Origin of the sequence: Actinoplanes sp. NPDC048796, assembly GCF_040650035.1 — a bacterium.
In the GTDB taxonomy this organism is placed as follows: Bacteria; Actinomycetota; Actinomycetes; order Mycobacteriales; family Micromonosporaceae; genus Actinoplanes.
This window is the reverse complement of sequence record NZ_JBEZGO010000001.1, coordinates 1,375,840-1,829,540: the sequence shown is the minus strand read 5'-3', so window position 1 is coordinate 1,829,540 and position 453,701 is coordinate 1,375,840. Positions and strand designations below refer to the sequence as shown.

Here is a 453,701-nt window from a genome sequence, read left to right as displayed (position 1 = left end):
CGCAGGTTCGGGGTAGGACGTCGCAATCCACACCGAACCCGAAGGCCCTCACCTATTTCAAGATCTCCCCGTCACCAACGTCCGTGGTCAGAACAACTAGGCTCTGCTGATGTCTTCGCCGTACACCGACCTGGACCGTCCGCCGCTGTCGCCTCGGGCGCTGGAGCGGGCGCTCGTGACGCCCGGCGGTTTCTGGCGGCGGCTCGATCTGCGGGCTGAGACGGCCTCCACCAACGCCGACGCCGTCGCGGCCGCGCAGGCCGGGGAGCCCGAGGGCCTGGTCGTGGTGGCCGAGAGCCAGAGCGCCGGCCGGGGCCGCCGTGACCGGCAGTGGACGTCCCCGCCGCGGGCCGGGTTGACCTTCAGCGTGCTGCTGCGACCCGGCGTGCGGAACGAGGAGCGCGGCTGGCCCGCCGTGCCGCCCGGCGCCCTCGGCTGGCTGCCGCTGCTGGCCGGGGTGGCTCTGTCCGAGGCCGTGACCCGGGTGGCCGAGGTCGAGGCGGCCCTGAAGTGGCCGAACGACCTGCTCGTGGCCGGCGGTAAGTGCGCCGGCATCCTGGCCGAGGCCTCCGGCGACGCCGTAGTGGTGGGGATCGGGCTCAACGTGAGCACCCGGGCCGAGGAGCTGCCCGAGACCAACGGGCTGCCCGCCACCTCACTTCGGGTGGCCGGTGCTCCGGTCACCGACCGTGACCCTCTGCTGCGGGCGACACTGCGCGGCATCGCCTCCTGGTACGAAGGGTGGCGCGGCGCCGACGGGGACGCCGAGATGTCCGGCCTGCTCGCGGCGTACCGGCGGAACTGCGCGACCATCGGCCGGCAGGTCCGTGTGCTGCTGCCGGCCGGCGGCCCGCTGGAGGGCGAGGCCACCTCGGTCGACGCCGACGGCCGCCTGGTCGTCCGTACGGCGGACGGCGCCGACAATCGCGTCTCGGCGGGTGACGTGCTGCACGTACGCTGACGGCGTGGCGTTCCCTCAGGAAGTGCTGGCCGAGGAGGAGGAACTTGTCCTCCACCTGCGTCCGCATTGGAAGTCGGCGATCCGCCCGGGCCTGATCGTTGCGCTGGCGGTCGTCGTGAGCACCGTGGCCTGGGTGATGCTGCCGACCAACGAGGGCGGCCGCGTCGGTTTCGGCGTGGTCGCGCTGATCATGCTTTATCAGGGCGTCCGGTACGGGGTGACGCCGCTGGTCAAGTGGCGGTGCACCCACTACGTGCTGACCAGCGAGCGGATCCTGCTTCAGGACGGCGTGATCGCCCGGGAGCGGCGTGACCTGCCGCTCAACCGGGTCAACGACCACGTGGTCAACCAGTCGGTGCTCGACCGGGTCTTCGGGTCGGGCACGTTGAAGGTCGACTCGATCGGCGAGCAGGCCGTCCTGCTGGCCGCCGTCCCGCGGGCGCAGAGCGTGCAGACCCTGCTGTACGAGCTGATCGAGCAGGATCGCCTGCGGCACCCGGAGGACGAGGAGGAAGAGGAAGAGCCGGAGCTGCCGGTGCAGCAACGGCGCGGCCTGTTCAGGAGACAGGCGAAGAACTAGCTTGGGGCTCTTCCTCGGTGCTCAGCTCGGCCAGGCCGGCGGCGGCGTCGAGGTCGGCCAGCTCGGCCTCGTGGCCGTCGACCGGCGGCTTGAGGAAGACGAAGGTCCGGTAGGCCCAGAACCGGAAGATCGTGGCGACCACTATGCCGAGCAGGGTCACGCCCATGAACTCGTACTTGTTGTGCTCCTCGGTCAGGCCGAAACCGTACTTGCCGACGGCGATGGCGCCGGACTGGATGACCATGCCGATCAGGTTGAAGGCGAAGAACAGCGTGTACTCACGGCGCAGCGCTGTGCGCGTGTGGTGACGGTACGTCCAGTAGCGGTTGGCGAAGTACGCCAGGGTGGTCGTGATGACCGTGGCGACCACGCTGGCCTTGACCGCGCCGATCGGCAGCAGCGCCCACGTGATGGCCATGTAGAGCAGCGTGTTTCCGGCGCCGATGACACCGAACGCGATGGCTTCGGGGGCGAGACGGCGCAGGTGTGACGTCAGCGAACTGACAGAAGGCATTGGGCAACCTTACGGGAGAGTGGGCTGTTACGCCGTGTCACGAACGGGGGATGCAGGCGGCGTCACATGAGCCGCCCGGCCGTCGTGAGGGGGTGGCGGGCCCGGCGGGGTCGCCGCGGGAAAGACGAACCGGCGGTACGACCAGAAGCGGAACAGCGTGCCGACGGCGGTGCCGACCAGCTGGCCCGAGATGTTGTCCGCGAGCCGCGTCTGGAAGACCGGCCAGACGCTGCCCAGGCCGTAGTGGCTGATGGCCAGGCAGGCGAGCCCGATGCCCAGGCCGATGGCGTTGAGCACGAAGAACATCGTGTACTGCCGGGTGATGTTCGTGTGGGCCGCGTGCCGCCAGGTCCAGAACCGGTTGCCGGTGAACGCGACGGTGGTCGCCAGCACGGTCGAGATGGTCTTGGCGAACAGCGTTTCGACGCCGGCCTGGAGCAACACGTTGAAGATGGCGAGGTCGATGGCGAAGGAGATGGTCCCCACCGTGCCGAACTTGCCGAGCTCCCGGACGAGTCCCCGAATCCTTACGCGCAGGCCCGAGGGCTGCGTCGGCGAGATGTCGGGCACGGTCCGAGCGTACCGGGGGTCGTCACGCCCCGCTGTTTTCGTTGGCGAGTCTTAACCCCCGCTGCTGGTACGGCGGGTGCATGTCGCTGATCTCGGCGATCTCGGCGACCCGTTCGCGGCACCCGGCGCACCAGCCCAGATGCAGGCGCATCCGGTTGCTGTCCCGGGGCGCGAGACGCCCGCGCAGGTGGACCCCGAGGCGGTCACCGGCCCACCGGCATTCCGGGTGCTTGGCCACCGCGACGTGCTGTTGGAGGTAGAGGCTGCGCAGGCCTTCACGGGCGCGGTGGGCGAGCACGGCCACGGCGTTGGGGGTCATCCCGAGCATGCCGGCCACCTCGGAGGGGGTGTTCCCCTCGACCGCGGTCTGCCACAGCACGTCGCGCCACCGCTCGGGCAGTTGCCGGAACGCGGCCGCGGCGTACGCCCGTTCCAGGCGGTCCAGGGCCGGGTCGGTGTACGGCTGGCCCTCGTCGTACCGGGTCAGATCGTCGGTGAACTCGATCCGCCGGTCCCGCCGGGCCCGGTGGTAGCAGACGTGCCGCATGGTGGTAGCGAGGTAGGCGCGGAAGGCGACCAGCGGTCCCCGGCCGGCCCGCAGGGCGGCGAAGACCTTGGCGAACGTCTCGGCCACCAGATCGTCGGCGTCGGCCGGGTCACGGGTCAGGCCGTACGCCAGTTGCCGGGCCGCCGCGTGGTGCCGTTCGTAGAGCGTGCCGTACGCCGCGGTGTCCCCTTCACGGACCGCCGCCAGCAGTTCGGTGTCCGTGTCGGTTGGACTGCCCGGGATGGTCATTCCTGCCTCCTAGGAGAGGAAAGCCCGATTACCCAAGCTTAGGGGGTTAAGTCCGTTTTGTGAAAGTCGACGAACGGCGGGGCGCGACCCCGGCCGAACCAGCGATGCTGCGCGGAACTGCGCTCAATGTCGAAGAATCGAACGTCCGTAAGCAAACCTGCCGAGGATTGTGCGGTTATCCACAGCAACTACCGATGAACACAACGTTGCATCCCCTTAGGCTGCGATGACTCCCCAAGACTGCAAGTGGTCCTGGTCAACGCCGACCGAAGGAGATCACCGTGCCCCCTACTTCTCATCCCCGGCTGCTCGCCTGGATCGAAGAAGTAACCGCCCTGACCACCCCCGACCGCGTCGTCTGGTGCGACGGCTCGGAGCAGGAGTGGCGAAATCTCACCGATGCCCTGGTCGAATCGGGCTCGCTCGTGCGGCTCGACCCCGAGAAGAAACCGAACTCGTTCTGGGCGCGCACCGACCCCGGCGACGTCGCCCGGGTCGAGGAGCGCACCTTCATCTGCTCGGCCGACGAGGCCGACGCCGGCCCCACCAACAACTGGATGGCGCCGGCCGAGATGAAGACGACCATGACCGAGCTCTACCGGGGCTGCATGCGCGGCCGCACCATGTACGTCGTCCCGTTCTGCATGGGCCCGCTCGACGCGCCGCAAGCGATGTTCGGCGTGGAGCTGACCGACAGCCCGTACGTCGTGGCCAGCATGCGCATCATGACCCGGATGGGCGCCGGCGTCCTCGAGGCCATGGGGGAGGACGCCGACTTCGTGCCCGCGCTGCATTCGGTCGGCGCGCCGCTCGCGCCGGGCGAGAAGGACGTCCCCTGGCCGTGCAACGACACGAAATACATCTCGCACTTCCCGGAGACCCGGGAGATCTGGTCGTACGGGTCCGGGTACGGCGGCAACTCGCTGCTCGGCAAGAAGTGCTACGCGCTGCGCATCGCCAGCGTGGCCGCCCGCGACGAGGGCTGGCTGGCCGAGCACATGCTGATCATGAAGCTGACCTCGCCCGAGGGGCAGGTCCGCTACATCGCCGGCGCGTTCCCCTCGGCCTGCGGCAAGACCAACCTGGCCATGCTCGAGCCCACCCTGCCCGGCTGGAAGGTCGAGACCGTCGGCGACGACATCGCCTGGATGCGGTTCGGCGAGGACGGCCGGCTCTGGGCCACCAACCCCGAGTTCGGCCTGTTCGGCGTCGCGCCCGGCACCGACTTCCACACCAACCCCAACGCGATGCGCACGCTCGCCCGGGGCAACTCGGTCTTCACCAATGTCGCCCTCACCGACGACGGCGACATCTGGTGGGAGGGCATGGGCGAGCCGCCGGCCCACCTCACCGACTGGAAGAACCAGGACTGGACCCCGGACTCGGAAACCCCGTCGAGCCACCCCAACAGCCGATTCTGTACGCCCATCGAGCAGTGCCCGATTCTCGCCGACGAGTACCACGACCCGCGCGGCGTGCCGATCGACGCGATCCTGTTCGGTGGCCGCCGCCGCACGACCGTCCCGCTGGTCACCGAGGCCCGCGACTGGGTGCACGGCGTCTACCTGGGCGCGACCCTGTCGTCCGAGACCACCGCGGCCGCGGTCGGCCAGGTCGGTGTGGTGCGCCGCGACCCGATGGCGATGCTGCCGTTCATCGGCTACCACGCCGGCGACTACTTCCAGCACTGGATCGACATGGCCAAGGGCGCGTCCGGCGACGCCGCCAAGCTGCCCAAGGTCTTCTACGTGAACTGGTTCCGGCGCGGCGACGACGGCCGGTTCCTGTGGCCCGGCTTCGGCGAGAACAGCCGGGTGCTCAAGTGGGTCGTCGAGCGGCTGGACGGCAAGGGCGAGGCGGTGGAGACCGCGATCGGGCACGTGCCCACCCCGGACGCCCTCGACCTGACCGGTCTCGACCTCGACACCGACGATCTCGAGGCCGTGCTGCGCGTCGACCGCGACGAGTGGCTGGCCGAGATTCCCCAGGTCACCGAGTGGTTCACCAAGTTCGGCGACAAGCTCCCGGCCGTGTTGTGGTCCGAGTTGGACGCTCTGCGGGCCCGTCTGGCCGACGCCTGAGCGCCGGCGCCCGCCTCGCCCTCGCGTGAGGCGGGCGCGTACCGGGTACCAGCGGAATCGTGCCCCGTGCCCTCCGCGTTCTGACCGTGCTGCTGGTGACCACCGCGGCCGTCACCGTGCTGGTCGAGATCCTCAACTACTCGTACGCGCCGGAACACGGCTTCGGCCTCGCGGTCCGCACCGGCTGGGCGCTCCTGCGCACCCTCGGCTGGCTTCTGCTGATCTGGCAGGTCCGCCGGTCGCGGGCGGCGGCCCGGCCGCTCGGCCTGATCCTCGCCGTCACCACGATCTTCGCGGTGGGCCGTCTCGTCGTGCCGCGATCGGGGACGCCACCCATGGCCGGCGTGATCGGCTTCGCCGTCCTGGTCGTCCTCTGTGTCACGGTGGTCGCCCTGCTCTACCGGCATCCTGTCGTGCGCGACCATCTGGTGCACCAGCCGAAACGGTTCGGGCCGCGCCGGGCCCCCGTCAGCGGGTGGCTGCTGACGGCCCGGCTCGCCGCCTTCACGTACAGCCCGTTGATGTTGGTGCCCTGTCTCATCTCGTTCGGCGAGCTGCGCGACCGGCCACAATGGCTGCTGGCCGTGGTGTTCTGGCTGTTCGCCGGCATCGCGGTCAGCTACGCGGTGCTGCTGTGCACGATCTTCCTGATGCGCGGGAAGGCGGGAGCGCGCCGGGCCCTGGGCTGGGTGACCTTCTTCGTCCTGCTCTGGGACCTGCCGCTCTGTTACTTCCTGCTCGGCGCCGACGGCCTGATCCGGGACGGCGCTCCGCTGGTGGCCGCCGCGCTGCTCACCTGGTACGCCTTGTACCGGGCCGCCGCCGTGGCCGACCTCCCCACCGGGGCGCGCATCTGAGGAGGACCGGCATGCCGGTCGAGAGCTTCGACGTGGTGGTGGCCGGCGCCGGTCCGGCCGGGGCCGCGGCCGCGATCGCCGCCCGCCGGGCCGGGGCGAGGGTGCTGCTGCTCGACCGGGCCGACTTTCCGCGCGACAAGCCGTGCGGTGACGGCATCGCGGCCGAGGCGGTCGCCGTGCTCGACGGCCTGGGCGTGTCCGGGGTGACCGATGGTTACCCGGCTATCGAACGGTTGCGCCTGGTGGCGCCGGGTGGGGCGACCGTCGCGCGGCCGTTGCCGAAACCGGCGCACACCGTTCCCCGGCGGGTCTTCGACGAACGTCTCGTGCGAGCCGCGGTCGCGGCGGGGGCGGAATTGCGACGTCATTCCGTACGCCGGGTGAGCGATCACGGCGACGCGGTGGTCCTCGACGATCTCGTCCGGGCGAGGGTGCTCATCGGCGCCGACGGCGCCGGCTCGGTCGTCCGCCGGCATCTCGGCCATCCGGTCAACCCGCCCGGCCACCTCGCCGTGGCGATCCGCGGTTACGCGCCGACCACCAACACCGGCGAACAAATCATCGTCACCACGCGGCAGCGCTGGCCGGCGTACGCCTGGGAGTTCCCGATCGGCGACGGCACCGCCAACGTCGGATACGGGGAGGTCCTTCGGGGCGTGCCGCTGTCCCGGGCGTACCTCCTGGAAAGAATGCGGGACCTCCTGGCCGGCGCCGAGCCGGCCGGAGTGCGCGGGCACCACCTCCCGCTCTCGACGCATCGGCCGCCGCCGGGCCGCGGCCGAGTGCTGCTGGCCGGCGACGCCCTGTCCTTGATCAACCCGTTCACCGGGGAGGGGATCTTCTACGCCGTGCTCTCCGGCTCGCTGGCCGGCGCGGCGGCCGCGGCCGGACCCGAACGGGTGACCGAGCGCTATCGCGACGCCCTGCGCCGGCGGCTCGGCCGGCACCTGCGCCACTCCGGCTTCGCGGCCCGGCTCAGCCGGCGGCCGCGGGTGGTCGACGCCGCCGTGAGCGCTGCGGCCCGGGATGGTGGTGTTTTCGACCGGATGGTGGAGCTGGGGCTCGGTGACGGGGTTTTCGACCCTCGCACGATCGGGCTCATCACCTTGCGGTTGAGTCACCGTCGCCGAGCCCACCCTTGAGTCGCTACCGGGGCGGGCTAGGGTTTGATGCGATGAGTCTGCGGTCCCTGATCTCCACTCCGTTCTACCGCGTGTACGAACGGCGGCTGGCCGGCAAGCTGGCCGGCAAACCCGTGCCCCAGCACGTCGGCGTGATGTGCGACGGCAACCGTCGCTGGGCCCGCGAAATGGGGTTCGTCGACCCCAACGACGGCCACCGCGTCGGCGCCGCCCGCGTCAAGGAGCTGCTGACCTGGTGCGACCAGGCCGGCATCAAACACGTCACGCTCTACCTGCTGGCCACCGACAACCTGCGCCGCCCGGCGGCCGAGCTCGACCCCCTGCTGCGGATCATCGAAGATCTGGCCAGCGAGCTGGCCGAGGACGGCAACCCGTGGCGGCTGCGCATCGTCGGCGCCCTCGACGTCCTGCCCGCCTCCACGGCCACGATCCTCAAGGCGGCGCAGGAGAAGACCCGCAACCGCACGATCGGAGTCGAGGTCAACATGGCGGTCGGGTACGGCGGCCGCCGCGAGATCGCGGACGCGGTGCGCTCGCTGCTGCACGAGCAGGCCGCCGCCGGCCGCACGATCGAGGAGATGGCCGAGATCCTCGACGTCGACCACATCGCCGAGCACCTGTACACCCGTGGCCAGCCCGATCCCGACCTGGTCATCCGCACCAGCGGCGAGCAGCGGCTCTCCGGTTTCCTGCTCTGGCAGTCGGCGCACTCGGAGTTCTACTTCCACGACGCCAACTGGCCCGACTTCCGCCGGATCGACTTCCTGCGGGCGCTGCGGTCGTACGGCAACCGGCAGCGCCGCTTCGGCGCCTAGCTCCCTAGAAGCGCTTGAGGCCCTCGGCGAGGAACTCGGCCACCGCGCCGGGGGAGTCGAGGGTCAGGTCGGCCGCGCTGGACACCTCGGCCCCGGTCTCGGGGTTGGCCACGGCCACCGCGACACCGAAGAACGACGGGTCGACCGCCTCGCGGGCGCGCAGCGCGTCGAACGCCTTGATGTCGGACATGTCGTCACCGAAATACCACGCGCAGCCCGCGTCGCGGACGCCCTCGGTGATGACCATGCCCTTGTCCTGGTCGACCGGGGGCTTGAGCTCGACCACCATGCGGCCGGCCTGGATCCGCAGGCCCTTCGCCTCGGCCTGCTCGTGTCCCCAGCGCTCGACGTCGCCGGCCCGCTGCGGCGCCGTGCGGTAGTGCAGGGCCACTGACAGGCGCTTGTACTCCACCAGGACGTCGGCGGGCAGCTCGGTCTTGGCCCGCTCGGCCAGCTCGGCCATCGCCGGCACCCAGGGCAGCGCGGCCGGCTCGGTGACGACCTCGCCCTCGTGCCACACCTCGAGGCCGTACAGCCCGTAGAGGTCGACGCCCTCGAGCGAGGAGAACCGGGACCGCAGGAAGCTGACCGGGCGGGCCGACACGATGGCGACCCGCTGCACGACGGTGGCGAGCTTTTCGAGCACGCCCAGCACGGACGGCACCGGCTGCGACGCGTCCGGGTCGTCGGTGACCGGCGAGAGCACGCCGTCGAAGTCGAAGAAGAACGTGGTGCGCTGCCTGTGCTCGGCGGTGAACGCCCAGGCCTCGGAGATGCCCACGTCTGAAAGGCTCAACGGATGGGTCGGACGCGGAGTCTGTGCCACGAGCCTCAGATTACCCGCCGAGGGTGACGTTTCATGCGCGCAAAATTAGCCGAGAGTTGGACGTCACCCGTTTTTGCGTACTACCGCGTACGCCTGATGACCGCTAGCGTTTGAGTCATGGCACGGGGTCATCCCGAGCCAGCCGGCCGGCCCGGACCTGCGACAAGTGCGCCACGGGGCCTGCAATCCGTCCCGTGCATGAGATCGGGCGCCGGAGGTGGCGGACCGCGGGCGTACCGGGTTGCACGCCCGCTGGAGCAGGCCTGTGACATCACGCCGATCTGACGCCGACGTCGCTAAGTCTTCACGTGACTCGGCCGCCAAAGTCTCCGGAACCATGGAACCGGCCCGTGAGGGCCGTGTTTTCGTTCTGGACACCTCGGTCCTGCTGTCCGACCCGGCGGCGTTCCGCCGGTTCTCCGATCACGAGGTGGTCATCCCCCTCGTCGTGATCTCCGAGTTGGAGGGAAAGCGCCACCATCCCGAGTTGGGCTGGTTCGCTCGCCAGTCGCTGCGTTTCCTGGACGAGCTACGGATCAAGTTCGGCCGGCTCGACGAGCCGGTGCTCTGCAACGACGAGGGCGGCACGCTGCGGGTCGAGCTCAACCACGCCGACCAGAGCGTCCTGCCGCAGGGCTTCCGCAACGACTCCAACGACACCCGCATCCTCTCCGTGGCGCTGGGCCTGGCCCACGACGGGCGGGAGGTCACGCTCGTCAGCAAGGACATGCCGCTGCGGGTCAAGGCGGCCTCGGTCGGCCTCACCGCCGACGAGTACCGGCACGGCCAGGCCAGCGACCCCACCTGGACCGGCATGGCCGACCTCAAGCTGGGCGAGGAGGAGGTCAACGCGCTCTACAGCGGTGCGGAGCTGGAGGTCGAGGAGACCGAGCGCCTGCCCTGCCACACCGGCCTCGTGATCCACTCACCGCGCGGTTCGGCGCTGGGCCGGGTCAACCCCGACAAGTCGGTACGGCTGGTCCGCGGCGACCGGGAGGCGTTCGGCATCCGCGGCCGCTCGGCCGAGCAGCGGGTGGCGCTCGATCTGCTGCTGGACGAGTCGATCGGCATCGTCTCGCTCGGCGGCCGGGCCGGCACCGGCAAGTCGGCGCTGGCCCTCTGCGCCGGCCTCGAGGCCACCATGGAACGCAACCGCCACAAGAAGGTCATCGTGTTCCGCCCGCTCTACGCGGTCGGCGGCCAGGAGCTCGGCTACCTGCCCGGCACCGAGAACGAGAAGATGTCGCCCTGGGCTCAGGCCGTCTTCGACACGCTCGGCGCGGTCGCGCACGCGAACGTCGTGGAGGAGGTCATGGCCCGCGGCATGCTCGAGGTGCTGCCGCTGACCCACATCCGCGGCCGGAGCCTGCACGACGCCTTCGTGATCGTCGACGAGGCGCAGTCGCTGGAGCGCAACGTGCTGCTGACGGTGCTCTCCCGCATCGGGCAGGGTTCGCGGGTGGTGCTCACCCACGACGTGGCGCAGCGCGACAACCTGCGGGTGGGCCGGCACGACGGCGTCACCGCGGTGATCGAGGCCCTCAAGGGACACCCGATCTTCGCCCACGTGACGCTGACCCGATCGGAGCGTTCGCCCATCGCCGAGGTGGTCACCGATCTCCTCGAAGAGATTCCACTCTAAGTGATCGCTACACTCCGTAAGGTGACAACGGAGTCCCCTTCGGAGTGACGCGTTTTATGGAGTCTTTCACCCGTTTTGAGCGCGAAATAGTAGTGAGCAAAGTCACAACTCCGCTCTGACGTTTCACATCTACTTCACGCTGCGCCATGGTGTCTGACGAGCGCCATGCGTGGCCATCGTCGTCGGAGATCGACTTCGGGCCATCGTCTCGATTGACAGCGATCGAGATGTCGGCCCCTGTGGTCGCGGTGCTCACGGCACGTTCCCCCTGGTGGAGGGCGTGCCGTGTCATTGCCCCCGACGAAGGGAACCTTCGTGAATCGGCTCTGGAGCCGGGTCGGAGTACGAGTCACCGCGGTCGGCCTGCTTGTCGCGGGTGCCGCCGGAGGTGTCTATTTCGGACAGGACCGGGAAGTCCAGCAGACGAGTGCCGGAGCGCAACTTGTCGTGCAGGCGGACGTCGATGACACCCTGCTGCTGAAGCAGCGCCAGGCCGAGCACGCCGCGGACCGGGCGCAGCGCAGCCAGGCCGAGGCCGGTGCCGCCGAGAAGGCCGCCGCGGCGGCCAAGGTGTCCGCCGCTCAGGCGCACTCGACCGAGCAGAAGCTGATCGCCGCGAAGAAGGCGGCCGAGGCCAAGAAAAAGGCCGAGGAGGCCGCCAAGAAGGCGGCCGAGGCCAAGAAGAAGGCCGAAGAGTCCGCGAAGGAGAGCGGCGGCAGCCCCGCCGAGTACACGGGAGACATCCCGGCCTCCTGCAACGAGTACTCGGGTGCCCGCAAGACCGGCTGTGCGCTGATGATCTCCGCCGGCTTCGGCATCGACCAGTTCCCGTGCCTGGACAAGCTGTGGAAGAAGGAGAGTGGCTGGAACTACAAGGCCACCAACCCCAGTTCCGGCGCGTACGGCATCCCGCAGTCACTGCCCGGCAGCAAGATGGCCTCCGAGGGTGACGACTGGAAGAGCAACCCGGCGACCCAGATCAAGTGGGGCCTCGGTTACATCGAGGGCCGGTACGACACCCCTTGCGGCGCCTGGTCGCACTCGCAGGACACCGGCTGGTACTAAGTAGACACGCTTTTTGACGGGCCGCGCGGCTAACCGCGCGGCCCGTTTTCTTGTGATCAAATGTCCAGATGGTCCGAAATGCCGCTTCACTGGTCATGATCGGTGTCCTCGCGGCGGTGCTGGGCGCGGGCTCTTCACCGGCTCAGGCCGGCGGAGAGCCCCGCCCGGTTCGCGAGGTGGTCGGCGGCACCGTGGCGCCGCAGGGCAAGTTCCCCTGGGTGGTGCGGCTCTCGATGGGCTGCGGCGGCACCCTGGTCGCGCCCCGGGTCGTGCTGACCGCGGGCCACTGCGTCGACGGCACCGGCGACACCGACCGGATCCAGGTCACCGCCGGCGTGTCCGACCTCAAGTCCCGTCGCGCGCTGACCGCCCGCAGCATCACGGTCATCCGCGCCGCCGGATTCAAGGACGAGACCCGCGGCGACGACTGGGCGGTCGTCCAGATGGACCGCGTGTTGCACCTGCCCGTCCTGCCGATCTCGGCCGAGCCGATCGGGAAGGGCCGCTACACCGTGATGGGGTGGGGGCAGACCCGCGAGGACTCGGTCAAGCAGGAGCGGCGGCTGCACTACGCCACGGTGCCCGTGGTCTCCGACGCGAGCTGCGCCAAGGCGTACCTCAAAGCGGGGGTGACGCTCGTCGGCGACGAGCAGATGTGCGCCGGTGACCGGCGGGTGGACACCTGCCAGGGCGACAGCGGCGGCCCGATGGTCGACCAGGATCGGCGTGGCCAATGGGTGCAGGTGGGCATCGTCAGCTGGGGGCTCGGCTGCGCGCGGGACGGATATCCGGGTGTCTACACCCAGATCTCCACCTTCCGTCCCGCGATCATGGCGGCGTTGCGGAAACTTCAGTAAGAGATCGTCTTAGGCCGCTTGCGGCGGAACAGGATCGCGGCGATCGCGCCGCCGAGCAGGCCCAGCAGGTGACCCTGCCAGGAGACCGGCTGGTCGGTCGGCAGGATGTTGTAGACCTGGTACCAGTACAGCAGGCCGATGAACCCGGCCACGCCGAGGTTCCACCAGCTCCGCTCGACCAGGCCGCGGGTCAGCAGCAGGCCCAGGTAGCCGAAGATGACGCCGCTCGCCCCGACCACCACGCTGTTCGGGTCGCCCACGAACCAGACACCCAGGCCACTCACCAGCATGATCACGAAGGTCGACCAGATGAACCGCCGGACGCCGCCGGCCAGGGCGAACGTGCCGACCAGGATCAGCGGCACGGCGTTGCCGTAGAGGTGGTCCCACCCGGCGTGCAGGAACGGGCTGAACAGCACGCCGTCGAGCCCGGCGATGCGGTGCGGGATGATGCCGCCGGCCACGTCGAGCTGCCCGGAGCCGATGCCGACGTCGATCGCCTCGATGAGGAAGAGGAAGGGAACGACGGCGCACATGGTCAGGAAGGCGCGCCCGAGGGACGCGTAGAACTCGTTCGTGCCGAACTTGGCCTCGGCCTCCGCGCGGGTCGTGTCTGCCCCGTAACTCATTGGTCAATGGTTCCAGGGAGGGGCAAGGCCCGCCAACAAATAGCGGGCCTCACCTTCGGCGAGAGTTAGATGACCGGCTCGCCGTCACCCAGCGGGACGGTCGGCAGGTGACCGTCGAAGTCGATGGCCGAGTACAGGGCCAGTTTCTCCAGGCGGTGGTACGAGTCGATGACCCGGATGGTGCCGCTCTTGGAGCGCATGACGATCGACTGGGTGTGCGCGCCACCGGAGCGGTACCGCACGCCCTTGAGCAGGTCGCCGCTGGTCACGCCGGTGGCCACGAAGAAGCAGTTGTCGCCGGTGACCAGGTCGTCGGTGGTCAGCACCCGGTCGAGGTCGTGCCCGGCGGCGATCGCCTTCTCCCGCTCGGCGTCGTCGTGCGGCCACAGCTTGGCCTGGATCATGCCGCCCAGGCACTTGATGGCACAGGCGGCGGTGATGCCCTCCGGGGTGCCGCCGATGCCCATCAGCACATCCACGTCGGACTCGGCCCGCGCGGCCGAGATGGCCCCGGCGATGTCGCCGTCGGAGATGAACTTGATGTTCGCCCCGGCCTGGCGCACCTCCTCGACCAGCTTCGCGTGCCGTGGGCGGTCGAGGATGCAGACGGTCACGTCGGAAATGCTCGACCGCTTGGCCTTGGCGATCCGCCGCAGGTTCTCGGCGGTGCCGGCGTTGATGTCGACGACGTCGGCGCAGTCCGGCCCGACAGCGATCTTGTCCATGTAGAAGACGGCGCTCGGATCGAACATGGCGCCGCGCTCGGCCACCGCCAGAACGGCCACGGCGCCGGGCATGCCCTTGCTCATCAGCGTGGTGCCGTCGATCGGGTCCACCGCCACGTCCACCTCGGGCCCGGTGCCGTCGCCGACCCGTTCCCCGTTGTAGAGCATGGGCGCCTCGTCCTTCTCGCCCTCGCCGATCACCACCGTGCCGCGCATCTGAATCGAGTTGATCAGCTTGCGCATCGCGTCGACGGCCGCGCCGTCACCGCCGTTCTTGTCGCCGCGCCCGACCCAGCGGCCGGCTGCCATCGCCGCCGCCTCGGTGACTCGAACCAGATCGAGGGCGATGTTGCGGTCGAGATCCTGCGGGACCCGTGCTGGCATGGGCGCCTCCTCGCGACTCTGCGGGGTTGGTGAGTAACCAGATCCTCACATGTGCGGATGTGCAAAGTCCCGCGCCAGCGACATGGTTAACAATGGGTGAGTGGAACCAGCCGCACCGGACACCTCCGCCCCTTCCGCCCCTCAGGCGAAGCCCACCCCAGCGCCCGAGCCCGAGCCCGCCCCCACACCCGCGGCCGAGGCGCCGGCGCGGCTCGAGCGGGGGCAGGTGCGGTCGCCGAAGGACATGGCGATGTCGTTGCTGGTTCTGCTCGTGCCGATCGCGCTGCTGCTGATCTTCTACCGGACCGTGCTGAACGGCGACGCGCCGATCACTGTCGACCCCGCGCCCGCGCTTCAGGAGGCGCAGCGCGCGAACATCTTCCCGGTGCTTCAGCCGACCGGCCTCGGCGACGACTGGCACGTGTCAGCCGCGACCTTCCGCCGCCAGGACGCGGGCGCCACCCTGCGGATCGGTTACGTCGACCCCGACAAGGACGCCGTCCAGCTCGTCGAGAGCAGCGTGCCGTCGGCGACCCTGCTCCCCACCGAGCTCACCAAGCAGGCCAAGCCCGCCGGCGAGTTCCGCACGGACGCCGGCGTCTGGCGCCTGTACGACGCTCGCCCCGGCGAGAAGGCCCTGGTCCTGGCCGACCAGACCCGCACGGTCATCGTCATCGGCAAGAGCGACACCGACACCCTCGAACACCTCGCCGAGTCCCTGCGCTGACCCCGGGTCAGTTCTCGGCGCGGGCGGCGCGGGCGGCCTCGATGCGCTCGCGGGCGCCGTCGAGCCAGCGCTGGCAGATGTCGGCCAGTTTCTCGCCGCGCTCCCACAGGGCCAGCGACTCCTCCAGGGAGCTGCCGCCCTGTTCCAGCCGTTCCACCACGGTGGCCAGCTCGGTCCGCGCCTGCTCGTAGCTCAGCTTGTCGTCGCTCACTCTTGCTCCTTTACGACTGCTCGCAACTCGCCCTCGGCGAGCCGCACCCTCACCAGATCGTCGGTCTCGACCTCGCCGGCCGCGCGGACCACGTGGCCGTCGGCGCGCTGCACGATCGCGTAGCCGCGCTGCAGCGTCGCCGCCGGTGACAGCGCGCGGAGCCGGGCCAGCGTGTGCCGCAGGTCGTCGTCGGCGCGGCGCACCCGGTGTTCGAGGCTGCGCACGGCCCGCTCGCGCAGCGCGGTCACGTCGGCCGCGCGCTGGTCGACCAGCAGCTCGGGCCGGGCCAGCGACGGGCGCGAGCGCCACGACTCGAGGCGGTGGCTCTCGCGGTCGACCAGGGTGAGCACGGCCCGTTCCAGGCGGCGGCGGGCCACGTCGATCAGCTGTCGCTCCTCGGCCAGGTCGGGCACGATGCGCTTGGCCGCGTCGGTGGGCGTCGAGGCGCGCAGGTCGGCCACATAATCGAGCAGCGGCGCGTCGGTCTCGTGGCCGATCGCGCTGACCACCGGCGTCCGGGCGCCGAAGACGGCCCGGCACAACGCCTCGTCGGAGAACGGCAGCAGGTCTTCGACGCTGCCACCGCCACGGGCGATCACGATGACGTCGACCGACTCGTCGTTGTCGAGCACCTTGAGCGCGTCGATGATCTGCGGCACCGCGGTGGGGCCCTGAACCGGCACGTTGATCGTGAAGAACTCGACGGCCGGCCAGCGGCGGCGCGTGTTCATCAGGACGTCGCGCTCGGCGGCGCTGGCCCGGCCGGTGATCAGGCCGATCTTGCGGGGCAGGAACGGCAGGCGGCGCTTGCGCTCGCGGGCGAACAGGCCCTCGGCCGCCAGCAGTTTCTTGAGCCGGTCGAGCCGGGCCAGCAGCTCGCCCAGGCCGACCTGGCGGATCTCGTCGGCGCGCAGGCTGAGCGTGCCCCGCGCGGGGTAGAACTCCGGCTTGGCGTGCAGCGTGACGCGGGCGCCCTCGGCCAGCTCGGGCGCACCGGCGTCGAGCACGTCGCGATGGGCGGTGACGGTGAGGCTCAGGTCGGCCGACGGGTCGCGCAGGGTCAGGAAGACCACGCTGGAGCCGGGGCGGCGGCTGATCTGGGCCACCTGGCCGTCGACCCACACCCAGCCCAGCTTGGCGATCCAGGCCCCGACCTTCTGGCTGACGACGCGGACCGGCCACGGCTCGTCGGCGGTGCTCTTGGCTCCTGCTGGCTCACTCACCCGGCCAGATTACGGAAGCCCTCTGACATTCTCGTCGTCCGCGGTGCGCGTCCCGCGTTGTTCGGCATGATCGGCCGAGGTGCGGCCGGCGGGCCGGGCGGGGCCGGGACGAGTCGCGGGGCGGGTCGTGGAGCGGGCCGGCGCCGGCCTCAGACGGCCGGCGACGACCAGCACGAGCATGCCGGCGAGCGCCCAGAAGAGCAGGTCGATGACGATCCGGGCGCCGTCGGCGTGCCAGCCGCCGGGATCGCGGGCCACCACGGTGTACGGGAAACCGTGCGTGACGCCGTACCGGGAAGAACAGCAGTTGACCTTGACTGTGGGCAGTGTCGAGATGACCAGGCCGAGCACGGCGACGGACGCGCCGGCCACCCACGCGGTCCGCCCCGGACGGCAGCCGACGCGCTGGAGGCCGAGCAGGGTCAGGCCGGCGAGCAGAAGTACGGCGTGGAACAGCCCATAGGTGAACGAGTCGACTCCCATGGCGAGGTTGAGCAGGGCGAGCGCGGTGAAGGCCCAGCCGATGATCAAGCGCAGTGTGGTCGCCGCTCCCGCCAGCAGTCCGGGGTCGTCCACCGGGGCCTCAGGCATGAATTCGAGTATCCCGGCGAAACGGTGAAGTTACCGGCGAATCGGATGTTGTCCGCTTTTCGAGCGCCGGATCACGAGGAAGAGCACCAGGAGCAACAACCCGGCGTACGAGAAAAGCAGAAGATCCGCGAAGAGCGAGATGAAACTGACCGTCCAGTCCGCGCTCGACGCGAGCCGGACGGCGGTCTCCTGATCGTCCGCGACGGCGCCGCGGCCGGCCCAGGTGAACGGCCAGCCGCGATCGACCAGGTAGGCCACGTCGCAGCACACCTGCGACTTCGAGACGGCCAGGCCGGCCGCCGTCCCGGCCACGGCGGAAACGGCCATGACGATCGCGGTGAGGCGGCCGGGCAGGCGGACACGATGCGGCATGAGCAGCACCAGACCGCCCGCGGCGAGCACGGCGCCGATCAGCAGATCCAGCCGGTAACTGGCCGAATGCAGATTGAGAAGGATCCAGGTCAGGCCCAGCACCAGCGACAACGCGCCCACCGCGAAGTACAAGCCCTTGGTTGCTTCCCGCACGATCACCGCACGAGTATGCCTGTGGCACGGATCGCAGAGAAGCATGCGCGAGAGGGATCCACGTACCATGGCCGGGTGACTGAGCCCCGGAAGCGTGTGTTGCTGGCCAAGCCGCGCGGCTACTGCGCCGGCGTCGACCGTGCGGTGCAGACCGTCGAGGAGGCGCTGAAGCTGTACGGCGCCCCGGTCTATGTGCGCAAGCAGATCGTGCACAACAAGCACGTGGTGAGCACGCTCGAGGCGGCCGGCGCGATCTTCGTGGAGGAGAACGAGGAGGTGCCCGAGGGCTCCACCGTCGTCTTCTCGGCCCACGGCGTCGCCCCCGAGGTGCACGAGCAGGCCAAGAGCCGCAACCTCAAGGCGATCGACGCGACCTGCCCGCTGGTCACCAAGGTCCACCACGAGGCGAAAAGGTTCGCCGCGGAGGACTACGACATCCTGCTCATCGGCCACGAGGGCCACGAGGAGGTCATCGGCACCTCCGGCGAGGCCCCCGAGCACATCCAGCTCGTCGACGGCCCCGACTCGGTCGACCAGGTCGTCGTCCGCGACCCGTCCAAGGTCGTGTGGCTCTCGCAGACCACGCTCTCGGTCGACGAGACGATGGAGACGGTCGCCCGGCTGAAGACCCGCCTGCCGCTGCTCCAGTCGCCCCCGAGCGACGACATCTGCTATGCCACCCAGAACCGGCAGCACGTGGTGAAGGAGATCGCCCCCGAGTGCGACGTGGTCATCGTCGTGGGCTCGACGAACTCCTCCAATTCGGTACGCCTCGTCGAGGTCGCCGTGGACGCGGGCGCCCGCGCCGGCCATCTGGTCGACTACGCCTCCGAGATCAAGGACGAGTGGCTCGAGGGCGCGACCACGGTCGGCGTCTCCTCCGGCGCCAGCGTCCCGGAAGACCTGGTCATGGAGGTTCTGTCCCACCTGGCGGCCCGCGGCTTCGGCGAGGTCACCGAGTTCACGACGGCCGAGGAGCGCCTGACGTTCTCGCTGCCGCAGGAGCTCCGCCGGGACATGAAAGCCGCGGCCGCCCAGGCCTAATCGATCAGCTCCGGTGACTGCGGTTGCCTCGGGGCGACCTCGATCTGCGGCGGCGTGACCAGCTCGTCGTCGGAGACGCCCATCTCGGCGAGCTTGCGGGCGCTGACCAGCACGCGTGCTTCCAAAGAGCCGACTGCCCGGTTGTACGCCGTGACGGCACCACCCAGCGCGGTGCCGACCCGGCCCACGTGGTCGCCCAGGGTGGCGAGCCGCCCGTACAGCTCACGGGCCAGGCTGTGCACGGCCACCGCGTTGCGGGCCAGGGCCTCCTGCCGCCACGAGTAGGCGACCGTGCGCAGCATGGCGATCAGGGTGGCCGGGGTGGCCAGCACGACGTTGCGCCGGAAGGCGTGCTCCATCAGCGTCGGGTCGTGCCGCAGGGCCACGTCGAGGAACGGGTCGGCCGGCAGGAAGAGCACCACGAAGTCGGGGGACTGCTCGAAGGCGGTCCAGTACTCCTTCGCGGCGAGCGCGTCGATGTGGGCCCGCAGGTGGCGGGCGTGCTGGTTGAGGTGGGCGTCGCGGCCGCGCTCGTCGCGCGCCTCCAGGGCCGACAGGTAGGCCTCGAGCGGCGCCTTGGCGTCGACGACGACGGTGCGGCCGCCGTGCATGCGGACCACGAGGTCCGGGCGGACACCCGAATTGTCGGTGGCGGCGGTCACCTGCTCGGCGAAGTCGCAGTGTTCCAGCAGGCCGGCCGCCTCGACGATGCGGCGGAGCTGATGCTCACCCCAGCGGCCGCGCACCTGCGGGGTCCGCAGCGCCGCGACCAGCTGTTTCGTCTCGGTGCGGAGCTCGCCCGAGACCTCGCTCATCGAGCGCACCTGCTCGCGCAGTTCGGCGTACGCGTCGACGCGCTCCCGTTCCAGCTCGGCGACCCGCTGCTCGTAGCGGCGCAGGGTCTCGTGCAGCGGCGCCACGGCCCGGGCCACCGCCTCCTGCGACTGGGCGGTCGCCTCGTACGACAGCGCGCGCATCGACTGCTCCAGGCGTTCCTCACCGTCGGCGCGGGCCTGCACGGTCGCCTCGAGCCGGGCGATGTCGGCGGCCGCCCGCAGCCGCGCGGCGAACCAGCCGATCGCGGCCCCGGCGGCCAGACAGAGGAGCACCACGGCCAGCGTCGAGACAGTCACATGACGGAGATTGCCAGACGGCTCGGACGTGATTCGCGAGGGTACCGTTGGAACATGAGCGTGTTGCTGATTCTGGCCATCATCGTCGTGGTCGTTCTCGTGATCGCCTTGGCGCGGCGGAACGGGGCGGCATCTCAGCAAACGCGGCTCGAGGACGCCCGGGCCGAGGCCCAGCGGTGGTACGAGCGGCTGGGCGGTCAGCTCATGAACCTGCACGGCAGTGACACCGCCGCACAGCAGGCCCTGGCCGACGCGGGCGAGCGGTACAACGCCGCCGGCGGCCAGTTGCAGCAGGCCAACACCGTCCGGCAGTACGAGCTGGCCCGCGAGTCGGCGCTGGAGGGCCTGCAGTACGTGCGGGCCGGGCGTCTCGCGATGGGTCTCGACCCCGGCCCCGAGCTGCCGCCGCTGGCGAGCGCGCAGGGCGTCGGCCAGTTGACCAAGGAGCGCGAGGTCAACGTCCAGGGCCACAGCTACAAGGCGGGCCCGCAGCCGGGCGCCGACACCCCGTACTACTACCCCGGTGGCCGCGTGCAGGGCCGCCCGGTCCCGGCCGGCTGGTATTCGACGCCGGTGTGGAAGACGGCGCTCGGCGCCGGCGCGGGCGCCCTCGGCGGCCTGCTCATCTTCGACGCCCTGTTCTCGCCCGGCTTCGGCGACATGGGCTACGGCGACGGTTTCCAGGACGGCTACGCCGACGCCGCCGGCGACTTCGGCGGCGGCGACATGGGCGGCGGTGACTCGGGCGGTGGCGACTGGGGCGGTGGCGACTGGGGCGGCGGCGACATGGGCGGTGGCGACTTCGGCGGCGACTTCTAAGCGCCGGTCTCCCGCCGGCGACTCTTAGGCGCCGTCGGTTTGGCGGAGGTGTTTGGCCAGCTCGCGGCGTAGCCGTCGCGGGCCTGGCCAGATCTCGCTGAGGTCGGCGGTGAACGCGGTGCCGTTCGGTGTCTCGGCCAGAGCGGGCCACCCGACCCGCTGGCCCTGCACCGGGTGCACGCTGTCGAGATCGACCGGGGTCACGTCCAGGACGTTGCGCAACCGCTCCCGGCGCACCTTCACCGAGGCGATGTCCTCCCAGGCCAGCAGGATCGGGTCGCTGTCCTGCGCGGCCAGTTCGAGGCCGCCCGACGAGACCCGCACCCACGTCTTCAGGGAACCCCGCGTGGAGTACGCGAAGCAGGCCGCCCCGAAGACCGCGACCACCCCGGCCTGGAACGCGGTGTGCCACCACGGGTTCCCGGTGCCGCCCGTGACCGCCGCCATGATCGGCGAGACGAGGGCGAACGAGAGCATCAGCAGGATGAAGACGGTGACGAACGTCCGCACCGGCGACGACCGGAACAGCACGGCGTCGCGTGCGGGCGCCTCCACCTGATCAGGCGCGATCATGCCTCCCATGCTGCCCTGCCGGCGGCCCCGGCTCCGGCGTTTCGCCGGAGCCGGGCCCACGAGCTCCGGTCAGAAGGCGCAGGCGATGACCAACTCGGGCGTACGGTCGGGCAGCTTGTCCAGCTTGGCGATGCGTCCCGCCGAGGTGAGGTCGCCCTCGATCAGCGCCAGCTTGTCGAGCAGCTCCGCCGGCCCCAGCGCCTCGGCCAGCGGCACGTCGGCCTTCATCGACAGCTTCCGGTCGCTCTTGGCCCGCCGAACCTGGCGCAGCGCGTCGCCGGCCAGGTCGAGCAGGCTCGCGTCACCCTCAGGCGCGACCCGGGTCAGCTCGTACGTCGTCGGCCAGGTCGCCTTGTGCACCGACCCGTACCGCCACCACGACCAGACCTCCTCCGTCACGTACGGCAGGAACGGCGCGAACAGCCGCAGCAGTACCGACAGCCCCGCCGCCAGCGCCGCCCGGGCCGAGTCGGCGCCGGGCCCCTGCGCGTACGCCCGCTCCTTGACCAACTCGATGTAGTCGTCGCAGAACGTCCAGAAGAACGCCTCGGTCGCCTGCAACGCCTCGGTGTGGTCGTACCTGTCGAACGCCTCGGTCGCCGTGCCGACCACCGCCGCGAGCCGGGTCAGCATCGCCCGGTCGAGCGGCTCGGTGACCGGCTGCCGCAGCGCCTCGGCCGCGCCCAGCCCGAGCGCGAACTTCGACGCGTTGAGCAGCTTGGTCGCCAGCCGCCGGCCGACCTTGATCTGGGCCGGGTCGAACGCCAGGTCGGCCCCGGGCCGTCCGTTGGCCGCCCAGTACCGCACCGCGTCCGAGCCGTTCTGCGTCAGCAGGTCCATCGGGGTGACGACGTTGCCCTTGGACTTGGACATCTTCTTACGGTCGGGGTCGAGGATCCACCCGGACAGGACTGTCGTCTTCCACGGCAGGACGTCGCTTTCCTGGTCGGCCCGCAGGACCGAGGAGAACAGCCAGGTGCGGATGATCTCTTGCCCCTGTGGGCGCAGATCCATCGGGAAGGTCCGCCGGTGCAGGTCGTCGTCGTGCTGCCAGCCGGTGACGATCTGCGGCGTCACCGATGAGGTGGCCCAGGTGTCCATCACGTCCGGGTCGGCCGTGAAGCCACCCGGAACGTCGCGCTGCGACTCGTCGAAACCGGGCGGACACTCCGAGGAAGGGTCGACCGGCAGCGCCGTTTCGTCCGGTATGAGAAGCTGGTCGTAGTCCGGTTCGCCAGCGTTGTCGAGCCGGTACCAGACCGGGATCGGCACGCCGAAGAACCGCTGCCGGCTGATCAGCCAGTCACCGGTCAGCCCGTTCACCCAGTGCTCGTAGCGATGCCGCATGTGCTCGGGGAACCACTGCAACTCCTTGCCCCGGGCGATCAGCCGCTCGCGCAGCGCGGGCTCGCGGCCGCCGTTGCGGACGAACCACTGCCGGCTGGTGACGATCTCCAGCGGTGAGTCGCCCCGCTCGTAGAACTTGACCGGATGGGTGATCGGCCGCGGCTCGCCGATCAGGTCGCCGGACTCGGTGAGCAGCCGGACGATCTCCCGCCGGGCCGCGTTGACGGTCAGGCCGGCGAACTCCCGGTAGGCCGCCTCGGGAACATCCGCCGGACGGTCGGCCAGGAACCGGCCGTCGCGCCCGAGAACGACCCGCGTCTCGAGCTGAAGGTCGCGCCACCAGGTGACGTCGGTGATGTCACCGAACGTGCAGACCATCGCGATGCCGGTGCCCTTGTCGATCGCGGCCATCGGATGGGCCTTGACCGGCACCTCGACGTCGAAGAACGGCGTCCGGACACTGGTCAGGCCCTCGTAGCGCTCGTCGCCCGGGTGGTAGACCAGCGCGACGCAGGCCGGCAGCAGCTCGGGCCGGGTCGTGTCGACCTCGACCGGGCCGTCCGGCCCGTGGAAACGCAGCCGGTGGTACGCGCCCGGGCGCTCCCGGTCCTCGAGCTCGGCCTGCGCGACCGCCGTGCGGAACCCGACGTCCCACAGCGTCGGCGCCTCGGACGTGTAGGCCTCGCCGCGCGCCAGGTTGTTGAGGAAGGCGCGCTGCGAGACGGCCTGCGAGTGCCGCCCGATCGTCGTGTAGGTCAGCCCCCAGTCGACCGAGAGGCCGAGCGTGCGCCACAGCGCCTCGAAGGCCTTCTCATCCTCGGTGGTCAGCCGGCCGCACAGCTCGACGAAGTTGCGCCGCGAGATGGCGATCGGCTGCTTGGGCGGCGTGGCCGGCGGCTCCCAGGCCGGGTCGTAGGGCAGCGCCGGGTCGCACCGGACGCCGTACACGTTCTGGACCCGGCGCTCGGTCGGCAGCCCGTTGTCGTCCCAGCCCATCGGATAGAAGACGGCCTTGCCGCGCATGCGCTGGAACCGCGCGACCGTATCGGTGTGGGTGTACGAGAAGACGTGCCCCATGTGCAGCTCGCCCGATACGGTCGGCGGAGGCGTGTCGATGCTGTATACATCCGAGCGCTCCTTCGAGCGGTCGAACGCATACGTGCCCTCCTCCTGCCAGGTCCGCGCCCACTTGTCCTCGAGCCCGTCCAGCGACGGCCGCTCGGGGAGACCGGCGCGTCCGGTCGTTCCCGTATCAGTCATGGCTGAATGCTACGGCGCGGCCGGATCGAGGGCTTGGCAATAAGCGTCACGCCGACGCCTCGTGGTCGAGCAGCCACTGCTTCACCGGCACACCCCAGCGGTAGCCGCCGAGCGTGCCGTCCAGCCGCAGCACCCGGTGACAGGGCGTGAAGAGCGCGACCGGGTTGCGCGCGCAGGCCGACGCCGCGCCGCGGACCGCGGCCGGACGCCCGGCCAGGCGCGCGAACTCCGAATAGGTCACCGGGGCGCCCGGCTTGATCTCGCGCATGACCTGCCACGCGTACCGGATGAAGGGCCCGCCGGTCCGCTGCTCGACGGTCACGGCGTCGATCGCCGAGCGGTCACCGTCGAAATAGGACCGGACGTGGCCGGTGACCGGCCCGACGTCGTCGGCCGGCTCGGCCGGGGCGCGCAGATCGGGATGGATCAGGCTCACCAGGTCGGCCACGTCGGTCGTGAAGCCGGCGGCGCGCACGGCGCCGGACGGGGAGACGATCACGGTCAGCGGGCCGGTAGGGGTGTCCAGCGTGCGGTATTTCAACATCGGGTCCTCCTGGGGTCGCGCTTCAGCTTGGCCCGTTCGGACGGGCCATGGGAAAGATCTTGTTGAGCCTGTGGACAACGCGTCAGGCCGCTCTCCACAGCCGGATCAGTCCGTATGAGCGCCACGGCCGCCACCGCTCGGCGTGCGCGGCGAGCGCCCTGGCCGCGGTCGGCAGGCCCAGAGCCGCTGCTCCGCGGCGTACGGCGAGATCGGTGGGAAGGAAGACGTCCGGATCGCCGATCGCCCGCATCGCGACATATCCGGCCGTCCACGCGCCTATCCCGGGGAGTTCTTCCAGGCGGGCGACGGTTTCGGCCCGGTCCGCGCCCGGCTCGAGGTCGATTTTGCCGTCGGCCACGGCCGCCGCCACCCGCCGGATCGTGTCCCGCCGCGCCGCCGGCATCCCGAACGCCGCATCCGGCAGGTCGGCCACGACCGCGGCGGAGGGAAAAGCAGCGAGGCCCACTTCGGAGGGAAGGGCGACCCGGGCCGCTGCGATGATCCGGCCCAGGGTCGTTCGCGCGCCGGCCACCGAGACCTGCTGGCCCACGATCGCCCGCACGGCCATCTCGAAACCGTCGACCGCGCGCGGCACCCGTACACCCGGCTCCTCGGCGACAGCCGTCGCCAGCGCGCCGTCCGCACCCAGCGTGGCGTCGACCGCGTCGGGGTCCGCGTCCAGATCGAAGAGCCGCCGGCAGCGGGCCACGGCCGGCGCCAGGTCGCGGACGTCGCCCAGCCGCAGCGTCGCCGTGACGAACCGGTCGGCCGGCGTCAGCGCCACGGTCGCGCTTCCATGGGGCAGGGACAGGCCTCGGCGGTACGTGTTCCCGTCGCGCTCCTCGACCCCCGGCAGCGCCCGCGTCCCGAGGAAGTCGAGCAGCGCCGGCACGTGCAACGGCGAACGGTACGCCAGCCGTACGGAAATCGTCCCCGGCTCGTCCGCCGCACCACTGGCCCGCCGGGCCCGCAGCTGGCCGGGCGCCTGCGCGTACACCTCCTGGATGGTGTCGTTGAACTGGCGGACGCTGCCGAAACCGGCCGCGAACGCGATCTCGGCCAGGCCCAGGCCGGTGGTCTCGATCAGAATGCGCGCCGTCTGCGCGCGCTGGGCCCGGGCCAGGGCCAGCGGCCCGGCGCCGAGTTCCGCGGTCAGCAGCCGGTTCAGGTGACGCTCGGTGTAACCGAGGCGGCTCGCCAGCCCCGGCACGCCCTCCCGGTCGACCACCCCGTCGCCGATCAGGCGCATCGCGCGCCCGACCAGGTCGGCCCGCACGTCCCACTCGGGTGAGCCGGGCGCCGCGTCCGGCCGGCAGCGCTTGCAGGCGCGGAAGCCGGCCCGCTGCGCGGCGGCCGCGCTCGGGTGGAAGCGCACGTTCTCCCGCTTCGGCGTGATCGCCGGGCAGGACGGGCGGCAGTAGATGCCGGTGCTGGTCACGGCGGTGAAGAACCAGCCGTCGAAGCGCTGGTCCCGGCTGTCCACGGCCCGGTAGCACCGCTCGAAGTCCAGTTCCATGTCGTTGAGTCTGCGCTTGCCGCTGTACGGATTGCTGGCGGGATTCGGACATGGCCATGCACCCCGTAGACTGACGCTCCGTGAGCCTCACCATCGGAATCGTCGGCCTGCCCAACGTCGGCAAGAGCACCCTGTTCAACGCCCTGACCAAGAACGACGTGCTCGCCGCGAACTACCCGTTCGCGACGATCGAGCCGAACGTCGGGGTCGTCGGGCTGCCCGACGAGCGCCTGGAGAAGCTGGCCGAGCTGTTCAAGAGCGAGAAGGTCATTCCGGCGCCGGTCAGCTTCGTCGACATCGCCGGCCTGGTCCGGGGCGCGTCGAAGGGGCAGGGGCGGGGCAACGCGTTCCTCGCCAACATCCGCGACGCCTCGGCCATCTGCCAGGTCGTACGCGCGTTCTCCGACCCGAACGTGCTGCACGTCGACGGCAAGGTGTCGCCGTCCGACGACATCGAGACGATCAACACCGAGCTGATCCTGGCCGACCTCCAGACGGTCGAGAAGGCGCTGCCCCGCCTGCAGAAAGAGGCGAAGCTCAAGAAGGACCGGGCGCCGGTCGTGGCCGCCGCCGAGGCCGCGTTCAAGCTGCTCAACGACGGTGTCACGCTGCACGCGGGCGCGGCGAAGGCCGGCATCGACGTGGAGCTGCTGGGCGAGCTGCACCTGCTGACGACCAAGCCTTTCCTGTACGTGTTCAACGTCGACGAGGAAGAGCTCGGCAACGCCGCGTTCCTCGACGAGCTGCGCGCCCTCGTGGCGCCGGCCGAGGCCGTCTTCATGGACGCCAAGATCGAGTCCGAGCTGATCGACCTGTCTCCCGAGGACGCGCAGGAGCTGCTCGAGTCGACCGGCCAGACCGAGCCCGGCCTCAACCAGCTGATCCGGGTCGGCTTCGACACGCTGGGCCTGCAGACGTACCTGACGGCCGGCCCGAAGGAGGCCCGCGCCTGGGTGATCCCGGTCGGCGCGACCGCCCCCGAGGCCGCCGGCGTCATCCACAGCGACTTCCAGCGCGGCTTCATCAAGGCCGAGATCGTCAGCTTCGACGACCTGATGGCCGCCGGCTCCATGTCCGCCGCCAAGGCCGCCGGCAAGGTCCGCATGGAGGGCAAGGACTACATCATGAAGGACGGCGACGTCGTCGAGTTCCGCTTCAACGTGTGACGAGCACGGCGCCCGGCTCAGCTCTTGGGGCCGGGCACCAGCTTGTCCAGGTCGATTTCGATCGGGAACGGCACTGTGGTGCGCAGCGTGTGGCGATGGATGCCGGTCGGCACGTACGACCGGGTCGGTTCGTCGAGTTCGTAGGCGTGAACCACCGGCGATGTGTCCTCGACTTCGATGCGCCAGTAACTCGCAATACCGGCTTCGGCGTACTTACGCAGCTTGACCGTTCGATCGCGGTGTGCCGACTCCGGTGAGACAACCTCTCCGACCAGAAGTGCCTCTTCGGGCGTGTAAAAAGTACGGAAGAGGTCGAAGGGCGCCCTTGTGATCAGGAGATCGGGCTCGGGACGGTTCCATTTGTCGAGCCGAATGGTGATCTCGCGGTCGACCGCGATGCCTTCGGGGACCTGATTCGTCAGAGCGTTCACCAGCGCGGTAATCATCCGGGCGTGCCAGATCCGCTGGGGGGACATCATGAAGACGAGTGCTCCATCGATGAGCTCGGTATGGCGCGGTGCTTCGGGCAGTCGGTCGAGGTCGTCGGCGTACCACCCCTCTGGCCGAGGTGGGCGCATCCACTCGGGCACCGCGGTCATGGCGTCACCGTAGCATTCTGACGTGACGGATCGCGTCAGATGAAGATCCACTTGCGGGAGATGAAGTAGTTGATCGTGGAGAGGGCGGCGGTGGTCAGGACCTTGGCGATCAGGTACATGACGCCGAGAGTGGTCAGGGCCTTGACCAGCAGGACCGTGATCAGCAGGTTCACCGCTACCAGGGCCAGGTATTTGGCCAGCTGATGCCGGAGGCGGCCGGTGGAGGCGAAGGCCCACTGGCGGTTGAGCAGGAAGTTGACCAAGAAGCCGGCCAGGAACGCGATGGCGGTGGCGGGCTCCAGCCACATGCCGGCCAGGCCGTGCAGCACCCAGAGCAGGCCCGCGTCGACGACCACGCTGGTGCCACCGACGATCAGGAAGCGGAAGCCGCTGCTGCGGGTGATGCGAAGTGCGGTTTCGCCGAGGGTGCCGGCCGTCATCGGCGGACCAGGGCGAGCAGCAGCGCCAGGCCGGAGCGGAACAGGTAGATCATCGCCTTGGTCGGCGAGTTGCTGGGCGTGCCGCCCTGGCGGGGGCGCATCGACACCGGGATCTGCTTGATCACGTACCCGCAGCGCTTGGCCTGGACGATCGTGTCGACCGTGTCGCCGAGGTATTCGACCGGGAAGTTGCGCGAGTAGAAGTTGATCAGCTCGCCGCGGCAGGCCCGGTAGCCGGAGGTGGTGTCGGTCAGCCTCGTGCGGGCGATCGCGGACAGCGCCTTCGACAGCAGCTTCATCGCCCACTGCCGCGGGCCGGCCACCTTGTAGACGCCCTCGCCGGCGAAGCGGGCGCCGATCACGAGGTCGGCGTCGGACAGCGCGTCGATCATGTCCTTGATGTATCGGGGGTCGTGCTGACCGTCGGCGTCCATCTGCACGGCGACGTCGTACTCGTGCTCGACCGCGTACCGGTAGCCCAGCCGGCGGGCTCCGCCCACCCCGAGGTTGTAGGGGAGCCGGACGACCTTGGCGCCGGCGGCCCGGGCGACAGCGGCCGTCGCGTCCCGTGAACAGTCGTCGACGACCAGAATGTCCATTCCGGGGACTTCTTGCTGAAGTTCCTTGATCACCGCGGCGATCGATTCCGCCTCGTTCCACGCGGGCAGGATCGTCAGCACACGTTCCATTGTCGCGGTCACGGTGTTTTCACTTTCTCCCGCAATTCCTGCAATTCGGCGACATCGGCCCGAAGTAGGGCAATCTCCTCGGAGAGGCTTCGGGTTTCCTCCTCCAGCCGGCTGCTCTCCCACGAGAGGTGCACGGTGACCAGAAGCAGGAAGACGACGCTGGCGAACAGGAAGAGGCTCAGCCCGGACGCGATGCCGAGGAACGAGGACAACCCGTCGAGCAGTGTCGGGATGAACGCCAGCGGAAGCACGGCGACCGCCACGAGCAGCCACAAGGCGCCGTACTTCTCACGCAGTTGCCGCCGCCGCAACAACTCGAATATCACGACCAGCATGACAAGGCCGGTCGTGGCCGTCACGAAAGTAAGTCTCATTGATTGTCCCCCGCTGTCCCCGCGGTCTTAGCGTGCGGACACTACCGCACACCCACCACATTCGAGAGATTGAGGCTTGGGGATTTTTGGGTAAGTATCGGTGTACAACAGGCAAATGACGTCGGTCTGTCTATGCGCGGGCTGTGGCGTGCGGCCGTTGCTGCTACCGTTTCGCCGGTCATTCGCTGGTTGACGCCACCGGCGCCCCAGGGCAGGAAGATTAACGACCATCATGACGACAGAGGTCATGCCGACCGTGCAGCGCGACGCGACGGCGGCGAAAGAAAGCTCCGGCCGTCTCCGGTGGGCCATCATCGGAGCCCTGGTTCTGGGATGGCTGGCCGCGTTCGTGTGGCGGCTCTGGCTCGGGCACCCGATCACGCACCCGGTCGCGCACACCGACGAGGACAGCTACATGAACGCCGCGCGCGCGATCGCCGGCGGTCCGGGCGGCTTCAGCTCGGAGACCCCACTGTTCCGCCGGGTCGGGTACCCGCTGCTCGTGTCGCCCGCCTTCCTGTTCAACCTCGACTTCGCGACCTCGTACAAGATCGTCCAGGTCATCAACGCGGCGATCAGCGCCCTCACCCTGCCGCTGGCCTACCTGCTGGCCCGCCGGATGTTCGGGCTCAAGACGTGGGTCGCGCTGGCCGCCGGCGTCGTCGCGGTCACCATGCCGGCCGGCACGTTCTGGTCGCTGGTGGGCATGACCGACGCGGTCATGGCGCCGCTGCTGCTCGGCTGGTTCCTGGCGGTCCACTGGTGGCTCGGCGACACCACGCGCAAGGGCGCCGCGATCACCGTGGGTGCGCTGACCGGCGCGCTCTACATGGTCCACGTCCGCGGCACGATCCTCGCCGCCGTCTACTTCGCGTTCCTGGCCTTCCTGATCTACCGCCGCAAGGCGACCTGGCGCCTGGCCGCCCTGTCGGTCGTGCCGCTGGTGCTGCTGGTCGCGCTCAACCAGATCATCATCGTGCTGCTCGGTGACAAGGTGCACATCCGCGGCGACATCGTCGGCGGCGGCACCCTCGAGGTGTTCACCAGCGCCCAGCGGCTCCAGGTGTTCTTCGGCTCGCTCGGCACCAACATCTGGTACATGTGCGTGGTGACCGCGGGTCTGGCCGGCATCGGCTGGGCCCTGGCCACGTTCGAGATGTTCCGGCCCAAGCGCGACGTCGCGTTCCGCTGGACCGGTGGACTGGCCCTGTTCAGCACGCTCGGCGTGGCCCTGGGCGCCGCGCTGATCCTGGCCGGTCTGGTCGACACCAACGCCGACGCCATCTACTCGCGGTACGTGCAGGCGTTCGTCCCGTTCTGGATCGTTTTCGGCTTCGCCGTGGTGGTGCGAAGCAGCCTCCGTGAGGTGGCGAAGTACGCCGTGGTGCCGGTTCTGGTCCTCGGCGCGGGCGGAGCCCTGATCGCGTACCGGCTGCACTATGTCGCCGAGCAGGGGCACAAGCTGTCGTACGGCGTCTTCGGCGGCCCGGACATCATGACCATCACGGGCGGCTACGCCAATTTCCGCCCGCTCGTCGGTACGGCCATCGGGCTGGCCGGGCTCGCCGTGATCGTGGCCCTCACCCGGTTCCGCCGGCTCGCGATTCCGGTGCTGGTGCTGATCGTGGCGGCGAACCTCGTGACCATGTCGGTGATGCGCGACCGCCTCATCCAGGCGCTCGGTGACAAGTTCAGCACCGCGATCGATCTGAAGAAGCTCGGCGTCGGTCCCGGTGACAAGGTCGCTCTCAGCACCAGGATGACCAACGAGGGCTACTTCGTCATGTACCACGACGTCTATTGGCAGGAGGTCGGCTTTCTGCCGAAGAGCGGCCTCCCGCCGGCCGACGTCGACGTCGTGATCGGCCGCTACATCCCCTCGTATCCGGACTACACCTGGAACGGCACCAAGTACGGCTTCAAGCTGTTGCAGAGCACGGGTGCCGCCGACGGCCAGGTCGGCGTCTGGCGCCGTCAGTAGCGCCGATCGCTCAGACGAGGGCCCGTTCGTAACAGACCGAGAGGTCGGAGCCGACGTACGGGCCGAAGAGCGGGATCTCGCGGTAGCCCTCCCGCTCGTAGAAGCGGATCGCGTCGGGCTGAGCCGGGCCCGTCTCGAGGCGCAGAGTGGTCCAGCCCCGGCTGCGGGCGGCCTCCTCCAGTGCCCGCAGCAGGGCGGTGGCCGTGCCACTGCCCCGGCTCGCGGGAGTCACGTACATCCGCTTGACCTCGGCGCTGACGTCGTCCAGGCGGCGCAGCGCGCCGCAGCCCAGGGCGCGCCCGTCGTCGTCGAACGCGACCAGGAAGAGGTCGATGTCGGCGGCCGAGGGCGGCGTGCCGGGCTCGTGGTCGTCACTGCCGTAGCGCTGGTCGAGTTCCGCCCGCTGCGCCGTTCGCAGGGCGATGCCGGCCGGGTCGTCCCAGGGTCGTTCCTCGATGGTGGTCATGCACGTCCTCCAGTCGTAACAAGCGTTACGGTAACATGTGTTACGTGGCACGGACGGCGGACAAGAAGGCACAGGAGGCGGCGCTCTCCCGCGCCGTGTGGGACGTGCTGGGGCAGCAAGGTTTGGAGCGATTGACCGTACGGGCGGTGGCCGCGGCCGCCGGATGCACGACCGGACTCGTCATGCATCGGTTCCCCAACCGGCAGGCGCTCCTGCGGCATGCCCGGCAGCTGCTGCACGAGAAGACCCGGGACCGGGTCGAGGCGCTGGAGCGGGACGCGCCGTCGCCGCGCGCCGCGCTGCGGGAGGTGCTGCGTCAAGGGCTAGCGCTGGACGCCGAGGCTCGGCAGGAGAGCGTCGTCTGGATGGGTTTCCTGGCCGCGGCCGTCGCCGACGACGAGCTCGTCGAGAGGCACCGGGCCAACAACCGCGCCTGGCGGGCCCGCGTGGAACGGCTGGTCGGTGAGGCCGCGCCGGCCTGGCCGCCCACTCGGGTGTCCGATGTGGCCCTCGGCCTGATCGCCATGGCCGAGGGCGCCGCCGCCTTCGCCGCGGCCGACCCCGGCGCGTACCCGCCGGCGGCCCAGGAACGCATGCTGACCGAGGCGCTGGCGGCGTACCAGCTCAGCGAGGAGCGTCGCTGGCGATCTCGTTGAGCGCGGCCGCCAGCTTTTCGAGGTCGATACCGTCGAGGTGGTCGAAGATGTGCCGCCGGACGCTGGCCAGGTGGGTCGGCCAGGCCTCGCGCAGGCGGGCCAGGCCGCGCTCGGTGAGCACCGCGTTCCACCCGCGCAGGTCGTCCTCGCACTTGACCCGGGTCAGGTAGCCGAGCGACTCGAGCTTGGCCGCGAGCCGGGTCATGCCGCTCAGCGACATGTCGCACGCCTGGGCCAGTTCACTCATCCGCATGCGGCCGTGCTCGGACTCCGACAGGTGCCGCAGCACGTTGTATTCGCTGGCCGACATGCGCTGCTCGCGCTCGAGGTCGGTGTTCAGCTGCCGGGGGAGCAGTTGCAGCATCCGGCCGATGCCCCGCATGACCGCTTCCTCCGAGGGCGTCAGGGCATGGAGGCCCGGCGGGAGCGCCGGGTCGGGCGTTGTGGCGGACATGACATTGATCGTACGGCCAACGCCCAGGAATACTTCTTTGACGTAGCAAGTTTAGTGAGCGTCACAGACACAAGAAACAGAGATCGGAGCCACCGATGACCACCAAGATCGGCATCATCCTGGGCAGCACGCGTCCCGGCCGTAACGGCGAGGCCGTGGCCAAGTGGGTGCTGGACATCGCGTCCAAGCGCACCGACGCCGAGTTCGAGCTGGTGGACCTCCTCGACTACAACCTCCCGCACCTCGACGAGGCCATCCCGCCGTCGATGGGCCAGTACACCAAGCCGCACACCCTCGAGTGGGCCAAGAAGATCGCGTCGTTCGACGGCTTCATCTTCGTCACCCCCGAGTACAACCACTCCACCTCGGGCGCGCTCAAGAACGCGATCGACTTCCTGTTCGCCGAGTGGAACAACAAGGCCGTCGGCTTCGTCGGCTACGGCTCGGTCGGTGGCGCCCGCGCCGTCGAGCACCTGCGCCTGATCGCCGGTGAGCTCATGCTGGCCGACGTCCGCGCTCAGGTCCTGCTCTCGCTCGCGACCGACTTCGAGAACTACAGCAAGTTCCTGCCGGGCGCCCACCAGGAGGCGGCCCTCAACACCGTCCTCGACCAGACGGTGGCCTGGAGCACGGCCCTCAAGCCGCTGCGCAACGCTGCCTGATCAACTGGGACACACCGGAGCGGGGGGTGCTTGCATCCCCCGCTTCGCGCAGCACAATGCCTAGGGTGCAAAACCAGACAACTAGTGACTCTTTGCAGCAACTGCTTGAAATGCCACGAAAGTCTTGGTGGGCCCGGCTGCCGTTCGGGGTCCGCATGGCGGCCGGCGGCGGTGCGCTGCTGGTCGTGACGTCCGTGGCCGTGGGGGGCGTGGCCGCCCTGACCAGGGACGACCCCGCCGCCCCGCGGATCGTCACGGCCGTCGGGCAGGCCGCCGCCTCCCCGGCCGCACAGGACCCGCAGGCGCCGGCCCCGGTCGCCCCGCACCACGCGAAACCGCAGTACGACGCGGCGGCCAGCCTGCCCCGGATCGACAATCAGGCCGACCGCACCGCCACCCGCACCCCGAAACAGGCGGCCGCGGTGCCGCCGTCCAAGCCGCTGCAACAATCGCGGCGACGGCCCCAGCAACAAGGGCAGCCCCAACAACAGCCGCAGCAACAAATGCCTCCGCCCGTGATCGCCGCCGGCGATCCGCGTCCCGTGCTGACCACCCGCACGGAGACCGAGACGCGCGAGATCCCGTTCCAGACCCGCCTCGTGCGCGATCCGTCGCTGCCCCGCGGCGCGCGGAAGATCCAGACCGCCGGTGTGCCCGGCGAGGAGACCCTGCGCTACCTGGTGACCTTCACCGACGGCAAGCAGACCGAGCGCCGCCTGCTGGACAGCACCATCACCAGGCAGCCGCAGCACCGGGTCATCGTGTTCGGCTCGCGACGGGGACCGGCCGGACCGGGTGCCGGCGGCCGCCCGCCTAAGGGCTGTGACGACTTCTGCCTGCCGCTCGGCCGGTCGGCGGACTGCCGGCAGGAGAGCGCCGCCCAGCTCGGCGGCTCGGTCACGATCCTCGACCAGGACATCGCGCTGCTCGACGCCGAATCGCTCGGAAATCTCGGGTGCGGCCCGAAGTGGGCGTCGCCAAGATAGGGCGCGTGGACTTCGACGAATTGCTCGCGGAGGCGGCGGCCGTTCCCCTCGAGGGCTGGGATTTCTCCTGGTTCGACGGCCGTGCCACCGAGGAACGCCCGTCGTGGCGTTACGCCGATCGCGTCGCCGAGCGGCTGAGGACCGCGAGTGCCGCATTGGATCTGCAGACCGGCGGGGGCGAGGTCTTCTCGTACGCCATCGGCAAGGCCCCGGGACAACGCCGGCTGGTCGCCACGGAAGCGTGGCAACCGGAGGTGGCCGCCCGCAACCTCGAGGCTCTCGTGGTGCGAGCCGACGACCATCTGCCGTTCCTCGACGCCACGTTCGACCTGGTCGTGAGCCGTCATCCGGTGAGCACGCCCTGGACCGAGATCGCCCGCGTGCTGCGTCCCGGCGGCATTTTCCTGTCTCAGCAGATCGGCGACGGCAGCAATCGCGAATTGTCGGAGGCCATGCTCGGTCCCCTTCCGCCTCCGGCGAGGAGAAACCCGGGGCGGCTCGCGGAAGCGGCCGGTCTGGAGCTTCTTGACGTACGGGCCGAGCGCCTGCGCGCCGAATTCCTCGACGTCGCCGCCGTGGCGTATTTCCTGCGTAAGGTGATCTGGACCGTGCCCGACTTCACCATCGAGAAGTACCGGGACCGGTTGCGGGCGGTCCACGAGGAGATCAGCGTGAAGGGCATGTTCGTCTCCTACGCGACCCGCGTGCTGATCGAGGCGCGCCGGTGGCCCTGACCGAGGCTCAGCTGGCCGCGATGGCCGCCGAGCTGATCCTCGTGCCCGGCGTCACCGCGGTGGTGCTGGGTGGCAGCCGCGCCCGCGGCACACACCATCCCGGTTCCGACACCGACCTGGGGCTCTATTACCGGCGGCCGCTCGACATCGACCGGTTGTCCGAGGTCGCCCGCGCCCTCGCCGGCCCCTCGGCGCAGGTGACGGCGCCCGGCGGGTGGGGCCCGTGGGTGGACGGCGGCGGCTGGCTCGAGGTCGGCGGCGACGCGGTCGATCTGATCTATCGCGATCTCGACCGGGTCGCCGACGTCTGCGAGTCGGTCGAACGGGGCCGGTACGCGTTCCACACGCAGGCGGGCCATCCGCTCGGGTTCGCCGATCACGCGTACGCCGGGGAAGTCGCCCTGGCCCGGGTCCTGGCCGACCCCTCGGGAGAGGTCGAAGGGCTGCGCCGGCGGCTGCGGGTCTATCCGCCGGCCCTGGCCCGTGAGCTCGTGGCCGGTCTGTGGGAGGCCGACTTCCTCGTCAAGCTCGCCCGCAAGGGCATCGCGCGCGGCGACAGCGCGTACGTCTCCGGCTGTCTGTTCCGCCTGGTCGGGGTGTGCGCGCACGCCCTGCACGGAGCGGCCGGCCGATGGCTGATCAACGAGAAGGGCGCGGTGGCCGCCGCGGCCGCCCTGCCCGGCGCTCCGGCCGAGTTCGCCGAGCGGGTCGACAAAGCCTTCGCCGCCGTGGACGGCGACCCGCTGCGGCTGCGGCTGGCCGTCGACATCGCCGCCGATCTGGTGCTCGACACCGCCGACGCCTGCATGATGATGTCGCGATGACCGCAGACGAGCCCACCATCCTCGCGACCAGCGCCTTCTTCGAGGTCGGCCGCTTCGGCGACTTCGCCTGGCGCCCCGGCAAGATCCATCGGTTCGCGGCCGAGCTGGCCCACGTGACGCAGCCGCGGATCTGCTTCCTGACCCAGGCCAGCGGCGACTTTCCGCAGGTCATCGGTGCTCACTACGCGGCGTTCGCCCGCACCGAGTTCATCGCGTCGCACCTTCAGCTCATCCCGATGCCGAATGTGGCCGACATCCGGTCGCACCTGCTCGAGCAGGACATCATCTGGGTGCACGGCGGCAGCGTGGCCAACCTGTGCGCGCTGTGGCGGGTGCACGGGGTCGACGAGATCCTGCACGAGGCCTGGCAGGCCGGTGTGGTGCTCGGCGGTGTCTCGGCCGGCTCGATCTGCTGGCACCAGGGCGGCAGCACGGACAGCTTCGGGCCGGACCTGCAAGCGTTCACCGACGGGCTGGGCTGGCTGCCGTACAGCAACGGCGTGCACTACGACGCCGAGGAGCAGCGCCGCCCCAAGATGCACGAACTGATCGGCGACGGCACTCTGGGCGACGGCTACGCCACCGACGACGGGGCCGCCCTGGTCTACCGGGGCACGACCCTGTCCGAGGTCGTGGCCGACCGGCCGGGGCCGCTCGGCTACGCGCTGCGCCGGCGGGACGACGGCTCGGTGGAGGAGACGCCGCTTCCGACCCGGGTGCTCTAACTCGCGTAGTGCAGGATCACGTTGTGCACGTGGTGGGTCTTGTCCGAGCCGCGGAACTCGACCTCGTACGTGTGCGTGCCGACCGTGATGGCGATCGTGCCGGTGGAGAAGAACTGGCCGGCCCAGCTCTTGTTGCTGACCACGCTGACGCTGCTGACCTTCGAGTACGGGATGCTCGTGATCGCGAAGCGCTTACCGACGAAGGACTTGTCCTGGATGATGATGCGGCGGTTGGTCAGCCCGATGAAGCCGGTGCCCGCCCCGATCGCGTCGTAGACGGCGATGATCGTCTCGCCGTCGAGCAGGCCGCTCTGCACCTGCTCGAACTGGCCCTTGCTGTCGTAGGTCACGTCGCTCATGGCGCGAGCGTAGCGAGGAGGGGCTATTGCGGGTTGGTCAGCTCGGAATCGGTCACCGTGCGGTAGAAATCCTCGATTCGGGCGGCGAGGGCGACCTCACCGTCGGTGAGGGTGTCACCGTCTCGATCACCCACGCAGATCTGAGTGTGACCGTTGGTGCGCCTGATGTTGGGTTGAATGCGAAGTGTGTCCGCCGCCACCTTGATCCGTTCGGTCAATGCGGCATGCTGACTGTCGTCGCACGCGAGCTCGCGCCGGAGCTGGACGCCGTCGCGCGTCCACTCGCTCAGCACGGTCAAAGCGTCTGTCAGGTAGTCGGAGCGGTTCACTCGCTGTCTTCTGGCCCGCATCGCCCATCCCCCTAGGCGTCGTTGCCGGCTTGTGGCCAAACTGTCGCCGTGTCGTCATGGTCGGTGCCTCACAGTCTTGCTCTCCAGGACAAGCATGTCCACGCCCACATATATGTGTTTGCGTGACGATCGGGACGGCTCGGGCACCCGGAACGGCAAACTTTTGTGGAAAGCTCTGATCTCATGCGGTCGGAACAGGATGTCAAGTCACCAAAGTCACGCAGAGTAATCGTGGCGGCGGTGATCATCAATGACGGTCGCGTACTGGCATGCGAGCGGTCGGCGCCGCCCGAGGTCGCGGGCCGCTGGGAGTTTCCGGGGGGAAAGGTCGAGCCGGGCGAGACCGAGGAGCAGGCCCTGGCCCGGGAGTGCGTCGAGGAGCTCGGCGTCCGGGTCGAGGTCGGCGGCCGGGTCGGGCCGGACGTCTCCCTCGCGCACGGCCGGGCCGTGCTGCGGGTCTTCAACGCCCGGCTGCTGGGCGGCGACATGCCGCGGGCGCTCGAGCACACTGCCATGCGCTGGCTCGGGGTGGACGAGCTGGACAGCGTGCACTGGCTACCCGCGGACAAGCCGATCGTCGCGGAACTGCCCGCTCTACTGAGCGTCTGAGCCGTACGTCTTGCGCAGTTCCCGCTTGAGGACCTTGAAACTGGGCCCGAGCGGGAGCGACTCCGCGAAGCGGATCTTGCGGGGGTACTTGTGCTTGCCGAGCTTCTCGCGCGACCACTCGATCAGCTCGTCGGCCGAGACACTGCCCTGTTCGGCGACGACCACCGCGCAGATCTCCTCGCCGTGCGTCGCGTCGGGCACACCGATCACGGCCACCTGCTGCACCGCCGGATGCCGGGCCAGCGCCTCCTCCACCTCACGCGGGTAGACGTTGAAGCCGCCCCGGATCACCAGGTCCTTCTTGCGGTCGACGATCGCGATGAAGCCGTTCTCGTCCTTGGTGCCGAGGTCGCCCGTACGGAACCAGCCGTCGACCACCGCCTCCTGGGTCGCCGACGGGTTGTTGAGGTAGCCGGCGAAGACGTTGTGGCCGCGGATGACGATCTCGCCGAGCTCGCCGTCGGGCAGCAGCTCGATCCGCTCGTCGATCTCGGGCCGGGCGATCTCGACCTCCACACCCCAGATCGGGTGCCCGACCGTGCCCGGCTTGGTGCCGAACGCCGGCTGGTTGGTGGTCGCCGTCGGCGAGGTCTCCGAGAGGCCGTACCCCTCGAAGATCTCGGCATGGAAGGTCTCGTTGAACTTCTCCAGCACGGCGACCGGCAGCGAGGCGCCGCCGGAGACGCAGAGCCGCAGCTCGGGAAGCTTCTCGGCCTTGCTCGCGGCCTCCAGCAGCCCGATGTACATGGTCGGCACGCCATGGAAGATGGTCACGTTCTCCTTGACCATCAGCTGGATGGCGGCCTCGCCGGTGAAGCGGGCGAGCAGGACGAGGGTGCCGCCCATCCGGAAGGTGCCGTTCATGCCGACGGTCTGGCCGAACGTGTGGAACAGCGGCAGGCAGCCCATCGTCACGTCGTCCGGGCGCAGATCGTGGATGTCGAAGACGTTCACGATCGTGTTCATGACGAGGTTGAGGTGGGTCAGGAGCGCGCCCTTGGGCTTTCCGGTGGTGCCGCTCGTGTAGAAGATGACCGCGACGTCCTCGGCCTCGCGGCTGACGTACGTCCGGAGCGGCGTCGTCACGGCTTCCTCGAGCCGTGCGATGCCCGGCACCGCGGGGCCGACCGAAGCCACCCCGACCTCCGCGATCTTGGCGGCCGCCACCGCGTTCTCCAGCTGCGAAGAATGCGCGACCAGCAGCTTGGCGCCGCTGTCCCGCAGGACGTAGGCGTTCTCCTCGGGGGTGAGGAGCAGGTGCATCGGTACGATCGTCGCGCCGACCGCCAGCGTCGCGTAGTAGACCCGGGGGAAGTCGGCCAGGTTGGGGATCTGGATGGCGACGACGTCGCCGGGGCCGACGCCCAGCTCGCGCAGCCCCGAGGCGTACGCAAGCGTCTGTTGCCAGAGATCGCGATAGGTGATCCGTTCGGTGGTGACGCTGTCGATCACGGCGATCTTGTCGGGGAACTTGCGAGCCGACTCGGCCAGGACGGTGGCGAGCGACAATTGGGTCATGCCAGGTGACCTCCGATCTTCGTGTACCCGCGGAGCAGGTCCCGCGAGATGATCAGGCGCTGCATCTCGTCGGTGCCTTCATAGATACGCATAAGTCGCACCTGGCGGTACCACCGTTCGATCGGAAGCTCGCGCGTGTATCCCATGCCGCCGTGGATCTGCATGACGCGGTCGACGACCTCGTTCACCATCTTCGCGCCGTAGAGCTTGGCCATCGACGAGGCGTGCCGCGGGTCCCAGCCCTGGTCGACCGTCCACGCGGCGCGCAGGATCAGCCAGCGGGCGGCCTCGATCTCGACCTCGGAATCGGCGATCATCCATTGGATGGCCTGGTTCTCGCCGATCTTCCGGCCGAACGTCTCCCGGGTGTTGGCGTAGTCGATCGCCATGCCGAGCGCGCGCTCGGCGATGCCCAGGGCGTTCGACGGGATCAGGTACCGGCCCTTGCCGATCCACTTCATGCCCAGCTCGAAGCCCTGGCCGATCTCGCCCAGGATGTTGCGGGCCGGCACCCGTACGTTGTCGAAGACCAGGGCCGCCGGGCCGCCCTCGCCCATGGTCTGGATGAACTCGGAGCGCCAGCCCATCTCGCGGTCGACCAGGAACGCGGTCGTGCCGCCGCCGCGAACGCCCTTCTCCCGGTCGGTGACCGCGACGACGATGACGAAGTCGGCGTCGTTGCCGTTGGTGATGAACGTCTTCTCGCCGTTCAGCACCCAGTCGTCGCCGTCCTTGGTGGCGCTGAGCTTGATGTTCGCCGCGTCCGAGCCGGCGCCCGGCTCGGTGATCGCGAAGCAGGAGATGCGCTCGCCCTCGATCGTCGGGATCAGGAACTCCCGCTTCTGGTCCTCATTGGCGTAGTAGAGGATGTTGTCCGCCTCGCCGCCGAACTTGAACTGGATGAAGGTGCGGCCCACCTCGGTCCAGATCAGCGACTGGAGTACGGCCGGGAGGTTCATCCCCCCGTACTCCTCCGGGGTCGACAGGCCCCAGAAGCCGAACTTCTTGGCCTTTTGCTGTAGCTCCCGCAGTTCGCTGAGTTCCAGGCCGGGCTGGTGGCGACGCTCGCGGAGCAGCGCCTCCTGTTCCAGCGGCATGACCTCGCGGGTGATGAACTGCCGGGCGGTGTCGCGAATCGCGCGTTCCTCGTCGGTGAGCGAGAAGTCCATGTGCTTTAAACTAGCGGTGTAAGTTTTAACACGTCCAGTGCAAGTTTTTCGATGGGAGACCGACTTGGCGCGGCCACGGCAGGCGTTGCTGACCCGGGAGCGGATCGTCGAGGCGGCATCGGCACTCATCGACGCCGAAGGGCTGGACGCGCTCTCGATGCGGCGGCTCGCCACTGAACTGGGTGTGCAGGGTCCGTCGCTCTACAACCACTTCGCGACCAAAGCGGAGATCGTGGACGCGGTCGCCGACTCGGTTGTCGCTCAGGTCGACTTGTCGTTTTTCCAGTCCTGTAAGTGGCCGGATGCCCTAAAAAAATGGGCTATGTCCTATCGGGCGGTGCTGGCCGAGCATCCGAACATCGTTCCGGTGCTGGCGCAGGGCCCCGGCCGCCGTCCGGCCGGTCTGGCCATGGCCGAGGCCGTGTACGGGGCGCTGGTCGAGGCCGGCTGGAGCTACGCGCGCGCCACCCACATCGGCGCGCTGATGCGCTACCTGGTCACCGGCTCGGCGCTCGGCTCGTTCGCGCTGGGCTTCGACGTGGATCCACAGCTTTACGAACGTTATCCACACCTGCACCACGCCCCGCTTCTGGCGGAGCATCATGAGGCCGTGGACGAGGGCGCCTTCGAACTCGGCCTGGACCTGCTGATCAACGGCCTTCAGGCCCGACAAGAGATGGGGACCCGTTCATGACATCGCTCGATCGCCCACACCTCTACCTCGGTGGGGAGTGGGTCCCGCCCACCTCCACCGAGACGATCGCGGTTGAGAACCCGGCGACCGAGGAAGTCCTGGCCCACGTTCCGGCCGGCTCGGCCGAGGACGTGGATCGCGCGGTCGCCGCGGCCAAGGCCGCCTTCGACGGCTGGGCGGCCACCCCGAGAGCCGAGCGGGCCCAGGTGCTCGACCGGCTGCACACCTCGCTGACCGCCCGCGCCGGTGACATCGCCAAGACCGTCGGGCTCGAGCTGGGCACGCCGGTCAAGGTCGCCCAGCGGGTCCAGGCGGGACTGCCGCTTGCGGTCCTTCGGGGGTACGCGGACCTGGCCGCGCGCGAGGCGCACGAGGAGACCATCGGCAACTCGCTGATCGTGCACGAGCCGGTGGGTGTGGTCGGCGCCATCACCCCGTGGAACTACCCGCTCCACCAGGTCGTGGCCAAGGTCGCGGCGGCCCTCGCGGCCGGGTGCACCGTGGTGCTCAAGCCGAGCGAGCTGACGCCCCTGGTGGCGTACCTGCTGATCGACGCGGCCGAGGAGGCCGGCGTGCCGGCCGGCGTGCTCAACCTGGTCACCGGCACCGGCCCGGTGGTCGGCGCGGCCATCGCCGGGCACCCCGATGTGGACATGGTGTCGTTCACCGGCTCGACGGCGACCGGCAAGGCCATCACGCACGCGGCGGCCGACCGGGTGGCCAAGGTGGCGCTCGAGCTGGGCGGCAAGTCGGCGAATGTCATCTTGGAAGATGCCGACGTGACCCGGGCGGTCAAGGTCGGTGTCGGCAACGCCTTCCTCAACTCCGGTCAGACCTGCACGGCCTGGACCCGCATGCTCGTGCACCGCGACCACTACGACGAGGCGGTCTCGTTGGCGGCCAAGACCGCTGCCGGCTACACCGTGGGCGACCCGTTCGACGAGGGGACGCGGCTCGGGCCGCTGGTCTCCGCCGCGCAGGCTTCCCGCGTGCGTGGCTTCATCGACCGTGCCTCAGCCCGGCTGGTCGCGGGCGGGCTCGAGGCGCCGGTTCCGTCAACCGGACATTTCGTCGCGCCGACCGTTTTCGCCGACGTCGACCCCGACAGCGAGCTCGCCCAGGAGGAGATCTTCGGCCCGGTGCTGTCGATCATTCCGTTCTCCTCGGACGACGAGGCGGTGTCGATCGCCAACAACTCCCGCTACGGCCTGGCCGGTGGCGTGTGGGGCTCGCCGGACAGGGCGCTCGCGGTGGCACGCCGGCTGCGCACGGGTGCGGTCGACGTGAACGGGGGCGCGTTCAATCCGTTCGCGCCGTTCGGTGGCTACAAGCAGTCCGGTGTCGGCCGCGAGCTGGGCGAGTACGGTCTCGCCGAGTTCCAGCAGGTGAAGGCGATCCAGCGATGACCGCGTGGTTCAACGGGCTCGTCCTGCGCGAGGCGGGCGCCCGGCCGGCCGTGGCCGAGCTTCACCTGCCCGAGGTCGGCCCCGGGCAGGTGCGTATCAAGGTGCGGGCGGCCGGGGTCTGCCACAGCGACCTGTCCATGGTGAACGGGACGATCCGCCCCTCGTACCCCCTGGTCCTCGGCCACGAGGCCGCGGGCGAGGTGGTGGAGGTCGGCGAGCGGGTCACCCGGGCCGCGGTGGGCGACCACGTGGTGCTGAACTGGCAGCCGGCGTGCCGCAACTGCTGGTTCTGCCAGAACGGCGAGCCGTGGCTGTGCTCGACGTCGTCGGGCGTCGCCTCCCTGGAGAACGGGGTGACCCTGGACGGTGTGCCGGTGCACGTCGGCCTGGGCCTGGGCGCCTTCGCCGAGCAGGTGGTGGCGCCGGAGAACGCGGTGGTCCGGGTGCCGTCCGAACTCGACTTCGAGCGGGCGGCGCTGCTGGGCTGCGGTGTCCTGACCGGTTTCGGCGCGGTCCGCAACACGGCCCAGGTCGCCACGGGCGAGTCGGTGGTGGTGATCGGCCTGGGCGGCGTGGGCCTGTCGGTGGTGGCGGCGGCCCGGGCCGCGGGCGCCTCGGACGTCATCGCGGTCGACGTCTCCGAGGCCAAGAAGGGCCTGGCCGAATCGGCCGGGGCGACCGACTTCGTGGTCTCCTCCGACACCCTTTCCAAAGAGATCCGAGGCCGTACGTCGGGCCGGGGGGCCGACCACGCCTTCGAGTGTGTGGGGCGCGCCGCCACGATCCGCGCGGCCTGGCGCGCCACCCGGCGCGGCGGCCGGGTGACGGTGGTCGGCATGGGCTCGAACGACGACCAGGTGTCCCTGTCGGCCCTGGACATCTTCTCCTCCAACCGGACGCTGCGCTCCTCGGTCTACGGGCAGGCCGACCAGGACGTCGAGATCCCGGCCCTGGCCGCCGAGGTCCTGTCCGGCCGGATCAGCCTGGACCACCTGATCACCGACCGCATCACCCTGCCGGAGGTCCCGGACGCCTTCGACCGCATGGCCCGGGGCGAGGGCGCCCGCTCGGTGGTCGTCATCTGAAAGTCGGCGGTCTCGGGCGCGTCCGTGCGGTAGGACCGTGGGATGCGACCCGAGGCCGGCCAGGTGCTGCACTTCTCCGAGGACCCGACGATCGAACTGTTCGTGCCGCACGTGGCGGCAACGGCCCGGGAGACCGAGGCGTACGTCTGGGCGGTCGGCCCCGACCGGGCCCCCGACTACTGGTTCCCGAGGCAATGCCCGCGAGCCATGGCCTGGGTGCGCCCCGGCACGTCCGAAGAGGACCGCGCCCGGATCATCGGCGCCGGCGGCGGCAACCGGGTCCACGTCATCGAATACACCTGGTGGAACGCGATGCAGACCACCACGTTGTACGCCTACCGCCTGCCGGCCGCCCCGTTCCGCCCGATCGACGACACGGACGAGCCGCCCGCCGTGGTGGCAACCGAGCCGGTGCGCCCCTTAGGGCCGGCCGAGCCGGTGGGCAACCTGATCGACTGCCACGCCGCCGCCGGCATCCAGCTGCGCCTGCTGACCAACCTCTGGCCGTTCTGGACCGAGGTCATCACCACGACCGTGGGCTTCAGCGCCATCCGCCTCCGCAACGCCCACCCCAGCCCCAGCTGACGGCGCCACGAAGCGGCTCAGGCGGACGGCGGGGCCTGAAGGAGGGACGTGATCGTGCGGGACAGGGCGGCCCGGGCCGCGGGGACCGAAAGGTTCATCGTTTCGCGCCAGGTGGACCAGGTCGGCCACATGCTGATCGCGGTGAGGGCGTTCAGCAGCTCCTCGTTGCCGTCGACCTCGACCGCGAACAGGGTGCCGAGCTCGGCGCGGACCCGCTCCACGTGCAGCCGGCGGTAACGCTGCAACGTCTCGGAGAACGGCTCCTTCAACGCGGCCGCCTTGGCCGTCGGGCCGATCTGCTCGAGCAGGCGGGTGCGCTGCCGGCAGTAGGCGTCGATACGCTCGGCCAGCGGCAGCTCCGGCGACACCGGCTTGTGCGCCGCGTCCCGAATCTCCAGAACGCGGCGGCCACTCGCCGTGAACAGCGCCTCCATGTCGGCGAAGTGGCTCCACAGGGCGCGCAGCGACACCCCGGCCTGCTTGGCGATGCGGTCGGCGGTCGGCCGCAGATCACCCTCGCGGATCAGCTGCAGATGGGCGTCGACGATCGCGTTGCGGGTCCGCTCCGACCGCGCCGTACGCCCGTCGACGCGCTGAGGTGCCGGACTCACAAGCCGCTCCGGCTCCGCGCCACCGCCAGGCAGCGCTGCTCGTACCGAATCCACACGCCCCCACCCGCACGCCACCGCCGACCCGCGCCCTCGCCCGTGCCCGCGCTTACGCCGGTGCCCGCGCTTACGCCCGCGCCCGCGCTTACGCCCGCGCCCGTGCCCGCGCTTACGCCGGTGCCCGCGCTTACGCCCGGGCCCGCGCTCACGCCCGGGCTTACGCCGCCGACAGCATGGCGCGGCCCGGACCCGAGGGCGTCAGCTGTGCGGCGCGGCCCGAGTGCGGCGACGCGGGCCGTGCGGTGCGACCCGGGTCGGGCGGCGTGGGCCGTGCGGCGCGGCCCGGGTGGGGCGGCGTCGGCTGGGGGATGGTGCAGCGTGTTGGTCACGTGGTGCTCCGGTAGCGGTTCAACTCCCGTCGGGCCAGGGAGCGCTTGTGGACCTCGTCGGGGCCGTCGGCCAGGCGCAGCGTACGCGCGGCCACCCAGAGGGCCGCGAGCGGCGTGTCCTGGCTTGTGCCGGCGGCGCCGTGGGCCTGGATGGCCTTGTCGACGATCCACTCGACGGTGGACGGCACGATGATTTTGATGGCCTGGATCTCGGTGTGGGCACCCTTGTTGCCGACCGTGTCCATCAGCCACGCGGCCTTGAGCACCAGCAGGCGGGCCTGCTCGATGCGCACCCGCGACTCCGCGATCCAGTCCTGCACGACCCCCTGCTCGGCCAGCGGCTTGCCGAACGGCGTGCGGGTGAGCGCCCGCTTGCACATCAGCTCGAGCGCCCGCTCGGCCATGCCGATCAGGCGCATGCAGTGGTGGATGCGGCCGGGGCCGAGGCGCGCCTGCGAGATCGCGAAGCCGCCGCCCTCCTCGCCGATCAGGTTGGTGACCGGCACCCGGACGTTCTCGAAGATCAGCTCGGCGTGGCCGCCGTGGTCGCCGTCGGTGTAGCCGAAGACCGTCATGCCGCGCTTGACCGTCAGGCCCGGCGTGTCCCGGGGGACCAGCACCTGGCTCTGCTGCACGTGCCGGGCCGCTTCCGGGTCGGTCTTGCCCATCACGATGAAGATCCGGCAGTTCGGGTTCATCGCGCCGGTGATGTAGAACTTGCGCCCGTTGACGACGTACTCGTCGCCGTCGCGCTCGATGCGGGTGCCGATGTTCGTGGCGTCCGACGAGGCGACCTGCGGTTCCGTCATCGCGAAGGCGGAGCGGATCGTGCCGTCCAGCAGCGGCGCCAGCCACTGCTTCTTCTGCTCGTCGGTGCCGAACTCGGCCAGCACCTCCATGTTGCCGGTGTCCGGCGCCGCGCAGTTCAGCGCGGCCGGCGCGATCGATGGGCTGCGGCCGGTGATCTCGGCCAGCGGAGCGTACTGAAGGTTGGTCAGTCCGGCGCCGTGCTCACCGGGAAGGAAGAGGTTCCACAGGCCGGCGCTTTTCGCCGCGGCCTTGAGGCTTTCCAGGATCGGCGGCGGCTCCCAGCCGTCGCCGCTGTGATAGCCCGCCTCGGCGGGGTAGACGTGCTCGTCCATGAAGGCGAGCAGCCTCTTGCGGTAGTCCTCGGTCTGAGCGTCGAAGCCGAAGTCCATCAGTGTCCCTCCAGCGCCTCGTGGCCCCGCATGACCAGCGGTCCGACGAGGTTGCCGATCGTCTCGAAGCCCTCACCTACGGTTTGGCCCTGAACGTAGCGGTAGTGCACACCCTCGAGGATCACCGCGAGCTTGAAAGCGGCGAATCCCACATACCAGTGGAGATCACTCACATCGCGCCCGCTGCGCTCCGCGTACCGGGCGCCCAGCTCGGCGATCGTCGGATGGCCGGGCACGCTCAGCGGCGCGGTCGGCTTGCCGTCCCCGCCGACGTTGAGTGGCAACCCGGCGTAGACGACCATCAGCGCGACGTCGCTGAGCGGGTCGCCGAGCGTGGACATCTCCCAGTCCAGGACCGCGTTGATGCCCAGGTCGTCGCCGATGAGCACGTTGTCGAGCCGGAAGTCGCCGTGCACCACGGCACCGGGTCCGCCGGCCGGGATGTCCACCGCGAGCCGCGCGTGCAGCTCGTCGATGCCGGCCACGTCGCGGCTGCGCGACGCGTCGAGCTGCTTCTTCCAGCGGCTCACCTGCCGCGCGTTGAAGCCTTCCGGCTTCCCGAAATCGCCGAGACCGATGGCGTACGGGTCGAGGGCGTGCAGATCGGCCAGCGTGTCCACAAGCGACAGGATCAGGCCGCGCAACGCGTCGGGGCCGAGCGCCTGGAGGTCGGCGACGTCGCGGTAGATCCGCCCGTCGACGTGCTCCATCAGGTAGAACGGCGCCCCGATGACCTCGGTGTCGGTGCAGAGCAGCACCGGCCGCGGAGCCGGGAAGCCGGCCTTGGACAGCGCCTCCAGGACGCGGTGCTCCCGGGCCATGTCGTGCGCGGTCGGCAGCACGTGCCCCAGCGGCGGCCGGCGCAGCACCCACCGCTTCTCGCCGTCGGTGACCGCGTACGTCAGGTTGGAGCGCCCGCCGGCGAACATCCGGCCGGTGAGCTCGGCGTCCGACCCCAGGTAGGCCCGCAGTCGTTCGAGGTCGAGTCCTCTCACCGGCTGCTCCCTTCGAAGGCCCGCTGCATCTTGTTCATGCCGCCCAGCCAGCGGTCGGTGTCGCCGGCCCGCAGACGATAGAACTCGGCCACCTCGGGATGGGGCAGGATCAGGAAGCTGTCGCCTTTCAGGGCCTCGGCCACGACCGTCGCGACCTCGTCGGGCTCCATGGCGCTCTCGGCCAGCAGCGCGGCGCTGGCGCTGCCCCGCTCGTTGCCGCGGGTCAGCATGTCGGTGCGCACCCCTTGCGGGCACAGCGCCTGCACGGTCACGCCGCGGTGGGCATACGTGGCGCGTAGCCACTCGGCGTAGGCCAGGGCGGCGTGCTTGGTCACCGCGTACGGCGCGCTGCCCAGCAGCGACAGCAGCCCGGCGGCGCTCACCGTGATCACGAGGCGCTTCTGTTCGCCCTGGTCGAGCCAGCGGGGCAGCAGGGCCCGGGTGACGTAGACGTGCGACATCACGTTGACGTTGAAGTCGCGCAGCCACACCTCGTCCGGCGTGCTCTGGTCGCCCGCCGTGAGCACGCCGGCATTGGCGCAGAACAGGTCGATGCCGCCCAGCTCGGCCCACGCCGTGTCGATGAGGTTGCGGGTGTCGTCCTCGTTCGCGGCGTCGCCGGCCACGGCCAGGCCGCCGATCTCGCTCGCGACCGCCTGCGCGGCGTCCGGGTTGAGGTCGTTGACGATCACCTCGGCCCCCTCGGCCGCGAACCGGCGGGCCAGGGCGGCGCCGATGCCGCCACCGGCGCCGGTGACCACGACTCGCTTCACTGGACGCTCCCGGTCAGCGTCACGCCGCCGTCGATGACGACTGTCTGCCCGGTGATCCAGGCCGAGTCGGGCGAGCAGAGGAAGGCGACCGCGCCGGCCACGTCCTCCGGCACGCCGAGGCGGGCCAGGGGATAGGCGGCCGCGACCTTCTCCTCCCGGCCGTCGTACAGCGCGGTTGCGAACCGCGTCTTGACCACGGCCGGGGCGACCGCGTTGACCCGGACCTTGGGCGCGAGCTCGACGGCCAGTTCCTCGGTCAGGTGGATCAGCGCGGCCTTGGTGACCCCGTAGAAGGCGATGCCCGGCGAGGGGCGGACGCCGGAGACCGACGAGATGTTGACGATCGCGCCGCCCTCGCCCAGTCCGCCCCGCAGGGACTCCTGGACCCAGCCGAGCGTGCCGATGACGTTCACCTCGAAGATCTTCCGGGCCGCGTTCAGGTCGATCGTGCCGAGCGGACCGTACACCGGGTTGATCCCGATGTTGTTCACCAGCGTGGTGACCGGCCCGAACTGCCCCAGCACGGTGTCGATCACCGCGGCCCGGTGGTCGGGGTCGTCACCCTTGCCGGCCACCCCGATCGCCACGTCCGGCCCGCCCAGATCCTTGGCGGCGGTGTCGAGCGCTTCCGCGTCCCGGCCCGTGATGCACACCTTGTATCCGTCGGCCACGAAGCGTTGCGCGATGGCGAACCCGATTCCCCTGCTGGCTCCGGTCACGATCGCCACTTGGTCCGCCATCGCCGCTCCTCAGTTTCTCTATTTGCACTATTCGTGCAGACACTAATTAGCAGTTGCCGCCGTCGCCAACCTTAGGCAGCGGGAATGCCGTTCTGCGGCGGGGTCGCCGCGGGCGAGTCATAGACCTCCACCGCTCCGTCCCCGTCGTCGGTGCGGTACGGCTTGCCGAAGTACTGCGCCTTGCCACCGGCGATCTTGGTGAGCTGCTCACCGCCGTACCCGGAATGATCCTTGTCCGAATAGCGCACCGGCACCAGGCCCGGCCCGGTGAAGCCGCCCTTCTGCACGGCGGCGATGATGCCGTCGCGGGTCAGGTCCTTGCCGGCGGCCTGGAGTGACTGGACGAACAGGTAGGCGACGGACATGCCGTAGACGACGTTGTTGTCCAGCTCGGCGCCGTTGTTGTACTCCTTGTTGACCTTGGTGTACAGCTGGATCCACGGGTTGGCGTCGTCGTTGGCCAGCGGCAGGTAGTTCGCCGCCACGACTCCCTCGAGCAGCGGCGCGGCGGCGCCGAGCGTCTTGGCCAGCGTGGTCGGGTCGGAGCCGACGTTGCTCACCACGTACTGCGGCTTGAAGCCGAGCTTGGCGCCGGTGCCGATGGTGAGCGCGGTGAAGCCGGGCACGGTGGCGAGGACGACCACCTGGCAGCCGGCCGCCTTGAGCGCGCCGACCTGCGGCCCGACGTTCGGGTTGGTGGTCACGTAGGACTGCTTGGCCGCGACCGGGCCGAGCACCTTCTCGACGCCGGCCAGGCTGTCCCGCCCGAAGTCGTCGTCCTGCCCGAGGAAGCAGGTCTTCTTGCCGGCGTGGTTCTCCTTGACGTACGTGCCCAGGATCTTGCCCTCGACGGTGTAGTCGGGGTTGAAGCCGAAGGTGCCCGGATATTTGTCGGGCTGGTTCCAGCTGCGGCTGCCGCTGGCCACGAAGAGGTCGGGCACCCGGTTGGTCTTGAGGAAGTCGAGCACGCCGGTGTGTGTCGGGGTGCCGAGGCCGTTCAGGATCGCGAAGACCTTGTCCTGGAGCACCAGCTGGCGCACGACCTGCTGGGTGTTGGCCGGGTTGTAGCCGTCGTCCATGATCTTGTAAGTGATCTTGCGGCCGTGGACGCCGCCGTTGGCGTTGACGTAGTCGAAGTAGGCCTTGGTGGCCGGCGCGATCTTGGAGTACCCGGCGGCGGCCGGGCCGGTGAGCGGCATGTGCGTGCCCACCACGATCTCGGTGTCGGTCACTCCCGGCGTGTTTCCGCCGCTGCTGCTGCCATTACTGTCGCCCGTGTTGCTGCAACCGGCCGCGGCCAGCAGCACGGCGGCGAGGACGATCGCGGTGGTGCGTTTCATCATCGGCCTTTCTGCGCACAGATCTCAGGGAATTAGGGGGTTACGAGCCCGCTCGGTGCGCGGGTTTCCTGCCGAGGCGAGCCCGCCAGGAGCGCGGGATTCGCAGTGACGCGAGGCCGCCCGGGGCGGCCAGCATGACGACGACGAGAACGACGCCGAAGAAGGTGAGGGCGAGGTTGCCCTCGAGTCGCTGGGATCCGGACGCCTCGCCGATCTCGTGAGCGACCGCGGGCAGCGCGACCAGCAGGAAGGCGCCGATCACGGCCCCCGAGAGCCGGCCCAGACCGCCGATCACGATCGCCATCACCAGGAAGAGCGAGAGCGTCAGCGGGAAGGCGCCGGGAGAGACGCTTTGGGCGAGTACGGCGAACAGGGCGCCGCCCAGCCCGGCGCCGGCGGCCGAGATCACGAAGGTCCAGACCTGCGTCCGGGCGATGCTGATACCGGCCAGCTTGGCGGCGGTCTCGTCGTCGCGCACGGCCCGCATGTCCCGCCCGAACCGGCCCCGCGTGACCAGCGCCAGCGCCAGCACCGTGACCAGGGCGCCGCCCCAGCAGACCCAGGCCTGCCACTGCTCGACGGTCATCGACTCGGGCGGCGGGTTGAGGATGACCGACAGACCCTGGTCGCTGTTGAAGGTCTCGTCGAAGGTGCTGGTGACCGACGGGACGACCACGGCGACGGCGAGCGTGAGACCGGCCAGATAGGGTCCGCGCAGCCGGGCCGCCGCGAGCCCGATGATTAATCCGGCGACCGTGGTCACCAGGACCGCCACGACGATGCCGACCGCGAGCAGGTTGAACTTGTTCTGCCAGAGCGCCAGCGTGTAGGCGCCGGTGGCCATCAGGGCCCCGTGTCCCAGCGACAGCTGTCCGTTGAGTCCGGTGAGGACGGTCAGCCCGGCCGTGACGCAGAGATACGCCCCGATCGTCGCCAGCTGATAGATCCGGAACGGCGGCAGCGTGTACGTCAACGCGACCACCAGCACCGCGCCGAGCGCGACCATGAGGAACGGGTTGAGCCGCCGCCGGGTGACCGGCGCGATCATCCGAGTGGTGACCCGATCTCGAAGCACCGTCATGCCGTCCTCGCTTTCGATCGGGCGAACAATCCGTCGGGCCGGCCCAGAAGGACGACCACGAGCAGGCCGAGGACGGCCATCGGGGCGACCGTGGCGCCGAGGTAGCCGCTGATGTAGGACAGGACGAGGCCGACGACCAGGCCGCCGATGACCGCGCCGATCGGGCTGTCGAGCCCGCCCAGCACGGCGGCGGTGAAGGCCGAGATGAACAGCACGTCCATCGCCGTCGGGTGCAGCCCCAGCTCGGTCGGGATGACCAGCATCCCGGCCAGCGAACCGACCCCGGCGGCCAGCGCCCAGCCCAGCGTGAGCATCCCGCCCACCGGCACGCCGAGCAGGCGCGACACGTCCGGCGCGAAGGCCGCCGCCCGCATCCGCAGGCCGGTCGGCGTGCGGGTGAACAGCAGGGTCAGCAGGACGACCACGGCGCCCACGGCCGCGAAGACGAACACGTCGTAGCGCGAGAGCAGGGCGACGCCGCCGATGTCGAAGGCGTCCCGGCTGAACGGCGCCTCGGCCGGCCGGAACTCGTTGCCGTAGATCATGCCGAGGACGCCCTGGATGATCAGTACGAGCCCGAGCGCCACGACCACCCCGTTGAGCGGCGAGGAGTGGTCGACGAAGCGCATCACCACCCGCTCGACGGCGGCGCCGAGCAGCAGCCCGGCCACGAGCGCCACGGCGAACCCGACCCAGTACGAGCCGGTCGCGTCGGCCACCGAATAGCCGACATACGCCGTGGCCACCGCCATCGCGCCCTGCGCGAAGTTGACGATCCGGGTGGCCCGCCAGATCAGCACCAGGGCCAGCGCGAACGCCGCGTAGACGGCGCCCCGGCTGAGCCCGTCGAAGGTCAGGAACAGGAAACGGTCCATGTCAGAACCCCAGGTAGGCGTGCCGGAGATCGGCGTCGTCGGCGAGCGCCGCGGCGTCGTCGCGGGCGGCCACACGGCCCAGCGAGAGCACGACGCCCTGGTCGGCGATGGAGAGCGCGCTGCGCACGTTCTGCTCGACCAGCAGGACGGCCAGCCCGGTGCGGTCGCGCAGATCGCGCAGCAGCGCCATGATCTGGCCGGTGACCCGCGGCGCGAGCCCCAGCGACGGTTCGTCGAGCAGGAGCAGCCGGGGCTGCGCGGCCAGGGCGCGGCCGATCGCCAGCATCTGCCGCTCCCCGCCGGAGAGCTGATGGCCGAGGTGCGAGCGCCGCTCGGCGAGCCGGGGGAACAGCTCGTAGATCGGCGCGAGTGGCGGCTGCGGCTTGCGCCAGAGACCGCCGAGCCGCAGGTTCTCGTCGACGGTGAGCTCGGTGACCACGCCGCGGCCCTCGGGCACGTGGGCGATGCCGTGCCGGACCAGCCGCTCGACCTTGACGCCGCGCAGGTCGACGCCGTCGAAGACGACGCGGCCCGCGGCCGGCGGCAGCAGCCCCGAGAGGGCGCGCAGCAACGTCGTCTTGCCGGCGCCGTTGGCGCCCAGCACGGCGACGATCTGTCCCTCCTGGACGCTGAGGCTGACGTCGTGCAGCACCGGCGCGGCCCCGTAGCCGACCGTGAGGCCGTCGACCTCCAGCAACGCGCTCACGCGGCCGCTCCCAGGTAGGCCTCGGCGACCTTGTCGTCGTTGCGGATCTCGGCGGGCGTGCCGAGCGCGATCGGCTTGCCGAAGTCGAGGACCAGGATCTCGTCGCACACCGACATGACCAGGTCCATGTGGTGCTCGACCAGCAGGACCGTGCAGTCCGACTCCTGGATGAGGGTGGCCAGCCAGCGGATCTCGTCGGCGTCCAGCCCACCGGCCGGCTCGTCGAGCATCAGGATGCGCGGCTTGGCGGCCAGGGCGCGGGCCAGCTCGACCCGCTTACGTTTCGCATAGGGCAGCGAGGCGGGCAGGGCGGCCGCGTGCTCGGCGACGCCGCAGCGCTCGAGCGCGGCCCACGCCTCCTCCTCGTGTTTGCGGGAGCGCGCGCCGACCAGCACGTTGTCCAGAACGGTCATGCCGTTGAACTGGCCGACGCCCTGAAGAGTGCGCGCGATGCCGCGGCCACTGAGGTGGTGGGGCCGGGGCCGGAAGGCCCGGCCGTCGAGCGTGATGGCGCCCGACTGCGGCGACACGAAGCCGCAGATCACGTTGAACAGAGTGGTCTTGCCGGCGCCGTTGGGCCCGATGATGCCGACGACGCGCCCGGGCGGCACCCGGAGCGACACGTCGTCGAGGGCGAGCAGACCACCGAAGCGGACGGTTATGTGTTGGAGCGCGAGCCCTTGATCCTCGGAGGAATCGGAGCTCGCGGTCGAGGACGCTGACGAATCCGTTGACATGGTCACCTCGGCTCGAACCGGCAGAGTGGCCTGTACAGACGGGCGCCGGGCAGCGACGTCCGTCCTGTGTAGAAAGTGAAGGTCAACTATTTACACTTGGAGTGTAACTTTCTGGCCGAGCACGTCAACCGTCTGTTTCCATGTTGTTTCATTCGGCTTTTACCGGCATGATGCAGCGCCCCGCGGGCCGTCGGCCCCGGGTCGTCTCCGAAAAGCTCAGGCGGGCGTCAAGCCACGTTGATGGGGCGGAACTGGACGCTGATCCGCGGCCCGACCGGCTTGGCCGTCTTGAGGATCGCGTGCTCCCAGGTGCGCTGGCAGGACCCGCCCATGACGATCAGGTCGCCGTGACCCAGCGGGAACCGCAGAGTCTCGTGGCCGCCCGCGCGGGGCCGCAGCGAGAGCTGGCGCGGCGCGCCGAGCGAGACGATCGCGACCATGGTGTCGTGGCGGGCCGAGCGGCCGAGCGTGTCGCCGTGCCAGGCGACGCTGTCGCGGCCGTCGCGGTAGAGGCACATGCCCGCGGTGACGAAATCCTCGCCCAGCTCCGCGGCGTAATGTCGGTTGAGCTCGGCCTTGGCGCCGGTCAGCGCGGGGTGGGGCAACTCCTCGTCGCCGCCGTACCACCGCAGCAGGCGCGGGACGTCGACGACGGAGTCGTACATCTGCCGGCGGTCGGCTCGCCAGTCGATGCCCAGCAGGGTCTCGAAGACCTCGCCGGAGCCTTGGAGCCAGCCCGGCAGCACGTCGACCCACGCCCCGGCGGTGAGCTCGTGGCGTTTCAGGCGCCCCGCGAGCGGCCCGACCTCGGTGGCCGGGCCGCCGCTCTCGTCGGCGAGATCGAACATCGACGGCTGATAGGTGCTGGTCATGGCGCAAGCTTAGTACGGATGTTCGAAGATCGTTTCGGCCCTGTGGATAACTCGGAGTCGCCCGAAATATCCGGATATCACGGCCGCCCAGAGGTGGCCTGAGAGGAGGGGGTGGCTCCGGCGGAGGAGGTGGCGGCGGAAGGGGCGGCGGAGGGGGCGGCGGAAGGGGCGGCGGCAGTGGGGGAGGAGTCGTCGGAACGGGAGGCGGTGGGGGAGGGAAGGTCGGCGGTGGGGGACTGAAGGTCGGCGGTGGGGGAGGGAAGGTCGGCGGTGGGGGAGGGAAGGGCGGCCGGCTTCGGGCGCAGAACAGAGGCGGCGACCACAGCGGCGATCACGCCGCCCGCCACGCCGACCAGGGCGGTGGCGGAGATCGCCTCGACGAAGGAGCTCTGCGCCAGCCGGGCCAGAGCCGCGTCTCCCGTCGACGTCGCGACACCGAGGGCGTCGCCGATCGAGCGGCGAGCCTCCTCGGGGGCGTCGGACGGCATCGCCCCGCGATAGGCCGCGGTCAGCACGCTGCCCAGTACCGCCACGCTCAGCGCCGTACCCACCTGCTGCACCGTGTCGTTGACGGCCGAACCCACGCCGACCCGGTCCGGTGGCAGTGCGCCGAGGAGGGTCCCGTAGGCGGCCGGGCCGGCCGTGCCGCTGCCCGCGCCGATCACCACCAGGGCGATCGCCAAGCGCGCGTATCCGTCGCCCGGCGCGAGCGAGGCCAGCACGCCGAACCCGCCCGCCATCAGCAGGAGCCCGGACGCGAGCGCCACCCTCGTACCGAACCGTTTGTCGACCATGACGCCGATGCCGTTGAAGACCACGGCGGTCACGAGCAGCGGGACGAACGCCAGGCCGGCCTTCATGGGCCCGTACCCGAGAACGAATTGCAGATATTGGGTCAGGGCGAGCAGTACGCCGCCGGCCGAGAACGACAGCAGGACGATCGACAGGCTGGCGCCGCCGAAATTGCGGTCGCGGAAGAGCGTCAAGGGCAGCATCGGCTCGGCGACCCGTCGCTCCCAGAGGGCGAACGCGATCAGCCCGGCCACCGCGATCGCGAATCCGCCGAGGGTGGTCGCGGCCGACCAGCCGTCCTGCGCCGCGCGGATGATGCCCCAGATCAGGGCGGCCATGCCGACCGTGGACAGCAGGGCGCCGATCACGTCGGGACGGGACGCGCGGCCGTACGACTCCGGGATGACCACGAGGGCGGCCACGACGCCGAGGATCGCGATCGGCACGTTCAGCAGGAAGATCGAACCCCACCAGAAGTGCTCCAGCAGCAGGCCGCCCAGGGTGGGCGCGCCGAGCGAGCCGAGCATCAGCACCGAGCTCCAGATCGCGATGGCCTTCTTGCGCTCGGACTCGTCGAAGACCGTGGTGAGGATCGACAGCGTGCCCGGCATGAGGAACGCGGCTCCTACGCCCATCAGGCCGCGGACGGCGATGAGCTGCCCGGGCGTCTGGCAGAGCGTGGCCAGCACCGACGCGCTGCCGAAGACGATCAGGCCGGTCACCAGCCCGCGGCGGCGGCCGTGCCGGTCGGAGAGGCTGCCGGCGGTCAGCAGCAGACCGGCGAAGACCAGGATGTACGCGTCGATGATCCACTGAATGTCGGCCGAGCTGGCGCCCAGGTCGCGGATGAGCGACGGGATGGCGATGTTGAGCACCATGTTGTCGACGACCACCACCAGCAGGCTCAAACAGAGCACGCCGAGGATCAGCCAGCGGCGCGGGTTGCGTTCTTCGTCCATGAAAAGCCCCCGTTCTCGAACACCGTGCGATTGACTCGCACACCGTACCAGTCGACTCGAACACTGTGCGAGTGGCTTTAGGATGGGCTCATGACCTCGAAGTTCGCCGACTCGGTGTGGCTGCGCCCGCCGCGCACCCGCAACGGTCAGCCGACCCTGAGCCGGGAGCAGATCCTGCGCGCCGCCATGGAGATCCTGGACGCGGAGGGCCCGGCCGGGCTGAGCATGCGCCGCCTCGGCACCAAGCTCGGCTCGGGCGCGACCTCGCTCTACTGGCACGTAGCGAACAAGGACGAGCTGCTCGAACTGGCCGTCGACGAGGTGATCGGCGAGATCTACGTGCCGGAGCCGGGCGACACCGGCTGGCGCGTCGGTGTCTCGGTGTGGGCGGACGGCATGCGCTCAGCGCTGCTGCGTCACCCGTGGGTGATCGGCCTGCTCGGCACCCATCCGACCCTGGGGCCGAACGCGATGCGCATGGGTGATCGGATCGTGCAGTTGCTCACCGGCGCCGGCTTCACGGGCATGCCGCTGTCGCATGCCAGCGCGCTGATCAACGCGCACGTCATCGGCGCCGCGACCACCGAGGCGGCCGCCCAGTCCGCGATCAAGCGGAGTGGCCTGGACCTGGCCGGCGTGGCCGAGCAGGTGAAGCCCTATGTGGAGAAGATGGCCGCGGAGCACCCCGCCTACGACGAATGGCGGCGCAACGCCGGCGTGGCCGGCCGGGACCAGCAGCAGCTCCTGGACGAAGGGTTCGCCTTCGGCCTGGAGCGGCTGCTGGACGGCCTGGAACTCTGGTTGACGAAGAACTAGTGCGCGCTGGGGTCGGAACCCGAGTCCGCCCGGTCGGCCGGGCGGCTGTAGGACACCTCATCCGGAGGGAGCGGGAAGGAGATGTCGTCGCCGAACGGTGACGGGCCGCCCTGGGTGGGCAGCGAGATTTCGGAGACGTCCATCCGGCCGTCCTCGCGGACCGGCGCGTTCTCGGGCATCCGCGCGCTGGAGAACGGAGTGGCGTCCCCCGCCCCGGTCACCCCGGTCGAAACGCTCGGCGCCATGTTGGCGGTTTCCAGCTCGTCGCGACGGAAGATCTTGCGGCCGAGCCAGACCAGGGGGTCGTACCGCCGGTCGACCACGCGCTCCTTCATCGGAATGATCGCGTTGTCGGTGATCTTGATGTGCTCGGGGCAGACCTCGGTGCAGCACTTGGTGATGTTGCAGTAGCCGAGGCCTTGGTGCGCCTGCGCGTACTGTTTGCGATCCTCGCGCTCGTCGAGCGGGTGCATGTCGAGCTCGGCGGCGCGGATGAAGTAGCGCGGGCCGGAGAACGCGGCCTTGTTCTCCTCGTGGTCACGGACGACGTGACACGTGTTCTGGCAGAGGTAGCACTCGATGCACTTGCGGAACTCCTGGCTCCGCTCGACGTCGATCTGCTGCATGCGGTAGTCGCCGGGCGCCACCCCGGCCGGGGGCGCGAAGGCCGGCGTCTCACGAGCCTTCTCGTAGTTGAAGGACACGTCGGTAACCAGGTCGCGGATGACCGGGAAGGTCCGCAGCGGCGTGATCGTGACCGTCTCGCCCTCCTCGAAGGTGGACATCCGGGTCATGCAGCCCAGCTTCGGCTTGCCGTTGATCTCCATCGAGCACGAGCCGCACTTGCCGGCCTTGCAGTTCCACCGGCAGGCCAGGTCGGGCGTCTGCGTGGCCTGAAGCCGGTGGATGATGTCGAGCACGACCTCACCCTCGTTGACCTCGACGTCGAAGTCCTGGATCTCGCCGCCGGACGAGTCGCCGCGCCAGACGCGGAAGTGGCGCTTGGTGCCCATTACTTCGCCTCCGTCTTGCTCTGTGCGTCGGTCCGTGCCCCGGGGATGTGCGCCTCGCCCGGAGCGCGGCTCAGCTCGTCCTCGGTCATGTATTTCGCGAGCTCGCTGCGGTCGAACAGCTCGATCAGCTCGTCCCGCATGGTCGGCAGCGGCTTGCGCTCGAGGTGCACGTCGCCGTTCTTGTCGAGCGAGCAGACCAGGTTGACCTGGCGCCACTGCGGGTTCATCTGCGGGAAGTCCTCACGGGTGTGCCCGCCGCGCGACTCCTCCCGCTCGAGCGCCGCCTTTGCCGTGCACTCCGAGACGATCAGCATGTTGCGCAGGTCGAGCGCGAGGTGCCAGCCCGGGTTGTAGAGCCGTCCGCCGGTCGCGCCCACATTGGCCACCCGCAGTTTCAGCTCCTGCAGCCGCTTGAGGGCGTCGGTCAGCTCGCCCGCCCGGCGGATGATGCCGACCAGGTCGCCCATCACCGCTTGAAGATCTTGTTGCAGGGTGTACGGGTTCTCGCCGCTCTGCCTCTGCAGTGGCGCCAGGGCGGTCGTGACCGCCGCCTCGACGTCGGGCGTGTGCACACGCGGCTTCTGGGTGAGCGAGTCCGCGTACGCCGCCGCGTGCTCCCCGGCGCGCTTGCCGAAGACCAGCAGGTCGGAGAGCGAGTTGCCGCCGAGCCGGTTGGAGCCGTGCATGCCGCCGGACACCTCGCCCGCCGCGAACAGGCCGGCCACCGTGCCCAGGGCCGCACCCGAGTCGGGGTCGACCTCGACGCCGCCCATCACGTAGTGACAGGTCGGCCCGACCTCCATCGGCTCCTTGGTGATGTCGACATCCGCCAGCTCCTTGAACTGGTGATACATCGACGGGAGCCGCCGGGTGATCACCTCGGCCGGCATCCGGGTGGAGACGTCGAGGTAGACGCCGCCGGCCGGGGTGCCCCGGCCCGCCTTGACCTCGGAGTTGATCGCGCGGGCGACCTCGTCACGCGGAAGCAGCTCGGGGGGCCTGCGGTTGTTGTCGGGATCCTCGTACCACCGGTCGGCCTCTTCCTCGGTCTCCGCGTACTGCTTGCGGAAGACGTCGGGCACGTAGTCGAACATGAAGCGCTTGCCGTCGGAGTTGCGCAGCACGCCGCCGTCACCACGGACCGACTCGGTGACCAGGATGCCCTTGACGCTCGGAGGCCAGACCATGCCGGTCGGGTGGAACTGGAGGAACTCCATGTTGATCAGCGTCGCGCCCGAGCGCAGGGCCAGCGCGTGACCGTCGCCCGTGTACTCCCACGAGTTCGACGTGACCTTGTAGCTGCGGCCGACCCCGCCGGTCGCGAGGACCACGGCCGGCGCCTCGAGCAGGATGAACTCGCCGGACTCGCGGTAGTAGCCGAAGGCGCCGGCCACCCGGTCACCGTCGAGCAGCAGCTCGGTGATGGTCGTCTCGGCGAAGACCCGGATCCGCGACTCGTAGTTGCCGGTCTCGGCGAAGTCCTCCTGCTGCAGCGACACGATCTTCTGCTGGAGGGTGCGGATCAGTTCGAGGCCGGTACGGTCGCCGACGTGCGCCAGCCGCGGGTATTCGTGACCGCCGAAATTGCGCTGGGAGATCTTCCCGTCCTTCGTACGGTCGAAGAGCGCGCCGTAGGTCTCCAGCTCCCAGATCCGCTCCGGGGCCTCCTTGGCGTGCAGCTCGGCCATCCGGAAGTTGTTGAGGAACTTGCCGCCGCGCATGGTGTCGCGGAAGTGCACCATCCAGTTGTCGCGGCTGTTCACGTTCCCCATCGCGGCGGCCGCGCCGCCCTCGGCCATGACCGTGTGGGCCTTGCCGAACAGCGATTTCGAGATGATCGCCGTACGCTTGCCGGCCAGCCGGGCCTCGATCGCCGCCCGCAGGCCGGCCCCGCCGGCCCCGATGACGACGACGTCGTAGTGGTGTCGTTCGATGCGAGTGCTCATGTGTGCGCGCCGCCCCCTAGCCGACGAACCGCAGGTCGGAGAACCAACCGGCCGACAGCGCCATGACGTAGAAGTCGGTGAGCGCGAGCGTGCCGAGGGTGATCCAGGCCAGTTGCATGTGGCGCGTGTTCAGCTTGGACACGAAGGTCCAGAACCGGTAGCGCACCGGGTGTTTCGAGAAGTGCTTGAGGCGGCCGCCGGCGATGTGGCGGCAGGAGTGGCAGGACAGCGTGTACGCCCAGAGCATCACCACGTTGCCGACCAGGATCACGTTGCCCAGCCCGAAGCCGAACCCGCCGCCCGGACTGCGGAAGGCGATGATCGCGTCCCAGGTGTTGATCACCGAGATGATGGCGGCGGCGTAGAACGCGTACCGATGGGCGTTCTGGAAGATCAGCGGGAACCGGGTCTCACCCGAGTACTTGCTGTGACCGTCGGGCACGGCGCAGGCCGGCGGCGAGAGCCAGAAGGCGCGGTAGTACGCCTTGCGGTAGTAGTAGCAGGTCAGCCGGAACAGCAGCAGGAACGGCAGCGTGAAGGCGGCCTCGGGGATCAGCCAGAAACTCGGCAGCGGGGTGCCGAACAGCGCCGCCTCGGGAACGCACCGATCGGTGACGCAGGGCGAGTAGAACGGCGTCAGATAGTGGTACGCCTCGACGAAATACCACTTGTGCATGAAGACGCGGACCGTCGCGTACGTGACCCAGGCCGCGAGGCCAACGAAGGTGATCAGCGGTGGAAGCCACCACCGGTCGGTGCGCAACGTCTTCGCCATGATGGCCGCGCGCGATCGGCCCGCGCCCGGCCTCGTTGCCGTCGTCGTCATTCGATCTCCTGATCGTGCCTCTGTCCTTGGGACCCGGCTGTGAACGAGCGGGGAGCCTCGACAGCCGCCGTGATGTGGAGCACACGTTACGCCGAGGGTCAGACAGTTTCGCGCTCAGGGATGCGGTCTGGATCACAAAATTCGACCCCCATCACATCGACAAGATCAAAAGCGTTAATGGATCTTGCGTCGTACGTGCTGAGGTAGACAAATAGGACGAATCACAGGTCCGGCGCGGCGAGGCGGCGGATCGACCCCGCGCAGGCGGCCGGCGAGGCGTCGACGAGATCGTCGGAGACCGGTTCCCCGTCGGAGTTGCGTGGCACGACGTAGAAGGCCGGGGTGTTCGTCCTGGCCTGCCGGTCGAGAGCGTCGGCGAAGACAGCGCGGGCGTCGATCAGCTGCCGCCAGTCGTCCTGGCTCTCGGCCGACGGCCCGTCCGCCACGAAGATCCGTACGGCCCCGTTCTCGTTGCGGATGGCGGTGGCCCGGGCGACCGGGCTGGTGGCCGAACCCGGCGGAACGAGCTTGTTGAGCCGCCGTTCCAGGTCGAGGCACCGGTCGTCCCGCGCCTGCCGCACGTCACGGGCATCAGAGGCCTGATCCCGTACGCCGTCGACCGCGTCGACCACCGCAAGCGCCCCCACACAGAGCGCGATGACGATGATGGCCGCCCCCACCGAGATGGCGGCCACGAACCATTGCCGCCGCCGGCGAGCCCGCGCCCCGCCACCCGCCGGCCCCAGCCCGAACATCCGCCGCCCCCGAACGCTCGTGGGCGCGGCCCTGCCCGGCGAGAACCCCGTCGACGGCACACCACCCGAAGATCCGCCGGCCGCCGCCCCTCCCGCAGGCGCGGCTCCGCCGGTCGCTCCTGCGCCATCCCCTCCGCCGGTTGCGCCTGCGGCATCCCCTCCGCCCGGCGTGGCCCCTTCCGCTCCAGACCCGGCCGAAAAAGAACGAGCCCCGGCCGACGATGAGTCAGGCCCGGCCGGAGATGAGCCGGCTCTGGCCGAGGAAGAGGAGTCGGGAGGCCCGGAGACCGGGGCCGAAGAGGACGGGAACCCGGACGTGGATGTGGGAGAAGGCGGAGTCGGTGACACGGCGGGAAACCCGCGGGCGGGCGTGGGAAAGTCGCCCGGCGCCGCTCCGCCCGGCGTGCCTCCGTCGGCCGGCCGGCGGCCGGGATCCGGGTCGCGCGGCGTTTCGCTCACCGGCTCAGTGAAACACGCCGGTCAATGCTCCGACCCCGCCCAGCGCCCGCCCGGCCCAGCGCCGACCCGCCCCCAGCGCCCGCCCGGCCGAGGGAGGAGGCCGGGTGGGCGGGGCGGGGGAGGAGGCCGGGTGGGCGGGGCGGGGGTGGGGGTCAGCCGGAGGCGTTGCCGGTGAGGTTCCAGCTGGCCAGGTGGAGGGCGGGGGCCGCGTAGCGGGTGCCGGACCAGCGGTCGGGCAGCAGCAGTGACTCGCTGCCGATGCCTCGGACCGCGCCGGGGGACAGGGCCTGCGGGTAGGACTGGGTGAAGCGCATGTTGCTCACCGGGGCCACCACCTCGCCGTTCTCGATCAGCCAGACGCCGTTGCGGGTCAGGCCGGTGATGATCAGGGCTTTCTGGTCGAGGACCCGCGTGTACCAGAAGTCGGTGATCAGCAGGCCGCGCTCCATGCGGGACACCAGCGGGCGGGCCGATTCCGCGATCGGGCTGTCGGGACCCGCCGGGGGCATCTCCGGCTCGGTCGCGGGTGGGGCCGCCTCGAGTCGCATGTGGGTGGCCATCGGGCCCCACGAGCGGGAGGTCGGCGACGCGTGGCCGGTGGAGGTCGTGCCCGCGTCGGCGGCCGAGGCGCGGTCGTGTGTCACGGCCTTCGTCACGCCGTCGCGTACCAGCACCAGCGACTCGCGGGGCGTGCCCTCGACGTCGAACGGCAGGCCCGGGGCCGGCTCCGAGCGGCTGCCCAGCGGCTCGTCCACGATGGTCACGGCCGGGTCGAACTGGTCGGCCCCGAGCTCGGCGAACGATTGTTTCTGGGCGAACGCCCGGCCGTTGAAGCCGAAGAGCGCGAAGTTGTCGAGCAGGTCGGCCACCGCCTCGGGCTCGAGCACCACCTCGTACCGGCCCGGCGGCAGTTCGACCGGGTTCCGCGCCGCCCTCGCCTTGGCCGCCGCCCGCGCGCCCAGCGCCGCCCCGTCCAGGCCGGCCAGGCGTCCACCGGCCAGCCGGGCCACCCCGTCGGCGCCGTCGAGGCGGGCGATGCCGTCCATCGCCGCCTCGGCCGTGCGGCCCTCGACCGCCTGCCCGGCGCTGTTGGCGAAGGCGGCCGACGTGTACGTCGTACGGCAATAACCGGCTGTTTCGAGCCCGCCCGCCGCCCGGACGAAATCGCGCACCCGCTCGGCCCGCTCGGCCGGCGTGGCCCGGGCGGTCGCCTCGTCGAAGCCGAAGTCGAGACCCGACCGCGGGCCCGAGCCGTGATGGCCGGCCGAGCCGTGCAGCGGCGACGGCGGGGTGAGGCCCGGCCACGTCGTGTCGGGCGGGCTCAGCCGGGCCGCCGTCACCGTGCGCTCGACCAGCCCGCGCAGGCCGGCCGGCTCGAGCACCGTGGTCGAGCTGCTCGCCGAACGGCCGTCCAGGTGGAGGCGGAGCCGGATGGTGGTGGTCGCCTCGGCCACGTTCTGATGGATGGCCGAGTTGGCGAACCGGGTCAGCGCCTCGGCGTCGTGGCGCACCGTCACCTCGGCCTCGGCGGCCGGGCCCGCGACCTCGCGGACCAGCTCGATGACACGGGCCGCGAGCTCGAGCTCGGCGCCCGTCCGGACGATGTCGGCGGTCATCCCCGCACCCCCACACGCACGTTGGTGAACCGGGCCGGAGCGGCCGGATGGCCGGTGTGACCCACCTGGCCGGGCTGGCCCTTGCCGCAGTTGGGCGTGCCCCAGGCGATGCTCTCGGAGGAGAGCATGTCCATCGACTGCCAGAACTTTGGGCCGATGCCGGTGTAGGTCGGGTTACGCAGCATGCGGCCGAGCTTGCCGTTCTTGATCTCGTAGCCGATCTCGCAGCCGAACTGGAAGTTGAGCCGCCGGTCGTCGATCGACCAGGACCGGTTGATGTCCATGAAGACGCCGTCGTCGGTGGCCGCGATGATCTCGTCGAGCGTGTGCGGGCCCGGCTCCAGGCCCACATTGGTCATCCGGACCATCGGCAGCCGGGCCCAGCCGTCGGACCGGACGCTGCCCGCGTAGTCGAGGCCGGCCACCGCGGCCGAGTCGCGCCCGGCCAGCACGCCCACCCAGATGCCGTCGCGCACCGCGTCGCGCTTGGTCGCCGGTGTGCCCTCGTCGTCGAACCCGAAGCTGCCCAGCGCGCCCGGGATGCCCGGGTCGATGGTGATGTTCATCAGCTCGGAGCCGTAGCGCAGCGAGCCCAGCTGCTTGAGGTCGAGCCAACTCGTACCGGCGAACGCCGCCTCCCAGCCGAGGATGCGGTCGAGCTCGATGGCGTGCCCCACCGACTCGTGGATCTGCAGCGCCAGCTGCTCGCCGCCGAGCACCAGGGTGGTCTCGCCGGACGGGCACAGCGGCGCGGTGAGCAGGGCGCGGGCCTCCTCGGCCATGCGCGGCGCGTGGCCCACCAGGTCGAGGCTGTCGACCAGTTCCCAGCCGCTCGTGCCGTACTGCCCCCGATGCGACGGCCAGGAGCGGCGCTGGATCTCGCCGTCACCGTAGGCGCTCGCGGTGACGCCGGCGCCGCACTCGCGGATGTGCTGGTCGATGCGGTGGCCGTCGCTGGAGACGAACCACTTCCGCGTGTCCCAGATCTGGTAGATGCCCTCGGCCAGGTCGGCGCCCGCCTGCTTGGCCGCCGCGGTCGCGTTCACCAGCAGGTCGCCCTTGGTGGACAGCCCGACGCCGAGCGGGTCGATCTCGCACCCGCTGGCCCAGCTGGCCTCGACCGGGTCGCCCGGCACCAGCTCGACCGGCGGGCCGGGGACCGTGGCGCTGGCCGTGGCGATCTGAGCCGCGCGGCGGCCGGCGGCGCGGGCCGCGGACTCGGACAGGTCGGGCACCGCGAAGAAGCCCCAGCTGGAGCCGACCAGAGCCCGGACGCCCAGGCCGGCGCTCTCGCCCGAACCGAGCTCCTCCACGTCGCCGTCGCGGGCGGTCATCGACTCGGTGCGCCGCAGCATGACGCGACAGTCGGCGTAACGGGCGCCGGCGTCCAGAGCGGCTTGCACCGCCGTGGCCGCCTCATCGAAGTGGCTCATGAACCGACCCTAGGGGACGGGTACGACAAACTTCAGCGCAGGAACGCCAGCTCCTCTTCGAGCGTGGCCGACTCCACAGCCGCGAAACCCGGCAGGGTGGCCCCCACGACCAGCAGAGAGTCGGTGGGCTCGGCGCCGCGCAGGCTGTGGTGGGCGTAGACGTCGGCCGAGTCGTGCCGGTCGCCCAGGTAGCGCTCGGCGAAGGGGGCCGGCAGGTCGTGCCAGTCGAGCACCGGCGAACGGGCCACGCCGCGATGGAAGATGTCGGGCCGGCGCAGCACAGCCATCGCCGCCAGCCACCCGCCGAGTCCGGCGCCGCGCACGGCCACGGTCGACAGGTCGAGGTCGGGATGCTTGCCGACCAGCGCGAACAAGGCGTCCACCTGATCGGCCAGCGAGACGTCGACGAGCCGGCGGTGCACGACCTTCTCGAAACTGGGCGCCACACCCGGCGTACCCCGGCCGTCGATCGTGACGACGGCGAAGCCGGCGTCGGCCCACCACTGCTTCTCGGGCCAGGTCAGCGGGTCGTGCACCACCTGCTGCCGTCCGGGGCCGTCGCCGAGCGTGACCAGCACCGGCAGGCGGGTGCCGCTGACGAAGGCCGCCGGGTACCGCACCGCGGCCGGCAGCCGCCGGTCGGTCACCCGCTCGAGAATCGGCGGGTTCGCGGCGGGCGGCGTCGCGGCCAGCGTGCGCAGGGTGGAGACGTGAGCCTCGCCGCGCCACACCTCGCCGTCGACGACCAGGACGTCGCCGCCGGCCTCGGCCCGATGCCAGCCGGGGGCCGAGGTGATCTTCTTGGCCTCGGCGCCACCGCCGCCCAGAGACGTACGCACGCGGAAGACGTCCTGACTCCACGGGTCGCCCTCGGTGCCCTCGACGATCAGATCGGGCGCCCCCGACGGCCCGCCCGGGCGGGGCACCGAGCCGACGACCCGCCGGACGTAGAGGCCGGGCGGCGTCAGCAGGCTGCCGTCGGCGAACAGGCAGCGCGCGTCGAAGCCGTCGTGGGCCAGCTCGCCGCCGACCAGCACCCGGCCGTCGGGCAGGTGCCGGGGCGTGCCGGTGACCGGCTCGACCCAGCGCGCGTCGGCCAGCTCGGCGTGCACCTGCGTCTCCCCGGTACGCGGATCGATCGCCAGCACCAGGCCGTGCTGCTGCAGGCGGCGCAGCACGGTGATCAGCGGGCCGCCGCTGTCGGCCCAGCGCACGTTGACCACGTACGGATAAGTCTCCCGGTCCCAATGCACGTCGACCCAGCCGTAGTCCAGGTCGAGCAGGTGCAGGCTGGTCGAGGCGGCCGTGCGCGCGGCGAGGATCTGGTTGCCGTCCGGCGCCCACCACCAGCCACGCCGCCGGCCGAACCGGCGGGCCGCGTCGTCGGGTACGCCCCAGGAGATGGATCCGCCGTGCTCACGCCAGGCGCTGTCCGGCTCGCCGGCCAGCAGCCGATCGCCCTCGGGACCGGCCACCCGCAGCGAGGCCGCCCCGTCCCGCCAGGTCACGTAGCCGATGCGGCGACCCTCGGGATCGGGCCGGGGATCCTCGACCGGCCCCTCGGCCGGCACGGCGGTCACCTCGCCGCTGACCAGGTCGGCCCGGCAGAGCCGGCCCTCGAACGCGAAGGCCGCCGTCCGGCAGTCACGATCGACGGCGTACGAGGTCACGGGTTTCGCCGAGACCAGCGTCTCGGTGGCGGTCGCCACATTCAGGACCCAGAGATTGCCGTACGGATCCTCCGGCCCCGACGAGCGCAGGAAAGCCACCCGTGCGCCGTCCCCGCCGACCGTCACCGCGTGCGGCGCGCCGTAGCGGAAGTGACCGGTGCGCTCCGCGAGTCCGGGGTAGTCCACCTGGACAGCATCGCTGATCACAATGCCTCCGCGCGCCCCAAACCGGCAGCCCGGCATCGCGAAACCTCCGCCGCGGTCCCGCGTAGAGTTGCGCCCGTGACTGACGCCCTGCCCGCACGCCGGCTGCTGCTGGTGCACGCCCACCCCGACGACGAGGTCACCGGCACCGGCGCCACCATGGCCCACTACGTGGCGTCCGGCGCCCACGTGACGCTCGTGACCTGCACTCTCGGCGAGGAGGGTGAGATCCACGTACCCGCACTCGCGCAGCTCGAGGCCGCTCAGGCCGACCAGCTCGGCGGCTACCGCATCGTCGAGCTCGAGCGCGCCTGCGCCGCGCTGGGGGTGACCGACCACCGCTTCCTCGGCGGCGCCGGGCGCTACCGCGACTCCGGGATGATGGGCCTGCCCACCAACGACAACCCGCGCGCGTTCTGGCAGGCCGATCTCGACGAGGCGGCCGGGCTGCTCCTCGAGATCATCCGCGAGATCCGGCCGCAGGTCATGATCACGTACGACCCGAACGGCTTCTACGGTCATCCCGACCACATCCAGGCCCACCGGGTGGCCATGCGGGCGGCCGAGCTGGCCGGCGACGACGGCCCGGAGAAGATCTACTGGACCGCGATGCCGCTCAGCGTCCTGCGCGACGGCATGGAAGCGTTCCGCGAGCTCTCCGACAACCCGTTCGCCGACGTCGAGCGCGTGGAGGACCTGCCGTTCGGCCACCCCGACGACGAGATCGCCGCGCGGATCGACGGCACTGACTACTACCAGCAGAAAGTGGCGGCGATGCGCGCGCACGCCACCCAGATCCCCGACAACTCCTGGCTCTACGGCATCGCCGGCGACTTCGGCGGCGAGTTCATGGGCGTGGAGTACTACACGATCGCCAAGGGCGAGCGCGGACCCGGCGAGGGCCCCCACGGCTGGGAGAGCGACCTGTTCAGCGGCCTGGGCCTCGAGCAGTCAGCCACGGCCTCGGAGGGCTCGGCCCGATGAGCCGGGCGGACACGGGCGCCCGCGTCCCGATGGCCCGTGCCGCTTCGGACGAGGAGACCGCGGTGAGCGCATCACAGACGGACGGCGACGAGACGACGGCCGACGTCGCGTCCGGCGAGCGGCCCACCATCGAGGTCGCACCGAAACGCCAGCCGTGGGCCGGCTACGAGTCGCTGATCCGGTGGGGCGGCCTGGTCGTCGCCATCCTGGCGTCGTTCGTGAGCGGCGTGTTCGAGCTGCTGCTGACCACGCTGCGCGCGGGCGACCTGGTGTCGGTGTGGCGCGGCGACGCGATCGGCTCCGGCGGCGGCCCACTGCTCGGCCTGTCGGTGGTGCTGGCCGCGGTGCTGAACTACGGCATCGCCTGGTTCGCCGTCACGACCACGCGCCGCAAGTGGGCGCTCGGGCCGCCCTGGGCCCTGTGGACGCTGATGATGCTGCTCGCGGCCGGCGTGCGCACAAGCGAGGGCGACTACCTGCTCGGCGGCGAGAACTGGATCGCCCTGGTGATGATCCTGGTCGGCAGCCTGACGTACGCGGTGTACTCCTATCGCTTGATCTTGAAGCGCACCCTTCCCTGAACCACCCACCGCACGCGATCCTGGTCAGGCCATTTCCGCCGATCATTCGCGCGTTCTCCACAGCCCCGCGCCTTATCCACAGGCCACCAGCACGATCTTGCGACTTTTCGCCATACTGACCGACGGGGGCTCCCCCTGGGAGGGCGGGCGTTGGGCGTTGGGCGTGTGCGCGGGCATGTGACGGATGAGCGAATCGAGATCGGCTGATATCGTGGCCGGCCGATTCGCGGGGCTTCCCGCGCCCGACGGTGAGGTGAGCGCGCGTGCCATCCAGCCCGGAAACTCCGTCCGCGGTCGCGGGTTCTGCCGCTGCTGGGCCTGCGCCAGCTGCGTCCGCGCCCGCTCCCGCTGCTGTGCCCGCGCCGGCTGCTGCTGTGCCCGCGCCCGCTGCTGGGTCCGCGCTGGCTAGTGCGTCTGCGCCGGCTACTGGGTCCGCGCCGGCTGCTGCGTCCGCGCCGGCTACTGGGCCAGAGCCCGCGCCCGCTGCTGAGCCCGTGCCCGCTGCTGAGCCCGTGCCGGCTGCTGGGCCCGCGCCCGCTCCTGCGCCGGCGCCCGCTGCTGCGCCGGCGCCTGCTGACGTGCCCGTGGCGGCTCGGCCGCGGGTGAAGGCTCGTTGGCTGGTCGCGGGTGGTCTCGTCGCTGTGCTCGGCCTGGGGGCGGCCGGCGGCGGGGCCTATGTCACGGCCGGGGACATCCCGCGCGGAACCCAGGTGTTCGGGATTGATCTCGGGGCCACGTCGCGGGCTGAAGCCGAGCGCCTGATCAGCGCTGAGGCGCAGGCGCGGGCCAAGCGGCCGGCACGGGTCGCGGTCGATGGCATAGCGGTGACCCTTCAGCCGGCGGCGGTGGGGCTTGCCATCGACGTTCCGGCGACTGTCGACGCGGCGGCCGGCAGTGGGCCGTGGTTCTTCGGGACCAGGGAGATCGCGGCCGTCGTCCGGGTCGACGAGCGGAAGCTCGAGGCGGTGCTCAGGAAGCAGGTCCCGGCCGGGCGGGTCACCATGAAGCGGCCGGGCCTCTCCTTCGCCGGTGTCGCGCCCGTGGCCACGTACCCCCAAGCCGGTCTTGACCTTGACCGGCGGGTCGCGGCCGCCAGGGTGCGTGAGGCTTGGCCCCTGGGGGATCTGGCCGTGGTGCCGCTTGTCGAGCGGACCCCGGTGACCACCAAAGCGCAGGTCGATGAGCTGATCGCCGGTCTGGCCAGGCCCGCGGTGGCGGCGCCGGTGACCGTGGCCGTGGGCGCTGTGAGGTTTCAGCTGGCGCCGGCGGCGATCGCGAAGGGGCTGGTCTTCCGCTCGGATGCCGATGGGCGGCTGACGCCGGCCATCGATGCGGCGAAACTGCGGGCCGCGGCCGCCGGGGAGTTCGCCAAGGCCGAGACGCCCGCCCAGCAGGCCAAGATCTCGCTGGCCGGTGGAGCTCCGAAGGTCGTCGCGAGTACGCCGGGCAAAGCCGTCGCGCTCGGCGGCGAGCTGCTCGCCGTGCTGCCGAAGCCGGCGCCGCGCGCGACCACCGCGACCCTCGTGGACACGCCGGCCAGTGGCACCGACGCCGAGCTGGCCGGGCTCGGGATCAAGGAGCGGGTGTCGACCTTCACCACGTACTTCACCGGGGGCGCGAAGTCGCCGCGCAGCCAGAACATCATCACGATCGCCAAGGCGGTCGACGGCGCCGTGGTCAGGCCGGGCGAGACGTTCTCCCTCAACGGGCACACCGGTGAGCGCGGCTACCACAACGGGTACAAGGACGCGCCCGTGATCGTCAACGGGGTGCTCGAGCCGGGCGTCGCCGGTGGGGCCTCCCAATTCACGACGACTCTGTTCAACGCCGCCTACTACGCGGGTCTCGAGGACGTCGAGCACAAGCCGCACTCGTTCTACTTCTCGCGCTACCCGGCCGTCATCGAGTCGACGATCTTCTATCCCGCCCTCGATCTCAGGTTCAAGAACACCACGCCGTACGGGATCCTCGTCGACACCGCGACCACGGGCCGTTCCGTGACCGTCTCGATGTGGGGCACCAAGGTCTACGACAGCGTGAAGACCGTGTACGGGCCGCGGCGCAATCGGACCAGTCCACCCACCGTGCACCGCGAGGACGGGCCCCGGTGCCTAACTAGCAGCGGACTCCCAGGTTTCACCCAGGACGCATGGCGCGTCATCCGCAAAGATGGCCGGGAGATCGAGCGCAAGAAGTTCACCTGGCGCTACGATCCCGAACCACGATTCGTGTGCGGGGAGGAAGAATGAGGCAGCAGCGCTGGTTCCCGGCCGCCGCGCTGGCGGTCGGTCTGTTCGCGATAAACGTGGTGGCCCGGCTGCTCACGCGGTTCGTGTTCGACGGCGACGACGTCGCCGAGAACCGCGCCTCGATCACCATGTTCGCCCTGATCGGCCTGGTCCTCGCGGTCTACACCTTCATCGTGTCGCAGCGCCGCCGGCCCTCCGAGTGGCTTCTGCCCGACCTGGTGTTCGGCGCCGTCGGCGGCCTGCTGCTGACCATCCTGGTTGGACCGTTCATCAGCGGCGGGCAGCCGTTCTCGGGCGGCGCCGGCAACTTCTTCTCGCAGGTCTGGCTCTACGGCGGCTTCGCGATCGCGGGCACGCTCGTCGGGTACTGGGTGGCCATGATGCTGGGCAAGGACTACCGGTCGCGGTCGCTGAAGGCCTACAGCGAGACCCGCCGGGCGAAACCGCGCCGGGTCGTCCGTCGCTAGAGCGGCGCTTCGCGCGTCAGGTACGTGTGGTGGGTCGTGAAGCCGATCCGGCCGTACAACGTCACCGCGGCCGTGTTGCGCTCCTCGACCTGAAGGTAGGCGCGGGTCGCGTTGTGCTGCGTGGCCCACTGGGCCAGGCCGCGCACCACGTGCTGGGCGAGACCGCGGCGGCGAGCGGCCGGGGCCGTCTGCAGCAGCGAGACGCCCAGCCGGCGGCCCGGGTCGGTGACCGCGCCCCGGGCGACCGCCAGCAGCTCGCCGTCGCCGTCCCGGACCTGGGCGAACACGACCTCGTCGGGCCCGGTCAGGATGTGCGCCGCGGCCGCCGGCAGCGTGCCCTTGTGCTCGGCCACCATGGCGTACCAGTCGTCGCCGGGGGTGTCGGCCAACTCGACCGGTGGCAGGTCGGTGCGGGCCTCCAGGCGGGAGATCAAGGGCGTGAGCAGGGCCGTCTGTACGAGGGTGAGCGGCCGCGCCGTCCATCCGCGGGCGTCCAGGGCCGCGTTGACCGGGGCCGCGAGCGGCATCGGCGCGTTGATCAGCGGCCGCTGGCCGTGCGCGGTGTACCACTCGGTCACGGCGTCGATCGCCGCCTCGAGCGTGCGGTCGGGGTCGCCCACGGCCAGCGCGGAATTGGCCCGGCCGGTCCAGTTGCCGGCCGCGCGCAGGATCCAGCTGCCGAGCCGGGCCTGCACCGGGGCCGGCCAGGCGGCGTTCGCGGCGAGTTCCAGGTCGATGACGTCACGGGCCGGCGGGCGGCGGGCGGGCGGCACCCGCTTGGCCCGGTGCACCTCGCGCAGGGGCACCTTGACGGTGCCCTTGTCGGTGGCGATGGTGAGATCGGTGTCCGTGAGGTCGACCAGCTCGCCCAGGGCATCCGTGTAGAGCGTCCGGTCCGGGGTAACGCCTACAATTCGGCGTACCACCACCCGGTGTCCCACATCCTGCCGACGGAGCACGTGTCACCTCCTCCGGCGGAGATACTAGGCTCTGCAACTGTCGCCGGCGGTGAGCCGTGCGAGGCTTTGGAGGGAAAGACCCGTGACCTACATCATCGCTGAGCCGTGCGTCGATGTGCTCGACAAGGCATGCATCGAGGAATGCCCCGTCGACTGCATCTACGAGGGCAACCGGATGCTCTACATCCACCCCGATGAGTGCGTCGACTGCGGGGCGTGTGAGCCGGTCTGCCCGGTCGAGGCGATCTTCTACGAGGATGACGTCCCGGAGCAGTGGAAGGACTACACGAACGCGAACTACGAGTTCTTCGAGGACCTCGGCTCGCCCGGTGGCGCGGCCAAGGTCGGCAAGATCGACAAGGACTCGCCGTTCATCGTCGCCCTCCCGCCGAAGGCTTGAGCGCGCTTTCGGCGGCCCTGCCGGACTTTCCCTGGGATCTCCTGGAGCCCGCCAAGGCCAAGGCCGCCGCTCACCCCGACGGGATTGTCGACCTCTCGGTCGGCACCCCGGTCGACCCGGTTCCCGAGCTGATCCGGCGCGCCCTCGCGGAGGCGTCGGACGCTCCGGGGTACCCGTTGACCGCCGGCACCCCGGCGCTGCGGGCGGCGATCGGTGACTGGCTGGCCCGCGCGTGCCACGCGTCGGGCCCGCTGGGCGTGCTGCCCACGATCGGCTCCAAGGAGCTCGTGGCCTGGCTGCCGACCCTGCTCGGGGTCGGCCCGGGTGACGTCGTGGTGATCCCGTCGGTCTGCTATCCGACGTACGAGGTGGGGGTCCGGCTGGCCGGCGCGACGGTGATCCGGTCCGACTCGCTGACCGCGGTCGGGCCCACCCCGCGCGTCAAGCTGGTCTGGATCAACTCGCCGTCCAACCCGACCGGCAGGGTCCTGCCGGCCGAGCACCTGCGCAAGGTCGTCGACTGGGCGCGCGAGCGCGGCGCCGTGGTCGCCAGCGACGAGTGCTACCTGTCCCTGGGCTGGGAGACGCAGCCGGTCTCGGTGCTCGACGACGCGGTGACCGGCGGCGACTACACCGGCGTGATCGCCGTGCACTCGCTCTCCAAGCGGTCCAACCTGGCGGGATACCGGGCCGGGTTCGTCGGCGGCGACCCCGCCCTGATCGGCGAGCTCCTCGCGGTCCGTAAACACGCCGGCATGATCGTTCCGGCGCCCGTGCAGGCGGCCATGATCGCGGCCCTGGGCGACGAGACGCACGTGGCGGCCCAGCGCGACCTCTACGGCGCGCGCCGCGACACCCTGCGTACGGCGCTGGCGAAAGCCGGTTTCGAGATCAGCCACTCCGAGGCGGGCCTCTACCTGTGGTCGACTCGGGGCGAGGACAGCTGGCAGACCGTCGACTGGCTCGCCGAGCGGGGCATCCTGGCCGCTCCGGGCGCTTTCTATGGGCCGGCGGCGGACAAGTACGTCCGGATCGCGCTGACCGCCACCGACGAGCGGGTCGCGGCGGCCGTCGCCCGTCTCACCTGATCACCGCTCGCCGTCGCTGATCGTGATAACCGGATCACTCCCCTGATCCGTACCTGAGATCGTCGAAACCGCTGATCAAGTCCCGGGGCGGGGATTCGCGGGGTCGAATGGCGGCCGGGTTGTGCGCTACTCTCGGTGGCAGCCGGAGATCGGGGGAGCGCCGGTGAACTCTTTCGTCCACGCACGCAAAACGGATAGCGATGCCCGCCTCGCCGACGCGCGGCGGTTCGTGTCCGATGTCGAGTCGTCGCCGAGCCACGCCCAGCGGATCACCGGCCCGGACCGGACGGGCACCGCGTGGGCGGTGGTCGACTCGGTGGGCCGGTTCGTCGACATCGGACTACGGCCCGGCTGGTGGGATGCCCTGGGCTCGGACGACGTGGCCGCCGGCCTGATCGAGGCCCTGGAATCGGCCCGCATGAAAGCGGCATTGGTGCCACTGCTGAGGCGCCGCAACGGCACCCCGCAAAAGCCCGACACCATCGGCACGCTGACGCCATTGCCGGATCTGCCGTCGCCGGACGCGGCCGACTTTCTCGATGCCGCGCGAGGGCGGATCGCCGAGGCGTACCGGCTGATCGACGAGGCCGGCAAGCGGATGCGGGAGCGGCAGGCGCCCCGGGTCGTCGCCGGCCCGCGAGGTCTGTTCCGGCTGCATGTGCGCGGCGGGCGGATCGAGCGCGCCGAGGCCGGCCCGCGACGGCCCACTCCCGGCGATACCGAACGGCTTGTCGCCGACGCGCGTGACGCCCTCACCGAGCTGGCGCGGGGCCGCGACGACACCCTCGGCGTGTGGCGGAGCTGATGGCCGCCGACGGCGCCTTCCGTGCGGCCACCGAGTTGCTCCAGGAGGCGGCCGGGCGGCTGAGCGACGCGTGGCAGCAGCTCGCCGAGTCGGTGCGGGATCTGATCGAGCGATCCCGGCTCCTGCTGCGGGCCGACGGCGTCTGGCCGGCCGTCGTGCCGGATCTGCCGGCCCAGGTCGGCGAGGCCATCACGGCTGTCGACGGGCTGCTGGGCCGGCTCGGCCCCGGCGTCGAGCGGATCATCGAACTGCTGCGGGCGGTCGCGGGCCGGGCCGCGCCGGTTCTGTCGCTCATGGAGACCGCGATCTCCCGGTGGCTCGGCCCCGCCCGGGCGGGCAATGTCGCGTACTTCGCCGATCTGGGTCATCTCGGCGCCGACCTGACCGGCCGGTTCGTCGGGGCCGCGATCGAGGCCGACGAGACCGCGGCCGCCGGGCTGCTGGCGTACGCGGGAGATCTCCGCCGCCTGGCCGACCGGGTCGATCTTTCCGTGCGCCGGGCCGCCGACTGGGCCACCGACCTTCAGCGGCTGTCCGGGTAGCGTTTCGTCCATGAGCGAGCAACCGACGATCGTGGTCCGCGGCGAGGCGTTCCGCGAGGTGCCGCCCGAGCAGGCAGTCATCTCCGTGACCGTTTCGGCCCGCGACCGCGACCGCGAGACCGTGGTCAGCCGGCTGCTCGAGCGCTCGGCCGCGCTGCGGGCCGTGCTCGAGCGGGAGGACAGCGAGACCGGCGCGGTGCAGGTGTTCCCGGAGCTCAAGCGCGGCAGTGAGCGCGTCGTGGCGTATACGGGAAATGTCGACACCCGGGTGACCGTGACCGATTTCGACGCGCTGGGCGCCCTCCTGCTGCGGCTGGCCGGGCTCGAGTTCGCGACCGTGTCCGGGCCGTGGTGGCAGCTGCGTCCGGGCAGCAAGGCCGGCGGTGAGGTGCGGCGCGAGGCGATCGCCGACGCGCTGGCTCGCGCGAGGGAGTATGCGGCGGCGGTCGGCGCCCGGGTCGACCGGCTGGTCCAGATCGCCGACGAGGGTGTGGGCGGCGGCCCGGTGATGATGCGGGCCCAGAGCGTCGGCTTCGACATGGCGAGTGACCCCGACCGCGGGTTCGAGCTGGACCCGCAGCGGCAGACCGTGCAGGCGGCGGTCACGGTCCGGGTGACGATCACCGAGCCCGACCTCTCGGCCTAGCAGCAAGTTGTCCGCTATCGCGAAAACCGTCCGGAGAACCACCCTTTTCGGTAAGACTGGTCGACATGCCGAAGGGCCGCGGAGACGTCCTGCTGCGGGTCGCGAACGTCAACCCGGACAGCGTGACCACACACACCGACCGGGTTCTCTACTCCGCGATCGGTGCTTTCATTCTTCTCTACTTCGTGTACGCCACGCTCGGTGGCGCCGCTTTCATCGACGCCGGCTCCAACTACCAGCATCCCTGGTACCGCTGGCTGGTCGGCCCGATGGTCGCGGCGGGAGTGGTCGCGTACGACCGGGCCGTGGTGGGCCGGGTGTCGATCAGCTACGAACGGCTCGACTCCACCGATCCCCAGCACTTCCTGAAGCGGCCCACGATCGGCCTCTACGCGGGCCGGCTCGGCCTGGCGCTGCTGTTCGCCGTGCTCATCACCGAGCCGTTGATGCTGTCCCGCTATCAGGGCGAGATCGACGCCCGGCTCAACGAGGTGCACAACCAGCAGCTCAGTCAGATGGACAAAAGCGGAGTTATTGGTACGTACGTCGTACGGCTGGGCGAACTCAAGCGGGAGACGGCCGCCGATGACGCCGCCGTGCGCGACCTGACCGACCGGGCCGCCCAGAAACGGCACGACGCCCGCGACCTCTACGACCAGGCCCTCGCCGACTCGGCCGGCAACGGCGTGTCCCGGGCCGCCGGCTGCCCGAGCGGCGGCTACTGCGACTCCCTGGTCAAGCGCTCACGGTCGCTCGACGTCGAGGCGGCCACGCTCGACAAGCAGGCCGGGACGCTGCTCGACACGCAGCGCGCGGCCCGCGAGGCCCGCAACGCCGAGCAGGTGGAGCTGACCCGGCGGATCGGCGAGCAGCGGGCCCTGAACACCGAGTCGGTGCGCGACAACGCCGGCTTCGGCGCCCGCACCGCCGCCATGTGGCACCTCGTGACCACCGACTTCTGGGGCGTCGGCGTCTTCTACATCGGCATCATGCTGCTGCTGGTGGCGCTGGACTGCGCGGCCGTCGGGCTCAAGTTCGCCTCCAAGGGCAACGCGTACGAGCGCAACGAGGCCCGGGTCGCCCGCCGGCACGAGCACGAGGCCACCCTCCTGCACGAGCGCGGCATCCAGGACGCCCGCACCTACGGCGAGGCGATGGCGAAGGTCGTGGCCGAGAGCATCGAGGCCGCCACCCACGACGAGGAGGTGGCCCGCACCTCGGCCGAGCGGGCCGGCGAGGTGCTGCGCCACTCGGTCGTGGTGCCGGCCGAGGTCGAGGAACTGGCCGCGCACGACGGCAAGCACCACCGTGCGCTGCGCAGCGAACTCCTGCACGCGGAGCGGGAGCACGACGGCCGCCACCGCCGCAACATCCGCGCTATCTGAGCTTGTTCGCCGCCCAGACCAGGGCGGCGCCGGCCAGCCCGGCCGCGATCAGGCCGTGGTGCTGCGACAGCCAGAGCTGGGCGCTGCGGGACTTGGCCTGGTCGTCGAAATCGCCGTGCGCGCCCGCGTCCGGCTCGCCCCGGCCATCGGCCGGATCCCACAGGTTGGCCGGCTCGTCGGCCGGGCGCTTCTCGTCGGTCTGCTGGCTGTCGAAGCCGGTCTTGGCCAGGTAGCGGTCGAGGACACCGGGCGCGACCGCGTTGGCGATCATCGTCCCCGCTGTGGAGCCGCCCACCCAGTATTCGCGGCGCTTCGGGTGCTCGGCCGCGTACAGGACGGCCTTGGCCGCCACCTCGGGCTGGTAGATCGGCGGCACCGGCTGGGCCTGGCGGGGCAGCCGGGACAGCACCCAGCGGAACTGCGGCGTGTTCACGGCGGGCATCAGCACCATCGTCGTGTGCACGTTGCTCTTGTCGTGCAGCAGCTCCACCCGCAGCGCCTCGTTGAAGCCCTGGATGGCGTGCTTGGCCCCGCAGTAGGCGGTCTGCAGCGGGATGCCGCGGTAGGACAAGGCCGACCCGACCTGCACGATCGTGCCGCGGTCGCGCGGCCACATGCGGGTCAGCGCGGCCTTCGTGCCGTACACGTAGCCGAGGTAGGTCACCTCGGTGGTGCGGGTGAACTCGTCCATGCCGATGTCCGCGAAACGGGCGAACACCGAGCTGAACGCGTTGTTCACCCACAGGTCGATCGGGCCGAGCTCCTTCTCGATCCGGCCGGCCGCCTCGTCGACCGCGGCGAAGTCGGCCATGTCCACTTCCAGCGGCAGCGGGGTGCCGCCGGCGCGGCGCACGTCCTCGGCGGCCGCGGCCAGGCCGTCCGATCCGCGCGCCAGCAGAGCGACCGCGTCGCCGCGCGTCGCCAGCCGGCGGGCCACCGCCCGGCCGATGCCGCCGCTCGCGCCGGTCACTACGGAGATCCTTGTCATGAGGTGCAGGTTCCGCGATAACGGCCCGAGGAAACCTCAATCCGACGTCTGGCGTACGCCGGAGGCCTGTACCGGCACGGTGAAGATCGCCCCCTCGCACGCGGCCGCGGCGTTCCGGTTCATGCTGAGGGCCGTGGTGACGGCGAACGCGCGGACGGCGTTCTGCTCCACCTCCCAGGTCACGTCGAACCGGGGCCGGGTGAACACGACGGCGGCACCGGTGCAGCCGGCGTCGCGGTGCTCGGGGTCGGCGACGATGTTGCCGGTGCCCGGGCCGACCGCGGTGATCCGGATGGGGTAGCCGGTGTCATTGGTGACGGTGACGGTCAGATTCCCGCTGTCCCCGCGCCGCAGCGGCACGTTCAGGTCGGACCGCCCGCGCAGGGCCAGCTCGACCGGCCCGGCGTCGGAGACGGGCCGCGTCTCGGACCCGGTGATCTGCCAGTAGGCCCAGGCCGCACCCGCGTTGACCACGACCGCGGCGACCGCCGCGACACTCAGGATGGTCCGGGTACGCCGGTCCAGCTTGGCGCCGCGGCGGACGTCGCCCGGGCTGCGCACCTCCCACGTCGGCTCCTCGTGGTCGGCCGTCTCGAGCTCGATGTGCATGTCACCGGTCCGGTTGCCGTTCCTGCCGCGGTCGCGGTTGCCGCCTTCACGCAGCCGAGTGAGGACTTCACGCCGCATCATGACGGTGCCTCCATGTTCGCGCGCTCCTCCTCGACGGCCGGTGTTTACTGTTTGTACAACGGTCGCCGACGACGCCGGGTCATGTGATCGGGATTCCGTCCGCCGATGTGCGCGCATAAATCGCACAAGCCCGCCTGTCCGGCCTAACCCGGTCGGGGGAACCCCCGTGACAAACGAGCGCGGCCGCGCTGACCTGGGCTTTCGTTCAGAGTGGCCATTATCGGCGCGGACGCGGCCCTAGCAGCGAAAACCAAAAAAGCAAATCCACGGCACCCCGCCCGGTACGAATGGATGTCGCGTTCTCGGAGCATCGCCCAGATCGCGTCGAACGGACTAATTCGACCGGGCTAATCGAGGCCCCGGCTAAATCGATCGAGCCCCCGGCGCGGGACCCCGCCGGGGGCTCGATCATTTCCCCACCTATTCAGGAATGTCCGCCGGTGCCGAGTCGCTGGCGGACGGCTCGACCGGTTTCGGTGGCTGCTCCGAAGGGGTCGTCCCGCTGGTGGATGGCGGCGAGTCACCGGGCGTGGGCCCGGCCGTCGGACTCGACCGCGAAACGGCCGCCGGCGCGGTGCCGGAAACGACGGCGGCCTCGGTAGAAGCTGTGGGCGCGACAGTCGCGACGGGTGTGGGCGCGGCAGCGGCGGGGGTTTCGGCGACGGCCCGCGGTGCTTTCTTCGCGGGCGCCGGGAACGTCAGTTCGGCACTCTTGCCACTTTCGTCGCCCGCCCAGCGCGCGAAGCGCGGAACGACCGTCCAGTACCAGCGCCCACCGGCCATGTCGGCGGCGTCGAAGGTGACCGACTCGGTCGCCTCCCCCGTCGAGGCGACGGTCCGCGAGATGTCCGGCCGGGCCGGACGGTCGGCGCTGTGGGCGGTGACCACGTAGTGATCCATCCGGACACCACGCGTGATCTCCTGTGCGTCCCACCTGACCACGACGCCCGACGACTGCTTGTCCACGCTGGGCGTCGTGCCGCGGGGCATGGCGGGCGCCCGCATCTTCACCTGGCCGCTGCCGCTGATCACCCACTCGGCGTTGGCCGCCATGGTGCCGGCCAGGCCGAGGCCGCCGACGACCACGGTCGCCAGCAGGTATCCGAGCCGCTTCCTCATCGGGCGACCTTTCCCGCGACGCCGGTCAGAGCGATGGCGAACCTGGTGTTGGCGCACTTAGCGGTGGCGTTCCTCGGCATGGTGACCGGGAGCGCGCCGGGCAGTGTGGTCCGGTGGTGGGGCTCAAGAACGATCGGTAGGCGTCCGCTGTAGCCACCCACACGAAGGCTGGTCGCTGCCGCCGGGCAGTCGCGGCGCGCCGTGCCGACCAACCGGCCTTCCAGACCGCGCAGGGCGATCGGGTAGTCGAAGGGATTGGCCACAGTGACCTTGAGCTTCCGGGTCACGCCGGGGTAGAGGCCGGTGACCGACTCGCCGCTCAGCAGGAACCGGACGTTGCCGCCTCCGTCACGGTCACCGTGGCTGAGCAGCACTGCCTGCTCGGTCGGCGTGCCCTGCTGGCCCGAGGCCGCGACGACGCAGGCCGTGAAGAGTGTCGCGGCGGTGGTGACCGCGGTCCGCCAAGCCATCGGGATCTGCCTCACTCGCGTCGAAGGGTGAGGTGGGGCGAGCCGGATGCTCACCCCACCCTCGATCAGTGCGGGGCGATCTCACCGACGAGGGATGCGGTGATCGTGAAGGACGCGCCGGCGCAGACGGGCTCGGCGAATTCGCTCATCTTCACGAACCCCAGCGACTGGTTGTTATGGGTGCCCTGGGGCAGGTCGAGAGTCGGCACGTTGATGATGCTCAGCTTGGCCTCGTTCGTGCCGCACCCCGTCTTGTTGGAAGAGACGTTGGTAACCGTGGCGCCGGTGATCCGGACCGGGTAGTCGTTCGGGTTGGTGATCGTCGCCGTGGTGACCGGGACGGCCTTGTTCGGGTAGAGGCGGTTGGTCGGCGACACGGTGAGGTCGACCTGGGCGGTGACGTCCCCGATGGTGGAGGAGGCCGCGTAGGCGGTGGCGTTGCCCTTGAACCAGCCCTGGGCGTAGGCGAAGGCGGCGGTTCCGCCGGCCACGGCCATGACCCCGCCGGCGACGATGGCGGCGGAACGCTTGGTGAACTTACGCATTTCGGGGTCCTCCTGGGACGGTCAACTAATCGCTTGTGAATGGTGTGGCCGGTGCTCTCGGCGTTCCGGCGCTGCGACAAAGATGACCGAACCCGTACGGAGAAACGATAGTGCTTCCGCCCGTGCTGTTCCGCACGTGAAGACAAGCGACTATCGCCGTTCCGTTGACCCCGCAAGGATGACGGGAACGTGAGCCTTCAAGCTCCGGGCTTGCGTCCGAGATCGTCCGAACCGCCGTGACCAGTGACAACGAGTCGCTATCAGCCGGCTGCCACGGCATCAACCAAAGTTGAGATCCACTGATCCGATACGGCGCGGTAATGTGAGAAAAGGGGGGTTCAAAATCGCGATACTTGCCGCTCGGCAAGTGCGCCTGGACACTAATGAGTGACGCTATTTTCCCAGTGCGTCACCTGAAAGAGGCTTCCAGGCTATGCCTCTGTCGCGGCGATGGCCTCGATCTCGACTTTGAAGGCGGGATCGACCAGAGCGGCCACCTGGACGAGCGAGCTCGCGGGCGGCTTCGTACGGTCGATGACCTCGTCCCGGGCCGTACGGAAAGCTCCCAGATCGCCCAGGTCCGTCAGAAAGACGGTCAGCTTGACCACATCGGACATCGAGGCTCCGGCGGCGGCCAGCGCCGCCGCGACGTTGCGGAAGACCTGGCGCGTCTGTTCCAGCGCGTCGCCCGGGCCCACGAGCTGCCCGTCCGCGTCGAGCGGCACCTGGCCCGAGACCAGCACCAGCGCGCCGGTGACGGTGACCGCGTGGCTGTATCCGTTGGTCGGCGGCGTTCCCTCCGGCCGCAAATGGTGCTGCACGGGATCGAGCCTAGCCGCTACGGTCAGGTCCATGGCTCTGGTCTTCGGCGAGGTGGCCGGTCTCTACGACGACGTACGCCCCGGCTATCCGGAACAACTGCGCCGGGCCATCGCCGAGCGGGCGCCGGACGGCCGCGCCGTGGACATCGGCGCCGGCACCGGCAAGGGCACCGAGGTGCTGCTCGGCCTGTGCGACGACGTCACCGCGATCGAGCCCGACCCGCGTATGGCCGCCGTCCTGCGCGCCAAGTTCCCCGGCGTCCAGATTCTCGAGACCACCTTCGAGCAGTGGGCGCCTCCGGCCGGCGGCGTGGCCCTGCTCGCCTGCGCGATGGCCTGGCACTGGATGGATGCCGGGACCCGCAACCGCCGCGCCGCGGACGCGCTGGCCCCCGGCGGTGTTCTGGCGGTCTTCGGGCATCGGTTCGGCTACGCCGACGCCGCCCAGTCGGTGGCCATCGGTGAGGTCTTCGACCGGGCCGGCCGCGACGTGCCGATGCGGCCGGCCCACTGGATCGCCGAGGACGTTCGCGGCTGCGGCGTGTGGCCGAGCGTCGAGGAGCTTGAGTGGCATGCGGACCTGCGGCTCAGCACCGACGGCTATCTGGCCCTGACCGAGACCTTCTCGCCGTTCCGGCGGCACCCGCCGGCGATGCGGCGCCGCGTGCTCGACGATCTGCGCGTGGCGATCGACGGCTTCGGCGGCACGATCACCCTCGACCTGCACACGACCCTGGTGCTGGCGCGGCGATGAAAGACGGGAGCGGGAGATGCTGCTGAACGACCGGAACGCGATCATCTACGGCGGTGGCGGTTCCGTCGGCGGAGCCATGGCCAGGGCTTTCGCGGCTCAAGGGGCCAGGGTCTTTCTGGCCGGCCGTACGGCGTCACGCCTGGACCGGGTCGCCGGCGCGATCCGGGAGGCCGGCGGGCGGGCCGAGACCGCCGTGCTCGACGCGCTGGACGAGGCGGCGGTCGACGCGCACGCGGCCGAGGTCGGGCAGATCGACATCTCGGTGAACGTGACCTCGACGTACGACGTGCAGGGCACCCCGTTGGCCGAGATGGCCGTCGACGACTACCTGGCGCCGGTGGCCAAGCCGCTGCGCTCGCAGTTCCTGACCACGCGGGCCGCCGCCCGCCACATGATCCCGCGCAAGCGGGGCGTGATCCTGTTCTTCGGCGGCGAGGGCGACAAGGCGGCCAACCGCATGCACCGCCTCGGCGGCCTGCTGGCCGGGTTCGCCGCCGTCGAGGCGCTGCGCCGCCAGCTCGCGGCCGAGTTGGGGGAGCACGGCATCCGGGTGGTCACGCTGGCCACGTCCGGCATCGCCGAGTCGCTGCCGGACGACATGCCCGGGGCCGAGGAGATCCGCCAGATGATCACCGCGACCACCCTGCTGGGCCGCGCCGCCACCCTGGAGGACGTGGGGAACGCGGCCGTCTTCGCCGCGTCGGACTGGGCCCGCACGATCACGGGCGCCAGCATCAACGTCAGCTGCGGAGCGTTTCTGGACTAGACGCGGGCCAGCTGCTCGGCGAAGAGCGTGGCCCGGGCCATCTCACCCGGGGCGCGGCCGGTGCGGGCGGCGACCAGGCCGTCCGGCTGCCAGATGCCCGAGCGGCCGGCGGTGGCCGGATAGGACGGGCCGCTCGCGCCGGCGCACGAGGCGATGGCGGTCCACACGCCGTACGTGGTGCTGATCCGCCGCGCCCGCTCGGCCAGCACGACGTCGTCGGCGGGCTCGTCGACCACACCGGCCACGTAGGCGTCGATGCCGAGCGCGGCCGTGTCGGCCGCCTGCTGCTCGATGCCGGTGTCGCGGCAGATGCCCAGGCCCAGGCGCCAGCCGTCGACCTCGACGACCTCCGGGCCGCCACCGGCCAGGAAGCGGCCCTCGGTGTGGTGCGGGTACTGCTTGCGGTAGACGACCTGCACGCCGTCGGCGTCGACGCGCAGCATGGCGATGTACGGGCCCGGCACCGGCGCGCCGACCAGCGCGACGGTGTCGGTGGCGGTACACGAATCCACCAGCGGGGCCAGGCGCGGATCGTCGGGCTTGAGCAGGGGCGCGTCCAGGTCGTACCCGGTGAGCGAGAGCTCGGGGAAGACCACCACGCGGGCGGCGGCCGCGCGAACCGCGGAGGCGTGCCGCGTGACGTTGGCGGCGATGTCGAGCGGGTGTACCGGCGGTTGGGCGACGGCGATGACCAGAGAGCGCATGGGGCGATCTTCCTGTGGGGGATGCGGTTCTAAGGACGTACTGCTTGCACGAGGAAACGGTGCGCGGTCACGGTCAGCCCGCCGTGCAGGCGGATGAACGTGTCCAGTCGGGCGAGAGCCTCGGAGTAGCGGCTCGGGGTGAAGTCGCGGATCTGCCAGGGCAGGTCGCGCAGTTGGCGGATCACGGCACCGATGTCGTGGAAGGTGACCGGCGGGCGCTCCTCGCGCACGTCGGTGACTTCGAGTCCGGCGGCGCTGAGCGCGTCCACCGCGACGTCGGCGTTCCAGGGCTGGCGGTGGGCCGGCGGCGCGTCCAGCGCGTGGTTGAGCCCGGCCAGGTCGTCGCTGCCGACCTGCTGGGTGAGGAGGCGGCCGCCGGGCCGCAGCAGTCGGACGATGTCGGACGCGGGGAGCCGCCCATGCCGGCTCAGCACCACGTCGAATTCGTCCTCGCCGCCGGGAAGTTCGGTCAGCACCGGCACGTCGAACGGCGCCAGCCTGTCCCGGGCGACGGGGGTGTTGCGCGCCCAGCTCTCCACCGCGACGGTGTGCCGGGGGAGCGGGGTCAGCTCGGCCAGCAGCTCGCCGCTGCCGGTGTCGAGATCGAGCAGCGAGCCGGCGTCGCGCAGGAGAGCACGGGCGATCGTGGGGTACGACCAGGTCGGCTCCGAACCGACGTGACGCCCGTCCAGCCAGGCGAACTCCCAGCCGGTAGCGCGCTCGCCGACGGCCGGGCCGGCCGTGTCCTCGTATCGCTGACCGATGCGCACACCCCGACGGTAACCACTCTTCCTATGTCCGAAGCAGGGGGTGTGACATGGCTCAAAACAAGATCCGGGTTAACCGGTCGTTAACTGCTCAGACCGCCGCGGCTTCGACTCGGCGAAGCAGGCCCGGCCAGCCCCGGCCCATTCCGTGCAGCGGCATCGAGTCGGGCACGAAGCCGTCATGAACCAGGAAAAGCCGCGTTCCGCCGCCCTCCGGCTCCAGCCGCCAGGTGATGGTGGTGTCGAGGACCCCCTCGGCGAACGTGTACCGCAGCAGCTTCTCCGGCTCCACCTCCAGCACCTCGCACCACTGCGGTCCCCACTCCCGCATGTCGAGGGTGAAGCGGTGGCCGACGACCGGCTTGATGTCGCCGGGCGCCCACCACTTCTCGAGCAGGGCGGGCTCGGTCAGCGCCCGCCACACGGCAGCGGGTGGCCGGGCGATGAACTGGTCGCACTCGATGCTGCTCACAGGTCTTCCGCTCCCTCGACGAAGTCGCGCAGCGCGGTCAGACGCCCGCGCCAGTACCGCTCGAACGGGTGAAGCCAGTCGCTCACCTCGGCCAGCGGATCGGCGGCCAGGTGGTAGTAGCGATGCCGGCCTCGCGGCTCCTCGACGACCAGCCGCGCCTGCCGCAGCACCGCCAGATGTTCGGAGACGGCCGGCCGGCTCAAAGAGAACCGCCCGGCCAGCTCCCCGGCGGGCAGCGGCCCGTCACGCAGCGCTTCCAGCAACTCCCGGCGCACCGGATTGGCCAGCGCCCCGAAGACATCCACCTCTGGCACGCACCCATAATGCGTCGGAAATCTCCGACACGTCAAGCCGTCGCCAGTCGGCTCAGCGTCTCACCGGCATCAGGATCGAGAAGCGGGAATCATCGCCGGGAACTCGGACGGCGAGGGGCTTGATGGGCCCGTCCAGCTCGAGGATCAGCTGGCCGGCGTTGCCGGCATCGAGAGCCTGCAGCAGGAACTCCCGATTCACGGCTACGTGGCTTCCCGTGTTCGTCGCCCACTCGCTTTCCGGGACGGGACGGACGCCCCCGTCGGGGTCGAAACCCAGGACCGTGACCTCGTACGCCATGCCGTCATGCTCCCGGGTCGCCGCCGGGCCGGTCGCCACCGCCGCGCGCAGGGCGGCCGTGTCGATCGTGGCCCGGCGACTCGGGTCGGCCAGGCCGTCGAGCAGCCGTCGATGGTCAGGGAAGTCCAGGTCGAGCGGCTTGCCGTCGATGGTCCGGCCGTCGGGCAGGTCGACCCGCACGTCGACCGCGGCCAGATCGACCACGACGGGGCCGTTGACCAGCCGAGGGCGCACGGCGTCGAGGAAGTCGAGCGGCAGGACGGCCCGGGCCGGCGGCCCCTCGACGGTGGCGGCGACGCTCGCCACGGCCATCCGGAAGCGGTCGGTGGCGACCAGGGTGAGCACGTCGCCGGTGACGTCGAACAGGACGGTGCCGAGCATGGGCAGCGTCGGGTCGGCCGACGCGGCGAACCGGACGGCGTCGATCGTGGCGGCCAGCGCGGCGCCGGGCAGGGTCAGGCGGGTCATCAGATGCTCCTCCAGGTCGAGCAGGGCGTGGATGCGCAGGAGCTCACGCTTCGCGTCGGCCAGCCCGTCCTCGAGCCGGCGGCGGTGGTCGGCCAGCCGCCGGCGCACGGCATCGGGATGGTGCAGCTCGCGGACGGCCTCGGCGATCTCCGGCACCGGCAGGCCGACCCGGCGCAGGCCGGCGATCAGCCGCGCCGCCCGGACCTGCTCGGCGGCGTAGCGGCGATAGCCCGTCGCCGGGTCCACCTCGGCCGGGACGAGCACGCCCGCGCCGTCGTAGTACCGCAGCGCGCTGATGCTGAGCCCACTGGCCCGCGCCACCTCGCCGATGCTCCGCATGTCTCCTCGCACCCCTGAGAACCTGGTGCCTCGACCTGGTCGAGGGTCAACCCGCCACCAGTGTCACCGCCACCGCGAGCATCACCAAGGCGATGAAGCCGTCCAGAATCCGCCAGGCCGCGGGACGGGCCAGCAGCGGGGCCAGGCGGTGGGCGCCGGCGCCGAGCGCGGTGAACCAGACCAGGCTCGCGGCGGCCGCGCCGGCGCCGAAGAGCCAGCGGTGCGGATGTTGCTGGGCGACCGAGCCGAGCAGCAGCACCGTGTCGAGGTAGACGTGCGGGTTCAGATAGGTCAGGGCCAGGCAGGTGAGCAGGGTCGCGCCCAGGGTGGCGGGTGCGCGTTCGGCCGGGTTCAGGGCGGCCGGGCGGAGGGCACGGCGGGCGGCCAGTACGGCGTACGTGATCAGGAAGACTGCCCCGACCCAGCGGATGATCGTGACCATGTCGGGGCGGGCGGTGACCACGGCGCCGAGCCCGCCGATGCCGGCCAGGATCAGGAAGAGGTCGGAGAGGGCGCAGACCAGGACGACGGCGAGCACGTGCTCGCGGCGCAGGCCCTGGCGCAGGACGAAGGCGTTCTGGGCGCCGATGGCGACGATCAGGACGGCGGACGCGGCGAACCCGGCGAGAACGGAGGTGAGCACGCTTTCGACGGTAGGAGTGCTCCATCCCGTACTCAAGCTAAAGATTTTGAGGTTGCATTAGATTCTCTAATCATGGACTTCGCTCAGTTGGCCACGTTCCAGGCAGTTGTCGACTCGGGCAGCTTCGAGGCGGCGGCCCGCCAGCTGCACGTGACGCCGTCGGCGGTGAGCCAGCGGATCAAGGCGCTGGAGCGTTCGGTGGGTCAGGTTCTCCTCCGGCGGGCCAAGCCGTGCGTGGCGACGCCGGCCGGTGAGGCTCTGGTGCGGTTCGCCGGGCAGGTGGCGCTGCTGGAGCGGGAGGCGCTGAGCCAGGCCCGCGACGGCACCCGGGTGTCGATCGTGGTGAACGCGGACTCGTTGCTGACCTGGTTCCTGCCGGCGCTGGCCGAGGTGCCGGGCCAGCGGTACGAGCTGCACACCGACGATCAGGATTACACCGCTGACCTGCTGCGGTCGGGGACGGCGATGGCCGCCGTGACCGCCGATCATGTGGCCGTGCAGGGATGCCGGATCGAGTCTTTGGGTGCTATGCGGTATTTGCCGGTGGGCCGCCCCGGGACGACCGCGATGATCGTCTACAACCGCAAAGATCAGTTGCAGCACCGGTTCCTGGAGTCCATCCAGACCGATATGTCGGAAATGCCAATCCATTACGTCCCAGCGGCGGCGGCCTTCGTCGAGGCGATCAAGCTAGGGCTGGGCTGGGGGATGGTGCCCTCGTCGATCGCGGAAAGCGGGATCGCCGCCGGGCACTATGTCCAATTGTTTCCAGGCAAGTTCCTCGACGTGCCGCTCTACTGGCAGTACTGGCGGATCGGATCAGAGGTGCTGGAAGACCTGACGGCCGCCGTCAAAACGGCGGCCGCCACCTCACTGATCTAGTCGTTCGCGTGCAGAGCGGCGTTGAGCTCGATGCCCGTACCCTTGCGCGGCCGCGCCTCGAGCGCCCCCGTCACCGAGTTGCGCCAGAACAGCAGGTTGTCGAGGCCGGAGAGCTCGCGGGCCTTGACCACCCGGCCGTCCGGCAGCGTCAGCTTCGAGCCGGCCGTGATGTAGACGCCCGCTTCCACCACGCAGTCGTCGCCGAGCGAGATGCCGATGCCCGCGTTCGCGCCGATCAGGCTGCGCTCGCCGATGCGCACCTTGTCCTTGCCGCCGCCGGAGAGCGTGCCCATGATGGACGACCCGCCGCCGATGTCGGAGCCGTCGCCGACCACGACACCCTGCACGATCCGGCCCTCGACCATCGAGGTGCCCAGAGTGCCGGCGTTGAAGTTGATGAAGCCCTCGTGCATGACCGTCGTGCCCGGGGCCAGGTGGGCGCCGAGGCGCACCCGGTCGGCGTCGGCGATCCGCACGCCCGACGGGGTCACGTAGTCGGTCATCCGCGGGAACTTGTCGACGCCGTACACCGCCAGGTGGCGGCCGGCCGCCCGCTCGATGAAGCGCAGCTCGTCGACCCGGTCCGGCGGGCAGGGGCCGGCCGAGGTCCAGGCCACGTTGGCCAGCGCGCCGAAGACGCCGTCGAGGTTCAGCCCGTTCGGAACCACCAGCCGGTGCGAGAGCAGGTGCAGCCGCAGGTAGGCGTCGGAGGCGTCCTTGATCGGGTCGGCCAGCGAGCCGATCGTGGTGCGCACCTCGACCGTCGACAGGCCGGGCAGCGCCTTGGGCCCGGTCAGCCCGGCCGGCAGCACCGCCGGCTCGGCCGGCAGCTCGCCCAGTCCGAGGAAGGGGTACCAGGTGTCGAGGACCTGGCCATCCGCGGTCACGGTGGCGAGGCCGATGCCCCAGGCGGGGGAGGTCGAGATCGCGTTGTCCACGGCCGGAACTCTACTGGGCGTGATGAGGATCGTAAGTCGATGGGTGATTCACTTCCGGCCGGTATCGTGCGGCCTATGGCCAACCCCCTGACCCCGGACGTGTTGGTCGACCCCGTGCAGCTCACCCGCGCCCTGGTCGACGTCGAGTCCGTCTCCCGCGACGAGCGGCGGATCGCCGGCTACGTCGAAGAAGCCCTCCGCCAGATGCCTCACCTCAGCGTGGACCGGCTCGGCAACACGGTGATGGCCCGTACGGATCTGGGTCGCGAACAGCGGGTGGTGCTCGCCGGCCACCTCGACACGGTGCCGCTGAACGACAACTTCCCGTCGACCGTCGTCGACGACCTCATCTACGGCTGCGGCACCTCCGACATGAAGTCGGGCGTCGCCCTGGCCCTGCACCTGGCGGCCACCCTGCCCGACCCGGGCTACGACATCACCTACCTCTTCTACGAGGCCGAGGAGATCGATTCCCAGTTCAACGGCCTGCGCCTGGTCGCCGAGGACCGGCCCGACTGGCTGCGGGCCGACTTCGCCGTGCTGCTGGAGCCGACGTACGGCGTGGTCGAGGCCGGTTGTCAGGGGACACTTCGGGTGCGGGTACGCACGACGGGCCGCCGGGCGCACACGGCCCGCGCCTGGCGCGGCGTCAACGCGATCCACGCGGCGGGCGAGGTGCTGCGGCGACTCTCGGATTACCGGGCCCGCACGGTCACGATCGACGGCTGTACGTTCCGGGAAGGGCTCAGCGCCGTACGCATCTCGGGCGGTGTCGCCGGAAACGTCGTGCCGGACGAGTGTGTCGTCGAGGTCAACATGCGGTTCGCCCCGGACCGTACGGAAAAGCAGGCCTTGGAACACGTGCACGAGGTCTTCGAGGGCTTCGACGTGGAGCTGACCGACTCGGCACCGGGCGCGATGCCCGGCCTGACCGCGGAGCCGGCGCGTGAGTTCCTGGCCGCCGTGGGCGCGGAGCCGGCGGCGAAGCTGGGCTGGACGGACGTGGCGCGTTTCGCCGCGCTGGGCATCCCGGCCCTCAACTACGGCCCGGGCGACCCGCTGCTGGCCCACGCGCAGGACGAGCACGTCGAGATCGGCAAGATCCGCGACGGGGCGGCGACCCTGCACCGCTGGCTGGCTCCGGCCGACTTCTAGGCGTGTTTGATACGCACCCGGCCGACCGCGGGCGCCGGGTGCGGCAGCGCCATCGGCGGGATCTCCATCGTCTCCTCGGGGTCGGTTGCGGCTCCGGCGCCGAACGCCATCCGCCGCTCCTCGACCACCAGCCGGATCCGCCGCTGCATGCGGCGCTGCATCTTCAGGCGTTCGTATCGGGTCGTCACGGTGGCTCCTTAAGCCCGGGTGGCCGTGCGTGCCGCGAGAGATTTCGGTAACTGTACAGACGCATGAGAGCTACCGTCCGTTGCTTCAATCTGGCAAAAAGGTCGGCGGCCCGCAATCCTCTTACCGAAACCCACCCGGTTGTTCACCGGGTTACTGGCCGTCCGCACTACCTTTTAGGCATGACGGACAGCACCAACGGGCGACGCCAGGGCGGAGCGGAGCGTCATCGCGGCGCCGTCACCCTGCGCCGCGAGTCGATTCCACCGAGCACCGCCGACGAGAAGCTCCTCGATTCCCACCATCGGCGCGAGTGGAAGACCAAGGACGCGTGGCGGGCGCTGCGCATCCTGTCCGAGTTCGTCGAGGGCTTCGACACCCTGGCCGACCTGCCGCCCGCGGTCAGCGTCTTCGGCTCGGCCCGCAGCACCCCCGACAGCCCCGAGTGCGAGCTCGCCGCCGACCTCGGCGCGGCCCTGGCCGAGGCGGGCTACGCGGTGATCACCGGCGGCGGTCCCGGCGTGATGGAGGCGGCCAATCGCGGTGCCACCGAGGCCGGCGGCATGTCGATCGGGCTCGGCATCGAGCTGCCGTTCGAGCAGGGCATCAACGACTGGGTCGACATCGGCATCGACTTCCGCTACTTCTTCGTCCGCAAGACGATGTTCGTCAAGTACGCGCAGGCGTTCGTCGTGCTGCCCGGCGGCTTCGGCACGCTCGACGAGCTGTTCGAGGCGATCACGCTGGTACAGACCAAGAAGGTCACCCGCTTCCCGGTGATCCTGATGGGTACGAAGTACTGGTCCGGCCTGTTCGACTGGCTCAAGGGGACGATGCTGACCGACGGCAAGATCAGCGAGGCCGACCTGGAGCTGCTGCGGGTCACCGACGACGTCGACGAGGCGGTTCAGATCATCGTGGACGCCGACGCGGCGCTCGCCGAGGCGAACGGGAAGCGCTGACGTGGCGGCCATCTGCGTCTTCTGCGCTTCCTCCAGCACCCTCGAGCAGAAATGGCTCGACCTGGCCACCCGCACCGGCTCGGAGTTGGGTGCCCGCGGCCACTCGCTGGTGTCCGGCGGCGGCTGCGTCGGCATGATGGGCGCGGTGGCCGACGGCGCCCGCTCGGCCGGCGCCCACACCCTCGGCGTCATCCCGCAGTCGCTGGTCGACCTCGAGGTGGCCGACCTGGCCTCCGACGAGCTGATCGTCACCAACGACATGGGCGCCCGCAAAAACCTCATGATCGAGCGGTCGGACGCGTTCATCACCCTGCCCGGCGGGCTCGGCACGCTCGACGAGCTCTTCGAGGTGTGGACGACCGCGACCCTCGACCTGCACGACAAGCCGATCGTGCTGCTCGACCCGGAGGGCTTCTACGACGGGCTGGTCGCCTGGCTCGGCCAACTGGCCGACACGGCGTTCGTCCGCTCGGCCGCCCTCGAACGGGTGATCATCGCGAAATCGATAGGCGCCGCTCTCGACGCGATCGAGGAGCGCCTGGCCTAGGGGCGTCCCGCCGGACGGGTGTCACCACACCCACCCGGCGGGACCAGGGCCCCGGCGAGCCCGCCGGCGGACGGGGCGCGCCGAGCGCGTTCTCACCGGACGCGCCGGCGCGCTCGCGCCGGCCGCCGGCGGCGTCGCGCTCGCCGGGGGCTGAATGCGTTTAGCCCGACCGTGCTCCTGCCCGGCCCTGCCGTCAATAGATGTCGATCAGTGGTTTCCGTTTGGCGGGTCGTGGTTGACTGCCGTCATGCCCCCGCAACGGGCGACCCTCATGCAGGTCGCACAGCGGGCCGGCGTGTCCCGCAGCACCGCCTCCTTCGTCCTGGCCGGACGCCACGTGGACATGAGGATCTCCGAAGATGCCCGGCAACGGGTCCTCCGGGCGGCCCAGGAGCTGGACTACCGGCCCAACCTCATGGCACGCAGCCTCCGTACCAAAGTGACCAGGACGATCGCGCTGATCTCGGACACGCTGGCCTCCGACCCGTACGCCGGCCGGGCCATCCAGGGCAGCCTGGCCGCCGCCGTGGCCCAGGGGAACCTGCTGTTCATCGGCGAGACCGACGGCGACCCGGTGGTCGAGGAGAAGCTGATCTCCGACTTCCTCGACCGGCAGGTCGACGCCTTCATCTACGCGAGCATGTTCACCCGTCACGTGCGCGTGCCCAAGCTGCTCCGGGACCGCCCGGTCGTGCTGCTCAACTGCCTGACCCGGGGCGCGCGGCCGGCCCAGCACCAGATCATCCCGGACGAGCTGACGGCCGGGGCCGACGCCGCCCGTACCCTGCTCCAGGCCGGCCATCGGCAGCGCATCCACCTGGTCGGTACGCCCGCGGCCAAGGTCTTCGCCGGCCGGGAACGGCTCGCCGGCATCCGGGCGGCGCTGGCCGACGAGGGCGTCAAACTCGCCGGCGTCGTCGAATGCGACTGGTGGCCCGACTCGGCGTACGAGGCCGTCTCCCGGGCCCTGGCCGAGGGATTCGACCCGAGCGGGCTGATCTGCCTGAACGACCGCGTCGCCCTCGGCGCCTATCAGGCCCTCCGCGACGCCGGCCGCGCGATACCGCGGGACGTGTCGGTGGTGTCGTTCGACGACTCCGAGCTCGCCGCGTGGCTGCGGCCGCAGCTCACGAGCATCGCCCTGCCGCACTATCAGCTCGGCTGGGAAGCGGTTCAAACCCTTCTCGGTCCCGTACGCGACCCCGCGGTCACCCGCCTGCCGATGCCGGTCCGGATGCGCGCCTCGGTCGGCCGACCGCCCGGTGAATAACGTCGTACCCTCGTGGTTTCCTTGATGCCGTGAGCACGCCGGCCACCTCCGCCGCGGTGCGCCGGCCGGCGTACCGCCTTGTCCGGCGCCCTCCGGCGCCCCTGCCGCCGATCGAGGAAGACCCCTTCCAGAGGTACGTGGTCTCGCACACCGACGGGCCTCTCCTGGTGGTCGGCGGCCCCGGCACGGGCAAGACGACCACGCTGGTCGAGTCGGTGGCCGCCCGCGTCGCCGAGGGCGTGGACCCGGAAAGCATCCTGGTCCTCACCTTCGGCCGCCGCGGTTCGGCCGCCCTGCGCGACCGCATCGAGGCGCGCATCGCCGGCGACGAGGGCCGCATCGTGCACGAGCCCCTGGTGCGCACCTTCCACGCGTACGCCTTCGGCCTGCTCCGCCGGGCCGCCGCCGAACGCGGCGAGCCCTCGCCCCGCCTGCTCACCGGCCCCGAGCAGGACCTGATCATCCGCGAGCTCCTCGAGGTGGCCGGCGACCCCGAGGCCCCCGACGAGATCGGCTGGCCCGAGTCCCTGCGCCCGGCCCTGCCCACGAAGGCCTTCGCCCAGCAGCTCCGCGACCTCATGCAGCGCGCCGCCGAACGCGGCATCGGCCCGGCCGACCTGGCCCGCCTCGGCGAACGCCTGGGCCGCGCCGACTGGCCGGCCGCGGCCCGCTTCCTCCGCGAGTACGTGGCGGTCCTGGCCCTGCGCGACGTCACCACCCGCGGCTCCACGGCGTACGACCCGGCCGAGTTGATCCGCGCCGCCTCCGGCCTGCTGCTGGACACCCCCGGCCTCCTCGAGGCCGAACGCCGCCGCCTCTCCCACGTCTACGTCGACGAACTGGCCGACACCGACCCGGCCCAGATCGAGCTCCTGTCCCTGGTCGCCGGCGGCGGCAAGCCCCTGGTGGCCTTCGCCGACCCGGACGCCTCGATCTACGGCTTCCGAGGCGCCGACCCGGGCGTGGTCTCCACCTTCCCGTCCCACTTCCGCACAGCCTCCGGCGCCGTGGCGGAAACCTTGACCCTCCACACGAACTACCGGGCCCCGGCCCCACTGCTGGGCGCCACGAGCCGAGTCGCCCGCCGCATGCGCGGCCCCATCGGCCACCGCCCGATGCACCCACCGGAGCCCTCAGCCCCACCCGCCTCTGCGCCGGAGTCCTCAGCTCCGCCCGAGTCCTCCGCCCCACTCGTTCCTTCCCACGGCCTTTCACCTTCGACCGCGCTCGACACTTCACACGGCCCTTCGCCTTCGGCCGGCTCTTCGCCTTCGGCCGCGCTTGGCACTTCCCGCGACCCTTCGCCTTCGGCCGGTCCTTCGCCTTCGGCCGGTCCTTCGCCTTCGGCCGGTCCTTCGCCTTCGCCTGGTCCTTCGCCTTCGCCTGGTCCTTCGCCTTCGCCCGGTCCTTCGCCTTCGGCCGGGCAGTCAGCGTCGCTGGGTCCTTCGCGCGCGCCTCTACCTCCGCGCGAACCTTCCGGCGCGGCGATGCTTTCTCCGGAGCCGCAAGACGCCGCGTCAGGCGATCCCCGCTCGGCGCCCCCGGGCGAGCAATCAACTTCCGATTCGCCTCCACTATCCGGAAATATCGTGACTTCCGGCTCGGCGGGTGAGGGCGTCCTGCGGCATGGCGAGGGCGCCTCAAGTCAAGGCGCCTCAAGTCAAGGCGCCTCGGGTCCGGGCGCCTCGGGTCCGGGCGCCTCGGGTCCGGGCGCCTCGGGTCCGGGCGCCTCGGGTCCGGGCGCCTCGAGTCAGGGCGCCTCGGGTCCGGGTCATGGCCTCTTGGGTCGCGGTGAGGGCGTCTCGGGTCGCGGTGAGGGTGCTTCGCGTCGGGGCGAAGGTGGTGGGCTTGCGGCGGGGGCGGTTGTCCGGATTTTTCGGGCGGCCACGGCTGAAGCTGCCTATGTGGCGCATGCCCTTCGGGAGGCGCATCTGCTCCAAGGAGTGCCGTGGTCGCGGATGGCCGTGGTGCTGAGGTCGACCTCGTTGCAGCTTCCCTCGTTGCAGCGGGCGCTGACGGCGGCCGGTGTGCCGACCGTGACGCACGCCGAGGATCTGCCGCTTCATCTTCAGCCGGCCGTGGCGCCCTTCCTTCTGCTTCTGCGGTGTGCGCTCTCGCCGGAAGTGCTCAACGAAGAGGCGGCCGTCGCCCTGCTGCACTCGCCGCTCGGCGGGGCCGATCCGCTGGCGGAGCGGCGACTGCGGCAGGGGCTCCGGGCGCTGGCGCTGTCCGCCGGTGACCGGCGGCCGTCGGGGGAACTGCTGGTCGACGCGGTGCGCGATCCGGCCGGGCTGGACATGGTGGAGCGGCGCTGGGCGCACCCGGCGCAGCAGGTGGCGCGGCTGCTCGCGACGGCGCGGGAGGCGGCCGCGGCGCCCGGGGCCACGGCCGAGCAGGTGCTGTGGACGATCTGGAAGGCCAGCGGGCTGGCCGACCGGTGGTACGCGATGAGCACCCGCAACGGCCCCGCCCCGGAGAACGCGGACGCCGGCCGGGCCCGGCAGTGGCGGGCCGAGGCAGCCGATCGGGACCTCGACTCCATGGTGGTGCTCTTCGACGCCGCGGCCCGGTTCGTCGACCGGCTGCCCGGCGCTCGGACCGAGGTCTTCCTCGACCACGTTCTCGCCCAGGACCTGCCGGCCGACTCGATCGCCCCGAGCGCCGACCGGGGCGAGGCGGTACGGCTGCTGACCGCCCACGCCGCCAAGGGCCTGGAGTGGGACGTCGTCGTGCTGGCCGGCGTCCAGGAGGGAATCTGGCCCGACCTGCGCCTGCGCGGCAGCCTGCTCGGCTCCGAGCGCCTGGTCGACTTCATCGCCGGCCGGGCCGCCTCCGGCGCGGCCGCGGTCGTCGGTCAGACCTCGGCCATGCTCGACGAGGAACGCCGTCTGTTCTATGTGGCCGCCACCCGGGCCCGCCGCAAACTGATCGCCACCGCCGTCGCCTCGGCCGGCGTCGGCGGTTCCGAGGGCGAGGAACAGCCCAGCCGCTTCCTCAGCGAACTGGCCGAACCCGAGCCGGGCCCCGAATCCCCACCACCAGACCCCGGCGACCCGGGTCCCACCGAGCCCGACGCCGACCCGTCCGACCCGGGCCCGACCGAGCCCGATCCGGACGACTCCGACCCCGGCCCATCCGACCCGGACCCGTGGGAAACCGAGCAGGACCACGACCCGTCCCCGGCCGGTGGCACGTCCGCGCCTGACGGTGAACCGACGCCGCTGACCCCCCTCGGGCAGGCACGCGCGAATCCGAGCCGGGCATCCGAGGCTCGGCTCGAAGAGGCGATCCTGTTCGGGCCGCGGGCCGACATCGAGCCGGGTTATGAGACACCGGCCGGCCGGCCGAGCGAGGACCCGGCGGGCGACGTCCGCGCAGGCGAAGAGCAGGCGCCCAGAGAACAAGCGGGCGGAGAACACGCGGCCGGCGAGCACGTGGGCAGTGAGCACGTGGGCAGTGAGCACGTGGGCAGTGAGCACGTGGGCAGTGAGCACGCGGCCAGCGAGCACGCGGCCAGCGAGCACGTGGGCAGTGAGCACGCGGCCAGCGAGCACGCGGGCAGTGAGCACGCGGGCGACGAGCGGGCGGACGAGGAGCGGGCGCAGGGGGAGCCCGGCGAGCTGACCATGGGGCGCCCTCCTCGGGCGCTCACTCTGGCGGCGCTGGTGGCCGAGCTTCGTACGGTCGTGGTCGGCAGCAACCAGACGCCCAGCCGGCGGCGGGCCGCGGCGGCGGAACTGGCCAAACTGGCCCGGGCCGGTGTGCCCGGGGCCCACCCGGACGAGTGGTGGGGGCTGCGGCCCCTTTCCGACGACCGGCCCCTCGTCGACGAGGGGGAGCCCGTCAAGGTCACTCCCTCCTCGATGGAGAGCGCCCTCCGATGCAGCCTCCGCTGGCTCTTGGAAAGGCATGGCGGCGCCGCCCCGGCCGGGCCCGCTCAGGGGGTCGGCAACCTGGTCCACGCCGCCGCCATGCTGGCCGAGAACGCCAACGCCGATCGGGAGAAGCTGGTCGAGTACGTGAGCGCTCGCTTCGACGCGATCGAGCTGGCCGCCCGCTGGCTGGCCGGGCCCGAGCAGGAACGCGCCCAGGGCATGGTCGACAAGCTGTTGCGCTGGCTCGCCTCCAATCCTCGGCGGCTTCTCGCCATCGAGCACGAGTTCACCGTGCGGCTGGAGGACGAGCGGCGGCCGATCGAGCTGACCGGGCGGGTCGACCGGCTCGAGATCGACGACGACGGGCGCCTGGTGGTCATCGATCTCAAGACCGGTAAGACCACCGCCGTCTCCTCCGCCGATCTCGAGGAGCACGCCCAGCTCGCCGGCTATCAGACCGCCGTGCAGGCCGGCGCCTTCGGCGACTACGGCGACGAGTCCGGCGGCGCCGCCCTCGTGCAGCTCGGGCCCGGCAAGGACGCCCGCGAGCAGATGCAGCTGCCGCTGGCCGACGCCGCCGATCCCGAGTGGGCGCAGGCGATGGTCCGGCGGACCGCCGAGACGATGGCCGCCGCCACTTTCTCGGCCGTCGCCAACAGTCGTTGCCGGGTCTGCCCGGTCCGCACCAGTTGCCCCATCTCCGGTAAAGGCCGCCAAGTGGTGGAGCAGTGACCCAGCCGAGTCTTTTCGCCGACGAGCCGTCGGCGCCGCGCCGCCGCGCCGATGCCGGGCCCCGTTACACGCCGGAGGAGCTGGCGCGGCTTCTCCGGCTGCACCGGCCCACTCCGGAGCAGGCCGAGATCATCTCCGCGCCGGTCGAGCCGCTGCTCGTGGTGGCGGGGGCCGGGTCCGGCAAGACCGAGACGATGGCCTCGCGGGTGGTCTGGCTGGTCGCCAACGGCTACGCCCACCCGGACGAGATCCTCGGCCTGACCTTCACCCGCAAGGCGGCCGGCGAGCTCGCCCACCGGGTCCGCACGCGCCTCGGCCAGCTTGTTCGCCGCCTCGGCCGGGATGACGCGCTGGCCGGTGAGGCCACGATCTCGACCTATCACTCGTACGCGGCCCGGGTCGTGACCGAGCACGGCCTGCGCGCCGGTTTCGAACCGTCGGCCCGCCTGCTCACCGAGGCCGCCCGCTGGCAGATCGTCGACTCGCTGGTCCGGTCGTACACGGGCGAGATGACCGGCGTGAACCGGGCGCCCGGGACCGTCACCGACGACGTGCTGGCCCTGTCCGGCGAGTTGGCCGAGCATCTGGTCGCCCCGGACGATCTGGCCGCGTGGACCGGCCGGTTCTTCGCCGAGGTGCAGGAGCTGCCCGGCCGCGTCTACAAGGACGTGTCCGACATGCTGGGCCGGCAGCGCCTGCGTCTCACCCTGCTTCCGCTGGTTCGCCTCTACGAGCAGCGCAAGCTCGACCTGGAGGCGATGGACTTCGGCGATCAGATGGCCCGGGCCGCGACGGTGGCCCGCGATCATCCCGAGGTGGGTGAGATCGAGCGAGGCCGCTTCAAGATCGTCCTACTGGACGAGTATCAGGACACCAGCCACGCGCAGGTGACCATGTTGAACAATCTGTTCGGCGGCGGTCACCCGGTCACCGCGGTCGGCGACCCCTGCCAGTCGATCTATGGCTGGCGCGGCGCCTCGGCCGGCACGCTCGAGCGGTTCCCGTCCGAGTTCCCCCGCCGCGACGGCACTCGGGCCCGGATCCGGGCGCTGACCCGCAGCTGGCGCAACCGCCCCGAGATTCTTCAGGTCGCCAATGTGCTCTCCGAGCCGTTGCGGGCGTTCGGCGCCCGGGTCGAGGAGCTGCGGTCGGCGGCGAAGGTGTCCGATGTCGGTGGCCGTACGGTCTCGTGCGCGCTGCTGCCGACCTTCGCCGACGAGGCCGACTGGATCGCCGACTCGATGCTGCGGGCCTGGCAGATCGCCGCCGGGATGCCGGGCTCGCCGCCCGACGAGATCCCGATCGAGAAGCGGCCGACCAGCGCCGTCCTGGTCCGGGTGCGCAGCCAGATCGCGGCGATCGAGGAGGCGCTGCGCGATCGGGGGCTGCCGGTCGAGGTGGTCGGCCTGGGCGGGCTTCTGGACACCCCGGAGGTACGCGACGTCGTCTGCACGATGCGGGTGCTGGCCGATCCGACGGACGGGGCCTCGCTGCTGCGCCTGCTCACCGGCGCCCGCTGGCGGATCGGCCCGCGCGACCTGGTGGCGCTGCACCGGCGGGCCCGTCAGCTGGCCGCGGCCCGGGCCGCCGTCGTGGCCGGGGCCGAGCCGGACGACGTGGTCGGCGACCGTCTCGACGACGCCACCCTGGTCGAGGCGATGGCCGACCTGGGCGCGCCGCAGCTGTACTCGGCCGAGGGCTATGCGCGCCTGCACGCGTACAGCCGGGAATTGAGTGCCCTGCGGCAGCGCCTGGACCAGCCGTTGCCCGATCTGGTGGCGGACATCGAGCGGACCGCGGGCCTGGACGTCGAGGTCGCGGTGCGCGGCTGGGCGGCCGGCGACGCCGGCCTGGCCCGGGGCCATCTGGACGCGCTGGGCGACACCGCCGCCCGCTACGCCGCCGAGACCGACGGGGGCACGCTGGCCGGGTTCCTCGCCTTCCTGGCCGCGGCCGAGGAGGAGGAGCGGGGCCTCGAGCCGGGTCAGGTCGACGTGGTCGAGGGGGCGGTGCAGATCCTCACCGCGCACGCCGCCAAGGGCCTGGAGTGGGATGTCGTCTCGGTGGCCGGCCTGAGCCGCGGCGTGTGGCCGGGGCAGAGCCGCAACACCGACCACTATCTGATGGGTGTGGGCGTCCTGCCGTTCCCGCTGCGTGGCGACCGGGACGGCCTGCCGCGGCTCGACCTGTCCGAGGCGCTGGACCAGAAGGACGTGGTCGGCGCGGTCACCGCGTTCGGCCGGGCCTGGCGGGAGCACGACGAGCGGGAGGAACGCCGCCTGGCCTACGTCGCGGTGACCCGGCCCCGGCGCCTGCTGCTCTGCTCCGGCTACTGGTGGGGCGACGGCGTGAAGCGCCCGCGCGGCCCGTCGGTCTTCCTGGACGAGATCCGCGCGACCTGCGACGAGGGCGCCGGGGTGGTCGACGTCTGGACGCCGGAGCCCGCCCCGGGTGCCACGAACCCGGCCGACCAGCAGGACAAGCGGGTGGAGTGGCCGTCCGACCCGCTGGGCCGGCGGCGCCCGGCCATGGCCGCCGCGGCCGACCTGATCCGCCGGATGATCGCCCAGCCCGATCCGTCGGCCGCCGAGGCGTTCGTCGAGCTGGCCGAGCAGGAACCGGAGATCCTGGCCCGGGCCGGCCTGGCCGCCGATCTGGCCGGCATGCCGGCCGACGGGCAGGAGGACATCGACCGGTGGCGTACGGAGGCCGATCTGCTGCTGGCCGAGCGTGACGAGCGGGCCCGCCGGGACGGCCCGATCGAGGTGGCCCTGCCCGGGCACCTGTCCGTCTCGCAGCTGGTCGTGCTGCGCCGCGACCCGCAGGCGCTGGCCCGGTCGCTGCGCCGCCCGCTGCCGCCCCGGCCGATGCCGCACGCCCGGCGCGGCACGGCCTTCCACACCTGGCTGGAGCAGCGGTTCGGCGCCGAGCGGCTGATCGACATCGACGAGCTGCCGGGTGCGGCCGACGAGGACGCGGCCGCCGACGAGGAACTGGCCGCGCTGCAGGAGGCGTTCCTGGCCAGCGAGTGGGCCGACCGTACGCCGGTCGAGGTCGAGGTCCCGTTCGCGACCACGATCGCCGGGGTGGTCGTACGCGGCCGGATGGACGCGGTCTTCGCCGAGTCGGCCAACCGGTACGACGTCATCGACTGGAAGACCGGCCGCCGGCCCGAGGGCGCCGACGCCGAGGCGGCCGCGATTCAGCTCGCGGCGTACCGGATCGCCTGGGCCTCGCTGGCCGGGGTGCCGGTCAACCGGGTCCGGGCCGCCTTCCACTACGTCCGCGAGCAGGTCACGGTACGCCCGGTCGACCTGCTCAGCGCCGAGGAGCTGGCCGCCCTGGTCGAGCGGATACCTACTCCAACGGGTGATTGAGCCCGGCCGCCGCCAAAAGGTGCAACAGGGCTGCCGCGTACGCCCCCTCGGTCGTCTCCGCCGCGAAACTCCGCTGCTCGCCGAGCAGGTCGATCAGCACCTCGTACCCGTCGGGTCCCCGCCTGAGCTGCTGGAACGTTCCGCCGAGGAGTTCGCGCAGCTGATCCTCGCGGGGCAGCCACACCGTCTCGTCCATTTCGACGTCGTCGAGGGCCCACTCGGTGGTGCCGTTGAAGCCGATCACCGGCCCCTCCGGCATCGAATGCACCTCGATGGTCATGTTGCTGAGGACGAAGACCTCGTCGTCCAGGTCCCGATCGGGGATGGCGAACCGGTCGCCCAGCGCCGGTTTCCAGGTCAGCCCGGCCTCCTTGAGCTGTCCCGCGAGTTGTACTCCGATCACCGGCAGTCCCCCTTCTTCGTGTTAGGCTCTCCGCGTTGTCAGTTTGGTTCCCAAGTACTCAGGAGCGCCTGTGGGGAAGTCTGCCCCAGGCGCTCTTTGTCGTAACCCGGGTTTCTCCGGTACGGGCGATCAGTACGACAGCACGAGACTCACGAAGTGTGGGTCTTACTATTTCGTTCCCGTCCATACTGGTCGGGAACGATCGACCGTCGAGGAGACGAGCATGGTTACCGGCGTTGTGAAGTGGTTCAACGCGGACAAGGGCTTCGGGTTCATCACCCCGGACGACGGCGGCGCCGACGTCTTCGCCCACTTCTCCGCTATCCAGACTTCCGGCTACCGTTCGCTGGACGAGAACCAGCGTGTGGAGTTCGAGGTCACGCAGGGCCAGAAGGGCCCGCAGGCCGCGAACATCCGCCCGCTCTGATCTCCGTCCAGATCAGGTAGCAGGTAGCACGACAAGAACGGCGCCGCACCCCGGCCGGGGTGCGGCGCCGCTTCGTTTCCGGCGTGGTCAGACCGCCGCGGCCTCGGGCAGCGGCGCGGTGCCGCCCAGGTGGGCCGGGAGCCACCAGCGGTCCTCAGGACCGGAGGGCTTGTCCGGGTACGCCCGTTGGGCCGCGTCCAGAAGCGCGCTGAGCCGTTCCTTGAGCGTCGCGGTGAGCGCGTCGGGCGACACGCCCTTGGGCATCTCGATCGCCTCGCCGATCTTGATGATGATCGGCACGTGGCGCTTGCCCAGCTCCTTCTTGTGCCCCTTGGTCCAGAGCCGCTGCGGCCCCCAGACCACCATGGGGACCAAAGGCACTTTGGCCGTACGGGCCAGCCGCACCGCCCCGGACTTGAGCTCCTTGACGGTGAACGACTCGCTGATCGTCGCCTCCGGGAAGACGCCGACCACCTCGCCGTCCTTGAGGGCCTGAGTCGCCTCGCGGAACGACGCGGCGCCGGCGTCGCGGTCGACCGGGATGTGCCGCATGCCGCGCATCAACGGGCCGCTGATCTTGTGGTCGAAAACGCTCTTCTTGGCCATGAAACGGACGAGCCGCTTGGCCGGCTGGGCGCCGAGCCCGCAGAAGATGAAGTCCAGATAGCTCACGTGGTTGCTCGCTAGAACCGCCCCGCCCTCCGACGGGATGTTCTCGGCTCCGTCGATCTGAATCTTCATGTCGAGCGCGCGGAACCAAGCCTTCGCTGTCGCGACGACCGGGGGATACACGAGTTCCATGGCAAGACGGTAGCGGAACTCGCTGAATTTCTCCTGGGCCGGATGCAACGGAACGCCCCTATCGAGCGTCTAACCATTGTCTGGTCTTTTTTCGAGAGGGGAGGCGACGGCATGCGGGGTCCCTCGGCCCGCCGGGAGCTGGCATTCGTGTTCGCCTTCGCCTCGGTGGGTGTCGTGCTGGTTCTCGCCGTGGCCTTCACCCCGTGGTATCCGGCTCTGTCCGATCCGGCCGGCGTCGCTCCCGCCGTGTGGCACCAGATGATGGCCTTGGTCGGGGGCGTCTAGGGCCCGTTCACGATCGTGGTGTTCACTGGGATTCATGTCCGACCAGACGTGGCAACGACCGGGCGGTGGCTTCGGCTCCGGGCTCGTCACGGGTGTGCCGTCGCAGCCGCCGCCACCGTCGGATCCGCCGTCGGATCCGCCGCACGGAGACAAAGGCGGCGATGACAAAGACCGGCAGAAGCGGCAGATCCGGATTTTCGCCGCGATCGCCGGGGGCATTCTCGCTTTAGGTCTGACCATTTTGCTGGTCGTGGTGCTCTCGTCGGACACCAATCCGTTCCGCGACCGGGCCTCGGCGCCGACCGATGTCCGGCCGCCCCTCGCGCAGGCCTGCCCGGCGCCCAGCGAGTCGCCCAGTGCCGGCGCGACCCAGGCGCCCACCGCCCCGCCGCCGGAGTCGGGCAAGCGGACGGCAGACACCGAGGCCGGCATCTCCTACAAGGCTTACGGCGCCCCGTGGGTTTCGTGGGACACCGTTTGGCGGGCCGGGACGCTCGAGGTTCCGTACAAGGTCGGCCAGCACTTCGTCACCGAGCAGTACAGCGGCGGCAGCTACCACGCCTCGATCCTGTCGGCCGCGGTGCCGGCGGCCGACAACGACGCGGTGACGCTGAACCTGGAGTGCGTGGGCCGTCAGGTGGCGTCCGACGTGCGCGCCGAGTACTACCCGCAGCCGAACACGATGGACGCCATCCGGGACGAGCTGACCACGCTGGGCGGCCGTCCGGCCTGGGTGAGCGAGTTCCGCCTGCATTTCACGTCCCCGGGCCTGACCGCCACCGACGAGCTCTCGGCGGTGGCGGTCATCGACGTCGGAAAGACGACGGCCGCGGTCCTGTACGTCTCGATCCCGGGAACCCACAAACAGTTCGATTACGTGGTCGACGACGTACTCAAATCGGTGCGGCCTCTCTAGGAGGACAAGAGGCCCCAGCGCTTGCGCAGGGCGTTGTCGGCGGCGTTGAAGAGGACGTCGATCAGGATGCCGATGATCAGGACGACGATGATGTAGCAGATGACCAGGCTCGAGTCGCTGAGGTCGCGGGCCTGCTGCATCCGTACGCCGATGGACAGCGCCCCCGGCACGATGACCAGCAGCTCACCCGCCATCAGGCTGCGCCACGAGAACGCCCACCCCTGCTTGAGCCCGGAGATGAACGACGGCAGCGACGCCGGCAGGATCAGGTGCCGGTATTTCGCGAGGCCGCGCATCCCCAGCACCTGGCCCACCCGCAGCCACGTCCGCGGCACGTAGTCGATGCCGCTGATCAGGCCGTTCGCCACCGAGGGGGCCGCGCCCAGCACCACCACGAACAGGATGGCGCTCTCGCTGAGCTGGAAGAGCAGGATGGCCAGCGGGAACCACATGATCGAGGGCATCGTCTGCAGGCCGGTGATCAGCGAGCCGATCGCCGCCCGCAGCGGGGCGAACTGGGAGACCAGCGCCCCGATCACCGTGCCGATGACCACGGCCAGCAGGAAGCCGGTGAAGGCCCGGGTCATCGTCACCCGTACGCCGTCCCAGAAGTCGGCCGTCGTGATCACCGTGCCGAGGTCGGTGAAGACCGTCTCGGGCGACGGGAGCACGTAGATCGGCTTCCACTCGGCCCAGACCGTGATCTGCCAGACGAGCAGGACGATCGCGATGGCCAGGAGCTTGGGCCAGGTGCTCTTCCAGATCCGCTTGCCGGCGTTGCCCCTCTGGCGCTTCGGCGCGAGCTCCAGCGCGTCCAGGCCGCTGACGGCCCGGTCCAGGGTTTCAGTTGCCATGACGGGCCACCTCCGCGCGGAGCCGATCGGTGATCTCGGCGGCCTGGACCGAGACCTCGGGGGAGTCGATGCGCCGGGGGCGCTCGTGGGTGACCGCGTAGTCCTCGATCACCCGGCCCGGACGGCTGCTGAGCAGGATGACCCGGTCGCCGAGCCGAACCGCCTCGCGCACGTTGTGCGTGACGAACAGGACGGTCAGCTCCTGCTCCCGCCAGATCCGCTCGAGCTCGTCGTGCAGGATGTCGCGGGTCATCGCGTCGAGCGCCCCGAACGGCTCGTCCATGAGCAGGACGTCGGCGTTCTGGGCCAGGGCGCGCGCCAGCGCGACGCGCTGGCGCATGCCACCCGACAGTTCGTGCGGCCGCTTGTCGCCGAAGCCCCGCAGCCGGACGATCTCCAGCAGCTCGTCGGCCCGCTGCCGGCGCTCGGCCCGGCCCGCGCCCTGCAACCGCAACGGCAGCTCGACGTTGGCCCGCACCGAGAGCCACGGGAACAGGGCCGCCTCCTGGAACATCAGCGAGACCTTGCGGTCGCCGATGTCCAGCGTTCCGCCGCTGACCTGGTCGAGCCCGGCCACGAGGGAGAGCAGGGTGCTCTTGCCGCAGCCGGACGCGCCGAGCAGGCAGACGAACTCGCCTCGCTGGACGGTGAGCGAGACCCGGTCCAGGGCCAGTAGTGAGCCGTACTCCTTGGAGATGTTCTCCAGCTGAAGGACGCTCATGTCAGGCCGCGGAGTCGCTGATCTCGGGCTTACCGGCGGCCTTGAGCAGCTCGTTGAGCGGCCCGAGGTCATAGATGCCCTTGAGATCGACCGGCTTGAGCAGACCGACGTCCTCGGCGTGCTTCGCGCTGGTGTACAGCGACGAGGCGACCGGGTCGGCGGTGAAGGTCAGGTTCTTGAACGAGGACTCGAGCACGTTGTCCTTGAGCGGCTTGCCGCTGAGCGCCTTGATCTGCTCGTTGGCCGCCTTCTGGGCGCCGGCGTTGTCCTTCTCGATCTCGTCGAGGGCCTGCAGGTGGCCCTGGAGCAGCTTCTTCACGGTGGCCGGGTACTTCTTGAGGAAGTCCTGGGTGACGATCAGGTGGGTGGTGACGAACAGCCCGTTGGGCCACAGGTCCTTCTCGTTCACCAGCACCTTGCCCTTGGACTCGAGCACCAGGCGGCTCAGGTTGGGCTCGGGCACCCAGGCGCCGTCGATCGAGCCCTGCGCGAACGCCTGGAGCGCTGTCGCGTTGTCCTGCGGCAGCACGGAGACGTCCCCGCCGCCCTGCGTGTCGGCGTTGAGGCCGTTCTCCTTGAGCCAGGCGCGCAGCGCGACGTCCTGGGTGTTGCCCAGCTGCGGGGTGGCGATCTTCTTGCCCTTGAGGTCGGCCGGGCTGTTGATGCCCTCCTTGACCACGAGCCCGGCGCCGCCGGAGGTGCTGCCCGCAATGATCTTCAGGCCGCTGCCCTTGGACTGGGCCCAGCCGTTGATGGCCGGGTTCGGGCCGATGTACGTGGCGTCGATCGCACCGGAGAACAGCGCCTCGATGGCGGCCGGTCCGGCGTTGAAGGTCTTCGTCTCGAGCTTGGTGCTGCCGAGCGCGGTCTGGAAGTAGCCCTTGTTGACACCGATCAGGGCCGGGGCGTGGGTGATGTTGGGGAAGTAGCCGAGGCGGATGGCGCTCGCCTCCGAGGTGCTGCCGCCGGCGCTGTCGTCGTCGCCACAGGCGGACAGGAGCGAGGCGGACAGCACGGCGGTGGCGGCGAGGGCGAGCGCACGTATGGTGCGGGAGCTCATGGCTCTCTACTCCTAGATGTTGTTGAGTTGGGCCAGGGTCCGGTGGTCGACGACGCCCTCGATGGCCTCCTCGACGGCGACCCACACGTCGCGCAGCCCGATGGCCGCGCCGCGGTAGGCCGTGGTGCCGGTGGGCATGCCGCGCACGGTGGTCAGGGCGCCCCCGACCGCGCGGACGACGTCGCCGACCGTGATCTCGGTGGCCGCGCGGGCCAGGGCGTATCCGCCGTCGACGCCGCGGTGGCTGTGCAACAGGCCGGAGCGGCGCAGGTCGAGCAGGATGCCTTGCAGAAAGCTGAGCGGGATGTCCTGGGCGGCGGCCAGTGTCGCGGCCTTGACCAGGTGCGGGTGCTCCGCGGCGACGGCGAGCATCGCCCGGACGGCGTAGTCGGTTCGCGCCGAGACGTACACGGTTCCCCCTGACCGGCCGCGCCATTGTCTGTCTTACCTATCTAGCGGATAGGAATAATGGTCTAAGTAGAGATTGGACGCAACCCCCGGGTCAACCCCCGTCCGTATGACGGGATGCGATCACTCGGTGACCGGCCGCCGCCACAGTGGCCGCCGAAGGCGCTAATGTCATTTTGTGGCGCGCAGAATCAAGATCCCCGCGACGAAATATCCGGTCGAGCGATTCACCCTGGACAACGGTTTGCGGGTGGTGCTCACCCCCGATCGCAGCGCCCCGGTCGTCGGCGTGGCGGTCGTGTACGACGTCGGCATCCGTTCCGAGCCCGAGGGCCGCACCGGCTTCGCCCATCTCTTCGAGCACCTGATGTTCCAGGGCTCGGAAAACCTGGAGAAGCTGGCGCACTTCCGGCACGTGCAGGGCGCCGGCGGCACCTTCAACGGCTCGACCCACCTCGACTTCACCGACTACTACGAGGCGCTGCCGTCCGGCGCGCTCGAGCGGGCCCTGTTCCTCGAGGCCGACCGCATGCGCGGGCCCCGGCTCACCGAGGAGAACCTGCTCAACCAGATCGACGTGGTCAAGGAGGAGATCCGGGTCAACGTGCTGAACCGGCCGTACGGCGGGTTCCCGTGGCTGCGCCTGCCCCCGGTGATGTTCTCCACGTTCGCCAACTCCCACGACGGCTACGGCTCCTTCGGCGACCTCGACAGCGCCACCGTCGAGGACGCGCAGAACTTCTTCGACCGCTACTACGCCTGCGGGAACGCGACGCTCGCGGTGGCCGGTGACTTCGACGTGGCCACGGCCACCGAGATGATCAAGCGGCACTTCGGCGACGTGCCGGCCCGGCCCGCGCCCGAGCGGCCCGACTTCGACGAGCCCGACCTCGACAGCGAGCGCCGCGACACGTACACCGACCGCCTGGCCCCGCTGCCCGGCGTGGCCAGCGCCTGGCGGGTGCCCGACCCGATCGGCGCCTTCCCGGACTACCTGCCCTATGTGGTCCTGGCCGAGGTGCTCACCGACGGCGACGCGTCCCGCCTGGTCGAGCGCCTGGTGCAGCGCGACCGCACGGTGACCAGCATCGGTGGCTACATCGGCTTCATGGGCGACGAGTTCCAGGTGCGCAACCCCACCGCGCTGCTCCTGCAGGCGCACATGCCGCCCGGCGGCGACGCGGAAAAGGTGCTGCGCACGGTCGACGAGGAGCTCGACCGGCTGGCCGTCGACGGACTGCGGCCCGGCGAGCTCGAGCGCACCCAGGCCCGTATCGCCACCCACCTGCTGCGCGACACCGACCCGGTGCTCGGCCGGGCGCTGCCGATGGCCGTGCTCGAGTTGCAGCGCGGCCGCCCCGAAATGCTCAACGAGCTGCCCAAGCTGGTCGGCGAGGTGACCGAGGCGCAGATCGTCGCCGCCGCGGCCACCCTGCGCCCCGAACGTCGCGCCACTGTCGAGGTCATTCCGGGAGCTACCGCATGAGCACCAAAGTCCTGCCCGACCTGATCCCGGACGCCAAGCTCAAGCTTCCCCGCGAGGCCGAGCGCACCATCGCCGGCGGACTCACCGTGATCGCCATCCGGCGGCCCGCGGTTCCGCTGGTCGAGCTGCGGCTGCGGGTGCCGTTCGGCAAGTCGCCGCTGCCCCGGGCCACCCTGCTGTCGCAGGCGCTGTTCACCGGCACCGGCACGATGACCAGCGTCGACATCGCGGCCGAGCTGCAGGCGGTCGGTGGTGGCCTCTCCGCCGGCCTCGACCCCGACAAGCTGCTGATCAGCGGCAACTCGCTGGCCGCGGGGCTCGACCGGATGCTCGAGATCCTGGCCGCGGTGCTGACCGACCCCGGCTACCCCAAGGACGAGGTCGCCACCGAGCGCGACCGCCTGATCGACCACATCCAGGTCGCGCAGAGCCAGCCGGCCCACCTGGCCCGCACGGCCCTGCTCAAGCGGATCTACGGCAAGCACCCGTACGCCATCCAGACCCCCGAGCCGGAGCAGGTCCGCGCCGTCCGCCCGGCCCAGCTGCGCGCGCTGCACGCCGAGCGGGTCCGCCCCGAGGGCGCGGTGCTGGTGCTGGTCGGCGACATCAACCCGGAAAAGGCGATCGACGCCGCCGAGAAGGCGCTCGGCAGCTGGACCGGCCCGGCCAAGGACGGCACGATCCCGCCCACCCCGCCGCTGGAGCCGGGCCCGCTGCTGCTCGTCGACCGGCCGGGCGCGGTGCAGTCGTCGCTGCGGATGGCGCTGCCGGCGCTGGAGCGCACCGACCCCGACTACGCCGCCCTGCAACTGGCCAACCTGGTCTTCGGCGGCTACTTCTCGTCGCGCTGGGTCGAGAACATCCGTGAGGACAAGGGCTACACGTACGGCCCGCACACCGGCATCGAGCACTTCGCGGCCGGTTCGGCGCTGATGGTGTCGGCCGAGGTGGCCACCGAGGTGACCGGCCCGTCGCTGCTCGAGACCGTGTACGAGCTGGGCCGCATCGCCAGCCTCCCGCCCGGCGAGGACGAGCTGGAGCAGGCCCGGCGCTACGCCCTGGGCACGCTGCGGCTGAGCATGTCCACCCAGGCCGGGCTGGCCGGCCTGGCCGGCATGTACGCCGGCATCGGCCTGCGCCTGGACCACCTGCGCGAGTACACGGCCGCGCTCGCCTCGGCCACCCGTGAGCAGGTGGCCGACGTGGCGTCGCGGTTCCTCGCGCCGTCCCGGGCGGTCACCGTCGTGCTCGGCGACGCCGACAAGGTCGAGGGCCCGCTCTCCGCGCTCACGACCGTGGAACGCGGCGCCGAGTGAGCGCTCCCGAACAACCCGACCTGCACGAGCAGCCCGGTTCGCCGCCACTGGCCCGCACCACCCTGGACCGGGCGGCCCACCATCGTACTGACGAAGCTTGGTTGTCCGAGGCCTGGAAGCGGGGCCTGGTCCTCGTCATCGACCTGTCCAAGGGCGGTCGTGCCCTGGTCCGGCAGGACGCCCTGGTCCTGGTCGGCTCGGCCGAGGCGCCGGAGGGTGAGCACTGGTTCCTCGGCGAGGACCGCGACGGCACCCCGCTCTGGACCGTCGACGCGGCGCTGCCCGAGGTCTCCGGCGCCCGCCCGGCGACCCTGCGCGACGTCGGCCACCTGCTCAGCGACCGTGACGCCGGTATCTTCACGACGGCCGCCGCGCTCGGCAACTGGCATCGGAGCCACAAGTTCTCGCCGCGTACCGGTCAGCCGACCAAGGTGATCGAGGCCGGCTGGGCCCGGGTCGACGAGGACGGCAACACGATGTGGCCGCGCACCGACCCGGCCATGATCGTGCTGGTGCACGACGGCCGGCCCGGGCCCGAGGGCCGCTGCCTGCTCGGCCACAACGCCACCTGGGGCGCGGCGCCGGACGGTGGGCTGCGCTTCTCCTGCCTGGCCGGCTACGTCGAGCCGGGCGAGTCGGCCGAGGCCAGCGTCGTGCGCGAGGTCGGCGAGGAGGTCGGCCTGCGGCTGAAGACCTTGCGGTACGCGGGCAGCCAGTCCTGGCCGTTCCCGGGCTCGCTGATGCTCGGCTACCACGCGACGGCCGACCCCGATCAGCCGCTCACGCTCGACCCGGCGGAGATCGACCAGGCGCACTGGTTCTCCCGCGACGACATCGCGAAGATGATCGCGGGCGACTACCACCACCCGGAAACGGGTGTCCGGATGGGCCTCCCGATGCCTTCTTCGATTGCTTTCTATCTCATTGAGAGCTGGCTGGCTGTTTGAACTTTCTCTAATCAAAAAAGTTTTCGGCTTCCTTGGTAACCCTGGCCCGCCACCGACTCGTCTTCGCTATACAAAGACCGAGAGGTGGAAATTCGATGACGCAGGTGGAAGCGCCCGCATGGGCTCCGATGACGACCGGCGAGCGCGCTCAGTTCGACCGGGACGGCTTTCTCGTCGTACGTGGGGTGTTGTCCTCCAGCGAGATCGACGTCGCCCGCACCGCTGTTCTCGGCGCCTTTCAGCGGGCGGGCGAGCCGGGCGGTCACGGCCTCGGGCCGACCGGCGCCCTGCACCAGCTCTCCGCGGTGACCTCGCTGCCCGAGCTGGCCTTCCTGCTCGACCACCCGGTGGCGTTCCGCTATGTCTGGTCGCTGCTCGGCTGGAACGTGCACGTCTATCACTCGCACATCGACGTGCATCCGCAGATTCAGCGGAAGCAGAAGGACTGGTGGCACTGGCATCAGGACGGGGGCCGGCAGAACCGGGAGATCGAAACCGATCCGCGCCCGATGATGTCGGTGAAGCTCGCGTACTGGCTTTCCGATGTGAGTGAGCCCGGCCGCGGCAATTTCACCGTTCTGCCGGGCAGTCACAAGACCAACTGGCTGCCCGGGCCGCCGACCCGCGGCGTGCCGTGGCCCCAGCCCGAGGGCGCCCTCCAGATCACGGCCGGCCCCGGCGATCTGGTCGTCTTCGACCGCCGCCTGTGGCACGCCCGGTCCGACAACTACTCGCCGGTCACCCGGGTCGGCGCGTTCTTCGGGTACACGTACCGCTGGATCGCCGGCCGCGACGAGACCGCCGACCTGCCGCACCGCCCCGAGTGGGCCGGCTTCACCGACGTGCAGCGCCAGCTGCTCGGGCATGCCGGAGACGGCAGCGGCGACCACGCCTGGGGTCACTTTCCGCAGACCACGCCGCTGTACGGCGTACTGAAGGGGCAGGGTCTGCTGGACTCCAGCATTCCGGCACTGATCCCGTAGGCCCGGCATTAACATCCGTATGTGGTACAAAACGGGACATTAGTCAAGACGGCGACGGCGGCGGGCCGGCTCGTCCTCGAGGCACTCGGTGAGGAGCACCCGGCGCGGTCGCTGTCCCGTCTGAGCGATTCACCGGGCGCGGTCCGGCTGCTGCGCGAGCTGTTCACCGTGGCGGTGCGCCGCAGCTTCGTCGGGCGTGACCCGCGGGACGTCACCGGATATGTGCGCGACCTGCTCGAATACCAATCCCTGCCGACCGGCGGCGCGCTGGCGCGCGAGGCCGAGGCGGTGATCAGGTCGGCCGTCGGCGAGCCCGACCTGGCGTACCGGATTCCGGACCTGCGCCGCTTCGAGCTGATCTGTTACGTCGTGGGCGATCTCGTACGCCCGCCCGGCATCCCGCCGGCCCACCTCATCGACCTGGTCGAGCAGGCCGAGCACCGGGTGGAGCGGTCGTCGTGAGCGCCGTCTTCCCGCCCGAGCCGCGGCTCGGCCACCTGCTGCAGGCGGTGGCCCGCAACGACGTGCCGGCCCGGCTGAGCGCGCCGGCGGGCGACACGGAGCGGCGCGTGTGGGAGATCGCTTTCGGTCTCATGGTGCGCCGCCGCTTCCTGACCGACAGCCCGCTGGCCGAGATCGGCCGCAGCGTGGCCACGGCGGTGAACTTCCACGCCGCGGCGGCGCTGCCCGCGCTCGACGCGGAGATGCTGGTGCGCGAGGCGCTGGGCGAGAAGGTGCCGGTCGAGGACATCGACGGGACCGTCCGCTCCGGCGTACATCTGCTGTTGTCGGCTTCTCTCGCCGACGAGCTGGCGATGACCGACGGCGAGCTCGACGACCTGATCAAGCAGGCCGAGAAGCTCGCCGTCCCGATTCCCATGCCGGCGGTGGCCGAGGAACAGCCCCCGGCGGAGGTCAGCTAGCGGCCAGCGCGGCCAGGTGCTCCTTGACCTGGACGATGGACGGGTTGGTCAGCGCCGACCCGTCGTCGAACTTCAAGGTCGGCACCGTCTGGTTGCCGCCGTTGACGCTCATCACGAAGTCGGCCGCGGCCGGCTCACGCTCGATGTCCACGACGTCGTAGGCGATGCCCTCACGGTCGAGCTGCGACTTGAGGCGGTGGCAGTAGCCACACCAGGACGTCGAGTACATGGTCAGCATCGGTCAGGATCCCTTCGGATGGGTCACATGGCACAGCGCCTTCAGCCACAACGCCCGACCCGGGTGTCATGATTCCCTGTTGTGCTGACTGATGCGGTGCTGGCCGGGCTCGACCCCGAACAGCGGACGGCGGTGACCGCCCCGGCGGGCCCGGTCTGCATCCTGGCCGGCGCGGGCACCGGCAAGACCCGGGCGATCACCCACCGCATCGCCTACCGGACCCTGGCCGGCGAGGTGAACCCGCGGCACATCCTGGCCGTGACCTTCACCGCCCGCGCCGCCGCCGAGATGCGGTCGCGGCTCACCGAGCTCGGCGCCCGTGGCGTGCAGGCGCGCACCTTCCACGCGGCGGCGCTGCGCCAGGTGCGCTACTTCGCCCCGCGGCTGCTCGAGGGCCGGGCCATGCCCGAGCTGCTGGAGAGCAAGGCCCGGGTGGTCGGGCTGGCCGCGGCCCGGGTCGGCGTGCGGGCCGACCGCACCGGCGCCCGCGACCTGGCCGGCGAGATCGAATGGGCCAAGTCGTCGCTGGTCGAGCCGGGGGAGTACCCGGTGGCGGCGACCAAGGCGCTGCGCGAGCCGCCGTTCGAGACGGCCAAGGTGGCCGAGGTCTTCGCCGCCTACGAGGAGCTCAAGCGGCGGCAGGGCGTGATCGACTTCGAGGACATGCTGCGGGCCGCGGTCTGGGGCATCGAGGACCACCCGGACGTGGCCGAGCAGATCCGCGCGCAGTACCGGCACTTCGTCGTCGACGAGTACCAGGACGTCAACCCGCTCCAGCAGCGGCTGCTGGAGGCGTGGCTGGGCGGCCGGGACGACCTGACCGTGGTCGGCGACGCCAGCCAGACGATCTACTCGTTCACCGGCGCCACCGCGTCGTACCTGATCGACTTCCCGCGGCAGCGGCGCGACGCGGTGGTGGTCCGGCTGGTCCGCGACTACCGCTCCACCCCGCAGGTCGTCGGCCTGGCCAACGCCGTGATCCGGCAGGCCCGGGGCAACGAGGCCCGGCTGCGGCTGGAACTCGTCGGCCAGCGCCCGCCCGGCGCCGAGCCCGAGCTGAAGATCTTCCCGGACGAGACGGGCGAGGCGGCCGCGGTGGCCAAGAAGTGCCGCGAGCTGATCGGCGCGGGCACGCCGGCGAGCGAGATCGCGGTGCTCTTCCGGACGAACGCGCAATCCGAGGCGTACGAAAAGGCATTGGCCGAGGCCGAGGTGCCGTACGTGGTCCGCGGGGCCGAGCGGTTCTTCGAGCGCACCGAGATCCGCCAGGCCATGATCGCGCTGCGCGCGGCCGTCCGCTCGATCCCCGGCGAGACCCCGCTCGTGCAGGCCGTCGTGGAGGGGCTGGCCGCGACCGGATGGCAGCGCGAGAAGCCGCCGCCCGGTGGCGCCGCCCGTGAGCAGTGGGAGGCGCTGGCCGCCCTGGTCACCCTGGCCGAGGAGTACGCGAAGAGCCCCACTTTGGAGCCGATCGGCCAGGCCGGCGCCGTGCAGCGCGACCTGACGCTGTCCGGCTTCAACGACGAGCTGGCCCGCCGGGCCGAGCAGCAGCACGCGCCGACCGTCGCCGGCGTCACCCTGGCCTCCCTGCACTCGGCCAAGGGCCTCGAATGGGACGCGGTCTTCCTGGTCGGCCTGGCCGACGGAACCCTTCCCACCACGTACGCCAAGACGCCCGAGCAGCTGGAGGAGGAGCGCCGCCTGCTCTATGTGGGGGTCACCCGGGCGAGGCAGTACCTGTGGCTCTCGTACGGGCAGATGCGCTCGTCGGGCGGACGGGCCCGCCGCCCCTGCCGGTTCCTGCCGCAGCTCGAGCGCCACTCCACGACCGAACGGGCCGGCGCCGACCGGAGTCGGAAACCCGACCGAAGGCGCCCGCAGGTCTCGTCCTGCCGCATCTGCGGGGCCACGCTGCTGGCCGGCGCCGACCGCAAGCTGGGCCGCTGCCCGACCTGCCCGTCCGATCTCGACGAGGATCTCTACGAGCGCCTGAAGACTTGGCGCGCGACTATGGCCGAAGAACTCAGCGTTCCTGCTTACGTGGTGTTCACCGACGCCACGTTGGTGGCGATCGCCGAGCGCCGCCCGGGCAATCCGGCCGAGCTTCTGGCCATCGCCGGAATCGGGCCGCGGAAGCTCGGTCAGTACGGGCCTGCGGTGTTCGCTCTGGTCGGTGGCGCGGACCCGGTTTCGGCCGCCTCGGAAAAACTTTGAGAATCAACCCGTTAATTCGTTTGCCCTCCCGTGTGGGGCAGGCATAGCCTCAGAACACAGCTCACCGAGCGGCAACGTTCGGCGAGGTCAGAAGACGAGTGCAAGCAATTGGAGGAGGTGGCAGACATGGAGATCTTCGAGATGACGATGACGCGACCGTCGATGCCGCTGACCCTTGCCTGCGCTCCGTCCGCTTTCCAGTCGGCTGCCCCCGTGGCAGTGCTGGCCGCTGAGCGGGCTCCGGTGTCGCTGGTGCACCAGGTCTCCGCCCGGGCCGAGCTGGGCGGCGCTGCGCGCATCGAAGGCACCACTGGGTTCAAGGGCAGCAATGTCTCCATCAAGCGCTACACGGATGGTGGCAGCGGTGTCCCGCCTCGAGGAAGGCCGGTCTGACAGACTCAGACCTCCGGCTCACCTCGAGGCCGCGGAACCCGTAACCGGGATCCGCGGCCTTAATTTTTTGCCGGCTCACCGGCCGGACGCACGACCTGAACGGCGATCCAGAAGATCGAAGAGAAGAGAGAGGTGACCGGGCTTTATGAGTCTGGCGCTGGCCCCACTCGACGTGAGCGTCGAGATCGAGGCAAACCTGCCCTGTCGGAAGTTCGACCCGGACCTGTGGTTCTCGGACTCCCCGGCTCAGCTGGAACTGGCCAAGTCGCTCTGCGGGGACTGCCCGCTGCGCGTCGAGTGCCTGGCCGGCGCGGTCGAGCGGAACGAGCCCTGGGGTGTCTGGGGTGGCGAGATCTTCGAGCGCGGTGCCGTGGTTCCGCGCAAGCGGCCGCGTGGCCGTCCCCGTAAGGCTGACGTGGCGCGCGACGCCGAGCTGGCCCACGAGGTCGAGGAGCGGCTCGCCGCGAACGGACTCGACTCCCGCAACTCCGTCCGCCTGGCGGCATGACGTGAACACCCTCCCCAACCCCCTCACCCGAAAGCCGAGCATCGAGATGAACCCGAACGGAACGAAGATGAGACTCCTCCAAGAAGCGTTGTCCCGTGCCCGAATGCGTCGGCCTCAGAGTGACTACACACCTGAGGCACACCGTCCCGCCCGTCGAGTAGCCATGGAGGCCCAGCACCGGGCCTCGCGCGAACTCGGTGGTGGACGCTTCTAGACACCGATGAGATGAGAACGGCCCGTCCGCTTCGTGCGGACGGGCCGTTCGTTTCTCTGCTCAGGCTCCCGCTGAGAGGAACACCGTGATCGCGGCGGCCAGGTAGGCCGGGTCGTCGACGTGGGTGAGCTCGCGGGCCGAGTGCATCGACAGCAGCGGGATGCCGACGTCCAGCGTGGGGATGCCGAGCCGGGCCGCCGTCATCGGGCCGATCGTCGAGCCGCACGGGACGGCGTTGTTCGAGACGAACTCCTGCCACGGCACGCCCGCCTTGGCGCAGGTGCGGGCCCACAGCGCGGCGCCGGTCGCGTCGGTCGTGTACCGCTGCACCGCGTTGATCTTCAGCAGGGGGCCGCCACCGGCGACGGGCCGGTTCACCGGGTCGTGCTTCTCCGGGCGGTTCGGGTGTACGGCGTGACCGGCGTCCGAGGAGAGGCACCACGAGCCGGCGATGGCGCGGGCCAGATCGGAGCGGTCGCCACCGAGCGCGGACGACACCCGCTCGAGCACGTCGGCCAGGAACGGGCCGGCGGCGCCGGAGCGGCTCTCGGAGCCGACCTCCTCGTGGTCGAACGCGGCCAGGATCGCGATGGCGCCGGCCGGCTCGGCGGCCAGCAGCGCGGTCACCCCGGCGTGCACCGAGGAGAGGTTGTCGAGGCGGGCCGAGGCGAACAGCTTGCCGTCCTGACCGAATCGGGCCGGCGCGGCGCTGTCGACGGTGATGATGTCGTAGCCGGCGACGGCCTCGCTGTCGACGCCGGCCAGCCCGGCCAGGTGACCGACCACGTCGGCCTCGCTCGCCGCGCCGACCCCGAAGACCGGCTGGACCTCGCGCTGCCGGTCGGGGGCGAAGCCGCTGTTCAGCTCGCGGTCGAGGTGGATGGCCAGGTGCGGGATGCGGGCGAAGGGCCCGGTCCGCACCAGGTGGCTGGTGCCGTCGCGGTGCACGACGCGGCCGGCCAGCTCCAGTTCACGGTCGAACCAGGAGGCGACGATCGGCCCCCCGTACACCTCGACCCCGGCCTGCAACCAGCCGTGAGCGGCCGTCGAGGGTTTCGGCTTGAGCTTGAAGCCGGGCGAGTCGGTGTGCGCGCCGAGAATCCGGAACGGGGTGCCGGCGTTCGCGTCCTCGGGAATGGCCAGCGCGATGACCGAGCCGTCCCGCACGATGAGCAGCCGCGCGCCCGGCCGGACCTCGCCGCGCCAGTCGGCGGTCTCGTCGAGCGTGCGGTACCCGGCCTCGCCCAGACGGCGTGCCACCTCGGCCGCCGCGTGGTACGAGCTGGGTGAGGCGGAGACGAAGGCGGCCAGATCGTCGATGTGGGTCATGGCCTTCAGGCTACGGGCGCCTCGTGCGCGAATCCCGGCAGCCACTTCTGCAGGATCGCGCGGTACGGCGCGCGGGCCTCGAGCTGGCACAGCACACCGATCGAGCCGAGCGTCACCCGGTGGATCAGCAGGTACGACGGTGGCAGGTTCAGCTTGCGGCTGAGCTGGTACGCCGGTGAGCGCGGGTTGCTGAGCCGGGTGGCCTCGCCGCGCAGCCAGGCCCTGGTGAACCGGAACTCGTCGACCGCGACGGGCTCGATCATCGGCCGCAGGAAGTTGAGCACGGCCCGGGCGTCGATCTCGTCGTCGGGCTTGATGAAGCCCTCCTCGCGCAGGCCGTCGGCCACGCCGTCGGCGTCGTCGTCGAGGGCGAGCCGCACCAGCCGGCCGATCGCCTCCGGATGCCCACCGGGGAGCCGGGCCACCGCGCCGAAGTCGATGACGCCGAGCCGCCCGTCGGCCAGCATCCGAAAGTTGCCCGGGTGCGGGTCGGCGTGCAGCAGCCCGGCGCGGGCCGGCGCCGAGAAGTGCAGCAGGGCCATGAGCCGCCCGGCCTCGTCCCGCTCGGCCTCGGTGCCGTCCGCGATCACCTTGGCCAGCGGCGTGCCCTCGACCCACTCGGTCACCAGCACCCGCGGCGCCGAAGCGATCACCTTGGGCACGAAGATCTCCGGGTCCCCGGCGTACGCGGTGGCGAAGGCGCGCTGCGTCTCGGCCTCCATCGCGTAGTCGAGCTCCTCGGTGATCCGATCCTTGAGCTCGGCCAGCAGCGGCTTGATGTCCATTCCGGGCTGAATGATCTTGAACATGCCGGCCAGCCGGGACAGCTGCTTCAGATCGGCCAGCAGGGCCTCGCCGGCCCCCGGATATTGCACCTTGACGGCCACGTTCACGGTCTTGGGCTTGGCGTTCTTGCGCGCCGGGGGCAGTTTCCACACCGCCCGGTGCACCTGCCCGATGCTGGCCGCGGCGGCCGGGCTGTCGTCGAACTCGGCGAACAGCTCACGCCAGTCGGGCCCGAGCTGCTCGGCGAGCGCCTTGTGCAGCGCGGCCACCGGCATCGGTGGGGCCGCTTCCTGCAGCTTGGTCAGTGCCTGCCGGTAAGGCCCGGCCATCTCCTCGGGCATGGCCGCCTCGAAGACCGACAGCGCCTGCCCGAACTTCATGGCGCCACCCTTGAGCTGCCCCAGCACGCTGAAGAGCTGCTCGGCGGTGCGCTGCTGAATGTCGGCCGAGATGACGTCGGTGGCGATTCCGACGGCCCGCTTGCCCAGCCCCAGAGCCGTCCGCCCGGCGAACCCGAGAGGAAGCGAGGCCAGCTTGGCCGTACGGGCCGCCGCCCGCCGCGGTATGTCGCTCACCAGATCATTGTGACCGACGCCGCGCCATTACTCGGCCCGCCTGGGGTGGCTTCGCCGTACTTGCCCGCAAAAGTCCGTTACAAGTTTCCTGCCCCTCCACAAACCCCACCCGTTCTGACCTCAATCTCCACAGCCTTCTACTCAATATCCACAGCCTTCTACTCGTCCTCCACGGCTTCCTACTCGGCCTCCACAGCCTTCTACTCGGCCTCCACAGCCTTCTACTCGGCCTCCACAGCCTTCTACTCGGCTCCACGGCCTTCTACTCGGCCGCACATGAGGCGGCGGACCTCGGCGACGTGGTCCGGGGCGGCACCTCGCCGGTGGCCCGTCTTCGGTGCTTCCGCCACGGCCCCTTTCGCCCGTCGCTTCCACCGCCTGCTGTGCGCGTGCGGGGAAGGCGGTACGCCCCTCTCTGGCGCGGTCCTCCGCCACTTCGCGTAGGGAGCGCTGGCCCCAGATCGGCGGCACCAGCGGATACGGATCTCGGCTGCGTGGTCCTTGACGCCTTATGCGTCTTTAAGCCCTTTCGACATATATTGCGCCCGGGGCCGCTCTAGCCCCGGCTCGCTCCGCGTTCTGCCCGGGTCGTTCCGGCGGCTGCGCGCAGTGCGGAGGCGCGCTGGCGATGTGTGGCAGTGAACTGCCTCAGCTGGAGTAGCACGGAGGCGCGCCGGCGATGTGTGGCAGTGGACTGCCTCAGCTGGAGCAGCGCGGAGGCGCGCCGGCGATGTGTGGCGGTGGACTGCCTCAGGTGGAGGTGGGTGTCCTCAAGGTTGCGCCTCCCTTCGAGGGGCGCACGGGTTTTCGCTCCGATGGGCGCTGGGTGGGGACGGGGCGGCGCCGGGGGCGGGTGCAGCCGCAGCGGGGATGGGGTGGCCAGGTGCGGCGGCGGAAGTGGCCCGGGCCGGTGATCTCGATGGTGGCGCCCAGGGTTTCCGGGGTGTCGCCGTCCAGGTAGGCCAGGGCCTCGGCGGTGGCGTAGGCGGTGGCCGCCAGCAAGGTTGTCACCGCGCACGGTTCCGGGACTGGTGGGCGGGGTGCGCCGGGCCAGGTCGCGTCGCGGTCTCGTCGGTGCAGGTCGAGGCAGGCCAGGCACGGGCCGCCGGTGCGGGGGACCAGGGGGCCGATCACGGCGGCGCCCTCGCGGATGGTCACCGCCAGGTGGGGTTGGCCGCGGGCGGCGTGTGCGGCGGCGACCAGGATCGTGGGCTCGTCGTGGTCGAGCTGGACGACCAGGGACGGCCGGGCTGTGCGGAGGCGGCGGGTGTCGACGCCCGGCATGATCTCGGACAGGGCTTCGGTGGTGGCCTCGCTGCGCGGGGCGCCGACCGCGCCGCTGCGGAACGGGCCGGCGGCCAGCTCGTCCTGGTGGACGGCGCCGGAGATGTTCGGCTGCACGTGGCCGACGCCGGCCTCGGCCAGCGCGACCGCGATGGGCGCGCCGAGACGGCCACGCCCTGTGATCAACACCGAGGCGACCTGCCGTCGCCGAAGTGTGGTGGCGGGTGGGGCCCGGCGCTCCGGCGCGGGCGCGGGGGTGGCCGCCGCCTCGCCGGCGGGTGCCCGGCGGGTTCGGCGGTCGCGGAAGGCCAGGGCGGTGGCCTCGCCGAGCAGGCGCTGGTGGACGCCGCCGGTCGAGGTGCGCGGGACCAGGGCGGTGGCCGGCAGGGTCAGGCCGGCGGCACGCAGGATCTCGAGGACGGCCTGGGCCTGGTCGAGGGGTATGCCCAGCTCGGCGGCCCTCAGCAGGACCTGGCGTTCGGGGCGGGTGCCGTCGAGCAGGTCGAGAATCTCGGCGGCTCGGGGGTCGGGCAGGCGCAGCAGCACGGCCCGGGCCGGGTCGGCGCCCAGTTGGAGTTCGGTGTCGTCCCGCCAGACTCGGGGGAGTCCCGGGAGGAGGAGAGGGCGGTTCACGGGTGACAGCATGTCACCACGGCGATGCGGAGCGAGTTGGTTGTCCACAGGGCCGCACCGCCTGGGAAGCGGGTTATCCACAGCTCTGCGGGAGTTATCCACAGGCTAGAGAGTTGTCCACAACCTCACTCAACGTGCCCGATTCGGTGTGGATATGGCGGTGCCAGGTAAAGCACCGGGGAGGGCGACGTGCCCTCCCCGGGTGGGTGAACGGCCTTGCCGGGAACTCGGATGTGGCCTAGAGGCCCCGGCGCGACCGCGCCACTAGGCCTTGGCCTTGCCCAGGATGCGGTTGACCGTGGTGCCGCACACCGGGCACTTGCCCTTGGCCATGTTCATGCCCGTCTTCGAGACCTCGACGGTCCCCTGGAAGTCGCGCTTCTCCTTGCACTTCACGCAGTAGCCGTTGTACGTGTTGTCGGCCACGGTTCCTCCTCGTCAATGTTTGTCGGCCGGGGTCGGCCCGATGCCTGCTCGCGGTGGCAGGCCGCGACCTGTTTCGGCGCTGGACCGTTCCGCGACCACGTGGATGTGGCCACCCGTCAGGGCCGTCCACTACCCAGGTCAAGCCGGTTCCATGTCAGCGCGGCGTCGGTGGTGTCGGCGCCGACGTGAGTGTGCCGGGCGGAATCGCCCTTTTTGGCCAGTTGTGCCGCAACACGCCGTGGATTGCCTTCAAAAGGTCATAAAGGGGACGGGGGACGCGTGCGCTAAGTTGGCAAGCTGTCATCGATGTTGCGGCTGTGGAAATTTTTTCCGGTAATACAGGGAGCAACTACGCATATCCGGCGGGTGTCATCGGCCGTACTCTTGCGGTGACATGGGTCTCACGGATTAGCGTCTCAACGTGAACCCGAATCTGGGCCTCGCGAGCCGGTGATGGCCCGGACGCGCAAGCCTGTCGTCGAAGTGCGGCGCAGCCAGCGCCGGCGTCGCACAGTGTCCGCGTACCGGGACGGTGAGCGCGTGGTCGTGCTCATTCCGGACAGGTTCTCCCGCGCCGAGGAAACCGAGTGGGTCGAGCGCATGCTGGCCCGCCTCGAGGCCCGTGAGGAGCGCATCCGCCGTACCGACGAGGAGCTTCTGTCCCGGGCCCGGCGGCTCACCGGCCGATACCTCGCCGATCACGCCGAACGGGTCCGGCCCGCGAGCGTGCGCTGGGTGACCAACCAGAACGGCCGCTGGGGCTCCTGCACCCCCGACGACAGCACCATCCGCATCTCCCACCGCATCCAGGAGATGCCCGACTGGGTGATCGACTACGTGCTGCTGCACGAGCTCTCCCACCTGGTCGTCCCCAGCCACAGCCCCCGCTTCTGGGAGCTGGTCAACCGCTACCCCAAGGCCGAACGCGCCCGCGGCTACCTCGAGGGCATCTCGGCCGCCACGGGGCTGGTGCTCGCCGACGACTAGGGTTGAGCCGTGGTGAAACGGCTCGTCGCTGCGTTGCTGGTGCCCGTCGAGTGGAGTCCGCCCGGCGTCGAACGCGCCGTGTGGCGGGCCGCGCTGGCCGAGGACGTGGTCGACCTGCTCGCCCGCCTGGCCCAGGCCGACGCGGCCATCGCGGCGACCCCGGCCGACCGTGAGCTGGCCGAGGAGATCGCCTGGCCCGGCATGCGGATCTACGAGGTGCCCACCCCGACCTACCTGCCGGTCCTGGCCGCGGCCGAGGCCGACGGCTTCGACCAGGCCGCCGTGATCGCGGCCGACGCCCCCGACCTGCCCGGCATGATCCTCGGCAAGCTTCTGCGGCCCTTGGAGACCAAGGCGGTCGCGGTGGCCGCCGGCGGCCCCGGCAACGGCCTGCTCGGTCTGGCCACGAGCCTTCCCGTCCCATCCTGGCTGGCCGATTTCGACCTGGACACGGCGACGGCACAACTTCTCCGGCGTACGGCTCCCGAGCCCGGCGCCGTCTCCTCGACTCCCGAGTGGCGCCGCCTGAAGGGCCCGGCCGAGCTGGCCTCGCTCGACCCCGCTCTGGAGGGCTGGGAGAACACCCGGGCCATCCTCGGGGGCTGAAAGCTCGAGTTGCAGCTCAGCCCGCAGCACGCGGCAAAGGCTGGGGACGGCAGCGAGGCCGCGCTGTCGAAGCGGAGCCGTGGCCGATCCGTACATTCAAAAGAGCCGGACCGGCCACGGCCAGTTACTTCTCCTCGTCGCCTTTGTCGAGGTTGTCGAGCTCGCTGATGTCCCAGTCGGAGCTGCCCTGCGCGAAGGACTGCGGGTTCGCGAAGTCCTCGTCGGTGGGCAGCAGGTCGGGGTGGCCCCACAGGGCGTCGCGGCCCTGGATGCCGCGCTGCTCGGCCACCGCGGCCCAGAGCGCGCCCGCCTCGCGCAGACGGCGTGGACGCAGCTCGAGGCCGACCAGGGCGGCGAAGGTCTGCTCGGCCGGGCCGCCCGCGGCCCGGCGGCGACGGAACGCCTCGCCGAGCTGGACCACCGACGGGAGCCGGTCGCCGGCGGCGGAGTCGACCACGTGGCCGACCCAGCCCTCGATCAGGGCCAGCGCCGTCTCGAGGCGGGCCAGGCTGGCCTTCTGCTGCGGCGTGTCCTCGGGTGTGAAAATGCCCTCGAGCGCCATGGCCTGCATCGACTCGGGATCGGTGGGGTCGACCCGGCTCATCGCCTCTTCGATGGCCTCACGGTTGACCGTGATGCCGTTGGCGTACGTCTCGACGGCGTTCAGCACGTGCGCCCGCAGCCACGGGACGTGACCGAAGAGCCGCTGGTGGGCCGCCTCGCGCAGCGCGACGTAGAGCCGGACCTGGTCCTCGGGGATCTCGAGGCCCTCGCCGTACGCCTTGATGTTGGCCGGGACGAGCGCGGCCGTGCCGGTGGGGCCGAGCGGGAGGCCGATGTCGCCGGCCGAGAGAACCTCGGCCGCGAGCTGGCCCAGCGCCTGGCCGAGCTGGCCGCCGAACAGGGCGCCGCCGAGCGTGGCCACCATCGACTGCATGGGGCCGAGCTGCGCTTTCGCCTCGTCGGGGACGAGGTCGCCCATGGCGCCCACCATGCGGCCCGCGATCGGGTCGCACAGCTTCTTCCAGACGTCGAGGGTGTTGTAGATCCATTCGTTGCGGTTCCAGGCGGCGGCCGAACGGATGCCGCTGGGCAGCGCCGAGGCCGGGTCGAGCCACAGGTCGGCGAGGCGCAGGGCTTCCTCGACCTGGTTGCGCTCGTACATGTTCACCGCGGGGTCACCGGACGCGGACAGCTGGCTGGCCGCGACCTGCCGGGCCAGGTCCCAGTTGACCGGGCCGCTGCCGGGACCGGCGAACATCTGCTGCAGCTGCGCCATGAACTGCTGCATCTGCTGCGGGTCGGAGGGGTCGGGCGGCTGGGCGCCCGGCAGGGAGAAGCCGAACGGGATATCAGGCACGTAGTCAACCGTACGCGGGAAACGCCCGCTCCGGACCGATGGCGGCGTCCGCTCAGAGAGAACTCTGGTCAGCTCAGAGAGCACTCAGGGAGGGGGGATAGTCTCACGCGCATGAGACGTCGTGGTGTCACGGTAATCCTCGGCGCCCTGATCACCGCCCTGCTGGCAGTCGGTGTCATGGCCGCACCCCTGCCCTTTGTCGTGCTGAAGCCCGGGCCGACCGTCAACACGCTCGGTTCGGACAACGGCGCCGAGGTGATCCAGGTGACGGACGCCGCCAAGACCTCGACGTCGGCCGGGCAGCTCCGGCTGACCACGGTGAACGTGCAGTCGCAGGTCGAGTTGGTGTGGGCGATCAGCAGCTGGTTCAGCCATTCGGACGCGGTGGTGCCGCGAGAGCTGATCTACCCGCCGAACCAGTCGGAGAAACAGGTCGAGCAGCAGAACGCCGAGGAGTGGACGGAGTCGCAGGCCAGCGCCGTCACCGTCGCGCTGACGAAGCTGGGCTACCCGGTTCTGCCCTACGTCAAGAAGGTCACCGCCGACGGCGCCGCGACCGGCGTGCTGAAGGCCGACGACGTGATCACCGCCGTGGACGGCACGAAGATCACCGAGCCCGACAAGCTGACCGAGCTGGTCCGGGCCAAGCCGGCCGGCACGACCTTCACCATCTCCTACACGCGCGCCGGCAAGGCCGCCACCGGCCGGATCACCACCAAGACGAGCGGTGACGACAAGACGCCGCGGCTCGGTATCGAGATCGGCACCAAGCAGGACGCCCCGTTCAAGGTCAAGATCGACCTGAACAAGATCGGCGGCCCGAGCGCGGGGCTGATGTTCACCCTCGGCATCCTCGACAAGCTCCAGCCCGAGGACCTGACCGGGGGGAAGATCATCGCGGGGACCGGCACGATCGACGACAGCGGTAACGTCGGCCCGATCGGCGGCATCCCGCAGAAGCTCGTCGGCGCCAAGAAGGCCGGCGCTCAGATCTTCCTGGTCCCCAAAGACAACTGCGCCGAGGCGCTGAAGAACGCGGTCGACGGCCTGCCGATGGCCGAGGTCGCCACCGTGGACGACGCGCTGACCGCCCTCAAGACCTTCACCGGCGGCGGCACCCCCAAGCCGTGCTCGGCCGCGTGACAGATGTCGTACTGTGAGACACCGGCCCGACTGAATTGTGGAGCCTCCGTTGGTTATGCGAAATAGCCCTCTTCCGAGGATGAGCCGGCGCGGTCGCGTCACCGTCGGCGTCCTGGTCGGGGTCTTCCTTCTTTTCACGCTGCTCGGGTGGGGCATCGACGCGTACACCGATTATCTGTGGTTCAACGAAGTTGATTTCGTCAATGTCTTCTCCGGTGTACTGCTCACCCGTCTCCTGCTGTTCCTGGCCATCGGCATCGCGGTGGCCCTGATCATCGCGGCCAACCTCTACCTGGCCTACCGGCTGCGCCCGCTGCTGCGGCCGCACTCGGCCGAGCAGGCGACCCTCGAGCGCTACCGAATGATCATCGCGCCCCGCCTGGGCACGTGGATCACCGTCATCACTGTGATCATCGGCTTCTTCGCCGGGCTCTCCGCGCAGGGCCGGTGGAAAGACTGGATGCTGTTCCGCAACGGCGGGAACTTCGGCGTCAAGGACCCGCAGTTCAACGTGGACATCGGGTTCTACGTCTTCGACTACCCGCTGTGGCGCTACATCCTCGGCGTCGCCTTCACGGCCGTCGTGCTCTCCGTTCTGGGCGCGCTCGCGGTCCACTACATCTTCGGTGGGGTACGCCTGCAGGGCGTCGGCGACCGCATGACGACCGCGGCCCGGGCCCACCTGACCACCCTGGTCGCGATCTTCGTCCTGCTCAAGGCTGTGGCCTACGTGCTCGACCGCCGCGCCCTGCTGCTCGAGCAGCACGTGTCGCCCGGTCTCTACGGCGCCGGCTACACCGACGTCAACGCGCTGCTGCCGGCCAAGGAGATCCTCGCCTACATCTCCATCGTGGTGGCGATCGCGATCATCGTGTTCTCCAACGCGGGCATGCGGAACCTGGTATGGCCCGGCGTCTCGCTGGCCCTGCTGGCCATCTCGGCGGTGGCGATCGGCGGCATCTACCCGCTCGCCGTGCAGAACTTCTCGGTCAAGCCCAGCCTGGCCGAGAAGGAAGCGCCGTACATCAAACGCTCGATCGAGGCGACCAGAGCGGCATTCGGCATCAGTGACACCGAGACGGCGCCCTACCGCGCCAACAATGTGGTCCCGCAAGCCGGGCTGACCAGCGACACGAGCGCCCAGAACGCCCGGCTGGTCGATCCGCAGCTGGTCTCGCAGGCCTTCACCCAGTCGCAGCAGTCCCGCGGCTTCTACGACTTCGGCAAGAAGCTCGACGTCGACCGGTACACGATCGACGACAAGACCGCCGACTACGTGGTGGGCGCGCGCGAGATCAACGACGACAAGCTGACCGCGCAGCAGCGCAACTGGCTCAACCGGCACACCGTCTACACCCACGGCTACGGCCTGGTGGCGGCCCCGGCCAACCAGGTCGTCTGCGGTGGCCTCCCGTACTTCGTCTCCGGCTTCCTCGGCGACGACCGCCCGCCGGGCTGCTCCTCGGCCAGCGACGAGATCAAGGTCGACCAGCCGCGGATCTACTTCGGCGAGCAGTCCACCGAGTACGCGATCGTCGGCCAGGAGGACGCGAACAAGAAGGTCGAGTTCGACCGTCCGCAGGAGGAGAACAACAACGCCGAGGAGCTTTACACGTACGACGGCAAGGGGGGCGTCCCGATCGGCTCGTTCTTCCGCCGGCTCGTCTTCGCGGTCAAGAACACCGAAAGCAACTTCCTGCTGTCGGACGCGGTCAACTCCGAGTCCCGGCTGATGTACATCCGCGACCCGCGCTCGCGCGTGGAAAAGGTCGCGCCCTTCCTCACCATCGACGGCGACCCGTACCCGGCCGTGGTCGACGGCCGGATCACCTGGATCCTCGACGGCTACACCACGGCCGCGACCTACCCGTACAGCCAGAAGATCAACCTGGCCAACGAGACGCGCGACGAGCTCACCGGTCAGGGGCAGTTCGCCCTGGCCCGCGACGACGTCAACTACATGCGCAACTCGGTCAAGGCGACCGTCGACGCGTACGACGGCACGGTCAAGCTGTACGAGTTCGACGAGAACGACCCGGTGCTCAAGGCGTGGAACAAGGCGTTCGGCGGTGACCTGATCATCCCGAAGGCGGACACGCCGGCGTCGCTCGAAGCGCACTTCCGCTACCCGCAGGACCTGTTCAAGGTGCAGCGCAACCTGCTCACCAAGTTCCACGTGACCGACCCGCAGGCGTACTTCTCCGGCCAGGACTTCTGGCAGGTGCCGAACGCGCCGGACTCGCCCTCGAGCAACATCAAGCAGCCGCCGTTCTACCTGAACGTGCAGCTGCCCGAACAGGACCAGACCAGATTCCAGCTCACGGCCGGCGTCACACCGGCCAACCGGGAAAACCTGGCGGCCCTGATCTCCGGCTCGTACGTGGACAACAAACCGGTGCTCCAGGTCCTCGAACTACCCGACCAGACGGTCATCCCCGGCCCGGTCCAGGTCCATCAGAAGATGACCAACAACGCGGCCGTACGCCAACAGCTGAACCTGCTGTCGAACAACGCCCAATCACAGGTGCTGTACGGCAACCTGATCTCCCTGCCGGTCGAAGGCGGCGTCCTGTACGTCGAACCGGTCTACGTCAAGACCGGCAACCAGGACAACGCCGCACCCCTGCTGCAGAAGGTCCTGATGTCGTACGGCGACGGCGGCACGTATGTGGTCCTCGCCGACAACCTGAAACAGGGCCTCGAACAGCTGGTGGCCCAGGGCAAGAACGCCAGTTCCGGCACCGGCAACAACACCGGCGGCAACAACACCGGCAACGGCAACACGACAAACCCGCCACCGGCCTCCCTGACCGGCGAACTGGCCCAGGCGGCAGCCGCCCTCGACACGGCCATCGCCAACGTCAAAACCGCCCAGCAGTCCGGCGACTTCGCCAAATACGGCGAGGCGCTGCAGGCCCTCGACACCGCGATGACCAACTTCCAGAACGCCCAGAAGGCGGCCACCGCCCCATCCACCTCACCGTCGTCGGGCCCCTCCTCGGCCCCGTCGGCACCGGCGCCATCAGGATCCGCGGCGCCCAACCCCACACCAAGCGGCTGACAGAAAGGCGGTGGCCCACCGTGAGGAGGGCCACCGCCACCCGTTTTGCAGCAAGACAGACAGTTGCGCTAGTGTTAACGAGCCGACGCGGGGTGGAGCAGCTCGGTAGCTCGCTGGGCTCATAACCCAGAGGTCGCAGGTTCAAATCCTGTCCCCGCTACAAATTGGGAAATCCCTGTCCGCGGAGTGCGCGGACGGGGATTTTTCGCATTTGCCCCTGGGGGCCGAGCCCCCAGACCCCCACGGTGCGGTCTGTTGCGCTTGGTGGGTGGTTGCGCTCGCAGGCTGCGCCTGCATCGGAGTGACGGCTCGTCCTTCGGACTTCGCGCCCTGCGCTCTCGGGCCTGGCGCCTGCGCCTCGCGCGCCTGCGCCTCGCGCGCCTGCGCCTCGCGCGCCTGCGCCTCCCGCCTTGCGCGGTGGCGCCTTGCGCCCTGGGCCTGGCGCCCTGGGCCTGGCGCCTCGCTCCGCGCCCTTGGACCTGGCGCCCTCGCGCCTCGCGCGCTCGGACCTTGCGCCTTTGCGCCCGCGCCCACGCCTTGCGCGCTCGCATCTGGCGCCTTGCGCCTGGCGCCCCGTGCCCTCGGATCTCGTGCCCCGCGCCTTGCACCTTGCGCTCTAGAACCTCGCGCCCCGCCCCTGCGCTCTGCGCCCCGGGCCTCGTGCCCCGCCCTCGGCCCCAGGCACCGCGCCTTGCCCCCGCGACCCTGCGGTCCACGGCCCGCGCCCTGCGGTCTACGGCCCGCGCCCTGCGGTCTACGGCCGGGCCCTGCGGTCCGCGGGCCGGGCACTGCGGGCCTGGACCTCGCCCCCGTGCCCCAGGGCTCGCGCCACAGGCCCTGGTCTCGCGTCCGCGCTCCGGCCCCGGGCCTCGCCTCCGCGTCCCAGGACTCGCGCCGTGGGTACGGGTCTCGCGCCGTCGCACCGGGACCCGGGTGGCGCGTCCTCGCGCCAGGTCTCGTGCCCTCGTTGCAGGGCTTGGGCCTTGTGGTCGGCTGCTGGGGTGGGAGCGTCGTTGCGGATAAGTGGCGTCTGCGGATTGGGTGCGTTCGTGGTCGGGGTCTTTGGTGGACGGTGGCTGTGTCGTGCGTGACGTGGTGCTCGGGGTAGTGGGCCTTCTGGTGTTGGCTCGGTCGGTATGTCGTCTGGGGGGGGGAGTTGTGGGGTGCTGACTCGGCGCTTGGGGGTGCGACGGAGTTGTCAGTGGAGGGTGGTGAGGGTGGTTCGGTAGGTGTCTAAGACGCCGGGGGCGAGTAAGGAGCGTGGCCACAGGGTGGCGGTGGTTAGGCCGGTGAACTTTGAGGTTTCCATGATGGGGCGGGCCATGGAGTGGGCGGCGCTGAAGTGCTTGGTGGTCAGGGACTGGCCGAGTATGCGCTGGTAGGTGGTGGCGGTTTCGGTGGTGTCCACGTTGAGGTCGTGGGTGGCGAGCATCAGCAATGTGGGCAGGTGTTTGGTGGCGGCGGCGGTCAGGTCGGCTGTGGCGTCGGAGCGGTAGTTGAGCTTGACGAAAGTCCAGCGGGCGGCGTCCATGGGGTCGGGGGTGTGGGCGCGGTAGGTGGCGTAGTCGGCGTTGCTGGTCAGTAGTTCGCGGGTTTGGTTGCTGGCGGCTACGGCGCGGTTCTGGTCCTCGGGGGTGGCGCCGGACTCGCGTAGTTCGGCCAGGAGGTTGAAGCGGCCCTGGCGGAGCCAGTTGATGGCGGGGCTGACGGCGACGATGCCGGTCAGGTCGTTGCGGGCGGCGGCGACCTTGGGGAGGACCCAGCCGGCCTGGCTGGCGCCCCACAGCACGAGGGCGCGGGTGGGGATGTCGGGGCGGGCACGAGCCCAGTCGATGGCCGCCTCCACCTCGTGGGCGCGATCGTCCATGGTCTGGGAGAGCCAGTTGCCGGGCTTGGTCCAGGAGAGGGTGGCGAAGCCGGCGTCGGCGGCGGCCTCGAACCAAGGGCGGTAGAGGCCGTCGTGGGTGGCCTCGACCGGGCCGTCGCCGTGGACCATGACGACCAGGCCGGTGGGGTCGCTGTCGCGAGGGCGGGCGAGTACGGCGTCCAGGCTGCGGCCGGGCAGGTCGATGGTCAGCCGCTCCTCGGTGATCCGGTAGTCGTTGCCGAGCAGAACCACCACGGTGATGCCGCCGACCAGCGTCAGGACGATCGCTAACAAGGTAAGTATCTTTTTCTTCACGCTCGTATCGTATGCGATAGGTTTTCACGTGTGATTGAGATGGGGTTCCACGCGTCGGAGCGTCAGCACGTGGGCGCGTTGTATTGGGCGGCCTTCGGGCGCAAGCTCCAAGTGGGCTTCCCCGACGCCGCGAGGGGCGAGGCGTTCGTGACGGACAACCTTCGGGCGGACCGCATGTTCGTGGCCCGGGTCGACGGTGAAGTGGCCGGCGTCTGCGGGTTCCACGCGGGTGGAGCGGGAGCGGCGGCGCTGACCTGGCGCGGCTTGCGCGACAAGTTCGGGTGGACGGGCGCGATCCGGGCCACCGTCGCCCTCGCCCCGCTCAGCCGTGCCGAGCGGGACGGGGTGCTCGTGCTCGACGGCATCTGCGTGGACGCCCGGCGTCGTGGGCGAGGCCTCGGCACCGCGCTGCTGGCGGCCGCGCACGAGCATGCCGCCGGGTGCGGAGACCGGGAGGTGCAGTTGTCGGTCGTCGACACCAATCCGCGGGCCGAAGCCCTGTACCGGCGGCTCGGATACCGCGTCGTCGACGAGGGCTCGATGGGTTCACTCGGTAGCCTCTACGGGTTCCGGCGGTACAAGACGATGCGGAAGCGGGTCGCGAGATGACGGGCGCCGCGCCCACGCCGCGTACGGTGATCGAGGCCTTTCTCCCCCGGGAAGGCGAGGTCGGGCTGGACCTCGTCTACGACACGGCCAACGCCGCCGGCCTCGACGATCAGCCCCTGCGCCTGGCGATCCGGCGGATGGCCGCGGCCGGCGAGGTGATCCAGTCGGGCCGAGGGCGCGGCGGCAGCCTCGCGCTCACCCCGGCCGGGCGGGAACGGCTGGACCGGGACAGGCTGGCCCTGCGGCTCGCCTTCGCGCAGGACGCCGGTCAGGCGCCCTGGGACGGCCGGTGGCGGCTGCTGGCCTTCGGCATTCAAGAAGACGAGCGGGCCGTAAGGGATCAGTTGCGCCGCTCGCTCGTCGAGGCCGGCGCCGCCGCGCTCGCGCCGGGCCTGTACGTCAGCCCGCACGACCTGAGCCCGATGCTCGACAGCCCGGCCCGCCTCGTCCGGGCGACCGCGACCGACCTCGACGTCCGCGGGGTCACCGACCCCGTCGAGCTCACCGAGCTGCTGTGGCCGGCGGGGCCGGTCGTCGAGGCGTACACCGCAATTGAGCATGTGATTTTGAAGCCGGGCCCGGACCCGGTCGTCGAACGGCTCCGGCTCGCCGAGGCGTTGGAACGGGCCATGCGCGACGACCCGCTCATCCCGCTTGAACTACGCCCGTCACCGTGGCCGCCGAGCGACGTCCGGCGCGCCTGGCTCGCCGCCTGGAACGAGCAGAACGACGGGCGCCTCTACCGCGGATGGCTGTGATTCGCCGATCGTGGACCCCGGATTGGGCACCAAGGAGGGCGGCAAGGTAGTGTTAAGAAGCCGACGCGGGGTGGAGCAGCTCGGTAGCTCGCTGGGCTCATAACCCAGAGGTCGCAGGTTCAAATCCTGTCCCCGCTACAAATTGGGAGATCCCTGTCCGCGGAGTGCGCGGACGGGGATTTTTCGCATTTGCCCCTGGGGGCCGAGCCCCCAGACCCCCACGGTGCGGTCTGTTGCGCTTGGTGGGTGGTTGTGGTCGCTTGCTTTGGTACGGGGGTTGGGCCGCTGACACCCGTCGCTTGCTTTGGTGCGGGGTTGGGCCGCTGACACCCGTCGCTTGCTTTGGTGCGGGGTTGGGCGGCTGACACCCGTCGCTTGCTTTGGTACGGGGTTGGGCGGCCGACACCTGTTACTTGATCCCGCTGCTAGAGCGGTCGGCCGGTCGGCGGCGGAAACGTCGAGGCTTGATCGGCGGTCGCTCACCTGCGTTCGAACCTGGCTTCCGCTGGCGCGGGCTCGGCGACTGGGCGTCAATTACCGAGCCACCCTCGGCCTGGGCGCGACTGCCTGCCTGCGTGCGTGCCGGGCGCGACGGATGTGATCCGCGGGTAGGAACTGGCTGCTTATGGAAGGGGATCAGGCGGCTAGCTGCTTGTAGAGGAGGGTCAGGTCTCCCGAGAGGGCGGATTTGACGGTGCGGCTTACGTCGTCGGCCAGGACCTCGTGGGCGTTGGACTCGATGCCGTTCAGGGCGGCCACGGCTACGTCGTGGGGGGAAGTCTTGGGGGCGTCGATCTTGGTGGTCATGTCGGTGTCGACGTAGCCGACGTGGAGGCCGGTCACGGCGATGTGGCGGGGGCGCAGCAGCAGGCGCAAGGAATTGGACTGGGACCAGAGGGCGGCCTTCGAGGCGCTGTACGGGCCGCCGTCGGCGAACCAGGACAGGGCCGAGTGCACGTTGAGGATGTGGCCGCCGCCGTTGCGCTCGATGATCGGGGCGAAGGCGCGGGTCAGCAGCAGCGGGCCGTAAAAGTTGGCCTCCATGTCGCGGCGGACCTCGTCGAGCGGGGAGTCCAGGAACGAGGCGCCGGAGGCGATGCCGGCGTTGTTGATCAGGATGGTGATGTCGCCGGCCTGGGCGGCCGCGGCGGCCACGGAAGCCTCGTCGGTCACTTCCAGGGCCAGCGGTACGGCGTCGGGGTTGGTCACCGTGCGCGGGTCGCGGGCCGTGGCGTACACCTTGGCCGCGCCCCGGGCGTACAACTCCTCGACCAAAGCCTTGCCGATGCCCCGGCTGCCGCCGGTGACGAGTGCTACAGAGTCCTTGATGGTGGTCATGGCGTGGCCTCTCGGAGAAAACTGATCGGTTTCCACCAAGGTAAACCGATCGGTTTCGGTACGGCAAGGCTGTGCCGTGTGACAAAGGAAACCGATCGGTTTTGGTGCGAGCTATGCTGGCGGCATGACCGGGGAAGCCACGCGGGACCGCCTGCTCGACGCTGCGGCGGACCTCTTCTATCGCGAGGGCGTCGGCGTGGGCGTGGAGGCTCTGAGCCGTGCCGCCGGTGTCTCCAAGCGCTCGATGTACCAGCTCTTCGGCAGCAAGGACGAGATCCTGGCGGCCGGGCTCGACCGCGTCGGGCCGGCCTTCACCGCGTACCTCCTGCCCGCCGCCGGCGACGAGTCCAGCCATCGCGAGCGGATCCTGCACGTGTTCCGCCGCTTCGAGGAAACCTCGGCCGCGCCCGGATTCCAGGGCTGCCCCATGGTCGCGGTCTCGGTCGAGGTCAAGGCGCCGGAGCATCCCGCGCGGCTGGTGGCCCGGCGCTACAAGGACCAGCTGACCGCGTTCTTCCGGGCCGAGGCTGAGCAGGGCGGCGCCGCCGACCCGGAAAGGCTGGCGCGGCAGCTCACGATGACCTTCGACGGCGCCAGCGCCTGGGCCGTGATGCACGGCGAGGCGCCGGACGCGGTCGAGATGGCCACCGTGCTCCTCGACGCCGCGGGTGTCGAGGGGTGACTCAGCAGGTGGTTTCGCCGGTGCCGACGCGCGACCACTTGCAGGTGTCGACGGTCACATTCGCGGCGGTACGAAGTTGAGCCGTGTCCCCGCCGTTGTTCCAGACGTAGCCCGTTTTGCCGGTACGGCCCCAGTATCGGCGGACCGCCGTGTTCGTACCCTTGCCGGTCTGCACCAGGACCGACGCGCCGGCGTTCAGATAGACCGTGCCGGTGAACCTGTAGACGATGTTCTGGGCGTCGCGGAGGGTCCAGCCGTTGAGGTTGACACGGGTTCCGGTCTTGTTGGTGAGCTTGACCCACTCGGCGTTCAGGCTGGCGTTGGTGCCCGTGTCGGCGCCCGTCGAGTCGTACCTGATCTTGGTGAATTGGACCGAGCCGGCCCCCGTCGCCTTGACGGTGACCTTCAGCTCCTTGGAGTAGTTGCCCTGCACGCCCTGCGAGGTGTCGCCGCCGGCGTACGCCCGGAAAGTCTGGACGCTGCCGGGCGTCAGGCCACTGATCCGCGCGTCGAGGAAGGCGCCGTCGGCGTCGCTCGAACCCTTGCCGGAGAACACCGTCTTCCAGGTGCCGTCGGCCTGCTTGAGCTGGAACTGGTACGGCAACCCGCCCTCGCCCGGCACGTTCCACGCGGTCAGATCGGCCCGGCCGGCGACGGTCGACCCGCCGCTCAGGCCGACCTGCAGCCGGGAGTAGACGGTCACGCGGTTGGAGACGGCGGTGCCCTGGTGAACCTCGAAGAGGAAGCCCGAGTCGACGTACCGGCTGAACGAATAATGACCCGAGGCGTCGGCGGTGGCGACGACGGTGCCGCCGTTGGTCCAGTCCTGGGCCGGCTGCATGTCGTTCCAGCCGATAGCGGTCTCGTAGAGCCGCACCTGAGCCCCGGCGTCGGCGGTGCCGGACAGTGTCACGGGGTTGTAGCCGACGATGACCGGGGCGCTGGCCCGCAGCGTGGGAACACCGGCGGCCTGAGCCGGCACGGCGACGGCAACCGCCGCGCCGAGCCCGGAAACGACAGCCATAGACACGAGCCTGGAGATCATTCACAGCAGCGTAGTTAGATGTTTCCGCTGCTCAGATGGCCCGCACGGACATTTCGGGCCACCATCAGGACACCGGCGAGGACGCTTTCCGTCGGTGGGTTCCCGCCGTTGTGGGCCTATTTCGGTGCTCGATATCCACAAGCTCGGGGCCGTCCAGCGGAACCCGGTACCGATAGGTGATCCCCTCGTCTCGTACCACGAAATCGTCCGAATCCTCCCGCCGCCACGTCAGGATCATCTGCCCGTACTTCTCCGCCAGTTTGACCAGCGCCGGGAAGTTGTCGACGTTGACGACGGGTTTGCCCGGCGGGCTGGCCATCGGCTCGACCTGCACGAGAAGCTGCGGATAGCGCCGCTCAATCTGAGCCCGGGTCCGAAGCGGCATCCGCCGAAGCGCGAGCAGAAGCACAACGGCGACGATCACGGCCGCGGCGATAAGGACGAGAATGGCGTACGAACGCGCCTTGGCGGCCGTGAGGCCGAGAAGGCCGATTTCCCGGGGTACGACGGTGGTGCTCGCGCTTCCGGAGTTGCTGCTGGTGAGTTTGGCGCTTCCATTGAGCACCATCTGCATCGGCGTGATCTCCAGTACCAGGGGCGCGCTCATGGTGCCGAGGCCGTCGGACACCACTCGTGCCGTCAGGGCGACGGCGACCGCGCCGCTGCCCGCCGCTCCGATCGCGGCCGAGGCCGCGTCGGCCCGGGCGACCAGGGCCTTGAGGTCGAACTTGGCCGTCGCCTTGTACGTCGTGCCGGTGAAGGCCACCTCGTCGACCAGGTTGATCGTGGTGTGCCAGCCGGTGCCGTTGGTGAGATTGGCGCTGAGGTCGAAGGTGCCGGCCGGCCCCTTGTACTCCACGACGAGGTCGACGTTGTCGGTCAGCTTGCGGAAGATGGGCTCGGGCGAGGTGACGGTCGTGCCGTCGTAGGCCGCCGATTTCGGCACCTTGGCCGAGTACGAGTACGTGATCGACTGGCCGGGCGGAGCGGCGGTGGTCCGCGTCTCGACGACCGGCTTCATCCAGCCGAGAATTCCGATCACCAGCGCGAACACGGTCAAGGCGGCCGCGAAGTAGGCGGCCGAACGAAGGGCCGGTGGGAGGCGCTGCACCGTTTTGAGGACCGCCGCAGCGGTCTCCAGCGAACCTCCCTGCCGCGACATGGCCTTCACCTTCTTCTTCCGGCGGCCTCGCGGGATCTCCCGCCGGTTTCGCGCCGCGGTGGCGGCTCCGCCGCTGATGACCAGAAAGCTGAGCATCCCGAGCCCGGTGGGACTGAGAAAAGGCTTCAGCCAGGTGCCGACCTTCGGGATGTGCAGGACGGCGCGGCCGATCATCTCGTCGGTCGTCGGGTTCTTCGGGTCGATCGACTGGTTGTTGTCCCCCTTCAGCACGAATCCCGCGGAGCCGTTCCCGCCGATGATGCGATGCAGGACCCGCTGCCCGGGAATATCACCATGATAGGCAGCGATCTGCCCCACTTGGTACGAATCGGCCTTCGCGGTGATGACCAGGTCGCCCTGGTAGTAGACCGGGTTCATGCTGATTCCCGAGGTCACCACGTAGGCGATCCGCTCGGTCAGCAGCGCCCAAGCACCGATGGCCGCCATCCCGAGGATGGCGGCCACGATGGAGATGCGCACAGACTTCTGGATCGGTTCCTCCGGATTTGCGGGCTATGAACTAGCCTCGCACTCCGAGCCGCCGCCAGAAGCGGATTAGCTGGCGCTGAGGGTCATGTCGAGGGTGCCGAGCGTCTTGTACCAGCCCTGAACCGTGTTCGGTCCAGAGGCGAGGGCCGGCACGCAGGTGACCGTGGCCGGCGAGTTGTTGAGCTGAACCTTGGGCGCTGAGGCGTGGTAGATCGGCCCGCCGGTGATGTCGCCGGTGCACTTCCACTCGTCGGCGGCGGTGCCGTCGCCAACGGTGCTCAGGCCACCGCCACCCGGGGTGATCGTGAGGTATCGGGTGTTCGCGCTGCTGATGGTGACGGCGATCGAATTGATCTGCGTGCCGGTGGTGTCCTTGCCATACACGACGTTGTCGATGACTCCGCCGCCGTTGATCGTCTGCTGAACCGTACCGCCGACGAACTGGGAGGCGGTGGCGCCCGAGGTGCCACTGAGCGACACGCCCGTACCGGTCAGAGCGGTCGCGCCGGTCGCGATGACACCGGCCGCGGCGACGCCGCCCACGATCTGAAGCATGCTGCGCATTCTGTATCTCCCCTGGTTTTGGTTATCCGTTAGCCCGGCTTTGATCCGGGGTTTTCGTTGTCAGCTGCGGACACAAGTTGTTTCGACCACGGGGTGGGGACTCATGAAGGTGAGGGGGTTGCATCTCGGGTGCCGTGACTCCGGGAAGCGGGCGGCCGGGACTGTCTGAGACAGTTGAGGCCGTATGACTGATCGAGAACTTCACGCCGACTGCGCCCGCTGCGCGGGGCTGTGCTGCGTCGCACCCGCGTTCGTCAAATCGTCGGACTTCGCCGTCACCAAAGCGGCCGGCCAGGCCTGTCTCAACCTGGCCGACGACTTCCGGTGCCGGATTCATGAGCGGCTGGAGCCCAGTGGCTTCCACGGGTGTGTGGTCTTCGACTGCTTCGGGGCCGGGCAGCGGATCACCCAGGAGACCTTCGGCGGGCGTACGTGGCGGGACGCCCCGGAGTTGTCCGGGCCCATGTTCGCCGCCCTGCCCGTGGTGCGGCAGCTGCACGAGATCATGTGGTACCTGGCCGAGGCGCTGAAGCTGGGCGAGGCCCACCGCGTACATCCCAAGCTCGAAAGCGCTCTCGCCGAGACCGATCGCCTGGCCGGCGGCACGCCGGACGAGCTGGCCGGGCTCGACCTGGACGCGCATCGGCGCAAGGTCAACCCGCTACTGCGCAAGGCGAGTGAGCTGGCTCGCGGGCGCAACCGGCCCGACCACAGCGGCGCCGACCTGATCGGCCGCCGGATGCGCAAGGCCGACCTGCGCGGGGCGAGCTTCCGGGGTGCGCTGCTGATCGGCGCCGATCTGCGGGAAGCCGATCTGCGGCGGGCCGATTTCACCGGGGCCGATCTCCGGGGTACGGATCTCCGCGGCGCCGATCTGACCGGCGTGCTCTTCCTCACCGCCTCCCAACGTCGCGCCGCGGTCACCTCACCGCCTTAGGATGAGCGCATGCAGGATGTGTCGGGTGTGGTGTGGGTGGCGACCGTGCTCGGCATCGTCGGGTTGCTGCTCTTCGATTTCTTCTTCCACGTACGCAAGGCGCATGTGCCGACGCTCGGCGAGGCCGCCCGGTGGACGTCGATCTACGTGTCGATCGCGATCCTGTTCGGGCTCGGCGTGTGGATCTTCGGCGGCAGCCAGATGGGCGCGGAGTACTTCGCCGGCTACGTGACCGAGGAAGCGCTGTCCGTCGACAACCTCTTCGTCTTCCTCCTGTTGCTCGGCAGCTTCAAGGTGCCCCGCGCCGACCAGCAGAAAGTGCTGCTCGTCGGCATCGTCGTGTCACTGATCGCGCGGACCGGCTTCATCTTCCTGGGCTCGGCGCTGATCAACTCGTTCGCCTGGGTGTTCTACCTGTTCGGGCTGATCCTGCTGATCACCTCGGGCAACCTGCTCCGCGAACAGCACGGCGACCAGGAGGAGAAGCCCGACAACTTCGTGATCCGGATCGCCCGGCGGGTGCTGCGCACGTCCGACGAGTACGACGGGGACAAGCTGTTCACCTACCAGGACGGCAAGCGGGTGCTGACCCCGATGGTGCTGGTCATGGTGGCGATCGGCGGAACCGACATCCTGTTCGCGCTCGACTCGATCCCGGCCATCTTCGGCCTCACCCAGAACGTGTACCTGGTCTTCACGGCGACGGCGTTCTCTCTGCTCGGCCTGCGCCAGCTGTACTTCCTCATCGACGGGCTGCTGGACCGGCTGGTCTACCTGTCGTACGGGCTGGCGGCGATCCTGGCCCTGATCGGCGTGAAGCTGATCCTGCACGCCATGCACGAGAACAACGTGCCGTTCATCAACGACGGCGAGTCGATCCACGTGATCGAGATTTCCACCGCGCTCTCCCTGGCCCTGATCGTCTCGATCCTGCTGATCACCGTGGTGGCGTCACTGCTGAGCCCGAAGGGCCGGACCCAGACGTACGTGGCCGCGGCGCGCCGGCACGCCACCGAGTTCCTCGACATCGAGACGGACCCCGCCTACTGCGACGAGATCTTCCACAAGCTCCTGGTGGAGGAGGCCCGCCTCAAGAGCCTGCCGGAGAAATACCGAGCCCAGATCCGCTCCGAGGACGAGCTCATGGCCCTGCTGCACCGAGCACACGAGCTCCACGACCAGCGGGTAGCAGCCGGCACATGCTTCGTCCCCGAGTCAGCCGCAGCCCGCCGGGCCTGACCCACCACCTCCCCGCGCCTTGACGTCCAAGGCACCGCGGCCTTCACAGCGCCCAGGCGCCGGCGGCGCTTTGCCGTTGGCGTGCGCCGCCGCCTTCCGGCGCGTTGGCCCGCGCCGCTGCTTCGCTGCACCTATTCTTCGCGCCGCCTTGATTGCGCCGCGCCCCTGGTCTTCGCGGTGGGGCCTCGCGGTGGCTTGGCCTCGGCGTGCACCATGGGCGTGGCGGCGTCTCGGCCTTGGCGAGCGCCTGACCTTCGTGGCGCCTGGTCTTGGCGAGGGTCTGGCCTTCGTGACGCCTCGCCTTCGTGGCGCCTGGTCTTGGCGAGGGCCTGGTCTCGGCGAGCGCCTGGCCTTCCTGGCGCTCCTGTCTTTGCAGCGCCGTTGCCCTCGTGAGTGCTACAGCCTGAGCGGGGTCTGCTCTGGCGGTGTTTGGGTCGGGGTCAGCCCTGGCGGTGGTTGCCCGGGCTGGGGATGTCGCCCGTGTCCTGGCGTGCGATGGAGCCGCGGGTGCGTGCGGCGTTCCCGGCGAAGCGGGCGGCGGTGCGGCGTACTGACTCGGCCCGCTCGGCGCCGTCCCAGCCGGCGCCCGAGACCGGGGTGTCCCAGCCCGCGCCGGAGGTCGGTGATGCGGCGGCGCCGTACGGAGGAGGCTCGGGCGAGCGGGGCACCGGCCGCTCGAGGAACGCGGAGAGGTTGGTTTCGCCGTTCGGGCGGGTGCCGCCGCCGGAGACCAGGTCGGCCACGCGCGCGGCCAGGCTGGCGGCGCGCGAGTCGAGGTCGTCGCGGCCGTGCAGGGCGGTGTCGTCGGCGGGCTGGACGTGCCAGACCTCGGAGGAACCGTGTTCCCGGCCGCCGGCCTGCGACGTGGGCGAGGCAGAGGTGGGCGAGGCAGGGGTGGGCGAGGCAGGGGTGGGCGAGGCAGAGGTGGGCGAGGCAGAGGTGGGCGCGGCCGAGAAGGGAGCTCCGGGCGCCGCCGAGGTAGGCGTGGCAGAGCCGGCAGAGAAGGGTGCGGCCGACGTGGGCACCGGCGGGGGAGCGGGGGCCGGAGCGGGAACGACGGGCGGGGCGGGCGCCGGGGCGGGGACCACCGGCGAGGCGGGCGTCGCCGAGCGGATCACCGGCGCGGATCCAGCGGCCGCCGCGGAGAAGCCGCCGGAGGAGTAGCCGGCCGCCGCGGGCGGGCCGGAAACGACCGGAGGTGCCGAGTAAGGAGCGGGGGAGTAGCCAGAGTGCGCGGCGTGGCCGGGGGCGGCCTGACCAGGGGCGCTGTTGCCGGAGGCGGAGTAGCCGGAGAAGGCCTGGCCAGGATCGTGAGCCGGGGCCGCGGACTGCGCGGGGGCCGAAGGAGCCGCGTGGGCCGGCTTCGCGTAGGCGTCCGAGGCGGGTGGTGCGTAGGCCGAGGCGACCCAGGGGTTCTGCGGCTCGGCCGCCAGGCGCTGGACCGACACCGCGCCGATCAGGGTCACCGTCTGGCCGTCGCCGCCCTGGAAGTTGTTGAATTCGGGGCCGATGACCAGGCGGGACAGCATGCGTGTCTGCAGCACCGGGATGCCCAGCTCGGTGGCGTGCTCGACCCGGTACCGGGCGATGGCCTGCCGCAGCGTGTTGGCCAGGCGGTCGGCGTCGCCGACGCCGGCCAGGTCGCCGCCGGCGAAGACCAGGGCCGGGAACGAGTTGTTCGGGCCGGCGCAGACGAGCTGGATCTGGGTGACCGTGCCGGAGCGGCCGGCGTCGCGGTTGCCGGGCTGCACGCGCAGGTGCTGCGGCCAGGGCCAGCGCAGCTCGCCGGTGCTGAGCGTGACCGGGTCGCGGTAGAGCACCCGCTCCTCGGTGACCACGACCTCGGTCCCCTCGGGCAGCGTCCAGCGCGGCATCGAGGCCGGCTCGTCGAACGCGTACTCGGCGACGGCGCACTGTCCGCTCCAGAGCACCCGCTCCGTCGCGCTCTGTATTGAGTCACGCAGTGACGATCCGGCGGGTGCCGCGCTCGTCGGCGCGGTCGCCTGCCCTGTATCTGCGGACGCGAAGTACTTGTCCGGCATGCGCGGCTATCCCCCCAGTAGTGCCGCGCCCCCACACGCGGCCGTAACCGATTACAGCGGGGTGCCGGTAGCCAAACAAGTGGGCAAGCGCGAATCACACCGGATTTCCTGACGACTACACGACAGGCTGGAAGAGCTTCAACCCTTTGGACCGAAACTGGTTACTTACGGTTACCGAAGAGGCCGGCTGGGGGAAGCGGTGACGATACGGCGACACTGTCGGTCACAGGTGCCGCGCCACCGGTGAACCGGTCGAGGTCGGTTTCGACCCGGCCCGGGAACCAGTCGCCGGCGGCCCGGCGCGAGAACTCGGAGACCGGCGGCGGGGTCCGGCCGGCCAGGACCACCAGGTTGCCGAACCGGCGCCCGCGCAGCACGGCCGCGTCGGCGACCAGGCACGCCTCGGGCAGCGCGGCCCGGATGGTGGCGACCTGGACCTTGGCGTGGCGCAGCGGCGGCCCGTCGGCGATGTTGGCGATCAGCCATCCGGCCGGGTCGAGGACCCGGGCGATCTCGTTCATGAATTCGACCGAGGCCAGGTGGGCGGGGGTGCGGGCGCCGGCGAAGACGTCCAGCACGATCAGGTCGTACCCGTTGTCGCGCATGCCTTCCAGGGCCGCCCGCGCGTCGGCCACGCGGACCCGGATGTTGGCCTTGGCCGGCAGGGGCAGGACCCGGCGTACGAGCTCGACCAGCGGCCCGTCGATCTCGACCACCCGCTGGGCCGAGCCGGGCCGGGTCGCCGCGACGTAGCGGGGAAGCGTCAGCGCGCCGCCGCCGAGGTGCAGCGACCGCAGCGGCTGCCCGGACGGCGCGATCAGGTCGATCGCCGCCGCCATCCGCCGGATGTACTCGAACTCCAGGTGGGTGGGGTCGGCCAGGTCGACGTGGGACTGGGGCGCGCCGTCGAGCACCAGCGTGTAGGCGGTGTCGCGGTCGGGGTCCGGCGTCACCTCGGCCACGCCGGAGGCGACCGTCTCGACGATCCGCTCCGACCTTTTGCGCTGTGCCACGCCGCAAGTATCCCGGTTCGGCCGTTCGGGCCGTCACCGCGTCGGTGACCATTTCGGAGTTCCGGCCCCAAACCACGTTTTTCTGGCCAGACTTCTCGGCGTCGTCTCTCTTTATTTCTGTACGGAGGTGAGCCGTGTCCACGAGCAATGTGCTGGCGCAGATCATCGGCGGGGATGCGCGCCGCCCCACGGGCCCACCACCGGCCGGCGCCATGCCCGCGATCCTGGCCGCGGCTCAGGAAGAAGCGGGACCGCCGCTCAAGATCCGGCGTTACCTCTCGGACGAGGGCCCGGCGTTCTGGCGCTGGGACTGCGCCAATTGCGGTGAGTACGGCGGCGGCCGGCACCACAGCGACGCGATGACCCGGGCGATGCGGCACTGCGCCGAACACCCCGACCACCGTTCGTCGCTGCTGCCGCCGCTGCTGTGCCGGCAGCGGGACAATTTCGTCCCGCTGCACCCCATGCTGCACGCGGTCGACGACGATCCGCCGCCTCCGCCGCTGGCGGTCTGAGCCGCTCAGCCGTTGGTGTCCCCGTCGCCGGTGCGCTTCTGCGCCTCGTCGACGCCCTTGTCCACCTGGGACGAGTACTTGTTCCCGGTGCGGCTGTCGACCTGGTCGCCGGCCTTCTCGAGGCCCTGGTCGACCTGCTTGTCGTGGTCGTCGGCGAAGTCCTTGGCCTTATCCATGAAGCTCATCGCTTGCTCCTTCTTGCTCGGGGACCTTCTATTGCTTCCCGAGCAAGAAGGAGGGAAACGTCAGCGGCGGGTGTCGCCGTCGCCGGTGCGCTTCTGCGCCTCGTCGACGCCCTTGTCGATCTGCGACGAGTACTTGTGCCCGGTGCGCTTGTCGACCTCGTCGCCGATCTTCTCGAGGGCCTGGTCGACCTGCTTGTCGTGCTTGTCCAGGAAGTCCTTGGCCTTGTCCATGAAGCTCATCGGCTCGCCTTTCTCTCTCCGAGAACCTTCGCGATCGCCTGTACGCGCGGGTCCTCGGCTATCTTCTCCAGTCCCGTCCTGAGCGGCATCCGCCAGTTCGGGTACTCGTCCATGGTGCCGGGCAGGTTGGGCTGGTCGAGCTCGCCCAGCACGTCGTAGAGCGAGGCGGTCACGAAGCGGCACGGCGTACGGGCGAGGAACTCGTGCATGGCCACGATGATCTCGGCGTCCGTGCTGGCCGCGGTGATCAGGCCCTCGGCGCGGAGCGCGTCGAGCAGCTGGGCCCGGTCCTTGGCCGCGTTCTTCCGTTCCTGCTCCACCGGCCCGGCGAGCTGGCCGAGCTCGGCCCGCACCTTCACCTGCTCACCGGCGAGGAAGCCGGCGGCGGTGGGCAGGTCGTGGGTCGAGATCGAGGCCAGCGCGTTGCGCGGATACTTCTCGGCCGGCAGGTAGCCGCCGTCCGGATCGTCGTCGTCGCGGGTGAACCACAGCACGGCCGAGCCGAGCATGTTCATCCGCTCCAGCCCCTCGGTGACCTCGGGCAGTACGGTTCCCAGGTCCTCACCGATCACGACGGCGCCGGCCCGGTGCGCCTCCAGGGCCAGGATGCCGAGCATCGCGTCGGGGTCGTAGTGCACGTACGTCCCGCCGTCGGCGCCCATGCCCGGCGGCACCCACCACAGCCGCCACAGTCCGGCCACGTGGTCGACGCGGAGCCCGCCGGCGTACCGGAAGATCCGCCGCAGCATGTCCCGGTAGGCCGCGTAGCCGGTCTCGATGAGCCGGTCGGGCCGCCAGGCGGCCAGGCCCCAGTCCTGGCCGAGCTGGTTGAACGCATCCGGCGGCGCCCCCGCGTGGACACCGGCCGCGAGCACGTCCTGCAGCAGCCAGCCGTCGGCCCCGTTCGGGTCGATGCCGACGGCCAGGTCGTGCACGACGCCGGCCGGCATGCCCCGGCGCCGGGCCTCGTCGTTGGCGGCCTCGAGCTGGGCCAGCAGAAGCCGCTGGAGCCAGGCGTGGAAGGCGATGCGCTCGCTCGTGAAGGCTTTCACCTCGGGCGTGTCGGGCCGGCGGAACTCGGGCGGCCATTCCGGCCAGTTCGGGCCGTGGATCTCGGCCAGCGCGCAGAACCGGGCGAAGTCCACCAGGCCCTCGTCGGAGTCCACGTCCGACTTCTCGGCCAGCGGCCAGAGCAGCTCCAGCGCCTCCCGCTTGGCCTTCCAGACCGCGCTGTAGTCGATCAGCTCGGTCGGGCCGGGGCGCAGCGCGTCGATCCGCGCCCGCAGCGCCGGGTCGGCCGCCTGGTACTCCGGGATGTCCTCGATCCGCAGGTAAAGCGGGTTGACGAAGCGCCGGCTGGACGGCGAGTAGGGCGAGGCCGGCACCGGCAGGGTCGGCGTGATCGCGTGCAGCGGATTCAGCAGCACCAGCCCGGGCGAGCCGGAGACGCCGAGGAACTCCCGCAGGTCACCCAGGTCACCCATGCCCCACGAGCGGGCCGAGTGCAGCGCGTACAGCTGAAGCATCCAGCCCCAGGTCTGCGGTGGCTCGGGCAGCTCGGTGGGCACCACGACGAGCGTCACCCGCTGGCCGCCGACCTCGAGCCGGTGCCAGCCCAGGGGCAGGTCGGCGGGCACCTCGCGCACCTCGCGGGTGGTGCCGTCCTCGAGCTCGATCGTGGCCGGGCCGGGCAGGTCGCGCCGGCTGCCCTGCCGTACGACCACGGTGCCCGGCATGCGGCCGAGTCGCTCGCGCTCGCGTACGGCGGCCAGTTCGGTGCTGACCGCGGCCGGCGTGGTGGCGTCCACACCGAGCAGGCCGAGCACCCCGACGACGGATTCGGCGGAGACATCCTTGCGCTCGCGGTGCCAGTCCTCGTACCAGGTGGCCACCCCGTGAGCTGTCGCCAGTGCCGCCAGATCGGCGTCCATCCGTACCCCTCTCAGTTCGGTCCCGCTGGTCATACCCTGCCGGATCGGGGGGTACTCGCGTGGCCGTCCTTGCCCGTGTCCGTCAGGATGGGGTGCATGTCTCCAGTGGTGAAGTGGTGGTCCCGACTGGCCGCGATGGTGACCGGTGCCGTGTTGACGCTGGTCGTGCCGGTGCACGCGTGGGCCGCGAGCAACGGCGTGGCCGACGTGGCGATCGAGGCGGCCAAGGCCCGGCGCCGTCGCGGTGGCTTCGGGTTCTTCGGCATCTTCGGGGGTCTGTGCTGCCTGTTCGTGGTGGCGGCGATCGTGCTCGTGATCGTCCTGGTCTCCCGCAACCGCAAGCGGAAGTAGGGCTTTTCGCCGAACCCCGGGGATCATGACGATTCCCGGCCTAGCGTTGAAGAATGCGCATCCGAGCAGGATCGGTCGGGTCGGCGGCGCTCGGTACCGGGGTGGCGGTCGTGCTCGGCGTCCCCCTGGTCATCTCCGTGGCGGCCGGTGCCGACAGCAACGTGCTGATCTCCCGCGGCCGGCCGGCGACCGCCTCGTCGGTGGAGCGGGGCGCCACGGCGGCCCAGGCGACGGACACGAGCGCGGTCACCCGGTGGGCCAGCGCCAGCGGTCCCGGCAGCCAGTGGCTGCGGATCGACCTCGGCTCGGTCAAGCGCGTCGAGCGGGTCTCGCTGCGCTGGTCGTCGTCGTACGCCCGGACGTACCGCGTGCAGACCTCGGTGGACGGCGCCAACTGGGCTTCGATCTACGCCACCACGGCCGGCAACGGCGGCACCGACGATCTGAAGCGGCTGAACGGGACCGGCCGTTTCGTGCGGGTGCTGGCGACGCAGCGGGCGTCGAGGACCGGCGGCTACTCGCTGGGTGACGTGCGCGTCTACGGCCCGGCGTCGAAGGTGCTGCCGGCCGCCGCCCCGCCGACCGGGTCGCTCGCCTCGGGCCTGGAGGACAAGCGGAAGAAGGAGGCCGCGCTCCAGCTGGTGTCGAGTGCGGAGAACTCGACGGTGAGCTGGCGCAATTCGTTCGGCTACATCGAGGACATCGACGACGGACGCGGTTACACGGCCGGCATCGTGGGCTTCTGCTCGGGCACCTCGGACATGCTCCAGGTGGTGGTCGAGTACACCAAGCGCAAGCCGGGCAACGTGCTCGCCCGGTACATCCCGGCGCTGCGCACTGTCGACGGCTCCGACTCGCACGCGGGGCTCGACCCGGGCTTCCCGGCGGCCTGGCGGACGGCGGCCCGGGATCCGATCTTCCAGAAGGTTCAGGAGGACGCCCGCGACTCGATGTACTTCAACCCGTCGGTGCGCATGGCCCGGCTGGACGGGCTGCGGGCGCTGGGGCAGTTCGCGTACTTCGACGCGGCCGTGATGCACGGCGTGTCGGGACTTCAGGGCATCCGCGCGGCCGCGATGCGTACGGCCCGGACCCCGGCCCAGGGCGGCGACGAGCCGGCCTATCTGAACGCCTTCCTCAACGCCCGGGTCGCCGAGATGCGCTCCGAGGCGGCCCACAGCGACACCACCCGCGTCGACACCGCCCAGCGCAGCCTCCTGGGCCGCAGCAACCTCGATCTGACGGCCCCGCTGAGCTGGAGCGTCTACGGCGACGCGTACCGGATCGCCCGCTGAGTCAGACCTTCTCGAAGAGGGCGGGCAGCGCCGTCGGCTCCCACCCGGGCAGCGACGTGTGCGCCTCCTTGACCCGGTAGGTCACTCCCTTGTAGGTCACCAGGTCGCCGGCGACGTAGTCGGTGAAGGACTTCCAAGCAGGGGCGGAAGGTGCGCTGCTGGTGGGGGCCGGGCTGGTGGGAGCCGGGCTGGTGGGGGCCGCGCTGGTGGGAGCCGGGCTGGTGGGAGCCGGGCTGGTGGGAGCCGGGCTGGTCGGAGCCGCGCTCGTCGGCGACGAGCTGGGCACGGACGGCGTGGGAAGGGGCTTCGCGCTCGCCGTGACCTTCACGAAGTCGACGGCCATGCGGCCGGGGCGGCGGCCGTCGGTGGCCAGGTTGAGCACCAGCGCGATCGGCAGGCCGGGCTCGTCCGGCACGAGCCGCAGGGCCGGCCGTCCGTCGACCGACCACACGATGGCGGTCGGGGACCAGTCGATGACGTACGTGTGGAAGTCGTCGCCCGACGTGGGATCGGCGTCCTTGTCGAGCACGTCGATCGAGCCGCGCAGCACCCGGCCGTACTTGTCGACCACCCCGAAGGCCCGCCAGGGCCCTGCCTCCCGGTCGACCTTGATGCGCGCCTCGGCGTGCCCGAACGGCTGCGCGAAGGCCTTACGGGTGCTGATCAGACGGTCGACGACGAGCTCACCGTCGCGCTGACGGCCGTTCTCCCACGGGTCGCCGTCGATCAGCCACTTGGCGGCGTCGAGACGTTCGCCGCCGAAGTCGTCGGCGAAGCTCGACCGGCGCTCGGAGGCGTCCGCGACGTCGTTGCGGCCGGGCAGATAGATCGCGGCCGCGAGCCCCACGACCGCCACGGCCAGAGCCGCCACCGCGCGCGGGCGGATGGGCCATCTCGACGTGACGGTCCGGTGACGTGCCTCGCCCACAGCTTCCCCCTGAAGTAACAGCAGGCACGACTGTCAAACGTGAGGAGCATTCGCGCAAGTTCGCCGGGCGTGGTTTAAGGATCTCTTAAGGAAGATCGGCTGGACACCCGAACCGTGGTGCCGCCGGCGCCCGTACGAATGTCGAACTCGTCCGTCAGCTCCTCCGCCAGCCACAGCCCCCACCCGCCGGGCTGATTCGCCGCCGGGCGCGCCGCCGGCTCGGCCCGCTGGGCCGGGAGGCCGCCGCCGGAATCGCTCACCTCGCACACGACCGAGCCGTCCGCGTGCCACAGGGACACCCGGCCGACGCCGCCGCCGTGCCGGACGGCGTTGGTGAGCAGCTCGTTGACCGCGACCACGAAATCGTCGAGGCGGTCGCCGCGGAGACCGGCGTCGGTGGCGCAGGACGCGACGGCGTGCCGCAGCGCGGTGATCGCGCTGTGGTCGAACGTTTCGGAGAGCAGGACCTGGGTGCTGATCCTTCGACGTTAGGCCACGTCCGATCTTCCCGCAGCGCGGCCTGCCGGTGCGACGCGCCATGTGGGATGGTCGGCGCATGCCGGACGTACGCGACAGCGGATTCCAGACCCCGCTGTGGAGAGCCATCGCGGTCTACCGGATCGCCGCCCTCATCTACGCGACGATCCTGGTCGTCGGCAACGTCGGGGACTACTTGCGGCCCATGCTGGCGTGGCCGGTGCTGGCCGTGATGGCCGCGTGGACGGTCGTGACCACGTACGCGTACGGGAATCCGGCCCGTCGCCGTCCGCCCCTGCTCGTGGCCGACCTGCTGATCACCATGGCCGCGCTGGCCGCCAGCGTCCTGATCGTCGGCCGCACCGCACTGGAGGCCGGCCGGCCCACCCTGGCCGTCGCCTGGCACGTCGCGCCGGTGCTCTGCTGGGCGGTGGCCGGCGGGCGCCGGGCCGGCATCGCGGCCGCGCTCGCCATGGGCGCCACCGACCTGATCGTGCGGGCCCACTACGACCAGGCTGCGCTCACCGGCGCGGTGCTGATGCTGCTGGCCGCGATCGCTGTCGGCTATCTGGTGCGGATCGCCGAGGTGGCGCAGGAACGGCTCGAACGGGCGGTCGAGCTGGAGGCGGCCACCCGGGAACGGGAGCGGCTGGCCCGGGAGGTGCACGACTCGGTGCTCCAAGTGCTCGCGCTGGTGAAGCGGCGCGGCGCGGGCCTCGACGGTGAGGCCGGCGAGCTGGCACGGCTGGCCGGGGAACAGGAGACGGCGTTGCGCAGTCTCATGGCGGGGCGCGCTCTGGGCGATCCGCAGGGGGCCGAGCTCGATCTCATGGCGCTGCTGGAGGCGTACGCCTCGCCGGTCGTGACCGTCTCCGGACCGGCCGGGCCGGTGCGGCTGCCGGCGCCGGTGGCGCGGGAACTGCGGCTGGCGGTGGCGGCCGCGCTCGACAACGTGGCCCGGCACTGCGCACCTGGGACGAAGGCGTACGTGTTCGTGGAGGACGAGCCCGGCGAGGTGGTCGTGACTGTCCGCGACGACGGCTGCGGCATCGAGCCCGACCGGCTGGCCCAGGCCGAGGCGCAGGGGCGGCTCGGGGTGGCCCAGTCGATCCGGGGCCGGGTGGCCGAGCTCGGCGGCCGGGTGTCGATCGTCTCGGCGCCGGGCGAGGGGGCCGAGGTGGAGATGGCCGTGCCGCGGGCACCGCTATCGTGAGCCGGTGACCGCTGCGATCCGGGTGATGGTGGTCGACGACCACCCGATGTGGCGCGAGGGCGTCAGCCGTGACCTGACCACCGCCGGCTACGACGTGGTGGCGACGACCGGGGAGGGCCGCCAGGCGGTCCGCATCGCCGCGGCGGCGCGGCCCGACGTCGTCGTGCTCGATCTCCAGCTGCCCGACGTCTCCGGCGTCGAGGTCATCAACGGCCTGCAGACGGAGCTTCCGGGTGTACGCATCCTCATGCTCTCGGCCAGCGGCGAGCAGCAGGACGTGCTCGACGCGATGAAGGCCGGCGCCACCGGATACCTGCTGAAGTCGGCCGGGCTCGACGAGTTCCTCGACGCGGTGAGCCGCACGGTCGCGGGCGACACCGTGTTCACCCCCGGCCTGGCCGGGCTGGTGCTGGGCGAGTTCCGCCGCATCGCGCCGCGGGAGGCCGCGCCGAAGCTCACCGAGCGGGAGACCGAGGTCCTGCGCCTGGTGGCGAAGGGTCTGTCGTACCGACAGATCGCCGCGCGGCTCGTGTTGAGCCACCGCACGGTGCAGAACCACGTCCAGAACACGCTCGGCAAGCTTCAGCTGCACAACCGCGTGGAGCTCACCCGCTATGCCCTGCAAGCCGGTCTCGCTCCGCTCGACGAGGATCCCGCCCCATAAGGTCGGGCGAGATCCCGAACAAGGGCTCGAGGAGCCCGAGCCTCAGTCGTAGTCGGGGGCGTTCGTCTCGTGCATGGCCAGTTCCTCGGCCGAGGCGCCGCCGCCCGAGGCGCCCGCGTCGTAGGCGACGCTGTCGGTCTCGTCGTCGAACCCGTAGCCCTCGTCCGGCGCGACCAGGCGGCCGACCGGCTGCGGGTCGTCGTCGTCGAGCTGGCCGTCGTCGTAGAGCGACACCTGCGACTTGGGGTCCGAGGTCGGGCTCGCGCCCCACACGTCCGCGTCGAAGTCGCGCTGCGCCGAGCTGTCGACGGTCTCGTCGATCGGGTCCCGGCGCTGCGGAATCGCCTCCTCGGCGCCGAAGTCCGGCTCCTCCTGGCTCAGGCGGTAGTCGAGAGACTCGCCCTCGCGGGCCTCCTCGGCGGTGTCGCCGAAGCGGTTGGAGCCGCCGGGGCCGACGCCCGCCAGCGCGGCCGGGTCGGCGCCGTCCGCCCAGCGGCCGCTCTCCACCTCGTCGTAGGCGGTCGAATCGTCATCCGCGGTGTCCGGCAGGCCTGAGGCCTCCGGGTCGGACACCTCGGCGGGGTAGTCGTTGTCTCGCATGAGCGCAATCTACCCGCGAGCGGGGTCCGCCATGCTTGCGCCGTCGGGTTTCCGGGGCGTGGCCTTCGCCGCTTCCTCGTCGCTGAGCAGCGCCCACACCACCTTGCCGCCGTCCAGGACGAGGCTGCCCCAGCGGGTCGCCACGGAATCGATCAGCAGCATGCCGCGGCCGCCGTAGGCGGTGACCGGCACGGGCGTGCCGTCGAAGCTCGGAACGGTGGCCGAGCGGTCGCGCACGGCCACGCTCATGCCCTCGCCGTGGGTGGCCAGCAGCACGATCATCGGGGTGTGCGCGTGCGCCACCACGTTGTTCACCAACTCGGTGACCACGATGCAGGCGGGACCGGCCAGCTCCGGGCAATCCCACCGGCCGCACGACTCGGTGATCAGCTCGCGGGACTGCCGGGCGGCGCCGACCGCGGGCTCCAGCTCCAGGCTCACCCTGTGCTCGGGTTCGGGCTCGCCCAGGGCGGCGAAGGCCTGCGCCGGGTCCGGCCAGACGGGCCAGCCCGTGCCCTGCCAGGCGCCGGCGTCGGTGGCGCAGAGAGCCAGGTGGGCCGCGGGCCAGACGGTGGTCTCCCGCCGGATGTCGCGCAGCACGTCGGCCGACTCCGGGCCGTCGAGGCTCAGACCGCCGACGTCGACCACTACCGCCTCGGGTTGCTCGGCGATCAGGTCGAGCAGGACGGACCGGATCGTGGGAGCGCTTCCAGTGTTGAGCACACCGGAAAGCTGGACCAGGGGGTACGTCTGCCCGCGGTCCACCAGGTGCCGCACCTCGCTCGACATGATCGCTCCATTGTGCAGAACACGTGACGGTTTCGCATTTTCGCGACGAAAATCTCGGCCCCGCGCCGCACGACACGGAGGTAATCGGGACATAAGCGCCACTAAGGCATGGTCAGCTTTGTACCCGCGCGCGGCACTTCCATACACGCTTCCGCGGCCGCGGTCACAGACAGAGGTCAGTGGCTCGAGGTGGCCGGGCGCAGCGGAGTCTTCTCCGGGCGGCACGACTCGGCGGTCGTGTGGTGATGTTGCGGCTCGGCGTACCGGGTCAGGCCGATCACGGCGACCAGCGTGAGGACGAAACCGAGCGCGCCCAGCCAGCCCCGGCCCGGGTGGATCTGATCGCCCAGCAGGAGCAGGCCGACGACCGCGGCCGGGACGGCGCCACCGGCGTCCATGGCGGCCACGGCGGCCGTGGTGGAGCCGCGCTGCATGGCCAGCCCCAGCAGCAACTGGCCGACGAGCGAGTGCACGACCAGCAGGTAGAGCAGCGGATTGGCGAAGAAGCCACCGACCGAGTGCTCGTTGGCCAGCGGGCGGGCGGCGATCGCGGCGGCCGAGAACCCCACACCGGCCAGCGAGCCCAGCACGACAGAACCGAGCGCGCCCTGAAGCCGTACGGCAAAAAAGCCCAAAGCGGCGATCACCAGGACCGTCAGGGCCAGCATGGCGACGGCGAAAGCGCCCAGCGGGCGCGCCGGCGCCGGTTTCGCCGAGTGGACCAGGCCGGCGATGCCGACCAGCAGCAGCGCCAGCAGGCCGATCTCGGCGACCGGCAGCGACCACTTCAGCAGCAGCACACCCAGCAGCGCGGTCACGCCGAGCCCGGCGGCGACACTCGCCTGGACCAGGAAGAGCGGAAGATCCTCACGGGCCAGGAACGCCAGGACGAAGCCGAGCACCTGGCAGCCGAGGCCCACCAGGTAGGTGCGCTGACCGGCCAGCCGCACCAGCAGGCCCGGGTCGAAGGTGTGGTGCACGGTCGTACGGGTCGCGGCCGCCGACTGCAGCAGGTTAGCCACCCCGTACGCCAGAATCATGGCGATGAGGAAGAGCCAGCCCGAGGACACCACGTGACGCACGATAGACCAGCGATGGCCCGGGTTCAGCTCTTCGGGGCGCATTGCCGGTGAGGGTGCCCGGCCCGTCACTGAGGGCTACCGGGCCCGCGGCTACCTGATCTTCGGCGTCAAAGCGGTCAGAACGGTCTCGTGCAGCGGCCCGTTCGTGGCGATCACCGAGGACTTGTCGGCCGGCGCCCGCCCGGCCAGGTCGGTGACGGTACCCCCGGCCTCGGTGATGATCGGAATGAGCGCGGCCATGTCCCACAGCGACAGCTCCGGCTCGACCATGACGTCGAGCGCACCCTCGGCCAGCAGCATGTATCCGTAGAAGTCGCCGTAGGCCCGGCTGCGCCACGAGGCCAGGCTCAGATCGACGACGTTCTGCAGCAGCCCGACATCCGACCAGCCGGAGAGGCTGGCGAAGCAGAAACTGGCGTCGGCCATCCGCCGGACCCCCGACACCCCGATCCGGGTGGCGGCGTGCTGGTGCTTTCCCGCGTACGACCCATGGCCGCGCGCACCCCACCACCGCCGGCCCAGAGCTGGGGCCGAGACGAGACCGGCCACCGGCGTGTCCCCCTCGAGCAGCGCGATCAGCGTGGCCCAGACGGGCACCCCGCGCACGAAGTTCTTCGTCCCGTCGATCGGATCGATGACCCACCGGCGGGTGCCCGGCCCGGCCGCCGCCTCGGTGGGCCCGAACTCCTCACCCAGCACGGCGTCGCGTGGACGGGCTCGGCCCAGCGTCGACCGGATCGCCTGCTCGACGGCGGTGTCGGCGTCCGACACCGGGGTCAGGTCGGGCTTGGACTCGACCCGAAGGTCGAGCGCCCGGAACCGCCCCATCGAAATCGAGTCGGCGGTGTCCGCCAGCATGTGGGCGAGAGCGAGATCGTCGGCATAGCCAGCCATGCCGGAACGCTATCCGATCCCCGCCGCACCCGGCCTGTGAGTCTCAGACCGGGTGGTTCTGCACGGTGTCGTCGTCGGGCGGGGTGTCCCGCCCGTCGGGCTCGCCGGCCCGGGAGGCCAGCAGCCGGCGGTACGAGGCGAGGCGGCGCGGGTCGGCTTTGCCCTCGGCCACCCACGTGTCCAGGCGACAGCCGGCGTCGGCCGCGGTGTGCCCGCAGTTCGGCTGGTCGTCCAGAGTGCCCTCGACCAGGTCGGGGAAGCCGTGCAGCAGGCTCTCGGCGCTGACGTGGGCCAGCCCGAAACTGCGGATGCCCGGCGTGTCGATGATCCAGCCCGGATCCTTGCGGGAGCGCCCCACCGGCGGCAGGCGCAGCGCGACCGCGCTGGTCGAGGTGTGCCGGCCCTTGCCGATGGCGCTGACCGCGCCGACCGCCCGCAGCGCGTCCGGCACCAGGCGGTTGACCAGCGTGGACTTGCCGACCCCGGAGTGGCCGACCAGAACCGAGATGTTCCCGGCCAGGCGCTTGCGCACGTCGCCGAGGTCGCTGTCGGGGCGGACCAGCACGTACGGCAGATCAAGCTCCGCGTAGTAGTCGAGCACCGCCTCCGGACCGGCCAGATCGGCCTTGGTCAGGCACAGCAGCGGTTCGATGTCGGCGTCGTAGGCCGCCACCAGGCAGCGGTCGATGAAGCCGGTACGCGGCGGCGGATCGGCGAGCGCGCTCACGATGACCAGCTGGTCGGCGTTGGCCACCACGACCCGTTCGAGGCGCCCCTCGGGGGTGGTGTCGTCGTCGTCGGCCGTGCGCCGCAGCACCGAGGTGCGCTCGGCGATGCGCACGATGCGGGCCAGGGCGCCGGGCGCCCCGGTGACGTCGCCGACCAGGGCCACCCGGTCGCCCACGACCACCGACTTGCGGCCCAGCTCGCGCGCGCGCATAGCGGTGATCACGGGGCTGTCCGGCGGCGCGTCGGTCACCACGCAGCCGTACCGGCCACGATCCACGGTGATCACCAGGGCGTCGACGGCATCGTCGTGTTTGGGCCGGGTCCGGGTACGCGGACGCGACGAACGGCCCGGACGGATCCGGACGTCGTCCTCGTCGTACTCCCGCTTGCGCGCAGGCAGGTTCAGCTCCTCGCCACGAGTCCCGCCCAGAGTTCGGGGAACTCGGGCAACGTCTTCGACGTACACGCTACGTCGGTGAGGGCAATGCCCGGGACAGCGAGGCCCATAACCGCCGCCGCGTGCGCCATCCGGTGATCCGCGTACGTCTCGAAGCTCGACGCCCGCGGCGCCCCCGGCACGATCCGCAGCCCGTCGGGGAACTCGGTAACATCGGCCCCGGCCTTGCCCAGCTCGGCCGCGAGGGCGGCGATGCGGTCGGTCTCGTGCCCGCGGATGTGCGCCACACCGCGCAGCTCGGAGGGCCCGTCGGCCAGCGTGGCCAGGGCGGCGACCACCGGCGTGAGCTCGCTGACCTCGGACAGGTCGGCGGTGATTCCGCGCAGCGAGCCGGTGCCCCGCACGGTCAGCCCCTCGGCGGACTGGATCACCTCGGCCCCGAGCGCGGTCAGCAGCTCGGTGACCCGCCCGACCGGCTGCCAGCTCTCGGCCGGCCACCCGGCGAGCGTGATCGAGCCCCCGGTCACCATGGCCGCGGCGAAGAAAGGAGCAGCCCCGGAAAGATCAGGTTCGATCACCCACGTACGCCCCCGCAGAACCCCCGGCTCAACGGCCCACACATCGGGCACACTCTCGTCGACCACGGCCCCGGCGGCCCGCAGCATGTGCGTCGTCATGCGCAGATGCGGCGCGGACGGCACCGGCGGCCCCTCATGACGAAGCCGCAGCCCCTTGGTGAACCGGGGCGCGGACAGCAGCAGCCCCGAGACGAACTGACTGGACCCGGAAGCGTCGATGACAGCCTCGCCGCCCTCGACAAGCCCGGCCCCGCGCACGGTCAGCGGCAGCCCACCGCTCGCGGAAGCCTCGATCGCCACCCCGAGAGCCCGAAGCGCCTCGACAATCGGCCGCAGCGGCCGGTTACGAGCATGCGGATCGCCGTCGAACTCGACAACACCCTCAGCCAGCGCCGCCGCCGGAGGCAGAAACCGCATGATCGTGCCGGCCAGTCCGACATCGACACGCGCGGGCCCCCGCAGCGGCCCCGGCTCGACCACCCAGCGCTCGTCAGAACTCGTGTCGACCCCGACCCCGAGAGCGCGAAGCCCCGCCGCCATGAGCTCGGTGTCACGCGCCCGCAGCGGCCGCTCCACCACGGACGGCTCACCGGCCAGCGCGGCCAGAACCAGCGCCCGCGCCGTCATCGACTTGGAGCCGGGCAGACGAACAACACCACTGACCGCGCCAGAAGCGGTCGGGGCAAGCCAGGGGCGAGCTTGAGCAGTCACGCGGCTATTCTGCCCGCCCCCACCGACAATCCCCCGCAGGCTCCCGCCGGCCGAGACGCCAACCTTCCGCCGAAAGCGCTCGTGCGGCGCCGTCCGCGTCGCCCGAGCGCCACCGGCGTCCGAGCGTCGTCCGGTGCTCGAGCGCCGTGTGCTTGGACATCCCATGCGCAGCGCCGCGTTCCTGGATCCCCTGCCCAGGCGTCTCGTGTCCGAGCGCCGCGTGTCCGAGCGCCGCGTGTCCGTGCCCTGCGTGTCCGTGCCCCGCGTGTCGGTGCCCCGCGTGTCGGTGCCCCGCGTGTCCGTGCCCCGCGTGTCTGGGCCTTCCACGCTCGACGTCGCGCTTCCAGGCGTCGCCTGTTCGAGCGTCGTGTGTCCGCCCGACCCCACGCTCGATCGCGTCGGGCCGGTTCGCACTGCCCCCGGGCCTCCCGGCGCGAGTATGCCCAAGCGCGCTGAGCTCGCCCGCCGCCTTGGCCGTCCCGAGGGAGCTCGCCCGCACAGTGCCCGCCCACCCAAGGGGGAACCCCCGCTGGTCAGTCTTCCGGAGGGCTGCGTGATCGTGTCGGTGGGCTGTGGATAACCGCGTTTCTGTGGATGGCGATGTGCCATGTCGGTGACGGGGCGGGGCGCGGGGCCGCGGAAGGCGGCCGGAAGGCGTACCGTTTCGGGCCATGTGCGGGCGGTACGCGACGACGCGGAGCGAAGCCGACCTCAGCGATCTCTTCGAGGCCGTCAATGTGGCTGAGACGCTGGGGCCGAGCTGGAACGTCGCTCCGACCGACCCGGTGCCTGTCGTGCGCGTGTCGCAGACCCGTGAGGCTCGCGTTCTCGACGCGGCGCGCTGGGGGTTCGTGCCGCCGTGGGCCAAGGATCTGCGGGCCGGCGCTCGGATGATCAATGCTCGTTCGGAGACGGTGGCCACCTCCCCGGCCTTTGCCTCCTCCTTCGCCAAGCGGCGCTGTCTGGTGCCGGCCGACGGCTGGTTCGAGTGGGTACGTGACGGCAAGCAGCGCCAGGCGTACTACATGACGCCGGTCGACGGGTCCCCGCTCGCTTTCGCCGGCATCTGGTCGGCTTGGGGGCCGGAGTCGGTGGTGACATGCAGCGTTCTGACGACGGCGGCGCTCGGTGGACTGGCCCGCGTGCACGACCGGATGCCGCTGATCCTGCCCCGCGAGCGCTGGGCCGACTGGCTCGCCGGCGGCGGGGACGCCGCTGAGCTGCTCACTCCGCTTGCGGTGGGTGAGCTGGAGAAGATCGAGGTTCGTGCGGTACGCCCGGACGTCGGCAACGTACGCAACAACGGTCCCCACCTGCTCGACCCGCCGGTGGAGCCGGCGCGCCAGGCCGCCCCGGCGGAGCAGACGCTCTTCTGACGAGCCCGGCCGGCCGCCCCGCCGCCGCTCGCCGTGCGGAGCGTAGCCGCAAGGGCTGGGCGGCGCCGCTCGAGGCCCGGAAAAGCGCCGCTTAAGGGCCGAAAGGCACCCCGTTAGGGCTGGGAGGGCGCCGGGCGGGGGCTGGGAGGGCGCCAGGCGGGGGCTGGGGGCGCCAGGCGGGGGCTGGGGGCGCCAGGCGGGGGCTGCAAGAGCGCCAGGCGGGGACTGCAAGAGCGCCAGGCGGGGACTGCAAGAGCGCCAGGCGGGGACTGCAAGAGCGCCAGGCGAGGGCTGCAAGAGCGCCAGGCGAGGGCTGGAGGAGCGCCAGGCGAGGGCTGGAGGGGCCAGGCGACGGCTAAGAGGGCGCTGGAGCGAGGGCTGAAGGCCGCCGAGTGGGGTCGCGGGAAGCGGTGGGAGCGGTCCCATGGCGCGACCTCGAAAAGGGCGACCGGTCGGTAACGATTACCTGGGAGTGGGGTAGATCAACAGGACGATTGGTGGGTTAATGTCTGCATTTTTTACTGGCAACTTTGTTTCAAGATAGATAAGGCCCTTGTTCTGATCTCTTCGCCTGCGATACAAAACTGCGCCGGAGTGGTGCTGGTTCGCACGGTGCGGACTGGTTGCCATACGCATGACCGGTCCCACGGGGGAGGTGGGCTCATGACACGGGCACGTATGCCGCGTCCACATGAAGTTGCCATCGCGCGACGCGATCCTCGGCTGATCGAGGCCATTCGCGAGCGGCGCACCGACGAAGCCTGGCGGACACGCGGCGCCTGCCGTTCCGTCGATCCGGAAACGTTTTTTCCCGCGCCCAACGAGCCGTCCGAAGGGGCGGTCTCGCTCTGCGGTACCTGCACTGTCCAGGGTCCTTGCCTGGCCTGGGCGCTGCAGGTCGGCGACTGCCACGGCGTCTGGGGCGGCACCACACCGCGCGAGCGCCGGGCGATGCTGGTGGCCTGGCGGGAACGGGTCGGGCCGGACGGCGAAGGCGTCGACGACGAGCCGGACGAGGAAGACCGCAGGTTGCTGACCCTCTTACCGGTGATGCCGGTGAGCCGCTGATTACATAGGGGCTGTGACCAGCTCCGAAATCGAGACACCGCGCGGGCCGGCCGGCCTTCGGATCACCGAACCGGCCGGTTCGCCCGTCAGCCTGCTCGTTCTGGGCCACGGCGCGGGCGGCGGTGTCGACGCGCCCGACCTGATCGCCGTGCACGACGCGGCTGTCGCTTCGGGGGTACGGGTGGCGCTCGTGACCCAGCCCTACCGGGTCGCCGGCCGTCGCGCGCCCGCGCCCGCCGGTCAGCTCGACGAGGCGTGGACCGCCGTCGTGCGGACACTGCGCACGGGCGTACCGCAAATTCCTTTGATCGTCGGCGGAAGGTCCAGCGGCGCGCGAGTCGCCTGCCGCACCGCGACCACCCTCGAGGCCGCGGCCGTACTGTGCCTCGCTTTTCCTCTGCACCCGCCGGGCAAGCCCGACAAGACCCGCGCCGGCGAGCTGCCCGTGGGCGTGCCGACCCTGGTCCTCAACGGTGACCGAGATCCCTTCGGGGTGCCGCGGCCGGCACCCGGCGTCGAGGTGATCGTTCGGCCGGGCGCCACCCACGACCTGCGCAAAGACGTCAAGACGACGGCCGAGCTGGCAATCGGGTGGCTGCGCCGTCGCGGGTGGGCCAATTGAGGATCTGGCCGCCACCAAAGTCGCGCTGCGCCCTCGACAACGACCTCCCGGGGCGAAGTGCCCGCCGAGCGGAGCGAGGCCAGCCAGCCCAGCAGGGAATGCAAGTTGCGCCTTCGCGGTTGTACGGCTCGGAGCTTGTACGTCGGAAGGGGTAAATGAGGTGCGAGCCGGAACCGACTTCCTCGAGCGCGAGGGCGCGGAGGTGACTCGGGTGCGGGATCTGCTGGATTCCCCCGAGTGGCCGGCCACGCAACCCGCCTCTCTATCGGTGAGTGTCAGCACACCGGCGGTTTTCGAAGCCGCTGATGGGGCACTACCCGTATCCTCGGCGGGGCGGTCGAGGGGAGAGCTCAGGGTGGCCCAGACAGAACGGACCGAGGAGCGCCGGGCGCGCTTCGAGCGGGACGCGTTGCCTTTTGTGGACCAGTTGTACGCGGCTGGTCTGCGGATGACGCGTAATCCCGCGGACGCCGAGGACCTTGTTCAGGAGACCTACCTGAAGGCGTTCTCCGCGTTCCACCAGTTCGAGGAGGGCACCAACCTCAAGGCTTGGCTGTACCGCATCCTCACGAACACGTATATCAACTCTTATCGGCGTAAGCAGCGTCAGCCGGTGCAGGCTCCCACCGAGGAGATCACCGACTGGCAGCTCGCCTCGTCGGAGTCGCACACGTCGGCGGGCCTGCGGTCGGCCGAGACCGAGGCGCTGGACCGGCTGCCGGACAGCGACATCAAGGAAGCTCTCCAGGCTCTGCCCGAGGACTTCCGTTTGGCCGTCTACCTCGCTGATGTCGAGGGTTTCTCGTACAAGGAGATCGCCGACATCATGGGCACGCCGATCGGCACCGTCATGTCTCGTCTGCACCGTGGCCGGCGCAACCTGCGCAAGACCCTGGAGCGGTACGCCGTCGACCGGGGCATCACCCGGACCGCTTCGGAACCGCAGGAGGCGTGAACCGATGAGCGGCCACGACGACGAGCACGACACCGATTGCGGCATCGTCCTCTCCGAGGTGTACCTCTACCTCGACCTGGAGTGCAGTGAGGACCGGCGGACGCTGATCCAGAAGCACCTGGACGACTGCGACGGCTGCCTGCGGGAGTACGGCATCGAGCACGAGGTGAAGGCCCTGGTCTCCCGCTGCTGCGGCGACGAGAAGGCCCCGCGCGAGCTGCGCGACCGCCTGCGTATCAAGCTCGACCAGCTCGAGGTGCAGGTGGAGACGCGGGAGTACCTCCCGTAAGACGACACGAAAATGAGCCCCGCAGCAACGCTGCGGGGCTCATTTTTGCTCTGAGCGCGACCGAAGTCGCATTGCGCCCGTCGGTGTCGAGGGCGCCGAAAACGGTTAGGCGCAGCCGAGGCCGTTTTCGGTGGCCTCGACACCGACCTCTTGGGGCGCAATGCCCGCCGAGCGGAGCGAGGCCAGCCAGCTCAGCTGTTGGGGCGCTTGCCGTGGTTGGCGCTGCTCTTCTTACGGGCCTTCTTCTTACGGGCCTTCTTAGCCATGGTGAGACTCCTGTCGGTGCGGTGTTTCCCGCGTCGATCGTAGTCGGGCCGCTTCCGTGGTTTGATGACCCCACCTAAGCCCACGAAGCGAGGAGGATTACCGATGGCCGACGAGATCCGGGCCGAGATGGTGGCGAACGTGTGGAAGGTCGTGGCCTCCGCCGGTGACACCGTCGCCGAGGGTGACACCCTGGTGATCCTCGAGTCGATGAAGATGGAGATCCCCGTCCTGGCCGAGTCGGAGGGCACGGTGGCCGAGCTGGCCGTGCACGAGGGCGACGTCGTCCAGGAGGGTGACCTCATAGCGGTTATCGCTGCCTGAACGACCACTTCAGGAGCAGGCGGTTGCGGCCGCGTGGGCGGGGGACCACCGGGACCCTGGTCATCGCGGCCGCGAGCTGACGGGTCGAGCGGTCGAGGCCGGGCGTGGCCAGCGCCAGTTCGGCCACCGAGCGGGCGCCGGGCCGGGACGCGACCTCGCTGAGCCGGGCCGTCACGACGCCGGCCACGTCGTCGCGGGCGGCCGGGTCGATCCAGGCCGCCACGATCATGGCGAACAGGGCCGCCTCGGTCACCCGATCGAGGCCGCCGTCGAGCAGTTCGAGCAGGCGCCGCCGGCGGGCCGAGTCGAGCCAGGGCTCCTCGGTGCCGTGGTGCAGCAGGCCGAGGCAGGCCCAGATCTCGGCCGCGGCCACGTCGGCCGGTGGGTGGGCCAGCAGGGCCGTCAGGTCCCCGGGGGTCAGCATGATCAGCGGGACGGCCGCGTCGTACGCCGCCGACGGGTGCGACCAGGAGAGGGCGGCCACCTGGCGCAGGCGGCGGACCGCCTCGTCCGAGGGTTCGGCGCCGGAGGCGACGTGGCCGCGTGGTAGCGGGGCGGCCGCCGGGGCGCCGCCGAGCCAGGGCGTGTCCCGGCAGCAGTCGCCGAGATCGCTGTGCTCGTGGGACTCGTCGGGGTGGTCGCGGATGTAGTCGGCCAGGCGGACCAGGTGCATGAGGTCGCCGTCGGCGCGGTAGCGCAGCCGGTGGGCCGTGTGCACCGCGCAGTCGTACTCGGGGTCGCGTTCGAGCGCCCGGTCGACCCAGCTCAGCGCGTCCTCGAGGCGGCCGTTGTCGGCCAGGGTGCCGGCGATGTCGGCGTACACCGAAAGGTCGTCGGGGTCGTGGGCGACCGCGCGGCGCAGCGCCGCGAGCGCCTCGGGGAGCCGACCGGCGCTGCGGTAGGCGTACCCGAGCCAGATCTCGCCGAGCTTGGACGGGCGGACCCGGGCGCCGCGGGCGGCCCAGTCGACGGCCAGGTCGTGTTCGCCGACCCGGCGGGCCAGGGCCGAGCCGGCGCCGAGCAGCATCGCGTGTTCGGGGTAGGCGGCGATCGCGTGCCGCACCACGGTCAGGTAGGGGCGCAGGGTGGGCGGGGCCGGTTCGCCCACCCGGGTGCAGAGGCGCATGAGAATCTGGGCGAGCAGGCCGGGTTCGATGCGCACGCCCAGGGCGGGCTCGGCGACCCAGGGCACGCCGGCCCAGTCGGCCGCGGGCGCGTGCCCGCTCGCGGCGGTGAGCAAGGGCAGGCCGTCCTCGGGGCGGCCGGCGGCGGCGAGCAGGTGGGCGCGGGCGGCGAGCCGGCCGGCCGACGTGTGCGGGCCGACCTGGAAGAGGTCGAGGCCGCCGCCGGGGCGGGCGGCCAGCCTGCTCAGCAGTTCGTGGACCTCGGGGAGCGCCGGCGCGTGGGCCAGGGCCCCGGCGAGGTGATCGGCGGCTTTCTCCGGCTCCTCGCGCGCCAGAGCCGATCGTGCCTGCTCAAGTGCGCGGTCGGCCGCACGGCGTACATCCACGGTGCAGAACAGTAGGCGATACGGGCGAGTATGTCAGCAGGCGTGTGATGCGCATTAGTGCGCGAAACGTTGACTATCTAAGCTGTTTCTTGCAAGACTGCGCATCGATTGCGCGATAGATGCTCATCAGGGGAGGAACACGTGACACAGCGAGGCCAGGGGATGGCGGCGGACATCGCGGAACAACCGGGCGGATTCGCTCGGCTGATCGGTGGTGAACACGCGGCCGGCATCGCCGAGGTGGCCGCCGAGGTGGCCCGCCGCAAGCCGCGCAACGTGGTGTTCGTGGGCCGGGGCACCTCCGACCACGCGGCGCTGTACGGCGCGTACCTCACCGAGATCCGCCTCGGCCTGCCGGTGGCCAGCGCCTCGCCGAGCGCGATCACGCTGTACGGCGCGCGGCCCGACTTCGCCGGCACCCTCGTCGTCGGGGTCAGCCAGAGCGGCGGCTCGCCCGACCTCACCGGCGTGCTCCAGACCGCCCGCGAGACCGGCGGCCTCACCCTCGCGGTGACCAACAACCCGTCGTCGCCGCTGGCCCAGGCGGCCGAGCTCTCGATCGACGTGGCGGCCGGCCACGAGCGGGCGGTCGCGGCCACCAAGACGTACACCGCCGAACTTCTCGCCCTGCTGATGCTCGTCGAGGGCATCCGGTCCGGCGACGGCCGCCTGCCCGACGAGGAACGCGCCGCGCTGGACAAGCTGCCCCAGCTGGCCGAGGACGCGCTCGGCGACCCGGCCGCCGACGACCTGGCGCAGCGCTACCGGTTCGCCTCCCGGATGGTCACGACCGGGCGTGGGTACGCCTATCCGACCGCTCGCGAGGCCGCCCTCAAGCTCATGGAGACCTCGTACCTGCCCGCGCTCTCCTTCTCGGGCGCCGACCTGCTGCACGGGCCGCTGGCCATGACCGACCCCGACGTGCCGGTGCTGGCCGTGGTCGGTGACGGCCCCGGCGGCCGGTCGATGCGCGACGTGGTCACCCGGCTCGCCGAGCGCCGGGCCGACGTGGTGACGGTCGGCGCGACCGACGTGACCGGCGCCTCGGGGCGGCTGGCGGTGCCCGCGGTGACCGACGAGCGCTACAGCGCCCTGCTCGACATCCTGCCGCTGCAGAAGCTCGCGCTCGCCCTGGCGCTCGCCCGCGGCGAGGACCCGGACGCGCCGCGGGGCTTGAAGAAGGTCACGACGACCCTTTAAAGAAATATGGACGTGGAAAGCTTGTGCCGTGTCCACGTTGCGTGATCTGGCCGAGGAGCACACCTCCCTCGGCCCAGCCGACATCGACCACCTGCACCGGCTCGCGGGTGACTGGCAGCTGCTGTCCGACCTCTCCTTCGCCGACCTGCTGCTCTGGGTGCCGGTGAAGCGGGAGGACGGGCAGCCGCGCGAATACCTGTGCGTGGCCCAGGTGCGCCCGAACAGCGCGCCCACCGCGTACCAGGACGACCAGGTCGGCAAGATCGTCGGTGGCCCCGAGGTCGCACACCTCGACATCGCCTTCACCCAGGAACGGATCTGGCGGGAGGGCGACCCCGTCTGGTACGGCGACACGCCGGCCCGCCACGAGGCCATTCCCGTCCGGCTGCGCGACGACAACGGCCGTGAGGAGGGCTGGAGCCAGGTCATCGCGGTGATCGGCCGGGACACCAACCTCTCCACCGCGCGCACGCCCAGCCAGCTCGAGCTCAATTACCTGACCACCGCCGACGACCTGGCCCAGATGGTCGCCGACGGCACCTTCCCGCCGCCGCGGCACCCGGGGGAGACCACCTCGGCCCCGCGCGTCGGCGACGGCCTGGCCCGGCTCGACGCCGGTGGCAAGGTGACCTACGCCAGCCCGAACGCGCAGTCGGCGTTCCGCCGGCTCGGCTTCAACGCGCATCTCGTGGGCGAGGAGCTGTCGAACCTGATCAGCCGGCTCGCGGCCGACCCGCTGGAGGGCAACGACGCGGCCGAGCGGATCCTGGCCGCCCTGCGCGGCGAGTTCCCGCCCCGCCAGGAGGTCGAGGCGCGCGGCGCCACCGTGCTCACCCGCGCCCTGCCTCTGCTGCCGGCCGGCGTCCCGATCGGCGCGCTGGTGCTGGTCCGCGACGTGACCGAGGTCCGCCGCCGGGACCGCGCGCTGATGACCAAGGACGCGACCATCCGGGAGATCCACCACCGGGTCAAGAACAACCTGCAGACGGTGGCCGCCCTGCTGCGGCTCCAGGCCCGCCGGGTGGACGCGCCCGAGGCCCGGATGGCATTGCAGGAGTCGGTACGCCGGGTCGCCTCGATCGCGCTGGTGCACGAGACGCTGTCGATGTCGAGCGACGAGGCGGTCGAGTTCGACGGCATCGTCGACCGGGTGGCGACCGCGGCGGCCGAGGTGGCGGCGACCAGCATCCAGGTCAAGATGCGCCGCGAGGGCACGTTCGGGGTGCTGCCGGCCGAGATCGCCACGTCGCTGGTGATGGTGCTCAACGAGCTGCTGATCAACGCGGTCGAGCACGGCTTCCCGGCCGACGAGGACGAGAACGGGGAGCCCGAGCCGCCCGGTCCGGAGACCGGCGAGGTGGTGGTGTCGGCGCACCGGTTCCGCAAGCAGCTGCACGTCACGGTGGCCGACAACGGGCAGGGACTGCCCGAGGGTTTCGCGGCCGACGCCGGGGGGCGGCTCGGCCTGCAGATCGTGCGCGCGCTGGCCACGGGCGAGCTGCGCGGCAGCATTGAGCTGCGCAATCGCGCCGGCGGCGGCACCGAAGCCGTACTGGTGGTGCCGCTCGGGAAAAGGTGATCTATGCGGCGTGACACATTCTCGAAATCTGGACCACACTGGCCCAGAATGGCCGGGCGTGAGAGGCTAGCCCACATGACCGCCGCAGTTGACCGCCGCTTCGTGGCCCGCCGCCACGTTGACTACGGGCGTGTCCGCAGCGCGATGTGTCCGGGTTCCTGACGCCACCCGATTTGTGTTCCGGGTGCGCGAGACGCCCCGGCCACTCCTGACACCGAAGTCGCGAGTCCACCACAACGGCCGAAGCGTCCTCCCGCGCCCACCCTAGCCCGGAGGACCGCCGACATGGCGCCCAGCAGCACACCCGCAGGCCCGGCCGCCCGTCCCCGCAAGGCGCGCGGCGAGGGTCAGTGGGCGCTCGGACACCGTGAGCCGCTCAACCCCAACGAGCGGATGAAGAAGGACGACAACCCGCTCCACGTTCGCGCCCGCATCGAGAACATCTACGCCAAGGGCGGGTTCGCCTCGATCGACCCGCAGGACCTGCGCGGCCGGTTCCGCTGGTGGGGCCTGTACACCCAGCGCAAGGCGGGCATCGACGGCGGTCGTACGGCGGTGCTCGAGCCGCACGAGCTCGAGGACGAGTACTTCATGCTCCGCGTCCGGGTCGACGGCGGCGCGCTGAACCTGGCCCAGCTGCGCACCATCGCCGGCATCTCCCAGGAGTTCGGCCGCGACTCGGCCGACATCACCGACCGGCAGAACATCCAGCTGCACTGGATCCGGGTCGAGGACGTGCCGGAGATCTGGCGCCGGCTCGAGGCGGTCGGCCTGCAGACCACCGAGGCGTGCGGCGACTGCCCACGGGTCGTGCTGGGCTCGCCCGTGGCCGGCATCGCCCGCGACGAGGTCGTCGACGGCACGCCGGCCATCGACGAGATCCTGAAGCGCTACATCGGCGACGAGCGGTACTCCAACCTGCCCCGCAAGTTCAAGTCGCAGATCTCCTGGCTGGCCGACGGGCCGTACGAGACCAACGACATCTCCTTCGTCGGCGTCGTCCACCCGCAGCACGGCCCCGGCTTCGACCTGTGGGTCGGCGGCGGCCTGTCCACCAACCCGCGGCTGGCCGAGCGCCTCGGCGTCTGGGTGCCGCTCGAGGAGATCCCGGACGTCTGGGAGGGCGTGGTCGGCATCTTCCGCGACTACGGCTACCGGCGGCTGCGCAACCGCGCCCGGCTGAAGTTCCTGCTGGCCGACTGGGGCGTGGCCAAGTTCCGCGAAATCCTCGAGAAGGAGTACCTGGGCCGGGCCCTGATCGACGGGCCGCCGCCGGAGCTGCCGGCCAAGCCGATCGACCACATCGGCGTGCACAAGCAGAACGACGGGCTCAACTACATCGGCGCCGCGCCGGTGGTCGGCCGGACGTCCGGCACCCAGCTGGCCCGGCTGGCCGACGTCGTCGAGGAGCACGGTTCCGATCGGGTACGCCTGACCGCGTACCAGAAACTCCTGGTCCTCGACATCGCCGACGACAAGGTCGAGCCGGCCATCGCGAAGCTGCGGGCCATCGGGCTCGAGGCCCGCCCGTCCGCGTGGCGGCGCGGCACGATGGCCTGCACCGGCATCGAGTACTGCAAGCTCGCCATCGTCGAGACCAAGGCGCGCGGCGAGGAGCTGGTGGCCCGGCTCGAGGAACGGCTCAAGGACTTCGACGCCGACATCTCGATCCACATCAACGGCTGCCCCAACGCGTGTGCCCGCACGCAGGTGGCCGACATCGGCCTCAAGGGCCAGCTCGTCATGAACTCCCACGGCGAGCAGGTCGAGGGCTTCCAGGTGCACCTCGGCGGCGGCCTCGGCATGGCGCAGGGGCAGACGTCCGGCTTCGGCCGCAAGCTGCGCGGCCTCAAGGCAACGGCGGAAGAGCTTCCGGGGTACGTCGAGAAGCTGGCCCGCAACTATCTCGGCGACCGGGAGTCGTCGGGGGAGACCTTCGCGACCTGGGTGCTCCGGGCCGACGAGGAGCTTCTGAAATGAGCGACGCCCGATCCACCCCGCTGTACTGCCCCTACTGCGGCGAAGAAGACCTGTTCCCGAACGAGGCTTCGCACGGCGCGTGGGAGTGCCACTCCTGCGCCCGAGTCTTCACGGTGAAGTTCAACGGCTTGCTCTCCAGAGGAGTCAAACAATGACCATCGTGGCCGCCACCAACCTCAACCTGGTCACCCTCGGCGCTCCCGCCGTCACCCAGGACCCCACCCGCCGTTCCCGCGAGGAGCTCCAGGCCCTCGCCCTCGACGCCGCCCGCGACCTCGAGGGCGCGCCGGCCGAGGTGATCGCCAAGTGGGCGACCGACACCTTCGGCGACCGTTTCTGCGTGACCAGCTCGATGGCCGACGCGGTGGTCGCGCACGTCTTCTCCCGGGTCTCGCCCGGCGTCGACGTGGTCTTCCTCGACACCGGCCTGCACTTCCCGGAGACGCTGAAGGTGCGCGACACCGTCGCCGCCACCATGAACGTCAACGTCCGCTCCATCCGCCCGCGGATGACGGTCGGCCAGCAGGACGGCGAGTACGGGCCGCGGCTGTTCGCCCGCAGCCCCGACGAGTGCTGCTTCCTGCGCAAGGTGGAGCCGCTGGAGCGCGCCCTGTCCGACTACGACGCGTGGGCCACCGGCCTGCGCCGCGACGAGTCACCGACCCGGGCCAACACGCCGATGGTCGCGTTCGACGCCAAGAAGGGCAAGGTCAAGGTCAACCCGATCGCGGCCTGGACCCAGGCCGACGTGGACCGCTACATCAGCCGGTGGAACGTGCCGGTGAACGAGCTCTTCAAGAAGGGCTATGGCTCGATCGGCTGCTGGCCGTGCACGCGGCGGACCAAGGCCGGCGAGGACCCGCGCGCGGGCCGCTGGGCGATGTTCGAGAAGACCGAATGCGGTCTGCACGTCTGACCGTCCTGCTGGTCGCCCACGGCAGCCGGGATCCGCGGGCCGCCGCCTCGACCGAGGCGCTGGCCCGCGCGGTGGGGCGCGCCCGGCCGCAGTGGAACGTGCGGGCGTCATACCTGGACCACGCGGGGCCGCGGCCGCTGGACGTTCTCGCGGCGCTCCCAGCCGGCTCCCGGGTCGTCGTGGTGCCTCTCCTGCTGACGGCGGCTTACCACGGGCGCGTCGACGTGCCCGCTGTGGTGGCGGCCGCGGCCGCGCTGCCGATCCACGTGACACTGGCCGATGTTCTCGGCCCCACTCCCGCCGACAAATACGAAATGTCCGGCATCGGGGGCGCGGCTGCGGGTTCTAGCGTTCTCGGCGCGGGCGCGGGCGCGGGCGCGGGCGCGGGCGCGGGCGCGGGCGCGGGTGTCGGCCTTGCCGGCGCGGCCACAAGCGCCGGCGTTTCGAGCGCAGTTGCGGGTTCTGGTGCTTCGGGCGCAAGCGCCGGTGTTGTGGGCGTGGCTGCGGGTTCCGGCGCTTCGGGCGCGGGTGCCGGTGTTTCCGGCCTGGCTGCGGGTTCTGGTGGCTCAGGCGTGGGCGCCGGTGTTTTGAGCGCGGCTGCGGGTCCTAGCGTTCTCGGCGCGGGCGCGGGCGCGGGAACGGGCACGGGAACGGGCGTGGGCACGGGAACGGGCGTGGGCACGGGAACGGGCGTGGGCACGGGAACGGGCGTGGGCACGGGAACGGGCGTGGGCACGGGAACGGGCGTGGGCGCGGGAACGGGCGTCGGTGGTGCGGGCGCGGCCGTAGGTTCTGAGGCTTTCGGCGTGGCTGGGCGTGGGGGCGTTCCGGGCGCGCTTCTCGACGGGCTGATCGGTCGGCTGCCGGGGGGTGGGCTCGATGGCGTGGTGCTCGCCGCGGCCGGGACGCGGGACGCCGCCGCCCGGGAAACGATCATGTGGGTGGCGGATGCCCTGAGCGCTCGCCTGAGCCTTCCGTGCGCCGTCGCCTATGCCTCGGGCGCCCTGCCGCGTCCCGAGGGCGCTGTGGGCCTTCTGCGCGGCCGGGTCGGGATGGCGGCCTACTTCCTTGCTCCGGGTCACCTCTACGACCTCGCGGTGCGCTCGGCGCTCGACGCGGGTGCGGTGACTGTCGCGGCGCCGCTGGGTGACGCGCCCGATCTTGTACGCCTCGTGATCGCTCGCGTCGTGCTGACTCAGAGTCACTATCCCGTTGCGGCATAAGGCCGGCACGGACCGTATGGAGAATGTGGACCATTCGTGGTGGGCGCCGGCAATTTCGAGATCATTTCGTGGATTCTCGATGGAACCCAACGTGATCGAATTAGCGCGCTGGGCGAAGTCCGAAGGAACCTCTCAGGAAACGGCGCGCTGAGTAATCGACCGGAAACAGCAAGACGCCCCGGTGCCGATCGGCCCGGGGCGCAAATGCTGTGGGGGATTGGTTCAGGCGGTAGGAGCGCCGACCCGCAGGCCGCCACGACGCTTCACGGCGCGTCGCTCGTCTTCGCTCATCCCGCCCCAGACGCCGGCGTCCTGACCCGATTCGAGTGCCCAGGAAAGGCAGCTCTCGGTCACGGGACACCGCCGGCACACGGCCTTGGCCTGCTCGACCTGCAGGAGCGCGGGGCCGGACGTCCCGATCGGGAAGAACAGCTCCGGGTCCTCGTCGCGGCAGATCGCATCGTGACGCCAGTCCATGGCGGCAACACTCCTTGTTTCGGATGGGGTAATGAATCGCGTTACTGGTTTACCTATGCATGCGCGTTGGCGGCCGGCGGGCTGGAACCCTCCGCTCGCCATGCGTCAGCAAGCTTTTGTGTTTGTGGCAAGCCGTTCGGCGCATCTGAATTAGGAACGCGCACAAGCAGCAGCCGGTTACTTCATATCGCTTGTGAATGCTTTCACGAACTCTGGCGATGTCAAGGGTAGCGCCAGAAGTTTCTCCCGGCGGGTGAGCTGGCTCACGGCCCCTTTGTCCGGTTTCAGGGCTACTGCCAGGACCCGGTGACGAACGCTCCCATCAATGTAGTACGGTCACGGCCCTTCTGCCGACCTTTTGACCGAGTTTCTGTAACGGATCGTGAGGTTCCCTACCCCGTGATCAGCAGATCACACGTAGTGCGTCGGGAACGGACACGAAGTGCACCTTCTGACGCTCGCCGAGATAATCGCCGTCGAGCTGGAAAGGCTGCGGGCGTGCCGCCACCACGGTGAATTCGTCCTGGTCGTGCAGCTGTAGCACCTGTTTGCCGCTCGGATCGCCCTTGCGGGTCGCCAGCTGCGCCATCGTCCGGGTCGTGCTGGTGATCGCGAGACCACGCAAAGCGAGGATGTCGAGCCCGGTGTCGAACGAGGCGTTCGGGTTGGGATTGATGGCCCGGTCGCCCAGATAGGTCCACGGCGCCGTGTTCTGAACGACGACCGTGCCGAGGTCGATCTCCGGCGGCTCGCCGGGACGCTCGATGCTCAGCGGCGGGGTCTTGCGGTCGTCGCCGAAGAACTGGCCGACGATCGACCGGAAGTAGAGGCCCGGCGTCGAGGTGCGGCCGCGCAGCCGGGCCTGCTCGACCCGGCGCACCACGGCGGCGTCGAAGCCCATGCCGGCGGCGAACGTGAAGAAGCGGTCGTCGGCCCGGCCCAGGCCGATCACCCGGTGCCGGCCGTCGCGCAGCCCGTCGAGGATCACGCTGGTGCCCTCGGCCCAGTCGCGGGGCAGGCCGAGCGCGCGGGCGAAGACGTTCGTGGAGCCGCCGGGCACCACCGCCAGGGCCGGCAGCGCCTGCGCGCGCGAATCGGTCATGCCGGTCAGCGCGCCCTCGGCGGTCATCAGCCCGTTCACCGCCTCGTTGACCGTGCCGTCGCCGCCGAGGGTCACCACCACATCGACGCCGCTCTCGGCGGCGGTGCGGGCCAGCGCCGTGGCGTGCCCGCGGCGGGTCGTGTACTCCACCGACAGATCGACCGCGCTGCGCAGGGCGCGCACCAGGACGTCCCGGCTGCGCTCGCTGGTGGTCGTAGCCTTGGGGTTGACCAGCAGTAACGCTCGCATGCGCGGCACTGTACCCAACAACGGCCCGAAAGACTGTCGGTATGGTGCTGCAGTGACAGGTGAGAAGTCAGTCGTTGACAACCCCACAACGCTGGTATGGGCGGTGCGGCTGCTCTACCTGGAGTGCGCCGCGCTGGCCGCGCTCACGGTATGGCTCGTCGTGCAGGATCTGACCAGTGACGACGTCAATGTCGGCGTGGCCGTGTCGCTCACGGTGTTCGCCGCGATCGGTGTCGCCTTCATCTTCCTCGTGGCGCGTTTCCTGGGTCAGCGACGGCGCGGCAGTCGGGGCCCGGCGATCGTCATTCAGCTCTTCGTGATCGCCACCGGAGGCTTCCTCATCCAGGTGAATCCGCTCTGGCTGGGTGTTGTGCTGATGGCGTTGGGTGTGCTTGTGGGCCTGCTGGTCGTGCTTCCGGCGAGCACGAGAGCACTGGGCATCGATTAACGGGTCTTATTTCGGGTACGAGGGCCTACCCTGTGGGAGTGACCGGATCAACGGTGCGGCCGCCCGCGTACCAACTGCTGGCGGACGAGTTACGGGCCGACATCACCTCGGGGCGCCTGCAACCTGGCGAGCGACTGCCCCCGGAACCTGAGCTGTGCGTCAAGACCGGCGTGAGCCGGAGCACCGTGCGGGAGGCGTTACGCCTGCTGGCCAGCCAGCATCTCATCGTGACCACCCGCGGAGTCACCGGCGGAAGCTTCGTCGCGCACCCGGACGCCGAGCAGCTCGCCGACGGCCTCGCCACCGGTTTCACGCTGCTGACCAACTCGGCCGACGTCGGGTTCGCCGACCTGCTCGAGCTGCGCCGGGCGCTGGAGGTGCCGGCGGCCGGGCTGGCCGCGGTGCGCCGCGACGACGAGCATCTCCTCGAGATACACGGTGCGCTCTTCGATCCGGCGGCCGACGACCTCGACACGATGCTGGCGGCGCACGCGGCGTTCCACATGTCGGTGGCCAAGGCGACCGGCAACCCGCTGTTCGAGCTGGTGGTGCGGCCGCTCTACCACGCCTCGTTCGGTGAGGACGTCACCAGCGACCTGCCGCCCGGGTATTGGCGGCAGATCGACGCCGACCACCGGCTGCTGCTCGACTGCCTGACGATGCGGGACGCGGAGTCGGCCACCAGGGCGGCCGCCCGTCACCTCGATTACATCGCGGCGGTCGTGCGCTAGAAGTTGACGCGGCGCGTCACGAGACGGATCGTGGCGCGCTGGCCCGTCGCCTCGGCGGTGGCCGAGGTGGTGAGGGCGGTCAGCACCTTCCACGCGAACGACGACTCGGCGGGAAGTTTGGCCCCGCGCACGGTCGTCACGGTGACCTCGACGGTCAGGGCGTCCTCGGTGACCGCGAACCGGCAGTCGAGCTCGGCGCCGCGGGTCGCGATGGCCAGCAGCATGGCGCACGCCTCGTCGACGGCGATGCGCAAATCCTCGATCTCGTCGAGGGCGAAGTGGAGCCGGGCGGCCAGACCGGCCGTCGCCGTCCGGAGCACGCCGAGATAACCACCGTCGGCGGGCACGGTGAGCATGACGACGTCGTCGCCGATCGCCGGATCCGGTTGTGTGTCCGTCAGAGTCACCGTGTCATCCTCCCAACGCCACGGACTCTAGCGCCCGGCCGGAAACTACGCGACGACGGCAGGCCCGTCCCTGCGGACGGTGCCTGCCGTCGTACGCGAAGCTCAGGCCTGCTTGGTCTCCCAGAAGATCTTGGAGATCTCCTCGATCTTGCCGAGCAGCTGGTCGGCCACGGCCGGGTCGACCGAGCCCTTGGCGCCGGAGGCGCCGGCCAGCTTGGTGGCCTCGTTGAACAGCTGGTGCAGGTTCGGGTACTTCTCGAAGTGCGGAGCCTTGAAGTAGTCGGTCCACAGCACCCACAGGTGGTGCTTGACCAGCTCGGCGCGCTGCTCCTTGATCAGGATGGCGCGGGTGCGGAACTCCGGGTCGGTGTTCGCCTGGTACTTCTCGGCGATGGCCTTGACCGACTCGGCCTCGATCCGGGCCTGCGCCGGGTCGTAGACGCCACAAGGCAGGTCGCAGTGGGCGCTGACCTCGGTGCGAGGCGTGAGGAAACGTGGAAGTCGCATCAGGACTCCTCCATACGGTTGCGATGATCCGTGGTTGACACTACCCCTTACATACTTGCCGTAACGCGACGGAGGACTGATGCCTTGAGATGGCAATTGCCACTGTTCGCGGTCCTGGTCCGCGGGCCGTCCATGGCGCCCACCCTCCGATCGGGCGACGCGCTGATCGTGTGGCGGGGCGCCCGCCGGCTTCGCCCGGGCCGGATCGTGGTCGCGCGCTTCCGCTCCCGGCCCGACCTCCTCGTGGTCAAGCGGACGGTCCGCGAGCAGGACGGCGGCTGGTGGATCGAGGGTGACAACTCCCTGGTGGAGGACGATTCCCGGGCGTACGGGGTGGCCGATGTCATCGGGCGGGTTTTATTGCGCTACTACCCGCGGCTCACTCGGCTACGTTAGGGTTCAGAGATCGCAGCGCACACTCGCGCTGCGATAGCTGTTACACGGGTGATCCCCGCATCGCGCTCCGGTCCGGCGCACAACTCGCCGTGCGATCGGTGAGCGCCTCGACAACGTCCTGATGCCGGTTGGAGTCACCGTGTCCTACTTCAGTTTCGAGCTCGATCCCGCCCTCGCCGCCGACCCCGTCTTCGACCTGCACAAGCGGGGCAAGATGGAGATCAGCGCGACCGTTCCGCTGACCAGCCGCGACCACCTCTCGCTGGCCTACACGCCCGGCGTGGCCCGGGTCTGCGAGGCCATCGCCGACGACGAGTCGCTCTACTCCGACTACACGTGGACGGCCAACACGGTCGCCGTGGTCACCGACGGCTCGGCGGTGCTCGGCCTCGGCAACATCGGCCCCAAGGCCGCGATGCCGGTCATGGAGGGCAAGTCCATCCTGTTCAAGCAGTTCGGCGGCGTCGACTCGATCCCGATCTGCCTCGACACGCAGGACGTCGAGGGCATCATCGCCACGGTCACGGCGATGGCGCCGTCGTTCGGCGGCATCAACCTCGAGGACATCAGCGCGCCTCGCTGCTTCGAGATCGAGCGCCGGCTCGACGCCGCGCTCGACATCCCCGTCTTCCACGACGACCAGCACGGTACGGCGGTGGTCACGCTGGCCGCCCTGCGCAACGCGGCCAAGCTGCTCGGCCGCCGCTTCGCCGACCTCCGCGTCGTGATCAGCGGCGCCGGCGCGGCCGGGGTGGCGATCACCCAGACGCTGATCGCGGCCGGGGTCGAGGGCGCCAACGTCATCGTCTGCGACTCGCGGGGCATCATCCACGCCGAGCGCGGCGACCTCACCCCGATCAAGGCCGAGCTGGCCGCCACCACCAACCTCTCCGGCCGTACGGGCGGAATCTCCGAGGCGCTGATCGGGGCGGACGTGCTGATCGGGGTCTCCGGCGGCGCCATCGAGGAGAGCGCGGTCGCCGGCATGGCACCCGGCGGGATCATCTTCGCCCTGGCCAACCCGACGCCCGAGGTGCCGCCGGCCCTGGCCCACAAGTACGCGGCGATCGTGGCGACCGGCCGCAGTGACTTCCCCAACCAGATCAACAACGTGCTGGCGTTCCCGGGCATCTTCCGGGGAGCGCTCGACGTGCGGGCCTCGACGATCACCGAGCGGATGAAGGTGGCCGCCGCTGAGGCGATCGCCGACGTGGTCTCCGACGACCTGCGCCCCGAGGCGATCGTCCCGTCGCCCCTCGACCCGCGGGTCGCGCCGGCGGTCGCCGAGGCGGTCGCGGCCGCCGCCATCGCCGACGGGGTGGCCCGCCGCACCGCGCCGGTCCCGGCCGAGACCCGTACGGCAAGCGTCTCCTGATCTTCGAGAGGTTCATCGATGGCCCGCGGCGCTCGCAAAAGCGCCGCGGGCCGTTAATGTCTTCGGCTATGCGCGCCGCCTACGCCATCGCCGCCGATCCCGACGACCCCCGCTCCGCGCTGCGCGTGGGCGACCGGCCCGAGCCGACCCCGCCGGACGGCTGGGTGACGGTCGAGGTGCGGGCCGCCTCGCTCAACCAGCACGACCTCTGGTCGCTGCGCGGGGTGGGCCTGCCCGCCGACCGCCTGCCGATGATCCTCGGCTGTGACGGTGCCGGCGTGGACCCGGACGGCAACGAGGTGGTCATCTACCCGGTGGTCGCCGACGAGAACGACCCGCGCGGCCTGTCACTGCTCTCCGAACGGCACCCCGGCACGCTCGCCGAGCGGGTCGCGGTGCCGCCGGAGAGCCTGGTCGCCAAGCCGGCCGGGCTGTCCTTCGTGGACGCGTCGTGCCTGCCCACGGCCTGGCTCACCGCGTACCACATGCTGACCACGCGCGGCCGTGCCGAGGACGCGGACGCGGTGCTGGTCCAGGGCGCCGGCGGCGGGGTGGCCACGGCCGCGGTCGCGCTCGCGCTGGCCATGGGCAAGCGGGTGTACGGCACCAGCCGCGACCCGGGAAAGCGGGAGCGGATCGCCGAGCTCGGGGCGACCGCTGTCGAACCGGGCGCGCGCCTGCCCGAGCGGGTCGACGTCGTCATCGAGTCGGTCGGCGCGCCCACCTTCGACCATTCGATGAAGTGCGCCAACCCCGGCGCCCGCATCGTCGTCTGCGGCGCCACCGGCGGCCACCTGGCCACAGTGGACCTGCGGCGCCTGTTCGCCATGCGGCTCGACGTGCTGGGCAGCACGATGGGCACCCGCGACGACCTCGAGGCCCTGCTCGACCTGCTCGTGACGACCGGCGTGCGGCCGGTGGTGGACTCGACGTACGGCTTCAGCGCGGTCGGCGACGCCTTCGCCCGCCTGGAGTCGGGCGACATCTTCGGCAAGGTCGTCGTCGACCTGCTGCACTGAAGCTCAGCTCAGCTCGTTCTCGAGCGTGGCCACGCCACCCCGGGTGGCGTCGGCCTGGAGCCGCCGGCGGGCGGTGGCGTCGCCGTACAGACTCCACCGCCAGAAGTCCGTGGTCGTGGCGGCCACGACGTCGAAGGCGGCGCCGGTCGCGATGTGCCCGCCCTGGGTGACGCTGAGCAGGGCCTTGGGCCACGGTACGGCGTCGTAGGCCGCCCGCCCGTCGCGATAACCGACCACTTTGTCCCGCTGCCCGTGCACGAAGAGCAGGGGGGCCTTGGTCCCGGCGAACGGCGACGCCAGGACCTGACGCCCGGCCAGCACCACGCCGGCGATCAGCCGCTTGTCGCGGGCGTTGCTGAACATCCCGATCGTGGTGATGCCACCCGCCGAGTGCCCCGCGGCGGCGACCCGCCCGGCGTCGACGCTCCCCTTCAGCCTGGCCAGGACCTCGGTGATGACGTACGAGGCGTCGGCCGGCTGATTGAGCACGTCCAGAATGTTGAGCTCGCCGGACTCACCGGACGTGTGCGGATAGGCGGGCGCCGCCACCACGAAGCCGGCCCGCGCCCAGGCTCTCAGCAGATCGGCGTAGTCGCCGGGGTCCGCCGTGAGCCCGTGGCTGAACAGGATGAGCGGGAACGGCCCGTCGCCCTTCGGCGCCCACACCGTCGTCGCGAGCGGCCGGTCCGCGCCCCGCTGCAGGGCCAGCCGTCGGGTGGTGACCGCGAAGCGCCGGGCCGGAGCTTTCGGCGCCGGAGTGGGGCTGGTGGCGGTCACCGTCGGAACAGTCGCGGCCGGCTTCGGCGCGGCCTTCTCCGTCGAACATCCGGCGAGCGCGGCTGCTCCCAGCCCTAGGACAAGAGTTCGGCGATACACCGGACCCATTGTTGCTCGCCGGCAATCCCACGGAGGGGTGAAATCTCCGTACGGAGGTGTTTGTCCAGCTAGTCGACCTGGTGGACGGGTCGGCGGGCTCGGATCGCGGGCGTTGTTTCGCTAAGGTCTTCCGCATGTCTGACAACAGAGTCGACCCGAGCGGCAACACCGAGGCGTTCCGCGCCTTCACGGACCAGACCCCGCAGCAACAGCCGGCCCCGGCGTCCAAGACCCCGCTGATCATCGGCGGCGTCGCGGTCGCCGTGGTCCTCATTGCCCTGATCATCTGGCTCGTAGCCTGACTCCCGGCCCGGCGCGGGGCTGATCCGCGCCGGCCGTCAGCGGGCTGATCCGCGCCGGCCGTCAGCGGGCTGATCCGCGCCGGCCGTCAGCGGGCTGATCCGCGCCGGCCGTAAGCGGGGCTGACCCCGCGCCGGCCGTAAGCGGGGCTGACCCCGCGCCGGCCGTCAGCGGGGGAGGGAGAGCGCCGTCCGGGACTGGTCGGCGATCTCCAACTCCTCGTCGGTCGGTACGACGCAGACCGGGATGCGGGTGCCGTCCGGGGAGATGACCGGCTCGCCGCTCGCGTTGCGGATCGGGTCGATCTCGATGCCCAGGGCCTCCAGCCCGGACAGCGAAGCGGCGCGGACGGGGGCCGAGTTCTCGCCCACGCCGGCGGTGAACGTGATGGCGTCGACCCGGCCGAGCACCGCCAGGTAGGCGCCGACGTACTCCCGGATGCGGCGGCAGTAGACGTCGAAGGCCAGCGTGGCCGCCGGGTCGCCCGCGCCCCGGCGGTCGATCACGGCCCGCAGGTCGTTCTCGCCGGTGAGGCCGAGCAGGCCGGCGCGGCGGGTCAGGCTGTTCTCGATCTCCTCGATCGGCAGGCCGGCCACGCGGTGCAGTTGGAAGACGACGGTCGGGTCGATGTCGCCGCTGCGGGTGCCCATCACCAGGCCGCCCTGCGGCGACATGCCCATCGACGTGGCCACGCTGAGGCCGCCGCGGACCGCGCACGCGCTGGCCCCGTTGCCGAGGTGCAGCGTGATCACGTTGGTGTCCTCGACCGGGCGGCCCAGCAACTCGGCGGTCTTGCGTGCCACGTACGCGTGTGAGGTGCCGTGGAACCCGTACCGCCGGATCTGCCACCGCTCGGCCAGCTCGGCGTCGATCGCCCAGGTCACGCCCTCGGGCGGGATCGTGGCGTGGAACGCCGTGTCGAAGACGGCCACCTGCGGCACGTCCGGCAGCAGCTTGCGGGCCACCTCGATGCCGGTCAGCGCGGCCGGGTTGTGCAGCGGCGCCAGCGGCACCAGCGACTCGATGCGGGCGACCACCTCGTCGTCGATGACCGTCGGCCGGCTGAACTCGGGCCCGCCGTGCACCACCCGGTGGCCCACCGCGGCCAGGCCGGCCAGGTCGACCGAGTCCATGATCTGCTGGAGCGCGGCGCGGTGGTCGGCCGTGTCGCCGCCGGTCTCACCGATCCGCTCGATGAGACCTTTCGCGACCGTGCCGGTCCCGTCGAAGAGCCGGTATTTCACCGACGAGGAACCGCTGTTGAGGACCAGAACCCGAGTCATCGCGCCGCCGCCTGGATCGCTGTGATCGCCACTGTGTTGACGATGTCTTTGACTGTCGCCCCGCGGGACAGGTCGTTCACCGGTCGCCGCAGGCCCTGCATGACCGGCCCCACGGCGACGGCGCCGGCCGAGCGCTGCACCGCCTTGTACGTGTTGTTGCCGGTGTTGAGGTCGGGGAAGATGAAGACCGTCGCCTTGCCCGCGACCGCGCTGTCGGGCAGCTTGGTCGCCGCCACGGCCGGGTCGATGGCCGCGTCGTACTGGATCGGGCCCTCGACCGGCAATTCGGGCGCGCGCTCGCGCACCAGGGCGGTGGCCGCCGCGACCTTCTCCACGTCGGCGCCCGCGCCGGAGCTGCCGGTCGAGTAGGACAGCATGGCCACCCGGGGCTCGAGGCCGAAGGCGGCCGCCGTACGGGCCGAGGAGAGCGCGATGTCGGCCAGCTGGGCCGCGTCGGGGTCGGGGTTGACCGCGCAGTCGCCGTAGACCAGCACCCGGTCGGCCAGCAGCATGAAGAACACGCTGGAGGCCACCGACACGTCCGGGACCGTCTTGATGATCTCGAAGGCGGGGCGGATCGTGGCCGCGGTCGTGTGGTTGGCGCCGGAGACCATGCCGTCGGCCTTGCCAGCCTGCACCATCAGGGTGCCGAAGTAGTTGACGTCGCGGACCACGTCGTACGCCAGATCGAGCGAGACGGCCTTGTGCTTGCGCAGCTCGGCGTAGGTGGCGGCGAACTCGTCGCGCCACTCGCTCGTTTCCGGGTCGACCAGCCGGGCGCCGCCGATCTCGAGGCCGAGCTCGCGGGCCCGCCGGGTGATCTCGTCGGGGACGCCGAGCAGGGTCAGATCGGCGACGCCGCGCCGCAGCAGCGTCTCGGTGGCCCGCAGGATGCGCTCGTCGGCGCCCTCGGGCAGCACGAGGTGCCGGCGCTCCGCACGGGCCCGGTCGATCAGGTCGTTCTCGAACATCAGCGGGGTGACCCGGCTGGAACGGGTCACGTCGAGCAGGCGGGTCAGCTCGGCGGTGTCGACGCTCTCCTCGAAGGCGCCGAGCGCGGCCTCGATCTTGCGGGGCGTGCCGGTGCCGAGGCGGGCCTCGATGCGGCCGGCGGCCGAGATCGTGTGGTAGCTGTCGGAGTCGACCACCAGCATGGCCAGGCCGGTGTTGAGCCGCTCGATCACCCGGACCGCGCGCTCGTCGGGCCGCTCGCCGAGGGTCAGCACCAGGCCGGCCAGCGTCACGTTCCCGGCGGCGTGGGCGGCGCTGGCCGCCACCAGCAGGTCGGCCCGGTCGCCGGGGGTGATCAGCAGCGCCCCGTCGGTCAGGTGGTCGAGCAGGGCCGGCACGTGGGCGGCGCCGACCACGTAGTCGAGCACGTCGCGGTCGAGCGCGCTCGCCCCGCCCGAGACGACCGTCGCGTCGAGCGCGGCCGCCACCTCGGCCACGGTCGGCGCGCTGATGGCCGCGACCTCGGGGATGGTCCAGGTCGGCACCGGCAGGCCGGGATCGGCGATCTCGAACGATGGCACCCGGTTGGCGATGACGGCCAGGACGGTCGCGTCGAGGTCGGTGAAGGAGTGGTAGGCGCTGCGGGCGGCGGCCACCAGCGACTCGGGCCCCCGGTCGGCACCGCTGATCACCGGAATGACCACGCTGCCGAACTCGGTGGCCAGCCGGGCGTTGAAGCCCAGCTCGCGGGGCATCTCATCGCGGTCCTTGGCCGGGCCCGCGAAGTCGCTGCCGATCACCACGACCGAGCTCGCCAGCCGCTCGACCTCGCGGTAGCGCTCGACGATGCGGGAGATCAGCTCCTCCCACTTGCCGTCGGCCACCAGCGCACTCGCCTCGGCCGTGGTCACGCCGTACGACTCCGGGTACGGCGCCACGACCGGATAGCGCTTCGTCAGCAAGGTCAGCAGCGGATCGTCCTCGGCGGCGGCGACCAGCGGACGGAAGACACCGATCCGCGCCACCTGCCGGGACAGCAACTCGACCAGCCCGAGGGCGACCGTGCCCTTGCCGACGCTCGGTCCGAGACCGGTCACATACACACTTCGTGCCACGGACCAAACCTACCGGCCGGGCTTGGCGGCCGCCGGGCCGAAAGTCCTAACTGTGGATGACGCCATGCCTGTCACAGATGACGCAGGTACGCGGTCGGCGAGGCCAGGAACCCGCGCCAGTTCGCCACGACCTCCAGGTCGTCCCACGCGACCTTCGCGATGCCGTCGGGGCCGAGCGCGAGGATCGTCGCCCCGGGCAGGGCGGTGAGCAGCGGCGAGTGCGTGGCGATCACGACCTGCGCGCCGTCCGCGCGGAGCTTGTCCAGCATCCCGAGCAGCCCCAGCGTCGACGTGAAGGAGAGGGGCGCCTCCGGCTCGTCCATCAGATAGAACCCGTACCCCCGGAACTTGCGGGTCAGAAGCTCCAGGAACCCCTCGCCGTGGCTCTGCTCGTGCAGCCCGCCGTCCGGATTGTCGCCGGAGAGACCTTCGAGGTACGTGTACAGGCCGTGGGTGGTCTCGGCCCGGAGGAAGTACGAGTTGACGCGCTTGCCGGGCGTACGGATGACCCGCAGCGCCTCGCCGAGCGGCGCCTCCGTGACCCGGGTCGAGTGCCGGGCCGACCGTGAGCCGCCCTCCGGGTTGAGCCCGGTCGCCACGGCCAGCGCCTCGATCAGCGTCGACTTGCCCGACCCGTTCTCGCCGACCAGGAACGTCACCCCGGGCGGGATGTTCAGCCCGTGCTCGAGCAGGGCACGGACCGCCGGGATCCGCGCCCACCACTGCGTACGGTCGATCTCGGCGTCGGCGGAGAGCTCCACCCGCCGGATCGGCGACCTATTCGTCCTCGTCCTCGTCGTCGCGGGCCAGCCAGGTGGCCAGGCGCTCGATCGGCGTCTCGAACTCCGGGTTCAGGTCGACGAAGGTCCGCAGCTGCTCGCCCAGCCACTCCAGCGTGACCGTCTCCTGGCCACGCCGTTCGACCAGTTCCTCGATGCCGCGATCGGTGAAGTACATGCCCGGATAGTAAGAGGGGGCGCCCCGCCGCAGCGGAGCGCCCCCTCTTAGAACAGCGTCACGGACGCGGCAGCGAGGCCTCGATCAGCGCCGTCTGCTCGGCGTCGTGCATCTTGGCCGAGCCGACCGCCGGCGCGGCGGCGGCCGGGCGGGAGATCCGCCGCAGGCGCACGCCCTCGAGGTGCTCGAGCAGGTTGAGCGCGACGAACGACCAGGCGCCCTGGTTGGCCGGCTCCTCCTGAACCCAGGCGTAGTCCTCGGCGTTGGGGAACTGGGCCAGGATCGCCTTGAGCTCGTTCACCGGCAGCGGGTAGATCTGCTCCATCCGGATGATCGCCGTGTCGGTGATGCCGCGCTCGGCGCGGGCCTGGAACAGGTCGTAGTAGACCTTGCCCGAGCAGAGCAGGACCCGCTTGACCGAGGCGGCGTCCAGCGGCGTGCCGTTGATCCCGGCGTCGCCGATGACCGGCTGGAACGTGCCCTGGGTGAAGTCGGCGACCGACGACACCGCGAGCTTGTGGCGCAGCAGCGACTTGGGCGAGAAGACCACCAGCGGCTTGCGCTTGCTGGACAGGGCCTGGCGGCGCAGCAGGTGGAAGTAGTTCGCCGGGGTGGTCGGGTTGGCCACCCGCATGTTGTCCTGCGCGCAGAGCTGGAGGAACCGCTCGGGACGGCCCGACGAGTGGTCGGGGCCCTGGCCCTCCTGGCCGTGCGGAAGCAGCAGCACCAGCGACGACTTCTGGCCCCACTTCACCTCGCCGGAGGAGACGAACTCGTCGACGATCGACTGGGCGCCGTTGACGAAGTCACCGAACTGCGCCTCCCAGAGGACCAGCGCCTCCGGGTTCTCCACCGAGTAGCCGTACTCGAAGCCCATCGCCGCGTACTCGCTGAGCAGCGAGTCGTGCACGAAGAACCGGGCGTTGCCGGTGGCCAGCGTGGACAGCGGCAGGAAGTCCTTGCCGGTCTTGGCGTCGACGACCGAGGCGTGCCGGGAGACGAACGTGCCGCGGCGCGAGTCCTGTCCGGCCAGCCGGACCGTGACGCCCTGGCTGAGCAGCGAGCCGAACGCGACCAGCTCGCCGAAGCCCCAGTCGATGCCGCCGTCGTTGCCCATCTTGGCCCGGCGCTCGAGCAGCTGCTGGACCCGCTTGTGCGGGGTGAAGCCCTCGGGCAGCTCGATGTGGGCCTGACCGACCGCGCGGACGACCGACGCGTCGACGGCGGTGTCGACCTCGGGCTCGGCCTCCTCGGAGATCACCCGCGGCCGCGGCGGCGTGCCGGCCGAGTCACGGGTCGCCTTGAAGACCTGCTCCAGCTGGGACTGGTAGTCGCGCAGCTGCTCCTGGGCGCCGTCCACGGTGATGTCACCGCGGCCGATCAGCTCCTCGGTGTAGAGCTTGCGCACCGAGCGCTTGGTGTCGATGATCTCGTACATCCGCGGGTTGGTCATCGACGGGTCGTCGCCCTCGTTGTGACCGCGGCGGCGGTAGCAGACCAGGTCGATCACGACGTCCTTGTTGAACGCCTGGCGGTACTCGAAGGCCAGCTTGGCCACCCGCACGACGGCCTCGGGGTCGTCGCCGTTCACGTGGAAGATCGGCGCCTGGATCATCCGGGCCACGTCGGTCGAGTAGAGCGACGAGCGGCTGTACTCGGGCGCGGTGGTGAAGCCGACCTGGTTGTTGACGACCACGTGCACCGTGCCGCCGGTGCGGTAGCCGCGCAGCTGCGAGAGGTTGAGCGTCTCGGCGACCACGCCCTGACCGGCGAACGCGGCGTCGCCGTGCACCAGCACCGGCAGCACCGTGTAGCCGTGCAGGCCCAGGTCGAGGCGGTCCTGCTTGGCCCGGACGATGCCCTCGAGCACCGGGTCGACCGCCTCCAGGTGGGACGGGTTGGCGACCACGCTGACGGTGGTGGCGTGCTCGCCGTCGGGCGCCGTGTACTTGCCGGTCTGGCCCAGGTGGTACTTGACGTCACCGGAGCCGTGGGCCGACTTCGGGTCCATCTGACCCTCGAACTCGTTGAAGATCTTCTCGTACGGCTTGCCGACGATGTTGGCCAGCACGTTCAGCCGGCCGCGGTGGGCCATGCCGATGACCATCTCGTCCAGCCCGGCCTCGGCCGACGACTCGAGCACCGCGTCGAGCAGCGGGATCAGCGACTCGCCGCCCTCGAGCGAGAACCGCTTCTGGCCGACGAACTTGGTCTGCAGGAAGGTCTCGAAGGCCTCGGCCGCGTTGAGCCGGTTGAGGATGTGCTTCTGCTCGTCCGCGTCGGGCTTGGTGTACTTGATCTCGATGCGGTCCTGGATCCAGCGCCGCTCCTCGGGGCCCTGGATGTGCATGTACTCGATGCCGACCCGGCGGCAGTAGGTGTCGCGCAGGACGCCGAGCACGTCGCGCAGCTTCATCTTCTGCTTGCCGGCGAAGCCGCCCACCGGGAACGTCCGGTCGAGGTCCCACAGGGTCAGCCCGTGCTGGAGCACGTCGAGGTCGGGGTGGCGGCGGATCTCGAACTCGAGCGGGTCGGTGTCGGCCATCAGGTGGCCGCGCACGCGGTACGCGTGGATGAGCTCGACGACCCGGGCCGCCTTGTCGATCTGGCCCTCGGAGGTGTGCGCGACGTCGCGGACCCAGCGGACCGGCTCGTACGGGATCCGCAGCGACGTGAAGATCTCGTCGTAGAAGGCGTGGTCGCCGAGCAGGAACTCGTGCATCGCCTTGAGGAACTCGCCGGACTGCGCGCCCTGGATGACTCGGTGGTCGTACGTGCTGGTCAGCGTGGTGACCTTGCTGACCCCGAGGTCGGTCAGGGTCTCGTCGCTCATGCCGGAGTAGGGCGCCGGGTACTCCATGGCGCCGACGCCGATGATCGCGCTCTGGCCGGTCATCAGGCGGGGGATGGAGTGCACCGTGCCGATGCCGCCCGGGTTGGTCAGCGAGATCGTCGTGCCGGCGTAGTCGTCCATGGTCAGCTCGTTGCGGCGGGCGCGCCGGACCACGTCCTCGTACGCCTGCCAGAACTTGCGGAAGTCCATCTTCTCGCAGCCCTTGATGGACGGCACGACCAGCGTGCGCGAGCCGTCCTTCTTGGCGAGGTCGATGGCGATGCCGAGGTTGATGCTCTCCGGCTGGACCAGGGCGGGCTTGCCGTCCACCTCGGCGAACGAGTTGTTCATCTCCGGGTGCTTCATGACCGCGCGGATCAGCGCCCAGCCGATCAGGTGGGTGAAGCTGACCTTGCCACCCCGGCCGCGCTGGAGGTGGTTGTTGATCACGATGCGGTTGTCGACCATGAGCTTGGCCGGGACCGTGCGCACCGATGTGGCGGTCGGCACCTCCAGCGAGGCCGACATGTTCTGTACGATCTTGGCAGCGACACCGCGGAGCGTGGTGGTCTTCGTACCCTCGGCGGCCTTGCCGTTGGCCTCGGCCGGGGCCGGCTTGGGCGCCGGTTTCGGGGCCGGGGCCGGCTTGGCGGCCGGCTTCTCAGGAGCGGGAACAGTCGGCTTGACGGGAGCCACAGTGGTGGCGGCCGGCGCGTCGGTGCCGGCGCGCTTGGCGCTCGCGGTGGCGTTCGCCGCGGTCGCCTCGTCGGGCGTCACGATCGATCCCGTGGCCATCGCCGGCTTGTAGTCGGCGAAGAAGTCGTGCCATGCGGGGTCGACGCTGGTGGGGTCGGCCAGGTATCGCTGGTACATCTCGTCGACGATCCACTCGTTGGGACCGAAGTCCGCGAGTGGGTTCTCATGAGAGGTCTGCTGGGTCGACACTTCCGTGTTCGCCTCTTTCACCATGTTTGTCAGCACGCGACTGTTTCCGTCACATGGGACGGGAAGGATTCGGCATCCAGGCTACGCCGTCCCTAGAGGCGAACTGTCCCCACGTCGGTTGTGTGACGGGGAGAAAGCTATTGATCCGCTTAAGGGTGGTGGTGGGGCGGTCGGATGGGTCAGGAGATGTCGCGACGCTTGGTGATCAATGTGCCGATGATTCCGGTGAGGGCGGCGTAGCCGATCAGCACGGCGGCGCCAACCCATCGCGGAGGGTTACCGGGAAGGTCGGTCCCGGAGATCATCAGCTGCGACGCGGTCGTCGGAACGAGCACCTGAAGCTTGTTGATCCACTCGGCCACCCACTGGCTGAGCAGGAAGAACACCAGCTGCAGGGCCGCGCTGCCGACCACGTACGAGATGGCCAGGACCAGGGTGGCCGCGATCTGGCTGCGAATCAGCACGCCCACGCCGACACCGAGGATCGCCCACAGGATGAAGGCGAGCGCGTTGAGCCCGATGGCCCGCCAGACGTCGCCCGAGCCGAGCTGCGTGGGCACATCCAGGTTCGACATGATCGGTGGTACGACGATCAGGTTGATCACCGTGGTCGCCAGCCAGACGATCAGGCCGACCGCGATCGCGGCGCCGAACTTGGCCAGGATGACCGATTCCCGCCGCGGCGTCGTCAGGAACGTGGTAGTGGCCGTCAGGTGGAAGAACTCGCTCGTCACGATGATCGCGGCGAGCAGCACCACGATCAGGATGCCGAAGTACTGACCGCTGGTGTACATCGTGGTGGCCACGTTCACCGGCTCGAGCGCGGCCTGCACCTGCTCGGCCTGGACGTCGGTCGCGCCATCGGTGGTGGCGGGGTCGGTGGTGGCGAACGTGGCCCAGTTGGCCAGCACGCTCGCCGCGTACAACGGCACCAGGACGATGCCCAGGATCCACCAGATCGAGGTGGTACGGACCTTGAACAGCTCCGCGTTGACCAGGCCGAGACTCATCGGATGCCCGCCTTTCCGGCCGTGAGCTGAAGGAACACCTGTTCGAGGTCGCCGCGCTCGGTGGCCAGCTCGTGCAGCTCGACCGAGGCGGTGAAGGCGGCGTGGCCGATGGCGGCGGCCTCGGCCCCGATCACCATGAGGGAGCCGTCGGACTGCTCGGTGGCCGTCGCGTTCAGCTCGGAGAGGGCGGCCTTGAGCTCGGCCGGCTGCGGGGTGCGGACCCGCACGTGGGCACCCGTGCCCATCGTGCCCAGCACCTCGTCGACCGGGCCCTGCCGGATCAGCTTGCCGGCCGCCACGATCACCACGTCGTCGGCCAGCAGCTGCATCTCGCCCAGCAGGTGGCTGGAGACGAGCACGGTGCGCCCCTCGGTGGCCAGCGCCTTGAGCAGGTCGCGCATCCAGCGGATGCCCTCGGGGTCGAGGCCGTTGGCCGGTTCGTCGAGGATCAGCACGCGCGGGTCGCCGAGCAGGGCCGCGGCGATGCCGAGCCGCTGGCGCATGCCCAGCGAGTAGCCCTTGAACTTGCGGTTGGCGGCCGGGGTGAGCCCGACGATGGTCAGCACCTCGTCGGCCCGGCTGTCCGGCAGGCCGGCGGCGCGGCAGATCATCCGCAGGTGGTTGCGCCCGGTGCGGCCGCGGTGGGCGCTGGACGCCTCGAGCACGGCCCCGACGTGCTTGATCGGGTCGTGCAGGTCGACGTACTTCGTACCGCCGAAGGTGGCCTGGCCGGAGGTCGGCGTGACCAGCCCGAGCAGCATCCGCAACGTGGTGGTCTTACCCGCGCCGTTGGGACCGAGGAACCCGGTCACCCGGCCGGTGCGGACGCTGAACGAGAGATCGTCCACCGCACGTAGACGTTTGTATTGCTTCGTGAGGTGCTCGACGACGATCTCGTCGGTGCTCATCGACATCCCTTCCGAGGTCTGGGAAAGGTCAACCTACTAAACCGTGGCGATCCATGTGGCCCGTGCCGTGGCGATTCGATCACCCTCCGGTCCGTACACCGTGGAGTTCACGAGCGCCTTGCGGCCGCTGAACTCGACCGCGGCGCCCATGATCACGCAGGTCGTGCCCGGTTCGGGCAGCGCGGCGACGTCGGCCGCGATGCGTCCCAGCACGTACGTCCGCCCGCTGTTCAACGCCGCCCATCCGCCGGGACAGTCGAGCGCGGCCCAGACCACCGGCAGATCCGCCTGTTCGGGCACGGACCAGGGTGCGGCCGTACGCCCGTCCGCCAGCGGCCCGGAGAAGACGCGCAGCCCGTCCGGGCGCTCCGTCCCGCAGACGTAGCAGGTGGGGAAGGGGTGCGCCGTGAAGCCGGGGTACGACGTCGAGGCCTCGGCCGCCTCCGGCAACCCGACCGGCGGGACCGGTGACAGCGCCCCGCCGACCTCGGACAGAGAGGCCACGAGCGTGTCGCCGTCGAGCACCGACCCGCCCTCGAGCCGCAGCTCGGTCTCCAGCGGCGGCGGTACCCGCAGGGTCACCTCGTGGACCGGCCCGCCCGGCCGCGCCCCGGCCGCGACCGCGAAGGCCCCGGCCGACCATCCACCGTTCCCGGTGCCCGGTGGCCCGTTGTAACGAGCAGGAATGAGCATGTGAGGAAGGCTCGCACAAGCCGTTCATTTTGTAGCCATGAATCGCCACCTGGACCGACATTCCATCGGCAGGTGTCACCCTTACACAAGTCACATGGCCGTATTACTTACCGCCGCCGCCCCCACCGGGACCAGCGGCTACACCCTGCTCATCGCCGACGACCCCGAGCAGGTCGCCGCCGCGCAGCGGCTGCGACACGACGTCTTCGCGGGCGAGCTCGGCGCCCGTCTCCCCGCCTCCGCCGACGGGCGCGACGTCGACGAGTTCGACGAGTTCTGCGACCACCTGATCGTGCGCGACGACGCGTCCGGCGCGGTGGTCGGCACCTACCGGATGCTTCCGCCGAAGGCCGCGGAGCGCGCCGGCCGCCGCTACGGCGACGGCGAGTTCGACCTGGCCGGCCTGCGCCCGCTGCGCGACCAGCTGGTCGAGACCGGCCGTTCCTGCGTGCACCCCGACCACCGCAGCGGCGCGGTGGTCAACCTGATGTGGGCCGGCCTGGCCCGCTACCTGCACCTGAACAACCTGCGCTGGCTCGGCGGCTGCGCCTCGGTGCCGCTCGACGACGGCGGCGTCACCGCGGCCGGCGTCTGGGCCCGGGTGCGGAACAAGCACCTCTCGCCACCCGCCCTGCGGGTCACCCCGCGCCGCAACTGGCTGGCCGGTACCGATCTCGAGGGCGACCCCAAGGTGCAGCCGCCGGCCCTGCTCAAGGGCTATCTGCGGATCGGCAGCTGGGTCTGCGGCGAACCGGCCTACGACCCCGACTTCGACTGCGCCGACTTCTACGTGCTGTTCTCCATGGACCGGCTGGACCCGCGGTACCGCCGCCACTTCCTGGGAGCGACCCGATGATCGCCCTGTGGCAGCCGGTGTCCGGGTGCACCGCGCTGTGCCGGGACGGCGCCGACCGGCGGGTGCTTCCCGGTGCCGGCTTCCTGCGCATGGTCACCCTGGCCGGCGTACTCGCCGGGGGTCTGTTGCTCGTGCCCCTGCTGCGCGGGGTCGCGCTGCGCACCCTGGCCCGCGCGATGCTCGCGGTCCTGGGCATCCGGGTGGTCCGGCAGGGCCCGGCCGTGAAACCGGGCAGCATGCTGGTCGCGAACCACGTCTCCTGGCTGGACATCCTGGTGCTGATGGCGTCGGCGCCGGTGCGCCTGGTGGCCAAGGGCGAGGTGGGCTCGTGGCCGGGTATCGGGGCCCTGGCCGGCCTGTCCGGCGCGATCTTCATCGACCGCTCCCGGCCCAAGGCGCTGCCGGCCACGGTGGCCGAGGTGACCGCGGCGCTGCGGTCGGGCCGGACGGTCGCGGCGTTCCCCGAGGGCACCACCTACTGCGGCGCCAACCAGGGCGCCTTCCGGCCGGCGCTGTTCCAGGCCGCGATCGACGCGGGCGCTCCCGTGGTGCCGGCCTCGCTCGTCTACGACTCGACGGCGGCCGCCTTCATCGGCGACGACACCCTGTGGGATTCCGTACGCCGGGTCGCCGCTCTCAAGAAGCTGACAGTCACCCTCGTGACCGCTCCCGCGCTGCGCCCCGCCGCCGGCGCCGACCGCAAGGTGCTCGCCCGCGCCGCGCAGTCCTCGCTCCGCGTCTCCGGATACCGCCTGGCGGCCTAAGCCGTCTTTCAGAAAACTTTCAGCCGCCGTGCAGGCCAGTCGCAGCGGACTGATAAATACTGGGTGTCATGGCCGTTCAGACCCAGCCCAAGCAGGCCGAGGCGAAACTGCTCGTCGTCGAGGACGACGCGAACATCCTCGAGCTGCTTTCCGCCAGCCTTCGATTCGCCGGCTTCGACGTGAGCACCGCGACGAGCGGCAGCGCGGCGGTCAGCGCGGCGAAAAACTCCACCCCCGACCTCGTCGTCCTCGACGTGATGCTGCCCGACCTCGACGGCTTCGAGGTCATCCGGCTCATGCGCGAGGGCGGCCAGCGTACCCCCGTGGTCTTCCTGACCGCCCGGGACGGCACGGACGACAAGATTCGCGGCCTCACCCTGGGCGGCGACGACTACGTCACCAAGCCGTTCAGCCTCGAGGAGCTCACCGCCCGCATCCGGGCGGTGCTGCGCCGCACGACGCAGGGCGACGAGGAGCCGTCGCGCCTGGTCTTCGCCGACCTCGAGCTCGACGAGGAGACCCACGAGGTCTACCGCGCCGGTCAGCGCGTGCAGCTCTCGCCCACCGAGTTCAAGCTCCTGCGCTACTTGATGCTCAACGCCAACCGGGTGCTGTCCAAGGCGCAGATCCTCGACCACGTCTGGAAGTACGACTTCCGCGGTGACGACAACATCGTCGAGTCGTACATCTCGTACCTGCGCCGCAAGGTCGACAACGTGCAGCCGCGCCTGATCCACACCCTTCGCGGCGTCGGCTACGTGCTCCGCAAACCCGCCGTCTGAGCCGCGCCGTGACCCTCACCGAGCGGGTACGCACCACGCTCCCGCTGCAGGGCAGCCTGCGCTCCGTCCCGCTGCGGGTCAAGCTGGTGGCCTCCGTGCTGACGCTGGTCTTCGCGGCGCTGGTCGCGATAAGCGCCGCGAGCACCTACGCCCTGCACAACTACCTGCTCAAGCGGGTCGACTCGTCGATCAGCGTCTACGCGGCGACGATCGCCCGGGTGCGCTACGACATCAGGATCCCGGTGCCGGCCGACTTCTTCGTCTCGTTGAGCTCGGTCAGCGGCGTGCGCGACCCCGAGGACGGCGTGGCCAAGGGCGATCTCGACCTGGCCGAGGGTGACTACCCGCCGCTGGTCAAGGGCCTCGACAACGTCAACGCGGTGCTCGGTGAGCCGTACACGACCAAGTCGGTGAACGGCAAGGTCGAGTGGCGGGTGCTGGTCATCGTCGACCAGAGCGGCGCCGTGCTCCAGGTCGCCGAGAAGGTCTCGGTGATCAAACAGGCGGTCAGTCAGCTGCTCTGGGTCGACCTGCTGGTCGGCGTGGGCGTGCTGATCGCGCTCGCCTCGGTCGGCGCCGCCCTGGTCCGGCAGAGCCTGATCCCCCTGCACCAGATCGAGCGCACCGCGGCCGCGATCGGCGCCGGCGATCTGACCCGGCGCGTGCCCGATCCCGAGGGGCACGACGGCCCGCCGACGACCGAGCTGGGCCGGCTCTCCCGGGCCCTGAACGCCATGCTCGCGCAGATCGAGGCGGCCTTCACCGCCCGCGCCGAGTCCGAGGCGGCGGCTCGCGCGGCGGAGGCGGTCGCCAACGAGGCGGCCGAGGCGGCCCAGCACTCCGAGTCGCGGGCCGTGCGCTCCGAGGGCAAGATGCGGCAGTTCGTGGCCGACGCCTCGCACGAGCTCCGTACGCCGTTGACCACCATTCGCGGCTTCGCCGAGCTGTACCGCCAGGGCGCGGTCACCAACCCCGAGGACGTCGCCAAGCTGGTGCGCCGGATCGAGGACGAGGCGGCCCGGATGGGCCTGCTCGTCGAGGACCTGCTGCTGCTGGCCCGTCTGGACCGGGAGCGGCCGCTCAATCTGGCCCCGGTCGAGCTGCCGGTGCTGGCCCTCGACGCGGTCGAGGCCGCGCAGGCCACCGCGCCCGAGCGCACCATCGAGCTCGAGGTCCGCGACAGCGCCGAGAGCCTGGTCGTCGACGGCGACGACGCCCGCCTGCGCCAGGTGATCGGCAACCTGATGACGAACGCCCTGGTGCACACGCCGCCGGAGGCGACGGTGACCCTGCGGGTCTACGCCGAGCCGGACGGCCGGGCGGCCTTCGAGGTGTCCGACACCGGACCGGGGCTGACAGAGAGCCAGAAATCGCATATTTTCGAGCGGTTCTACCGGGTGGACGAGGCGCGGACCCGCAACACCCAGCGGGCGGCCACGGGCACCGGTCTGGGGCTGGCCATCGTGGCGGCGATCGTCAGGTCACACCAAGGAACCGTTGAGGTGATCTCGGAATCGGGGCAGGGGGCCACCTTCAAGGTGACTTTGCCTACGCTAAATCGGGATAAAGGCTTCACAGAAAACATCCAGGGCTAACACAGGTCGGTACGAGCGCGACGGGGCAATGTTGTGGGCATGAACGAGAACGAGACCGACCCGCGACCCGCGGACGCCTCCTCTGAGAGCAGCAGCCCGGAGCGGGGACAGTCTGAGGAGCCGACGGCCGCGCAGCCCGTCGTTCCCCCGGCCGCGCCGCAGACCCCGCAGTGGGGTCCGCCGGCCGCCGCCCCTCAGTCCGGCGTTCCCCAATCCGGCGTTCCTCAGTCGGGCGTTCCCCAGTCCGGCGTTCCTCAGTCGGGCGCTCCCCAGCCCGGCGTTCCCCAGTCCGGCGCTCCCCAGTGGCAGCAGCCGTCCCCGTGGCAGCAACACGCCGGCTACCAACACCCCGGCTACCAGCCTTACGGCCCGCCGCAGCAGCCCCAGTCGCCCTACGCGCAGCAGTCGGCCTACGCCGGCACGCCGGGCGCCTGGGCCCCCGGCGGCACCACCCAGACGCAGCCCCAGATCGGCACCGCCGAGGGCCAGGCCTGGAGCGAGGGCCAGACCTGGGCCTCCGACGGGCAGCCGGCCTGGGCCGCCCCCGTCGACCAGCAGCAGCGGCCGCGCAACACCCGGGGCCGCAAGATCCTGATCGCCGGCGCCGCGGCCGTGCTGATCGCGCTCGGCGCCGGCGGCGTCGGCGCCGCGACCGCCTTGGCCTTCGACGACGACAACTCGTCGCCCACGGTGCAGACCGGCAACTCGTCGGTCACCAAGAAGGAGGTGGTCGATCGTTCGTCGCTGGCCACCATCGCCTCGGCCGTGCAGGACAGCGTCGTGTCGATCAAGACCGAGACCGGTGAGGGCTCCGGCGTCGTACTGACCAAGGACGGCTACGTCGTCACGAACAACCACGTGGTCGCCACCGCCCAGGGTGACTCGGTGACCGTGATCTTCGCCGACGGCAAGAAGTCGTCGGCCTCGATCGTCGGCACCGACCCGCGCACCGACCTGGCCGTGGTCAAGGTCGGCCTGTCCGACCTCAAGCCCGCCACCTTCGGCAGCAGCGCCAAGATGCAGGTCGGCGACACCGTGCTCGCGATCGGCAGCCCGCTCGGCCTGGAGGGTTCGGTCACCGCCGGCATCATCAGCGCCAAGGACCGCACCATCCAGTCCAGCAGCGAGGAAGAGCAGCCGCAGCAGCAGAACCCGTTCGGCGGCCAGAGCCAGCCGCAGTCGGGCTCCAGCACCACGATGTCCGGCCTGCTGCAGACCGACGCGCCGATCAACCCCGGTAACTCGGGTGGTGCCCTGGTCAACACCCTCGGCGAGGTCATCGGCATCAACTCGGCGATCGCCACCCAGGGCAGCGGCAGCGGCAACATCGGCCTCGGCTTCGCCATCCCGAGCGACAAGGCCAAGCAGGTCGCCGAGGACCTGATGGCCGGCAAGAAGGTCAGCCACCCGGCGCTCGGCGTGAGCGTGGCCGACGGGGAGAACGGCGGCGCCCTGGTCAGCCAGGTCACCGCGGGCAGTGCGGCCGCCAAGGCCGGCCTCCAGCAGGGCGACGTCATCACCTCGGCCGACGGCAAGAGCATCGGCGACTCCGACGACCTGGTGGCCGCGGTTCAGGGCGGCGCTGTCGGTCAGCAGATGACCCTGGAATACACCCGGGACGGCGCCAAGAAGACGGTCACCGTCACGCTGGCCGAGTCCAAGTAAAGACCAGCAGTTCCCTCCCGCGACGGCGGGCGGTGCGGCAAGGGGGTTGCCGCACCGCCCGCCGTACGTTTGTCCGGTGTCATTCTCCGATTACGGGGAAAACGCCACAAATCGGCACGTGGGTCTCGCTTTAGGCCGTCCGGACGGCCTAATCTGCCATTCGCCATCGCCCATGGGCGACACCGAGGCAGTGAAAGGCGCGCCCTTCCGTGACATCGCACGTCGAGACAAATGTCTGGGAGGCCGTGGCCGGGCGCGCCCCGGGTGAGTCCGGCGATCCGGGACTCTGGGGCGCCGTCGTCGACCGCCTCAACCCGTCCCGGGCCCGGCCGGTGCTGCGCGCCGGCGTCGAGGCCGTGCAGCTGGCCGACGCCCGCGGCGGCGCCTACCTGCTGCTGCGCTCGCCCGACGACGGCAGCCGGGCCGGATACCTGCGGCTGACCGACGAGGAGTGGCAGCTCGCCCTGCTCATGGACGGCGAGAACACGGTCACCCGGCTGGTCGCCGAGTTCGCGCGGATCGCCGGGCGGCTCGCCCCCGACCAGGTCCGCCGGGTCGTGGCCGACCTGGCCGCCCACCGCATGCTCGACGAGCTGCCGATGGACGCCTTCCGCCCGCTCGAGGAGATCGGGCGCCGGCCGTTGCCGTCGCCCGCCGCGCCCGGGCCCCGCCGGCTCGCCTTCGACGCCGACGGCCTGTTCCTCACCCTCTACCGGGCCGGCGGCCGCTTCCTGTTCGGCCGGGGCGCCGCCATCGCGACCGGCGCGCTCGCGGTGATCGGCCCGGCCCTGTTCGCCGTCACCTGGGTCCGGGGCAGCCGGTCGCTGTTCCTGTCCGGCGACTCGTACCTGCTCGGCGCGGTCGTGCTCGTGCTGCTCAACCTGATCGTGGTCGGCGTCCGGGAGATCGGCCGGGCCCTCGCGGTCAAGGCCACGGGACGTGAGGTGCCGGCGGCCGGCCTGCTCGTCTCGTACGGAATGCCCTCGGTCTTCGTCGAGACCAGCGACGTCTGGATGGCCGGGCGCCGGGCCCGCCTGCTCGTCGCCGCCGCCGGCCCGGCCGGCACGCTGCTGCTGGCCGGCGTGGCCCAGCTCGCCGGTCTGGCCGTGCCGCCGCTGGCCGGCCTCGCCTTCAAGCTGGCCTTCCTCTGCTATCTGAGCCTGTTCTTCCAGCTCAGCCCGCTGCTGCGGCGCGACGGCCAGCAGTTTCTGACCGACTGGACCGAGATTCCGCAGCTGCGGGACCGGGCGCTGGCCTGGCTGAGCGGCCGCCTGCGCCGGCGGTCGCCGGGCTGGAAGACCCTCGATCGCGAGGGGCGGTTGATCGCGCTCTACGGCTATCTCGCGGTGGCCTGGACCGCGCTCGCGCTCGTGCTGGCGTACCGGCTCTGGATCGACCGGGTCTCCGGGGCCGCCACCGGCCTGTGGCACTCCGGGCCGTTCGGCGCCCTGCTGCTCCTGCTGATCATGTTCGGCGTGGCCGGACCGGTCGTCTTCCTCGTGATCGGCAAGGTCGTCCGGTGGCTGGCCGGTTCCCGGCTGCGCCGCGCCGAGAACGATCGCGAGGCCGACAGCCCGCGCCGGCTGGCCGCGCTGCGCGCCTCCGAGCTCGGCGGCCTGCCCGAGCCGGCGCTGCAGGGCCTGGCCGCCCGCGCCCGCTGGCTGCACCCGCCGAAAGGGCGCCAGGTCGTGCTCTCCGGCGGCTCGCAGCAGGCCGTCCTGGTGGTAGTCGAGGGCGCCCTGGAGGCCCGCATGCCCGGCGACCCGCCCGGCACGATCCGCCACCACGTCGGCCCCGGAGCGGTCGTCGGCCTGGTCAACGCGTTGACCGGGCGATCGACCCAGCTCGACTGGCACACCGCCGGCACGACGCTGCTCTCCATCCCCACCGCGACCGTGGCCACTGTGGTCGGGCCGCTGCCCGGCCCGCCGCCGCAGGACCGGGCCGAGGCCGAGGCGCTGTTCGCCGACACCCCGGCGCTGGCCGGCCTCGATCTCGACCAGCGGCTCGCCCTGATCGCCTCGGCCCACCCGGTCGACCTCGACCCGGGCGCGCCGGTCATCCTGCCCGGTCCCACCCACGCGGTGGTCGTCGAGTCCGGCGTCATCGCCCTGCCCGACGGCCTCGAGCTGCGCCGCGGCACGCTGGTCGGCCCGGTCGGCGAGGGCAGCCCCGGCATGGTGGCCCAGTCCCGCACGCCGGTGCGGCTGTGGGTGCTGCCGGACGCCTCCGACCTGCCGCCCCTGGTCGGCGCCACCCACCGGCCCGGATCCGAGATGCCGGTGGTCGCCGTGAAGGGCTTCCTGAGCTCCGGCGCCCGGGACGCCTACCCGCCCCTGGCCGTGCCGCCCGGCCCACCCCAGGAGCAGGCCGACCCCGCGGCCGACCTGCGCTTCGAGCGCGGGTTGCGGTGGGCCGCCGTGGTCGTACTGACCGGGGCCCTCTTCTTCGCCGGCCTCAACTTCAAGGCCGGCCCGGCGTGGGCCGAGATGCCGTCCGACCAGCTGCTGCTGACCATCGGCGCCGGCCCGGTGACGGCCACGTTCGACGGCGAGCAGGCCACCCTGGCCGCCGGCGCCTCGCGCCACATCGACCTGGGTGAGACCATCGACGTGCCGGCCGGATCGTCGGCCGACCTCGTCTTTCCGGGCGGGGCGTCCACCCGCGTCTGCGGCGGCAGCAAGGTAGGCATCGGCGGCCTGCACGTCCAGAGCGGCCGACACCGCGCGCCGGTGGCCATGCTCTCGCTCCAGAGTGGCCGACTGCTGGCCGGTACCGGCAGCACGAGCGGGGCCTTCCAGCCGCTCGCCCTCACCGTCGACCGCAGCGAGGGCCGGGTCACCAACACCGGCGCCGCCTGGTTCTCGGTCGAACCGGCGGCCGTCACCGTCTCGTCGGGCAAGGTCGCCGCCGGTGGCACGGCCGCGCCCGCGACCGGCGCGCAGCTCGCCTGCCAGGACGGCGCACCGGTAGCGCCGCCGGAGGAGAGCGCCCCGGCGCCGTCGGAATCGGAGGAGTCGGAGGAGCCGGCCCCGTCCGATCCCTCCACCGAGGCGAGCGTTCCCGCCTCGCCGAGCGCTACTGTAGTCACACCGTCACAGACCGATGATCCCGTCGAGACCACCGAGCCCGAGGCCCCCACCGACCCGACGGACCCGACGTCCACCACCACCCGGCCCGCGACGACCGCGCCGCCCACCACGACGTCGCCGACCGTCCGTCCCACGACGCCCCGGCCGCCGGCCACGCCGCCGACGACTCCGAAGACGACGCCGCCCACCACCCCACCGACGACGCCCGCGACGACGCCGCCGACCACACCGGACGTGCCCGAGACGACCCAGAGCACCGGGGAGGGCGGAGCCGGCGGCTGAGCCCGGAGTGCACACAGGAGGCTTGATGCTCTGCTGGTTCTGTGCCGAGCCCGCCCGCGCCACCTGCCGCTTCTGCGGCCGGGGCGTGTGCGCGGACCACGCCCGGTTCGGGCCCTACATCCTTCAGGTGAACCGCTCCGAGAGCCGGCGCCGGGCCGAGGCGCTGGTCGTCGACGACGCGGTGCAGTGCGGCTCCTGCCGTCCCCGTCCCCACGCGGTGGCGATGCCGGAGCTGGACTGATGGCCCTATGGTGCAGGAATGGCTAAGTTCGGCGGCGACGACCTGGGCCCGTGGTCCGAGTTCGGCACGGTGGCCGGCATGGTCGCGACCCAGAACGGGCAGGACCTGTCCGCTCCGGTCACCGGCCTGGGCGACAACCCCGACCTCGACGGCCTGCCCGCCGTCACGGGCCTCGGCGACGCGCCCCCGCACCTGCCGGACGAGATCGGCGAGGTAGTGCGGGAGACGGCTGCGGCCGTACGGGACGAGCAGGTCGACGACTACGACAACCAGGTCGACGCGGACGGCGACGGCACCCTCGACGAGGCCACCTTCCGGGGCCGGGCCGACGGCGGCGTCGACATCCTGGTCGACCTGAACGACGACGGCCGCACCGACTTCATCGGCGTCGACCTCGACCTCGACAACCGCGTCGACTTCGCCGGCTACGACAAGGACCATGACGGCGACTTCGAGAAACGGATGTACGACGACGACGGCGACGGGTTCCTCGACCGCGCCGTCTGGACCGAGGGCAGCTGACGTACGGCCGGACGGTTCCGGCCGTTCAGCGGAACTGCCTTGATGAGCCGGACCTCGTTGGACAGGGCAGCATCAGCGGGCTCAGTTCACTTTCACGAGGGAAGGCTTACAGGGTGAAGAAGAGGTTCTTCGTGGCGGCGGCGGCCGCGGCGTCCATGTTGGGCTTTGCGGTGGCCACGCCGGCCCAGGCGGCCGAGGCGCCGGTGTACTTCAGCCGGATCTACTACGACTCGCCGGGCAAGGACACCCGCAGCAACGCAAGCCTGAACGCCGAATGGTTCCGGCTGACGAACAGCACCAAGAAGACGATCCAGCTGAAGAACTTCACGGTCCGCGACGCGGCGAACCACGTGTACAAGTTCGGCGCCTACGCCCTGGCCCCCGGCAAGTCGGTGGTCGTGCACACCGGCAAGGGAACCGCCGGCAAGCCGTCCGCCATCGACCGCTACTGGGGTTCGGGCAACTACATCTGGAACAACACCGGCGACACCGCGACCCTGCGCAACGCGGCCGGCAAGACCATCAACACCTGCAAGTTCGGCAAGGGCGTAGCCACCAACTGCTGACCCCACCGCCACCCCCGCGCCCGCACCGGCGCGGGGGCTCGGCGCGGACCGCGAAGCCGGCGCCGGGTCCGAAAGGCCGAAATTGCCGTCGCTGCGTGCTGACGGCCTTCTTGCTACGCGCCCCAGCTGGTCAGGATCGATGTAGTCCTCTCCGGCATCGAAGAGTCCGACAACGGCTCTGGACCCGGGAGCAGAGCAGAAGATCCATGGGCTGAAGCCGAGCCAGCGCGAGGCGTACGGGTTCGGGGGCGCCGGAGCCCTGGGAGCCGCGGGCGCGGGAGCTGGGTTCGGTGGGCGGGCGGCGCCGGCGGTCAGGGGCAGGGCGGCGGCGACGGCGGACGTGATGAGCGTGACGGCGCGGCGGCGGTTGGGGTGGGCCGCGCTGGGAAGCAGAATGGTCATGCCGTCGATGGGTGCCGGGCCGGGCCCGGGACACCACCCGTCGCGGAAGCGACCGGTTATGCCCAGAGCGGATTCGCCATGAGGGGAATCGCTGGGAGACCGGGCGCTCCTGCGTAAAGCTTTAAGGCGTCGAACGGCCGGTCGAGTGACGGGCCCCCAGACGGATGCGAGAGGGTGTTGTCATGAGTGTTGACGAGTTGATTATGCGGGCCGGCGGCGCATCCTTCGACGACCAGGTGTTCGAGCGGCTCCTGCGCGAGCGGATCATCTTCCTCGGCAGCGAGGTCAATGACGAGGTGACCAACCGCATCTGCGCCCAGTTGCTGCTGCTCGCCTCCGCCGACAGTGAGCGGGACATCGCGCTCTACATCAACTCGCCGGGCGGCTCGATCAGCGCCGGCATGGCGGTGTACGACACGATGCAGTACATCAAGAACGACGTGGCGACGATCGCGATGGGCATGGCCGCCTCGATGGGCCAGTTCCTGCTCTGCGCGGGCACGCCCGGCAAGCGGTACGCGCTGCCGCACGCGCGGATCATGATGCACCAGCTCTCTGGTGGCATCGGCGGCACCGCGGCCGACATCGCCATCCAGGCCGAGAGCATGCTGCACATCAAGCAGACGATGAACGAGCGGATCGCCTTCCACACCGGGCACACCCCGGAGGAGATCGAGCGCGACTCCGACCGTGACCGCTGGTTCACGGCCGACCAGGCCAAGGAGTACGGCCTGATCGACCACGTGATCAGCAAGGCCAACCAGGTGAACCCGAGCGGCGCTCCGATCTCCTGACCTGCACAGACGCGGGCGCGTGGCCATCGGCCGCGCGCCCGTTGTGTGTTTCCTGAGCGTTCGGGGTACAGGACTGGCATCCCCCGAATCGCTCAAGGAGGTGCTGACGTGAGGATCCCGACGTTCTCCCGCCAGACCGAGACCGATACCACGGAGACGCCCACCCAGCCGGCCGCCACCTCCCCCGTACGGCCCCGGCAGGACCCGGATGTCACGAAGGCGGAGCGCAAGCTCGATCCCCCGCCGCCCCCGCCCTCGGTGGGCCGCCCCACCGGCAGCGCCGTCGTCGACAAGACGCCCCCGCGCCGCGTCGACCGCGACGAGCCCCCCACGCTCGAGCAGAAGAAAGTCGAGCCCACACCCGTCGTTCCGGCCGGGCCGAAGCCGCGGGCCAGCCTGCTGGCCACGCTGGGCCTGGTCCTCGGTGTGGCGTCGGTGTTCCTGGTGCTGTCGGGCCCGCTGCTCGGCTACGGCATCGGCGTCGCCGGCCTGGCCTTGATCCTTTCGCTGAGCGGCATCCACGCCACCGGCAAGCGGCACGTCGCCGGCAAGTCGGACGCCCTGCTCGGCATGGTCTTCTCGCTCGGCGCCATCGTGCTCGGCATCCTGGCCCTGACCGGTTCACTGAACTGGCTGGGCACCGACACCCAGCCCGTGAACAATTTTCGGGATTGGCTGGACGCGCGGTTTGTCGACCGTTTCTGACGGGTAAGTAACTGTTGCAGCCGACGACGAAGTCGGGTGCACCCCTCGGAACCGGGACTGGTCACCACCCTTCCCGCCCCGAAAAACCCGGCGGTTCGCCGGCACCCATTCACCCTCCGCGGGCGGCCTGGTTCAGGCCGTCCGCGAGGTGTTTCCGGGCTCACGCAACGAATCTCCGTTCCCGCGCCTGAGCACGCAATGATCGAAAGCCAGGCGCATGGTTGAACCAGGGCCTCGTGCGGGCCGGCGGCTCTAGCGTTTCTGCCATGAACACCACGGCCTCGCCGCGCCGCTACCTGATGTGCCGGCCCACCCACTTCGCCGTCACGTACCGGATCAATCCGTGGATGGATCCCACGGCGCCCTACGACAACGCGCTCGCCGTCCGCCAGTGGGAGAACCTCCGGCAGACCTACCTCGACCTGGGGCACACCGTCGAGCTGATCGACCCGCTGCCGGGCCTGCCCGACATGGTGTTCTCGGCCAACGGCGCCACCGTGGTCGACGGCCGGGTGCTGGCCGTGCAGTTCCGCGACGCCGAGCGGGCCGACGAGGCCCCGGCGTACGCGTCCTGGTTCCGCGAGCGGGGCTTCACCGTGATCGAGCCGAAGCACACGAACGAGGGCGAAGGCGACATCCTGCTCGCCGGCGACGTGCTGCTGGCCGGCACCGGCTTCCGGACCTCGCACGCCTCGCACGCCGAGACGCAGGAGGCCCTCCAGCGCCCGGTGATCACGCTCCAGCTGGTCGACCCGGCGTACTACCACCTCGACACGGCTCTCTGCGTGCTCGACGAGACCAACATCGCGTACCTGCCGTCGGCCTTCTCGCCGGGCTCGCAGGCCGTCCTGCGCCAGCTCTACCCGCACGCGGTGATCGCGAACGCGGAGGACGCGGCCGTTCTCGGCCTCAACGCGGTCAGCGACGGCCGTACCGTGGTTCTGCCGGAACAGGCCACCCATCTCGCCGGGGCGCTGCGCGCCGCCGGCTACCAGACCGTCGGGGTCGACGTCTCCGAGCTGCGCAAGGCCGGCGGCGGACCCAAGTGCTGCACCTTGGAGGTACGAGCGTGACCACCGTTGACCAGCGCACCCCCGGTGAGCTCGCCGAGGCCGAGCGGTACACCGCGCACAACTACCACCCGCTGCCCGTCGTGGTGACCGAGGGCGAGGGCGCCTGGGTCACCGACGTCGACGGCCGCCGCTACCTCGACTTCCTGGCCGGGTACTCGGCGCTGAACTTCGGGCACCGCCACCCGGAGCTGATCGCCGCCGCGCACGCCCAGCTCGACCGGGTCACGCTGACCAGCCGGGCGTTCGTGCACGACCAGTTCGCCGCGTTCTGCCGGTCGCTGGCCGAGCTGTGCGGCAAGGAGCTCGTGCTGCCGATGAACACCGGCGCCGAGGCCGTCGAGACCGCGATCAAGGTCGCCCGCAAGTGGGGCTACCAGGTCAAGGGCGTGGAGAACGAGCGCGCCGAGATCATCGTCGCCGCCGACAACTTCCACGGGCGTACGACCACGATCGTCAGCTTCTCGACCGACCCGGACGCGCGGGCCGACTTCGGGCCGTACACCCCGGGTTTCGTCGTGGTGCCGTACGGCGATCTGGAGGCGCTGGCCGCCGCCGTCACGCCGAACACGGTGGCCGTGCTCCTGGAGCCGATCCAGGGCGAGGCCGGCGTGCTCGTGCCGCCGGCCGGTTACTTCGCCGGTGTGCGCGAGCTGTGTACCGCGCAGAACGTGCTGATGATCGCCGACGAGATCCAGTCGGGGCTGGGCCGTACCGGCCGCACCTTCGCCATCGAGCACGAGGGCGTCGTCCCCGACATGTACGTGCTGGGCAAGGCCCTCGGCGGCGGCATCGTGCCCGTCTCGGCCGTGGCCGCCGACCGGGACGTGCTGGGCGTGCTGAAGCCGGGCGAGCACGGCTCGACCTTCGGCGGCAACCCGCTGGCCTGCGCGGTCGGCCACGAGGTGGTCCGCCTTCTGGCCACCGGCGAGTTCCAGAAGCGCTCGGCCGAGCTGGGCGACCGGTTGCACGCCCGGCTGGGCGAGCTGATCGGGCGCGGCCTCATCGCCGTACGGGGAAGGGGCCTGTGGGCCGGTGTCGACATCGACCCGGCGCTGATGACCGGCCGCCGCGCCTGCGAGCTGCTGGCCGAGCGCGGTGTCCTGGCCAAGGACACGCACGGCTCGACCATCCGGCTGGCGCCGCCGCTGGTCGTCACCGAGGCCGAGATCGACCACGCGGTGGACCAGCTGGCCGCGATCCTGTCGCTCTAACGCTCGAACTTGCGCAGGGCCATCGTCGGCGCCTCGCCCATCACCGACTGGGGCTGGGCGACGCCGCCGGTGGCCCACATGCTCGCCCGGCCCACGTTGACGTTGGCGTAGAGCTCCACCACGTCCTCGGGGCCGAGCGTGCGGGTCTCGCCGCGGCGCAGGGTGAGCCGGGCGTCGTCGTCGGCCGAGCCGCCGGGGCGCACGCCGCTGCCGTTGGTGCTCACGTCCTGCACGGTCAGCGTGCCGTCGGGGCGCAGCGTGAACTTCACGTGGCCGCGGCTGATCCACTTGCGGGCGTCGTCGGTGAGCCACTGGCCCAGCATGATCCCGTTGCCCTCGGGGGCGCGGCCCACGACCACCGGCTCGTCGGTCGAGACCACGAACCGGCGCCGGATGACACCGTCGATGCGTACCGAAAGCACCTCGACCGCCGCCCGCTGACCGGCGTCCTTGAGCCGGGCGCCGTGCCGCGGGCAGGTCGGCACCCCGCCGCGCAGGGCCGGCGGCGGCTGCGAGACCGGGCTGGTGAAGGTGCGCATGTCGGCGAAGAAGCTGTCGGCGTCGCCCCCGGAGCCGTAGCTCGCGCAGTTGGGCTCGGGGCAGCTCCACACGCGGGCCAGCAGCCGGTCGCCCATCGGGGAGCGCTCCGGCGGCCGCGGCGGCTCGTTGCGGCCGACCCGGGGGACCAGCACCGTGGTGCCGCCCTCGCCGGCGACGGCGGCCAGCAGGCGGCCCGGATCGTCGACCCAGGGGTAACGCTCGCGCTCACGGTCGGCCCGGCCGCGGGTGAGCACCGGCACGCCGAGCAGGTCGGCCGCCTCGAAGACGCGGCCGTCGAGTTGCGGGACCACCTCGACCTTGCCGTCGTCCGCCCACCGGCGGATGACCATTCGCTCGTTCGAGGTCAGATCGGTGTCGGATAGCAGACCGCGGGGCACCACCACGTAAACCGGGACGTTCTCCTCGGCGAAGCGCAGTCCGAGCGCGTCGAGGACCAGGCCCAGCCGCACCGAGCTGGCCGGCCGCCCGCCGTCGAGGTCCGCGTAGCGGACGATCTCCGACATATCGACCACCGCGCGCGCGAGAGCGGGGTCGGTGGTGAGCCGGGCCTCGATGGCGTCGAGGACCTTGCTGATCTCGAATCTCACGGGTCCTCCCGAGGGGTGAGCGGTTTCTGCCACGGCAATCATGCCGCGTGCGGTCCGGAGGCGGGCGTCACACCCCCTGAGCTACCGTGTCAGCCGTCCACCCGGGCATCGACCACGTTGCCATCGACACATCGACGGGGAGCTCCACCATGAGTATTCGACGATCCGCCATCGCGGGCCTGGCGCTCGCCGCCGCCCTGGTGGCCGGCGGTTGCGGCGACACGGCGAAGAAGGACGACGCCGCGCCGGCGACGAAGGCGCCCGAGACCACGGCGCCCGCCTCGGCTTCCGAGGAGCTCACGCAGGCGTACGCCAAATTCAGTGATACGCCGGTGAAGTTCAAGCTCGCCTCGGCGGCCGGCGTCGGCGGCACCGGTGCGATCGACGCCAAGACCCGGTCGTCCGAGATGTCCACCGACCTCTCCTCGGCCGGCAGCATGGTGACCCGGCAGATCGGCAAGGACCTGTACGTCAAGACGGAGGGCCAGGTCGGCGACGCGATCGGCGCCACCTCCGGCAAGTGGATGCACATCGACGTGTCGCAGGTGCCCGACAGCAGCCCGATCAGCATCAAGAACACCGACCCGGCCAACACCGCCAAGCTGATCACCACGGCGTCCGACGTGACGAAGACGGGCGACCACGCGTTCAAGGGCACGCTCGACATGACCAAGGCCGGCACGGCCAACCAGGCCATGCTCAAGGCGCTCGGCAACAAGGCCACGGCCGTGCCGTTCACGGCCGAGACCGACGCCGAGGGCCGGCTCACGGAGCTGTCGGTGGCGCTCGAGTCGATCGCGCCCGGCGCCGGGCAGATGACCGCCACCTACTCCAACTGGGGCGAGCCGGTGAACATCGCGAAGCCCGCCGCGGGCGAGGTCGTCGAGATGCCGGCGAAGTTCCGCAAGGCCATGGGCGCCTGACCTGGTCCTGTTTGTCCGGAACGGTCTTCGGGCATTGATGCCGGTGTTGCCGGCGTCACCCGGAGGCCGGCCGGCAGGAGGGACGGACATGCGGACAGCACGGTTCGCTGGGGTGGGTCTCGCGACAGCGCTGGTCCTCGCCGGCTGCTCGAACGGCGGAACGACACCCACCGCCGACGCGACCAGCGCGCCGGCCAGTGCGGGCGCGTCAGCCAGTGTGGGCGCGGCCGACCCGGCCGCCGTCGAGGCGCTGACCAAGGCGACGTCACAGCTCGGCACGACGAGCTTCAAGATCACCGCCACCTCGGGTACGGGGTTCAAGCTCGCCGGCGCGATCGACCCGGCCAAGGGCGTCGGCACGGCCGAGCTCAAGGCCAGCGGCACCAACGCCGACCTGAACCTCAAGACCCTGCTGATCGAGAAGGACCTCTACCTTCAGGTGCCCGGCTTCACCAAGGCCGGCACCTGGACCCACGTCGACGTCGCGCGGCTGCCCGAGGGCGCCAACGTCGGCCTGCGGCCGGGTGAGATCGACCCGGTGAACACGTCGAACCTGCTCGGCTCGGCCACCGACGTGCACGCGACCGGCGGCAACAGCTACGCCGGCACGCTCGACCTGACCAAGGCGGCCGGCCTGGCCGGCGTCTCCCAGGTGACCGTCGACAACACCCAGGCCCAGAACGTGCCCTTCACGGCCGGGCTGGACGAGCAGGGCCGGCTGTCGGTGCTGACCATCCAGATCCCGAACGCGCAGCCGCTCGAGGTGCTCTACACCGATTACGGCGTGCCGGTGACCGCCGCCCGCCCCGCGGCCTCGGAGATCACCGAGGCGCCGGACAGCCTGTACCAGTCACTCGGAAGCTGACGCGGCGCTCCGCCTCGCGGTCCAGTCCGTGCTCAACGGGCGGAACGCGGGGCGGTTCTCGTCGATCCAGGCGTCGATCTTCTCCCACCAGTCGTAGAGCCAGGCGACGCGCTCCTGCTCGCCCGTCGGCACCTCCTCGGGCTCGACGCTCCAGAACCGCATGACCAGCCGCTTGTCCATGGGCAACTCCCGCCAGACGTCGGCCACGGTCACCATCCGGTCGAGGCCGGTGTGGGCCACGAAGACCACCCCGGCGTCCGGCGCGGCGTCGATCGCCGCGAACAAGCCGCCCGGCTTCGGCGGCAGCACGTGCCGCAGATGCTCGGCCCGGTCGGCCGCCTCGGCCAGGCCGCGGGCCCGCAGCCGGGCGATCGCGCCGGTGCGGCGGCGCGGGGTGAAGTTGCCGCCCTCCGGGAAGATCACGAAGGCGTCGTTCTCGTCGAGGCCGGTCGCGAGCTCGCTGATCTGCTGCTCCAGCGTGTCCGTGCCGGTGCGGCCGGGCGAGATGAAGCGGTTGGGCAGGCGGTTGAGCAGCACGTCGATCGCCGGGTCCCACTGCAGCGTGGCCTTGAGCACGATCCGCGGCTCGCGGTCGAACCAGTCGACCAGCGCGTGGATCAGGATGAACGAGTCGCCGGGGCCGGCGTGCCGGCTCACCACGACCTCGGGGCGGCCGGGAACGGCCGTATCGGGGTCGGTGCCGACCACATCGACGGTCAGATGCAGCGCCCAGCGGGCGATCCAGAACAGCACCCGCAGGAAGGCCCCGGTCACTTGATAATGACGGAGCTGAAATTCGGGCGTACGGAGGTGACGGCCGAACCCGGACCACACCCAGAGCACCGCCAGCACGACCAGGGCGGCCGCGTCCCAGCAGAGGTACAGGATGCCGAGCAGGACCAGACGGGGCACCCGCAGATGCCCGGGGACCAGCGGCGACGCGACCAGGCCGAGGAACAGCCACAGCGGCAGGGTCGAGACCAGCGCGAGGGCGAGCAGGATGACGGCGGGGGCGATGACTAGGCGGCGGATCCACACCGGGGGCAGCGGCATCAGCGGTCACCCGGCCCGGGCCGGTGGCCTTCAGACCGTTCAAGGGCGGCGGGTGGGGCGGTCGGAGGGACGTTGGCCACCAGGTAGCGCCGGGAAGCCGTGTACGCCCGGCTGATGCGGCGGCCGACGGCGGCCATGTCGCGGTAGGCCCACGGGCTGTCGTCCCGGCCCTCGCCGCCGCCGCTCGGTAAGACGTGCACCCGTACATCGTCGGGCAGGAAGGCAAGATCGCGGGCGAACCGGTGCCGGCGGGCGATCTCGAAGGCCACCTGCGCCACCTCCCACGGACGTCGCGGCACGGCGAGCGGGCGCTCGACCCGCCCCACCTGAAGCACGAAGATCAGCTTCGCGCCGACCCGCACCGCCTCGCTGATCGGGATCGAGTTGACGATCCCACCGTCCACGTAGTGCTCGCCCGCGATCTCCATCGGGGGCAGCAGACCCGGAACGGCCGAGGAGGCGAGTACGGCGTCGACGAGCGGCCCGCTGTCGAACCAGTGCTCGGCCGCGCGCTCGATGCTGGCCGCGCAGCAGCGGAACGGCACCTTGAGGTCGGCGAACGAGGCAACCTCGCCGAGCTCGCTCTCCAGCAGCCGGCGCAGCGGCATGGGCGAGTGCAGGTGGGTCCGGGCGGCGAACCGGCGCAGCTGCCGGCCGATCGAGTCGCCGTAGACGGTGGCCGCCTCGGGCGACGTCCAGAGCCGGACCAGCCGGTCGGTGACGGCCTCGCTCGGATCGGAGGCGACCAGGGCGCCGTTCACCGCGCCGATCGAGGTGCCGACCACCACGTCGGGCCGGAAACCGGCCCGGAAGAGTGCCCGGAGCATGCCCACCTCGACCGCTCCGAGCACTCCTCCGCCACCGAGCACGAACGCCACCGGACCGTCGACCATGCGTTCATGGTGGCACGCGCGTCTTCTACTGATTCTTGAAGTAGGCCCCGTTCTGGTTCTGGAACTCCCAGCCGGCGAACTTGTCCCAGTTGATCGACCAGGTCATCAGGCCGCGCAGGTTCGGATTGGTGCCGCTGCGCGGGGTGTAGGAACCGCAGTTCGTGCCCTTGACGAGGCAGCCGACGGCCTGCTGGACGGCGGCCGGGGCGACATATCCGTTACCGGCGTTGACCGAGGCCGGGGCGCCGAATCCCACCTGATCCTCGCGCAGGGCCGGGAAGGCGTTGGCGGCGTTTCCGGCCACCGGGAAACCGGCCAGCAGCATGTCGGTCATGGCGATGTGGAAATCGGCGCCGCCCATCGAGTGGTACTGGTTGTCCAGGCCCATGATGGAGCCCGAGTTGTAGTCCTGGACGTGCAGGACCGTCAGGTCGTTGCGCAGGGCGTAAATGACCGGCAGATAGGAGCCCGCGCGCGGATCCTGCCCGCCCCACGGTCCCGACCCGTAGTACTGGTATCCGAGCTGAACGAAGAAGGTCTCGGGCGCCATGGTGAGGACGAAGTTGGCGCCGTACCGGGCCTTCAGGCTTTTCAGGGCCGAGATCAGGTTGACGATGACCGGCGTGGTCGGGTTCTTGAAATCGGTGTCGCCGGTGTTCAGCGAGAGCGAATGCCCCTCGAAGTCGACATCGACGCCGTCCAGTCCGTACCGGTCGATGATCGCGCTGACCGAACTGACGAACTTGTCCCGGGCCGCGGTCGTGGTGAGCTGCACCTGGCCGTTGGCGCCGCCGATGGAGAGAAGCACCTTCTTGCCGGCCGCCCGCTTGTTCCGGATGGCGGCGATGAAGTCAGCCTCCGATTCCACCCCGGGGCATTCGGTGGCCGGGCAGAGCGTGAAGCGGATGTCGCCGGAGGTGGCGCTGGTGGGCTCACCGAAGGCGAGGTTGATGATGTCCCAGTTGCTGGGGACGTCGGCCATGCGCAGATATCCGGAGCCGTTGGCGAAACTGGCGTGCAGATAGCCGATGAGCGCCCGCTTGGGAATTCCCGTGGTGGGCGGCTGAGTGGTGGGCGGCGTCGTCGTCGCCGGTGGAGTGGCCGGTGGAGTGGTCGGCGGTGTCGTCGTCGCCGGCGGTGTCGTCGGGGTGGTGGTACCCCCGCAGACGCCGTTGTCGGCCCAGACGTCCCACTGCGCGCTGTGCGTGGCCGGCGCCTCGTTCTGCGTCCACCACTTGGCGGTGTAGTTGTGGCCGTTCTGCGAAGCGACATTGTCCTTCACATAGACGGCGGTGGCGCTCCATGCGGGCGCGCACGCGGCGGCCGCGCTGGCCACCCCGGCCGACGACCCCAGATAGAGGGTGCCACCCGAGGCCGCAACCGCGGCGGCCATGACGAAGATCATCGATCGGCGCATGGCTCAGTATGAATACTGTTAACTTTGTTTGTAAATACCCGGCGGCACGGTGAGGTTCTGGCGGCCCACGACCTTGAGCAGGGCCAGCTGGCCGGCCGCGTCGGTGCCGGGGCGTGGGGTGAAGACGAGCAGATGCTGGTCCTGGCGGGCGGTGGCCAGCACCTCGCAGTCGATGTCGATCACGCCGACGGTCGGGTGGACGACGCGTTTGCGATCGCTGCGGCGCACGGCCACGTCGTGCCGGTCCCACAGGGCGGCGAACTCCGGGCTCTCCGCGCGCAGAGCGCCGACCAGGCGGCGGGCGAACGGGTCGCCGGGCCGCATGGCGACGGCGGCGCGCAGGTCGGCCACCTGGATCTCACCCTGCCGGTCCCGGTCCTCCGGCGGGTAGAGCTCACGGGTCGAGGGCTCGGTGAACCAGCGGTAGGCGAAGCTGCGGGCGAGCCCGGTGAATCCGGTCTGCTCGCCGAGCAACGCCACGCCCATCGGGTTCTGCACGAGGATCACGCCCAGGTCGGAGATGACCATCGCCGGGAGCTCGGTGAGGGCGTCCAGCAGCCGGAGCAGGCCCGGGCTGACGTGCTCGTCGATGCCGTACGAGGGTGGCGCCGCGTGCCCGGCCAGATGGAACAGGTGGTTGCGCTCGTCGACGGTCAGGCGCAGCGCGCGGGCCAGGGCGGCCAGCATCTGCGGCGAGGGCTGCGGACCGCGGGCCTGCTCGAGCCGGATGTAGTAGTCGGGCGACATCCCGGCCAGCTGGGCCACCTCGTGCCGGCGCAGGCCGGGGGTACGCCGCCGGGCGCCCGCGGGCAGGCCGACCTCGGCCGGCTGCAGCAGTTCCCGGCGACGGCGCAGGAAGCCGGCGAGCTCCTTGGAATCCATATGTGCAGCATGGCGCGTGGCCGGGCCGGTCAGACAGGGACCGGCGATACCAGTCTCGGCAGGTCTCTCCCGAGCAGCCGTACGGCGTCCGATGGTTGCCCCATGAAGATTCTCGTCACCGGCGTGACCGGTACCGTCGGCGGCCACGTCGCCCGTCAGCTCTCCGGTCGTGGCCACCAGGTGGTCGCCCTGGTCCGCGACCCGGCCAAGGCCGACCTGCCCGCCGACATCACCCTCATCCAGGGCGACCTGACCGACGCCGAGGCCGTCCGCCGCGCGCTGGCCGGCGTCGACCGCGCGTACCTCACCATGGCCGACGACAACGGCGCCGTCTTCGCCACCGAGGCCGCCACGAGCGGCGTCGGCCACGTCGTGCTGTTGTCGTCGTTCACCGCCGTCACCGAGCTGCCCTCCGGCCCGGCCAACTTCGTCACCGCCCGCCACCAGGCCGGGGAACGGGCCCTGACCGAGGCCGGCGTGCCGTCCACGTTCCTGCGGGCGGCCGGCTTCGACTACAACATCCTGCTGTGGGTGGGCGACGACGGCGTGGTCCGCGCCCCGAACCCCGACGTCCCACTGCCCATCGTGGACCCGTCCGACATCGCCGCCGCAGCCGTAGCCCAACTGCTGGCCGACGACCCGAAGCCCGGCCCCTACCTCATCACCGGCCCCGCCCGCCTGTCCGTCCGCGACCAGATCAACACCATCAACACCCTCTTGACCAGGTCGTACGTCGTCCAGGAGATCACCGAAGCCGAGGCCGGCCTGCCGGCGTCGATCCTGGAAACCATGGGCCCGGCCGCCGCCGTGGTCCACCCCTCCACCGACGTGGAAACCCTGACCGGCCGTCCCCCACGCCCTTTCGCGGCCTGGGTCACCGACAACCGGGCGGCCTTCAAGTAGATCCGGGCACCCACCTCGGCCGGTCAGCTTTCAACGCGCTGCCAGGCTGCCTCACGCTCGACGGTTCCGCGTCCATCCTCGTGCCGTAGTCGCCCGGCTGAGGATGTCCGCGGAGAAGATGTCGATCGCGCTACGCCGTGTCCTGCCGATCAGTTGATCAGTTCTGGTTGACCGGAGCGCCGTGGCGGGATCTGCCGGAACGCTGTGGCCCGTGGAAAACCTGCCACGAACGGCTGCGGGACTGGCTGTACAGGCGGCCGCCTTCTTCGGGCAGGTCGGGGCCGAGCGAAGTCACACAAGCCGCTCACCGGCTCAGATGGCGTGGAAACGGGCTGGGTGGGTACCGTTGCGGCCGTGCCAGAGGGACACACCATTCATCGGCTTGCGGCTCGGCATCGGGAGCTCTTCGCGGGGCAGGTTCTGCGGGTCGACAGCCCTCAAGGGCGGTTTTCGGGCGCGGCCCGGGAGGTTGACGGGCGGCGGCTCACCGACACCGAGGCGTACGGGAAGCATCTGTTCCATCACTACGAGGGAGACCTGAGCGTGCATGTGCACCTTGGGCTCTACGGGAAGTTCGCCGATGGCGATCTGCCTGTTCCGGAGCCGGTGGGGCAGGTGCGGATGCGGGTCGCCGGTGCGGGGCACTGGCTCGAGCTGCGCGGGCCGACCGCCTGCGAGGTGTTCGATCCGTTGCGGGTGCGGCATCTGCGGGACCGGCTCGGTGCCGATCCGCTGCGGGACGACGCCGATCCGCTGGCGGCGTACGCGCGGGTTCGAGTCAGCACCAAGCCGCTGTTCGCTCTGCTGCTCGACCAGTCGATCGTGGCCGGCTGTGGGCTGATCTACGCCAACGAGGTGCTTTTCCGGGCCGGGCTGGCGCCTACCGTCCCGGGGCGGCTGATCGGCGCGGAGCTCTGGGACGAGCTCTGGACCGACCTGCGCGCGCTCATGAAGGAGGGCGTCGCCCGGGGCCGCATCGACACCGTGCACACCGAGCACACGCCGGAGGCGATGCGGCGTGCACCACGCGTCGACCGGCACGGCGGCGAGGTGTATGTCTACCGCCGTCCCGGTCAGGCGTGCCTGGTGTGCGGCACCGCGATCGCGCGCGGCCCGCTGGCCGGGCGCAATCTCTACTGGTGTCCTACGTGCCAGCCGGCGGGGTCGCCGAAGGGGTGACCGCCGGCGGGGCCGGGGTCTCCGCCGGCAGGGCCGAGGGTGGTGGTCCCGGGATCTGCGGCAGGCCCAGCGTGAAGTTGGCCTTGAACCAGGGCAGCAGTTTCTCGTACGCGGCGATCGTGTCGGGCTGGCCGAAGTCGTGCGACAGGACGATCGCGCCGGGCTTCACGCTCTTGCGCACCTCGGCGATGATCCGGTCGATGTGCTGGGCGTCGGTCTCGCCCTCGGGGTGGTCCCAGTCGCGCGGGTCGACCTCCCAGTAGATCGAGGTCATGCCCGAGCCGCCGGCGACCGCGACCAGCCGGTCGGTGAAGTTGCCGCCGGGCGCCCGGAAGAATGGGATCTCGGCGCCCGGGACGGCGGCGCGGATGGCCGCGTTCGTCCGTTCCAGATCGGCCTTGATCTTCTCCGGCTTGTCCTTGCCGATCTTCAGGCTGTGGTCCCAGGTGTGGTTGCAGAGCGTGTGCCCGGCGTCGACGATCTGCCGGACGATCTCCGGGTGCTTCTTGACCTGCGACCCGACCAGGCAGAAGACCGCCTTGACGTCGTTCTGGGCGAGCAGATTCAAGATCTTGGGTGTCTGTACCGGGTCGGGGCCGTCGTCGAAGGTCAGCGCGACCGCCTCGGTGCCGGTGGTGCGCAGCGAGGCGCCGGGGCCGGCCGGCGGAACCTTGGCCGTGCTCTCACCGGTCTGCTGCGCGGTCGGCGTGGCGCTCGGGGCCACTGTGGGCACGGTCGCCGTCGGCTGGGGCGCCGCCGTGTCCTTGCCGGAGCCGGACTCGGCCGAGGGCTTCTCGTCCTTGCCGGCGGCCGGCTTGGAGCGGGCGGGCTCCTCGTCGTCCTTGACGGGGGCGGCCTTCGACGGTTTCGGCTGCACGCCGACGACGGCCTGGGCGGCGGCGTTCACCGCGTTCACGCTTTCCCGGCGCTGCTCGGCCGGCATGGCCAGCAGCAGGATGCCGATGGCGACCAGCGAGGCGAGCAGCACCTGCTGGCGGGACTTGCCCATCAGCAGCCACGACTCGATCGGCAGGGTGCCGGGGGCGCGGTGGCTGCCCATGGCCGGCGGGCGCCCGGTGGGCGGCTTGGCCACGGCGTGCCGGCCGGCCCGGGTGGGCCGCTGGGCGCGGGTCGCGCCGCGCTGACGGGGCAGCGAGGACGGTTCGTCGCCGACGAAGCTCACGACGGGCTTGCCGCGGCGATAGCGCGTCTCGGGCCGGTCGATGACGGCGACGGGCGAGCCCGAACGCGCGGCGTCGACATCGGAAGGCGTGGCGCCGGCATCGGAAGGCGTGGCGCCGGCGGGAAGGCCGGAGGCGGCGGAGGGTTCGATGATCGGGTGCTCGGACGTCACGTCCGCCAGCGACTCCGGTCGATGATGCCGCCCGCGCGTCGTCTGTCCGGCCGGGGTCGGATAACGGGGAGATTGCGGCGACATCCTGCATGCCTACCGTGCCGCAAGATCGAGCGCGAGACCAGATCGGTGGTTGTCATGCTACGGAGCGCGATATCGCCTGGTAGCGCTCGGTGTCGACGAATGCGACGAATCAGCCCGCGTGCACCGCGTCCGTCGCCTTTCGGGCGGCGATCAACACCGGGTCCCACACCGGCGCGAAGGGCGGCGCGTAGCTGAGATCGAGGGCGGTCATCTCCTCGACGGTCATCCGGTTCCACACCGCGAGCGCCAGCGCGTCGATCCGCTTGGCCGCCTCGGCCCGGCCGACGATCTGAGCGCCCAGCAGAAGCCCGGTGCGGCGCTCGGCGATCAGCTTGACCGTCATCGCCGAGGCGCCCGGGTAGTAGCCGGCCCGGCTCGTCGATTCCACGGTGGCCGTGACGAACTCGTACCCGGCCTGATCGGCCTCGTGTGACGTCAGGCCGGTGCGGGCCACCTCGAGATCGCAGACCTTGGTCACCGCCGTGCCGATCACGCCCGGGAAGGTCGCGTAACCGCCGCCGATGTTGATGCCGGCGACCCGGCCCTGCTTGTTGGCGTGGGTGCCCAGGGGTACGTGGACCGGGCGCCCGGTGATCAGGTGGCGGGTCTCGACGCAGTCACCGGCGGCCCAGATGTCCTCGTGGCCCTCGACGCGCATGCGCAGATCGGTGCGCAGGCCGCCGGTCGCGCCCACGGGAAGGCCCGCGCTGCGGGCGATGGCGGTGTTCGGCCGTACGCCCAAGCCCATGACCACGATGTCGGCCGGCAGCGAGCCCTCGGGCGTGACCACCGCGGTGACCCGGCCGCCGGCCGTCTCGAGGCCCTCGACGTGGGCGTTCGTCACGATGTCGATCCCGAGGCCGCGGATCGCGTCCTGGACCATCTGGCCGATCTCGGGGTCGGCCGTCTTGGCCATCGGCTGCGGCGATTTTTCGAGCAGCGTCACGTCGAGGCCACGCTGGATCATGGCCTCGGCCATCTCGACGCCGATGTAACCGCCGCCGATCACCACCGCGCGGCGCGGCTTCTCGACCTCGGAGAGCCAGGCGTGGATGGCGTCGCCGTCCTCCAGCGTCTGCACGCCGAAGACGCCGGCCTCCCGCACGCGGGCCCACTCGGGCACGACCGGGGACGCGCCCGCCGCGTACACCAGATGGTCGAAGCTCTCCCGCACCTCGCCGGCCGAGGAATGGGCCACCACCTGCCGGCGGTCGAGGTCGATGCCGACCACGTCGTGCTGGAGGCGGACGTCGATGCCGTTCTTGCGATGTTCCTCGGGCGTACGGGCGATCAGCGCGTCCCGCTCGTCGACGGCGCCGCCGATCCAGTACGGAATGCCGCAGGCCGAGTACGACGTGAAGCGCCCACGCTCGAAGACCACGATCTCGAGGTCGTCCGTTCCCAGGCGCTTGCGGGCCTGCGACGCGGCCGACATGCCGGCCGCGTCCCCGCCGATCACGACGAGTTTCATCAGCTCAGACTACTGACCTCCGCGGTCGCCCCGGGTCGCCTTGGCTATCTGATCCACCACATCGGCGACCGAGCCCTTCTGGGCCAGGATCGCGCGCTGCCGGGCGGCGCCGGTGCCGTGGTTGCGCAGCTGTCCGAGAAGGACGGTCGTGCGCTCGAGGTCACCGTGGCGTTCGAGTTCCGGGCGTACATAGTCGAACAGCTGCCGCATGAGCCGCCACGCGGGCCGGGGCTCACGGGTGGCCATGTCGATGTTGACGCCCTCGAGCCCGTCGTGGGCGGCCCGCCAGTGCGCCGCCACCAGCAGCGTGTCCGGCACGACGGGGGCCGGCTTGCCGTCGCGGACCTCGTTGACCAGCGTGGCGACCAGGGCCCGGGCCAGCGCGGCGAGCAGCACCGCGTCGTCGGCCGAGGGCATCACGTCGCCCATCCGCAGCTCGACGGTCGGGTAGTTCGCGGCGAGCCGGGCGTACCAGTAGAGCATCCCCTCGTCGAGCATGGCACCGCTCGCCTCGAGGTCGGAGATGAGGGTCAGGTAGTGCTCGTACGACTCCAGGTACGGCGCCGGGCCGACGGTGGGCCAGCGCTCCCACATCATGTAGCGCCAGCTCGCGTACGTGGTGTCGCGCCCCTTGAACAGCGGCGAGTTCACCGTCGCGGCCTGGAAGATCGGCAGCCACGGGCGCAGGTGGTTGAGGACCTGCACGCCGGTCTCGTCGTCGGGGATGCTGACGTGCACGTGGGTGCCGCACATGCCGGCGCCGGGGGAGAGGTCGCCGAAGCGCTCCTGCATGCGGTGGTACCGCGGGTTGTCGACGACGCGGATGTGCGGCCCGGTCGCCGGTCCGGTGCCCATGGCCAGCAGCCGGGCTCCGGCCCGGTCGGCGGCGGCCGCGACGCCGGCCCGCAGGCGGACCAGGGCGTCCGAGAGGGCACTCAGCTCGAGCTGCGGCGGGCTCGCCACCTCGATCTGGCTGCGCATGTACTCGTGCTGCACCGAGGGGCGGATGTCGGCCGGCAGCTGGTCGAAGACCTCTTCGACCGCCTCGACGGCCCGCGGCTCGACCGCGTCGACCAGGAGGAACTCCTCCTCGACGCCGAGCGTGTGCAGGTCGTGGGCCTCGGCCTGCTCGGCCAGTTCGGGATCGATCGTGGTACCGCCCGTGTCCATGGCCGCGAAGTACCCGATCTTCCCGCCCCGGAAACGGTATCAACGGGCAATCGATGGCAATCCATATTGACTTTACGTTCGTAACAAGCGTGAAATCCGCTGAGAGCGCTCTCACACCCCCTCCTCCCTGGAAGGCGCATCCCTCATGAGATTCCGTGTTGTGGCAGCGGGCGCCGCGGCGGCAGTCGCCGTGAGCGCGTCCGCGATCTTCGCGGTCACCGCCGAGGCGGCCGTCCCGGCCGCGCCGTCCGGCATGACCACCGTGTTCAGCGACGACTTCACCGGCGCCGCGGGCACCGGGCTCAACCGCTCCAACTGGCTCTACGCGACCGGCACCGGCTATCCGGGCGGCGCCGCCAACTGGGGCACCGGCGAGGTCGAGACGATGACCGACTCGACGGCCAACGTCTACCAGGACGGCAACGGCAACCTGGTGATCAAGCCGCTGCGGGACTCGGCCGGCCGGTGGACCTCGGGCCGGGTCGAGACGCAGCGCACCGACTTCGCGGCACCGGCCGGCGGCAAGGTCCGCATCGAGGCGCGGTTGCAGCAGCCCAACGTCAGCGGGGCGGCCGCGGCGGGATACTGGCCGGCGTTCTGGGCGCTCGGCGGGGCGGCCCGGCCGGTCGGCGCGACCAACTGGCCGGGCATCGGCGAGTGGGACATCATGGAGAACATCAACGGCCGGGAGTCCGTATTCGCGGCGCTGCACTGCGGCACCAACCCGGGCGGCCCGTGCAACGAGACGACGGGCATCACCAGCGGCGAGCGCGCGTGCTCCGGATGCAAGACGGGCTTCCACACGTACGCCATCGAGTACGACCGGACCACCGCCGACGAGCAGCTGCGCTGGTACCTCGACGGCAACAACTACTTCACGTTCAGCAAGAACCAGCTCGACGCGACCACCTGGAACAACGCGACCCAGCACGGCTTCTTCGTGATCCTGAACGTGGCCATGGGCGGCGGCTTCCCGGCCGCGTTCGGCGGCGGTCCCACCGCCTCGACCCAGTCCGGCGTGCCGATGATCGTCGACTACGTCGCGGTCTACCAGTCCTCGGGCGGCACGACGCCACCCACCACTCCGCCCACCACCCCGCCGCCGTCGGGCACGCGGGACGCCTTCTCCCGCATCGAGGCCGAGTCCTACAACGCGGCGTCGGGCGTGCAGGTCGAGGCATGCTCCGAGGGCGGCCAGGACGTCGGCTACATCGCCAACGGCGACTGGCTCCAGTTCGACAACGTCAACTTCGGCTCGGGCGGGGTCCGCGACTTCGTGGCCCGCGTCGCCTCCGGCGCCGGCTCCGGGGTCAGCGGCCTGGTGGAGGTACGCCTCGACAGCCGGACGAACGCGCCCATCGGCAGCTTCGCGCTAGGCACCACGGGCGGCTGGCAGACGTGGCAGTCGATCCCCGGCAACGTCTCCGGCGTCACCGGCACCCACACCGTCTACGTGACCTTCACCAGCGGCCAGCCGGCCGACTTCGTCAACCTGAACTGGCTCCAGTTCCGCAAGTGACCCATCGAGAAATTTAAGGATATTTAAGGGCCGCGCCCTCTGGACTGAACTGTTAACAGTCCTTAATGATTGACACATGAAGGGCTATCGATCGGTCGTCCTGGCCACCGTCGCCGCGCTGGCCGCGGGCGGAGCGGCCACCTACTTCTCGGGCTCCGCGTCGGCCGCAGCGGCCTGCGCGCCGGCGTGGAGCTCGAGCGCCGTCTACGTCGGGGGCAACACGGCCTCGCAGAACGGCCACAACTACAGCGCCAAGTGGTGGACGCAGAACGAATCCCCCGCCACCCACAGCGGCCAGTGGGACGTCTGGGCCGACCAGGGTGTCTGCGGTGGCACGACACCACCCACGACCCCGCCTGCGACCACCCCGCCTGCGACCACGCCGCCTCCGACCACCCCGCCTGCCACTACGCCGCCTCCGACCACGCCGCCCCCGGCCAACGGCGTCCTGCCGGCCCACTTCCTGACCGGCTACTGGCAGAACTTCGACAACGGCGCGGCCCCGCTCAAGCTGGCCGCCGTTCCCTCGAACTACGACCTGATCGCGGTCGCCTTCGCCGACGCCACGGCCACCCCGGGCGCGGTCTCCTTCACCCTCGACCCCGGCCTGGCCTCGGCCGTCGGTGGCTACACCGACGCCCAGTTCAAGGCGGACATCGCCACCCTGCACGCCCGCGGCAAGAAGGTCATCATCTCGGTCGGCGGCGAAAAGGGCACGGTCAGCGTGGCCAACGCGACGGCGGCCACCAACTTCGCCAACTCCGTCCACTCACTGATGACGGCGTACGGGTTCGACGGCGTCGACATCGACCTCGAGAACGGGCTCAACGCCACCTACATGGCCCAGGCCCTGCGCAGCCTGCGGGCCAAGGCCGGCAGCAACCTGATCATCACGATGGCGCCGCAGACCATCGACATGCAGAGCACCGGCTCGTCGTACTTCGCCCTGGCGCTGTCCATCAAGGACATCCTCACGGTCGTACACACCCAGTTCTACAACTCGGGTTCGATGCTCGGCTGCGACCAGAACGCCGCGTACAGCCAGGGCACGGTGAACTTCCTGACCGCGCTCGCCTGCATCCAGACCCAGAACGGGCTGCGCCCGGACCAGGTCGCTCTCGGCCTGCCGTCCAGCACCCGGGCCGCCGGCGGCGGCTACGTCGCGCCGTCGGTGGTCAACAACGCGCTCGACTGTCTGGCCCGCGGCACCAACTGCGGCACCTTCAAGCCGCCTGCGACGTATCCGGGCATCCGCGGCGCGATGACCTGGTCGATCAACTGGGACGTCACCAACGGCAACGGCTTCGCCAACACCGTCAAGCCCCACCTCGCCACCCTTCCGTAACGCCTCCCCACCCCCACAGGAGCATCCCCGTGAAGAAAATCCTCGTACTGGGCTCGGTCGCCCTGGCCGCCACGGCCGCCGCGATCCTGCCCATGGCGACCTCGAACGCGGCCGCCGCCTGCGCGCCGGCGTGGTCCTCGAGCGCCGTCTACGTCAAGGACAACAGCGCCTCGCAGAACGGCCACAACTACACCGCCAAGTGGTGGACGCAGAACGAATCCCCCGCCACCCACAGCGGCCAGTGGGACGTCTGGGCCGACCAGGGTGTCTGCGGTGGCACGACGCCGCCGACCACGCCGCCCACCACCCCGCCGACCACCCAGCCGCCGGCCACCGGCACCAAGATGGCCTCGGCGCCGTACATCTACCCCGGCTGGGGCAACCCGCCGGCGCCGGCCACCGTGGTCAACGCGACCGGCATCAAGGCCTTCACGATGGCCTTCGTGCTCGCCGGCAACGGCTGCAACCCGGCCTGGGACGGCGAGGGCGGCCTGACCGGTGGCGTGCACGCGAGCACCATCGCGGCCATCCGGGCGGCCGGGGCCGACGTGGTCCCGTCGATCGGCGGCTGGAGCGGCAACAAGCTCGGCCCGAACTGCTCGACCCCCGAGGCGCTGGCCGGTGCGTACCAGAAGGTGATCGACGCCTTCCAGCTCAAGTCGATCGACATCGACATCGAGAACAGCGACGAGTTCGAGAACACGGTCGTGCAGGACCGGATCCTGGGCGCTCTGAAGATCGTCAAGCAGAAGAACCCGTCGGTGAAGACGATCCTCACCTTCGGCACCACGACCACCGGCCCGAACTACTACGGCACCCGGCTCGTGCAGCAGGCCAAGGCGCTCGGCGCGAACATCGACATCTTCACCCAGATGCCGTTCGACTTCGGCGCCAGCGACATCTACACGGCCACGGTCAACACGTCCGAGGGTCTGAAGAACCTGCTGAAGACCACCTTCGGCTACACCGACGCGCAGGCGTACTCGCACATGGGCATCTCCGGCATGAACGGCCTGTCCGACCAGCAGGAGCTGACCACCGTCGAGACGTGGACGCGGATCCGCGATTACGCCCGGAACAACGGGCTCGCCCGCTTCACCTTCTGGGCGGTCAACCGTGACCGCGGCTGCGCCGGTGGCGGCGTGGTCTCGGACTGCTCCGGCATCGCGCAGGCCGACTGGGCCTTCACGAAGGTCAGCGCCGGTTTCTAACCATCGACGGACGCGCGGTCGCTCTGGCGGGCGGCCGCGCGCCGCCTTTTCCTGATCTTCTTGATGACCCAGCTCCCGACCATGAAGATGATCAGCGCCCAGATCACGTAGTCGAAGTAATGGGCGTATTTCTCCAGGTCCTGATACTGCGACCCGAGCAGGTAGCCGCCGCCGATGAAGATGGCGTTCCAGACCCCGCTGCCGATCGCGGTGAACAGGGTGAACATGCCGAGGTGCATCTTGTTGGCGCCGGCCGGGATCGAGACCAGGCTGCGAACGACCGGGGCGCAGCGCCCGAAGAGCACGGCTGCCTTCTCGTGTTTCTCGAACCAGCGGTCGGCCGTGTTCAGATCGTCGGCGTCGACCAGCGGAATCTTGTCGAGCCAGCGGCGCAGCCGGTCCTCGCCCAGCGCGTACCCGAGCCAGTAGAGGGCGAGCGCGCCGATCACCGACCCGGCCGTGGCCGCGAACAGCACCAGCGCGAAGTTGACCCGGCCCTCGCTGGCCAGATAGCCCGCCAGCGACAGCACGATCTCACTGGGGATCGGCGGGATCAGGTTTTCCAGGGCCACCAGAAGGCCCACACCTAGCTCACCGAGTGATTCGATGACAGAGGTCACCCACGCTGTCAGTCCGCCGCCCATCCGATGTTTGTACCCAACGAACCTGCGTCGAACCTGAGTGCTGTTTGCCCGGGCGTGACGCCGGTGAAGTAGAGGGACATGACCGACCGGTGGTACCAGAAAGCCGTCATCTACTGCCTCGACATCGACACGTTCGCCGACTCCGACGGCGACGGCTGCGGCGACATCCGCGGTCTGATCGGCCGTCTCGACTATCTCGCCCGGCTCGGGGTGACCTGCCTGTGGCTGAACCCCATCCACCCGTCGCCCGACCAGGACGACGGCTACGACGTGTCCGACTTCTACAACGTCGACCCACGTTTCGGGAACCTGGGCGACTTCGCCGAGCTGCTGCACCAGGCGGGCAACCTCGGCATCAAGGTGATCATCGACCTGGTCGTCAACCACACCTCGGACAAGCACCCGTGGTTCCAATCGGCCCGCAAGTCGCCGGACTCGCCGTACCGGAATTGGTATGTCTGGTCCGAGACCGAGCCCGCCGACCGCAAGCAGGGCATGGTCTTCCCGGGTGAGCAGGACGAGACCTGGACGTACGACCGGACGGCCAAGGCCTGGTACTACCACCGGTTCTACAAGTTCCAGCCGGACCTGAACATCAACAATCCCGAGGTCCGCGAGGAGATCAAGAAGATCTGCGCGTTCTGGCTCCAGCTCGGCGTCGCCGGGTTCCGGATGGACGCGGTGCCGTTCATCATCGAGGAGACCCAGGCCGGCAACCCGAACTCGCCCAAAGACATGGACTTCATCACCGAACTGCGGCAGTTCGTGCAGTGGCGCAAGGGCGACGCGGTGCTGCTGGCCGAGGCCAATGTGGAGCCCGACCAGCTCAAGGAGTACTTCGGCGATTCCGGCGGCTCGGCCAACCGCATCCACATGCTGTTCGACTTCATGCTCAACACCAAGCTCATGCTGGCGCTGGCCCGGCAGAACCCGGAGCCGATCGTCGAGGCGCTGCGCGAGGCCCCGAAGCTGCCCGTGGGCGCGCAGTGGGCCACCTTCCTGCGCAACCACGACGAGGTCGACCTGTCCCGGCTGACCGCCGAGCAGCGGCAGCAGGTCTTCGCCGAGTTCGGGCCGGACGAGAACATGCAGTTGTACGGGCGGGGCATCCGCCGGCGGCTGGCGCCGATGCTCGGCAACGACCGGCGGCGGGTCGAGCTGGCCTACGCCCTGCAGTTCAGCCTGCGCGGCACCCCGGTGGTGCGCTACGGCGAGGAGATCGGCATGGGCGAGGACCTGTCGCTGCCGGGGCGCAACTCGATCCGTACGCCCATGCAGTGGTCCTCCCTGCCGAACGGCGGCTTCACCACGTCGGACGAGCCGGTCCGGCCGGTGATCGACGACGGCGAGTTCGGTTACCCGACCGTCAACGTCAGCCGGCAGCGCCACGACCCGGCGTCGTTGCTGGCCTGGTTCGAGCGCATGATCCGTACGCTCCGGGAAGCGCCCGAGGTGGGTTCCGGCACCTGCAAGCACGTCGACCTGCCCGACGCGGGATCGATCCTCGTGCACCGCGCCGACGACGTCACTGGCACGATGGTCTTCGTGCACAATCTCGGGCCGTCCGACGGCGTGCTCGATCTGAGCTCGCTGTACGCCGAGGCCGAGTTCCCGACCGACGTGCTCGCCGACCAGGAGTACCCCGACCTTGGCAAGTTCGACGCGGTACCGGTGGCCGGACACGGCTACCGCTGGATCAGGTTGCGTCGCTACGCGTAAGGTGCACTCCGAGTGCAAATAGAGGAGGCCGTATGTCGCAGTCCGCTCCCACCCGTACCGCCATCGTCACCGGTGCCGCCCGCGGCATCGGCGAGGCGACCGCCCGCCGGCTCGCGGCCGACGGGCTGGCCGTCGCCGTCGTCGACCTCGACGAGGGCGCCTGCGCCAACACGGTGACCGCCATCCACGACGCCGGCGGCACTGCCCTCGCCGTCGGCGCCGACGTGTCCGACCCGGCCCAGGTCACCGCGGCCGTGGAAAAGGTCACGGCCGAGCTCGGCCCGCCGACCATCCTGGTCAACAACGCCGGCGTGCTCCGCGACAACCTGCTGTTCAAGATGACCGACGACGACTGGGAGACCGTGATGGCGGTCCACCTGCGCGGCGCCTTCCTGTTCAGCCGCGCGGTGCAGAAGCACATGGTCGACGCCGGCTGGGGCCGTATCGTCAGCCTGTCCAGCACCTCGGCCCTGGGCAACCGGGGCCAGGCCAACTACGCCGCGGCCAAGGCCGGCCTGCAGGGCTTCACCAAGACGCTCGCGATCGAGCTGGGCCGGTTCGGCATCACCGCCAACGCGGTCGCGCCGGGCTTCATCGTCACCGACATGACCGCCGCCACCGCGGCCCGGGTCGGCGTCGATTTCGACCAGTTCGAGAAAGCCGCCGTCGCTCAGATTCCCGTTGGCCGGGCGGGACGTCCCGAAGACGTCGCGAACACCGTATCCTTCCTCGTCAGTGAGGGTGCCGGGTTCGTCTCGGGCCAGGTCATCTACGTCGCCGGGGGACCGCGCGCGTAGATCATTGCTGAGAGGCGTTACAAAGGAACTATGAATCGACGCATGGCTTCCCGCAGCGTCTCGCTCACCAGCACGTTTCTGCTCCTGGCGGCGGGCGGTGCGGCGGCGTGCGACAACGACGACGATTACCAGGACGCGGGTTTCTACTGCGCCGACGCCAACGGCAACGTCGTCGACGAGGACTACTGCGACGACGACCGGTCGTACGGTGGCAGTGTGGTGCCCTTCTTCATCTGGTATTCGGCGGCCTACGCCCCGGGCTACCCGGTCGGCTACCGGCTCCCGGCCGGCGGCAACAAGTTCGCGTACAACGACCGGGCGGCCCGGCAGTCCTTCGGGCTGCCGGCCACCGGCAAGATCGGAAACGGCACGGTGAAGACCAGCGTGGTCGGCAAGGGCGGCGCGGCCCGCGGCTCCTCCTCCAGCAAGTCGGGCGGCTGAGCGTGCGCCGAGTTCCCTACGGGCCGGTCCGCGAGGGCTGGCAGCTCACCAACTTCAGCCTCGGCCTCACGTACAACGACACCGAACTGCCGGACGGGACGATGATCTCGTACTGGCAGGAGGGCCCGTTCTACGACTTCACGGCGGCCGAGATCGAAGAGCTCGAGGCGGCCACCACCACGCTGCACGCGATGTGCCTCGAGGCCGGCGACTGGATCGTCCGGCAGTGCCCGCGGCACACCGTGCAGGGGCGCAAAGAGGGCTATTTCGCCTCGATCTGCAACCCCGAGACGTGCTTCCTCGCCAAGATCGGCGTGCCTGAGTTCGCCCACGAGCAGGTCATCCGCACGTGGTTCGACGGCGACGCCGAGACGTGGACGCACTACGACAAAGACCCCGACATGCGCCTGCCGATGGAGACGCCGGACTACTCGCCGAGCGTCTACGGCCGGTTCGACCTCTGGTACAACGGGGCCGGCAGCACGCCCAAGCTGCTCGAGTTCAACGCGCAGACCCCGACCGCGCTGGTCGAGAGCGCCGTCATCCAGTGGCACTGGATGGACCAGACCCACGTCACCCAGCACGAGTGGCGCCAGTGGAACTCGATCCACGACCGCCTGGTGGGCTGGCCCGCGACCCCCGGCGAGCCGGGCGACCCCGGCGCCTGGCGCCGCAACATCGACAAGCTCCGCGAGGCCCGCACGTGGCTGCCGGAGAAACCGAAGATCTTCTTCGCGTACGAGACGTCCGAGACCTCCGGTGAGGACCGGATGAACGTGGCGTACCTGATGGCCACCGCCGAGGAGGCCGGGTACCCGGTCGAGCTGATCGCGATGAGCCAGATCGGCTGGGACGTGGCCGGCGACCGGGTGGTCTTCGTGCCCTCGCCGGGCCAGGAGCACAAGGCCGAGCCGATCGACATCATCTTCATGCTCTACCCGTGGGAGTGGTTCTGGACCGAGGAGGGCGGCAAGGCCTTCTTCCGCAACATGGCCGACCCGACCAAACACGGCACGGTCTGGATCGAGCCGCCCTACACGGCCGCCCTGCTCGGCAACAAGGCGATCCTGCCGGTGCTGTGGAAACTGTTCGGCGACGACCCCGAGCGCGGCAAATACCTGCTGCCGGCCTACTTCGCCGACTCCTCGAAGGCCAAGACGCTGACCAGCTACGCCAAGAAACCCGTCTGGGGCCGGGAGGGCGGCTCGGTCACGCTCGTGCGTGACGGGGTCACGATCAGCGAAAACCCTTCCGAGTACGGCGTCGACGGCCGTTACGTGGTGCAGCAACTCTGCGAGCTGCCGTCGTTCGAGGGGCTCGAGGGCACGGTCCACCCGGTGATCGGCTCCTGGCTGATCGACGGGGAGCCGGCCGGCATGGGCATCCGTGAAGGTCTCGGCGACGACGGTCTCGTGACGAAGGACCGCTGCTACTTCGTGCCACACACCATCGAATCGTCCCTTTAAGGGCGGTGCCGCCAGATCCACCACAGGCCGACGAACGGCAGCACCAGCGGGACGTACCCGTAACCGCTGCCGAAGTTCGACCAGACCGTGTCGTCCGGGAAGTCCCCGGCGTCGGCGATGCTCAGCGTGCCGACCACGAGCACGCCGATCAGCTCGATGCTGCAGCTGATCAGCGCGATCAGCCGGCCCCGGGCGCCGCCGATCGCCAGGCCCACGGTCGCCGAGATGTAGACCAGGCCGGCGAACGCCGACAGCAGGTAGGCCAGCGGGGCCTCGCTGAAATGCGTGGAGATCTGTACGAGGGCGCGGGCGCTGGCCGACAGCGCGAAGATGCCGTAGACCAGCAGCAGCACGCGGCCGAGGCCCGTACCGAGAGCCGCGTCCTTGGGACGTGTGGGGGTTTCAGGAGACACCGGTGGTCACCTCCGCGATCTGCTGCAACCGCAGCACGAGAACAGGCAGCACCAGGCAGGCGACACCGAGGATGAGACTGCCCCACCGCGTCGGCTCGAGCCGGGCCAGATAGAACGCGACCGGCCCGAAGGCGACCGTGGTGACCAGGTAGCCCAGGAAGGTGGGCGTGTCGCTGGGGCGCGAGCCGTCGAACAGGCCGATCACGGCCACGACGACCAGCACGGCGACCAGCGCGCTGAGCGCCAGCGTGGCCCAGAGGTCGACGTTGCTCGGCGGGCGGTTGAGCGCCGCGCGCAGCAGGAACCACGCCGCCAGGACAAGAGCGGCGATGATCGTCGCCACCGACAGGGGACCGTTCACCGGCACAGACTACTGATCGAAGGTCGCCTGGTAGCTTGCGGCTGGACCATGAGAGAGGCAGGCGACTTCCGATGCGCTTCGGACTTTTCGGTACGGGACCATGGGCACACCTGGCGCACGCGCCGGCGCTCGCCACGCACGCGGACGTCGAGTTCGTGGGGGTGTGGGGCCGCAATCCCGACAAGGCGGCCGCGCTGGCCGGCGATCACGGCGCCAAGGCGTACGCCGAAGTGGACGACCTGATGGCCGACGTCGACGCCGTGGCCATCGCCCTGCCGCCGGACGTGCAGGCGCCGCTGGCGCTGCGCGCCGCCCAGGCCGGCAAGCACCTGGTGCTCGACAAGCCGGTGGCCTTCACCGTTGCCTCAGCACAGGAGATCGCGTCCGCTGTCGCGGCCGGCAACCTCGCCTCGCTGGTCTTCTTCACCCGCCGGCTGATGCCGGAGATCGAGCGGTTCGTGGCCGACGCGACGGCGACCGGCGGCTGGGTCGAGGGCCGGATCGTCCACCTCGGCCGCATCTTCACACCGGACAACCCGTTCGGCGCGTCGCCCTGGCGCCAGGAGAGCGGCGGCCTCTGGGACGTCGGCCCGCACGCGCTGGCGCTGGCCATCGGCGTGCTCGGCCCGGTCACCGAGGTGACCGCGATGGCCGGCGCCCCCGACATGACCCACCTGCTGGCACGCCACGCGGGCGGCGCCATCAGCACGCTCACCCTCTCGCTGGACGCGCCGGAGGCGGCCGAGCGCGAGGAGGCGGTCTTCTCCGGCCAGGCCGGGGTACGCACGGTGCCGTCGGCCCCTTGGTCGCCGGTCGACGCCCTGAAGCACGGCCTCGACCAGCTCATCGCCGCGGCCGCGGGCGGACCCGCGGTCGAGCTCGACATCCGCTTCGGCGCCCAGGTGACGGCGGTCCTGTCCGCCGCCCAGGAAGCGGTGACCACCGGCCGTACGGTGACTGTCGAAAGCGCTTGAAGCACGCTGCCGGCGGCCTGTGTGGTCGCCGGCAGCGGTGTTCCGCGATCAGGGGACGGTGCGCTCGATGGCGGCGGCGCCGTCACGCTCCAGTTCCTCGCGGGCCTTCTCGATGTTCTCCGGCGTCGGGTCCTTGCCCTCGGCCTCGGCCAGGTCGATCGGGTCCCACGGCTGATCGGCGCCGGTACGGATCTCCGGCTCCTCGCCCGGAGCCAGGAACTCCGGAGAATCGGAGTCCTTGCCACCGCCGGTGATGAACGCGTCGACCGCGACGTCGTCCTCGATGGCGTCGGCGACTTCCGGCGTCTCTTCCAGTGGCTGAATCTCGTCGGTCATGGTGTCCTCCCCAGGGGTGCTCAGTCGGTTCTTACCCCGTTCCGCGGCCCTCCGACCATGGGGCGGAATCGGACGATCATGCCGACGCCGGTCAAACTGAGCGCTAACTGGACAGGGCCTGCGCGTTACGGATGGACGCTTAGTAGTGGGCCGAATACATTTTCGCCTTGGCACCCGTTAAAGGACCGCCGGCGGGGGCATGCGCCGGTGGGTCTCGAACCGGCGGGGCCGGTAAGGGGGAGCGCGACGTGACCAGCCTGTCCGATGCCGAGCGGGACGCGTGTGACGCGATGCAGGCCTTGGCCGGTCTGGCGGCCCTGCTGCGCCGGACGGCAGCGGAGATACCCGGCCTCGACGCGGACGACCCCTCGGCCGACGACGCGCGCCGCCTGCTGCTCAGCCTGGCCGAGGACGGCAGCCAGGCAGCCTCCCGAGTAATCTCCTACCTGCGCGAACAGCGCGGCGCAGGCGACGGCGAACTCGTCTCGGTACCACCCCATTTGGGCCCGTGGCGCGAGTGGACACCACCCCGCGGCCACCTGTTCGGGGTGGCCGCGACGACACGCCGCGCCCCCAACGAGGTCCCCCAGCCCCGCCGCAGCGACCCCGGCGAGTAACCACCCCGGATCGCCCAGCGAGTAACCAGCCTGGCTCGCCCAGCGAGTAACCGCCCGGGATCGCCCGCCGAATAACCATCCTGGAGCGTCCGGCGGGAGCCATCCGCTCCGCGCATCGGCAGCCCTCGACCGCCGTGTCACCTCACGGTGTGTGGCATCACGTGTGCCCGCCCTCACTGCGGCGCTTCTCCCGCCCACCTTGACGACCTCACCCGTCGAACCGCCCGACAAGTCGGACTTGTGCTATAGCGGCCGGAGGGTGGAGCGACCGGAGGGTGGAGCACCGGACGTGGAGCACCGGATGTGGAGTGACCGGACGGTGGCTCAGCCGGAGGATGGAGCGACCGGACGGTGGTCTGCTTCTCAGCGCCCGCCCCACAGCAGTGCAAACTTCAGCTCACCCGTTCCCAATACCCGCCGGACCCACCCCGGCCGGGCCGTGACGCTGCTTCATGCTCACGGCCGCTCAACTTCAATCCGCTCAATCGTGCCGAGCGTCGAATCCGCTCGACAACTTCGGCTCGATTCGAAGAGTGAGGCGACCGGGCTGCTTCGATGGCGTGCGGTCGGCGGATCGGTGCTGCCTCGTTGGCGCGCGGTCGAAGGGGCGGTGCGGCCCAAAGGTGCCCGGCCGGATGGTCTGAGGGTGGTCTACGAGCGCAGCGTTTCTGAGGGGGACTCGCCGAACTTGGTGCGGTAGGCCGAGGCGAAGCGGCCCAGGTGGGCGAAGCCCCAGCGGTGGGCGACCGCGGCGACCGTCACCCGTAAGGGGTCGGCCAGGCGCAGGGCCTCGCGGGCGCGGCCGAGGCGTACCTGTTGCAGGTAGGTCATGGGGGCCACGCCCACGTGGCGGCGGAAGCCGTCCTGGAGGGAGCGGACGCTCATGCCGGCTATCCGGGCCAGGTCGGTCACGGTGAACGGGCGTTCCGGCTCGCTCTGGATGGCCTCCACCACGCGGCGGATGGCGCGTGGGGGGCCGGGGGCGGCCGGGCCGGTCAGCTCCTGGTGGTAGCGGTGCGGCACGCTCAGCAGCAGGCCGCTCAGGACGGCGCTGCGGAGCTGCTCGGCGATCATCGGCTGGTAGAACAGGCTCTCGGTGAACTCGAGTTCGTCGCGGAGCAGGCGGACCAGCCGGCTCCAGCTGTGGCCGGGGCCGCTCGACAGGTCGATCTCGGGTGGGAGGTCGATCGGTCCCTCGATCGGGCGACCCAGCAGGCCGGAGAGCTCCTCCTCCAGGGCCTTGCGCTCGATCTTCACCGCGAGCTCGGCCGAGTGGGCCTCGCGGGAGGTGTAGACGGGGCTGCCGGGACCGAAAACCACCCCCCGGGACGGTGTGGCGACGATGTCGTGGCCGGCGTGCCGGGCGTGCAGCCGTCCGCTGGTCGGCATGCTGACGTGGTACGCGTCGAGTTCGGCCACGAGCAGTGTCACGGCGGTGGCGAAACTGAGCTGGCCGACGGTGAGCGGTCCGAGTTGGATCAGTTCCATACCCAGCCCGAAGGTGCCGGCGCCGTCGGGCAGGTCCACTGCTACGGGGTAGTAGAACCGATTTAGCAAGGTACGTGCTTGATCGATGTCCACGCTGCTGAGATGGACGACGTCCGCCGCCCCGGATAACGCGTGGGCGGACCTCGGAAAGACCTCAGCCATGCCGAGATGAGCTCCATCGCATACGGTGAGTATTCGGCCCCGGTACGTGGAACGTCAACGTTCCCGCCACGCGCTGACCGTTCCAGCACATTCAGGCCATATGAACTACTCTGGCGTTCCGCGCCTACGTGGCGTAACTTGCAGACCAGCGGATTGTTGTTGGAACGCGGTCGGAGAGCGGCACCCGGGTGAGGTGTCCGACCACACTGAGACCATGAATTGAAACCACGGTCAGGGGTGTGTCCTCCACGCGGAAGGTCGGCGTCGGCCCCGCTCGACGCCAGGAAGAGGGCAGCCGTGTATCTGCCGATCACCACCCGCCAGTTGGCCGACGGAACCGTTGAGATCGCGCCCAGCGGGGAGATCGACCTGGACAACGCCCACGTGATGCGGGACGCCGTCAACGACGTGCTGACCAGCTCCACGCCGGGCAAGATCTGTCTTGACCTTCAGCGGGTCATGTTGATCGACAGCATCGGCATCGGCATCCTGGTCGCCTGCTTCCATACGGCCGCCGCCAGCGGGGTCAAGCTGGTGGTCAGCCACCCGAGCCCCACGGTCTACCGTCAGCTCTGGGTGTCCGGGCTGGTGGGGCTCCTCGGGTGCGCGGAGCCGCCCTCACCCCGTACGTCGGTGGGTCTCCGGCCTTCCTGATCTTCCTGCCTGCTTGGATCGAGCGCATGAACGTTCTGCGCTCGATCGCGCTTTTCCTGCTGGCCGCGCTGGCCGAGATCGGCGGCGCCTGGCTGGTCTGGCAGGGCGTTCGCGAGCAGCGGGGGCTGCTGTTCGCCGGCGCGGGGGTGGTCGCGCTCGGGGCGTACGGCTTCGTGGCGACCCTGCAGCCCGACGCGAACTTCGGGCGCATCCTGGCCGCGTACGGCGGAATCTTCGTGGCCGGCTCGCTGGCCTGGGGAATGCTGGTCGACGGCTTCCGGCCCGACCGTTACGACCTGATCGGCGCCGCCGTGTGCCTGGCCGGGGTGGGCATCATCATGTACCCACCCCGGTGAACAGGCTCAGTGCATGGAGAGAGCGGCGGCTTCCTCCTGGGCGCGGCGCTCGTCACCGCTGAGGGTCGACAGCGGCTTCTCCTTGATGAAGACCACGGCGATGACCGCGAGGAACGCGATGGGCGCGGCCACCAGGAACAGGTCGGACGTCGCCGTACCGTAAATGTCCTTGACCACGGCCAGCACCTGCGGCGGCAGCGTGCTGACGTCCGGCACCTCGGCCGAGCCGCCGGAGGTGGCGGCCGCGCCGAACTTCTCGGTGAACAGCGTCGTCACCCGGCTGGCCAGGACGGCGCCGAGCGCGCTCACCCCGATCGCGCCGCCCATGCTGCGGAAGAAGGTCAGCGCGGAGGTGGCCGCGCCGAGCTCGGCCGCCGGCACGTCGTTCTGCGCGGCCAGCACCAGGTTCTGCATGAGCATGCCGACGCCGATGCCGAGCACCGCCATGAAGACCGAGAGCGTCAGCACGCTGGTCCGGGCGTCGATGGTGCTCAGCAGCAGCATGCCGATGGTCATCACGATCGCGCCGGCGACCAGGTAAATCTTCCACTTGCCAGTTTTCGTGATGAGGGCTCCGGCCACCGTCGAGGAGACCAGCAGACCGAAAATCATCGGCAGGCTCATGAGGCCGGCGACCGTCGGGGACTTACCGAGCGCGACCTGGAAGTACTGCGACAGGAAGACCGTTCCGCCGAACATGGCCACGCCGACGAGCACGCTGGCGATGACCGTCAGGGTGACCGTGCGGTTGCGGAAGATGCGCAGCGGCACCACCGGCTCGGGCGCCTTGGACTCGGCCCACACAGCCAGGGCCAGCAGGACGACGCCGCCCACGACGAAGACCGCGGTCTCCCACGACGCCCAGTCGAAGTGCTGACCGGCCAGCGTGGACCAGATCAGCAGCGTGCTCACGCCGGCCGTGATCAGCAGCGCGCCCAGCCAGTCGATTTTCACCTCGCGGCGCGACGTCGGCAGGTGCAGCGTCTTCTGGAGCAGGATGATGGCGGCGATCGAGAACGGCACGCCGATGAAGAAGCACCAGCGCCAGCCCAGCCACGACGTGTCCACCATGACGCCGCCGATCAGCGGGCCGGCGATGGTGGCGACGCCGAAGACCGCGCCGAAGATGCCCGAGTACCGGCCCAGCTCCCGCGGCGGGATGATCGAGGCCATCACGATGGTGGCGAGCGCGGTCATGCCGCCCGCGCCGATGCCCTGCACGGCCCGGCTGACGATCAGGACACCGACGTCCGGGGTGAAGCCGGCAATCAGTGAGCCGGCTACGAAAAGCAGCAACGAGAGCTGGACCAGCAGTTTCTTGCTGTAGAGGTCGGCGAGCTTGCCCCAGAGCGGGACGGTGGCGGTCATCGCCAGCAGCTCGGTGGTGACGATCCAGGTGTACACGGACTGGCTGCCGCCGAGGTCGGCGATGATCCGGGGGAGCGCGTTGGAGACGACGGTCGAGGCGAGGATCGCCACGAACATGCCCAGCATCAGCCCGGAGAGCGCCTGCACGACCTCGCCGCGCGACATCCGCCCACCGGTCCCCTCCTGGGTGGCTGTCATCGGTTGCCTTTCTTCTTCTCAAAGTTGAGGCCCTCGGCCAGGACGCCGAAGGCCTCGCGGACGATTTCGAGGAGGTCGCCGGCGCCGTCGGTGTCGGCCCAGCGCATCATCGCGGCGCGGACGGCGGTGCCGGTCAGCGTGGCCGCGAGCAGGGGGAAGAAGTCGTCGGCGGGCAGGTCCAGCCGGGTGGCGATCGCCTCGGCCGACTCCTGCTCGGCGACGGCACCACGGGCGACGAGGATCGGCAGCAGAGCCGGGTTGTTCTTGATGACGCGCATCCGCAGCAGCCACAACTCCCGGTCGGCCTGAAACTGCTCGATCTCGGGGGTGAGCGCGGTCAGCACGGCCGGGATCAGCGGCACCTCGGCCGGCAGGGCGAGCAGCCGGTCGCAGACCGAGGGCCCATCGGCGATCTGCTCCCCGATGATGGCGTCGTCCTTGGTCGCGAAGTAGTTGAAGAACGTCCGTGGCGACACGTCGGCCGCCTCGCTGATCTCCTCCACTGTCACGTGGTCGAGCCCGCGTTCGTCGGCCAGCCGCAGGGCCGCGCTCATCAGCGCCGACCGCGTCTGCTGCTTCTTGCGATCCCGTCGACTGAGCACGGTCGAAGGCTAAGCGCTAACTTGCAGTGCCTGCAAACTTTTATTGACTGCAAGTGACCTGAGTCTCTCCGGAGAGCCGCAGGAACTCCTCGCACCGCTCCCAGAAGCGCCCCGCCGCCGGACAGTCGTAGTCCGGTAGGTCCTCGTCGACCCAGAGATGCCCGACCCCCGGATAGCGGTACACCTCGAAGGCCGCGCCACCCCGCGTCATGCTCTCGGTCCACTTGGCCACGGCGGCCGGCGGCACGAACTCGGCATCCGGATCAGCCGCGTGCAGTTGGGCCCGCAATCCCGGCCGTACGGGATCAATCGCCCCCGCACCCGCCACCATGACCACCCCGGCCGACCGCGGCCGCTCGGGCAGCAGCGCCTCGATCACACCGACGCCCATCGAGAAACCCACCAAAACCGCCTCCGGCGGCAGTTTCCGTACGGCGTCCCGACCGCGCTCGACGATCCCGGCCCACCCCACCTTGTCCGCCAGCGCGAACCCCTCCGCCAGGTCCCCGGTCGCGGGAAACCCGTAAAGATCGGGTGCCACGACGTCATGCCCGGCGTCCCGAAGGCGTTCCGCCGCCCGCAGAACCGACGCCCGAAGCCCGTAAACCGAATGAAAAAGCGCAACCGATCCCACCCGGCCCATGCTGCCCGATCTCACCGGTTGCGGGGCCGGCTCACCGGTCAGGCGCCATTGTGCGCCCGTCCCGAGCCCCATCGCATCATTCGAAAGAACGCCCTTTTCGGGGTAGACACCCGGCCTGAGCTGATCATTTCCGAATACCACAACTCCGGCGTTCGGCTTTTTGTCGTCCTGCCATTCCCGCAGCCTGGGAGGGTGTACGTTGCAGTCTGCCCAGTGACTGCCTGCTGCTTCCAGACTGCTAGCCAGCAGATCAGAGCACAGCAGTCTGACGTCACCGACGCCTAGAGATGAGCCTGACATGCCTCAACGGCGATGCTTGCCAGCTTGTAGAGCGGTAGCAGACAGATACACTTCAGATTGCACCTCACAATCTGCTAGCCAGCAGATGGAAGTTTGCGAGGGCGGGGAGATGATCGGTAATGGCTGAGTCAGTGGACCCCTCGGTCCAGCGACTGGCCTTGCGCTTGCAGCTTCGCCAGCTCCGGCTGGACGCGGGGCTGAAGCAGAAGGACGTTGCCGGCACCCTGGAATGGTCGCCATCGAAGATTTTGAGGATCGAGAGCGGTGAGAACGGCGTCAGCAACACCGATCTCCAAGCTCTTCTCCAGATCTACAAGGTCACCGATCCGCGCAAGAAGGAAGAGCTGTCCACCCTGGCCCGGGAGGGCCGGCGACAGGTCTCGAGTGCGTACGACGACGTGCTGAGCAAGGAAATTCAGCTCCTGCGTCGGTACGAGAAGTCGGCGTCGATCATTCGCCAGTTCGAGCCGGTCGTGATCGCAGGTCTGCTCCAGACCAGGGAATATGCGGAGACCATGCTTCGGCTTTACGCCTCGCCGGACGACTCCGAAAGGGTCATCCAGCGTCGTGTCGAAGCCCGGCTCGAACGGCAGGAGCTCCTCGAAAGCGAGGACCCGCCGGAAATGTTCTTCATCCTGGACGAGGCGGCGGTCCGCCGGCGCATCGGTTACGAGGCCGGCCCCACGGGACATTCGGTCATGCGCCAGCAGATCGAGCATCTCAAGAAGATCAACGAGCACCCGCGGGTCAGCATTCAGATCATGCCGTTCGCCATCGGGGGCTATCAGGGCATGCGCGGACCGTTCACCTTGCTCGAGTTCGCCGAGGCCGCGCTGAGTGACCTGCTCTACCTGGAGAGCGTCAATGGCGAGTACATCAAGCGGGAGGAGCCGTCCGAGACGCGGCCCTACCTGGAGCAGTTCTGGGACATGGAAAACCGCGCAACGCCCAAGGATCAGCTGAACGACTTCCTTGACGGGGTGCTGAGCAGCATGGAAAGCGACCGGGCCGCGATGGGTGACTCCGCCACGACCTAGCAAACCGCAGTGAACGGCCCTGATCGACCCTTCGGGGGGTGCCAAGTGGACGTGCTCATTCTCATCGCCGAGATCGCCATGGTCCATGCGCCGACGAATCGATCGGGGCTGTTCGCCTTCGCGCCGGTGATCGGTCATGCCTAGATCCCGGCGGCCCGGAGGGCCGCCGCCGAGGCCGCGCGAGGAGCTGCCGCAAAATGTGCCGCAGCTCGCCGCCTACGTCATGCGCCTGGTCGTCCAGAATGTGCTGGGCGACTGGGACAAGACGTTGCAGCTCTTGATGCTCGGATTGCTGCCGATCCTCTCGGTCTGTGTCGGCGTGGTGCTGGTCCTCGGGCTCGTGCCGCTGAACTGGGGACTCATCTTCTGCAGCTTCCTGGCCACCGGTCTCGGTGTCTCACCCACGCGGCGGGTGGTCAGGCACATGCGGACGCGCCGTCAGCGGCGTCTCACCGGTGGCGCCACGCGCTCGACAGGCGACGAAACGCCGAGGAGAGAAGAAGGATGATCGCCGGCCCGGCCACGAAGGCGATCAGTAGGGTCAACACCGCGCGTGCCGGGCCGAGGCCGCTCTCGTCGCCGTGCCAGACGACCGGGCCCAGCGCGTAGCCGGCGCCGAAAGCCAAGATGCCGGCGGCGGCCAACGACACGAGGGCGAACAGGGCCGCGGCCGGGGAGCCGTCCCACAGCTCGGCGTTGGCTTCCTCGGCCGGCCTCGGAACACTTGGTGGTGGCATGGCACCTCCTCTGCTCGCGCCGGTCCGAGACACACCATCAGACCGGCCGGACGCGTCGGGCGTGGGCCAATTCTGCCCTATTACCCGGCGGTAGGGCTTCCTCTGATGAGCCGGTACTAGGGCGGACGCGATCGTCCCCAATGGTCTTGATCTATGTCTGTCCCTACACTGGCGGTGCCTGCCCAAGCACTGTGTGAAGTGTCCGCGTGGGCGCGTATCGCCGATCGGCCGGGTCGCAGCGAGGAGGGCGTGTGGCTGAACTCGAGAAAGGCCCTAGCGGCTGGAAGAAGAGCTCAAGGAGCGCACAGGGGAATTGCGTCGAGGTCAACCTGGGTGACGAAATCAAGATCAGGGACACCAAGGATCGTGCGGGTGCCGTGCTGTCGGTGTCGCCGGAGGCTTGGACCGAATTCCTCGATGGCGTACGGCGCGGTGAGTTCGACGTGCGCTGACCGGGTCGGCTATCCGACAGGCCTTCGGGCCGGTGATCTCGATGGGCGGTACGGTCCGAGGTGTGGACCGGCTGCTGCAGTTCGTGCATCGGGACGGCATTCTCGATCTTGGATGGGGTCATCCGCGGCCTGAGCTGTTGCCTGTGGAGGCGTGGGCGGAGGCTGGGGCTGCGGCGGCGCGGGAGTTCGGGTGGCGGGGGCTTGCCTACGGGCGAGATGTGGGGCCGGGGCCGCTGATCGACTGGCTGGCGGGGCGGGAGGATGCGGGGGCGGCTGCGGAGACCTTTGTGACGGCGGGGGCCTCTCAAGGGCTGGCGCTCGTCGCTGAGGTGCTGACCGAGCCGGGGGATGTGGCGCTCGTCGAAGCGCCCACCTATCACCTGGCCCTGCGCGTGCTGGCCGACCGGGGGCTTGAGCTGGTGCCGGCGCCCGGTGACGACGACGGGGTTCTCCCGGACGCGGTGGCCGGGCAGCTTCGCGAGCTGCGGGCGAGTGGGCGGCGGGTGCCTGTTCTCTACCTGGTTCCCACCTTCGCCAATCCGACCGGGCGCAGTCTGCCTGAACAGCGACGGCGGGCCCTGGTCGAGCTCGCGCGGCGCGAAAGTCTCACGGTTGTCGAGGATGACACCTATCGGGAGCTTTCGTACGCGGGCGCGGCGCCGCCCTCGCTGTGGCGGCTCGCCGAGGGGGCCGGTGTGGTGCGGCTCGGATCGTTCGCCAAGGCGGTGGCGCCGGGGCTGCGGCTCGGGTGGATCAATGCGGCGCCGGCGATCGTCGGGCGGCTGGCCGATCTGGGGTTTGTGGACAGTGGTGGCGGCGTGAACCACTCGGTGGCGCTGACCATGGCCGTGTTCGGTGCCAGTGGGGCGTACGACAGGCACCTCGCCATGATCCGGGAACGGTATGCGGCTCAGCGGGACGCCCTGGTCGAGGGCCTGAGCCGGGTGGCGGCACCGGACGGTGGCTGGTTCCTGTGGGTGCCGACGCCGGACGGTGTGCACGCCGACGATCTGCTCGCGGCGGCCGAGCGGCACGGGACGTCGTTCGTGCCGGGGAGCCGGTTCCATGTCGGTGGGCGGGGCGGCGCGGGATACGTACGGCTGAGCTTCTCGCATCTTCCGCCGCCGGATCTGGCCGAGGCGGCCCGGCGGCTGACGCGGGCTATGACAGGAAGCTGACGGTCTCCTCGATCGCGCGGGTGACGTGGGGTTCGCCGTCGTAGAGGTCGACGTGCCGGTCCGTGTCCAGCCAGACGGTCTGGTCGGCGGCCATGGCGGTGGTCAGGTCGGGCGAGCAGTAGTCGTCCTTGCGGCCGTGGATGATGAGGCTGGGTGGGAGCAGGGGGCGTACGCCCAGAACGTCCAAAGTCATCAGGCTGTGCAGTGAGCCTCGGGTCACGCGGTTCGTCCAGTTGGCGGTGTGGGTGGAGTAGTAGGACCAGGGTTCCTCGCCGGGCATCGCGGCCTCGCCGGTGGCCGAGACCGCGGGCAGGAACTCGTCGTAGCGGGCGATCATGTCGTCGAGGGCCGCGCGGTAGGAGGGCAGGCCCATGCGGGAGGCGAACCAGGCGGGGCTGTTGTACGCGCCGGCGATGCCGACCACGGCGGTGACCCGAGGGTCCGTCGCGGCCGCCCTCATGGCGTATCCGCCGCCCAGGCAGATGCCGACCAGGGCGACTCGATAGTCGGGGGCCAGCAGGGAGACGGCCGCGCGCAGGTCGGCCAGTTTGCCCTGGCTGTCCTCGTGCTGGGGGCGGCCCTCGCTCTGGCCGAAGCCGCGGTGGTCGAAGGCCAGCGTGGTGAAGCCGGCGGCGGCCAGCCGCTCGGCGTACAGGCCGGTCACCTGCTCCTTCACGCCGGTGAAGGGTCCGGTCAGGACGATCGCGCGGTCGGAGTCGGCGCGGCGCAGGACGCCGGCCAGAGCCAGGCCCTCGCTACTGATGGTCACTCGTTCGGTCACGTCGTGACACTAGGCTGCGGGCGTGGCAGATCGACAGAAGGCACTTCGGGGTGCCTATCAGGCTGTGGTGCCGGACGTGCTCGAGGAGAGCTGCGTGACCCGGCATGCACTGGAACGGCTGGCCGCGAAATGGCGGGTCCTGCTGATCTACTCGCTGCTGGCCGGGCCGCGGCGGCCGGCCGAGTTACGCCGGCGGGTGCCGGGGATCACCCAGAAGATGCTGACCGAGACGCTGCGCGGGATGGAGGCGGACGGGCTGGTCGAGCGCCGGGTGCTCAAGGAGGCCGCGCCCCAGCATGTCGAGTACGAGCTCACGGCGCTCGGGCTCACCCTGCAGGAGCCGCTGTCCGCGATCTGCGAGTGGGCCTCGGTCAATCATTGAGCTGAGCCCGCTCGATCTCGGCCAGGGCCGCGGTGAACACGGCCCGGACCTCCCGGCCGTGCAGCAACTCGGCCAGCAGCAGAGCCGCGTGGCGGGCCAGGACGTCCGGTTTCGGGGGCGGGGTGTCGTCTTCCTCCAGTACGCCGAGAGCGCCCGCCAGCAGGAGCAGGATGACGTGGGGGTCGACGTCGGGCTGCCAGGCGGCGGCCGACCGGACGGAACGCTCCAGCACGTCGCGCACGGCGTCGCCGTCCAGGCCGTCGGGGTGGGCCTCCTCGAGCAGCAGGCGGGTCGCCGTGCCGAGGACCAGGCCGTGGTCGAGGGCGGCCAGGTCGCCGACGGCCGCGTCGAACGCGCCGGCGTCGTGGGCCCGGGCCGCGGTGACCGCCTCGGTGGCCGCGGCGGCGATGGGCCGGGCGGGAGCCGGCAGATGCCGCCAGTTCTGTTCCATGACGAGGACCATAACGACTACCTCCGACAAAAAAGGAAGATGACGGCATGGCATCTCAGCTTCAGCAAGCGATGGCCGCGCGGGTCGCGCGCGGCGAGTTCCCGGGCCTGGTCGCGCTGGTCGCGCGGGGCGACGACGTATTGGTCGAGGCGGTCGGAGTGACCGCGTTCGGCGGGGACGTGCCGATGCGGCGGGACACGCCGTTCCGGATCGCCTCGATGACCAAACCGGTGATGGCCGTGGCCACCCTGATGCTCGCCGAGGACGACGTCCTGGACCTCGAGGAGCCGGTCGCGAAATTCCTGCCCGAGCTCGCCGGACAGCGGGTGCTGGCCCGGCCCGACGGCCCGCTCGGCGAGACCGTCGCGGCCGAGCGGCCGGTCACCGTCGAGGACCTGCTGACCTTCACGTTGGGCTTCGGCGCGATCATCGACGGTGATCAGGTCGACCCGCCATGGCCGATCGTCCGGGCCTGGCAGGAGCTCGACCTGCACATGCTCGGAATGTTCCCGCGCATCCCGCACGACCCGGACGAGTGGATCAAGCGGTTCGGGTCGCTGCCGCTGATCACCCAGCCGGGCCGGCGATGGAACTACAACGCGGGCACGCTCGTGCTGAGCGTGCTGCTGGCCCGGGCCGCCGGCCGGCCGCTCGGCGACCTGCTGCGCGAGCGGATCTTCGAGCCGCTCGGCATGCGGCACACCGGCTTCTCGCTGCCGCTGCCGCTCGCCGCCGAGATCCCCACGCAGTACGAGCACGGTGAGGTCCAGGAGATGGGCGACTGGAGCCGGCCGCCGGCGTTCCCGTCCGGGTCGGGCGGTCTGATCTCCACCGCCGACGACTATCTGGCCTTCGCCCGGCTGCTGCTCGGCAAGGGGGTACACGGGGGGACGCGCCTGCTCTCGGAGAAGTCCGTCGAGGCGATGACCACCAACCATCTGACTCCGGAGCAGATCGAGTCGGGTTCCTTCTTCCTCGATGGCAGCGGATGGGGCTACGGTCTGGCCGTCACCGTCAAGGCGGACGAGGTGTCCGGGCCGGGGCGGTACGGCTGGTCCGGCGGGTGCGGCACGACGTGGTTCAACGACCCTCGTGAGGGCGTCACGTTGATCGTGCTGAGCCAGGTCTCGGACCTGCTGTGGAACGGGACGCTCGGCGAGTTCGGCAAACTGGCGTACACCATCCGTCCTTAGGAGGCGCGATGACCAGTCTCGACGCGGTGACGGCGTGGGTCGGCAACTATCGGAAGGCCTGGGAAACGAACGATCCGAGGCACATCGGCGATCTGTTCGCCGAGGACGCGGCGTACTTCACCGAGCCGTACGCCAAGCCCTGGCTGGGCCGCGACACGATCGTCGAGAAGTGGCTCGAGATCAAGGACGAGCCCGGCTCCACCACCTTCGAGTGGCATCCGGTCCTGGTCACCGAGGAGCTGGCGATCATCGAGGCCACGACCGTCTATCCCAACGACGTCTACAGCAATCTGTGGGTGCTGCGCCTGGACCACCTGGGCCAGGCGCGCCAGTTCACCGAGTGGTGGATGAAGCACCCCCGGACGTAGCCACCGGGAGCAGCAGGCGCGACCCGGCACAGTGGATGGTGTGCACCGACGGAACCAGGGTGCGCGACGCGGCGGGGGTGCCGGGCAGGCCGGGGTTGCGGGCGAACCGCGGGAACGAGCCACCGGAGATCTGGAGCCGGAGGCGGTGACCGGCGCGCAGGCGGTGGAAGCACGAGTCCATGGTCAGCGAGAGATGGTGCACGTCGCCGGCGGGTACGGACGGGTCGAGCCGATGCAGCTGGTCGGAGAAGTTGCGAGAGCGGCCGTGCCCGTCGACGTCGCAGAGGCGCACGAAGACGTCGGCGTGCGCCGGGTCGACCGCGAGGGCCAGCTCCAGCGTCGGTGAGCCGATCACGTCGACGGCGGTCGGCAGCGGGTCGGTGGTGAAGGTGACCACGTCGGGCCGCGACTCGAGCGCGCGGTTGTCCTTGACGCCCATCGAGCCGGTCAGGGTGCGGCCGCCGACGGTCGGCGTGGGCCGCCGCGGGTCGTACCGGAAACTCACGGTCCCCTCCTCGGGCCCGACCCGGACGACGCCCGGAACCGCGGGTGTCGAATCCGGGGCGGCCGGTGGGGTGGCCGCGGGGGAGGCGGAGAGCGTGAGCCGGCGCGAGGCGTGCAGCTGAAAGACCGCGGGGGTGGCCGCCGGTGGCCAGGCGGGCAGCTCGTGCCAGCGGCGTTCACCGGTCCGGTAGACGCGGACCGGTGAACGGCGGGCCGGTGGACCGTCCGCCAGATGCTCCTCGAGCCAGGCCAGGCCCTCGCGGGCCACGACGCCGGCTCCCCGCAGGCCGAGTTGCAGGTGGGTCCACGGCCCGACGGTCAAGGCGACATCGACGCCACGGGCGCGCAGGGACTCGTACTGGAAAAGGGTCTGAGTCAAGAAAAGATCTTGCCAGCCACCGATCAAAAGGGTCGGTGTGGAAACGGCGGAGAGGGCGTCGCCGGCGCGATACGGCTGCCACCACGGATCGTCGCCGTCGGGGTGTGAAAGCCATTCGCGATACCAGGGCGCGCGGCCGCGCAGAACCGGATCGGCCGCGTCCGGCATCGGCAGGCCCGTCAATGCGGGACGGAGCCGGCGCGGCGCGGAGGCGCCGTTGCGTACCCGGGAAAGCAGTCCGCCGTCCTCCTGATGGGCGATCATGTCGCTCCAGCCGAGGAAATCTCCGAGGGTGAAAGCGCCGGTGCCGAAGACCGCCTCGCGGAAATCATGCGGGCCGACCAGGACGATGGCGGCGCGCAGTTCGGGCGGTGGATCTCGCATCAGTGCCCATTGCGCCCAGCCCAGATAGGACGCGCCCATGGTGGCCAGCCGGCCGTCGAACCAGGGCTGTTCGCGCAGCCAGGCGACCGTGTCCTGACCGTCCTCGGCCTCCTGCGCCATCGGGCGGAACGAGCCGCCCGAGCCGAAAGTGCCGCGCACGCTCTGGATGACGACGTGGTAGCCGCGCGCGGCGTAAAGCCGTCCTTCCAGGGCCGAACTCGGGAAGCCGCGGCCGTACGGGGTGCGGATCAGCACCGTGCCTTTCGGCCGGGAAACGCGCGGCGCGAAGTGGTCGGCGGCCAGGGTGACGCCGTCGCGCAGCGGAACGCGCACGGCGGCGACGGAGTAGCCGTTGGTCGCCGAGGCGACCCGTAACAATCGGCCGAGAGCCGCGTCCGCGAAACGAAAAGCCATGATCAATTCCTTCCCGGGGCCATCGAAACAATAAGCCAAATGCGAATGTGAAGGCCATTCGAGTGGGTCTCGGATGTGCGATTTCCCGGCGGGACGGGCACACTGCCACGGTGGAGGTTCGGGAAACACTCGGCGGCCGATACAAATTGCTCGGTGAACTCGGCAGCGGCGGCATGGCGGTGGTGTGGCGCGCCCGCGACGAGGTGCTCGGGCGCCGGGTCGCGGTGAAGGTTCTGGCCGCCCGTTTCGCGGGCGACCCGCAGTCGCGCGCCCGCATCCGCGACGAGGCCCGCGCCGCCGCGACCCTCTCGCACCCCAACATCGCCCAGGTCTACGACTTCGGCGAGGCCTCGGAGACCGGCACACCATTGCCGTACGTCGTGATGGAGCTCATCAACGGCCCCACACTTCAACAGCGGGTGGCGTCCGGCCCGCTGCCGCCGCGCAAGGTCTTCCGCATCTGCGGCGAGGTGGCGGCGGCCCTGGCCGCGGCGCACGCGGACGGCCTGGTCCACCGCGACATCAAGATGGCGAACATCATGGTCACCCCGGCCGGCGCCAAGGTCGTCGACTTCGGCATCGCGGCCGCGGTCGGCCTCGAGCCCGAGGAGATGCTGGTCGGCACCCCGGCCTACCTCGCCCCCGAACGGCTGGCGGGCGCGGCGGTCGAGCCCGCCTCCGATGTGTACGCCCTCGGTGTGCTCCTCTACCGCCTGCTCGCGCACGAGTCGCCGTGGAGCGTCGAGAGCACCACGCAGATGTTGCAGGCCCACGTCTACGTCGAGCCGGCGCCCCTGCCCGACCTGCCCGGGGTGCCCCCGGCGGTCGCCGACCTCATCGCCCGCTGTCTTCGCAAGGACCCCGCGGAGCGTCCCACCGCGAGCGAGGTCTCGGTGACCCTGGCCGACGCGGCCGAGGCCGCGGCCATGCCAAGTCCCACCGTGCTGGTGGAGGAGGTTCCGCAGCCCCCGGTCCGCCGCCGCAAGTGGCTCGTCGCGGGCGGTGCGGCGGCGGTGGCCCTGACCGTCGGCGGGCTGGCGCTCTGGGGCCTGACCGGCGACGAGCAGGCCGAGCGGCGGCCGCAGGCGGTCGCCGCGCCCACCTCGCCCGGGCCCGCGGCGAGCCGTGGACTGGGCGCACCGACGGTCCGCGCCACTCGCGGCGCCCCCGCGCCGGTCGTCACCGCCTCATCGGGGCCGCCGGCCACCGTCGCCAGTGGACCTCCGCCGTCGGTGGACGCGCCGCTGCTGCCGCTCGTGCCGACCGGCAGCGTGACCCCCACCCCCAGCGACTCGGCCGAGGCGCCCCCGCCCGCGTCGGCCGCGCCACCCGAGGGCCGGCGGATCGGCTCGGCCGGCGGATCGGTCTACGCCGTCTGCGAGCGGGGGAAGGCCCGGCTGACCGGCTGGGAGCCCGCGGCCGGCTACACCGCCAAGGAGATCGAGGCCGGTCCGGCGTTCACCGCGCGGATCCTCTTCGCCACGGCCGACACCGAGGTCGAGGCCGGCCAGCCGGCCAAGAAGTACCGCATCACCGTGACCTGCGTCGCCGGCCGCCCGACGCCGGTGGTCCTGCCCCTCTAACCGGCGGCGGACAGCAGGGCGTCGGCCACCGGGGTCCGGCTGTTGAGCAGGGCCCGGCCCTGCCGATGGGTGGTGACCAGCCCGGCGGCCCGCAGCGTGCCCAGATGCTGTGACACGCCACCCGCGGTGAGGCCCGTCCGGCGGGCCAGCTCGGTCGTCGACAGCGGCGTGGACAACTCCGTCAGGACCCGGGCGCGTCCCCGGCCCAGCACCGCCGTCAACGCGTCCGAGGGCCGGGTGGACCGCTCCCACAACCGGGCCACGCCGCGGGCCGGGTACGCGATCTGGGGGACCTCACCGGCCGACACGGTCAAAACCGTGGGCCAGACGAACACGGACGGAATCAGCACCAGGCCGCTGCCGGCGGGCACGTCCGGCGCCAGGCAGTGCGGCTGATCGACCCGAAGGATCCCGTCCGCCCAGCTGACACTGGGGTGCAGATCGTTCAGGACCACGTCGGCGCCCCGCGACGCGAGCCGCCGGGCCTGACGCTGCACCTCGGCGTCGAGCACGCCCCGCATCCGCGGCCAGTCCGGCCGGACGGCAACGGCCCAGTACTCCGCGACCTCCTCGGCCAGCCGGGTCAGGCCGGTGACCGGATCGTCGTGGAGCGCGCGTACGGGAGACGCCATCAGCGCCACCTGGGCCCGTACGACCTCGGGGGAAGTCGCCAGCAGACCGGCCAGCTCGAGGTCGAGGTCGGGCGCGAGCCCGGCCGGGGCCGGCGTCAGGAAGTCCGGCGTGTAACCACCGGTCGGCGCCACCAGCTGGGCCAGCAGACCGCCGGGGGCGGCGTTCCTCTTCCCGCGTACGGCGGCGAGCACCTCCCAGAGGCACGACACGGCGAAGCGGACGCGCGTGGCGGAGGTCGCGGACAGGGCGATGGCCACCAATTCCGACTCCGTGGTTTTAGCTGGAGCTCAAACCTTACGGTCCCGGCAGCCCATCGCGAAGACTCGGTCCCGTGAACGAAAAAGCTGCTCTCTTCCGGTCCCTGCACACCCCCGGCAACCCGCTCGTCCTGGTCAACGCCTGGGACGCCGCCACCGCCCGGATCGCCGCGGCCGCGGGCTCGCCGGCCGTCGCCACGACCAGCGCCGGCGTCGCCTGGAGCCTCGGCGCCCCGGACGGGGACGCCCTCGACCGTGGCCAGGCGATCGCCGTGATCCGCCGGGTCGTGGCCGCCGTCCCGGTGCCCGTGACGGCCGACATCGAGTCGGGCTTCGGGGTGACACCGGCGGACGTCGCCGAGACGGTACGGCTGGTGGTCGCGGCCGGCGCGGTCGGAGTGAACATCGAGGACGGCGACCGGACCGTCGAAGAGCAGGCGGCCCGGATCGCGGCCGCCCGGGCCGCCGCCGGCGACGGCCTGTTCATCAACGCGCGGCTCGACGCCTACCTGCGCGGCCGGGGTGACCTGGCGGAGACCGTGGCCCGGGCGGCCACACTGGTCGAGGCCGGCGCCGACGGCGTCTTCGTGCCGGGCGTGACCGAACCGTCCACGGTGGCCCAGCTGGCCGAGCGCGTCGCCGCGCCGCTCAACGTCCTGACCGGCCCGGGCGCGCCCACGGTCGGCGAACTGGCCAAGCTCGGCGTGGCCCGGGTCAGCCTCGGCTCATCGGTGGCCCAGACCGCGTACGACCTGTTCCGCCGCGTCACCACGGAGGCCCTCAGCCAGGGCACCTATGCGAAAGAGCTCGCCGAAGCCTACGACTTCGGCGAGCTCAACGACCTGATGCGCTATTCCGCGTAACGGGTCGGCGGGAACGGGTTGTCCTTGCTGAGGGGAACGTTCTCGCCCTCCGCCTCCTGCCGGGCCGTCACACTCTCGATGTCCTGCTCGATGCTGTCGGCCTGCGGGTCGTACGGCACCGGGTCGTCGGTGGCCGGCGGCACGGCACCCCGGTCGTACGCGGTGACGCCGGCCTCGGCCCGCTCCTCCTCGGTGCGGCGAGCCAGCTCGTCGTCGTCGAGGTGCGCGGGGCGGCCGCCGTGGAACCGGCGGTCGCGCTCACCCTCGGCCGCCTCGGTGTTGAAGTTCTCCCTGGTCATTGCTATCCCCTTCCCTCTCGGGGCTGGGCTTACCCGGCGCCGTCAGCTGATAACCGAAGCTGTCTCGCGCGTCACCAATCAGCGGGCGACCGGTTGCTGAAGCTCGAGAACCTCGGTCGGCGCGTCCCGGCCGTCGTGGGCCTCACGCACCTGGTGAGCTTCGTGCTGCGGCTGGCGGCGGGCCGGGAAACGACGGCCCACCTTCTTGCTCAGGTTCATGATCCAGCGGCGGGCGGGCTCCTCCACGTACCGGTGCGCGCCCTCGCCGACGAGCAGCAGAACGGCGATGGTCAGGATGAAGCCGAAGTACGGGTCGGTGCCGTGCCCCTTGACGATCGGGTCGTACGAGCTGAGCTGCCACACCAGCCACCGGTGGGTCAGGTAGAGCGCGAAGCTGGCCACACCCAGCGTGACCATCGGCTTGGTCGACAGGATCCGGGCCAGCCAGCCCCGCCCGGACCCGAGCGACAGCATGGCCAGCGTGAACGGGATCACGAAGAACGCCCCGAAGCTGGCGGCGCCCCAGAAGCCGCCTTCCCCACGGAACGCCGCGAGCAGCAGCACGTAGAGCGGAACGGCGGTCTGGATGACGTTGTGGGTGACGCTGCCCCAATGGCGTACATGCGGAAGCAGGAAAGCGATGGCCATGCCGGCGATGAAGATCGGCAGCTGGCACAGCGGGTTGCGGTACAGCCAGCGGTGAGCCGACGCCGGGTCGGCGGCCGGCAGGGTGGCCCACCCGCGAACGGTGAACAGCACGACCAGCGCCACGGTCAGCGCGGCGACCGCCGCGATGACGATGACGAGCCCCCGCGGCCCCCATCGCTTCGCGATCCGCGCCACGACCGGCACCAGGAACGGGAACGTGGCGTAGAAGAAGAGCTCGGCACCGATCGACCAGCCCGGCCCGTTGTAGTACGACTGCGCGACCAGAAGGTCGGGCCCCCAGGTCTGCACGGCGAAGATGTTCTGCACCAGCGCCGACGGGAACTGCTTGTGGTTGACCGCCGCGTAGAAGAAGAAGCAGTACGCGATCATCACCCAGTACAGCGGCATGACCCGCGCGATGCGCGCCACGTAGAACTTGATCGTCCGTCGCCCTTGCCGCACGTTCAGCTCGGGGTAGTTGTACGCCAGCACGACGCCGGAGAGCATGAAGAACAGCGGCACTCCGATGTATCCGTAGTGGGCGATGTCCGCGAAGTCCTTCGGGAGGCTTTTGGGCACTCCCACATGTGACACGACAACCGCGATCGCAGCGACGGCCCGCAGCCCGGTCAGGGCTTTGAGTTCCGGCTTGCGCGCGTGAGGTCCTAACTGAGTCGTCCCAGCCATCGAGCGGGGCACCTTTCTAAGTGGCAGTCCGCAGCCACGGGAATCTACCCGCCCACCCCGCACCGCCCCAACCCCAACCCGAAACTCCTTCCCCCAAACCCACCCCAACCCGACACCCCCGGCACCGCCCAGCCCCACCCCGGCAGCCGCACCCAACCCAAAGCAGCACCACCAGAACAGCGACGTCACCAGACCTCACAACCGCCACCGCCGAAACCAGCGACGCCGGCAGCCCCGCAGCGACAGCACCGCCGGCAACAGCGACGACGCCAGCCCCCGGCAGCGACGGCACCGCCGGGAGCAGCGACGACGGCAGCTCCCGGAACGACGGCGGCGCCGGGAACAGCGGCGGTTGCAGCGCTGAGGCGGCGCAACGGGGACGAGGCTGCAGCGTCGCAAGTGGCGGCAGTCGCGGCCGAGGTGGCAGCAGGAGCACAGTGAGCGGTGGGTAGCACCGGGCCAAGGGAGAGTGAAGGTAGCGCCCGCAGCGTCAGCGTCAGCGTCAGCGGAATGGCGGCGGCGGGGTTGATGGACAGCCGGTGCCGGTAGGTGCTTGGCGGTAGCCCTCGGCGTGGCGTAGCGCCAAGAGCAGCGGCGCCAGCACTGGCGGCCGACGGACCAGCGGGCAGCGGGGTGGCGCCGGCGGCCAGCAGCGCTAGCGGTAGCTGCAACAAGACCGTGGCCGCAACGATCGCGGATATCGCCCGGCAGCCGCCGACGTCGAGCCACTACCGAGGCTAAACAGCCAGCCCATCTCGGCCCCGGCGACGGCCGGAGGAGCGCCAACAGCCGGCGCCGGCGTACTGGCCGCGCCGAGCCGAATGGAGTCGGCGGAACCGCCGTCGACGCCCGTCCAGCGACCGCCGCGCACCAACCTAAAGGAGAACCCCACCGCCGGTAGCGATCGCCGAAGCGGCCCCCCGAGACAGCAGCGCCAACGGCATACAGCGACGCGGCACACCCGAGGCCGAAGAAACGCAGAAGAGAAGGCCCAGCCCAATGCCGAAGAGGGCAGCCACCACCAGAGAAGGGCAAATCAGTGATGCTTGCAGCAAACCCGTCCCCAGAGCGCAACCACCGAGGTAACGAATCCGTCCCGAGCGCACCCATCGGGTTAGGAGATCAGTCCCGAGCGCCCCCACGACTCCCAGCGCGCCCAGCGGGTTAGGAGATCAGTCCCGAGCGCACCCACCACTCCCAGCGCGCCCAGCGGGTCGGGGGACCCGTCCCCAGCGCACCCACCACTCCCAGCGCGCCCAGCGGGTCGGGGGACCCGTCCCCAGCGCAACGACCACACCCAGCGCAACCACCGAGATGGGGGATCCGGGGGACCTCCCCACGGCGTGGGGTCTGGGGCTCGGGCCCCAGAAATAGAAACGGGCATCCCAGGTCCGCGCACTCCGCGGACAGGGGACACCCAGATGCTCGTGCCCCCGGCAGGATTCGAACCTGCGCTTTCGCCTCCGGAGGGCGACGCTCTATCCCCTGAGCTACGGGGGCTCAGTGGTTCAGAACTCTAGCAGGCCCTGTGGAAGCGCCGCCAACCGGATACGGGTTGGCGGCGCTTCACGGCTGTCAGCTGGCCTGGAGGCCTTTCAGGAGCTGGTCGATCAGGTTGATCTCGCTCTGCTGGCCGGTGACCATGGTTTGGGCCAGCCAGGTGACGTCTTTGTTGTCGGAGAGCTTGAGGATTTCCTGGGCCATGTGGATGCCGCCGAGGTGGTGCTGGCGCATCAGGGTCAGGAACTGGATGTCGAGGTCTTTGCCTTTGGCCTCGCGCAGCTGGGCCAGCTGTTCGGGGGTGGCCATGCCGGGCATGAGGCCGTTGACCACCGAGCCGGCGGCGTCGGGCATCCAGGCCATCGGCTCGGCCGAGCTGGTGGGGCTGAGGCCCCAGCCGCGTAGCCAGGCCTGCATGTAGCCGATCTGGCCGTGCTGGGTCAGGGCTATGTCACCGGAGAGGGTGACGATGCGGGCGTTTGTCGAGTCGGCGTGGGCGATCATCGACATTTCCACGGCCTGGGCGTGGTGGGTCGACATGTCGCGCAGGAAGCCGGCTTCGACGGAGTCGTCGCCGGGGTGGGTGAGGCGGGGGATGAGGACGCCGCCGCCCAGGCCCAGGGCCAGCCCCAGCACGAGGGTGGCGACGAGCCACCACGGGCCGAAGCGGCGGGCGCCTCCGGGGCCTCCGTCCGGGGCGGCGACGGTGGCCGCCGCTCCCGGGTCGGTGGTGACGGGCATTACTTGCCCGTCATGCCGGTGCCGGGGGCGGAGGCGGTCACCGGGCCGGTGGTCGTGTTGCCGCTGGAGCAGGCCGCGCCGGGCTCCATGGAGGCGTTGAGCCGCGCGTTCTTGATGAACTCGCCGATCCGGCTGTCGTCGGCGTCGTCGACCTTGAGCTGGTAGCCCCAGACCTGCACGGAGATGTTCTTGTCGAGACCGGCGTAGGGCGACATGAGCATGTAGTCCTGGCCCTGGACCTTCTTCTTCAGCTCGTCGATCTGGTCGGCGGCCAGGCCGGGCTTGTACGTCACCCAGACCGCGCCGTGCTCGAGGCTGTGCACCGCGTGCTCGTCGGCGATGGGCTGGTCGTAGATGTCGCCCATGCAGTTCTGCCAGACGCCGTTGTGCGCGCCGCCGACCGGCGGGCTCGTCACGTACTTCAGGGCGCCTTCCTTGTGGTCCCGCGCGTCGATCGCCGCGTTTTTCTGCGCGCGGTAGTCGACGACGCCGTCGATGGCGTTGACGCGGTCTTCCCAGCTGCCGCCGCCCTTGACCGCGGCGAACACGCCGTAGCCGATGATGCCGACCGCGATCAGCACGACGACTCCGGCCACCGCGAGGGGGCCCCAGTTGCGGCCTCCGGCGACCTTGACCGGGGTGACGGGCTTGCGGCCCTTGCCTCCCTTGCCGGGCGCCGATTTCTTGGCGCCGGGACGAGACGCGCCGGGGCGTGAACCTCCCGCGGGCGGCTTGCCCTGACCGGAGGTCTTGCCGACCTTGACGGTGGACGGGACCCGCTCGGGACCCGGCGTGCTCATGCTCATCGTTCCTCGTCGTTCGTCAGGAGAGGGGATTCGTCAGGAGGGGGAAACCGGTGCGCGGGTGGCCACCGAGCGTCGAAGTCTACCCCCGATAGCATGGTTGAGTGACTCCCGCCAACCTTGCTTCCACCGTTCTCTCAGCTGCTCGTGCCGTGTTCGAGACCCGCGGCCTCGACCTCTCCGCGCTGCCGGAGACGACGACGGTGGAGCGGCCCCGCAACCCCGAGCACGGCGACTACGCCTCGACGCTCGCCCTGCAACTGGGCAAGAAGGCCGGGGTGGCGCCGCGTGAGCTGGCCGCCGCGCTGGCCGAGGAGCTGAGCAGTCAGCCGGGCGTCAAGTCGGTGGAGATCGCCGGCCCGGGCTTCCTGAACATCCGGCTCGACGCCGCCGCGGCGGGGGTGCTGGCCCGGGACATCGTTCTGGCCGGTTCGGAGTACGGGCATTCGGGCGCGCTGACCGGCGAGAAGATCAACCTCGAGTTCGTCTCGGCCAACCCGACCGGCCCGGTGCACATCGGCGGCGTCCGCTGGGCCGCGGTCGGCGACGCGCTCTCCCGGCTGCTGCGCGCGGCCGGCGCCACGGTCGGCACGGAGTACTACTTCAACGACGCCGGCTCGCAGATCGACCGGTTCGCCAAGTCGCTGCTGGCCAGCGCCAAGGGCGAGCCCGCCCCCGAGGACGGCTACGGCGGCGCGTACATCGCGGAGATCGCGACCGCGGTCGTGGCCGAGGCTCCCGAAGTACTCAAGCTCGATGATGTCGAAGCTCTCGAGACCTTCCGGCGCGTCGGCGTGGAGCTGATGTTCGCCGAGATCAAGCAGTCGCTGACCGAGTTCGGGGTGCACTTCGACACGTACTTCAACGAGAAGGACCTGCACGACCGGGGCGAGTTGCAGGAGGCCCTCGACCGGCTGCGCGAGCAGGGGCACATCTTCGAGTCCGACGGCGCCACCTGGCTGCGTACCACCGAGTTCGGTGACGACAAGGACCGCGTGCTGCGCAAATCGGACGGCGACTGGACCTACTTCGCGGCCGACTGCGCCTACTACCTCGACAAGCGCAAGCGGGGCTTCGACCGCGTCGTGATCATGCTGGGCGCCGACCACCACGGCTACATCGGCCGCATGAAGGCCATGTCGGCCTGCTTCGGCGACGATCCCGCCAAGAACCTCGAGATCCTCATCGGCCAGCTGGTCAATCTCGTGCGTGACGGCGAGCCGGTACGGATGAGCAAGCGCGCCGGCACGGTCGTGACCTTGGAGGACTTCGTCGACGCGCTGGGTGTCGACGCCACGCGGTACGCGCTGGCCCGCTACTCGTCCGACTCGCCGATCAACCTGGACATCGAGATCTGGACCCGGGCCAGCAACGAGAACCCGGTCTACTACGTGCAGTACGTGGCGGCCCGGACGTTCAACGTCGCCATCAACGCGCGGGACAAGGGCGTGACCCGCGGCGAGGCCGGCGACTTCAAGCCCGAGCTGCTCGTCCACGAGAAGGAGAACGAGCTTCTCAAGACTCTCGGCGAGTACCCGGAGGTGGTGGCCCGGAGCGCGCAGCTGCGCGAGCCGCACCACGTCGCCCGGTACCTCGAGGAGCTGGCCGGGGCGTACCACCGCTTCTACAGCGAGTGCCGGGTCACGCCGCAGGGCGACGAGCCGGTCACCGACACCCACCGCGCGCGGCTCTGGCTGAACGACGCCACCCGTACGGTGATTGCCAACGGTTTGGGCCTGCTCGGCGTCTCGGCGCCCGAAAGGATGTAGGGATGCGCGCGCATGAGGCCGGGGCGCTGCACGGCGACCTCGGGCACCGGGGACCGGCGTGGCTGCGTACCCCCGAGAATGTCAACGCCCTCGTGCCGGAGCTGTGGCCGCGGACGGTCAGCCGCACGGAGGCGGGAAACCTGGAGATCGGCGGCGTGAGCGTGGCCGATCTGGCCGCCGAGCACGGCACGCCGGCCTACCTGCTCGACGAGGACGACCTGCGGTCGCGGTGCCGGGAGTTCGCGAGCGCGTTCGGTGACGCCGACGTGTTCTACGCCGGCAAGTCGTTCCTCTGCAAGGCGGTCGTACGGATCATCGAGGAGGAGGGTCTCTTCCTCGACGTCTGCTCGGGCGGCGAGCTGGCGGTGGCGCTCAAAGCCGGCTTTCCGCCGGAGCGGATGGGCTTCCACGGCAACAACAAGTCGATCTCCGAACTGCAGCGAGCCCTCGACGCGGGTGTCGGCCGCATCATCGTGGACTCTTTTCAGGAGATCGACCGCTTGAGCGACATGTCGGAAAGGGCGGGGAAGCGGCCGAACGTCCTCGTGCGCGTCACGGTGGGTGTCGAGGCTCACACCCACGAGTTCATCGCCACGGCGCACGAGGACCAGAAGTTCGGCTTCTCGCTGGCCGGCGGCGCCGCGCTGACGGCGGCCCTCAAGATCCTCGACGAGAACAAACTCGAGCTCAAGGGCCTGCACTCGCACATCGGCTCGCAGATCTTCGACACCAGCGGCTTCGAGGTGTCGGCCCGCCGCATCATCGACCTCCAGGCGCAGATCCGCGACGCCCGCGGCGTCGTGCTGCCCGACCTCGACCTCGGTGGCGGCTTCGGCATCGCGTACACCACCCAGGACACCCCCTCCACGCCGGGTGACCTGGCCAAGCGGCTCAACAAGATCATCGAGAGCGAGTGCGACCTGGTCTCGCTGCCGAAGCCGAAGATCTCCATCGAGCCGGGCCGGGCCATCGTCGGTCCCGCCGTCTTCACCCTGTACGAGGTGGGCACGGTCAAGGACGTCGACGGCATCCGCACCTACGTGAGCGTCGACGGCGGGATGAGCGACAACATCCGTACGGCCCTGTACGACGCCTCGTACTCGGCCACCGTGGCGAGCCGGGAGAGCTCCGCCGAGCCGATGCTGGCCCGCGTGGTGGGAAAGCATTGTGAATCCGGGGACATCGTCGTGAAGGATGAATTCCTGCCCGCGGACGTGCAGCCCGGAGATCTTCTCGCGGTGCCCGGCACCGGCGCGTACTGCCGGAGCATGGCCAGCAACTACAACCACGTCCCGCGGCCGCCGGTGGTGGCGGTGCGCGACGGCGCCTCGCGCGTGATCGTGCGCCGGGAGACCGAGGACGACCTGCTCGCATTGGATGTCGGATGAGTGTGAAACCGGTTCGCCTGGCCCTGCTGGGCTGCGGCACCGTCGGTTCGGAAGTGGTTCGCCTGCTGCACGACCAGGCCGCGGACCTGACGGCCCGGATCGGCGCGCCCCTGGAGATCGTCGGGATCGCGGTGCGCCGTCTCGGCCGCGAGCGCGGTGACCTCCCGGTCGACCCGGCGCTGTTCACCACCGACGCGCTCGGCCTGGTCAAGCGCGACGACGTCGACGTGGTGATCGAGGTGGTCGGCGGCATCGAGCCGGCCCGCTCGTGGCTGGTCGAGGCGCTGCGCGCCGGCAAGAGCGTCGTCACCGCCAACAAGGCGCTGCTGGCCGAGGACGGCGGCTCGCTGCACGACGCGGCCGCCGAGGGCAACGCCGACCTCTACTACGAGGCCTCCGTGGCCGGCGCGATCCCGCTGCTGCGCCCGCTGCGCGAGTCGCTGCACGGCGACCGGGTCACCCGGGTCACCGGCATCGTGAACGGCACCACCAACTTCATCCTGTCGTCGATGGACGCCACCGGCGCCGGCTTCAGCGAGGCCCTGGACGAGGCGACCGAGCTCGGGTACGCCGAGGCCGACCCGACCGCCGACGTCGAGGGCTTCGACGCCGCGGCCAAGGCGGCCATCCTGGCCTCGCTCGCGTTCCACACCCGGGTCACCGCCGAGGACGTCTTCCGCGAGGGCATGACCGGCGTGACCGCCGGCGACATGGCCAGCGCGCAGGAGATGGGCTGCACGATCAAGCTGCTCTGCATCGCCGAGCGGGGGCCGGACGAGACCGGCCAGGAATCGGTGAGCGTTCGCGTGCACCCGGCGATGATCCCGCGCAGCCACCCGCTGGCCAGCGTCGGCGACGCCTTCAACGCCGTCTTCGTCGAGGCCGACGCGGCCGGCCAGCTGATGTTCTACGGCCGCGGCGCGGGCGGGCGGCCGACCGCGAGCGCGGTGCTGGGCGACATCGTGGCGGCGGCCCGCAACCGGCTCGCCGGCACCCGGGCGCCGAGTGAGAGCAACTATGCCCACCTGCCGGTACGCCCGATCGGCGCCGCCGTCACGCGCTACCACATCAACCTCGACGTCGACGACCGTCCGGGTGTGCTGGCCGCCGTGGCCGGCGTCTTCGCCCAGCACGAGGTGTCGATCGCGACCGTGCGCCAGTCGGGCCGCGAGGAGGACGCCAAGCTGGTCATCGTCACCCACGGCGCCCCGGACGCGAACCTGGCCGCCACGGTCGAGTCGCTGACCCGGCTCGAGATCGTCCGGTCCATCGCGAGCGTCCTGCGCGTCGAGGGCGGCGTCTGAATCCCGCATGCTGGACCGATAGTCTCAAAATTCGGCGAGTTGCGGCACCCTGTAGACCGGCCTAGGTGAGGAGACGACCATGTACCGGGGACTGATCGAGGCGTACCGGGACCGGCTGCCGGTCACCGACGCCACCCCCGTGGTCACGTTGCACGAGGGCAACACGCCGCTCGTGCCCGCCCCGGTGCTGTCGCAGCGCACCGGCGCCGACGTCTACCTCAAGGTCGAGGGGGCCAACCCGACCGGCTCGTTCAAGGACCGTGGCATGACCATGGCCGTGTCCAAGGCGGTCGAGGACGGTGCCAAGGCGATCATCTGCGCCTCCACCGGCAACACCAGCGCGTCGGCCGCCGCCTACGCGGCCCGGGCCGGCCTCACCTGTGCGGTGCTCGTGCCGCAGGGCAAGATCGCGCTCGGCAAGCTGGCCCAGGCCCTGGTCCACGGGGCCAAGCTGCTTCAGGTCAACGGCAACTTCGACGACTGCCTGGCGCTCGCCTCCAAGCTGTCGCAGGATTTCCCGGTCGCCCTGGTCAACTCGGTGAACATCTTCCGGCTGCACGGGCAGAAGACGGCCTCGTTCGAGATCGTCGAGGCGCTCGGCGACGCCCCCGACATCCACTGCCTGCCGGTCGGCAACGCGGGCAACATCTCCGCGTACTGGATGGGTTACCGCGAGGACAAGGACGCCGGTAACAGCACCAAGCTTCCCAAGATGTACGGGTTCCAGGCGTCCGGCGCGGCGCCGATCGTCACCGGCAAGGTCGTCGAGGAACCGTCCACGATCGCCACCGCGATCCGCATCGGCAACCCGGCCAGCTGGACCAAGGCGCTCGACGCCCGCGACGCCTCGGGCGGCCTGATCGAGGCGGTCACCGACCGGGAGATCCTTTCGGCCTACCGGGTGCTGGCCCGCGAGGTCGGCGTCTTCGTCGAGCTGGCCAGCGCGGCCAGCGTGGCCGGGCTGCTCCAGCAGGCGCAGGCGGGCAAGGTGCCCGCCGGCTCGCGGGTGGTCTGCACGGTCACCGGTCACGGCCTCAAGGACCCGGAGTGGGCCATCTCGACGGCCCCGTCGCCGACCACGATCCAGAACGACGTGCTGATCGCGGCCCGCGAGCTAGGCCTGGCCTGAGCCGCCCCACTGCTCGTCGGCGACCTTGACGAGCAGCAGCATCGCCTGAGCGACCCGATCGAGCTCCTCGGCTGAGAGACGGCTGAGGAGCGCGCGCATCTTCGCCTCGCCGGCGTTGAAGATGCTTCCGATGAGCTCGCTGCCCGACCGTGACAGCCCGATCCGGCGTACCCGCCGATCGTGCAGATCCTCCGTGCGGGTCACCAGGTCCTGCACGACGAGGCGGTCGATCATGCCGCTGAGCGCGGCGGCACCGACCCCGAGCAGGCCGGCGAGCTCGCCGAACGGCACATTGCCGTGCCGTGCGAGCAGCATGAGTATCTTGAGCTGCGACAACGTCAGGTGCGACGAGAACAGCGGATCGGCCTGGTCCTCGGCGATCAGGTCCTGGAGCCGATGCTGCGCGCCCATAATGTCCGCGATGAGCTGTTCTTTCTCGGCCACCGACGGCCCTTTCCCTGTGACGCTCTGATGGCCGTCCTGTTGCCATCTGGTGGCCGACGCTACCAGTGCCCCCCGGGGAAAAACCATTTGTTCGCGTCAGGCAAACTATTCATGCTGGACGAACTATTACCGGGGGAGCGCACATGTCATTTCTGACCCGGCTCAGCCTCGCCAACAGAGGCCTGGTCGCTCTAGTCGCCCTAGTCATCACCGGCTTCGGGATCTTCGCGATCCCGTCGCTCAAGCAGCAGTTGTTCCCGTCGATCGAGTTCCCCGCGGCCTTCGTGACCGCGACGCTGCCGGGCGCCGGTCCGGAGATCATCCAGGACCAGATCACGGAGCCGCTCGAGGACGCCGCCAAGGGCCTCGACGGCATCGACAGCGTCACCTCGAGCACCCGTGAGGGCGTCGCCACGGTCACCGTGGCCTTCGTCTACGGCACCGACATCGACTCGGCGGTCAACCAGCTCACCACCGCGGTCAACCGGGTGCAGCCGCAACTGCCCGACGACGTCGAGCCGACGATCTTCGCGGGCAGCACCGACGACATCCCGGCGATCGTGCTGGCCGCGTCCGGTGGCGGCGACGAGAGCGCGCTCCTCGACAAGCTGAACGAGACGGTCGTCCCCGAGCTGAACGCCATCGAAGGCGTCCGGGACACCACGATCACCGGGGCCCGCTCCCAGCAGGTGGTCATCACGCCCGATGTGGCCAAGCTGACCGCGGCCGGCGTGAACCCGCAGGCGATCACGACGGTTCTCCAGCAGAACGGCATCTCGGTGCCGGCCGGCGCCGTCAACGAGGGCGACAAGTCGCTGACCGTGCAGGTGGGCACCCCGATCACCTCGATCGACCAGCTCAAGCAGATCTACCTCACCGGCGCCCGGGGCCCGGTCCAGCTCGGCTCGGTGGCCACTGTCGAGAGCAAGCTGCCGGCCGCCACCTCGTACACCCGCACCGACGGCGCGGCCAGCCTCGGCATCGCGGTCACGGCGCGGCCCGACGGCAACCCGGTCGACATCTCGCACGAGGTGCGCGACAAGCTGGCCGACCTCGAGAAGGACTCCGGCGCCAAGCTGACGGTGGTCACCGACCAGGCGCCGTTCGTCGAGCGCTCGATCGAGAGCCTCACCACCGAGGGCCTGCTGGGCCTCGTGTTCGCCGTGATCGTCATCCTGATCTTCCTCATGTCGCTGCGGTCGACGCTGGTCACGGCGGTCTCCATCCCGCTGTCGGTGCTGATCGCGCTGATCGCGCTCTGGGTCGGCGACTACACGCTCAACCTGCTCACCCTCGGCGCGCTGACGATCGCCGTCGGCCGCGTGGTCGACGACTCGATCGTCGTCCTGGAGAACATCAAGCGACATCTGGAGTACGGCGAGGAGAAGCGCCACGCGATCATCACCGCCGTCCGTGAGGTGTCGGGCGCCGTGACCGCGTCCACTTTGACCACGGTGGCGGTGTTCGCCCCGATCGCCCTGGTCGGCGGCTTCGTGGGCCAGATCTTCTCGTCCTTCGCGATCACCGTGACCGTGGCCCTGATCGCCTCGCTCTTCGTGGCCCTCACGGTCGTACCCGTGCTGGCCTACTGGTTCCTCAAGCCGGCGCCGGCGGGCACCGACACCGAGGCGGTCCGCCAGAAGGCCGACGAGAAGGAGCGGCGCAACCCGCTTCAGCGCGGCTACCTGCCGGTGATCCGCTTCGCCACCCGGCGCCGCTGGGCCACGCTCTCGATCGGGCTGGTCGTGCTGATCGTCACGCTCGGCCTGGCCACCCAGCTCAAGACCAACTTCCTCGATCAGTCCGGTCAGGACTCGCTGACCATCAGCCAGGAGCTGCCGGTCGGCACCAACCTGGCCACCACCGACGCCGCGGCCAAGCAGATCGAGGGCGTGCTGGCCAAGACCGACGGGGTCAAGACCTACCAGGTCTCGATCGGCGGCGGCGAGTTCAACCCGTTCCTGGGCGGGGGCGGCGCCAGCACGGCCAACTTCAACGTGGGCCTCGAGGAGGACGCCGACGCCGTCGAGCTCACCGACCAGCTGCGCGCCGAGATCGGCAAGCTCACCAACGTCGGCGAGGTGACCGTCGGCGCCGACGACTCCGGTCTGGGCGGCGGCAACGAGCTCTCGGTCCAGGTCAAGTCGGCCGACGCGCAGGCGCTGACCACCGCCACCGACCAGGTGCAGAAGGCGATGGCCGAGACGCCGGGCGTCATCGATGCCACCAGCACGCTGGCGGCCAGCGTCCCGCGCCTCGACGTGGCGGTGAAGCGTGACGTCGCGGCCCGGTACGGGCTGACCGAGGCCGGCATCGCGCAGACCGTCTCGGGCGCCTTCCGCTCGGTACCGGCCGGCCAGATCTCGGTCGACGGCTCCAGCCAGGACGTCGTGATCTCGTTCGGTGCCGCGCCGGCCGACCCGGCCGCCCTGGCCAAGCTGCCGCTGACCACCGCCCGGGGCGTCGTGCCGCTGAGCCAGGTGGCCGACATCAAGCAGGTGAACGGTCCCGAGGAGGTCACCCGGATCGACGGCGAGCGCACGGTCTCGGTGACCGGCACCGCCACCGGCTCCGACCTCGGCGCCTCCACCCGCGATCTGCAGAAGAAGCTGGACGCGCTGACCCTGCCGGCCGGCGCCACGGCCACCATCGGCGGCGTCAGCGCCGACCAGGCCGAGGCCTTCCAGCAGCTGGGCCTGGCCGTGCTCGCGGCCATCGCGATCGTCTTCATCATCATGGTGGCGACGTTCCGCAGCCTGATCCAGCCGGTCATCCTGCTCGTCTCGATCCCGTTCGCGGCGACCGGCGCGATCATCCTGTTGCTGGTCACCGGCACCGCGCTGGGCGTGCCGGCCCTGATCGGTGTGTTGATGCTGGTCGGCATCGTGGTGACGAACGCCATCGTGCTGATGGACCTGATCAACCATTACCGGGCGCAGGGCATGGGCGTGCAGGAGGCGGTGATCGAGGGCGGCCGGCACCGGCTGCGGCCGATCCTGATGACCGCCATCGCGACCATCTTCGCGCTGTTCCCGATGGCGCTCGGCCTGACCGGCGAGGGGGGCTTCATCTCGCAGCCACTGGCCATTGTGGTCATCGGCGGCCTGGTCAGCTCGACGCTGCTCACCCTGGTGCTGGTGCCGACGCTCTACACCATGGTGGAGAACCGTAAGGAGAAGCGGCGGGCGAGGCGCCTGGCCCGCAAGGGCGGCGAATGGGCGGCGACCGAACAGGCGCCGGAGCCGCCGAAGGAGCCCGCCTCCGCGCTGCGCGGCTACACCGACCAGTTCGAGGTCCTGAAGATGCCCAAGCGCCAGGAGGGCTGACCGACCCTGACCGGTAGGTTCGGGTACGTGCCACAAGCGTTCTCGGTCCTTACCCGCAACAGGGACTTCCGCCGGCTCTTCGGAGCCGAGCTGGTGGTCTTCGGTTCCGACTGGTTCGTCATGGTTCCGCTGCTGGTGCTGCTCCCCGAGCTCACCGGCAGCGGAATCTGGGGCGGTCTGGTGCTCGCCGTCGACACCGGCATCAACGCCCTGCTTCTGCAGTTCACCGGCACCCTGGCCGATCGGTTCGATCGACGGAAGATCCTGATTCTGTCGAATCTGGCCGTGTTCGCCGGGGTGCTTCTGCTTTTCACGGTCCGCTCGGCCGCGACCGCGCCGCTGGCGCTGGTGGCGATCGGCCTGATGGCGATCGCGAAGGCGTTCTACTCGCCGGCCGCGTCGGCCGCCCTGCCGAACATCGTCGAGCCCGAGGACCTGTCCGCCGCCAACGCGGTCTCCGGCTCGACCTGGGGCACGATGACGATCGTCGGCGCGTCACTCGGCGGCGTGGTCGGTGCGGCGTTCGGGCCGTACGTCAGTTTCGGTGTCGCCGCGGCCTTCCTGCTCACCGGCGCGCTGCTCACCGCCGCGATCCGCCGGCCGATGCAGGCGCCCCGCGACGACGGCGCCGAGCCGCAACGGACGTCGCACGCGATCCGCGAGTCCTTCGGCTACCTGCGCGCCAACCCGCGGATCCGGGCCCTGGTCACCGTCAAGAGCGCGGCCGGCCTCGGCAACGGCGTGCTCATCGTCTTCCCGCTCATCGCCGGGATGCACGGCGCCGGCGTGCTCGGCGCGGGCCTGCTGTTCGCCGTCCGCGGCGCCGGCGCGCTGGTCGGGCCGTTCCTGCTGCGGCCGGTGCTGCGCCGCCGGTCCTGGCTCTTCCCGGGCCTCGCCCTGTCGATGGGTCTCTACGGCGTCAGCTACATCGGTGTCGCGATGACGCCGTGGTTTCCGGCCGTGCTCGCCCTCGTCTTCGCCGCGCACCTCGCGGGTGGCGCGAACTGGACCCTCTCGAATTACGCCTTGCAGGGCGAGGTGCCCGACCGATTGCGCGGCCGCGTCTTCGCCACCGACCTGATGCTGGCGACGACGGCCATCGCGATCAGCCAGCTCGGCGCCGCCGCGGTCGTCGACGTGGTCGACGAGCGATGGATCCTGGCCGGTTGCGGCCTGATCACCCTGCTCTACGCCATCGGCTGGCGGATCGCCACGCAGCGGGTCGGAAGGCCGTCAGCCGTCGGCTCGTGACCGGGCACTGACCAGGGCCGCGATCAGCAGGCCGAGACCGGCCGCGAAGAAGACCGCGAGCAGGAAGCTGATGATCGCGTTGACCACGCTGAACTGGGTCACCGACATGTCGAACGGACCCTGCGCGACGATCTGGGTGAAGACGGCGCTCCAGATCATCGAGGCGACGACCTCGGCCAGCAGCACACCGAGCCCGGCCCGGGCCAGCACGCCGGCGCGGCCGGACAGCCGCCGGCCCGGCATCGAGACGATGACCAGTCCCGCGATCAGGACGGCCAGAACCGGGAACTGAACCATGAGGATGCCGATGAACGGCCCGATCGCATACACGAGGCAGAACTTAGTGGGTGGGTGCGACAGGAAGGTTGATGATCAACCCCTAGCATGTGGCGATGGGCCTGACCTTCAGTAGCGAGCCGGTCTCCGTCAGCACGCCGGCGACCAGTGCCAACCTCGGGCCGGGCTTCGACACGCTGGGGCTCGCGCTCACCCTGTACGACGATCTGACCGCCCGCGTCACCGACGGCGGCTACACGGTCGCGGTCGAGGGTGAGGGCGCCGGCGAGCTGCCCGGCGACGAGACACATCTGGTGCTGCGCGCGATGCTCGCGACCTTCGACGAGATGGGCGAGCGGCCGGCCGGACTCGCCGTCGAGTGCGTCAACCGCATCCCGCAGGCGCGCGGCCTGGGCTCGTCGTCAGCCGCGATCGTCGGTGGCGTCCAGCTGGCCCGGGGGCTGGTCGCGGGCGGGCTGAGCCTGGTCGGCGACGAGGCCGCGCTGCGTGTCGCGGCCCGGCTCGAGGGCCATCCCGACAACGTCGCGCCGTGTCTGCTCGGCGGTTTCACCATCGCCTGGACCGAGGGAGCGGGGGCGCGCGCCGTGCGGCTGGCGGTGTCGGATCGCGTACACCCGACGGTCTTCGTTCCGAAGGAACGGGGATACACCGCGTCGGCCCGGGCCGCGCTGCCCTCGGCCGTGCCGCACGCTGACGCCGCGTTCAACGCCGGTCGTGCGGCGCTTCTCACGCACGCGCTGACCGCCGACCCCGGCCTGTTGCACGCGGCCACCGAGGACCGGCTGCACCAGGGCTACCGGGCCGACGCCATGCCCGGCACGGCGTCGCTCGTGGCGGCGCTGCGGTCGGTCGGCGTGGCGGCCGTGGTGAGTGGCGCCGGACCGTCGGTGCTGGCGTTGACCGAGGTCCCGGCCGATTTTCATCCGGGAACAGAGTGGCGCGCCGAGACGTTGGGCGTGGATGTCGCCGGTGCTCTTGTCAAAGGGAGTATGGTGGAACTCGCCTAGCGGGGCCCTGTTGCCGCAGGTCGTACGAGTTGACTACGCTCAAGACCAAGCACAGCCGCGAAGCGAGCGATTCTGCGGTTCGGCGCGCACCCCCGAGACTCTATGGCCTTCTGGCCGTCTCACCTCCTCAAAGGCACACGCCGAGCAGCATCGAAAGGTCGCTGCACTCGCCGAGACCTACTCGCCAAACTCTGACGAGCAGGGACACCGTCGAGCTGCCGTGCTGCACAAACTCCCGCGTCGCTCGTGCGAGGCGGGTACCGCGACACCCGGCCACCAGGCTGCAGAAACCGGGAGTCTCGGGCTTTTTCCGACGGAAGGAATCCATTGAGCGACACCACCGACGTGACGTCGGGTGTTTCTGACGTCGCTGACGCCGGCGCCGGCACCACCGCGACCGCCACGAAGCGCCGCCGAGGTGGCACCGGGCTGTCCGCGATGCTGCTGCCCGAGTTGCAGAGCCTCGCCGCTTCCCTGGGCATTTCGGGCACCGCCCGCATGCGCAAGGGCGAGCTGATCACCGCCATCACCGAGAAGCAGAGCGGTGGCGCCGCGGCCGAGAGCGCGCCGCGTCCCCGGAGCGAGGCCAAGGCCGCCGCCAAGGCCGAGGCCCCCGTGGCTCCCGCCGCCGAGGCGGCGCCGGTGGCCGAGGCGCCGCAGACCGCTGCCGCGCAGCCGGAGGCGGCGCCGGCCGCCGAGGGTGGCAGCCGTCGCGAGCGGGCCCGCCGTGAGCGTGCCCCGCGTGAGACGGCCCAGCGTGACACGGCCCCGCGCGAGACCGCGCCGGCCGTCGCCGCCGAGTCGGCCCCGGCCACCGTCGTGGCCACGGCTCCCGCTCCCGCGGTGACCGCCGCCGAGACGGAGACCGCGGAGCGCACCGAGCGGCCCGAGCGCGGCGAGCGCAACCGCGACCGCCAGCGCAACAACCGCGACGACCGGGGCACCCGCGAAGACCGGACCAGCCGCGACGACCGGACCAGCCGCGACGACCGGACCAGCCGCGACGACCGGGGTGTTCGCGACGACCGGGGTGACCGGGGCGAGCGCAACCGTGACGACCGTGACCGCGGTGACCGTGGCCAGCGGGAGGACCGGGGGCAGCGCGACGACCGCGGCCCGCGGGATGACCGGGGCGCCCGCGACGACCGCGGCCCGCGGGAAGACCGGGGCGACCGGGGTCCGCGTGACGACCGGAACCAGCGCGACGACCAGGGTCACGACGACGACGACAGCGACGGCGGGCGCCGTAGCCGTCGCAGCCGGTTCCGTGACCGCCGCCGTGGCCGTGGCGAGCGGGACGGCAGCGAGGGCGGCCAGCGCGACGGCGGCCGTGAGCCGCACGTGGGCGAGGACGACGTTCTCGTGCCCGTCGCCGGCATCCTCGACGTGCTCGACAACTACGCGTTCGTGCGCACGACCGGCTACCTGTCCGGCCCGAACGACGTGTACGTGTCGATGTCGCAGGTCAAGAAGCACGGGCTGCGCCGCGGCGACGCGGTCACCGGCGCCGTGCGGGCCACCCCCCGCGACAGCGGCCAGGGCGACCAGCGCCGCGACAAGTACAACCCGCTGGTCCGGCTCGACACCATCAACGGGATGGAGCCCGACGAGGCCCGGCGCCGTCCGGAGTTCTACAAGCTCACCCCGCTCTACCCCCAGGAGCGGCTGCGTCTCGAGACCGAGCCGCACATCCTGACCACGCGGGTCATCGACCTCGTCATGCCGATCGGCAAGGGCCAGCGGGCGCTCATCGTCTCGCCGCCCAAGGCCGGTAAGACGATGGTGCTGCAGGCGATCGCCAACGCGATCACCGAGAACAACCCCGAGTGCCACCTGATGGTCGTGCTGGTCGACGAGCGGCCCGAAGAGGTCACCGACATGCAGCGATCGGTCAAGGGCGAGGTCGTCGCGGCCACGTTCGACCGGCCGCCGCAGGACCACACCACGGTCGCCGAGCTCGCCATCGAGCGGGCCAAGCGGCTGGTCGAGCTGGGCCACGACGTGGTCGTGCTGCTCGACTCGGTGACGCGTCTGGGCCGGTCGTACAACCTGGCCGCGCCGGCCTCCGGCCGCATCATGTCGGGTGGTATCGATTCGACGGCGCTCTACCCGCCGAAGCGGTTCCTGGGCGCGGCGCGCAACATCGAGAACGGCGGCTCGCTGACGATTCTCGCCACCGCGCTGGTCGAGACCGGCTCGATGATGGACACGGTGATCTTCGAGGAGTTCAAGGGCACGGGTAACGCCGAGCTCAAGCTCGACCGCAAGATCGCCGACAAGCGGGTCTTCCCGGCCATCGACATCGACCCGTCCGGTACGCGTAAGGAAGAGATCCTGCTCGGCAAGGAAGAGCTGGCGATCATCCACAAGCTCCGGAAGGTGCTGCACTCGCTCGACTCGGGTGCCGCGCTCGACCTGCTTCTCGACCGCCTCAAGCAGACGAGGACTAACATCGAGTTCCTGATGCAGATCGCCAAGTCCACGCCTGGCGAGTAATAGCGCAAAACAGGACGCAGCCCCTCTTAACGGAGGGGCTGCGTCCTTTTTGTCGGACACCTTGTGTGCTTCCACCCGACCGGGGTCGTGCGAATCTCCCTGCAGCTCTAGTGGGAGGCGCTCTTATGAACGTGCCCGGCTACCGGGATACACCGTCCGAGACATGGGACCCGGCGGCGCCCGCCGATCCCGGTGAGGCCGAGGACTTCCTCCGGCAGTGCTACACGGAGAACCCCCGGCTCGGCCCGGTCGAGCCCCGGCTGGCCGTCGTCCGCGCGCAGATCGCGGCGACCGGCACGTACGTGCACACCACCGACGAGCTCGCGTACGGCGCGAAGATGGCCTGGCGCAACGCGAGCCGTTGCATCGGCCGCCTGTACTGGCGGAGCCTGATGGTGCTCGACCGCCGCCGGGCCCGTACCGCCGACGAGATCTTCTCCCTGCTCGTGCATCACCTGCGCACGGCCGGCGAGGGCACGATCCGGCCGGTGATCAGCATTTTCGCGCCGGCGGTGCCGGGACGGCCGTACGCCCGGGTGTGGAACGAGCAGTTGATCCGGTACGCGGGATATCGCGACGCCGGCGGATGCCCGGTGGGCGACTCGCGGCTGGCCGGGTTCACCGACGCCATGCGCGGCTTCGGCTGGCGGGGCAAGGGCGAACAGTTCGACGTCCTGCCGCTGGCGATCGAAACCCCGCACGAGGGGGTACGCCTCTACGAGCTCCCCGAGCGGGCCATCCGCGAGGTGCCGCTCACCCATCCCGAATTCGCCTGGTTCGCCGAGCTCGGCCTGCGCTGGCACGCGGTGCCGGCCATCTCCAACATGCGGCTGGCCATCGGCGGCGTGCACTATCCGCTGGCCCCGTTCAACGGCTGGTACATGGGCACCGAGATCGGCGCCCGCAACCTGGCCGACACCGACCGGTACGACATGCTGCCGGTGGTCGCGGCCCGGATGGGCCTGGACACCAGCCGGTCCTCGACGCTCTGGAAGGACCGGGCGCTGGTCGAGCTCAACCGGGCCGTGCTGCACTCGTTCGAGCGGGCCGGGGTGCGGATGAGCGACCACCACACCGAGTCCGAGCGGTTTCTCAAACACATCGAGAACGAGGAGCGGGCGGGCCGCCGGGTGCCGGCCGACTGGACCTGGATCGTCCCGCCGATGTCGAGCGGCGTGACCCCGGTCTTCCACCGCTACTACGACGAGGCCGACCTCAAGCCGAACTTCTACCTGGACGACGAGGCGGCGCGGTTAGCCCGCAACGAGCCGGAGCGGGGTGATGGCGCGTAGTGCCTCGGCGGTGGCGTCGTCGGCCGGGAGCTGGATCACCAGCCGCAGGCCGTGGTCGCCGGGCAGGGTCATGGTCTCGTACGACAGCCGCAGCGGGCCGGCCTCGGGATGGGCCAGGCGCAGCAGGCCGTGTGGGCGGGGCAGGCCCGGCACCCGTTCGGCCCGCTCGGTGAACTCGGCGCCGGCCAGCACGGTCAGCTCGTCCGCGAAATCCGGGCGGGGTGGGCCCGCCTTGAGTACTGCCACCTGCTCGTCGGCCATGTGGGCCCAGTCCGGATAAGCGTCCCGGGCGCGCGGATCGGCGAACAGATAGCGGGTCAGGTTGGGCGGATCGCCGTCGAGCAGGCCGATGGGGCCGGCCAGAAGACGGAAGCCCGAGGTGTACGCGATCAGGTCGCCGACCTGGTTGGTCAGCATCGCCGCGGCCGGTTCGAGCCGGTCGAGCACCGCCCGCAGGCCGGGCCGGACGGTCCGCATCGGGTCCTGGGCCAGCGCGCCGCAGATCAGCCTGGACGACTTGGTCAGCTTGTAGAGGTGGTCGCGCTCGGCCGCGGTCAGCCGCAGCGGGCCGGCCAGCGCGGCCAGCACCTGCGGCGACGGGTGTTTGTCGCGGCCCTGCTCGAGGCGGATCAGGTATTCCACGCTGACCCCGGCCAGCATGGCCACCTCGGCCCGGCGCAGCCCGGGCGTGCGCCGCCGGGTGCCCGGCGGCAGCCCGACCTCGGCCGGCGTCACCTCGGCCCGCCGCGCCCGCAGGAATGTGCCCAGCTCGTTGTCGCCCACGAGTCGACGGTAACAACGGCCCGGCCCGCCAGGGTGGCCCCGCCGCTACCACTCTGAGCGCGGTCTCCCTGCTCGCCGCCGGGCGCAGAACAGTTCCCGGCATGACGAAAGTGATTGTGGTGGGCGGCGGCTACGGCGGCATCGTGGTGGCCCGGGCCCTGGACGACGTGGCGGACGTGACGGTGATCGAGCCGAAGGAGATGTTCTTCCATCACGTCGCCCAGTTGCGGGCGGTGGCCGATCCGGCCTGGCAGGAGAAGATCTTCTTTTCGTACGACGGTCTGCTGTCCCGGGGCCGGGTGATCCGTGACACCGCGGCCGAGGTGCGCCCCGGCGTGGTCGAGCTGGCCTCCGGGACCCGCCTGGACGCCGACTACGTGGTGCTGGCCACCGGCTCGACCGGCCCGTTCCCGACCCGGCTCGACCACCCCGAACGGGACGCGGTGGCCGGGCGGCTGCGCGAGCTGCACGATTCGCTGGACCGGGCGTCCGGGGTGCTGCTGCTCGGCGCCGGTGCGATCGGCGTGGAGTTCGCCGGCGAGATCGCCGCGGCCTGGCCGGGTAAGCCGGTGACCGTGGTCGACCCGTCGGCCGAGATGTTCGGTGGCCGGTTCCCGGACGAGATGCGCGCGGATGTGGCCCGGCAGCTGGACGAATTAGGGGTACGAGTGCTGCTCGACACCAAATTGGACACCGCGCCGGACACTCCGGCCGGCGCCGTCCGGCCGTTCACGGTGACCACCGGCGCCGGCGAGGTGATCGCGGCCGATCTGTGGTTCGCCTGCTACGGCGGCACGGTGTCGAGCGGCTATCTGGGCGCCGAGCTGGCCACCGCCCGTCGGCCCGACGGCCGGCTGACGGTCACCGAGCACCTGCGCGTCACCGGGCAGGAGCGGGTGTTCGCCGTGGGCGACCTCAACGACACCCCGGAGATCAAGACTGGCCGCGCCGCCTCGCGCCAGGCCGAGGTGGCCGCCGCTAACATCCGCGCCCTGATCGAGGGCGGGCCGCTGACCCCGTACGAGCCGTTCCCGGACGGGATCATCGTCACGGTCGGGCCGGCCGGCGGCGCCGGCTACGCCCCCGAGTTCGGCTTCTTCGACGCCGAGGCCGCCGCCGGTTTCAAGGGCACCTTCCTGCTCGACCACTACCGGGGTCTGCTCGGCGCTTAGGCGAACTCGTTCACGGCGAAATCGTCGCGGTGGCGCCACGAGTCGGGCGTGCGGACGTGACCGGCGCGTACCCACTTGAGCACTTTGTGGTCGAACTCGGCGGCCGGGATGCGCCCGGCCGCCCGGACCACGTACCCCTCCGAGGTGTTCTCGTCGCGGCGCGCGGCCCACGCCTGGCACGCCTCGGTGAAGCTGCCGCCGCGGTAGAGCACCGGCACCACCGGCAGCTCGAGCCGATGGGCCCAGTCGACCGTGTCGTCCCAGCCGAGCAGGGTGTCCGTCTCGTCCCAGATGCCGAAGACGATGAAGACGCCGGGCAGGTCGCGGTACGCGATGCTGCGCCGGGCCCACATCGACTCGCCGCACACGCGCCAGTCGTCCGGGATCCGGTACGCCGTCATCGCCCACAGCGCCTTCGCCGGGCGGTCCCACGGCTGGGTGCCCGAGTCGGGGGAGCGCCCGTACATCGCGTCGCGGGTGAAGGTGAGGTTGCCGCCGTCCAGCTTCTCGGTCACCACGAGCTCACCGTCCAGCCAGGACAGATCGTGCTGCACCTTGTCGTCGTGGGTGGCGCCGGGTGAGGTGGGCAGGTGGAAGGTGCGGGGATACTTCACTAGAAGTCTCCTTCCGCCACCTGGAACACGGTCAGGCCGAGTTCGCGCCACATCCGTACCACCTGTCGCCGGTCGTCGAAGACGCCGACGATCCGCCAGCGGTCGCGGATCTCCTCTTCGAAGATCTCCTGCTTGACCACCCAGTCCTTGCGGGCGTCGCCCCAGGGCCGCATGAATAGTGCTTCGTACGGCACGTCGACGTAAAGCCCCAGCCAGGCCTCAGTTTCGGCCCGGCAGACCTCGTCGCGTCCCGAGCAGAAGACGATCGCGTTGCCGGCCGCGTGCATCGCCCGCACCGCCGTGATCACCGACTGGTGCGGGAGGTCGGAGCCGACCTCGTCCCAGTCGTACGGGCCGCGGCCGTTCATCAGCGCGACGGTGCCGTCGATGTCGACCAGCAACGCCGGCGGGAGCTCCGGATCGGGGTCGTAGACGGCGGCGAGCGCTCCGGGCGGCACGTAGGGCACGGGAAGCGGCAGGGACCGGTGGGCCAGGTAGCGGTCGAACATGCGGCGGATGGCGTCCTCGCCGACCCGCTCGTTCTCCGGCCGCGCGGCGTCACGCCGGAGGCATTCCTTCAGCGGTACGTCGGTGAAATCGTGCACCTCGAAGCTCGCGCCGTGGCGGGCGGCCAACTCGGCCCACTCGCGGACCTTGCTGGGCCGCAGGTTGGTGTCGTCGACGACCACGCTGGTGCGCCGGCGCAGCAGCGCCTCGACGGTGGCCCGCTGAACGTCGGTGACCTGGGCCTCGGCCCACTGGGTGTAGAGCCGGGTGCCGTGCAGCATCCAGCGCAGGTCGTCACGGTTGACCCGGACCACGCCGGGCTGCAGTTTGCGCGCGAACGTGGTCTTGCCGGACGCCGGCAGACCCCGGGTGATCAGCAGTCTGGTCATGCGCCTGCGACTTTACCGGACGAGAAACGGACATTATTCGCGTTAGGCGCGGGGAATAGTGGTGAGTAGGCGCGCGTTGGAGCCGATCGGACCGGTGATTTCTCGGTACGACTCGAGACATGGCAGACTGGTCCATCGGCCAAGGTTCCGGTTCACGCCGAGCCACGTTGCCCCCAGGGTTTTGGTCCTTGCGGGGCGGCGCGGTGCTGACAGCGACCCGGCGACCACCAACTGAGAGGGACCGAGAAAAATGAAGAGCGGCATCCACCCGGAGTACACGACCACCGAGGTCATCTGCTCCTGCGGCAGCACCTTCTCCACCCGCAGCACCGCCAAGGGCGACATCCGTGTCGAGACCTGCAGCGCCTGCCACCCGTTCTACACCGGCAAGCAGCGCGTGCTCGACACCGCGGGCCGCGTGGCGAAGTTCCAGGCCAAGTACGCCAAGGTCAACGCCGCGAAGAAGAAGTAACCGCGTCGACGGCGCCCGCACCCGGATTCCGGGGGCGGGCGCCGTTCGCATGTGTGATCCGACCTTCGTCCGTGGGGAGAGACCCGTGAGCACCGACCGGCTGAGCAGCCTTCTCGACGAGTACACCCAGCTCGAGAAGCAGATGGAGGATCCCTCCATCCACGCTGACCAGGCTCTCGTACGCCGGGTCGGCCGCCGCTTCGCCGAGCTGGCGCCGATCTACGCGGCAAACGCGGAGCTCGAGGCGGCCCGGGCCGACCTGGCCGCGGCCAAGGAACTCGCGGCCGAGGACCCGTCCTTCGCCTCCGAGGTCGAGGCCGTGGCGGCCACACTGCCGCCGCTGGAGGAGAAGCTCGGCGAGATGCTGATCCCGCGCGACCCCAACGACGCCAAGGACGTGATCGTCGAGATCAAGGCGGGCGAGGGCGGCCAGGAGTCGGCCCTGTTCGCCGGCGATCTGCTGCGCATGTACACCCGCTACGCCGAGCGGCACGGCTGGGTGGTCGAGGTGATCGACTCGCAGGAGTCGGACCTCGGCGGCGTGAAGGACATCTCGGTCGCGGTCAAGACCAAGGGCGTGCCCGCGGGCGGCCACGGCGTCTGGTCCCGGCTCAAGTGGGAGGGCGGCGTGCACCGGGTGCAGCGTGTTCCGGTCACCGAGTCGCAGGGCCGCATCCACACCTCGGCGGCCGGCGTGCTGGTGCTGCCCGAGGCCGAGGACGTCGAGATCCACATCGAGCCGAACGACCTGCGCATCGACGTCTTCCGCTCGTCCGGACCGGGCGGCCAGTCGGTGAACACCACCGACTCCGCCGTACGCATCACCCACCTGCCCACGGGCACGGTGGTGAGCTGCCAGAACGAGAAGAGCCAGCTCCAGAACAAGGAGTCGGCGATGCGCATCCTGCGCTCCCGGCTGCTGGCCATCGCGCAGGAGGAGGCCGACGCGGCCGCGTCCGACTCCCGCAAGGCGCAGGTGCGCACGGTCGACCGCTCCGAGCGCGTCCGGACGTACAACTTCCCGCAGAACCGCATCACCGACCACCGGATCGGCTACACCGCGTACAACCTCGACCTGGCCCTCAACGGCGAGCTCGACGGGGTTCTGGACGCCCTGGCCGCGGCCGACCGCGAGGCCCGGCTGGCCGGCGAGACGAGCTTCACGGCACCTCGCTGACCTCGACGCGGTCGTCGCGGCCACAGGCCAGGAAGCGTGCGGCCGACTCGCAGTGATAGCCGGACATGTGGCCGATCGTGCCGAGCGGCGTCTGGCGGCCGGTGTCCAGATCCCAGCGGGTCACCGCGGTGCGCCCGGGCGGGGTGACCGTGGAACGCAGCAGCAGGATCCGGCCGGCCGGATCCGGGCTCCAGACCGCGCTGCCCCGCCCCGGCGCGCCGACCGGCTCGCCGGTGGTCGCGTCGACCAGCACCGGCTCGCTCTCCTCGCGGCCGTCGTCGAGCACCAGCCGGTCGTCGCCGACGGCCAGGGCGTTGGTCAGGCCGGGCAGGCGCCAGCGGACCCGACCGGTCGCCGGGTCGTGGGCGACCAGACCGGCGGCGCCGCTGAGGCACACCGACGGGCCGCACGAGAAGGCGTACCCGTCGGTGCCCTTCGACCCCCAGAGTTCCCGCAGCGTGTCCAGCCGGTAGACGCTCAACTCGAAGACACCGCCCCGGGATCGGTTGACCACCAGGCGCCCGCCGAAGGCGGCGAGGTCGTTGAAGTAGCCCTCCTCGGGCCGCGGCTCGACCATCGGAATCCGGCCGGACGCGGTGAGCACCCCCGTGGCGTACGCGTAGACCCGCACCTCACCGGCGGCGGTCGCCGTGACCACGCTCTCCGGCCGGCCGCCGGACATCGCCACGACCTGGTTGCGTACGCCCGGGGTGTCGCGCTGCCAGAGGGTGCCGTTGTCCGCGAGCCGGATCAGCCGCATCTGCCGCAGGCCACCGTCGGCCGTGTAGCCGGCCATCAGCGCGGTGCCGCCGTCGACCGTGCGTGGCTCGCCGTCCGCCCGCCACACCTCCTCGCCGGTCGCCGCGGAGAGCGCGGTCGTGCGATATCCCGACCGGCCCGCCTCGGCCGGGACCAGGAGGAGGCCGGCCTCCTCGGTGGCCTGCACATATCCGACCGGGCCGGGTAGCGGCCGCTGCCACCGGAGGCGGCCCGTGTCGAGGTCGTACGCGCTGATCAACGAGCCGCCGCGACCGTCGGTGCGGTGCAGATAGACCGCCTCCGCCGTCAGCGCCATGCCGGCCGCCGCCGCACTCCACAGCGGACGGACACCCCGCGGCTCGGGCACCGCGGAGCCGGCGACCAGGCCGAGGCCGAGGATCGCGATCGCGGCGCCGGCGATCCGCCGGTCGCGACCGAGCGGGCGGCGGCGATCCTCCGGGCGGCGGCCGGAGATCTCGCCGAGCTCGATCGTGGCCATCGCGGGGCCGCTACGTCGTCGTCATCGGGTGGGTGTCCGGTTCGCCGCGGCGGCGGCCAGGGCCGCGCTGAGCGTACGGCCGTTGGTGCCCACCTCGGACCATCCGGCGGCCAGGCCGACCGGCGTGCCGGGCACCAGGACCTGCCAGTTCTCCGCGTTGGTGGCGGCGGCCAGCCGGCGCGACACCTCGGCCGCCTGCGTCGTGCCGGCGCCGGGCAGCACCACCACGAACTCGTCGCCGGCGAACCGGGCCACGAAATCGCCGCGGCGCATCACCCGGTTCAGGACCCCGGCGATGCGCTGGAGCACGAGATCGCCGCAGTGGCGGCCGTGCCGCGCGTTCACCGCGGTGAAGCCGATCAGGTCGCAGACCCCCACCGCGGCCCGCTCGCCCCGGGCCAGCAGAGCGGCCACGTAGCGCTCGAGCTGGCGGCGGTTGGGCAGGCCGGTCAGCGGATCGGTCAGCGTCTCGTCGCCGAAGCGGCCCGGGTCGCGCTGCGTCTCCTGGGTGTCGAGCCGGGCCGCGACGCCGTCGAGATAGCCGTCGCGGAGCCGGTCGATGCGCTGGGCGGCCAGGCGGAACGCGTAGCGGTCGGCGGTGTGGGCGGCGGCGTGGTCACCCGCGGCGGCGTGACAGATGCTGCGCAGCCGGGCCGGCTCGGCCGCGCCCAGAACCTCGGGCGCGACCGGCACCGCGTCCAGCATGGACAGCGCGTGCCCGGGCCGGCCGCCGGCGATGGACAGGCAGACGTTGCCCAGGTGGCGCAGGTCGCGGGTACGCACGCTGTCGCCGCCGCCGGTCAGCCACTCGCTCGCGTCGGCCTCGGTCTCCTCGCCCAGAGCGGCCCGGCGGGCCAGTGCGTAGCCGTACGCCGCCCGGCTGCCGGGGCGCAGCCGGCCGGCGCCGGCCGCGCCGAAACGGATCAGCTCGGCGTCGATGTCGCGCAGCACCCGCAGGCAGCCGTCGGTGTCGCCCTGATGGTCGAGGGAGACCGCGTTGCGCAGCCGGATGCCGGGCGCCGCGAAGATCTCGGGCGCCATGCCGACCGCGGCGCCGACCTGCCGGGCCTGCTCGATGGCGGTCAGCGCGTGCCCGTGGAAGCCCAGGTACGAGTACGCCATGGCCAGATCGTGCCAGCCCCAGGCGGTCTCGGAGTCGTTCTCGCGGACCGCGGCCAGCGCCCGGGAGGACTGCACGAGGTGGGTCACGCCGCGGTCGAGGTTGCGCTCGAGGTGGGCGCCGAGGGCGGCGAAGGCGTGCATCTGGCCGCGCAGGTAGGGGTCGGGGATCTCGCGGACCGCGTTGTCGGCGGCGGACATCGCTGTCGCCAGCTCGGCCACGCGGCCCAGGTTGATCAGCGCGCCGAATCGCTGGACCAGCGCGTACGCCCGGGTCGTGGGATCGGTGGCCGTGGCGAGGACACCGTCGAGGATCGGGAGCGCCTCCGCCGACCGGCCGTCCTGTTGCAGGGCGCCCGCGCGGTGCAGCTCGTCGACGTTCTCCGCGAGCTGGTCCAACCAACTCACCAGGCGCCTCCCACCCGTGCCACGCGGACAGATCGCCGACCCGGCCGGTCGGCGCCGCACGTGACGTACATGATTATGCCGTGGACCCGGACTCTGAAGACAGCTCCCGATCCGTGACGCGGACGCGGCTGAGCGAGGCGATGACAGCGGCGGTCGCCGATCTCTCCACGGCCGGCGTCGAGTCGCCGCGGGTCGACGCCGAGCTGCTGGCCGCGCACGTGCTGGAGATCCCGCGCGGCCGTCTGCTGCTGGTGGACGGGATCCGGGACGACGAGCGGCGCCGGTTCCGGGCGCTGGTGGCCGAGCGGGCCCGCCGCGTCCCGCTGCAGCACCTGCTCGGCACGGCCGCGTTCCGGCACGTGGAACTTTCCGTCGGCGACGGCGTTTTCGTCCCACGACCCGAGACGGAGCTTCTCGCGGGCTGGGGCATCGAGCACACCGCCCCCGGGGCGACAGTGGTCGACCTGTGCAGCGGAACCGGCGCGATCGCGATCTCGGTGGCCGACGAGAGCCGGGCCGCGCGGGTGGTCGCCGTCGAACGCTCGCCGGTCGCGCTGGGCTACCTGCGGCGCAACGCCGCCGCGTTCCCGGCCGTCGAGGTCGTCGCGGGGGACGTCACCGATCCCTCGCTGCTGCACGAACTGTGCGGGGCCGTCGACGTGCTGCTCTGCAACCCGCCGTACGTGCCGGAGGGCACCCCGGTGCCGCCCGAGGTGGCCGACCACGACCCGGCCGAGGCGGTCTTCGGCGGGGCCGACGGGCTCACCGTCATCCGCCCCGTCATCGAGCGGGCCGCCGAGCTGCTGAAACCCGGAGGTGTGGTGGGAATCGAGCACGACGACGTGCACGGCTCGGCGGTGCCGGGCCTGCTGCGCGCCGACGGCCGGTTCACCGAGGTGACCGCGCACGCCGATCTCACGGGCCGGCCCAGGTACGCGACGGCACGGCGCACCTGATCGATGCGCCGCGGCGCATGGCAGACTGCACGGTGTGATGCTCTACGACTGCCGTACCACCGCGGACCGGGATCGCGGCATCGCCGCCGCCGTCGAGGCGGTCAAGAGCGGTGAGCTGGTGGTGATGCCGACCGACACGGTCTACGGCATCGGCGCCGACGCCTTCACCCCGCACGCGATCACCGCCCTGCACCAGGCGCGCAGCGTCACCAGCCAGGTTCCGCCGCCGGTGCTGGTCGGGTCGCGGCACACCCTCGACGGCCTGGTCTACTCGCTGCCCAAGGCGGCCCGCGAGCTGGCCGACGCGTTCTGGCCGGGCGCCCTCACCCTCTACGTCGAGCATTCGCCCAGCCTCCAGTGGGACCTGGGCGACACCGGCGGGCAGGTGGCGGTGCGCATGCCGCTGCACCCGGTCGCGCTCGAGGTGCTGCGCGAGGTCGGCCCGATGGCCGTCACCACTGCCAACAAGATGGGCCGGCTCGCCCCGAACACCGCCGACGAGGCCCGCGACCAGCTGGAGTACGCGGTGCGGGTCTACCTCGAGGCGGGGCCCGCGCTCGACCCGGCGCCCAGCACGATCGTCGACGTGACCGGCGACGTGCCGCGTGTGCTGCGCAACGGCGCCGTGCCGTTCGAGAAGCTGCGCGACGTGGTTCCGGATATCGTGGCGGCGGAGGGCTGACGTGGAGCCGTTCACCGTCCTGCACATCTGCATGGGAAACATCTGCCGCTCGCCGATGGCCGAGCGGTTACTTGCCCGCGCCGTCAAGGACCGCGCCGGCGAGGACGGCGAGAAGCTGGTCCGCAGCCTGAGCGCCGGCACCGGCGGCTGGCACGAGGGCGAGGAGATGAACCCGCCCGCGGCCCGTCAGGTGCGGGCCCGCGGCGGCGCGGCCGAGGGCTTCGCGGCCCGCAAGCTGCGCGGCGACTTCATCGACGAGGCCGACGTGATCCTGACCGCCACCGCCGACCAGCTCGACTACGTGGTCGCGCTGCGGCCCGAGGCGGCCTCGCGCACCTTCGTGACCGGCGAGTTCGGCCGGCTGCTGGCGCGCGTCGACGAGAGCCGGCTGCCCGCGGCCGAGCCCCGGCCCGAGGCGGTGCACGCCCGCGGCGTGGCGATCGTCGAGGAGGTGGCCCGGCTGCGCGGCGACGACCCGCCGCGCGAGGACGACGACCTCGACGACCCGTGGGGGCGCGGCGACCAGACCTTCCAGCGCATCGGCAACGAGATCGAGGACACCACGGTCCCGTTCGCCACCCTGCTCCTGCCGTGACTCCCGCCTCCGACAAGATCGTCCGCCCGGACGCGGAAGGGCTGCGCCGGGCCGTCGAGGTGCTGCGGGCCGAGTCCGTCGTGGCCTTCCCCACCGAGACCGTGTACGGGCTGGGCGCGAACGCGTTCTCGGCCAAGGCCGTCGGCGAGATCTACCGGCTGAAGAACCGCCCGTCGTGGAACCCGCTGATCGTGCACGTTGCGAACGTCGAGGCGGCCCGGGGGCTGACCGACTCGTGGCCGTCGCTCGCGAACGAGCTGGCCGCCCGGTTCTGGCCGGGACCGCTGACCCTCGTGCTGCCGCGGGCCCGTCACCTCGCCGGCGTGGGCGCCGGCGACGACACCATCGCGCTCCGGATCCCGGCCCACGAGGTGGCGCTGCGCCTGCTCGAGGCGAGCGGGCTGCCGCTCGCCGCGCCCAGCGCCAACCGCTCCGAGTCGATCTCGCCGACCACCGCCGAGCACGTGGTGCGCAGCCTGCCCGGCGTGCCGCTCGTGCTCGACGGCGGCGCAAGCTCGTGGGGCATCGAGTCGACGGTGCTGAGCCTGGTGGGCGGGACGCCCACGCTGCTGCGCCCGGGTGCGCTGCCCCTTCGTACGATCCGCGAGGTCACCGGGTCGATCGGCCTGCCCGACGCGGTCACCGACGGCACCGCCCGCCCGTCGCCGGGCATGAGCCGGCGCCACTACGCGCCCCGGGCGACGCTGATCCTCGCCAAGGACGTGCGTGACGTCGACCGTTCCGAGCTGGCCGGGCCGATCGGCGTGCTGACGTACGAGACCGCGGACGTGCCGGGCGCCGAGATCCTCTCCGCCGACCCGGCCGAGTACGCGGCCGACCTCTACGCCGCCCTGCACCGCCTGGACGACGCCGGCGTGGCCACGATCCTGGTGCAGGAGCCGCCACAGACCGAGGACTGGCTCGCGGTCCGCGACCGCCTCACCCGCGCCGCGGCGAAGTAGCAGGTGAGCCGGTTCGGCGGGCGGCGCCGCGCGCGATGTTGCGGGCCATGCCGCTGAAGATGACGCCGTGGAAGGGCAGGACCGAGGCCCAGTACGCGTGGCCGGCCAGGCCGCGGGGCAGGAAGACGGCGCGCTGGCGGTAGACGCTGCGGCCGTCGCCGTCCTCGATGGCGCACATCTCGAGCCAGGCCCGGCCGGGCACCCGCATCTCGGCCCGCAGGCGCAGCAGCCGGCCGGGCACGATCTCCTCGACCCGCCACCAGTCCAGGGCCTCGCCGACCCGCAGGTGCTGGCGGTCGCGGCGGCCCCGGCGCAGCCCCACCCCGCCGGCCAGCCGGTCGAGCCAGCCGCGCACCGACCAGGCCAGGGGGAACGAGTACCAGCCGTTCTCGCCGCCCACACCCTCGATGACCCGCCACAGCGCGTCTACCGGGGCGTCGACCGGCCGCGAGCGCTCGTCGACGTAGACGCTGCCGCCGGACCACTCCGGGTCGGAGGGCAGGGGTTCCGCCGCCGCGTCCCGTCCGGCCGCGTCGGCCCACCGGGTCTCCACGTTCGCGTCCCGGATCTTGCCGAGGGCGCGGCGGACGGCCTCGTCGAAGCCGAGCGGCTTCTCGGCGGAGAACTCGGCGATGTCGTTCTCGTGGGCCACGGCCTCGTGCACCAGGCTCGCCACCAGGGGCCGGGCGATCGCGTTGGGCACGGGCGTGACCAGGCCGACCCAGTGGGCCGACAGCCACGGGCTCAGCGGCTTCAGCGGCACGACGACGCGGCGGCGCAGGCCGGCGACCCGCGCGTAGCGCTGCATCATCTCGGCGTACGTGAGGACGTCCGGGCCACCGATGTCGAACGCGCGGTTGACCGACGACGGCATGCTCGCCGACACGATGAGATACCGCAGCACGTCACGGACCGCGATCGGCTGGATGCGGTTGCGTACCCAGCGTGGCGTCACCATGACCGGCAGGCGCTCGGTCAGGTAGCGCAGCATCTCGAACGACGCCGAGCCCGACCCGATGATCACCGGCGCCCGCAGGACGGTCGTCGGCACCCCGCTCGCCAGCAGAATCCGCGCCACCTCGGTGCGCGAGCGCAGGTGGGCGCTGGCCTTCTCGCCTTCGGGCGGTTCGGGGCCGCCGAGATAGACGATGCGGGACACGTGCGCGGCCCGGGCCGCCGCCGCGAAGTTCTCCGCCGCCCGCCGGTCACGCTTCTCGAAGTCGCGCCGGCCCAGCGAATGCATCAGGAAGTAGGCGACCTGCACGCCCTCGAACGCGGCCCGCAGCGACGCCGCGTCCTCCAGGTCGCCTTGCATGATCTCGGCCCGGCCGGCCCACGGCACGTCTCGCAGCCGTTGCGGCCCGCGGGTCAGACAACGCACCTCGTGGCCGGCGTCGAGCAGGCGCGGGGTCAGCCGCCCGCCGATGTATCCGGTCGCACCCGTCACCAAGCAGCGCATAACTGCAGAGTGTGCCCGCAGAACACCCTCGTTAAGCCATATGCTGGATTTCGGCGGCGTTGCCTAGCCGGGGAGGGCGTGTGGACACGTTCTGGGGGCCGGATTTCCACGCGCTCGCATGTGCCGATCCGGAGATCGCCGACGTCGTGCTGGCCGAGTTGGAGCGCCAGCGGGGACATCTGCAGCTGATCGCCAGCGAGAACTTCACCTCGACGGCGGTGCTGGCGGCGCTCGGCTCGACCCTGGCCAACAAGTACGCCGAGGGTTACCCGGGCCGGCGGTACTACGGGGGGTGCGCCGAGGTGGACCGGGCCGAGCTGCTCGCCGTCGAGCGCGCCCGTGACCTGTTCGGCGCTGACCATGCCAACGTGCAGCCCCACTCGGGCACCGCCGCGAACCTCGCCGCCTACGCCGCGCTGGCCGAGCCGGGCGACGTCGTGCTGGCCATGGAGCTGCCACACGGCGGTCACCTGACCCACGGCAGCCGGGGCAACTTCTCCGGCAAGTGGTTCCATCCCGTCGGCTACCGCGTCACCCCCAACACCGAGGAGATCGACTACGACGAGGTGCGCGACCTCGCGCTGGCGCACCGGCCCAAGATGATCATCTGCGGCTCGACGTCCTACCCGCGGACGATCGACTTCGCCACGTTCCGCGACATCGCCGACGAGGTCGGCGCCTACCTCCTGGTCGACGCGGCTCACTTCATCGGCCTGGTGGCCGGGCGGGCCGTGCCGTCGCCCGTGCCGTACGCCGACGTCGTCACCTGCACCACGCACAAGGTGCTCCGCGGGCCGCGCGGCGGCATGATCCTCTGCCGGGCCGAGCTCGCCGAGCGGATCGACCGTGCGGTCTTCCCGTTCAGCCAGGGCAGCCCGATGATGCACACCGTCGCGGCCAAGGCGGTCGCGCTGAACGAGGCGGCCACGCCCGCCTTCCGGGCGTACGCGCGGCAGGTCGTCGGCAACGCCCGGGCCCTGACCGCCGGGCTGGCGGCCGAGGGCCTGCGCCCGGTCACCGGGGGCACCGACACCCACCTGGCCGTGCTCGACCTGCGGGCGCTGGAGCTGTGCGGGCGGGAGGCCGAGGCCCGGTGCGCCCAGGCCCGGATCGCCCTCAACAAACACGCCATCCCGTACGACACCGAGAAACCCGCCGTCGCTTCCGGTGTGCGCGTCGGCACGTCCAGCGTCACCGCGCAGGGCATGCGGGAGCCCGAGATGCGGCAGATCGCCCGCATGATCGGGACAGCCGTGCGCGGCGACCCGGGCTCGGCGGCCGGCGCCCGGGCGCTGCGCGACGTCGGGGAGGAGGTGACCGCCCTGACGGGCGGCTTCCCTCCGTACCCCCTGCGACTTCACCCGGACGACCCGGCCGGGGTCACGCGGTCTGCGCGAAGCCCCCACTGAGCCCGCGCGGTAGGTCGTTGCGGCTCTTGATCGACAACTTCCGGTACACGCGGGTCAGGTGCTGCTCGACGGTGCTCATGGTGATGTAGAGGCGGGCCGAGATCTCGCGGTTGGTCAGTCCGTGCGCGGCCAGCTGCGCCACCCTCCGCTCGGCGTCGCTCAGGTCCTCCAGCTTGACCGTCTCGTCCGGAACGGCGCCCGGCCGGACCGCGACATGCTGCCGGTAGGGCGAGATGCGCCGCTGCATCACCTCGGCGCCGCATCCGACGGCCACCTGGTTGGCGTGGTGCAACACCATGCGAGCATGGGCGAGGTCGCCGCGCGCCCGGTGCGCCTCGCCGAGGCTCTTGAGGGTGTGCGCCAGCTCGAGCTGGTCGCCGCACTCCTCGAAGATCTCGGCGGCCTCGGTGAGCAGCCCCACGCACCGCTGGGGGCTGCCCGTCATGCCCAGCGCGCGCAGGGTCAGCGCCCGGCTCCGGGTCCGCTGCTCCGAGGAGCGGCGCAGCTCCTCCTCGGCCAGCTCCCGGGCCCGCCCCGGCTGGCCCAGGTGTATCAGGGCGGTCGCGGCCTCGGCCCGCCACGGTGCCAGTGCGGGCTGGTCCATGTCCCACTGCCTCATCAGCCGCCCGCAGGTCTGGAAGTCGGACAGCGCCTCGCGGAGCCGGTTGGTCGCCAGGTGGTGCCGGCCCCGGGCGTAGAGGTAGCGGACGCCCAGGGGGGTGCGCATCATCTCGGAGGGAACCGGCTTCTCCAAGGCCATGGCGGCTTCCTCCCGGTCGCCGCGCGCGGTGGACGTGAGGATCAGGGTGGAGAGCGGGCCGCCGACGGCGATGCCCCAGCCGCTGAAGGACATCCGGGCGAACGCCTCCTGGCCGAACTCGGCCGCGGCGGCCAGGTCACCCCGCCGGAACGCCACCTCGGCCCGGGCCCCGGCGAAGATCGCCTGCCAGACCGGTGCCGCCCGCCGGACGGCCTCCTCGTGCACGATGCAGGACCATCGCTCGGCGTCCTCGATGGCGTCGGTGTAGAGCAACGTCTCGAGGGCGGCCATCGCGGCCTCACCGGGAATGTGGTTGGCCGGTTTGAGGAAGGCGTGCATGAGCTCGTCGACGGCCGAGACCGTGCCCTCCATCGGGGCGTTGCCGAGAGCCCGTCGCGCCATCGCCAGCGCCGAGCGGACCCGGTCGATGCCGGAGGCGCCCAGGATGTACCTCGGCGGGGTCTCCGGAAGCGCGACATCGGGGTAGAGATAGGACAGGAAGCGGCCGCTGGCGTCGAGGGCCGCGACCGTCTCCAGGTCCTGCCCGTCCATTCCGCTGCTGGCGGCTTGCAGGGTGGTGACCGCCTCGCGGACGCGACCCTGCCAGGCCAGCTGTTTCACCACGGTGGGAACCGCGCGGGGGTGCAGGCGGTGCTCGCTCACCGCGACGACCAGAGCCGGTAGGTGCCGCCCGGCGGCGGCCGGGTCGAGCCGCCACTCGGCCGCGGCCAGCTGCGTCTGCACGGCCACCTGTTCGTCGCGACCGGTTTCCGACTGCAGGGCCAGGCGCAGCTGGCGCACGGCCAGATCGGGATCGCCGGCGGCGATGGCCAGATCGGCCGCCTTGCGGAGCACCGGCACCGTCCACGGTGGCGGCGGGGCGGTCGCGGTGAGCAGGCACTGTGCCACCTCGCCGGGATCGGCGCCCTCCTCGTGCAGGATCAGCGCGGCCTGGTGGTAGACGTCGGCCCGGCCGTGCTGGCCACCGCTGCGCAGCACGGCGGTGCGCGCCTCGGTGTGCCGGAATCCGCCGTCCGGCGTGAGCAGCCCGGATTGGCCCAGGGCCTCGAGCACCTGGTCGACGGTGTCGCTGTCGACACCGGCGAGCCGCGCGACGGCCGCGCGCCCGGCCCGGTCGCCCAGTACGGCCAGAGCGTGGACCACCTGGAAGAACTCGATCTCGTAGCGGCGCAGGCAGGCGATGTACGCCTCGCGGAAGGCGGCGCCCACCACGAGCTCCGTCGCGGCGGGCTCCTGGTCGTCGGCCAGGGCCCGCAGGAGGGCGGGATTGCCGCCGGTCACCGCGTGGGCGGCCGGCGCCAGGCGTCCGGCCCGGGCCGGGGGCAGGTGCTCGGCCAGGACCTCGTGGGCGCCGGCGGGTGAGAGTGGGAGGAGCCGGAGCCGTGTGTGGTACGGCTGCCGGGACAACTCTGCCTGAAAGGGCACCTGCGTCGCTTCCCGGCCGGCCGGCTGGTTGAGGATCATCAGAACCGGCATCGACCGCAGCCGGCGGGACAGATAGAGCAGGCATTCGAGCGAGGCCGGATCCGCGTGATCCGCGTCGTCCACGGCGATGACGAGCGGCCGTCCCGACCCCAGGTCGAGGATGATCTCGGACAGCTCGTAGATCACCGAGGGCGGCACGGGTTCCGTACCGGACTTGTCGAACAGCCGCTGGGACCGTTCGCGGGCCTGCTGATCGAGCGGTGCCGTCTGCAGCAACTGCCGGATCACCCCCAAGGGGTAGGTCCGCTCGCTGGGACTCGCCACCGCGCTCAGTTGAATGATCGCCGGTTTGTCCTGCTCCAGGAAGTCGCGCATCAGCGCCGATTTTCCGACCGCGACGCCGCTTGTGACGACTATCACCTGGCCGCTTCCGCCAACCGTCAGATCGAGGTTGTGTCGTAGGAGAGCTGCGTGTTTCTGCCGCTCCGCCAGAGCCATCCTGTGTACTCCTTCGAGTCCCCCGTGGACCCTGGATGTCGAACCATGCCGCGAGAGGCGAGTGCTGTTCGGGTGCCCCAGAGTTGAGCGAAGCACTCCCCGTACGTCTCGCGTGCTGCTGGAAGAAAGCACCTCCCACTTCTGTATGGCCGATCGGCCACCGAGCTTCATCCGTTCGGCGGTGAACATCACTCGCTCGGTGGACCGCGAGCAAGTTTGCCATCGCCGTCACGGAATGCATAGGAGTCGTGACATCCATAGGGGAGTGATCAATGTGGTAGGGGTGTCCGCCCCGTCGCTGACGTCCACTGTCCTTGGGTCGCCCGCTGGTCAGGGGGTCGTGATTAGGGGTTGGCCGTGCTCGGCCGCCCGCTATAGCTTGATCGGGCCGAGGCCGTCTGAGCTGCGCGTTCAGGCCTTCCCCGCCTCGGGATCGGGCCGGCCCACGCCCCCGGCGGCAGTGACTCCGGTCGATACAAGCGAAGAGAGGGACGGCACGTGAGTCTGGATGGAACCTGGCAGCTGACGCTGTCGAGCCCGATGGGCGACAACTACGCCACCGCCGATTTCGTCACCGACGCCGGCGAGGTCGGCGGCAAGTACACCGGCCTCGGCACCACGGAGGACATCGTGGAGGGCTCCCTCGTCGGTGATCGCGTCCGCTGGACCGTCTACCGCAAGCAGCCGATCGAGTGGGCCACTCGCTTCGACATGACCCTGCAGGGTGCCGACGCGATGACCGGCGAGGTCGAGGTCGGCACGTTCGGCTCCTACAAGGTGACCGGCGAACGGCGGTAGCCGGAGAGAGAAACGGGACAATGACGGCAGATGCCAACGTCGAACTGTGGGTTCGGCGCTTTCACCGCTCTGGCGACGCCGCGGTTCGCCTGATCGCATTTCCCCACGCGGGCGCCTCGGCGAGCTACTTCTTCCCGATGTCGGAGTCCCTGGCGCCGACCATCGAATGCGGGGTCGTGCAGTACCCGGCCCGGCAGGACCGGCGCCTCGACCCGCCGATCGACGACCTGATGGTGCTGGCCGAGCGGGTCACCGAGGCGGTGCGCCCTCTCGCCGACCGCCCGCTCGCGCTCTTCGGGCACAGCATGGGCGCCGCTCTGGCCTTCGAGGTGGCGCTGCGGCTCGAGGCGGACGGGGTGCGCCCCAGCATGCTCTTCGCCTCCGGCCGGCGATCACCGACCCGGTCCCGCGAGGACGAGAATGTGCACCGGCTCGACGACGCCGGGGTGGTCCGGGAACTGCGCAAGCTGAGCGGTACCGACACCCGCTTCCTGGACGACCGGGAGTTGCTCGCGATGATCCTGCCGGCCGTCCGCAGTGACTACACCGCGATCGAGCGGTACCGGATGGTGCCGGGATCCCGGGTCGCCGCCCCGATCACCGTGCTCACCGGCGACAGCGATCCCAAGACCAGCATCGCCGACGCCGAGGCGTGGGAGGACGTCACCACCGGCCCCTTCGCCATGCACGTGTTCCGCGGCGGGCACTTCTTCCTGGCCGACCGCCGGTCCGAAGTGATCAACACGATCACCGACGCGCTGTTGCCCCTGATCACGGGCGTCCGGAGCTCTTGGAGACAGCAATGACGGGATCTCGAACCGGCGGGCATGCCGTCGTCCTGGGAGCCAGCCTGGCCGGCGTCCTCGCGGCGGCCGTGCTGGCCCGCCACTACGGGGCCGTCACGGTCGTCGACCGCGACGACCTGCCCCCGGAGCCGCGGCCGCGCACCGGTCTACCGCAGGCCCGCCATGTGCACCAGCTGTGGTCGAGCGGCGGCCGGGCCATCGACCGGATTTTGCCCGGCATGACCGCCGAGCTGTTCGCGGCCGGGGCGAGGCGCATCGGCATCCCGCGACAGCACGTGTCGCTGACCGCCTTCGGCTGGCAGCACCGCTTCCCGGAATCGCAATACATGATCTCCTGTGGCCGGCCGTTGCTCGACCATCTGGTGCGGCGCCGCGCCCTGGCCGGCGAGCGCGTCACCCTGCGCGGCGGCACGCAGGCGGTCGGCGTGACCGGCGACGCCCGGCGGGTGACCGGGGTGCGGCTCCGGTCGGTCGCCGACGGAAGCACGAGCGAGCTGCCGGCCGACCTCGTGGTGGACACCACGGGCCGGGCGTCGGTCATGCGCCGCTGGCTGGCCGGGCTCGGTGCCGGCGAAACCCCCGAGGACGTCGTGGACAGCGGGATCACCTACGCCACCCGCACCTTCCGGATGCCGGACTGGGCGGGCGACGACTTCCCCGGGGTCAGCATCCACGCCGATCACCGTGATGGGCAGCCGGGCCGCAACGGGCAGCTGCTGCCGATCGACGGCGGCCGCTGGATCGTCACGCTCTCCGGTACGCGCGGCGGCGAGCCGCCCGCCGGCGACGACGACTTCCTCCGATTCGCCGGCACCCTCCGGGATCCGATCATCGCCGAGCTCGTGGCGGCGGCCGAACCGCTGACCTCGGTCCAGCGGTCGCGCAGCACGGCGAACCGGCGGCTCTACTACGAGGCGCTCCCGCAGTGGCCGGACGGTCTGGTGGTGCTCGGCGACGCGGTGGCCGCGTTCAACCCGGTCTACGGCCATGGCATGGTTGCGGCCGCCCGTGGCGCCGGCGTGCTCGAGGCCGAGCTGCGCCGTGGCGGCGAACCGGGCGAGTTCGCCCGGCGTGTCATGCGAGGCGTGGCCGCCGTCGTCGACGAGCCGTGGACCCTGGCGACCTCACAGGACATCTGCTTCCCGGACTGCCGCACGGTCAGCCGGGACCCGCGCCTGAACCGGCACGCGGGGACACGGCAGAGGTTCGCCGACCTGGTCGGCGCGACGGCCACCCGCCAGCCGGTGGTGAGCGCCGCGGTGGTCGAGGTGACCACCCTGTCGTCCTCGTCGGAGTGCCTGGGCGCGCCCGAGGTGGTGGCCGCGCTGCGCTCCGGGCCCACGCACCCGGAGCTCCGCGAACCGCCCTTCACCCCGGAGGAGCGGGCACGCCTGCGCCGCTCGGGCCGCGGCCGGCCGCTCGCGGCGACCACGTGAGGCGTAGCGATCACCAACGGCGAGGGCGACGGCGGATGCCGTCGCCCTCTGTCGCGTTCCTGGCCTTGTTCCGCCCGGGCCCGGCGGGTGCCGGGCCCGGGCGGGCCGTGTCAGCCGGCTTTGTGGCCGGCCATGATGAGGCAGCCGACGCTGGCGGAGGGGCCCAGCGGAGCGGCGACCGCCTGCAGAACGTTCACCACTCCCGGGCCGAACTGCTCGACGATCTCGTCGGTGCCGCGGGTGATGCCCTCGGCCATGGCCGCGTACGTGCGGTTGGTGTGGGCACTGACGTCGGTCAGCTCATCGATCTCGACGCCGGCGGCGGCCGTCAGCGCCGGATAGTCGGAGTAGCGCGGTAGCGCCTGGGTCTCGAAGCCGGCGTCGGCGGCGCTGCCGTCCGAGTCATCGAGCTTGATGAGGTCGGTCAGGGCGATGCGTCCGCCCGGCTTGAGGACGCGGGACATCTCCCGCAGGGCGGGGAGCCGGGGCATGTGGCAGATGGATTCGAACGCGAGCACGGCGTCGAAGGAGCCGTCCTCGAACGGCAACTCCAGCGCGTTGGCCGGGCGGAACGAGACCCGGCCGGCGAGACCCTCGGCGGCGGCGCGGGCGTTGCCCTCGTCCACCTGCTGCTGGTTGATCGAGATGCCGACCACCGAGGCGCCGGTCTTCTGGGCGAGGCGGACGGCCGGCTTGCCGATGCCGCAGCCCACGTCGAGCACGCGCGCGCCGGGTCCCACCGGCAGTTTGCCGATCATGATGTCGGTGAACCGATCGGTCGCCACGGCCACGGAACTGTCGTCGGTGTCGTCGAGCCAGTAGCCGAAGTGGAAGTTGTCGTCCCAGTACTTGCGCAGCAGCGAGTTGTAGACGTCATAGAAATCGGAAACCTGGTCGGGGGTGGTGCCCGGCGTTTGTGTCGTCACGTTCTCTCCTAGCCGACAATGGTGAAACGTCAGTTCTCCAGGTCAGCACGATATTGGCCGTCCGGTCACCCGGGCAATGGTGTGCCATCGGACTGCAAGGCGATTGCAAGAAAGGCTTCGCTCCTCTCACAAGGCGTTTGCAAGGGGCGGCTGCATAAGCTTTTCGCGCATCTTGATCGCGGTGCGGAATCAATAAGCGACGAGGGAGTCTCATGGCCGACAAAGTCCAGCCCGTGGATGACCCGCGGCGGCCGCTGCTGAACGGCGTGGCCGCCTTCGAAATCTCCACCGATGCGCCGGAGGCCGTCGAGCATTTCTATGGAGAACTGTTCGGCTGGGTCTTCTCGCCCGGGCACGGAAATCCGTACAGCATCATTCGTACGCCGTCCGAGAAGTCCGCGTACGGCGGCCTGTGGGACAACCGGGTGAACGAGAAGGCGTTCAACTGGGCGATCATCTGCATCCAGGTCGAGGACGTCGAACAGGCCTGCGCCAAGGCGGTCGAGGCCGGCGGCAAAGTCGTTTCCCCGCCGGAGAAGTCGACCGGCCCGGACGGCACGATCTTCGCCCATCTGCACGACCCCTCCGGCAATCAGATCGGCATTTTCTCGCGGCCGGTGCAGACGCCGCCGAGCTGATCCGCGTCGCGCCGTCACCGTGACGGCGGGCAGTGGTCGACCTAGCGCAGGAGGAAGCGTGTCGGCACCAGGAACCCGGCCGGCGGCGGAGCGCACCGGTGATGACATCGATCGAGCCATCGCGGTCGTCGGCATGTCGTGCCGGCTGCCGGGCGCCGACAACCCGGACGCGTTCTGGCAGTTGCTGCGCGCGGGGCGAGACGCGCTCGGCACGCCGTGGCCGGACCGCGGTGAGGCCGCCGCGGGTGTCGGGGAGGCGGCCCGCCGGGGCGGGTTCCTCGAGGACGTCGCCGGGTTCGACGCGGCGTTCTTCGGCATCGCGCCCCGCGAGGCCGCGGTCATGGATCCGCAGCAGCGCCTCGCCCTGGAACTCGCGTGGGAGGCGATGGAGTCGGCCGGTGCCGTGCCCGCTCGGCTACGTGGCACCCGCACCGGCGTCTTCGCCGGCGCCATGTGGGACGACTACGCCGCGCTGGCGTACCGGGACGGCGTCGAGCCCACGCCGAACTCCCTGACCGGCGGCCACCGCGGGATGATCGCGAACCGGCTGTCCTTCTCGTTCGGCCTGACCGGGCCCAGCCTGGTGGCCGACACCGGGCAGTCGTCGTCGCTGGTCGCGGTGCACCTCGCGATGCGCAGCCTGCGGGCCGGCGAGTGCGAGGCCGCGCTCGTCGTCGCGGTCAATCTCAACCTGCTGCCGGAGCGGGTGCTCAGCACCGAACGATTCGGCGGCCTGTCGCCCGACGGCGTCTGCCACACCTTCGACGCGGCGGCCAACGGCTACGCCCGCGGCGAGGGCGGCGTCTGCCTGCTGCTCAAACCGCTGAGCCGGGCGCTGGCCGACGGGGACCGGGTGGTCGGCGTGCTGCGCGGCAGCGCCGTGAACAACGACGGCGGCGGCCGGTCGCTGACCGACCCCGACGCGCGGGCCCAGGCGGCCGTGCTGCACGAGGCGTACCGGGACGCCGGTGTGGATCCGGCGGCGGTGCGGTACGTCGAGCTGCACGGCACCGGGACCCGCGCCGGTGACCCGGTGGAGGCGGCCGCACTGGGCGAGGCGGCCGGCGCGGCCGACGGGCGTACCGAGCCGCTGCAGGTCGGCTCGGTCAAGACCAACATCGGGCATCTGGAGGCGGCCGCGGGCCTGGCCGGCCTGCTCAAGGTTCTGCTCTGCGTCGATCGCGGCGAACTGGTCGCCGGTCTGAACTTCCGTGCCGCTCCCGAGGACATCCCGCTGGACCGGCTCAACCTGCGCGTGCGGACCGAGGCGGGGCCGTGGCCCGAGGGACCGCGCCTGGCCGGAGTGAGCGCGTGGGGGATGGGCGGCACGAACTGTCACGTGGTCGTCGCCGGACCTCCGTCCTGGCCGGCCGGCGAGCAGGCGGAGCCCGGAGAGCCGGCGGCACCGTTCGTGCTGAGCGCCCGGGACCCGCAGGCGCTGCGGGAGACGGCCGGGCGGCTGGCCGAGCGGCTGGCCGACGGGCCGGACGGGGTCGCCTCGGCGCTGGTGCGCACCCGGACCGCCTTCGCGCATCGCGCCGTGCTCCTCACCGGGCCGGCCGAGCTGCGAGCCCAGCTCGGCCTGCTGGCCGAGGGAGAGCCGGCGCCCGGCGCGGTCACCGGGGTGGCGACCGAGCGGGGCGGCACGGTCTTCGTCTTCCCCGGCCAGGGCGCACAGTGGGACGGCATGGCCGGCGAGCTGTACCGGACGTCGCGGGCCTTCCGGGAGAGCATCGACCAGTCGGCGAGCGCCCTCGGGCCGTACGTGGACTGGTCGCTGCTCGACGTGGTGACCGGGGCGCCGGGCGCGGCTTCGCTCGACCGGGTGGACGTCGTGCAGCCGGTGCTGTTCGCCGTGATGGTCGGCCTCGCCGCGCTCTGGCGCGAGCTGGGCGTCCACCCGGACGCGGTCGCCGGGCACTCGCAGGGCGAGATCGCGGCCGCGTACGTCGCCGGGGCCCTCGACCTGGACGACGCGGCTCGGATCGTCGCCCTGCGCAGCCGTGCCCTGCGCGAGCTGGCCGGCACCGGCGGCATGGTCTCGGTGGCGCTGGGCGCCGAGGAGGTGGACGGGTGGCTGGCCCGGCTCGCCGCCGGCGGTGTCGAGGTCGCGGCGGTCAACGGGCCGGCCGCGACGGTGGTCTCGGGCGAGCGGGCCGGCCTGGAACGGCTGGTGACCGCGCTGACCGAGGCCGGCGTGCGGGCACGATGGATCCAGGTGGACTACGCGTCGCACGCGGCGGGCGTCGAGCCGCTGGCCGGGCCGCTGACCGCCGCGCTGGCCGGGATCCGGCCGCGCTCGGCCACGACCGCCTTCTACTCCACCGTCACCGGCGAGCGGATCGACACCACCGCGCTCGGCGCCGACTACTGGTACGGCAACCTGCGACGGCCAGTCCGCTTCGCTCCCGCGGTCCAGCGGTTGATCGCCGAGGGACACCACACGTTCGTCGAGATGAGCCCGCACCCGGTGCTCGTCGGACCGGTGCAGGACACGGCCGACGGCGCGGGCGAGGACGTGGTCACCGTCGGCTCGCTCCGGCGCGGCGAGGGTGGCCTGCGGCGGCTGCTCACCTCGGCCGCTCAGGCGTACGTCCGAGGGCTCGCGGTGGACTGGACGGCGGTGGTGCCGCGGCCGGGCGGGCCGCCGGCGCGACTGCCCACCTACCCGTTCCAGCGCCGGCGCTACTGGCTGGACACGTTCAGCGGGGGCGCCGCCGCACCGGAAGCCGTGCCCGCGAACGACAGCCGATCGCTGCTGCGAACGGTACGGGCCGCGGTCGCCGGCACCCTGGGGTACTCGTCGGCCGACGACATCGACCCGGCTCGCACCTTCAAGGAACTGGGGCTCGACTCCGCGATGGCGGTGGACCTGCGTGGACGGCTCGCCGTCGCGCTCGGCGTCCGCGCCACCCCCGCCATGATCTTCGACCACCCGACGCCGGCCCGGCTCGCCCGGCACCTCGGCGGCGCGACGGCGGCCCCTGAGCCGGAGGAGAGCGTGGCCGCGTCCGGTGAGCCGGTGGCGATCGTCGCCATGGCCTGCCGGTTCCCGGGCGGGGTGGACTCGCCCGAGGCGCTCTGGCGGCTGCTCGCCGAGGAACGCGACGCCATCACGCCGTTCCCCGAGAACCGCGGCTGGGACCTCGGCGCGCTCTTCGACCCGGACCCCGACCGGCCCGGCACCACGTACGCCCGGGCCGGCGGCTTCCTGCACGACGCCGACCGGTTCGACGCCGGCCTCTTCGGGATCTCGGCCCGGGAGGCGCTGGCCATGGACCCGCAGCAGCGGCTGCTGCTGCAGACCGGCTGGGAGGCGCTCGAACGGGCCGGCATCGCCGCCGAGGAGCTGCGCGGCACCCGGACCGGGGTCTTCATGGGCGTCATGAGCCAGCAGTACGGCCCGCGGCTCAGCGAGGCACCGCCCGAGCTGGGCGGGCACCTGCTCACCGGCGGCTCGGTCAGCGTCGCGTCCGGGCGCCTCGCGTACGTGCTCGGCCTGGAGGGGCCCGCGCTCACGGTCGACACCGCCTGCTCCTCGTCGCTGGTCGCCATGCATCTGGCGCGGGCCTCGCTGCTCGCCGGCGAGTGCACGACGGCGCTGGTGGGCGGGGCTTGCGTGATGACCGATCCGGGGCTGTTCACCGAGTTCAGCCGCCAGCGGGGACTCGCGCCGGACGGACGGTGCAAGCCGTTCGCCGCCGCCGCGGACGGCACCGCGTGGGCCGAGGGCGCGGCCGTCCTGGTGCTGGAACGACTCTCCGAGGCGCGGCGCAAGGGCCATCCGGTGCTGGCGTTGCTGCGCGGGTCGGCGGTCAACTCCGACGGTGCCAGCAACGGGCTGGCCGCGCCGAACGGGCCGGCCCAGCAGCGGGTGATCCGCCAGGCCCTCGCGTCGGCGGGACTGCGACCGGCCGATGTGGACGCGGTCGAGGCGCACGGCACCGGCACCCGGCTCGGCGACCCGATCGAGGCCGGGGCGCTGCTCGCCACCTACGGCGCCCAACGGCCCGCCGACCGGCCCCTGTGGCTCGGATCGATCAAGTCGAACATCGGGCACGCCCAGGCTGCGGCCGGCATGGCCGGTGTGATCAAGATGGTGATGGCGATGCGCCACGGGACGCTGCCGGCGACGCTGCACGTCGACGAGCCGACACCGTTCGCCGACTGGACCGGCGGCGCCGTGCGGCTGCTGACCGCGGCGCGGCCGTGGCCGGCGCCGGACCACCCGCGCCGGGCCGGGGTGTCCTCGTTCGGCATCTCCGGCACGAACGCCCACGTCGTCCTCGAGCACGCGGAGCCGGAGCAGGAGCAGGAGCCGGAGCAGGAGCCCGAGCCCGAGCCGGGCGTCGTGCCCTGGCCGCTGTCGGCGAACGATCCGGCGGCCCTGACCGACCACGCGAGGCGTCTCGCCGGCGCCGTGGCCGGACTCAACCCCCGCGACGTGGCCGCCACCCTGGCGCGTCGCACTGCCCTGGCTTACCGGGCTGTCGTCACGGGCCGCGACGAGGCCGAGCTGACCGGCCGGCTCGAGGCGCTGGCCGCGGGCGGCACACCGGCCGGAGTGGCCGTGGGCACGGTCGCCGAGCAGGGCCGCGTCGTCTTCGTCTTTCCCGGTCAGGGCACCCAGTGGCAGGGCATGGCCGTGCGGCTGCTGGCCGAGTCGGAGCCGTTCGCCCGGCAGATCGCCGCGTGCGAGCGCGCGCTTCGGCCGCACGTCGACTGGTCGCTCACCGCGGTGCTCCGGGGTGAGCCCGGCGCCCCGCCGCCGGAGCGGGTCGACGTGGTCCAGCCGGCCCTGTTCGCGGTGATGGTCGCGCTCGCCGAGCTGTGGCGCACGGCCGGCGTGACACCGGACGCGGTGGCCGGGCATTCCCAGGGCGAGATCGCCGCGGCGTACGTGGCGGGCGCCCTGAGCCTGGAGGACGCGGCCCGGGTCGTGGCCCTGCGGGGCAAGGCGCTCCGCTCGATCGCCGGCTCCGGCGCGATGGCCTCGATCGGCCTGCCGGCGGCCGAGGTGGCGGACCGGCTGGGCGACGGCGGGCCGGCCGTCGCGGCCTTGAACGGTCCCACCAGCACCGTGGTCGCCGGGGACGCCGGTGCCGTACGGCAGCTGGTCGAAGATCTCACGGCCGAGGGGGTGCGCGCCCGCCTCATCCCGGTCGACTACGCCTCGCACAGCGCCGGTGTCGAGCCGCTGCGCGACCTCCTGCACCAGGAGCTCGCGTCGATCGAGCCCCGCTCGGCGCCGATCACGTTCCTGTCGACCGTCACCGCCGAGGCCGTCGACACGTCCCGGCTGGACGCCGGCTACTGGTACCGCAACCTGCGCGAGCCGGTCCGCTTCCAGCCGGCCGTGTCGGCCCTGCACGAGGACGGGCACACGGTGTTCGTCGAAGTCAGCCCCCATCCGGTCCTCGTCTACGGCATCCAGGAGACGCTCGACGAGGTGGGCCGCGGCCTGGCCGTCGGAACTCTCCGCCGCGACGAGGGCGGCCTGGAGAGGTTCCTCGCCTCGGCGGGCGAGCTGTACGTGGCCGGCGTACCGGTCGACTGGTCCGCCTTCGGGGCGGGCGGGCGCCGGGTCGACCTGCCCACCTATCCGTTCCGGACCGACTCGTACTGGCTGACCGCTCCCGGTCGCGACGATCCGGCCCGCCTCGGCCTGGACCGGGCCGCGCATCCCCTGCTCGGCGCCGAGGTCGACCTGCCCGACGGCGGCCGCCTGCACACCGGGCGCCTGGGCCTCGACGCGCACCCGTGGCTGGCCGGCCATCACATCCTCGGCACGGCCATGCTGCCGGCGGCCGCCTTCGTGGACCTGGTGGACTCGGTCACCCACGGCCGCATCGAGGAGCTGACGCTCGAGGCGCCGCTGCGGCTGCGGCCGGGTGCGACGGTCGCCCTGCAAGCCGGCGTCGGCGCGCCCGACGAGACCGGCCGCCGCACCGTCGTCGTGCGGTCGCGTGACGGCTCGTCCTGGACGCGGCACGGCACCGCCGTGGTCACCGCCGAGCGGCCACCGGAGCCCGGCGTCCCGGCCGGGGCGTGGCCGCCGGAGGGGGCGCGGGAGGTCGACCTCGAAGCCGAGTACGGCGCGCTGGCCGAGGCCGGTTTCCCCTACGCCGGCGCCTTCCGCGGCGTGCGGCGGGCGTGGGCGGGCGACGCCATGATCTGCGCCGAGGTCGAGCTCGACGACGACCGGCGGAGTGATGCGCCGGGTTACGGCCTGCATCCGGCGCTGCTGGACGCGGCCGCGCAGACGGTCCTGCTCGGCGGTGGCACACCGGCGTTGCCGTTCGCCTGGACCGACGTGGTGCTGTACCGCCCGGGCGCGACCGTCCTGCGGGTCCGGGCCACCCGCCTGGCCGCGGACCGCTTCTCGCTGCTGCTCACCGATCCGGCGGACCGCCCGGTGGCCGTCGCCGGCTCGCTGCTGATGCGCCCGCCCGCCGCCGGCGGCACACTGCTGCATCGGCTCGACTGGGTGGAGGCGCCCGCGGGCGCACCGGCCGGGCCGCCCGGGGTGGTGCTGCGGGGCCCGGATCGGTACGGGCTCGCCGGCGCCCTCGGCGAGCCGCCGGCCGCCCCGGAGGCCGCGACCGTGCTGTTCTGCCCCGACCCGTGCGTCGACGAGGGCACCGTGGCCGAGCGGACGCTGACGGCGACCCACCGGCTCCTCGACGTGGTGCAGGAGTGGCTGGGCGAGGACCGGCAGCCGCCGGCGCGGTTGGTGATCGTCACCTCCGGAGCCGTGGACGGGCCGATCGACCCCGTCCAGGCGGCGATGTGGGGCCTGATCCGGACCGCTCGCACCGAACACCCCGGCGCGTTCGCCCTGCTCGACGTGGACGGGCCGGTGCCGGCCGAGACGCTGCGGGCGGCGCTGGCGGTGCCGGGCGGGCAGGCGGCCGTCCGCGGCGGCCGCGTCCGGGTGCCGCGGCTGAACCCGGTTACCGGGGACGATCTGCCGCCGGTTCCCGACGGGCCCTGGCGCCTGGAGAACCCGGTCCGGGGCACCTTGGACACCCTGCGGCCGGTGCCGTGCCCCGAGGCCGCGGCGCCGCTCGCGGAGCACGAGATCCGGGTCGCCGTCCGGGCCGCCGGGATGAACTTCCGCGACGTCCTCAACGCGCTCGGGCTCTACCCGGGCGAGGCGGGAGCGCTGGGCCTGGAGGGCGCGGGGGTCGTGCTGGAGACCGGCGCCGGGGTGCGCGGGCTGAGGGCCGGCGACCGGGTGATGGGCCTCATGCGCGGCTCCTACGGGCCGACCGTGGTGACCGACCACCGGCTGGTGGTGCCGATCCCGGCCGGCTGGTCCTTCGGCACGGCCGCGAGCGTTCCGGTGGCCTACCTGACCGCCTACCACGCCCTGGTCGGCCTGGCGGCGCTGCGGCCCGGAGAGTCGTTGCTGGTGCACGCGGCCGCCGGTGGGGTCGGCACCGCCGCGGTCCAGCTCGGCCTCCATCTCGGCGCGCGGGTGTACGGCACCGCCGCCCCCGCCAAGTGGCCCGCCCTGCGCGCCGCCGGCCTGCCCGAGGAACGGATCGCCTCGTCCCGGGACCTCGGCTTCGAGGACCGCCTGCGCGCGGCGGCCGGTCCGGCCGGCATCGACGTGGTGCTCAACGCGCTGGCCGGCGACTTCGTCGACGCCTCGCTGCGGCTGCTCGCACCGGGCGGCCGGTTCGTGGAGATGGGCAAGACCGACCCGCGCGACCCGGCGCAGGTGGCCGAGCAGCACCGTGGCGTCCACTACGCGGCCTTCGATCTCACCGAACTGCCGCCGGAGGAGATCCAGCGGATGCTGCGCGCGGTGCTCGACCTGTTCGCCGAGGGTGGACTGCGCCCGCCCCCGGTCCGTTTCGCCGACGTGCGCCGCGCGCCGGAGCTGTTCCGGTCGCTCAGCCAGGGCGGCCCGGGCGGCAAGCTGGTGCTCACCGTGCCGGCTCGGCCCGGCCGCCACGGGACGGTCCTGGTCACCGGCGGCACCGGCGGGCTGGGCCTGGTGACGGCGCGGCACCTGGCCGTCGAGCACGGGCTGCGCCGGTTGCTGCTGCTGAGCCGGTCCGGGGCCGCGGGCGAGGGCGCCGCCGCGACGATCGCCGAACTCACCGCGGCCGGTGTCGACGTGGACGTGGTCGCGTGCGACGTCGCCGACCGTGCGAGCCTGGCCCGGGCGCTCGCCCGGATCCCGGCCGAGCATCCGCTCACCGCCGTGGTGCACGCGGCCGGTGTGCTCGACGACGCCGTGGTCACGGCCCAGGACCGCGACCGCCTGGCCGCCGTGATGGCGCCGAAGACTCGGGCCGCCTGGCACCTGCACGAGCTGACCCAGGATCTGGACCTGGCCGAGTTCGTGCTCTTCTCGTCGGTGGTCGGCGTGCTCGGCGGAGCCGGGCAGGCCAACTACGCCGCCGCCAACGCCTCCCTGGACGCCCTGGCCTCGGTGCGGCGCGCACAGGGCCGGCCGGCCCGGTCGCTCGCCTGGGGCCTCTGGGCCGAGGCGAGCGGGATGACCGGCCGGATGACCGATCGTGACCGCGAACGGATGCGGCAGGCGGGCGTGGCGCCGATGAGCACGGCCGCCGGGCTCGCCGCGTACGACCTGGCCCGGGACCGCGACGAGGCGGTCCTGGTGGCCGCCCGGCTGGACCGGGCGCCGGCGCCGCCCGCGGCCACCCCGTCGCGGCCGGAGCCGGACCTGGCCGGCCGGCTGCGGGCCATGTCCACCGTGGAGCGCGGCGACTACCTGGTCGGCCTCGTCCGCGAGCACGCCGCCGCGGTGCTGGGCCGGGGCGGCCGGGAGACGGTCACGCCCGGCCAGTCGTTCCGGGCTCTCGGCTTCGACTCGCTGACCTCGGTGGAGCTGCGCAACCGGCTGAGCCGGGCGGCGGGGCTGCGCCTACCGGCCTCCGCGGTGTTCGACTTCCCCACCCTGGAGCGACTGGCCGGCCGGATCGGCGAGCTGCTGATCCCACCGCGCCCGTCTCCGCCCCCGTCCCCGCCGCCCGCCGCGGGCGACGGCGCGCCGGCCGGCGACATCGACGAGATGGACGCCGAGGCGCTGATTGTGATGGCACTGAGCGCGAACCCGGAATCGGAGCACCGATGACCGCATCGACCGACCAGCTCGTCGCCGCCCTCCGCTCGGCTCTCAAGGACGCCGAGGCCCTGCGCAAGGAGAACCGGCGGCTCACCACCGAGGCGGCCGAGCCGGTCGCGATCGTCGGCATGGCCTGCCGGTACCCCGGCGGCGCGGACACCCCGGAGAAGCTGTGGGACCTGGTGGCCGGCGAGGTCGACGCGATCCGCGGCTTCCCGGCCGACCGCGGCTGGGACCTCGGCGAGCTCTACGACCCCGACCCCGCGGCCACCGGCACCTGCTACGTCCGCGAGGGCGGCTTTCTCGACGGCGCGGGCGAGTTCGACGCCGGCTTCTTCGGCCTGGGACCGCGCGAGGCCGCGGCCATGGATCCGCAGCAGCGGCTGCTGCTGGAGGTGGCCTGGGAGACGGTGGAGCGGGCCGGCATCGACCCGCACTCGCTGGACGGCAGCCGCACCGGTGTCTTCGTCGGCGCCATCGCACAGGACTACGCGCCGAGCGCCCTGGTGCCGCCGGAGGCGGAGGGCCACGTGCTCACCGGCACCACCACCAGCGTCGCCTCCGGCCGGCTGGCCTACGCGCTCGGCCTGCGGGGCCCGGCGCTCACCGTGGACACCGCCTGCTCGTCCTCTCTGGTGGCGCTGCACCTGGCGATCCGGTCGCTGCGGGCCGGTGAGTGCACGATGGCGCTGGCCGGCGGGGCGACCGTGATGGCCACGCCCGGTCTGCTCGTCGAGTTCAGCCGGCAGCGCGGTCTCGCGCCGGACGCGCGCTGCAAGGCGTTCGGCGCCGGCGCGGACGGCACGTCGCTGGGCGAGGGCGCCGGTCTGCTGTTGCTGGAGCGGCTCTCTGACGCTCGCCGTAACGGCCACCCCGTGCTCGCCGTCGTGCGCGGCTCGGCGGTCAACTCCGACGGCGCCAGCAACGGGCTGACCGCGCCGAACGGGCCCGCGCAGGAGCGGGTGATCCACGACGCCCTCGCCTCCGCCGGGCTCACCGTCGCCGACGTGGACTTGCTCGAGGCCCACGGCACCGGCACCGCGCTCGGCGACCCGATCGAGGCGCAGGCGCTGCTGGCCACCTACGGGCAGCGGGAGACCGGCGCCGGGCCGCTGTGGCTCGGCTCGATCAAGTCGAACATCGGGCATGCGCAGGCCGCGGCCGGGGTGGCCGGCGTGATCAAACTGGTGCTGGCGATGCGGCACGGCGTCATGCCGCGCACGCTGCACGCCGACGAGCCGTCCGGCCACGTGGACTGGTCGGCGGGCGCCGTCTCGCTGCTGCGGAGCGCGCGGCCCTGGCCGCCGGCCGGCTCCCGGCCGCGCCGCGCCGCCGTGTCGTCGTTCGGCATCAGCGGCACGAACGCGCATCTGATCCTGCAGGAGGCGCCCGACGAGGAGCCCGTCCCGCCATGCTCGCCGCTGCTGGCCGGGCCGCCCGCGTTCGTGCTGTCGGCGAAGGACCCGGCCGTGCTGCCCGCGCAGGCGGCCCGGCTGTCGCGGGTGCTCGACCGGGCCGACCCGGCCGACGTGAGTCACTCGCTGGCGAGGGGCCGGTCGGCGTTGCGGCACCGCGCCGTCGTGCTCGGCGGCGACCGGGACGCCCTCGACCGGCTCGCCGCCGGGGAGACCGGCCCGATGATCGTCACCGGCACGGCGCCCGAACCGGGCCGGGTGGCCGTGCTCTTCACCGGTCAGGGCAGCCAGCGGGCCGGCATGGCGGACGAGCTGTACCGGGCCGCGCCGGCCTTCGCCGCCGCCTTCGACGAGATCACCACCCACCTGGACGAGCACCTGGAGCGCCCCGTCCGGGAGCTGCTGCGCACCGGTGACCTCGAGCGCACGGCGGACGCCCAGCCGGCGCTCTTCGCGGTCGAGGTCGCGCTCTTCCGGTTCCTGGAGAGCGCCGGGATGACCGCGCACTATCTGCTCGGCCACTCGATCGGCGAGCTGTCCGCCGCGTGCGCGGCCGGAGTCTTCTCGCCCGCCGACGCGGTCCGGCTGGTGGCCGCCCGCGGGGCGCTGATGCAGTCGATGCCGGCGGGCGGGGCCATGCTGGCCGTCGAGGCGGGCGAGCGGGAGGTCGTGGACGCCCTGGCCGGGCTGGGCGAGGCGGTGGATCTGGCCGCGGTCAACGGGCCCCGCGCGGTGGTGGTCTCCGGCGACGCCGCCGCGATCGACCGGCTGGACCGGATCTGGGCGGGCGAGGGCCGGCGGACCCGGCGCCTGCGGGTCAGCCACGCCTTCCACTCCCGGCACATGGACGGCATGCTGGCCGAGTTCCGCCGGGTGGCCGGGACGGTGTCGCCGCGCGAGCCGCGGATCCCGGTCGTCTCCAACCTCACCGGCCGTCCGCTCACCGCCGAGCAGGCGAGCTCACCGGACTACTGGGTGCGGCAGGTGCGCGAGACCGTCCGGTTCGCCGAGGGCGTGCGCTGGCTGGACGGTCAGGGCGTCACCGCGTACGTCGAGGCCGGGCCCGACGGGACGCTCGCCGCCGCGGTGCGCGACTGCGTGCCCGAGGGCCCGGCGATGGTCTCGCTGCTGCGCCGTGACCGTCCCGAGGTCGCCACGGTCGGCGACGCGCTGGCCCGGGCCTGGGTGGCGGGCGCGGACGTGGACTGGGCGGCGCTCGGCGGCGGCCGCCGGATCGACCTGCCGACCTATCCGTTTCGTCGCCGGCACCACTGGCTGCCGGCTCGGCCCGCCTCGGCGAGCGCGGAGGGACTGGGCCTGGGCGCCGTGCGGCATCCCCTGCTCGGCGCCGCCGTGCCGTTGCCGGACTCCGGCGGCCGGGTCTTCACCGGCCGGGTGTCGCGGGCGGCGCAGCCGTGGCTCGAGGACCACGTCGTGCACGGCGCCACCGTGCTGCCCGGCACGGTCTGGGTCGAGCTGGCCGCCCAGGCGGCGCGCCGGTGCGGGCTCGGCGAGGTGTCCGAGCTGACCCTGCACGAGCCGTTGCTGATCGGCGCGGACGACGTCGCGATCCAGGTCGCGGTGGGCCCGGCCGCGGCGGACGGCGGTTGCCCGGTCACCGTGCACGCCCGGCCCGCCGGCGGGCCCGACGATCGGCCGTGGACGAGGCACGCCTCCGGGGTGCTCGGCGTGGCCACGCCGCCGCCCGCCACCGGATGGGCCGCCGTGTGGCCGCCGGCCGGGGCCGAACCGGTGGACCTGACCGACCGTTACACCGGCCTGGACGCGGCCGGTCTCACCTACGGCCCCGCCTTCCGCGGGCTGAGCGCGGCGTGGCGGCGCGGGCCGGAGGTCTTCGCCGAGGTGGAGCTCGACCCGGCACTGCATGCCGACGCGAGCGCTTTCGCCGTGCATCCGGCGCTGCTCGACGCCGCCCTGCACGCCGTCGGGCTGGCCGCGGACATGGACGACCTGACGGGCCGGCCCGTGCTGCCCTTCTCGTGGACCGGGGTCGACCTGGACGGCGCCGGCCGGACCGGTCTGCGTGTCCGGGTGTCGACGCTCGGCGCCGACCGGGTGCGGGTGGACGCGGCCGACGAGGCGGGCCGGCCGGTGGCGACCATCGGCTCGCTGTCGCTGCGCCCGGTCTCCGCCGAGCGCTTCGCCGGCACGGGATCCGGGGCCCTCTACCGTACGGAGTGGACGCCGGTCACCGATCCGGCCGCCGAGGGCGAGGCGGTGTTCGTCGACTTTCCCGGCGCCGGGGATCCGGCGCGGGCCGCCCGGTGGGCGCTGGCGCGGGTGCGGCCCTGGCTCGAGGAGGGCACCGGCCGCCTGGTGATCGTCCTCCGCGGCGCCGCCTCCCTCGAGGCGGCGGCCGTGCGGGGTGTGCTGCGGTCGGCCGAGACCGAGCACCCCGGCCGGTTCGGGCTGCTCGACCTCGACGACGGCGCCGAGACTCCCGTGGTCGATCGGGCCGAACTGGCCGTCCGGGACGGCGTGGTGCTCGAACCACGGCTGGCCGCCCTGCCCGCGCCGGCCGGCGGCGACGCCGTGCCGTTCGGGCCGGACGGCACGGTACTGGTCACCGGGGGCACCGGCGCGCTCGGCCGGCTGATCGCCCGCCACCTGGTGACCCGGTGGGGCGTACGGCATCTCGTGCTCACCGGCCGTCGCGGCCCGGCCGCCGAAGGAGCCGGCGAGCTCGTCGCCGAGCTGAGCGCGGCCGGGGCCGAGGTGCGGGTCGTGGCCGGCGACGTCGCCGACCCCGCCGGGCTGGCCGAGGTGCTGGCGCGGATCTCCCCCGCCGCGCCGCTGCGCGGGATCGTCCACGCGGCCGGCGTCCTCGGCGACGCCCCGGTGCGCGAGCTGACCGGTGACCGGATGGACGAGGTGCTGGCGGCCAAGGCCGGCGGGGCGCTCCTGCTCGACGAGTTGACCCGGGGCGCCGAGCTGACCGCCTTCGTGCTGTTCTCCTCCGTGGCGGGCATCCTGGGCACCGCCGGACAGGCGGCCTACGCGGCGGCCAACGCGGTGCTCGACGAGCTGGCCGTGCGGCGCCGCGCGGCCGGTCTCGTGGCCACCTCCCTCGCCTGGGGGCCATGGGACGTCGAGGACGGCATGGTGGGTGGCCTGGCCGGCGCCGACCGGCGGCGGCTCGCCGGTCTCGGCCTGGCACCGCTCGCCCCGGCCGAGGCGCTGGAGCTGTTCGACGCCGCCTGCCGCACCGCCGAGCCGGTCTGCGTGCCGCTGCGGCTCGACCACCGCGCCCGGGCTGTCCCGCCCGTGTTGCGGGGCCTGCTCGGTGACCGCCGGCCACCCGTCCCGGCCGCCGGTAACGGGGTCGTGCGGCGGCTGCGCGACATGTCCGGCGAGGACCGCGAGGCGTACCTGCTGGACCTGGTGCGGGCCCGGGTCGCCGCGGTGCTCGGCCATTCCGGTGCGGACGCCGTGCCGGCCGACCGGACCTTCAAGGAGCTCGGTTTCGACTCGCTCAGCGCGGTCGAGCTGCGCGACGGCCTGGCGGCGGCGACGGGTGCCCGCCTGCCCGCCGGCCTCGTCTTCGACCACCCCACGCCGCGGGCGGTCACCCGGGCCGTCCTCGAGACGCTGGCCCCGCCTCCCGCCGCCGGCCTCGCCACGGCGCCCGCCCGCCCGGTGGACGAGCCGGTCGCGGTGGTCGGCATGGCCTGCCGCTATCCCGGCGGGGTGACCACCCCGGAGCAGCTGTGGCGCCTGGTCGACGGCGGCGTCGACGCCGTGAGCGACTTCCCGGCCGACCGCGGCTGGGATCTGGCGGCCCTCTACCACCCGGACCCCGAGCACCCCGGCACGTCGTACACCCGGCACGGCGGTTTCCTGCACGACGCCGCCGCCTTCGACGCCGCCTTCTTCGGCATCTCCCCCCGCGAGGCGCTGGCCATGGATCCGCAGCACCGGCTGCTGCTGGAGACCGCCTGGGAGGCGTTCGAGCACGCCGGCATCGACCCGGACGCGATGCGCGGCAGCGACACCGGCGTCTTCGCCGGTGTCATGTACCACGACTACGGCACCCGGCCCCAGGACGCACCGGAGTCGCTCGGCGGCTACCTGCTGACCGGTACCGCCGGCAGCGTCATGTCCGGCCGGATCGCGTACTCGTTCGGCTTCGAGGGGCCCGCGGTCTCCGTCGACACCGCCTGCTCCTCCTCGCTGGTCGCCCTGCACCTGGCCGCCCGGTCGCTGCGCTCGGGCGAATGCTCGCTGGCGCTCGCCGGCGGCGCCACGGTGATGGCCACCCCGGACACGTTCGTCGAGTTCAGCCGCCAGCGCGGGCTGGCTCCCGACGGCCGCTGCAAACCCTATGCGGCCGAGGCGGACGGCACGGGCTGGTCGGAGGGCGCGGGGATGCTGGTGCTGGAGCGGTTGTCCGACGCCCTCCGGCACGGCCACCCGGTGCTCGCCGTCGTCCGCGGCTCCGCGGTCAACTCGGACGGCGCCAGCAACGGCCTCACCGCACCGAACGGCCCGGCCCAGCAGCGGGTGATCCGGCGTGCCCTGGACGGCGCCGGGCTGGCACCGGCCGATGTCGACGTCGTGGAGGGACACGGCACCGGCACCCGGCTCGGCGACCCGATCGAGGCCGAGGCGCTGATCGCCGTCTACGGCCGGGAGCGCGGTCCGGAGCGGCCGCTGTGGCTCGGGTCGATCAAGTCGAACATCGGGCACACCCAGGCCGCGGCCGGCGTGGCCGGCGTGATCAAGATGGTCGAGGCGCTGCGGCACGAGCGGCTCCCGCGCACCCTGCACGCCGGCCGGCCGACGCCGGAGGTGGACTGGGACTCCGGCGGCGTGCGGCTGCTCGACGAGGCCGAGGCCTGGCCGGCCGGCCCGCGGCCGCGCCGCGCCGCCGTCTCCTCCTTCGGGATCAGCGGCACGAACGCCCACGTCATTCTCGAGGAGGCGCCCGCCGCGCCGCCCGCGCCGGCCCGGCCGGCCGTACCGCCGGCGGCGCTGGCCTGGCCCCTCTCGGCGCGTGACCCCGGGGCGTTGCGCGAGCAGGCGCGCCGGCTGCACGACTTCCTGCGGCGCCACCCGGAGATCGCGGCCGGGGACGTCGCCCGCACCCTCGGCGTGCACCGGGCCGCGCTGGCCGAACGAGCGGTCGTCGTCGGCCCCGACCGCGAGGCGCTGCTCGACGATCTCGCGGCGTTCGCGGCCGGGCGCGAGTCGCCGCACGTCGTCCACGGCACCGCCGACGGCGCCCGGCGGCCGGTGTTCGTCTTCCCCGGCCAGGGATCGCAGTGGGCCGGCATGGCGGTCCGGATGCTCGCCGAGTCCGAGCCCTTCGCGCGCGAGATGGCCGCCTGCGAGCAGGCTCTCGCGCCGTACCTGGACTGGTCGCTGCTGGACGTGCTGCGCGAGGCGGACGGCGCGCCCGCCCTCGATCGGGTCGACGTGGTGCAGCCGGTGCTGTTCGCGGTGATGGTCTCGCTCGCCGCGGCCTGGCGGTGGGCCGGAGTGGAACCGGCCGCCGTCGTGGGGCACTCGCAGGGCGAGATCGCCGCGGCGTACGTGGCCGGCGCGCTGTCCCTGGCCGACGCGGCGCGGATCGTGGCGTTGCGCAGCTCCGCGCTGCGCCGGATCGCCGGGCGGGGCGGGATGGCCTCGGTGGCGCTGCCCGCCGAGGAGGTGACGGCGCGGCTGGAGCCGTACGGCGGACGGCTCTGCGTCGCGGCGTACAACGGCCCGGCCGCGGTGGTGGTGGCGGGCGACGCCGACGCCCTGGACGACCTGATCGCCGTGATGACCGCGGAGCAGGTGCGGGTGCGGCGGATCGCCGTCGACTACGCCTCGCACTCCCCGCACGTCAGCGCGATCCGGGACGAACTGCTGGAGCTGCTGGAACCGGTCACCCCGCGCACGCCGGCCGTGCCCATGTACTCCACTGTCACGAGCCGGCCCCTCGAGGAGGGCGAGGTCCACGCCGCGTACTGGTACGAGAACCTGCGCCGCCCGGTCCGGTTCGCGCCGGTGATCGAGCAGCTCGCGGAGCGCGGCTTCGATACGTACGTCGAGGTCAGCCCGCATCCCGTGCTCCTGACCGCCGTACGCCAGGTGGTCGAGACGGCTCTGCCCGACCCGGCCGTGGTGGCGACCATGAAGCGTGGCGACTGCGGCGCCCGGCGCATGGCCCTGGCCGTCGCCGAGGCCGCGGTGCGCGGCGCCGAGGTGAACTGGGCGCGCCTGTCGCCCGGCGAGCGGATCAGCCTGCCGCTCTACCCCTTCCAACGCGAGCGGTTCTGGCTGGTGCCCGGGTCCGGCCGGTCCCGGGGCGAGCACCCGCTGCTTCCCGTCGCCGTTCCCGATCCGGAAAGCGGCCAGTGGACGCTGGTGGGCGACGTCTCGGTGCGGCGCCACCCCTGGCTGGCGGACCACACCGTCGGCGGCGTGCCGGTGCTGCCCGGCACCGTGGTCGCCGAGATGGCCCTGCACGCGGCCGAGCGGATCGGCCCGGCGTCCGTGGACGAACTGGTCCTGCACGTCCCGGTGCCGTTGACCGGCGACATCGAGGTGCAACTGCGGGCCGGCGCCGAGAACGACGGCCGCCGCGCGCTGCGGTTCTTCTTCCGCCCGGCCGGCGGCGAGGAGCCATGGTCGTCCTTCGCCGACGGCTGGCTCGCGGCCGCGCCGGCCACGGAATCCGCCGCTCTCCCGGCGGGCGCCTGGCCCCCGGCCGGCTCCGCACCGGTCGGTGTCACCGATCTCTATGCGCGGATCGCCGAGGCCGGCGTCGGGTACGGCCCGGTCTTCCAGGGTGTACGGCGGGTCTGGCGGGCCGGCGCCGACGTGTACGCCGAGGTAGGGCTCCCCGAGACGGCAGTGGCCGACCGGTGGAGCGGCCCGCATCCGGCGCTGCTGGACGCGGTGCTGCAGGTGCGGGAGGCGGCGTGGCCACACACCGGCGATCAGGTCCTGATGCCGTTCTCGTGGCAGGGGCTGCGGACGTTCGCGACGACGGCGACCAGCTTGCGGGTACGGATGTCCCCGGCCGGCGACGACGCCGTGGCGCTGGCCGTGACCGATTCCGACGGTCGTCCGGTGCTCGCCGCCGAGTCGTACGTCGCCCGGCCGGCCCGTGCCGGCCGCGTCGCCGGCGCCGGCCGCCTGTACCGACCGGCATGGGTGCCCGCCGAGGCCGGCGCCGCCCCGGCACCGGAGATCGAGGTGCTGACGGCGACCGGCGCCGGCGATGTCCACGCCGCCGTATCGGACGTCCTGAAGGCCGTGCGGGCCTGGTTGTCCGCCGACCGGGGTGCGGCGACCCTCGTCGTGACCGTCCCGGACGATGACGACCCGGCCGGGCACGCGGTCCGTGGCCTGATCCGCACCGCTCAGGCCGAGCATCCGGGCCGCCTCGTGCTGCTGGTGACCGAGAACGGGCGGGCCGGCGAGTCCGAGGCCCGGGCGGCCGTGGCCACCGGCGAGCCGCAAGTGGCCCTGCGCCACGGCGAGCTGCACACCTTCCGGCTGACTCCGCTGCCCCCGCGGGCCGCCGGGGAACTCGGCTGGCGGCCCGGCGGCACGGTGCTCGTCACCGGCGCCGGCGGCGGCCTCGCCCCGCTGGTGGCCCGCCACCTCGTGACCCGGCACGGCGTCACGAACCTGGTGCTGGTGAGCCGGCGGGGCCCCGCCGCGCCGGGTACGGCCGAGCTGGTCGCCGAGCTGAGCGGGCTCGGCGCCACCGCGACCGTGCGGGCCTGCGACGTCGGCGACGCCGCGGCGGTCCGTGAGCTGATCGCCGGCATCCCGGCCGGGCATCCCCTCACCGCCGTGGTGCACACCGCGGCCGTCCTCGACGACGGGATCCTCACCGACGTGCGGCCCGAGCAGGTCGACCGCGTCCTGCGGGCCAAGGTGGGCGGCGCCCTCAATCTGCACGAGGCCACCGAAAACCTGGATCTGGCGGCCTTCGTCCTGTTCTCCTCCGCCGCCGGCCTGCTCGGCGGGGCCGGACAGGCCGGATACGCGGCCGCCAACGCCGCCCTCGACGGCCTGGCCCGGCACCGGCACGCCCGAGGGATGCCGGCGCTTTCGCTGGCCTGGGGCCTGTGGGCCGAGCGTGGCGGCATGGCCGGCCGTCTCGGCGACGTCGACCTGCGGCGCGACCACCGCCTCGGGTTCCGCGAGATGACCGCCGAGGACGCACTGCACCTCTTCGACCTCGCGCTCACCGGCACCGATCCCGTGGTGGCGCCGATGAATCTCGACCTCGCCGTCCTCCGCGGCCGGGCCGGCTCCGGGGACATCCCGGCGATCCTGCGGGCGCTCGTGCCGGCCGGGCCCCGGACCGCGCCCGGCGGCCGCGACGCGGAGCTGATCGACCGGCTGGGCGCCCTGGCCGAGGACGAACAGCTGCGCGTCCTGGAGGACCTCGTGCGCCGTCGCGCCGGCGAGGTGCTGGGCATGGACCGCCCCCTGCCGTCCGGCAAGGCCTTCCGCGAGCTCGGCTTCGACTCGCTGACCGCGCTCGAGCTGCGCAACCGGCTCGGGTCGAGCACCGGGCTGCGGCTGCCGGTGACGCTGGTCTTCGACCATCCCACGCCGGGCGCCGTGGCCGCGCGGCTGCGGCGGGAACTGGCCGGCGGCGAGCAGCGGCCGCCCGAGCCGGCCGTGGACGACGCCGAGCTGCGCCGGATCCTCGCGACCGTTCCGCTGGCCGGGCTGCGGGCCGAGGGGCTGCTCGATCCGCTGCTGCGGCTCGCCGCCGCCGGCTCCGTGGCGACGGCGCCCGAGACCGACGCCCTGGCCGACCTCGATCTCGACCAACTGGTCGACATCGCCCTCGACGGCATCGAACCATGACCGACTCACCGGGTGGAGATGGACAGTGACGTACTCCGCGGACAAGGTGGCCGACGCGCTGCGTACCTCGCTTCGGGAGGTCGAGCGCCTGCGCCGGCAGAACCAGCAGATGGCCGACGCGGCGCGCGAGCCGATCGCCGTGGTCGGCATGGCCTGCCGGTTCCCCGGCGGGGTGGGCTCGCCGGAGGCCTTGTGGGACCTGGTGGTCTCGGGATCCGGCGCGGTGTCCGGCCCGCCGCCGGCCCGCGGATGGAGCCGGGACTGGCCGGGCGGGTTCCTGGCCGAGGCGGGCGAGTTCGACCCCGCCCTGTTCGGGATCTCGCCGCGGGAGGCGCTGGCGATGGATCCGCAGCAGCGGCTGCTGCTGGAGACGTCGTGGGAGGGGCTGGAACGCGCGGGCATCGACCCGATGTCGTTGCGCGGCACCGACACGGGCGTGTTCGCCGGGACGAACGGCGAGTGGTACAGCGCGGTGCGCGGCGACGACGGCGAGTCGATGTCGGGCACGGCGACGAGCTTCCTGGCCGGCCGGGTGTCGTATTCGTTCGGGTTCGAGGGTCCGGCGGTGGTGATGGATACGGCGTGTTCGTCGTCGTTGGTGGCGGTGCATTTGGCGGCGCAGTCGTTGCGTGGTGGTGAGTCGTCGTTGGCGTTGGCGGGTGGGGTGACGGTGATGGCGTCGCCGTTGGTGTTGGAGGAGTTTGAGCGTCAGGGTGGGTTGTCGTCGGATGGCCGGTGTCGTGCCTTTTCGGAGGGGGCCGATGGGACGGTGTTGGCTGAGGGTGTCGGCGTGCTGGTGCTGGAGAAGCTGTCCGACGCGCGGCGCAACGGGCGGCGGGTTCTCGCGATCGTGCGGGGGTCGGCGGTCAACCAGGATGGTGCGTCGAACGGTTTGACGGCGCCGAATGGCCCGTCGCAGCAGCGGGTGATCGGTGCGGCGTTGGCGTCGGCTGGGTTGGAACCCTCCGATGTGGATGCGGTGGAGGCGCATGGGACGGGCACCAAGTTGGGTGATCCGATTGAGGCGCAGGCGTTGCTGGCCACGTATGGCGCGGATCGTGACGAGCCGCTGTGGCTGGGGTCGATCAAGTCGAACATCGGCCATACCCAGGCGGCGGCTGGTGTGGCTGGTGTGATCAAGATGGTGATGGCGATGCGGTATGGGGTGTTGCCGTCGACGTTGCATGTGGATGAGCCGTCGCCGTTGGTGGATTGGTCGGCGGGTGCTGTCGAGTTGTTGAGGCAGTCGCGTCCGTGGCCGGCGGGTGATCGTCCGCGCCGGGCGGGGGTGTCATCGTTCGGTATCTCGGGCACCAACGCCCATCTGATCTTGGAGCAGGGTGAGGAACCGGAAGCTGCCGAGCCCGCTGGTGCGGGGCCGGTGCCGCTGATCATTTCTGGGCATACGGCGGATGTGGTGCGGGAGCAGGCCGAGCGGTTGGCCGCTGTCCTGGACACGGTCGACATTTCCGACATGGCCAGCGGGTTGGTTCGAGGCCGAGCGGTGCTCGAGCATCGTGCCGTTGTGGTGGCCGCCGATCCGGCGGAAGCGGCGGCCGGTCTGGCTGAGGTGGTGCCGGGCAGCGCGGAGTCCGAGCCGGAGCTGGGGTTTGTGTTCTCGGGTCAGGGTGCGCAGCGGTGGCGGATGGGCCAGCAGCTCCAGCGGTTCGACGTCTTCCGGGACACTTTGACGGAGATTTCTGCATATTTCCCAGGCCTGGAGGATGTTCTTTACGGCGATGATGCCGAGGCGGTGACCGCGACCGGGTGGGCGCAGCCGGGCCTGTTCGCCTTTGAGGTGGCTCTGTTCCGGTTGTTGGAGTCGTGGAATGTTCGCCCGGCCGTTGTGGTGGGTCATTCGATCGGGGAGATCAGTGCTGCGCATGTCGCCGGGGTGTTGTCCCTGGAAGATGCGTGCCGGTTGGTGGCGGCCCGGGCAAGCCTGATGCAAGCGTTGCCGGCCGGTGGGGTGATGGCCGCGGTCGAGGCCACCGAGGCCGAGCTTGCTGAGCTGATCGAGGGCGAGTCGTTGGTGTCGATTGCCGCGGTGAACGCTGTCCGGTCGGTGGTGGTGTCCGGTGACGAGGCCGGGGTGCGCAGGGTCGTTGGGGATCGGCGGGTGCGATGGCTGACGGTTAGTCATGCGTTTCATTCGCCGTTGATGGAGCCGATGTTGGCCGAGTTCGCTTCGGTGTGTGAGCAGCTGACTTTCCACCAGCCCCGGATCCCGCTTCTGGCGGGTGGTGAGGTGACTTCTGCGGCCTACTGGGTCGAGCAAGTGCGGGCGACGGTGCGTTTCGCGGACGCGATCGCGGCCGGGTCCGATGTGAGTCAGTGGGTGGAGGTTGGCCCGGACACGGTTCTGGCGGGGTTGATCGACGGGGTGGGGTTGCTGCGCCGGGATCGGGATGAGGTGCGGACTCTGCTGGCTGGTGTTGGCCGCCTGTGGTCGGGTGGTGTGCCGGTGGATTGGGCGGCGATCGTGCCGGATCGGGGTCCGGTCGACCTGCCCACCTATCCGTTCCAGCACCGCACCTACTGGCCCGCCCCGCGGAGTGCCTCCCGTGCCGGATGGCGGTACGACGTGCGCTGGACTGCCGTCGAGGAGCCGGAGCAGACACACGGCGACGGTGTGTGGTTGCTCGTCGTCCCGCCGGGACACGAGCTCACCGATCCCTGCGCGGCCGCGCTCGCGGCCACCGGCCGTACGCCGCTCGTGCTCGTCGCCGACGCCGGGACGTCGCGCGGCACGCTGGCGGCCCGGGTGCGGGACGCCCTGGCCGGCCGGATCGCCGAGGGGGTGCTCCGGCTCGGATCCGGCGCCGACGACCGCGCCGAGGTGACGGCGCTGACCACGCTCGTGCAGGCGCTGGCCGACGCCGAGGTGGACGGCCGGCTCTGGTCGGTCACCACCGGCGCGGTCGCGATCGAACCCGGCGAGACGGTACGGCCGTGGCAGACGGCGGTGTGGGGGATGGGCCAGGTCGCGGCGCTGGAACACCCGCGGCGCTGGGGCGGGCTGATCGACCTGCCCGCCGGCTCGGAACCGGCCGTGGCCGAGTGCCTCATCCGTCAGGTCACCGCCGCGTCCACCGAGGATCAACTGGCGCTGCGAAGCGACGGTGCGTATGCCCGGCGGCTGGCCCGCGTCACCGCAGAGGTCGAGCACGCGTGGAAGCCGCGTGGCACCGTGCTGGTCACCGGCGGTACCGGAGCCCTCGGTGCCCACGCGGCGCGCTGGCTCGCCCGTAACGGCGCCGGGCATCTGGTGCTCGCGAGCCGCCGGGGACCCGGAGCCGAGGGCGTGGACGCGTTGCGGGCCGAGCTCGAGGAGACCGGCGTACGCGTGACCGTGGCGGCCTGCGACGTCACCGACCGGGAGGCGCTGGCCGCCTTGCTCGATCGGATCGGGTCCTCGCTGACCGCGGTGATCCACACGGCGGGGGTGGGCGAGTACCGGCCGATCCTGGAGGCCGGCCCCGACGAGGTGTTCACCGCCAAGACCGTGGGTGCGGCCCATCTCGACGAGCTTCTCGGCGACCGGGAGCTCGACGCGTTCGTGCTCTACTCGTCGGTCGCCGCGGCCTGGGGATACGCGGGCGGCGCCGGATACGCGGCGGCGAACGGCTACCTCGACGGGCTCGCGCGGCGCCGGCGTGCCCGGGGCCTGACCGGCACCTCGATCGCCTGGGGCAGCTGGGCCGGTGCCGGGATGGCGCTCACCGCACCGGATCGGGTGCTGGAGCGCAACGGCGTCCGGGCCATGGCGCCGGCGGCCGCGGTCCAGGAACTCGGCCGGGCCGCGCGCGGCGACCGGGCGTACGTGATCGTCGCCGACATCGCGTGGGAGCGGTTCGCCCCGACGTACACCGTGGCGCGGCCCAGCCCCTTCCTGGCCGGATTGCCCGAGGTGGCGGAGATGTTGCGGCCGCCGGTCGCCCCCGAGATCACGGCCGGCCCGCCGGCCCTGGCCGGGCTGACCCCGCAGCGGCGGTACGCCGAGCTGCTCACGATGATCCGCGAGGAGGCGGCGCGGATCCTGGGCCACGAGTCGGCCGAGCTCGTCGGCGTCGAGCGGGCGTTCCGCGACCTGGGTTTCGACTCGCTGACCGCCGTGGAGCTCCGTGACCGGCTCAGCCGGCGGACGGGGATGCCACTGTCGGGCACGCTGGTCTTCGACCACCCCACCGCCGCGCGTCTCGCCGACCACCTGACCGGGTTGATCGCCGGTGCCGCACCGGAGACCCCGGCCGCGCCCGGCCGTGCCGTCGCGGACGAGCCGATCGCCATCGTCGGTATGGCCTGCCGGTTCCCGGCCGGCGTCGACTCGCCCGAGGATCTCTGGCGGCTGCTCCTCGACGGGGCGGACGCGGTGGCGCCGTTCCCGGCCGACCGCGGATGGGACCTCGACCTGCTGGCGTCCCGCGCGCGGGAAGGTGCGTTTCTGGCCGACGCGGCCGGCTTCGACGCGGCGTTCTTCGGGATCTCGCCGCGCGAGGCCCTGGCCATGGACCCGCAGCAGCGGCTGCTGCTCGAGGTGGCCTGGGAGGCGGTGGAGCGGGCCGGAATGGACCCGTCGGCGCTGCGCGGCACGCCGGCCGGGGTGTTCGTCGGCATGTCGGAGCAGAACTACGCCGGTCACCTGCGCGGATCGGACACCGAGGCCGACGGTCACCTGCTGACCGGGAACACGGCCAGCGTCGCGTCGGGGCGGCTCGCCTACGTGCTCGGGCTCGAAGGACCCGCGGTCACGGTCGACACCGCGTGCTCGTCGTCGCTGGTGGCGATGCACCTCGCGGCGCAGTCGCTGCGCGGCGGGGAGTCGTCGCTGGCCCTGGCGGGCGGCGTGACGGTGATGGCGACGCCGGAGGCGTTCGTCGAGTTCACCCGGCAGGGCGGGCTCGCGCCGGACGGCCGGTGCAAGTCGTTCGCGGCGGCGGCCGACGGCATGGGCTGGGGTGAGGGTGTGGGCGTGCTGGTGCTGGAGCGGTTGTCGGACGCCCGGCGGAACGGGAGGCGGATTCTCGCGATCGTGCGGGGCTCGGCGGTCAATCAGGATGGTGCGTCGAACGGGTTGACGGCGCCGAATGGTCCGTCTCAGCAGCGGGTGATCGGTGCGGCGTTGGCGTCGGCCGGGTTGCAGACCTCCGATGTGGACGCCGTGGAAGGGCACGGGACGGGCACGCGGTTGGGTGATCCGATCGAGGCGCAGGCGTTGCTGGCAACGTATGGCGCGGACCGTGACGAGCCCCTGTGGTTGGGATCGGTCAAATCGAACATCGGCCACACCCAGGCCGCGGCCGGTGTAGCCGGCGTGATCAAAATGGTCATGGCCATGCGGCACGGCGTATTGCCGTCGACGTTGCATGTGGATGAGCCGTCGCCCGTCGTGGATTGGTCGGCGGGGTCGGTGGAGCTGGTGACCTCGACGCGGGAGTGGCCGCGGTCGGATCGTCCGCGCCGGGCGGGAGTGTCGTCGTTCGGTATCTCGGGCACCAACGCCCATCTGATCCTGGAGCAGGGTGAGGAGCTGGAGGCTGCCGAGCCGGCCGTCGAGGGGCCGTGGCCGCTGATCGTTTCCGGTCGGTCGCCGGAGGCGGTGCGCGAGCAGGCCGTCCGCCTGGCCGATCGCCTGGACGCGGTCGACGTGGCCGACATGGCCGCCGGGCTGATCCGGAGCCGGGCGGCGCTCGATCACCGGGCGGTGGTCGTAGCGGGGGACCGCGACGAGGCGGCGGCCGGTCTGGCTGAGGTAGTGCCGACGGCTGCTGTGGCGGAGCCGGAGCTGGGGTTCGTCTTCTCGGGTCAAGGTGCGCAGCGGTGGCGGATGGGGCAGCAGCTCAAGCGGTTCGACGTCTTCCGGGACACCTTGGCCGAGATTTCTGCCCATTTCCCGGGTTTGGACGCTGTTCTTTACGGCGATGATCCTGAGGCGGTCACGGCGACGGGTTGGGCGCAGCCGGGCCTGTTCGCGTTTGAGGTGGCTCTGTTTCGGCTGTTGGAGTCGTGGAATGTTCGCCCGGCGGTCGTGGTGGGTCATTCGATCGGGGAGATCAGTGCTGCGCATGTCGCCGGGGTGTTGTCTCTTCAGGATGCGTGCCGGTTGGTGGCGGCCCGGGCGAGTCTGATGCAGGCGTTGCCGGCGGGTGGGGTGATGGCCGCGGTGGAGGCCAGCGAGGCCGAGCTTGCTGAGCTGGTGGAGAGCGAGTCGTTGGTGTCGATCGCCGCGGTGAACGCTGTCCGGTCGGTGGTGGTGTCCGGTGACGAGGCGGGTGTGCGCAGGGTTGTTGGGGATCGGCGGGTGCGGTGGCTGAGGGTTAGTCATGCGTTTCATTCGCCGTTGATGGAGCCGATGTTGGCCGAGTTTGCCTCGGTGTGTGAGCAGCTGACCTTTAACCAGCCCCGGATCCCGGTGTTGGCGGGTGGTGACGTGACTTCTGCGGCCTACTGGGTTGAGCAGGTGCGGGCGACCGTGCGTTTCGCCGACGCGATCGCCGCCGGGTCTGATGTGAGCCAGTGGGTGGAGGTCGGTCCGGACACCGTTCTGGCGGGGTTGATCGACGGCGATGCGGTGGGGTTGCTGCGCCGGGGCCGGGATGAGGTGCGGACTCTGCTGGCTGGTGTCGGCCGCCTGTGGTCGAGTGGTGTGCCGGTGGATTGGGCGGCGATCGTGCCGGATCGGGGTCCGGTGGACCTGCCGACCTACGCGTTCCAGCACCGCCACTACTGGCCCCGGGCATCGCGCCGCCTCACCGACGTGACCGGCCACGGCCTGGCCGCCACCGGCCACCCGGCCCTGACCGTCCTGGTACCGACCCCCGACGGCGACGACGTGCGCTTCACCGGACACTTCTCCCCGGCCGCTCAGCCCTGGCTGACCGACCACACCGTCCTGGGCTCCGTCGTCGTCCCAGGCGCGGCGATCGCCGATCTGCTGCTGACCGCCGGGGCCCAGGCCGGCTGCCCCACGCTGGCCGAGCTCACCCTGGACGCGCCGCTGGTCCTCGACGACGGGGACGTCCGCCTCCACGTGGTCGTCCGCGGCCCGGACCCCGCCGGGGACCGCCCGGTCGAGCTCTACGCCCAGCGCGGCGCGGACGCCCCTTGGCAGCGCCACGCCGGTGGCCTGCTCACCTCGGCCACGCCGACGCCCGGGACGACCGCCGGCCCGTGGCCGCCCGCCGGGGCCGAGCCGCTGGACCCGGAGGAGGTGTACGCCCGCCTCACCGCGCTCGGCCTGGGCTACGGGCCGGCCTTCCGCGCCGTGCGCCGGGTCTGGCGGACCGGGGACGACCTGCTGGCCGAGGTCGCGGTCGCCGCCGAGGAGGCCGCCGCGTTCGCGATTCATCCGGCCCTGCTCGACGGTGCCCTGCATCCCGCCGTGCTCGGCGACGACGGGGAATCCGGCGCGCGGGTGCCGTTCGCCTGGCGGGGCGTCTCCGTGTATCGCCGCGGGGCCGCCGAGCTCCGCGTGCGCCTGCGCCGTCCGGACGCCGGCACGCTGTCGCTCACCGCCACGGCGCCGGACGGCGCGCCCGTGCTGTCGGTGGAGCGGCTCGACGTACGGCCGATGGCGGCCCCCGCGGCGACCGGCGACGACCTGTACCGGATCGAGTGGCAGCCCGTCGCCCTGCCGCCGGGCGAGTCCGTGACCGCCGCCGTGGTCGGCCCGAATCCGTGGGGCATACCCGTGCCCACCGTCGACCTCGACAAGTTGGCCGCGGGCGGCGCCCAGCCCGTCCTCTGCTGCGGTGACGGCCGGCCGGAGCCCGAGGCGGTGCGGCGTACGGCGGGGGACCTGATCGGGATCGTGCGGGAGTGGCTGGCCGACGAGCGCTTCGCCGGCACCGGCCTGACCGTGCTGACCAGGCACGCCGTCGCGACCGGTCCCGGCGACGACCCGGCCGACCTGGCCGCCGCCGCGAGCTGGGGGCTGCTGCGTTCGGCGCAGGCCGAGCATCCCGGCCGGATCCGGCTGGTCGACACCGACGCGGAGCTCTCGGCCGATCTGCTGCTCTCCGTCCTCGCGGCCGGCCTGCCCGAGGTGGCGCTGCGCCGGGGACACGCCTACACGCGACGTCTGGTCCGCGCGGCCGGCGACCCGCCGCTGTCCGTGCCGGACGGCCACTGGCACTTGGCCGGCAATGAACCCGGAACGCTCGACGGTCTCGCCCTGCTGCCCGCTGTCGCGCCCGCCGGGCCGCCGGCGGCCGGACGCGTCCGGGTGGCGGTGGGGGCGGCGGGGGTCAACTTCCGTGACGTCCTGGCCGTGCTGGGCATGTATCCCGGCGAGGTGAGCCTGGGCGTGGAGGGTGCCGGCGTCGTCCTCGAGACCGGGCCGGGCGTCATCGGGCTGCGGCCCGGTGATCGCGTCGCCGGGCTGCTCGACGGGGCCTTCGCCCCGGTGGCCGAGGCGGATCACCGGCTGCTGTTCCGGATGCCGGAGGAGTGGACGTTCGCCGCGGGCGCCGCGACGCCCATCACCTTCCTGACCGCCTACTACGCCCTGGTCGATCTGGCCGGTGTGAAGCCGGGGGACCGGGTCCTGATCCACGCCGGCGCCGGTGGCGTGGGCACCGCGGCCGTGCAGCTGGCCCAGCACCTGGGCGCGGAGGTCTTCGCGACCGCGAGCCCCGGCAAGTGGCCCGCGCTGAGGGCCGCCGGCCTGCTCGCTGACCACATCGCCTCCTCCCGCGACCTCGGCTTCGAGGAGCGGTTCCGAGCCGCGACCGGCGGCCGCGGCGTGGACGTGGTGCTCGACTCGCTCGCCGGCGAGTTCGTCGACGCGTCGCTGCGCCTGCTCGGCCCGGGCGGCCGGTTCCTCGAGATGGGCAAGACCGACGTCCGCGACCCGGAGACCGTCGCGCGTGCTCACCCCGGCGTGCGCTACCAGGCCTTCGACACCCGTGAGGCCGGGCCGGATCGCATCGCTCAGATGTACGCCGAGCTGCTGCGCCTGTTCGCCGCTGGCGCGCTGCGGTTGCCTCCGCTGACCGCGTGGGACGTGCGGCGGGCGCCGGCCGCGCTGCGGGCCCTGAGCCGCGCCGAACTCATCGGCAAGGCGGTGCTGACCATGCCGCGCGCGCTGCGGACGGACGGGACCGTGCTGATCACCGGGGGGACGGGAGCCCTCGGCGCGTGCCTGGCCCGGCATCTGGTCACCCGGCACGGCGTGCGGAACCTGGTGCTGACCAGCCGTCGGGGGCCGGACGCGCCGGGCGCCGCCGGCCTGAGCGCCGAGCTGGTGGCGGCGGGCGCCGACGTCACGGTGGTGGCCTGTGACGTCGCGGACGATGAAAGGCTGGCCGAGGTCCTGCGCCGGATCCCCGGCGATCGCCCGCTGCGCGGCGTGGTGCACGCCGCCGGCCTGCTCGACGACGGGCTGTTCATGTCGCTCACCCCGGAGCGGCTTGCGGCGGTGTCCCGGCCCAAAGTGGACGGCGCCTGGAACCTGCACCGCCGGACCGCGCACCTCGACCTCGACCTGTTCGTGCTCTACTCGGCCGCCGCCGCCACGCTCGGCAGCCCGGGACAGGCCAACTACGCCGCCGCCAACGCGTATCTCGACGCCCTGGCCGCGCATCGGCAGGCCCGCGGCCTGCCCGCCCGCTCGCTCGCCTGGGGGCCCTGGGCGGCCGAGGCCGGCGGGATGACCGCGGCCTTGGGCGAGCGCGACAGCGCCCGGCTGAGCCGGTCCGGTCTGGTGCCGCTCACGCCCGAGCAGGGCCTGTTCCTCTATGACGCCGCGAGCACCGCCGACGAGCCGGTGCTCGCCCCGATCCGGATGAACCTGGCGGCGTTGCGCGGGCGCGACGCGGGCGAGGTGCCGGCCGTCCTGAGCGACCTGATCGGCCGCCGGCCCGCGGCGGTGCCCGTCGGAACGCCCTCGGCGGTGCCCTGGGCGCAGAGGCTGGCCGGCCGCGACGGCGCCGAGCAACTCGCCGACCTGCTGGAGCTCGTCCGCGGCGAGACGGCCGGTGTACTCGGCCACGCCTCGGCCGCCGAGGTCGAGCCGGAGCGCGCGTTCAAGGAGATGGGCATGGACTCGCTCACCTCCGTCGAGCTGCGCAACCGGCTCGCGGCGGCCACCGGGGTGCGCCTGCCCGCCGCGCTGGCCTTCGACCACCCGACACCGGCCGCGGTCGCGGAACACCTGCACGGCCTGCTGTGCGCCGGAGCCGACCCGGCCGAACAGGCCTGGGCGGCGCTCGACGCCGTGGAGGCGATCGTGACCCGGCTCGGTGCCGGCGACCCGGTCCACGCCCGGCTCACAAGCCGTCTGCAAGGGCTCTTGGGAAAGCTGGACGGCATCGGCGCGGACACCGGGTCCGCGGTGGCCGTTCAGGACCTGTCGTCGGCCTCGGCCGACGAGGTCCTCGCCTTCATCGACAGCGAACTGGGCGGCTTGAACTGACCGTGCCCGCCGGCGTTCGCGCGCCGCGGCGAGATGGAGCTGAACCCGTGGCTGACGAGGAAAAGCTGGTCGACTACCTCAAGCGGGTCACCGCCGATCTGCACAAGACCCGGCAGCGGCTGCTGGAGATGGAGTCACGGACCCACGAGCCGATCGCGGTGGTGGCCACGGCGTGCCGGTACCCGGGCGGCGTCGGCAGCGCCGAGGACCTGTGGCGGCTGGTCGGTGACGGTGTCGACGCGGTGACGACGTTCCCCGAGGACCGCGGCTGGGACCTCGGCGCGCTGTTCGGCCCGGATCCCGACCGGCCCGGCTCCTCGGTCACCCGGCACGGCGGCTTCCTGCGCGACGCGGGCGCCTTCGACGCGGGCTTCTTCGGCATCTCGCCGCGCGAGGCGCTCGCCATGGACCCGCAGCAACGGCTGCTGCTGGAGACGTCGTGGGAGCTGTTCGAAGGGGCCGGCATCGACCCGCGCGCGGTCCGCGGCAGCCGCGGCGGCGTCTTCGTGGGGGTCGCCGACCAGGACTACGGCGTCTCCCTGGCCCGGCCGCCGGCCTGGCTGGAGGGCAATCTGCTCACCGGCGTGACCACCAGCGTCGCGTCCGGCCGGATCGCCTACACCTTCGGGCTGGAGGGCCCGGTCCTGACCGTCGACACGGCCTGCTCGTCGTCGCTGGTGGCGCTGCACCTCGCGGTGCGCGCTCTGCGCGGTGGCGAATGCGACCTGGCGATCGCCGGCGGCGCCACCGTGATGGCCACACCCCGGCTCTTCCAGGAGTTCTCCCGCCAGCGTGGCCTGGCCCCCGACGGCCGCTGCAAGGCGTTCGCCGCTTCGGCCGACGGCACCGGGTGGGGCGAGGGCGCCGGTGTGCTGCTGCTCGAACGTCTCTCCGACGCGCGCCGCAACGGCCGCCGCGTCCTCGGGCTGATCCGCGGTAGCGCGATCAACTCCGACGGCGCCTCCAACGGGCTGACCGCGCCGAACGGCCCGTCGCAACAGCGGGTGATCCGCCAGGCGCTCGACGACGCCCAGCTCACCCCGGGCGACATCGACGCGGTGGAGGCGCACGGCACGGGCACCGCGCTGGGCGATCCGATCGAGGCCGACGCGCTGCTCGCGGCGTACGGGCGGCAGCGGTCCCGGCCGCTCTGGCTGGGCTCGGTGAAGTCGAACATCGGGCACACCCAGGCCGCGGCCGGGGTGGCCGGCGTGATCAAGATGATCGCGGCCATGCGCGAGGGCGTGCTGCCGCGCACGTTGCACGCGGACGAGCCGACCCCGCACGTCGACTGGTCGGCCGGCGAGCTGCGGCTGCTGACCGAGGCGCGGCCGTGGGCGAAGGACGGCGACGTCCGGCGGTGCGCGGTCTCGTCGTTCGGCATCAGCGGCACGAACGCGCACGTCGTGCTCGAACAGGCCCCGCGGGCCGAGGCGCCGGCCGGGCCGCGGCCGGAACCGCCGGCCGTGCCGGTGGTGCTCTCCGCGCGCACCCCGGAGGCCCTGAGGGCGCAGGCCCGGCAGCTGATCGGCCAGGACGCCGACCCGGCCGACGTCGCCCGCACCCTCGCCACCGCCCGCTCGGCGTTCCGCTACCGGACCGGCTTCGCCGCCACCGGCCGCGACGACCTGACGAGCCGGCTCGCCGCCGTGGCCGACGGGCCGGCGGCCGAGCCGCTGCGCCGCGACCCGGGCGGCACCGCCTTCCTGTTCACCGGCCAGGGCGCGCAGCGGCTCGGCATGGGCAGCCGCCTCTACGCCGTCCACCCCGCCTTCGCCGCCGCCTTCGACGAGGTGTGCGAGGCGCTCGACGCCCACCTCGAGTCGCCGATCCGGTCGATCATCGCCGGCGGCGACATCGAGTCGCTGTCGCGGACCGTGCACACCCAGGCCGGCCTGTTCGCGGTCGAGGTCGCGCTGTTCCGCCTCCTCGCGTCCTGGGGCATCCACCCCGACGTGGTCGTCGGGCACTCCATCGGGGAACTGGCCGCCGTGCACGCCGCCGGCGCGCTCTCGCTGGCCGACGCCGCCCGCCTGGTCACGGCGCGAGGACGGCTCATGCAGCGGCTCCCGGCCGGCGGCGCGATGATCGCGGTGCGGGCCACCGAGGCCGAGGCGGCCGAGGCGCTCGCCGCGGCGGACGGCCGGGTGAGCCTCGCGGCGGTGAACGGGCCGGAGGCGGTCGTGCTCTCCGGCGACGAGGAGACGGTCACGGCGATCGCCGCCGGCTTCGCCGAGCGGGGGCGCCGCACCCGGCGGCTGACCGTCAGTCACGCCTTCCACTCGGCGCACATGGACCCGATGCTCGACGCCTTCCGCGCGGTCGCCGCCGAGGTCAGCATCGCCGAGCCGGTGGTGCCGATCGTGTCCACAGTGACCGGAACGCCGATCGACCGGGCCCGGCTGGCCGACCCCGACCACTGGGTGCGTCAGGTGCGCGGCACCGTCCGCTTCGCCGACGCCGTCGTGGCCGCCGCCGGGCGGGGAGCCGGCACCTTCGCCGAGATCGGGCCGGACGCCGTACTGACCCCGCTCGGCCGCGACAGCGTGCCGGACGCCGAGTTCGTGCCGGTGTTGCGGTCCGACCGGGACGAGGCGGTTGCGGTCGCCGCGGCGCTGGCCCGTTTCTTCGAGCGCGGGGTCCCGGTGGACTGGGCCCGCGTCCACGCCGCCACCGGCGGCCGGATCGTCGACCTGCCCACCTACCCCTTCCAGCGCGAGCACTACTGGCTCACCGACGACAGCCGGTCCGGCGACGAGGGCGGCACCCCGGAGCCGCCCGCCGCCGAGCCGCCGGCCGTGGCCCCGGCCCTGTCGGCCCGTCTCGCCGGGCTCGATCCGGCCGGCCGGCATCGCGTGCTGCTCGACCTGGTGCGGGGCGAGGCCGCCGTCGTGCTCGACCATCGCTCGGCCGCCGCCGTCGACCCCGACCTGGCGTTCCGCGAGCTCGGCTTCACCTCGCTCTCGGCCGTGCAGCTGCGCGACCGCCTGGCCGCGGCCGCCGGCCTGACCCTGCCGGCGTCGCTGGTCTTCGACCACCCGACCCCCGGCGAACTGGCCGCCCACCTGGCCGCCGTGCTGGCCGGCGAGGAGCCGGACGACGACGCGCCGCCCACGGCGGCCCGGCCGGACGAGCCGATCGCCGTCGTCGCGATGGCCTGCCGCTATCCCGGCGGGGTCGAGTCACCCGAGCAGCTGTGGCAGCTCGTCGACACCGGCGGCGACGCGATCGGCGGATTCCCGGCCGACCGGGGCTGGGATCTCGACCGGCTCTACCACCCGGACCCGGAACACCCCGGCACCAGCTACACGCGCGAGGGCGGATTCCTCTACGGTGCCGCCGAGTTCGACGGCGCGCTGTTCGGGCTGTCGCCGCGCGAGAGCCTGGCCATGGACCCCCAGCAGCGGCTGATCCTCCAGATCAGCTGGGAGGCGTTCGAACGGGCCGGCATCGACCCGCTGTCGATGCGGGGCTCGCGCACCGGCGTCTTCGCCGGAGTGGCCGGCCGCGACTACGGCAGCGACCTGACCGAGACGCCGGAAGGGCTGGAGGGGCATCTGCTCACCGGCAACGCGCTCAGCGTCGTCTCCGGGCGGGTCGCCTACACTTTCGGCCTCGCCGGGCCGGCCCTCACCGTCGACACCGCCTGCTCGTCGTCGCTGGTCGCGCTGCACCTGGCCGCGCAGTCCCTGCAGCGCGGCGAGTGCTCGATGGCGCTGGCCGGAGGGGTGACCGTGATGGCCACGCCGGTCGAGTTCGTCGAGTTCTCCCGTCAGCGCGGGCTCGCGGCCGACGGCCGGTGCAAGGCGTTCTCGGCCGGCGCCGACGGCACGGGGTGGGGCGAGGGCGCCGGTGTGTTGTTGCTGGAGCGGCTCTCGGACGCGCGCCGCAACGGGCACCCGGTGCTGGGGGTCATCCGCGGCTCGGCGGTGAACTCGGACGGGGCGAGCAACGGGCTGAGCGCGCCGAACGGCACAGCCCAGCAGCGGGTGATCCGGCAGGCCCTCGCGGCCGGCGGGCTGCGGGCGTCCGATGTGGACGCGGTCGAGGCGCACGGCACCGGCACCACCCTGGGCGACCCGATCGAGGCCGAGGCGCTGCTGGCCACCTATGGCCGCCGGCGGGACACCGAGCGCCCGCTCTGGCTCGGCTCGGTCAAGTCGAACATCGGGCACACCCAGGCCGCGGCCGGTGTGGCCGGCGTCATCAAAATGATCATGGCGATGCGCAACGGCGTGCTGCCACGCACCCTGCACGCCGACGAGCCGAGCCCGCACGTCGACTGGTCGGCGGGCACCGTCCGGCTGCTGCGGGAGGCGCGCGAGTGGCCCGGCACCGGCCGGGCCCGGCGAGCGGCCGTCTCCGCGTTCGGGGTGAGCGGCACCAACGCGCACGTCGTCCTGGAGGAACCGCCCACCGATCCCACGCCCGCGGCACCCGCACAGCCCGGGCTCTTCCCGGGAACGGCGGACGTCCCGTGGGTGCTCTCCGCCCGCGGTGAGGCCGCGCTGCGCCGCCAGGCCGACCGGCTGGCCCCGTGGGCGGACGGCGAGGCCGGCGCCGACGCGGTGGCACGAGCCCTGGTCACCGGGCGGGCCGCCCTCGAGCACCGGGCCGTCGTGCTGGCCGACGGGCCCGGCCGCCGCCGCGCCCTGACCGCGCTGTCCAGCGGCGAGCCCGATCCGGACCTCGTGACGGGCGAGGCCGTGACGGCCGGGCCGGCCGTCTTCGTCTTCCCGGGCCAGGGCGCCCAATGGGCCGGCATGGCCGCCGGGTTGCTCGACCGGTCCCCGGTCTTCCGGGCCGCCGCCGACCGCTGTGAGCAGGCCCTGTCCCCGTACGTCGACTGGTCGCTCGCCGCGGTGCTGCGGCAGGAGCCGGGGGCGCCGTCGCTGGACCGGGTCGACGTCGTGCAACCCGCCTCCTGGGCCGTCATGGTGGCGCTGGCCGAGCTCTGGCGGGCCGCCGGCGTGGCACCGGCCGCGGTGATCGGCCACTCCCAGGGCGAGATCGCCGCGGCCTGCGTCGCCGGTGCGCTCGACCTGGCCGACGGTGCCCGCGTGGTGGCCCTGCGCAGCCGCATCCTGCTCGCCCTCTCCGGTCGCGGAGCGATGGCCTCGGTCTCCTGCCGGCCGGCCGAGGCCGAGCGCCTGCTCGCCGGCCGGCGCGACCGTCTCTCGCTGGCCGCCGAGAACGCGCCCGGCGCCGTCGTCGTGGCCGGTGAGCCCGAGGCGGTCGACGAACTGCTGGCGGTTTGCGCGGCCGACGGCGTGCGGGCCCGGCGGATCGCGGTCGACTACGCCTCCCACTCGGCCCACGTCGAGGAGATTCGGGACGCGCTGGCCGAGGCGCTCGCCCCGGTCACCGCCCGGCCGGCGCGGCTGCCGTTCTTCTCCACGACCGAGGACACCACTGGGGACGCCGGTGAGGTCGCCGACGCCGGCTACTGGTACCGCAACCTGCGCGGAACGGTCCGATTCGCGCCCGCCGTCCGGGCCGCGCTGGACGCCGGTTTCCGCACCTTCATCGAGGTCAGCTCGCACCCCGTGCTCGGCGCGGCCGTCCTCGCGGTCGCCGAGGAGCACGGCGACGGCGACGAGGTCGTCCTCGCCCGGACCTTGCGCCGCGACGGCGACGACGTCCGCGAGTTCGAGACCGCGGCGGCCGAGGCCTACGTCCGTGGCGTGCCGGTCGACTGGACGGCCGTGCTGGGCTCCGCGGATTCCCCACTTCCCCAGCTGCCCACCTACCCGTTCGAGCGGGACCGGTACTGGCTGTCGGCCCCGGCCCGGACGGCCGCGGGGGACACGGACCCGGCCGGCGACTGGTTCTGGTCGGCGGTCGATCGCGCCGACGCCGGGCTCCTCGCCGGACGGCTCGGCTCGGAGAACGAGGACGCCCTGCGCCGGCTGCTCCCGGCGCTCGCGTCGTGGCGCCGCACGCACCGCGACGAGCAGGTCATCGACTCCTGGCGGTACCGGGTCGCCTGGCGCCCGCTGCGCCCGGACCCGGCCCCGGTCACCGGCCGGTGGCTGCTCCTGGCACCCGCCGGGGAGAACGAGACGGCCGAGACGTTCGCGGCCGACCTGGCCCGGCTCGGTGCGCGGGTGGAGCGGATCGACATACCCCGGGACGCCGCCCGCGCGTCCCTGGCCACGCTGGTGGCCGACGCGGCCGCGGCCGGTCCGGTCGACCGCGTGCTGTCCCTGCTCACCCTCGACGACACGCCGGCGCCCGGCCACTCCGACGTTCCGTACGGCTTCGCCGCCACGGTCGCCCTCGTCCAGGCGATCGGCGACGCCGGCATCGACACCCGGCTGTGGTGTCTCACCCGGGCCGCGGTCACCACCGGGACCGGCGATCCGCTGCGCCACCCGGCCCAGGCCCCGGTCTGGGGCTTCGGCCGAGTGATGGTGCTCGAACACCCGGACCGCTGGGGCGGCGTGGCCGACCTGCCGGAGAGCCCGGCCCCCGCGCTCCGGGAGGACCTTCTGCGGCACATCGCCGGCTCCTCGGCCGAGGACCAGATCGTCGCCCGCCCGTCCGGCCTGCTCGCCCGCCGCCTGGTCCGGGCCCCGCTCGACGGCGCGCCGGCGATCCGCCGGTGGCAGCCCGCCGGAACGGTCCTGATCACCGGCGGGACCGGCGCCATCGGCGCCCACGTCGCCCGCTGGGCGGCCGGTCACGGCGCGCCCCGCATCGTGCTGACCAGCCGGCGCGGGGCCGGCGCCGAGGGCGCGGGCGAACTCGCGGCGGAACTGACCGGCCTCGGCGCCGAGGTCACGATCGTCGCCTGCGACGTCGCCGACCGGGCGGCCCTGGAGCGGCTGCTCGCCGACATCCCCGTCGACCAGCCGCTGGACGCGGTCTTCCACGCGACCGGGGTCCTGGACGACGGCCTGATCGACACCCTCACCCCGGAGCAGGTGAACCGGGTGCTGCGGGCCAAGATGACCGCCGCCCGTCACCTGCACGAGCTCACCGCCGGCCGGGACCTGTCCGCCTTCGTGCTGCTGTCGTCGGCCGGCGCCACGGTCGGCGCCCCCGGCCAGGGCAACTACGTGCCCGGCAACGCGTATCTCGACGCGCTGGCCCAGCACCGCCGCTCGCTCGGCCTGCCCGCGACCACTGTCGCTTGGGGCGCGTGGGCGGGCACCGGAATGGCCACCGGCGCGGTCAAGGACCTGCTCGACCGGCACGGTGTGCCGGCGATCGAGCCGCGGCTCGCGCTGACCGCCCTCGAGCAGGTGCTCGACCACGACGAGACGCTCACCCTGGTCGCCGACACCCGCTGGGACCGCTACTACGTCGCCATGACCGCGGTCCGGCCCAATCCCCTCTTCGCCGAGATCCCCGAGGTGATCAGCCTGCCGGCCGACCGGGGCCGGGCCGAGCCCGCGGACGTCGCGCCGGGCGCCGGCGACCTGCGCACCCGGCTGGCCGGCCGGCCCGCCGACGAACGCCGGCGTCACCTGGCCGACCTGGTCCGCGCCACGGCGGCGGCGATCCTGGGTCACACCGGGGCGGACGCGGTGAACGCCCGGCGGCCCTTCACCGAGCTCGGCTTCGACTCCGTCTCCGCTGTCGACCTGCGCAACCGGCTGCGCACCGCGACCGGGTTGCGGTTGCCGGCGACCCTCATCTACGACTACCCGAGCCCGGTCGCGCTCGCCCGCCATCTCGACGGCGAGCTGGGCCTCGACGGAGAAATGGGCCTCGACGGTGAAATGGGCCTCGACGGCGAGGCCCCGGCGATCGCCACGCCGCCCGCGCCGGCCGCGGTGGACGAGCCGATCGCCGTGGTCGGCATGGCATGCCGGTTCCCCGGCGGGGTGGGCTCGCCCGAGGCGCTGTGGGACGTGATCGCGTCCGGGGCGGACGCCGTCTCGGCGGCGCCGCCGGACCGGGGCTGGGACCGCGCCTGGCACGGCGGGTTCCTCACCGCGGCGGCCGAGTTCGACGCGGAGCTGTTCCGGATCTCGCCGCGGGAGGCGCTGGCGATGGATCCGCAGCAGCGGTTGCTGCTGGAGACGTCGTGGGAGGGGCTGGAACGCGCGGGCATCGATCCGACGTCGCTGGCCGCCAGCCGTACCGGTGTCTTCATCGGCGTCTCCGGCAGCGACTACGCGCTGGCGTTGCGCGCCTCTGAGCACGACTCCGGTGGGCACGTGATGACCGGCAACGCGACCAGCGTGATCGCCGGCCGGGTGTCGTATTCGTTCGGGTTCGAGGGTCCGGCGGTGGTGGTGGATACGGCGTGTTCGTCGTCGTTGGTGGCGGTGCATTTGGCGGCGCAGTCGTTGCGTGGTGGTGAGTCGTCGTTGGCGTTGGCGGGTGGGGTGACGGTGATGGCGTCGCCGTTGGTGTTGGAGGAGTTTGAGCGTCAGGGTGGGTTGTCGTCGGATGGCCGGTGTCGTGCCTTTTCGGAGGGGGCCGATGGGACGGTGTTGGCTGAGGGTGTCGGCGTGCTGGTGTTGGAGCGGCTGTCGGACGCCCGGCGCAACGGGCGGCGGGTTTTCGCGATTGTGCGGGGGTCGGCGGTCAATCAGGATGGTGCGTCGAACGGTTTGACGGCGCCGAATGGTCCGTCGCAGCAGCGGGTGATCGGTGCGGCGTTGGCGTCGGCTGGGTTGGAACCCTCCGATGTGGATGCGGTGGAGGCGCATGGGACGGGCACCAAGTTGGGTGATCCGATTGAGGCGCAGGCGTTGCTGGCCACGTATGGCGCGGATCGTGACGAGCCGCTGTGGCTGGGGTCGATCAAGTCGAACATCGGCCATACCCAGGCGGCGGCTGGTGTGGCTGGTGTGATCAAGATGGTGATGGCGATGCGGTATGGGGTGTTGCCGTCGACGTTGCATGTGGATGAGCCGTCGCCGTTGGTGGATTGGTCGGCGGGTGCCGTGCAGCTGTTGACCTCGGCGCGGGAGTGGCCGCGGCCGGGGCGTCCGCGCCGGGCGGCCGTGTCCTCGTTCGGTATCTCGGGCACCAACGCCCACCTGATCCTGGAGCAAGGCGAGGAGCCGGAAGCTGCCAGGCCCGCCGAGAAGGGGCCGTGGCCGCTAATCGTTTCCGGTCGGTCGGCCGAGGCGGTGCGCGCGGGGGCCACTCGGCTGCGGAGCCTGCTCGAGACGGCGGACATCTCCCTCGTGGCCGGCGGGCTGATCCGGAGCCGGGCGGCGCTCGATCACCGGGCGGTGGTCGTGGCGGGGGACCGCGACGAGGCGGCGGCCGGTCTGGCTGAGGTAGTGCCGACGGCTGCTGTGGCGGAGCCGGAGCTGGGGTTCGTGTTCTCGGGTCAGGGTGCGCAGCGGTGGCGGATGGGTGAGCAGCTCCAGCGGTTCGACGTCTTCCGAGACACCTTGGCCGAGATTTCTGCATATTTCCCCGGCTTGGGGGATGTTCTTTACGGCGATGATCCTGAGGCGGTCACGGCGACGGGGTGGGCGCAGCCGGGCCTGTTCGCCTTTGAGGTGGCTCTGTTCCGGTTGTTGGAGTCGTGGAATGTTCGCCCGGCCGTCGTGGTGGGTCATTCGGTCGGGGAGATCAGTGCTGCGCATGTCGCCGGGGTGTTGTCCCTGGAAGATGCGTGCCGGTTGGTGGTGGCCCGAGCAAGCCTGATGCAAGCGCTCCCGGCCGGTGGGGTGATGGCCGCGGTTGAAGCCACCGAGGCTGAGCTCGCCGAGCTGATCGACGGCGAGCCGTTGGTGTCGATCGCCGCGGTGAACGCTGTCCGGTCGGTGGTGGTGTCCGGTGACGAGGCCGGGGTGCGCAGGGTCGTTGGGGATCGGCGGGTGCGGTGGCTGACGGTTAGTCATGCGTTTCATTCGCCGTTGATGGAGCCGATGCTGGCCGAGTTCGCCTCAGTGTGTGAGCAGCTGACCTTCCACCCGCCCCGCATCCCGGTGCTGGCTAGCGGTGACGTGACTTCTGCGGCCTACTGGGTCGATCAGGTAAGGGCGACCGTGCGTTTCGCCGACGCGATCGCCGCCGGATCTGATGTGAGCCACTGGGTGGAAGTCGGCCCGGACACGGTCCTGGCGGGGTTGATCGACGGCGATGCGGTGGGGTTGCTGCGCCGGGGCCGGGATGAGGTGCGGACTCTGCTGGCTGGTGTTGGCCGCCTGTGGTCGAGTGGTGTGCCGGTGGATTGGGCGGCGATCGTGCCGGATCGAGGTCCGGTCGACCTGCCCACCTATCCGTTCCAGCACCGCACCTACTGGCCCGCCCTCCCCGCGCCGGCTCGCGCCGACGGGTCCTCGTGGCGGTACGAGATCGACTGGGCCCCGATCGCGGGTCTTCCCGCGCCGGCGCCCGGTCGATGGCTGGCCCTCGCCGTCCCCGGCGACCCCCTCACGGACGTCTGCGCCGACGCCTTTCCCACCGCTGGCTGTGACCTCTCCGTCCTCGCCGTCGCCGCCGACGAGACCCGGCCGAGTCTCGCCGCGCGGTTGCGCGACGAGGCGCCCGCCGGGGTCCTCCTCCTCGCTTCGCCCGAGGCGGGGCATGCCGCCCTCGCCATGCTCGTCACCGTCGTCCAAGCGCTCGGCGACGCCGGTGTCCCGGCGCCGCTGTGGTGCGTCACCCGGGGCGCGGTGGCCGCACCCGGCGACGACACCCCGGTCGACCCGTGGCAGGCCGCGGTCTGGGGACTCGGCCGCGTCGCCGCGCTGGAGCATCCCGACCGCTGGGGTGGCCTGGTCGACCTTCCGCCCTCCGCCGCCGGCGCGCGCCTGCTGCCCTGCGCGGTCGGCGCACCCGAGGATCAGATCGCGCTGCGCGGTGACGCCGCGTACGGCCGGCGCCTGCGCCGCACCCGGCCGCAACCGCCGGCACGGCCGTGGCGGCCGGCGGGCACCGTGCTGGTCACCGGCGGGACCGGCGCGCTCGGTGGCCGTACCGCTCGATGGCTGGCGGAGGCCGGCGCCGAGCATCTGCTGCTTCTGAGCCGTCGCGGCGACCGGGCCGAGGGCTCGGCCGAGCTGGCGGCCGAGCTGACCGCCGCCGGGGCGCGGGTCACCGTGACGGCGTGCGACGTCACCGACCGCGCCGCCCTGGCCGCCGTCCTCGACGACCTTCCACCCGAGCTGCCCCTGACCGCGGTGGTGCACACCGCCGGCGTGCTCGAGACCGGTCCGCTGGCCGAGCTGACCCCCGGCGAGCTCGACGCGGCGCTGCGGGCCAAGGTCGTGGCGGCGCGCAACCTGCACGAGCTGACCGCTGACCGCGACCTGGACGCGTTCGTGCTCTTCTCCTCGATCGCCGGCGTGTGGGGCAGCGGCAACCAGGGTGGCTACGCCGCGGCCAACGCGTATCTCGACGGTCTGGCCGCCATGCGCCGGCAGGCCGGCCTTCCCGCCACCTCGGTGGCGTGGGGCGCCTGGGACGGCGGCGGGATGTCGCAGGGGCCGGCCGCCGCGTGGCTCAGCCGCCGTGGTGTCGTGCCGATGGACCCCGAGGTCGCGGTGACGGCCATGGCGGAGACGGCCGGTGCCGGCGCGCCCGGCATGATCGTCGCGGACATCGCCTGGGACCGGTTCGTGCCCGGCTTCACGATGAGCCGGCGCCAGCCGCTGATCGAGGAGATCGACGAGGTCGCGGCCGTGCTCGGCGCGGCCGACGCGCCACCGGCCGGCGACGCGGCCACGGATCTGTCCGGGCGGCTGTCGGCCCTGCCACCGGCGGAACGGACCCGGGTGCTGGTCGATCTGGTCGGCCGCACCGCCGCCGGGGTGCTGGGCTACCCGGCCGACGAGCCGGTCCCCGCCGACCGGGCCTTCAAGGACCTCGGGTTCGACTCGTTGACCTCGGTGGACATGCGCCGGGCGCTGAGCGAGGCCACCGGCCTGCGGCTGCCGGCGACGGTGGTCTTCGACCATCCGACCCCGCAGGCGCTGGCCGCCTTCCTGGACGACAAGCTCGGCCGGGACACCGCGCGAGCCGGCACCCCCGTGCTGGCGCAGCTCGACCTGCTGGAGGCCACGCTGGCCGGGCTGGCCGCCGGCGACGCCGTACGGCCCAAGGTCGCCACAAGGTTGCGCGGCCTGCTTCTGCAGTGGGGCGACCAGGGCGCCGCCGCGGGCGACGGCGAACGGCTGGACGAGGCGAGCGACGAGGAACTGTTCGCATTCATCCGCACCGAGCTCGGCCGATCATGAGCCGTCCCGCCGGGGCGGAAGGAGAGGGTGGCAATGGCGAAGGAAGAGGAGCTCCGCGAATACCTGCGCTGGGTCACCAACGACCTGCACAGGGCGCGGCAGCGGCTGCTGGAGATGGAGAACCGCGAACGCGAGCCGATCGCGATCGTGGGCATGTCGTGCCGGTACCCGGGCGGTGTCGACTCGCCGGAGGCGCTGTGGCGGCTGGTCGACGGGGGCGCCGACGCGGTCGGTGACTTCCCGGCCGACCGGGGCTGGGACCTCGACGCGCTCTACGACCCGGATCCCGAACGCTCCGGCACCTGCTACACCCGGCAGGGCGGTTTCCTGTACGACGCGGCCGACTTCGACCCGGGCTTCTTCGGCATCTCGCCGCGCGAGGCGCAGGTCATGGACCCGCAGCAGCGGCTGCTCCTGGAGACCTCGTGGGAGGTCGTCGAGCGGGCCGGCCTGGACCCGCGCGCCCTGCGGGGCAGCGCGACCGGCGTGTTCGTGGGCGTCTCGGGCCGGGACTACGGCGACGGGTTGGACGCCGTGCCGGCCGGTGCGGAGGGCTTCCTGCTGACCGGCACCGCGACCAGCGTCGCCTCGGGCCGGATCGCCTACACGCTCGGCCTCGAGGGCCCGGCGGTCACGATCGACACCGCCTGCTCGTCGTCGCTGGTCGCGATGCACCTCGCCTGCCAGGCGCTGCGGCTCGGCGAATGCTCGATGGCGATGGCGGGCGGCGTGGCGGTGATGTCGACCCCGGCCGTGCTGGTCGAGTTCAGCCGCCAGCGCGGGCTGTCACCGGACGGGCGGTGCAAGGCGTACGCCGACGCGGCCGACGGCACCGGCTGGGGCGAGGGCGCCGGCATGGTGCTGCTGGAACGGCTCTCCGACGCGCGCCGCCGCAACCACCGGGTGCTCGGCGTGATCCGCGGCTCGGCGGTCAACCAGGACGGCGCCTCCAACGGGCTGACCGCCCCGAACGGGCTCGCCCAGCAGGCCGTCATTCGGCAGGCGCTGGTGCACGCCGGTGTCACCGCCGACCAGGTGGACGTGGTCGAGGGACACGGCACCGGCACGACCCTGGGCGACCCGATCGAGGCGCAGGCGCTGCTCGACGCGTACGGGCCCGGCCGGCCGGCGGACCGCCCGCTCTGGCTCGGCTCGGTCAAGTCGAATCTCGGGCACACCCAGGCGGCGGCCGGAGTGGCCGGCGTGATCAAGATGGTCATGGCGATGCGGCACGGCGTTCTGCCCAAGACGCTGCACGTCGACCGGCCGAGCCGGCACGTGGACTGGTCGGCGGGCGCGGTGTCGCTGCTGACCGAGAGCCGCCCCTGGCCCGCCGGCGAGGACCCGCGCCGCGCGGCGGTGTCGGCCTTCGGCGTCAGCGGCACGAACGCCCACCTCATACTCGAGCAGGACACCGGCCCGTCCCCGGAGGCCGGGGCGCCGGCGGCCGAGCCGTTCGGCGGCTCACCGACCGTGCCGTGGCCGCTCTCCGGCCGGACGCCCGAGGCGCTGGCCGGCCAGGCCGCCCGGCTCCTCGCGCCGGCCGCGCCGGACGGTACCGACCCGCGCCGGGTGGCCGCGGCGCTCGCCACGACCCGCAGCGGTTTCGAACACCGCGCCGTGGTGCTCGCCGCCGACGCCGGCGCCCGGACCGCCGCGCTGGAGGCGCTCGCCGCCGGCCGGGAGGCGCCCCAGGTGGTGCTCGGCTCCGTGGTGCCCGGTTCCGGGCCGGTCTTCGTCTTTCCCGGTCAGGGCTCGCAGTGGGCCGGCATGGCGCGGCGGCTCGCCGAACGGGTGCCGGCCTTCCGCGCGAGCATCGAGCGCTGCGCCGCGGCGCTGGACCCGCACACCGGCTGGTCGCTGACGGCGGTGCTCGGGCAGGAGACGAGCGCGCCGCCGCTGGACCGCGTGGACGTCGTGCAGCCGGCCCTGTTCGCGGTCATGGTCTCGCTCGCCGAGCTGTGGGAGTCGCTGGGGGTGCGCCCGGCCGCCGTGATCGGTCACTCGCAAGGGGAGATCGCCGCCGCGTACGTCTGCGGCGCCCTGTCCCTCGACGACGCCGCGAAGGTGGTCGCCCTGCGCAGCCGGGCCCTGCGGGGCATCGCCGGCCGGGGCGGGATGGTGTCGGTCGCCCTGCCCGCCGGCACGCTGCGGGAATGGATCGACCGGGATCGCCTGGAGCTGCACCTGGCCGCCGTCAACGGCCCCGGCGCCGTGGTCGTGGCCGGCGAGCCGGGCGCGCTCGACGCGCTGATCGCCCGCTGCGCCGAGCAGGGGATCCGTGCCCGGCGGGTGCCGGTGGACTACGCCTCGCACTCGCCGCACGTCGACGAGCTCACCGGCGAGATCCGTGGCCTGCTCGCCGGTGTCGAGCCGGGGGCGGCCCGGGTGCCGTTCCTCTCGTCGGTCACCGGCGAGCCCTTCGACACCACCGGGCTCACCCCGGAGTACTGGTGCCGCAACCTGCGCGAGACGGTCGAGTTCGAGCGGGCCGTCCGGGCCGCCCTCGATCAGCGGTACGGCGTCTTCGTCGAGGTGAGCCCGCACCCGGTGCTCCTGCCGGCGATCCAGGAGACGATCGAGGCGGCCGGCCGGCCCGGTGCCACAGTGGGCACCCTGCGCCGCGACGAGGACGACGTGGAACGGATGATCCGGTCCGCGGCCGAGGCGGGCACCCGCGGGCTGCCGGTCGACTGGACGGCGGTGCTCGGCGGAACCTTCGCGCCGGTGGAGCTGCCCACGTACGCGTTCCAGCGCACCCGGCACTGGCTGGACGAGCAGCGCCCGGCGGCCCCGGCCTCCGGCACCCCGGACGAGAGCGAGCCGGCCTTCTGGGACGCCGTGGAGCGCGGTGACCTGGCCGAACTCGGCCGCGTGCTCCGGGTCGACGCCGGCCTCGACGCCTGGCGCCTGGTGCTGCCCGAGTTGAGCGAGTGGCGGCGCGACCGGCGGCAGGAGTCGGCGGTCCGGTCCTGGCGGTACCACGTGCGGTGGAAGCCGATGCCGCCGACGGCCGCCCCGCCCGCGACCGGATCCTGGGCCGCCCTGGTGCCCGCAACGGCCGCGGACCGGCTGGAGCCACTGGTGGCGTTGCTCGGCGCGTGCCCGGTGGTGGTGCCGGAGACGGGCGACCAGGACGTCCTCGCCGGTCTCCTCGGCGACCTGGACGTAGACGGAGTGCTCTCTCTGCTGGCCCTCGGCGATCCGGGGCGGGCGCTGACCGGCACCCTGGCGCTGATCCGGGCGCTGGCCGGCCTCGGGCGCCGCACACCGCTGTGGGTGCTCACCGAGGGCGCGGTGTCGGTGGGTCGCTCGGACCCGCCGCCGGTGCCCGATCAGGCCGCGGTCGCGGGCCTGGCCCGGGTGGCCGCGCTCGAGCATCCGGAGATCTGGGGCGGCCTCGCCGATCTGCCGGCCGGCCTCGGTGACGGCGTCGAACGGCTCGCGGCCCTGCTGACCGGCGACGAGGATCAGGTGGCGGTGCGCTCCTCCGGGGCGTACGCGCGCCGCATGGTCCGGACCCGGACCGGGCCGGACGCCGGGACGCCCTGGCAGCCGCGCGGCACCGTCCTGGTCACCGGCGGCACCGGTGCCATCGGCGGCGAGGTCGCCACCTGGCTGGCCCGTTCGGGGGTCCGGCATGTGGTACTGACCAGCCGTCGCGGCCCGGACGCGCCGGGCGCCTCCGAGTTGCGTGACCGGCTACGCGCGCTCGGCGCCGAGGTCACCGTGGCCGCGTGCGACGTGGCGGACCGGGCGGCGCTGGCCGCGCTCCTGGACGAGGTGGGCCCGGTCTCGGCCGTGGTGCACGCCGCCGGCGTCGGCCAGTTCACCATGCTGGCCGACACCGATGCCGGCGAGATGGCGAGCGTCGTCTCCGGCAAGGTCGAGGGCGCCCGCAACCTCGACGCCCTGCTCGACGGCGAGCAGCTGGACGCCTTCGTGCTCTTCTCGTCCGGGGCCGCGGTGTGGGGCAGTGCCGGACAGGGCGCCTACGCGGCGGGCAACGCCTACCTCGACGCCCTGGCCGAGGCGCGCCGCGCTCGCGGTGCCGTCGCCACCTCGGTGGCCTGGGGCAGCTGGGCGGGCGGCGGCATGGTCGACGACGAGGCCGACGCGCTGCTGCGCCGGCGCGGCGTGCGGCCGATGGCGCCCGAGCGGGCCGTCCGGGCCCTCGCCGACGCGGTGGGGCGCGACGACGCCACCGCGGTGGTGGCCGATGTGGACTGGGCGCGGTTCGTGCCGACCTTCACGCTGGCCCGGCGGCGGCCGCTGATCGAGGACATCCCGGAGGTCGCGGAGGCGTTGCGTGCGCCGGCGGCCGCCGCCGAGGACGGCGCCTCCGCGCTGCGTGAACGGCTGCGCGAGCTCACCGACGGCGAGCGGCGCGGCGAGCTTCTCTCGCTCGTGCGGACCCAGGCCGCCCTGGTCCTCGGGCACTCCTCGGCCGACGCGGTCACGGCGTCACGGGCCTTCCGCGACCTCGGCTTCGACTCGCTGACCGCCGTCGAGCTGCGCAACCGGCTCACCACCGCGACCGGGCTGCGGCTGCCCACGACGATCGTCTTCGACCAGCCGTCGGCCGAGGTCCTCGCCCGTCACCTGCTGGCCGAGCTGCTGCCCGACGCCTCCTCGGCCGCCGCCGTGCCCACGGCGGCGGCACCGGCCGACGAGCCGGTGGCGATCGTGGGGATGGCGTGCCGGTTCCCCGGCGGCGCCGACTCCCCGGAGGCGCTCTGGCGGCTGGTCCAGGACGAGACCGACGCGGTGACCGACTTCCCGGCCGACCGTGGCTGGGACGTCGACCGGCTGTTCCACCCGGACCCGGATCACCCCGGCACCTCGTACGTGCGGCACGGCGCCTTCCTCGACGGCGCCGCCGACTTCGACGCGGACTTCTTCGGCATCAGCCCGCGCGAGGCGCTGGCGATGGACCCGCAGCAGCGGCTGCTGCTGGAGACGACCTGGGAGGCGCTGGAACGGGCCGGGGTGGATCCACGCCGGCTGCGCGGCAGCCGGACCGGGGTGTTCGCCGGCGTGGCCGGCGGCGACTACGCCGATCGGGCCGCCACCGCGCCGCCCGGCGCCGAGGGATACCTCGGCACGGGCAACGCGGCGAGCGTGGCCTCCGGCCGCGTCGCCTACCTCTTCGGGCTCGAGGGCCCGGCGCTGACCGTGGACACGGCGTGCTCCTCGTCGCTGGTGGCGCTGCACCTCGCGGCGCAGGCGCTGCGCCGCGACGAGTGCTCCTTGGCGCTGGCCGGCGGCGTCGCCGTGCTCTCCAGCCCGAAGGCGTTCGTGGAGTTCTCCCGGCAGCGCGGGCTGGCGCCGGATGGACGGTGCAAGCCGTTCGCCGCGGCCGCCGACGGCACCGCCTGGGGTGAGGGCGTCGGCGTCCTCGTGCTGGAGCGGCTCTCCGACGCCCGGCGCAACGGGCATCGGGTGCTGGCGCTGGTGCGCGGCTCGGCGGTCAACTCCGACGGCGCCTCGAACGGGCTCACCGCCCCCAACGGGCCGTCGCAGCAGCGTGTCATCCAGCAGGCGCTCGCGTCGGCCGGTCTCGCGCCGCGCGAGGTCGACGCCGTGGAGGCGCACGGCACCGGCACCACCCTGGGCGACCCCATCGAGGCGCAGGCGCTGCTCGCGACGTATGGCCAGGACCGTGACGGCGCACCGCTGTGGCTGGGCTCGGTCAAGTCGAACATCGGCCACACGGCCGCGTCGGCGGGCATGGCTGGGATCGTGAAGATGGTCATGGCGATGCGGCACGGCGAGCTGCCCCGCACGCTGCACGTCGACGAGCCGACCCCGCACGTGGACTGGAGCTCCGGCGGCGTCCGTCTGCTCACCGACCCCGTGGCCTGGCCCGAGACCGGCCGCCCGCGCCGGGCCGGCGTCTCGGCCTTCGGCATCAGCGGAACCAACGCCCACGTGATCCTCGAGCAGGGACCCGGCGGCGCACCCGCCGAGCCACCGGCCGGGACCCCGGCCGGACCGGTCGCCTGGCTGCTCTCCGCGGCCGGCCCGGAAGCGTTGCGGGACCAGGCCCGGCGCCTGCGCGAGAGCCTGACCGGCCGGCCGCTGCCGCCGGCCCGCGACGTCGCCGTGGCGCTCGCCACCACCCGGGCCGCGCTGGAGCACCGGGCGGTGCTCGTGGGCGCCGAGACCGGCGAGCTCCTGGAGCGGCTCACCGCGATCGAGGACGGTCGCCCGCGGGCCGGCGTGTGGCCGGGAACGGCGCGCTCCGGCAAGCTGGCCGTGCTCTTCTCCGGGCAGGGCGCGCAGCGGGCCGGCATGGGCCGGGAGCTCTACGTGTCCCATCCCGTCTTCGCCGAGGCGCTCGACGAGGTGTGCTCGCACCTCGACCCGCATCTGGACCGGCCGCTGCGGGACGCGCTCTTCGACGCCGAGACCCCGGACGCCGACCACCCGATGCACCGCACCGAATACACGCAGGCCGCGCTCTTCGCGGTCGAGGTGGCACTGTTCAGGCTGCTCAGCGCGTGGGGGGTGACGCCCGAAGCGGTCGGCGGCCACTCGATCGGGGAGATCACCGCCGCCCACGTGGCCGGGATCCTCTCGCTGGCTGACGCGTGCCGGCTCGTGGCGGCCCGGGGGCGCCTCATGCAGGCGTTGCCCCCGGGCGGCGCCATGATGGCCGTGGAAGCGGACGAGGCCACCGTTCGGCAGCTGCTGGCCGGCCGGGAGCACGAGGCCGCCGTCGCCGCCGTGAACGCGCCCCGATCGGTGGTGGTGTCCGGTGTGGAGGCTGCGGTCCGCGCGGTGGCCGACGCGGTCGCCGAGGGCGGTGGCCGGGTCAAGCGGCTGCGGGTCAGTCACGCGTTCCACTCGCCGCTGATGGCGCCGATGCTCGCCGAGTTCGGCCGGGTCGCGGAGGATCTCACCTACGAGCCGGCCCGGATCCCGGTGCTGTCCGCCCTCACGGGCGCCCTGGCGACCGGCGACGACCTGCGCACCGCCGAGTACTGGACCCGGCACGTCCGCGAGGCGGTCCGCTTCGCCGACGGGATCGCGGCCCTGCGGCGGTTCGGCGCCGACACGTTCCTCGAGGTCGGGCCCGACTCGGTGCTGACCGCGCCGGCCCAGGACTGCCTGGCCGCGTCCGACGGCGAGGTGACCTGCGTGGCGGTGCAGCGCGGTGGGCGACCCGAGGCGGAGAGCCTGATGGCCGCCGTCGCCGCCCTGGTCGCGCGGGGGACCGAGCCGGACTGGGCGGCGGTTCTCGGAGCCGCGCCGGCCGCGCCGGTGGATCTGCCCACATATCCGTTCCAGCGGCGGCGCTACTGGCTGGCATCGGTGCCGGGCGACGACCCGACTTCCCTGGGACTCTCGGATCCGGGGCATCCGCTGCTCGGCGCCGGGCTCGACCTGCCCGGCACCGGCGAGCACGCGTTCTCGGCCCGGGTGTCCGCGCGTACCCACCCGTGGCTGCTCGACCACGCGGTCGCCGGCTCGGTAGTCGTGCCGGGCACGGCGTTCGTCGAGATGGTGCTGGCCGCCGGGACTCGGGTCGGCGCGGCACACGTCGAGGAGCTGACCCTCACCGCACCGCTCGTGCTGGCGGAGGGCGCCGAGGTGGTGCTGCGCGTCGTGGTGGGGGAGCCCGACGGTGACGAGCGCCGGACGGTCGCCGTCCACGCGCGCCGGCACGGCGCCGAGGAGGCGTGGGCCCAGCATGCCTCCGGGGTGCTGACACCGCAGCCGGCGTACCCCGGCGACGTGCCCTTGTGGCCGCCGGACGCCGAGCCTCTCCCGCTCGGCGACCACTACGCGGCGATGGCCGGTACCGGATTCCGCTACGGGCCGGCCTTCCAGGGCCTGGTCGCGGCCCGGCGGATCGGCGGCGACATCGGCGCCGAGGCACGGCTGCCCGAGACGCTCGACCCGGACCGGTACGGCATTCACCCCGCGCTGTTCGACGCGGCCCTGCACGGCATCGGGCTCGGCGCGTTCCTGCCGGCCGGTGGCCGGCCGCGGCTGCCCTTCTCCTGGCGTGGTGTCACCCTGTACCGGCCGGGAGCCCGGTCGCTGCGGGTACAAATCCGGGCGGCCGGGAACGGCGCGGTCGCCGTCGTCGCGGCCGACGAGCACGGCGCGCCGGTCTTCACGATCGAGGAGCTGACGCTGCGCGAGCTGCCCGAGGACGCGCTGAGCGACACCGGCGAGCAGGTCCTGCTGCGCGCGGCGTGGGAGACGGTCGACACCGCCGGGCTGCCGGCCGGTGGCGCGCGCTGGGACGCGTTCGGGGACCCCGAGCTCGTCCGCCGGCTCGCCGGCGCGCCGGACGCCGAGGTGCTCGCGCACGCCGGCCTGGCCGAACGGGACGCCGCGGGCGCTCCGGTGCCGGACGCGGTGTTCTGGGCGGTGCCCGGCACCGGCGAGGGCGTACCGGAGCCGGACGCGGTCGCCGAGGTGACGGAGGAGGCCCGGCGTACGTTGCGCGACTGGCTGGCCGGGGAGCGCTCCGGCGTGCCGCTGATCGTGGTGACGAGCGGCGCCGTCCGCGAGGTGCCGGCGCCCGGCGGGGCGGCGGTGTGGGGCATGGTGCGCTCGGCCCAGCAGGAGCACCCGGGCCGGTTCGTGCTGCTCGACATCGACGACGATCCCGACTCGGTCTGGTCGCTGCCCGACGCGGTGGCGGCCGCCCTGCACGGCGAACAGACCCAGCTCGCGCTGCGCGGTGGCGAGGTGTCGGCGCCCCGGTGGGTCCCGGCCGCCGAACCCTCGCCCGGCGATCCGGGCCTGGCCGAACCGGGCTGGGGCGACGGCACGGTGCTGGTGACCGGGGCCACCGGCTGGCTCGGTGGTCTGGTGGCGCGGCACCTCGCGACCGCACACGGCGTCCGCCGGCTGCTGCTCGTGGGCCGGCGCGGGCGGTCCGCCGAGGGCATGCCCGAACTGATCGACGACCTGACGGCGGCCGGGGCGGAGGTGGACGTGGCCGCGGCCGACGTGGCCGACCGCGACGAGCTGGCCGCGGTGCTCGCCGCCGTGCCGGCCGAGCGTCCGCTGACCGCGGTCGTGCACGCGGCCGGGATCGTGGCCGACGCCGTGGTGAGCTCGCTGTCCGCGGAACGGCTACGGGCCGTGCTGCGCCCCAAAGTGGACGGTGCGATCAACCTGCACGAGTTGACCCGCGAGCACGAGCTCGCCGCCTTCGTGCTCTTCTCCTCGATCGCCGGCACCTTCGGCGGCGCCGGGCAGGGCGCGTACGCCGCGGCGAACGCGTTCCTCGACGCCCTGTCCACGCACCGCCGGGCGGCCGGCCTGGCCGCCGGCTCGCTGGCGTGGGGGCCGTGGGACGCCGAGGCCGGGATGACCGCGGAGCTCGGCGCGGCGCATCGCGACCGGATGCGCCGGGCCGGCCTGCTTCCGCTGTCGGCGCGGCAGGGCCTGACGCTCTTCGACCGGGCGCTGCGGCTCGATGCCGGCACGGTGGTGGTGGCCAGGGCCGAGAAGAAGGCCGCGGGACCGGCGGACGCGGGCGCCACCGTACGACCGGCCGGCCGGCCGGCCGTTGGCCCGGACCGGCCGGATTTCCGGACGCTGCCTCCCGCGGAGCGGGTCGTCCGGCTCACCGAGGTGGTGCGTGAGGCGGCCGCCGCGGTGCTCGGGCACGGGTCCACCGCGAGCATCCGGGCCGACCGCGCCTTCAAGGACGTGGGGTTCGACTCGTTGACCGCGGTGGAGCTGCGCAACCAGCTCACGGCGGCCACGGGAGTGCGCCTCCCGGCCACGTTGATCTTCGATTACCCCGCGCCCGCCACGCTCGCCGAGCACCTGTCCGCGCAGATCGGCGGCGCGGACAGCGGCGCCGCCGCGGCCCCGGACGTGGACGCGCTGGAACGGTGGCTGCTCACCGGGGCGGGCGACGCCGACGACCGCAAGGCCGTCGCGGGTCGGCTGCGGGCCCTGCTGGGCCGGTGGGAGGCCGCGGCCGCGACGGCACCGGAACGCGCCGAGGCCGACATCGCCGGAACCACGGCCGACGAACTGCTCAGCATCATCGACCAGGAGTTCGGCGACCTGCCCCGCTGATCGCACCGGCCGCCGCCACCAGAGCACACGGTGGCGGCGGCCCGCGATGCGCGGGGCCTCGCGCCAGGGCACAGCGAAAGGCCGGGTAGCTCGCGCTACCCGGCCTCCGGCTCGTCGCGTCACTCGGCGATGGTCGTCCGCATCGTCCAGCGGAACACCAGGGGACTGCCGGCGGACGCTTCGTCGGCACGTTCGAAATGCTCATAGCCGCCGTAGTACGGCACCTTCACCTTCCGGTCCGCGGCGGCGACGGTGATCCGCCGCTGGTCGGCGGGGATGTCGACGGGACCGCCTTCCAGGGTCGCGGTGACGGCTTCGTCGGGCGATGAGACGTGGAGCTGGGTCAAGGGGAACACCTCCAGTTACGTCGGCCGGCCCGCCGCGCGGACCGGCCCGGCTCAGGCCGCCGCCGCCGTGGCGGGCAGCCGGGTGGCGCCGGTCCGGGCTTCCGCCCTGTTCCGCGGCCGGGCCGCATCGTCGCGGCCGGTCCCGGTGCCGAGAAGGTAGTCACGGAGCAGCGGGTGCATCGCATACCGGCCGATGCCGCGGGATTCCAGCATGTTGGCGTCCACCAGCGACTCCAGCACGCGTTCGGCCTCGGCCGGGTCCAGCGCCGCCGCCACGGCCGCCGCGCCGACGTCGAAGCTCTCCGCCGGGTGGGCGCCGAGCAGGGTGATCACCCGCTGCTGCGTGGCGTGCAGGCGGCGGTACGACTCGGCGAAGCTCGCGTCGAGGCTCAAGGTCGCCGTGGACAGCCGGTTCAGCCCGTCCGGGTCGCGCAGCCGTTCGATCAGATCCCCGAGCCGCCAGGACGGGCGGTTGCCGAGCCGGGCGCCGACGATGCGCAGCGCCAGCGGAAGGCGGTGGCAGAGGTTCGCGAGGATGCCGACGTTGTCCGGCTCGCCGGCCGTGCGTGCCTCACCCAGCATCCGTCCCAGCAGCATCCCGGCGTCCCGTTCGGACATCGGCTCCAGGGTCATGGTGTGCCGGGTGCGCAGGCCGTCCAGCCGCCCGCGGCTGGTGATCAGCACCAGGCAGTTGCGGCTGCCGGGCAGCAGCGGCTCCACCTGGGCCAGGCTCGCGGCGTCGTCCAGCACCACCACGACACGGCGGTGCATCAGCTGCGTACGCCACATCGCGGCGCGCTGTTCGAGAGTCGCCGGCAGCGCCTGCTCGCCCACGCCGAGCAGCAGCAACAGCGCGCCGAGCGCGTCCGCCGGGTCGCGCGGCCGCCGATCGGGCCGGTGGCCGTGCAGCTCGAGGAAGAGCTGCCCGTCGGGGTAGTGGTCGGCCAGCAGATGGGCGACGTGCACCATGAGGGCCGTCTTGCCGACGCCGGGCATGCCGTTCACCGCGTTGACCAGCAACGCCGTGCGGCTCGGGTCGTCCGGGGTGATCACTTCGAGCAGCCGGTGCACCTCGTCGGTGCGCCCGGTGAAGTCCTCGACGTCCGGCGGCAGGTTGTGCCGCCCGGCGGTGTCCGCGCTGTGCCGATGCTCCAGTACCGCGTCGTTGTTGAGGATCTGCTGGTGCAGCGCCTGCAGGGCGGATCCGGGCTCGACACCCAGCTCCTCGACGAGGGCGTGCCGGGCGGCGCGGAAGACGTGCAGCGCCTCGGCCTGCTGCCCGCAGCGGTAGAGGGCCAGCATGAGCAGCCGGACCAGCCGCTGGCGCAGCGGATAACGCTGGGTCAGCACGCGCAGCTCCGGAACGACCTCCTGGTGCCGGCCGAGGCTCAGCTCGTGTTCCAGCCACTCGGCCATCACGGCGACCCGCGACTCGTCCAGCGACACCGCGTAGACCTCGGCGAACTTGGCGCTGATGTTCGCCAGCGCGGGACCTCGCCAGCACTTGAGGGCACTCTTGAGCAGGTCGCAGGCCTCGTCCGGGCGGCCCTGCTCGGCCGCGGCCCGGCCCCGGTCCATCAGGTCCTGGAAGAGCTCGGAGTCGAGTTCGCCCGGCTCCACCCGCAGCCGGTATCCGTCCGCGTCGGTGCGGATCCGGTCGGCGCCGTCCGGGCCGGTCGCCGCCAGGCGGGACCGGAGCCGGCAGACGTACGAGTGCAGGGTGGCCGCGGCGGTCGGCGGTGGCTCGCCGTCCCAGATCGCGTCCGACAGCCAGTCGATCCGCAACGTCTGATTGGCGTTCACGACCAGGGCGGCGAGCAGCGTCTTGGTCTTGGGGCCGCCGACCGCGATCGTCTCTCCGCTGTCGGTGCCGGCCTCCACCGGACCGAGGATGCGGAACTTCATGGTCATCCCCCGATCATCACGAGCGTCGCGGCCCGGGCCGCGGTGCTGCCGGCGGGCCGTTGCCGTGTCGGACGAGATCGACGCTAGGGGCGGCGTCCGGACGCCGGTAACCCCTAACAGCGGCACGGCCGGAGGGGTCGGGGTTAGGGGTGCGCCCTGATACGTAGCTTATTAATCCATTCTTGTGATGCGCTGGCAACCGCCTTGCATTCCGATGATCGGGTCTTCAAATAGCGGCCGGCGGCGGCGTACGTTGCATTTCCCGACATGAATTCGAGGAGTCGTCGATGGCACGCGCACAAGCAAGCGCCGAGTATTCGGAATCTCCGGAGGCGGTGTGGCGCACGCTCACCGACCTGCGGCGGCAGCCACAATGGGTCGCTTTTCACAAGCAGTGGATCGCCGAGCCGCCGGAGCGCCCGGAGGAGGGCGCCACCTTCAAGGAGAGCGTCGCGATCCTCGGGCCGCCGGCCACGGTGGACTGGGAGATCGTCACCGTCAAGAGCCGTGAGCTGCTCGAACTGTCCGGCCAGGGTACGACCGGAGTGGCCGCCCGGCTCGTCTACCAGGTGACCGCCGGTGCGGCCGGCAGCGTCCTCTCCATCGACATGGAGCTCACCGGCGGTCCGGTCGTCGGCCCGATCGGCGACATGATCCAGGACGCCGCGCAGAAACTCGTCGAGAGCAGCCTCGCCGCTTTCCCGGCCGCCCGCTGAGCGCCGGCGGCCGTACAAGCGCACTGCAAGGCCGCTGGCAGCCGGGCCGCCTACCGTGGCCCGCGGCGGCGCATTCCGCCCCTTGCCGGTCGTCCCGCTCGAAGAAAGGTTATGCACATGGCCCTTGCCTACACATTCGGCGGCGGAATGGCGATGGAGGCCCCCGGCCGGGCGCTCTACGACAGCTTTCCGGCCATTCGTGACTGGTTCGCGCAGGTCGCCGAATGGACGGGGGTATCGCCCGACCGCATACTGACCGAGGACTTCACGGCGGCCTTCCACTCCGGCGACGTCTCGGCCCACCCCGATCTGCGTTTCGTCGCCGAGGCGCGCCAGGCGGCGTACTCGATCGGCATCGCCGACGTGCTCGCCGACCGCGGCATCCGGCCCGACATCATCGGCGGCTCCAGCCTCGGCTTCCAGATCGGCGCGACCATCGCCGGTGCGATCGACCGCCGCGAGTTCTTCGAGTACCTGCGGCACGCCACCTCGTCCCCGCTGCACCCGGAGGGCGAGCCGCCGCAGGGCATCGCCGTCTGCGTGGTGCCGCACGACGAAGGCGTCGAGGGCTTCATCGGCGGCCGCGCCGGCGTGGACCTCGCCTGCGAGATCGGTCAGTTCATCGACGGCCGCAACGGCATGTACATGTTCTCCGGCTACGTCGACGCACTGCGCGAACTCGCCGCCGAGAAGCCGGCCGGCCTGGTCAACGTGGTCACCGTGCTCGGTGGCGGCCACAGCCCGCTGCAGCAGTTCCGCCACGACTGGATCGCCCCGCACGTCGCCGGCATGACGTTCACCGATCCGGCGGTGCCGCTGGTCTCCGGGCTCAGCGACCGCAAGCTGACCACCGCCGGCGAGGTGCGGGCCGACCTGCTCGCCAACTCGATCACCACCACTCGGATGGCGCACGTGATCCGCGGCCTCGAACGGGAGGGAACCCAGCTCGCGCTCGTGCTGGGCGTCTCGTCGGGTGCCGGCATGTTCGTCTTCCCGTTCCAGGTCTTCCCGGTGGTCGCACCGGCGGACTTCGAAGCCGTGGGCTCGGCCGTCTACGAGGCCGGGATCCCCCTGGGCGCCCGCTGACCGGGCGTCACCAGCACCACTGATCGACTAGAGGGGCGAACGTGGCCAACGAAGAGCAGCTCGTCGAATACCTCCGGCGGATGACCACCGACCTGCGCCACGCGCGCCGGCGGATCGACGATCTGGAGGCCGCGGCCGGCGAGCCCATCGCGATCGTCGGCATGGCCTGCCGCTTTCCCGGCGGGGTCACCGACCCGGAGTCGCTGTGGGAGCTGGTCGCGTCGGGCACCGACGCGGTCGGCGACTTCCCCGAGGACCGGGACTGGCCACTCGACACGCTCTACGACCCCGACCCGGACCGCCCCGGCACCGCGTACGTCCGGCAGGGCGCCTTCCTGCACGATGCCGGCGAGTTCGACCCGGGCCTGTTCGGCATCTCGCCGCGCGAGGCGCTGGCGATGGACCCGCAGCAGCGGCTCCTGCTGGAGACGGCCTGGGAGAGCCTGGAGCGGGCCGGCATCGACCCGTTGTCGCTGCGCGGCAGCCGTACGGGCGTGTTCGCGGGTTTGATGTACCACGACTACGCGTCGCAGATCGGGGTGGCGCCCGAGGAGATCGAGGGCTACCTCAGCACCGGCGTGGCCGGCAGCGTCGCCTCGGGCCGCATCTCCTACACGTTCGGTCTCGAAGGCCCGGCGGTGACCGTGGACACCGCGTGCTCGTCGTCGCTGGTGGCGCTGCACCTGGCGGCGCAGTCGCTGCGCAGCGGGGAGAGCACCCTGGCGCTCGCGGGCGGTGTCACGGTGATGGCCACCCCCGGCACCTTCGTGGAGCTCTCCCGTCAGCGGGGCCTCGCTCCGGACGGCCGGTGCAAGTCGTTCGCGGCCGGCGCCGACGGCACCGGTTGGGGCGAGGGTGTCGGCCTGCTGGTGCTGGAGAAGCTGTCCGACGCGCGGCGCAACGGCCGGCAGGTTCTCGCGATCGTGCGGGGGTCGGCCGTGAATCAGGACGGCGCCTCCAACGGGCTGACGGCGCCGAACGGGCCGTCGCAGCAACGGGTGATCCGCGAAGCGCTGGCCTCGGGCGGACTTCGCACGTCCGATGTGGACGTGGTGGAGGCGCACGGAACCGGTACGCGGCTGGGTGATCCGATCGAGGCGCAGGCGTTGCTGGCCACGTATGGCGCGGACCGTGACGAGCCGTTGTGGTTGGGGTCGATCAAGTCGAACATCGGCCACACCCAGGCCGCGGCCGGTGTGGCTGGTGTGATCAAGATGGTGATGGCGATGCGGCACGGGGTGCTGCCGTCGACGTTGCACGTGGATGAGCCGTCGCCGTTCGTGGACTGGTCAGCGGGTGCCGTCCAGCTGCTGACCTCGGCGCGGGAGTGGCCGCGGTCGGATCGTCCGCGCCGGGCGGCCGTGTCCTCGTTCGGCATCTCGGGCACGAACGCCCACGTCGTCCTCGAGGCCGCGCCGCGGGAGGACCCGGCCGAGCGCCCGGAACTGCCCGTGATGCCGCTGATCCTTTCCGGTCAATCGGCCGAGGCGGTACGGGATCAGGCCGCCCGCCTGTCCGCGGCACTGCCCACGACGGGTCTCGCCGACATGGCGAGCGGGCTGGCGCGGGGGCGCGCCCGACTCGATCACCGAGCCGTTGTGGTGGCCGCGGATCCGGCGGAGGCGGTGGCCGGTCTGGCTGAGGTAGTGCCGACGGCTGCTGTGGCGGAGCCGGAGCTGGGGTTCGTGTTCTCGGGTCAGGGTGCGCAACGGTGGCGGATGGGCGAGCAGCTCCAGCGGTTCGACGTCTTCCGGGACACCTTGAGCGAGATTTCCGCTCATTTCCCGGGTCTGGAGGACGTTCTTTACGGCGATGATCCCGAGGCGGTCACGGCGACCGGGTGGGCGCAGCCGGGCCTGTTCGCGTTCGAGGTGGCTCTGTTCCGGTTGCTGGAGTCGTGGAACATTCGCCCGGCCGTCGTGGTGGGTCATTCGATCGGGGAGATCAGTGCTGCGCATGTCGCCGGGGTGTTGTCCCTGGAAGATGCGTGCCGGTTGGTGGCGGCCCGAGCAAGCCTGATGCAAGCGTTGCCGGCGGGTGGGGTGATGGCCGCTGTTGAAGCCACCGAGGCTGAGCTCGCCGAGCTGATCGACGGCGAGGCGTTGGTGTCGATTGCCGCGGTGAACGCTGTCCGGTCGGTGGTGGTGTCCGGTGACGAGGCCGGGGTGCGCAGGGTTGTCGGGGATCGGCGGGTGCGATGGCTGACGGTTAGCCATGCGTTTCATTCGCCGTTGATGGAGCCGATGCTGGCCGAGTTCGCCTCAGTGTGTGAACAGCTGACTTTCCACCCGCCCCGCATCCCGCTGTTGGCTAGTGGTGACGTGGCTTCTGCGGCCTACTGGGTTGATCAGGTAAGGGCGACGGTGCGTTTCGCCGACGCGATCGCCGCCGGATCTGATGTGAGCCACTGGGTGGAAGTCGGCCCGGACACGGTTCTGGCGGGGTTGATCGACGGGGTGGGGTTGCTGCGCCGGGATCGTGATGAGGTGCGGACTCTGCTGGCTGGTGTTGGCCGCCTGTGGTCGGGTGGTGTGCCGGTGGATTGGGCGGCGATCGTGCCCGGTCGGGGTCCGGTTGACCTGCCGACCTATGCGTTTCAGCATCAGCGGTATTGGCTGCCGGCCGCCGCCGGTGCCGGTGACGCCGCCTCGCTCGGGTTGCTTCCGCTGGATCATCCGTTGCTCGGTGCGCTGGTCACCACTCCCGACAGTGACCGGTTGGTGTTCACCGGGCGTCTCTCGGTCGTGGCTCAGCCCTGGCTGGCCGATCATCTGGTGCACGGCACCACCCTGTTGCCCGGCACCGCCCATCTGGAACTGGTCATCCGCGCCGCTGCCGAGACCGAGCATCCCCACCTGCACGACCTCACCCTCCACCAACCCCTCACCCTCGACGGACGGGAGGACGTGCAGCTGCGCCTGACCGTCGAGCCCGCCGACGACACGGGCCTGCGCGCGTTCACCGTGCACTCGCGCCCCGGCCACGCGGACGGCGGGCCGTGGACCGCGCATGCCGCCGGTCTTCTCGGCGCCGAGGAGCCGATGACCGAGGCCGCCCCGGCCGTCTGGCCGCCCGAGGGCGCCGAGGAGCTGCCGGTCGCCGGCCTCTACGAGCGGATGGATGAGGCCGGCTTCCGCTACGGACCGTCCTTCCGCGGCCTGCGTGCGGCCTGGCGGCACGGCGACGAGATCCTGGCCGAGGTGGCCCTGCCCGAGGAGGCGGCCGGTCAGGCCCGCCGGTACGGCCTGCACCCGGCCCTGTTCGACTCGGCCCTGCACGCCCTGGCCCTGACCGGCGACGACAGCGGGCGCATCCCGTTCGCGTTCTCCGGTGTGCGTCTGCGGCCGAGCGGGGCCGCCTCGTTGCGGGTGCGGATCGCGGGCGCCGTCGGCGACGCCGGGCCACTGGCGCTGCGGCTGACCGATTCGGCCGGTCTCCCGGTGGCTGAGGTCGACGCCCTCACGCTGCGCGAGGTCACGCCGGAGCAGGTGCACGCCGCCGCGGCGGGGGACAGCCTGCACTCCGTACGGTGGGAAGCCGTCGCCCTCCAGGAGCGCGACCTGTCGTGGGCGGTGTGCGGATCGCCGCTCGAGGCCGTTCCCGGCGCACCGCACCACTCGGACCTCGACGGCCTGCTCGGCTCGCTCTCCGGCGCCGCGCCGGACGTCGTGCTCGCGCCCCTGCCGACCCTCGGCGAGCCCGATCCCGCGACGGCCACGCACGCGCTGACCCGTCACACCCTCGACCTGCTGCAGCGCTGGCTGAGTGAACCCGCTCTGCGCGAGTCCCGCCTGGTTCTGGTGGCGGACGACAGCGACGGCGCCCCGGCCCCGGCTCGGGCCGCCGCTTTCGGGCTGGCGCGAAGCGTGCAGGCCGAGCATCCCGGGCGCGTCGTCCTGCTGCACCTCGGCGCCGGCTTCGCCGAGCCGCAACTGATCGCGGCGGCGCTCGGCACCGGCGAACCCGAGCTGGCCTTCCGGGACGGCGCGGTGACCGTGCCCCGCCTGCGCCCGGTGGCCGACGCCACCACGACCGACGCCGCCCCGGAGAGCACGCGTTGGAGCGAGGGCACGATTCTGATCACCGGCGGCACGGGCGGCCTCGGCCGCCGCGTCGCCCGGCACCTGGTGCGGGCGCACGGCGTACGTGACCTGGTGCTGCTCGGGCGGCGGGGAGCGCAGGCGCCTGGCGCGGCCGGACAGCGCGGCGAACTGGAAGCCCTCGGCGCCCGCGTGCGGATCGTGGCCGGCGATGTCGCGGACCGGGAGGCCCTCCCCGCGATCCTGGCGGCCGAGCCCGGTGTGACAGCGATCGTGCACGCCGCCGGGACGCTCGACGACGGTGTCGCCGAATCGCTGACGCCCGAGCGGCTCGACCACACGCTGGCGGCCAAGGTCGACGGCGCCGTACACCTGGACGAGCTCACCGCCGGCCGTGACGTCGCCCTCGTGCTCTTCTCCTCGGCCGCGGGGGTCATCGGAAGTGGCGGGCAGGCCGCCTATGCCGCCGCCAACGCGTTCCTCGACGAGTTCGCCGTGCGGCGGGCCGCGGCCGGTCGTCCCACCGTCGCGCTCGCGTGGGGTCCCTGGGACGCGGAGGGGATGACGGAACGCCTCGCCGGCGCCGACCTCTCCCGGATGACGTCCTCCGGTCTGCTGCCCCTCAGCGAGCAGGATGCTCTGGCGCTGCTCGATCGCGGGCTCGCGCATCTGGGCACCCCCGTGGCGGCGCTGGTGCCGCTGCGGCTGGACCGGGCCGTCCTGCGACGCCAGGCGGCCACCGCCGAGCTGCCGGCGGTGCTGCGTGGCATGGCGCCCCCGCCCCGCCGCCAGGTCATGGCCGGCGGGCCGGCCGGCACGATGGCCCGCCAGCTGCTGGCGGCGCCCGAGGAGGACCGGCGGCGCATCGTCGCCGACCTCGTACGCGGGCAGGTCGCCGAGGTGCTGGGCCACAGCGTCGAGGCGATCGATGTGACGCGTTCCTTCCAGCAGATCGGCTTCGACTCGCTCACCGCGCTCGACCTGCGCAACCGGCTCGCCGCGGCCACCGGCCTGCGGCTGGCGGCCGGGTTGGTCTTCGACCGTCCCACCCCGGCGGCCGTCGCCGATCACCTGCTGACCGAGTTGCTCGGCCAGGACGAGGGCCTCGGGCGTACGGCGGTGAGCACCGCCACCGACGAGCCGATCGCGATCGTCGGCATGGCCTGCCGCTACCCGGGCGGCGTCACCGGCCCCGACTCGCTGTGGCAGTTGCTCGCCGGAGAGGTGGACGCGGTCACGGCGTTCCCCGGCGACCGCGGCTGGGACCTGTCGTCCGGCGGCCACGGGCGGCGCGGTGCCTTCATGGACGGGGTGGCGGACTTCGACCCCGCCCTGTTCGGGATCTCGCCGCGGGAGGCGCTGGCGATGGATCCGCAGCAGCGGCTGCTGCTGGAGACGTCGTGGGAGGGGCTGGAACGCGCGGGCATCGACCCGTTGTCGCTGCGCGGCAGCCGTACCGGTGTGTTCGCCGGGATCATGTCGCACGACTACGGTTCCTGGTTGCGGCACGACCCGGGCCTGATCGCCGGGCACGGCGGTCTCGGCGTGGCCGGCAGCGTGCTGACCGGGCGGGTGTCGTACTCGTTCGGGTTCGAGGGCCCGGCCATCACGGTCGACACCGCGTGTTCGTCCTCGCTGGTGGCCGTGCATCTGGCCGCGCAGTCGCTGCGCAGTGGCGAGAGCACGCTGGCGCTGGCCGGCGGCGTCACGGTGATGTCGACGCCCGACATCTTCGCGGAGTTCGCGGCCGACGGCCTGGCCGGCGACGGCCGGTGCAAGCCGTTCGCGGCCGCGGCCGACGGCACCGGCTGGGGCGAGGGTGTCGGCGTGCTGGTGCTGGAGCGGCTGTCGGACGCCCGGCGCAACGGGCGGCGGATTCTCGCGATCGTGCGAGGGTCGGCGGTCAACCAGGATGGTGCGTCGAACGGGTTGACGGCGCCGAATGGTCCGTCTCAGCAGCGGGTGATTGGTGCGGCGTTGGCGTCGGCTGGCCTGCGTGCGTCTGATGTGGATGCGGTGGAGGCGCACGGGACCGGTACGCGGTTGGGTGATCCGATCGAGGCGCAGGCGTTGCTGGCGACGTATGGCGCGGATCGTGACGGGCCGCTGTGGCTGGGGTCGATCAAGTCGAACATTGGCCACACCCAGGCCGCGGCCGGTGTGGCTGGTGTGATCAAGATGGTGATGGCGATGCGGCACGGCGTATTGCCGTCGACGTTGCATGTGGATGAGCCGTCGCCGTTGGTGGATTGGTCGGCGGGTGCTGTCGAGTTGTTGAGGCAGTCGCGTCCGTGGCCGGAGGGTGATCGTCCGCGCCGGGCGGGGGTGTCGTCGTTCGGTATCTCGGGCACCAACGCCCACCTGATCCTGGAGCAGGGCGAGGAACCGGAGGCCGCCGAGCCCGCCGTGGCGGGGCCGTGGCCGCTGATTATCTCGGGGCACAGGGCGGATGTGGTGCGGGAGCAGGCCGAGCGGTTGGCGGCTGTCCTAGACACGGTCGACATCTCCGACATGGCCAGTGGGTTGGTTCGGGGCCGGGCGGCATTCGGTCATCGTGCCGTTGTGGTGGCCGCCGATCCGGCGGAGGCGGCGACCGGCCTGGCTCAGGTCGCGGCGTCCCCCGTCCCGGCCGCGGAGCCGGTGCTCGGGTTTGTGTTCTCGGGTCAGGGTGCGCAGCGGTGGCGGATGGGGCAGGAGCTGCGGCAATATGCGGTCTTCCGCGATGTCCTGGCCGAGGTTTGCGCCTATTTCCCGGGTTTGGACGCTGTTCTTTACGGCGATGATCCTGAGGCGGTCACGGCGACCGAGTGGGCGCAGCCAGGCCTGTTCGCCTTTGAGGTGGCTCTGTTCCGGCTGTTGGAGTCGTGGAACATTCGCCCGGCCGTCCTGGTCGGTCACTCGATCGGGGAGATCAGCGCTGCGCATGTCGCCGGGGTGCTGTCTCTTCAGGATGCGTGCCGGTTGGTGGCGGCCCGAGCAAGCCTGATGCAGGCACTTCCGGCCGGTGGGGTGATGGCCGCGGTTGAAGCCAGCGAGGCTGAGCTCGCCGAGCTGATCGACGGCGAGGCGTTGGTGTCGATCGCCGCGGTGAACGCGGCCCGCTCGGTGGTGGTGTCCGGTGACGAGGCCGGGGTGCGCAGGGTTGTCGGGGATCGGCGGGTGCGATGGCTGACGGTCAGTCACGCCTTCCATTCGCCGTTGATGGAGCCGATGCTGGCCGAGTTCGCCTCAGTGTGTGAACAGCTGACTTTCCACCCGCCCCGCATCCCGGTGCTGGCTAGTGGTGACGTGGCTTCTGCGGCCTACTGGGTCGATCAGGTAAGGGCGACGGTGCGTTTCGCGGACGCGATCGCCGCCGGATCCCACGTGAGCCACTGGGTGGAAGTGGGCCCGGACACGGTCCTGGCCGGGTTGATCGACGGGGTGGGGCTGCTGCGCCGGGATCGGGATGAGGTGCGGACTCTGCTGGCTGGTGTCGGCCGCCTGTGGTCGAGCGGTGTGCCGGTGGACTGGGCAGCGATCGTGCCGGATCGGGGTCCGGTTGACCTGCCGACCTATGCGTTTCAGCATCAGCGGTATTGGCTGCCGGCCGCCGCCGGTGCCGGTGACGCCGCCTCGCTCGGGTTGCTTCCGCTGGATCATCCGTTGCTCGGTGCGCTGGTCACCACCCCCGACAGTGACCGGCTGGTGTTCACCGGGCGTCTCTCGGTCGCGGCTCAGCCCTGGCTGGCCGATCATCTCGTGCACGGCACCACCCTGTTGCCCGGCACCGCCCATCTGGAACTGGTCATCCGCGCCGCCGCCGAGACCGAGCATCCCCACCTGCACGACCTCACCCTCCACCAACCCCTCACCCTCGACGGTGACGTCCTCGTCCGAGTGGTGGTCGAACCGGCCGCCGACGGCCGCCGGGCCGTCGCGGTCCACGGCCAGCGCCCCGGCGAGACGGAGTGGACCCGGTACGCCGAGGGCATCCTCGGCCAGGCCGCCGCGGCCCGCCCCGAGCCGTTCCCGTCCTGGCCGCCGGCCGGCGCCGAGCCGGTCGACCTGACCGGCCTCTACGACCGGCTCGCGCTCTCCGGCCTCGAGTACGGCCCCGCCTTCCGCGGCCTGCGCGCCGCCTGGCGGCACGGCGGCGAGATCCTGGCCGAGGTCGCCCTGCCCGACGACGTGGCGGTGCACGCTCCCGGTTACGGCCTGCACCCGGCCCTGCTCGACTCGGCCCTGCACGCCGTCGCCCTCCTGCCGGCCACCGGCGACGACGAGGCCGGCCCGTCCCGGCTGCCGTTCCTGTGGTCCGGGGTCAGCACCTACGCGCCGGCCGGCGCCGCCCTGCGGGTGCGGATCACAAGTGCGGGCCCGGGAAACGTGGCGCTGAGCTTCGCCGACCCGGCCGGCGCCCCGGTCGTGGACGTCCGCTCGCTCACCCTGCGCCCGGTCACCGCCGGCCAGCTCGGCGCGGCCGCCACCCGCAACTGGCTGTTCCGGCCGGTCTGGACCCCTCTCACCGACCTCGCCGGTCCCGCCGGCGGCGTCGTGCGGCTGGACGTTCCCGGCGAGCTGCCGGCGGGTGACCTGGCCGAGCGGGCCGAGGCGGCCGTCACGAACCTGCTCGCCGATCTCGTGTCGTGGCTGTCCGACGAGCAGCACGCCGGCTCGCGGCTGGCCGTCGTCACGCGGGGTGCCGTCGCGCTCGGCGACGAGGTGCCCGACCCTGTGGGCGCGGCGTTGTGGGGACTGGTGCGTTCGGCCCAGACCGAGCATCCGGGCCGGCTGCTGCTGGTCGACGTGGACGACGACCCGGCCTCGCGACGGCTGCTGGAGACCGGCCTCGACGGCGACGAACCGCAGGTCGCGATCCGCGCCGGCGCCCGCTTCGCGCCGCGCCTGGCCCGGGTGCCCGCCGCCAACGACGCCGGGCCGGTTAACGACGCTGGGCCGGCCAACGACGCTGGGCCGGCCGACGGTGAGGCGGAGGCAGCGTGGGCGCGGGGTGCGGTGCTGATCACCGGCGCGACCGGAGCGCTCGGCGAGGCCGTGGCGCGCGACCTGGTGGACACCCGCGGCGTGCGCCGTCTGCTGCTCCTCAGCCGTCGCGGCCCGGAGGCGCCCGGCGCCGAACGGCTGCGCGCCGAGCTGGCCGAGCGCGGCGCCGAGGTCGAGCTTCGGGCCTGCGACGTCGCCGATCCCGCCGCCCTGGAGGCGGTGCTGCGCCACTACACGCACCCGATCACCCACCTGGTGCACGCCGCCGGTGTCCTCGACGACGGTGTGCTCACCGGCCTCACCCCGGACCGGGTCGCCCGCGTGCTCCGGCCCAAGGTCGCCGCCGCCGTCGCCCTGGACCGGCTGCTGCCCGACGCCCGTTTCGTCTTCTTCTCGTCCGCTTCCCACCTGGTCGGCGGGGCCGGTCAGGCCCACTACGCCGCCGCCAACGCCTTCCTCGACGCGTTCGCCCAGCGGCGTGGGGGCGGCGCCCAGTCGCTCGCCTGGGGACCATGGGCGGGCGCCGGCATGGCCGGGGACGTGCCCCGCGCCGGCGACGGCGGGATCGTCCCGCTGCTTCCCGCCGAGGGCCTGGCCCTGTGGAACGCGGCCGTCGAGCGCACCGACGTGGTCCTCGTGCCGCTGCGCCTCGACCTCGCGGCGGCCGCCGCCGCCCCGGAGGTGCCCCCGCTGCTCCGCGGTCTCGTCCGGCCGCGCGCCGCGGCGGCCGCGAACCCGGGCCGTGGCCTGCGCCACCTGGCCGGGCTGACCGGCCGGCAACGCCGGGAAGCCCTGGAACATCTGGTCCAGGCGCAGGTCGCCGACGTGCTCGGCTGGGGCTCGCCCGATGCCGTGGCAGCCACCACCCCGTTCACCGACCTGGGGCTGGACTCGCTCGGCGCGATCGAGCTGCGCAACCGGCTCGACGCCGCGACCGGGCTGCGCCTGCCCGCCACCCTGGCCTTCGATCACCCCACGGTGGCCGCCGTGGCCGCGCTGCTGGACGAGGAGGACGGCGAGAGCGGCGACCACCGGACCGTCGCGGCCACGGGTGCGGGTGACGACGACCCGATCGTCGTGATCGGCATCGGATGCCGGTACCCCGGCGGCGTCCAGTCGGCCGACGACCTGTGGCGGCTCGTGCGGGACGGGCGTGACGGGGTGTCGCCGTTCCCCACGGACCGGGGCTGGGACCTTTCCGCCCTCCACGACCACGACCCGGCCGCGGACGGGCGCTCGTACGTCCGGGAGGGCGCCTTCCTCGACGGCGCGCCCCTGTTCGACGCGGCGTTCTTCGGCATCTCGCCGCGCGAGGCGCTGGCGATGGACCCGCAGCAGCGACTGCTGCTGGAGACCGGCTGGGAGGCGCTCGAGCACGCGGGCATCGACCCGGAGACGCTGCGCGGCGGGCGGACCGGGGTCTTCGTCGGCGTCTCGGCTCAGGATTACGCCGCGCTCCTGACGGCGGCCGACGAGCCGCTCGACGGGTACGTCGCGACCGCCAACTCGTCCAGTGTGGCCTCCGGCCGGATCGCCTACCTGTTCGGTCTGGAGGGGCCGGCGGTCACCATCGACACGGCCTGCTCGTCCTCGCTGGTCGCCATGCACCTGGCCGCACAGTCCCTGCGTACCGGGGAGAGCTCGCTGGCCCTGGCCGGCGGCGTGTCGGTGATGGCGACCCCCGCCGCGTTCGTCGCGTTCTCGCGGCAGCGGGCCTTGGCGCCGGACGGCCGCTGCAAGCCGTTCGCGGCGGCCGCCGACGGCACCAGCTGGGGCGAGGGCGTCGGGCTCGTCGTCCTGGAGCGGCTGTCGGATGCGCGGCGCAACGGCCACCGGGTTCTCGCCGTGCTGCGCGGCAGCGCGGTCAACTCCGACGGCGCCTCCAACGGCCTCACCGCGCCCAACGGCCCCTCGCAGCAGCGGGTCATCCGCCAGGCGCTGGCCAACGCGCGGCTCACGCCGGCCGAGGTGGACGCGGTGGAGGCGCACGGTACGGGCACCCGGCTGGGCGACCCCATCGAGGCGCAGGCGCTGATGGCCACCTATGGCGCCGACCGGCCGGGCGAACCCCTCTGGCTCGGCTCCGTCAAGTCGAACATCGCGCACACCCAATCCGCCGCCGGCGCGGCCGGTGTCATCAAAATGATCATGGCGATGCGGCATGGCGTGCTGCCGCCGACCCTGCACGTGGACGAGCCGTCCCCGCACGTCGACTGGTCGGCCGGCACCGTACGGCTGCTGACCGAGGCGCGGCCCTGGCCGGGAGCCGCGCGGCCACGCCGGGCGGCGGTGTCCTCGTTCGGCATGAGCGGCACCAACGCCCACGTCGTCCTGGAGCAGGCGCCCGAGGAGGCGGCCGTGGCGCCGGACCCGGTGCCGGAGCATCCGCTCTCCTTCGTCCTCTCCGCCCGCGACGAGGCGGCCCTGACCGCCCAGGCCGAGCGGCTGCGCGAGCACCTCGCCGAGCGGCCCGGCCTGCCGTTGACCGGCCTCGCCCACGCGCTTGTGCGCACCCGGGCGGCCGGCCGCTTCCGCGCTGTGGTCCGGGCGGGCGATCGCGAGGAACTGCTCACCGCCCTCGCCGGGCTGGACACCGCGATCACCGGGACCGCGCCGGCCGACCCTCGGCCGGTCCTGGTCTTCGGCGGTCAGGGTGCGCAGTGGGCGGGGATGGCGGCGTCGTTGTGGTCGGTGTCGCCGGTTTTTGCGGAGTCGATGGTGGCGTGTGAGGCGGCGTTGGAGCCGTTTGTGGGGTGGTCGTTGCGGGAGGTGGTGTTGGGGGGTGGGCCGGGGTTGGAGCGGGTTGATGTGGTGCAGCCGGTGTTGTTTGCGGTGATGGTGTCGTTGGCGCGGTTGTGGGAGTCGTGTGGGGTGCGGCCGTCGGCGGTGGTGGGTCATTCGCAGGGTGAGATCGCGGCGGCGGTGGTGGCGGGTGCGTTGTCGTTGGTGGATGGTGCGCGGGTGGTGGGGTTGCGGTCGCGGGCGTTGCGGGCGCTGGCCGGCACCGGCGGCATGATCTCCGTGGTGCTGCCCGAGGCCGAGGTGCGTGAGCTGATCGCCGCCTGGCCGGACCGGCTCTTCGTCGCGGCCGTCAACAGCCCGCGGGCCACGGTGGTGGTCGGCGAGGCCGAGGCGCTGACCGGATTCGAGCGCGAGCTGTCCCGGCGCGGCGTCATGCGGTGGCGCATCCCGGGCGTCGACTTCTCGGCCCACTCGCCGGCCATCGACGTGCTCGCCGCCGAGATCGCCGCCGACCTGGCACCGGTCACCCCGCGGGACACGCCGGTGACGATCTACTCCGCGGTCAGCGGCGAGGTCGTGCCGGGAAGCGAGCTCGACGGCGCCTACTGGTACCGCAACGTCCGCGAGAGCGTGCGCTTCCAGGACGCGGTGACCGCCGCCCTGGCCGCCGGGCATCGCCGGTTCCTCGAGGTCAGCCCGCACCCGGTGCTCGTGCCCGCGCTGGCCGAGGTCTTCGAGGACGGCGGGTTCGACGACGCCGTGGCGATCGGCACGCTGCGCCGGGAGGACGGCGGCTGGGATCGCTTCACCGCCTCCGCGGCCGAGGCCTGGGCACACGGCATGCCCGTGCGGTGGGAGTCTCTCCTGCCGGAGAGCTCGGCGTCCTTTGTGGAACTGCCGTCCTACCCCTTCCAGCGCGACCGCTTCTGGCTCGAGGTCGGCCCGGCCGCCGGCGACGTGACCGCTCTCGGCCTCGGCACGGTCGACCACCCGTTCGTGGGCGCCGCGGTCGACCTGGCCGGCGGCTCCGGGGTGGTGCTCACCGGCCTGCTCTCCCGGCCGGCGGCCCCCTGGCTGGCCGACCACGCGCTCAACGGGCAGGTCCTGGTCCCGGGCGCCCTCTTCGCCGAGCTGGCCCTGCAAGCCGGTGCCCGCTCCGGCCACCCCGGCCTGGAGGAGTTGCGCGTCGAGGCGCCGCTGATCCTGCCCGCCGACGAGGCCGTGTTCGTGCAGGTCCGCGCGGAGGAATCCGGCGACGGCCGGCACGACGTGACGATCCACGCGCGCCCGGCCGGCGGCTCGGCCTGGACCGCCCACGCCGCCGGCGTGCTCGCCTCCGCCGCACCGCCGGCCACGAGCGAGTCGCCGGCGGTGCCCGCGGACGCGCGGCCGGTCGAGGTGGCCGGGCTGTACGAGCGCCTGGCCGAGGCCGGCTACGAGTACGGCCCGGCGTTCCGCGGGCTGATCGCCGCCTGGAGGCGGGGCGACGAGGTGTGGACCGACATCGCGCTGCCCGAGCCCCGGGCCGCCGAGGCCGATCGCTTCGGCTTGCATCCGGCCCTGCTCGACGCCGCCCTGCACGGGCTCTTCCTGCGCGACGACGGCGACGGCGCGCTGCGCCTGCCGTTCGCCTGGACCGGCGTGCGGCTGCGGGCGACCGGCGCCACCGTGCTGCGGGTTCGGATCTCGCCGGCCGGCGCCGACGGGGTGCGCCTGGTCATGTGGGACCCGGCCGGCCAGGTCGTGGCCGAGGTGGACACGCTGGTGCTGCGCGAGGTGCGCGCCGGCGAGCTGAGCCCGGCGCCACGGCAGCCGCTCTTCCACGTGGACTGGCCGGTCCTGGCCCGGCCCGGCGCGGCGGCGAGCATCGCCGTGCTGGGCGCCGACCCGTTCGGCATCCTGGACGCGGCGACCTCGGTCCTGGCCGGGATGGGCGCGCTCGACGACGGCGACCGGCCGGACGTGCTGCTGGCCTGTGTCACGTCCGGGAACGGTGGCGATCTGGCCGCCGCCGCCCACGACGCCGCCGGGTGGGCGCTCCGCCTCGTCGGCGACTGGCTCTCCGCCGACCGCGGCGACGTGCAGCTCGCGGTGGTGACCCGCGGCGCCGTCGCGGCCCGCGACGGCGAGGACGTGCCCGATCTGGCCACCGCGCCGGTCTGGGGCCTGCTGCGGTCGGCCCAGTCCGAGCATCCGGAACGGTTCCGGCTGATCGACGTGGACGGCTCGGCCACCGCCGAGCTGCTGAGCGCCGCCCTCGCCACCGACGAGCCGCAGCTCGCGGTGCGCGACGGCGAGGTGCTGGTGCCCCGGCTGGCCCGGATCGAGAGCATGGACGCGCTCGTCCCGCCCGTACGGACTCCCGCCTGGAAGCTGGAGACGGTCGGCAAGGGCACCTTCGAGAACCTCGAACTGATCTCCGTGCCGGAGATGCTCGAACCGCTGGGGGAGGGGCAGGTACGCCTGGCGGTGCGGGCCTCGGGCATGAACTTCCGGGACGTGATCGTCGGCCTCGACATGGTCGCGGGCCAGGACCACCTGGGCGGCGAGGCGGCCGGCGTGGTGCTCGACGTCGGCCCCGGCGTCGACAACGTCGCACCGGGCGACCGGGTGATGGGCCTCTGCTTCGGCTCGTTCGGCCCGATCGGCGTCTCCGATCACCGCTGGCTGGTCAAGCTGCCCGACGGGTGGACGTACGAGCAGGGCGCCGCGATCCCGATCGCGTGGATGACGGCGTACTACGGGCTGGTCGACCTGGCCCGGGTGCAGCCGGGCGAGAAGGTGCTGATCCACGCCGCGGCCGGCGGCGTCGGACTGGCGGCCGTGCCGCTGGCCCGCCACCTCGGCGCCGAGGTCTACGGCACGGCGAGCCCGCCGAAGTGGCCGGCATTGCGCGCGGCCGGCCTGGACGACGAGCACATCGCCAACTCGCGCACGCTCGACTTCGAGCCGCGGTTCCTGGCCGCGACCGGCGGCGACGGCATGGACGTCGTGCTGGACTGCCTGGCCGACGAGTTCGTCGACGCCGGCCTGCGGCTGCTGCCACGGGGCGGGCGGTTCATGGAGATGGGCAAGACCGACAAGCGGGATCCGGACAAGGTCGCCGCCGAGTACCCGGGCGTGGTCTACAACGTCTACGACCTCATGGAGGCCGGGCCGCGGCGTCTGCAGGAGATGCTCACCGAGATCGTGCGCCTGCTGGACACCGGCGTCCTGCCGCACTCGCCGCTGACCACCTGGGATGTGCGCCGGGCGCCGGAGGCGCTGCGCGCGCTGAGCCAGGCCCGCCTGGTGGGCAAGGTGGTGCTGACCGTTCCCCGGCCGCTCGACCCGGACGGCACGGTGCTGGTGACCGGGGCCACCGGCACGCTCGGCGCCCTGGTCAGCCGGCACCTGGTCACCGCGTACGGCGTCCGGAACCTCGTGCTGACCAGCCGATCCGGCCTCGATGCGGCGGGCGCGCGGGAGCTGACCGGCGAGCTGACCGCCCTCGGCGCCCGCGTCCGGACGGTCGCCTGCGACGTCGCCGACCGCGCCGCGCTGGCCGAGGTGCTGGCGGGCGTGCCGGCGGACCACCCGCTCACCGCGGTCGTGCACACCGCCGGCGTCCTGGACGACGGACTGGTCGACTCGCTGACCCCCGCGCAGCTCGACCGGGTGCTCCGTCCCAAGATCGACGGAGCGGTGAACCTGCACGAGCTCACCGCGGACGCCGACCTGGCCGCGTTCGTGCTGTTCTCCTCGGCGGCGGCCACCTTCGGTGCGCCGGGCCAGGCGAACTACGCGGCCGCCAACACGTTCCTCGACGCCCTGGCCCAGCACCGGCGATCGGCCGGCCTGCCCGCCTCGGCGATGGCCTGGGGGCTGTGGGACGAGCGCAGCACGATGACCGGCCACCTCGACGACACCCAGGTGCGGCGGATGGGCGCCGGCCTGGACAGCGCCACCGGTCTCGACCTGTTCGACCTGGCGACGGTCGTGGACCGCGCGGTGACCGTGCCGGCGATGATCGACCTCGCGTCGATCGATGCGGAATCGGTACCGCCGCTGCTGCGCGGCCTGAGGCGGGCCGGGGCGGCGACGGCTCGTGCGGCGACCTCGGCCGCGGGGGCCCAGCCGCTGCGCGATCGGCTGGCCGCGCTGCCGCCGTCCGAGCGGTCCCGCGCCCTGCTGGAGCTCGTGCGCGTCAACGCCGCGACGGTCCTCGGGCACTCCGGGCCGGCCGGGGTGGAACCGGGCCGCGCCTTCAAGGAAATCGGCTTCGACTCGCTCACCTCGGTGGAGCTGCGCAACCGGTTGAGCAAGGCCGCCGGCCTGCGACTGCCGACCACGCTGGTGTTCGACCATCCGACGCCGCTCGCCCTCGCCGCCTTCGTGGAGGGCGAGCTTTTCCCGGACGCCGGCGGCGCCGATGTCGACACCGTGCTGGCCGAGCTGACCCGGCTCGGTGAGTCGCTCGTCGCGCTCGATCCCGACGCCCACGACCGGACCCGCATCGGCGCCCGGCTGCGCGACCTGATGACCCGCTGGCAGGCGCCGGCGGCGGCGCCCGACGACCTCGACGCCGCCACCAACGACGAACTGTTCGACCTGGTGGACCAGGGGCTCGATCTGTGACCCGCCGCCGTAGGCCAAGGAGCTGACCGATGTCCGAGGAAGAGAAGCTTCGCGAGTACCTCAAGCGGGCCATCGCCGACAGCCGCCGGGCGCGGGCCCGCCTGACCGAGGTCGAGGAGCGGGCCCGCGAACCGATCGCCATCGTCGGGATGGCCTGCCGCTACCCACTCGGCATCGGCTCGCCGGAGGAGCTGTGGGCCGCCGTGGCCGCCGGCACGGACGCCATCGGCCCGTTCCCGGGCAACCGGGGGTGGAGCGACGAGCTGTTCGAGCCCGGGTCCGCCGCGACGGCGAGCTCGCGCACCCGGGAGGGCGCGTTCCTCACCGATCCGGGCGACTTCGACGCCGCCTTCTTCGGCATCTCGCCCCGCGAGGCCCTGTCCATGGACCCTCAGCAGCGGCAGGTGCTGGAAACGTCGTGGGAGGCGCTGGAACGGGCGGGCATCGATCCGGCCTCGCTGCACGGCAGCGCGACCGGCGTCTACGTCGGCGGCATCACGCAGGAGTATCCCGCGCTGCTCGCGGCCACCGGCCTGGACCGCGAGGGGTACGCGCTGACCGGCACCACCAGCAGCGTGATGTCGGGCCGGGTGGCGTACGCGCTGGGCCTGGAAGGGCCGGCGGTGACCGTGGACACCGCGTGCTCGTCGTCCCTGGTCGCCATCCACCTGGCCATGTACGGCCTGCGGGCCGGCGAATGCGGCCTCGCCCTGGCCGCCGGGGTCAACGTGATGGCCACGCCGCAGTTCTTCGCCGCCTTCTCCGGCCAGGGCGCGGTCGCGCCGGACGGGCGCTGCAAGTCGTTCGCCGCCGCCGCCGACGGGATCGGTTTCGGCGAGGGCGTCGGCGTGCTGGTGCTGGAACGGCTCGGCGACGCGCGCCGCAACGGCCACCGGGTGCTCGCGGTGCTGCGCGGCTCCGCGGTGAACTCGGACGGCGCCAGCAACGGGCTCACCGCCCCGAACGGGCCGTCGCAGCAGCGGGTGATCCGGCGGGCGCTGGCCGCCGCGAGCCTGGAGCCCGGCGACGTCGACGCGGTGGAGGCGCACGGCACCGGCACCCGGCTGGGCGACCCGATCGAGGCGCAGGCGCTGCTCGCGACGTACGGTCGCGGCCGTTCCGCCGGCCGTCCCCTGTGGCTCGGCTCGGCCAAGTCGAACTTCGGGCACACCCAGGCCGCGGCCGGCGTCACCGGCGTGATCAAGATGGTGATGGCGCTGCGGCACCGGCTGCTGCCGCGCACGCTGCACGTGGACGCGCCGACGCCGCACGTCGACTGGGAGTCGGCTCCCGTGCGGCTGCTGACCGAGGAACAACCTTGGCCGGCCGGTGACCGGCCGCGGCGCGCCGGTGTCTCGTCGTTCGGCATCAGCGGAACCAACGCCCACCTGATCCTGGAGGAGGCGCCGCCCGCCCCCGAGGGCGACCCCGAGCCGGGCACGGAGCCCGGCGACCTTCCATGGATCGTCTCCGGCCGGTCGGCGGCCGCCCTGCGGGACCAGTCCCGTCGCCTCGCCGAGCATCTGGCGGAGCACCCGGGCCCGACGCCGGCCGCGGTCGCGCGGTCGCTGGCCGGCGCCCGGTCCGCCTTCCGGCACCGCGCGGTGCTGCTCGGCGACGCCGAGGGGCGGATCTCCGCGCTCGATGCCCTGGCGCGCGAGGAGCCCGTCGCCACCGCCGTCACCGGCACCGCCGACGGCGGCCAGCGCGTGGTCTTCGTCTTCCCCGGCCAGGGCGGTCAATGGCCGGGTATGGGCGCCGGCCTGCTCGACTCGTCGCCGGTCTTCTCCGATCGGATGCGTGAGTGCTCGGCGGCTCTCGCGCCGCACCTGGACTACTCGCCGGAGGCGGTGCTGCGGGGCGAACCGGGCGCGCCGCCGCTGGACCGGGTCGACGTCACTCAGGTGGTGAACTTCGCCGTCATGGTCTCGCTGGCCGCCCTGTGGCGCTCGGCCGGCGTCGAGCCCGCCGCGGTGATCGGGCACAGCCAGGGCGAGGTGGCCGCCGCGTGCGTGGCCGGCGCCCTGTCGCTGGCGGACGCGGCCCGGGTCATCGCGGTGCGGGGCCGCGAGGCGCTCCGCTTGGACGGCATCGGCGGCCTCCTCTCGGTGTGGCAGCCGGCCGGCGAGGCCGCGGAGCTGATCGAGCCCTGGGGCGACCGGCTCACCGTCGGCGCCGTGAACGGGCCCCACACGGTGATCGTGTCCGGCGAGAACGCCGCCCTGGACGAGCTGGCCGAGGTGTGCGCCGGGCGCGGCGTCCGCGCGCGGCGGGTCGCGATGCGGTACGCCTCCCACTCGCGCTACGTCGAGCGCATCCGCGACGACCTGGGCCGGGCCCTCGGCGAGGTCCGGGCGGCCGATGCGCCGATCGCCTTCTACTCCACCGTCACCGGGTCGCTGTTCGGCACGGACGGGCTCGACGCCGCGTACTGGTATCGAAACCTGCGCGAGCCGGTGCGCATGCACGACGCCGTCCAGGCCGCCCTGTACGACGGCTGCGACATGTTCGTCGAGGTCAGCCCGCACCCGGTGCTCGTCGGCGCGGTGCAGGACACGATCGCCGCCCGGTCCGCGCCCGCGACGGCGCTGGGCACGTTGCGGCGCGACGAGCCGGAGGCCTCGCGGATGCGGCGGTCGCTGGCCGAGGCCTACGTGGCGGGCGCGCCGGTGGACTGGCGGTCGCTGCTCGGCCCCGGCCCGTCGGCCGAGCTGCCCACGTACGCCTTCCAGCATCAGCGTTTCTGGGTGGAGGTGCCGGCCGCCACCGTCGCCGCCGAGGACTCGGCATTCTGGGACGCCGTCGGCGCCGGCGATCCGGCGACCCTGGCCGCCACCATCGGCCTGAACGACCCCGTCGCGCTGCGCGAGGTGGCCCCGGCCATGGCCCGCTTCCACCGCCGCCGGCAGCAAGACTCCATAGTGGACTCCTGGCGTTACCGGGTGGTGTGGCGCCGGGCCGATCTTCCCGCCGCGGTGCCGTCCGGCACCTGGCTGCTGGTCACCTCGGGGGACGACACCGCCGCCGAGCCGGCCGCCGCCGAGCGGGCTCTCGTGCGGGCCGGCGCCGGCGTCGTCCGCCTCGACCTGCCGCCCGGCACCGGCCGGGAGGTCGCCGGTGCCCGCCTGCGGGAGATCGCCGAGCGGCACGGGGACCTGGCCGGGGTGCTGTCGTACGCCGGTCTGCATCAGCGGCCCGACCCGGCCCACGTGCCCCTCACCGCCGGGACGGTGGCCACCGTCGCGCTGGTGCAGGGCCTGCTCGACGCCGGCATCGGCGCGCGGCTCTGGGTCGTCACCCGCGGCGCCGAGCAGGTCGTTCCGGCCGACCCGGTGTCGGCCGAGGCCGCGGCGCTGGCCGGGCTGGCCCGCATCGCCGGCCTGGAGCACCCCGGCACCTGGGGCGGAATGGTGGACCTGCCCGCCGCGTCGGCCCGGCCCGACGCGGACGCGGCCACGCTGTGCACCCTGCTCGGCGGCGCGGCCGAGGACCGGGGCGAGGACCAGTTCGCGCTGCGCGCCGGCGGCGTCCTCGTCCGCCGGCTGGCGCGCGCGAGCCGCCCGCGCGGCGCCGGGGAGGGCTGGCGGCCCCGGGGCACCGTCCTGGTCACCGGCGGCACCGGCGGCGTCGGCGCCGAGGTCGCGCGCTGGCTGGCGGCGAACGGCGCGGAGCACGTCGTGCTGGTCAGCCGGGGCGGCCCGGCCGCGGCGGGCGCCGCGGCGCTGCTGGACGAACTGGACGTGCCGGCGACCGCGCTCGCCTGCGACATGGCCGACCGGGCCGCCGTCGCCGCGATGCTCGAGGCGCTGCCGGCCGAGCCGCCGCTGACCGCGGTGGTGCACGCGGCCGGTGTCGGCGCGCAGCAGGCGCTGGCCGACCTGACCCCGGAGGAGGCGGCCCGGGTCGCCGCCGGGAAGGCGGCCGGGGCCCGGCACTTCGACGAGTTGCTCGGCGACCGGGCGCTCGACGCCTTCGTTCTCTTCTCCTCGGCCGCGGCCGTGTGGGGCAGCGCCGGCATGGCGGCCTACGCGGCCGCGAACGCCTACCTGGACGGGCTCGCCGCCGATCGCCGCGCCCGCGGGCTGGCCGCCACCTCGATCGCGTGGGGCGGCTGGGCCGGCGCCGGCATGGGCCGGCTCGTCGACGACGCGCACACCCGGCAGGGCGTGCGCATGATGCCCCCGGCGGCGGCCCTGACCGCGTTGCGCCGGGCGGTGGAGCAGCGTGACGTCACGGTGACGGTCGCCGACGTGGACTGGACCCGGTTCGCCGAGCTCTATTCGCTCTCCCGGCGGCGACCGCTGCTCGACGAGGTGGCCGAGGCCTCCTCCGCCGGCGCGGAACCGGGCGACGACTCGCGCGCCGCCGCGCTCAGCCGCCGGTTGGCCCGGGCCGCCGACAGCGAGCGCGACGAGATCGTCCGCGATCTCGTCCGGGCCGAGGCGGCCGCGGTGCTGGGCCACGCCGGTGGCGACGAACTGCCGGCCGAGGTGTCCTTCAAGGACCTCGGCCTCACGTCGGTGACGGCGGTCGAGCTCCGGCAGCGGCTCGCCGTCGCCACCGGGCTGAGCCTGCCCGCCACGCTCGTCTTCGACCATCCCAGCGTCGACGCGGTGACCAGGCTGCTCCGCCGGCAGATGGCCGGTGGGCGAGCCGAGGCCGAGGGGCCGGCGCCGATGGCCGCGGTGGCGGATGCCGACGATCCCGTGGTGATCGTCGGCATGGCCTGCCGCTACCCGGGCGGCGTCACCGGGCCCGCATCGATGTGGGCGCTGCTGGCCAACGGCACCGACGCGGTGGGCCCCTTCCCGGCCGACCGGGGATGGACCGGCGACGGCGCCGGCTACCGGGCCGAGGGCGGCTTCCTCTACGACGCGGCCGGCTTCGATCACGCCTTCTTCGGCATCTCCCCGCGCGAGGCGCAGGCCATGGACCCGCAACAGCGACTGCTGCTGGAAACCGGCTGGGAGGCGGTCGAACACGCCGGCATCGACCCGGCCCGGCTGCGCGGCAGCGCCACCGGCGTCTTCGTGGGCGCCGGACCGTCCGACTACTCCGCCCTGCTCGGTGCCGCCCGCGGCGGGGCCGAGGGCTTCGCCATGACCGGCACGGCCGGATCCATCATCTCCGGGCGCCTCTCGTACGTCCTCGGACTCGAGGGACCGTCCCTCACGGTGGACACCGGCTGCTCCTCGTCGCTGGTCACCGTCCACCTGGCCGCCCAGGCCCTGCGCGCCGGCGAGTGCGACCTCGCCCTGGCCGGCGGCGTGACGGTGATGTCCACACCGGTGGCGTTCGCCGAGTTCGCCCGCCAGGGCGGCCTGGCCGGCGACGCCCGGTGCAAGTCGTTCGCCGGCGCGGCCGACGGCACCGGCTGGAGCGAGGGCGTGGGCCTGGTGGTGCTCGAACGGCTCTCCGCCGCCCGCCGCCACGGTCACCGCGTGCTCGCCGTGCTGCGCGGCTCGGCGGTGAACTCCGACGGCGCGTCGAACGGCCTCACCGCGCCCAACGGGCCCTCGCAGGAGCGGGTGATCCGGGCCGCGCTGGCCTCGGCCGGGCTGGCCCCGGGCGACGTGGGCGCCGTGGAGGCGCACGGCACCGGCACCGCCCTGGGCGACCCGATCGAGGCGCGGGCGCTGCTCGCCACGTACGGCGCCGGACGGCCGGCCGACCGGCCGCTCTGGCTCGGGTCGGTCAAGTCGAACATCGGGCACACCCAGGCCGCCGCGGGCGTCGCCGGGATCATCAAGATGGTGCTCGCCCTGAGCCACGAGCGGCTGCCGACGACGTTGCACGTCGACGAGCCGACGCCGCACGCCGACTGGTCGTCCGGCGCCGTGCGCCTGGTGACCGAGGCCCGGCCCTGGCCGCGCGGTGACCGGCCGCGGCGGGCGGGGATCTCCTCGTTCGGCATCAGCGGCACCAACGCCCACCTGATCATCGAGGAGGCGCCGGCGGAGCCCGAGCCGGCCCCGCGCGCGGCCGGCCCCGCGCTGCCCGTGGTGGTGACGGCCCGCACGCCGGAGGCATTGGCCGCACAGGCCGCCCGGCTCCGGACGTGGCTCGCCGACCGGCCCGGCCTGTCCTGCGCGGACCTGGCGTACTCGCTGATGACCACCCGAACCGGTTTCGAGCACCGCGCGGTGGTGACCGCCGGCGACCGGGACGGCGTGCTGGCCGGGCTGGGCGCCGTGGCCGAGGGCCGGGCCGCACCCGGCGTGTCGGTGAACCGTGCCCGCGCCGGCGGCCAGGTGGTCTTCGTCTTCCCCGGTCAGGGTGCGCAGTGGGCGGGGATGGCGGCGTCGTTGTGGTCGGTGTCGCCGGTTTTTGCGGAGTCGATGGTGGCGTGTGAGGCGGCGTTGGAGCCGTTTGTGGGGTGGTCGTTGCGGGAGGTGGTGTTGGGGGGTGGGCCGGGGTTGGAGCGGGTTGATGTGGTGCAGCCGGTGTTGTTTGCGGTGATGGTGTCGTTGGCGCGGTTGTGGGAGTCGTGTGGGGTGCGGCCGTCGGCGGTGGTGGGTCATTCGCAGGGTGAGATCGCGGCGGCGGTGGTGGCGGGTGCGTTGTCGTTGGTGGATGGTGCGCGGGTGGTGGGGTTGCGGTCGCGGGCGTTGCGGGCGCTGGCCGGCACCGGCGGCATGGCCAGCGTCGACCTTCCCGCGGAGGACGTCGAGCCGCTGCTGGAACGCTGGGACGGCCGGCTGTCGGTCGCCGCGGTGAACGGCCCGCGGACCGTCGTCGTCTCCGGCGAGGCCCCGGCGCTGGACGAGCTGCTCGCGCACTGCACCGGCTCGGACGTCCGGGCCCGGCGCATCGCGGTCGACTACGCCTCGCACTCCGCTCAGGTGGAGCGGATCCGTGACGAGATCCTCGAGTCCCTGTCCGGCGTCACGCCTCGGCCGGCGGCCGTCCCGTTCTACTCGACGCTCACCGCCTCGCCGCTTCCCGGCGAGCGGCTCGACGCCGGCTACTGGTACGAGAACCTGCGCCGTCCGGTGCGGCTGCGAGCGGCGGTCGACCTGCTGGACGCCGACGGCTTCCAGCTCTACGTCGAGTGCAGTCCGCATCCGGTGCTAACCGTGGGCGTGCAGGACACCCTGCACGACCGGGACAGCGCCGCCGTGGTGCTCGGCACGCTGCGCCGCGACGACGGCGGCCTGGACCGCTTCCGGGCCGGCCTCGCCGAGGTTCACCTGCACGGCGTCGAGGTCGACTGGTCCGGTGCGCTCGGCGACGTCGAGGTGACGACCGTCGAACTGCCCACGTATCCGTTCCAGCGCACCCGCCACTGGCTGGACGGGCCGGTGCGCGCGGCCGACGTGACCGCCGCCGGCCTGACGGACCCGGCGCACCCGCTGCTGGCCGCCGGGGTGGAGGTGGCCGACTCGGGCGCCGTCGTCTTCACCGCCCGGCTGTCCCGCGCGGCCGCACCCTGGCTGGGCGACCACGTGGTGGCCGGGGCCGCGGTGCTGCCGGCCACCGCGCTGGCCGAGATGGTGGCCAAGAGCGGCGAGGTGGTGGGGCTCGGCCGGGTCGCCGAGCTGACCCTGCACGCGCCGGTGCTGGTTCCGGCCGAGGGCGCGGTGGACCTGCAGCTGACGGTCGGCCCGGAGGACGAGAGCGGGCGGCGCCCGGTGCGGCTGCACGGCCGGGCCGGCGCCGACGAGAGCTGGCAGGTGCACGGGAGCGGCTGGCTGGCCACGTCCGAGCCGGCGGCCGGCGACGACCTGGGCGCCTGGCCTCCCGCCGGCGCGCGCCCGCTCGCGGTCGACGACCTCTACGGCGGTCTGGCCGCGGCCGGTGTCGAGCTCGGGCCCGCGTTCCACGGGCTGCAGGCGGCGTGGACCACCGGCGACGCGGTCTACACCGAGGTCGCCCTGCCCGGCGAGGCCGGCGGGGAGGCGACCGGTCACCTGATCCATCCGGCGCTGCTCGACGCGGCCCTGCAAGGCATAGCGCTCGGTGAGCTGCTGCCGGAGGCGGGCGGGGGACACCGCCCGTTCTCCTTCACGGACCTCGAGATCCACCGGCCGGTGACCGGAACGGTGCGGGTCCGGCTGACCGCCGCCGGCGCCGACTCGGTTGCGGTGCTGCTGGCCGACGAGGCCGGAGACCCGGTCGGGACCATCGGGTCGCTGGTGCTGCGCGCCGTTCCGGTCGACGAGATCCGGGCCGGCGCCGCGGGAACGCATGACGGCCTCTTCCGCGTTGACTGGATGCCGATGCCGCCCACCGGGCCGGAGTCCGTCTCGATCGCCGTTCTCGGCGCCGGCCTCCCGCTCGACGGGGTGCGCCGCTTCCGCGACCTCGCGGACCTGAACCGGGCGGTGGACGACGGCGAGCCCATGCCGGACCTGGTTCTCGTGGCCGGCGTTCCCGATGTTTCCGGTCCCGGCGCTCCGGACCCGGAGGCGGGGCTCGCGGCACGGACCCGGGCGGCCACCCGGCACGTGCTGGCGCTGATCCGGGCCTGGACCGCGGACGACCGGCCGGCCGGACCGCGGCTCGCCTTCGTGACGCGCGGGGCGGTCACGGCCGCCGCGGACGACGACGGGCCGGACCCGGTGGCCACCGCGGTCTGGGGCCTCGTACGCTCGGCCCACGCCGAACACCCGGACCGGTTCCGCGTGATCGACGTGGACGGCGCCGAGTCGTCGGCGCGAGCGCTGACCACGCTGAGCGTCGCCGAGGAGCAGTCCGCGCTGCGTGCCGGCCGGCTGCTGGTGCCGAGGCTGGCCCGGCTGCCGCGGGGCGAGCACGACTCCGTCCCGTCGGCCTCCTTCGACCCGGCGGGCCTGGTCCTGGTCACCGGCGCCACGGGCGGGGTCGGCTCGCTGATCACCGAGCATCTCGTCGCCGCTCACGGCGTACGCCATCTGCTGCTTCTCAGCCGCCGCGGCGGCGACGCGCCGGGCGCCGGCGAACTGGTGGACCGGCTGCGTCACCTCGGCGCCGAGGTGACGCTCGCGGCCTGCGACGTCGGCGACCGCGACGCGCTGCACCGCATCGTCCGGCGGGCCGAGGCCGGCCGGCCGCTGAGCGCCGTGGTGCACAGCGCCGGCGTCTTCGACGACGGGCTGCTCGCCTCGCTGACCGAGAACCAGGTCGACACCGTCTACCGCGTCAAGGTCGACGCCGCGGCGCACCTGCACGAGCTCACCCGAAACCGGCCGTCGGTGCCGCTGGTGCTCTTCTCCTCCAGCGCGGGTGTGCTGGGCGGCGCCGGTCAGGGCAACTACGCGGCGGCCAACGCGTTCCTGGACGGCCTCGCCGCGCACCGGCGGTCGCTGGGCCTGCCCGGCACGTCGCTCGCCTGGGGGCTGTGGGCCGACGAGCGGGGCATGGGCGGGCAGATCGGCCAGGCACAGCGGCAGCGCCACGCCCGGCGCGGCATCGTCGCGATGCCGGCCGCGGACGGCCTGGCCCTGTTCGACGCGGCCTGCCTCGCCTCCGAGCCGGCGGTGCTGCCGATGCGGCTGGACTGGCCCGCGCTGTACGCCAAGGGCCGCGTGACCGGCGTCCCCCCGCTGCTGCGCAACCTGGTCCGCGTGGCCCGGCGCCGGGCCGGCGCCGACCGGGCGGACCTGACGCGCCGGCTGAGCGGGCTGAACGACCACGAGCGGGCGGCCGCGCTGACCGACCTGGTCCGCGAGCTCGCGGCCGGGGTGCTCGGGTACGAGTCGCCGGCCGCGGTGGACCCCGAGCGGCCGTTCCGGGACCTCGGCTTCGACTCGCTCACCGCGGTGGAGCTGCGCAACCTGCTCAACGCGGCGACGGGGCTGCGACTGCCGGTCACCGTCGTCTTCGACCATCCGCAACCGGCCATGCTGGCCGACCGGCTGGCGGGCGAGCTGTTCGCCGGCGCGGCGCCGCGGCCGACCGCCGCCGACCCCGAGGAGCAGCGCGTCCGGGACCTGCTCGCGGCCGTGCCGATCGGCCGGCTGCGCACCGCCGGACTGCTCGACGCGCTGCTGGCGCTGGGCGATCCCGCCGCCGAGCCGGACCGCCCGGCCGGACGGCGGGCCGAGATCGAGGCCATGGACGCCGGCGCGCTGGTGCGCATGGCCATGGCCGAGGACAGGAGATGACGACGTGGCCGACCACCTGACGCTCACCCCGGACCTGCTCGACTACGTACGGCGGACGTCCCTGCGCGACGACGATGTCCTGCGCGAGCTGCGGGAGGTGACCGCCGAGCTGCCGGCGGGCCGGGCCCTGCAGGTGGCCGCGGAGGAGGGGCAGCTGCTCGCGCTGCTGGTCGCGCTGACCGGCGCCCGGACCGTGCTCGAGATCGGCACGTACACCGGCTACAGCGCGCTGTGCATGGCCCGCGCCCTGCCGCCCGGCGGCGTCGTGGTGACGTGCGACATCACCGCACGGTGGCCGGCCGTCGGGCGGCCGTTCTGGGAGCGCGCCGGCGTCGCCGACCGCATCGACCTGCGCATCGGCGACGCCCGCGAGACGCTCGCCGGCTTGGCCGCCGAGCGCGGCCCGGGCGGCATCGACCTCGCGTTCATCGACGCCGACAAGACCGGCTACCGGGAGTACTACGAGGCCGTGCTGCCGTTGCTCCGCCCCGGCGGCCTGATCGTGCTGGACAACACGCTCTTCTTCGGCCGCGTGGCCGACCCCACGGCTACCGACGCCGACACCGAGGCCATCCGCGAGCTGAACGAGGTGCTGCACGGCGACGACCGCGTCGACCTGTCCCTGCTCGCCACGGCGGACGGCATCACCCTGGCCCGCAAGCGGGCCTGACCCAAAGGAGGAACGATGCGAGGTGATGTCCGGCGTACGCCGGCGGCGCGGCCCGTCGGCCGCGACGAGCTGGTGGAGTCCCTGGTGGCCGCGCTGAGCGCGCTGCCCGGTCTGCTCGCGGCGATGCCCGTGCTCGGCCCCGATCACCAACTGGTGAGGGCGAACCGCCAGTCGTCGGCCGAATCGCCCTCGACGGCCGCCGGCCGCGGCGTGCCGGACGCCGGGCCGTCGTAGGTGCGGCGCACGTAGGACAGGTCGGCCAGCAGGCCGGCCGAGGTGACGCGCCGGCCGTCGTCGCGCACCGGCCGGCGCACCGGCAGCGCGCCGGTGTCGGACCAGCGCAGCCGGCCGTCGGCCGCCACATAGCCACGGGTCCGGCCCCGGTTGTCCGGATGCAGGCAGTACGGCACGTCGAGGTAGCCCTTGCCGAACGCGAGCAGCAGCGCCTGGCCGATCTCCGCGTGCAGGCCCAGCACCGCCTCGATGATCTGCCGGGCCTCCTGGTAGACCTCGGAGTCGTCACCGAACGGCAGCGGCACGACGTCGGAGGAGGCGAACGAGCCGGCGTAGCGCAGGGCCGCGACGTTCTCCTTCACGGTCGGGATGCGCCGCGACTCGGCGACCGTCTTGACGATCAGCCGCTCCGAGCCGCTGTAGACGGCCAGCCGCGCCGAGTGCCCGAGGAGCCGGATCGCGCCGTCGTCGGTGGCCGGGTACAGCCCCATGTACGTGTAGATGACGGTGTGCCAGTCGGTGGTGGGCAGCAGCTCCGCGCACAACCGGCGCAGCGCCCCCACCGCTTCCAGGTCCTGGGCCAGGTTGGTCTGCTGGGCGTAGCTGACCGACACGCTGCGGATCCCGTACCGGCAGAAGAACAGCGCCTCGAGCACGCTGATCGCCACCAGCAGGCTCGGCGGGCACAGCTGGCCCAGCAGGCAGCCGCCGAACGTCTCCAGGTGCGGCTCGACACCCCGCTCGCGGAGGGCCGCGAAGCGGTCCACGCAGCGGGCCCAGTTGGCCACCGACTCGGCCAGCGGCGTACGCCCGTAGGGCAGGCAGTACGAGACCGGCCCGCCCTCGGTGACGTCGAGCCCGAGGCGGATGAGGGCGTCGAAGATGTGGTGCGGTGTCGCCGACCCGTGCCGCACCTGCACGGGGAAGCCGGGCCCGCGGATCCCGTCGAGCATCGCCCGCGTGACCGACAGGTCGTGGCTGGCGATCGGGTAGCCGTTCAGCAGCGCGCCGTCGGCCAGCGCCCGGGACACCGCGGCCAGATCACCGACGCGGGTGTAGCTGTCCAGGGTGATCGTGCCGACGGTGGCGTGCCCGGCGCGCCGGGTCGCGGCCAGCCCGGCCCGCATCTGTGCCGGGTCGCCGAAACCCATGCGCGGCTGCACGACCAGGTCGCCTCGGTCGGCGGCCGCACGCACGAAGGCGCCGAAGCCGCCGGGTGAGTGCTGCCGGGCGCTCATGCCGTGGCCTCGATGGCGCTCGTGGCCGTGCCGGCCGCGAGCGCCACGAACGACTGGAAGCTGTCGATGCCGTCGTCGGCGAACACCGCGTCGAACCCGGCCGCCACGAGCTCCGCCGAGAGGGCGTCCACCCGGTCCGTCGACACGCTCAGCTTGCCGCCGATCACCACGGGGGTCGTGCTCAGCCCGGGGCACTCGCGCAGCCCGCGGATCACCCGGAGCGCGTCGGTGTGCCCGTGGCCGTTGACGCTGCTCATCACGACCATCGCCGGCGCGAGCCGCCGGCACTGCTCGATCAGCACCGCGTCGGGCACGCACGGGCCGAGGTTGACCACCTCGTAACCGAGTTCCTCGATGAGCAGCTGGAGGTACACCAGGTTCCAGGTGTGTGAGTCGGAGGCGAGCCCGGTCACGACCACTCGGGGTGGCCCGGGCAGTTTTTCCACGTCGGTCATCCGGCCGCTTTCCACCTGTGTCGGAATTCGCATTCCTGTGCGAGCGTAGCGGCGTTCGGCGACCGGCCGTACCCCTAGCTCATCCACCCTTACCAGCGGTTTAAGGGTTGTCCGGTCACGCCGGCGGTCGTTAGAAAAAGGCATGACTGCCCACGAGAGTGTCGACCAGGGAAAGGTGCGGTCGTACTACGAGTTCCGCGGCCGCAAGAATACGGGATGGGCCCTTTACCGCAGTTTTCTCGGTGTCCGGAGGTTCTATGTGAACTACGGCTACTGGGAGCCGGGATGCCCGGGCCTGGACGAGGCCGGCGACGCGCTGGCCGACCTGCTCGCCGAGACGGCCGGCATCACCGCGGGCGATCGGGTGCTTGACGCCGGATTCGGCTATGGCGAGCAGGACGTCCGCTGGGCCCGGACCCGCGGGCCGCTGCGCATCCACGGCCTGAACATCACGCCGGCGCAGGTCGAAGCGGCCCGCGAGCGGATCGCGGCCGAGGGGCTGTCCGACTCGATCGACCTGCGCGCCGGGTCGGCGACGGAGGTGCCGCTCGGTGACGCGACGGTCGACCGGGTCGTGGCGCTCGAGTCGGCCATGCACTTCCACACCCGGCAGCGGTTCTTCGAGGAGGCGGCTCGGGTGCTGGTGCCCGGCGGCACTCTGGCCACGGCCGACATCCTGCCCAGCCGGGCCGAGGAACCGGGGCGGGGACCGCTGGCGCGTCTCGGCCGCAAGCTGCGCGAGCGGACCATGCCGTCGGAGAACTGGTACACGATGGACGAGTACGCGGAGCGGCTGAAGCGCGCCGGCTTCGTCGACGTGCACGTCCGGTCGATCACCGAGCGGGTGATCGCTCCCCGGCTCGACTACATCCGGTCGAGGTTCTCCGCCCCGGAGAACAGCGGGCGATCGTGGTTCGAGCGCGTGCAGATGCGGCTGTTCCTCTCGGTCGCCGAGAAGCAGCGTGGCACCCGTGAATACGTCCTGGCCGTGGCGCGCAAGCCGGAGTGACGGCGCCGGCCGGCGCCGGCCGCGACGGTCAGCGCCGGCCGAGCATCGCCAGCACGCGTGCCTGCTCGTTGCGCACCAGCATGAGTCCCTCGTCGACACCCATGCCGGGTTTGGCCAGCTGGACGTCGGGCCGGGCGGCCAGGGCGACGTGGACCGAGACGCGCGCCGAGACCTCGGTCTCGGCGCAGCTGCCGCCGAGCAGCGCGCCGACGCCGGCCTGCCGGCAGTGCCGCACGGCGAGCAGGCTGTCCTCGATGCTGCCCAGGTCGGGCATCTTGATCTGGATCATGTCGCAGGCACCGGCCGCGACGAAGGCCAGGACGTCGTCCAGGGTGTTGCACCACTCGTCGGCCACCACTTCGACCGCGCTGTCCCGCTCCCGCAGCGCCGCCCGCAACGCGGCCATGCCGTCGATCTGCGCGGAACGGCTGCCGAGGTCGACCGGCGACTCGATCCGCAGCGGGTAGCCGGCCGCGGCCTTCTCGAGCCCGGTCAGGTGGTCGGCCACCGCCCGCAGGTCGCCGTCGAAGGCGAGCCCGGCCGTGCCGTACAGGTCGAAGTGGAGCACCGGCCGGTAGCCGGCGCCGCCGAGCCGGGCGATCCGGGCGGCGAGCCAGGCGACGTACTCGGGCAGGGCCTCGAACTTGGCCATGTTGTTGATCAGGCCGTGCGGCAGCGCGTCGGCCCGCTTCATGATCATCTTGTCGGCGTTGTCGTACCGGTCGTCGCCCGACTGCGCGTAGACCGGCACCGGCCGGTCCGGCAGCGCGAGACCGTACTCGTCGCAGAGCACCTCGCAGATGGTGCGGCGCCGGGCCGAGGCGACGGCGGACACCCAGGCCTGACTGAGCCCGTAGCGCAGCGCGATGCTGTCGCCGGCCGCCGCCAGCACCTCCGGCAGCGCCGGCCGGAACTGGTCCGCGGTCCGGCCGGTCAGGTCCCGGCGCAGCCGCTCGGTGATGCGATCGTCAGGTTCCAGGGGCGCCTCCCGGCCGCCCGCTCCCGCGTACTGCACGGTCACCGCGTCACCCCAGGCGACCGTGCCGTCCTCGAGCCGCAGGCCCAGGCCGAGCCCGCGCGCCGGCACCCGGACGGCGGCGAATCCCGCGGTCAGAGGTGCGCCGGCGTACGCCTGCCCGTCGCGGACCGCGCCCGCGCGCACCGCCGCGAGATCGTCGTGGAAGAACCCGCCGGCGATCGGCGTCACCAGGACGTCGGTGACCCGCATCAGTAGACGCCTTCGGGCATCTTCCGGGTGTCCTGCAACGGCAGGACGTTGGCGACCCCGTCGCACGGGAAGGCGTCGCCGGTGTCGTGCCGGATCGCCTGGTCACGTTCGAGGATGTTGGGCAGGAACAGGTCGTCGTGCAGGGCGGTCAGCATCACGCGGCCGAGCTCGCCGTACTCGACCGTCCGGGTCCAGTCGCTCTTGTCCACCACTGCGAGCGTCACCTGCGGGAAGTTGGGCAGGTACGGGAGGATGTCGCCGTCCTTCTCGGCCGGGATGCCGGCGGAGCTGCCGAACGTGTTGCCGTAGCTGCGCCCGACGATCGCGCCCCGGAGCACCTCGGTGAAGGAGCGGAACATGGCCGGGGTGATGTGGGTGCCGCTGATCCGCACGCCCTCCAGCGCGGTGGCCAGCTCCGGCGCCCGCCGGATCAGGGCGTTCAGCAGCACCGGGGTGGTGTTCAGGTAGTTCACGCGCTGGCTGCGCATGATGGTCGTGACCTGCTCGATGATGTGATCGGTGTACTCGTCGGCCTCGGCCAGCTTGCCGGCCCGGATCAGCCGCTTCACCCAGCGCGGGTCGGCGTCGACCGTGTGCACGACGCCGCCGTACGAGGCGAGCTCGGGGATGCCGTTGGCGATCAGGTGCGGCCCGGTCGGGGTGGCCTGCACCCAGGTGCCGTCGGTGCGGAAGCCCTCGCGAGCGAACGACCAGTGCCGCCAGGCCCGGCGCTGCCGGGTCATCTCGGGCGTGTAGAGCACGCGGCAGGGATCGCCGGTGGTGCCGCCGGACTCCCACACCCGCCCGGAGAGCGGCCGGGGGACCGCGAGCGGGATCAGGTCGGCCGGGTCGAGCTCGCGCAGCTCCGGCAGCGGGAACGGGCCGAACGCCTTCAGCTCCGCGTAGCGCGTGATGTCGCGCGGGTCGAAGTCGAGCCCGGCGGCGCGCTTGAGCCAGTAGGGGCTGCCCGTCTCCGGGTCGAAGTGCCGCCGCACCACGCGGCGGGTCCACTCGTCGATGTCCGTCTGCAGCCACGTGCCGACCAGGTCCGCGAAATCCGTCATGGCAGGGTCCTTTCGATCAGGAGGGGGAGCGGGCGTCACCGCAGGGCGGTCTCGAGCCGCATGGTGCTGGGTGGGTCCTGCCGTGCGGCGACGAGATGCAGGCGCTCGATGCCGTCGTCGCCGGGGCGGATCGCGGCCCGGCAGGCGCAGTCGTCGTCGGTGAAACCGGCGAACCGGTAGGCGATCTCCATCATTCGGTTGCGCGGCGTGCGCCGGAAGTCGGCGATCAGGTGCGCCCCGGCCCGGGCGGCCCGGTCGGTGAGCCAGTTGATGATGACCGCGCCCGCGCCCAGCGAGACGACCCGGCACGAGGTGGCCAGCAGCCGCAGGTGCCAGGCGCCGGGGTGCTTCTCGACGAGCATCACCCCCACCGCGCCGTACGGGCCGAAGCGGTCGTCGATCGAGGTGACCAGCACCTCGTGCGCGGGGTCGTCCAGCAGCTCGCGCAGGGCGGCGTCGGAGTAGTGCACGCCGGTCGCGTTCATCTGACTGGTACGGCGGGTCAGCTCCTCGACCCGGTCCAGGTCGCCGGGCGACCCGGCCGCGATCCGCACCCGCAGCTCGAGCGAGCGCAGGAACTCCTCGTCCGGCCCGTCGAACGCGGCCCGGACGGCGTCACGCCGGAAGGAGGCCTGGTACATGGCCCGGCGACGGCGCGAGTCACTGGTCACGACGGCGGGCGTGAACTCCGGCAAGCCGGACAGGGCGGCCGCCTGCTCGTGGGTGTAGCAGCGCACCTCGGGCAGGTGGTAGGCCACCTCGGCCCGCTCGGCCGGCTGATCGTCGACGAAGGCCATGGCGCCCAGGGCGAAGCTGAGCTCGGCGGCGATCTCGCGCACGGCGTCGGACTTGCGGCCGAAGCCGATGCGGGGGAGCACGAAGTAGTCGGCCAGGCCGAGCTTCTCCAGCTGCGCCCAGGCCATCTCGTGGTCGTTGCGGCTGGCCACGGAGTGCAGGATGCCCCGGACGTCCAGCTCCTCGACCGTCTCGCGGACGCCGGGGCGCAGCCGCGGCTCGTCGCCCTCGAGCAGGGTGCCCTCCCAGACCGTGTTGTCCAGGTCCCAGACCAGGCACTTGACCGTGACGGGTTCCATCGCCCTCACCTCCCGGTCCGGGCGGGCAGCGCCTCGACCGTGTGCCGCGCCAGGATGAGCTGGCAGATCTCGTTGCTGCCCTCGATGATCTCCATGAGCTTGGCGTCGCGATGGGCGCGGGCGACCACGTGACCGTCGTGGGCGCCCGCCGAGGCGAGCACCTGCATCGCGATCTCCGCGCCGCGGGCCGCCCCGGTCGCGCTGACCTGCTTGGCCAGGACGGTGGCGACCACCATCTCGGCGCTGCCCGAGTCCCAGCGGGCGCTGGCGTGCTCGCACGCGCGGAGGGCGTTCTGCTCGGCCACGTAGAGCTCGGCGAGGTGGCGGGCCACCAGCTGGTGCCCGGCGAGCGGGCGGCCGGACTGGTGGCGGGTGGTGGCGTGCGCGGCCGCGGCCTGCCGGCAGGCGGTCAGGATCCCCGCACTGCCCCAGGCCACGGACATCCGGCCGTACGCGAGCACAGTGGTGATCAGCATCGGCAGTGCCTGAGCGGTGCCGCCGAGCAGGTGGTCCACGGGGAGCCGGACGTCGTCCAGGTCGATGTCGGCGTGTCCCGCGGCCCGGCAGCCGTGCGCGTCGGCGATGGGCCGCACGCGCACGCCGGGTGCGCCGGCGGGCACCACGACAGCCGCGGCGCCGTCCTCGTACCGACCGAAGACGACGAGCAGATCGGCGGTCGCGGCGGCGGTGCACCAGACCTTCGCGCCGTCCACGACGACCCGGTCGCCCTCGCGCCGGATCGAGGCTCGCATCGCCGTGAGGTCGCTGCCGGCCGCCGGCTCGCTGAACGCCACCGCGGCGAGCCGGCCCCGGCACAGCTCCGGCAGCAGGCGCGCCCGTTGCGCGGCGTCGCCGAGCCGCTGCACCGCCCAGGCGGCCATGCCCTGCGAGGTCATCACGCTCCGCACCGAGCTGCAGAGGCTTCCCACGAACGCGGTCAGCTCGCCGTTGTCGCGGCTGGACAATCCCGGCCCGCCGTGGGACGGCGGAACCTGTGCGCAGAGCGCTCCGGCCGCGCCGAGCTCCCGCAGCACGTCGACCGGGATCCGGCCGGCCCGATCCCACGCCCCGGCGTCGTCGCCGATCAGCTTGGCCGCCAGGTCCGCCAGGTCCGCGAGGCCGCCGCCGGCCTCAGGCACCGCCGGTCTCCCGCAGCCGCAGGACCAGCCCGGTCATCGACACGATCGTGCGGAAGTTGTCCATCCGCAGGTCCGGCCCGGCGATCATGATGCCGAACGTCTGCTCCAGGTGCACCACGAGCTCCATGGCGAACATGGAGGTGACGGTGCCCGACGCGAAGATGTCGAAATCGGGCGCCACAGTGGCCTTCAGCCGCTTTTCGAGAAATTGCTGGATCGAGCTCTCGACCTGTGCGGACGCGGCCGGGCCGGCAGAGGAAATGGTCACGGTTGCGCCTCTCCGTAATCGTAGAAGCCACGCCCGGTCTTGCGGCCGTGGTCTCCCTTTCGCACTTTTTCCAGGAGGTTCTCGCAGGGCCGGAAGCGCTCCTCGCCGGTGCGCTGGTGCAGCACCCACAGCGAGTCGGCGAGGTTGTCCAGCCCGATCAGGTCGGCGGTGCGCAGCGGGCCGGTGCGGTGCCCGAGGCACCCCTCCATGAGCGCGTCCACCTGCTCGGCGGTCGCGACGCCCTCGGCCACGATGCGGGCCGCGTCGTTGATCATCGGGTGCAGCAGCCGGCTGGTGACGAAGCCCGGAGCGTCGCGGACCACGATCACCTGCCGGTCCAGCACGGCGAGCAGATCGCGCACGGCGGCCAGGGTGGCCTCCCCGGTGCGCGGACCGCGGATCACCTCGACCGCGCGGATCAGGTAGGGCGGGTTCATGAAGTGCACGCCGATCAGCCGGGCCGGATCGTCCACCGCGCCGGCCAGCTCGTCGACCGGGATGGACGAGGTGTTGCTGATGATCGGCGTGCCCGACGCCAGCACCGCGCAGGCCTCGGCCAGCGCCTTGGCCTTCGTGCCGGCGTGCTCGGTGACCGCCTCGACCAGCACCGTGGTGTCGCCGGCGCCGTCGAGGGACTCGCTCGCCGACAGCTCGCCGGGCGCGCGCTCCGCCGGTGCCGCGCCGAGCAGCCGCGCCAGGCGCAGCTGACGGTCCACGTCGGCGTGCAGCCGGGCCAGCCGCCGCGGGTCGGTCTCGACCACCCGCACCGGCACGCCGTGCAGCAGGGCGGTGGTCGTGATGCTGACGCCCATCACGCCCGCGCCCACCACCGTCAGGCGGTGCGCATTTGACTCAGTCATCGATTCTCCCAGCCCGGCCGAATGGAATTCCGCGCGGTTTCCGCCAGGCTAGGAAGCCCATTCCGGTCGCTACAACCCCACATTCCGGTTAGGGGTGGGAGCGACATTAGTGGTGCTTAGGGGTGTCGAATGGGCGGGCGTGGCTCCCAAGCTGACTGCACAGCTGAGGGAGGGCGGCGGTCGGGATGGACACCTCACCGGCGGCGGTCGTCGACGCGCTGCGTACGGCACTGCTGGCCAATGAGCGCCTGCGGGACGAGAATGACCGGCTGCGCGGCTCGGCCGCCGAGCCGATCGCGGTGATCGGCATGGCCTGCCGGTACGCCGGAACGGAGGGCCCGGAGGCCTACTGGCGCCTGATCGACCAGGGCGGCGACGGGATGCGCGAGCCGCCGCCCGAGCGCGGGTGGGACATGCCCGCCGACGTGTCACTGCCCGGCGGCTTCCTGCCCGCCGTCCACGACTTCGACCCCGGCTTCTTCGGCATCTCGCCGCGCGAGGCAGCTCTGCTCGACCCGCAGCAGCGGATCCTGCTCGAGACGGCCTGGCAGGCGTTCGAGGACGCCCGTATCGACCCGCGGGAGCTGCGGGGCAGCCGCACCGGCGTGTTCGTCGGCGGCTCCTCGCACGAGTACGTGATGGTGCTCGCCGCCGCTCGGGACAGCGCGGGGCATCACGGCACCGCGGCCGGCGCCAGCGTGCTGGCCGGCCGGATCGCCTACACGCTGGGGTTGCAGGGACCGGCCGTCACGGTCGACACGGCTTGCTCGTCGTCGCTGGTCGGCCTTCATCTGGCGGCGCACTCGCTGCGTACCGGGGAAAGCTCGCTGGCGCTGGCCGGTGGCGTCTCGGTGCTGTTCAGCCCGGGCCTGTTCGCCGAGTTCGCGACGCAGGGCGGTCAGGCCGGCGACGGGCGCTGCAAGTCGTTCGCCGAGGCGGCCGACGGCACCGGCTGGGGCGAGGGATCCGGTCTGCTGGTGCTGGAGCGGCTCTCCGACGCCCGCCGGCACGGCCATCGGGTGCACGCGGTGCTGCGCGGATCGGCCGTCAACGCGGACGGCGCCTCCAACGGCCTGACCGCGCCGAACGGCGCCGCCCAGCAGCGGGTGATCCGCGACGCCCTGGCCGGCGCCGGTCTCACCCCGTGCGATGTGGACGCGGTGGAGGCGCACGGCACGGGCACCCGGCTCGGCGACCCGATCGAGGCGCAGGCGCTGCTGGCCACGTACGGCCGCGACCGCGACCGTCCCCTCTGGCTCGGCTCGGTGAAGTCGAACATCGGCCACACCCAGGCCGCGGCCGGCGTCGCCGGCGTCATCAAGATGGTGCAGGCCCTGCGGCACGGCGTGCTGCCCCGCACGCTGCACGTGGATCGGCCCACCCCGCACGTGGACTGGTCGGCCGGTTCCGTCCGGCTGCTCACCGAGGCGCAACCCTGGCCCCGGGGCGAGCGGCCGCGGCGGGCCGCCGTCTCCTCGTTCGGGATCAGCGGCACCAACGCCCATCTCATCCTCGAGGAGGCGCCGGAGCAGGCCGAGCCCGAGCCCGCGCCGCCGCCCGCGGTCCCGGTGCCGGTGCTGCTCTCCGCGCGGGGCGCCGCCGCCCTCCGGGCTCAGGCCGGCGCCCTGCACGCGGCGCTGACGGCGGGCCCCGAAGCCGGTCTCGCGGCGATCGGCCGGTCCACGGCGCTGACCCGGGCCGCGCTCGAGCACCGGGCGGTGGTGCTCGCCGGCGATCACGAGACGCTGCTGACCGGACTCGACGCGCTGCGCTCGGGCCGGACCGGGCCGGGTGTGGTGACGGGCGAGATCACCGGAGGCCGGCTCGCGTACCTCTTCTCCGGTCAGGGTTCGCAGCGGCCGGGCGCCGGCGCCGAGATGGCCCGCCGGTTCCCCGCATTCGCCGAGGCCCTGCACGAGATCTGCGGTCATCTCGACCCGGAGCTCGACCGGCCGCTGCGCGACGTGCTGTTCGCCGAGCCCGGCTCGGCCGAGGCCGGGCTGCTCGACCAGACCCGCTACACGCAGCCCGCGCTCTTCGCGGTGCAGGTGGCCCTCCACCGCCTGCTCGCCGGCTGGGGGCTCACCCCGGACCTGCTGCTCGGGCACTCCGTCGGGGAGATCAGCGCGGCTCACGTCGCCGGCGTGCTCGACCTGCCCGATGCCTGCGCCCTCGTCGCCGCGCGGGGCCGTCTCATGCAGCGGCTGCCCGAGACCGGCGCGATGATCGCCGTGGAGGCGGCTCCGCACGAGGTCGCCGGCTCGATCGGCCCCGATCTCGACGTCGCCGCGCACAACGGCCCCCGCTCGGTGGTGCTCTCCGGCCGGGCCGAGACGGTGGAGGAGGCCGCCGAGCGCTTCCGGGCCGCGGGCCGGCGCACCCGGCGCCTGACCGTGAGCCACGCCTTCCACTCGCCGCTGATGGAGCCGATGCTCGACGGCTTCCGCGCGGTCGCCGAACGCCTCACCTATCGGCCGCCCACGGCGACGATCGTGTCCACGGTCTCCGGCACGGCCGCCGGGCCGGAGATCGCCACCGCCGGCTACTGGGTGCGGCACGCCCGGGCCACGGTGCGGTTCCACGAGGCGGCCGTCGAGGCGATGGGCGCGGGCGCGCGGAACTGGCTCGAGCTCGGTCCCGGCGGAACGCTGACCGCGCTGGTCCGGGAGATCCACGCGGAGACCGGCGACGACCGGCCGGCCGGCTTCCACACCGCGCTGCGCGGCTCCGGACCCGAGCCGGAGGGCCTGCTGGAAGCGATCGGCGGCGCCCACGCGGCCGGCGCCCGGGTGGACTGGAAGGCCTTCTTCGCCCCCTACGGCGGCCAGATCGTCGACCTGCCCACGTACGCGTTCCAGCGTTCGGCGCATCGCCCGGTGCCGGCGCCGCCGGCGGCCGGGGCGGCCTTGCTCGGGCTGTCCGACGGCGAGCACCCGGTGCTCCGGGGCTGGCTGCCGGAGCCCGGCGACGCCGGCGGAACCCTCACCGGGCGGCTCTCGGTGCGGGACCACCCGTGGATCGCCGACCACGCGCTGCACGGCACGGTCGTCGTGCCCGGCGCCGCCCTGGTGGAGATGGCCGCACACGCCGGGCGGCGGGTCGGATGCGCGGTTGTGGACGAGCTCGTGCTGGCGGCGCCGCTCGTCCTCACCGAGCGCGGCGAACGGCGGCTCCGCGTGACGGCCGGCACCGCCGATCCGGCGGGTCGCCGGCCGGTGACCGTGTACTCGGCGGCCGGTGACGAGGACTGGACCGTGCACGCGACCGGCGTGCTCGGCCCCGAACCGCAAGCCCGGCCGGCCGAGCTTCCGGCGCCGTGGCCGCCGGCCGGGGCGCGCCCGGTCGACGTCGCGGGACATTACGAGGCGGTCATCGCCGGCGGCATGGCCTTCGGGCCGGCCTTCCGCGGCCTCCGGTCGGTCTGGCGGCACGGCGGGGAGGTGTACGCCGAGGTGGCGCTGCCGTCGCCGGACCCGGACGGCTACCCGGCCCATCCCGCCCTGCTCGACGCGGTGCTGCACGCGCTGCCGTACGGCGACTTCGTGGCCGGTGGGCCGGCGCCGCTGGTGCCGTTCGCCTTCCGGGGCGTCCGCCTGACCGGGTCCGGCGCGACCCGCCTGCGGGTGCGGCTGTCCCCGGCCGGCCCGCCCGGTGAGCGCACGATCGCGATCACCGCGGCCGAGCCGGACGGGCGCGTCGTGCTGCACGCCGACGGGCTCGCCGTCCGGCCGCTTCCGGCCGAGCAGGTGCGGGCGGCCACCCCGGACGGCGCCGACCTCTACGAACTGCGCTGGGAACCGGCGCCCGGTCCGCCCGCCCGGCCGGCTGGGGGAGATGCTCGTCCCGAACTGGCCGCGCCCCGGGTCCTGCGGGTGCCGGCCGGTGCACCGGTACGCGCCGCGCTGAGACGTGTCCTCGACGGGCTGCGGGAGTGGCTGGACGACGGCGAGGGCGTGCTCGCCGTGGTGACCCGCGGCGCCGTCGCGACCGAGCCGGGCGCCCCCGCCGATCCGGTGGGCGCCGCGGTCTGGGGGCTGGTCCGGGCCGCCCAGTCCGAGCACCCGGACCGGTTCGTGCTGATCGACGTCGAGGACGACGGCGACGCCACGGACGAGGTGGCGACGGCCATGGCGGCCGGGGAGGCCCAGGTGGCGGTCCGCGGTGGCGCCGCCCGGGTGCCCCGGCTGGTCCGCGCCGTCTGCTCGCCGGCCGCGCCCGGTTCCCCGTACGCCGAAGGCACCGTCCTGGTGACCGGCGGCACCGGCGACCTCGGCGCCCACCTGAGCCGGCACCTGGTGACCCGGCACGGCGCCCGCCGGCTGATCCTGCTCAGCCGCGGCGGCCCGGCCGCACCGGGCGCCGCCGAGCTGACCGCCGAGCTCACCGCGGCCGGCGCCGAGGTGTCGGTCGTGGCGGCCGACGCGGCCGACCCCACGGCCCTGCGCGAGGTGCTGGCGGCCGTGCCCGGCGAGCACCCGCTGCGGGCCGTGGTGCATGTGGCCGGCGTGGTCGCCGACGGGGTCGTGGCCTCGATGACCGAGGACGGCCTGAACGCCGTGCTGCCGTCCAAGGTGGACGCCGCCCGGAACCTGCACGAGCTCACCCGCGACCTCGGGCTCGCCGCCTTCGTCCTCTTCTCCTCGTCGGCCGGGTGGCTGGGCAGCGCGGGCCAGGCCAACTACGCCGCGGCCAACGCGTATCTGGACGCGCTCGCGACGGCCCGCCGGGCCGAGGGCCTGCCCGCCCTCTCGCTGGCGTGGGGCCCGTGGGACACCGGTGCCGGCATGACCGGCCGGCTCACCGGCGCCCAGCGGTCCCGGATGGCCAGGGCCGGGATGCACGCGTTCGCCCCGGCCCAGGCGCTGGCTGCCTTCGACGCGGCCCAGCAGGCCGAGGCGCCCGCCGTCATGCCGCTGCACCTCGACCGGGCGGTTCTGCGCACGCTGGCGCACCGGCTGCCCCCGCTCTTCGCGACGCTGGCCCCGGCCCGCCGGGACGAACCGGGCCCGGCCGTCGCCGAGCCGTCCGGCGCCGCGTGGCCGGAGACGCTGGCGGCGCTCAGCGAACCGGAACGGCAGCGCGTCGTGCTGGATCTGATCCGCTCCCACGTGGCCCGGATCCTGGGCCACGGCGGGCCCGACGACGTCGAGGTGTCGCGCGGCTTCCTCGATCTCGGCTTCGACTCGCTCAGCGCTGTGGAGCTGCGCAACGCGCTGACCGGCGTGACCGGCCTGCGGCTGCCACCGACCCTGCTGTTCGACCACCCCACCCCGCTGGCTCTGGCCCGGCACCTGATCGCCGCCGTGCCCGCCGCCGGACCGGCCACGCCGGTGCTGGACGACCTGTCCCGGCTGGAGGCGGCCCTGGCCGGCCTGCGCCCGGACGACCCGGAGCTGCCCGGCATCGCCGAGCGCGTGGCCGCTCTGGCCGAGCGGCTCTCCTACCGGCCGGCGGCCGAGGTGGACGTCTCGTCGGCCAGCGCCGAGGAGCTGTTCGCCTACATCGACGGGGGCCTCGGGCTGTCCCCCGCCGACGACTGACTCCCGCAGCCCCGCTCATCTGACGAGGACGTGGTAATGGCCAACGAGCAGAAGCTTCTCGACTATCTCAAGCTGGTGACGGCGGACCTGCAGCAGACCCGCCGGCGCCTGGCGGAGACCGAGACGCAGGCGCACGAGCCGATCGCCATCATCGCGATGGCGTGCCGCTACCCGGGCGGGGTGCGCGGGCCCGAGGATCTGTGGGAGCTCGTCGCGGCGGGCGGTGACGCGGTCGCCGGCGCTCCCGGTGACCGGGGCTGGGACCTCCCTGAGGGCGCGGCCAACGGCGCGTTCCTCTACGACGCGGCCGACTTCGACCCGGCGCCGTTCGGGCTCACCGAGGCCGAGGCGCTGGCCATGGACCCGCAGCAGCGGTTGCTCCTGGAGACCTCGTGGGAGGCGTTCGAGCGGGCCGGCATCGACCCGCACTCGCTGCGCGGCAGCGCCACCGGGGTGTTCGCCGGGCTGATGTACCACGACTACGCCTCCCGGCTGCGCTGGGTGCCCGAGCACGTCGCCGGATACCTGGGCACCGGCACCACCGGCAGCATCGCCTCGGGCCGGGTGGCGTACACCTTCGGCCTCGAAGGGCCGGCTCTCACGATCGACACCGCGTGCTCGTCCTCGCTGGTCGCCCTGCACCTCGCGGCGCAGTCGCTGCGCAAGGGCGAGTCGTCGCTCGCGCTCGCGGGCGGGGTCGCGGTGATGGCCACCCCGGCGCCGTTCGTCAGCTTCGCCGACCAGGGCGGTCTCGCCCACGACGGCCGCTGCCGGTCGTTCGCCGCGGCGGCCGACGGCGTCGGCTGGGCCGAGGGCGCCGGCCTGCTGCTGCTGGAACGGCTCTCGGACGCGCGGCGCAACGGCCACCCGGTGCACGCGGTGATCCGGGGCAGCGCGGTGAACTCCGACGGCGCGTCCAGCGGCCTGACCGCCCCGAACGGGCCGTCCCAGCAGAGCGTCATCCGGCAGGCCCTGGCGAGCGCGCGGCTGCGCCCGCGCGACGTCGACGTGGTGGAGGCGCACGGCACCGGCACCCGGCTCGGTGACCCCATCGAGGCGCAGGCGCTGCTCGCCACGTACGGACAGGACCGGCCGGCGGGCGAGCCGCTCTGGCTCGGCTCGGTCAAGTCGAACATCGGCCACGCCCAGGCCGCGGCGGGGGCGGCCGGGGTCATGAAGATGGTGTACGCGCTGCGGCACGGCCTGCTGCCGCGAACCCTGCACGTGGACGAGCCGACGCCGCAGGTCGACTGGGAGTCGGGCGACGTGCGGCTGCTGACCGAGCCCCGCCCCTGGCCGGCGGCGCCGGACCGCCCGCGCCGCGCCGCCGTCTCGTCGTTCGGCATCAGCGGGACCAACGCACACCTCATCATCGAGGAGGCGCCCGCTTCGGAACCATCGGCGACGCCGGCGACGCCGGCGACCGGGCTGATCCCGCCGCTGCTGCTCTCGGCGGCCGGCGCGGAGGCCCTGGCCGGTCAGGCCGCGCGCCTGGCCGAGCACCTGCGGAGCAACCCCGGCGAGCCGCTCGGCGAGGTGGCCCGCTCGCTGGTCGCCACCCGGGCCGCGCTGCGCCACCGCGCCGCGATCCTGCCGGACGGCCGGGAGGCCGCCGTCGCCGGGCTCGACGCGCTGGCCGCGGGCGAGCTGTCGTCCGCAGTGGTCCGCGGCGTGGCCGGACCGGCCAGGGTCGCCATGGTCTTCGCCGGGCAGGGCGCGCAGCGCGTCGGCATGGGCCGCGAGCTCTACGCCGCGGCGCCCGCCTTCGCCGCCGCCCTCGACGAGGTGTGCGCCGTGATCGACCCGATCCTCGGCGAGTCGCTGCGTCAGGTCATGTTCACCGGCCCGGCGGAGAAGCTCGACCGGACCGGCTACGCCCAGCCGGCGCTCTTCGCGTTCGAGGTCGCGATGGTCCGGCTCCTCGGCACGTACGGCGTGCGGCCGGACGCGGTGCTCGGGCACTCGGTCGGCGAGCTGGTCGCCGCGCACGTCGCCGGATCGCTGCCGCTCGAGGAGGCGGCCCGGCTGGTGACCGAGCGCGGCCGGCTCATGCAGCGGCTGCCCGCCGGTGGCGCCATGACGGCGGTCGAGGCGGACGAGGCCGAGGTGGCCGGCCTGCTCGACGGGCGGGCCGATCTCGCCGCGGTCAACGGGCCACGCTCGGTCGTGATCTCCGGCGACGAGGAGGCGGTCGACGCGATAGCGGCCGAGTTACGCTCCCGTGGGCGCCGCACCCGCCGGCTCGCGGTCAGCCACGCCTTCCACTCGCACCGGATGGATCCGATGCTGGCCGAGTTCCGGCAGGTTCTGGCCGGTGTGGAGTTCCGCGAGCCGGGCCCGCTGCTGCTGTCGACCGTCACCGGTGGTGCGGTCACCGCCGCCGACCTGGCCGACCCCGCGCACTGGGAGCGCAACGTGCGCCGGCCGGTGCGCTTCGCCGCGACCGCCGCCGCGCTGCCGTCCGCCGGGCGGTTCGCGGCGGTGCTGGAGATCGGCCCGGACGCGGTGCTCACCCCGATGGTCGAGCAGTGCCTGGCCGGTGCCGACCCGGCGCCGGTGGCCGTGCCCGTGCTCCGCGCCGGCGCCGGCGCCGGCGAGACGCGACACGTCGCGGACGCCCTGGCCCGGCTCTTCGTCGCCGGGGTCGAGGTGGACTGGAACGCCGCGGGACCGCGGCCCGCGTACCGGGCCCTGCCGACGTACGCCTTCGACCGGACAAGGCTGTGGCTGGACGGCGTGCCGCCCGGAGACGCGGAGGGCGCCGCGGCCGCACCGCCGGTGGAGACGGAGTTCTGGGCGGCCGTGGAGCGCGGCGACCTCGACGGCCTGGCCGCCACCCTGACGGTCGGGACAGCCGAGCTGGAGTCGCTGCGCACGCTCGTGCCGGCCCTGTCGGCGTGGCGTCGTTCGTCGCGCGCGGAGGCCGCGGTCGGCGCGTGGCGTTACCGGATCGGGTGGCGGCCGTTCACCCCGGAACCCGGCCATCCGGCCGGCACCTGGCTGCTGCTGGGCACCGAGGGACACGCCGTCCCCGACGGGGATCTCCTCGCCGCCGCCCTGGCCGCCGGCGGCGCCGACGTGGTGACGCGGACCGTCGCGCCCGGCCGCGACGAGGTGGCCGGCGCCCTGCACGAGGTGATCGCCGAGCACGGCGAGCTCACCGGCGTGCTCTCGTTGCCGGCCCGGGCCGGCCTGGCCGCCACGCTCGACCTGGTGCGGCTGCTCGGCGACGAGGGCGTCGGCGCGCCCCTGTGGTGCCTCACCCGGCACGCGGTCGCGGTGGACGCCGCCGACGTGGCGCCCGACCCGGCACAGGCCGAGATCTGGGGCCTCGGCCGGGTGGTGGGCCTCGAGCACGCCGACCGCTGGGGCGGGCTGGTCGACCTCCCGGCCCGGCTCGACGAGCGTACGGCCCGGGCGGTCGCGGCCGTGCTGGCCGACGGGCGCGGCGAGGACCAGGTGGCGGTGCGCGGCAGCGGCGTGCACGTCCGGCGGTTGCGGCGGGCCCCGCTCGACCGGTCCCGGCGGCCGTGGCGTCCGGCCGGCACCGTGCTGATCACCGGCGGCACCGGCGGCATCGGCGCCCACGTGGCCCGCGCTCTCGCGGCCGCCGGCGCGCCCCACCTGCTGCTCGCGAGCCGGCGCGGCCCCGGCGCACCGGGCGTGCCCGAGCTCGTGGCCGAGCTGGCCGGGCTCGGATGCGCGGCCGAGGCGGTCGCCTGCGACATGACCGACCGGCGCGATGTGGCCGCGCTGCTCGCCGGCATCCCGGACGAGCGCCCGCTGACCGCCGTCCTGCACGCCGCGGGTGCGCCGCAGTACCGGCCGGTGGCCGAGCTGGACGCGGCGGCGCTGGCCGAGGTGAGCGCGGCCAAGGTCACCGGGGCCGACCTGCTCGACGAGCTGCTGTCCGACCGCGACCTGGACGCCTTCGTGCTCTTCTCCTCGGCGGCGGCGGTGTGGGGAAGCTCCGGCAGCGGCGGCTACGCCGCGGCCAACGCCCACCTCGACGCCCTGGCCGAGGCCCGGCGCCGCCGCGGCCTGCGGGCCACCTCGGTCGCGTGGGGTGGCTGGGCCGGCGGTGGCATGGTCGACGCGCTCGGCGAGCGGATGCTCGAACGTCAGGGCCTGCCGGTGATGGACCCGGCCCTGGCCGTGTCGGCGCTGCGCCACGCGATCGAGGCCGACGAGACCTGCGTGACCGTCGCCGACGTCGACTGGCCGCGGTTCGCCGCCACCTTCACCCTGGCCCGTCGCCGGCCGCTGCTCGACGAGATCCCGGAGGCGGCGGCCGAGGCCGGCCCCGCCGTCCGCCCGGCGTCGGCGCTGGCCGGCCGGCTCCGCGAGCTGCCCGAGGCCGAGGCGCGCGACAGCCTGGTGCGGCTCGTGCTGGACGAGGCCACCGCCGTGCTCGGGGAGACGGCCGCCGAGCCCGTCGTGGCCTCGCGCGCCTTCCGCGACATGGGCTTCGACTCGATGGCGGCGGTGGAGCTGCGCAACCGGCTGGCCGCCGCGGCCGGTGTCCGGCTGCCGGCCACCCTCGTCTTCGACCACCCGACCCCGGAGCGCCTGGCCGCGTACCTGTTCACCGATCTGACCGGCGCCGCGACCGGAGCGGCCACGACCGCCGCGGCCACCGCCGACACCGGCGAGCCGGTCGCCATCGTCGGCATGGCCTGCCGCTATCCCGGCGGGGTCGCCTCGCCCGAGGACCTGTGGCGGCTCGTCGCCGACGGCACGGACGCGATCGGTCCCTTCCCACGGGACCGCGGCTGGGACCTGGACGGCGCCCCGTACGGCAAGGACGGCGGCTTCCTGGACGGTGCCGGCGACTTCGACCCGCTCTTCTTCGGGATCTCGCCGCGCGAGGCGCAGGCCACCGACCCGCAGCAGTGGCTGCTGCTCGAGACGTCCTGGGAGGCGTTCGAGCGGGCCGGCATCGACCCGCGCACGCTCGAGGGCTCGCCGACCGGCGTCTTCGTCGGCGGCGCCTCGGCCGAGTTCGCGGGCCTGCTCGCCGCCTCCGGCGCCGACATCCTCGGCCACGGCCTGACCGGCACCTCGGCCAGCGTGATGTCCGGGCGCATCGCCTACACCTACGGCCTGCAGGGCCCGGCCGTCACGATCGACACCGCCTGCTCGTCGTCGCTCGTCGCGATCCACCTGGCCATGCAGTCGCTGCGCAACGGCGAGAGCTCGCTCGCCCTGGCCGGCGGCGTGACCGTGATGGCGACGCCGGCCGCCTTCGCCGAGTTCACCAAGCAGGGCGGGCTCGCCGGGGACGGCCGGTGCCGGTCGTACGCCGCCGCCGCGGACGGCACGGGCTGGGGCGAAGGCGCCGGCCTGCTCGTCCTGGAGCGGCTGTCCGACGCCGAGCGCAACGGGCACCGGGTGCTGGCCGTGATCCGTGGCAGCGCGATCAACCAGGACGGCGCCTCCAACGGCCTGACCGCCCCGAACGGCCCGGCCCAGCAGCGGGTGATCGGCCAGGCGCTGGCCAACGCGGGCCTGGCGCCGCAGGACGTGGACGCGGTCGAGGGGCACGGCACGGCCACGACGCTGGGCGACCCGATCGAGGCCCAGGCGCTGCTGGCGACGTACGGGCAGAACCGGGCCGCCGACCGGCCGCTCTGGCTCGGTTCGGTCAAGTCGAACATCGGGCACACGCAGTCGGCCGCCGGTGTCGCCGGTGTCATCAAGATGGTGATGGCGCTGCGGCACGCGACGTTGCCGCCGACCCTGCACGTGGATGAGCCCACCCCGCGGGTCGACTGGTCCACCGGCGCGGTGCGGCTGCTGACCGCCGGGCGGGCCTGGCCCGCCGTGGACCGGCCGCGCCGGGCCGCCGTCTCCTCGTTCGGCGCGAGCGGCACCAACGCCCACCTCATCCTCGAAGAGGCGGCGCCCGGCCCCGACGTCCCGGCCGAGCCCGGTGAGCCGCTGCCGGTGCTGCTCTCCGGCCGCACCCCGGCCGCCCTGCGCCGCCAGGCGCGCCGGCTGCTCGATCACCTGACCGCTCATCCGCCGGCGTCGCTCGCGCGGGTCGCCTACACGCTGGCCACCACGCGGCGCCCGCTGGAGCATCGCGCCGGGATCGACGCCGCCGGCACCGAGCGGCTGCTTCCCGCCCTGGCCGCCCTGGCCGAGGACGCGCCCGCCGCGGACGTCGCCACGGGCGCGGCGGTGCTGGGCAAGACCGTGTTCGTCTTTCCCGGCCAGGGCGCGCAGTGGCCGGGGATGGCCGCCGACCTGATCGGCACCGACCCCGTCTTCACCGAGCGGATGCACGAGTGCGCCGCCGCCCTGGCGCCGCACGTGGACTTCTCCGTGCTCGACGTGGTGCGCGGCGAACCGGGCGCGCCGTCGCTCGACCGGGTCGACGTGGTGCAGCCGGTGCTGTTCGCGGTGATGCTGGCGCTGGCCGAGATGTGGCGGGCCGCCGGCGTGCGCCCGGAGGCCGTCATCGGGCACTCCCAGGGCGAGATCGCCGCCGCGGTCTTCGCGGGCGCGCTGACGCTCGACGACGGCGCGCGGGTGGTCGCGTTGCGCAGCCGTGCCCTGACGGCGCTCGGCGGGCACGGTGGCATGGTGTCGGTGCCCCTGCCCGAGCAGGAGGTGTCGCGCCTGCTCGACGGCCAGGGCAACGCGATCGGCATCGCGGCGGTGAACGGCCCGCGCTCCACTGTGGTCTCCGGCGAGCCGGCCGCCGTGCGGGAGCTGCTGGACCGGTGCGCCGCCGAGAACGTCGCGGCCCGGCGCGTCGAGGTGGACTACGCCTCGCACTCCGCGCAGGTGGAGAGCATGCGCGAGACGCTCGCCGAGCTGCTGGCCCCGGTCACGCCACGCTCGGGTGAGCTGCCTTTGTACTCCACGTTGACCGGCGCGCGCCTGGACGGCGCCGAGATGGACGCCGGCTACTGGTTCCGGAATCTGCGCGACCAGGTGCGTCTGCACCAGGCGGTGGGCGCCGCGCTCGGCGACGGGTATCGCGCCTTCGTCGAGTGCAGCCCGCATCCGGTGCTCACCATCGGCGTCCGCGAGACGCTGGAGGAGTCCGGCGTCGCCGGGTGGGCCGGTGGCACGCTGCGCCGCGACGAAGCCGGCCGGGAGCGCTTCCGGCGGTCGCTGACCGAGGCCTGGGCACACGGCGTTCCCGTCGACTGGGCGAGACTCGCGCCGTGGGGCCGCCGTCCCTCCCTCGACCTGGAGCTGCCGACCTATCCGTTCGAGCACCAGCACTACTGGCTGACGCCCCGGGCCGGGACGGCCGATGTGGCGGCGGCCGGGCTGGTGCCCGCCGGGCATCCGCTGCTGGCCGCGGAGGTCGAGCTCCCGGGCGGGCACGGCGTGGTCTTCAGCGGCACGCTCGCCCGGGGCCGGCAGGCGTGGCTGCCCGCCGGCCCGGCCGGCGCCGTCCTGGTCGAGCTGGTCACGCGGGCCGGTGACCGGTACGGATCCGGGCGGCTGGCCGAGCTGACCGTCCACGAGCCGCCGGCCGTGCCGGACGAGGGCCTGCAGCTCCGGGTGTTCCTGCCCGCCCCGGACGGCGCGGAGGGATACCCGGTGGAGGTGTACGCGCGGCCGGCCGGTGCCGAGGAGGACGCGTGGAGCCGGCTCGCCACCGGCCGCCTCGCGGGCGATCCCGCCGTGCCGGCCGAGTTGCCGTGGCCACCGCCGGAGGCCGAGCCGGTGCCGGCCCCGCCGGGCGTGCGGGCGCTCTGGCAGTCATCCGGCGCCCGGTACGCCGAGGTCGAGCTGACCGGGCGCGAGCGTGAGGAGGCCGCGTCGTACGGCTTGCACCCGGCGCTCCTGGACCGGGCGCTGAGCGTCCTGGACGGTGTCGTGCCGGCCGCCTGGTCGGGTGTGACGCTGCACGCGAGCGGCGCCGACAGCCTGCGGGTGCGGCTCACCACCGGCGCCTCGGGTGCCGTCCGGATCGACGCGGCCGATCCGCTCGGCGCCCCCGTCCTGACCGTCGAGGCGGTGACCCTGCGGTCGGTGGACGACTCGCCGGCCCGGTCGTGGCGCTACCGGGTGCGGTGGCTGCCGGTGCCGGTACCGGCCGCGCCGCGACCGTCCGGTGCCTGGCTCGTGATCTCGTCGCCGGGCTCGGCGACGGACCCGGTCGCCGCCGCCCTCGCCGAAGGCGGCGCCGCCGTCCGCGAGGTTCCCGCGGACCCGGCCGCCCTCGCCCGGGCCGCCGCCGGCACGGAGGTCGCCGGCGTGCTGTTCCGCCCGCTCTCCGGCGACCCGGCCGAGGCCCTGACCGTCCTGCGCGCCCTGATCGACGCGGGTCTCCGGGCGCCGGTGTGGTGGTTGACCACCGGCGCCGTGTCGGCCGGCCCGGCGGACGCGCCGCCGGTGCCCGAGCGGGCGCCGGTCTGGGGCTTCGCCCGGGTCGCGGCGCTGGAACACCCGGAGCTCTGGGGCGGGCTGATCGACATGCCGGCCGACCCCGGCCGGGAGACCGTCGACCGGGTCGTCGCGGTGCTGCACGCCGGAGCCGACGGCGAGGATCAGGTGGCCGTGCGCGCCGAGGGCGTGTACGCGCGCCGCATGATGCGCGCCGCCACGCCGGCTCCGGCCGGGGCGCCGTGGCAGCCGCGCGGCACGGTGCTGGTCACCGGGGGCACGGGCGCGGTCGGCGGGCATGTGGCCCGCTGGCTGGCCCGCTCCGGCGCCGAGCACGTCGTGGTGACCGGCCGCCGGGGGCCCGAGGCGCCGGGCGCCGCCGACCTCGCCCGGGAGCTGCGCGCCGCGGGCGCGGAGGCGACGGTGGCGTCCTGCGACGTGGCCGACCGGGCCGCCCTGGCGGCCCTGCTCGACCGGATCGGCCCGGTTTCGGCCGTGGTCCACGCGGCCGGGACCGGTCAGTTCACGATGATCGGCGACACCGGCGCCGCCGAGCTCGCCGCGGTGCTGTCCGGCAAGGTGGACGGCGCCCGGCACCTCGACGAGCTGCTCGAGGGCCACGAGCTGGACGCCTTCGTGCTGTTCTCGTCGGGCGCCGCCATCTGGGGCAGCGCCGGGCAGGCCGGGTACGCCGCCGCCAACACCTACCTCGACGCGCTGGCCGAGGCCCGGCGGGCCCGCGGCGCGGTGGCCACCTCGGTGGCCTGGGGCAGCTGGGCCGGCGGCGGCATGGTGGACGACGCGGGCGACGCGATGCTGCGCCGCCGCGGCATCCGCCGGATGGACCCCGGCGCGGCGCTGCTCGCGATGCGCGACGCGGTCGACGGGGCCGAGCCCACGGCGGTGGTCGCGGACATCGACTGGGCGGCGTTCGTGCCGAGCTTCACCCTGATCCGCGCCCGCCCGCTGATCTCCGACATCCCTGAGGTGCGCGCCGCGCTGCGCGACGAGCGGGACGGCACCGGCTCCCGGCGGCCCGGCCCGGCCCGCCGGTCGGCCGCGACCTCGGCCGACGTGGCCCGGACGGAGCTCGCGGCCAGGCTGGCGGGCATGCCGCCCGGCGAGCGCCGGCGGCACCTCTACGAGACGGTTCGCGCGCACATCGCCGCGGTGCTGGGCGAGGCGGTCCGCGACGCGGTCGAGCCGGACCGCCCGTTCAAGGCACTCGGGTTCGACTCGCTGAGCGCCGTCGAACTGCGCAACCGGCTCGGCGCGGCCGCCGGTCTGCGGCTGCCGGCCACCCTGGTCTTCGACCATCCGACACCGGCCGCCGTCGTCGATCTTCTCCTCGCCGAGTTCGGCGCGGCCGAGGAGATCGTGCCGGCCGCGGCCGAGGCGCCGGCCGGATCGGCCGAGCCCATCGCCATCGTCGGCATGGGCTGCCGGTATCCCGGGGGAGTGACGACACCGGAGGACCTGTGGCGGCTGGTGGCCGCGGGCACCGACGCCGTCGCGGACATCCCCGCCGACCGCGGGTGGGACCTGGACCGGCTCTACGGTCAGGACGCCGCGGTCCGCGCCACCGGCGGCGGATTCCTCGCCGACGTGGCGGGCTTCGACGCCGCGTTCTTCGGGATCTCACCGCGCGAGGCGACCGTCATGGACCCGCAGCAGCGGCTGCTGCTCGAAACCGCCTGGGAGGCGCTGGAACGCGCCGGCACCGACCCCAGCTCGATCCGCGGCACGCGGACCGGCGTCTTCGTCGGCGGCAGCTCGCAGGACTACGTGGCCCACCTCTCCTCGGTGGCCGACGACGCGGCGGGTCACCTGCTCAGCGGTACCGCCGGCAGCGTCCTGTCCGGCCGGCTGGCCTACGTGCTCGGCGCCGAAGGGCCCACGGTCACCGTCGACACGGCGTGCTCGTCGTCGCTGGTGGCGTTGCACCTGGCGGCGCAGTCGCTGCGCACCGGGGAGAGCACTCTGGCCCTGGCCGGCGGCGTCTCGGTGCTGTTCACGCCGGTGCTGTTCGCGGAGTTCTCCCGGCAGGGCGGGCTGGCGCCGGACGGCCGGTGCAAGGCGTTCGCGGCGGCCGCCGACGGCACCGGCTGGGCCGAGGGGGCGGGCCTGCTCGTGCTGGAGCGGCTCTCCGACGCGCGGCGCAACGGGCGCCGGATCCTGGCCGTGCTCCGCGGGTCGGCCGTCAACCAGGACGGCGCCTCCAACGGGCTGACCGCGCCGAACGGGCCGTCGCAGCAGCGGGTGATCCGCCAGGCGCTCGGCGCCGCCGGCATCGAGCCGGGCGACGTGGACGTCGTCGAGGCGCACGGCACCGGCACGACCCTGGGCGACCCGATCGAGGCGCAGGCGCTGCTGGCCACGTACGGCCGTGAGCGCCCGGCCGAGGCCCCGCTGTGGCTCGGCTCGATCAAGTCGAACATCGGCCACGCGCAGGCGGCCGCGGGCGTGGCCGGAGTGATCAAGATGGTGCAGGCGCTGCGCCACGGGACGATGCCGCCCACCCTGCACGTGGACGAGCCGTCGCCCGAGGTGGACTGGTCGGCGGGCGCGGTGCGGCTGCTGACCGAGCCCCGCGACTGGCCGTCCGGCGACCGGCCCCGGCGGGCCGGTGTGTCGGCCTTCGGCATCAGCGGCACCAACGCGCACGTCATCCTGGAGGAGGCGCCCGCGCCCGTCGGCACGCCGCCGGACACGCCGGCCGGGTCACTCCCGGTCCTGCTCTCCGCCCGGTCCGCCGCCGCGCTCGCCGTGCAGGCGGCGCGGTTGCGCGAGCACCTGCTCGACCGGCCGCAGGACACCCCGGTCGCCGTGGCCGGGGCGCTCGTCGCCGGCCGGGCCCACCTGCGGCACCGGGCGGCCCTGCGCGCCGCCGACCGCGACGGCCTGCTCGCCGCCCTCGACGCGCTCTCCTCCGGGCGGGCCGCTCCCGGCCTGTTCCGCGGGGTGGCCCGCGGCGGGCCGCTGGCCGTCATTCTTCCCGGCCAGGGCGCGCAGCGGCCGGGCATGGGCCGGGATCTGTACGAGCGGCGTCCCGCCTTCCGGGCCGCCTTGGACGAGCTGTGCGGCGCCCTGCTGGCCGCCGGCGGACCGGGCGATCTGCTCGAGGTCATGTTCGCCGCCGACGACGCCCGGCTGCACCGCACCGAATACGCCCAGCCCGCGCTCTTCGCGTACGAGGCCGCCCTCTACCGCGACCTGGAGTCGTCCGGGGTGCGCGCCGACATCGTGGCCGGTCACTCGGTCGGTGAGCTGACGGCCGCGTACCTCTGCGGTGCGCTCGGCCTGGCCGACGCGTGCCGGATGGTCGTGGCCCGCGGCGCCCTCATGCAGCGACTGCCCGGCGGCGGCGGGATGACGGCGATCGGCGCGTCCGAGGCGGAGGTGGCCGCGGTTCTCGCCGCCGAGCCCGGCGTCGGCGGCCGGGCCGGCATCGCCGCCGTCAACGGCCCCCGCTCGGTGGTGGTCTCCGGTGACGCCGACGCGGTGGACGCGGTGGCGTCGCGGCTCGCCGCCCGCGGGCACCGCACTCGCCCGCTCACGGTCAGCCACGCGTTCCACTCCGCACACATGGAGCCCATGCTCGACGCGTTCGCCGAGGTGACCGCGGACCTGACGGTGCACGCGCCGGACCTGACGATGATCTCCACGGTGACCGGACGCGCCGTGGAGGCGGGGACGGCGGCCGACCCGGGCCACTGGCGCGCGAACGTGCGCTCCACCGTGCGCTTCTCGGACGCGCTCGACGCGATCCTCGCCGCCGGGGCCACGACCGTCCTGGAGGTGGGGCCGGCCACGGTGCTCACGTCCGCCGTCCACGAAGCGATCGAGGGCGCGGAACCGGGTCGCCGCCCGGCGGTCCTCAGCGTCGCCCGCTCCGGCCGCGCCGGTCCGGAGTCCGTCCTGGACGCCCTGGCCGGGCTGCACGTCGCCGGCGCACACGTCGACTGGCCGGCGGCGCGCGGCGCCACGGCCGTGGCCGCCGACCTGCCCACCTACCCGTTCGAGCACCAGCGGTTCTGGCTCACAGCATCGGCCGGCGCGGCCCGGGGCGACGTCGCCGCGGCCGGGCTGGGCGCGGTGGACCACCCGGTGCTGAGCGCGATGCTGGATCAGCCGGAGACCGGCGGGGTGACGCTGACCGGCGCGGTGTCGGTCCGCACCCATCCGTGGCTGGCCGACCACGCCGTCGCGGGCGGCGCCCTCTTCCCCGGCACCGCCTTCGCCGAGCTGTTCGTCCAGGCCGGTGACGCGCTCGGGTGCGACCGCGTGCAGGAGCTGGTCCTGCGGGCGCCCCTGCTGGTGCCGGACGACGCGACCGTCGCCCTCCAGGTCACCGTCGGCGCGGCCGGATCCGGTGAACAGCGGCCGGTCCAGGTCTTCGCCCGCGCGGGTGCCGCCGCCGACTGGACGCTGCACGCCACCGGCGCGGTGCGGCCGGGCACCGGCACGACCCGGCCCACCGGCCCGGCGCACTGGCCGCCGCCCGGCGCCGAGCCGGTCGAGCTGGACGGCTTCCACGACCGCATCGCCGAGCGTGGGCTCGCCTACGGCCCGAGCTTCCGCGGTCTGCGGGCGGCGTGGCGCGACCGGGACGGCCTCTGGCTGGAGGCGGCGCTGCCGGTCGAGGCCGGCGGGTTCGCGCTGCATCCGGCCCTGCTCGACGCCGTTCTGCAGGGTGTCGCGCTCGATTCGGCGCGGGACGTCGGCGTCCCGTTCAGCTTCACCGGCCTCAGCGTGCACGCCACCGGGGCGACCACGGTCCGGGCCCGCCTCACCGGCACCGCGGCCGACGGGTTCCACGTGGCGGTGACCGACCCGGAGGGCTCGGCCGTGGCGGAGATCGAATCGCTCGCCCTGCGCGTGCTCGACCCGCGGCGGAGCGCGAACACGGCTGGGCTTCTCGCTCCGGAGTGGATAGTGGCGCCCGGCACCGTCGACGAGCCACCCCGGCGGGAGATGTGGGTGCTCGCCGGCGCGGACGGCCCGGAGGCCGGCCGGCGCCTGTCCGCCGGCGGACTGCTCCTGGTCGAGGATCCGGATCCGGCCGGCGCCCTCGGGCACGGCGTCACCCGGCACGCCGTGGCGCCGGTGCGGCCCGACGCCGCGCTTCCGGCCGGCCCGGCCGGGGTGCACGCCGAGGTCGCGCGGGTGCTGCGGATCCTGCAGGAGTGGCTGGCCGCCGACGTCCCGGCCGGCTCCCGGCTGGTGGTCCTCACCGAGCGGGCGGCGGCCGTGCGGCCGGGCGAGGACGTCACCGGGCTGGCCGGCGCGGCCGTGCACGGCCTGGTGCGCGCCGCCCAGTCCGAGCATCCCGGGCGGATCGTGCTGGTCGACGTCGACGACGTGACCGCCGCGGCCGGGCTGCTGCCTCTCGCCACCGCGACCGCCCTCGCCCTCGACGAGCCCGTGGTCGCCGTCCGGGACGGCGAGATCCGCCTGCCCCGCCTGACCGCGGTGCCCGCCCCGTCATCGCCGGTTGCCCCGCCGGTGCCCTCCGGCACGGTGCTGGTGGTCGGGGCCGGCGGGGCTCTGGGCGGCCTGGTGGCCCGGCATCTGGTCACCGCGCACGGCGCCCGCGACCTGCTGCTGATCGGCCGGCGGGGAGATCGGGCACCGGGCGCGGCCGAGCTCACGGCCGGCCTGACGGCGCTGGGCGCCCGGGTCACCTGGGCCGCCTGCGACGCCGCCGACGCGACCGACCTCGAGAAGGTCGTCGAGAACGCCGAGCCCGCGGTCACCGGCGTCGTGCACGCCGGCGGTGTGCTCGACGACGGCGTGCTCGCCGCGCTCACCCCGGAGCGGCTCTTCCCCGTCCTGCGCCCGAAGGTCGACGCGGCCTGGAACCTGCACCGGCTCACCGAGCGGCACCCGATCTCGATGTTCGTGCTCTTCTCGTCCACGGCCGGGACGTTCGGCACCGCCGGACAGGCCAACTACGCGGCCGCGAACGCCTACCTCGACGCGCTGGCCACCCACCGCCGGGCCCTCGGGCTGCCGGCGCACTCGCTGGCCTGGGGCCTCTGGGACGTCGCCGGCGGCATGGCTGGGCAGGTCGGCGACCGGCGCTGGAAGCGGTCCGGCACCGAGGGGCTCACCCCCGAGCAGGGGCTGTCGCTCATGGACGCCGCGCTCGGCGGCACCCCGCCGGTCGTCGTGGCGGCCCGGCTCGATCGGCGGCACCCGTCAGCCGCGCCGGCACCGGCGCTGCTGCGCGGGGCCGCCCGCACCCGGCCGGTCGCGCGGCCCGATCGGGACGCCCCGGCCGGCCTGCGGACCCGGCTGGCCGGGATGCCCGGCCCGGACCGGATGGCCGCGCTGCACGACGTGGTCCGCTCGGCCGCGGCCGGCGTGCTCGGCCACCCCGGCCCGGCGGCGATCGCCGACGCCGACGTCTTCGCCGAGCTCGGATTCGACTCGCTGATGTCGGTCGAGCTGCGCAACGCGCTCGCCGCCACCACCGGGGTGAGCCTGGCCACCACCGTCGTCTTCGACCATCCGACGATCTCCGGGCTCGCGGCCGAACTGCACGACTCGCTCACCGCCGGCCCGGCCGCCGCGCCGCCCGAGGCGGCCGGTGAGCCGGAGTACGACGGCGACGGCACCACCCTGGCGGCGCTCTACCGCCGCGCCTCCGAACTGGGCGAGTACGTGGACGGCACGACGATGCTCCAGCTCGCGTCCCGGTTCCGGCCGAGCTTCCGCACCGCGGAGGAGTCCACGGTCCGGCCGGAGCTGATCCGGCTGTGTGCCGGCCCGGCCGGCCCGCCGCTGATCTGCTTCCCGTCGCCGACCGTCTTCGGCGGCCCGCACGAGTACACCCCGCTCGCGGCCGAGCTGCGCGGGCGGCGCGACGTGTGGTCGCCGGTCTATCCCGGCTTCGTGGCCGGCGAGCGCCTGCCGGCCGACTTCGCCGCGCTGGTGGACTTCCTCGCCGCCGGGGTGCTGGCGCGCACCGGCGGGGGGCCGTGCACCGTGGTGGGCCGCTCGTCGGGTGGCACGGTGGCCCACCTGGTGGCGGCCCGCCTGGAGGAGCTGGGCGCCCCGGTGAGCGGCCTGGTGCTGCTCGACACGTACCCGCCGAGCAGTTCGGCCCTGCACTACATCCTGCCGGTGCTGCAGAAGTCGTCGCTGGACGCCGAGGCCAAGGTGGGCCCGATGACCGACGTCCGGCTCACCGCGATGGCCGGCTACTTCGGCTTCTTCGGCGAGTGGTCGATGAAGCCGGTCAAGGCGCCCACCGTGCTGATGCGGGCGTCCGAGCTGGTGCCGGCCGACGAGCCGCCGAAGAGCGAGGCCGACTGGCGCTCGTCGTGGCCGCTGGAGCACACCGTGCTCGACGTCCCCGGCAACCACTTCACGATGATGGCCGAGGAGATCGCCTCGACGGCCGCCGCGATCGAGGAGTGGATCGGGCGTACCGCCCAGGACAAGCCCTAGGATCCGGGCGAACGGAAGGGGGCCACCGGCATGCCGGTGGCCCCCTTCTCCGCCGACGGTCAGACGGGCGCGGGAACCCACTCCCAGTCGAGCTGCTGGAGCAGGTAGGAGCCGTAGCCGCTGCGCTCCAGCGGCCCGGCCAGCGCCCGCAGCTGGTCGTCGTCGATGAAGCCGGCCCGCCAGGCCGCCTCCTCCACGCACCCGATCTTGATGCCCTGGCGCTCCTCGATGACGCGGACGTACTCGGCCGCGTGCACCAGGCTGGCGAAGGTGCCGGTGTCGAGCCAGACCGTGCCGCGGTCGAGGGGGGTGACCGACAGCCGCCCCTGGCGCAGATACTCCTCGTTGACCGAGGTGATCTCGAGTTCGCCCCGGCCGCTGGCCCGCAGGTCGCGGGCGATCCGCACCGCCTCGGAATCGTAGTAGTAGAGGCCCGGCACGGCGTACCGGGACCGGGGCCGGGCCGGCTTCTCCTCGATGGAGAGCGCCCGCCCGGCGGCGTCGAACTCGACCACGCCGAACGAGCTCGGATCGGCCACCGCGTAGGCGAAGACCCGGCCGCCCGGGAGGTCGCCGCCCGTGTCGAGCTGGCGCCCCAGCTCGGGACCGTGGAACAGGTTGTCGCCGAGGATGAGGGCCACGGAGTCGCCGTCCAGGAACTCCTCGCCGATCACCAGGGCGCGGGCGATGCCGTCCGGGTGGGGCTGCACCGCGTACTCCAGGCGCAGGCCCAGTTGCGAGCCGTCGCCGAGCAGGCGCCGGAACTGCGCCTGGTCCTCCGGTGTCGTGATGATCAGAATCTCCCGGATGCCCACGCCGACCAGTGTGGACAAGGGGTAATAGATCATCGGCTTGTCGAACACCGGCATGAGTTGTTTGGACACCGCCTGAGTGACCGGCCAGAGCCGGGAGCCGGTGCCGCCGGCCAGAATGATTCCCCGCATTGTTCGAGCGTAATGAGCAAGGGGGTCCGCCAGCTCGGAAAACAGGGGTACTTATCGGATCCTAGGGGGCCTATGGTGAGCGTAGATGGCCATTTGGAAATGGCTGTCATCGATTCCGGAGACCATTGCGGAATCGTCGTGATCTCGCGCCTGGAGGGCGTTCGCAGAGATTATCGGAAAATGTGAGGAGAGACGCCGATGACTGTCACGGGGGAGCAGTTGGAAGTCATCGAGATGAGGGACCCCTACACCCTCTACCGTCAATTGCGCCGGAAACGGCCGGTCGCCCGGGTGCGGCTGCCCATGGGGCTTCCATGCTGGCTGGTCACCCGGCACGACGATGTGCGCGCGGCCCTCAACCACCCCGGCCTGATCAAGGACGGGCGCCGGACGATCGCCGCCCTCATGGGCGGGAGGGGCAGCGTCGTGCCCGCCGTCCACCACTTGCTGAACCTCGACCCGCCCGACCACACCCGGCTGCGCACCCTGGTCGCCGGCGCCTTCACGGCGCGGGCCACCGCGCGGTGGGAGCCGGCGGTCGCCCGGGCCGTCGCCGTCGGCGTCGACGCGATGGCCGGCCGGGAGACGGCCGACCTGATGGCCGACTTCGCGCTGCCGGTGACTCGCGAAATCATCTGCGACGTGATCGGCATCGCCGCCGAGGACCGGGCGGCGTTCCTGGGCTGGGCCGAGAAGGCGATGCTGGGCAACTCCACCCAGGCCGTCGACGACTGCGCCGAGCTGTTGAAACGCTACCGCCGCGAGCTGCCGGCGGATCCCGCCGCCGCCCCGGTGGGACTCGTGCCGCACCTTCTGCGCACCGCCGGCGAGCCCGGCCGGATCACCGGCGCCGAGCTCGTCTCCATGGCCTTCCTGCTGCTCATCGCCGGCTGGGAGACGACGGCGGCGGCCATCGGCAACGGCGTTCTGACGCTGATCACGCACCCGGAGCAGCTGGCCGCGGTGCGGGCCGAGCCGTCCCGCCTCGACGGTGTGGTGGAGGAGCTGCTGCGCTTCGAGAGCCCGGTCAACCTGGCCACCATGCGGGTCAGCGCCACCGCGCTGCGGCTCGGTGAGGCCGACGTCCCGGCCGGTGAGCTCGTCATGCTCGCGCTCGGGGCCGCCAACCGCGACGGGGACCGCTTCGCCGCCGGAGACCGGCTCGACCTCGACGCCGACCCCACCGGGCATCTGGCGTTCGGCCACGGCATCCACCGGTGCCTGGGCGCGCCGCTCGGCCGGCTGATCGCCCGGCGGGCCATCGGCGAGCTGCTGCGGGTCTTCCCGGATCTGCGGCTGGACGTCGCCCCCGATCTGATCCGGTGGCAGCCGCTGCTGCTGCGGGGTCCCGCCGAGCTGCCGGTGCGCCCGGGGGACCCGCGAGCCTGAGCCGGGGCGGTCAGCCCTTGGCGCACAACCGTTCGATCTCGTCGGCGGCGCGTTCCGCGCCGCCGGCCCGGCGGATGTCCTGGCGAAGCCGGGCGGCCGCCGAGGCGTAGCCGGGCGACGAGGTCAGCTCGGTCACCGCCGCGACGAGTCGTTCGGCGGTGACCTCCTCCGGCGCGATCAGCGAACCCAGGCCGAGTTCCACCACCCGTTCCGCGTTCACCCTGTTCTCGCCCCACTGAGGCACGAGCACCATCGGCACGCCCATCGCCAGCGACTGCATGACGCTGCTCATGCCGCCCTGGCAGACCAGGGCCCGGGCGTGCGCCAGCACGTCGAGGTGCGGCACCCAGGGGTGCAGCTCGACGCCGGGCGGCACCGGCCCGAGCTCCTCCGGGGCGAACCGGTCGCCGATCGTCATGACCAGATGCAGTCCGGAGCCGGCGAAGGCGTCGACGCAGGTCCGGAAGAACTCGGGGCCGGCCTGGATCGTGGTGCCGAGCGAGATGAGCACCACGGGCGCGCCGGAGGCGGGCGGCTGCCACGTGGCGGCGGCCGGGTCGTGCTCCTGGCAGGGGCCGACGAAGGCGTACCGGTCGTCGAAGGTATCGCCGGCCAGCTGGAACTCCTTCGGCAGGAAGACCAGGTTGAGGGGCTCCACGGCGCCGAGCACCTCGGCCGGGGAGATGACGCCGTCGCCGCCGAGGGCACGCACCGAGTCGGTCAGGCGGGTGAAGAAGTCGACGCCGGCGGTGCTCTGCGGCTGGAAGAGCCGCTCGCTGCCCGCCGTACGGGCGAAGACGTTGCGGGTGAGCTGGGTGTGCGCGTTGGAAGCGAACAACGGCGACATCTGCACCGCCGGCACTCCCCACCGCCGCGAGGTCACCCGGCCCGCGGCCATCACCGTGAGGTCGTACGCGAGCAGGTCCGGCGGGTCGTCGTCGAGCACGGGGCGCAGCGCGGCCGCGATCGCCTCGGACTCGTCGAACGAGCGCATCACCACGTCGACCACCTGGGACGCGCCGTAGTCGAGGTGCATGCCGTGCTCGGCGTAGGGCGACTCGTACCGCACCACGTCGGCGCCGGCGGCGGCGAAGGTGCCGGCGAAGGCGCCCGCCGCGGCGTACGTGACCCGGTGTCCCCTTGCGACGAGCTCGCGGACGATGCTCACGGTCGGGATGACGTGACCGTGACTGGGAATGTTCATGACGGCGATGTGGCGGGACATGGTCCTCCTCGGTGACTCAGCTCTTGTCCAGGAATCGTTCGAGCTCGTCGGCGGCCCGCGCCGCGCCGCCGGCGGAGCGGACCTTCGCCCCCATCGCGGCGACCGCCCGGCGCATGGCGGCGTCTCCGGCCACCTCGGTCACGGTGTCGCGCAGCGCCGCCGCGGTCACCTCGCCCGGGTCCAGGCGCCGGCCCAGGCCGAGCTCCACCGCCCGCCGTACGTTGATCCGCGCCTCGCCGGCGTGCGGCACCATCACCATCGGCACGCCGGCCGCCAGCGACTCCATGATGCTGGTCATGCCGCCCTGAAAGAGGAAGACGCCGGCGTGCGCCAGCACGTCCGGATGGGCGATCCACGGATGCACCTCGACGTTGGGCGGCAACGGGCCGAGCTCGGCCCGGTCGAGCCGGCCCACGGTCATCACCACGTGCAGCGGCGCGTCCCGGAAGGCCTCGACGCAGGCCCGGAAGAAATCGGGATGCCGGTCGTACGTGGTACCGAGCGAGATCAGCACGATCGGGCCGGCCGGGTCGGCGGGTGGCGACCAGGCGCCCGTCTCCGCCGGTCGCACCCGATGGCACGGGCCGACGAAGGCGTACCGGTCGTCGAAGGTCTCGTGCCCGATCTGGAAGTCCTTGGGGAAGAAGGCGAGGTTCAGCGGCTCGATGCGGGCCAGCAGCTGCCAGGCCGGCACGTCGGCACCGCCCAGCGCCGTGACGCCGTCGCGGATCAGGCCCATGATGTCGCCGGCCGGTGCCGCGGCGTCGTAGCCGGCGGTGGTGCCCTCCGCCGCCTCGGCGAACAGCTGCACCGGGTTGACCTGGGCGTTCGAGGCGAAGATGGGGAACATCTGCACGGCCGGCAGGCCCCACCGGTGCGCCGCGACCCGGCCGGCGGCGTACTGCATGAGGTCGTAGACCAGGACGTCCGGCCGCCGGTGGTCCAGCGCCGGCACGAGCGCGCGCATGACCGCCGCGCCCTCGGCGAAGGCCCGCTCGGTGAGCCGGTGGAGCACGTCCGGGGTGTACGGGAGTTCGGGCGGGTTGGTGCCGGTGGGGGAGTCGTACGTGATCACCTCGGCCCCGGCCTCCCGGGGCAGGTGGGCCAGGTCCTCGGGCACCACGTAGGTGACCATGTGACCACGCTGGACCAGCTCGCGCACGACTCCCACGGTCGGGATGACGTGCCCGTGACTCGGGATGCTGAGGAAGGTGATGTGCCGTGACACGGCGGGCCTCTCGGATCGATGGTCAGAAGGTGTGACCGGCCAGGCCGCGCAGGCAGGCCACCAGGCTGCGTACCTGGACGTTGACGTAGTGGCTGTGCCGCATGAGCGCGCCGAGCTGGCGCAGGGTCACCCACCGGTAGTCGGGGTGGTCGATCACGGCGGCCGGGGTGCGGCTCTCCACCACCAGGTAGCGGTTGCGCGCGTGGTAGAGCCGGCCGCCCTCCTCGGAGTGGATGACGTCGAAGAGGATCTGCTCCTCCTCGGCCGCCAGCACCTCGTCGAGGAACAACGGCCGGGCCGCCCGCGGCAGCCGGTCGTAGGTGTCCGGTGTGCACTGCACGGTCGGGGCGACCTCCACGACGTCGAGGTAGCCGGGCTCGACCCGGGCCTGCACCAGGACGTGCAGCACGCCGTCGACGCGGCGTACGAGCAGCGCGTTCAGGCCGAGCCCGCGCGGCGCGAAGATGGGCTGGCTCCACCGGGCGACCTCCCGGCCGGTGGCCTCCACGTCGACACCGATGACGTCGAAGAAGAGCCCCTCGTCGTGCGAGATGCGCCCGTCGCGGTGACCCCAGCCGGCGACCTCGCTCAGCGTGATCGGCCGTACGAGCACCTCCCGGCGGCTGCGAACGGCGGTGAGCCAGCGCAGGATCTCGTCCAGGTCGTGCCGGGCCGGCCGCTCCCCGGTGATCGAGGCGACCAGCGCGCCGGTGCGCGCGTCGTGCGGATCGGCGCTGTCGTGCGGGCCGGGACCAGGCATCGGCAGGCAGCCCAGCACGGTCCGGGTGTCCATGTTGACCAGGTTGTCCACGGCCAGCAGCGATCCCAGCTCGCCGGCGGTGAGCCAGCGGAAGCCCTCCAGCACCTCCACCTCGCCGGTCACCTCGACGACCATGTTGCGGTTGCGCTTGCGGTAGAACCAGGTGCCGTGCTCGGACTGGCGAACGTCGGCGTGCACGATGTGCCGCTCGCTCTGCTGGAAGTACTCGAGGTAGGGGACCGCACGCCCGGCGTGCACCCGGGTGTAGTTGCTTCGGGTGGCCTGCACGGTCGGGGAGAGCTGGACGCCGTTGCAGTTGCCCGGCTCGACCTTGGCCTGGACGAGAAGATGCGGCACCCCGCCGAACCTCTTGACCAGCAGGCCCAGGATGCCGATGTCGGGCTGATCCATGATCGGCTGGCGCCAGTGCTCGAGCGGGCTGCCGGAGACATGCACGTCCAGCCCGGTCACCGTGAAGAAGCGGCCGCTGCGATGGCTGATGTCGCCGGTGCGCTGGTCGGTCTGCCACCGGTTCAGCGCCTCCAGCGGCGTGATGCCCACTGTCATCCGGTTGCGCTCGCCGTACTCCGACAGCCAGGCGGCGATGCCGGGAGTGAGCGGGCTGGGCGGGGCCGGGACCGCGATCGTCCGTGCCACGGGCATGAACCCTCCGATCAGAGGTTGGCGAGCACCGACCGGACGCTGTCGATGACCTTGTCCTGCTGGCCGGGGCGCAGCGACGGATACATCGGCAGGGAGAAGATCTCCTGGGCCAGGCGTTCGGTGACGGGCAGCGACCCGGGCCCCTGCCGCAGGTGGGCGAAGCCGGACATGGTGTGCACCGGCCAGGGGTAGCTGACGTTGAGCAGGATGTCGTGCGCCTTCAGCGCCTCGATGATGTCGTCGCGGCGCGGGTGCCGTACGACGTACAGGTAATAGACGTGGTCGTTGCCGGGCGCGATCTCCGGCAGCACCAGGCCGGTGCCGGCCAGGCCCTCCGCGTACCGCCGGGCCACCGCACGCCGGCCGGCCAGGTAGGAGTCGAAGCGCTTGAGCTTGCGGCGCAGGATCTCGGCGTGCACCTCGTCGAGCCGGCTGTTGTATCCCGGCGTGGAGACGACGTAGTAACGCTCCTCCATGCCGTAGTAACGCAACCGGCGGAGGTTGTCCGCGGTCGGGCCGTCGTCGGTGATCACCGCCCCGCCGTCGCCGTACGCCCCGAGCACCTTGGTCGGGTAGAACGAGAAGGCCGCCGCGTCGCCCATGGTGCCGGCGAGCTCGCCGTGGTGCCGGGCCCCGTGCGCCTGGGCGCAGTCCTCCAGGAGGGCCAGGCCGTGCCGCTCGGCCAGCTCGCGCAGCGGTGCCATGTCCACGCACTGGCCGTAGAGGTGCACCGGGAGCAGGCACCGGGTGCGATCGGTGATCGCGGCGGCGACCTGGGCCACGTCCATCAGGTAGGTGCCGGGATCCACGTCGACGAAGACCGGGGTGGCGCCCACCGCGTCGATCGCGACGACGGTCGGCGCGGCCGTGTTGGACACCGTGACGACCTCGCAGCCGGGGCCCACGCCGAGGGCGCGCAGCGCCAGCACGAGCGCGTTCGTGCCGTTGTCGACGCCGACGCAGTGCCGTACACCGTGCAGCGCGGCGTAGTCCGTCTCGAAGCCGCGCACGCTGTCGCCGAGCACGAGCTGTCCGGAGCGGAAGACGGTGTCGACCGCGTCGAGGATGTCGTCGCGCTCGCTCTCGTACTCGTCGCGGTAGTCCCACACGCGAGTCGTCATGTCAGGTCCTTCGAGGTCGTGGCCCGGAATGATCGCAGCCAACCGGACGTCTCCCGGTGCGAACAACCCCTAGACCTGGCACCACCCCCGGCCCGCGATGTAGGGGATCCGGTCGGCCGTCCACTGTGTTGCACTAACGCGGAACTCGGCCAACACGGGCTCGATCGGAGATGCCATGCAGATCGTGGGACGCGGCTTCCTCGCACATCACCTGGCGCCGCTGGCCGACTCGCATCCCCGGGTCGTGGCCGTCGCGGCCGGCGTCTCGACCACCGTGGTCGACCAGACGGCGGAGTTCGACCGCGAGGCCGCGCTCCTCTACGACGTGCTGCACCACTGCCGGGCGACCGGCTCGACGATCGTCTTCTTCTCCACCGCGTCGGCCGCGATGTACGGGGCCGACGCCTCGCCGGGCACGGAGAACGGACCGGTCTTCCCCACCTCGCCGTACGGCCGGCACAAGCTCGCCCTCGAGGGCGTCGTGCAGAACTCCGGCGTCGACTGGCTGGTGTTCCGGCTCAGCCACCTGGTCGGCGACGCGCAGCGCCCGCATCAGCTGCTGCCGTTGCTGGTCGCGGGAGTCCTCGCCGGCACGGTGTCGGTGCACCGGGGCGGTCACCGCGACCTCGTGGACGTGCGGCACATGGTGGTGGCGCTCGACCGGTTGCTGCGCGAGGGCGTGCGCAACCGCACCGTCAACATCGCCTCGGGGATACCGCAGCCCGTCGAGACCATCGTCGCCGGCATCGAGCGCCGTCTCGGGCGTACGGCCGAGCGGCGGGTCATCGACGTGCCGGTGACCCGGACCCTGGTCTCCACCGCCTTGCTGCGCTCGCTCGTGCCGGAGGCCGCGGAGTTCGGCTTCGGACCCGGCTACCTGGACGCGCTCCTGGACAACTACGTCGGTCCGCTCGCCGCCGTCGCGGCCGGCCACCACTGAGGCGATCTGGCCTCGGCCGGAGGGAAACGAGACATGATCGCTAGGGACGACGCACGGCGGGTCCGGGTCGGTGTGCTCGGGTGCGCCGACATCGCCTGGCGCCGCACGCTGCCGGCCATGCTCGCGGTCCCGGAGATCGAGCTGACCGCGATGGCGAGCCGCAGTGCCGCGAAGGCCGCCCGGTTCGCCGCGCGCTTCGGCGGCGAGCCGGTCGAGGGCTACGAACGCGTGCTCGCCGATCCCGGCGTCGACGCGGTCTACCTGCCGCTGCCGGTCCACCTGCACTCGGCCTGGACGGAGCGCGCCCTGCGGGCCGGCAAGCACGTCCTGGTCGAGAAGCCCCTCGCCGCCAGCGCCGCGGACGCCCGCAAGGTGCTCGCGCTGGCCCGCGACCGCGGTCTCGTGCTCTACGAGAACTTCATGTTCCTGCACCATTCGCAGCACGCCGCCGTACGCCGGCTGGTGAGCGAGGGCGCCATCGGCGAGCTGCGCAACTTCGACAGCGCCTTCACCATCCCGCCGCGGCCGCCGGGCGACATCCGCTACGAGCCCGGGCTCGGCGGGGGCGCGCTGCTCGACATCGGCCTTTATCCGATCCGGGCCGCGATGATGCTCATCGGCGAGCTGGACGTGGTCGGCGCCGTGCTCTGCCGCGACCCGGACCGCGGGGCCGTGCTGTCGGGCAGCGTGCTGGCCTGCGGCCCGGGCGGCGTGGCGGTCAGCGCCGTCTTCGGCATGGAGCACTCCTACCGCACCAGCTACGCCCTGTCCGGCAGCACCGGGCGGCTGAGCACCGAGCGGGTCTTCACCCCGCCCGACGGCCACCAGCCGGTGCTCCGGATCGAGCGGCAGGACCACCGCGAGGAGATCGTGCTGCCGGCCGACGCCCAGTTCGTCAACGTGCTGCGGCGCTTCGCCGCGGCGGTGCTGCACGGCGAGGACATCCGCGCCGCGCAGGACGAGGCCGTGATGCAGGCGGATGTCGTCGAGCAGATCACCGCCGTCGCCCGAACCGTCTACCGCAAGATCTCAGCGTGATTGGAGCGGCCGTGTCGCACATCGCCTTCCTCAGCATCCCCAGCCACGGGCACATCATCCCGACCCTCGACGTGGTGCGGGAGCTGGTGCGCCGCGGGCACCGGGTCACGTACGTCACCACGGAGGAGTTCGCCGGCACGGTCGCGGCGGCGGGGGCCGAGCCGGTCCGGTACGCCTCGACCGCCGCCCGCTACCAGGAGGCCTCGACCTACCAGCGGGAGGAGGTCATGGGCATCCTCATGATGTCGCTGGAGGAGGGCACCGGTGCGCTCGACGCCCTGGAGCCGGTGCTCCGCGCCGACCGGCCCGATCTGCTGGTCTACGACCTCACCCTCTACACCGCCGGCCGCGCGGCGAGCCGCAAGCACGGCATCCCGGCGGTGCAGACCTTCCCGATCTTCGCCTCCAACGAGCGGTTCAGCCTCGCCCACCGCGTCTTCCAGCGGGCGGGCGGCGCCGTCGGCGTGCTCAACGGCGGCGACTCCGGCGGTCTGGAGTTCCTCACCGCCCTCCGGGACTGGCTCGAGCGCTACCTCCCCGGCGGCGGGGCGTCCGCGTTCGAGGTGCTGACCACCGTCGAACCTCTCAACCTCGTCTTCCTGCCGCGCGAGTTCCAGATCGAGCAGCAGCTGTTCGACGAGCGGTTCCAGTTCGTCGGCCCGTGCCAGGACCTCGAACCGGGCGGGCAGTGGCAGCCGCCGGGCGACGGGCGGCCGGTCGTGCTCGCCTCGCTCGGCACCACGTACGGCAGCGCGAAGTTCTTCCGGATGTGCGCGGAAGCCTTCGCCGGCCTGCCGCTGCACATGGTGATGACGACGGGCGACAAGTTCGACGTGGCCGAGCTGGGCCCGCTGCCGTCGAACATCGAGGCCCGGCCGTGGGTGCCGCACCTGGATGTGCTCGCGCACGCCGGTGTCCTGGTCACCCAGGGCGGGATGAGCAGCACGATGCAGGCCCTCGCGCTGGGCGTGCCGCTGGTGGTGGTGCCGCACGGTGGGGAGAACGCGGTCAACGCCGACCGGCTGGCGGAACTGGGCTGCGGCACGCTGCTGCCCCCGGAGGAGCTGACCGCCGCCGCCCTGCGCCGGGCCGTGACCGAGACGCTCGCGGACGAGGGCATGCGCGAGGCGGCCGTCCGGATGAGCCGGCACGTGGCGGCCGCCGGTGGCGCGCCCCGGGCCGCCGAGGTGCTCGAGGCCCGGATCGCCGAGGCGGTCGCGGCCGGCCGGGCGGCGGCGTGAGCGCCCTGTTCGCGGTCAGCGACCTGCATGTCGGGTACGCCGAGAACCGCGCGGTGGCCGAGCGGCTGCGCCCGGCGTCGGACGGCGACTGGCTGATCGTCGCCGGTGACGTCGCCGAGATGTTCGCCGACGTCGAGGCCGTGCTGACCACCCTGAGCCGCCGTTTCGCCAAGGTGATCTGGGCACCCGGCAACCACGAGTTGTGGACGCCGAGGGAGGATCCGGTGCAGCTGCGGGGCGTGGCCCGGTACGAGCGCCTCGTCGAGATGTGCCGCGGCATCGGGGTGCTGACCCCGGAGGATCCGTACGCGATCTGGCGCGGCGGGCCTGAGCCGGTCGTGGTCGCGCCACTCTTCCTTCTGTACGACTACTCGTTCCGTACGCCCACCGCGCCCACCCGGGCACTGGCGCTGGAGCAGGCGTACGAGGCCGGTGTGGTCTGCACCGACGAGTTCCTGCTGCACCCCGACCCGTTCCCGAGCCGCCAGGAGTGGTGCCGCTCGCGGGTGGCCTGGACCGAGCGGCGCCTCGCCGCCCTCGACCCCGCGCTGCCGACCGTGCTGGTCAACCACTATCCGCTGGTGCGGGAGCCGACCCGGGTGCTGCGCTACCCCGAGTTCGCCCAGTGGTGCGGCACCGACCGCACGGCCGACTGGCACGTCCGCTTCCGCGCGGCCGTGGCGGTATACGGCCACCTGCACATCCCGCGCACCACCTGGTACGACGGGGTGCGGTTCGAGGAGGTCTCGCTCGGCTATCCGCGCGAGTGGCGGCACCGCGGCCCGGCGCCCCAGCCGATGCGCGACGTCCTGCCGGCCGGGGTCCGGGTGTGATCGCCGGCATCCTGCCTCGCGGCGTGGCCGTCGTGGAGGCTTACGACGACTCGGTGCCGGCCCCGCTGTTCCCCGCCGAGGAGGAGTTGGTCCGCGACGCGGTGGCGAAGAGGCGCAGCGAGTTCTCGACCGCGCGGCGCTGCGCCCGGGAGGCTCTGGCCGCGCTGGGCTACCCGCCCCGGCCGATCCTGACCGGTGAGCGAGGAGCGCCTGCCTGGCCGGCGGGGGTGGTCGGCAGCATCACGCACTGTGCCGGTTACCGCACGGCGGTGGTGGCCCCGGCCGCCGATTTCCGGGCGATCGGGGTGGACGCGGAGCCGAACGAGCCGCTGCCTGAGGGGGTGCTGGAGGCGATCGCCCTGCCCGGGGAGCTCGACGCGGTGGCCGCGCTGCGGGCGGCGCGACCGGGCACGCACTGGGACCGGCTGCTCTTCTGTGCCAAGGAGGCGGTCTACAAGGCGTGGTTCCCGCTGACCCTCCGCTGGCTGGGCTTCGAGGAGGCGGAGGTGCGGATGGACCCGTCGAGGGGCCGGTTCGAGGCGCTGTTGCGGGTCGGCGCCGAGTCGGGCGGGCGGCCGCTCACCGGCTTCAGCGGCCGGTTCGTGACGGCCGGTACGCTGATGGCAACCGCCATCGCCGTTCCCGCGCGGTCCTGACGCGCCCCGTCCCGCTTCATGAAGGTCTCACCTTGCCGTTGCCATCCGAGCCCACCGGCCCGCGTTCCGCCTCCCACGGCGACCGCCAGGACCCGGACGACCTCTACGAGCCGTACGTGCCCGTCGAGGATGACGACGACGGCAGGCCGCTGCCGAAGCTGCCCCCGCTGCCCGCGGACCCGCGCTGGAAGCTGGAGCACCTGCCGTTCCTGTCGGCGGTGTCGGTTGCCCTCCTGCTGTGCGCCGCGTCGGTGGGCTTCCTGACCGGCGGCGCGCCGGCGGCGCTCGGCGCCGCTCTCGGTGTGCTGATCGTGACGGTCAGCTACACCGTCTCGACCGTGGTGCTGGCCTGGTCCGACACGGTGCGGCCGGAGTTGATGATGCCTCTCGGCTTGTTGACATATGTCGTGAAATACGTCTTGTTCGGCGTTATTCTGGCGTTCGGAGTATCCGCTGAATGGCCGGGCCGCACCGCCGTCGCGCTGGGCATCGTCGCCGGAGTCGTGGTCTGGACCTCGGTCCAAGCCTGGTGGCTCACCCGCCGACGCGCCTGATGTGATCTGTCACATGCCCGTAACCCCTGTTCAGCAGGGAGTGCGGAATGTATCGAACCCGATCCGGTGACGCGCTTGCTCGCGTTGTGTTGGGTTCTTGTTCGGCTGGAGTACCGTGTTCTTCCAGTTGCGAGACCCCTGACGCCTGGACAACTGCGGTTGTGCGGGGGGTCCCGCTTAGCCTCGTGTTACCTGCTGATATCGTTCGGGCCGTCATGACCGGCCAAGAACCACCCCACAAAGACCCTCGCGACGACGACGGGAAGAGCCCGCTGCCGAACGCCGGCGCGGGCATGACGGCCCTGAGTTATCTGATCGCGGGCATTCTCGTTTGGGGCGGTATCGGCTGGCTTGTCGACTACTTCGTCGGAACCAAGGGCATCTTCGCCGGCATAGGCGCCGTCCTCGGTGTCGGCGGTGCGGTGTACCTCATTGCGCGCCAGGCGATGGCGCCTAACAGGAAAGGGCCAAGGTGATCGATCAGTCGACGGTCCTCGCGGCAGAGTTCCCGCCGAGTGTCGAGGACTTCTACCTGCCCAGCATCCTGCCGTGGGGTGCGGAGGACAACTACTGGTTCACCAAGATCACTCTGCTGGTCTGGGTCGCCGTCGCGGCCATCATCATCTTCTTCCTGGTGTCGTACCGGAAGCCGAAGCTGGTGCCGACCAAGAAGCAGTGGATCGCCGAGAGCATCTACGGCTTCGTGCGCAACAACATCGCCGTTGACATGATCGGCCCGCAGGGTGTGCGCTTCGCGCCGTACCTGACGACGCTGTTCCTGTTCATTCTGGTGAACAACTTCTGGGGGATCGTGCCGCTGGTGCAGATCCCGCCGATGTCGCACATCGCCTTCCCGGCCTTCCTCGCCGTGATCAGTTACGTGCTGTTCATCTGGGTGGGTGTCAAGCACCACGGCATCAAATACTTCAAGCTCGCCGTCGTGCCGACCGCGCCGGGATTCATCCTGCCGCTGCTGGTGCCCATCGAGATCTTCTCGAACTTCCTCGTGCGGCCGTTCGCTCTCGCCGTCCGTCTCTTCGCGAACATGTTCGCCGGGCACATCCTCCTGCTGGTGTTCACCCTGGCCGGCTTCGCGATGTTCAGCGCGAACCCCTGGCTGGCGCCCGTCTCGGTCCTGTCCTGGCTGCTCACCGTCGCGCTCACGTTCCTCGAGTTCGTCGTGATCTGCCTGCAGGCCTACGTCTTCACCGTGCTGACCGCGAGCTACCTGCAGGGCTCCCTGGCCGCCGACGAGCACTGAGTACCACCGATCGCCACATCCCGTTGTCGTCCCGCGTGACAGTCACGCGAGATACCAGGAGGAATCAGTAATGGACGTTTTTGCCGCCGTTGAGGGCAGCACCGCCGCCATCGGCTACGGCCTGGCCGCCATCGGCCCCGGCATCGGTATCGGCCTGGTCTTCTCGGCCTACATCCAGGCGACGGCGCGTCAGCCCGAGTCGTCCCGCCTGACCCTGCCGTTCGTCTGGATCGGCTTCGCCGTCATCGAGGCGCTCGCCCTGCTGGGTATCGCATTCGGCTTCGTCTGGGCCGGCTGATAGTCCTTTCCGCCTCGTTGGGAGGTCTCCATGCTCACCTACCTAGCCGCTGAGGCCGCGGAGACGGAACACAACCCGATCATTCCTGTTTGGCAGGAGATCGTGATCGGGTCGATCGCCTTCGCCATCCTCTGCTTCGTGCTGATGAAGTTCGTCTTCCCCCAGATGGAGAAGACCTTCAAGGCGCGAGTCGACGCCATCGAGGGTGGCATCAAGCGTGCCGAGGCCGCCCAGGCCGAGGCCAACCAGCTGCTCGAGCAGTACCGCGCGCAGCTCGCCGAGGCTCGCACCGAGGCCGCGCGCATCCGCGACGAGGCCCGGGCCGACGCCGAGGGCATTCGTCAGGACGTGCTGGCCAAGGCTCGCGAGGAGTCGGACCGCATCATCGCGGCCGGCAACGAGCAGCTGGCGGCTCAGCGCGAGAGCATCGTGCGCGAGCTCCGCTCCGAGGTGGGCACGCTCGCCGTCGACCTGGCCGGCAAGATCGTGGGCGAGGCTCTCGCCGACGAGGCGCGCAGCCGCGGCACGGTCGAGCGGTTCATCGACGAGCTCGGCGCGGCCGGCTCGGCGGGCGGGCGGCGCTGATGGCGTCGACCGTCAGCCAGCAGGCCTACGCCGAGGCGGCCGCCAAGCTCACCGGCAGCACCGGCACGGCCACGGCCGCGCAGGTTGCCACCGTCGCCGACGAGATCCTGTCGGTGGCCGGCATCCTGCGGGCCCAGCCCGCCCTGCGCCGGGCGCTGACCGACCCGTCGCGCTCCGGCGCGGACCGGGGCGAGCTGCTGCGCTCGCTGCTGTCCGGCAAGGTCTCGCAGGTCACCGTCGACGTTCTGGCCTCGCTCGTGTCCGGCCGGTTCTCCCGGCCGGCCGAACTGCTCGACGTCGTCGAGCGCCTCGGCGCCGAGGCCGTGCTGTCCGGCGCTCAGAAGGCCGACACCCTGGCCGAGGTCGAGGACGAGCTGTTCCGCTTCGGGCAGATCGTCTCGGGCAACCCCGAGCTGGCCATCACGCTCAGTGACCCCGGCGCTCCGACCGAGCGCCGGGTTAAGCTGGTGGAGGACTTGCTGAAGGGCAAGGCCCAGCCGGCCACGGTAAGGCTCGTCGAGGTGGCGCTCGAGGGCTTCGGGGGCCGTAGCTTCGAGGGATCGCTGACCAGGCTGGTCGAGCTGACCGCCGCGAAGCGCGATCGCGAGGTCGCGTACGTGACGGTCGCCAAGCCGCTCACCGACGCCGACGAGCAGGCGCTGGCTGCCAAGTTGTCCGACATCTACGGCCGGCCGGTCTCGCTGAAGGTCGACGTCGATCCTTCGATCATCGGCGGCGTCAGCGTCAAGGTCGGCTCCGACCTCTACGACGGCACGATCCTGCGGCGGCTCAACGCCGCGAAGCAGGCGTTCTCCAAGTAACTTTTCCCTCGGCCCGCGCGGTTTTCCGCGCGGGGCTGAGCAGGCCCCTCGGTGGCGGCGACGTCCCGAGCTAGACAGAGAAGGCAGAGGATGGCCGAGCTGACCATCTCCTCGGACGAGATCCGGGGGGCGCTAGAGCGCTACGTCTCGTCCTACACGCCCGAGGTCTCCCGCGAGGAGGTCGGCATCGTCTCCGATGCGGGCGACGGCATCGCGCACGTCGAGGGCCTGCCCTCGACGATGGCGAACGAACTGCTCGAGTTCGCCGACGGCACGCTGGGTGTCGCGCAGAACCTCGACGTCCGCGAGATCGGCGTCGTGATCCTGGGCGACTACACCGGCATCGAGGAGGGGCAGCAGGTCAAGCGGACCGGCCGCGTCCTCTCGGTCCCGGTCGGCGACGCCTTCCTCGGTCGCGTGGTCGACCCGCTGGGCCGGCCGATCGACGACCGCGGCGAGATCGTCAGCGAGGGCGAGCGCGAGCTCGAGCTCCAGGCGCCCAACGTCATGGCCCGGCAGCCGGTGAAGCAGCCGCTGCAGACCGGCATCAAGGCGATCGACGCCATGACGCCGATCGGCCGCGGCCAGCGCCAGCTGATCATCGGTGACCGCAAGACCGGCAAGACCACTGTCGCGATCGACACGATCATCAACCAGCGCGCGAACTGGGAGTCCGGCGACCCGGACAAGCAGGTCCGCTGCATCTACGTCGCGATCGGCCAGAAGGCCACCACCATCGCGTCGATCCGGGGCACCCTCGAGGAGCAGGGCGCGCTGGAGTACACGACGATCGTCGCGGCTCCGGCCTCCGACCCGGCCGGCTTCAAGTACATCGCCCCGTACACCGGCTCGGCCATCGGCCAGCACTGGATGTACAACGGCAAGCACGTCCTGATCGTCTTCGACGACCTGACCAAGCAGGCCGAGGCCTACCGCGCCGTGTCGCTGCTGCTGCGCCGCCCGCCGGGCCGCGAGGCGTACCCGGGCGACGTCTTCTACCTGCACTCCCGCCTGCTCGAGCGCTGCGCCAAGCTCTCGAACGAGCTGGGTGGCGGCTCGATGACCGGCCTGCCGATCATCGAGACCAAGGCCAACGACATCTCGGCCTACATCCCGACCAACGTCATCTCGATCACCGACGGCCAGATCTTCCTGGAGACCGACCTGTTCGCCTCGGGTGTCCGCCCGGCGATCAACGTCGGTACCTCGGTGTCCCGGGTGGGTGGCTCGGCGCAGGTCAAGGCGATGCGCTCGGTCTCCGGCCGCCTGCGTCTCGACCTGGCCCAGTTCCGTGAGCTGGAGGCCTTCTCGGCCTTCGCCTCCGACCTGGACAAGGCGTCGCGGGCCCAGCTCGAGAAGGGCGTCCGCCTGGTCGAGCTGCTCAAGCAGCCGCAGTACTCGCCGTACTCGGTGGTCGACGAGGTCATCGTGATCTGGGCCGGCACCACCGGCCAGCTCGACGACATCGACGTCAGCGACGTGCGCCGCTTCGAGCAGGACTTCCTCGGCTGGATCAAGCGGCACCGCAGCGACACCTACACCGCCATCGACTCGACCGGCCTGCTGTCGGACGACGACGTGGAGAACCTGAAGAGCGGCGTGACCGAGTTCAAGGAGCTCTTCAAGCGCGGCGAGACCGGTTCCGCGGTCAACGAGAACCCGGCCGAGCCGCTGGAAGAGGGCCGCCAGACGCGCGAGACGGTGACCCGCGAGGTCAGCCGTCCGGCCGAAGGCCAGTAGTCATGGCCGGTCAGGTACAGGCCCTCCGGCGGCGCATCCGCACCGTCCGGTCGACCAAGAAGATCGCGAAGGCGCAGGAGCTGGTGGCCACCAGCCGCATCGCCAAGGCGCAGGAGCGGGTCGCCGCCTCCAAGCCGTACGCGGAGGCGATCACCCAGGTCCTGACCGCCCTGGCGTCCAACGCGACGATCGACAACCCCCTGCTGGTCCCGCGTGAGCGGGTCCGGCGGGCGGGTGTCCTGCTCATCACCAGCGACCGCGGCCTGGCCGGCGCCTACAACGCCAACGCCATCCGTACCGCCGAGCAGCTGATCTCCCGCCTCAAGGCGGACGGCAAGGACGCGGTGCTGTACGTCGTCGGCCGCAAGGGCGTCGGCTACTACCGGTTCCGCAACCGGCCGATCGAGACCAGCTGGACGGGCTTCTCCGAGCGGCCGTCGTTCTCCGACGCCAAGGCCATCGGTGACGCCCTGCTGGAGGCGTTCGTCGCCGGCGCGGACGACTCCGACGCCACGTACGGCCCGGACGGCATCCAGGGCGTCGACGAGCTGCACATCGTCAGCACGCAGTTCAAGTCGCTGATGACGCAGTCCGCCGAGGCGCACTTCCTGGCCCCGATGCAGGTCGAGGAGCGCGAGGTCGAGCCCGGGCTGCGCCCGGCCTACGAGTTCGAGCCGGACGCCGACGAGCTGCTCGACGCGCTGCTGCCGAAGTACCTCAACACGCGGATCTACGCGGCGTTGCTGTCCTCGGCGGCCAGCGAGTCGGCTTCGCGCCGGCGGGCGATGAAGAGCGCGTCGGACAACGCGGACGACCTGCTCAAGCGGTACACGCGCGAGATGAACTCCGCGCGGCAGGCCGCGATCACCCAGGAAATCAGTGAGATCGTTGGCGGCGTCGAGGCGCTGTCCTCGGCAGGAAGTGATACGTGATGACTGCTGTAGCTGAGCCCACCAAGGCGGAGACCGGTGTCGGCCGCGTCGTCCGGGTCATCGGCCCGGTCGTCGACGCCGAGTTCCCCCGTGACGCCATGCCCGACATCTTCAACGCGCTGCACGTGCAGGTGACCCTCTCCGAGGGCACCAAGACGCTGACGCTCGAGGTCGCCCAGCACCTGGGTGACAACATCGTCCGCGCCATCTCGATGCAGCCGACCGACGGCCTGATCCGCGGCGCCGAGGTCAAGGACACCGGCGCGCCGATCTCGGTGCCCGTCGGTGACGTGACCAAGGGCCACGTGTTCAACGCCCTCGGCGAGGTGCTCAACGCCGACCCGGCGACCCTGGACATCCAGGAGCGCTGGTCGATCCACCGCAAGCCCCCGGCGTTCGCGGACCTCGAGCCGAAGACCGAGATGCTGGAGACCGGCATCAAGGTGCTCGACCTGCTCGCGCCGTACGTGCGTGGTGGCAAGATCGGCCTGTTCGGCGGCGCCGGCGTGGGCAAGACGGTGCTCATCCAGGAGATGATCATCCGCGTTGCCCGTAACTTCGGTGGTACGTCGGTGTTCGCCGGCGTGGGTGAGCGCACCCGCGAGGGCAACGACCTCATCCTGGAGATGGAGGAGGGTGGCGTTCTCGACAAGACCGCCCTCGTCTTCGGCCAGATGGACGAGCCGCCGGGCACCCGTCTGCGGGTGGCGCTGAGCGCGCTGACCATGGCGGAGTACTTCCGGGACGTCCAGAACCAGGAGGTGCTGCTCTTCATCGACAACATCTTCCGGTTCACCCAGGCCGGTTCCGAGGTGTCGACGCTGCTCGGCCGTATGCCGTCCGCCGTGGGTTACCAGCCCACGCTGGCCGACGAGATGGGCGAGCTTCAGGAGCGGATCACGTCGGTCCGGGGCAAGGCGATCACCTCGCTGCAGGCGATCTACGTGCCCGCCGACGACTACACCGACCCGGCGCCGGCCACCACGTTCGCCCACCTGGACGCGACCACGAACCTCGAGCGGTCGATCTCCGACAAGGGCATCTACCCGGCCGTGGACCCGCTGGCCTCCAGCTCGCGGATCCTGGCGCCCGAGTTCGTCGGCGCCGAGCACTACGCGGTCGCCCGCGAGGTGCAGCGCATCCTGCAGAAGTACAAGGACCTGCAGGACATCATCGCCATTCTCGGTATGGACGAGCTCTCCGAGGAGGACAAGGTCACGGTGCAGCGGGCTCGCCGCATCGAGCGCTTCCTCTCGCAGAACACGTACGCGGCCGAGCAGTTCACCGGCGTTCCCGGCTCGACGGTCCCGCTCAAGGAGACCATCGAGGCGTTCAAGAAGATCAGCGAGGGTGAGTACGACAACTACCCCGAGCAGGCCTTCTTCATGTGCGGTGGTCTCGAGGACCTCGAGAAGAACGCGCACGAGCTGATGAAGGGCTGAGCTGGCTCAGCGACTGTGGAGCCGCGCCGACCTTATGGTGGGCGCGGCTTCGCCGTACCTAGGGAAGCTTTTGTCTGATTTGCGGCTTCTGCGAGTCTCAGATCTGCTGGCTCTTTCTGGGTACTCTTGTCGTTCGTCAGGCGGCCGAGATCGACAACCGTTGGGGGAGACCTGTGGCCAGAAAAAGGCGCGCGCCCTTGTGGGCGCGGCTCTGCGCGATCTTCGGCTGCGTCCTCATGGTGGTCAGCGGTGGTGCCATCGTCACGCAGCAGGTGCTGGTGGCCCGGTACGCCGGGGCCGTGGAGACCCAGGACCTGTTCGGTGAGCCGGCCGTCGGCGCCACGAAAAAGCCCGTCTCCGACATCAAGGGCCCGCTGAACATTCTTCTGGTCGGCGTCGACCCGCGTACCGAGACGCAGACCCCGCTCTCCGACTCGATCATCGTGGCCCACATCCCCCGAGGCCTGGACCAGGCTTATCTCTTCTCGGTCCCGCGCGACCTGATCGTCGACATCCCGCCGTTCGCCAAGACCGGTTTCAAGGGCGGCCGATCCAAGATCAACGCCGCCATGGGGTACGGCAGCTCGGTCGGCAACGGCAAGCACGACGTCGTCCAGGGCTTCGACCTGCTCGCCAAGACGGTCGGCCGGCTCACCGGCATCAAGGAGTTCGACGCCGGCGTCATCCTGAACTTCAACGGCTTCAAGGCGATCGTCGAGGCCATGGGCGGCGTCACCATGACGATCGACCAGAACGTGAAGTCGGAGCACCTCCAGCCGAACGGCCAGACCCGTCCGCGCTACGACCGCTGCGCCGACAACAGCTGCGCCCACCCGTACTACGGCCCCCAGGCCGAATACAAGGTCGGTACCCGCCACCTGCAGGGCTGGCAGGCCCTCGACTACGTGCGGCAGCGCTACGGCCTGCCCCGCGGCGACTACGACCGCCAGCGCCACCAGCAGCAGTTCATCAAGGCCCTGGCCAAGCAGGCGCTCAGCAAGAACGTGGTGACCAGCCCGACCAAGCTCGACGCGGTGCTCAAGGCGGCCGGCAAGGCGCTGATCTTCGACGGCAACGGCCACAACGTGGTCGACTGGGCCTTCGCGCTGAAGAGCCTGCGCTCCGACGACATCACCCTGATCAAGCTGCCGGGCGACTCGGTCATCGTGAACGGCGACTATCGGGGCGAGGCGCTGGAGGACAGCGCCGAGGACTTCTTCAAGGCCGTACGCGACGATCAGGTGCAGAACTTCATCTTCCGCAACCCTGAGTACATCAACAGCAACGTCTGACCTGCTGCGGTCCCGGCAAAGCGGGCCGTCTAGACTTCACCCAATCGGATTCATACACAGGAGGACAGCGTGGCCAACCAGCTGCCCGTCAAGGTCGTAGCCGTCGAGCAAAGCGTCTGGTCCGGTGAGGCCGAGATGCTCGTCGCGCGGACCACCGAGGGTGAGATCGGCGTCCTGCCGGGTCACTCCCCGCTGCTGGGCCTGCTGAAGGAGCCCTCGCAGGTGCGGGTCAAGCTCGCCGGCGGCGAGCAGTTGACGTATGACGTCACCGGCGGTTTCCTCTCGATCGACGCCGACGGCGTCACCGTTCTCGCCGAGAGCGCGACCCCCGCCACCCCCGAGACTCACTGACGATCGGCGATGGAGATTCTGGAAGTCGTCGGAATCTGCCTCATCGCTGCGCTCGTCTGTCTCTTAGCGATCTTCTTCCGCCGCCGGCTGCTCATGGTCGGCGGCGGAACCATTCGCCTCCAGATCCACCTCAGCACCATGGTGCCGGGCCGCGGCTGGTCCACGGCGATCGGCCAGTTCGCCGGCGGTGAGCTGCGCATCCACCGGATGTTCAGCTTCGCCTTCCGCCCCAAGCGCGTGCTCGACCGCGGCACCCTCACGATCGAGGAGCGCCGACGCCCTCAGGGCCCCGAGCGCCTCACCATCCCCGGCCACTGGGTGGTGCTCAAGCTGGCCACGGCCACCGACGAGATCGAGATCGCGATGGCCGAGTCCACGGTGACCGGCTTCCTCTCCTGGCTCGAGGCGGCCCCGCCCGGTCCGCCCGGCAGCGTCGCCCGCCCGGTGATCCGCCCCCGCACGATCGAGCAGTAGGCGGCCGCGCCTTTCCAGGTGGCTCTCGCCGCGTACAGCCGCGGGCTTTAGCGTCGAACCATGCGGATTCGAATCATCGATGCCTTCACCGAGCAGCCGTTCGCCGGGAACCCGGCCGGCGTGGTGGTGCTGGACGGCCCCACGTTCCCCGACGCCGCGTGGATGCAGGCGGTCGCGGCCGAGGTTAACCTGTCCGAGACGGCCTTCCTGCACCCCGTTCCGGCCTCGTCCGGAGCTGACTACGCGCTGCGGTGGTTCACTCCGGCGGTCGAGGTGGCGCTCTGCGGGCACGCCACGCTGGCCACGGCCCACGCGCTGCAGAGCACCGGCCTGGTGCGCTTCGCCACCCGCAGCGGCATCTTGACGGCCGAGACGGACGAGAAGGGCTGGATCACACTCGACTTCCCGACGGCCCCGCTGAGCCCGATCCAGGCCGACCCGAGCGTGCTGGACGCGCTGGGGGTGACTCCGCTGTCGGTGCACCACACCGGCCCGAACACGGACGACCTGCTGATCGAAGTGCTCGAGGAGTCGGCGGTGCGCGAGCTGACACCGGACCTGACGGCGCTGGCCACTGTCGAGAACCGGGGCGTGGTGGTGACGGCCCGCGCCGACGACCCGAACGGCGGCTACGACTTCGTCTCCCGCTTCTTCGGCGCGGCCGCGGGCGTGGCGGAGGACCCGGTGACCGGAAGCGCTCACACGGCCCTGGCCCCGTTCTGGTCCGCCCGTCTGGGCGGCCGCACGGAGCTCACCGGCTACCAGGCGTCCCCGCGGGGCGGCTACGTGCGGGTCGCCCTCCGCGGCGACCGCACGCTGCTGACCGGCAAGGCGGTAACCGTCATCGACGGCACCCTGCACGCCTGACCCCGGGCTGGTGGAGGCCCTCGTAGACGCGGTCGCGCAGGGCGTTGGCACGGCGGCGGGGGAGGGTGGCGTGCAGGTCGCGGAGGATGACGCGGACCAGGACGTTCACCTCGCCTGGGCGCATGGCCAGGCGGTCGCGGGAGGCGGGCGGGAGGTCGTCCGGTGGGGTCGCCGAGAGGACGCTGACCTCCTCGACCAGGGTGGCGTCGGTGCCGAGGATGTCGCGTACCCGGTCGCCGATCTCCTCGGCGGTCACCCCCTCCGGCAGGGCGACCGAGACGTCGCGGTGGGCGGCGGGCTGGGCCGAGACCGGGCGGTACGGGGTCAGGTCGAGCATCTGTGCCGCCACCCGAGGGTCGTTCGAGCGCAGCAGCCGGATGTCGCCGATGCCCTTGCGCAGCATGAGAAGGCGGTCCAGTCCGAGCCCGAGGGCCAGCCCGGCTCCGGCGACACGCGGTGCGGCGATTCCACACTCGCCGATCTCGACCCAGTCGCCGGCCGCCCGGGCTTCGATCTCCAGGCCATTGGTGGTGTACGGGTGGTCTGCCGGACTTGTTCGCCAAGGGACTCCGGGGAGTGCGGCGGCGAGCGTGGTCTCGACGAGTTCGAGCAGACCGCTGGGCTGCGGGGCGGCCGTGGTGACCCGCCACAGGTCCAGCTGATGTGGTGTGCCGGTGTGCAGGCGGTCGATGCAGTCGCGGCGATAGACGATGCCGGGGCAGGCGATGAGGGTGTCGGGGGCTCGGAGGCGGCGCAGGGCGCCCGGAATCAGGGCCGATGTCTGAGAGCGCAGCATCCGCCGTTCGCCGACATAACGGGTGTAGCGGGCGTCCCGGGTGATCGCCGCTGGGCTGTACCCGAGATGGTCGTAGTTGTCGGCCACGTCGACTATCCGGTCGCCGCGATGGACCAGGAGGTCGGCTGCCGGCCAGCGGGTGGTGACGGCGTCGAGGATGGCGGCCAGGATCTCCTGGATCGCGTGCGGGCCCTGCGCCGGGTCGGTCAGGTCGCGGACGGCGAGGTCGTCGGTGAGCGACATGGGATTCTCCGCTTCGGGAAGATGCGGGAAGCCCACGAAAATGGCCGCCCGCGAGGGGCGGCCAGGAACGCGCAGATCAGCCGGCCGCCGGGGGCCGGCTGAAGGCGGTCGCGCGTGAGGTCATGTCTTCATGGTGACATGGAGGGGAAGCGAATTACGGCGGCCCCGGCTGGAGCTCGACCTCGTAGCCCCACGAATCCGCGAGGTAGGCGGCGTACGACGACGGGCCGCCCGCGTGCGGGTGCTTGCCGGGGAAAAGCAGCGTCCACCCGTGTGCCGGGGCCTCGGCCGTCAGCCGGTCCACCTCGGGCTCGCCGCTCACCGTGAAGGCCAGGTGGTTCAGGCCGGGAGCCAGACGGTCGTGCACCGAGCCCGACATCGCCGGCGACTGTTCCAGCACCAGGTAGACGTCGCCGTGGCGCCAGGAGCGGCCGCCCGGCCAGTCCTGGTACTGCTTCCAGCCCAGCGCGTCCAGCAGCCAGCCCCAGGGGCGCAGCGCACCGGCCAGGTCGGGCACCCACAGCTCCACGTGGTGCAGCACGGCTACTGCGCCGTACCGCCGCCGGGCACCCACTTCACGTCGCCGCCGGGGTTGGCCACGCGGGAGAGGATGAACAGCAGGTCCGAGAGGCGGTTGAGATATTTGGCCGGCAGCTGACTCGTACGGGAAGGGTCGGCCTGAAGAAGGGCCCAGGACGAGCGTTCCGCGCGCCGGGCCACCGTGCGGGCCACGTGCAGCAGGGCCGCGCCGGGGGTGCCGCCCGGGAGGATGAAGCTGTCCAGCGCCGGCAGCCGCTCCAGGAACTCGTCACACCAGCCCTCGAGCCGTGTCACGTACTCCTCGGTGATCCGCAGCGGCGGGTAGGGCGGGTCCTCCGACAGCGGGTTGCAGAGGTCGGCGCCGACGTCGAAGAGATCGTTCTGTACGACCTTGAGCACGGCGCGGACGTCGTCGGGCAGGTCACCCATCGCCAGGGCGACGCCCAGGGCGGCGTTGCACTCGTCGGCGTCGGCGTACGCCGCGATGCGCGGATCGGTCTTGTCGGCGATCTCGTTGTTGCCCAGGCGGGTCTGCCCGCCGTCGCCTGTGCGGGTGTAGATGCGGGTGAGGTGAACGGCCATGCCCCCACCCTACGGAGCACCGGTTCGTCGGCGACTCATACCATGGCCCGCGTGGATGTGATCAGGGTGAAGGGCGGTACCGCGCTGACCGGTGAGGTCGGCGTGGGTGGCGCGAAGAACTCGGCTCTCAAGCTGATGGCGGTCGCTCTGCTCGCGCAGGGCCGCAGCGTGGTCGAGAACGTTCCGCGCATCACCGACATCGCCATCATGGCCGAGGTGCTGCGGCGACTGGGCTGCCAGGTCACCTTGGACGGGGGCGAGGCGACCATCGACGTGCCGGCCGAGCCGGGCAGCGAGGCCGATTACGACCTGGTGCGCCGGCTGCGGGCGTCGATCTGCGTGCTCGGGCCGCTGCTGGCCCGTCGCGGGTACGTGCGGGTGGCCCTGCCGGGCGGTGACATGATCGGCTCACGGGGGCTCGACATGCACGTCTCCGGCCTGGCCCGGATGGGTGCGGAGATCTCCGGCGAGCACGGCTTCGTGATCGCCTCGGCGCCGCACGGCCTGCGCGGCAGCAAGATCTGGCTCGACTTCCCGAGCGTCGGCGCCACCGAGAACCTGCTGATGGCGGCCGTCCTGGCCAAGGGCACCACCGAGATCGACAACGCGGCCCGCGAGCCGGAGATCGTCGACATCTGCGAGATGCTCACCGACATGGGCGCCCGGATCGACGGCGCCGGCTCGTCGACGCTGACCATCGAGGGCGTCGACGAGTTGCACCCGGTGCTGCACACCACCGTGGGCGACCGGATCGTGGGCGGCACCTGGGCGTTCGCCGCCGCGATGACCCGTGGCGACGTGACCGTGCGAGGAGTGCGGCCGGAGTTCCTCGACATCGCCCTCGACAAGTTGGTCACGGCCGGCGCGACGGTCGAGCCGGGAGACAACTTCTTCCGGGTACGCATGGACGAGCGCCCCAAGGCGGTCGACATCGTCACCCTGCCCTACCCGGGCTTCGCGACGGACCTGCTGCCGATGGCGATCGGCCTGGCCTCGGTGGCCGAGGGCTCCTCACTGATCACCGAGAACATTTTCGACGGCCGCTTCATGTTCGTGAACGAGATGGTCCGGCTGGGCGCCGACATCCGTACCGACGGGCACCACGCCGTGGTCAACGGCCGGCCGCGCCTGTCCGGGGCGCCGGTGCGCGCGACCGACATCCGGGCCGGCGCCGGCCTGGTCATCGCCGGTCTCTGCGCCGACGGGGTCACCGAGGTGGGCGAGGTGCACCACATCGACCGCGGCTACCCCGACTTCGTGGCCGACCTGGCCGGGCTGGGGGCCGAGGTGGAGCGGGCCGACGTGCCCGAGCCGACCTTCGACTTCCAGTGAGGGCGGTCTAGAGCGCCGGCGAGTCGCCGACCAGGCGGCGGGCCTCTTCGACCTGTTCGGGAAAGACGAGCACGGCCGTACGCCCGTCGCGGGCGACCGCCTGGGTGGCGCGGATCCCGGCGTCGCCGAGGAGTCGCCGGATCTCGTCGGCGACCTCGGCGTCGATCGTGACGGCGGCCGGGCAGAGCAGGCCGTAGTCGTCCGGGTCGCCGAAGATGGCGAGACCGTCGGCGCACGGGTCACCCGCAGGTTCGCGGGTGTGTGTCCATTGCAGGCCCATGCGCCAGAAAACCGCACCGAGGAAGCCGACCAGACCGACGGCGATCAGTGGCCCGAGGAGGTACCAGCCGTTACCTGTGGCCATGCGCATAGTCTCGCACCGCTACGCCGGCTTTTAAGAGGATTTGACCCGATAGAAAGACAGTCCCTCCGCCTGAGTTTCCGTTAAGTAACAAGGCTAGGGTGAGGCCGACGACACTCTTACCAGAGGAGAGGCACATGGCGGGTCGACTCGCGGTCATCGGCTCCGGACTGATGGGTTCCGGCATCGCGCAGGTCTCGGCGCAGGCGGGCTGGCAGGTCACCATGCGGGACGTCGACGACGCCTCGCTGCACCGGGGCATGACGGCGATCCGGGATTCGCTGGGCCGGTTCACGGCCAAGGGCAAGATCTCCGACGAGGACGCCGAGGCGGCCATCAGCCGCATCACGACCACCACCGATCTGGACGCGGTGGCCGACGCCGACATCGTGGTCGAGGCGATCTACGAGAAGGTCGAGGCCAAGCACGAGGTCTTCCGCTCGCTCGACAAGATCTGCAAGGCCGGCGCGGTGCTCGGCACCAACACCTCGGCCATCCCGATCACCCAGATCGCCACGGTCACCGAGCGGCCCGAGTCGGTCGTCGGCATCCACTTCTTCTCGCCGGTGCCGATGATGAAGCTGGTCGAGCTCGTCCGCGGCTACCAGACCTCCGACGACACGCTGGCCACGGCCCGGTCGTACGCCGAAGAGGTCGGCAAGACCTGTGTCGAGGTCAAGCGCGACGTCGCCGGCTTCGTGTCCAACCGGCTCTTCTCGGCCCTGCTGGTCGAGGCGATCAAGCTGGTCGAGACGGGTGTGGTGAGCGCGGCCGACCTCGACACGGTGATGAAGCTGGGCTTCGGCCACTCGATGGGGCCGCTGGCCACCGTCGACCTGACCGGGCTCGACGTCATGCTCAACGCGGCCGGCAACATCTACCGCGACACCGCCGACGAGAAATTCTTCCCGCCGGAGTTGCTCCAGCGCATGGTCCAGGCCGGTGACCTGGGCCGGAAGTCGGGCAAGGGTTTCTACACGTACTGATCGCGTTCGGGGCCGCTCACCGCGAGCGGCCCCTACGATCGCCCTATGACGCCTGAGCAGATGGAGTGGGCGCTGGCCGAGGCCGGCAAGGGCGCCCTGGCCGTCGCTCCGGGCTGGTTCCGGTGCTGGGGGACCTCCGACGAGAAGTGGTCGGCGGTGAACGTCAAGGGCGCCACCCAGCTGATCGTCAACCACAGCCGGGAGGACGACCGGCACCCGAACAGCTGGACGGTCCGGGCGGTCTTCGGTGATCACGCGGTGGAGCTGCGGGTCGGGCCGTACGACGCGAAGGAACACGCGATCCTGGTGGCGCACGCGGTGCTCTCCGTCGCGTACGCCGAAGGTCCTAGTCGAATTCCGGGTCCGGTCGCGGCGCCGGGCGTACCCGAACCTGCGTGATGGCGCGGCCGGTGACCTCGACGACCTCGGCGGTGTGCCCGTCGACCTCCACCACCTCGCCGGGCTTGGTGGGAATGTGCCCGAGCTGGGCCAGGACCAGGCCCGCCACCGTCGTGTAGTCGCCCTCGTCCTCGCGTTCGACGTCGACGCCGATGTCCGGCAGATCGTGCATCGGGAAGGTGCCGGGCAACAGCATGGCGCCGTCCGGCTCGCGCACCACCGACTGCACGTCGCGGTCGGTCTCGTCGTAGATCTCGCCGACGACCTCCTCGACCAGGTCCTCCATGGTGACGATGCCGTCGATGGAGCCGCGCTCGTCGACCACGAAGGCGAACTGCTGGTGCTGGACGCGCAGCTGGCGCATCGCGTCGGACACCTTCAGCGTCTCGGGCAGGAAGAGCGCGGTGTACAGGTGGTCGCGCACCGGGCCCGGCGCGTCGATCAGGTCGCGCAGGTGGACCACGCCGAGCACGTCGTCCAGGCCCATCGGCCCGGTCACCGGGGCGCGGGAGTGCCCGCTGGCGACGAGCCGGGTGAGCGCTTCGTTCGACGGCAGGTCGGCCGGCAGGGTGAGCACGTCGCGCCGGGGCACCAGCACCTCGCGCAGGATCCGCTCGGCGATCTCGAAGGCGCCGCTGATGATCGTGCGCTGTTCCGGGGTGAACTCCTGCTGCTGGGTGACCATGTCGCGGATCTCCTCGGTGCTGACCTCCTCGCGGGTCGCGTTCGGGTCGACCCCGGCCATCCGTACGACGAGATCGGTCGACTTGCCGAGCAGCCAGTTCACCGGGCGTGACAGCGTGGACAGCATGTCCAGCGGCCGGGCGGCCAGCAGCGCCCACCCCTCGGCCCGCTGCATCGCGATCCGCTTGGGGGCGAGCTCACCGACCACCAGCGTGAAGAAGGTCAGCACCATGGTGACGAGCACGATCGCCACCGGCTCGGCCGCGCTGCCGAGAAAGCCCAGCGGGCCGGTCAACGGCTTGGCCAGTGAGGTGGCGGCGGCGGCCGAGGCCAGGAAGCCGGCCAGCGTGATGCCGATCTGGATGGTGGCCAGGAACCGGTTCGGGTCGCGGGCCAGCCGGGCCAGCGTGCGCCCGCCCCGCGACTGCCGCTCGAGGCGCTGCAACTGGCTGTCCCGCAGCGAGATCAGCGCCATCTCGCTGCCGGAGAAGGCGGCGTTCACCAGCACCAGCACGACGACCAGAACGATCTGCCACCCATATCCGCCCACGGCTCGCTTTTACCCCTTCGACGTGACCGCCAAGCCTGTCAGTGCTTGGCCGCGAAGGCCAGGGACATCATGGTCGCGGCGACCATGCCGCCCAGCAGGGTCAGGCCGATGCCGCCGATGTCGAGGCGGGCCAGGAGCCGCTTGTGGGCGACCAGCGCCGCCACCGGCACCCCGGCCGAGGGGGCGACCAGGAAGGCCAGCCAGCCGAGCCCGCGCAGGAATGGGCCGCCCCACACGCCCGTACTGCCGAAGGTCACCAGGCCCGACCCGACGAGACCCGCCAGCGCCGCGACCACCGCGCCCAGGATCGGCAGCAGTGGGAGCGCCCAGCGGGGCAGGGAACGGCGGCCGGCCGGATGGATGGTGTGGTCGATCCGCTCGGCGGCCCGGGCCAGCAGCGCCCGCGGCGCCTTCACCTGCGGCGTCTCCGGGCTGCGGGGCAGGGCGGCCCGGGGCACGGCGTCGACCGGCACCGGATCCGGCATCTCGCCCAGCGCCCGCACCCGCAGGCCACGGGCCCGGCGCAGCTGATCCCAGAGCCGGGCCGCCTCACGGTCCACATCGAGCACCTGCGCCGCGGCCGCGCCGGCCCAGCGGTCGGCCGAGAGGGCGTCACCCTCGGCCCGGGACAGCTCGCCCGCGGCCTGGGCGGCGCTCTCCTGGTACGCGTGCTCGGCGTTGCTGATCTCGGTGTCCCGACGCCGGGTGGCCTCGGCCAGGGCGCTCACCATGAGCTGGTAGTCGCGGCCGATCGGCTGACGGTCACGTGTGGTCACTGTTCACCTCATACGGGACGATGACTTCCGGAGTTCGGTGCACCGAGCGGTCGAAGAACAGGGCGCGGCGGTGGCGCGGATACCACGCCGGGCCGCCGGGCTGCGGATAGAGCGGGGCCAGGTCGGGTCCCTGCACGTCGAGGGCCACCCAGGCGCCGATCGGGTCGAGGCGGGCGCCGGGCCCGCCCAGGCTGTCGCGCAGCCGGCCCACCGAGCGCCACCAGCCGAGCACGTGGGTGCGATGCTCGGGGCCGTCGACCAGCAGGCGGCGCAGCGCGGCCGGGTCGGCACCGGCGTCCAGCGCGTAGCCGAGCACGTAGTGCGGGATCGTGCCGAACGGCTCGGCCGGCACCGCGTCACACCAGTCGGCCGACGGCAGCTCCGCCATCAGCCGGGCCGCCGCCCGGGCCGCGTCCGGGTCGAGGCAGACGACGCTGAAATGCGCCGGCCCCTGCGCGGCCAGCGACAGCGCGGCCGCCGCGAGCACGTCGCACGCCTCCTCGGTGCGGGTGCCGAGTACGGCCAGGTTGCGGCCGGGCATCCGGCCCAGGCGCAGCCGCGCCGGGCGGGCGGCCACGTCGATCCGCTCGCCCAGGACCGCGCCCGGCGAGGAGCCGACCGGGGCCGCCGCGTCCGGCACCGGGCCCGCGGGCCGGCAGGTCTCCGGCAGGCGGGGCACGGCGTCGCCGTCGAAGAGCCGGGGCTCCTCGCAGCCCTCCGGGCGATCCCGCCACAGGCGGCGTTGCAGGCTGCGCCAGACCAGCCGGTCGCCGGCGTCGGGCAGGCGCACGACCTGGTTGGCGCCGGACGTGCCGGACTGGGTGTTCACCACCGCGTGGAAGCGCGGGATGACGGCGGCTGCGAGGTTGTCGTCGGCCAGGATCCGCCGCGCCTTGGGCAGGGCGATGCGCAGCGTGAACTGTCCGATCAGGCCGCTGCGGCCCCACAGCGCCTCGATGCCGGAGACGTCCTGGCTGGCCAGGATGAGGTGGATGCCCTGCGAGCGGCCACGCCGGGCCAGGTCCTCGAGCAGGGTGACGGCCTCGTCGGCCACCGCGTCGCGTCCGGAGAGCAGCACCTGGAACTCGTCGATCACGGCGACGATGCGCGGCCAGTGCCCGGTGGGGTCCTCGGCGCGCAGCTCGGCCAGCTTGGTCGCGTCGACCCGCTTGGCCGCCTGGGCCCGGGTCCGCAGCTCCTCGCTCAGGTGCCTCAGCATGGCCAGGCCGAACTCGCGGTCGCCGTTGACGTTGATGCCGGCCAGGCGCACCTGGGGCAGCCAGGCCGGGTCGCGCGGTCCCGGCACGAAGCGGGCGAAGGACACGCCCTCCTTGAAGTCGAGCAGGTAGAAGGCGAGCTCTTCGGGGCCGTAGCGGGTGGCCAGGGCGGCCAGCCAGGCGTACAGCAAATTGGTCTTGCCCGAACCGGACGGGCCGCCGACCAGGGCGTGCGGCGGATCGTCGCCGAGCGGCACCTGGACCAGCGAGCCGTCGGTGGCGTCGCCGATCGGCGCCAGGAGGCCGTGCGCCGACGACTCGGCCCACAGTTCGCGCGGTTCGAGATCGGCGAAGCGGGCGGGCGGCGGCCCGGCCCGCAGGCGCTCCGCGGTGGCCCGGCAGAACGACGTGACCCGCTCGGCCGGCGGTGGGGGGTCCAGGCGGATCTCCAGGTCGCCGGTGATGTCGCAGGTCGCGGTCTGATCGGTGACGACCAGACGCCGTACGGTCGGATGGTCGTCCAGCGCGAGACCGCGTACCACCAGATGCACGCCGCAGGCGACGCCGGTGCGCACGATCCGGTCGAGCTGGGCCCGCTGCGCGTTGGTCAGCTCCTCGGCCGTGGCCGGGTCGGCCAGCAGCACCACGACCCGCCACGGCTCGGGCCGGGGACCGGTGGTGGACGCGGTCAGGTCGGCCAGCGACTGGTGCTCCCCGGCCAGCACGGTCTCGTTGACCCGGCAGATGTGCTCGACGAGGTCGTCCAGCGTGGCGCCGAGCGAGCCGGGCGGGACGAAGGAGATGCCGAGCGGGGCGAACGGCGCGAGGGTGCCGCCCAGATGCTCGGGGTCGTAGACGGTGAGCTCGATGTCGCCGGGCCGGCTGCTGCCCAGCGCGCGCAGCAGCAGCCCGGTGATCACGCCGTCCACCACGGGATGGGTGCCCTCGAAATGCAGGTGGGCCGCGTCGAGGAACGGCACCAGCGCGGGCAGGGCGGCGGTGTCGTCCAGGTTGAGCGAGCCGATCCGCAGCAGGCCGGGCCGGGCGCCCGGCGCGGGCTCGGTCGGCGCCCACATCCGCCACGGCAGGCCGGCCGCCCCGGTGGCGCTGACCGCGGCCAGCCGGCGCACGTTACCGGCGAGCCGGGTCGACTCGTGCTGGAAGCGGCGCTGGATGTCGCGGCGGGCGGCGTCGCGGGCCTCGGCGAGCTGGTTCAGGCAGGTGGCGTACGCGTCGCGGACGAGCCGCCGCCGGTTCTGCGCCTCGCCGCGCGCCGACTCCGCCTCGGCCAGCACCGCCCGGGCAGCACCACGCGCCTCGGCCAGCTCCTGCCGGACGACGGCGACCAGCGCGTTGCGGTGACTCACGCTGGGGGATTTTACTCATTTACCTACGAAACGGACAATCATGTGCTGCGTGTCGGTGCGGTCCGCACACTCCACCGGGGCTTTTCCCCCGCCAGGTCGGCCCGTAGCCGGGTCGCGATCACCGCGGCGCCCTCCTCCTGCCAGCGGCGCAGCGTGCGGCGTGGCACCTTCCGGCGCATCCAATCCACGGCCCGCCGGGCGTCCCGGTCCAGGCCGTCCGTGTTCGGCCGGCGGGCGTACGGGTTCAGGCCGAGCACCAGGCAGTAATGCAGTGCGTTGTAGACGCGCCAGGCGTCCGTCGTGTCGAACTCCCCGGCCGGCCGCAGCCGGTCGACGCCCTCGTGCAGCACCGCCCGCAGCCGCAAGGCCCGCTGATCGGAGGTGAGCCGTCTGTCGATCGTGGGCAGGCCGGTCAGCGGGCTGCGCATGAGCCGGCCCAGGTCGCCGAAGTTGTCCAGGGCCTGCTGGGTGAAAAGCCGGAAGTCCTCCTCGGACGCCTCGGTCAGGGGCCGGTGTCTCGGAAGCGCTTCGACTCTCATCAAGAGGCCCGACCGTTCGGCCAGCAACCGGCTGTCGCCACGGAACGCGATCGCGTTCAGCGCCCTCTGCACCGCCCCGGACAGTCCGGCCAGCGTCATCACGACAGCCACCAGAGCGAACTGGAGAATGCGGACCGCACCGGAGTCCACCGCGATCATCGTCAGCGCCGCCGGGCCGCCGAGCAGCACGATGCCGGCCAGGGCGCCCAGCACCGATCGGATCAGGTCGGGGCGCAGCCGCTCGCCGGCCAGCATGGCGTCGTTCACCGCGACCAGGAAACCCAGGATCAGCAGGTCGAGCCCGAGCGCCGCGACCACCAGGATCGGCACGCCCAGACTGACCGGCAGCAGCAGCGCGGTCAGCGCCACCCCGTAGAGGGCGGCCGCCACGGTGAAAGCGGCCGGCAACATCGGCGGCCGCACCTGGTCACGGAACCGCCAGAGCAGCACCACCCCGCCGGCCAGCGGAGCCAGCACCACCAGCCGCCCGGCCTCGGGCAACGCCACCACGGTGATCAGGAAAGCGGCCGAGAGCACCATCCAGCCGAGATCGATCTGCCGCCGCTCGGGCAGCGCCGGCGGCAGCATCGCCACCGCCGTGCCGGCCCAGAGCAGGGCCGGCGCGCAGAACAGAACCTGGGCCGCCAGCGAGTCGGGCTCGACCGTCCACACGGCCACCCCGGCCGCGTACGCCAGAAGCGCGGCCGCCGCCCGGGCCGCCGGTCGCCGCACCGGGTCGCGGCCGAGCAGATAGCAGGCGGCCCACCACGCGAGAGCGAAGACGGGAACGGCGATCGCGGGCACCCCGAGAGTCAACCAAACGAGTGCGGTGTGCCGGAACCCGACAGTTGTGTGCGCTTCGCCCTCTTGTGACGGCGGCGACGCACCACCCAGAAGCCGCCGATCACGATCAACAGCAGTCCTACCAGGACCAGGATGGGCAAGACGATGGCCAGAACGGACATCAGAACGCTGCCGATGTCTTCGGCCGTGCTGGCCACCGGAGCGCCGAAACCGGCAGTGGTCGTGTTCACGACGGGCCGCGAGGCGGCCTTCACGCCGTGCACGCAGAGCGCGATGACGACGCCGGCCGCGATCGGCACCCACTGATGCGAGCCGAAGAACGAGCCCGGGTCGCTGACGGTGACGGTCTCGGAGGCCGAGCCGGCACCGAAGGCGAGACCGCCGGCGGTGGGACGCACCACGGTCTGCACGACGTCGTTGACGTGGTCGACGACGGGGACCTTGTCGGCGACGACCTCGATGGCCAGCAGCAGCGCGAGGATGAGCAGGGTCCAGCCGTTGGCGAGCCAGCCCCAGCCGGAGGGAAGATCGATGAGGTCGGTGTACCGGGCCAGCAGGCCCATGGTCACCAGGGGGATGTAGGCATTCAATCCGGCGGATGCCGCCAGGCCGGTGCCGGTGAGCGCTTCGAGCACACCTCCAGGATGGCATTGGGGCGCCAACAACGCCTTCCGGTACGGTTCCCGGGTGCGCCTGGTCATCGCGAAGTGCTCCGTCGACTACGTCGGACGGTTGTCCGCCCACCTGCCTCCGGCCATCCGGCTGTTGATGGTCAAGGCCGACGGCTCGGTCTCCATCCACGCCGACGACCGCGCCTACAAGCCGCTGAACTGGATGAGCCCACCCTGCAAGCTGCACGAGCAGCCCGGCGTGTGGAAGGTCGTCAACAAGGCCGGCGAGGAGCTCCGGATCACCCTGGAGGAGATCTTCCAGGACACGTCGTACGAGCTGGGGGTCGATCCCGGCCTGCAGAAGGACGGCGTCGAGGCCCACCTGCAGGAGCTGCTGGCGGCCCACCCGGAGACCTTCGGCGAGGGCTGGACCCTGGTCCGCCGCGAGTACATGACCGCGATCGGCCCGGTCGACCTGCTCTGCCGCGACGCCGAGGGCAAGGCGGTCGCCGTCGAGATCAAACGCCGCGGCGAGATCGACGGCGTCGAGCAGCTGACCCGCTACCTCGAACTGATGAACCGCGACCCGCTGCTGGCCCCGGTGCAGGGCGTCTTCGCCGCCCAGGAGATCAAGCCCCAGGCCCGCGTCCTCGCCACCGACCGGGGCATCCGCTGCGTCGTCGTCGACTACGACAAGCTGCGCGGCATGGAACGCGACGAGCTGACCCTCTTCTAGTGCGCAGGGGGCCGAGATGGTGCCCCTATGAACGCGATCCACCTCGGGTGGCCGGCCGCCGGGGTTTGCTGGGTGTGGAGACGGTCCAGAACCACTACAGCCTGCTGTACCGCAGCTGCGGGCGCTGACGGACCGGAGGGGTGAGGTCGGCGCGGCCCGGGACGCGTCCGCCGCCGACGTCGCCACCGCGTGGGCCATCGCCAAGGGAACCACCCCGATCGTCGGCGTCACGAAGGTGGGTTACCTCGACGGGTTGGCCCGCGCGCGCGGGATCGAGCTCGCCGACGAGGAGATCGCGGAGCTGGAGGAGCTGGCGGATGCCGCCGAACGTCGACACACGCGGCTTCTGGGAAGCCGACATGGCGGCCGGCTAGCGGTGCAATTCGGTGCGGTTCGTGTCGGTCGTGCCGGACAGGTAGGCGCGGGCGCCGATGACGCCGACCACCGCCTGGACCAGGACCGTCGTCGGTGACAGGGGGTTGCCCTGAGCGATCTCGACCAGGGCCGGCAGGCCCAGCAGCAGCATGTCGGGGCCCATCACCGCGTTGACCAGCGGGCCCGTCGAGAGGGTGCCCATCGGGGTGTCCAGGGGCAGCAGGTCGTTGCGGACGAAGCCGGCCCGGGCGCGGTGGACGGCCGCGGCCGCGCCGACCGGGCCCAGAGCCAGGCCGAGAGCCCACCACGGGCCGGAAGGCAGGTCGCCGAACAGGTCCAGGGCGGTCAGGGCCACGGCCGACCACACGGCGGCCAGCACGCCGGGGATCCACAGGCGCTGGAGCACCGCCTGGCGGGAGGAGAGGCCCAGCAGGCGCAGCAGGACCGCGTTGCCGGCGTCGGTACGGACGTTGCCGGTGGCGGTCATGGCCGCGATCAGCGTGCCGAGCAGGACGGCCGTGCCCAGCACCCAGCCGGGCGCGTTGCCCAGCAGCAGCGGGAAGGCGGCCGCGAAGACCAGCCACACCAGGCGGCGGCGCCGGCGCAGCGTCAGCATGATGTCCTGGGCCACCAGCACCGGCAGGCGGGACGGGAGCGTGATCGAGCGCAGCCGGCGGCCGGCCCAGTAACGGCGTTCGATCATGTCGGTCAGGAACGAGGGCTCCATGCCGAAGGCCGTGTCGAACAGGGTGCCGGCCGTGCGCGAGGCGTCCAGGATGTGATCGCTCGGCGTGCGGGCGAGACCTCGTACGACCAGAGCGAGAATGACCACGACCACCACCGCGACGCCCGCGACCAGGGGGACCAGCGTCGGCGCCGGGGGCCAGGCGGTCACCGCGACCGGCTGGTCGAGGGTCGTGTCGACGACCAGGCCGGCGAAACCGGCCGCGAAGACCAGGCTCATCAGCGTGTCCACGGCCGCGCCCCAGCGGCCGCCGGACTGGGCGGCCGCGGCGACCAGCAGCAGGACCAGGCCGAGCAGCGCACCGCCGGCGATGAGCAGGGCGATCTCGTCGCCGATCAGCGTGCGCGGGGCGGTGTGGCCGACGATCGCCACGCCGGCCAGGGCGCCGATCACCGCGGCGACGGCGGCGGCGATGCGCAGGGACGGCATCAGCAGGCCCCGGCGGCTCACCGGGGCGGTCAGCAGCCAGGAGGCGGCGGCCCGGCTCAGGGCGAGCGGGCCGAAGCGGCGCAGGGCCAGGTAGAGCAGGCCGTAACAGAGGGCGGTGAGCGAGGCGCCGGCCAGGCCGGAGGCGTCCGGGTGGGGTGGCCAGAAGACCTCGGCCAGCTGCCGGTGCAGCATGCCGCCGATGATGGCGACGGTCAGGGCGCCGATGTAGAGGCTGCTCAGGGTGGCGCCGCGCTCCCGGTGCGCGGACTGGGTGCGGAGGATCCAGCGGCGTACGGGAGCGAGGGGAACCGTGGTCATCCGGCGACCGCGCTCAGCGATTCCATCGTGGTGATCGCCGCGCCCGAGGCGATCGCGAAGTCGTCGTCGTGGCTGGCCATCAGCAGCGAACCGCCGCCGGCCATGTACTCGGCGAGCAGGCCGGCCACGTCGGCCCGGCCCTCACGGTCGAGGCGCTGCTCGGGCTCGTCGAGGATCAGCAGCGAGCTCGGGCGCAGCAGGGCGATGGCCAGCACGAGCCGCTGCTTCTGGCCGGAGGAGAGCGACGGCGGGATGGCGTCGGCGTGCTTGGCCAGGCCGAAACGTTCCAGCGCCTCGTCGATGCCGGCCTCGGCCGGGTCCTGGCCGTGGGCGCGGCAGACCAGCTCGGCGTGCTCGCGGGCGGTCAGGCCCGGGTACCAGGTCGGGGGCTCGACGGTGGTGACGACGGCCCGCCAGAACTCGGGGGTCGCGCCGGGATCCCCGCCGAAGACCGTGATCTTGCCGCTTTCCACCTCTTGCAGGCCGCTGACGCAGCGCAGCAGGGTGGACTTGCCGACACCGTTCTCGCCGACCACGCAGACACCCTGACCCGTCGGCACGGTGAGGGTGACGTCGACCAGCACCGGCGTGGCCCCGTACCCGGCGTGCAGGCCCTCGACCTCGACCGCTTCCACGTCGAGGACCCTAGCTCACTTACGCCCGTACAGAATCTTCAACGCCCTGATGATCGTCCCGAGCTGAGACGACGTGCGCTCGAAGGTCATCGCCGGCAGCAGCGACGGCCCCCGCCGCACGGTGATCGCCTTGGCCCGGGCGAACTCGCGCAGCCCGTCCTCGCCGTGGATGCGGCCGAAGCCGGAGTCGCCGACCCCGCCGAACGGCAGGGTGCCCATGCCCGAGAAGGTCAGCGCGCCGTTCACCGCGACCATGCCCGAGCGCAGCCGCCGGGCGAGGCGCACGGCGTTCTTCTTCCCGAAGACGGAGCCGCCGAGGCCGTACGCCGTGTCGTTGGCCCGCCGCAGCGCCTCCTCCGCGTCGGCGACCTTGGTGATCGTCAGCGTCGGGCCGAACGTCTCCTCGCGCATCTCGCGGGAGTCGGCCGGAACATCGATCAAAACCGTCGGAGCCACGTACGGCGGTTGCACGGCCCCGGCGCCGCCGAGCACCGCCCGGCCGCCCTTGGCCAGCGCGTCCTCGATGTGGTCGCGGATGATGTCGATCTGCTTAGGCATGGTGATCGGGCCGATCTCCTCGCCGGTGCGCAGCTTGCCGGCCCGTTCCACCACGGCCGCCACGAAGGCGTCGTAGACCGGGGCGACCGCGTACGCCCGCTCGATGCCGATGCAGGTCTGGCCGGCGTTGGTCATCGCGCCCCAGACCGCGGCCTCGGCCGCCGCGTCCACGTCGGCGTCCTCGTCGACGATCATGGCGTCCTTGCCACCGGCCTCGATGACCGCCGGCACCAGGTTGTCGGCGCAGGCAATGAGCACCTTCTTGGCGGTGGCGGTCGAGCCGGTGAAGGCGACCTTGCCGACGCCGGAGCGGCACAGCGCGGCGCCGACGTCGCCGAGCCCGTGCACCGCCTGGAGCACCGGATGCTCCGGCACCACCTCGGCGAACGTGTCGACCAGCCACTGGCCGACGATCGGCGTGTACTCGCTCGGCTTGAAGACGACCGCGTTGCCGGCCGCCAGCGCCCCGGCGATCGGGCCCATCGGGGTGAGAATCGGATAGTTCCAGGGGCCGATCACGCCGACCACGCCGTACGGCTGGTATTCGAGGTGGCCCGAGTGCTCCATGAGGATCAGCCGGCTCGAGGTGCGCCGCGGCCCCAGGACACTCTTGGCGTGGCGGGCCATCCAGTCGAGGTGTTCGACGGCGCCGGCCGCCTCGACCACCGCGTCGGCCCGCGGCTTGCCCGCCTCGAGGCCGGTGAGCTCGGCCAGCTCCTCGACCCGGCGGGCGATCAGCGACCGCCAGCGCAGCAGCCGCTCGCGGCGCCCGTCGAACCCGAGGGACTGCCACCAGAGGCCGGCTTCCCCGGCCCGGGCGGTGGCGGCGCCGACCGCGGCGGCGTCCGAGACCGGCACGCGGCCCGCCTCGTGGCCGGTGGCCGGGTTGGTGGAGATGAGCACGCCGTCTTCGACGACCGGGATGCCGGGCACGCGAGTAGCGGTCATGGTCGGCAGTCTATGACCGATGTTACCGGCGAGTCAGTACCTCACCGTAGGCTTGATGTCGTGAGTCCCCGCCGCAACCGCCCGCGCCGCCGTGACGGCTCCGACGAGCCACGCCAGCTGACCGACGAGCGGGTCCGCAAGGGCATCGAGGGCGTCCAGCAGTGGCAGGACGGCGAGTGGATGGTCCGGTCCATCTTCGGCGGGGCGGCCGTGAAGTCGTACACCTGCCCGGGATGTCTCCAGGAGATCCGCCCGGGTGTGGCCCACGTGGTGGCCTGGCCGATCGACGGCCGCGGCGACGAATCCGACCGCCGGCACTGGCACACGGGCTGCTGGAAGGCGAGGGACCGGCGCTTTCCGGGCGTGGAGCGCTCCCGCAACGCCCCTCGTTATGGTTAGCCCGTCCAACCACCCCACCGCCGCCCTTAGCTCGACTTGAGGCTGTGTTATGAGCAACCAGATCCGCGCCAACTCGATCCTTCCCGCCCACCGGGAGGACATCGAGTTGCAGACCGCCGACGGCCTCACCCTGGTCGGTGAGCTGGCCCGCCCCCTCGACGGGGAGCCGGTGGCGACGCTGGTCTGCCTGCACCCGCTGCCGACACACGGCGGGATGATGGACAGCCACGTCTTCCGCAAGGCCGCCTGGCGGCTTCCCGCGCTGGCCGGGGTCGCGGTGCTGCGCTTCAACACCCGCGGCACCAGCAGCGTCCGGGGCACCAGCGAGGGTTCCTTCTCGGCCGGCGTCGACGAGAAGTACGACGTGGCCGCCGCCATCGAGTACGCGGAGTTCGCCGACCTGCCGAACATCTGGCTGGTGGGCTGGTCGTTCGGCACCGACCTGACCCTCATGCACGGCCTCGACCCGGCCGTTCAGGGCGCCATCCTGCTGTCGCCGCCGCTGCGCTTCTCGCAGCCCGGCCACCTCGAGGCGTGGGCGAAATCCGACAAGCCGGTCACGGCGCTGATCCCGGAGTTCGACGACTACCTGCGCCCGGCCGAGGCCGCCGAGCGGTTCGCGGCGGTGCCGCAGTGCGAGGTCGTGCCGGTCGACGGCGCCAAGCACCTGTGGGTCGGTGACGCCGAGACGGTGCTCGACGAGATCGTGAAGCGGGTCGCGCCCGCCGTGCCGCTGCCGCTCCCGCGTACCTGGGACGGGCCCATGGAGACCGGCGACATGAGCGCCTACGCCGACCGTACGACCTCGGCCTTCCGCTCCTAGGGCGTCCACAGCCGTTCGGAAAGGCCGCGCAACTCGGTGGCGCCGGTCTGCTCGAGCAGCGCCTGCGTGGTGAGCCGCAGGTCGGCCGTGGTGTGCACGTGCTGCGGGGCGATCCGCTCGGCGGTGAGCAGGTAGCGGACCGCCTCGCGCTCGCGGCCGGGGATCCGGGCCAGGGCCCGCGCCGTGTCGGCGTAGTAGAAGACCTGGCGGAAGCCGGCCGCGATCACCGTCGGCGACGCCTGCCGGGCCACCGCGGCGGCCAGGGCGTGATCGCCCGCGTTGACCTCGATGCTGATCTGCCAGATGTCGACGTTCGTCGGCCCGAAGAACAGGCCCATGGTCGTGGTCTCGCCGGTGCGCCGGGCCAGGCTGCGGGCCTCGGCCAGCCACGACTCGCTGTCCTCCGGGTGGCCGCGGCCCCGGGCCGCCTTGGCCGAGATGAGCAGCAGCGAGCCGAGGATCTCGCTGCCGCCCGGCCGGCTCAGATGCCGGCGCAGGCCGTCGGCCGCCCGCTCGGCCAGCGTCTGTCCCCGCTGGTACGAGCCGCTGGCGGTCGCGGCCGTGGCCAGCGCGTACGCCGCGTACGCCAGCAGCACCGGGTCGTCGGTCGCCCGGGCCGCGTCGCGGCAGCGTTCGGCGCCCAGCCAGGCGTCGCCCGGATGACCGAGGTTGCGCAGCACCGACGAGGCGATGAAGGCCGCCTCGCACAGCAGCCGCAGCGCCCGCCGGCGGTCGGGGCCGGCAGTCTCGGCGTGCAGATGGCGGAGCAGGCCCGGCAGCAGCCGCATCGTGCCGGCGTAGTCGCACGCCTGGCGCAGCGTGTCGACCAGCGACAGCACCCGGTCGAGCTCGGCCATCGGCGGCGCCTCGCCGGCGCCCGGCTCGCTCAGGTCGATGTCGATCAACGCGGTCCGCAGGGCCTGCACCCCGGCGCGGGTCGCGGCGGCCGCCCGGTCGGTGCCGGGGACCGCGATGCCGGCCAGGTCGCCGGAGGAGCACTCCAGGGCCTCGGCGATGTCGGCCAGCACGAAACGATTGTTCGCCGCCTGCAGCCCCCGTTCGATGCGCCCCCAGGTGGCATGCGAGATCCCGGCGCGGCTCGCCGCGTACCGGATGCTCCACCCGCGCAGCAGGCGGCGGGCCCGGATGCGTTCCCCCACAGTGGGGTCCGCGAGGGGTCGTGGGCTCATGGCTCGACCGTAATCGGGCCCTCGGCAAACGCGGTACAAAGTTGTACCGCCCGGTCAGCGGGCCTCCTGGCCGGGCTGGACGACCTCGCGCACGATCAGCTGGACGCCGGCCACCATGGGGATCGCGACCAGCGCGCCCATCACGCCGAACAGGGCGACGCCGAGCAGGGCGGCGACCACGGCGGCGACGTCGCTGACCTTCACCGAGCGCCGCATGACGTTCGGATAGATCACGTAGTTCTCCACCTGCTGGTAGACGATGAAGAACACGATGCAGACGATGCCGGCGGTCAGCGACGAGGCGAAGCCGACCAGGCTCACGACGATCGCGCCGAGGGTGGCGCCGATCTGCGGGATGAGGTCACAGACGGCGACCACGACGGCCAGGGCGAACGGGTAGCCGAGGCCGAGGATGACGGCGAGCAGCCAGCTGCTGGCGCCGGCCAGCACGGCGATCGAGATCGCGCCGACCATGTACGCGCCGACCTTGGTCAGGATCTCGTCGGTGAGCAGTCGCACCCGGACCCGGCGGGAGGCCGGGACCAGTGAGTACGCCGTCTCGCGCATCCGGTCGAACGAGGCCATGAAGTAGATCGTCAGCACCAGGACCGTGAGCACGTTGAACAGCGTGCCCGCGATCATCCGGCCGGCGCCGACCACGCCGCCGAGGGCGTTGGTGACGGTGCCGGTGTCGAGCGCGGTGCTCACCCGGTGGACGATGTCGTAGCGCTGGACGAGCTCGTTGACGGTCTCGTTGCGCTGGAGCTGCTGGATGTAGTCGGGAAGATTGTCGGCCAGCTGGGTGGTCTGGCTCACCAGCGGCGGGATCAGGGCGATGATGCCACCGGCGATGAGGCCGACCACGGCCAGCGCCACGACGGTCACGGCCAGCCCGCGGGGCAGACCCCACTTGCGCAGCCGGGTGACCGCCGGGTTGAGGCCGATCGCCAGGAACAGCGCGATGAAGATCAGCACCAGGATGGACGCCGCGTTGCGGATGCCCAGGAAGATCGCCCAGGCCAGCAGCACACCGAACCCGCCGAGCAGGCCCATCATGAACGGGTTCCGCTTGTCCAGGGGCGGGCCGGGCCGCCCGAAGCGATGCTCGGGTACCTCGGGCTCTATCGGCTCCGCCGCCGGCTCGGTCTCTTGCGCCACCCGGTTCCTCCACTGTGGTGGGTGAGCCGGGTCCTACCTGTTGCCGGCCGCACATGTCTCGGCCGCGACGCTATCGCCGCACCGCAACGACCGCCACCCGCGGAGAACGTGGGGGCGAGCACATCAGCCCCCGCACCGGCCCGCACTGCTCACGCCCGCCCGCGCTGCTCGCGCCGGACCGCGCTGCTCGCGCCGGACCGCGCTGCTCGCGCCGGACCGCGCCGATCTGCGCTGTCCGTGCCTGCCCGCGTTGCTCGCGCCGATCTGCGCTGTCGGCGCCGATCGGCGCTGTCCGTGCCGGCCTCGCCCCTGACGGGCTCAGTCGACGTCCGCGCCGACCCGCGTCGACGGCGGGACGGTGACCTTGGCTGATGCCGTGACCTTGCCGGGCGCCTCGGCCGCGTGAGCGCCGGTGGGTGCGGGGGCGGACGCGGCGGCGTGAGCGCCAGTGGGTGCGCCGGTGGGTGCTTCGGCGGCGTGTGAGCCGACCGGGCCGCCGGCCACCGACTTCTCCGGCTCGGGCTCGTCCTGGTCGTCGGCCGACGAGCCGGCGGCGGCCAGGACCGCGGCGGCGGCGAGCTCGGCCACCCGCTTCGCCTCTTTCTGCACCTGGCGGCGGACGTCGGCCGCGTGCCGCTCGGCCGCCTCGCCCGCCTTCTTGGCGTCCTCGACCCGCTTGAGCTCGGCCTCGAGCTCCTTGCGGGCCTCGGCCAGGCTCTGGTGCACCTGGTCGGCCTCCTGGGCGCCGGCGCGGGCCCGCTCCTGCGCGGCCGCCAGTTCCCGCTCGGCCTCGGCCACCTTGGCCTTGGCCGTCTCGAGCTCGCGGCCGGCCTCAGCGATCTTCTCCTGCTGCCCGGCGATCTCGTTGCGGACGGCCGTGGCCTGCTCGTCGGAGCGGCGCAGCACCTCTTCCGCGTACTTGTCGGCCTCGCTGCGCAGGTCGGCGCACTGCTTCTCGACGGCCGCGCGCGTCTGGGTCAGCTCCTGCGCCACGGCCGCGCGCTTCTGGCCCAGCTCGTTGTCGAGCGCGGCCCGCTGCTCGGTGGCCTGGCGCTCGGCCGCCGCCCGCTGCGCGTTGATCTCCTGCTGGGTCTTGTCGCGCAGCGCCTTGATCTCCTGATCGGCCTGCATGCGGGTGGACTGGGCGTAGCCGTCGGCCTCGGTGCGCACGCGGTGGGCCTGCTGCGCCGTCTGCTCGGTGTGCTGCTGGGCCTCGGCCCGCGCCCGGGCCAGCGTGGTCTCGGCCTCGGCCCGCATCTGCTCGGCGCTCTGCCGGGCCGCGGCCAGCGCCTTTTCCGTGGCGGCGCGCTTGGCGGCGTCGGCCCGCTCCTCCTCGGCGCGGCGGGCGGCCAGCGCGATCTCGAAGTCACGGATGCCGTTGTGGGCGTGGGCCTCGGCCTCGGCCCGGACCCGCTCGGCCTCGGCCAGCCGGGCCGCGATGTCGTCGGTGGCGGACTGCTTGATCGCCTCGGCCTGCTCCTCGGCCAGCGCCAGGATCTGCTCGACCCGGGGGCCGAGGTGGCGGAACGAGGCCTCGGCGCCGATGCCGCCCTGGCGGCGCGCCTGCACCGCTTCCTGCTGGAGCCGCTCGATCTGGGCCGACATGGCCTGGATCTGCGTGTACGCCTGCTCGCGCTCGGCCGCCAGCGCGGCGATCTCGTTCTCGGCGCGGGCGACGTACCGCTCGACCTGCTTCTTCTCATAACCGCGGAGGGCGGTCTCGAAGCTGGGTTCGGTAGCCGCGTCAGAGCCGAGACCGAAGATTTCGCCGTGCGACATGCTGTCCATCCTCACATACGCATTGCTGGGCCTCGGGGGGATACACACCCACCTGGCCGGACTATGCGTCTAGTTGTGATTTGTCTGAGCCGACTGGCAAAGCAGACTACGCGCGAGAACGAGTGAGGCCGTACCGGAGCAACCCCGGTACGGCCCGTGTCGATCTTGAAGAAGTCGCCCACCGGCCGGCTACAACCGTTGCGCACCCGCGCAAGGCGCGCAACCGCTGAAGGCCTGGGAAAGGGCTGAGGACTCAGTTGGTCTTGGCCGGCTCCGGCTTGGTCTCGGCCTCGGCCGGCTCGGGCGTTTCCGCAGCTCGCTGGGCCGGAGCGGCCTCCTTGGCGGCGGCTGCGGCGGCCGCCACAGCGGCGGCCGGAGTAGCCGCGGGAGAGGCGGCCGCGGCCTCGGCCGGCTTGGCCGCGCCGACGCCCGGCACCAGGCCCGAGAGGCCCGAGAGCATCTGGCCGAGCTGGTTGGTGACCGCGTCTTTCTGGCGTGTCAGGTCCTCGACCTCGCGCTTGGCGGCCTGCGTGGTGAGTTCCGCCTCAGTACGGGCCTCGCTGAGCAGGCGCTGCGACTCGGCGCGGGCCTCGCTGACCGTTTTCTCCGACAGGGCGCGGGCCTTTTCGGTGGTCTCGGCGGCGTTGCGCTCGGACTCGACCCGGCGCTGCTCGGCGCGCTGCTCGATCTCCTTGGCCCGGTCCTCGGCGGCGCGGGCGCGCTCCTCGGCCTCGGACACCATCTTCTGGGTGGCGCTCACCTGGGCCGCGTGCCGCTGCGACTCCTCGCGCTCGGCCTTCTCGCGCCGTTCGGCGATCTCGAGCGCGAGCGCCTGGAGATCTTTGTCACGCTTGTCGCGCGCGTCGGTCAGCAGCTTGGTCGCCTCGGCCCGCTTCTCCTCGGCCTCGCGCGACGCCTTGGCCCGCAGCTGGGTGATCTCGCGCTCGGCGGTGGCGCGCAGCGACGCGACCTCACGCTCGACGGTCGACTTGAGCTCGGCCACCTCGTGCGCGGTGACCGTGCGCAGCTGCTTGGTCTCACGGTCGGCGTCGGAGCGCAGCGTGTCGGCCTCGCGGCGGGCCTGCACCCGGGCCTCGGCCGCCTCGCGCTCGGCGTGGGTGCGGACCTGGCCGGCCTCACGCTCGGCGGTCGCCTTCATCGCGGCCGCCTCGGCCCGCGCCTTGTCGGTGATCTCCCGAGCCTCGAGGCGCGCCGCGGAGAGGATGCCCTCGGACTCTCGCTTGGCCTCGCTACGGTGATCGTTCGCCTGCTCCTCGGCCAGCCGCAGGATCTGCTCGACCCGGGTGCCCAGCCCGGAGAGCGTCGGCCGATTGTTCTCTTCCAGCAGTTTGTTGCTGTCGGCGAGCTTCTGCTCGAGCGCGACCAGCCGTTGCTCGGCCTGGCGCAGACGGCGCTGCGCGTCGTTCATCCGCTGCTCGGCCTCGGCGCCGGCCTGCGTCGACTGATTGATGGCGGCGACCAGCCGGCCGAGGTGGGCGTCCACCTGCCCGCGGTCATAACCCCGCAGCACCACCGTGAAGTCGTGCTGAGAGTTCGCGCCGTCGAAGAATGCCAAGTTTTGATCCTGCTGCTGGGGCATTGGGCCATCCTGGCGAAGACACCCCGGCCACGCAAGAGCGGGCGGGCATCGGAAAGGACACGTTAGATCACCTTTGAGCTGCCCGAAACCCACCCGTTCGGTGTGGGTGTCGCTGCTCATCCGCGATGCGGGAGAGTGCCGTCCGTGTCCCTCCGATCCTGCCAGGCGGAGGCTCCGACGTCAGGATGATTCATCCGAAGGACTGACAGGCTGGACCAACTCCACCAAAACGCCTCCAGCGTCCTTCGGGTGAACGAAGTTGATCCGCGACCCGGCGGTGCCGCGTTTCGGGGTCTCGTACAGCAATCGCAGTCCTCGCGCCCGCAGGGCGGCCGAGGCCGCCTCGACGTCGGCCACCGTGTAAGCGAGCTGCTGGAGGCCGGGCCCGTTGCGGTCGAGGAACTTGGCGATCGCCGAGTCGGGCCGGGCCGGCGCCAGCAGCTGCAGCCGTGGGCCGCTGCCGTCACCCACGGCGAGCATGGCCTCCCGTACGCCCTGTTCCTCGTTCGTCTCCTCGTGCACACAGCGCAGGCCGAAGTTGCCGGCGTAGAAGGCCATTGCCGCGTCGAGATCGGCGACGGCGATGCCGACGTGGTCGATGCGGAGCAGGCCGATCTCGGGCGCTGTGAGATTGTCGGGCTCGGCGACAGTAGGTGGAAGAGATGTCATTCTATTAGTGTTGCCTGAACGCACGTTCAGTCGCCTTTCAAGATGGGAACAATGACGTGACCAGCTCGGTGATCGTGAGTGGAGCCCGGACGCCGATGGGGCGCCTGCTCGGCAACCTCAAGAGCGTATCGGCCACGGCCCTCGGCGGTGCCGCCATCGAAGCCGCCCTCCATCGCGGCGGCGTGCGCCCCGACCAGGTGCAGTACGTGATCATGGGGCAGGTGCTGCAGGCCGGCACCGGCCAGATCACCGCCCGGCAGGCCGCGGTGGCCGCCGGCATCCCGATGACCACTCCGGCCGTCACCGTCAACAAGGTGTGCCTGTCCGGCCTCGACGCGATCGCCCTGGCCGACCAGCTGATCCGGGCCGGCGAGTTCGACATCGTGGTGGCCGGCGGCATGGAATCGATGACCAACGCGCCCCACCTGCTGATGAACCAGCGTCAGGGCACCAAGTTCGGCGACGTTCTGGTGCGCGACCACACGGCGTACGACGGCCTGGTCGATCCCTGGGAGGGGATCTCGATGGGTGAGTCGACCGAGCGGAGCGGCGTCAAGCTCGGCATCACCCGCGCCGAGCAGGACGCCTTCGCCGCCCAGAGCCACCAGCGGGCGGCCGCCGCCCAGCGCGAGGGCCGCTTCGCCGAGGAGATCGTGCCGGTCAAGACCGGCCAGCGCGCCGACGACCCGATCGTCGAGACCGACGAGGGTGTACGCCCGGACGCCACCGCCGAGTCGCTGTCCCGGCTGCGCCCGGCCTTCGCCGCCGGCGGCACGATCACCGCGGGCAGCTCGTCGCCCATCTCCGACGGGGCCGCCGCGGTCGTGGTGATGAGCCGGGCCAAGGCCGAGGAGCTGGGCCTGAACTGGCTCGCCGAGATCACCGCGCACGGCAACGTGGCCGGCCCCGACAGCTCACTGCAGTCCCAGCCGGCCAACGCGATCAAGCACGCCCTGGACAAGGCCCACCTCACCGTCGACGATCTCTGTCTGATCGAGATGAACGAGGCCTTCGCCCAGGTGGTGATCCAGTCGATGCGCGAGCTCAAGGTCGACGACGAGATCGTGAACGTCAACGGCGGCGCGATCGCGCTCGGCCACCCGATCGGCATGTCCGGCGCCCGCCTGGTGCTCACCCTCGCCCTCGAGCTGCGCCGGCGCGGCGGCGGTTACGGCGCGGCCGGCCTCTGCGGCGGCGGTGGCCAGGGCGACGCGCTGATCATCAAGGTGGCGCCTTGAGCAGATCCCGTGACGTCCCCACGCTTGTCGAAAAGGCGCGCGCGGGGGACCCGCGGTCGGTGGCCCGGCTGATCAGCCTGGTCGAGAACGGCGATCCGGCGCTGCCCGAGGTGGCGGCGGCGCTGGCCCCGTACGCCGGTCATGCCCAGATCATCGGCCTGACCGGCTCACCGGGCGTCGGCAAGTCGACGACGACGAACGAGCTGGTGCGCGCCCTGCGCAAGGCGGGCCGCCGGGTCGGCGTGCTGGCGGTCGACCCGTCGAGCCCGTTCACCGGCGGCGCGATCCTCGGCGACCGGGTCCGCATGCAGGAGCACACGACCGATCCGGGCGTCTACATCCGCTCGATGTCCAGCCGCGGCCAGCTGGGCGGCCTCTCGGCCGCGACCCCGCAGGCCGTACGGGTCCTGGAAGGCGCCGGATGCGAGGTGATCCTGGTCGAGACGGTCGGCGTCGGCCAGGCCGAGGTGGAGATCGCCTCCCTCGCCGACACCACGCTGGTGCTGCTGGCCCCCGGCATGGGCGACGCGATCCAGGCGGTCAAGGCGGGCGTGCTCGAGATCGCCGACGTCTTCGTCATCAACAAGGCGGACCGCCCCGGCGCCGACGCCACTTACCGCGACATTCAGGGCATGCTGGGCCTCGGCGAGCGGGCCGCGGGGGAGTGGCGTCCCCAGGTGGTGAAGGCGACAGCGGTCAAGGCCGAGGGCGTCGACGACGTGCTCACGGCCATCGACAAGCATCGCGACTGGCTCGAGAAGACGGAGAATTTGCGGGTACGCCGTGAGCGCCGCGCCGCGGTCGAGGTCGAGGCGATCGCTCTGGGCACCCTGCGGGCCCGCATCGGCAGCTTGCGCGAGGGAACCGCGCTGACCACGCTGGCCGCGGCCGTGGCAGCCGGCGAACTTGATCCCTACGCCGCCGCCGATGAGCTGATCAAGGGCCTCTGAGCACTTACGGCAGATTTGCCGGAAACGGCACGCGCGGACGGCCCGGCGTCTCGCCCGTGCGCCCGATGCCGTCCCGATATTTCCGGCATACGCTGAATTGGTCAGCGCCGGAAAGGATAGCGGACATGATGAGTCACAGGGGCAGCATCCGGGGTGCAGCATGATTGCGCCGATCACCTTCCCCCGGGTCGCCGGAACCACTGCCACGTACCTGCACCCGCTCCTGCAGAGCGCCGCCCTGCAGCAGAGCGCCCGGGTGGCCGACACGCAGCCACGGGCCACCGCGCCCACCCAGGAGATGCCGGCGGTGCCGGCGGTCGCCCAGGTGGACCGTACGGCCGCCTACAGCGCCGGCCTGGCCCGCGACGCGGCCATGGCCGTGAACACGGTGAAGGCCACGGCCAAGGTCGCCCCCACGGTCGACGAGACCGACCCGGGCACCATGCTGGCCCGCCAGATGGTCATGGAACGCGCCTCGACCCAGGTGGGCGTCCTGCTCAGCCGCGCGGCCGGCGAGCGCCGGGTGGCCCTGATGAGCGGCGTCCCGGCTTCCCGCCTGGCCGACCTGAACACGACTACGTCCCGCCTCTACCACGCGTTGGACCTGACCGCGTAAACCGTCCCGGCCGGCGCCGGCTCCGCCCATCCCGCGCGGTGGGCGGGCCCGCCTGCGGGGTCCGGCGAGCGCCCTGCTGGTGGCCAGGCCCGCCATGTGGCCGACTGGTTGTGCCGCTCAGCCCGACTGTTTGGTTGCCGCGCTGGTTGTGTCGCTCAGTCCAGCGTGTCCGGTTGCCGGTCTGGTTGTGCCGCTCAGCCCGACTGTCCCGTCCCAGGCTGATTGTGTCGCCCGCCCGACTGTCCGGCCGCCGGGCTCGTCGTGTCGCCCAGCGGGTCTTTCTCTCACGCTCGTCGTGTCGCCCAGCGGGTCTTTCCCTTCACGCTCGTCGTGCCGCCCAGCGCGTCTCTCTCACGCTCGTCGTGCCGCCTTGGCTCTGCCAAGCCGTAGCACAAACGCGCCCAGTCGTGCGGTTTTCCACAGCGCGCTGGCTGTCCACAGGGGCCCCGCGCGAACGCGGCGATTTCCGGGAGAATGGCTGTCGGGCGGCTCCCCCTGGGGTGGGTGGGCACTGTGCGGCGGTGTGCGCTGTGCGGCGGTGTGCGCTGTGCGGCGGTGTGCGCTGTGCGGCGGTGTGCGCTGTGCGGCGGTGTGCGCTGTGCGGCGGTGCGCGCTGTGCGGCGGTGCGCGCTGTGCGGCGGTGCGCGCCGTACAACGGCGCATCCTGCCGGACGGCCATCGAGCGCAACGCCCACGCGCCGCCCCATCCGGCTCTGTGCGCCCCCGCTCAACTGCCAGGCGGGAACCGCTCCAACGTCTCCGCAATCAACTCGGCGCTCCATGTCAGTGAGCCCTCCGCCAAGTCCGCCACCACTCCGCGGAGCCATTTCACCTCCGCGTCGAGCATGGCTACCCGGTATTCGTCCTCGATCAGGAACAGCCGGGGCAGGCCCGCCGGCGCCTGTTCGCGGATCCCGGCCGCCTTCTCCGTCAGTGCCTTCACCCGCTTCTCCAGCAGTTCCCTGACTTGGGCCGGGGGCAGTACCGGCAGGAAGGCCAGCGCCGCCGGGAATTCCGGGAACTCGCGGGCGGGTGCCGGCAGCATGCCGGTCAGCCAGCGGCGCATGGTTGCCGTGCCCTCTTCGGTGATCTCGTAGATGGTGCGTTCGGGGCGGCCGGCTTCGCGTGCCGTGCCGCCGGGGCGGGCCAGGCCGTCGCGGACCAGGCGGTCGAGGGCCTGGTAGACGCTGTTGCGCTGGGCCACGTTGACCAGTTGGTCCTGGCCACGCTCCTTGATCATCTGCTGCATCCGGTAGGGGTGCATGGGCGCTTCCATGAGCAGCGCCAGCAGCACCATGCCCAGGGTGGACCGGCGCGGTTCGGAGGTGGCCACGTGATCAGCGTACGGGGTTGACTCCTCATAGTCATAGTATGCATAGTCAGAGTATGACTAATCGAATCGCAGTGATCGCCGGCGGCGGGATCGCCGGCACCGTGACCGCGCTCGCCCTGCAACGGGCCGGCTGGCAACCGCGCGTCTACGAGGCGTACGACCAGAGGGAGGGTGCCTGGCTCACCGTGGCCGTCAACGGCCTCGCGGCCCTCCGTGAGCTCGGCGAGGACCCGGCCGAGATCCTGGCCGCCGGCTTCCCCACGCCGCGGCTGACGATGAGCAACGCCAAGGGGCGGCGGCTGGCCGTGGTGCCGCTGGGTGGCCCCATGCCGGACGGCACCGTCACGACGACGATCAAGCGAACTGACCTGTACGCGGCGTTGCGGCGAGCCGCCGGGCGGCGCGGCATCCCGATCGAGCACGGCAAGCGGCTGACCGGCTTCACCGAGGAGCCCGACGGCGTGACCGTGACGTTCGCCGACGGTACGAACGTGCGTGGCGACCTCCTGGTCGGCGCCGACGGGCTCCGGTCGCGGACCCGGCAACTGCTCAATCCGGAGGGGCCGCGGCCGCGCTATCTCGGGCTGCTCAACGCCGGCGGGTTCACCGACCGGCCGGTCGAGGCGCCGCTGGACCGTACTCCCGGGATGATGCACATGGCCTTCGGCCGGCGGGCCTTCTTCGGCTGGGGTGTCGCTCCCGACGGCCGCGTGTGGTGGTTCGCCAATCCGGCCCGCAAGCGGCCGGTCGAGCCGGGCGAGTTCTCCCCCGAGCAGTGGCGGGCCTACTTGATCGAGCTGTTCGAGGGTGACGATCTGCCCGCCGCGGCGATCATCCGGGCCACCGACGTGGCGCTCGGGCCGTGGAACACCGACGACCTGCCCCGGGTGCCGGCGTGGCACAGCGAGCGGGTCGTGCTCGTCGGCGACGCCGCCCACGCCGTCTCGCCGTCCTCGGGTCAGGGCGCGTCGATGGCGATCGAGGACGCGGTGGCGCTGGGGCGGAGTGCTTCGCTGGCCGAATACGAGCGGCGCCGTCGTGCCCGGGTCGAGCGCGTGGTCGCGTACGGGAAGAGAAGTGGCAGTTCGAAGACCGCCGGGCCGATCGGGTCGATGATCCGGGACGCGATGTTCCCGCTGGTCATGAAGATGCTGTACCGCAAGGGCGATCCGCAGGCCTGGATCTTCGAGCGAAGAGAGCCTTAGGGATCGTTCAGGTTTGCCCCTAGGATGGTGCGCATGGACGCAGCCGACATCGAGGCCGGACGCGAGCGGTGGCAGCGCCGTTACGACGCCGCCCGCAAGCGCGACGCTGACTTCACCACCCTGTCCGGCGCCACGGTCGACCCCGTCTACGGGCCGCCGGCGGGCGCCGCCTATCCCGGGTTCGACCGCATCGGCTGGCCGGGCGAGTTCCCGTACACCCGGGGCCTCTATCCCACCGGCTATCGCGGGCGCACCTGGACGATCCGGCAGTTCGCCGGCTTCGGCAACGCGCAGCAGACCAACGAGCGTTACAAGATGATCCTCGCCGCCGGCGGGGGTGGCCTCAGCGTCGCCTTCGACATGCCGACGCTGATGGGCCGCGACTCCGACGACCCGCAGTCGCTCGGTGAGGTCGGGCACTGCGGGGTGGCGATCGACTCCGCGGCCGACATGGATGTGCTCTTCGACGGCATCGACCTCGAGAAGACGACCACCAGCATGACGATCTCCGGCCCGGCCGTGCCGATCTTCTGCATGTACCTGGTGGCCGCCGAACGTCAGGGCGCCGACATCCACAAGCTCGACGGCACGCTGCAGACCGACATCTTCAAGGAGTACATCGCTCAGAAGGAGTGGCTTTTCCAGCCCGAGCCGCACCTGCGCCTCATCGGCGACCTGATGGAGTACTGCGCCCGCGAGATCCCGAAGTACAAGCCGCTGTCGGTCAGCGGCTACCACATCCGTGAGGCCGGCTCGACCGCCGCCCAGGAGCTGGCGTACACGCTGGCCGACGGCTTCGGGTACGTCGAGCTCGGGCTCAGCCGCGGGCTCGACGTCGACCAGTTCGCGCCCGGGCTGAGCTTCTTCTTCGACGCGCACATCGACTTCTTCGAGGAGATCGCCAAGTTCCGCGCCGCCCGCCGCATCTGGGCGCGGCACCTGCGCGACGACTACGGCGCGACCAGCGAAAAGGCGCTGTGGCTGAAGTTCCACACGCAGACGGCCGGCGTCTCCCTGACGGCACAACAACCGGTCAACAACGTCGTCCGTACGGCGGTGGAGGCGCTCGCCGCGGTCCTGGGCGGCACCAACTCGCTGCACACCAACGCGCTCGACGAGACCTTGGCGCTGCCCACCGACGAGTCGGCCGAGATCGCGCTGCGTACGCAACAGGTCCTCATGGAGGAGACCGGCGTGATCAACGTGGCCGATCCGCTCGGCGGCTCCTGGTATCTCGAGGAGCTGACCGACCGCATCGAGGCGGAGGCCGAGGAGATCTTCACCCGCATCCGCGATCTCGGTCACGACGGCAGCATCACGGCCGGCATCCTGCGCGGTATCGAGGACGGCTGGTTCACCGCCAACATCGCCGAGGCGGCGTTCGT

Annotated in this window: 361 protein-coding genes, 3 tRNA genes and 1 pseudogene (1 of these 365 running past the window's edge); 193 read left to right on the top strand and 172 right to left on the bottom strand. The window is 71.9% G+C overall.

Annotation, left to right across the window (positions count from 1 at the left end):
* Positions 1 to 106: 106 nt before the first annotated feature.
* A complete protein-coding gene (locus tag AB0C26_RS08305) occupies positions 107 to 961 on the top strand; it encodes a biotin--[acetyl-CoA-carboxylase] ligase (RefSeq protein WP_360243664.1) in 855 nt (284 codons plus the stop codon).
* 4 nt (positions 962 to 965) lie between these two features.
* On the top strand, positions 966 to 1,541 hold the full coding sequence (locus AB0C26_RS08300; RefSeq protein ID WP_360243412.1) for a PH domain-containing protein: 576 nt from the start codon (positions 966 to 968) through the stop codon (positions 1,539 to 1,541).
* On the opposite strand, the gene AB0C26_RS08295 is transcribed toward AB0C26_RS08300, so the two are convergent.
* Genes AB0C26_RS08295 through AB0C26_RS08285 form a run of 3 tightly spaced genes read right to left on the bottom strand, consistent with a single transcriptional unit; the run spans position 1,519 to position 3,421 of the window.
* Entirely contained in the window at positions 1,519 to 2,055 is a 537-nt protein-coding gene (locus AB0C26_RS08295; RefSeq protein WP_360243409.1) for a GtrA family protein, read from the bottom strand. The two genes, AB0C26_RS08300 and AB0C26_RS08295, sit on opposite strands and share 23 nt — an antisense overlap.
* 27 nt (positions 2,056 to 2,082) lie before the next feature.
* On the bottom strand, positions 2,083 to 2,625 hold the full coding sequence (locus AB0C26_RS08290) for a GtrA family protein (protein ID WP_360243406.1): 543 nt from the start codon (positions 2,623 to 2,625) through the stop codon (positions 2,083 to 2,085).
* Between the two features lie 22 nt (positions 2,626 to 2,647).
* Positions 2,648 to 3,421 carry a sigma-70 family RNA polymerase sigma factor gene (locus AB0C26_RS08285; RefSeq protein WP_360243403.1) on the bottom strand — a complete coding sequence of 258 codons (774 nt, stop codon included), beginning with the start codon at positions 3,419 to 3,421 and terminating at the stop codon, positions 2,648 to 2,650.
* A 275-nt stretch (positions 3,422 to 3,696) separates the two neighbouring features.
* Here AB0C26_RS08285 and AB0C26_RS08280 point away from each other — a divergent pair, with 275 nt between their 5' ends.
* Genes AB0C26_RS08280 through AB0C26_RS08265 form a run of 4 tightly spaced genes read left to right on the top strand, consistent with a single transcriptional unit; the run spans position 3,697 to position 8,316 of the window.
* Positions 3,697 to 5,502: a phosphoenolpyruvate carboxykinase (GTP) gene (locus AB0C26_RS08280; RefSeq protein WP_360243661.1), complete on the top strand. Its 1,806-nt coding sequence runs from the start codon at positions 3,697 to 3,699 to the stop codon at positions 5,500 to 5,502.
* A 56-nt stretch (positions 5,503 to 5,558) separates the two neighbouring features.
* Positions 5,559 to 6,359 carry a hypothetical protein gene (locus tag AB0C26_RS08275; protein ID WP_360243658.1) on the top strand — a complete coding sequence of 267 codons (801 nt, stop codon included), beginning with the start codon at positions 5,559 to 5,561 and terminating at the stop codon, positions 6,357 to 6,359.
* 11 nt (positions 6,360 to 6,370) lie between these two features.
* Positions 6,371 to 7,501 carry a geranylgeranyl reductase family protein gene (locus tag AB0C26_RS08270; RefSeq protein ID WP_360243400.1) on the top strand — a complete coding sequence of 377 codons (1,131 nt, stop codon included), beginning with the start codon at positions 6,371 to 6,373 and terminating at the stop codon, positions 7,499 to 7,501.
* Positions 7,502 to 7,533: 32 nt separating this feature from the next.
* Entirely contained in the window at positions 7,534 to 8,316 is a 783-nt protein-coding gene (locus AB0C26_RS08265) for an isoprenyl transferase (RefSeq protein ID WP_360243397.1), read from the top strand.
* Between the two features lie 4 nt (positions 8,317 to 8,320).
* On the opposite strand, the gene otsB is transcribed toward AB0C26_RS08265, so the two are convergent.
* A complete protein-coding gene (gene otsB, locus AB0C26_RS08260) occupies positions 8,321 to 9,097 on the bottom strand; it encodes a trehalose-phosphatase (RefSeq protein ID WP_360243394.1) in 777 nt (258 codons plus the stop codon).
* Between the two features lie 382 nt (positions 9,098 to 9,479).
* On the opposite strand from otsB, the gene AB0C26_RS08255 reads away from it, so the two are divergent.
* From AB0C26_RS08255 to AB0C26_RS08245, 3 genes are all read left to right on the top strand, one after another.
* A complete protein-coding gene (locus AB0C26_RS08255; protein WP_360243391.1) occupies positions 9,480 to 10,784 on the top strand; it encodes a PhoH family protein in 1,305 nt (434 codons plus the stop codon).
* A 315-nt stretch (positions 10,785 to 11,099) separates the two neighbouring features.
* Positions 11,100 to 11,849, top strand: a complete 750-nt coding sequence (locus AB0C26_RS08250; RefSeq protein WP_360243388.1) for a lytic transglycosylase domain-containing protein — start codon at positions 11,100 to 11,102, stop codon at positions 11,847 to 11,849.
* 68 nt (positions 11,850 to 11,917) lie between these two features.
* On the top strand, positions 11,918 to 12,706 hold the full coding sequence (locus AB0C26_RS08245; protein ID WP_360243385.1) for a serine protease: 789 nt from the start codon (positions 11,918 to 11,920) through the stop codon (positions 12,704 to 12,706).
* Here AB0C26_RS08245 and AB0C26_RS08240 read toward each other — a convergent pair.
* Both AB0C26_RS08240 and glpX read right to left on the bottom strand, forming a co-directional pair.
* Entirely contained in the window at positions 12,700 to 13,335 is a 636-nt protein-coding gene (locus AB0C26_RS08240; protein ID WP_360243382.1) for a rhomboid family intramembrane serine protease, read from the bottom strand. The two genes, AB0C26_RS08245 and AB0C26_RS08240, sit on opposite strands and share 7 nt — an antisense overlap.
* Before the next feature lie 65 nt (positions 13,336 to 13,400).
* Entirely contained in the window at positions 13,401 to 14,444 is a 1,044-nt protein-coding gene (gene glpX / locus AB0C26_RS08235; RefSeq protein WP_360243379.1) for a class II fructose-bisphosphatase, read from the bottom strand.
* Between the two features lie 226 nt (positions 14,445 to 14,670).
* Between glpX and AB0C26_RS08230 the strand changes: the two genes are divergently transcribed.
* A complete protein-coding gene (locus tag AB0C26_RS08230) occupies positions 14,671 to 15,171 on the top strand; it encodes a DUF4245 domain-containing protein (RefSeq protein WP_360243655.1) in 501 nt (166 codons plus the stop codon).
* A gap of 7 nt (positions 15,172 to 15,178) precedes the next feature.
* On the opposite strand, the gene AB0C26_RS08225 is transcribed toward AB0C26_RS08230, so the two are convergent.
* Genes AB0C26_RS08225 through AB0C26_RS08210 form a run of 4 tightly spaced genes read right to left on the bottom strand, consistent with a single transcriptional unit; the run spans position 15,179 to position 17,727 of the window.
* Positions 15,179 to 15,382: an exodeoxyribonuclease VII small subunit gene (locus tag AB0C26_RS08225; RefSeq protein WP_360243376.1), complete on the bottom strand. Its 204-nt coding sequence runs from the start codon at positions 15,380 to 15,382 to the stop codon at positions 15,179 to 15,181.
* Entirely contained in the window at positions 15,379 to 16,605 is a 1,227-nt protein-coding gene (gene xseA, locus AB0C26_RS08220; RefSeq protein ID WP_360243373.1) for an exodeoxyribonuclease VII large subunit, read from the bottom strand. Before xseA ends, AB0C26_RS08225 begins: the two co-directional genes overlap by 4 nt.
* A gap of 9 nt (positions 16,606 to 16,614) precedes the next feature.
* Positions 16,615 to 17,196: a hypothetical protein gene (locus AB0C26_RS08215; protein ID WP_360243370.1), complete on the bottom strand. Its 582-nt coding sequence runs from the start codon at positions 17,194 to 17,196 to the stop codon at positions 16,615 to 16,617.
* A gap of 30 nt (positions 17,197 to 17,226) precedes the next feature.
* Positions 17,227 to 17,727 (bottom strand): hypothetical protein, encoded by a 501-nt coding sequence (locus AB0C26_RS08210; protein WP_360243367.1) that lies wholly within the window; start codon positions 17,725 to 17,727, stop codon positions 17,227 to 17,229.
* 9 nt (positions 17,728 to 17,736) lie between these two features.
* On the opposite strand from AB0C26_RS08210, the gene AB0C26_RS08205 reads away from it, so the two are divergent.
* Positions 17,737 to 18,765, top strand: coding sequence for a 4-hydroxy-3-methylbut-2-enyl diphosphate reductase (locus AB0C26_RS08205; RefSeq protein ID WP_360243364.1), 1,029 nt, complete (start codon positions 17,737 to 17,739; stop codon positions 18,763 to 18,765).
* Here AB0C26_RS08205 and rmuC read toward each other — a convergent pair.
* Complete coding sequence (rmuC, locus tag AB0C26_RS08200; protein ID WP_360243361.1) at positions 18,762 to 19,898, bottom strand: DNA recombination protein RmuC; 1,137 nt, start codon at positions 19,896 to 19,898, stop codon at positions 18,762 to 18,764. The two genes, AB0C26_RS08205 and rmuC, sit on opposite strands and share 4 nt — an antisense overlap.
* A gap of 54 nt (positions 19,899 to 19,952) precedes the next feature.
* Between rmuC and AB0C26_RS08195 the strand changes: the two genes are divergently transcribed.
* Positions 19,953 to 20,717 carry a hypothetical protein gene (locus AB0C26_RS08195; protein WP_360243358.1) on the top strand — a complete coding sequence of 255 codons (765 nt, stop codon included), beginning with the start codon at positions 19,953 to 19,955 and terminating at the stop codon, positions 20,715 to 20,717.
* Positions 20,718 to 20,741: 24 nt separating this feature from the next.
* On the opposite strand, the gene AB0C26_RS08190 is transcribed toward AB0C26_RS08195, so the two are convergent.
* The 4 genes from AB0C26_RS08190 to AB0C26_RS08175 form a co-directional block, all read right to left on the bottom strand.
* Entirely contained in the window at positions 20,742 to 21,290 is a 549-nt protein-coding gene (locus AB0C26_RS08190) for a hypothetical protein (protein ID WP_360243355.1), read from the bottom strand.
* Positions 21,291 to 21,359: 69 nt separating this feature from the next.
* Entirely contained in the window at positions 21,360 to 23,897 is a 2,538-nt protein-coding gene (gene valS / locus AB0C26_RS08185) for a valine--tRNA ligase (RefSeq protein ID WP_360243352.1), read from the bottom strand.
* 46 nt (positions 23,898 to 23,943) lie between these two features.
* On the bottom strand, positions 23,944 to 24,441 hold the full coding sequence (locus AB0C26_RS08180) for a methylated-DNA--[protein]-cysteine S-methyltransferase (RefSeq protein ID WP_360243349.1): 498 nt from the start codon (positions 24,439 to 24,441) through the stop codon (positions 23,944 to 23,946).
* A gap of 82 nt (positions 24,442 to 24,523) precedes the next feature.
* Positions 24,524 to 25,957, bottom strand: a complete 1,434-nt coding sequence (locus tag AB0C26_RS08175; RefSeq protein WP_360243346.1) for an AlkA N-terminal domain-containing protein — start codon at positions 25,955 to 25,957, stop codon at positions 24,524 to 24,526.
* Positions 25,958 to 26,037: 80 nt separating this feature from the next.
* Here AB0C26_RS08175 and ychF point away from each other — a divergent pair, with 80 nt between their 5' ends.
* On the top strand, positions 26,038 to 27,123 hold the full coding sequence (ychF, locus tag AB0C26_RS08170) for a redox-regulated ATPase YchF (protein ID WP_360243343.1): 1,086 nt from the start codon (positions 26,038 to 26,040) through the stop codon (positions 27,121 to 27,123).
* Positions 27,124 to 27,140: 17 nt separating this feature from the next.
* Here ychF and AB0C26_RS08165 read toward each other — a convergent pair whose 3' ends face one another.
* Genes AB0C26_RS08165 through AB0C26_RS08150 form a run of 4 tightly spaced genes read right to left on the bottom strand, consistent with a single transcriptional unit; the run spans position 27,141 to position 29,210 of the window.
* On the bottom strand, positions 27,141 to 27,722 hold the full coding sequence (locus AB0C26_RS08165) for a Uma2 family endonuclease (protein ID WP_360243340.1): 582 nt from the start codon (positions 27,720 to 27,722) through the stop codon (positions 27,141 to 27,143).
* Between the two features lie 35 nt (positions 27,723 to 27,757).
* Positions 27,758 to 28,162, bottom strand: a complete 405-nt coding sequence (locus AB0C26_RS08160; RefSeq protein WP_360243337.1) for a GtrA family protein — start codon at positions 28,160 to 28,162, stop codon at positions 27,758 to 27,760.
* On the bottom strand, positions 28,159 to 28,851 hold the full coding sequence (locus tag AB0C26_RS08155) for a glycosyltransferase family 2 protein (RefSeq protein WP_360243334.1): 693 nt from the start codon (positions 28,849 to 28,851) through the stop codon (positions 28,159 to 28,161). Before AB0C26_RS08155 ends, AB0C26_RS08160 begins: the two co-directional genes overlap by 4 nt.
* Before the next feature lie 8 nt (positions 28,852 to 28,859).
* Positions 28,860 to 29,210: a DUF2304 domain-containing protein gene (locus AB0C26_RS08150; RefSeq protein WP_360243331.1), complete on the bottom strand. Its 351-nt coding sequence runs from the start codon at positions 29,208 to 29,210 to the stop codon at positions 28,860 to 28,862.
* A 247-nt stretch (positions 29,211 to 29,457) separates the two neighbouring features.
* Between AB0C26_RS08150 and AB0C26_RS08145 the strand changes: the two genes are divergently transcribed.
* Positions 29,458 to 31,206, top strand: a complete 1,749-nt coding sequence (locus AB0C26_RS08145; RefSeq protein WP_360243328.1) for a hypothetical protein — start codon at positions 29,458 to 29,460, stop codon at positions 31,204 to 31,206.
* Between the two features lie 10 nt (positions 31,207 to 31,216).
* Here AB0C26_RS08145 and AB0C26_RS08140 read toward each other — a convergent pair whose 3' ends face one another.
* Positions 31,217 to 31,672, bottom strand: coding sequence for a GNAT family N-acetyltransferase (locus AB0C26_RS08140; protein ID WP_360243325.1), 456 nt, complete (start codon positions 31,670 to 31,672; stop codon positions 31,217 to 31,219).
* Between the two features lie 44 nt (positions 31,673 to 31,716).
* Between AB0C26_RS08140 and AB0C26_RS08135 the strand changes: the two genes are divergently transcribed.
* Positions 31,717 to 32,328: a TetR family transcriptional regulator C-terminal domain-containing protein gene (locus AB0C26_RS08135; protein WP_360243322.1), complete on the top strand. Its 612-nt coding sequence runs from the start codon at positions 31,717 to 31,719 to the stop codon at positions 32,326 to 32,328.
* On the opposite strand, the gene AB0C26_RS08130 is transcribed toward AB0C26_RS08135, so the two are convergent.
* On the bottom strand, positions 32,297 to 32,782 hold the full coding sequence (locus AB0C26_RS08130; RefSeq protein WP_360243319.1) for a MarR family transcriptional regulator: 486 nt from the start codon (positions 32,780 to 32,782) through the stop codon (positions 32,297 to 32,299). The genes AB0C26_RS08135 and AB0C26_RS08130 overlap by 32 nt on opposite strands.
* A gap of 95 nt (positions 32,783 to 32,877) precedes the next feature.
* Between AB0C26_RS08130 and AB0C26_RS08125 the strand changes: the two genes are divergently transcribed.
* The 5 genes from AB0C26_RS08125 (at position 32,878) to AB0C26_RS08105 (ending at position 36,713) form a co-directional block, all read left to right on the top strand.
* The gene (locus AB0C26_RS08125) at positions 32,878 to 33,444 is read left to right on the top strand and encodes an NAD(P)H-dependent oxidoreductase (protein ID WP_360243316.1); all 567 of its coding nucleotides are present in this window, start codon (positions 32,878 to 32,880) and stop codon (positions 33,442 to 33,444) included.
* A 110-nt stretch (positions 33,445 to 33,554) separates the two neighbouring features.
* A complete protein-coding gene (locus tag AB0C26_RS08120; RefSeq protein WP_360243313.1) occupies positions 33,555 to 34,430 on the top strand; it encodes a G5 domain-containing protein in 876 nt (291 codons plus the stop codon).
* Positions 34,427 to 35,164 carry a methyltransferase domain-containing protein gene (locus tag AB0C26_RS08115; protein ID WP_360243652.1) on the top strand — a complete coding sequence of 246 codons (738 nt, stop codon included), beginning with the start codon at positions 34,427 to 34,429 and terminating at the stop codon, positions 35,162 to 35,164. The genes AB0C26_RS08120 and AB0C26_RS08115 overlap by 4 nt, the downstream gene beginning before the upstream one ends.
* Positions 35,155 to 35,988, top strand: coding sequence for a nucleotidyltransferase domain-containing protein (locus AB0C26_RS08110; protein ID WP_360243310.1), 834 nt, complete (start codon positions 35,155 to 35,157; stop codon positions 35,986 to 35,988). Before AB0C26_RS08115 ends, AB0C26_RS08110 begins: the two co-directional genes overlap by 10 nt.
* Positions 35,985 to 36,713, top strand: a complete 729-nt coding sequence (locus AB0C26_RS08105) for a peptidase E (protein ID WP_360243307.1) — start codon at positions 35,985 to 35,987, stop codon at positions 36,711 to 36,713. Before AB0C26_RS08110 ends, AB0C26_RS08105 begins: the two co-directional genes overlap by 4 nt.
* Here AB0C26_RS08105 and AB0C26_RS08100 read toward each other — a convergent pair.
* Positions 36,710 to 37,072: a PH domain-containing protein gene (locus AB0C26_RS08100; protein WP_360243304.1), complete on the bottom strand. Its 363-nt coding sequence runs from the start codon at positions 37,070 to 37,072 to the stop codon at positions 36,710 to 36,712. The genes AB0C26_RS08105 and AB0C26_RS08100 overlap by 4 nt on opposite strands.
* A gap of 23 nt (positions 37,073 to 37,095) precedes the next feature.
* On the bottom strand, positions 37,096 to 37,422 hold the full coding sequence (locus tag AB0C26_RS08095) for a pterin dehydratase (protein WP_360243301.1): 327 nt from the start codon (positions 37,420 to 37,422) through the stop codon (positions 37,096 to 37,098).
* 183 nt (positions 37,423 to 37,605) lie between these two features.
* Here AB0C26_RS08095 and AB0C26_RS08090 point away from each other — a divergent pair, with 183 nt between their 5' ends.
* A complete protein-coding gene (locus AB0C26_RS08090) occupies positions 37,606 to 38,031 on the top strand; it encodes a (deoxy)nucleoside triphosphate pyrophosphohydrolase (protein WP_360243298.1) in 426 nt (141 codons plus the stop codon).
* On the opposite strand, the gene AB0C26_RS08085 is transcribed toward AB0C26_RS08090, so the two are convergent.
* Positions 38,017 to 39,549 (bottom strand): long-chain fatty acid--CoA ligase, encoded by a 1,533-nt coding sequence (locus AB0C26_RS08085; RefSeq protein ID WP_360243295.1) that lies wholly within the window; start codon positions 39,547 to 39,549, stop codon positions 38,017 to 38,019. The genes AB0C26_RS08090 and AB0C26_RS08085 overlap by 15 nt on opposite strands.
* Positions 39,546 to 40,718: an acyl-CoA dehydrogenase family protein gene (locus tag AB0C26_RS08080; protein ID WP_360243292.1), complete on the bottom strand. Its 1,173-nt coding sequence runs from the start codon at positions 40,716 to 40,718 to the stop codon at positions 39,546 to 39,548. Before AB0C26_RS08080 ends, AB0C26_RS08085 begins: the two co-directional genes overlap by 4 nt.
* A 64-nt stretch (positions 40,719 to 40,782) precedes the next feature.
* Between AB0C26_RS08080 and AB0C26_RS08075 the strand changes: the two genes are divergently transcribed.
* From AB0C26_RS08075 to AB0C26_RS08060, 4 genes are read left to right on the top strand one after another with little or no spacing between them, the layout of a single operon-like run.
* Entirely contained in the window at positions 40,783 to 41,412 is a 630-nt protein-coding gene (locus tag AB0C26_RS08075) for a TetR family transcriptional regulator (protein WP_360243289.1), read from the top strand.
* Entirely contained in the window at positions 41,409 to 42,818 is a 1,410-nt protein-coding gene (locus tag AB0C26_RS08070; RefSeq protein WP_360243286.1) for an aldehyde dehydrogenase family protein, read from the top strand. The genes AB0C26_RS08075 and AB0C26_RS08070 overlap by 4 nt, the downstream gene beginning before the upstream one ends.
* Complete coding sequence (locus AB0C26_RS08065; protein WP_360243283.1) at positions 42,815 to 43,903, top strand: alcohol dehydrogenase catalytic domain-containing protein; 1,089 nt, start codon at positions 42,815 to 42,817, stop codon at positions 43,901 to 43,903. The genes AB0C26_RS08070 and AB0C26_RS08065 overlap by 4 nt, the downstream gene beginning before the upstream one ends.
* A gap of 42 nt (positions 43,904 to 43,945) precedes the next feature.
* On the top strand, positions 43,946 to 44,488 hold the full coding sequence (locus AB0C26_RS08060; RefSeq protein WP_360243280.1) for a DUF6886 family protein: 543 nt from the start codon (positions 43,946 to 43,948) through the stop codon (positions 44,486 to 44,488).
* A 17-nt stretch (positions 44,489 to 44,505) separates the two neighbouring features.
* On the opposite strand, the gene AB0C26_RS08055 is transcribed toward AB0C26_RS08060, so the two are convergent.
* From AB0C26_RS08055 to AB0C26_RS08000, 12 genes are all read right to left on the bottom strand, one after another.
* On the bottom strand, positions 44,506 to 45,099 hold the full coding sequence (locus tag AB0C26_RS08055) for a TetR/AcrR family transcriptional regulator (protein WP_360243277.1): 594 nt from the start codon (positions 45,097 to 45,099) through the stop codon (positions 44,506 to 44,508).
* A 382-nt stretch (positions 45,100 to 45,481) separates the two neighbouring features.
* On the bottom strand, positions 45,482 to 46,684 hold the full coding sequence (locus AB0C26_RS08050; protein WP_360243274.1) for an acyl-CoA dehydrogenase family protein: 1,203 nt from the start codon (positions 46,682 to 46,684) through the stop codon (positions 45,482 to 45,484).
* Complete coding sequence (locus tag AB0C26_RS08045) at positions 46,684 to 47,679, bottom strand: phosphotransferase family protein (protein ID WP_360243271.1); 996 nt, start codon at positions 47,677 to 47,679, stop codon at positions 46,684 to 46,686. Before AB0C26_RS08045 ends, AB0C26_RS08050 begins: the two co-directional genes overlap by 1 nt.
* Positions 47,676 to 48,452, bottom strand: a complete 777-nt coding sequence (locus AB0C26_RS08040) for an SDR family oxidoreductase (RefSeq protein ID WP_360243268.1) — start codon at positions 48,450 to 48,452, stop codon at positions 47,676 to 47,678. Before AB0C26_RS08040 ends, AB0C26_RS08045 begins: the two co-directional genes overlap by 4 nt.
* Positions 48,449 to 49,192, bottom strand: coding sequence for an SDR family oxidoreductase (locus tag AB0C26_RS08035; RefSeq protein WP_360243265.1), 744 nt, complete (start codon positions 49,190 to 49,192; stop codon positions 48,449 to 48,451). Before AB0C26_RS08035 ends, AB0C26_RS08040 begins: the two co-directional genes overlap by 4 nt.
* A 71-nt stretch (positions 49,193 to 49,263) precedes the next feature.
* Positions 49,264 to 50,532, bottom strand: coding sequence for an ABC transporter substrate-binding protein (locus tag AB0C26_RS08030; RefSeq protein ID WP_360243649.1), 1,269 nt, complete (start codon positions 50,530 to 50,532; stop codon positions 49,264 to 49,266).
* Positions 50,533 to 50,572: 40 nt separating this feature from the next.
* Entirely contained in the window at positions 50,573 to 51,580 is a 1,008-nt protein-coding gene (locus AB0C26_RS08025) for a branched-chain amino acid ABC transporter permease (protein WP_360243646.1), read from the bottom strand.
* A 29-nt stretch (positions 51,581 to 51,609) separates the two neighbouring features.
* Complete coding sequence (locus AB0C26_RS08020) at positions 51,610 to 52,488, bottom strand: branched-chain amino acid ABC transporter permease (protein WP_360243262.1); 879 nt, start codon at positions 52,486 to 52,488, stop codon at positions 51,610 to 51,612.
* 1 nt (position 52,489) lies between these two features.
* Complete coding sequence (locus AB0C26_RS08015) at positions 52,490 to 53,194, bottom strand: ABC transporter ATP-binding protein (protein WP_360243259.1); 705 nt, start codon at positions 53,192 to 53,194, stop codon at positions 52,490 to 52,492.
* Positions 53,191 to 53,931 (bottom strand): ABC transporter ATP-binding protein, encoded by a 741-nt coding sequence (locus AB0C26_RS08010; RefSeq protein ID WP_360243256.1) that lies wholly within the window; start codon positions 53,929 to 53,931, stop codon positions 53,191 to 53,193. Before AB0C26_RS08010 ends, AB0C26_RS08015 begins: the two co-directional genes overlap by 4 nt.
* A gap of 227 nt (positions 53,932 to 54,158) precedes the next feature.
* Positions 54,159 to 54,803, bottom strand: coding sequence for an alpha-ketoglutarate-dependent dioxygenase AlkB (locus AB0C26_RS08005; RefSeq protein WP_360243253.1), 645 nt, complete (start codon positions 54,801 to 54,803; stop codon positions 54,159 to 54,161).
* A gap of 77 nt (positions 54,804 to 54,880) precedes the next feature.
* Complete coding sequence (locus AB0C26_RS08000) at positions 54,881 to 56,554, bottom strand: MFS transporter (protein WP_360243250.1); 1,674 nt, start codon at positions 56,552 to 56,554, stop codon at positions 54,881 to 54,883.
* Between the two features lie 90 nt (positions 56,555 to 56,644).
* Between AB0C26_RS08000 and AB0C26_RS07995 the strand changes: the two genes are divergently transcribed.
* Positions 56,645 to 57,370 (top strand): TetR/AcrR family transcriptional regulator, encoded by a 726-nt coding sequence (locus tag AB0C26_RS07995; RefSeq protein ID WP_360243247.1) that lies wholly within the window; start codon positions 56,645 to 56,647, stop codon positions 57,368 to 57,370.
* Here the strand turns inward: AB0C26_RS07995 and AB0C26_RS07990 are convergent.
* The 7 genes from AB0C26_RS07990 to AB0C26_RS07960 all read right to left on the bottom strand — a co-directional run bounded on the left by AB0C26_RS07990 (position 57,367) and on the right by AB0C26_RS07960 (position 67,274).
* Positions 57,367 to 58,383 (bottom strand): succinate dehydrogenase/fumarate reductase iron-sulfur subunit, encoded by a 1,017-nt coding sequence (locus tag AB0C26_RS07990; RefSeq protein WP_360243244.1) that lies wholly within the window; start codon positions 58,381 to 58,383, stop codon positions 57,367 to 57,369. The genes AB0C26_RS07995 and AB0C26_RS07990 overlap by 4 nt on opposite strands.
* Positions 58,383 to 60,329: a fumarate reductase/succinate dehydrogenase flavoprotein subunit gene (locus AB0C26_RS07985; protein ID WP_360243241.1), complete on the bottom strand. Its 1,947-nt coding sequence runs from the start codon at positions 60,327 to 60,329 to the stop codon at positions 58,383 to 58,385. The genes AB0C26_RS07990 and AB0C26_RS07985 overlap by 1 nt, the downstream gene beginning before the upstream one ends.
* A gap of 16 nt (positions 60,330 to 60,345) precedes the next feature.
* Complete coding sequence (locus AB0C26_RS07980) at positions 60,346 to 61,155, bottom strand: hypothetical protein (protein ID WP_360243238.1); 810 nt, start codon at positions 61,153 to 61,155, stop codon at positions 60,346 to 60,348.
* 221 nt (positions 61,156 to 61,376) lie between these two features.
* A complete protein-coding gene (locus AB0C26_RS07975) occupies positions 61,377 to 61,910 on the bottom strand; it encodes a hypothetical protein (RefSeq protein WP_360243235.1) in 534 nt (177 codons plus the stop codon).
* A 611-nt stretch (positions 61,911 to 62,521) separates the two neighbouring features.
* Complete coding sequence (locus tag AB0C26_RS07970) at positions 62,522 to 63,985, bottom strand: metallopeptidase TldD-related protein (RefSeq protein ID WP_360243232.1); 1,464 nt, start codon at positions 63,983 to 63,985, stop codon at positions 62,522 to 62,524.
* Complete coding sequence (locus AB0C26_RS07965; protein WP_360243229.1) at positions 63,982 to 65,418, bottom strand: TldD/PmbA family protein; 1,437 nt, start codon at positions 65,416 to 65,418, stop codon at positions 63,982 to 63,984. The genes AB0C26_RS07970 and AB0C26_RS07965 overlap by 4 nt, the downstream gene beginning before the upstream one ends.
* A 32-nt stretch (positions 65,419 to 65,450) precedes the next feature.
* A complete protein-coding gene (locus tag AB0C26_RS07960; RefSeq protein ID WP_360243226.1) occupies positions 65,451 to 67,274 on the bottom strand; it encodes a prolyl oligopeptidase family serine peptidase in 1,824 nt (607 codons plus the stop codon).
* Between the two features lie 96 nt (positions 67,275 to 67,370).
* Here AB0C26_RS07960 and mshB point away from each other — a divergent pair, with 96 nt between their 5' ends.
* The 4 genes from mshB (at position 67,371) to AB0C26_RS07940 (ending at position 71,573) form a co-directional block, all read left to right on the top strand.
* On the top strand, positions 67,371 to 68,276 hold the full coding sequence (gene mshB / locus AB0C26_RS07955; protein ID WP_360243223.1) for an N-acetyl-1-D-myo-inositol-2-amino-2-deoxy-alpha-D-glucopyranoside deacetylase: 906 nt from the start codon (positions 67,371 to 67,373) through the stop codon (positions 68,274 to 68,276).
* Positions 68,277 to 68,338: 62 nt separating this feature from the next.
* Positions 68,339 to 68,857 (top strand): hypothetical protein, encoded by a 519-nt coding sequence (locus AB0C26_RS07950; RefSeq protein ID WP_360243220.1) that lies wholly within the window; start codon positions 68,339 to 68,341, stop codon positions 68,855 to 68,857.
* A gap of 602 nt (positions 68,858 to 69,459) precedes the next feature.
* Positions 69,460 to 71,106, top strand: coding sequence for a VanW family protein (locus tag AB0C26_RS07945; RefSeq protein ID WP_360243217.1), 1,647 nt, complete (start codon positions 69,460 to 69,462; stop codon positions 71,104 to 71,106).
* Positions 71,103 to 71,573 carry a hypothetical protein gene (locus AB0C26_RS07940; protein ID WP_360243214.1) on the top strand — a complete coding sequence of 157 codons (471 nt, stop codon included), beginning with the start codon at positions 71,103 to 71,105 and terminating at the stop codon, positions 71,571 to 71,573. The genes AB0C26_RS07945 and AB0C26_RS07940 overlap by 4 nt, the downstream gene beginning before the upstream one ends.
* Here the strand turns inward: AB0C26_RS07940 and AB0C26_RS07935 are convergent.
* A complete protein-coding gene (locus AB0C26_RS07935) occupies positions 71,570 to 72,532 on the bottom strand; it encodes a GNAT family N-acetyltransferase (RefSeq protein WP_360243212.1) in 963 nt (320 codons plus the stop codon). The two genes, AB0C26_RS07940 and AB0C26_RS07935, sit on opposite strands and share 4 nt — an antisense overlap.
* An 82-nt stretch (positions 72,533 to 72,614) precedes the next feature.
* Between AB0C26_RS07935 and fdxA the strand changes: the two genes are divergently transcribed.
* The 6 genes from fdxA (at position 72,615) to AB0C26_RS07905 (ending at position 77,398) form a co-directional block, all read left to right on the top strand.
* Positions 72,615 to 72,932 (top strand): ferredoxin, encoded by a 318-nt coding sequence (fdxA, locus tag AB0C26_RS07930; protein ID WP_218854020.1) that lies wholly within the window; start codon positions 72,615 to 72,617, stop codon positions 72,930 to 72,932.
* Positions 72,929 to 74,020, top strand: a complete 1,092-nt coding sequence (gene dapC / locus AB0C26_RS07925; protein WP_360243208.1) for a succinyldiaminopimelate transaminase — start codon at positions 72,929 to 72,931, stop codon at positions 74,018 to 74,020. Before fdxA ends, dapC begins: the two co-directional genes overlap by 4 nt.
* A gap of 163 nt (positions 74,021 to 74,183) precedes the next feature.
* Positions 74,184 to 74,825 (top strand): hypothetical protein, encoded by a 642-nt coding sequence (locus AB0C26_RS07920; protein WP_360243205.1) that lies wholly within the window; start codon positions 74,184 to 74,186, stop codon positions 74,823 to 74,825.
* Positions 74,813 to 75,367, top strand: coding sequence for a hypothetical protein (locus AB0C26_RS07915; protein ID WP_360243202.1), 555 nt, complete (start codon positions 74,813 to 74,815; stop codon positions 75,365 to 75,367). Before AB0C26_RS07920 ends, AB0C26_RS07915 begins: the two co-directional genes overlap by 13 nt.
* 10 nt (positions 75,368 to 75,377) lie before the next feature.
* On the top strand, positions 75,378 to 76,013 hold the full coding sequence (locus AB0C26_RS07910; protein WP_360243199.1) for an SIMPL domain-containing protein: 636 nt from the start codon (positions 75,378 to 75,380) through the stop codon (positions 76,011 to 76,013).
* 65 nt (positions 76,014 to 76,078) lie between these two features.
* Positions 76,079 to 77,398, top strand: a complete 1,320-nt coding sequence (locus tag AB0C26_RS07905; RefSeq protein ID WP_360243196.1) for a DUF4407 domain-containing protein — start codon at positions 76,079 to 76,081, stop codon at positions 77,396 to 77,398.
* Here the strand turns inward: AB0C26_RS07905 and AB0C26_RS07900 are convergent.
* From AB0C26_RS07900 to AB0C26_RS07875, 6 genes are all read right to left on the bottom strand, one after another.
* The gene (locus tag AB0C26_RS07900) at positions 77,391 to 78,386 is read right to left on the bottom strand and encodes an SDR family oxidoreductase (RefSeq protein ID WP_360243193.1); all 996 of its coding nucleotides are present in this window, start codon (positions 78,384 to 78,386) and stop codon (positions 77,391 to 77,393) included. The two genes, AB0C26_RS07905 and AB0C26_RS07900, sit on opposite strands and share 8 nt — an antisense overlap.
* Before the next feature lie 36 nt (positions 78,387 to 78,422).
* Complete coding sequence (locus AB0C26_RS07895) at positions 78,423 to 79,076, bottom strand: hypothetical protein (protein WP_360243190.1); 654 nt, start codon at positions 79,074 to 79,076, stop codon at positions 78,423 to 78,425.
* 420 nt (positions 79,077 to 79,496) lie between these two features.
* A complete protein-coding gene (locus AB0C26_RS07890; protein WP_360243187.1) occupies positions 79,497 to 80,195 on the bottom strand; it encodes a hypothetical protein in 699 nt (232 codons plus the stop codon).
* Positions 80,192 to 80,665 carry a hypothetical protein gene (locus tag AB0C26_RS07885; protein ID WP_360243184.1) on the bottom strand — a complete coding sequence of 158 codons (474 nt, stop codon included), beginning with the start codon at positions 80,663 to 80,665 and terminating at the stop codon, positions 80,192 to 80,194. Before AB0C26_RS07885 ends, AB0C26_RS07890 begins: the two co-directional genes overlap by 4 nt.
* A gap of 65 nt (positions 80,666 to 80,730) precedes the next feature.
* Positions 80,731 to 81,210 (bottom strand): hypothetical protein, encoded by a 480-nt coding sequence (locus AB0C26_RS07880; protein WP_360243181.1) that lies wholly within the window; start codon positions 81,208 to 81,210, stop codon positions 80,731 to 80,733.
* Between the two features lie 431 nt (positions 81,211 to 81,641).
* Positions 81,642 to 82,031: a RidA family protein gene (locus tag AB0C26_RS07875; RefSeq protein ID WP_360243178.1), complete on the bottom strand. Its 390-nt coding sequence runs from the start codon at positions 82,029 to 82,031 to the stop codon at positions 81,642 to 81,644.
* 31 nt (positions 82,032 to 82,062) lie between these two features.
* On the opposite strand from AB0C26_RS07875, the gene AB0C26_RS07870 reads away from it, so the two are divergent.
* Together AB0C26_RS07870 and AB0C26_RS07865 are read left to right on the top strand one after the other, a co-directional pair.
* Positions 82,063 to 82,785 carry a methyltransferase domain-containing protein gene (locus AB0C26_RS07870; RefSeq protein WP_360243175.1) on the top strand — a complete coding sequence of 241 codons (723 nt, stop codon included), beginning with the start codon at positions 82,063 to 82,065 and terminating at the stop codon, positions 82,783 to 82,785.
* A 16-nt stretch (positions 82,786 to 82,801) separates the two neighbouring features.
* Positions 82,802 to 83,551: an SDR family oxidoreductase gene (locus AB0C26_RS07865; protein ID WP_360243172.1), complete on the top strand. Its 750-nt coding sequence runs from the start codon at positions 82,802 to 82,804 to the stop codon at positions 83,549 to 83,551.
* On the opposite strand, the gene AB0C26_RS07860 is transcribed toward AB0C26_RS07865, so the two are convergent.
* The 6 genes from AB0C26_RS07860 to AB0C26_RS07835 all read right to left on the bottom strand — a co-directional run bounded on the left by AB0C26_RS07860 (position 83,548) and on the right by AB0C26_RS07835 (position 87,556).
* Positions 83,548 to 84,255 carry a carbon-nitrogen hydrolase family protein gene (locus AB0C26_RS07860; RefSeq protein ID WP_360243169.1) on the bottom strand — a complete coding sequence of 236 codons (708 nt, stop codon included), beginning with the start codon at positions 84,253 to 84,255 and terminating at the stop codon, positions 83,548 to 83,550. The genes AB0C26_RS07865 and AB0C26_RS07860 overlap by 4 nt on opposite strands.
* A 29-nt stretch (positions 84,256 to 84,284) precedes the next feature.
* Entirely contained in the window at positions 84,285 to 85,025 is a 741-nt protein-coding gene (locus tag AB0C26_RS07855) for a methyltransferase (protein ID WP_360243166.1), read from the bottom strand.
* Positions 85,026 to 85,113: 88 nt separating this feature from the next.
* Positions 85,114 to 85,494, bottom strand: a complete 381-nt coding sequence (locus AB0C26_RS07850; protein WP_360243163.1) for an SRPBCC domain-containing protein — start codon at positions 85,492 to 85,494, stop codon at positions 85,114 to 85,116.
* Positions 85,491 to 85,808, bottom strand: coding sequence for a metalloregulator ArsR/SmtB family transcription factor (locus tag AB0C26_RS07845; protein ID WP_360243160.1), 318 nt, complete (start codon positions 85,806 to 85,808; stop codon positions 85,491 to 85,493). Before AB0C26_RS07845 ends, AB0C26_RS07850 begins: the two co-directional genes overlap by 4 nt.
* A 52-nt stretch (positions 85,809 to 85,860) precedes the next feature.
* Entirely contained in the window at positions 85,861 to 86,913 is a 1,053-nt protein-coding gene (locus tag AB0C26_RS07840) for a MerR family transcriptional regulator (RefSeq protein WP_360243157.1), read from the bottom strand.
* Between the two features lie 46 nt (positions 86,914 to 86,959).
* The gene (locus tag AB0C26_RS07835) at positions 86,960 to 87,556 is read right to left on the bottom strand and encodes a LysE/ArgO family amino acid transporter (protein ID WP_360243154.1); all 597 of its coding nucleotides are present in this window, start codon (positions 87,554 to 87,556) and stop codon (positions 86,960 to 86,962) included.
* 69 nt (positions 87,557 to 87,625) lie between these two features.
* Between AB0C26_RS07835 and AB0C26_RS07830 the strand changes: the two genes are divergently transcribed.
* Positions 87,626 to 88,438 (top strand): LysR family transcriptional regulator ArgP, encoded by an 813-nt coding sequence (locus AB0C26_RS07830; RefSeq protein ID WP_360243643.1) that lies wholly within the window; start codon positions 87,626 to 87,628, stop codon positions 88,436 to 88,438.
* Here the strand turns inward: AB0C26_RS07830 and dapD are convergent.
* Positions 88,435 to 89,376: a 2,3,4,5-tetrahydropyridine-2,6-dicarboxylate N-succinyltransferase gene (gene dapD / locus AB0C26_RS07825; protein ID WP_360243151.1), complete on the bottom strand. Its 942-nt coding sequence runs from the start codon at positions 89,374 to 89,376 to the stop codon at positions 88,435 to 88,437. The two genes, AB0C26_RS07830 and dapD, sit on opposite strands and share 4 nt — an antisense overlap.
* Before the next feature lie 75 nt (positions 89,377 to 89,451).
* On the opposite strand from dapD, the gene dapE reads away from it, so the two are divergent.
* Positions 89,452 to 90,531 (top strand): succinyl-diaminopimelate desuccinylase, encoded by a 1,080-nt coding sequence (gene dapE, locus AB0C26_RS07820; RefSeq protein WP_360243148.1) that lies wholly within the window; start codon positions 89,452 to 89,454, stop codon positions 90,529 to 90,531.
* Here the strand turns inward: dapE and AB0C26_RS07815 are convergent.
* Positions 90,528 to 90,719 carry a hypothetical protein gene (locus tag AB0C26_RS07815; protein WP_360243145.1) on the bottom strand — a complete coding sequence of 64 codons (192 nt, stop codon included), beginning with the start codon at positions 90,717 to 90,719 and terminating at the stop codon, positions 90,528 to 90,530. The two genes, dapE and AB0C26_RS07815, sit on opposite strands and share 4 nt — an antisense overlap.
* A 180-nt stretch (positions 90,720 to 90,899) precedes the next feature.
* On the opposite strand from AB0C26_RS07815, the gene AB0C26_RS07810 reads away from it, so the two are divergent.
* The 5 genes from AB0C26_RS07810 to AB0C26_RS07790 all read left to right on the top strand — a co-directional run bounded on the left by AB0C26_RS07810 (position 90,900) and on the right by AB0C26_RS07790 (position 101,480).
* Positions 90,900 to 91,679, top strand: coding sequence for a TIGR00730 family Rossman fold protein (locus AB0C26_RS07810; protein ID WP_360243142.1), 780 nt, complete (start codon positions 90,900 to 90,902; stop codon positions 91,677 to 91,679).
* Position 91,680: 1 nt separating this feature from the next.
* Positions 91,681 to 92,226: a TIGR00730 family Rossman fold protein gene (locus tag AB0C26_RS07805; RefSeq protein ID WP_360243139.1), complete on the top strand. Its 546-nt coding sequence runs from the start codon at positions 91,681 to 91,683 to the stop codon at positions 92,224 to 92,226.
* Between the two features lie 247 nt (positions 92,227 to 92,473).
* Complete coding sequence (locus AB0C26_RS07800) at positions 92,474 to 93,496, top strand: LacI family DNA-binding transcriptional regulator (protein ID WP_360243136.1); 1,023 nt, start codon at positions 92,474 to 92,476, stop codon at positions 93,494 to 93,496.
* A 29-nt stretch (positions 93,497 to 93,525) separates the two neighbouring features.
* On the top strand, positions 93,526 to 98,103 hold the full coding sequence (locus AB0C26_RS07795) for a PD-(D/E)XK nuclease family protein (protein WP_360243133.1): 4,578 nt from the start codon (positions 93,526 to 93,528) through the stop codon (positions 98,101 to 98,103).
* The gene (locus AB0C26_RS07790; RefSeq protein WP_360243130.1) at positions 98,100 to 101,480 is read left to right on the top strand and encodes a UvrD-helicase domain-containing protein; all 3,381 of its coding nucleotides are present in this window, start codon (positions 98,100 to 98,102) and stop codon (positions 101,478 to 101,480) included. The genes AB0C26_RS07795 and AB0C26_RS07790 overlap by 4 nt, the downstream gene beginning before the upstream one ends.
* Here AB0C26_RS07790 and AB0C26_RS07785 read toward each other — a convergent pair.
* Positions 101,461 to 101,883, bottom strand: a complete 423-nt coding sequence (locus AB0C26_RS07785) for a pilus assembly protein CpaE (RefSeq protein WP_360243127.1) — start codon at positions 101,881 to 101,883, stop codon at positions 101,461 to 101,463. The genes AB0C26_RS07790 and AB0C26_RS07785 overlap by 20 nt on opposite strands.
* A 223-nt stretch (positions 101,884 to 102,106) precedes the next feature.
* Between AB0C26_RS07785 and AB0C26_RS07780 the strand changes: the two genes are divergently transcribed.
* The gene (locus AB0C26_RS07780; protein WP_015625344.1) at positions 102,107 to 102,310 is read left to right on the top strand and encodes a cold-shock protein; all 204 of its coding nucleotides are present in this window, start codon (positions 102,107 to 102,109) and stop codon (positions 102,308 to 102,310) included.
* 87 nt (positions 102,311 to 102,397) lie between these two features.
* On the opposite strand, the gene AB0C26_RS07775 is transcribed toward AB0C26_RS07780, so the two are convergent.
* Entirely contained in the window at positions 102,398 to 103,111 is a 714-nt protein-coding gene (locus AB0C26_RS07775) for a lysophospholipid acyltransferase family protein (protein ID WP_360243124.1), read from the bottom strand.
* A gap of 111 nt (positions 103,112 to 103,222) precedes the next feature.
* On the opposite strand from AB0C26_RS07775, the gene AB0C26_RS07770 reads away from it, so the two are divergent.
* Entirely contained in the window at positions 103,223 to 103,396 is a 174-nt protein-coding gene (locus AB0C26_RS07770) for a hypothetical protein (RefSeq protein ID WP_360243121.1), read from the top strand.
* A gap of 34 nt (positions 103,397 to 103,430) precedes the next feature.
* Positions 103,431 to 104,312, top strand: a complete 882-nt coding sequence (locus AB0C26_RS07765; RefSeq protein WP_360243118.1) for a hypothetical protein — start codon at positions 103,431 to 103,433, stop codon at positions 104,310 to 104,312.
* Here AB0C26_RS07765 and AB0C26_RS07760 read toward each other — a convergent pair.
* The 4 genes from AB0C26_RS07760 to AB0C26_RS07745 are packed head-to-tail and all read right to left on the bottom strand — an operon-like array spanning position 104,309 to position 107,358.
* Positions 104,309 to 105,166: an ABC transporter permease gene (locus AB0C26_RS07760; RefSeq protein WP_360243115.1), complete on the bottom strand. Its 858-nt coding sequence runs from the start codon at positions 105,164 to 105,166 to the stop codon at positions 104,309 to 104,311. The genes AB0C26_RS07765 and AB0C26_RS07760 overlap by 4 nt on opposite strands.
* Positions 105,156 to 105,887 (bottom strand): ABC transporter ATP-binding protein, encoded by a 732-nt coding sequence (locus AB0C26_RS07755; protein WP_360243112.1) that lies wholly within the window; start codon positions 105,885 to 105,887, stop codon positions 105,156 to 105,158. The genes AB0C26_RS07760 and AB0C26_RS07755 overlap by 11 nt, the downstream gene beginning before the upstream one ends.
* Before the next feature lies 1 nt (position 105,888).
* The gene (locus tag AB0C26_RS07750; protein ID WP_360243109.1) at positions 105,889 to 106,947 is read right to left on the bottom strand and encodes an ABC transporter substrate-binding protein; all 1,059 of its coding nucleotides are present in this window, start codon (positions 106,945 to 106,947) and stop codon (positions 105,889 to 105,891) included.
* Positions 106,948 to 106,959: 12 nt separating this feature from the next.
* Positions 106,960 to 107,358 (bottom strand): Rrf2 family transcriptional regulator, encoded by a 399-nt coding sequence (locus tag AB0C26_RS07745; RefSeq protein WP_360243106.1) that lies wholly within the window; start codon positions 107,356 to 107,358, stop codon positions 106,960 to 106,962.
* Positions 107,359 to 107,533: 175 nt separating this feature from the next.
* Between AB0C26_RS07745 and AB0C26_RS07740 the strand changes: the two genes are divergently transcribed.
* From AB0C26_RS07740 to AB0C26_RS07715, 6 genes are all read left to right on the top strand, one after another.
* Positions 107,534 to 108,841 (top strand): pitrilysin family protein, encoded by a 1,308-nt coding sequence (locus AB0C26_RS07740; RefSeq protein ID WP_360243103.1) that lies wholly within the window; start codon positions 107,534 to 107,536, stop codon positions 108,839 to 108,841.
* Positions 108,838 to 110,157 carry a pitrilysin family protein gene (locus AB0C26_RS07735; RefSeq protein ID WP_360243100.1) on the top strand — a complete coding sequence of 440 codons (1,320 nt, stop codon included), beginning with the start codon at positions 108,838 to 108,840 and terminating at the stop codon, positions 110,155 to 110,157. Before AB0C26_RS07740 ends, AB0C26_RS07735 begins: the two co-directional genes overlap by 4 nt.
* Entirely contained in the window at positions 110,154 to 111,104 is a 951-nt protein-coding gene (gene nudC, locus AB0C26_RS07730; protein ID WP_360243097.1) for an NAD(+) diphosphatase, read from the top strand. The genes AB0C26_RS07735 and nudC overlap by 4 nt, the downstream gene beginning before the upstream one ends.
* Positions 111,105 to 111,199: 95 nt before the next feature.
* Positions 111,200 to 112,087: a phytanoyl-CoA dioxygenase family protein gene (locus AB0C26_RS07725; RefSeq protein WP_360243094.1), complete on the top strand. Its 888-nt coding sequence runs from the start codon at positions 111,200 to 111,202 to the stop codon at positions 112,085 to 112,087.
* Positions 112,088 to 112,108: 21 nt separating this feature from the next.
* A complete protein-coding gene (locus AB0C26_RS07720; protein WP_360243091.1) occupies positions 112,109 to 112,549 on the top strand; it encodes a hypothetical protein in 441 nt (146 codons plus the stop codon).
* Complete coding sequence (locus AB0C26_RS07715; protein ID WP_360243087.1) at positions 112,546 to 113,010, top strand: hypothetical protein; 465 nt, start codon at positions 112,546 to 112,548, stop codon at positions 113,008 to 113,010. Before AB0C26_RS07720 ends, AB0C26_RS07715 begins: the two co-directional genes overlap by 4 nt.
* Here the strand turns inward: AB0C26_RS07715 and AB0C26_RS07710 are convergent.
* On the bottom strand, positions 113,003 to 113,248 hold the full coding sequence (locus AB0C26_RS07710; protein WP_097318005.1) for a mycoredoxin: 246 nt from the start codon (positions 113,246 to 113,248) through the stop codon (positions 113,003 to 113,005). The two genes, AB0C26_RS07715 and AB0C26_RS07710, sit on opposite strands and share 8 nt — an antisense overlap.
* 81 nt (positions 113,249 to 113,329) lie before the next feature.
* Between AB0C26_RS07710 and AB0C26_RS07705 the strand changes: the two genes are divergently transcribed.
* From AB0C26_RS07705 to AB0C26_RS07695, 3 genes are all read left to right on the top strand, one after another.
* On the top strand, positions 113,330 to 115,462 hold the full coding sequence (locus AB0C26_RS07705) for an ATP-dependent DNA helicase UvrD2 (protein ID WP_360243083.1): 2,133 nt from the start codon (positions 113,330 to 113,332) through the stop codon (positions 115,460 to 115,462).
* A gap of 126 nt (positions 115,463 to 115,588) precedes the next feature.
* Positions 115,589 to 115,855, top strand: coding sequence for a hypothetical protein (locus AB0C26_RS07700; RefSeq protein WP_360243080.1), 267 nt, complete (start codon positions 115,589 to 115,591; stop codon positions 115,853 to 115,855).
* 145 nt (positions 115,856 to 116,000) lie between these two features.
* Positions 116,001 to 116,363: a WhiB family transcriptional regulator gene (locus AB0C26_RS07695; protein WP_203768959.1), complete on the top strand. Its 363-nt coding sequence runs from the start codon at positions 116,001 to 116,003 to the stop codon at positions 116,361 to 116,363.
* Between the two features lie 274 nt (positions 116,364 to 116,637).
* On the opposite strand, the gene AB0C26_RS07690 is transcribed toward AB0C26_RS07695, so the two are convergent.
* The 4 genes from AB0C26_RS07690 to AB0C26_RS07675 all read right to left on the bottom strand — a co-directional run bounded on the left by AB0C26_RS07690 (position 116,638) and on the right by AB0C26_RS07675 (position 121,610).
* Complete coding sequence (locus tag AB0C26_RS07690; RefSeq protein WP_360243076.1) at positions 116,638 to 117,906, bottom strand: M18 family aminopeptidase; 1,269 nt, start codon at positions 117,904 to 117,906, stop codon at positions 116,638 to 116,640.
* Positions 117,907 to 117,911: 5 nt separating this feature from the next.
* A complete protein-coding gene (locus AB0C26_RS07685) occupies positions 117,912 to 119,267 on the bottom strand; it encodes an AarF/ABC1/UbiB kinase family protein (RefSeq protein ID WP_360243073.1) in 1,356 nt (451 codons plus the stop codon).
* Positions 119,268 to 120,017: 750 nt separating this feature from the next.
* On the bottom strand, positions 120,018 to 121,196 hold the full coding sequence (locus tag AB0C26_RS07680) for a ThiF family adenylyltransferase (RefSeq protein ID WP_360243070.1): 1,179 nt from the start codon (positions 121,194 to 121,196) through the stop codon (positions 120,018 to 120,020).
* A gap of 252 nt (positions 121,197 to 121,448) precedes the next feature.
* Entirely contained in the window at positions 121,449 to 121,610 is a 162-nt protein-coding gene (locus AB0C26_RS07675; RefSeq protein ID WP_015625326.1) for a DUF5679 domain-containing protein, read from the bottom strand.
* Between the two features lie 453 nt (positions 121,611 to 122,063).
* Here AB0C26_RS07675 and AB0C26_RS07670 point away from each other — a divergent pair, with 453 nt between their 5' ends.
* Positions 122,064 to 122,597, top strand: a complete 534-nt coding sequence (locus tag AB0C26_RS07670) for a M48 family metallopeptidase (RefSeq protein ID WP_360243067.1) — start codon at positions 122,064 to 122,066, stop codon at positions 122,595 to 122,597.
* Between the two features lie 9 nt (positions 122,598 to 122,606).
* Positions 122,607 to 123,203: a hypothetical protein gene (locus AB0C26_RS07665; protein WP_360243064.1), complete on the top strand. Its 597-nt coding sequence runs from the start codon at positions 122,607 to 122,609 to the stop codon at positions 123,201 to 123,203.
* A 124-nt stretch (positions 123,204 to 123,327) separates the two neighbouring features.
* On the opposite strand, the gene AB0C26_RS07660 is transcribed toward AB0C26_RS07665, so the two are convergent.
* Positions 123,328 to 124,494, bottom strand: a complete 1,167-nt coding sequence (locus AB0C26_RS07660; RefSeq protein WP_360243640.1) for a zinc-dependent metalloprotease — start codon at positions 124,492 to 124,494, stop codon at positions 123,328 to 123,330.
* A gap of 180 nt (positions 124,495 to 124,674) precedes the next feature.
* Between AB0C26_RS07660 and AB0C26_RS07655 the strand changes: the two genes are divergently transcribed.
* The 3 genes from AB0C26_RS07655 to AB0C26_RS07645 all read left to right on the top strand — a co-directional run bounded on the left by AB0C26_RS07655 (position 124,675) and on the right by AB0C26_RS07645 (position 128,927).
* The gene (locus tag AB0C26_RS07655; RefSeq protein ID WP_360243061.1) at positions 124,675 to 125,706 is read left to right on the top strand and encodes a PDZ domain-containing protein; all 1,032 of its coding nucleotides are present in this window, start codon (positions 124,675 to 124,677) and stop codon (positions 125,704 to 125,706) included.
* Positions 125,707 to 125,785: 79 nt separating this feature from the next.
* The gene (locus AB0C26_RS07650; protein ID WP_360243058.1) at positions 125,786 to 128,767 is read left to right on the top strand and encodes a UPF0182 family protein; all 2,982 of its coding nucleotides are present in this window, start codon (positions 125,786 to 125,788) and stop codon (positions 128,765 to 128,767) included.
* 86 nt (positions 128,768 to 128,853) lie between these two features.
* Positions 128,854 to 128,927 (top strand) — tRNA-Met (locus tag AB0C26_RS07645).
* Positions 128,928 to 129,965: 1,038 nt separating this feature from the next.
* Here AB0C26_RS07645 and AB0C26_RS07640 read toward each other — a convergent pair.
* Complete coding sequence (locus AB0C26_RS07640) at positions 129,966 to 130,949, bottom strand: alpha/beta hydrolase (protein ID WP_360243055.1); 984 nt, start codon at positions 130,947 to 130,949, stop codon at positions 129,966 to 129,968.
* Between the two features lie 39 nt (positions 130,950 to 130,988).
* Between AB0C26_RS07640 and AB0C26_RS07635 the strand changes: the two genes are divergently transcribed.
* From AB0C26_RS07635 to AB0C26_RS07625, 3 genes are all read left to right on the top strand, one after another.
* Positions 130,989 to 131,558 (top strand): GNAT family N-acetyltransferase, encoded by a 570-nt coding sequence (locus tag AB0C26_RS07635; protein ID WP_360243637.1) that lies wholly within the window; start codon positions 130,989 to 130,991, stop codon positions 131,556 to 131,558.
* Positions 131,555 to 132,316 (top strand): PaaX family transcriptional regulator, encoded by a 762-nt coding sequence (locus AB0C26_RS07630; protein WP_360243052.1) that lies wholly within the window; start codon positions 131,555 to 131,557, stop codon positions 132,314 to 132,316. Before AB0C26_RS07635 ends, AB0C26_RS07630 begins: the two co-directional genes overlap by 4 nt.
* Positions 132,317 to 132,380: 64 nt before the next feature.
* Positions 132,381 to 132,454: transfer RNA gene (locus tag AB0C26_RS07625), tRNA-Met, on the top strand.
* Between the two features lie 498 nt (positions 132,455 to 132,952).
* Here the strand turns inward: AB0C26_RS07625 and AB0C26_RS07620 are convergent.
* The gene (locus AB0C26_RS07620; protein ID WP_360243049.1) at positions 132,953 to 133,654 is read right to left on the bottom strand and encodes an SDR family oxidoreductase; all 702 of its coding nucleotides are present in this window, start codon (positions 133,652 to 133,654) and stop codon (positions 132,953 to 132,955) included.
* Between the two features lie 124 nt (positions 133,655 to 133,778).
* Between AB0C26_RS07620 and AB0C26_RS07615 the strand changes: the two genes are divergently transcribed.
* Positions 133,779 to 134,336 carry a TetR/AcrR family transcriptional regulator gene (locus AB0C26_RS07615; RefSeq protein ID WP_360243046.1) on the top strand — a complete coding sequence of 186 codons (558 nt, stop codon included), beginning with the start codon at positions 133,779 to 133,781 and terminating at the stop codon, positions 134,334 to 134,336.
* Between the two features lies 1 nt (position 134,337).
* Here the strand turns inward: AB0C26_RS07615 and AB0C26_RS07610 are convergent, their stop codons facing one another.
* The 3 genes from AB0C26_RS07610 to AB0C26_RS07600 all read right to left on the bottom strand — a co-directional run bounded on the left by AB0C26_RS07610 (position 134,338) and on the right by AB0C26_RS07600 (position 137,587).
* Positions 134,338 to 135,360, bottom strand: coding sequence for a lamin tail domain-containing protein (locus tag AB0C26_RS07610; protein ID WP_360243043.1), 1,023 nt, complete (start codon positions 135,358 to 135,360; stop codon positions 134,338 to 134,340).
* An 85-nt stretch (positions 135,361 to 135,445) separates the two neighbouring features.
* Complete coding sequence (locus AB0C26_RS07605) at positions 135,446 to 137,023, bottom strand: DUF5305 family protein (protein WP_360243040.1); 1,578 nt, start codon at positions 137,021 to 137,023, stop codon at positions 135,446 to 135,448.
* A 75-nt stretch (positions 137,024 to 137,098) separates the two neighbouring features.
* Entirely contained in the window at positions 137,099 to 137,587 is a 489-nt protein-coding gene (locus AB0C26_RS07600; protein ID WP_360243037.1) for a hypothetical protein, read from the bottom strand.
* 193 nt (positions 137,588 to 137,780) lie between these two features.
* Between AB0C26_RS07600 and AB0C26_RS07595 the strand changes: the two genes are divergently transcribed.
* Both AB0C26_RS07595 and AB0C26_RS07590 read left to right on the top strand, forming a co-directional pair.
* Entirely contained in the window at positions 137,781 to 138,533 is a 753-nt protein-coding gene (locus AB0C26_RS07595; protein ID WP_360243034.1) for a pentapeptide repeat-containing protein, read from the top strand.
* A 9-nt stretch (positions 138,534 to 138,542) separates the two neighbouring features.
* Positions 138,543 to 139,772, top strand: coding sequence for a TerC family protein (locus AB0C26_RS07590; RefSeq protein ID WP_360243031.1), 1,230 nt, complete (start codon positions 138,543 to 138,545; stop codon positions 139,770 to 139,772).
* Positions 139,773 to 140,212: 440 nt separating this feature from the next.
* Here the strand turns inward: AB0C26_RS07590 and AB0C26_RS07585 are convergent, their stop codons facing one another.
* Both AB0C26_RS07585 and AB0C26_RS07580 read right to left on the bottom strand, forming a co-directional pair.
* Positions 140,213 to 141,814 carry a hypothetical protein gene (locus AB0C26_RS07585; RefSeq protein ID WP_360243028.1) on the bottom strand — a complete coding sequence of 534 codons (1,602 nt, stop codon included), beginning with the start codon at positions 141,812 to 141,814 and terminating at the stop codon, positions 140,213 to 140,215.
* Between the two features lie 161 nt (positions 141,815 to 141,975).
* Positions 141,976 to 142,827: a fused MFS/spermidine synthase gene (locus AB0C26_RS07580; protein ID WP_360243025.1), complete on the bottom strand. Its 852-nt coding sequence runs from the start codon at positions 142,825 to 142,827 to the stop codon at positions 141,976 to 141,978.
* Positions 142,828 to 142,961: 134 nt separating this feature from the next.
* On the opposite strand from AB0C26_RS07580, the gene AB0C26_RS07575 reads away from it, so the two are divergent.
* Complete coding sequence (locus AB0C26_RS07575; RefSeq protein ID WP_360243022.1) at positions 142,962 to 143,342, top strand: hypothetical protein; 381 nt, start codon at positions 142,962 to 142,964, stop codon at positions 143,340 to 143,342.
* Between the two features lie 5 nt (positions 143,343 to 143,347).
* Here the strand turns inward: AB0C26_RS07575 and AB0C26_RS07570 are convergent, their stop codons facing one another.
* The 3 genes from AB0C26_RS07570 to malQ are packed head-to-tail and all read right to left on the bottom strand — an operon-like array spanning position 143,348 to position 145,698.
* Positions 143,348 to 143,527 (bottom strand): antitoxin, encoded by a 180-nt coding sequence (locus tag AB0C26_RS07570; RefSeq protein WP_360243019.1) that lies wholly within the window; start codon positions 143,525 to 143,527, stop codon positions 143,348 to 143,350.
* Positions 143,528 to 143,587: 60 nt separating this feature from the next.
* The gene (locus AB0C26_RS07565) at positions 143,588 to 143,767 is read right to left on the bottom strand and encodes an antitoxin (protein WP_360243016.1); all 180 of its coding nucleotides are present in this window, start codon (positions 143,765 to 143,767) and stop codon (positions 143,588 to 143,590) included.
* Positions 143,764 to 145,698: a 4-alpha-glucanotransferase gene (gene malQ, locus AB0C26_RS07560; RefSeq protein ID WP_360243013.1), complete on the bottom strand. Its 1,935-nt coding sequence runs from the start codon at positions 145,696 to 145,698 to the stop codon at positions 143,764 to 143,766. Before malQ ends, AB0C26_RS07565 begins: the two co-directional genes overlap by 4 nt.
* Before the next feature lie 96 nt (positions 145,699 to 145,794).
* Here malQ and AB0C26_RS07555 point away from each other — a divergent pair, with 96 nt between their 5' ends.
* Together AB0C26_RS07555 and AB0C26_RS07550 are read left to right on the top strand one after the other, a co-directional pair.
* Entirely contained in the window at positions 145,795 to 146,049 is a 255-nt protein-coding gene (locus AB0C26_RS07555) for a hypothetical protein (protein ID WP_360243010.1), read from the top strand.
* Positions 146,050 to 146,102: 53 nt separating this feature from the next.
* A complete protein-coding gene (locus AB0C26_RS07550) occupies positions 146,103 to 147,344 on the top strand; it encodes a chitosanase (RefSeq protein ID WP_360243007.1) in 1,242 nt (413 codons plus the stop codon).
* Position 147,345: 1 nt separating this feature from the next.
* Here the strand turns inward: AB0C26_RS07550 and AB0C26_RS07545 are convergent, their stop codons facing one another.
* Positions 147,346 to 148,272 (bottom strand): carbohydrate-binding protein, encoded by a 927-nt coding sequence (locus AB0C26_RS07545; protein ID WP_360243004.1) that lies wholly within the window; start codon positions 148,270 to 148,272, stop codon positions 147,346 to 147,348.
* Positions 148,273 to 148,346: 74 nt separating this feature from the next.
* Positions 148,347 to 148,751 (bottom strand): ATP-binding protein, encoded by a 405-nt coding sequence (locus AB0C26_RS07540; RefSeq protein WP_360243633.1) that lies wholly within the window; start codon positions 148,749 to 148,751, stop codon positions 148,347 to 148,349.
* Between the two features lie 77 nt (positions 148,752 to 148,828).
* On the opposite strand from AB0C26_RS07540, the gene AB0C26_RS07535 reads away from it, so the two are divergent.
* Together AB0C26_RS07535 and AB0C26_RS07530 are read left to right on the top strand one after the other, a co-directional pair.
* Positions 148,829 to 149,962, top strand: coding sequence for a MacS family sensor histidine kinase (locus AB0C26_RS07535; RefSeq protein WP_360243001.1), 1,134 nt, complete (start codon positions 148,829 to 148,831; stop codon positions 149,960 to 149,962).
* Positions 149,963 to 149,987: 25 nt separating this feature from the next.
* On the top strand, positions 149,988 to 150,626 hold the full coding sequence (locus AB0C26_RS07530; protein ID WP_360243630.1) for a response regulator transcription factor: 639 nt from the start codon (positions 149,988 to 149,990) through the stop codon (positions 150,624 to 150,626).
* Positions 150,627 to 150,668: 42 nt separating this feature from the next.
* On the opposite strand, the gene AB0C26_RS07525 is transcribed toward AB0C26_RS07530, so the two are convergent.
* The 6 genes from AB0C26_RS07525 to aroA all read right to left on the bottom strand — a co-directional run bounded on the left by AB0C26_RS07525 (position 150,669) and on the right by aroA (position 156,406).
* Positions 150,669 to 151,226 carry a DUF5709 domain-containing protein gene (locus tag AB0C26_RS07525; protein ID WP_360242998.1) on the bottom strand — a complete coding sequence of 186 codons (558 nt, stop codon included), beginning with the start codon at positions 151,224 to 151,226 and terminating at the stop codon, positions 150,669 to 150,671.
* Positions 151,227 to 151,235: 9 nt separating this feature from the next.
* Positions 151,236 to 152,015: an ATP-binding protein gene (locus AB0C26_RS07520; RefSeq protein WP_360242995.1), complete on the bottom strand. Its 780-nt coding sequence runs from the start codon at positions 152,013 to 152,015 to the stop codon at positions 151,236 to 151,238.
* 176 nt (positions 152,016 to 152,191) lie between these two features.
* On the bottom strand, positions 152,192 to 153,055 hold the full coding sequence (locus AB0C26_RS07515) for a hypothetical protein (RefSeq protein ID WP_360243627.1): 864 nt from the start codon (positions 153,053 to 153,055) through the stop codon (positions 152,192 to 152,194).
* A gap of 132 nt (positions 153,056 to 153,187) precedes the next feature.
* The gene (gene hisN, locus AB0C26_RS07510) at positions 153,188 to 153,991 is read right to left on the bottom strand and encodes a histidinol-phosphatase (RefSeq protein WP_360242992.1); all 804 of its coding nucleotides are present in this window, start codon (positions 153,989 to 153,991) and stop codon (positions 153,188 to 153,190) included.
* Between the two features lie 43 nt (positions 153,992 to 154,034).
* The gene (gene rsgA, locus AB0C26_RS07505) at positions 154,035 to 155,120 is read right to left on the bottom strand and encodes a ribosome small subunit-dependent GTPase A (protein ID WP_360243624.1); all 1,086 of its coding nucleotides are present in this window, start codon (positions 155,118 to 155,120) and stop codon (positions 154,035 to 154,037) included.
* A gap of 2 nt (positions 155,121 to 155,122) precedes the next feature.
* On the bottom strand, positions 155,123 to 156,406 hold the full coding sequence (gene aroA, locus AB0C26_RS07500; RefSeq protein WP_360242989.1) for a 3-phosphoshikimate 1-carboxyvinyltransferase: 1,284 nt from the start codon (positions 156,404 to 156,406) through the stop codon (positions 155,123 to 155,125).
* 671 nt (positions 156,407 to 157,077) lie between these two features.
* On the opposite strand from aroA, the gene AB0C26_RS07495 reads away from it, so the two are divergent.
* The 6 genes from AB0C26_RS07495 to AB0C26_RS07470 all read left to right on the top strand — a co-directional run bounded on the left by AB0C26_RS07495 (position 157,078) and on the right by AB0C26_RS07470 (position 161,304).
* Positions 157,078 to 157,782 (top strand): SOS response-associated peptidase, encoded by a 705-nt coding sequence (locus AB0C26_RS07495; protein ID WP_360242986.1) that lies wholly within the window; start codon positions 157,078 to 157,080, stop codon positions 157,780 to 157,782.
* Between the two features lie 663 nt (positions 157,783 to 158,445).
* A complete protein-coding gene (locus tag AB0C26_RS07490) occupies positions 158,446 to 158,850 on the top strand; it encodes a WhiB family transcriptional regulator (protein ID WP_360242983.1) in 405 nt (134 codons plus the stop codon).
* Positions 158,851 to 158,863: 13 nt separating this feature from the next.
* Complete coding sequence (locus AB0C26_RS07485) at positions 158,864 to 159,472, top strand: alpha/beta family hydrolase (protein WP_360242980.1); 609 nt, start codon at positions 158,864 to 158,866, stop codon at positions 159,470 to 159,472.
* 160 nt (positions 159,473 to 159,632) lie between these two features.
* Positions 159,633 to 160,427 carry a sigma-70 family RNA polymerase sigma factor gene (locus AB0C26_RS07480; protein WP_360242977.1) on the top strand — a complete coding sequence of 265 codons (795 nt, stop codon included), beginning with the start codon at positions 159,633 to 159,635 and terminating at the stop codon, positions 160,425 to 160,427.
* Between the two features lie 4 nt (positions 160,428 to 160,431).
* A complete protein-coding gene (gene rsrA, locus AB0C26_RS07475; RefSeq protein WP_360242975.1) occupies positions 160,432 to 160,716 on the top strand; it encodes a mycothiol system anti-sigma-R factor in 285 nt (94 codons plus the stop codon).
* 369 nt (positions 160,717 to 161,085) lie between these two features.
* Positions 161,086 to 161,304 carry a biotin/lipoyl-binding carrier protein gene (locus AB0C26_RS07470; RefSeq protein WP_203776786.1) on the top strand — a complete coding sequence of 73 codons (219 nt, stop codon included), beginning with the start codon at positions 161,086 to 161,088 and terminating at the stop codon, positions 161,302 to 161,304.
* Here AB0C26_RS07470 and AB0C26_RS07465 read toward each other — a convergent pair.
* Positions 161,291 to 162,763 (bottom strand): tetratricopeptide repeat protein, encoded by a 1,473-nt coding sequence (locus AB0C26_RS07465; RefSeq protein WP_360243621.1) that lies wholly within the window; start codon positions 162,761 to 162,763, stop codon positions 161,291 to 161,293. The genes AB0C26_RS07470 and AB0C26_RS07465 overlap by 14 nt on opposite strands.
* Before the next feature lie 213 nt (positions 162,764 to 162,976).
* Here AB0C26_RS07465 and AB0C26_RS07460 point away from each other — a divergent pair, with 213 nt between their 5' ends.
* The 5 genes and pseudogenes from AB0C26_RS07460 to AB0C26_RS07440 form a co-directional block, all read left to right on the top strand.
* Positions 162,977 to 164,014, top strand: a complete 1,038-nt coding sequence (locus tag AB0C26_RS07460) for an SIS domain-containing protein (RefSeq protein WP_360243618.1) — start codon at positions 162,977 to 162,979, stop codon at positions 164,012 to 164,014.
* A gap of 28 nt (positions 164,015 to 164,042) precedes the next feature.
* Entirely contained in the window at positions 164,043 to 165,593 is a 1,551-nt protein-coding gene (locus tag AB0C26_RS07455; RefSeq protein ID WP_360242971.1) for a histidine kinase N-terminal domain-containing protein, read from the top strand.
* 285 nt (positions 165,594 to 165,878) lie between these two features.
* The gene (locus tag AB0C26_RS07450; protein WP_360242968.1) at positions 165,879 to 167,573 is read left to right on the top strand and encodes a nitrite/sulfite reductase; all 1,695 of its coding nucleotides are present in this window, start codon (positions 165,879 to 165,881) and stop codon (positions 167,571 to 167,573) included.
* Positions 167,574 to 167,724: 151 nt separating this feature from the next.
* Positions 167,725 to 168,489: a phosphoadenylyl-sulfate reductase gene (locus AB0C26_RS07445; RefSeq protein WP_360242965.1), complete on the top strand. Its 765-nt coding sequence runs from the start codon at positions 167,725 to 167,727 to the stop codon at positions 168,487 to 168,489.
* Positions 168,471 to 168,782, top strand: a pseudogene (locus AB0C26_RS07440) (CbiX/SirB N-terminal domain-containing protein); the annotation flags it as partial. The gene AB0C26_RS07445 and the pseudogene AB0C26_RS07440, both read left to right, overlap by 19 nt.
* 1,152 nt (positions 168,783 to 169,934) lie before the next feature.
* Here AB0C26_RS07440 and AB0C26_RS07435 read toward each other — a convergent pair.
* Positions 169,935 to 170,189, bottom strand: a complete 255-nt coding sequence (locus AB0C26_RS07435) for a WhiB family transcriptional regulator (protein ID WP_014447395.1) — start codon at positions 170,187 to 170,189, stop codon at positions 169,935 to 169,937.
* 403 nt (positions 170,190 to 170,592) lie between these two features.
* Positions 170,593 to 171,540: a diacylglycerol kinase family protein gene (locus AB0C26_RS07430; RefSeq protein WP_360242962.1), complete on the bottom strand. Its 948-nt coding sequence runs from the start codon at positions 171,538 to 171,540 to the stop codon at positions 170,593 to 170,595.
* A gap of 52 nt (positions 171,541 to 171,592) precedes the next feature.
* Between AB0C26_RS07430 and AB0C26_RS07425 the strand changes: the two genes are divergently transcribed.
* Positions 171,593 to 171,988 (top strand): hypothetical protein, encoded by a 396-nt coding sequence (locus AB0C26_RS07425; protein WP_360242959.1) that lies wholly within the window; start codon positions 171,593 to 171,595, stop codon positions 171,986 to 171,988.
* 38 nt (positions 171,989 to 172,026) lie between these two features.
* Complete coding sequence (locus AB0C26_RS07420) at positions 172,027 to 172,719, top strand: FadR/GntR family transcriptional regulator (RefSeq protein ID WP_360242956.1); 693 nt, start codon at positions 172,027 to 172,029, stop codon at positions 172,717 to 172,719.
* Here the strand turns inward: AB0C26_RS07420 and AB0C26_RS07415 are convergent.
* Complete coding sequence (locus AB0C26_RS07415; RefSeq protein ID WP_097318732.1) at positions 172,716 to 173,075, bottom strand: trypco2 family protein; 360 nt, start codon at positions 173,073 to 173,075, stop codon at positions 172,716 to 172,718. The two genes, AB0C26_RS07420 and AB0C26_RS07415, sit on opposite strands and share 4 nt — an antisense overlap.
* Positions 173,076 to 173,228: 153 nt before the next feature.
* Positions 173,229 to 173,633 carry a superoxide dismutase, Ni gene (sodN, locus tag AB0C26_RS07410; RefSeq protein ID WP_360242953.1) on the bottom strand — a complete coding sequence of 135 codons (405 nt, stop codon included), beginning with the start codon at positions 173,631 to 173,633 and terminating at the stop codon, positions 173,229 to 173,231.
* Positions 173,634 to 173,717: 84 nt separating this feature from the next.
* Between sodN and AB0C26_RS07405 the strand changes: the two genes are divergently transcribed.
* The 3 genes from AB0C26_RS07405 (at position 173,718) to AB0C26_RS07395 (ending at position 176,423) form a co-directional block, all read left to right on the top strand.
* Positions 173,718 to 174,029 carry a S24/S26 family peptidase gene (locus AB0C26_RS07405; RefSeq protein WP_360242950.1) on the top strand — a complete coding sequence of 104 codons (312 nt, stop codon included), beginning with the start codon at positions 173,718 to 173,720 and terminating at the stop codon, positions 174,027 to 174,029.
* Positions 174,030 to 174,150: 121 nt separating this feature from the next.
* The gene (locus AB0C26_RS07400; protein WP_360242947.1) at positions 174,151 to 175,404 is read left to right on the top strand and encodes an NADP-dependent malic enzyme; all 1,254 of its coding nucleotides are present in this window, start codon (positions 174,151 to 174,153) and stop codon (positions 175,402 to 175,404) included.
* Between the two features lie 68 nt (positions 175,405 to 175,472).
* On the top strand, positions 175,473 to 176,423 hold the full coding sequence (locus AB0C26_RS07395) for a zinc-binding dehydrogenase (RefSeq protein WP_360242944.1): 951 nt from the start codon (positions 175,473 to 175,475) through the stop codon (positions 176,421 to 176,423).
* 3 nt (positions 176,424 to 176,426) lie between these two features.
* Here the strand turns inward: AB0C26_RS07395 and AB0C26_RS07390 are convergent, their stop codons facing one another.
* On the bottom strand, positions 176,427 to 177,200 hold the full coding sequence (locus AB0C26_RS07390) for a chlorophyllase (protein ID WP_360242941.1): 774 nt from the start codon (positions 177,198 to 177,200) through the stop codon (positions 176,427 to 176,429).
* A 233-nt stretch (positions 177,201 to 177,433) separates the two neighbouring features.
* On the opposite strand from AB0C26_RS07390, the gene AB0C26_RS07385 reads away from it, so the two are divergent.
* Positions 177,434 to 177,601 (top strand): hypothetical protein, encoded by a 168-nt coding sequence (locus AB0C26_RS07385; protein WP_360242938.1) that lies wholly within the window; start codon positions 177,434 to 177,436, stop codon positions 177,599 to 177,601.
* Between the two features lie 165 nt (positions 177,602 to 177,766).
* On the opposite strand, the gene AB0C26_RS07380 is transcribed toward AB0C26_RS07385, so the two are convergent.
* The 8 genes from AB0C26_RS07380 to AB0C26_RS07345 all read right to left on the bottom strand — a co-directional run bounded on the left by AB0C26_RS07380 (position 177,767) and on the right by AB0C26_RS07345 (position 188,294).
* Complete coding sequence (locus AB0C26_RS07380; protein ID WP_360242935.1) at positions 177,767 to 178,882, bottom strand: acetate kinase; 1,116 nt, start codon at positions 178,880 to 178,882, stop codon at positions 177,767 to 177,769.
* Positions 178,879 to 180,948 (bottom strand): phosphate acetyltransferase, encoded by a 2,070-nt coding sequence (gene pta / locus AB0C26_RS07375; RefSeq protein ID WP_360242932.1) that lies wholly within the window; start codon positions 180,946 to 180,948, stop codon positions 178,879 to 178,881. Before pta ends, AB0C26_RS07380 begins: the two co-directional genes overlap by 4 nt.
* Positions 180,949 to 181,019: 71 nt before the next feature.
* Positions 181,020 to 181,709, bottom strand: coding sequence for an AAA family ATPase (locus AB0C26_RS07370; protein ID WP_360242929.1), 690 nt, complete (start codon positions 181,707 to 181,709; stop codon positions 181,020 to 181,022).
* 16 nt (positions 181,710 to 181,725) lie between these two features.
* Positions 181,726 to 181,905 (bottom strand): DUF6104 family protein, encoded by a 180-nt coding sequence (locus AB0C26_RS07365; RefSeq protein WP_097318060.1) that lies wholly within the window; start codon positions 181,903 to 181,905, stop codon positions 181,726 to 181,728.
* A 58-nt stretch (positions 181,906 to 181,963) separates the two neighbouring features.
* Positions 181,964 to 185,683 carry a multifunctional oxoglutarate decarboxylase/oxoglutarate dehydrogenase thiamine pyrophosphate-binding subunit/dihydrolipoyllysine-residue succinyltransferase subunit gene (locus AB0C26_RS07360; RefSeq protein ID WP_360243615.1) on the bottom strand — a complete coding sequence of 1,240 codons (3,720 nt, stop codon included), beginning with the start codon at positions 185,681 to 185,683 and terminating at the stop codon, positions 181,964 to 181,966.
* A gap of 179 nt (positions 185,684 to 185,862) precedes the next feature.
* Entirely contained in the window at positions 185,863 to 186,693 is an 831-nt protein-coding gene (locus AB0C26_RS07355; protein WP_360242926.1) for an ABC transporter permease, read from the bottom strand.
* The gene (locus tag AB0C26_RS07350) at positions 186,690 to 187,607 is read right to left on the bottom strand and encodes an ABC transporter ATP-binding protein (protein ID WP_360242923.1); all 918 of its coding nucleotides are present in this window, start codon (positions 187,605 to 187,607) and stop codon (positions 186,690 to 186,692) included. Before AB0C26_RS07350 ends, AB0C26_RS07355 begins: the two co-directional genes overlap by 4 nt.
* 30 nt (positions 187,608 to 187,637) lie before the next feature.
* Positions 187,638 to 188,294 carry a hypothetical protein gene (locus tag AB0C26_RS07345; RefSeq protein WP_360242920.1) on the bottom strand — a complete coding sequence of 219 codons (657 nt, stop codon included), beginning with the start codon at positions 188,292 to 188,294 and terminating at the stop codon, positions 187,638 to 187,640.
* Between the two features lie 94 nt (positions 188,295 to 188,388).
* Between AB0C26_RS07345 and AB0C26_RS07340 the strand changes: the two genes are divergently transcribed.
* From AB0C26_RS07340 to rocD, 13 genes are all read left to right on the top strand, one after another.
* Positions 188,389 to 189,150, top strand: a complete 762-nt coding sequence (locus AB0C26_RS07340; protein WP_360242917.1) for a GNAT family N-acyltransferase — start codon at positions 188,389 to 188,391, stop codon at positions 189,148 to 189,150.
* Positions 189,147 to 189,914: a lysophospholipid acyltransferase family protein gene (locus AB0C26_RS07335; RefSeq protein ID WP_360242914.1), complete on the top strand. Its 768-nt coding sequence runs from the start codon at positions 189,147 to 189,149 to the stop codon at positions 189,912 to 189,914. The genes AB0C26_RS07340 and AB0C26_RS07335 overlap by 4 nt, the downstream gene beginning before the upstream one ends.
* 68 nt (positions 189,915 to 189,982) lie before the next feature.
* Positions 189,983 to 190,696: a response regulator transcription factor gene (locus AB0C26_RS07330; RefSeq protein ID WP_360242911.1), complete on the top strand. Its 714-nt coding sequence runs from the start codon at positions 189,983 to 189,985 to the stop codon at positions 190,694 to 190,696.
* Between the two features lie 8 nt (positions 190,697 to 190,704).
* Positions 190,705 to 192,291, top strand: a complete 1,587-nt coding sequence (locus AB0C26_RS07325) for a HAMP domain-containing sensor histidine kinase (protein WP_360242908.1) — start codon at positions 190,705 to 190,707, stop codon at positions 192,289 to 192,291.
* A gap of 39 nt (positions 192,292 to 192,330) precedes the next feature.
* The gene (locus AB0C26_RS07320) at positions 192,331 to 193,956 is read left to right on the top strand and encodes a trypsin-like peptidase domain-containing protein (RefSeq protein ID WP_360242905.1); all 1,626 of its coding nucleotides are present in this window, start codon (positions 192,331 to 192,333) and stop codon (positions 193,954 to 193,956) included.
* A 209-nt stretch (positions 193,957 to 194,165) separates the two neighbouring features.
* Positions 194,166 to 197,330 carry a cyclic nucleotide-binding protein gene (locus AB0C26_RS07315; RefSeq protein ID WP_360242902.1) on the top strand — a complete coding sequence of 1,055 codons (3,165 nt, stop codon included), beginning with the start codon at positions 194,166 to 194,168 and terminating at the stop codon, positions 197,328 to 197,330.
* 25 nt (positions 197,331 to 197,355) lie between these two features.
* Positions 197,356 to 197,571: a hypothetical protein gene (locus tag AB0C26_RS07310; RefSeq protein WP_360242899.1), complete on the top strand. Its 216-nt coding sequence runs from the start codon at positions 197,356 to 197,358 to the stop codon at positions 197,569 to 197,571.
* A gap of 18 nt (positions 197,572 to 197,589) precedes the next feature.
* The gene (locus tag AB0C26_RS07305; protein ID WP_360242896.1) at positions 197,590 to 198,093 is read left to right on the top strand and encodes a hypothetical protein; all 504 of its coding nucleotides are present in this window, start codon (positions 197,590 to 197,592) and stop codon (positions 198,091 to 198,093) included.
* 113 nt (positions 198,094 to 198,206) lie between these two features.
* A complete protein-coding gene (locus AB0C26_RS07300) occupies positions 198,207 to 198,659 on the top strand; it encodes a lamin tail domain-containing protein (RefSeq protein WP_360242893.1) in 453 nt (150 codons plus the stop codon).
* Between the two features lie 584 nt (positions 198,660 to 199,243).
* On the top strand, positions 199,244 to 199,855 hold the full coding sequence (locus AB0C26_RS07295) for an ATP-dependent Clp protease proteolytic subunit (protein ID WP_360242890.1): 612 nt from the start codon (positions 199,244 to 199,246) through the stop codon (positions 199,853 to 199,855).
* A 108-nt stretch (positions 199,856 to 199,963) separates the two neighbouring features.
* A complete protein-coding gene (locus AB0C26_RS07290) occupies positions 199,964 to 200,560 on the top strand; it encodes a hypothetical protein (RefSeq protein ID WP_360242887.1) in 597 nt (198 codons plus the stop codon).
* Positions 200,561 to 200,826: 266 nt separating this feature from the next.
* Positions 200,827 to 201,633 carry a dimethylargininase gene (ddaH, locus tag AB0C26_RS07285; RefSeq protein ID WP_360242884.1) on the top strand — a complete coding sequence of 269 codons (807 nt, stop codon included), beginning with the start codon at positions 200,827 to 200,829 and terminating at the stop codon, positions 201,631 to 201,633.
* A complete protein-coding gene (rocD, locus tag AB0C26_RS07280; protein WP_360242881.1) occupies positions 201,630 to 202,844 on the top strand; it encodes an ornithine--oxo-acid transaminase in 1,215 nt (404 codons plus the stop codon). The genes ddaH and rocD overlap by 4 nt, the downstream gene beginning before the upstream one ends.
* Here the strand turns inward: rocD and AB0C26_RS07275 are convergent.
* Positions 202,841 to 203,992 carry an FHA domain-containing protein gene (locus tag AB0C26_RS07275; protein ID WP_360242878.1) on the bottom strand — a complete coding sequence of 384 codons (1,152 nt, stop codon included), beginning with the start codon at positions 203,990 to 203,992 and terminating at the stop codon, positions 202,841 to 202,843. The two genes, rocD and AB0C26_RS07275, sit on opposite strands and share 4 nt — an antisense overlap.
* Positions 203,993 to 204,141: 149 nt before the next feature.
* Here AB0C26_RS07275 and AB0C26_RS07270 point away from each other — a divergent pair, with 149 nt between their 5' ends.
* On the top strand, positions 204,142 to 204,915 hold the full coding sequence (locus AB0C26_RS07270) for a hypothetical protein (protein ID WP_360242875.1): 774 nt from the start codon (positions 204,142 to 204,144) through the stop codon (positions 204,913 to 204,915).
* 88 nt (positions 204,916 to 205,003) lie between these two features.
* The gene (locus AB0C26_RS07265; RefSeq protein ID WP_360242872.1) at positions 205,004 to 205,780 is read left to right on the top strand and encodes a hypothetical protein; all 777 of its coding nucleotides are present in this window, start codon (positions 205,004 to 205,006) and stop codon (positions 205,778 to 205,780) included.
* On the opposite strand, the gene AB0C26_RS07260 is transcribed toward AB0C26_RS07265, so the two are convergent.
* The 4 genes from AB0C26_RS07260 to AB0C26_RS07245 are packed head-to-tail and all read right to left on the bottom strand — an operon-like array spanning position 205,766 to position 210,025.
* Complete coding sequence (locus tag AB0C26_RS07260; protein ID WP_360242869.1) at positions 205,766 to 206,833, bottom strand: 1-acyl-sn-glycerol-3-phosphate acyltransferase; 1,068 nt, start codon at positions 206,831 to 206,833, stop codon at positions 205,766 to 205,768. The two genes, AB0C26_RS07265 and AB0C26_RS07260, sit on opposite strands and share 15 nt — an antisense overlap.
* Positions 206,833 to 207,726, bottom strand: a complete 894-nt coding sequence (locus AB0C26_RS07255; protein WP_360242866.1) for a patatin-like phospholipase family protein — start codon at positions 207,724 to 207,726, stop codon at positions 206,833 to 206,835. The genes AB0C26_RS07260 and AB0C26_RS07255 overlap by 1 nt, the downstream gene beginning before the upstream one ends.
* A gap of 25 nt (positions 207,727 to 207,751) precedes the next feature.
* Complete coding sequence (locus tag AB0C26_RS07250; RefSeq protein ID WP_360242863.1) at positions 207,752 to 209,143, bottom strand: glycosyl hydrolase family 18 protein; 1,392 nt, start codon at positions 209,141 to 209,143, stop codon at positions 207,752 to 207,754.
* Positions 209,144 to 209,161: 18 nt separating this feature from the next.
* Positions 209,162 to 210,025, bottom strand: a complete 864-nt coding sequence (locus AB0C26_RS07245) for a helix-turn-helix transcriptional regulator (protein ID WP_360242860.1) — start codon at positions 210,023 to 210,025, stop codon at positions 209,162 to 209,164.
* 102 nt (positions 210,026 to 210,127) lie between these two features.
* Between AB0C26_RS07245 and AB0C26_RS07240 the strand changes: the two genes are divergently transcribed.
* The 3 genes from AB0C26_RS07240 to AB0C26_RS07230 all read left to right on the top strand — a co-directional run bounded on the left by AB0C26_RS07240 (position 210,128) and on the right by AB0C26_RS07230 (position 212,107).
* Complete coding sequence (locus AB0C26_RS07240; RefSeq protein WP_360242857.1) at positions 210,128 to 210,928, top strand: NAD(P)H-binding protein; 801 nt, start codon at positions 210,128 to 210,130, stop codon at positions 210,926 to 210,928.
* Between the two features lie 137 nt (positions 210,929 to 211,065).
* Positions 211,066 to 211,401 carry a hypothetical protein gene (locus AB0C26_RS07235; RefSeq protein WP_360242854.1) on the top strand — a complete coding sequence of 112 codons (336 nt, stop codon included), beginning with the start codon at positions 211,066 to 211,068 and terminating at the stop codon, positions 211,399 to 211,401.
* Positions 211,283 to 212,107, top strand: coding sequence for a DNA-formamidopyrimidine glycosylase family protein (locus tag AB0C26_RS07230; RefSeq protein ID WP_360242851.1), 825 nt, complete (start codon positions 211,283 to 211,285; stop codon positions 212,105 to 212,107). Before AB0C26_RS07235 ends, AB0C26_RS07230 begins: the two co-directional genes overlap by 119 nt.
* Here AB0C26_RS07230 and AB0C26_RS07225 read toward each other — a convergent pair.
* From AB0C26_RS07225 to AB0C26_RS07215, 3 genes are all read right to left on the bottom strand, one after another.
* Positions 212,073 to 213,461, bottom strand: a complete 1,389-nt coding sequence (locus AB0C26_RS07225) for a polysaccharide deacetylase family protein (protein WP_360242848.1) — start codon at positions 213,459 to 213,461, stop codon at positions 212,073 to 212,075. The two genes, AB0C26_RS07230 and AB0C26_RS07225, sit on opposite strands and share 35 nt — an antisense overlap.
* Positions 213,462 to 213,654: 193 nt before the next feature.
* Complete coding sequence (locus AB0C26_RS07220; RefSeq protein WP_360242845.1) at positions 213,655 to 215,016, bottom strand: FAD-dependent oxidoreductase; 1,362 nt, start codon at positions 215,014 to 215,016, stop codon at positions 213,655 to 213,657.
* Positions 215,017 to 215,025: 9 nt separating this feature from the next.
* Positions 215,026 to 216,186, bottom strand: coding sequence for a glutamate--cysteine ligase (locus AB0C26_RS07215; protein WP_360242842.1), 1,161 nt, complete (start codon positions 216,184 to 216,186; stop codon positions 215,026 to 215,028).
* A 145-nt stretch (positions 216,187 to 216,331) separates the two neighbouring features.
* Between AB0C26_RS07215 and AB0C26_RS07210 the strand changes: the two genes are divergently transcribed.
* The 3 genes from AB0C26_RS07210 (at position 216,332) to AB0C26_RS07200 (ending at position 220,261) form a co-directional block, all read left to right on the top strand.
* A complete protein-coding gene (locus tag AB0C26_RS07210; protein ID WP_360242839.1) occupies positions 216,332 to 217,705 on the top strand; it encodes a carbohydrate-binding protein in 1,374 nt (457 codons plus the stop codon).
* Positions 217,706 to 217,781: 76 nt separating this feature from the next.
* Positions 217,782 to 219,050, top strand: a complete 1,269-nt coding sequence (locus tag AB0C26_RS07205; protein WP_360242836.1) for a glycosyl hydrolase family 18 protein — start codon at positions 217,782 to 217,784, stop codon at positions 219,048 to 219,050.
* A gap of 29 nt (positions 219,051 to 219,079) precedes the next feature.
* Positions 219,080 to 220,261, top strand: a complete 1,182-nt coding sequence (locus tag AB0C26_RS07200) for a chitinase (RefSeq protein ID WP_360242833.1) — start codon at positions 219,080 to 219,082, stop codon at positions 220,259 to 220,261.
* On the opposite strand, the gene AB0C26_RS07195 is transcribed toward AB0C26_RS07200, so the two are convergent.
* Positions 220,258 to 220,905 (bottom strand): DedA family protein, encoded by a 648-nt coding sequence (locus tag AB0C26_RS07195; RefSeq protein WP_360242830.1) that lies wholly within the window; start codon positions 220,903 to 220,905, stop codon positions 220,258 to 220,260. The genes AB0C26_RS07200 and AB0C26_RS07195 overlap by 4 nt on opposite strands.
* A 78-nt stretch (positions 220,906 to 220,983) precedes the next feature.
* On the opposite strand from AB0C26_RS07195, the gene AB0C26_RS07190 reads away from it, so the two are divergent.
* The 4 genes from AB0C26_RS07190 to AB0C26_RS07175 are packed head-to-tail and all read left to right on the top strand — an operon-like array spanning position 220,984 to position 225,328.
* Positions 220,984 to 222,624, top strand: coding sequence for an alpha-amylase family protein (locus AB0C26_RS07190; RefSeq protein ID WP_360242827.1), 1,641 nt, complete (start codon positions 220,984 to 220,986; stop codon positions 222,622 to 222,624).
* A 32-nt stretch (positions 222,625 to 222,656) separates the two neighbouring features.
* Positions 222,657 to 223,421: a 3-oxoacyl-ACP reductase FabG gene (gene fabG / locus AB0C26_RS07185; RefSeq protein WP_360242824.1), complete on the top strand. Its 765-nt coding sequence runs from the start codon at positions 222,657 to 222,659 to the stop codon at positions 223,419 to 223,421.
* Positions 223,422 to 223,463: 42 nt separating this feature from the next.
* Positions 223,464 to 223,862, top strand: coding sequence for a hypothetical protein (locus AB0C26_RS07180; protein ID WP_360242822.1), 399 nt, complete (start codon positions 223,464 to 223,466; stop codon positions 223,860 to 223,862).
* A 2-nt stretch (positions 223,863 to 223,864) separates the two neighbouring features.
* A complete protein-coding gene (locus AB0C26_RS07175; protein WP_360242819.1) occupies positions 223,865 to 225,328 on the top strand; it encodes a glutathionylspermidine synthase family protein in 1,464 nt (487 codons plus the stop codon).
* Here AB0C26_RS07175 and AB0C26_RS07170 read toward each other — a convergent pair.
* Together AB0C26_RS07170 and AB0C26_RS07165 are read right to left on the bottom strand one after the other, a co-directional pair.
* Positions 225,325 to 225,741 (bottom strand): hypothetical protein, encoded by a 417-nt coding sequence (locus AB0C26_RS07170; protein ID WP_360242816.1) that lies wholly within the window; start codon positions 225,739 to 225,741, stop codon positions 225,325 to 225,327. The genes AB0C26_RS07175 and AB0C26_RS07170 overlap by 4 nt on opposite strands.
* Positions 225,731 to 226,102: a hypothetical protein gene (locus tag AB0C26_RS07165; protein WP_360242814.1), complete on the bottom strand. Its 372-nt coding sequence runs from the start codon at positions 226,100 to 226,102 to the stop codon at positions 225,731 to 225,733. The genes AB0C26_RS07170 and AB0C26_RS07165 overlap by 11 nt, the downstream gene beginning before the upstream one ends.
* Positions 226,103 to 226,173: 71 nt before the next feature.
* Here AB0C26_RS07165 and AB0C26_RS07160 point away from each other — a divergent pair, with 71 nt between their 5' ends.
* Entirely contained in the window at positions 226,174 to 227,076 is a 903-nt protein-coding gene (locus AB0C26_RS07160) for a Gfo/Idh/MocA family oxidoreductase (RefSeq protein WP_360242811.1), read from the top strand.
* A gap of 48 nt (positions 227,077 to 227,124) precedes the next feature.
* Here the strand turns inward: AB0C26_RS07160 and AB0C26_RS07155 are convergent, their stop codons facing one another.
* A complete protein-coding gene (locus tag AB0C26_RS07155) occupies positions 227,125 to 227,412 on the bottom strand; it encodes a hypothetical protein (RefSeq protein WP_360242808.1) in 288 nt (95 codons plus the stop codon).
* A 248-nt stretch (positions 227,413 to 227,660) separates the two neighbouring features.
* Between AB0C26_RS07155 and AB0C26_RS07150 the strand changes: the two genes are divergently transcribed.
* Complete coding sequence (locus AB0C26_RS07150) at positions 227,661 to 228,029, top strand: hypothetical protein (RefSeq protein ID WP_360242805.1); 369 nt, start codon at positions 227,661 to 227,663, stop codon at positions 228,027 to 228,029.
* Positions 228,030 to 228,680: 651 nt separating this feature from the next.
* Here the strand turns inward: AB0C26_RS07150 and AB0C26_RS07145 are convergent.
* Positions 228,681 to 229,679, bottom strand: a complete 999-nt coding sequence (locus tag AB0C26_RS07145; protein WP_360242802.1) for an AraC family transcriptional regulator — start codon at positions 229,677 to 229,679, stop codon at positions 228,681 to 228,683.
* 297 nt (positions 229,680 to 229,976) lie between these two features.
* On the opposite strand from AB0C26_RS07145, the gene AB0C26_RS07140 reads away from it, so the two are divergent.
* Positions 229,977 to 230,333, top strand: coding sequence for an STAS domain-containing protein (locus AB0C26_RS07140; protein ID WP_097318103.1), 357 nt, complete (start codon positions 229,977 to 229,979; stop codon positions 230,331 to 230,333).
* Between the two features lie 26 nt (positions 230,334 to 230,359).
* A complete protein-coding gene (locus tag AB0C26_RS07135; RefSeq protein WP_360242798.1) occupies positions 230,360 to 230,689 on the top strand; it encodes a YnfA family protein in 330 nt (109 codons plus the stop codon).
* A 6-nt stretch (positions 230,690 to 230,695) separates the two neighbouring features.
* On the opposite strand, the gene AB0C26_RS07130 is transcribed toward AB0C26_RS07135, so the two are convergent.
* From AB0C26_RS07130 to AB0C26_RS07120, 3 genes are read right to left on the bottom strand one after another with little or no spacing between them, the layout of a single operon-like run.
* Positions 230,696 to 232,255 (bottom strand): MDR family MFS transporter, encoded by a 1,560-nt coding sequence (locus AB0C26_RS07130; RefSeq protein WP_360242795.1) that lies wholly within the window; start codon positions 232,253 to 232,255, stop codon positions 230,696 to 230,698.
* Positions 232,252 to 232,857: a TetR family transcriptional regulator gene (locus AB0C26_RS07125; protein WP_360242792.1), complete on the bottom strand. Its 606-nt coding sequence runs from the start codon at positions 232,855 to 232,857 to the stop codon at positions 232,252 to 232,254. The genes AB0C26_RS07130 and AB0C26_RS07125 overlap by 4 nt, the downstream gene beginning before the upstream one ends.
* A 40-nt stretch (positions 232,858 to 232,897) precedes the next feature.
* Positions 232,898 to 233,500 carry a dienelactone hydrolase family protein gene (locus AB0C26_RS07120; RefSeq protein WP_360243612.1) on the bottom strand — a complete coding sequence of 201 codons (603 nt, stop codon included), beginning with the start codon at positions 233,498 to 233,500 and terminating at the stop codon, positions 232,898 to 232,900.
* Between the two features lie 431 nt (positions 233,501 to 233,931).
* Between AB0C26_RS07120 and AB0C26_RS07115 the strand changes: the two genes are divergently transcribed.
* Positions 233,932 to 234,837 carry a helix-turn-helix transcriptional regulator gene (locus AB0C26_RS07115; RefSeq protein ID WP_360242789.1) on the top strand — a complete coding sequence of 302 codons (906 nt, stop codon included), beginning with the start codon at positions 233,932 to 233,934 and terminating at the stop codon, positions 234,835 to 234,837.
* Between the two features lie 136 nt (positions 234,838 to 234,973).
* On the top strand, positions 234,974 to 235,345 hold the full coding sequence (locus AB0C26_RS07110; RefSeq protein ID WP_360242786.1) for a hypothetical protein: 372 nt from the start codon (positions 234,974 to 234,976) through the stop codon (positions 235,343 to 235,345).
* On the opposite strand, the gene AB0C26_RS07105 is transcribed toward AB0C26_RS07110, so the two are convergent.
* Positions 235,287 to 235,574 carry a hypothetical protein gene (locus AB0C26_RS07105; RefSeq protein ID WP_360242783.1) on the bottom strand — a complete coding sequence of 96 codons (288 nt, stop codon included), beginning with the start codon at positions 235,572 to 235,574 and terminating at the stop codon, positions 235,287 to 235,289. The genes AB0C26_RS07110 and AB0C26_RS07105 overlap by 59 nt on opposite strands.
* A gap of 251 nt (positions 235,575 to 235,825) precedes the next feature.
* Between AB0C26_RS07105 and AB0C26_RS07100 the strand changes: the two genes are divergently transcribed.
* A complete protein-coding gene (locus AB0C26_RS07100) occupies positions 235,826 to 236,026 on the top strand; it encodes a DUF397 domain-containing protein (protein ID WP_360242780.1) in 201 nt (66 codons plus the stop codon).
* Between the two features lie 62 nt (positions 236,027 to 236,088).
* On the top strand, positions 236,089 to 237,204 hold the full coding sequence (locus AB0C26_RS07095; RefSeq protein WP_360242777.1) for a PLP-dependent aminotransferase family protein: 1,116 nt from the start codon (positions 236,089 to 236,091) through the stop codon (positions 237,202 to 237,204).
* Here the strand turns inward: AB0C26_RS07095 and AB0C26_RS07090 are convergent.
* The gene (locus AB0C26_RS07090) at positions 237,188 to 237,985 is read right to left on the bottom strand and encodes an alpha/beta hydrolase (RefSeq protein WP_360242774.1); all 798 of its coding nucleotides are present in this window, start codon (positions 237,983 to 237,985) and stop codon (positions 237,188 to 237,190) included. The genes AB0C26_RS07095 and AB0C26_RS07090 overlap by 17 nt on opposite strands.
* Positions 237,986 to 238,007: 22 nt before the next feature.
* On the opposite strand from AB0C26_RS07090, the gene AB0C26_RS07085 reads away from it, so the two are divergent.
* Complete coding sequence (locus AB0C26_RS07085; RefSeq protein WP_360242771.1) at positions 238,008 to 238,367, top strand: helix-turn-helix domain-containing protein; 360 nt, start codon at positions 238,008 to 238,010, stop codon at positions 238,365 to 238,367.
* On the opposite strand, the gene AB0C26_RS07080 is transcribed toward AB0C26_RS07085, so the two are convergent.
* On the bottom strand, positions 238,357 to 238,818 hold the full coding sequence (locus tag AB0C26_RS07080) for a hypothetical protein (protein ID WP_360242768.1): 462 nt from the start codon (positions 238,816 to 238,818) through the stop codon (positions 238,357 to 238,359). The genes AB0C26_RS07085 and AB0C26_RS07080 overlap by 11 nt on opposite strands.
* Positions 238,819 to 238,865: 47 nt before the next feature.
* On the opposite strand from AB0C26_RS07080, the gene AB0C26_RS07075 reads away from it, so the two are divergent.
* On the top strand, positions 238,866 to 240,011 hold the full coding sequence (locus AB0C26_RS07075; protein ID WP_360242765.1) for a serine hydrolase domain-containing protein: 1,146 nt from the start codon (positions 238,866 to 238,868) through the stop codon (positions 240,009 to 240,011).
* 8 nt (positions 240,012 to 240,019) lie between these two features.
* Positions 240,020 to 240,379: a nuclear transport factor 2 family protein gene (locus AB0C26_RS07070; RefSeq protein ID WP_360242762.1), complete on the top strand. Its 360-nt coding sequence runs from the start codon at positions 240,020 to 240,022 to the stop codon at positions 240,377 to 240,379.
* On the opposite strand, the gene AB0C26_RS07065 is transcribed toward AB0C26_RS07070, so the two are convergent.
* Positions 240,345 to 242,060, bottom strand: coding sequence for a CocE/NonD family hydrolase (locus AB0C26_RS07065; RefSeq protein WP_360242759.1), 1,716 nt, complete (start codon positions 242,058 to 242,060; stop codon positions 240,345 to 240,347). The two genes, AB0C26_RS07070 and AB0C26_RS07065, sit on opposite strands and share 35 nt — an antisense overlap.
* 110 nt (positions 242,061 to 242,170) lie before the next feature.
* On the opposite strand from AB0C26_RS07065, the gene AB0C26_RS07060 reads away from it, so the two are divergent.
* Positions 242,171 to 243,643 (top strand): protein kinase, encoded by a 1,473-nt coding sequence (locus AB0C26_RS07060; protein ID WP_360242756.1) that lies wholly within the window; start codon positions 242,171 to 242,173, stop codon positions 243,641 to 243,643.
* Here the strand turns inward: AB0C26_RS07060 and AB0C26_RS07055 are convergent.
* Complete coding sequence (locus AB0C26_RS07055; protein WP_360243609.1) at positions 243,640 to 244,533, bottom strand: helix-turn-helix domain-containing protein; 894 nt, start codon at positions 244,531 to 244,533, stop codon at positions 243,640 to 243,642. The genes AB0C26_RS07060 and AB0C26_RS07055 overlap by 4 nt on opposite strands.
* A gap of 74 nt (positions 244,534 to 244,607) precedes the next feature.
* Between AB0C26_RS07055 and AB0C26_RS07050 the strand changes: the two genes are divergently transcribed.
* On the top strand, positions 244,608 to 245,396 hold the full coding sequence (locus AB0C26_RS07050) for an isocitrate lyase/phosphoenolpyruvate mutase family protein (RefSeq protein ID WP_360242753.1): 789 nt from the start codon (positions 244,608 to 244,610) through the stop codon (positions 245,394 to 245,396).
* Here AB0C26_RS07050 and AB0C26_RS07045 read toward each other — a convergent pair.
* The 5 genes from AB0C26_RS07045 to AB0C26_RS07025 all read right to left on the bottom strand — a co-directional run bounded on the left by AB0C26_RS07045 (position 245,384) and on the right by AB0C26_RS07025 (position 250,077).
* Positions 245,384 to 245,695, bottom strand: coding sequence for a hypothetical protein (locus tag AB0C26_RS07045; RefSeq protein WP_360242750.1), 312 nt, complete (start codon positions 245,693 to 245,695; stop codon positions 245,384 to 245,386). The genes AB0C26_RS07050 and AB0C26_RS07045 overlap by 13 nt on opposite strands.
* 78 nt (positions 245,696 to 245,773) lie before the next feature.
* Positions 245,774 to 247,030, bottom strand: a complete 1,257-nt coding sequence (locus AB0C26_RS07040; RefSeq protein WP_360242747.1) for an acyltransferase — start codon at positions 247,028 to 247,030, stop codon at positions 245,774 to 245,776.
* A gap of 1,428 nt (positions 247,031 to 248,458) precedes the next feature.
* Positions 248,459 to 248,530 (bottom strand) — tRNA-Arg (locus tag AB0C26_RS07035).
* Positions 248,531 to 248,605: 75 nt separating this feature from the next.
* Positions 248,606 to 249,271: a DUF305 domain-containing protein gene (locus AB0C26_RS07030; RefSeq protein WP_360242744.1), complete on the bottom strand. Its 666-nt coding sequence runs from the start codon at positions 249,269 to 249,271 to the stop codon at positions 248,606 to 248,608.
* On the bottom strand, positions 249,271 to 250,077 hold the full coding sequence (locus tag AB0C26_RS07025; protein WP_360242741.1) for a DUF3105 domain-containing protein: 807 nt from the start codon (positions 250,075 to 250,077) through the stop codon (positions 249,271 to 249,273). Before AB0C26_RS07025 ends, AB0C26_RS07030 begins: the two co-directional genes overlap by 1 nt.
* Before the next feature lie 101 nt (positions 250,078 to 250,178).
* Between AB0C26_RS07025 and argS the strand changes: the two genes are divergently transcribed.
* The 4 genes from argS (at position 250,179) to thrC (ending at position 255,664) form a co-directional block, all read left to right on the top strand.
* The gene (gene argS / locus AB0C26_RS07020; protein ID WP_360242738.1) at positions 250,179 to 251,843 is read left to right on the top strand and encodes an arginine--tRNA ligase; all 1,665 of its coding nucleotides are present in this window, start codon (positions 250,179 to 250,181) and stop codon (positions 251,841 to 251,843) included.
* Between the two features lie 2 nt (positions 251,844 to 251,845).
* Positions 251,846 to 253,231 (top strand): diaminopimelate decarboxylase, encoded by a 1,386-nt coding sequence (gene lysA / locus AB0C26_RS07015; protein WP_360242735.1) that lies wholly within the window; start codon positions 251,846 to 251,848, stop codon positions 253,229 to 253,231.
* Positions 253,228 to 254,535 (top strand): homoserine dehydrogenase, encoded by a 1,308-nt coding sequence (locus tag AB0C26_RS07010; protein WP_360242732.1) that lies wholly within the window; start codon positions 253,228 to 253,230, stop codon positions 254,533 to 254,535. The genes lysA and AB0C26_RS07010 overlap by 4 nt, the downstream gene beginning before the upstream one ends.
* Positions 254,536 to 254,614: 79 nt before the next feature.
* Positions 254,615 to 255,664 carry a threonine synthase gene (gene thrC, locus AB0C26_RS07005; RefSeq protein ID WP_360242729.1) on the top strand — a complete coding sequence of 350 codons (1,050 nt, stop codon included), beginning with the start codon at positions 254,615 to 254,617 and terminating at the stop codon, positions 255,662 to 255,664.
* Here the strand turns inward: thrC and AB0C26_RS07000 are convergent.
* Positions 255,650 to 256,108: a MarR family transcriptional regulator gene (locus AB0C26_RS07000; protein ID WP_360242726.1), complete on the bottom strand. Its 459-nt coding sequence runs from the start codon at positions 256,106 to 256,108 to the stop codon at positions 255,650 to 255,652. The genes thrC and AB0C26_RS07000 overlap by 15 nt on opposite strands.
* A 143-nt stretch (positions 256,109 to 256,251) precedes the next feature.
* Between AB0C26_RS07000 and AB0C26_RS06995 the strand changes: the two genes are divergently transcribed.
* Both AB0C26_RS06995 and AB0C26_RS06990 read left to right on the top strand, forming a co-directional pair.
* Positions 256,252 to 259,434, top strand: coding sequence for an efflux RND transporter permease subunit (locus AB0C26_RS06995; RefSeq protein WP_360242723.1), 3,183 nt, complete (start codon positions 256,252 to 256,254; stop codon positions 259,432 to 259,434).
* Between the two features lie 27 nt (positions 259,435 to 259,461).
* Entirely contained in the window at positions 259,462 to 260,685 is a 1,224-nt protein-coding gene (locus tag AB0C26_RS06990) for an MFS transporter (protein WP_360242720.1), read from the top strand.
* Here AB0C26_RS06990 and AB0C26_RS06985 read toward each other — a convergent pair.
* Entirely contained in the window at positions 260,668 to 261,015 is a 348-nt protein-coding gene (locus AB0C26_RS06985; RefSeq protein WP_360242717.1) for a hypothetical protein, read from the bottom strand. The two genes, AB0C26_RS06990 and AB0C26_RS06985, sit on opposite strands and share 18 nt — an antisense overlap.
* A gap of 62 nt (positions 261,016 to 261,077) precedes the next feature.
* Here AB0C26_RS06985 and thrB point away from each other — a divergent pair, with 62 nt between their 5' ends.
* The 3 genes from thrB to AB0C26_RS06970 all read left to right on the top strand — a co-directional run bounded on the left by thrB (position 261,078) and on the right by AB0C26_RS06970 (position 265,777).
* The gene (thrB, locus tag AB0C26_RS06980; protein ID WP_360242714.1) at positions 261,078 to 261,989 is read left to right on the top strand and encodes a homoserine kinase; all 912 of its coding nucleotides are present in this window, start codon (positions 261,078 to 261,080) and stop codon (positions 261,987 to 261,989) included.
* Positions 261,990 to 262,316: 327 nt separating this feature from the next.
* On the top strand, positions 262,317 to 264,485 hold the full coding sequence (rho, locus tag AB0C26_RS06975; RefSeq protein WP_360242711.1) for a transcription termination factor Rho: 2,169 nt from the start codon (positions 262,317 to 262,319) through the stop codon (positions 264,483 to 264,485).
* Positions 264,486 to 264,610: 125 nt separating this feature from the next.
* Entirely contained in the window at positions 264,611 to 265,777 is a 1,167-nt protein-coding gene (locus tag AB0C26_RS06970; protein WP_360242708.1) for a nitric oxide synthase oxygenase, read from the top strand.
* Here the strand turns inward: AB0C26_RS06970 and AB0C26_RS06965 are convergent.
* Positions 265,739 to 266,560 carry a helix-turn-helix transcriptional regulator gene (locus tag AB0C26_RS06965; protein ID WP_360242705.1) on the bottom strand — a complete coding sequence of 274 codons (822 nt, stop codon included), beginning with the start codon at positions 266,558 to 266,560 and terminating at the stop codon, positions 265,739 to 265,741. The genes AB0C26_RS06970 and AB0C26_RS06965 overlap by 39 nt on opposite strands.
* Positions 266,561 to 266,661: 101 nt before the next feature.
* On the opposite strand from AB0C26_RS06965, the gene AB0C26_RS06960 reads away from it, so the two are divergent.
* Complete coding sequence (locus AB0C26_RS06960) at positions 266,662 to 267,732, top strand: FAD-dependent oxidoreductase (RefSeq protein WP_360242702.1); 1,071 nt, start codon at positions 266,662 to 266,664, stop codon at positions 267,730 to 267,732.
* Here AB0C26_RS06960 and AB0C26_RS06955 read toward each other — a convergent pair.
* Both AB0C26_RS06955 and AB0C26_RS06950 read right to left on the bottom strand, forming a co-directional pair.
* Positions 267,729 to 268,346, bottom strand: a complete 618-nt coding sequence (locus tag AB0C26_RS06955) for an RNA ligase family protein (RefSeq protein WP_360242699.1) — start codon at positions 268,344 to 268,346, stop codon at positions 267,729 to 267,731. The genes AB0C26_RS06960 and AB0C26_RS06955 overlap by 4 nt on opposite strands.
* Positions 268,346 to 269,242, bottom strand: a complete 897-nt coding sequence (locus AB0C26_RS06950) for an AAA family ATPase (RefSeq protein WP_360242696.1) — start codon at positions 269,240 to 269,242, stop codon at positions 268,346 to 268,348. The genes AB0C26_RS06955 and AB0C26_RS06950 overlap by 1 nt, the downstream gene beginning before the upstream one ends.
* A gap of 250 nt (positions 269,243 to 269,492) precedes the next feature.
* Here AB0C26_RS06950 and rpmE point away from each other — a divergent pair, with 250 nt between their 5' ends.
* Both rpmE and prfA read left to right on the top strand, forming a co-directional pair.
* The gene (rpmE, locus tag AB0C26_RS06945; protein WP_097318153.1) at positions 269,493 to 269,714 is read left to right on the top strand and encodes a 50S ribosomal protein L31; all 222 of its coding nucleotides are present in this window, start codon (positions 269,493 to 269,495) and stop codon (positions 269,712 to 269,714) included.
* Between the two features lie 85 nt (positions 269,715 to 269,799).
* Positions 269,800 to 270,891 carry a peptide chain release factor 1 gene (prfA, locus tag AB0C26_RS06940; RefSeq protein WP_360242693.1) on the top strand — a complete coding sequence of 364 codons (1,092 nt, stop codon included), beginning with the start codon at positions 269,800 to 269,802 and terminating at the stop codon, positions 270,889 to 270,891.
* Here the strand turns inward: prfA and AB0C26_RS06935 are convergent.
* Positions 270,875 to 272,149 carry a PQQ-binding-like beta-propeller repeat protein gene (locus AB0C26_RS06935; protein WP_360242690.1) on the bottom strand — a complete coding sequence of 425 codons (1,275 nt, stop codon included), beginning with the start codon at positions 272,147 to 272,149 and terminating at the stop codon, positions 270,875 to 270,877. The genes prfA and AB0C26_RS06935 overlap by 17 nt on opposite strands.
* Before the next feature lie 21 nt (positions 272,150 to 272,170).
* Positions 272,171 to 273,676, bottom strand: coding sequence for a GGDEF domain-containing protein (locus AB0C26_RS06930; protein ID WP_360242687.1), 1,506 nt, complete (start codon positions 273,674 to 273,676; stop codon positions 272,171 to 272,173).
* 140 nt (positions 273,677 to 273,816) lie between these two features.
* Here AB0C26_RS06930 and prmC point away from each other — a divergent pair, with 140 nt between their 5' ends.
* The 4 genes from prmC to AB0C26_RS06910 are packed head-to-tail and all read left to right on the top strand — an operon-like array spanning position 273,817 to position 276,871.
* Positions 273,817 to 274,632, top strand: a complete 816-nt coding sequence (gene prmC, locus AB0C26_RS06925) for a peptide chain release factor N(5)-glutamine methyltransferase (RefSeq protein WP_360243606.1) — start codon at positions 273,817 to 273,819, stop codon at positions 274,630 to 274,632.
* A gap of 37 nt (positions 274,633 to 274,669) precedes the next feature.
* Positions 274,670 to 275,314: an L-threonylcarbamoyladenylate synthase gene (locus AB0C26_RS06920; RefSeq protein ID WP_360243603.1), complete on the top strand. Its 645-nt coding sequence runs from the start codon at positions 274,670 to 274,672 to the stop codon at positions 275,312 to 275,314.
* Between the two features lies 1 nt (position 275,315).
* Positions 275,316 to 275,909 carry a phosphotyrosine protein phosphatase gene (locus AB0C26_RS06915; RefSeq protein WP_360242684.1) on the top strand — a complete coding sequence of 198 codons (594 nt, stop codon included), beginning with the start codon at positions 275,316 to 275,318 and terminating at the stop codon, positions 275,907 to 275,909.
* A complete protein-coding gene (locus AB0C26_RS06910; protein WP_360242681.1) occupies positions 275,906 to 276,871 on the top strand; it encodes an L-threonylcarbamoyladenylate synthase in 966 nt (321 codons plus the stop codon). The genes AB0C26_RS06915 and AB0C26_RS06910 overlap by 4 nt, the downstream gene beginning before the upstream one ends.
* Here the strand turns inward: AB0C26_RS06910 and AB0C26_RS06905 are convergent.
* Positions 276,849 to 278,330 carry an SDR family oxidoreductase gene (locus AB0C26_RS06905; RefSeq protein WP_360242678.1) on the bottom strand — a complete coding sequence of 494 codons (1,482 nt, stop codon included), beginning with the start codon at positions 278,328 to 278,330 and terminating at the stop codon, positions 276,849 to 276,851. The genes AB0C26_RS06910 and AB0C26_RS06905 overlap by 23 nt on opposite strands.
* An 80-nt stretch (positions 278,331 to 278,410) precedes the next feature.
* Between AB0C26_RS06905 and glyA the strand changes: the two genes are divergently transcribed.
* Complete coding sequence (gene glyA / locus AB0C26_RS06900; protein WP_360242675.1) at positions 278,411 to 279,739, top strand: serine hydroxymethyltransferase; 1,329 nt, start codon at positions 278,411 to 278,413, stop codon at positions 279,737 to 279,739.
* On the opposite strand, the gene AB0C26_RS06895 is transcribed toward glyA, so the two are convergent.
* The gene (locus AB0C26_RS06895; RefSeq protein WP_360242672.1) at positions 279,711 to 282,443 is read right to left on the bottom strand and encodes a LuxR C-terminal-related transcriptional regulator; all 2,733 of its coding nucleotides are present in this window, start codon (positions 282,441 to 282,443) and stop codon (positions 279,711 to 279,713) included. The two genes, glyA and AB0C26_RS06895, sit on opposite strands and share 29 nt — an antisense overlap.
* A gap of 498 nt (positions 282,444 to 282,941) precedes the next feature.
* On the opposite strand from AB0C26_RS06895, the gene AB0C26_RS06890 reads away from it, so the two are divergent.
* The 3 genes from AB0C26_RS06890 to AB0C26_RS06880 are packed head-to-tail and all read left to right on the top strand — an operon-like array spanning position 282,942 to position 285,483.
* Positions 282,942 to 283,241, top strand: a complete 300-nt coding sequence (locus AB0C26_RS06890; protein ID WP_360242669.1) for a hypothetical protein — start codon at positions 282,942 to 282,944, stop codon at positions 283,239 to 283,241.
* 20 nt (positions 283,242 to 283,261) lie between these two features.
* A complete protein-coding gene (locus AB0C26_RS06885) occupies positions 283,262 to 284,047 on the top strand; it encodes an alpha/beta fold hydrolase (RefSeq protein ID WP_360242666.1) in 786 nt (261 codons plus the stop codon).
* Positions 284,044 to 285,483 (top strand): FAD-dependent monooxygenase, encoded by a 1,440-nt coding sequence (locus AB0C26_RS06880; protein WP_360242663.1) that lies wholly within the window; start codon positions 284,044 to 284,046, stop codon positions 285,481 to 285,483. The genes AB0C26_RS06885 and AB0C26_RS06880 overlap by 4 nt, the downstream gene beginning before the upstream one ends.
* Positions 285,484 to 285,593: 110 nt before the next feature.
* Here AB0C26_RS06880 and AB0C26_RS06875 read toward each other — a convergent pair whose 3' ends face one another.
* A complete protein-coding gene (locus AB0C26_RS06875; protein ID WP_360242660.1) occupies positions 285,594 to 286,409 on the bottom strand; it encodes a methyltransferase domain-containing protein in 816 nt (271 codons plus the stop codon).
* A 233-nt stretch (positions 286,410 to 286,642) separates the two neighbouring features.
* On the opposite strand from AB0C26_RS06875, the gene AB0C26_RS06870 reads away from it, so the two are divergent.
* Genes AB0C26_RS06870 through AB0C26_RS06845 form a run of 6 tightly spaced genes read left to right on the top strand, consistent with a single transcriptional unit; the run spans position 286,643 to position 339,040 of the window.
* Positions 286,643 to 287,047, top strand: a complete 405-nt coding sequence (locus tag AB0C26_RS06870; protein ID WP_360242657.1) for a VOC family protein — start codon at positions 286,643 to 286,645, stop codon at positions 287,045 to 287,047.
* A 58-nt stretch (positions 287,048 to 287,105) separates the two neighbouring features.
* Complete coding sequence (locus AB0C26_RS06865; RefSeq protein WP_360242654.1) at positions 287,106 to 296,159, top strand: type I polyketide synthase; 9,054 nt, start codon at positions 287,106 to 287,108, stop codon at positions 296,157 to 296,159.
* Complete coding sequence (locus AB0C26_RS06860) at positions 296,156 to 306,409, top strand: type I polyketide synthase (RefSeq protein ID WP_360242651.1); 10,254 nt, start codon at positions 296,156 to 296,158, stop codon at positions 306,407 to 306,409. Before AB0C26_RS06865 ends, AB0C26_RS06860 begins: the two co-directional genes overlap by 4 nt.
* A gap of 25 nt (positions 306,410 to 306,434) precedes the next feature.
* Complete coding sequence (locus AB0C26_RS06855) at positions 306,435 to 316,823, top strand: SDR family NAD(P)-dependent oxidoreductase (protein WP_360242648.1); 10,389 nt, start codon at positions 306,435 to 306,437, stop codon at positions 316,821 to 316,823.
* Positions 316,824 to 316,870: 47 nt separating this feature from the next.
* Positions 316,871 to 328,981: a type I polyketide synthase gene (locus AB0C26_RS06850; RefSeq protein WP_360242645.1), complete on the top strand. Its 12,111-nt coding sequence runs from the start codon at positions 316,871 to 316,873 to the stop codon at positions 328,979 to 328,981.
* Between the two features lie 33 nt (positions 328,982 to 329,014).
* Positions 329,015 to 339,040, top strand: coding sequence for a type I polyketide synthase (locus tag AB0C26_RS06845; protein WP_360242642.1), 10,026 nt, complete (start codon positions 329,015 to 329,017; stop codon positions 339,038 to 339,040).
* Positions 339,041 to 339,159: 119 nt separating this feature from the next.
* On the opposite strand, the gene AB0C26_RS06840 is transcribed toward AB0C26_RS06845, so the two are convergent.
* Together AB0C26_RS06840 and AB0C26_RS06835 are read right to left on the bottom strand one after the other, a co-directional pair.
* Complete coding sequence (locus AB0C26_RS06840; RefSeq protein WP_360242639.1) at positions 339,160 to 339,387, bottom strand: DUF5988 family protein; 228 nt, start codon at positions 339,385 to 339,387, stop codon at positions 339,160 to 339,162.
* A 51-nt stretch (positions 339,388 to 339,438) separates the two neighbouring features.
* Positions 339,439 to 341,298, bottom strand: coding sequence for an AfsR/SARP family transcriptional regulator (locus tag AB0C26_RS06835; protein ID WP_360242636.1), 1,860 nt, complete (start codon positions 341,296 to 341,298; stop codon positions 339,439 to 339,441).
* A gap of 281 nt (positions 341,299 to 341,579) precedes the next feature.
* On the opposite strand from AB0C26_RS06835, the gene AB0C26_RS06830 reads away from it, so the two are divergent.
* The 5 genes from AB0C26_RS06830 to AB0C26_RS06810 all read left to right on the top strand — a co-directional run bounded on the left by AB0C26_RS06830 (position 341,580) and on the right by AB0C26_RS06810 (position 370,234).
* On the top strand, positions 341,580 to 342,008 hold the full coding sequence (locus AB0C26_RS06830; protein ID WP_360242633.1) for an SRPBCC family protein: 429 nt from the start codon (positions 341,580 to 341,582) through the stop codon (positions 342,006 to 342,008).
* Between the two features lie 117 nt (positions 342,009 to 342,125).
* Positions 342,126 to 343,094: a hypothetical protein gene (locus AB0C26_RS06825; RefSeq protein WP_360242630.1), complete on the top strand. Its 969-nt coding sequence runs from the start codon at positions 342,126 to 342,128 to the stop codon at positions 343,092 to 343,094.
* A 41-nt stretch (positions 343,095 to 343,135) separates the two neighbouring features.
* The gene (locus AB0C26_RS06820) at positions 343,136 to 359,479 is read left to right on the top strand and encodes an SDR family NAD(P)-dependent oxidoreductase (RefSeq protein ID WP_360242627.1); all 16,344 of its coding nucleotides are present in this window, start codon (positions 343,136 to 343,138) and stop codon (positions 359,477 to 359,479) included.
* Between the two features lie 29 nt (positions 359,480 to 359,508).
* The gene (locus AB0C26_RS06815; RefSeq protein WP_360242624.1) at positions 359,509 to 369,564 is read left to right on the top strand and encodes a type I polyketide synthase; all 10,056 of its coding nucleotides are present in this window, start codon (positions 359,509 to 359,511) and stop codon (positions 369,562 to 369,564) included.
* Positions 369,565 to 369,568: 4 nt separating this feature from the next.
* The gene (locus tag AB0C26_RS06810) at positions 369,569 to 370,234 is read left to right on the top strand and encodes a class I SAM-dependent methyltransferase (protein ID WP_360242621.1); all 666 of its coding nucleotides are present in this window, start codon (positions 369,569 to 369,571) and stop codon (positions 370,232 to 370,234) included.
* 143 nt (positions 370,235 to 370,377) lie between these two features.
* Here AB0C26_RS06810 and AB0C26_RS06805 read toward each other — a convergent pair whose 3' ends face one another.
* Positions 370,378 to 371,706 (bottom strand): methylaspartate mutase, encoded by a 1,329-nt coding sequence (locus AB0C26_RS06805; RefSeq protein WP_360242618.1) that lies wholly within the window; start codon positions 371,704 to 371,706, stop codon positions 370,378 to 370,380.
* The gene (locus tag AB0C26_RS06800; RefSeq protein ID WP_360242615.1) at positions 371,703 to 372,194 is read right to left on the bottom strand and encodes a cobalamin-dependent protein; all 492 of its coding nucleotides are present in this window, start codon (positions 372,192 to 372,194) and stop codon (positions 371,703 to 371,705) included. The genes AB0C26_RS06805 and AB0C26_RS06800 overlap by 4 nt, the downstream gene beginning before the upstream one ends.
* A gap of 109 nt (positions 372,195 to 372,303) precedes the next feature.
* Between AB0C26_RS06800 and AB0C26_RS06795 the strand changes: the two genes are divergently transcribed.
* The gene (locus tag AB0C26_RS06795) at positions 372,304 to 373,170 is read left to right on the top strand and encodes a methyltransferase domain-containing protein (RefSeq protein WP_360242612.1); all 867 of its coding nucleotides are present in this window, start codon (positions 372,304 to 372,306) and stop codon (positions 373,168 to 373,170) included.
* 28 nt (positions 373,171 to 373,198) lie between these two features.
* Here AB0C26_RS06795 and AB0C26_RS06790 read toward each other — a convergent pair whose 3' ends face one another.
* From AB0C26_RS06790 to AB0C26_RS06765, 6 genes are read right to left on the bottom strand one after another with little or no spacing between them, the layout of a single operon-like run.
* The gene (locus AB0C26_RS06790; RefSeq protein ID WP_360242609.1) at positions 373,199 to 374,398 is read right to left on the bottom strand and encodes a methylaspartate ammonia-lyase; all 1,200 of its coding nucleotides are present in this window, start codon (positions 374,396 to 374,398) and stop codon (positions 373,199 to 373,201) included.
* On the bottom strand, positions 374,398 to 375,462 hold the full coding sequence (locus AB0C26_RS06785; RefSeq protein WP_360242606.1) for a hypothetical protein: 1,065 nt from the start codon (positions 375,460 to 375,462) through the stop codon (positions 374,398 to 374,400). Before AB0C26_RS06785 ends, AB0C26_RS06790 begins: the two co-directional genes overlap by 1 nt.
* A 35-nt stretch (positions 375,463 to 375,497) precedes the next feature.
* Positions 375,498 to 376,556, bottom strand: coding sequence for an HAD-IIIC family phosphatase (locus AB0C26_RS06780; RefSeq protein ID WP_360242603.1), 1,059 nt, complete (start codon positions 376,554 to 376,556; stop codon positions 375,498 to 375,500).
* Positions 376,557 to 376,561: 5 nt separating this feature from the next.
* Positions 376,562 to 377,695, bottom strand: a complete 1,134-nt coding sequence (locus AB0C26_RS06775; protein ID WP_360242600.1) for an acyl-CoA dehydrogenase family protein — start codon at positions 377,693 to 377,695, stop codon at positions 376,562 to 376,564.
* Positions 377,688 to 377,963: a phosphopantetheine-binding protein gene (locus tag AB0C26_RS06770; RefSeq protein WP_360242597.1), complete on the bottom strand. Its 276-nt coding sequence runs from the start codon at positions 377,961 to 377,963 to the stop codon at positions 377,688 to 377,690. The genes AB0C26_RS06775 and AB0C26_RS06770 overlap by 8 nt, the downstream gene beginning before the upstream one ends.
* Positions 377,960 to 378,823, bottom strand: a complete 864-nt coding sequence (locus AB0C26_RS06765) for a 3-hydroxyacyl-CoA dehydrogenase family protein (protein ID WP_360242594.1) — start codon at positions 378,821 to 378,823, stop codon at positions 377,960 to 377,962. Before AB0C26_RS06765 ends, AB0C26_RS06770 begins: the two co-directional genes overlap by 4 nt.
* Positions 378,824 to 379,008: 185 nt before the next feature.
* Here AB0C26_RS06765 and AB0C26_RS06760 point away from each other — a divergent pair, with 185 nt between their 5' ends.
* Positions 379,009 to 384,363 carry a type I polyketide synthase gene (locus tag AB0C26_RS06760; protein WP_360242591.1) on the top strand — a complete coding sequence of 1,785 codons (5,355 nt, stop codon included), beginning with the start codon at positions 379,009 to 379,011 and terminating at the stop codon, positions 384,361 to 384,363.
* 36 nt (positions 384,364 to 384,399) lie between these two features.
* Entirely contained in the window at positions 384,400 to 400,170 is a 15,771-nt protein-coding gene (locus tag AB0C26_RS06755) for a type I polyketide synthase (RefSeq protein ID WP_360242588.1), read from the top strand.
* A 59-nt stretch (positions 400,171 to 400,229) separates the two neighbouring features.
* Here AB0C26_RS06755 and rfbA read toward each other — a convergent pair whose 3' ends face one another.
* Positions 400,230 to 401,114 (bottom strand): glucose-1-phosphate thymidylyltransferase RfbA, encoded by an 885-nt coding sequence (rfbA, locus tag AB0C26_RS06750; protein ID WP_360242585.1) that lies wholly within the window; start codon positions 401,112 to 401,114, stop codon positions 400,230 to 400,232.
* Between the two features lie 198 nt (positions 401,115 to 401,312).
* Here rfbA and AB0C26_RS06745 point away from each other — a divergent pair, with 198 nt between their 5' ends.
* Complete coding sequence (locus AB0C26_RS06745; RefSeq protein WP_360242582.1) at positions 401,313 to 402,503, top strand: cytochrome P450; 1,191 nt, start codon at positions 401,313 to 401,315, stop codon at positions 402,501 to 402,503.
* 10 nt (positions 402,504 to 402,513) lie between these two features.
* On the opposite strand, the gene AB0C26_RS06740 is transcribed toward AB0C26_RS06745, so the two are convergent.
* From AB0C26_RS06740 to AB0C26_RS06725, 4 genes are read right to left on the bottom strand one after another with little or no spacing between them, the layout of a single operon-like run.
* On the bottom strand, positions 402,514 to 403,728 hold the full coding sequence (locus AB0C26_RS06740) for a macrolide family glycosyltransferase (protein ID WP_360242579.1): 1,215 nt from the start codon (positions 403,726 to 403,728) through the stop codon (positions 402,514 to 402,516).
* Between the two features lie 16 nt (positions 403,729 to 403,744).
* Positions 403,745 to 404,956 (bottom strand): macrolide family glycosyltransferase, encoded by a 1,212-nt coding sequence (locus AB0C26_RS06735; RefSeq protein ID WP_360242576.1) that lies wholly within the window; start codon positions 404,954 to 404,956, stop codon positions 403,745 to 403,747.
* A 22-nt stretch (positions 404,957 to 404,978) separates the two neighbouring features.
* Positions 404,979 to 406,379 (bottom strand): NDP-hexose 2,3-dehydratase family protein, encoded by a 1,401-nt coding sequence (locus AB0C26_RS06730; RefSeq protein WP_360242573.1) that lies wholly within the window; start codon positions 406,377 to 406,379, stop codon positions 404,979 to 404,981.
* 11 nt (positions 406,380 to 406,390) lie between these two features.
* Positions 406,391 to 407,500 carry a DegT/DnrJ/EryC1/StrS family aminotransferase gene (locus AB0C26_RS06725; protein ID WP_360242570.1) on the bottom strand — a complete coding sequence of 370 codons (1,110 nt, stop codon included), beginning with the start codon at positions 407,498 to 407,500 and terminating at the stop codon, positions 406,391 to 406,393.
* 175 nt (positions 407,501 to 407,675) lie between these two features.
* Between AB0C26_RS06725 and AB0C26_RS06720 the strand changes: the two genes are divergently transcribed.
* The 18 genes from AB0C26_RS06720 to AB0C26_RS06635 all read left to right on the top strand — a co-directional run bounded on the left by AB0C26_RS06720 (position 407,676) and on the right by AB0C26_RS06635 (position 422,825).
* On the top strand, positions 407,676 to 408,440 hold the full coding sequence (locus AB0C26_RS06720) for an NAD-dependent epimerase/dehydratase family protein (RefSeq protein ID WP_360242567.1): 765 nt from the start codon (positions 407,676 to 407,678) through the stop codon (positions 408,438 to 408,440).
* Positions 408,441 to 408,473: 33 nt separating this feature from the next.
* Positions 408,474 to 409,478 carry a Gfo/Idh/MocA family oxidoreductase gene (locus AB0C26_RS06715; RefSeq protein WP_360242564.1) on the top strand — a complete coding sequence of 335 codons (1,005 nt, stop codon included), beginning with the start codon at positions 408,474 to 408,476 and terminating at the stop codon, positions 409,476 to 409,478.
* Positions 409,475 to 410,719 (top strand): macrolide family glycosyltransferase, encoded by a 1,245-nt coding sequence (locus AB0C26_RS06710; protein WP_360242561.1) that lies wholly within the window; start codon positions 409,475 to 409,477, stop codon positions 410,717 to 410,719. Before AB0C26_RS06715 ends, AB0C26_RS06710 begins: the two co-directional genes overlap by 4 nt.
* On the top strand, positions 410,716 to 411,552 hold the full coding sequence (locus AB0C26_RS06705; RefSeq protein ID WP_360242558.1) for a metallophosphoesterase: 837 nt from the start codon (positions 410,716 to 410,718) through the stop codon (positions 411,550 to 411,552). The genes AB0C26_RS06710 and AB0C26_RS06705 overlap by 4 nt, the downstream gene beginning before the upstream one ends.
* Positions 411,549 to 412,208 carry a 4'-phosphopantetheinyl transferase superfamily protein gene (locus AB0C26_RS06700; RefSeq protein WP_360242555.1) on the top strand — a complete coding sequence of 220 codons (660 nt, stop codon included), beginning with the start codon at positions 411,549 to 411,551 and terminating at the stop codon, positions 412,206 to 412,208. The genes AB0C26_RS06705 and AB0C26_RS06700 overlap by 4 nt, the downstream gene beginning before the upstream one ends.
* 116 nt (positions 412,209 to 412,324) lie before the next feature.
* Positions 412,325 to 412,762 (top strand): hypothetical protein, encoded by a 438-nt coding sequence (locus tag AB0C26_RS06695; protein WP_360243600.1) that lies wholly within the window; start codon positions 412,325 to 412,327, stop codon positions 412,760 to 412,762.
* Positions 412,763 to 412,977: 215 nt separating this feature from the next.
* On the top strand, positions 412,978 to 413,238 hold the full coding sequence (locus tag AB0C26_RS06690; protein WP_360242552.1) for a hypothetical protein: 261 nt from the start codon (positions 412,978 to 412,980) through the stop codon (positions 413,236 to 413,238).
* Complete coding sequence (atpB, locus tag AB0C26_RS06685) at positions 413,235 to 414,023, top strand: F0F1 ATP synthase subunit A (protein WP_360242549.1); 789 nt, start codon at positions 413,235 to 413,237, stop codon at positions 414,021 to 414,023. The genes AB0C26_RS06690 and atpB overlap by 4 nt, the downstream gene beginning before the upstream one ends.
* A 70-nt stretch (positions 414,024 to 414,093) precedes the next feature.
* The gene (locus AB0C26_RS06680) at positions 414,094 to 414,321 is read left to right on the top strand and encodes an ATP synthase F0 subunit C (RefSeq protein WP_360242546.1); all 228 of its coding nucleotides are present in this window, start codon (positions 414,094 to 414,096) and stop codon (positions 414,319 to 414,321) included.
* Positions 414,322 to 414,351: 30 nt separating this feature from the next.
* Positions 414,352 to 414,906, top strand: coding sequence for a F0F1 ATP synthase subunit B (locus tag AB0C26_RS06675; RefSeq protein WP_360242543.1), 555 nt, complete (start codon positions 414,352 to 414,354; stop codon positions 414,904 to 414,906).
* The gene (locus AB0C26_RS06670) at positions 414,906 to 415,727 is read left to right on the top strand and encodes a F0F1 ATP synthase subunit delta (protein ID WP_360242540.1); all 822 of its coding nucleotides are present in this window, start codon (positions 414,906 to 414,908) and stop codon (positions 415,725 to 415,727) included. The genes AB0C26_RS06675 and AB0C26_RS06670 overlap by 1 nt, the downstream gene beginning before the upstream one ends.
* 90 nt (positions 415,728 to 415,817) lie before the next feature.
* Positions 415,818 to 417,467 carry a F0F1 ATP synthase subunit alpha gene (gene atpA, locus AB0C26_RS06665; RefSeq protein WP_360242537.1) on the top strand — a complete coding sequence of 550 codons (1,650 nt, stop codon included), beginning with the start codon at positions 415,818 to 415,820 and terminating at the stop codon, positions 417,465 to 417,467.
* A gap of 2 nt (positions 417,468 to 417,469) precedes the next feature.
* Positions 417,470 to 418,399, top strand: coding sequence for a F0F1 ATP synthase subunit gamma (locus tag AB0C26_RS06660; RefSeq protein WP_360242534.1), 930 nt, complete (start codon positions 417,470 to 417,472; stop codon positions 418,397 to 418,399).
* Entirely contained in the window at positions 418,399 to 419,841 is a 1,443-nt protein-coding gene (gene atpD, locus AB0C26_RS06655; protein ID WP_360242531.1) for a F0F1 ATP synthase subunit beta, read from the top strand. The genes AB0C26_RS06660 and atpD overlap by 1 nt, the downstream gene beginning before the upstream one ends.
* Before the next feature lie 236 nt (positions 419,842 to 420,077).
* Positions 420,078 to 421,133: an LCP family protein gene (locus AB0C26_RS06650; RefSeq protein WP_360243598.1), complete on the top strand. Its 1,056-nt coding sequence runs from the start codon at positions 420,078 to 420,080 to the stop codon at positions 421,131 to 421,133.
* 69 nt (positions 421,134 to 421,202) lie between these two features.
* Positions 421,203 to 421,484, top strand: coding sequence for a F0F1 ATP synthase subunit epsilon (locus AB0C26_RS06645; RefSeq protein WP_360242528.1), 282 nt, complete (start codon positions 421,203 to 421,205; stop codon positions 421,482 to 421,484).
* 9 nt (positions 421,485 to 421,493) lie between these two features.
* The gene (locus tag AB0C26_RS06640; RefSeq protein ID WP_360242525.1) at positions 421,494 to 421,958 is read left to right on the top strand and encodes a DUF2550 domain-containing protein; all 465 of its coding nucleotides are present in this window, start codon (positions 421,494 to 421,496) and stop codon (positions 421,956 to 421,958) included.
* 60 nt (positions 421,959 to 422,018) lie between these two features.
* Positions 422,019 to 422,825, top strand: a complete 807-nt coding sequence (locus tag AB0C26_RS06635) for a PhzF family phenazine biosynthesis protein (protein WP_360242522.1) — start codon at positions 422,019 to 422,021, stop codon at positions 422,823 to 422,825.
* On the opposite strand, the gene AB0C26_RS06630 is transcribed toward AB0C26_RS06635, so the two are convergent.
* The 3 genes from AB0C26_RS06630 to AB0C26_RS06620 all read right to left on the bottom strand — a co-directional run bounded on the left by AB0C26_RS06630 (position 422,800) and on the right by AB0C26_RS06620 (position 424,986).
* Positions 422,800 to 423,864 (bottom strand): hypothetical protein, encoded by a 1,065-nt coding sequence (locus AB0C26_RS06630; RefSeq protein ID WP_360242519.1) that lies wholly within the window; start codon positions 423,862 to 423,864, stop codon positions 422,800 to 422,802. The genes AB0C26_RS06635 and AB0C26_RS06630 overlap by 26 nt on opposite strands.
* A 154-nt stretch (positions 423,865 to 424,018) precedes the next feature.
* Positions 424,019 to 424,405 (bottom strand): VOC family protein, encoded by a 387-nt coding sequence (locus AB0C26_RS06625; protein ID WP_360242516.1) that lies wholly within the window; start codon positions 424,403 to 424,405, stop codon positions 424,019 to 424,021.
* 2 nt (positions 424,406 to 424,407) lie between these two features.
* Positions 424,408 to 424,986 (bottom strand): cob(I)yrinic acid a,c-diamide adenosyltransferase, encoded by a 579-nt coding sequence (locus tag AB0C26_RS06620; protein ID WP_360242513.1) that lies wholly within the window; start codon positions 424,984 to 424,986, stop codon positions 424,408 to 424,410.
* Positions 424,987 to 425,028: 42 nt separating this feature from the next.
* On the opposite strand from AB0C26_RS06620, the gene murA reads away from it, so the two are divergent.
* On the top strand, positions 425,029 to 426,318 hold the full coding sequence (gene murA, locus AB0C26_RS06615; RefSeq protein ID WP_360242510.1) for a UDP-N-acetylglucosamine 1-carboxyvinyltransferase: 1,290 nt from the start codon (positions 425,029 to 425,031) through the stop codon (positions 426,316 to 426,318).
* A gap of 7 nt (positions 426,319 to 426,325) precedes the next feature.
* Here murA and AB0C26_RS06610 read toward each other — a convergent pair whose 3' ends face one another.
* A complete protein-coding gene (locus AB0C26_RS06610; RefSeq protein WP_360242507.1) occupies positions 426,326 to 426,682 on the bottom strand; it encodes a hypothetical protein in 357 nt (118 codons plus the stop codon).
* A gap of 134 nt (positions 426,683 to 426,816) precedes the next feature.
* On the opposite strand from AB0C26_RS06610, the gene AB0C26_RS06605 reads away from it, so the two are divergent.
* Positions 426,817 to 427,665: a 3-hydroxyacyl-CoA dehydrogenase family protein gene (locus AB0C26_RS06605; protein ID WP_360242504.1), complete on the top strand. Its 849-nt coding sequence runs from the start codon at positions 426,817 to 426,819 to the stop codon at positions 427,663 to 427,665.
* Positions 427,666 to 427,710: 45 nt separating this feature from the next.
* Positions 427,711 to 428,064, top strand: coding sequence for a hypothetical protein (locus tag AB0C26_RS06600; RefSeq protein ID WP_360242501.1), 354 nt, complete (start codon positions 427,711 to 427,713; stop codon positions 428,062 to 428,064).
* On the opposite strand, the gene AB0C26_RS06595 is transcribed toward AB0C26_RS06600, so the two are convergent.
* Genes AB0C26_RS06595 through AB0C26_RS06575 form a run of 5 tightly spaced genes read right to left on the bottom strand, consistent with a single transcriptional unit; the run spans position 428,012 to position 434,636 of the window.
* The gene (locus tag AB0C26_RS06595) at positions 428,012 to 429,298 is read right to left on the bottom strand and encodes a hemolysin family protein (RefSeq protein WP_360242498.1); all 1,287 of its coding nucleotides are present in this window, start codon (positions 429,296 to 429,298) and stop codon (positions 428,012 to 428,014) included. The two genes, AB0C26_RS06600 and AB0C26_RS06595, sit on opposite strands and share 53 nt — an antisense overlap.
* Before the next feature lie 38 nt (positions 429,299 to 429,336).
* On the bottom strand, positions 429,337 to 430,074 hold the full coding sequence (locus tag AB0C26_RS06590) for a hypothetical protein (RefSeq protein ID WP_360242495.1): 738 nt from the start codon (positions 430,072 to 430,074) through the stop codon (positions 429,337 to 429,339).
* Positions 430,061 to 432,658 (bottom strand): FtsK/SpoIIIE domain-containing protein, encoded by a 2,598-nt coding sequence (locus tag AB0C26_RS06585; protein WP_360242492.1) that lies wholly within the window; start codon positions 432,656 to 432,658, stop codon positions 430,061 to 430,063. The genes AB0C26_RS06590 and AB0C26_RS06585 overlap by 14 nt, the downstream gene beginning before the upstream one ends.
* Before the next feature lie 38 nt (positions 432,659 to 432,696).
* Complete coding sequence (locus AB0C26_RS06580; RefSeq protein ID WP_360242489.1) at positions 432,697 to 434,001, bottom strand: hypothetical protein; 1,305 nt, start codon at positions 433,999 to 434,001, stop codon at positions 432,697 to 432,699.
* An 8-nt stretch (positions 434,002 to 434,009) separates the two neighbouring features.
* Positions 434,010 to 434,636, bottom strand: a complete 627-nt coding sequence (locus AB0C26_RS06575; protein WP_360242486.1) for a DUF4126 domain-containing protein — start codon at positions 434,634 to 434,636, stop codon at positions 434,010 to 434,012.
* A gap of 52 nt (positions 434,637 to 434,688) precedes the next feature.
* On the opposite strand from AB0C26_RS06575, the gene nucS reads away from it, so the two are divergent.
* On the top strand, positions 434,689 to 435,348 hold the full coding sequence (gene nucS, locus AB0C26_RS06570) for an endonuclease NucS (RefSeq protein WP_360242483.1): 660 nt from the start codon (positions 434,689 to 434,691) through the stop codon (positions 435,346 to 435,348).
* Positions 435,349 to 435,463: 115 nt separating this feature from the next.
* Positions 435,464 to 435,820 carry an aldo/keto reductase gene (locus AB0C26_RS06565; RefSeq protein WP_360243595.1) on the top strand — a complete coding sequence of 119 codons (357 nt, stop codon included), beginning with the start codon at positions 435,464 to 435,466 and terminating at the stop codon, positions 435,818 to 435,820.
* Here AB0C26_RS06565 and AB0C26_RS06560 read toward each other — a convergent pair.
* The 3 genes from AB0C26_RS06560 to AB0C26_RS06550 are packed head-to-tail and all read right to left on the bottom strand — an operon-like array spanning position 435,719 to position 439,356.
* On the bottom strand, positions 435,719 to 437,215 hold the full coding sequence (locus AB0C26_RS06560; protein ID WP_360242480.1) for a DUF6297 family protein: 1,497 nt from the start codon (positions 437,213 to 437,215) through the stop codon (positions 435,719 to 435,721). The genes AB0C26_RS06565 and AB0C26_RS06560 overlap by 102 nt on opposite strands.
* Entirely contained in the window at positions 437,212 to 437,850 is a 639-nt protein-coding gene (locus AB0C26_RS06555) for an ABC transporter ATP-binding protein (protein ID WP_360242477.1), read from the bottom strand. The genes AB0C26_RS06560 and AB0C26_RS06555 overlap by 4 nt, the downstream gene beginning before the upstream one ends.
* 15 nt (positions 437,851 to 437,865) lie before the next feature.
* Positions 437,866 to 439,356, bottom strand: coding sequence for an aldehyde dehydrogenase family protein (locus tag AB0C26_RS06550; RefSeq protein ID WP_360242474.1), 1,491 nt, complete (start codon positions 439,354 to 439,356; stop codon positions 437,866 to 437,868).
* A gap of 60 nt (positions 439,357 to 439,416) precedes the next feature.
* On the opposite strand from AB0C26_RS06550, the gene AB0C26_RS06545 reads away from it, so the two are divergent.
* Together AB0C26_RS06545 and AB0C26_RS06540 are read left to right on the top strand one after the other, a co-directional pair.
* Positions 439,417 to 439,755 carry a hypothetical protein gene (locus tag AB0C26_RS06545; RefSeq protein WP_360242471.1) on the top strand — a complete coding sequence of 113 codons (339 nt, stop codon included), beginning with the start codon at positions 439,417 to 439,419 and terminating at the stop codon, positions 439,753 to 439,755.
* 49 nt (positions 439,756 to 439,804) lie between these two features.
* Positions 439,805 to 440,578 carry an alpha/beta hydrolase gene (locus AB0C26_RS06540; RefSeq protein WP_360242467.1) on the top strand — a complete coding sequence of 258 codons (774 nt, stop codon included), beginning with the start codon at positions 439,805 to 439,807 and terminating at the stop codon, positions 440,576 to 440,578.
* On the opposite strand, the gene AB0C26_RS06535 is transcribed toward AB0C26_RS06540, so the two are convergent.
* The 5 genes from AB0C26_RS06535 to mce form a co-directional block, all read right to left on the bottom strand.
* Entirely contained in the window at positions 440,575 to 441,768 is a 1,194-nt protein-coding gene (locus AB0C26_RS06535; RefSeq protein WP_360242464.1) for a helix-turn-helix transcriptional regulator, read from the bottom strand. The genes AB0C26_RS06540 and AB0C26_RS06535 overlap by 4 nt on opposite strands.
* A 54-nt stretch (positions 441,769 to 441,822) precedes the next feature.
* Positions 441,823 to 442,926, bottom strand: a complete 1,104-nt coding sequence (locus AB0C26_RS06530; RefSeq protein WP_360242460.1) for an AI-2E family transporter — start codon at positions 442,924 to 442,926, stop codon at positions 441,823 to 441,825.
* A 318-nt stretch (positions 442,927 to 443,244) separates the two neighbouring features.
* Positions 443,245 to 444,705, bottom strand: coding sequence for a Laminin subunit beta-1 (locus AB0C26_RS06525; protein ID WP_360242457.1), 1,461 nt, complete (start codon positions 444,703 to 444,705; stop codon positions 443,245 to 443,247).
* 253 nt (positions 444,706 to 444,958) lie between these two features.
* Positions 444,959 to 446,305, bottom strand: a complete 1,347-nt coding sequence (locus AB0C26_RS06520; RefSeq protein WP_360242454.1) for a DivIVA domain-containing protein — start codon at positions 446,303 to 446,305, stop codon at positions 444,959 to 444,961.
* Positions 446,306 to 446,485: 180 nt separating this feature from the next.
* Positions 446,486 to 446,974 (bottom strand): methylmalonyl-CoA epimerase, encoded by a 489-nt coding sequence (gene mce, locus AB0C26_RS06515; RefSeq protein WP_360242451.1) that lies wholly within the window; start codon positions 446,972 to 446,974, stop codon positions 446,486 to 446,488.
* Between the two features lie 56 nt (positions 446,975 to 447,030).
* Between mce and AB0C26_RS06510 the strand changes: the two genes are divergently transcribed.
* The 3 genes from AB0C26_RS06510 to AB0C26_RS06500 all read left to right on the top strand — a co-directional run bounded on the left by AB0C26_RS06510 (position 447,031) and on the right by AB0C26_RS06500 (position 449,778).
* Positions 447,031 to 448,212, top strand: a complete 1,182-nt coding sequence (locus tag AB0C26_RS06510) for an acetyl-CoA C-acetyltransferase (protein ID WP_360242448.1) — start codon at positions 447,031 to 447,033, stop codon at positions 448,210 to 448,212.
* On the top strand, positions 448,209 to 449,162 hold the full coding sequence (gene meaB, locus AB0C26_RS06505) for a methylmalonyl Co-A mutase-associated GTPase MeaB (protein ID WP_360242445.1): 954 nt from the start codon (positions 448,209 to 448,211) through the stop codon (positions 449,160 to 449,162). The genes AB0C26_RS06510 and meaB overlap by 4 nt, the downstream gene beginning before the upstream one ends.
* A 160-nt stretch (positions 449,163 to 449,322) precedes the next feature.
* The gene (locus AB0C26_RS06500; RefSeq protein WP_360242442.1) at positions 449,323 to 449,778 is read left to right on the top strand and encodes a hypothetical protein; all 456 of its coding nucleotides are present in this window, start codon (positions 449,323 to 449,325) and stop codon (positions 449,776 to 449,778) included.
* Positions 449,779 to 450,505: 727 nt separating this feature from the next.
* Here AB0C26_RS06500 and AB0C26_RS06495 read toward each other — a convergent pair.
* Positions 450,506 to 451,111, bottom strand: a complete 606-nt coding sequence (locus tag AB0C26_RS06495) for a PadR family transcriptional regulator (RefSeq protein WP_360242439.1) — start codon at positions 451,109 to 451,111, stop codon at positions 450,506 to 450,508.
* 53 nt (positions 451,112 to 451,164) lie between these two features.
* Here AB0C26_RS06495 and AB0C26_RS06490 point away from each other — a divergent pair, with 53 nt between their 5' ends.
* Positions 451,165 to 452,316, top strand: coding sequence for an FAD-dependent monooxygenase (locus AB0C26_RS06490; protein WP_360242436.1), 1,152 nt, complete (start codon positions 451,165 to 451,167; stop codon positions 452,314 to 452,316).
* A 33-nt stretch (positions 452,317 to 452,349) separates the two neighbouring features.
* Positions 452,350 to 453,701, top strand: the 5' portion of a protein-coding gene (locus tag AB0C26_RS06485; protein WP_360242433.1) for a methylmalonyl-CoA mutase family protein. 322 nt of this gene lie beyond the right edge of the window; 1,352 of the gene's 1,674 nt are visible here — the first part of the coding sequence; the start codon lies at positions 452,350 to 452,352; its stop codon lies beyond the right edge, outside the window.

What these genes read in the sequence shown, in the direction of transcription:
- AB0C26_RS07610 (WP_360243043.1), bottom strand. Translation starts at nt 135,360, where the DNA reads ATGGCTGTCGTTTCCGGGCTCGGCGCGGCGGTTGCCGTCGCCGTGCCG.
- AB0C26_RS07515 (WP_360243627.1), bottom strand. Translation starts at nt 153,055, where the DNA reads ATGATTCTGGCGTACGGGGTGGCTAACCTGCTGCAGTCGGCGGCCGCG.
- AB0C26_RS07750 (WP_360243109.1), bottom strand. Translation starts at nt 106,947, where the DNA reads ATGAGCTCCCGCACCATACGTGCGCTCGCCCTCGCCGCCACCGCCGTG.
- AB0C26_RS07345 (WP_360242920.1), bottom strand. Translation starts at nt 188,294, where the DNA reads ATGCTCATTCCTGCTCGTTACAACGGGCCACCGGGCACCGGGAACGGT.
- AB0C26_RS06720 (WP_360242567.1), top strand. Translation starts at nt 407,676, where the DNA reads ATGCAGATCGTGGGACGCGGCTTCCTCGCACATCACCTGGCGCCGCTG.
- sodN (WP_360242953.1), bottom strand. Translation starts at nt 173,633, where the DNA reads ATGCGACTTCCACGTTTCCTCACGCCTCGCACCGAGGTCAGCGCCCAC.
- AB0C26_RS06815 (WP_360242624.1), top strand. Translation starts at nt 359,509, where the DNA reads ATGTCCGAGGAAGAGAAGCTTCGCGAGTACCTCAAGCGGGCCATCGCC.
- AB0C26_RS08050 (WP_360243274.1), bottom strand. Translation starts at nt 46,684, where the DNA reads ATGGACTTCGGCTTCGACGCTCAGACCGAGGACTACCGCAAGAGGCTG.
- AB0C26_RS07980 (WP_360243238.1), bottom strand. Translation starts at nt 61,155, where the DNA reads ATGACGACGACGGCAACGAGGCCGGGCGCGGGCCGATCGCGCGCGGCC.
- AB0C26_RS08215 (WP_360243370.1), bottom strand. Translation starts at nt 17,196, where the DNA reads ATGCCTGAGGCCCCGGTGGACGACCCCGGACTGCTGGCGGGAGCGGCG.
- AB0C26_RS07530 (WP_360243630.1), top strand. Translation starts at nt 149,988, where the DNA reads ATGGTGGTCGACGACCACCCGATGTGGCGCGAGGGCGTCAGCCGTGAC.
- AB0C26_RS08205 (WP_360243364.1), top strand. Translation starts at nt 17,737, where the DNA reads ATGCCTGTGGCACGGATCGCAGAGAAGCATGCGCGAGAGGGATCCACG.
- AB0C26_RS07555 (WP_360243010.1), top strand. Translation starts at nt 145,795, where the DNA reads ATGTCTCCAGTGGTGAAGTGGTGGTCCCGACTGGCCGCGATGGTGACC.
- mce (WP_360242451.1), bottom strand. Translation starts at nt 446,974, where the DNA reads ATGACATCTCTTCCACCTACTGTCGCCGAGCCCGACAATCTCACAGCG.
- AB0C26_RS06760 (WP_360242591.1), top strand. Translation starts at nt 379,009, where the DNA reads ATGGACACCTCACCGGCGGCGGTCGTCGACGCGCTGCGTACGGCACTG.
- AB0C26_RS07130 (WP_360242795.1), bottom strand. Translation starts at nt 232,255, where the DNA reads ATGACAGCCACCCAGGAGGGGACCGGTGGGCGGATGTCGCGCGGCGAG.
- murA (WP_360242510.1), top strand. Translation starts at nt 425,029, where the DNA reads ATGGCCCGCGTGGATGTGATCAGGGTGAAGGGCGGTACCGCGCTGACC.
- AB0C26_RS08025 (WP_360243646.1), bottom strand. Translation starts at nt 51,580, where the DNA reads ATGATCGCGCCGGTCACCCGGCGGCGGCTCAACCCGTTCCTCATGGTC.
- AB0C26_RS06675 (WP_360242543.1), top strand. Translation starts at nt 414,352, where the DNA reads ATGCTCACCTACCTAGCCGCTGAGGCCGCGGAGACGGAACACAACCCG.
- AB0C26_RS07890 (WP_360243187.1), bottom strand. Translation starts at nt 80,195, where the DNA reads ATGAGGAAGCGGCTCGGATACCTGCTGGCGACCGTGGTCGTCGGCGGC.
- valS (WP_360243352.1), bottom strand. Translation starts at nt 23,897, where the DNA reads ATGACTGATACGGGAACGACCGGACGCGCCGGTCTCCCCGAGCGGCCG.
- AB0C26_RS07435 (WP_014447395.1), bottom strand. Translation starts at nt 170,189, where the DNA reads ATGGACTGGCGTCACGATGCGATCTGCCGCGACGAGGACCCGGAGCTG.
- AB0C26_RS07220 (WP_360242845.1), bottom strand. Translation starts at nt 215,016, where the DNA reads ATGAAACTCGTCGTGATCGGCGGGGACGCGGCCGGCATGTCGGCCGCG.
- AB0C26_RS07905 (WP_360243196.1), top strand. Translation starts at nt 76,079, where the DNA reads ATGCCGAAGGGCCGCGGAGACGTCCTGCTGCGGGTCGCGAACGTCAAC.
- AB0C26_RS07975 (WP_360243235.1), bottom strand. Translation starts at nt 61,910, where the DNA reads ATGTTCGGGCTGGGGCCGGCGGGTGGCGGGGCGCGGGCTCGCCGGCGG.
- AB0C26_RS06680 (WP_360242546.1), top strand. Translation starts at nt 414,094, where the DNA reads ATGGACGTTTTTGCCGCCGTTGAGGGCAGCACCGCCGCCATCGGCTAC.
- AB0C26_RS07430 (WP_360242962.1), bottom strand. Translation starts at nt 171,540, where the DNA reads ATGCGAGCGTTACTGCTGGTCAACCCCAAGGCTACGACCACCAGCGAG.
- ddaH (WP_360242884.1), top strand. Translation starts at nt 200,827, where the DNA reads ATGAACACCACGGCCTCGCCGCGCCGCTACCTGATGTGCCGGCCCACC.
- AB0C26_RS06605 (WP_360242504.1), top strand. Translation starts at nt 426,817, where the DNA reads ATGGCGGGTCGACTCGCGGTCATCGGCTCCGGACTGATGGGTTCCGGC.
- AB0C26_RS06650 (WP_360243598.1), top strand. Translation starts at nt 420,078, where the DNA reads ATGGTGGTCAGCGGTGGTGCCATCGTCACGCAGCAGGTGCTGGTGGCC.
- AB0C26_RS07585 (WP_360243028.1), bottom strand. Translation starts at nt 141,814, where the DNA reads ATGCCGGACAAGTACTTCGCGTCCGCAGATACAGGGCAGGCGACCGCG.
- AB0C26_RS07765 (WP_360243118.1), top strand. Translation starts at nt 103,431, where the DNA reads ATGTCCGACCAGACGTGGCAACGACCGGGCGGTGGCTTCGGCTCCGGG.
- AB0C26_RS07395 (WP_360242944.1), top strand. Translation starts at nt 175,473, where the DNA reads ATGCGCGCCGCCTACGCCATCGCCGCCGATCCCGACGACCCCCGCTCC.
- AB0C26_RS06610 (WP_360242507.1), bottom strand. Translation starts at nt 426,682, where the DNA reads ATGGCCACAGGTAACGGCTGGTACCTCCTCGGGCCACTGATCGCCGTC.
- AB0C26_RS07690 (WP_360243076.1), bottom strand. Translation starts at nt 117,906, where the DNA reads ATGACCCACATCGACGATCTGGCCGCCTTCGTCTCCGCCTCACCCAGC.
- AB0C26_RS08175 (WP_360243346.1), bottom strand. Translation starts at nt 25,957, where the DNA reads ATGGAACTGGACTTCGAGCGGTGCTACCGGGCCGTGGACAGCCGGGAC.
- AB0C26_RS06540 (WP_360242467.1), top strand. Translation starts at nt 439,805, where the DNA reads ATGAGCAACCAGATCCGCGCCAACTCGATCCTTCCCGCCCACCGGGAG.
- AB0C26_RS07870 (WP_360243175.1), top strand. Translation starts at nt 82,063, where the DNA reads ATGGCTCTGGTCTTCGGCGAGGTGGCCGGTCTCTACGACGACGTACGC.
- AB0C26_RS06880 (WP_360242663.1), top strand. Translation starts at nt 284,044, where the DNA reads ATGACGGGATCTCGAACCGGCGGGCATGCCGTCGTCCTGGGAGCCAGC.
- AB0C26_RS07525 (WP_360242998.1), bottom strand. Translation starts at nt 151,226, where the DNA reads ATGCGAGACAACGACTACCCCGCCGAGGTGTCCGACCCGGAGGCCTCA.
- AB0C26_RS07660 (WP_360243640.1), bottom strand. Translation starts at nt 124,494, where the DNA reads ATGCAGCAGTTCATGGCGCAGCTGCAGCAGATGTTCGCCGGTCCCGGC.
- AB0C26_RS07590 (WP_360243031.1), top strand. Translation starts at nt 138,543, where the DNA reads ATGCAGGATGTGTCGGGTGTGGTGTGGGTGGCGACCGTGCTCGGCATC.
- AB0C26_RS07320 (WP_360242905.1), top strand. Translation starts at nt 192,331, where the DNA reads ATGAACGAGAACGAGACCGACCCGCGACCCGCGGACGCCTCCTCTGAG.
- AB0C26_RS07650 (WP_360243058.1), top strand. Translation starts at nt 125,786, where the DNA reads ATGAGCCGGCGCGGTCGCGTCACCGTCGGCGTCCTGGTCGGGGTCTTC.
- malQ (WP_360243013.1), bottom strand. Translation starts at nt 145,698, where the DNA reads ATGGACGCCGATCTGGCGGCACTGGCGACAGCTCACGGGGTGGCCACC.
- AB0C26_RS07415 (WP_097318732.1), bottom strand. Translation starts at nt 173,075, where the DNA reads ATGCTCACCGTGCCCGCCGACGGTGGTTATCTCGGCGTGCTCCGGACG.
- AB0C26_RS08080 (WP_360243292.1), bottom strand. Translation starts at nt 40,718, where the DNA reads ATGGACTTCTCGCTCACCGACGAGGAACGCGCGATTCGCGACACCGCC.
- AB0C26_RS08240 (WP_360243382.1), bottom strand. Translation starts at nt 13,335, where the DNA reads ATGAGTTACGGGGCAGACACGACCCGCGCGGAGGCCGAGGCCAAGTTC.
- AB0C26_RS07215 (WP_360242842.1), bottom strand. Translation starts at nt 216,186, where the DNA reads ATGGACACGGGCGGTACCACGATCGATCCCGAACTGGCCGAGCAGGCC.
- AB0C26_RS06630 (WP_360242519.1), bottom strand. Translation starts at nt 423,864, where the DNA reads ATGTCGCTCACCGACGACCTCGCCGTCCGCGACCTGACCGACCCGGCG.
- AB0C26_RS07385 (WP_360242938.1), top strand. Translation starts at nt 177,434, where the DNA reads ATGTCTGACAACAGAGTCGACCCGAGCGGCAACACCGAGGCGTTCCGC.
- AB0C26_RS08140 (WP_360243325.1), bottom strand. Translation starts at nt 31,672, where the DNA reads ATGACCACCATCGAGGAACGACCCTGGGACGACCCGGCCGGCATCGCC.
- AB0C26_RS08090 (WP_360243298.1), top strand. Translation starts at nt 37,606, where the DNA reads ATGCGGTCGGAACAGGATGTCAAGTCACCAAAGTCACGCAGAGTAATC.
- AB0C26_RS07145 (WP_360242802.1), bottom strand. Translation starts at nt 229,679, where the DNA reads ATGGCTGAGGTCTTTCCGAGGTCCGCCCACGCGTTATCCGGGGCGGCG.
- AB0C26_RS07775 (WP_360243124.1), bottom strand. Translation starts at nt 103,111, where the DNA reads ATGGAACTCGTGTATCCCCCGGTCGTCGCGACAGCGAAGGCTTGGTTC.
- AB0C26_RS07810 (WP_360243142.1), top strand. Translation starts at nt 90,900, where the DNA reads ATGACGGACAGCACCAACGGGCGACGCCAGGGCGGAGCGGAGCGTCAT.
- AB0C26_RS08190 (WP_360243355.1), bottom strand. Translation starts at nt 21,290, where the DNA reads ATGATCGCGCCTGATCAGGTGGAGGCGCCCGCACGCGACGCCGTGCTG.
- AB0C26_RS07695 (WP_203768959.1), top strand. Translation starts at nt 116,001, where the DNA reads ATGAGTCTGGCGCTGGCCCCACTCGACGTGAGCGTCGAGATCGAGGCA.
- rpmE (WP_097318153.1), top strand. Translation starts at nt 269,493, where the DNA reads ATGAAGAGCGGCATCCACCCGGAGTACACGACCACCGAGGTCATCTGC.
- AB0C26_RS07180 (WP_360242822.1), top strand. Translation starts at nt 223,464, where the DNA reads ATGGCTTCCCGCAGCGTCTCGCTCACCAGCACGTTTCTGCTCCTGGCG.
- AB0C26_RS06795 (WP_360242612.1), top strand. Translation starts at nt 372,304, where the DNA reads ATGACTGCCCACGAGAGTGTCGACCAGGGAAAGGTGCGGTCGTACTAC.
- AB0C26_RS06960 (WP_360242702.1), top strand. Translation starts at nt 266,662, where the DNA reads ATGACGAAAGTGATTGTGGTGGGCGGCGGCTACGGCGGCATCGTGGTG.
- AB0C26_RS07205 (WP_360242836.1), top strand. Translation starts at nt 217,782, where the DNA reads ATGAAGGGCTATCGATCGGTCGTCCTGGCCACCGTCGCCGCGCTGGCC.
- AB0C26_RS08180 (WP_360243349.1), bottom strand. Translation starts at nt 24,441, where the DNA reads ATGTTGAAATACCGCACGCTGGACACCCCTACCGGCCCGCTGACCGTG.
- AB0C26_RS08270 (WP_360243400.1), top strand. Translation starts at nt 6,371, where the DNA reads ATGCCGGTCGAGAGCTTCGACGTGGTGGTGGCCGGCGCCGGTCCGGCC.
- AB0C26_RS07355 (WP_360242926.1), bottom strand. Translation starts at nt 186,693, where the DNA reads ATGAGTCTCGGCCTGGTCAACGCGGAGCTGTTCAAGGTCCGTACCACC.
- AB0C26_RS06670 (WP_360242540.1), top strand. Translation starts at nt 414,906, where the DNA reads ATGGCGTCGACCGTCAGCCAGCAGGCCTACGCCGAGGCGGCCGCCAAG.
- AB0C26_RS08010 (WP_360243256.1), bottom strand. Translation starts at nt 53,931, where the DNA reads ATGTCAACGGATTCGTCAGCGTCCTCGACCGCGAGCTCCGATTCCTCC.
- AB0C26_RS07445 (WP_360242965.1), top strand. Translation starts at nt 167,725, where the DNA reads ATGACCATCGTGGCCGCCACCAACCTCAACCTGGTCACCCTCGGCGCT.
- AB0C26_RS08095 (WP_360243301.1), bottom strand. Translation starts at nt 37,422, where the DNA reads ATGCGGGCCAGAAGACAGCGAGTGAACCGCTCCGACTACCTGACAGAC.
- AB0C26_RS06765 (WP_360242594.1), bottom strand. Translation starts at nt 378,823, where the DNA reads ATGACTGAGTCAAATGCGCACCGCCTGACGGTGGTGGGCGCGGGCGTG.
- AB0C26_RS08070 (WP_360243286.1), top strand. Translation starts at nt 41,409, where the DNA reads ATGACATCGCTCGATCGCCCACACCTCTACCTCGGTGGGGAGTGGGTC.
- AB0C26_RS08000 (WP_360243250.1), bottom strand. Translation starts at nt 56,554, where the DNA reads ATGGACGAAGAACGCAACCCGCGCCGCTGGCTGATCCTCGGCGTGCTC.
- AB0C26_RS06635 (WP_360242522.1), top strand. Translation starts at nt 422,019, where the DNA reads ATGCGGATTCGAATCATCGATGCCTTCACCGAGCAGCCGTTCGCCGGG.
- AB0C26_RS07330 (WP_360242911.1), top strand. Translation starts at nt 189,983, where the DNA reads ATGGCCGTTCAGACCCAGCCCAAGCAGGCCGAGGCGAAACTGCTCGTC.
- AB0C26_RS07725 (WP_360243094.1), top strand. Translation starts at nt 111,200, where the DNA reads ATGACGCAGGTGGAAGCGCCCGCATGGGCTCCGATGACGACCGGCGAG.
- AB0C26_RS07270 (WP_360242875.1), top strand. Translation starts at nt 204,142, where the DNA reads ATGAGTATTCGACGATCCGCCATCGCGGGCCTGGCGCTCGCCGCCGCC.
- AB0C26_RS07065 (WP_360242759.1), bottom strand. Translation starts at nt 242,060, where the DNA reads ATGGCTTTTCGTTTCGCGGACGCGGCTCTCGGCCGATTGTTACGGGTC.
- AB0C26_RS07075 (WP_360242765.1), top strand. Translation starts at nt 238,866, where the DNA reads ATGGCATCTCAGCTTCAGCAAGCGATGGCCGCGCGGGTCGCGCGCGGC.
- AB0C26_RS06755 (WP_360242588.1), top strand. Translation starts at nt 384,400, where the DNA reads ATGGCCAACGAGCAGAAGCTTCTCGACTATCTCAAGCTGGTGACGGCG.
- AB0C26_RS08155 (WP_360243334.1), bottom strand. Translation starts at nt 28,851, where the DNA reads ATGGAACGTGTGCTGACGATCCTGCCCGCGTGGAACGAGGCGGAATCG.
- AB0C26_RS07895 (WP_360243190.1), bottom strand. Translation starts at nt 79,076, where the DNA reads ATGATGCGGCGTGAAGTCCTCACTCGGCTGCGTGAAGGCGGCAACCGC.
- AB0C26_RS07120 (WP_360243612.1), bottom strand. Translation starts at nt 233,500, where the DNA reads ATGGGCCGGGTGGGATCGGTTGCGCTTTTTCATTCGGTTTACGGGCTT.
- AB0C26_RS07700 (WP_360243080.1), top strand. Translation starts at nt 115,589, where the DNA reads ATGGAGATCTTCGAGATGACGATGACGCGACCGTCGATGCCGCTGACC.
- AB0C26_RS07965 (WP_360243229.1), bottom strand. Translation starts at nt 65,418, where the DNA reads ATGAGCCACTTCGATGAGGCGGCCACGGCGGTGCAAGCCGCTCTGGAC.
- rsrA (WP_360242975.1), top strand. Translation starts at nt 160,432, where the DNA reads ATGAGCGGCCACGACGACGAGCACGACACCGATTGCGGCATCGTCCTC.
- AB0C26_RS07160 (WP_360242811.1), top strand. Translation starts at nt 226,174, where the DNA reads ATGCGCTTCGGACTTTTCGGTACGGGACCATGGGCACACCTGGCGCAC.
- dapE (WP_360243148.1), top strand. Translation starts at nt 89,452, where the DNA reads ATGGCCAACCCCCTGACCCCGGACGTGTTGGTCGACCCCGTGCAGCTC.
- atpA (WP_360242537.1), top strand. Translation starts at nt 415,818, where the DNA reads ATGGCCGAGCTGACCATCTCCTCGGACGAGATCCGGGGGGCGCTAGAG.
- AB0C26_RS07780 (WP_015625344.1), top strand. Translation starts at nt 102,107, where the DNA reads ATGGTTACCGGCGTTGTGAAGTGGTTCAACGCGGACAAGGGCTTCGGG.
- lysA (WP_360242735.1), top strand. Translation starts at nt 251,846, where the DNA reads ATGCGCGCGCATGAGGCCGGGGCGCTGCACGGCGACCTCGGGCACCGG.
- AB0C26_RS07880 (WP_360243181.1), bottom strand. Translation starts at nt 81,210, where the DNA reads ATGCGTAAGTTCACCAAGCGTTCCGCCGCCATCGTCGCCGGCGGGGTC.
- prmC (WP_360243606.1), top strand. Translation starts at nt 273,817, where the DNA reads ATGACAGCGGCGGTCGCCGATCTCTCCACGGCCGGCGTCGAGTCGCCG.
- AB0C26_RS06535 (WP_360242464.1), bottom strand. Translation starts at nt 441,768, where the DNA reads ATGAGCCCACGACCCCTCGCGGACCCCACTGTGGGGGAACGCATCCGG.
- AB0C26_RS06730 (WP_360242573.1), bottom strand. Translation starts at nt 406,379, where the DNA reads ATGCCCGTGGCACGGACGATCGCGGTCCCGGCCCCGCCCAGCCCGCTC.
- AB0C26_RS06800 (WP_360242615.1), bottom strand. Translation starts at nt 372,194, where the DNA reads ATGCGAATTCCGACACAGGTGGAAAGCGGCCGGATGACCGACGTGGAA.
- AB0C26_RS08125 (WP_360243316.1), top strand. Translation starts at nt 32,878, where the DNA reads ATGACCACCAAGATCGGCATCATCCTGGGCAGCACGCGTCCCGGCCGT.
- AB0C26_RS06790 (WP_360242609.1), bottom strand. Translation starts at nt 374,398, where the DNA reads ATGCGGGTCACCGACGTCCTGGTGACGCCGATCGCCGGCGGGTTCTTC.
- AB0C26_RS08295 (WP_360243409.1), bottom strand. Translation starts at nt 2,055, where the DNA reads ATGCCTTCTGTCAGTTCGCTGACGTCACACCTGCGCCGTCTCGCCCCC.
- AB0C26_RS07550 (WP_360243007.1), top strand. Translation starts at nt 146,103, where the DNA reads ATGCGCATCCGAGCAGGATCGGTCGGGTCGGCGGCGCTCGGTACCGGG.
- AB0C26_RS06825 (WP_360242630.1), top strand. Translation starts at nt 342,126, where the DNA reads ATGGCCCTTGCCTACACATTCGGCGGCGGAATGGCGATGGAGGCCCCC.
- AB0C26_RS06905 (WP_360242678.1), bottom strand. Translation starts at nt 278,330, where the DNA reads ATGCGCTGCTTGGTGACGGGTGCGACCGGATACATCGGCGGGCGGCTG.
- AB0C26_RS06715 (WP_360242564.1), top strand. Translation starts at nt 408,474, where the DNA reads ATGATCGCTAGGGACGACGCACGGCGGGTCCGGGTCGGTGTGCTCGGG.
- AB0C26_RS07260 (WP_360242869.1), bottom strand. Translation starts at nt 206,833, where the DNA reads ATGCCGCTGCCCCCGGTGTGGATCCGCCGCCTAGTCATCGCCCCCGCC.
- AB0C26_RS07620 (WP_360243049.1), bottom strand. Translation starts at nt 133,654, where the DNA reads ATGACCACCATCAAGGACTCTGTAGCACTCGTCACCGGCGGCAGCCGG.
- AB0C26_RS07155 (WP_360242808.1), bottom strand. Translation starts at nt 227,412, where the DNA reads ATGACCGACGAGATTCAGCCACTGGAAGAGACGCCGGAAGTCGCCGAC.
- AB0C26_RS07760 (WP_360243115.1), bottom strand. Translation starts at nt 105,166, where the DNA reads ATGGCAACTGAAACCCTGGACCGGGCCGTCAGCGGCCTGGACGCGCTG.
- fabG (WP_360242824.1), top strand. Translation starts at nt 222,657, where the DNA reads ATGTCGCAGTCCGCTCCCACCCGTACCGCCATCGTCACCGGTGCCGCC.
- AB0C26_RS07670 (WP_360243067.1), top strand. Translation starts at nt 122,064, where the DNA reads ATGGCCCGGACGCGCAAGCCTGTCGTCGAAGTGCGGCGCAGCCAGCGC.
- AB0C26_RS06525 (WP_360242457.1), bottom strand. Translation starts at nt 444,705, where the DNA reads ATGTCGCACGGCGAAATCTTCGGTCTCGGCTCTGACGCGGCTACCGAA.
- AB0C26_RS08160 (WP_360243337.1), bottom strand. Translation starts at nt 28,162, where the DNA reads ATGACGGCCGGCACCCTCGGCGAAACCGCACTTCGCATCACCCGCAGC.
- AB0C26_RS07520 (WP_360242995.1), bottom strand. Translation starts at nt 152,015, where the DNA reads ATGTCGAGCGAGGTGCGGCACCTGGTGGACCGCGGGCAGACGTACCCC.
- AB0C26_RS06745 (WP_360242582.1), top strand. Translation starts at nt 401,313, where the DNA reads ATGACTGTCACGGGGGAGCAGTTGGAAGTCATCGAGATGAGGGACCCC.
- AB0C26_RS06725 (WP_360242570.1), bottom strand. Translation starts at nt 407,500, where the DNA reads ATGACGACTCGCGTGTGGGACTACCGCGACGAGTACGAGAGCGAGCGC.
- AB0C26_RS08030 (WP_360243649.1), bottom strand. Translation starts at nt 50,532, where the DNA reads ATGAAACGCACCACCGCGATCGTCCTCGCCGCCGTGCTGCTGGCCGCG.
- AB0C26_RS06780 (WP_360242603.1), bottom strand. Translation starts at nt 376,556, where the DNA reads ATGGAACCCGTCACGGTCAAGTGCCTGGTCTGGGACCTGGACAACACG.
- glpX (WP_360243379.1), bottom strand. Translation starts at nt 14,444, where the DNA reads ATGCCAGCACGGGTCCCGCAGGATCTCGACCGCAACATCGCCCTCGAT.
- AB0C26_RS06600 (WP_360242501.1), top strand. Translation starts at nt 427,711, where the DNA reads ATGACGCCTGAGCAGATGGAGTGGGCGCTGGCCGAGGCCGGCAAGGGC.
- AB0C26_RS06835 (WP_360242636.1), bottom strand. Translation starts at nt 341,298, where the DNA reads ATGACCATGAAGTTCCGCATCCTCGGTCCGGTGGAGGCCGGCACCGAC.
- AB0C26_RS07860 (WP_360243169.1), bottom strand. Translation starts at nt 84,255, where the DNA reads ATGCGCTCTCTGGTCATCGCCGTCGCCCAACCGCCGGTACACCCGCTC.
- AB0C26_RS06845 (WP_360242642.1), top strand. Translation starts at nt 329,015, where the DNA reads ATGGCGAAGGAAGAGGAGCTCCGCGAATACCTGCGCTGGGTCACCAAC.
- AB0C26_RS07600 (WP_360243037.1), bottom strand. Translation starts at nt 137,587, where the DNA reads ATGCTTCAGATCGTGGGCGGCGTCGCCGCGGCCGGTGTCATCGCGACC.
- AB0C26_RS08285 (WP_360243403.1), bottom strand. Translation starts at nt 3,421, where the DNA reads ATGACCATCCCGGGCAGTCCAACCGACACGGACACCGAACTGCTGGCG.
- AB0C26_RS08255 (WP_360243391.1), top strand. Translation starts at nt 9,480, where the DNA reads ATGGAACCGGCCCGTGAGGGCCGTGTTTTCGTTCTGGACACCTCGGTC.
- AB0C26_RS07460 (WP_360243618.1), top strand. Translation starts at nt 162,977, where the DNA reads ATGGCGGCGGACATCGCGGAACAACCGGGCGGATTCGCTCGGCTGATC.
- AB0C26_RS07970 (WP_360243232.1), bottom strand. Translation starts at nt 63,985, where the DNA reads ATGACCGCCGACATCGTCCGGACGGGCGCCGAGCTCGAGCTCGCGGCC.
- atpD (WP_360242531.1), top strand. Translation starts at nt 418,399, where the DNA reads ATGACTGCTGTAGCTGAGCCCACCAAGGCGGAGACCGGTGTCGGCCGC.
- AB0C26_RS07240 (WP_360242857.1), top strand. Translation starts at nt 210,128, where the DNA reads ATGAAGATTCTCGTCACCGGCGTGACCGGTACCGTCGGCGGCCACGTC.
- AB0C26_RS06660 (WP_360242534.1), top strand. Translation starts at nt 417,470, where the DNA reads ATGGCCGGTCAGGTACAGGCCCTCCGGCGGCGCATCCGCACCGTCCGG.
- AB0C26_RS06560 (WP_360242480.1), bottom strand. Translation starts at nt 437,215, where the DNA reads ATGACCACGGTTCCCCTCGCTCCCGTACGCCGCTGGATCCTCCGCACC.
- AB0C26_RS07490 (WP_360242983.1), top strand. Translation starts at nt 158,446, where the DNA reads ATGACACGGGCACGTATGCCGCGTCCACATGAAGTTGCCATCGCGCGA.
- AB0C26_RS06640 (WP_360242525.1), top strand. Translation starts at nt 421,494, where the DNA reads ATGGAGATTCTGGAAGTCGTCGGAATCTGCCTCATCGCTGCGCTCGTC.
- AB0C26_RS07865 (WP_360243172.1), top strand. Translation starts at nt 82,802, where the DNA reads ATGCTGCTGAACGACCGGAACGCGATCATCTACGGCGGTGGCGGTTCC.
- rfbA (WP_360242585.1), bottom strand. Translation starts at nt 401,114, where the DNA reads ATGCGGGGAATCATTCTGGCCGGCGGCACCGGCTCCCGGCTCTGGCCG.
- AB0C26_RS07495 (WP_360242986.1), top strand. Translation starts at nt 157,078, where the DNA reads ATGTGCGGGCGGTACGCGACGACGCGGAGCGAAGCCGACCTCAGCGAT.
- AB0C26_RS07025 (WP_360242741.1), bottom strand. Translation starts at nt 250,077, where the DNA reads ATGAGCATGAGCACGCCGGGTCCCGAGCGGGTCCCGTCCACCGTCAAG.
- AB0C26_RS08165 (WP_360243340.1), bottom strand. Translation starts at nt 27,722, where the DNA reads ATGACCGCGGTGCCCGAGTGGATGCGCCCACCTCGGCCAGAGGGGTGG.
- AB0C26_RS07655 (WP_360243061.1), top strand. Translation starts at nt 124,675, where the DNA reads ATGAGACGTCGTGGTGTCACGGTAATCCTCGGCGCCCTGATCACCGCC.
- AB0C26_RS07195 (WP_360242830.1), bottom strand. Translation starts at nt 220,905, where the DNA reads ATGGGCGGCGGACTGACAGCGTGGGTGACCTCTGTCATCGAATCACTC.
- AB0C26_RS07450 (WP_360242968.1), top strand. Translation starts at nt 165,879, where the DNA reads ATGGCGCCCAGCAGCACACCCGCAGGCCCGGCCGCCCGTCCCCGCAAG.
- AB0C26_RS07910 (WP_360243199.1), top strand. Translation starts at nt 75,378, where the DNA reads ATGAGCGAGCAACCGACGATCGTGGTCCGCGGCGAGGCGTTCCGCGAG.
- AB0C26_RS07840 (WP_360243157.1), bottom strand. Translation starts at nt 86,913, where the DNA reads ATGCGGAGCATCGGCGAGGTGGCGCGGGCCAGTGGGCTCAGCATCAGC.
- AB0C26_RS08195 (WP_360243358.1), top strand. Translation starts at nt 19,953, where the DNA reads ATGAGCGTGTTGCTGATTCTGGCCATCATCGTCGTGGTCGTTCTCGTG.
- AB0C26_RS07245 (WP_360242860.1), bottom strand. Translation starts at nt 210,025, where the DNA reads ATGGATTCCAAGGAGCTCGCCGGCTTCCTGCGCCGTCGCCGGGAACTG.
- AB0C26_RS08265 (WP_360243397.1), top strand. Translation starts at nt 7,534, where the DNA reads ATGAGTCTGCGGTCCCTGATCTCCACTCCGTTCTACCGCGTGTACGAA.
- AB0C26_RS07045 (WP_360242750.1), bottom strand. Translation starts at nt 245,695, where the DNA reads ATGACCAGGGAGAACTTCAACACCGAGGCGGCCGAGGGTGAGCGCGAC.
- AB0C26_RS07110 (WP_360242786.1), top strand. Translation starts at nt 234,974, where the DNA reads ATGCCTAGATCCCGGCGGCCCGGAGGGCCGCCGCCGAGGCCGCGCGAG.
- thrC (WP_360242729.1), top strand. Translation starts at nt 254,615, where the DNA reads ATGTACCGGGGACTGATCGAGGCGTACCGGGACCGGCTGCCGGTCACC.
- AB0C26_RS07305 (WP_360242896.1), top strand. Translation starts at nt 197,590, where the DNA reads ATGGCTAAGTTCGGCGGCGACGACCTGGGCCCGTGGTCCGAGTTCGGC.
- AB0C26_RS08245 (WP_360243385.1), top strand. Translation starts at nt 11,918, where the DNA reads ATGGTCCGAAATGCCGCTTCACTGGTCATGATCGGTGTCCTCGCGGCG.
- AB0C26_RS06785 (WP_360242606.1), bottom strand. Translation starts at nt 375,462, where the DNA reads ATGACGGATTTCGCGGACCTGGTCGGCACGTGGCTGCAGACGGACATC.
- AB0C26_RS08035 (WP_360243265.1), bottom strand. Translation starts at nt 49,192, where the DNA reads ATGGCGGACCAAGTGGCGATCGTGACCGGAGCCAGCAGGGGAATCGGG.
- AB0C26_RS07800 (WP_360243136.1), top strand. Translation starts at nt 92,474, where the DNA reads ATGCCCCCGCAACGGGCGACCCTCATGCAGGTCGCACAGCGGGCCGGC.
- AB0C26_RS07630 (WP_360243052.1), top strand. Translation starts at nt 131,555, where the DNA reads ATGACGGGCGCCGCGCCCACGCCGCGTACGGTGATCGAGGCCTTTCTC.
- AB0C26_RS08065 (WP_360243283.1), top strand. Translation starts at nt 42,815, where the DNA reads ATGACCGCGTGGTTCAACGGGCTCGTCCTGCGCGAGGCGGGCGCCCGG.
- AB0C26_RS07365 (WP_097318060.1), bottom strand. Translation starts at nt 181,905, where the DNA reads ATGTACTTCACCGATCGCGGCATCGAGGAACTGGTCGAACGGCGTGGC.
- AB0C26_RS07885 (WP_360243184.1), bottom strand. Translation starts at nt 80,665, where the DNA reads ATGGCTTGGCGGACCGCGGTCACCACCGCCGCGACACTCTTCACGGCC.
- AB0C26_RS07190 (WP_360242827.1), top strand. Translation starts at nt 220,984, where the DNA reads ATGACCGACCGGTGGTACCAGAAAGCCGTCATCTACTGCCTCGACATC.
- AB0C26_RS08130 (WP_360243319.1), bottom strand. Translation starts at nt 32,782, where the DNA reads ATGTCCGCCACAACGCCCGACCCGGCGCTCCCGCCGGGCCTCCATGCC.
- AB0C26_RS07030 (WP_360242744.1), bottom strand. Translation starts at nt 249,271, where the DNA reads ATGCCCGTCACCACCGACCCGGGAGCGGCGGCCACCGTCGCCGCCCCG.
- hisN (WP_360242992.1), bottom strand. Translation starts at nt 153,991, where the DNA reads ATGGCTGGCTATGCCGACGATCTCGCTCTCGCCCACATGCTGGCGGAC.
- AB0C26_RS07105 (WP_360242783.1), bottom strand. Translation starts at nt 235,574, where the DNA reads ATGCCACCACCAAGTGTTCCGAGGCCGGCCGAGGAAGCCAACGCCGAG.
- AB0C26_RS08105 (WP_360243307.1), top strand. Translation starts at nt 35,985, where the DNA reads ATGACCGCAGACGAGCCCACCATCCTCGCGACCAGCGCCTTCTTCGAG.
- AB0C26_RS07635 (WP_360243637.1), top strand. Translation starts at nt 130,989, where the DNA reads ATGGGGTTCCACGCGTCGGAGCGTCAGCACGTGGGCGCGTTGTATTGG.
- AB0C26_RS06995 (WP_360242723.1), top strand. Translation starts at nt 256,252, where the DNA reads ATGTCATTTCTGACCCGGCTCAGCCTCGCCAACAGAGGCCTGGTCGCT.
- AB0C26_RS07135 (WP_360242798.1), top strand. Translation starts at nt 230,360, where the DNA reads ATGAACGTTCTGCGCTCGATCGCGCTTTTCCTGCTGGCCGCGCTGGCC.
- AB0C26_RS07570 (WP_360243019.1), bottom strand. Translation starts at nt 143,527, where the DNA reads ATGAGCTTCATGGATAAGGCCAAGGACTTCGCCGACGACCACGACAAG.
- AB0C26_RS07995 (WP_360243247.1), top strand. Translation starts at nt 56,645, where the DNA reads ATGACCTCGAAGTTCGCCGACTCGGTGTGGCTGCGCCCGCCGCGCACC.
- AB0C26_RS08020 (WP_360243262.1), bottom strand. Translation starts at nt 52,488, where the DNA reads ATGGACCGTTTCCTGTTCCTGACCTTCGACGGGCTCAGCCGGGGCGCC.
- AB0C26_RS06970 (WP_360242708.1), top strand. Translation starts at nt 264,611, where the DNA reads ATGAACGTGCCCGGCTACCGGGATACACCGTCCGAGACATGGGACCCG.
- AB0C26_RS06500 (WP_360242442.1), top strand. Translation starts at nt 449,323, where the DNA reads ATGATTGCGCCGATCACCTTCCCCCGGGTCGCCGGAACCACTGCCACG.
- AB0C26_RS07565 (WP_360243016.1), bottom strand. Translation starts at nt 143,767, where the DNA reads ATGAGCTTCATGGACAAGGCCAAGGACTTCCTGGACAAGCACGACAAG.
- AB0C26_RS07470 (WP_203776786.1), top strand. Translation starts at nt 161,086, where the DNA reads ATGGCCGACGAGATCCGGGCCGAGATGGTGGCGAACGTGTGGAAGGTC.
- AB0C26_RS06935 (WP_360242690.1), bottom strand. Translation starts at nt 272,149, where the DNA reads ATGGCCACGATCGAGCTCGGCGAGATCTCCGGCCGCCGCCCGGAGGAT.
- AB0C26_RS07400 (WP_360242947.1), top strand. Translation starts at nt 174,151, where the DNA reads ATGCCGGTTGGAGTCACCGTGTCCTACTTCAGTTTCGAGCTCGATCCC.
- AB0C26_RS06920 (WP_360243603.1), top strand. Translation starts at nt 274,670, where the DNA reads ATGCTCTACGACTGCCGTACCACCGCGGACCGGGATCGCGGCATCGCC.
- AB0C26_RS07250 (WP_360242863.1), bottom strand. Translation starts at nt 209,143, where the DNA reads ATGCGCCGATCGATGATCTTCGTCATGGCCGCCGCGGTTGCGGCCTCG.
- AB0C26_RS07985 (WP_360243241.1), bottom strand. Translation starts at nt 60,329, where the DNA reads ATGAGCACTCGCATCGAACGACACCACTACGACGTCGTCGTCATCGGG.
- AB0C26_RS06950 (WP_360242696.1), bottom strand. Translation starts at nt 269,242, where the DNA reads ATGACCAGACTGCTGATCACCCGGGGTCTGCCGGCGTCCGGCAAGACC.
- AB0C26_RS08085 (WP_360243295.1), bottom strand. Translation starts at nt 39,549, where the DNA reads ATGACCCAATTGTCGCTCGCCACCGTCCTGGCCGAGTCGGCTCGCAAG.
- AB0C26_RS06895 (WP_360242672.1), bottom strand. Translation starts at nt 282,443, where the DNA reads ATGGCTCTGGCGGAGCGGCAGAAACACGCAGCTCTCCTACGACACAAC.
- AB0C26_RS08145 (WP_360243328.1), top strand. Translation starts at nt 29,458, where the DNA reads ATGACGACAGAGGTCATGCCGACCGTGCAGCGCGACGCGACGGCGGCG.
- AB0C26_RS07680 (WP_360243070.1), bottom strand. Translation starts at nt 121,196, where the DNA reads ATGCTGTCACCCGTGAACCGCCCTCTCCTCCTCCCGGGACTCCCCCGA.
- AB0C26_RS07335 (WP_360242914.1), top strand. Translation starts at nt 189,147, where the DNA reads ATGATCGCCCTGTGGCAGCCGGTGTCCGGGTGCACCGCGCTGTGCCGG.
- AB0C26_RS07710 (WP_097318005.1), bottom strand. Translation starts at nt 113,248, where the DNA reads ATGCTGACCATGTACTCGACGTCCTGGTGTGGCTACTGCCACCGCCTC.
- AB0C26_RS07755 (WP_360243112.1), bottom strand. Translation starts at nt 105,887, where the DNA reads ATGAGCGTCCTTCAGCTGGAGAACATCTCCAAGGAGTACGGCTCACTA.
- AB0C26_RS07535 (WP_360243001.1), top strand. Translation starts at nt 148,829, where the DNA reads ATGCCGGACGTACGCGACAGCGGATTCCAGACCCCGCTGTGGAGAGCC.
- AB0C26_RS07295 (WP_360242890.1), top strand. Translation starts at nt 199,244, where the DNA reads ATGAGTGTTGACGAGTTGATTATGCGGGCCGGCGGCGCATCCTTCGAC.
- AB0C26_RS06490 (WP_360242436.1), top strand. Translation starts at nt 451,165, where the DNA reads ATGACTAATCGAATCGCAGTGATCGCCGGCGGCGGGATCGCCGGCACC.
- AB0C26_RS07010 (WP_360242732.1), top strand. Translation starts at nt 253,228, where the DNA reads ATGAGTGTGAAACCGGTTCGCCTGGCCCTGCTGGGCTGCGGCACCGTC.
- AB0C26_RS07070 (WP_360242762.1), top strand. Translation starts at nt 240,020, where the DNA reads ATGACCAGTCTCGACGCGGTGACGGCGTGGGTCGGCAACTATCGGAAG.
- AB0C26_RS07255 (WP_360242866.1), bottom strand. Translation starts at nt 207,726, where the DNA reads ATGGTCGACGGTCCGGTGGCGTTCGTGCTCGGTGGCGGAGGAGTGCTC.
- AB0C26_RS07940 (WP_360243214.1), top strand. Translation starts at nt 71,103, where the DNA reads ATGAGGCAGCAGCGCTGGTTCCCGGCCGCCGCGCTGGCGGTCGGTCTG.
- AB0C26_RS07350 (WP_360242923.1), bottom strand. Translation starts at nt 187,607, where the DNA reads ATGTCGATGAGCACCGACGAGATCGTCGTCGAGCACCTCACGAAGCAA.
- AB0C26_RS06885 (WP_360242666.1), top strand. Translation starts at nt 283,262, where the DNA reads ATGACGGCAGATGCCAACGTCGAACTGTGGGTTCGGCGCTTTCACCGC.
- AB0C26_RS07735 (WP_360243100.1), top strand. Translation starts at nt 108,838, where the DNA reads ATGAGCACCAAAGTCCTGCCCGACCTGATCCCGGACGCCAAGCTCAAG.
- AB0C26_RS08100 (WP_360243304.1), bottom strand. Translation starts at nt 37,072, where the DNA reads ATGAGCGACGTGACCTACGACAGCAAGGGCCAGTTCGAGCAGGTGCAG.
- AB0C26_RS06690 (WP_360242552.1), top strand. Translation starts at nt 412,978, where the DNA reads ATGACCGGCCAAGAACCACCCCACAAAGACCCTCGCGACGACGACGGG.
- AB0C26_RS07310 (WP_360242899.1), top strand. Translation starts at nt 197,356, where the DNA reads ATGCTCTGCTGGTTCTGTGCCGAGCCCGCCCGCGCCACCTGCCGCTTC.
- AB0C26_RS07615 (WP_360243046.1), top strand. Translation starts at nt 133,779, where the DNA reads ATGACCGGGGAAGCCACGCGGGACCGCCTGCTCGACGCTGCGGCGGAC.
- AB0C26_RS07265 (WP_360242872.1), top strand. Translation starts at nt 205,004, where the DNA reads ATGCGGACAGCACGGTTCGCTGGGGTGGGTCTCGCGACAGCGCTGGTC.
- AB0C26_RS06805 (WP_360242618.1), bottom strand. Translation starts at nt 371,706, where the DNA reads ATGAGCGCCCGGCAGCACTCACCCGGCGGCTTCGGCGCCTTCGTGCGT.
- AB0C26_RS06520 (WP_360242454.1), bottom strand. Translation starts at nt 446,305, where the DNA reads ATGCCCCAGCAGCAGGATCAAAACTTGGCATTCTTCGACGGCGCGAAC.
- thrB (WP_360242714.1), top strand. Translation starts at nt 261,078, where the DNA reads ATGGGCCTGACCTTCAGTAGCGAGCCGGTCTCCGTCAGCACGCCGGCG.
- AB0C26_RS07340 (WP_360242917.1), top strand. Translation starts at nt 188,389, where the DNA reads ATGGCCGTATTACTTACCGCCGCCGCCCCCACCGGGACCAGCGGCTAC.
- AB0C26_RS08120 (WP_360243313.1), top strand. Translation starts at nt 33,555, where the DNA reads ATGCCACGAAAGTCTTGGTGGGCCCGGCTGCCGTTCGGGGTCCGCATG.
- AB0C26_RS07380 (WP_360242935.1), bottom strand. Translation starts at nt 178,882, where the DNA reads ATGACTCGGGTTCTGGTCCTCAACAGCGGTTCCTCGTCGGTGAAATAC.
- AB0C26_RS06830 (WP_360242633.1), top strand. Translation starts at nt 341,580, where the DNA reads ATGGCACGCGCACAAGCAAGCGCCGAGTATTCGGAATCTCCGGAGGCG.
- AB0C26_RS08005 (WP_360243253.1), bottom strand. Translation starts at nt 54,803, where the DNA reads ATGACCAGCACCTATCAGCCGTCGATGTTCGATCTCGCCGACGAGAGC.
- AB0C26_RS07990 (WP_360243244.1), bottom strand. Translation starts at nt 58,383, where the DNA reads ATGGGCACCAAGCGCCACTTCCGCGTCTGGCGCGGCGACTCGTCCGGC.
- AB0C26_RS06860 (WP_360242651.1), top strand. Translation starts at nt 296,156, where the DNA reads ATGACCGCATCGACCGACCAGCTCGTCGCCGCCCTCCGCTCGGCTCTC.
- AB0C26_RS07040 (WP_360242747.1), bottom strand. Translation starts at nt 247,030, where the DNA reads ATGGCTGGGACGACTCAGTTAGGACCTCACGCGCGCAAGCCGGAACTC.
- AB0C26_RS08060 (WP_360243280.1), top strand. Translation starts at nt 43,946, where the DNA reads ATGCGACCCGAGGCCGGCCAGGTGCTGCACTTCTCCGAGGACCCGACG.
- AB0C26_RS07595 (WP_360243034.1), top strand. Translation starts at nt 137,781, where the DNA reads ATGACTGATCGAGAACTTCACGCCGACTGCGCCCGCTGCGCGGGGCTG.
- AB0C26_RS07770 (WP_360243121.1), top strand. Translation starts at nt 103,223, where the DNA reads ATGCGGGGTCCCTCGGCCCGCCGGGAGCTGGCATTCGTGTTCGCCTTC.
- AB0C26_RS06550 (WP_360242474.1), bottom strand. Translation starts at nt 439,356, where the DNA reads ATGACCGCTACTCGCGTGCCCGGCATCCCGGTCGTCGAAGACGGCGTG.
- AB0C26_RS07210 (WP_360242839.1), top strand. Translation starts at nt 216,332, where the DNA reads ATGAGATTCCGTGTTGTGGCAGCGGGCGCCGCGGCGGCAGTCGCCGTG.
- AB0C26_RS06620 (WP_360242513.1), bottom strand. Translation starts at nt 424,986, where the DNA reads ATGGCCGTTCACCTCACCCGCATCTACACCCGCACAGGCGACGGCGGG.
- AB0C26_RS07900 (WP_360243193.1), bottom strand. Translation starts at nt 78,386, where the DNA reads ATGACAAGGATCTCCGTAGTGACCGGCGCGAGCGGCGGCATCGGCCGG.
- AB0C26_RS06740 (WP_360242579.1), bottom strand. Translation starts at nt 403,728, where the DNA reads ATGTCCCGCCACATCGCCGTCATGAACATTCCCAGTCACGGTCACGTC.
- AB0C26_RS07080 (WP_360242768.1), bottom strand. Translation starts at nt 238,818, where the DNA reads ATGGAACAGAACTGGCGGCATCTGCCGGCTCCCGCCCGGCCCATCGCC.